The organism is Flavobacterium sp., from assembly GCF_047602195.1.
GTDB lineage: Bacteria > Bacteroidota > Bacteroidia > Flavobacteriales > Flavobacteriaceae > Flavobacterium.
The window spans coordinates 1,499,459-1,960,831 of the sequence record NZ_JASGHW010000004.1 but is presented as its reverse complement, the minus strand read 5'-3'; the positions used below and the strand labels follow the sequence as shown (position 1 = coordinate 1,960,831).

Genomic DNA, 461,373 nt, shown 5'->3' with positions numbered 1-461,373 from the left:
CAAGTGACGTGCTCTTTTTACCGCTACCGATACTTTTCTTTGGTATTTCAAAGAAGTACCTGTCAAACGGCGTGGCAAGATTTTCCCTTGCTCGTTGACGAATTTCAATAAGAAGTCAGGATCTTTGTAGTCTACATATTTGATACCTGCTTTTTTGAAACGACAATACTTTTTAGTCTTGTTGGTTTCAATATTTAAAGGAGTAAGATATCTGATATCTCCGTCTTTTTTTCCTTTTGCTGATTGTTCGATGTTAGACATAATAATTAAGCTTTAGCGGTTTTTAATTTAGCTCTTCTTCTTTCAGCCCAAGAGATCGCGTGTTTGTCAAGACTTACCGTCAAGAAACGCATGATTCTTTCGTCGCGTCTGAATTCAGTTTTCGAAAGCGATTAAAACCTCGCCAGATACTTTAAATTCGAATAAATGGTAAAAGCCACTTTTCTTGTTTTGGATTTCGTAAGCCATTTTCTTCAGGCCCCAATCCTCTTTTGATACCATTTCTGCTCCACGTGAAGTAAGGAAATCTTCGAATTTGCTTACTGTTTCCTTTACCTGAACCTCAGATAAAACGGGATTTAAAATGAAAACAGTTTCATAATGATTCATAAATAATTTATTTAAAAATGTTAAAATGAGTGCAAAAGTAGTAATTAAATTTTAATACGCAAACATTTTTCAACTTTATTCGTTGTATTGCAAAAAAAGCCGATAAACATTAGGTTTGTTGGAATTTTTATTCTACTTTTACAGCACCAAATCTATAATAAATAAAAATTATGAAGTTAAACTGTGTAGTTGTAGATGACTCGTCCATCCAAAGGATGATCATCGCAAAGTTAGTGAATAATCATCCAAATTTACATTTAATTGGTGATTTTTCCAATGCAATTGAAGCAAAAAATTGCATGTCGGTACATACCGTGGACTTGATATTTCTGGATATTGAAATGCCGGTCATCAGCGGTTTTGATTTCCTTGACGGATTGAAGGTGAAACCCCAAATCATTTTCATCACGTCTAAGGCGGAGTACGCTATGAAAGCGTTTGACTATGATGCGACGGACTACCTACAGAAACCGATTGCACTCGACCGTTTCAATGCTTCAGTCAAAAGGGCTATGGACTTCCATTTGCTGAAGAAAGAAAACCAAGAAGAAGATGGCGAACACATCTTTATTAAGAGTAATCTTAAGAAGCTTAAAGTGTTCACTTCCAAAATCAAATGGATCGAAGCATTTGGCGACTATGTAAAAGTAGTAACCGAAGAAGACAGCAACCTGGTACTTTCTACGATGAAATCATTCGAGAAAGACTTGTCGAAAGACAAATTCATCAGGGTCCACAAATCCTACATCATCAACATTGATAAGGTGGAACGTTTCAACAGTAAATTTGCTGAGATCGGAATAACAAAAATACCTTTGAGCCGAAACAAGAAAGAAGATCTTGTCCGCGCTTTGGCCATCGCCTAATAAAAATCAACGTTTACGGTCGCTTTGATCGGCCTGAACTGCGAAACAGACTCAAAACTATCCAGTATTTTCTGGATAGTTTTTTTTGTGCCCTGCAACGGCTGGTTCTGTGGAATCTTGACCATAATGGTACGGATGTATTCGTTGCGGATGCGTGCAATGGCCGGTTCTTCGGGCCCCAAAACTGGAATATTCAGGTTTTGCGACAACACCTGATACAGCCACATCGCACCTTCCTTGAGTTTTTCGTAATCACGGTGTTTGAGCGTAATTTTAATCAAACGGAAATACGGCGGATATTTGTAAATCTGGCGCTCGTACAATTGTTCCTTGTACATGCCGATGAAATCGTTGTTCGTGACCTGCTGGATTGTATTGTGGTTCGGATTGTAGGTTTGAATAATCACTTTCCCGCGTTTCTCCGAACGTCCTGATCTTCCGGAAACCTGCGTCATCATTTGATAACTCCTTTCAAACGCACGAAAATCGGGATGGTACAACATATTGTCGGCGTTCATGATGCCAACCAAACTCACATTGTCGAAATCCAAACCCTTGGCGAGCATTTGCGTGCCGACCAAAATGTCAATCTCGCGGTTCTTGAAACTGTCGATGATTTTCTCAAAACCGAATTTCCCGCGCGTCGTGTCCTGGTCCATTCTCCCGATTTTGGAATTCGGAAACAACTGTATCAATTCCTGCTGGATTTGTTCGGTCCCGAAACCCTTTGTCGTCAAATCGCGGCTCGAACAATTGTGACAGTTCACGGGATTGGCAATCGAATAACCGCAATAATGGCATCGCAATTGGCTTTTGTTCTTGTGATACGTCAAACTCACATCGCACTGGCGGCATTGCGGCACGTGCCCGCACGTCATGCATTCCACGACCGGCGAATAACCGCGGCGGTTTTGGAATAAAATGACTTGTTCGCCCAAGGCCAATGCTTCGGTAATTTGCTCAATCAACGTATCGCTGAAATGACCGCTCATTTTCTTGCGGAAATACTTGTCTTTCAAATCGACGAGTTCAATATCGGGCATCAATACCTTGCCGTAACGTTCGGTAATTTCCACCAAGGCGTATTTTCCCGAAACGGCATTGAAATAGGTTTCGATGCTCGGTGTAGCCGAACCCAGCAACACCTTGGCGTGATGGGAATTCGCCAACACAATCGCCGCATCGCGCGCATGGTATCGCGGTGCCGGATCCTGTTGCTTGAATGTCTGCTCGTGTTCTTCATCGACGATAATGATTCCGAGGTTTGAAAATGGCAAAAACAAAGCCGACCGCGCCCCGATCACCACCTGCGCTTTTTCTGAATTTTCCAGCACCTGCCGCCAGACTTCCACGCGTTCATTGTTGCTGTATTTGGAATGGAAAACCGCGACCTTGTTGCCGAAATAAGCGGTCAACCGTTCCACAAGCTGCGTGGTCAGTGCAATTTCAGGCAATAAATACAAAACTTGTTTTTCTTGCGCGAGGTATTGTTCGATCAGTTTGATGTAGATTTCGGTTTTGCCGCTCGAGGTTACGCCGTGGAGCAACGTGACTTCCTTGGATGCAAAACCAAGATTGATTTCATCAAAGGCTTTTTGCTGCACAGCGCTCAAGACCAGATCGCGTTCTTCGCGTTTGTCCTCGAAATTAATGCGGTCGTGCTGCAGATGGTATTCCTCGAAAATTCCCTTGTCGACCAACGCTTTTACAGCCGCCGTGGTAGCACCCGAAACTTCGACCAATTGTTTGACGGTAATCGGTTTGCGTTCCGAAGCCATCAATTGGAAATACGCCAGCACCAATTCTTTTTGTTTCTCTGATCTTTTGAGAATGTCGAGCAATTCACTCAAATTGTCATCGTTGCGGAATTCGACGTGCAAGCGCACATAACGCACCAGTTTCGGCTTGTAGACTTCCGAAACTTCTTCCTGCAACGACAATACATTTTTATGGATGAGTCCGTGGATGACCGGAAAAACATTTTTTTTGTTTAAAATCGAAACGACATCGTGAACTTTGAGCGAACTCGATTGCTGCACAGCCTGATACACCAAGAATTCCTCATCCGAAAAATTAGATTCATCCACAAATTCATTGGGCTTTTGGGAAATGACGGTCTCGCTTTTCGAGCAACAACGCGCTCGGCATCGCCCCGCGGTACACATCGCCGATCGCACACATGTAATAGGAAGCGATCCACTGCCAATGCGCGATTTGGATTTCATTCACCATCGGGGTTTCGTCCAGAATTTGGTGGATTTCCTTGGCTTCATACAGCATCGGCTCATTTTGGTGCAGTTCGATGGCAAGCGAGGTGTAAATCTTGTTTTTGCCAAACGGGACCGCGATGCGCATCCCCTTTTTGATGTAGTGGAATTCGGCCTCGGAAACACGGTACGTAAACGTCTTGGCGAGCGAAAGCGGCAGGATTACTTCTACAAAATGAGGCATGGAGGAAATTCGAGATTAAGGCGTAAAGTTACGGAGAGATTTTAAATTTTAAATTTTAGATTTCAGATTTCAGATTTTCATATCTCGTGGTGAATCTGAAATCTGAAATTTACAATCTGAAATTATTTCACCCGTTCCCAGTACTGCGTCCGCCCAATGAGCGAAACGCCAATGTAACCGCGCACCTTGAGCCGGTCCTTGCCTTCCAGACAAATGATGCTCTTGTACAATTTACCGTGTTTGGGATCTAGGATTTTGCCGTTGGTGTATTCGTTGCCGACCTTGGTCAACCCTTTGATCACAACCAGCCCCAGAATGGGTTTGTTGTGGTCGGTTCCGGAACATTCCACGCAGGTCTTGTCACGGTCTTTGGGATTGGTGAGTTCTACGATTTTGCCCCAATATTTGCCTTTGGCTTCATAGATTTCGACCACCGAAACCACTTTGCCGGTCTCGTCGTCGATGGTTTTCCATTTGCCGACAATAGAATGTTGGGAGAATACAAAAGAAGAAACGAATAAGGCAATCGACAACAAAATTCCGTTCATAGACTCGCGGTTTTAGCCCGGATAATTTGAAATTAAAAGGAGGACAGCCACTGGCTGTCCGGTATTTTTGCTTTAGCAAAAACAAAACACTTCAATTTCTAATAGCCGGAAAAAGCTCCTAAAAACTTAAGAAAGCTCTTGATTATGGTGACTCTTTTTCTTCAACTTGTTGATGGTTCCGTTGAGCTCGAAACCGAGCAACAAAATCATACAGTTGATCCAAATATAAAACATCATGATCAATAATGTACCGATCGAACCGTATAATTCGTTGTATTTTGAAAATTTAACGACCCAAATACCAAAGAAATACGAAGATAAAATGATTAAAATCGTCGTAAAAACCGAGCCGATCGAAATAAAAGAGCGATTCTTGTCGCGCTTGATCCCAAACTTGAAAAGGATCGAGGTCGTGATCAAAATCATGGTAATCACAAAAAGGTAACGCCCCATCGACAACAGCGGGATGCGGTCGCTCAAAACATCCTGGATTTTGGTCTGCTGGATAAACACCTCAAAAACGACAATCGATGAAATGGTCACCAACAAAATAAACGACAACAACAAAGACATCGCCACAGCCACGGCATATTGCCTCAAGAATCCACGTTTGATGATGACATGCCGCGAGGTCTCAAAACCGCCCATGATCGCGTTGAGTCCGTTGGCCATCAAGAAAATCGACAAGAAAAAACCGGTAGAAATGAGCCCCGAATGACTGTTGTTGAGGATGTCATTGATGATGTTGGCCACCGCCTCATACGTGCTCGGCGGTACACTTTCTTCCACAAAACGCAGGAAATCGCCCTGGAAATTATCGATTGGGATGTACGGAATCAAGTTCAGGATGAACAGCGCAAAAGGAAACAACGACATGAAAAAACTCCACGCAATCGCACCCGCACGGTACGCAATCGCGCCTTGCGCCACCCCAATAATATACAACTCGAGCAAATCATACAACGACAAGCCCTTGAGCCACGGCAACTTGACGCGTTGCGTGAGGTGCATCAGGTTCCTGACGACGGGGATTTTTTCGATTTTGGCTTCGAGAATGCGACTCATTTATTCAATTAACAGTTAATATTTTTTGGGCGTGCCGGCGGTTGGGCCTCCTACTTTTATCCAAATGGGTTGCCGCCGCCAGGCTGTCCGCTGTATCTTTTACGGCCCCGCCTCGCGCCACCTGGCTCCTTCGCTAAAACAGTTCACCGAACTGCTTTTTAACGCTCGGCCCTGCTCGGCCGCAAAAGGATGCCGCTTCCATCCTTCACGCAAACCCAGTCTTGCAGCGAAGCGGTCTTTGCTCTTGCAGCGAAGCGATCCATCAGCGCAGCGGTCTAAATTAAACCGCCTTCAAACTCAAATCCATATTATAAACCGAATGCGTGAGCGCCCCCGATGAAATATAATCGACGCCGCAATCGGCATAATGACGGATCGTTTTCTCGTTGATGTTTCCCGAGGATTCGGTCTGGCATTGGTCACCGATGACCTGAACCGCTTGCTTGGTCATCTCATAATCGAAATTGTCAAGCAGAATACGGAACACGCCGCCCGCTGCTAAGATTTCACGTACTTCCTCCAGACTTCTCGCCTCGACGATAATTTTCAAATCGAGGTGGTTTTCTTTGAGAAATTGCTTGGTTTTTTGAATCGCTTTCGAAATCCCGCCCGCAAAATCGTTGTGGTTGTCCTTGAGCATGACCATATCGTACAACGCAAAACGGTGGTTCTCCCCGCCCCCAATCTTGACCGCCCATTTCTCGGCGGCACGGAAACCCGGCGTGGTCTTTCGCGTATCGAGTACTTTGCACGGCGTTCCATCGAGCAATTTTTGGTACTGTTGGGTTTTGGTCGCGATGGCCGACATGCGTTGCATCGAATTCAAAACCAGTCGTTCGGCTTTCAATATCGATTGTGATTTTCCCGAAACATGAAATACCACATCGCCATATTTTACAGGCGATCCGTCATGGATAAAGGTTTCCACCTCTAAATCGGCATCGACGTAATGGAAAATCATTTTCGCAAATTCGACGCCCGCAATGATGCCCTCATCCTTGACCAACAATTTGGCCTTGCCTTCTGCCGAAGCGGGAATACAGGCCAATGAGCTGTAATCGCCGGGGCCGATGTCTTCGCGGATGGCGTTGGCAATAATCAATTGGAGTTCGGTCTGGAATTGTTCTTCGGTAATCATTTTGGGTGTGAATTTACGGTGGCTAAAATAAGAAAAAAGCTTTTGAAAACAGGCCACGGCTTAACATGGATTTGTCATTTTTTATTATTTTGCAGAAAAAATTTGGCCATGACCGAACTTAGAAGAACCGATTCCGACAACCTAGATTTCCGCGAACTCGTCACCCTGCTCGACCAATACCTGGCTGTGATGGACGGCGAAGAACACGCGTTCTACCATCAATACAACAAAGTCGACCTGCTCAGACAAGTCGTCGTGGCTTATACCGATGGCAAACCTTCAGGCTGCGGCGCCATCAAACCCGTTTCGGAAACCGAAATGGAAGTCAAACGCATGTACGTACGGCCCGAACTCCGCGGAAAAGGCATTGCCAAAGGCGTCCTTTCGGAACTCGAAAAGTGGGCCGCCGAACTGGGTTATAAAACCTGCATACTCGAAACCGGCAAACGCCAAACCGAAGCCGTCAACCTCTATCCTGCCTGTGGCTACGAAATTATTCCCAATTACGGACAATATGCCGGTGTAGAAAACAGCGTCTGCATGAAAAAAGATTTGCGATAAGTCGTTATATTTGCCAATCAAACCCTTACAGCGATGCACCACACCAAAAGAGGACTTTTTGCCGCCATCATGCTGATCATATCGATCGGGAATTACACGCGTCTGGACGGTGCCGATACTGTCCGTGCGGTAGTGTTTTTACAGATTTTCGCGATCGGTGCGCTTTCGGCGATCGTAATCCGTGAGGTATTGAGCCGTTTTAAAAACAAGGAATAATGACGATGACCAATAAACAGATCCTGATCCTTTTTCTCGTTGGCGCGGTGCTGACGATTTTGGGGGCTATCCTCAAAATTATGAAACTTCCTTTGGCGAGCCTGCCCTTGATCATCGGGATGACTTTTGAAGCCGCGGCCGGAATCCTGCTGGTCTACAAAATTTCCAAAAAGGAAGACAAGAAGGACGGATTTTTAGACAGCTAAAATGAACATCAAGCTCATCGCCATCGGTAAAACCGACGACAAAGCCTTGCAATCACTGATTGACCAGTACACCAAACGATTGTCGTTCTACGTCAAATTCGAACTCGAGATCATCCCCGACATCAAGAACGTCAAAAACCTTTCAGAAAACCAGCAAAAAGAAAAAGAAGGCGAATTGATTCTGTCCAAAATCACCGCGACCGACCAATTGATCCTGCTCGACGAGAACGGCAAAAGTTTCTCGAAGCGTCGGCTTTTCAGAAGAACTGCAAAAGAAAATGAATTCGGGAATAAAAACCTTGGTGTTTGTCATCGGCGGACCATACGGCTTTTCGGAAACCGTCTACCAAAAAGCACAGGGCAAGATTTCGCTTTCGCTGATGACGTTCTCCCACCAGATGGTGCGGTTGTTCTTCATCGAGCAATTGTACCGCGGTTTTACGATTTTGCGCAATGAACCGTACCACCATCAGTAGCTTAACGCTGAATATCACCACGAATTCTCGAATTTTTTGAAGTAATTTGTGAATTCGTGGCTTTACAGATTACATAAATTGTAAAGTTTGACCGCTTCAACAGCTTCTTTTACATCATGAACACGTAAGATTTTCGCTCCTTTGGTCAGCGCAATCGTGTTGACCACCGAAGTGCCGTTGAGCGCTTCTGCTGCTGAAACACCGAGTGCTTTGTAAATCATCGATTTTCTCGAAACGCCCGCCAATATTGGCAAATCGAGCATTTGGAGCAATTCGAGTTTTTGCAACACTTCGTAATTCTGCTCCAAGGTCTTGGCAAAACCGAAGCCCGGATCGACAATCAAATCGTTGATGCCGAAACTTCTGGCGGTTTGGATCCGTTCCGAAAAATAAAGCAACATGTCTTTGACAATATCGTCATAATCGGTCATTTCTTGCATCGTTTGCGGATTGCCGCGCAGGTGCATCATGAGGAAAGGCACTTGGAGGCGGCCCACGGTTTCCATCATTTTCGGGTCGAGTTTTCCCGCCGAAATATCATTGACAAGGGCTGCGCCTTCTTCGACACAGGCTTGGGCTACGGTACTCCGAAAAGTGTCGATCGACAACAGCGCTTCGGGTAAATGTTTCTTGAGTTGTTTTACCACCGGAACGATGCGCTGCCGTTCTTCGGCTTCGGAAACGAAATCGGCTCCGGGACGGGTCGAATAAGCACCGAGGTCGATGAATGTGGCGCCTTCGGCAATCATCTGTTCGGCGCGTAACAAAATTTTGGAATCGCTGTCGTATTGTCCGCCGTCGAAAAAAGAATCGGGCGTCAGGTTCAGGATTCCCATTATCTTGGGCTGTTGCAAATCGATTAAAGCGCCGTTGCAGTTGATTGTCATGCGAATTTTTAGTTTTTATCTTTTATCCGTACATTTCGCCGTTGAACGACACAGAAATATTGCTATTTTTGACCCGAGACCACTAAGGCCAAACCAAACATAATTCAAAATTTCCATACAAATATACAGCAATTCATGAAGAATACTTCCGAAGAATACGACAAGGTCATTGCCATTTGCCGTAAACTTTACACCAATAAAATGCAGGATTACGGGGCCGCATGGCGCATCCTGAGACTGCCTTCCCTGACCGATCAGATTTTCATCAAAGCGCAACGCATCCGCAGTTTGCAGGAAAATGAAGTGCGGAAAGTCAATGAAGACGAAACCGGGGAATTCATCGGCATTATCAATTATGCGATCATGGCCTTGATCCAGCTCGACCTGGGTATTGCCGACCAACCCGACCTCAATGTAGAACAGGCCACCCAGTGGTACGATGCCAAAATCAAGATCACCAAGGACCTCATGGAAGCCAAGAACCACGATTACGGCGAAGCCTGGCGTGACATGCGCGTGAGCTCGTTGACCGATTTGATCCTGCAGAAAATCCTGCGCGTCAAGCAAATCGAGGACAACCGCGGCAAAACGATTGTTTCCGAAGGCATCGATGCCAATTACCAGGACATGATCAATTATGCGGTTTTTGCCTTGATCCTGATGGATTTCCACCAACAATAAAACAGTACCGATGAAAAATTTTATCACCCAATTCTCCCGCATTTTTGTCGGAATTTTATTTATCATTTCCGGACTCATCAAACTCAACGATCCGGTTGGATTTTCGTATAAACTGGCCGAATACTTTGGCGAAACGGTTTTGAATATGCCGTTCTTCATCCCCTATGCACTCGCCATTGCCGTGTTCATTGTGATTTTTGAAACCGTGCTCGGCTTCATGCTGCTCGTGGGGTACAAACCCAAATTCACGGTTTGGAGTTTGTTGCTCATGATCGTTTTCTTTACGTTCCTGACGTTCTATTCGGCTTATTTCAACAAAGTCACCGACTGCGGCTGTTTTGGCGATGCGCTCAAACTCACCCCTTGGGAGTCGTTCACCAAAGATGTGGTGCTGTTGTTCTTCATCTTGATTTTGTTCTTCAACATGAAATTGATCAAGCCGATTTTGGGCAAAAAACCCACCAACTTATTGGTCGCCATCAGTCTTTTCCTGTGCTGTTTCATGGGCTATTGGGTATTGAACCATCTGCCTTTGAAAGATTTCCGTGCCTATAAAGTGGGCACCAACATCCAAAAAGGGATGGAAATCCCCGAAGGCGCACCCAAAGCAATCGTCGAGATGATTTTCATCTACAAAGTCAATGGAGTCGACAAAGAATTCACCGATAAGGAACTCGATAAAATCCCGGCAGGCGCGACTTTCGTAGATAGAAAAGACAAGGTGATTTCGGAAGGTTACAAACCGCCCATCCACGATTTCACGATGGAAAAAGACGGTTCAGATTACAAGGACGAATTGTTGCAAGAGCCTAAATTGCTGGTATTTGTTTCCTACGAATTGGAAAAGGCCGAAGCCACAGGCATGCGGCAACTTGAAAAATTGAACCAGCAGGCCAAGGCCAAAGGATACAAAGTCATCGGCATGACCGCTTCTTCGGAAAGCGAAATCGCGAAAAACAAAAAACAATTCGGCCTTACATTCGATTATTATTTCTGCGATGCGACGACTTTGAAAACCATTGAACGCGCCAACCCGAGTATTGTGGTACTCGAAAAAGGAACCATCAAACAAAAAGTGCATTACAACGATATTGCACTGCTCAATCTATAATACAATAAGATGGATAAAAGAATCGTAAAAGAAATACAGAGCCGTACCTTTTCGATCGCGACCGCTTGCGTGGTGGCTTTTGGGATTGGCTATTTTATGGTGGAACACATGTCAACGCGCGAAAAACCGCCGATGGGCAAAACCTTCCACATCATTGCAGGCTGTCTGCTCATCGCCATTGCCATCATTGTCATGGCGATGGTGGTCCGCGTCCATTTTTTCCCGAAGAAACAAAAAAAGAAAAGCCGCCCCGTTTTTCTCGACAAGGACATCCACAAAAAAAGCAACAACGATTGAGTTCGGGCTACGGTCAATCGCGCGAGTATTTTTAATAATTCTTTGGGATACATTTGCGGTTTACTGCTTAACTTTGTGTGTATTTTAAAAAAAACACTATGAAAAGACTATTGTTGCTTGTCCTCATATCTGCCACGCTCTCTTGCCAGGCACAGAAAACAGAATTCACCAAATCGGCCTTAAAGACCGAATTGCTGGCCCTCGACGGAAAAGAAATCACTTTCGGCGACATCCTCAAGAAACACCAGGGAAAAACCGTTGTCATCGAAATGTGGGCTTCGTGGTGCGGCGATTGCGTCAAGGCGATGCCCAAATTCAAGGAATTGCAAAACAACCATCCAGAGGTCGATTATGTATTCGTATCGATGGACAAGGCCGATGATAAATGGAAAGCCGGAATCGAAAAACACCAACTCAAAGGCGACCATTTTTGGGCCGTTGACGGGATGAAAGGCAAATTCGGCCAAGCCATCGACCTCGACTGGATCCCGAGATACATCGTGGTCGACAAGACCGGGAAAATTGTATTGTACCGCGCCGTAGAAACCGATTTTGAAAAAATAGATACTACCCTAAAAACCCTTTTATAATGAGACAGAAAATTGTTGCCGGAAACTGGAAAATGCACAAGAACGCTGAGGAAACCGAAGATTTGCTCAACGATTTAATCGATAAATTGCCGCATGATGTGGAAGCGCACATCGTGGTCGCGCCAACGTTTACCAATCTGGCTTCTGCTGTCGAACACCTCGAATTTACCAATATCGAAGTAGCCGCACAGAACATGCACCAATCCGAAAGCGGTGCCTATACCGGCGAGATTTCTGCCGACATGTTGCGCAGCATCGGGGTGCATTTGGTGATTCTGGGGCATTCCGAAAGACGGGCCTATTTCCACGAAACCGATTCGATTTTGGCCTATAAAGTGGATACGGCGCTCAAGAATTACATGAAGGTGATTTTCTGTTTTGGCGAAGAACTCAAGGACCGCCAATCGGGCAACCATTTCAATATCGTTGAAAATCAATTGCGCGACGGCTTGTTCCACATCGCCAAGGAAGCCTGGGCCAACATCATCCTGGCCTATGAACCGGTTTGGGCCATCGGTACCGGCGAAACCGCCACCCCCGAACAGGCGCAGGAAATGCACGAATTCATCCGCGAAACCATCCGCAAATCATTCGGCAGCGACATTGCCGAAGACGTCTCAATCCTGTACGGCGGCAGCGTAAAACCCGAAAATGCGCGCGAGATTTTCTCCAAACCCGACGTGGACGGCGGACTCATCGGCGGGGCCGCATTGAAAGCAGACGACTTTGCCGCAATTGTCGCGAGCATCTAAAAATATTTCTCTTTATGTGTAAAAGCGGTCTTCGGATCGCTTTTTTTATTGAAGAAAATTTTGCAGCAATGGACAGTTGTAAGTGTACCGGCGGTACGTTTGCGTATTGGCGTACAAGTTATTGAAATCATAAATCCAACGGCCGGGTTTGAAAATCGCCTTGGCGCTGTCGAAATTGAAATTGGAAGTGCCGCTTGCATAGTACTCGCATTCGAAAAGCATCAAACTGGCCAATGCTTTTTGTTCCTTGTCTTTGGCCAAGGCCAACGCTTTGAGGTAATAGGCTTTTGCCATCGTACAATCGTAGTAGTTGCCATTGTGGTAGGCTTGCTCACGTTTCATCCGGTTGCCGCCAAATACATAATCGCTGTAATCATAGTCGCCCGACGTCCATCCGTAAGCGCTCATCATCCACGCACTTCCGTAATAGGACACGTTGAAATAGGCATGGCCGAGTCTCATATTGCTTTCGGCGGTATTTTGCTTTTTAAGCTTGATCAGTTCGGCAACGAAACGCGCCTTGTTGAAAGGGTAATTGTATTTGCGTGGACCGTGGGCAAAAGCGAGCACTTTCGGAAGAAACGGATCTTCATTGAGGTAACTGAATTCGGAAATCTCATCCCAAAAATCGGTCGGGATTTTGGCGAATTCGGCATAAGCCGTTTCAAGGTCATTCTGGCGGAAAGCGATCGTTCCTTTCACATCGCGGTACACATTGATGTCTTTGAAAACCACGCCCGAACAAATGTAACGCTCAAACGGCGTCTTGTCTTTTTTGGCAATCAAAGCCATCAGCGCATCCATGTTCTTCAAGCTCGCATAACGTTCGAAATAGCCGATGTAGGTGTAATACGAATAATTATACGGCGGGAAATACCAATCACTGGCCGCCGTCATTGCTTTCTTTTCATCCGATTTGAGGAAGAACAGACCGGCCAAATCACAGCGGTTGATTTTTCGGTATTGCAACGATGCAATGCGGTACAACGTGTACATGCTTTTGAATTGCGAATCATCTTTTTCGGCGGTGTTCTCCATGGCGTCGAAACAATCAAAGAGTCGCTGTTGGATTTGGGGATCGGTGATGTCGTCTTGGTGCAACATCACCAGACAAAGCTGGATGTTTTTCTGCAATTGGATCGACGCGTTGGCGTTTTTGGAAATCATCGCGGTGTACTTCTTGCCATTTGCAATATCATCGCCGATGAAACACAATTGGGCAATCGCCGAACTCAGGTAATCCTTTTGCTCTCCGGCCGCCCGGGGTTGAATCTGCATCAGGAAAGCCTTAAGTTGGTTGAGATACGCGATATCTGTGCGGTAATTGATGGTCTTGGCCGTTTCAAAATCGGGTTGGTACCAATTCGAATTCTGGAAGGTCACCGATGGCGCTTCTTCGATATACGCCGGCGAAAAAATCCAATCCTCCAATTTATTGATTTCACGTTGCACGAGAAAACTGAAGTATTCGCTGTTGGGCATCAGTTTCTGGATTTGCTGCAATTCGGCCAAGGCCGGAGCGGGATTGCGCATGCATTTCATCGCGAGGATGACGCCTTTTTCAAAATCATTTTTGGCAAAAGCCAACGTTTGCTGAACCAAAGAATCATTGAAATGCTGCACGCAAGCAAATGACTTGTCGTTTCCGGCCACAAACGCCCTGCTCAAATAATAATTGGCTTCGGCTTTGTTTTCGAGGCACAACGCCATATGATACATCGCCCAGATGCTTAGAACAGATTTGTTGTTGTTTGCAAAATATTGACGGTACAATGCAATTACCTCACCGCCTCCGCCGCTATAAAAATTGTGGCGCAGCAACAAAAAAGCATACCGATGGCGCAGGAAATCGTTTTTGGCAGAGAGCAACTTTGCGTTGAGTCCGCTAATATCTGCACTCTTTTTCGGGACTTCTTCCCAATAATTGCGTTCGATTTTATCCCAACTTTCCCATTTGCCATAAATGGTATTGTTGTATTCGAGTTTCTTGGCATACACCAGATAATCGAAATAGGCTCGGTTTTTCGGCAATGAAATCGCTTTAATAAAAGCATTGTCCGCAAAAGTCTTGGCCATATTTTGGGTTTCGTAACTGCTTTGGAATACATCGGGATCGGTTTCATACAGCACTTTGTAAATGTCATCGATGGGAATATTTTTCCCGAGTTGCTGTTGCCATTCGGCACAATTGCGCTTTTCGTCAATATCCGGCGTATATGCGGCCTCATTGTACCAGTTCGCATTGTAGGCAAACGGTTGCAACTTAAGAAAATGATTGCGCTGCGCACGGAAAAGTGCCAAACGCGTCGTCTCGGGCTCCCATGACCAACCGCAAGCCGCGACCGAGCATGGCAACACGACACTAAAAAAGAGAATAATACGCTGCAATGTTTTTGGTTCCATAGTCTTTGATGTATTTTTTATCGAAAGAGAAAAAGGTCACTTTGGTGCTGTCGCCGATGTCGATCTGGTCTTTGATGGTTTCGATCATTTCGCGGATTTCACTGTCGGAAATTTTCTCGACACGGACTTCATCGCCATACCGCGCATAAAAATCCCCGAGCAGGATATCGTTCATTATCATCATTTTATGGTCGCCCGTCTTTTTAAAAACGACCGTATCGTTCAATATTTCGACCCTGCTCGACAAAATCCCCTTGAACTGGTTGCCGCGGAAAAGCACAGACCAACTGAACAATGGCAATGCGATGTCGAGCGGCAATTGGTAATCGTCGTGCGTGAGGTAGCTTTCGAGTTCTTTATTGCTGCCGATGGAATTGGCCGTTTTGGGGTTGTCTACGGCGTTCATGTTGTAGCACATGAGCAAGCCTTTGTCAACGGGAGGGATTCCGGCTTTTTCGTAGTATTTGTATTGCCACAAACGGATCGTGGACGCAATCGAATGATTCGGAAATGCTTTTTTGATTTGTTGCAGGAAGTAAAAATAATTGGCTTTCGATTTTTCGGTCCAATCGCAATCGATCAGGATTTCCTTGATGGATGCTTCTATTTTGGGTCTGATGGCGTTTTGCAGCGAATCGACATTGAGCCGTTTGATTTGGTCTTCAGCCACCTTAAGAGCCGCCCGCTTTGTTTCAAAATCTTTATCGGAAATGGCATAGGCCCTGCGGCGCACCGCTCTTTCAAAATACTCGTCGTTGATCATCCCGATGCGGTTCGAAATGCGCTGGGCCAATTGGTCGAGCTGCTTTTTATCGGATTGTTGCATCACGTCGTTGGCAATAAAAACCGATGGCGTGATTGCCTCGAAATCGCCCACAATCTGGCTTACGGTCGCAATCGGTGCCGCTTCCTTGGCATACGGATTCCAGCCCACGTCAAAATAACGGATGTAGGCATGCTTGACTTTGAGCGTTTTCAAAAGGGAATCTTCTTCCTCAAAGAGGTAAGCATCGGTTTTCCAAAAGCAAAAAGATCTTTGCACCTGGTGCGTGTCCTTGCCGCAATTCCAAAGCAGAAAAGCGAGGGCAAAAAGCAGAAGCGATTTTTTCATATTCCGATTTTTTGGGATAACGAAAAACCGCCTGCGGAAATTATGTTAAATTCCGATTTCCACCTGAAGCCTGAAATACCAGTTGTTTTTCGTGTCCCCGCTAAAATACGAAAGTTCGTCGTAATTCAATTCGGCCTGCAATTTAAAAGCGTGCTCCCAGATGTACTTGGTCAAACCGAGACTATATTGCTTGGTATTCGGAGCCAAAGTCTGGATGTCCTGGCCCGCATGCTGGATCGAATAACGCCCGATGATTTCATAATTCGTCTTGAAACAGTAGCTCAATTGGTAATCGAATCCGTCGCCCACAAAAACATAATTTGAAAGCGTCGGATCTTCCAGATCGTACGTCACGGCATTCTTGCTTGTGGTGCGCGACATGAATGCCGCCATCGCTGCCCAGCCGTTGTATTTGAACATGCCGTCGAGCAACACCGATTTCATCGTGCGTTTTTCATACAAATCATCGCCAAGCTGGCCACCCGTTCTTCTGGCGTTGTTGTTTTGTTGGAACGCGCCCGAGAACATCAGTTTGGGTTTCTTCTCGCGCACGACATCGCCTTCGAAATAGGTTCCATCTTTGGTGAATGCACCGAGTGGGAAAATCTCCCCTTTTCCGGTCACGGCTACGCCATCGTCCGATTTGCCCGTTACGTTGCGGCCTTCGCCCGTAGAAACGGCAGCCTTGAGATTCCAGGAGAACTTGTTCGGGAATTCGTTGAGTTGGTGCGCCTGGAATCCGAAATCGCGGTCGATCGTAAATTTGGCGTTGTTGATGGTTCTATCGGTGAGTTGCAAACCGCCCGATGAATTGACGCGCTGGCGGTTGCCGGGCAATTTGGTTTGTCCGAAACTGAAATTCCAACGCTTGTTCGGTCGGTAAAACACCACGGCGTCGCGGATGATATTGAGGTTTTCGCCATCCTTGACCTCGCCCACATCGCCCGGGGCAAAAGACAATTGGATCACATACAGGAATTTAGGGTTGCCCACATAACCGTCGAAACGCAAACGCAAACGGCGGATCTGTCCGTCATAGGCTGGCGCCTCATCTTCCTCATCGATGTAAGTCACGCGGTTTTGCATGCGGAAACGGATGTTGAGCTGAAAGATACTGTCGGGCGAGGTCAAGCCGAGTCCTTTTCCATAACTGTAATACGGAAGCGCCGAAAGTTTCAAATCGTTGTCCTCGGTGGAATGCTTGATGATTTGCGAAGAAGCGGGAATGCTCAAAAGAAGCAGCAATAACAGGAGAATTCTGTTCATGTTAGGAAATCGTTAGTTGTGTGTTATTTTGCGGCAAACTTAACGTTAAATATAAGAAGCAATATTAAGATAATATTACCTTTGCGGAAATTTTTAGTTATGGCCAATACTTATCTCGGATACCATTTTACGATTGAACCCAAGGAACTCGGTTCGGAAATACTCATTGCCGAACTCGGCGAAAAACCTTTTGAAAGTTTCATCGAAAGTGAATTTGGCGTCACGGCCTACATCCAGAAACAGTTTTGGACCGAAGACATTTTGGACGATTTGTATATTTTGAAATCGTCCGAGTTTTTTATCACCTACACGATTGAAGAAATCGAACAGGTCAACTGGAACGAGGAATGGGAAAAGAATTTCGACCCGATTGACGTGGACGGCAAATGCCATGTGCGCGCGCCGTTCCATCCCAAAACCGATGCAGAATTCGACATCGTGATCGAACCCAAGATGAGTTTCGGGACAGGCCACCACGAAACGACGCATATGATGATCCAGCATTTGCTCGACATGGACGTGACGGATATGAAGACTTTGGACATGGGCTGCGGTACGGCAATCCTCGCGATTTTGGCCGAAATGAAAGGCGCCGAACCCATCGACGCGATCGACATCGACAACTGGTGCTATTTGAATTCGATCGAGAATGCCGAGCGCAATAACTGCCACCACATCAGCGTTTACGAAGGCGATGCGGCTTTGCTCGCGGGCAAGAAATACGATTTGATCATCGCCAACATCAACCGCAATATTCTACTCAATGACATGCAGCAATATGTGGATTGTTTGAATCCGAACGGCGTGTTGCTGCTCAGCGGATTTTATGAAGAAGACATTCCGGCCATTGACGAAAGTTGCACCGGCAAAGGCTTGTACTTTGTTAAAAAATTGCAGCGCAACAATTGGGTTTCGTTGAAATATGTAAATTAGTACTTTGGAGCGCCTGAGCAACTGAATGCCTGAGTTCCTGAGTTTTAATTCCGGCACGGCCGCGTTAGCGATTGTAGTGGAAATCCTTTTGAAACGTAGCGCAGTGAAGTGAAAAAGATTGCAACGGAAAGCGCGGCCCACAGGGCAACGCCCAAAAAACAAAAATACCACCATGAGTACCAAAGAAAAAATACAGGAAGACGTTCTCGTCGAAGAAGCCATCGGGCTCAACAACGAAATCGTGCTGTATAACGACGACGTCAATACGTTTGACCACGTGATCGACACGCTGATCGCGGTGTGCAACCATACTTCGGAGCAGGCCGAACAGTGCGCGATCATTGTGCATTACAAAGGAAAATGTACCGTCAAGACGGGCTCATACGACGAACTCAAACCGCAGTGTACCGCTTTGCTCGAAGCAGGTTTGAGCGCGGAGATTGTTTAGATTTCCGGATTATTAGATTATCAGATCGTCAGATCGTCAGAGATGCGTTTATCGAGTTTTTGGCGATTTTATTTTTTTCTATTTCTTTTTTTTCTAAATTTCTGAACATTAGGCTTGTCTGAAAATCTGACAATCCGAAGATCTGATAATCTAAAAAATGGAAGAATACGGCAAAATCCTCATCATCGCCATGCCTGCATTTCTGCTGCTCATTATCATTGAGAAGTTATACGGCTTATGGAAAAAGGAAGACACCGTACCGCTCATGGACAGCGTGTCGAGCATTTCTTCGGGCATTACCAATGCGGTCAAGGATGTTTTGGGTTTGAGCCTGACACTTATTTCGTATGAATGGATGGTTTCGAAAGTCGCACTTTTTTCTTTGGAAGCCAATGTGTTGACTTACATCATCGCTTTTATCGTCATTGATTTTTACGGCTACTGGAACCACCGTTGGGCGCACCAGATCAATTTTCTTTGGAACAAGCATGCGATCCATCATTCGAGCGAGGAATTCAATCTGGCTTGTGCTTTAAGACAAACGGTTTCAAGTTTTGTCAATTTGTTTACCTTCTTATTAATTCCTGCTGCGATCATTGGTGTTCCGGCTAAAGTGATTGCGATTACGTTGCCGATCCAGTTGTTTTTGCAGTTTTGGTACCATACGAAACACATCAAAAAAATGGGCTTTCTCGAACACATTCTCGTCACGCCATCGCACCATCGCGTGCACCATGCCATCAATCCCGAATATTTGGACAAAAACCATTCGCAGATTTTTATCGTCTGGGACAAATGGTTCGGAACTTTCCAGGCAGAATTGGACGATGTTCCCGCAGTCTACGGCATCACGCGCCCTGCGCAAACCTGGAACCCAATCAAGATCAATTTCCAGCATTTATGGCTATTGACAACCGATGCCTGGCGCGCCGAAAATTGGAAAGACAAATGTTCGATCTGGTTCAAACCGACGGGTTGGCGACCAGCCGGATTCGACCAGAAATACCCCGTACGCAAGATCGACGACGTGTTCCATTTCGACAAATACGGCTCCGGACATTCGAACATTTTGATGTATTGGGCCGTGACGCAAATGCTCGTTACTTTGCTGTTCATCACGTATTTGTTTGACAACATCGCAAAAATTGGCTTACCCGGAATTTTCGCCTACGGTTTCTTTATCTTCCTGGCGATTTACAGTTACACCGAACTCATGGATGAAAAGAAATATTCGATTTTGTGGGAGATTTTGCGGCTGCTTTCGGCTGTTTGCATTTTATTCTATTTCGATGGCTGGTTCGGGCTCGAAACGCTGATCCCGTTCGGAAATTATATCGTGCTCTCCTATCTCGGCGTTTCGCTACTGGTCAATATTTATTTTATTTCCACCCGATTCGGCCGTCCGGACACAACTTTCCAAAATGCCTGATATGAAAACCGCCGCCCTACTCAAAAGTTTCATTGCCATCGGAATGATTTATTTGCTGATTCTGCTGTTGGGATACGACGATACGGCTTGGTTCCTCAAACCGTTGCTGCTGCCTTTTTTGCTGGCTGCCGTTGGCGCTTCGGCCAAATTCAAAACCAAAACGTTGTTGTTTGCGGCTTTGCTTTTTTCGTGGTTCGGCGATATCGTATTGATGTTTGCCGATCAAGGCGAAAGGTTTTTCATCATTGGTTTGGTATTATTTCTAACCGCGCATGTCATTTACATCGCACTGTTCAACAAACAGCCTAAAAATTCCAACCCCAAAAGCAAACTTGCCCTAGCAATTGGTTGCCTCAGCGTCATTGGTTATTTGTGCGCAATGCTGTACCTATTGTTTCCGACTTTGGGCACACTCAAAATTCCGGTTACGATTTATGCGATGGTTATTTCCACAATGCTGCTCATGGCCATTAAAGGATTTGGACATTGGAACAATCCTGGAAATTACTACATTTTCATCGGCGCGATTGGGTTTGTCGTTTCCGACAGCCTGCTTGCGTTCGACAAATTCCACGAACCGTTGCCGATGGCGTCGTTCAACATTATGGCCACGTACCTCGCCGCGCAATTCCTGATTACTTTTGGGATTTTGGTATTAAATAAAAAGCAGCATTCGGTGTTGTCCGACAATGCTGCTATATGAGTGCCTGAGTAGTTGAGTGCCTTAGTTCCTGAGCTTTTTGGGCGTTGCCTTTCACACCGGCCTGCGCACCTGCTGGCTCTTCGCTAAAACAGTCCACTGGACTGTTTCTTTACGCTCAGCCCTGGCCGCGCTTTCCGCTCTATCTTTTGCATTTCAAGACTTACCTGACTGCCACTGGCAGTCCTCCTCTTAATATCAAATGCAAAAGGATGCCGCTTTAATCGCTAACGCAAACGTCAGTCCTAATGTTTGAGCTTATCCTTCAAAACGCCATACAAAAACGTCCCGAACAACGCCCCGAGTAAAATCAAAACCACGGGCCAGAATCCCGCGCCGATCAAGATGAAAATCGGTCCCGGGCAAGAGCCGACCATGGCCCAACCCAATCCGAACAAAATCCCGCCGATCCAATAACGGAACGAACCCGGTTCTTTGTCGGCAATCACGATCGGTTCGCCTTTGATGTTCTTCATGCCGCTGCGTTTCATGTATTGCACGCCAATCGTGCCCACGCCGATCGCGACCATGATGATGCCGTACATGTGGAACGACTGGAACTGGAACATTTCATAGATGCGGTACCATGACACGGCCTCCGATTTGGTCAAAACGATTCCGAAAACAAACCCAACAAGTATATATTTTAAATAGTTCATCGCTTAGAAAATTAAAGGTAAAATCAAATGCGCCATAATCAATCCGCCTATAAAAAAGCCGATGACGGCCTTGAGCGACGGCAATTGCAGGTTGCTCATCCCGGCAATGGCGTGGCCCGAGGTACAGCCTCCGGCGTAACGCGAACCAAACCCAATCAAAATCCCACCGATGATCAAGATACAGATCATTTTGGGCGACGTAAAAACCGCATTGCCAAACAAAGCCTGTGGTGCGAGTTTGCCATTCGGCGCATCGATGTTCATCGCGGCGAGCTGCTCGATGGTTTTGGGGTTCAAATCCACATTCGACGGGTCGCTTAGGTAATGCACGGCCACGAAACCGCCCAGCATGGCACCGGCCACTACGGCCAGGTTCCAACGTTGCGACTTCCAGTCGAAACGGAAAAAATCGGCAAATTTATCGGCACCGGCCATCGTACAAAGCGTCCTGAGATTGGACGACATCCCGAAAACTTTCCCGAAATAATTGAGGCAAAGCATCACGGCCGCGATCAAAAAGCCCGAAATATACCAGGGCCAGGTTTGGTAGAATGCATTCATTGGGTTCAATTTTTTTTACAAAAGTAACAATTCATCTGGTTTTTCGATTCAATGCCCGGGCGAAATTGCGTGAAGGATCAAGGCAGGCACCGCGTGCAGCCGAGAGCCTGACGGCGGCCACAAAACCCGAAAAAATAACTACTGCACCAACCGCCGGCACGCCCTACTAAAAAAACTGTACAATTCCGTGTGGGCTGTGCTGCATAAATCCCTAAATTTGGGCTTCGAAATTGAGCGCATGAAAAATTACATCATCGAAATCCGCTGGGCCTTTATTTTTACCGTGGCGAGCCTGCTTTGGGCGGGCATTGAGAAACTGGTCGGGATGCACGACTCGAACATCGGGACGCAACCGGTTTTTTCGCTGTTGTTTGGTATTCCAGCCATTGCGATTTACGGATTGGCCTTGCTCGAGAAAAAACAGAAGGTCTACAATGGCAATATGTCGTGGAAAGAAGCGACGGTTTCGGGCATCGTATTGTCGTTGTTCGTCGCCGTATTGAGCCCGATTGCGCAATGGGCGATCTACACCTTGATTTCCCCGGAGTTTTTCCCAAAAGCGATCCAATTCTACACCGACAAGAAAATCGTCACCGAGGCGCGCGCGATCGAAATGTTCAACATCCAAGCCTATATGAAAAAAGGCATCACCGAATCGTTGTCGATGGGCGTAATAACTTCGGCGCTTGTGGCGTTAATTGTTAAAACCAAAAATCCAAAGTCATGAAAATAAAATATGCCTTCTTGCTGTTGTTTGCCGTTGTGGCGGTTTCTTGCGTGAGCACCAAATCGACGATCAAAAATATCGACGACAGCTTGCCAGATCCGGTTTTGGCGGGCAATGCTTTTGTGTTGACCGAATTCGCCACAGACAAAAAATACGGCTACGATCCCGATTATCCGATCAATGTTTATTTCAACAACACCAAGGACGAGAAGATCAACCAGCAACGTTTCCTCAATGCGCTGGCCGGACCGAATGGCGAAAAAATCATCTCCAACAAAGTCGAAACCTGTTGTCCGTTCCCGACCAAAAGAAGCGATATGGGGGCAGGATTTCTTGACGTATACCAAATTACCTGGGAAGGCAACAAAAATCCCGTGAGGCTCTATTTCAATATTTATGAAAAGGGCGCCTTGCTGGTCCCGATCGGCTTCACGCTGAAAAAGAAATGATTGCGCGCGGGTCAAACGTTAAATTATCTTAAACACAATCCAAATAACCTGTACAAAGAATTATCTTTGCGCGGTCAAATCAAACCAAATGGATATCAACCAAATCCCACAAATCAAACACACCGACAGCGGTAACTTTTTTGTACTTGCCGGACCTTGCGCTATCGAAGGCGAGGAAATGGCGATGCGTATTGCAGAGAAACTCGTCGGCATTACCGACAAGCTCGAGATTCCTTACGTTTTCAAGGGTTCGTTCAAGAAAGCCAACCGCTCGCGCATTGACAGTTTTTCTGGAATCGGTGACGAAAAAGCGCTCAAAATTCTGCGCAAGGTTTCCGAGACCTTTCATGTGCCGACCGTGACCGACATCCATACGAACGAAGACGCGCCGATGGCTGCCGAATACGTAGATGTCCTGCAGATTCCGGCTTTCCTGGTTCGCCAAACCGACCTCGTAGTCGCTGCGGCCAATACCGGAAAAACCGTAAACCTCAAGAAAGGACAGTTCATGAGCCCGGAAAGCATGAAACATGCGGTACAGAAAGTACTCGATTGCCAGAACGAAAACGTGATGGTGACCGATCGCGGCACCATGTTCGGCTACCAGGACATGATTGTCGATTACCGCGGCATCCCGACGATGCGTCAGTTTGCAACAACGGTACTCGATGTGACGCATTCGTTGCAGCAACCCAACCAAATGATCGGTGTAACCGGTGGCCGTCCCGACATGATCGAGACAGTGGCCAAGGCGGGAATTGCCGTAGGCGTGGACGGAATCTTCATCGAGACGCATTTTGATCCGGCCAATGCCAAAAGCGACGGCGCCAATATGCTGCACCTGGATTTGTTCAAAGGCTTGATGACCAAACTCGTTGCCATCCGCAAAACCATCAATACATTTTAAATCATCATCACACCATAAATCACTAATCAAACAACATTTTTAACCCATCATTTTGAAACAATCAGTCTTGGCTGTACTGGCAATGTTCGTGTTTACACAGTACGCCTTTTCTCAAGAAGAAATTAAAACACCCGAATTCTACACCGCACACAACAAAGGCAAATTCTACATCGCCTGGGGCGGAAACCGCGAATCCTACTCGAAGTCTGACGTTACTTACACCGGCGACAACTACCATTTTACGGTAGAAAATATGGATGCGCACGACAAACCGAAAGGTTGGCACATCGATTACCTCAACCCGACACGAATGACGATTCCGCAGACCAATTTCAGGTTGGGTTATTATGTGAGCGACCATTACAGCGTGTCGGTCGGTTGGGACCATATGAAATACGTGATGACCCAGGACCAAATCGCCAACGTAAACGGCTATATCAATACCGGTGAAGGTTTTGACGGGCAATACAACCATACGCCGACCGTGATGACCAAGGAATTCCTGACCTACGAACACACCGACGGGCTCAATTATGTCAATGCCGAAGTGGCGCGCCACGACGACATCTCCAAACTGTTCACCATCGGCAACACCGACATGATCCAGATCAATGTGAGCGAAGGAATCGGTGCCGGGGTTTTGTATCCAAAAACCAATACGAAATTAATGGGCAGGCAGCGTCACGATGAATTCCACATTTCGGGTTATGGGGTTTCGGCCAAGGCGGCGCTCAACATTACCTTCTTGAAATATTTCTATGTACAGGGCGAACTCAAGGGCGGTTACATCAACATGAATGACATCCGCACGACTTATGACGGGAACGACCGCGCTTCGCAGGAGTTCTTTTATTTCCAGAGGATCATCCAGGTAGGTGCCATTTTCAGGGTATTCTAAAAAAAAATCAAATAAAAACCCGGAAGTTGATTCCGGGTTTTTTTATTGGATTTCGCGAACGGTAAGCTGCTGCTCCTCGCCCATCTTCCAGTAATCCCCGGAGAGCTTGACGATTTCGCTTACATTGAAGGTGCGGTATTGCTTGGCATCGGTCAGGTTGGCGCGGCTGATGGTCGCCTTGAAAAGACCTTGATCCTTGGTTTCGATTGTGGCGGTGTAACCGTCTTTGCCATTGGCAATTTCCTTGACGATCCCATCGATCGTTTTGGTGTCATTGGCCGGTTTATCGGCAACTGCTTCAGGCTGCTGGACCATCGTATCGGTTTCTGCGGCTATCGCTTCGGTTTGGGGCTCGGCTTGCGGCTCGGCTTGTTTCGACTGGCAACCGAAGGCAATCACAGCCGACAGCATCGCAAGGTTTTGAACATACATTTTCATTTTTTGGCGGTATTTCTTGGTTGTTTCTGATTCTAAAAATACACATTCGAAGCGAGACAGAAAAGCAAAACCAAAACTTTAACCATCACTTAATTTAGCATTTTTTTAGCGTACTGGATGACAATAAATTAGGGGCGTTTTTCGTAAATTAGATTCACACAAAATCAGAAACCATGAGAAAATTAGTTTTAGCGGTGATTGCGCTCCTAGGGTTTGCATTCACCTCCCAGGCACAGGACAGCAAAACGGTCAAGAAAACCGAGAAAACCACCAAAACGGTCGCCAAGAAAGACGGAGACAAAAGCGTCAAGAAAACCGAGACCGAAACCAAGGTGGTCCTCAAAAAAGATGGAACACCCGACAAACGTTACAAAACTTCCAAAAAGGTGGTCACCAAAAAAGACGGAACGCCCGACATGCGCTACAAGGAAAACAAAGTCACCAAGGAAACCAAAACTTCCTCACAATAAAACAAAAACGCTGCCTCTCGGGACAGCGTTTTTTTTATGCTTTTAATTTTGGATGCCCGTTTGATCGACCAGGTACAGCAACGCCGCCATCGAAGCCGCACCGAGTTCGAGCTCGCGTTTGTTGATTGCATCGAATGTATCGTTGGCTGCGTGGTGGTAATCGAAATAGCGCTGCGTATCGGGGCGCAATCCGGCCTTGAGCATGTTTGCAGATTTTAGCGGTTCAATATCGGAGCCGGTATGGCCGCGTCTGAAAATGTGTACGAGATAAGGCTCAAATAATTTGGCATATCCTTGCACCATCGCGAAGTTGGCATCGTTTCCTTCAAACGTAAAACCACGCGGACTGAATCCGCCGCAATCGCTTTCCAAGGCAAAAATGTGATTTTCGTTGTTCAATTGCGCCATTTCGTTGTATTTGTCGCCACCGCGACCGCCATTTTCCTCATTCATGAACAACACGACGCGAATCGTATTCTTGGGTTTATATCCGATATTTTTAAAAATGTTTGCCACTTCCATGCTTTGGGTCACGCCTGCCCCATCATCGTGCGAGCCATCAGCCAAATCCCAGGAATCGAGGTGTCCGCCAACGACCATGATCTTTTCTGGATGCGCGCTACCGGTGATTTCGCCGATGACATTGTACGACAACACATCATCGCCCTTGTAACACGACTGCTTGAAATAGAATTGCAGTTTGGGATTTTTCCGGAGTGTTTTGCTGAGCAAATCGGCACCATTGGTACTGATCGCCGCGGCCGGAATCCATTGGTCCCTGGGCAAATCGCCATAACCCATATTGCCTGCATGCGGAAAATCGTCGAGACGCAAATTCATCGAACGCACAATCACGCCGACAGCCCCGAACTTGGCCGCCTCGCGTGCGCCTTTGCCCCTTTGGTCCACACAGCCGCCATAAGACGTAAACGTGTCGATGTTGACCGGATCCATCGGGCGGTTGAAAAAAACGATTTTACCTTTGAGTTTTTCAGTCCCCAATGTTTCGAGTTCGGCAATCGTATGCACTTCAATGACCTCGGCCTGGAGCCCGTTTTTGGAAGTCGCCACCGAATTGCCCAACGCACAGATCGGAACGATTGTTTTTTGTTTGTTGTCGATCAAATAAGCGGTTTCCTTTTCACCCCTGACCCATTGGGGCACCATGACTTCCTGTAGGTATACCTTGTCAAAGCAGCCCGATTTTTCCATTTCGGATTGCATGTAACGTACGGCTTTTTCGGCATTGGCCGATGCGGAAAGCCGCGGCCCGATTTTGTTGGATAAATGTTCAAGCCAGCCATAACATTTGGACTGGGTCAAGGCAGAATCATAGATTTGGCGGAGCCTTTGTTCGTTGTTCTGTCCGAATGAAATGCCAGACACCAACAGACAAAGCAGGGTAATTCTTTTCATAGTGGTTTTTAATGTTTGCGGTTCAAGTAGACCCAACCGGTTTTGGTTTCCCCGTTCTGGAAGCGAATATAATAATAATAGGTCGCATCGGGAAGTTCATTTCCATTATCGGAATTTCCATCCCATTCTTTTTCGTAATCATCCCGCTCGTAAACGACCATGCCATAACGGTTAAAGATTTTGAGGTGGTCTACGTCAAAATTACTGAGGTCAAAGAAATCATTCTTGCCATCACCATCCGGTGAAATCCCTTTGGGAATGTCGCAATAAATGGAAGCGACATCGATTGTTTTTGTGATTCCGCAATCATCAGTTTTCAAAAAGACCGAATAAGTCCCGGCCGATGTTATGACAATGGATGCGGTTGTACCGATCGACCGGCCATCGGCATTGAACCATTCGTAACGTACATTTGGCGTCTCGGACGAAGCCGTTAGCACATAATTCAAACCCACACAGCGGCTCGTAATTTCGGCATCCGGAACCGGCAATACCGTAATCCGCATGTTGGTTTCCGTGGCACATTCACCACCATCGGGCGTAAAAGTATAGTTCGTGGTTTCGGTGTTGTTGATGGGCGGCGACCAGCTTCCCGAAATATTGTTGATTGAAACCGTCGGTAATTCCTGGGGTTCATCGCCCACACAAATCGGGTTGACTTGGTTAAAAATGGGCATCACCGGCTGGTTGACCACAATGGTCATCGTCGTTGGGGAAGCACACAAGGTGCCTGTTGGCGAAAAGGCATAGGTGCCTGTAGCATTGGGATTGATGGCCGGAAACCATATCCCCCCGAAACCGTTGGTCGACACCGTTGGCAATGGCGGAATGTTATCGCCCGCACAATATGGTCCGACCTGCACAAACGTAGGCGTAATCAATGGCAATAACGAGGCAACCACTGGCGTCGCATTGCCATAACAATCGTTGGTCTGATCATAAAATGCAGCATAATACGTTTGCCCTGCCGGCGCTTGTGCTGCCTGCGCGGTAGTCAATTGATTGGTTGGTGTGATGGGAAGCGAAGTATGCCAAGTGAGTATTACATTTTCAAATATCGGCCAGTTGGTAGCCGTGATACTGGTCAGGTCGACGGTATTGAGCGGACAAATATTAGTAATCGTGGTCTCTGTCAAAGCCGGTGCGATATTGACGTTGCAAATCGGCGGCACGATCGAATTGGCGCAGATGGCCACGAGCGAACCGGCTATTCCTCCGGGGCCTTCAATGGTAAACGAAGTAAAACTCGCGGGGGCCGAAATCGTAAAAATACCACCGCCTCCATTGTGTGAATTCGTAGGGGTCGAACCGCCGCCGCTGTAGATGGTGTTTCCGACCACGGTCGTAAAGCAGGAGGCCGATACGGCAATCGTTGGGATGCCACCATTGGTGGTAATGGTAAAAGTTTCGTCTACTTCATATCCGGCCCCATTGATGACAAAGACCACATTGTTGACGGGTTGATCGAAACTCATCGTATAAATAAAGGCGCCGTTTGAACCCAAATGCCTCGAATCGGGTGGTGTCGAAATGGGCGGCTGGCAACTTTCGAATGCCGGACCATAAAAAGTAACATCGCCCGTAAAAGAATCGGTGACATTGACCCCATTGACCACTGCCGGCGGAACCACGGACGCTTCGCACTGCTTTCCTCCCAATAAATTTTGCGGTTTTCCATACCCCATGGCAACTTTGAGTGCTGGTTTGGATTGGGAATTGTAGTCGGGAGGGCATTTCGGCGTCTGCGCTTGTGCATACCAAACTGACAATAAAAGGAATAGCAGGCTTTTTTTCATGGTGTTTGTTTTGGTATAAGTAAATTTAGCAGATAATTACTTTCGAAATAAAAAAAGCCCGAATAAAATTCGGGCTTTCTAAAAACTTATTACTCACTATCAATGCGATGCACTGCTTTTATTGTCAAAACTGATTCCCTGGCTTTTTAAAATTCCAGAAACACGCCAGGCGTAAAATGCCAAATAAGCGAAACACATCACTCCCACAATGTAACTGAAGTGGATGGTCGTCGCATCGGCCACCAAGCCTTGGATCCAACTGACGATACCGCCGCCCATAATCATCATGATCAAGAAATTACTGCCCTGGTTGGTGCTTTTGCCCAATCCAGCGATGGCCAAGGTAAAGATGCAAGGCCACAAGGTGCTGCAGAATAATCCAACGCTGGTGAATGCATATACACTGACCATGCCTTCGGTTGCCATCCCAATAGCCAACGCTACGATACCGAGAACCGAAAACAACAGCAACATCGTCGCCGGATTTCCTTTACTCATGATGTCAGCGGCAATCAATACCAGGATAATCAAAGCGTATACATAGAAAGGCGCCAAATCGTGCTGCGCAATCGCATTCACGCCGAGGAAAACCCCAAATGCCAAATATGGCAAAATAAACTTGAGTACTTTCTGCATGCCTTTGTTCTCGGTGAAGACCTCAACGGCTCCGGTCCAACGGCCAATCATCAAACTGGCCCAATAAAGTGAAACATAAGGTGCGATGTCTTTGGTCAAAAATCCGAGATTTTTCTCCAGATAAGCCGGTAAGTTACTCGCAGTCGAAACTTCAACGCCCACATAAACGAAAATCGCAATCATTCCTAGCACAAGCTGCGGGAAATGCAAAGCTGATTTGGTTTCTTTGGCAATGTCTTCTACTTCGATTTCATCACTCACGATACGATCCGGGATGGACGACATTTTCAAAAGAAATGCGACCAAAAGAAACGCCGCACCCAAAACGAGGTACGGAATCTTGACGCTTTCGATGCTCGCGTCGGTGTTCGAAGAAGTAGCCGATCCGAAAATGGCAAAACTCACAATCAGCGGACCGACAGTGGTTCCGAGGTTATTGATCCCGCCCGCCATGGTCAAACGCTGCGATCCCGTAGAAACAGGCCCGAGTACAATCGCGAGTGGATTCGCTACCGTCTGTTGCAACGAAAATCCGAGTCCGACGATGAACAACCCCGAAAGCATCAATTCAAACGAGCCGCTGTTCGCTGCCGGGTAGAACAACAAAGTTCCGAGTGCAGAAATTGACAATCCAAGTGCCAAGCTGTTTTTATAACCGATCCGATTGATGATGTCCCCTTTGGTCAAGTGCGAAATGAACATGTAAATGAGCGACCCGACGGTGTAAGCAACATAAAACGCCACCGACACCAATTGGCTTTGCCCTTGTGTCAAATCGAAGGCTTTCTTAAAAACAGGAATAAGGATATCGTTACTGGCAGCGACAAATCCCCAAAAGAAAAAAACGGTGATCAACGGTAGAAATGCCGCCCATTTGGTTTGAATACTTTCTGAACTCATAAATTATTTGGTTTTTGGTTAGGTTGGTATTTTTTTTTGATAAATATAATGATATCACTTATTTTCCCTACTGCCCGATTTCCGAACTTATTAACGAAATCGATTTCATAAACGCAAAAACTTTAGAATTACAACGTTTTCGGGCTAAATTTATTCCGATTTCCTGATTTCCGATTTGGGACCGATGCCGCTCGCGTTGAATGCCTCAATTTGGAAATAATACGCATCCGAACGGTCGAGTCCGTTGAAGTAATATTCATTTTTGCCATAGACCATAATCGAACCGTAGAGCTTGTCGGGCGACTTGCCGAAATAGATCACATAACCATCGGCCATCGGCTCCTGTTGCCATTTGAACCACACGTTGCGGCGTTCGCCTTCTTTCTTTTTCTCGGTTCGAAGTGGTACGAAATTCTGTACGGCTGCCGGTTTGCTGCCATTGCCTTTGCCGAAAATCCTAAAACCCGAAATCGCAAACTTTCCCGTCGGCATTGCGATGTTTTCGATTTTGACATAACGCGCCGAAGCGGGTTTGTCGAGTTCGATGTAATCGTGCGGAACGTCCTTGGTATTTTTCGATTTGTCGACGAGGATTTTCCAATTCTTGTTGTCGTCTGAAGTATACAGAATATACTTATGACCGGTGGTCGTTGCAGGTTTGCCCATGAATTCGGCATCCTGATCGGCATAATTAATTTGGATGGCATGGATCGTGCTTTTTTCGCCCAAATCCGAAATCAGGTATTCGCCTTTATTCGAAGTCTTGGCCGACCAATAGGTCTTGATGTCTTCATTGACGGCAAAATTCGCCTGGAACCCGCCGAGCGTCGATGAAACCTGAACCGGTTTGTTGTAATTGAGCAACATCCAACCCGAGAAACTGCCATTCAAATGATTTTTCTTTTGCGAAGGCAAAAACGTCGGATAATCGCCATAAGCCGTATTCGAATACAAAATGCCCTCTTGATCAAAACCTGCCGGCCAAATCCCGATGCGCCGCTCGAAATTGTTCTTGACACAAACCCCAATCGTCGACACATGCCAATAATCATTGTTCACGTCCTGGTAAGTCGCGCCATGCCCCGCGCCTCTCGCAAAGCCGCCCGGTTTGTACGAAAACGGATTGTGCGATTGGTATTCGAACGGACCGATCGGGCTGTTGCCTACATAAACCCCGTCGGCATAACCGCTGAATTCGGTTCCGGGCGCTCCGTATTGCAGGTAATATTTGTTGTTGTGTTTGGTCATGAACGCGCCTTCGGTAAACGGCTGCAAAAAGGTATTGTCGTTGTTTTCACCGAAACGCTCCCAACCGTGTTCGTGGTCGTTGAGTTCGAGAATATCATAGACTTCGCTTTCGGGCTGAAAGGTTTTGCGGTTGAGCTTGACGCAATGCAACGGATACGTATTGCTCGAACCGTAATATTCATAGACCTCATCTTTTTCCTTGTCCCAGAAAATCTGTGGATCCCAAGCGCCAGCCTGCGATTTATGGACGAGTTCTTTCCAATCGTCGACCGATGGATTGGTGCTCATCCAAATCGGGAATTCCTTGCCATGTGTCGAACCGACCACGATCAAGGTATCGTTGACGAATGACAACGAGGGCGCGCACAATTCATCATAAACCTTGTGCTCCGGACGTAGGAATTTGCGCGGAATAAACTTCCAATCTAGCATGTCCTTCGAATGCCAATAACCCCATTGGTTCGTCGAAAACAGATAATATTCGCCTTTGAAAAAGGTAATGACCGGATCGGCGGTCGCACGGTGTTTGCCCTGGGTCACGAAGTTGGGAATCGGGCAATAACCGTAATCGATGTTGATCGGGTTGCAATAAGTTTTTTGCTGCGCCGAAACTGATTCAGCCACGAAACAAAGGAAACAAATCAGGAATATTTTGACTTTCATTGGCTTTCTTTTTGGCCACGAATGCACGAATTATTTGCTTTTAAATTCGTGAATTCGTGGCTATTTTTATTGTATCGGCACAAAACTAATCGCGGTTCCACCACCCGGTGCGAGACTCAAATTGATTTTGGATTTGGACGTCACTTCTACTTTGCGGATCTTATACGCTTTCGGGTTTTTCTGCCAATCGGCATCGGGCGCGTCTTCGTAAATGACGGCGCGGAATTTTTGTCCTTTCGGAAGAAAATCGAGTGCAATGGAAGTTTTTCTGGCATTTTCATCGGTCACCGCACCGAGGAACCACGTATTTTTCCCTTTGGTTTTCCGGACGACGGTCAGGTAATCTCCAGGTTCGGCCTCGAGGTAACGGCTTTCGTCCCAATCGACCGCGACGTCCTTGATGAACTGGAATGCATCCGAATATTTCTCGTAATTCTCGGGCAAATCGGCCGCCATCTGCAAAGGCGAATACATCGTCACATAGAGCGCGAGCTGCTTGGCCAAAGTCGTATGGATTTGCTCCTTCTTGTTCGGATCATAGGCGCTCATCTTGATTTCGAAAATCCCCGGCGTGTAATCCATCGGGCCACCGAGCAATCGCGTAAACGGCAGGATGGTTTCATGCATCGGTGGATTGCCGATGCTCCAGGCGTTGAATTCGGTCCCGCGTGCGGCTTCGGCTGCGATGTAATTCGGATACGTTCTATGGTAACCCGTCGGATGCGAAGATTCATGTGAGTTGATCATCAATTTAAAATCGGCGGCACGTCTTGCGGCATAATTGAAATGGCGCACCATGGCCTGACCGTCGTGGAATTCACCACGCGGAATAATCCGCCCCACATAACCCGACTTGATGGCCGGATAACCGTATTTGACTGTATGTGCAAACGCACGATCCATCCAACGTTCGTAATTGCCGACAGATCCCGAAGTCTCGTGGTGCATGATCATCTTGACGTTTTTCGATTTGGCGTAATCGGTCACGGCCTTGACATCAAAATCGGGATAAGGCGTCACGAAATCGAACACATCTTCTTTCCAGTTGTTGAACCAGTCTTCCCAGCCGTTGTTCCAGCCTTCGACCAGTACGCCATCGAAACCGTGTTTGGCCGCAAAGTCGATGTAGCGTTTGGTGTTTTCGGTAGTTGCGCCGTGTTTGCCCGAAGCGATGAGTTCGCCCGTTTGGTTGTTCTGCGCATTCTGTGAACCGGCATAATCCCAGGTCGATTTGCCGACGTGCATTTCCCACCACACGCCGACGTATTTCATCGGCTTGATCCAAGAAGTATCATCGAGTTTACACGGTTCATTGAGGTTCAAAATCATCTTCGAGGCGACAATATCGCGCGCATCATCGCTGACCATGATGGTACGCCAAGGCGAATCGCAAGGCGCCTGTAAATAGGCTTTGTCGCCGAGTGGCCCGGGAACCAGATGCGAGGTAAAAGCGAAATTTTTAATATCGACGTCGAGTTGCATCACGGGATAATTGACCACGGCCGCTTCGAAAATATTGATATACAGATTGTTCGAAGTTTTCATCATGAGTGGCGTCTGTACGATGTATTTGCCGGCGATGTGCTTGACGGCGATTCCATTGTTCAAATCGATTTTATCGGTATCGATTTCCGAAATCTTGCTTTCGGTATAACTGTATTCCTGGCTGTCGAAATCGCCCGGAAGCCAGAATGTTTTGTGGTTTCCGGTCAGGTTGAATTGCGTGAGTTCATCCGAAATAATAAAATAATTGAGCCCGGGTTGCTTTGGAAATTCGTATCGGAACGCCACGCCTTCGTCAAACACTTTGAAGACAATGTTCATTTTGCGGTTCGTTTTGGACTGGGTCAACGAGACCGTCAACTGGTTGTAGACATTGGCGATTTCGGATTGTTCGCCCAGAACCGGTTTCCACGAATCGTTGACCGAAGCAGTGCTGGTATTTTCGATTGTAAAATTGGAATCGAGCGCCGCATTGTCTTTCAACTTGATCCCAAGCGTACTGGACTTGACAATCGGGTTGCCCTTGTAAGTGACCGCATAAGTCGGTTTGCCGTTTGCCAATGAAAAATCGAGCGTGATTTCTTTGGAAGGCGATTGGATGCTTTGTGCCTGAAACAAGCCGAAAGTCAGCAAAAACAATATCAAATAAGTGTTTTTCATAAGTAAAAATATATCGGATAAAGGTAGTGAAAGCTGTTTAAAAAACCCTTCGGCGTGGTTTACCGAAGGGTCACTTAAACAAAAACATGAAACTCAATTATTCAACTAACTCAAAATTTCCTTGCAATCCGGCTGTGGAATCGCCGCCGATAAAAACACTAAAGGCGCCGGCTTCCGCTTTATATTCCATGTCATTGTTGTAAAATTTCAAATCGGCGTCGGTAATGTCGAAAGTCACCGTTTTCTTTTCGCCTTTCTTGAGCATGATTTTTTCAAATCCCTTGAGTTCGCGTAGCGGTCGTGTCACCGATCCGACCAAATCGCGGATGTACAATTGCACCACTTCGGCCCCATCGGAATTGCCGGTGTTGGTCACCTCTACCGAAATGGTGATCTTGGCACCCGCCTTTAATTTGTGCGAAGACAATTTCAAATTCGAATACGAAAATGTCGTATAGCTCAATCCAAACCCGAACGGAAACAGCGGCTCGTTGCGCTCGTCGAGATAATTCGTTTTGAATTTCTCAAACTTGCCTTCGTTATTGCCGAGTGGACGGCCTGTATTTTTATGGTTGTAATAAATCGGCAACTGGCCCACGCTGCGCGGAAAAGTCATCGCCAATTTACCCGACGGATTGACCGCGCCGAACAATACATCGGCAATCGCGAGACCCGATTCGGAACCGGCAAACCAGACATTGAGCATCGCCGGAACCGTTTTTTCTTCCTCGACCAAAACGAGCGGACGGCCGTTGAACAAAACCAATACGACTGGTTTTCCAGTTTTAAGCAAAGCATTGAGCAAATCTTTCTGCGCCTGCGGAATTTCGATGTTCGTACGGCTGCTGCTTTCGCCGCTCATTTCGGCCGATTCGCCCAAGGCAGCGACAATCACGTCGGCTTGCGCGGCCACTTGAAGGGCTTCGTTTCGCAATTGTTCATCGCTGCGGTTGTCGCGGTGCAATGTTTTGCCGAACATCGTCGAATTGGTTTCAAGCACCGCATCATAAGTGAGGTTGCTGCCTTTGGCGTACAGGATTTTGGCGGAATTGCCCGCAACCGTTTTCATTCCCGAAACCAACGAGATGGCCTGGTCGATTTTTCCGGCTACGCTCCAGGTACCGTTCATGTTTTCCTTGGCTTCGGCCAATGGCCCGATCACGGCAATGGTTCCCGATTTTTTGAGCGGCAAGGTTTGTTTGTCATTTTTGAGCAAGACCAACGATTGGGCAGCGGTTTTACGTGCAATCTCGCGGTGCGCAGGTGTAAATATTTCGGTTTTCGCGCGGTTTTCATCACAGTATTTGTACGGATCGGCAAAAAGTCCGAGGTCGTATTTGGCCTCAAGAATCAGCCGGACCGCATGGTCGATTTGCGCCATGGTGACTTTACCTTCATCAAGTGACTTTTTCAATGTATTTAGGAAACCTTCGCTGACCATGTCCATTTCAACACCGGCCTTTAATGCCAATGCTGAGACTTGTTGCATGTCGCCCATGCCGTGTTCGGTCATTTCCATGATGCCGGTGTAATCGGTCACGACAAAACCTTTGAACCCCCATTGTTTGCGCAGTAAATCGGTCAGCAGCCATTTGTTTCCAGTTGCCGGAATGCCGTCGATTTCGTTGAACGACGCCATTACCGAACCCGCGCCTGCATCGATTGCGGCTTTGTACGGCGGTAAATATTCGTTGTACATGCGGATGCGGCTCATGTCGACCGTATTGTAATCGCGGCCGCCTTCGGGTGCACCGTACAAGGCAAAATGCTTGACACACGACAACATCGAATTGTTTTTGGACAGGTCATTTTGCTGGTAGCCCTTGACCATGGCTTCGGCGATGCGGCTTCCGAGGAAAACATCTTCGCCGGAACCTTCAGAAACGCGTCCCCATCTCGGATCGCGTGAGACGTCTACCATGGGTGAAAACGTCCAGTTGATGCCATCGGCAGTGGCTTCCTGCGCAGCGATGCGTGCGGATTGTTCGATTAGTTTCATGTCCCAACTGCAAGCCAGGCCAATCGGAATCGGGAAAACGGTTTCGTAGCCGTGAATGACATCCATGCCAAAAATAAGCGGAATCCCGAGCCGGCTTTTCTCTACGGCCAGTTTTTGCACTTCCTTGATTTTCTTGACCGATTTGATGTTGAAAAGCCCGCCTACTTTGCCTTCCTCAATTTTTTTGGAAATATCCCAACTGCCCGACTGCCCTGTCGTAATGTCGCCCGAGGTGGGCAAGTTGAGTTGGCCGAGCTTTTCCTCGAGTGTCATTTTGGACAACAGTTCTGTGACCAATTCGGCTTTGGGTTTGAGGGTTTGCTTTTTATCTTTCTTTTGTGCGAAGCCTGAAACGGCCAGTAAAAGAGAAAGGACAAGGATAGACTTCTTCATGATTTTAATGCTGTGTTTTGGTTTGGCCGAGCATCCACTGGTAAATTTCAGGGTGATCGTATACGCGCGTCCATGCGTCGTGGTTGGCATCATCGAAAATCGTCAGTTCGATTTTGGCATTGGGACAGGCTTTTATTTTTTTATAGATGGCTGTGGCATAATCGACACTGACGACATCATCGAGAAGTCCGTGAAAAATATGCGTCGGAATTGCGGCCAGCTTGCAATTTTCAATCATCGGGACGCGGTCCACGAAACCGCAAATCGGAACCAGCGCGGCAAACATATCCGGGTGTGCAATCGCCAGATTCCAGGCTCCCCAACCGCCCATGCTGAGGCCGGTGAGGTAAATCCGGTTCGGATCGATGTCGTTTTCCTTTTGGATTTTGAGGATGAGCTGATACAGCGCTTCCGCATTCCAATAGTCGTTTTCAGGACATTGCGGCGCCAATATGTAGGCGTCGAGTTTGTGGTTCTGGATGTATTTTAACGGGCCGTGGATCTTGAGCTTTTCGGTGTCGGTTCCTTTTTCACCGGAGCCGTGCAGAAACACGATCAATGGTTTTTTTTCCTTGGTCTTTTGGGGAACACTGAGCAGGTAACCCAATTCTTGTTTTTGGACCACTTCTGCTGCCAGGCTGCCTTTCACTTCTTTCTGTGCAAAGCCGCATTGCCCCTGGAGCAAAAACAGCAATGTTATAATCAATGGGCTTTGGGAACGGATGTACCTCATGTCAAACTACTTTTAGAACCCATGCTTCGAGGAATGGAATCCCAGCGTTTGTAATCCTGCCCTGATTTCGGGTGCGTTCATGAACAATTCCCACAACATCCCGGTACGGTAATTTTCAATCATGGGAACGATCGTTCCCTGGTCGATTGCCAAGTATCTTCGGGTAACCCAATTGTGGTGTGGTGAAAATGCGTCATACGGACCAGCCACGCCAATCAATGTCTCTGCGCGGTCTTCGTAAAAATGGCGCAAGGCTCTTTTCGATTCTTCGGGCGTGTAAGGGAATGAGGACAGTGCGGCGGTGGGCGAAATGACACCTTTGTCATTGTTGGGCTGGTGCGCCGAATAACCCGTCGACCCATCATTGTTCCTTGAATAACTCGCGGTCAAACCCCAGCATTTTTCATTGTAGCCATTCCAACCATTGGGATTGATCTGGCAGAAATTGTAAATGATTTTACTGTGGTTTTGGGTGAGTTGCCAGTAATCGGCGTATTGGTCGCTGAGTCCCGTCGGGTCCATCCCCAGATAAGAATAATGCGCCCAGAACAAAGGTCCTACCGAACTGGTGCCGTTGTATTTGAGCACCAATGGCATTCCATAAGCAGAGGCCGGATTTACGATGGCGCCGCTTCTGGCCCAACCTTGGTTGTAGGCGGCTGCACCAACTGGATGCGTCGGCGAAGCTGCAGCCATCACATACGTGATAAGACATTCGTTGTATCCTTCGAGCTTGAAATTCTTGATCCATTCGAAATTGGGCGACCAATGCCAATACAGCACGTTTTGTCCGCCCCTGGTGTACCAAGACCAATCGACCCCTTTCCAAAGTGTATCGGCCTTTTGTGCAAGTGCCTGTTCTTCGGCGGTACCGTCTTTGAAATATTCACGCACACAAATCAATGCCTGACACAAGAATGCGGTCTCGACCAAATCTCCTCCGTTGTCGTCTTCGCCAAAAGGCACTACATCGCCGTTGGTTCCATTGATCCAGTGCGACCATGCGCCGTGGAAACGGTCGGCATTCTCGAGAAAATTAAGCCCGGTTTGCAACCGCGTGACGGCTTCGCCCCGTGGGACATAGCCCCTTTCGATTCCGACCAGTAGCGTCATCAAACCAAAGCCCGACCCTCCGGTAGTGACCAGATTGGCATCGAGTGAAGGATTGTCAACATGGTACCTTTCGCGTGCCAGTTTTGAATTGGTTTCGGCATATTCCCAAAAGTATTTGAGTGCGTCTTTCTGGACCTTGTCCATCAACTCCTCATCTGTAAGTGTCGTGACTGGCGGAACTACAGGTGAGCTGTCGTTGGATGAATCCGAACATCCGCAGGAGAAAATAAACGGGAATAGTATAAATAATTTGAGGATTTTCACGGTGAAAGATTTTAATTGATAGGAAAGAATTGGTTTTGCTGTGAGGCTTTAAAAAAATAATTTGCTTGTTTTGAAGAAATAAGCACCGGAAAAACTCCCGGTGCTTATCCAAAATTCATTTTAGAATCCGTTTTTCTCTAATTCGTAGAGCGAGCCTACGTCAGAACCGCTCAAAGCGATGTTGTACAATCTGAATTCATCCAGTTTTCCGGCATAAGTTGTAGACCAAGCCTCTGTTCCGTGGCTAGAAGTGAGCGAAGGTGTAGTGGTGAATTGGTGTGAACCAAGCACCACCTTGCTGTAAGTACCTCCCCAGTTGATGTTGCCCCAGAGCGGCACATTGTTCGGGTTGCTCAAATCTCCAGGATCGTTCGAGAACGCGATGAATGAACCTGTAGTGTAACCGCCTTCAGGTGCCATTGCCGCTTCGATGTTGGCTGCAGGAATACCATTGACATAGCTGCTGAATCGGCTGGTTGTGGCATCGTAAGTCATGACCACGTGGATCCATTCGTTCAACTCACCGTCGATGTTCACGATTGGCCCGTAAGCTACCCAATTGATACCGGTGCGTTCGTTTTCGAAAAGGTATTTCAATCGCAAACGGTTCGGATGATCGGCACTTGGGTTTTCAAGGAAAACGTTCATGGCGCCCCAGAACTCATCCGGTTTTACCAATGCAAAAATTCCCTGTGTCCCTTTTCCTTGCTCAGGTGTTCCCGTATCGGCTACCGTTCCTGCCGAGTTCATCCAGAAAGCGATGGTAAAACTGTTCAGGTTGCCCACTGCGGTCATGCCGTCGTAAACGGAATAACGGGCCTCAGAAGAAGATCCTTCCCAAGCTTGTCCTTTGGCCCCGGCTGTGTAAGCCGCTTCGGTTTGCGTGCCGACGTTTCCTGTTTTTGAATCCGTGGCGTTGTTTTCAAAACTCCATTTGGCCACAAGGTTCGATGCCCCGATTTCATCAGAATTGGTGTATCCTGCAGGTGGCGGGGTGATGTTGTTGCCATCGTCGTCGCCGCAGCTTGTTAAGGAACCCATGCTCAAGGCAATTGCCAAGGAATAAACTGTCATTTTAATTGTCTTCATAGTTTAATGTTTAATGTTAATGTTTAAAATTTATATTAGGTTAGAATTAATTGTATCCTGGGTTTTGGGCCAATCGGCCACCGCTGGCTGAAATTTGCTCTTGCGGAATCGGGAAAACCTCGTGCCTGCCCACAATGAAGTTTTTGCCATTGGCCGCCATGGCCGATGCTGCCTGCCCGGTCCTTACCAGGTCAAACCAACGGTCGTGTTCCATGGCCATTTCAAGCCTTCTTTCTTTCCAGATCGATTGCAGGGTAACGGCGCCCGCATCTGCAAGCCCCGCCCTGTTCCTGATTTCGTTGATGCGGTCGAGCGCTTCTCCTGTATTTCCGATATGGAAAGCCGCCTCGGCCCGAATCAGCAAAAGATCGCTGTATTTGAGCACGCGCACGTTCTTGGCCGTCACCGACTTGTTGTTGTCCCAATCCTCGGCAATGCTGCTGTGGTAAGCCTTGTAATTGTATCTCGGATTGGTCAATGTGGTGGGAGCCACCTGTCCGTCCCACAAAACAGAAGGCACGAAAATGATGGTTGCCTCTTTTCTTAAATCGCCGGGTTCGTAGGCATTCATGAGGCTTTCTGATGGCGTATTGAAACCCCAACCCAAATCTGGATTGCCCCGTGGCCCTTGAACATTGGTATAATCGGTGATGCCATTGGTCAGGGTAGCCTGAATTTCGAAAATCGATTCGGACTTGTTCTCCCCGACTTGGCGCCAAACCTGCGCATAATCGCCAAGCAGCGCATATTCGCCTGAGGTGATCACATTGCCCGCCATGTCATACGCCTGCTGCCATTTTTCCTGGTACAGATAAACCTTCGCCAGTAAAGCCTGTGCCGCGCCTTTGGTCACTTTGCCCAAATCCTGTGGCGCATAACCGCTTTTCAAAGGCAGCCGATCGATAGCATCGACCAGATCGCTTTCAATCTGTGCATAGGTTTCCTGTTTGGATTTTCGGATGTAAACCGTATTGTTGACCGTTTCCTCATCGTTGATGTCGATTTCGGTCGTAATGATCGGAACACCGCCGAAACACCTGACCAGGTCGAAATACCAGAGCGCACGAAGGAACTTCACTTCGCCGATGTATCGGCTCTTTAAATTGGCGTCTATGTTGAACTGGTCGAGGTAGAAAATGGCCTTGTTCGCCCTTCCGATGCCGCCGTAGCGCGATTTCCATACTTCATTGAACGACAAGCTAGAAGACACGAAATCGAGGTTGTCGAGTTGGTGTTTGTCGGTTCCGTTGTCGCCAGGGGTCGAGCCTTTGTCGGCATCATCCGAAGTAATGCTCGTGACACCGATCCACGAAAACGCATAGGTTTCGTAATCGAGGTTTTTGTTGTAGGCCCCGGTGACCAGTTGTCTGGCGTTATCGGGATTGGCGAGAAAATCTTTCGAGCGCGATGGTTTTGTTCGGCACGACATCCAGATCATCCTCACACGAGCTGAAAACGGCCGCGGCGATGAACAATGCTGTTATTGGAAAATATTGAATATATTTTTTCATTTTCGGTTACTTTTAAAAATTGACATTTGCGCCTACGAGAAAAGTCCTGTTGGTCGGATAGGCATCGAGTTCGATACCCGCACCACGCAACGGATCGGCACCATCACCTCCTACGATTTCAGGCGAATATCCCGAATAGTTGGTAAAAATGAACGGGTTGACCGCAGTGACATACAGGCGAACCTTGTCGAGTTTCTCCCACATTTTTGGCAAGGTATAGCCCAATGTGATGTTGTTGATCCTCAAATAGTCGCCGTCTTCGATGTAATAGGTCGATGGCAGCGGTGTATTGTTGAAAGGTTTTGGATTTTCTGCATTGGTATTGTTGACCGTCCAGAAATCATCCAGGATTTCAGATTCGACGTTTTCCCCGCCAAATCTTTGCGCTTTCTTGCCGTTGTACACTTTGTTTCCGCCTACACCGTAACAATCAACCGAGAAATCGATGTTTTTGTAGTTGACCCCAACGTTGATGCCATAAGTATATTTGGGAACATAGGTACCGGCATTGATGCGGTCGTTGTCGGTAAGCCCGGCCTTGCCGTCGATCATGTCGTTGTATTTGAACGATCCGTCGGCATTGTAACCAATGTGTTCGAATACGTAGAAACTACCCAGCGGCGCATCGAGGAAGACGCGCTTGACCGTTTGCCCGTTGTTGAGGCTTCCCGCCTCGGTAAAGTTTTTGAAATAACGGCTGTCGATTCTCGAAACATTGTTCTTGTTGCTGGAAAAATTACCGCCCACCCAATAGCTCAGGTTGTCGTTGATGTTATCCTGCCAGCGCAAAGTCGCTTCGATTCCTTTGTTGGTCACCTGGCCCGAATTGAGGTAGGTTTCCTCCTCGGATAAAACCCTTGGAAGGCTTAACTTGAGGATAATATCGTCCGATTTTCGGTCGTAATAGTCGAAGGTTCCGGTCAATTTGTTTTGGAGAAAACCGAAATCGATACCCAAATCAATTTCCTTCATCGTTTCCCAGGTAAGGTTCGGATCGATTGCGTTGGCCACGAAAGCCCCGGTGTCAATGAGCGGTTCCTCTCCGTAACTGTAATTTTTATTCAACGTAAAGGCCAAATAGTTGAAACTAACCCCGTTACCATTACCCACTTCACCATAGCCTCCACGCAATTTAAGATTGTTCAGGAAGCTGATGTCTTTCATGAAATTTTCATTGGTAACGACCCAACCCACAGATACCGAAGGAAAAGTGTCCCATTTTCTTCCCGTAGCAAACGGGCTCAACCCTTCGCGTCTTACGATGGCGGTCAACAGGTATTTGTCTTTGTAGTCGTATTCTACCCTTCCAAAATAAGCCAGGGAAACCAAAGGCGTATTGTGGTAATTCTTAAGGTTGTCCGGCTGGGCCAGCATGGGTTCGTTGTTGCTCGAGAAATCGAGGTACCAATAATTTTTCTGTTCGGGAACATTGTACCGGATGGCACTCATGAACTCATAATTGTCGACAGTGGTCCTGGACATCCCCACGGTAGCCGTGACACTGTGATCGCCAAAATCGCGTTTGTAGGACAGGTAATTATCCCAGTTCCAGTTGTAGAGCTCGCCGCGTTTTTGCTCGAGCTTGTTGTTGAGCACCGTTTTGTTGCCAAACGTCCTGTTGTAATCGGCGGCAGTGGTGATGTGTGGTGGTTCGGTGATGTCATCCGGATTGCCCGCAAAAATATTTTGCGACAACCAGATGTCCCGCAAAGGTGTAAAGCTGAATTCCTTGACCCACTCGCCCATGGCCCCGAGATTGGAAGTAAACGTAAGATCCCGGGCCAGCTTGAGCTCGGCGGCCACCGAAGCGGTAATCGTTACATATTTCGATCTTTGGTTGTCGTATTCGAGTTGGGCCACCGGGTTGCCCACATTGTTGTATTTGTCGTACTCGGTCCCCGAAAGATCGTTCAACCCGTTGGCCTTGTTGATCATCGGTACGCCCCATCGCCCGTTCGGGTATTGCACCGGAACCAGCGGGGATTGTTTGTAGGCATTGGTAAATGCACTCAATGGCTTAGGCGTCTTGTGTGCCAAGGCCAAATTGAAGAAATTGCGAACCTTGAGCCTGCCCTCTGCAATATTGAACTCGTTCTTATTGAGGAGGTTTGTCCTTTTGTAGTCGGTTCCCTTTAAAATCCCTTTTTCGGTATAGTGCGAGACCCCAAAGTAATAATTGGCATTGTCATTGGCCCCAGAAAGCGAGACGGAATTGCTGGTCACCTCACCTGTATCGGTAATTTCTTCAAGCCAATCGGTATTGTACGGTTGGTTGTAGCTGTAATAACTGGAAGAACCCAACGCGGTGTTGTTGTAGTAGGCAAAACGATACGAGTCGGCCATATCCACTTTCTTGAGGATACTTTTTTGGCCGTAATACGCATCATAAGATACCTTGACTCCGCCTTTCCTTCCTTTTTTGGTGGTAATGATCACGACCCCATTGGCGCCTTTCTGCCCATAAATGGCCAACGAAGAAGCATCCTTTAGAATACTCATGGATTCGATGTCGTTCGGGCTCAGTCCATTGATGGGATTAATGGTATTGATGGCCGACAATTCGACCCCATCGATGATGTACAACGGATCTCTTGCGCCCAGCACTGTTCCCAATCCCCTGATGCGAACCGAAGGATTTCCTCCAGGCTCATCGTTGGTAACGATGTTGATACCGGCAGCCTTTCCTTGAATGGATTGGATGGCCGATTGGGCGGGGGTTTTGAGGATTTCTTCGGATTTGATCAAAGAAACCGAACCCGTAATCGCGCCCAATTTCTTAGTCCCGTAACCCACCACGATCACTTCGTTAAGCTTGTTTATGGCTTCCTTGAGATTGACCTTCATGTTTACCGTGGCATTGACTACGCGTGTCTCATAACCAATCATGGTAAAAGTAAGTTGTTCGCCGACTGCGGCATCGATGGTAAAATTTCCATCAAAATCGGTAGAAGTGTTCTTCCCCGATGCTGCTAAAATGTTGACTTCCGGTAGTGGCAACCCGGCTTGATCAGTAACATTTCCCTTGATTTCCTGAGCATTAGCTGCGATAGAAACCGACAGAATCGTTAAGAACGTACAGATAAAGTGTTTCATGTGTTAATATTGCTAGAGTTAGTTATCCTAAAATTAGCAAATTACAACGTTGTAGTTACCCAAGGGGGTTTCTTCACAACCACATCATTAAATTACATAAATTTAACACGTTGATAATCATTTATTTAATTACAAAAAAATCAAGCTTGGTGATAAAATGATGTAGTAATGATGTAATTCCAAACACTAGAACTACATCGATTTCGAAGCTTTTAGCAGCCGTTAAATCGTAAGCATAAACTTATATAAATTTTCATCAGGGGAAAGTCCCAACTTTTTCCTCAGACGGTAACGGTGCAATTCTACTCCGCGGAAAGAGATATTCATCAGTGGCGCGATCTCTTTGGAAGAAAGATTCATTTTGAGGTAAACGCATAATTTAATGTCCTTGGAGGTCAATTGCGGGAACTTGGATGAAATCCCGCTGATGAATTCATGATGGATCTGGCTGATGTTGCTTTCGAAAACTTCCCATTCATGCTTATTGACCGCATTGATCTTGATGGCCTTGAGAATGCCGCTTTTGAGTTTGTCGATGTCTTCCTCCTGCTGCAAGATCTGGCGGATGTTGTCGATCATTTCGCTTTGCTTGGCAATAGACAAGGATTTGCCGGCCACTTCGGAGGATTTGCTTTGGATTTCGAGCTCAAGGATGTGCTTTTCGTATTCCTGTATGTTGAGCTCATTCTGCGCCTTGAGTTCCAGTTCGAGTATCTTTTGCTGATGGTTGAGTTCTTCTTCCTTGAGCTGAAGCTTCTGTGTGTAGCGCAATTTGTTCCATTTGTAATACAAATAAAAGCTACCCGAGATGGCCAGCACATACACCAGTACCATCCAAACCGAAAAGTACCATGGATTATTGACATCGAATTGGTACTCCGCCAATTCAACATAGTTTTTCCCATTGAAATAATAAAACGCAACACGCTGATTGCCACTGTGCAAATTGTTTAGCAAAATATTCCCGTTGCGCACCCGCAAATACTCTTTCCCGTCATTGAGCCGGTAAAAAATGTCCTGCTGGTTGTAGCCGTATCTTCCGGTCACCACATTGATTTCGACAGGGTGATTGTATTTGATTTCGGTATTCGGCTTGATCAAGTTTCCTTCGTAAAATCCTTCCACCACTACCTTCCCGGCGTTGACCCTATTCCTGTTGAGTTCATAAGACATGAATCCGTCATCGAGGTTCAGGAAAATCTTGTTGTCTTTCTTGAAGATCCTGGAGTCCTCAATGATCAGTTTGCCTTCGTAGTATTTTTCAGGGATGAGCTCCCAAATAAACTCATTATTGACCTGTGAAATTACATACAGCAATCCCGAATTCAGGATCAGGAAATGCTCGTCATCGACCGGGATAATGTCGGAAATGTTGGGAAACGCCGCATTAAAAACCTTGTCTCTTTCGAGTTTGGCCGAAATCGAATTGTAACGGTACCAGATTTTATTGATCAGGAACAGGATTTCGTTCTTGTAGCCAAATATTTTCACCCCAAAGTCATTCGAAATGCCATTGCGCTGCGAAATGTTCTCGACTTTTTGGGTCTTGAAGTTCGAATCGTAGGTGATGCGGTACAAGCTTCGGTAGTTGTCGGCCGCCCACAATTCATTGGGTTTGTTTTGCACGATGTTGCGGATGGGTTTGGTCAATCCTTCCAAAGTCCTGTAGCTGGCCAAATCCTCATTGGTATAGTAGACGATTCCCGAATAATGCGCCTGAAAATAAGCCTTGTCGTAATCGCTTTTGACAAATTTCCACCCTCCACTGACATTGTTCACCTTGCGCAATTGCTTGCCGTCATACACAAAAGTCCCGTCGTTGTGGCCCATGATGTAATTGCCGTCGAGTTTGTAGATGTCCCAAACCTGGCCCTGCGAATTCGGTATCGGGCGGAGCCGCTTGTCCTTGTAGATGAAAGCCCCGTGATTGGTTACGAAAAGATAATCGTCGTCGATCATTGACATCGCATACACCGAACCGAGCACCCCCGAATTGTCGGTAAAAACATTGACCGAGGAATTGATCTCGACATGGGCAATCCCGTTGTCGAGACCGAGCCACAAATCGTTTTCATTGTCCAGCAGAATCGAAAGCACCGCGTTGTTCTTGATGGCATTCTGTCGGTTGATGCTCTTGAAGGAATTGTCCTTTAAATTGAAGATGTAAAGCCCCTGTTGCACGGTTCCAATGGTCAAGATACTGTCGCTGACAAATTTAGCCGTCAGGATTACTTCTGTCTTTAAATCATTGTTCAACAAGTTGTTCCAAGCCGTCAATTGATTGCCTTCTTCTATAAAAATTCCATTGGCCTTTGTAAAAATATAAGTCTTGCCTTGGTTCTTTTCGATGTGATGGATTACATCGTGCTCAATCTCAGACCAGTTTTCTTTTTTGACAAACCGCTTGCCTTGCATTACATAAACGCCATTGCGCACCGATGCGATGTAGATTTGATTGTCGACCAAATAACAGTACGAAATCTGGAAAGGAAACCGTATTTTCTCCACCCCATGGGCATCATAGACAAACAGTTCATTGAACGATTGGAAATAAATGCGACCGCCTTGGGTAAAAATTTTCCAGATTTCCTCATTGGCCGAGCGCCCCGAAAAAAGATTCTTTCCTTCACTGAGCGAAAAGTATTTCATCTTGCCATCGATGCGCTGCCAATAACCAAATTCCTTGTACGAACCGCAATAAATCTTATCCCCGATCGCATATACCGCACGGATAATCGTCTTGTTGGGAAGCGTATACTTCTCCCATTTGACACCGTTGTAGCGCAAAAAATAATGGTTGTTGGCAAAATAGATGGCATTGTCCTTCCCCTGCGTGACATTCCAGTTCTGGTTGTCGCCGTGGTATTCGGTCTTGGTGAAATTTTCCACAAAAGGCAACAATTCCTGTGCGTGCAGGCCAATGGTGAAAAGCAAGAAGAAAAGAATTTTGGACGCCGTCGGTTTCAAAGGATAAGCATTTATCCCCAAATATAAAGACATTTCCGCATCCGATATCGTTTGCAGAAATAAAAAATGCTTCCCTAAAGAAGCATTTGGTATTTATTTTCCGTCGGCGTAATCCTGCAAGTACTGGAACCTTTCGGTGAGTTTACCGTTCTCGGTGATCTTGGCGCGTTGCAAAATCCCGTCCTTGTCCCCGTTGAAAAAAGCCGGGATGACGTGTTCCATAAACATTTCGCCAAAACCTTCGCTGGCATCCTTGGGCAATTCGCAAGGCAAATTATCGACCGACATCACGACAATCGCACCGGGGTGAAAAATATCGACCTCCGCATCCTTGCTCGGCAAATAACCAAACAACGGATCGGCAATCGTCGAGGCTTTAATCGTACAGGCAATCGGTCCTTCTACATCGCAGGTAATGTCGGCCACGACCTTGATCTTGCAATCGGGCGCACGCAACATTTCGCGTGTCAGGATCACCGGCGCATCGTTGGCGTAAAAATGCCCGGTCATGAAAATATCGGATACCTTGGTGAAACGTTCAAAATCTGACGTATATTCGGTTGGATTTTCGTAGAAATCATCTTTTGCAGCAGGTTTCCCATCGATGCGTTTGTTGTAGTCGAGCGTGTCGAGCTGCACATAGACAGGCTGCGTATAGTTTTTGGACAAATAATCTTCGACCGAAACTTCCTTGATTTTCATCGCATCGAGGATTTCCTTGGCGCCGTTGGCCACTTTGCCGTGACCGGTCAGGACAATCTTGATCGGTGGCAGCACCTGGCGCTTGAGTTTTTCGATCAGGGCCGGTTTTCCCGAAAGCGTTTCAGCCTTGGGCAGATTGAACAATTCGAACTTGATCCCGAACGCACGGATGCCGTTATAGGCCCCGACGATACCGGCGTATCTTCCGAAACCGATCAAGCGTTTGTAGTTTTTATCGACAATGGTTTCGTGGTCGTACAAATCGATGTTTTTCTCGAGAATCGCCTTGAGCAATTTTTGGTTGTGCGGTTGCTTCTTGATCGTGTGCGAAAAGAAAAAATATTTCTTGTTCGGAATCAGCGCTTCGACAGGCACTTCTTTCACGCCGAACAAAACGTCACAATCGCTGACGTCGTTGGTGACTTCAATACCAAGATTACTGTATTCTTCGTCGGTAAAAAACCGGATGTCTGAACTTTCAACTTTGATTTGGGCTTCGGGATGCGCGGCCTGCAAACGCGCCAGTTCTTCAGGCGTAAAAACCACCCTCCTGTCCGGCGGGGTTTTTCTTTCTTTGATGATTCCGAACTTCATTATTTGTTTGTCTTGTAACTAAAAAAATTTCGCTGCCAAATGTACCCTTTACGATAACGTTTTCAAAACTTTTTAGCATTTAAAAATATCCACACGCGAAGCATTGAAAACCAACTAATTGACAACGATTGTTAACAAATTTTATATAATCCTTAACGAAATGCACAATTACGCGATAGTTTGTTTGGTTATATTTGTTTTTTAAGCACAATCGAAATACCACATGAAAGCCCCTTTCAGATACTTATATATTGTTTTATTCGTCGCTTTGTTTTCGGGTTGTTCCAAACAGGACCGTTCCGAAGACGACAAGGAACAACTGAACGAACGCACTTACCTTTGGATGAAGCCTTCGCGCGTCAAATATCCCCAACTTTCCAAGGCGTACAAAAATGATAAAAAAGCCGCGGTCGAGCGGTTCTGCGACAAATATTTCCGCAACGAGAACAACAGCGTGAGTTTGCTCGTGGCCAAGAACGGCCAAATCATCTACGAACGTTACCAAGGCTGGGCCGACAAGATGGAAGGCACCAAAATCAACGCCGATACGCCTTTGCACATCGCTTCGGTGAGCAAGGTTTTTACGGCCACGGCGGTTTTGCTGTTGGTCGACAAAGGCAAATTGGAACTCGACCAGAAAGTCAGCGAAATCCTGCCCGAGTTTCCCTACAACGACATTTCCGTGCGCAATTTGTTGAGCCACCGCAGCGGTTTGCGCAATTATGCCTATTTCATCGAGGACAAAGGCGTTTGGGATTTGCACCAGACGATCACCAACCAGGACATCCTGAACCTGTTCACCGAAAAGGAAATCAAATGCGATTGTCCGGCCGATACGCGCTTTTGTTATTGCAACACCAATTATGCGATGCTCGCGCTCATCATCGAGAAAATTACTGGGATGAAATACCCCGAAGCGATGAAAACGATGATTTTCGATCCGCTCGAAATGCACGACACCTATGTATTCGATTACAACAAAGACCGAAAGACTGCCGTTCCGTCGTACAAAGGCAACATGATGGAAATCGGGCTTGACCATTTGGATGCGGTCTATGGCGACAAGAACATCTACTCTACCCCGCGCGACATTCTCAAGTTTGACCTGGCACGCACGGCGCCGACTTTCCTGAACAAGAAACTGCGCGAGGAAATGTATAAGGGCTACAGTTACGAGCACAAGGGCGAAAAGAACTACGGCCTCGGGATGCGCATGTACGAATGGGAAGGCGGACAGAAATTCTATTTCCACAACGGTTGGTGGCACGGCAGTACTTCGTCGTATATTTCTTTGGTCAAAGACAATGTGACGATCATTGCGTTGTCGAATAAGTTTACGAGAAATACGTATGCGGTGAGGAAGTTGGCGCCTTTGTTTGGGGATTATCCGTTTAAGTTTGACGATGAGGAATAGACCGCTTCGCTAAAAGATAAAAGACCGCTGGCGCTGCTAGAGCAAAGACCGCTTCGCTGCAAGACTTTGACTCCATTCGCGTGAAGGATTGCAGTGGAAATCCTTTTATGAAATGCAATGGAATAAAAGATTGCAACGAAAAGCCTGACGGCGGCCAATAAATTTCTTTCTTGCACAAACGTCACCCGCCGACACGCCCAAAAGAGATACTGCACAATAGACCGCTGGCGTTGCTGGAGTCAAGACCGCTTCGCTGCAAGATTTATCCAACTTTATCTTTGGATTAACAATCAAAAGTGAATTTTCCTGCTATATTTGCAAACTCGAATTTCGAATATCCAATTTCGAATGTTGAAATTTAAGGGGTCGACTGGTTTTGACAGCAAGATCAATTGAACCGTAAGCACGTCGAGAAGGGGGACAAATTCTCGTAAATCCAGAGTCCCAACACTTATAAACGGCGAAAATAACTACGCTTTAGCTGCATAATCCGAATCATAGTAAGATAATGCCACGTCTGTACCAGGTACAGAAGCTGGATTCCTCTCGAAAGCCTTGGTTTGTGGCGGTCGATCAAGAGGAACCGTAAAAATAAACCTAGGATTGGCCTTGCCTTGTGGCCTTTCTGACAACTTAAGAGGCTAAGCGTTGTGTGGCCGCTGCCGGCCAGGCGCAACGTCGAAAATCCAATCGGCAGATAAACGTGTAGAAAGCGCTTTGGTTGCTTGTTTGGACCCGGGTTCGATTCCCGGCGACTCCACTAAATGAATCCGTAAATCGTTGTAGAATAATGGTTTACGGATTTTTTTCTTTGCAAATATGTTGTAAATATCTGAAAATTAAAGGAAAGATTGAAGATCAACTGAAAAACACTCCGACTAAACAAGTGGCAGATGAGCGAAATTATAAGGTTCGCCAAGTAGCGACGATGACGCAAAATCGGTTGCTACAATTACCAACCATTGCCGAATTGGATTGCTAAAAGCAAGCAAGGTCGGTAAGTTCCGGCTAATAACAGAAGAAAGTTATCTGAACTACAAAAATAATGTCTATGACCCGAATCGGGTTATCCGAAGTAATTAGAAACCAACGACTGAACCGATGCCGTCAAAAAAATTGGCGGCTTTGTCTGTAAAACAACCCCATACCCCATTTTTATTTGACTTTCCAATTTCAACCCTCATTTTTAGAGGTGGGTACCCTCTCGGATATAGTGACAAAAGACAAAATCCATAAAAAACGATTTCTTTAATTCTTTTTGAATTACCTATTTTACAGGAGTCTGTTCATTTTTAATACCACAAAAAGCACAATTCGCATTTACGCGCACGCACGTGCAAAGGATTTCACCACACCACTTAATTGAAAAAAGGGTCAGCATTACGCCGACCCTTTCTCTACAACTGATACTTCAAAAGCATCGCCACCGACTGCTGATAGTCGCGCTCCGCTTCGAGAAATTGATCCAACGCATTGTAATAATATGCGGTTTCCATAAAGTACTCGATGGACGAAAGTTGCCCCAAAGCAAATGCCTTGTTGAGCAACACCCGGTTTCTTGACGAGGTGTTGATGTTAGCCGACTCATAAGCATCCAACACCGTTTTCAGATTCGTGTAATCCTCATACAAATGCTTGATGTGGAAATAATGCTCGTTGAGGTGCGTCTGAAATTCCGACTCGGAAGCGGCAACTTCGGCCTTTCGCTGTTTGAGCACATTTTTGTTTTCCCACAGCGGAATCGTCGTCCCGGCGTGAATGCCGTTGTACGTCTGTCCCAAGATGCCCTGATAATGGTAACCGAGCGTCAACTTCGGCAAAGCCAATGCACGGCTCAACGAAAGATTTTTTTCTGCGACTACTTTCTGCTGTTCAAGGATTTTACGATCCGGGTCGCTTTCCTCATACAACTTTTCCAATTCTTCAAATGGCGGAATGATCGGAACCGCAGTATAAACCGTATCATTAAAGGCAATCGCCTCGCCACCGTTCAACTCAGTCAATTTCTGATTGAGCTGCGTGATCTCGGAGCCGTTGGTTTGGAATGCCTTGCGGACTTCAATCAATTGCACATTGGCTTTGTTGAGATCGAGAATATTCCCGTCGCCTTTATCGAGCCGCGTCTGAAAACCCTTTTGTACTTTCTCTGCATCAGCCAAACGTCTGTTCAACTGATTTTGCAGCTTGTTGTGGTAGACCAATTTGATGCAAACCGATTTGGCTTCCAACAAGACATCCTGACGGCTCGCGGTCAAATAAAACTCGGCCTGTTTCGATTGCTCGTTGGCCAATTTCTTTTTTTGCACATAGGCCGTCGGAAAATCGAAGTCCTGCGAAATCGTGAAATCGGTTTGGTTTCCGGCATTGGACGGCGTACCGATAAGGTAATCGTATTCAATCGTCGGATTCACTGGTGTAAGCCCGGTATTGAACTCCAACTTACGCGCTTCCCATTTTTGGCGGTCGGTCGCGAGTGTCTTATTGTTTTTGGCAATGGAACCCAACGTTTGATCCAAAGTCGATTGCGCCATCACAAACACCGGAAACATTGCAAGTCCTATCGCTGCTATTGTTCTATGCTTCATTTTTCTCTGTTTTTCGGTTTGACAAATAATACACGATCGGCACGATGAAGATGTTGAGCAAGGTAGAAGTCAACAAACCACCCAAAATGACTTTCGCCATCGGACTTTGGATTTCGTTACCCGCCAAATCGCTGGCAATCGCGAGCGGTATCAGCGCAAGCCCGGCGGTCAGAGCCGTCATCAAAATCGGACTCAATCGGTCTTTCGAACCTTCGATAACGGTATGGTACAAGTCCTTGCCCTCGTCACGAAGCGTTTGGTAATGTGAGACGAGCAAAATACCATTGCGTGTGGCCACTCCGAACAACGTAATGAAGCCGATGATGGCCGGAATGCTAAGGATGTTGCTCGTAAAGAAAATGCTCATCACCCCGCCGATGAGCGCCAGCGGAAGATTCAGTAAAATAATCGAAGCCGTCTTGATCTTCCTGAACTCTTGGAACAGGATTAAAAAGATGACGAGTAACGACAATACCGAAGTTAGCAGCAACACTTTCGACGCTTCGGCCTCGGCCTCGAATTGGCCGCCGTATTCAATGTGGTAGCCTTCAGGCAACTTGATTTTCGCATCGATGGCTTTTTGGATTTCCTCGACGACGCTCTTTTGGTCGCGTCCGGCAACGTTGGCCGAAACCACCGTTTTGCGCTGTACGTTTTCGCGGTTGATCGTGTTCGGCCCCGAAGTGCTTACGATTTCGGCTACCGATTCGAGCGGGATTTTCTTGCCGTCGTGTGTGTCGATCATCGTGTTGCGGATGTTTTCGAGCGAACCGCGATTATTGTCGTCGAATTTCAGGACGAGGTCGTAGGTGCGGTTGTTCTCGTAAATATCCGACACCTTTTCCCCTGCAAACGCCACATCGACGAACTCGTTGAACTCGCCGATAGTAATACCGTATGAATTGAGCATATCGCGCTTGGCCTTGATTTGGATTTGCGGAATGTCGATTTGCTGTTCGACACTCAAATCCACCAAACCCTCGATGCCTTGGATTTCGTTCTTGATTTGATTCGACAACTGGAACAGTTTGCCCAGGTCGGAACCAAAAATCTTGATGGCAATGTTCGCGCGTGTCCCTGATAACATGTGGTCGATGCGGTGTCCAATCGGCTGACCGATGGTAATGTTTGCACCCGAAATGCCTTTGAGCTTTTCCCTGACCTCGGCCATAAACTCCTCGCGGTCGCGGTCTTTGAGATGAAACGGCGTTTCGATTTCTGCGGAGTTTACGCCTTGTGCGTGTTCGTCGAGTTCGGCACGTCCGGTTCTGCGCGTGGTGACCTTGATTTCGGGAATGGTCAACAACACTTTTTCGACGCTTGTTCCGATCTTATTGCTTTCTTCGAGCGAAATGCCCGGCAAACTCACGACGCTGATGACCAACGACCCTTCGTTGAACTCCGGCAAGAAACTGCGCCCGAATTGGCTCATCATCACCAAAGCAATCACGAACAATCCAATGGCTGTTCCAATCGCCGCACGTTTGTGGTGCATCAATTTTTCAAGGAAGCGGACGTAACCATTTTGAAGCCGCGTCACCAACCAACTTTCGCCATGCTGTTTTTTGAGCATTTCGTCGTTGGTCAGCAAATAACTGCAAAGGATTGGGGTCAGTGTAATCGATACGACCAATGAGGCAAAAAGGGCAACGATAAACGCAATTCCGAGTGGCGCAAGCAAACGACCTTCCATCCCCGAAAGGAAAAACAACGGCAAAAATGCCACAATGATGATGAAAGTCGCATTGATAACTGATGTCCTGATTTCAAACGACGCATCAAAAATGACGGTGAACTTATCGCGTTGCTGTTTCAATGGCAATTGTGCATTTTCCTTCAATCGTTTGTAGACATTTTCCACGTCGATAATCGCGTCATCGACCAAATCGCCGATGGCAATCGCCATACCGCCCAAACTCATCGTATTGATGGTAAAACCGAGCCATTTGAGCGTCAGCAACGCCACGATGAGCGAAATCGGGATAGCCAACAACGAAATGATGGTTGCTCGCCAATTCATCAGGAACAAAAACAAAATGATGACGACGAATATCGTTCCTTTCGAGCAACGTCTTTTGGATGTTATCGATGGAAGCGTTGATGAAGTCGGCTTGACGGAACACGTGCGCATCGACATGGACATCGCCCGGCATCGTCTTTTTCACGTCGGCCAAAACCTTGTCGATGTTCTCGGTCAGTTCGAGCGTATTGGTTGACGGTTGCTTTTGTATGGACAAGACGACCGCAGGCTTTCCGGCTTTGGCGGCATCCCCGATTTTTGGCGCGGCGCCGATTTTTACCTCGGCCACATCTTCGATTCGTATGGATTTGCCGCCGACGGTTTTGACGACCGACTTGCCCAATTCGGCAACATCAGAAGTACGTCCGGTGCCTTTGATGATGTATTCATTGCCATATTCGCTGTGGAAACCGCCAGAAGAATTGCCGTTGGCCGATTGCGAGGCTTTGAGCAATTCGGTCAGCGTGACATCGTAGAACTTCATCTTTTCAGGCGAAGCGAGAATCTGATATTGCTTGAACTCGCCGCCATAAACGACGACTTGCGCCACACCGCCGGTCGCCAACAGACGCGGACGCATTGTCCAGTCGGCAATCGTCCGCAATTCCATCATCGAAGTTTCTTCGGCGGTCAAAGACACGAACATGACTTCGCCCATGATGCTTGACTGCGGAGCCATTGTCGGCGTTCCTACGCCTTGCGGCAAGCGTTCGCCGATGGCCGCCATCTTTTCGTTGATGATTTGACGCGCTTGGTAAATATCAGTGTTCCAATCAAACTCCACCCAAACGATGGAGATTCCGAAGGATGAAGAACTCCTTACACGGCGCACGTTGGTCGCACCGTTGACGGAGGTTTCAATTGGGAAGGTCACGAGCTTTTCGACTTCTTCGGGAGCCATGCCGTGTGCTTCGGTCAAGACGACGACCGTCGGTGCGGTCAGGTCTGGAAATACGTCCACTTCCATCTTGGTGGCGGTGTAACTGCCGTATAAAATGAGAAGGACGCTCGCAATGACAACAATCAATCGGTTGTTCAGAGCGAAATGGATAATCCTGTTAAGCATATCTCCAAATTAGTGTTCGTGACCGTGAGCCGGGAGTGCGCCCGACGCTACCGAAAGTTTGATTTGATAGCCGCCTTTGGTGACCACCCTTTCGCCGTCGTTGATGCCTGACAGGATTTCGACTTCCCTACCGTCCTTCGCTCCAAGGGTGACTTCGCGCTTGTCGAAAGTCTCGCCTGCGGTTTGGACGTACACATAAAACACGCCTTGTTCCTCTTGGATGGCCGACATCGGAATGACGAGCGTATTGGGCTTTGGCGTGGATTTCAAATAGACTTCTACGCCCGAACCCGAAACGATGCCTTGCGTGTTGTCGATTTCAAATGCAATGGGTAAAAACGGGCTTTCGAGCGACGCGCTTTTGCCATACGACACTACTTTGCCGTTGAGGTTTTGCGTGTCGTAGGTCGCCCCGTTTGGAATGGTGAAGTTCGCCGAAGTAATACTTGCCAATTTGCCAAAATACCGTTGTGATACATTTGCTTGAAGCAACAACCGTTTGTTTTTGGAAACCGTCGCCAATGGCGTTCCGGCTTGTACGAATTGCCCATCATTTACGGAAACCGTTTTGATGAAACCGCCCATCGGTGCGTTGATGCGCTGGCCGTTTGCGGAGAAGTTTTTCGAAATGGTATTGAAATCGTTACGCGCGTTTTCGTACAGCAATTTGGTCGTTTGAAATTCCTTTTGGGAAATAATCTGATCCGTTGCCAATTCTTGCGCCCGTTCGTAATCGGCTTTGAGTTTAAGATAATTCATCTTGGACTCGCGCACTTGCGAATCGATGTTACCTTGTGCCAAGTTATTGCCGGATATAGTAAACAATGGCGTTCCTTCTGAAACCGCTTTACCGACAATGGCATTGTCCCCGTTAAACTTAACGATACCATCGGCTTTCGCAGTGATTACCATTTCATCGCCTACGGCAGATATCAATTGCCCATTGGTTCGGATGACTTCGTGAAACGTTTTGCGTTGTGCCGGGGCGTTGGCAAATTCTACCTTCCAAGCCTGCTCCTTCAGATACGTGATGCCACCTGAAGGCTCGGTTGGCCTTGCGGCTTTTTGGGCAGCAGCGACATCGGCAAAAACTTCAACATTGGGAATCTCGATACGATCATCGACATAGCGGGTATGAATGTCGAATACCAATTTACCCTTACCCGTAATTTCCGGCTTCAAAGCGAGCCTGAATATTCCTGGGGAGCTTGCACTTTTTACAGTATTGCGGATGCCCTTATCGCCAATGATTAAACTGACGGTGATTTCTCCACTGTCCAATGATTTGAACGTATCGCCCATAGCCGTAAAATGCGCGGCAAACTTTGTCGTTTCGCCTACTACTAAAGGTTTGAACTCGACGAACAATTCCATCTTATCCGTATAGAGCGTATACGCCAAAGGCTCCAACCCGGAACCCTCGGCCTTCCCGCCATCATTGTCTTTGCATCCGGTAAAGGCCAAAAACAATAACAGCAGTGCCGTTATTTTGCGAAACATGATTAGTGAGAATGTGCTTCGCCTTCTGCGTGTGAATGTCCGTGTGGTTCTTCGGTGGCGGTAGTGTCGGCTGATACCGAAAATGCCTCTTGGTTGGTGGCATCGGCCGCTTCTTTCGATATGGTTACCGTCGGCATCGTGTTGGTGGCCTGAATCAGCGCCATGCTCGTGCCCGTGTTCAGCGTTTTTATTGTTGCATCCTACCAAAACGAGTGATGCGATAGAGAAAGATATCAATAGATTTTTCATGTCATTTAGATTTTAAAAATTAATAATATGCTCCATTGGAGCGCACGGGTTATGCTGCCGGTTGGGGCGGCCCGCGAAAATCTAAATGGACTAAGTGAGGTGGTTTGAGTACGGATGGGCCTCGATAGTGTGTGACAATAGTTTGCCGTACGAACGGGACTACCTTGAATGCAATGCTTTTCGATTCAATTATCGTAGCCGATGACGGAACGGTTTGGGTAATCGTCTTACCCGGTTGCACATTATCGGTGTAGGTGTCTACGAAATGCGCGTGGTGTTCAAAAAGGTGTTTGAGGCCGGAATTATCGCCGTCATGGTGATGGTGACCGTGGTGTTCATGGCCTTTGTGCCCGTGACCGGAATCTTCCTCATGGTGGTGGTGCCCAACGGCAGCATGACCGAATACGACCGTACTGGTGAGAAGGGAGAGTAATAGGTGGAAGAATTTGCGGGTCATGAGACAAATATAAGTGAAATAGACTAAAATACGAGCAGTCAAAATACAAAATCGTCTTCTGTCCAAAACAATCCAACGAATCCCATAGTTTAACATCTTTGCTTAAAAATAATCTAAAGCCCAAATATCTTTGACTACTTTATAATAACAGTATATTTTTAATTCGTTGACTAAAATACCCCGGCAATAAACACCGGGGCATTTCGCAATATAAACAAAACTTAACAACCAACTACTTTTTCATAATTTTGAGGTTCTGGCTTCGGCCTCCCCCCGAGACCACAGCCATGTAAACCCCTTGTGCAATTTCTCCCATATTCAAGGAAACTTCTTTTGTGTTGCCTAAGTCTTGCCATTGACGAACCATGTGTCCGTACAGATCGTATAAGACCACTTTTTCTATAGCCGATTCGGAGGCGGTAATATTTACAATATCGGTCGTAGGATTAGGATAGCAACTGTATTGCAGCGCATCATTTGTTGAAACTGCCAGATTACCTACACCATATTTGAGCAAGAAGAAATCGAAGTCATAATTGGTCGATTCTCCAAGCTGGCTTCCTCCCGCTACATAAACATTCCCTATCGCGTCCATTTTAAGCACTTGACTTGTCTCGCCCGATGTCGCGTAATCGCCTCGATTGAAATTTCCAATCCACAACAGTTCTCCATCAGCGCTGTATTTTATGGTGACGGCATCCCAACCTGCACCAAATGGTGTATTGTCGCGGCTCTGTCCGGCAATATAGATATTCCCCGAAGCGTCGCATTTCATATTGTAAGGGCGATTGGCGGCCCCGGCGGCACTTCGGTTGTAATTCTGGCTCCACAATTCTTCTCCTGTCAAGCCGTTGAGCGCTTTGGTGACGATTCCGTCCTGATTGGAAGCCGAAAAAACCACATTCCCATTGGGCAATACCAAAATGGGCTGGTCGTGCGTATAACCCGAACTTGAACCCTGGTAATAATAATCCCAAAGCACTGTGCCTGTTGGGCTTATTTTTTGGATGTTGACCCTGCGCTGGTTGATGCCGAGCATACGCAACTGGGATGAAGTATAGGCATTTCCGTCGGCATCGATTGCCATGTTGATTCCATGATCTTCATTGTTGCTGGTTCCATTGGTGCGGTGTTCCCACTGGAATTCCCCGTCTGCACTGTACTTCACGACATTGGAATCGTAGTCTGAATAAATCCCGCCCGGATACATATAACCGCGGCTTCGGCCTATTGCCCACACCTCTCCACTGTCGGACACCATAACCTCGCGGAAGAAATCATCGGTGTCGTATTGGCTGTTGAAAACCATTTTTTGAATGAGGTTTCCTGATTCGGCATCAATCTTTACGATCATGGCATCCAAGTCATCGGATGGGTCGGTGCCGCCTGTGGTGGACACGAAGTACAGTTTTCCATTCTTGTAGACCCCGGAGAGCGCCCTTGGCGATTCGACCAAATTCTCGACGACATCGGTGTAAAAGTTGGACCAGATGACGTTACCGTCGGGGTCGATTTTCTTTACGGCAATACGCGTGCTGTTCAGGTCGGTATAACGGAAATCATCGGTATAGATCAGGAAAATATTGCCGTTCTCATCGCCCACAATCGATTGGGAAAACAATTGATAGTTATTGTCCTGCGGGTGGTAGTACTTGCGCCATACCTCCTGCCCGTCGCTGTTTGCCTTGACGAGCATCATGCCGTCAAGAGCCGGGCTGCTGGACATATAGGAGACATTGCCAAGCATATAGGATTCGCCTTGCGGGGTTACCCATAAATCGGTTACATGGTCACTTACGGTCGCATGGGCGAGCATGGACCAAACCGGTTCCTGATTGGTCTGGGCAACCAAACCGGTTATAAAAAAAGAGGTTAAAAGGGATAAGATTCTATTATTTGAAGTCATAAAAAGCTGTCGTTATTTGATTATTGCGGTTAGTTCTTTTCAAAAATGAGATGATCGGTTCCGCCGTTGCCGCCACTAATGTCAATCAGTTCGATTTTACTGGCGGTTTGGGTTACGATGTCCCAATCATCGGTGAGTTCGGCAAAAGCGGCCGGGTTCGAAAAGGCGATGTTGAAATCGAGGTCACTGTGCGGATTGTCGTCATCGCTGCTGTGGCTGTCGGTAATAGACCAACTACCGGTATAGGTGTTAGAGCCGTTGGAAGCCGTCAGCACATTGTCCGAGCCAAAAGAAAAGGTGTAGCTGCTGAAACGCGATGTCTCGTCACTATCGGTATCGAAATAATAAGTGATGCGCCAGTTGCCTTGCTGCATGGATTGCGCAATCAGGTTTTGGCTCTGGTTTCGGTTGTCGTCCCAGTGTTTAGAGGAATCATCGTCATCGTTGTGACAGGTTGAAGCGGTGGTCAGGAAAAGGACACATCCTAAAATCGGCAACATTTTTAAAGTTTTCATAATAAGTGTGATTAATGATTAATATTCAATAGTTCAAATCGTTTGATCAAAAGCCATAGCAACAGTAAAATCAGCAACCATAAAAAGATTTGGATGCAGTAATAGCCTTGCATGGATTTGTTTATTTTTCTCGGCGTTTTCATCAGTTTCGGGTTAAATACAAATAGCGTGTCCCGCTGCCGCCACTCTCGTAGCGCATCCTGATGAGTGTTTCTGTATAATCGATGACGATCCACGATTCTTCGAGTTCTTCGAGGTTATCGCTGCTGAACACAAAAGCGATATGCTCTTGCCCACTGTCGGTATACGTCACCCAAGTCCCACCGATGACAGACGGTTCTCCGGTTGTGGTAGACGTTCCGTCTGCATGGAAAGTAAAATCATAAGGCGCATAGTCCGAAGTCTGGTCGGTTTCCCTAAAAAAGTACGAAACAGACCAACTGCCTTCTGACAGCACTTCCTCAAGGGCAAGTCCCTGGTTTGGATTGGGATGCGAAGGCGTACATTCATCCAGATAGGTATCGATAAAAGCTTCTAGTTCCTGGTTGTTTTGGATGGATATTACAGTCGTCTCCGGTGTGACAAAATCAATCGGGTAAGCAAATGCAGCAACATTGCCGCCTATGCGGTCCAAAAAACCATACAATGCTTTGTTGTTTTGCAAGTGAATGGTCAAGGCAGATTGACTTTGTGGATTGTAAGACTTGACCTCCAACGGAAACCGCAAGGCGATGCAGGACAATTCATCCGTTGCGGAACAACCCGAAACCGCCGCTTGGAAAGCCGTTTGATCGTCCAATGTAGATTCGGTATAATCGGCATACCTGACTTTGACCGGAAATTGCAACAATACCGTATCCGGATTATTTCCGTTGGCATCGAGGATATCTTGTACCGTCTGATAGTCGGATGCACTATCCACAGATACCATTTGGCCGTTTACCGAAACATTATACGGAAACTGCACCGAAAAACAGCTTGTCCCATCGACGAGGTTGTCGATTGCCGTCGCCGACTGTGACATACGCAGTACTTTGGTTTTCAACCCATCGTTTGCCGATAAGTTGTCGATGCCGCTGTTGCGCACGACCAACGATTCGGTTTCGCAGGATGCAATCAAAGTACATAAGGCCAATAGGAAAACAATTCTTTTCATCTTTTTCGATTTCGATGCTATGACAGAATTTTTTTATTCTTCCCTACCCCAGAAATTAATTTTTAGTAATTTCACCGCCGAAGAAAAAACCATTTCACCATGGAAAAGCCTGAATTACAAGGCATTTGCACCGAAATCATTTTTACCAAATTTTTTAAGAAACATTTTTACGGGCTGCGTAATTACCTGTTCTTTAAGTTTGGCAATGACGTTTTGGCCGACGATATCGCCCAGGAATCCTTTGTGAAGTTGTGGCAGAATTGTGCCGATGTCGAGCATCCTAAAGCTTTCGTTTATCGGGTAGCCAACAACGCGACGCTCAATCAGATCGCCTCAGAAAAAGTGCAACTCAATTATAGCACAAATCATGTCGTCAGCGAAGTCGATTATGCCAATCCCGAATACCTGATCGAAGAAGAAGAATTCCAAAAGAAATTCGACAAGGCCATCGCAGGTTTGACCGAAGCGCAACGGACCGCCTTGCTGCTCAACCGCGTCGAAGGGAAGAAATACCGCGAGATTGCCGAAATACTCGACATCAGCATCAAGGCCGTTGAAAAGCGCATTCACGGGGCGTTGGTGCATATGCGCGAACAAATCGATAATTTCAGGTAGGGTAAAAATGAAAAATTCTGTCAGATAAAAATAAAAGCAAAGGCATGGACCAAAAAGACGATACTTTACTGGCACGTTGGCTCTCGGGGGAACTTTCACCCGACGAATTGCAACAACTGGAAAACAGCCCCGAATACCCGACGCTGCTCAGGATGAAGCAAAACTTCGCCCGTTTGCAATCGCCCCGAACCGACGACCAGCGCATCTTGAAACACGTGTTGGCACAGCCCAAAATAAAATCGGCCAAAACAATTCCGCTCTATCGAAAAGCTTGGTTTGCGGCTGCGGCGATGGTTGTAGTGCTTTTGGGTCTGGCCTATTATTTCACCTTGCCCACGCAACACATTACTGAAAATGGACAAACATTGGCTTTTGCATTGCCCGATCAATCAGAGGTGTTGCTCAATTCTGGTTCTGAGGCCGATTACAGCCATTGGAACTGGGACAGCAACCGCAAAATAACACTCGAGGGCGAGGCTTATTTCAAAGTGGCCAAAGGCAAAAAATTTACCGTCAGCACCAAGCTCGGAAGTGTAACGGTTTTGGGAACGCAGTTCAATGTCCGGGCACGCGGAAAACGTTTCGATATTGTTTGTTATGAAGGAAAAGTTCAGGTCACATCAAACGCGGGGACATCTATTCTCACGCCGGGCCGCAAAATCACCATCGATTATGGCAAGACCAGTGGCATCAAAACCATCAAAACGACACAACCCGAATGGACGCAGAACGAACTGGTTTTCGACAATGAAAACCTTTCGGGTGTCTTGGCGGAATTGGAAAGACATTACAACGTCGAGATCCAATCGGAATTGGAATCGGGACAACGCTTTTCGGGTGCTGTTCCTGGCAACGAATTGGAAGCGGCGCTCAATATCATTGGTGCCACTTACCACCTCAACGTATCAAAAAACGGCAGCAGTGTTGTTTTAACCCAGAAAAAATAACGTGCGCATCTATCTCTGCATATTGTTGTTGGCATCCACCTTGTGCCGCGCACAGGAAACTTTGCCTTTGAAGTCCATCCTGAATGCCATAGCCGAAACCCATCAGGTCAAGTTCAGCTATATTGAGGAAGAATTGGTCGTTTACCGACTTGTTCCACCAGATGCGGCTTTATCACTTGAGGCCAAGATCGCCTATCTTGAAAAAAACACGCGGCTCCGTTTCGAAATGGCGACCCAAAATTACTACACCGTCTACAACGACAAACGGATGGACAAACCTTTGTGCGGTTATTTGATGGACAGCAAAAGCGGAATGCCAATTGAAAATGCCGCCATAGCCATTCCTGCATTGGGCATCACGATCGCCTCGGATGCCAAAGGTTATTTCGAGTTGCCCGTACTCACGCCCAACGCCATTTCCATCAGGCATCTCAGCTATGCGCCCAAACAACTCAGTCCGTCGCAACTGTATGTCTCCGACTGTCCCAAAATCCTGATGGATGTGATTGTCGAGGAGTTGCCCGAAATCAATACGCAACGCTATCTCGCAACGGGCATTACCCGAAACGATTTCGGGGTAATTGCCGTGAAACCTGCAAAATTTGGTATCCTGCCAGGATTGACCGAACCCGATGTATTGCAAACCATGCAGCAATTGCCAGGCGTAACGAGCATAGACGAAACGATTTCCAACATCAATGTGCGCGGCGGCACACATGACCAAAACCTATTTACTTACAATGGCATCAGGATGTTCCAGACCGGCCATTTCTTTGGCTTGATTTCGGCCTTTAACCCGATGTTGGCCACCCACATCAAGATTTCGAAGAACGGCAGTTCGGCTTTCTTGGGCGAAAGCGTTTCATCGACCATCGATATTTCGTCGCATACACGCATCATCGACAGTTGCTACAATGCCATTGCCGTGGACATGATCAACGCGAATTTCTTCTCGAAGGTTCGACTTTCGGACAACGCCACGATACAGGCTGCCGGTCGCCGTACGTTTACGGATATTGTCAAAACGCCCACATTCAAGGCTTATGAAGACCGTGTGTTCCAAAACAATGTCGTCACCGATTTGAGCGATGGCCAAACCGTAGGGATTGAATCGGCCAAGGAATTTTATTTTTACGATTTTGCCTTGCAATACCACCAGAAACTGGGCAGACATGAATTGATTGTCGACGGAATCGGCATCGAGAACAGGGTCGATTTTGAGCAACGCACCGATATTTCCTTGAAAGAAAGCTATGCCTCGCAACGAAATTTTGGCGCCAGCCTGAATTGGAAAAGCCATTGGAATGACAAGAATGAATCGGACGTGCAGGGTTATTTTTCCTGGTACAAACTGGGAGCAGAAAACCAATCGGGAGACCAAAATGCACAGCAGCAGAACCGGGTGTCGAATAAAGGGCTTAAAATCAAACACACTTTCATTCCCGAACAAAGATTTGAGATTGGCATCGGTTATCAATTTGACGAAACCAGTATCAAGAATACGGATGAAGTCGATAATCCGCCTTTCTTTAGGGAAAGTACCGAAATTTCCCGTTCGCATTCGTTGATTGCGGAAGGGCTTTACCATTCGGCTAACGAAAAGACGCAATTACAAATCGGAGTCCGCGGCAATTATTTCGAAAAATTCGACTTGTTTCGCCTTGAACCCCGGATTGCATTCAATCAGGCTTTATCGCAAAGATGGAAGTTTGATCTTTTGGCCGAACTCAAAAGCCAAACCCTTTCCCAGGTTATCGATTTACAGGAAGATTTTCTCGGAATCGAGAAAAGACGTTGGATTTTGGCCAATGGAAATGATATTCCGATGCAGAAAAGCAAACAGGCTTCGTTTGGATTTACTTATCTGTACGATGGTTGGCTATTTTCCATTGATAATTTTTACAAGGAAATTTCAGGCATTACTACACAGGGCCAAGGATTTCAGGATCAATATGAATTTGTCAGAGCCATTGGAAGGTCTGATGCAACTGGAAGCGAACTGTTATTACAAAAAAGTTTTACCCAATTTTACACCTGGATTTCCTATGCATGGAATGAAAACAAGTATCATTTCGACGATTTAGAACCTACAAAGTTTCCAAGCAATACCAACATCATCCATAATGTTTCATGGGCAGGCATCTACGAATGGAAGCAATTGCGGTTTGCTTTGGGGGCGAAATGGCACAGCGGACGGCCTTATACCCGATCCATCGGTTTCTTGACCGACCCGGATAATCCGGCCAATTCGTCCATAACCTTTTCCGCTCCGAACGCCGAACGGCTCAACGATTATTTCCAGTTGAATTTCTCGGCGTCACATCAATGGCATTTCAAGAAAAGTACTTCCCTGTTTGCCAGTATCTCCTTATTGAATTTGCTCGATCGCAAGAATATCATTAACCGTTACTATCGGGTAAACACTTCTTTGAATACGGTTGAAAACGTAGACACTTATTCGCTCGGATTTACACCGAATGTTTGCATCAAGGTGGTGTTTTAGTTCGAATACAGCAGCCGAACAAGAGCGAAGCAAAAATAGAAGAACCGGCAGGAATCCATATCAAAATACCATTGAAGAAGTCGATGATTTCGAATTGTACCGCGAGGAATTTGGCTTTTATCCCGATTCGGTTTTTTAGACGTTTTTTGGCAATCCGTAAATCGCTTGATCGGTTTAAGGATTTTTTTACAACAGCTTTAACCGTTCTTCCTCCATATCAATGCGGTGCAGGTGTTTGCGGATGATGGCTTCATCGAGCAATTGCTGGCTCTTGTTTTCGGCGATGAGCCATTTTCTTTGTTCGTCGAGGATTTGCACATAGATGCCCTTGATTTCCGGGGTCATCCTTCCTTCTTCACCAAGATGGATTCCGGCTTCCCATTTGTCGGCCATTTGTCGCAACAATGGGGATTGCTCGAGTTCCTGGGTGTATTTTTCCCGCAAATTTTTGAGCCCGATTTCGGCCAGTTGCAGATTGATCTCCGAATGCAGTGTTTCCTCGGGCACTTTTTCTATTGTCGGTTTGAGGTTCAATTTCCGGATCAAAACAGGCAACGTGAGTCCTTGCACGATCAGGGTTGTAAAAATCACCACAAAGGTGATGAACAATATCAGGTTTCGCTGTGGAAAGGCAGAACCATCTTCTAAAGTGACCGGAATCGATAAGGCCGCCGCCAACGACACTACTCCGCGCATACCCGACCAGCCCAACAGCAAAGGCCCTTTGTATCCGGGGGAAGCATCGGCTACGGTAATAAAATGCCGCGCGATGTAGGTGGCCAGCACCGCGCCGTAAGCCGCCAAGATCCGGCCCACGATCAATACGGCGGTAACCAGGAGTCCGTATCCGATGGCTTCGGACACGCCTACGCCGCCCAAACCATCGACAATTTCAGGAAGTGCCAACCCGATCAAGACAAACACCAACCCGTTCAGCACAAAACTGAGGCTTTCCCATACGTTGAATCCGCGGATGCGCGAAGTACTGCTCAGGAAAGAATGCCGGTGATGCGACAAAAACAATCCACCGCAAACCACCGACAGCACGCCGGAACTGTGGACTTCCTCGGCAACGAGGTACATAAAGTAAGGCGCGATGATCGACAATACGATGTCCATATTGGCATCGGTGGGCAAGTATTTGTGGCATTTCTTGAACACCAAACCGATGAGCAAGCCAATACCGATACCGCCAGCAATCATCCAGGCGAAATTGAGCGTCGCATCGAGCCAGATGAATTGGCCGGTCGCCACGGCAATCAGCGCAAACCGAAAAATGATCAAAGAAGATGCGTCGTTGAGCAGGCTTTCACCTTCCAAGATCGAGGTCAGCGTGCGCGGCACTTTGACGAACTTGAGTATCGCACCTGCACTGACGGCATCGGGCGGGGAAACAATTCCACCCAGCAAGAAGCCCAGTGCCAACGAAAATCCGGGGATGAAATAATTGGCCACAAACGCCACAGACAACGCCGTAAGGAAAACCACGACGAAAGCAAAACTGCCGATGATGCGCCGCCAGCGCCACAATTCTTTCCAAGAGATCAACCAGGCCGCTTCATAAAGCAAGGGCGGCAAGAAAATAACAAAAATCAGTTCGGGGGCGATGTGCAAATGCGGAACGCCCGGAATAAAGCCGATAGCAAGACCCGCAATGACCAAGAGCACCGGATAGGCAACCTTGATTTTGTTGGCCAGCATGATCAGCAGCACAATGGCAAAAACGAGACCGAGAAAGAATGAGAAGTTTTGCAGCATAATGGTAGATTGATGCTGCAATTTAGCAATTTAATCCTTTTCTGTCTGCTGTAAAAAATTACCGTCCTTGTCGAATACCAGCACGTAGAATTTGCCGTTGGTTTCCATCCCGACTTCATACGTCGTCTGTTTGTTGCTGTCGACTACCTTTGAGGCTTCCTTGATGGTTTCGAACGAGAATTTTTTGCGGATGTAATGGAATGCATTGGGCGGCAGTTGGCCCAATTGTACTGCGGTTTCAACGGCCTTGAGGTTACCGAGTTTGTCAAAAGCGGCCACTTTGTTGACATCGTTGCTTGAAAATTGGGCTTCATACCGGACTTCGGAACGGTCGGCGCCCACGTATTCCTGCGACCAGGCCGGTTTCATTTTGGGAAATTCTTTTTCGAAAGCCGCACTGACTTCTGCCGGCGGCACGACTGGCCGGTTTTGCGCAAAACCCATGGCTAGCACAAATAACCCTGCCATACATATCAAACGTTTCATAATCTTGGTTTTTAAATGATTACACAAATTTACGTCATTCGAAATGAAGAAATCATGAAGATAAAAAAAACCGCAACAAACGTTGCGGTTTTATTCTAAACTGATGCTGTGCTAGGGCGTTTCCACGGCGCCGCGCCACTGCATCATGCCGCCCAAAAGATTATAGGTGTTTTCAAAACCCAATTGGTTCATGATGTTGCACGCCTGCTCGCTCCTGCCGCCGGCTTTGCAATAGACATAATAATTTTTGGATTTGTCGAGCTGGTCGACTTCATAAATAAATCCCTGTCCTTTGTAGATGTCGATGTTGATGGCATTCGGGATGTAACCGTCGTTCCATTCGTCTTCGGTCCTTACGTCAAGGATGATGGCATTCGGGTCGGCTTCGAGTTGCGAAACCCAGTCTTGTTGGTTCAAATTCATAAATTAAGCTTTAATAGAGCAGCCGATCGCTTTGGTTTCTTTTACGGCTATTTCTTTGTTGCTGAGCAAGGCATTGACGGCATTCTCCACATATTTTTCCTTGACGGCCTTGGCATCTTCGTGGTTGTCATCGATCGCGCCGATGTATTTCACCTGGTTGCCTTTAGCGGTTTTCTGCAGAATGTACACGTGCGGTGTTTTGGTCGCGCCGTACTGCGGATAGATGCGCTGGCCTTCGTCGAACAGATACGGGAACGTAAATCCTTTTTCCTTGGCGCGTGTTTTCATACGGTCGAAGGCATCCTCGGGTTGCTTGGCCGGATTGTTCGGGTTGATCGCAATGACCGGATAACCGAGTTTGCTGTACTTTTTATCCAAGGCGATGATACGGTCTTCGTACGCCTTGGCATACGGGCAGTGGTTGCACGTAAAAATAACGATAAACCCCTTGGCGTCTTTGTAATCCCTGAGCGATACCATTTTGTTGTCGGTGCTCTTGAGGCTGAAATCGGTAGCGATGTCCCCTACTTTATAGCCATTTATGGCCGTTTTTACGGTAAACGCACTGGCGACCGCCACGACAAAGGCCAAGGTCAAAATCTTGATGTTTTTCATAGTTGTAATTGTTGGTTATTAAATAGTTTGATTTCCTGTTGGAGTTGGTCAAAGGTAAACGATTGTTCGTAGAATTTGCGTTTGTCCTTGTTATAAATTACTGTCGCCGGAATCGCGCCCGACCAGGCCGAATCGACTTTAGAAATCCACGCATTGGCATCGGGATCGCTCAGGTGGACGACTTGTGACTGCAGTTTTTTGCGTTCGATGAACGGCAGCAGGTTGCTTTCGACTTGCTTCTTGAAATCAAGGCTCACGAGAATAACCTTGACTTTTTTGTCTTTGTAATCGGAAGTGATTTTCTCAAAGTTGGGCAGTTCCTCGACACAAGGTGTGCACCAGGTCGCCCAGAAATTGACTACATAAGTCGTATCGTTTTGCATTTGGAGAAAAGGCTCGAATGCCTTGAAGTCATACGAATTGACCCTAACGCCTTCTTTGGTGTAGACCTGCGTGGGTTTGGCAACTTCCGGAACCGCCGTAACCGGAACAACATCTGTGGCTGTTTCCTTGTTATTGCAAGCCAACAATCCGCACAAAGTCAAAACAAATACTATCTTCTTCATCTATTTTTTTTGATGCCTAAAATTAAGCATTTCGCCCCTATCAAAATTAATTTAACAAAACTTTATCTAGACATTTGTATATACAAATATGATTTTTGCTTTACATTTGTACCTACAAATTTTGCAATTACAAATATGACAATTGAAGAAATCATCAAATCGAATTCGCCGATTGCGCTGCCGAAGAAAACGGTGCTCAATATCATGTATACGCAAAACCTGATGGCCGAGCGTTTCAACGAAGTACTCAAGCCTTTCGACATTTCGGCCGAACAATTCAACGTGCTGCGGATCTTGAGGGGCCAAAAGGGCAACCCAGCCAACATGTACCTGATCCAGGAACGCATGCTCGCCAAGACATCCAACACCACAAGGCTCGTCGACAAATTGTTGCTCAAGGGCTTGGTGACCCGTGAGATTTGCCCGGAGAACCGCCGCAAGATGGAAGTCAAGATTACGCAGAAAGGACTCGATTTGCTTGTCGATCTCGACCCTAAAGTCGACGAACACGAAGCGCTGTATGCCTCGAACATGAGCGAGGAAGAACTCGAAAACCTCAACTTCCTGCTCGAAAAATACCGAAACTCATAACTTTTTATAATCAATAACTAAATTAATTTACACAATGAAGAATCTTAAAACAATTGCAATCGCTCTATTCGTAGCCGCTTCAACAGCCGTTTCCGCACAGACCAAGAAAGTCGACGTGACCAAAAGCAAAATCGAATGGGTCGGAAAAAAAGTAACCGGGCAACACAACGGTACGGTGAACCTTAAAGACGGGGCGCTTGTATTCAAAGGAAAAAAATTGTCAGGCGGTACTTTTACTGTCGATATGAACTCGATCAACACCACCGACCTCAAAGCAGGTGAAGGAAAAGAAAAATTGGACGGACACTTGAAAAACGACGATTTCTTTGGTGCTGACAAATACCCAACCTCGACTTTGGTTTTCAAGACCATCAAAGACAAAGGAAACAACGTGTATACGGTAACCGCCGATTTGACCATCAAAGGAAAAACCAATCCGGTAACATTTGACATTGCGGTTAAAGGCAACACGGCTTCAACCAAATTCAACATCAACAGAACCAAATACGACATCAAATACGGTTCAGGAAGTTTCTTCGACAACTTGGGCGACAAAGCCATCAACGACGAATTCGAAGTAGCGGTAAGCTTGCAATTCTAAGATACAGATTGCTATGAAAAATTAGGGTCCGGTGCTTGCACCGGACTTTTTTTATTTCCTAAAATCGGATTTATCGCACATAAAATCAAAACGGTAACGGTTTTTTCGTAACTTTAAGGTATCGCTTCCAATAACTTTGAATTGAATCCATACAAATCCTCACCAGGTTTAATTAAAAGTACAGCAATATGAAAAAAATCACATTCGTTTTATTGGCGCTCCTCACCTCCATTACCTTATCGGCACAGGCAGAAAAAATCGACACCAAAAGAAGTACCATCACCTGGACCGGGAAAAAAGTGACCGGCGAACATTCGGGCATTGTCAATTTCCAGGAAGGCATGCTGGTTTTCAAGGGCAAGAAACTGACCGGCGGCTCGTTTATCGTCGACATGACCTCGCTTTCGAACACCGACCAGACCGGCGACGGCAAAAAGAAACTCGAGGGCCATTTGCATTCGGCCGATTTCTTCAACACGGCAGAATTCAAGACCGCCAAGCTCGTTTTCAAAACCATCGGCGAGAAAAAACCGGGCGTCTATTCGATTACGGCCGATTTGACCATCAAAGGAAAAACCAATCCCGTCAAGTTCGACCTCGCGCTCAAGGGCGGAAAAGCCAGTACCGAATTCTCGGTGGACCGCACCCAATATGGCATCCAATATGGCTCGGGCAGTTTCTTCTCTGATCTGGGCGACCGCACGATTTATGACGAATTTGACGTCAAGGTCGAACTCCGATACTAATTAATTCTTATTTTTGTCTCTGTAACCAAGCTTGCCCCAAACGGCAGGCTTTTTTTGAATACGAACCGTGCGCCCGAAAATAGCCGTCATCGACAATTACGACAGTTTCACTTACAATCTCGTTCATTACCTCGAAGATTTGGATGCCGATGTGACGGTGTTCCGCAACGACGAACTCGACCTCGACGAACTTCAACCGTTTGACAAAATCCTGCTTTCGCCCGGCCCCGGCATTCCCGATGAAGCCGGTTTGCTCAAAGCCATTATAAAAGACTACGCCAATTCCAAGAGCATTTTAGGCGTTTGTCTCGGCCAACAGGCCATTGCCGAAGTCTTCGGCGGAACCATTTCGAACCTCGATAAAGTTTTCCACGGTGTCGCCACCGAACTGACTTTGGCCGTAACGGATGAAGTTTTATTCAGTGGAATCGAAGGCAAAATCCTCGTCGGCCGTTACCATTCGTGGGTTGTCGATTCGCAGGATTTTCCCGACGTACTCGAGGTCACTTCCTATGATCCGAACCACGAAATCATGTCGCTGCGCCACAAAACCCTCGACATCCGCGGCGTACAGTTCCATCCCGAAAGCGTGCTCACGCCACACGGCAAGCAAATGCTCCAAAACTGGCTCAACGGCTAATTCTCATCTCTTGCAGCGCAGCGGTCTTGCTTCTTGGCTCTATCAGCGCAGCGGTCTTTTCCCGAAAACGTTTTCCGTTAAAAAAAAGTTAAACCAAAATTAAACAAACGTTTAACTTAAACAATCGTTTAATTTTGTACCCGAAATTTAAACCGATTGCCATGACTGCATTAAATGACAAACAAATCCAAATCCTGCAGGTAGCCGAAAGGTTGTTTGCCGAAAAAGGATTTGACGGCACGTCGATCCGCAACATCGCCAAGGAAGCGGGCATCAACATTGCGATGGTTTCTTACTATTTCGGTTCGAAGGAAAAAATGCTCGAGGCTTTGATTTATTCGCGCACAACCGATGTAAGGATGCATCTCGAGAACATCCTTAAGGAAGAAGCCGAACCGATGGAAAAAGTCGACAAGCTTATCGAACTGTACATGGCGCGTGTCAATAAAAACCGGTGCCTGTACCAAATCGTGAATTCGGAATCGGCAAACGTGAAACGCGCGCTCAACCTCAAATCGTTTACCGAAGTGAAGAAGCGCAATCTTGAATCGCTCAAACTGATCATTGCGCAAGGACAAGAAAAAGGCGTGTTCAGGAAAGATGTCAATGTCGAACTGATCCCGGCCACGATTTTCGGCACCTATTTTCAATTCCACATTGGCCGCCCGCTCTATGAAGAAGTCTTCAACCTCAAGACCGACGCCGATTTCGACCGCTACATCAAAAACGAATTGACTACACACATTAAGCAAACGATAAAAGCCCTTTTGACCCATGAGATTCAATAAATTCCTGCTCATCGGATTTGCCGTTTTCGGAATTTCCGCGCAGGCGCAACAACAACCCACCAACCTTTCGCTCAAGGATGCCGTCAGTATGGCACTTTCCAAAAGTGACGAAGTCAACCTGGCCAATACCAAGGTCGAAACCAAAAATTTCGAGAGCCAGGCGATGAAAATGAACCAATACCCAGACCTCAAGGTTTCGGGTCAATACCTTTGGCTCACCCAAGCCGATGTAACGTTGAAAAGTTCGAAGGAAAACAACAGCGAAAACGCATCGGGTTCGGAAAGTGAAGAAAACAGTCCCTCGCCCAAACACCTCGCCATCGGCCAGGCCAATGTGAGCATGCCATTGTTTTCGGGTTTCAAGCTAAAGAACAGCATCGCGGCTTCGGAGAATTTGTACAAAGCCGAATCGGCCAACGCCAACCACACCAAAGAAGAAACCGCGATGAAAGTCGTGACCTACTACGCCGATTTGTACAAAGCGCAAAAATCGGTCGAACTGTTCAAGGAAAGCCTCAAAAGCAGCCAGCAACGCGTGACCGATTTTACCGCAATGGAAAAAAACGGGCTCATTGCGCGCAACGATCTGCTCAAGGCGCAGTTGCAGGAATCGAAAATCCGACTGTCTTTGGCCGATGCCGAAAAGAACGTCCGTTTGATCAATTACTATTTGGTTACGTTGTTGAAATTGTCGCCAGAAACACTGATCGTCGTTCGCGAGGACAACATCGAGCCCAATATTTTTGGGTTCGGCCTCAAGACCGAAGCCGATGCCTTGCAAAACCGCCAAGACCTTGTAGCGGTCGATTACCTCAAAAAAGCCAATGACGCCAACATCAAAGTGGCCCAAGCGGCGTATTTCCCTTCGCTTTCGTTGACCGGCGGTTACATCGCGATGGATGTCGATAATCTAGTTCGTGTGGAAAACGCAATGAACGTAGGCGTTGGCATTTCGTATAACCTCAGTTCGCTTTTCAAGAACGGCAAGGAAGTCAAGGCCGCCAAGAGCAAAGCCAAGGAAATTGAAACCCAACAGGCGATGTTGACCGACGCGATCAAGACGCAGGTCGTCCAGGCACGTGAAGGCTACGACCTTTCGGTCAAGCAAGACCAGGTCTATTCGGAAGCCGTGACGCAGGCCGATGAGAATTACCGCATCGTCAAGGACAAATACGACAACGGACTTTCGGACACCAATGATTTGCTCGAAGCCGATGTGGAAGACCTCGGTGCCAAAATCAATCAGGCTTATGCCAAGGCGAACGTCGTACTCAAATACTACGAATTGCTCGAAAGCCTCCGGCCAATTAACCCAATCCTTCAATTTGACTCAAAACTAATAGTACCATGGAAGACAAGAAAAAAACCAACAAGAAATTCCTGTTCATTTTCGGAGCGCTCATTTTACTGGGCGGCACCTACGGAATTTTCAAATACGTCCACTCGCTCGCGCACGAAGAAACCGATGACGCGCAGATCGAGAAAAACATGAACCCGATCATCCCACGCGTTACGGGTTACATCACCAAAGTCTATGTCAAGGACAACGACTTCGTCAAAAAAGGCGACACCTTGTTTACGATCGACAGCCGCGACTACATCGTCAAGGTTGAGGAAGCCAAGGCCGCGCTCGCCGCAGCCGAAGGAAGCTTCGAAGTGTCGAAAGCCGATGTGGGCAGCGCCCAGGCCAATGTTTCGGTATCGCAGGCCAATGTATTGTCGGCCGGCGGAAACATCGAAACGGCTAAAATCCGTTTGAACCGTGCCAAAAACGACTTCGAACGTTACAGCAACTTGTACAAAAACCACTCGATCACCAAACAGCAATTCGAACAGGCCGAAGCCGCCAAACTCGAGGCCGAAAGCCAGCTCAAGATTTTGCAGCAACAAGAACGCGCGAGCGCTTACCAAAGATCGGTGACCGAAGCCAAATCGAATGTGACGAACAAGCAGACGGAAGTCGCGGCGGCCAACATCAAAAGTGCCAAGGCCAAACTCGATGCGGCGCAACTCAATTTGGATTATACCGTCGTGACCGCTTCGGTGGACGGGCAGGTTTCTAAAATTGCGGTGCAGCCGGGACAATTGGTACAGCCGGGACAATCGCTGTTCTACATCATCAACAACCAGGAGGTTTGGGTCGTGGCCAATTTCAAGGAAACGCAATTGAACAAAATGGTCATCGGGCAAAAAGCGACAATCAAAGTGGATGCTTATCCCGACACCGATTTCGAAGGAACGATCACGTCGTTTTCTCCGGCGACCGGAGCGAGGTTCTCTTTGCTCCCACCCGATAACGCGACCGGAAACTTTGTGAAAACGATTCAACGTTTGCCAGTCAAAATCAGCTTGAACCAAAGCAACGAAGCGGAAAAAATCAAATTGCTGCGTCCGGGAATGAACGTCGATGTGGACGTGCATTTGAAGTAATCACGACTGCCTAGCCCCGATTGAAGTGGAAATCCTTTTTGTGGCTGTAGCGCAGCGAAGGCTGCAAAAAGATTGCAACGGAAAGCGGGAATTAGCTCCTAATAAATAAAATTCAATAAAATAATATGTCAGCAACAGCAACCGCAGGCCAAGACGATTTGGTGGAATATGGCTTTCGCCGCGTGATCATTACGATTACGGCCGTCCTTTGTGCGCTGCTCGAGATTGTCGACACGACGATTGTAAACGTCGCGCTGACCGATATGCGCGGTTCATTGGGCGCCACCTTGACCGATGTGGCCTGGGTCATTACCGCTTACGCAATCGCCAACGTGATCGTGATTCCGATGACGAGTTGGTTGTCGCAACAATTCGGCCGACGCAATTATTTTGCGGTGTCGATTGTGGTGTTTACCGTCGCATCGTTCCTGTGTGGAAACGCCGGAAATATTTGGGAACTCGTGGTATTCCGTTTCATCCAGGGATTGGGTGGCGGCGCGTTGCTCGTGACCGCACAAACGATCATCACCGAAAGTTATCCGGCCGCCAAACGCGGGATGGCGCAGGCCATTTACGGAATGGGTGTAATCGTTGGGCCAACGCTTGGTCCGCCATTGGGTGGTTATCTCGTCGATAATTTCTCATGGCCGTATATTTTTTACATCAACATTCCATTGGGAATTATCGCGGTTTTCTTGACGTTGACGTTTGTCAAAAGTCCGAAATACGGTGAAAAACTCAAGGCCAACCAAGTCGACTGGTGGGGAATCGTATTCCTCGCCTCGTTCATCGGTTCGCTGCAATTTGTGTTGGAACACGGCCAACAGGACGATTGGTTCAACGATTCAACAATCGTCATCTTAAGCGTCGTGACCGTTTTGGGATTGCTCGCGTTCATCTGGCGCGAAATGATGTACGACCATCCGATTGTGAACCTGAAGGTTTTGAAAGACGGGAATTTGCGCGTGGGAACCTTGATGTGTTTCATCCTTGGGTTCGGATTGTACGGTTCGACTTTGGTCATTCCGATTTATACCCAGCAGATTTTGGGCTGGACCGCGACCGATGCGGGAATGCTGCTGATTCCGGGATCGATTACGACCGCGTTCATGATGCCGATCATCGGAAACCTGATCCAGAAAGGCGTACCTCAGGTGTACATGGTGGCCGTCGGGTTCTTGATTTTCTTCTTTTTTACGTTTTGGATGCACAACGCGATGACGCCAGATACGGGAGTCGAACATTTGTTCTGGCCATTGATTCTGCGCGGTATCGGTCTCGGATTGTTGTTCGTGCCGATCACGACGATGGCGCTTTCGACGCTCAAAGGCAAACAGATTGGCGAAGGTGCAGCGTTTACGGGCATGATGCGCCAATTGGGCGGCTCGTTCGGGATTGCGATCATTACGACCTTCATCACGCGTTTTTCACAGGAACACCGCGTGAACCTCGATGCGCACCTCGACGTGAACCGTCTGGAAGTGCAGGATCGCGTGCACCAATTGCAACAAGGATTTATGTCGAAAGGTTTCAGCGCGAACGAAGCGCTCAGCAAAGCGCACCAGGTACTCGATTTTTCACTCATGAAGCAGGCGACCGTACTTTCTTATATGGATATTTTCATGTACCTCGGGGTGATGTTTCTGTGCTGTATCCCAGTTATTTTGCTGATTAAAAAAGGAAAAAACAAGGTCGACCCGAACGAGGCGCTACATTAAATTTTGCTCCCGACACAAAACTTAACATTGAAATTCCATGCGAATGCCCTAATTTCGGGCTTGCAAAAATTAAACAATAAAACTAACCAATCTTTCAAATATTATTTTTATATTTGATTGAATACAAAACAGTTATACCAAACTAAGATTGTTATATCATGGGATTATTCGGTAAAGACATCAAGAAAATCATTCGCGAATTCCGCCACAAGAGGGAATATTACTCCGAGGATTTGAGCAAGGAAATCGAGGAAACATTCGAGGATCTGCGTGCAGATTACGAGGAGAACAGCGAAGTGGTTCCTGAATTCGTAGCATTCGCCAACGAACTCAAACTCAAACTCGACAGCCAGGACGCCAAAAAGCTCGAAGCATTTACTTCTCGCCTGAGCAAAGTCAACCGAAGCGCAAGAAACGGCGTCGAAGCCATGCGCGAATTGTCGAGAAACCAACGCAAGCTATCGGCTGAAACGCAATGGTTGTACGAAGAATACGAACACTGAGAACTTCGAATTAGTTATAAAAAAGCCCCGTCGATGACGGGGCTTTTCTTTTTAAGTGTGCAACCTGTTTTTGGTCGCTTTCGGAACACCGCCCTTGTTGAGCAGGATTCCGGTCGATTTGAGTTGGACAAACGCCTTGGTCACATACAGGTATCCTTTGTAATCGTTGGTCGTTCCCCATGAATTTTTGACTTTATAGTATTCCTTGCCGTTCTGGTCCTTGGCCAGACCGACGATCTGCATCGCATGGTCATCGGTGGTGCTGAGGCTGTACAAACCTTCGAGACGCAAATCCTCGGTGACTTGTTTTTCCTGGATTGGGCCTACGAAAATCGCTTTTCTTTGTTCGTCGGTGATGTTGGTCAAATCGACATCGGGTACGTGCGCCACGCCATTCTTCCAACTGAAATAGGGTTCGGAAACATCCGAAGACCAAGCCACGGTATAGCCTTTGGCCAATGCGTGATCGATGATGTCGGTCAATTCGGTCATCGGTACATTGTACAATTGGTCATAGCTCCAGTTGTCCGGCACCGGCAACACCATTTTTTCATAATACGGGCTGTCTTTGTAAGACGAGAACTCGATGTAATCATCGGGGTTGATGCCCACCACTTCCTTGGCAAAAGTCTGTGGCGTGTATTGTTTGCCATTGTATTGGAACGTCGCCGGCAATTTCCCGAGTTTCTCATCCATGTAATTATTGATGTCCTTGACCCATGAAATGCCTTTTTTCGGGTCTTCATTTTTGATGTACGCGTCAAGAATCGCCTTGAATTGATCCTGAAAATCTGCCGATTTCAACGCGCCTTTGCCGTAGTCTTCATAGGTATACGCCTGTTGCGGCATCGCCCCAAATTTGCGCAGCATGTTCAACACATCGTGCGTCTCGCCTCCATCGCCAAGCCCGAGGTTGGCATTGAACAGGATGTAATTGCGCGCTTTGGACAAATACACATTGCGCGCCGTATAGATTTCGGCCAAATCGACGGGTTGCTTGCCCATGCGGATCATTTCCGATTCGAGGAAGGAATTTCCGGAATAACTCCAGCAGGTTCCCGCCGAACCTTGGTTCTTGACCGAGGTATTTTCGAGATCGATCACTTCCTTAAAATCAAACTTCGTAGTCAGCGAGGCATTGTTGATTACTTTTTTGATCAGTTCATCCTGGGCAAAAAGGCTCAGTGAACAGAACATTCCTGCGACTAACAGACTTTTCTTCATCATAATTCTAACTTTTAATGGTTGTAAATGTAGCCATTTGGGCTACACGGCTAATATATTTAACTTTTTATCGCGTAAACACCAGGTGGTTTGCCTTGGAAAGGTTCGCATCAAAACGATAACCTTCATAATCGAACCCTTTCAAATCCTCGAGCGTCTGCGCATTCGTATCGACAATGTAACGCACCATCATGCCACGCGCCTTCTTGGCAAAGAAGCTGATCATCTTGAGCTTGCCGTCTTTCATGTCCTTGAAATCAACCTTGATCACGGGAACTTTCAAGGCTTTGAAATCTACGGCCGAAGCGTATTCGTCGCTGGCCAGGTTGACGAACAATTCATTCTTTTTGAGTTCTTTGTTGAGCGCCGTCGTGAGTTTCGGTTTCCAATATTCATACAGATTTTTGCTTTCGCCTACGGGCAATTGCGTTCCCATTTCGAGCCGGTACGGCTGGATCAAATCGAGTGGTTTCAATAACCCGTACAAGCCAGACAGGATCCGGAGCCTGTCCTGCAAATCGTCCAATTTTTCCACCGGCAACTGGTAGGCATCTAATCCGATGTAGACGTCGCCTGCAAAAGCATAGACCGCCGGGCGTGCATTTTCGGGTGTAAACGGCGTTTTCCAGGCTTTGTTGCGTTGCCAATTCAACTGCGCCAGGTTATCGGAAATGTCCATGAGTTCAGACAATTCCTTTGGCTTTTTCTTTTTGATGACTTTGTTGATCACACGCGAATCCTTGAGGAATTTGGCCGCGGTATGCCTTTGGGTAGGCAACGGCGTTTCGTAATCGAGCGATTTGGCGGGCGAAATGATGATTTTCATGTGTACTTTTTTTTCAAAAATACGTAAATTACAATTGCATTAGTAGCCCGCTCCAGGTGTTTTGTTACAAACAAAGATTGCCAAAATACAACTGCCTGAAAATGATGTAACGAAATGCCCAAAAATGGACTAATCCTCAACAATCATCTCATCAATCCTTATGAAAACAACCATCCTCCTTTTGTTTGCAACCATGAGTTGCACCTTGTATGGGCAAACCCTTATACCCGGAAAAAAAGCCTTCGAATCCAAGTGGATCAAGCCCGAGAAGCAGCAAATGACCTGGTATGCCGTAAAAGACACGACCTTGTTTGAAATCGGGAAAGTCAGTACCGATCTCATTGTGGACAAAAAACAACTCACGGTAGTGACCCAAATCGACCTCAAAAATGCCGCTTCCCCATGGATCGATTCCACTGCGGCCGAAATCGAAACACTCAAACCCATTTTTCATTCCTCTTACAATGCCCAGCGCGACATGCGGTTGCAATTTGGCAAACAGGTCACCGGATTTTACAATGACAAAGTAAAACAGGTCAATACGCCCATTTCAGATGTGCCGCAATCGGCTTATTTCGACAGCAACCTCTACCCTGTCCTGTTGCGTTGGCTGCCACTGACCGAAGGCTATCAGCAAACCATCGCCATTTATGACATGAATCCCACTCAAACCGGGGTACACAAAGCCTTTATCACCGAGGTCAAAAAAGGCGAATACCTTTCGAAAAAATCAGGTAGGCATGCAGTTTGGATCGTAAGTGTTTACGACGAAATCGGCGACGGCAACACCAAAAGCCAATACTACATCGACCAACAAACACGACAGCTTTGGCAACAGGAAATCACGGCGGGCGGACGCAAAATGCTCATGCGCAGCATCGAGTAATCAGCCCAGCCAGCCTTCCCGATCTAGACTTCGGTATTGGATCGCTTCGGCCACATGCGCCGATTGTACGTTTTCGGAACCTTCCAAATCGGCAATCGTTCGCGCCACTTTCAAAATACGGTCGTAGGCGCGCGCCGATAGATTGAGCCGCTGCATCGCCGTTTTGAGCAATTGCAGCGAAGCCACGTCGAGTGCGCAAAAGTTGCGGATGTGCTTCGTATTCATCTGGGCGTTGTAATGGACCGTCTCCATTTCGGCAAAACGCGCGCTCTGGATTTCCCGGGCTTTGGTGACGCGTGACCGGATCTCTGAACTCGATTCGGCCTGTTGCGTGTCGGACAATTTCTCGAAAGGCACGGGTGTCACCTCGATGTGGATGTCGATGCGGTCGAGCAACGGACCCGAAATCTTGTTGCGGTACCGCTGCATTTCCTGTGGCGTAGAAACAACCGGCGCTTCGGGGTCGTTGAAATAACCGCCCGGACTCGGATTCATGCTGGCCACGAGCATAAACGACGAAGGATAAGTAATCGTAAAACGCGCACGCGAAATCGTCACTTCGCGGTCTTCGAGCGGCTGGCGCATGACTTCCAACACTTCGCGCTTGAATTCGGGCAATTCGTCGAGGAACAGCACGCCGTTGTGCGCCATCGAGATTTCACCCGGTTGCGGATAACTGCCACCACCGACAAGCGCCACATTCGAAATCGTATGATGCGGCGAGCGAAACGGCCGCTGGTTCATCAACCCGGCTTCTTTTAACTTGCCTGCGACACTATGGATTTTGGTCGTTTCGAGCGCTTCGCGCAACGTCATCGGCGGGAGAATGCCGGGCAACCGTTTGGCGAGCATCGTCTTTCCCGAACCCGGCGGCCCGATCAAGATGATGTTGTGCCCGCCCGCGGCCGCGATTTCCATGCAACGCTTGATGCTTTGCTGGCCCTTGACATCCGAAAAATCGAATTCGGGAAGTTCAAACGATTTGTAAAATGCTTCGCGTGTGTTAATTTTTGTCGCTTCGAGCGTACCGGTTTGGTTGAAGAAATCGATGACCTGCTGTAGATTTTCGACACCATACACTTCGAGTCCATCTACAATGGCGGCCTCATCGGCATTTTGCTTCGGCAGGAAAAACCCGACGAAACCTTCTTCCCGCGCTTTGATCGCAATGGGCAAGGCACCTTTGATGGGTTGCAGGCTGCCATCGAGCGAGAGTTCGCCCATGATTATAAATTGTTCAACTTTTTCCGTCTGGATCTGATTGGAAGCCACGAGGACGCCGATGGCCAACGTCAAATCGTAGGCGGAACCTTCCTTTCGCAAATCGGCCGGAGCCATATTGATCGTGATTTTCTTGCCGGGCATGGCAAATCCGTTGTTCTTCAAGGCGGCCGCGATGCGGTAACTGCTTTCCTTGATGGCACTGTCGGGTAAACCTACGAGATGGTACCCGATGCCTTTGTCCATATTGACTTCGATGGTGATGGTAGTGGCTTCGACGCCAAAGACGGCGCTTCCGAAAACTTTTGTGAGCATGGCGTATAAATTTAAAATGGCTTATATCGGATAAAGATAGCAATTTAACAATCTTAAAAAAAATCTTAAATCGTTTTTTGGTCGTAAATCCGTTATTAACTTTGTATTAAAATTCATACTCATGCTGACGCCTCAAATACCACAAAATGAGTCTGATCGTCTTGACGCGCTCCTTTCCTACAAGGTGCTCGACAGCCATCCTGAAAAGGATTTCGACGATATTACGCGACTCGCCTCTGAAATTTGCGATACGCCGATTTCGGTGATTACTTTACTCGATGAAAACCGCCAATGGTTCAAGTCCAAGATCGGGCTCGACCTCGAGGAATCCGACCGCGAAACGTCTTTCTGTGGACACGGCATCAACAACCCGAACGAAAATATGATTGTCGAGAATGCGCTCGAGGACGAACGTTTTTTCGACAACCCGCATGTCGCAACCGATGACGGCATCCGCGCTTATGCCGGCGTTCCGCTGGTGAATCCCGAGGGTTTTCCGCTCGGCATGCTGTGCGTGATTGACAAACGTGCCAGGAAACTCGATGAATTCCAGATCAAATCGCTCGAAAAACTGGCCAACCAGACGATGAAATTGCTTGAACTGCGCAAGAATAACTTCAAACTCACCGAAAGCCACAACCTGCTGGCGCAACGTTACAAAGACCTCGAACAGTTTTCGCGTGTGGTGTCGCACGACATCAAGTCGCCGCTCAACAACATCATCCTGTTGTCGAAAATGTGCCAGGAAGAATACGCGGACAGGCTCGATGCGGGCGGACAACAGATGATCGGTTACATTGGCGAATCGGCCGAGCAACTCAAAATATTGGTCGACGGAATTCTGGAATATTACAAGTACGACACAATCGATGTAACTGAACGCGAGAAAATTAGACTCCGCGATTTTACCCAATACATCATCGGATTGCTCAACGCAAAGAACGACATCGAATTCCTGCTGCCCGACGAAAAGGCGAAGTTCAGGAGCAATAAAATGGCCTTCGGGCAAATCCTGTACAACCTGTTGGCCAATGCGATCAAATACAACGACAAGCCCAAAGGCGTTATCGAAATCGGTTTTGAAACCACCGAAACCGGACACATCATTTCGGTCAAGGACAACGGCATGGGCATTCCCGAATCGCATTTCGACAAGATTTTTGATATCTTTACCACGCTCGGAAAAACCGACCGTTTCAACCAGAAAGGCACCGGGATCGGGCTGTCGACCGTGCAGAAATTGACAGTAAAATTGGGTGGAAACATCCGGCTCGAATCGCAACAAGGCATCGGCACCACTTTTTACATTCACCTAAAAAAATAAATATGGGATTATTCAACGCCATTTTGGGCAACGCTTCAGAAGTCAACCTCGACAATGTCAAAAAGGAATTTGAGCCGATCATCATCGAAGGCGAACACATCGAAAAAGCCTTCAAGATGGTCAAGGACATGTTCATTTTTACCAATAGACGATTGATTCTCGTTGAAAAGCAACTCGTCGGAAGCAAAGTCGATTACCTGTCGATTCCGTACACCAATGTCATCAAGTTTTCGAAGGAAAGCGCCGGGATTTTGGACCTCGACGCCGAGCTCAAAATCTGGATCAAGGACGAGGCCGAACCGATCAAGAAGCAATTCGGCAAAGGTGGCGACAACATCAACGAAGTGTACCGCATCCTGAGCCAGCACATCCTCAAATAATCGTAAACCGCAGAAAAATATTGGGCATGATGCCAAGGCCGTAATAATCCTGGGTGCTGTAATGCAACCCGAAGAAATCGTTGATATTGGCGTATTCGCGTTCGTATTCCTTGCTGATGACCGAACGGCGGTTGTAGACATTGGTCACCGATGCACCAATTTTTCCGTGCCACGATTTCGCTTTTCGGAACACATACAAAGCCGAAACATCCAGTCGATGGTAGACGGGCAATCGCGACGCATTGTAAGCCATCACGCGTCCGTCGACATCGAGCGCGCTGAACGGTTTGCCGCAATGCCAAAACCAGCCTGCCGTGACTGAAAACCGTTGCCATTTGCGGAATGCCGAAATGCCGAGCGCATGCGTAATGTTGGTGCTCGTCTCAAAACTTTTCCCCCGATTGACCGATTCGAATCGGTTGCGCGAATCCTGGTAAGTGTACGTCAACCAAGCGCGCCAATTGGGCCCATTCTTTTGGACCAAAAGATCAAATCCTTTGGTCGAGCCTTCGCCGCGCAAGGGAACCGCATCGTATTGTTGCATGAATCCGAAAGTCTGCGAGGTGATGCCATCGATGGTTTTGTAATACCAATCGGCATCGATGAGCCAATGGCCCGGCTTGAAAATCAATCCGGTCGTGAATTGGTTGGCGCGTTGCACCGGATATTGTCCCCCGTCGGCCAATACCCAGACATAATTCTCAAGACTCAAATCGTTGGACACATTCTCGCGCACCTGGCTCACCACCTGACTCTTGCGCTCGAAACTGCTTTGCCACACAAGCGATTCGGTGAATTTGCGTTGGACCAATACCCTGGGTTCCAAATCATTCGCATCGATTTTATGGTAGTGGTTCCAACGCAATCCGCCCAAAAACTGCCACAGCCCGAGCGTACCTTCGGTTTGGAGATAGGCGGAATGCGTCTGGAAAAAAAATTGCTTTTGGTCGAGGTTGATGCTGAAACCTTCATTTTTTGCCGTAAAATCATGCGACAGCGCATTGCCTGACAACTGGTAGCCCAGGTTCCAATGCCAACGCTGCGAAAAGTCATAATCAAAATCAACCGTGACACCCGAATCGGTGATGCGGTTTTTCTTGTCAAACGCCTCATAGTCATCGCTGCTGAAATTGCGCCGTTTCTGGTAATCGAACCGGTAACCCGAATAGTACCACAAAACGCTATGCCGCAAACGCGGGCCGTATTGTTGCTCCCATCCCAGGCTGTAGCCGAGGTTGCGTACATCGAGCCATTGCATGATTTCATGGACACCCGAAACCATCTTGAAATCGAGCTCATTGTCGATGATGATCCCACTGGCGGCCAGTTTGGTTCCCGAAAAAGGGCGGTAATTGAATTTGACGTTGTAATCTTCGTACCCAAACCGGTTGTCGTCCTCAAACCGGTTAAAATCGGTGTGCTGGAAAACCTTTTTGGCCAGGGCATCGAAAGTGGGCGACTGCCACCATTCGGTATACGATTTCCTGCCCGACAGTTGCACATCCAATCGATCCTTGAGCAAAGGCAATTGTACACAGGCATCGGCGTGGAGCCCATTAATCCCCGCATCGACCACCGTTTCTTTGGCGATCTGGTCTTGGGTCCGGATATCGATGGTACCTGAAACGCGTTCGCCGTAGCGCGCATCGGTGGCCTTGTTGTAATAGCGTACGGTCTGTCGCACATTGGGATTGAAACCCGAAATCATCCCGAACAAATGCCCCGGATGATACATGCGGATGCCGTCCCACAAAATCAGGTTTTGGTCGGGGGTGTTGCCACGGATATGCAATCCGGTCGCCGTTTCGTTAGGACTTTTGACGCCCGGCAATTGCTGGAGCGAAAGCAGCACATCGGCATCGGTGACTCCGGGCAGTATCTCGACTTTCTGCGGGGACAGCACAACTACGGCCGATTTCTTGGAAATCCCTTTCGACAACAGGCTTTCGACCAAAATCTCCTGCAATTCTTCCGCCTTGATGGTTTCGTTTCGGTAAATCGAGAAATAACGCGCATCGATCTGGACAACCTTGAGCGCGGTTTGGTTTTCGATGGCCGAGTTGATCTCGGAAAGCGTGTAATTTTGGGGCTGAAATTCTACCCGAACGTCCGCCACGATACTGTCGAGGTAAGAATATTGAACCTCGAAAGTACGCTCGACTTGAGCCAGTAATTGGTCTAATTTTACGGATTCGCGTCGCAAAGCCATTTTCTTTTCCTGCGCCTGGGCCGCACAGAAGAACAACAACAAACCAATGGACGCGAACCACTTCATTCCGAAAACACGATTTTTCCGTCCGGGGTTTGATCACACTGCATTTGCAACGGGATGCAAATCGAACGCAAGGCCGTTTGCAGGTCGCAGTGCGTAAAACTTCCCGTAAAACGCACGCCCTTGAGCGATTCCGGATAATCGACTTCGCGATGGTATTGGTTTTCCAATTGCCGCAAAACCGATTCTAACGGCGCATTCTTGAACGTGCTTTCGCCGCGGATCCATCCGGGTCCAACGGCTTCTTGCTGCCATTGCTCGGTTTGGTTTTCGTAAAAACGTACCGACTGGCCTGGGGTTAAAATCTGATGTTGTTTTTGATGATGGACTGAAACTTTTCCTTCGTAGCAATTGACTTCGAAATAGTCCTTTTGTGCGATAACATTGAATTGCGTACCCAAAACCGAAACGCTGCCCTGTGCCGTCTCGACGGTAAACCGCTTGCCTTTGCTGACTTTAAAAAAGGCTTCCCCGCTGAGTTCTAGCTTTCTGCGCAAGGCAAATCCGTTGGGATAAGCAACGGAGGATTTGTTGTTTAGGATGACTTTTGAACCATCGGCCAAGACGACTTCGGACCTCTGCCCAAACCCGGTCGAAACCCTATTGGAAAAAACGAGAAACTGGTACATCCCGAACAACAGCAATACCGCCGCTGCCGCTGCAAACCACGGAAACAACCGGAATGTTTTGGCCGGCTGACGGTCGAGGCTTTCTGCTTTTTTGTGTTTGATGGCGCGGTAATGCTGCTCCATATCGGGTTCCGGGAAGGCTAGCCCGTCGAGCGATTGCCGCAGTTTGAGATAGGCTTCGTATTCCAAAAGCGGCACTTTGGCCTGGAGTTCGGCATCGGTCAGCCTGCCTTCGATCCATTCGGAAAGGAAATATTCGTTATTTGGCTCTGGATTGTTCATTTTCATCGGACATTAAAACTACACATTTTGAACTACTTTTCGCAACTCCACCAAGGCCAGGTGCATTCTTTTTTCGACGGCCTTGACCGAAATTCCGAGCAATTCGGCGATTCCGGCGTAGGATTGGTTTTCGAAACGGTGCATCAGGAAAACGACGCGCTGCTTCTCGGGCAAATTGGCAATGGCCTGTTCGAGTTGGCGTTTAATTTCGGTTTCCATCAACACAAACTCGGGGGTTTCCTGGTGAACGGATGCGGGTTTGGACTGCAATTCGAACCGCGCCACCACTTTGTCGTGCTTGATGGCGTTGAGCGAGAGTCGGATGGCCGTGGTAAACAAGAAGCTTTTGGCCTGTTCGGGTTGGAGCGCCGCACAATTCTGCCACAAAATCACAAAGGCATTCTGCGCGGTATCCTCTGCCCTTTCGACATCCCTGAACTTGAAGGCCAGGAAATTGCGCAGCAGTTTGAAATGCGATTCAAACACCGAGCGGAATATCGGTTCCGAGCACAATACCGGTTCAGCAGATTCTTGTTTGACGGACATAAGCTTATAAAAACCCATTACCACACGCCTTACAGGAAAACGTGTGGCAATTGGTCATTCCAATTTTTGTATTAATTAACTAACTGGATTTATTTTAATTGCAATGCGTATTGATCAGGTTCAGGAATTGTTCCTGGTTGCCCACCCCAATGGTCTGGTTGCCAAAAGTGACTGTAATCGGGTAGCCGAAATTCGGGATCGGGCTTTGGTTCGGGAACCAGTATTGCAATACCGTTCCGTTGTTGTTGGCCAGGATCACCTGGTTCTGGTGCACGATTTCAACCGGATATTGGATGGTGAAACAAGTGCTGAGCGCCTGTTCGAAATTCATATTGGCCGGCGGACAGGTCACAAAATCATTCTGCGTAAAACCGGCGCAGTACGCGTTGCAGGCATTCGAGAACGTCGCTATTCCCGTGTTGGTCTGCACACAAACCGGTGCGTAATCTGTGGTACAGATGCAATTACAGGTCGGGATGGCAAAACCGGTATCGGCCACGCAATTGCTTCCGGTGATCACTACCCAAGAACTGCCCGGAACTGCCGCCATCGATTGAGGCACATTGAACGTAATCGGCAAGGCAGTCAGCGGATGCGTCCCGTAAGAAGTTCCGTTGATGCTGACATCAAAGGTATCCGAACTCGGGTTGACATAATTGAAGTTGAGCGTTACCTGATACGTTCCGCCGACAGGGTCGCAAGTACCGGTTGTAGCCGTAAAGCCGGTAATGCTGCATGGCGAATTGCCGTTGCAAGGCACCAAATCGTTCTGGGTGTATCCGGCACACATCGCAAAACACATGTTGCCAAACTCTTGTGTTCCCGTAGTGGTCTGTACGCAAACCGGGGCATATTCCAAATTGCAGGCGCAGTCGTCGCAAAGATTAATCAAATCATACAGTTGATAAATATTGCCGATGCTCATGGTTTGCCCATTGTAATTGGCCTGGATCGGGAATACGATCGTGGCGGCACCGTTAGGCGAAGCCAATGCAGCTACCAACTGCTCCATATTCTGCACGAGGTAAATCTGGTTGTTTTGGCTGACCTCAATCGGGAAAACCAAATCGAAACAATAGCTGTGTTCGAGGTCGTTGGCCAATGTATTGTAACCGCACTGGACCAGTAAAGAAACAAAAGCCAGCTCCGAATTGACTTCGGTTACGTTGCCTTGGTACACCACATAAAACGGAAAGCTGATTCCCGAAATGTAAAGGTTGGGCGTTTCATTAAGCACAATTTCAAGTAATCCGCCAAAGGAAGCCACCGTAACGGTTGTCCCATTGTTGTAGGAAAGCGTCAGCGGATAGACAAACTCGAAACAAAACGGGTTGACAGCCGAACGTCCTGCCGGACGCGAACCATCTTCATTGGCTTGCTCGAATTCATTGAGCGCGGTGCGCAGCGCCACGCTTTGTTGGGTACTTGGGGTGTTGTTCTCGATCGGGTCGGAATCATTACACGAATAAAAGCCGATCGCAGAAACGACCAATAGGCACATCAATAGTTTTACTGTTTTCATTTTTGGTTGATTTTGTTATTTAGGTCTAAGACAACACAAAAATGACCGACCCTACTTTTTTTCCAAAATATTTTTAAAAATAAAAAATCCCAACCGATCAGTTGGGATTTTGCAGTTACTTTTTGAATTTGGCTATACCGCCGGCGAGCCATTGGTGGTATTCTTCCACATTGGGCGTATAACCGATGGGCTCGTTGAGCGATTTCTCGTCGTGGTCGACCAATACATAATAAGGCCGTGCGTTCGATCCGTAGCGTTCGCGCTGGAACTCGCTCCACTTCTCGCCTATGGTTTCAATCTTCGAACCGGTTAGTTTCGAAATGTATTGTTTGTTTTCGGGCAAAGGCGTCCGTTCGTCGCAAAACAGTGAAATCAGTACGACATCATTTTGGAGCATTTTCAAGATGCGTTCATCTGACCACACATTGTTTTCGGTCAAGCGGCAATTCTGGCACGCGCGACCGGTGAAATCGATAAAGGCCGGTTTGCCGACTTGCTTCGCATAAGCCATTCCTTCGGCATAATCTTCAAAAGAAATAATTTTATGCGGGCCATAATTCGCGCCTTCAGGCAATGTTTCCGAAATCGAAACGGCACCCGCACCACCAAAGCCCAATGGACTTTCACTGTAATTCGGCGGTGGCGGAAACGCACTGATCAGTTTGAGCGGCGCACCCCAAAGTCCCGGAACCAGATAGATCGTAAAAGACAACGACAACACCCCGAGCAACATCCGGCCTACCGAAATGAACGGCAAGTCGCTGTCGTGCGGCATCTTGAGTTTTCCGAAAAGATACAACGACAAGGCCGCAAAAATGGCGATCCAGATCGCGAGGAACACTTCCCTTTCGAGCAAGTGCAACTGCAAGACGAGATCGGCATTCGACAAGAATTTAAAGGCCAAGGCCAACTCGATGAATCCGAAAACCACCTTGACCGTATTGAGCCATCCTCCCGATTTGGGCAAATTGCTGAGCAGGCTCGGCGCCAAAGCGAAGAACATGAACGGCAACGCCATCCCGAGCCCGAAGCCCAAAAATGCAATCGACAAGATTGTCGCGCCGCCATCTGAATTGAGCGCCGTTCCGAGCACGAGTCCGAGCGCCGGACCGACACAAGAAAACGACACAATGATCAGTGTCAGCGCCATAAAAAAGATGCCGATGAGTCCGCCCGAATTCGATGCACTGTCGGCCTTATTGGCGAAACGGCTCGGCAACGTGATTTCGAACGCCCCGAAAAACGAAATCGCGAAAATGGCAAAAATCAGGAAAAAGAACAGGTTGATGTAAACGTTGGTCGAAATATCGGCAAACACTTCGCCACTGATGCCTTCGATGATGTGGAACGGCAACGTAATCAACACACAGATTGTCACGATACACGCGCCATAGAAAATGGCATTGAAACGCCCGCGCGCTTTGTTGCCCGATTGCTTGAGGAAGAAACTCACCGTCATCGGGATCATCGGGAAAATACAAGGTGTGAACGTCGCGAGGATTCCTGCCGCGATTGTCCCGAGGAAAATGAGCCAGATGCTTTTTTGTTCTTTTTCTTCGGGTGCCTTTACTTCGCTGCTGGCCGGCTGAACGTTGGGATGTGCGTCACTTACCGGATCGACTGCCGTGGCAACAGCAATCGTATCTTCAAGAACCGGATTCGTCTTGGCTGTTTCTGCTGCTTCGGCTGCGGCGGTAGTCGTAGGCGTGGTCAGTTTGGGAATTACAAAAGTAAAAGTGTAATTGCCGTTGATGCAACTTTCCTTGCACACCTGGTAATCGATCTTGGCTTGGATCTTTGCGAGGCCCGGATTGGTGATTTTGACCTTTTGCTTGAGCCAGAATTTCTTTGAGAAAAAGTATTCGTCCACGCCAAAAACATCGTTGAATTTCTTTTCGTATTTGCTTTCGGTCGTTTTGCCGACGAGCGTATAATTGCCTTGCTGCTCGAGGTATTTGAGTTCGATCGGCAGCGGGCCGCCATCGGGTGTGAATTGCGAATAGACGTGCCAATCGGGGTCGATTTTACCCTCCATGACAAGGTTGAATTCGGTATCGGAAACTTTCTCGACCCGGGAAGTCCATTTGACCGGCTCGAGGATTTGGGCTTGGGTGTTGCCAAATGCCAAGAAGGCAAGAAGCTGGAAAAGTAGTTTTCTCATTTTAGGTTACTGTAATCTTCAATATTTGGTTGGTTGTTGTTTGTACTTTAAATCGCTCATCGGCACGCAGGCCCACCATCCAGACAATCTCACCGCCCGAACACAAAAGCCAGGTTTGCTCCTTTTGCGTCAGTGACAATTTTTCGTCCTTGAAAAATTTGCCTACTTTTTTCGACTGGCCGTTCATCCCGAAGGGCTGGAACACATCGCCTTGTTCCCATCGCCTCAAAACGAGGGGAAATTGCAATTTTTCAGCGTCGACAAATATAACATTATTCTTTTCCCCTGAGAGGTGATCGACGGCACAAAATGACATTTTTATGGGAAAATTAACTTCTTTTTGTCCTTGTTCGATGTGAAAAATTTCAGGCTCATTCTGCTCCCGCTGCCGACTCAAAATCAAAAAGTCGCGGTTGCGGATGAGCCGGTACTGTGGTGCCAGAATCTGCTTCCCTGACTGGCTTTCGGCCAATCCGTAAACATCATCCCAGGCCGTAAAACCATATTCGCGCAGCCATTGGTACAGGTACGAACGGTAATTGGGCAGTTTCTTGAGTTTGGCGGTGTTGAAATGGATTTCGCCATTGGCCTGTTGTGCGACTTGTTGGTACACGAGAATCGCGGCGTCTTCGGCCATCGTTTGGGTTTGTTGCAGATGGCCCTGTGTCTTGCCGAAAACCGCAAGGAATTGCGGATTGAGCGCCTTGAGCACCGGAACCAGTTCATGGCGGATCTTGTTGCGCAAATATTTGTCGGAGGCATTGCTGCTGTCTTCGCGCCATTCGAGTTGGTTGGCCTTCGCATACATTTCGATGGCTTCTCTTGAAAAATCGAGCAAGGGGCGGATAATTTTACCGTTCTGCCTCGGGATACCTGTCAAGCCTTCGATGCCGGTACCCCGCGAAAGATTGATCAGGAAGGTTTCGAGGTTGTCGTCGGCCTGGTGCGCCGTCAGCAGGAAATCGTAGTGTTCGCGCTCGAGCAATTCCCCGAACCAACGGTAACGCAATTCACGTGCGGCCTGTTGAACGGATAGCTTAAAATCTTCGGCAAATTGCTGGGTTTCGAAAGCGGTGGTAAAAACCGGAATGCCATGATGTGTCGCGAAACTTTGTACAAATCGCTGTTCGGCTGTGCTTTCTTCACCACGCAACTGGAAATTGCAGTGCGCGAGGCCCATATCGTAAGACAACTTTCGGAACATATCTACCATGACCATGCTGTCGATGCCGCCGCTTACCGCAAGCAGCAACTTTTTCCCTTGCAGGAACGACCAGTTTTGGTTGAGATGAGCCGTAAAATCGGAAAGCATTTGATGGGTTTAAGCAAGCGCTAATATACCATTTTTTGACCGTTGGGCCAACCGTCAATTTTCCATCTGGCGGTAAATCAACCGGCCGATCAGTCCGTCTTCGATCTCGACGAGATTGACCTTGCTTCTTGAATACAATACCAAAAGGCCGCCAGGGGCCGGAAGAACCATGGTTTCGGAGGCATTGAGCACACTGAAATAGCGTGTCATGCCCTTCAAATCTATGGATTGCTGTTCGTTATTGATGTACACATCGGCTTTCTCATTGCAATCCTTAAGCCCCGCCATAAAACTATGGTCACGCTTGATCTCGCCATAATTGCGGTTGTTGACCGCGATACTGATCGGGAACGACGAAACCGCATAAGCCTCGCGGTGGTCGCGCATGAACACCAATGCGCATGGTTCTTCCTTGGGTTCGGGAATGGTTCCGGACACATGGTACAAAGTTCCTTCTGCATAAAAACCGCTGCCTTTCTTGTTCCAGCCGATGTTGCGCACCACCACAAGATTGGCTCCCTGCGAACGGGCCACTTTGTCGATCTTGAGGTGCATGTTTGCGGCAGTGACATTGAAGTCCTCGCGCAAGACGAAATCGCCTGTCTTATTGCCATTGTGATTGATGCTGTCCTTTTCGGCGACGATGCGTACGATTGCGATTTTTCTTGAAGGGTCGGCAAATACCGTGGTGTTTTTGGTTTTGACCGAACTGCAGCCGGTGGCAAGCAAAAGCATTGACAGTAAAATAGTAAGTTTTCTCATTGGGGTGGTTTATTGCAGGACTTCGAACATGGCTTTGGCCTTGAGCAGGCATTCTTCGTATTCTTTTTCGGGAATGGCTTCTGCGGTGATGGCGCTGCCGACCGAAAAGGAAAGGTATTTTTTTTCTTCGTTGTACAGGATGCTGCGGATGACGACGTTGAAATCAAAATCGCCCTCTGGTGTAAAATAACCGACTGCGCCGCTGTACAATCCGCGTTTGGTTTCCTCGAGTTTCTCGATGATTTCCATGGCCGAAATTTTGGGCGCACCCGTCATGCTTCCCATCGGAAATGAATCTTTAATTATTTCTGTTGCAGCGATTTGAGGCTCCACTTTTGAAACGACGGTTGAAACCAGATGGTGGACTTGCCTGAACGAATACGCACCGCACAATTCCTCGACCTTGACCGAACCTTTGGTGGCCGTACGCGAGAGATCGTTGCGCACCAGGTCGACAATCATGATGTTTTCGGAGCGTTCCTTTTCGGAGGCGAGCAACTGGTTTTTGATGGCTTGGTCTTCATTAGGATCCTGGCTTCTTTTGGCGGTTCCCTTGATGGGTTGCGAAATGACGGTATCGGATTGTTTCCTCAAATAACGCTCGGGCGACGCAGACAACAGGAATTGCTTGTGGTTGCGGAAATAGACCGCAAACGGCGGCTGTGAAATGGCATTGAGTTTCTGATAGGTTTCAACCGGGCTGATTTCGGCATTTTCGGCGAAGAATTCCATACAGAAATTGGCCTCGTAAATATCGCCACGGTGGATGTGCTGGAGCATCTGGCCCACCTTGGAGAGGTAACTTTCCCTGGAAATACGCTGTTCTATCGCCACGGGCTTAGAGGCTTCGGGTTCTGGCTGCACCATTTGGGTGATGGCCCAGAAATCCGATTCGATTTCATCATCGCACATCCTCAGATAGGAAATTTCGAGTTCGTTTCCTTGGAGCTTGTAGATTTTCTTGGGTTGGAAGAAATACAGTTCGGGGAAACCGAGCCCGTCGAAATTGCGCGAAAACAAGGCTTCGGTATCGTTCTTTAGGTCATACGCCAAATACCCGAACAGCCAATCCTTGGTGTTTTGCTGGTACTGTTTCAAATCTTCGAATGCGTTGGCAAAATCGGTCTGCAGCGAGGTAAAGGCGTCAATGGCCAATAAACAATCGCAGGACGAATACCGCTGTGGATAGGCATTGCTGTCGAGGAAAGTCACTTCGCGGAACGACGCAGCCCAATTCAGCAATTGCATTTTAAACCGCTGGACATCGGGGATATTTTTATGGGTCGTCGTTCTCAAAATCTTATTTTACGATTCCAAAATTACAACAAAATTGCGGCGCAAAACCAAACCCAAAAATTTTGGCACAGTTATTAGTAGGCCGAAAAACCGTAACCTTCTAAAATTCATTGGCTATTGCACAAAACTACCTTCTATTAACCTTAGCATTAACCATTAAAAATGAATTTATGAAAACAATTCCAAAAATTGGCGTGGCCGTATTGCTCATTGCACTGGCCTATTCTTGCAAACAAGGCGAAGCTCCAGCCGAGGAGACAGCCACGACCGAAGCGGCAGCCGTCGCTTCTGCCGACGAATCCTCCGAAGCCAAATTCGTCACCAATGCTTCCAAAACCAAAGTTCCCGAACGCAAACTCATTCGCACGGCCGACATCAAGTTCAAGGTCAAGGACGTCGCCCAATCGACCTATGCGATCGAAAGTACCGTGAACCGTTACGGCGGATTGATCACCAACAACAACCTACAGAGCCATGTCCTGGAAACCAAGCAAACCAAAGTGAGTTCGGATTCCTTGCGCAAAACGAGCCGGTATCTCGTGGAAAACAACCTCACCTTGCGCATCCCGAACCGATCGCTCGATACGGTCGTCAAGGCCATCGCCAAGGAAATCCAATACCTCGATTACCGCGTGATCAAGGCCGACGATGTGGCTTTGCAAATGCTCGCGAACCAATTGACGCAACAACGAAACGCCAACCACAACAACCGACTGGCCAACAGCATTGACCACAAAGGCCGCAAACTCAGCCAGATTACCGATGCGGAAGGCAATCTACTCGGCAAAAATGAAGACAGCGACCAGGCGGCGATCCAGAACCTTTCGTTGCAGGACCAGGTCAATTTCAGTACGATTACGCTGGCGATGTACCAGAATGAAAGCGTGCGTTCGGAAATGGTCGCCATTGCGAGTACCGGTGGCGATTATGGCAATTTCGGGTTGGAGATTTGGGACGGACTCAAAAACGGCTGGTTTATCCTGGAACGCTTGATTGCGTTCGTGGTGCAATTGTGGTCGGTGGTTTTGATTGCGGGAATCGGTATTTTCTTTTTCAGAAGGTATTTGAATAAGAAGAAACCGGCGATTTTTTAACCAATGTCGATAATAATCCAACTGTCCTAGCCCGGATGGTAGCGGTTATCCTTTTTTGCAGCTTGCGGAGAAAAAGATAAAAGCGGACAGCCGGATCCAGCTCCTAAAAACAAAAAGCCCGATCCAACGACCGGGCTTTTTTTATTAAAATCTGATTGCCTGAAAATCTGACAATCTGATAATCTTTACATATGAATAGAACGCTTCTCCGTCGCATCCAAAGCCGCTTCCTTGACGGCCTCGGCATAGGTCGGGTGAGCGTGTGACATGCGGGCGATATCTTCAGCGGAAGCCTTGAATTCCATAGCGGTCACGGCTTCGGCGATCAAGTCGGCTACACGGGCTCCGATCATGTGGACGCCCAAAACCTCATCGGTTTTCGCATCGGCGAGAATCTTGACAAAACCGTCGGTGTCGCCGCTGGCGCGCGAACGGCCGAGCGCTTTCATCGGGAAACTGCCCGCTTTGTATTCGACGCCGGCTTCCTTGAGCTGTTCCTCGGTTTTACCGACGGCAGCGACTTCAGGCCAAGTGTACACGACGCCCGGAATCAGGTTGTAATCGATGTGCGGCTTTTGTCCGGCCAGGATTTCGGCTACCATCACGCCTTCTTCTTCGGCTTTGTGGGCAAGCATCGCGCCGCGGACTACATCTCCGATCGCGTAGATGTTCGGCACATTGGTTTGCAAATGGTCGTTGACTTCGATCATGCCACGCTCGGTAACCTTTACGCCGGCTTTATCGGCGGCGAGTCCGTCCGTGTATGGGCGACGGCCGACCGAAACGAGCGAGTAATCGCCTTCTAAAGTAATGGTTTCGCCTTTGGCGTTGTCGGCCTGCACCGTGACGACGCCCTTTTTATTTTCAACAGACTTGACTTTGTGCGAAGTGTAGAACTTCATGCCTTGCTTTTTCAAAACCTTGGTCAGTTCTTTGGACAAACCGGCATCCATTCCCGGGATGATCCTGTCGAGGTATTCTACGACAGAAACCTGAGCGCCCAGTCTCAAATAAACCTGCCCCAATTCCAATCCGATGACACCGCCGCCAATGACGATCAGGTGTTTCGGGATTTCCTTGAGTTTCAAGGCTTCGGTCGAGGTGATGATGCGTTCCTTGTCGATGGTGATGAACGGCAAAGTCGATGGTTTCGAACCCGTAGCGATGATGGTGTATTTCGCCTCGATCGTCTCGTTGGATTTGCCGGTGATTTTGATGTGTGTGGCGTCTTCGAAAAGAACCTACGCCTTCGAAAACGGTGATTTTATTCTTGTCCATCAAGTATTTGATCCCGCTCACGTTTTGGTCTACAACCGACGCCTTGCGCGCAATCATCTGTTCGATGTTCATTTTGATGTCGCCTGAAATTTCAATCCCGTGCTCGGTGAAATGCGACACCGCATCGTGGTAATGGTGCGACGAATCGAGCAAGGCTTTCGACGGGATGCAGCCTACGTTGAGGCAGGTTCCGCCAAGGGTTGCATATTTCTCAATGATTGCGGTCTTGAAACCGAGCTGGGCACAGCGGATCGCGGCAACATAACCGCCCGGACCTGAACCTATAACGACAACGTCAAATGAACTCATGGTGTTGGTTTTAATTTTTTGTTGCACAAAATTAAAGATAAACCGCAAAGTGCGCAAAGTTTTCCGCAAAGAAATGAAGTCTAAGAATTTATTTCGTATTGTCTTTGTGACCGATCGATAAATCTGCCTCAGAGCAGCCCTGGCAACAAAATGACACAACCCTTTGCATACTTTGCGAAAAAATCTTTGCCCTTTGCGGTAAAATTTTAAAAAAAGTTTGGTTTTCAAAAACATTTTTTATTTACTTTGTAATTCAAAGTACTTTAATCATGGAAGAAAAGAATTACCTTCAGGACATCAGCGACATCAAGAACATGATGAACCGTTCGAGCCAGTTCATTTCGCTGAGCGGCTTATCGGGTGTGCTGGCTGGCGTATATGCTTTAATTGGTGCCTGTATCGGCCAAAGGCTGTTGGCCGCCAACGATTATTATTATGTCACTTTGGAAAGCAGGACGTTCAAACTGATGGTGCTGACGGCCTTTGTGGTACTGGTTCTTTCGGTGCTGACCGCCGTGGTGCTTTCGCATTTCAAGGCACGCAAACAAGGCGAAACCACCTGGAACAGCACCTCCAAACGGATGGCGGTCAATTTCCTGATCCCGCTGGCCACCGGCGGCATTTTCTCGATCCTTTTGTTGCGCCACGAAGTTTACGGACTCATCGCGCCGGTAACCTTGATTTTTTACGGACTAGCTTGTGTGAATGCAAGCAAATACACCCTGCGCGATGTGCGCTACCTCGGCATTACGGTAGTCATCCTCGGGTTGATCGCGACGGAATTTTCTGGCTATGCGCTTGAATTTTGGGCACTCGGTTTTGGGGTATGCCACATCATTTATGGCAGCATCATGTATTTTAAATACGACCGCAATTAAAGCAGCCCAAGTTTGAATACCATTCTTTGGAATCCTATCTTTGACCTTGAAAAATAAGACTTGAAAAACATCATCCAAAATATCAACAAGGCATTTGACCACCGCATCAGGCTGGGCATCATGAGCATTTTGATGGTCAACGAATCGGCCGATTTCACCACGCTCAAGGAACTCCTTGGTGTGACCGACGGCAATCTCGCGAGTCATACCAAGGCGCTCGAGGCCGAAAATTACATCAAGATCGAAAAGCAATTCATCGGGAAGAAACCCAACACGAGTTACATCGCGACCAAAGAAGGCAAACAGGCGTTCCGCGACCACATCGAGGCGCTTGAAAAACTGATCGCCAAAAACTGATTTTTTTTACCCATTAACTTTGAAAAACAAAGTACTTTAAATTATAAATTATGATTCTCTCCTATTCCAAAACCCATCCCAAAGATGCCAGCCTGATTGCGCTGGCCGTCTTCAACCTTGCTTTGCTGGCTTTCCGCATGGCCGTCACCGAAAGCCTTTACTACGGATTCCTGATCTGGAACCTCGTGCTGGCGGCTGTCCCCTATCTCGTGAGTTGGTATTTGAGCGAAAACCAGCCACTGGCCCAACGAAAAATACCTTTGTTGCTGTTCACGGCACTGTGGTTGCTGTTCCTGCCCAATGCGCCCTACATCATCACCGACTTCCTCCATTTCAAACGTGAAACCGGCATGCCCGAATGGTTTGATGTATTGCTTTTGATGTCATTCGCTTGGAACGGCATTGTGCTCGGGTTTGTTTCGATGCAGGCGATGCGGCAGTTTTGGCACCACGTCTTCGGTTTCTTCCCCTCCTGGTTAATGGTATTCGGATGCACGATACTTTCGGGCTTTGGGATTTACCTCGGGCGGTATTTGCGCTACAACAGTTGGGACATCGTGAGCGATCCAATCGCCTTGGTATCGGACATCTTTCCATTGTTCTTCGATCTGCGGAGCATCGGCTTTTCGTTGGGATACGGATTGTTCTTCCTCCTGGCCTTCGTCTTTTTCAGCATCCACACCGACCAACAAAAATCCGAGCCATGTCACAACTAACCCAAACAGGCGAATTCTCGACACGGCTTGCCTTTCTGTCGTTTGCATTCGGCACTTTTTTGCTGCTGCTTGTTTCCATTTCACCGGATGTCGCTGCGCTGTATATGGTCGGGTTTTTCTATGTGCTGTTTTGTCTGTTTGCCAATGGCGTCGTGTTGGTTCAATTGCTTTATGAATTTATTACCATGCCTTCTTTGCGCAGCTATTTGGCCATCAAAATACTGATCCTGCTCGCGAATATCCCAATCGTTTTATTATACCTCTTTTTACTCGTTAATCATTTCTTTATCTAAAATTCAATTTTATGGAAACACCTGAAACTCCAAACCACGTTGGTTTTTTTCAATCGAACACCGCCCGCCTGATCATGGTGGGATTATTGACTTTTGCGCTTTTGATCCCGCTCTTGTTCGTACAGAACCTGATCGAGGAACGCTCGCAACGCCAAAAAGAAGTCATCTCTGAAACCTCTGGGAAATGGGGCGAAAGTGTGTATTTCTACGGCCCGATCGTCAAAGTGCCCTACAAAGCCTTTTCGGAAATAGTCACCGTGGACGAAAAGACAAAGGTCGCCACGACACAGAAATCCTTTGTGACCGATTATGCCTATTTTTTCCCGGAAACGCTCAAGAACCAATCCAAGGTCACGACGACGACGCTGAACCGCAGCACCTACGAATCAACTGTTTTCACCGCAAACATGGCTTTTAGCGGCCATTACGGCGCGCCTGATTTCAGTCCGAAAAACATCGCCGATACCGATATCGAATGGGGCAAGGCCACGATCCTGATCCAAACGACCAACCTCAAGAGCATCCGCAACGAAGTCAAGATCAACCTCGGCGGAAAAATGCACACCTTCGAGCCCGTGTACAACTCCGAAAACGATTCGATCCAGGCACTCGAAACGGGCTTCTTTGACGCATCGGTGCTCAAAAATACCGGAAACCTGCCATTCAAGTTCGACATCGTTTACAACGGCAGCCAACAGATCAAGATCGTCCCGATCGGCAAAACGACAGAGGCACACATGACTTCGAACTGGCCCTCCCCGAGTTTCACCGGAAATTTCCTGCCGGGCGATGCAACCAAGAAGATCACCGACCAAGGTTTTTCGGCCGACTGGAAAGTACTGCACCTGAACCGTGCGTTCGGACAGCAGGCATTTGAGGTCTTGCCCAATTTGGCGCAATATGCGTTTGGAGTCGATTTCATCATCCCGGTCAACCAATACCAACAGAACGACCGTGCGGCCAAATACGGTTTCCTGGTCATCGGGCTGACGTTCCTCATTTTCTTCCTGATCCAGGTCATCAGCAAGGTGCGCATCCACATTTTCCAGTACACGATGATCGGGCTCGCGCTCGTGATGTTTTACACCCTGCTCATTTCGATTACCGAGCACAGCAGTTTTGGGCAGGCTTACCTGATCGCGGGCACTTCGGTCGTGCTGCTGATTTCGCTCTATTCGGTGTCGATCCTAAAGAACTATAAATTTCCGCTGTTCATCGCGGCTTCGCTTTCGGTTTTGTACACGTTTATTTATGTCATCATCCAACTCGAAGATTTCGCGCTTCTTTTCGGAAGCATCGGCCTGTTCCTGATCCTGGCGGCGGTGATGTATTTCTCGAGAAAAATCGACTGGAACAAATCCTGAAACTGAACCATGAAAGTCAAAATGATCCTGCCCGCATTGGCAGAAGCCGAAAACCCGTTCTGGCGCCCAATCAAGTATTCGCTGTTCCCACCGCTTGGATTGGCGACGCTTGCGGCCTACTTATCGCCTGATGATGAAATCGATTTGCAGGACCAGCATGTGGAAAAACTGAACCTCGATGACCGCCCGGATTTGGTGGTCATCCAGGTCTACATCACCAATGCCTACCGCGCCTATAAAATCGCCGACCACTACCGCAGCATCGGCAGTTATGTAATCCTGGGCGGATTGCACGTGACCTCGCTCCCCGAAGAAGCCGCCGCACATGCCGACAGCATTTTCCTCGGGCCGGGTGAAGAAACTTTTCCCGAATTCCTGCGCGATTTCAGGAACAAGTCGCCCAAGAAACGGTATTTTTCGGCCGTGCGTACGTTGGAGAAAATTCCACCGATCCGGCGCGACCTGATCAAACGCAACCGCTATCTGGTGCCGAATTCGATTGTAGTGACGCGCGGCTGCCCGCACCATTGCGATTTTTGCTACAAGGATGCTTTTTTCGAGGGCGGCAAGACATTTTATACGCAAGTAGTCGATGATGCGTTGGCCGAAATCGATCGGCTTCCAGGCAAACATTTGTACTTCCTCGACGACCACCTGCTTGGCAATGCCAAGTTCGCCGCGGAATTGTTCGAAGGCATGAAAGGCATGAACCGCGTGTTCCAGGGTGCGGCGACCGTCGATTCGATCCTGCGCGGCAACCTGATCGAAAAAGCGGCCGATGCGGGATTGCGCAGTGTGTTTGTAGGATTCGAAACCTTTTCACCTGCCAATCTGGTGCAAAGCAACAAAAAGCAAAACCTCGAGAAAGATTACATCAAGGCCGTCAATCGGTTGCATTCGTTGGGCATCATGATCAATGGCAGTTTTGTATTTGGCTTGGATGAGGACGATCCGGATGTTTTCAAACGCACCGTCGATTGGGGCGTGGAGAATGCCATCACCACGGCGACCTACCATGTATTGACGCCTTATCCGGGGACGAAACTGTTCAAGGACATGGAAAGCCAGGGCCGGATCTTGCACCACAATTGGGATTTATACGATACGCGGAATGTGGTCTACCAAACCAAAAACCTGAGCGCCGAGCAACTCAAGGATGGTTACGATTGGGCGTACAAGGAATTCTACAGTTGGAAGAACATCGTTTTGGCGAGTCTCAAACACGAATCGGACAAACACAAACTCAAGCATTTCTTTTATACCGGCGGCTGGAAAAAATTCGAGCCGGTCTGGAATTTCTTGATCAAGACGCAAGGACTCAACCAGATGCTGCCTATTTTGGAGGCGATTTTATCCAAAGTCCAATCGACCCAAAACCGACCGGACAAGGCAATCGCTCCAGAAGGATTCTTAAATCCAAAATTTTAAAAAATACAGTTAGGGTTACGGAGTTTCAAACTGTTATAACGGTATGAATGAACCTCTCTTTAACTTCATTTAGGAATCTGCCCGGGACGTACACCCCGGGTGGATTTTTTTTATATTTACGCGAACTAATCAACCCATGAAAAAAATTTACTTGTCTATTGCTGTTTTGATGTGTTGCTTTTCTGTCAAGGCCCAATCGTTCTCCGAAGGATTTGAAGGCGCAGTTTTTCCACCGGCTGGATGGCTCGTGACCGATAACAATATTCCCACTTCTGCGATAGACTGGGACGTCATGCCCGGCATTCCTTTCCCTGCCCATACCGGAACAAATTGTGCTTTTGCCAACCGGGAGAATATCGGTCTCGGGAATACCTCTGAGGAATGGCTCGTGACCCCCGCAATCAATATTACCGAAAACAATATGCTTTCCTTTTTCAGCCGACAAACGTTGGTGGGCGACACGGGGACCATTTATGAAATAAGGCTATCCACCACTTCCCAGACCGACCAAAGCAGTTTTGTACCCATTGCGTCCTGGAGTGAAACCACGATCAGCCCCGCGGATCTCACTTATGAACTCAAAATGGTTTCGCTCGAAGATTTTTCGGGAACCGCCTACATTGCTTTCATCAAGAAACACACGCAGCCCGGCGCTGCCACCAGTGGCGACCGTTGGCTCCTGGACGATGTATCCATTGGCCCGGTCAATGGGGTAACGGGCGAAGTAAAATACACGACCGGCACCGATTGCAGCAGCAATACCAATCCGATCAAACACGCCCGCATCACGGTGGCAGATACCGAAGGAACCTATTCTGTTTTTACCGATAACCAAGGAAGGTACGCCTACCATTCTTACCTTTTAGGCGGTAACTTGACGGCCAGCGTCACCAATGCCAGCCTATATAACATTTCGCCGATAAGCCACAATTATGTTTTCACCGAATTTGGAAATACGGAGACCGTTGATTTCTGTCTTTCTCCCAATACCTTGCAACCCAACCTGCAGGCTTATATTGTTGCCTCCAATGTGGTAGCCGGCAGCACCGGAACCAAAACCATCATTTACCAGAACACCGGATCGCAACCCGTTTCGGGGACGCTCACGATGACTTTTCCGTCAAACCATTTCCACGCGGTGGACAACATCAATTATAGCGTATCGGGCAATACGATTAGCTGGAATTACAGCAACTTGATGCCGTTTGAAACCCGTCAGGTGTATGCTTATTTCAACATCAACACCCCGACTGACCCGCAATTTCCGGTCAATTTTGGGGATAGCTTTTTGCTCAGCGTACTCATTTCTCCCGTGGCTGGCGATTATTTTCCGCCCGACAACAGTTCTGCGGTGTACACAACAGCAGTAGTTTCGATAGATCCGAACGACATCATGGTTTCCGAAGGACCATTCATCACACCGGATCAGACCGACGATTTCCTGCACTACACGATTCGGTTCCAGAACATCGGTTCGGCCGCAGCCGAGAAAGTATTGGTCCGTAACCTACTGGAAGACAACCTAGATCCTGATACTTTTGAAATCATTGGGGGCAGCCACGATTTCGGGACTACGCTAAACGGCAGGGCACTCGAATTTACATTCAACAACATCAATCTTCCCAGCATGGCCGAAAATGAAGAAGCGAGCAAGGGCTACCTTGCCTACCGCATCAAACCCACCGCCAGTGTAGGTATGGGCAGCGTGATTAAGAACCAGGCCGAGATTTTCTTCGATTTCAATTATCCGATACAGACCAATACCGCGATGACCACCGTAACCAATTTGGGCACCCAGAATTTCAACAACGGGGCCATTTTCAATGTGTATCCCAACCCCGTCAATGAGGAATTGAACATCGATGCGCCCAATACAGAAATCCTTTTAATTTCTATTGCCAACAATTTGGGACAAAAGGTTTTAACCCCAAACAAAAGTGTTAAAAAAATAGACGTATCACAACTTAAAACTGGCATTTATTTTATTACTTTAGTTACCGCTAAGGGACAAACGTCCCAAAAGTTTCTAAAACAATAAGATATGACCAAACAACTACTTTTTGCTGCGGTATGGCTGACCGGTTTTCATGCTGCCGCGCAGAACATCAATTTCCCCGATCCGGTTTTCAAGGCCAAATTGCTCGAAGCCGATGTAACGAACAACCTCGCCAAAGACATCAACAACGACAGCATGAAAATCGATGCCGATTCGGATGGCGAAATTTCCGAAGCCGAAGCCCTGGCCGTCTACTGGCTGTTTTACACTACCCCGCCGCCGCCGAGACCGGCCTTTCAACAAAACGGCCACAGCGCACGCAGTTCCAGTTCGTTAGGGATTACCGATGTGACTGGAATTTCTTATTTCACGAACCTGCGCAAACTCAATTTAAGGAACAACCTGTTGACGAACCTCGATGTCAGTGCACTGGTGAATCTCGACCGATTGGATTGCGCGGGCAACGAATTGGCCACGTTAGACGTACAAGGATCGACCAACCTCGAGTACCTCGAATGCAATTTCAATCACCTTACCGAATTGCAGCTCGACGGCCTTACCAATCTTAAATATTTGTATTGCGGCAGCAACGAATTGACTGCACTCGATTTCTCGAATCTGGAAAACCTGATCCGATTGGGCGCCGACAACAACCTGCTCACCACGGTTCAATTTGGCAATAACGAGGCGTTGGAACGCGTCTATTTGAGCTACAACAATCTTGTTGAAATTGACCTGAGCAGCAGTATCGCGTGGCTGTTGCATTGTGACAACAATCCGGATTTGACTTCGGTGAATCTAAAAAACAGCGTCGATTCGCCTTTTGAACTCGACGAATTTCCGTTGCCGGTCCAGTCGTTCAACTTCAGCAATACGCCAATGCTGGCCAATATTTGCGGCGACACGAACGAAATTTCGGTCATCGAACAGGCTTTGGCAGGGCAGCCCGGCGTCAGTGTGACCGATTCATGCCTGCCGTCGATTGTCAACATTCCCGATGTCAATTTCAAAAACAAACTGCTCAATACCAATTGCGCTTCTTTTGTAGACGGGGTGCCATCGGATTCTTATACGAGTAAAGTCGATACCAATGAAGACGGCGAAATCCAGCTCACCGAAGCGCTCGCCGTCAAAGGGCTCAAGGTCGATACGAGCATCATGACCACTGCCGGCAACCTGCAATCGATTGAAGGGCTGCAATATTTCACGAACCTGCAACGCCTGAGCTGCAACGGCAACGACTTGGTGTCGCTCGATGTCACGATGATGCCCGACCTGCTCGAGCTCAACTGCCACCACAACGACCTGACTTCGATCGATTTTTCAGGATTGGCGCAGTTGGAAATGGTGCGCTGCGACAGCAACAACATCGCTTCGATGCCGCTCGATGGGCTTCCGCTGTTGCGCGTGCTCAATGTTTCACAAAGCAACCTGGGCCAACTCGATGCGACGATGCTTCCTGCGCTGGAAACGCTCAAATGCGATTCGAACCAACTCACTTCGTTGGAAATACACGATTTATCGGCCTTGCGTGAAGTAAGCGCTTTCAACAATTTGCTCTCGTCTATCGATTTAAACGGATTGGCCGGTCTTCGTATTCTTGGATTTGGAAACAATCTGTTCACGAGTTTTGACCTCTCGCCGCTTCCGGGGCTGGAGCAATTCGACATCAGTTCGAATGCCATTTCGGAAATCGACCTCAGCGGTCATGCCAACCTTGACCTGCTGTACATCGGCAACACTTTGGTTTCGCAAATCGATTGCAGCAACACGGGCATCCGTTACCTCAAATGTGCGTTCAACCCCAACCTGACTTCGATCAACCTCAAGAACGGGGCGATCAGCGTTTCGGATGGAAGTTCATCGGACATTGCCTTTGTGATTGCCGAAGTGCCCTTGCTGACAAGCATCTGCATCGACGACAACGAATCTGAGGAATACAGCGTATTCATTACCGATTACAACACCACCGGAAACGTTACGGTATACACCGGCGAGGATTGCCTCACCGAAGTCGTGATGTCGACCACGGGGTTCAACCATTCGAAAGAAGTGGTGGTTTATCCGAACCCGACGAAAGACCGATTGACGATAGAGGCCAATGGGAATACCATCGAAACCATTGTCGTTTTCAACAGTCTCGGGCAAAAGGTCATCAACCCGGAACCCGCTTCATCGATCGATGTTTCCCGATTAGCAGCCGGTACTTATTTCTTGAAAGTCACCACAGAAAATGGACAGCTAACGCAAAAGTTCATCAAACTGTAAAGAGACCTATTGCAAATAAAAAAGTCCGTTTGAAGATTCAGACGGACTTTTTTTTATTTCTACACTTGTTATTGCTGCGTATTGAGTTTGCTGTTTTTCCTACTGAAACCGAAGTAAATCGACAATCCGACGAGCAGCCAAACCGTGAAATAAATCCAGTTCCACACGCTGAGCTCGGCCATCATGTACAAACAGCAAACCAGCCCGAGCAACGGGATCAGCGACAGGTTTTCCTTGATCGACCAAAAAGCCAATCCGACCAAGACCACAAAGAAAATCCACATCGGGATTTTGTGCTTGAACAGGTTGAAACCGCTTTCGTATTTGAGGTTTTCGGCAATAGGCAAACTGTCAACGGTACTTTTGTACAACGCTTCATCCTGGTTGAATTCACTGAGCAACGCTTCCAAATCGACGGTTTTGTGTTCGGCAGTACTTTTGGTGACGAGGAAGTCGTAGACCGTTTTTGTTTCGACTTCACTCAATGACGTCACAATCGTTTCGGGAGAATTGATTTGCTTTTCATTGGTCAGGAAATCCATCGTCGCCTGTTTGTTGTAGGTAAACGCGAAAACCAATCCGGCCACAATCAGCAATGGGAAAATGAATTTGGAATTGATATAAGGTGTCTTGAATTTCCCACGCGGAATGTCCTTCTTGTTCTGCAATACCAAAACCCCGGCGCAAACGAGTACGAATGCAAACAACGTCCCGATGCTGCACAAATCGGTGACCATGGTCAGGTTCAGGAACAAAGCCGGAACCGCAACGACAAATCCAGTGACAATTGTAGCGTAAGATGGCGTCTTGAATTTCGGGTGAACGCGCGAATAGCGCTTCGGCAACAGTCCATCGCGGCTCATGCTCATCCAGATTCTGGGTTGTCCCATTTGGAACACCAGCAAGACACTCGCCATGGCCACCACGGCACTTACGGCGATAATCCCGGACATCCATTTAAGGTCGAGTTTTTCGAAAACAAAGGCCAATGGATCACCTACATTAAGTTCTTCATAACGCACCATACCGGTCAACACCAAAGCAATGATGACGTACAAAATGGTACAGATGATAATGGCCCACATCATGCCCTTGGGCAAATCGCGCTGCGGATTTTTGCATTCCTCGGCTGTGGTCGAAATCGCATCGAAACCGATGTAGGCAAAGAACACCGCCGAAACGCCTTTGAGAACGCCCGCCACGCCATTCGGTGCAAACGGGTTCCAATTCGTCGTATCAACATAAAAAATCCCAACCGCAATCACCAACAGGATAATACAAAGCTTCACGACGACCATCAAATTACTCGCATTCCTTGATTCTTTCATCCCGCGATAAACCAAAGTGGTAATCAAGATGATGATAAACAAGGCAGGTAAATCGGCGACAAAATGAAACGAGCCCAATGTTGGCGCGGTCGTCCAGGCTGTGTAAGCCGTTTGCAATCCGGCATCTAGATTTTCAAAAGTCTTTCCGCCCTGCATGAGCGCGGTGGCATCCCTGAATCCGTTCGATGCCGTGAGGTAATCCATCTGTACCCATTGCGGCAAATGGAGTCCGCCACTTTCGAGCAGCCCGGTAAAATAATCGCTCCACGAAATCGCCACGGTGATGTTGCCGATCGCGTATTCCATGATGAGCGCCCAGCCGATGATCCAAGCGATGATTTCGCCGAAAGCCACGTAGGAATAAGTATAGGCACTTCCAGAAACCGGTACCATCGAGGCAAATTCGGCGTAAGCGAAAGCCGCAAATCCGCAAGCCAATGCGGTAAACAGGAACAGGAAAATCACGGCCGGTCCGCCGTCGGCACTCGCCTTGCCTATCGTGCTGAAAATTCCGGCACCGATAATCGCGGCAATCCCGAATGCGGTCAAATCGCGTGCGGTCAAATGCTTGCCGAGTGCAGCATGGCCATCGAGTTCATTTTTTTCTACCTGTTTTAATATATCGTGTACAGATTTTTTTCGGAATAAACTCATGTCTTGAAGTAGTTTGTTTAGAAAATCCGCCGTGGTTTTGGCGGCAAACAAATATATAAAACCAAAATTAAAAATGGGATTTGCGAAATAATAATTTAAAATTCTGAGAATCCTATAATTTGTACCCCAATCGGCTGTTCAATTGTCAGATTATCAGCAAGAATAGTGAAATACTATTTTAAAATTAAAATTTATAATCATTTCTGATTGCTGAATCCTCGGCATTCAACCTATTTTTGCCCCATCGAAAAATAACTTTTAAAAACCATACACTTTATGTCATTAGTAGGTAAAAAATTCCCAAGCATTGCCGTTGACGCCATCTCTGAAATGGGCGACAACCTTAAAATCAACATCTTCGAAAGAAGCAGTCAACAACAACAAAAAAGTACTGTTGTTCTGGTACCCGAAAGATTTCACTTTCGTTTGCCCGACCGAATTGCACGCGTTCCAAGCGGCGCTTCCGGAATTCAACAACAGAAACACGATTGTGATTGGCGCGTCTTGCGACACCAATGAAGTGCACTTTGCTTGGCTCAATACGCCAAAAAACAACGGAGGAATCGAAGGCGTGACTTACCCGCTTTTGGCTGACACCAACAGAAACCTGTCGAATATCCTTGGCATCCTGGATATTGAATCGACTTCTTACAGCGAAGAAACCGATTCAGTGATCCTCGAAAGGATCGAACGTGACCTACCGCGCGACTTACCTCATTGACGAGACCGGAAAAATCTTCCACGAAAGTGTCAACGATATGCCACTCGGCAGAAACGTGAACGAATATTTGCGTTTGATCGATGCCTATACCCACGTACAAACCAAAGGCGAAGTTTGTCCTGCCAACTGGGAAGAAGGCAAGGAAGCGATGTTTGCTACGCGTGAAGGGGTGGCGAATTACCTCAATAACTAAAATCTGATTTTTCAGATTGTCAGATTATCGGATTTTCAGAATCTGATGATCTGGCAATCCGATAATCTAACCCGAGGCGTAGCCGACACGAGCATTAGCGAACTGGCGAAGCAATTGTATGGAGCGCAGCGGAATAAAAATCCAAAAGAAAATATGCTCATCGAACTTACCGACGACACGCTCCAGCAACTCGTCGAAAACAACGAAAAAGTAGTCGTGCAATATTCGGCATCGTGGTGTGGCAATTGCCGCATCATGAAACCGAAGTTCAAGAAATTGGCCACCGAAAATGAAAACATCACTTTCGCGATTGTCGATGCCGAATTGTATCCCGAATCGCGCAAGCTCGCCAATGTTTCCAATTTACCCACGTTCGCCACTTTCGTGGGCGGCGTACTCAAAAATGAAACGCAAACCAACAAAGCCGAAGTGTTGAACGAATTGGTAGCCGAAATTGTTTAATAGATTTTCAGACGCGTCTGCGGCTTCAGACAATCCGAAAATCTGACGATCTGAAAATCCGATAATCTGACCCGAGGCGCAGCCGAATTGTATGGAGCGCAGCGGAATAAAAATCCAAAATGAAACTCCCCGTAATCAAACACCTCACCCAATTCATCGAGGAAAACGACCAGGACTACCTGATCGAAACGATCGAAGTCCTCGAGGCGCTCACCGAAGTGCCATCGCTCAAAGATGAAGAACTCGACGTCATCGGCGAACTTATTTCCAATATGTACGGCGCGCTCGAAGTACACAAAATGGTACAATCGGGAACCGACAAGAAAGAAGCGCTCAACGCCTTTATGCAACGCGTACTGGGCTCGATCGACAAAAACTGAATCCGCACAGATAGCGATTTCCAAACAAATACCCAAAAAAGCCTCTGATTTTCGGAGGCTTTTTTTATTCCCTAAAATTTATATCTTGCCTAAAATTCAGAACCATGAACAGACTTTGCCTTTTGTTATTGCTTGTTTTCGCAAGTTCGTCCGCACAGGATTCGATCATTACATTTGCAGGTAAACGTTTTCGCGCAGAAATTGTTTCCAAAAGCACCGATTCGATTCATTTCAAAAATACAGAACGCAAAGACAAGCTACAGCAAATGGCAAAGGCCGATGTTTCCGAAATTAAATACGCCAACGGTACCGTTGAAAATTTCTTCACCGATGCCGAAAAAGCGATGCCGCCCGATGCACTCAAAGCCAAACTGTTGGACATGATCGGAACATATTGCTATGAAGTCGATTCAAACAAACTGCGCTACAAACCTGTTTACGAAGACGACTACATCCGGATGAACATCTACAAAGGCGAAAAATTGGATTTTTTTGGTTTCCTGTTCGATTTCTCACGGGTCTACGAGTTTCATCCGGTCAACGAGCGCAACGACACCGACGCCTATCTCAATATCGTTGTGGCCTTCCGCAAAAACAGCAAAAAAGAACCTTGGGGAAAACAAAAATTGGTCTTGCGTGTCAAAGGCCATGAACAGGCGCACCAAATCCTGCGTTTGCTAGAAGTCTACAATTTCAAACTCAAGCATCAAAAAAAGTAGTTTCGATTTTTGGGCGTGCCAGCGGTTGACATTCGGTGTGAAAATCAAATTATTGGGGCCGCCGTCAGGCTGTATGCGCTACACGGTAGCTTGCTCCCATCCTTCACGCGGTCTCACAATGGCGATTTTTTAAAAAATCTCAGCCACTCAGTTACTCAGGCGCTCAGGCACTTTTCTACGTCAATTAAATTTCCTATTTTTGGGGCTTATCAAAAATCACATCATGGCCACAATCACTTTAGGGGGAAACCCAATCCACACCAGCGGCGAATTGCCAAAAAACAATACCAAGGCACCCAATTTCGAACTGGTGGCAACCGATTTATCAACCGTATCAATGGCTGATTTTGCAGGCAGCAAACTGATCCTCAACATTTTTCCGAGTATCGACACCAATACCTGCGCGACATCCACACGCAAATTCAACGAAAAAGCATCGGGTCTTGCCAATACCAAAGTGCTCTGCATCGCACGCGATCTGCCTTTTGCGATGAAGCGTTTCTGCGGTGCCGAAGGTCTCGACGATGTGATGCCGCTTTCTGATTTCAAGACCGGTCAATTCGGCAAGGATTACGGACTCGAGATGATCGACGGCAAACTCAGCGGATTGCACTCCAGGGCGGTAGTGGTAATCGACGAAGCCGGCAATGTGGTCTACACCGAACAAGTGGCCGAAATTGCAGACGAACCCAACTACGAAGCGGCCTTGGCAGCACTTTAAACGTTCCTGATGGAATTCGAAAAAGACAATACTTTCCTCAAAGGCCGCCTCAAGAGTTTTGGCTTTGCCCTCAAGGGCGCGCTCAAGCTGTTGACGACCGAACACAGCATCATGGTACAGACCGCCATCGGTGTACTGATGGTCGTCGCGGGCTTTTACTTTGACATTTCGGCTACCGAATGGATGTTCCAGACGATGGCCATCGGGATGGTATTGGCCATTGAGGGATTGAATACCGCAGTCGAAAAGATTGCCGATTTCGTCCATCCGCAATTCCATGAAAAAATAGGCTTCATCAAAGACATCGCCGCGGGCGCAGTTTGCTTTGCCGCACTGACCGCGATTGTCATTGGCCTGATTATTTACGTTCCCAAATTTTTACTTTACTAAACCGATTTATTCCCTATTTTTATACCCATTATTTCAATCAGAATGGCAAAAACGGTAAAGAAGGACACTGAGAATAAAGCAGATAAGCCCGAATCTAAAAAATCCTGGAAATTCACGAGACAGCACAAAATGCTCCTGGGCAGCCTGCTCGTGCTGTTTTCGATTGCGCTTTTGGTCGCATTTATTTCTTTTTACGTGTACGGCCAACAGGACCAAAGTGCGATCGACGCCATCGGGAACCGCGACGAAAAAGTGGGCAACTGGCTCGGAAAATTTGGCGCCTACCTCGCCGATTTCTTTGTCTACCGTGGGTTTGGTGCGGCTTCGTTCCTTTTCGTCAAGTTGTTTTTCCTGACCGGATCGTTTCTTGCGCTCGACATTCCGCTAAAAAAACTGCGCAACATTTGGTTCTGGGACTTGTTTGCGCTGGTGCTGGTTTCGGTTTTGTTTGGCTTTTTCGCCGATTCTTTGCCCGAACTGGGCGGTGTGGTTGGTTTTGAAATGAACCAGTTCCTGCAGGATTACTTGGGCAAAACGGGCACTTTACTTGTGCTCATTTTCGGGATCATCATCTACCTGATTTTCAAGATCAAGATTTCACCCGATGCGGTCAAGTCGTTTTTTGAAAAGAGCAAATCGGATATGGAAGAAAGCCTCGCATCGATGCGTCCCAATACAACGCCCGTAGCCGAAGACAATGCCTTGTACAATCTCGAGGAATACGAAGTCAAAGAACCGATTGCCGAACTTGAGGACGAAGACGAGGAAGACATTCCGGAACCAGAACTCAAGCCGGTTTCCCAATTCGAAATCAACAAAGAGGATTTGAAGCCGACGATTTCGCATGCTTCTGAAATCCACCTTGAACCCACAGCAAAAGAACAACCACTTGAAGTAACGCCAACTCCTGTTGCCACACCTCACTCGGGCGCCAGCGAACAGGCGAAGCAGATCATCCACACCAGCGATGAAGCTTTTGTCATCGAACAGGCACCCGAAGAAGCAACGATTGATGAAAACCTCGCCGCTAAACTTGTCGCCGATTTCGGTTTGTTCGACCACACGCTCGAACTCTCGAACTACCAATTCCCTTCGCTCGACATGCTCAAGGATTACGGCGGACAAATCACGATCAACCAGGAAGAATTAGAAGAAAACAAGAATAAGATTGTCGAAACGCTGCGCAATTACAAGATCGACATTGCACAGATCAAGGCTACGGTCGGTCCATCGGTGACGTTGTATGAAATCGTACCGGAGGCCGGAATCCGTATCTCGAAAATCAAGAGTCTGGAGGACGATATTGCGTTGTCATTGGCGGCATTGGGTATTCGTATCATCGCGCCGATTCCGGGCAAAGGTACCATCGGTATCGAGGTCCCGAACCAGAAGCCGACGATGGTTTCGATGAAATCGGTCATCGGTTCGGCCAAGTTCCAGGAAGCCGAAATGGAACTGCCGATCGCGCTCGGAAAAACCATCTCGAATGAAACTTTCGTAGCCGACTTGGCCAAAATGCCGCACTTGCTCATGGCCGGTGCGACCGGGCAAGGAAAATCGGTCGGTTTGAATGCCGTGTTGACTTCCCTACTCTACAAAAAACACCCGGCCGAAGTCAAATTTGTTTTGGTCGATCCGAAGAAAGTCGAATTGACACTGTTCAACAAAATCGAGCGCCATTACCTCGCCAAATTACCGGATGCAGGCGATGCGATCATCACCGACAACAACAAGGTAATCAACACCCTGAATTCACTTTGTGTGGAAATGGACAACCGTTATTCGCTGTTGAAAGACGCGATGGTCCGCAACATCAAAGAATACAACGAAAAATTCCGCAACCGTAAATTGAATCCCGAAAACGGCCACCGGTTCCTACCTTATATTGTACTTGTAGTCGACGAATTTGCCGACCTCATCATGACCGCCGGCAAGGAAGTCGAAACCCCAATTGCGCGTCTGGCACAGCTCGCGCGTGCAATCGGTATCCATTTGATCATTGCGACGCAACGTCCGTCGGTGAATGTCATTACGGGTATCATCAAGGCCAACTTCCCGGCACGTATCGCTTTCCGCGTGACCTCGAAAATCGACTCGAGGACGATTCTCGATACACAGGGCGCCGATCAATTGATTGGACGAGGCGATTTGCTTTATTCGAATGGAAACGATGTAACCCGCGTGCAGTGTGCTTTTGTCGACACGCCTGAAGTAGAAAAGATTACAGAATTTATCGGTGCGCAGAAGGCTTATCCCGACGCGTATTTGCTGCCGGAATTCATTCCGGAAGGCGAAAGTGGCATCAATCTTGATATCGACATTTCTGAAAGAGACGCACTCTTCAGGGAAGCTGCAGAGATTATCGTGACGGCGCAGCAGGGTTCGGCCTCTTTGCTACAAAGAAAACTGAAACTCGGCTACAACCGTGCCGGAAGACTGATCGATCAGCTCGAAGCCGCCGGAATTGTCGGGCCGTTTGAAGGTTCCAAAGCCCGAAACGTGAACATCACAGACCTCAGTGCCCTCGATCAATTCTTTAATAATGAACAAAACGATTTTTAAAATGAACAGGATTATCCAGATTGCCCTATTGTTGATTGTTGGTTTTACTGCAAATGCGCAGGACAAAAAAGCCAAGGACTTGCTCGACCAGGTTACCGCCAAGGTCAAGAGTTATGACAATATCGTGATCGAATTCAAGTACGCGCTCAACAACTCCAAAGAAAACATCAATCAGGAAAGCAAAGGGAATGTCATCATGAAAGGCAACATGTATGTACTCAATTTGATGGGCGTGACCAAAATGTTCGATGGCAAGAAAATCTACACCATCAACCCCGAAGACGAAGAAATTACCATCCAAAAATTCAACGAAAAAGACGACAAGGATATTTCTCCTTCCAAACTCCTGACCTTCTTCAACACCGGCTACAAATTCTTCTGGGACATTACCCAAAATATCAAAGGCCGTAAAATCCAATACATCAAACTGGTTCCGACTTCGGGTAAAGACCAACGCAAAGAGATTCTCCTTGGGATCGACAGCCAGACCAAAAACATCTACAATTTGATTGAAGTGGGCAAAAACGGCACCCGCACTACGCTCACCGTTAATTCTTTTAAAACGAACCAGCCATTGTCGAAAAATCAGTTTACCTTTGTCGAAAGTAAATATCCCAATTACATCATCAATAGGTTAGACTAACGAAGTGAAAATCCTCGACAAATACCTTCTCAAAACCTTCGCAGGTACATTTGCCTCTGTATTTGTAATCCTGTTTTTTATCTTCATCCTACAGACCGTATGGCTTTTCATCTCTGAATTGGCCGGGAAAGACCTTGACTTTGTTTTGGTCATCAAGTTCCTGTTGTTTGCCATGCCGAGGATCATTCCGCTGGTATTGCCGCTTTCGGTATTGCTGGCCTCGATCATGACCTTTGGAAGCCTGGCCGAGAATTACGAATTCGCCGCGATGAAATCTTCTGGGATTTCGCTGCAGCGTGCGATGAAAGGCTTGACGATTTTTATCCTGGTGCTGAGCGCCTGTGCCTTTGTGTTTGCGAACAACGTGATTCCGTACGCCGAATACAAATTCATCAACTTCCGCAAAGACATTGCCCAGATGAAACCTGCCATGGCCATTGCCGAAGGACAATTCAGCGACGTCGGAACCTACAACATCAAGGTCAATAAAAAATCGGGCGAAAACGGCAATATTTTGCATGGCATCACCATCCACAAAAAGACCAATATGTTCGATGGCACCAAAAATGTCATCCGGGCCAAGGACGGGGAATTGATAGGCAACGAAAACTCGAACATTCTCAAACTCGTGCTCAACGATGGTTATTACTATGAGGACATCATTCCTAAGAAATACGAGGAAAAAAAGAAACTGCCTTTTGCCAAGAGTTCATTCCAGAAATACATCATTAATCTCGACCTGTCCAAGCTCAACAATGCACAGGATCCCGATTATGAAATTTCGAATACCAATACGATGCTCAACGTCAACGAGCTCCGGTATACGCTCGATTCCTTGAACAAAAGCTACAAAAAAGATGTGCTTTCCTTTGGCGACAACATTTACCAAAGAACCGGCATCAATTACATCCGCACGGCACCGCCCGCACCGGATCCACAGGCCAAGAAATTTCCATCGGGCAACGGCAACATGCTGGCAGGTTATTCGAATGCCGAGAAAGCCGAAATCTACAAAATCGCCATCGGCAACCTTTCCAGTGCCAAATATTCGATCGAAGGCACCAAAATCGAACTCGAAAGCAAACAAAAAATCATCAACAGCCACTGGATTGCGTTCTACGACAAATTCGTCATCGCCTACGCCTGCCTGCTGATGTTTTTTATTGGGGCGCCGCTCGGGGCTATCATCCGCAAAGGCGGTTTGGGTCTGCCCATCGTTTTTGCGGTGCTCATTTTTATCCTTTACCATTTCATCAATACTTTTGGAAAAAAGGTTGCGCAGGAAAACGGCATACCGCCCTTTTTGGGCTGTACGCTTTCGTCACTGATCTTGACGCCTTTGGCCATCCTGCTCACCTATCGGGCGACCAACGACATTGGTGGAATGATCAACATGGATTCGGTGTTGCAGCCTTTCCAGAAATTTTTCCAAAAAATATTCCCGCAAAAACAATTGCCATCATGATTACTGAAACCAAAATACAACTCAACACTATTGAAGAAGCCATAGAGGACATCCGCCAAGGCAAGATCATCATCGTAGTCGATGACGAAGACCGTGAAAACGAAGGCGATTTTCTCGCTGCCGCAGAATTGGCCACGCCAGAAATGATCAACTTTATGGCCACGCATGGCCGCGGACTCATCTGTGCGCCGCTTACCGAAAACCGCTGCAAGGAATTGGGCCTTCATTCGATGGTGGCCGTCAATACCGACCACATGGAAACTGCGTTTACGGTTTCGGTCGACTTGCGCGGACACGGTGTAACGACCGGAATTTCTGCCGCCGACCGTGCCAAGACGATTCTTGCGCTGGTCAATGAGAACACCAAATCGCACGACCTGGCGCGTCCGGGACATATTTTTCCGCTCATTGCCAAACAGGGCGGCGTATTGCGCCGGACCGGTCATACCGAAGCCGCAATCGATTTTGCGCGTCTGGCGGGATTCAAACCTGCGGGCATCATCTGCGAAATCATGAACGAGGACGGCTCGATGGCACGTTTGCCCGAACTGGCCGAAATTGCCAAGAAACTCGACCTCAAACTGGTTTCGATCGAGGATCTCGTCGCCTACCGCATGCAACACGACAGCCTGATCGTCAAAAAAGAAGATTTTGATGTGGAAACGCGTTTCGGCACCTTCCGACTCAGGGCGTACCAGCAAACGACCAACAAACAGATCCACGTCGCGCTGACCAAAGGAAGCTGGAACATCGGCGAACCGGTCTTGACGCGCATCAATTCGACGCTGGTCAACAACGACATCCTCGGGACGCTGACCAACGACGCCGATAAAAAACTCGATGATATGTTCAAGCTCATCAACGAAGAAGGCAAAGGCGCGATCTTGTTTATCAACCAAGAATTGCCCTCGAACAACCTGCTCAACCGCATCTCTGAACTCAAATCGCTGCAATCGCAGGGAATTTTCAAGGCGCCGCAGATCATCATGGACATCAAGGATTTCGGAATCGGTGCGCAAATCCTGCACGACATCGACATCTGCAAGATCAAGCTCGTTTCGAACTCGGATTCGGAACAAACCAAACGGGTCGGAATGATCGGTTATGGTTTGGAGATTACCGAATATGTGCGGTATTGATTTTAGGGTTTCGATTTAGAAATACAACCGTGGATTGTCGTCTGCGGTTTTTTTATGTTCCATCGGAATGGGGATGCACCCATTTATTTTTTAAGTTTAGCCTTACTTTTCTTTTCATTTCCGCCCTTTAATTTTATATTTTTGCGTCCTAAAAATTACACATGGCATCAGGTTTTTTTGCAGTTTTGGATGATATCGCGGCGCTTATGGACGACGTCGCAATGACAAGTAAGGTCGCAACCCGCAAAACCGCGGGGATTTTGGGCGATGATTTGGCGGTCAATGCCGAGAAAGCCACTGGCTTTTTGTCCTCGCGCGAACTGCCGGTACTTTGGGCCATCACCAAAGGATCGTTCATCAACAAACTCATCATTGTCCCGATTGCCTTGCTGCTCAATGCCTTTTTTCCGGTTGCGATCAAATTTGCGCTCGTGCTGGGCGGTTTGTACCTGGCCTATGAAGGGGCCGAAAAAATCATCGAGTATTTTTTACACCACCCCAAGACCGGTGAAGAGGTCGTCGAGGAAATAGAGGAAGACGGCATGGCGGCCGAGAAAGCCAAAGTCAAGTCGGCCATTACCACCGATTTTATCCTTTCGGTTGAAATCGTCATCATCGCCCTCGGCAGCGTGCTCGACAAAGACCTGACGCTGCAGATCATCACAGTGTGTATCGTTGCCATTGCCGCAACGATCGGGGTCTACGGGATTGTCGCGCTGATTGTCCGGATGGATGATGCGGGCCACAGCCTCATTAAACGCTCCAACGGCAAAGGGCTGCTTTCATTGGTAGGAACCGGATTGGTCAAGTCGTTGCCTGTGGTGATAAAATTCCTCGCTGTTGTCGGAACATTGGCGTTGTTGATGGTATCGGGTGGGATTTTTGTACACAATGTGGATTATTTGCACCACCTTTTCCCTGTTTTGCCGGATATGGTTAAAGAATTCTTGATCGGATTGATTGTGGGGGTATTGTGTGTGGGGGTTGTGGTTGGGTTTAAAAAAGTGTTTAAGCGGAAGTAATTGCGATAGATATAATGAGGAACCGAAAGCAAAAGCTTTCGGTTTTTTTTATTTTCTTTTCTTTTGCCTTGATGCAAAAGAAACAAAAGATCAGGGCTTATTTCCATTTCCCCTAAAATATTTGCTTTCATAATTAACCTACTTATTGGCAGCCATGATTTCCTCATAGATTTTCTTAATTTTTGGAGGAAATTTCCGCACTATATCATCTTCATCTACCTCAGAGCTCAACTCGTCGGTAACAATTGTCCTCAATGCGTTTTCTACAATAAACCATCCTTTATTTTCATTTTCAAAATCCCTGATCTCTTTGCCAGCAAATGGCAATGCCGTAAACTTCGACAGTTTCCAGGTTATCTCGTTATTGTTTTGCCCTAGAAACGTATAATTTCGGTCCCAATTAACAAAATCGAGCAAAATGGATACAATTTTTACGGGATCTCCTTTTTCATATCTCGCCATTGCAGTTTTAACTTCATATTTATGGATGTATGGTGTTGACATGAAATGCGGACTTACCATAAAACAAAAAATATCCGCTTCGGCCATTTTATGCTTAATTTTTTGATCCCAATCATCTCCAGCCCTCAGTTCAGTACAATACCAAGACTCTATCAAACCATCGCTGTGCATAGTTGATAGATGTTCAATGAAGTTGTTGACAATAGTCTCATCTTTCTTGGAATACGAGATAAAAATCTTTTTCAATGGCTTCTTTTTATCTACCGGCATTAGCTGGTTAAATTTAAATATATTGATATCTTGACATATGATTTGTTTTGTCTCCTTGTCGTATTTGACCCCCGTAATAAACTTTGCTCCTAAATCAAACTTTGATACTAGCTCATCATAATGCACAAAATATTGCCCCTCAAGAGTAACTTGTTCAATGACACCGTATTGTTTGTTAGTCTCTTTAACCACATTAGTGACATTTACTACAAAATCTTTATTTTTGCCATTCAAATCGAATATATCCAAGAAAGCATTGTTTTCTTCTTCTCCGAAATTAAATCTAATCATTACGGTTTGCTCAGATTCAGGATCTTGAATTACAAAACCCTTCTTCCAGAAATAAAAAAAGTCATCTATATTCGTTTGATCTGCTACAACAATTTTCTCAGAAAATTTAGAGAAAATATTCAAAATTGCATTTTTGTGAATAAATCCTGGATATATGAAACGCCTGTATGGTTTCATTTGCTTGCTTATTAAGATGTCAACCAATTGTGAAGGCTTTTCAGGCAAGTACAGTGGTGCTATAAATGATTCCTTATCGGTTGGGATAGCGAATATTATATTGTAAAAAAGCAATATCTCGGAAACATCAGAGGAGAGTCTATTCTTTTTGATTACTCCATTGTTTTCCTTTGCGACAAGCAGCAGGTTATTGATTATAGTCATCATTTCCCTTGGCCAAATCACGATTTTAGATCCTAAGCCCTCATTTTTATCATTATAGATTACATAACCTACATTATGGAGATAATTCATGAAACTTGAAATATCATCTTTGGATTTAAACAGAATTGATTCTATTTTTTTATTGGGAATTCCAAATTTTTTTAAATAAGTCTTCAAATGTTCATTACACGAATCCCTAAACTCATCGATTGTAATTATATACTGCTTTTTCTCAAAAATTGTCTGAAAACTATCTTTAAGTTCACCCCATGTAGCAAGTAGTGGTTTGTCGAAATATGACATTTTGACAATAAGTTCCTCAAATAAACTCTTAAACAATACAAGCCTTTTCTTCTCGAAAATCGAAATGGCCGAAAAATCGAAAATATTTGAAAATTTCCGCCCAAACTCTTGTTGATTTAGAAACAGTACCCCGTCTTGCTCTATTTTGTTTTGTACGATGATAATATTTTTTTCAATTACCGTATCGATAAGGCTTTTTTCTTTTTCCGCCTGTCTATCCTTTTTCGAATGCTTCGTCTTTTCCAAACTTCGTTCGTGGAGCAATTTGGATATTTGACTCTCAATCTCAGTAGGCGTCCTTTTCCCAAAAATCGAAATAGAATCGAGCCAGTAATTAAGAGGAAATATATCCAAATCTACCTGTCTTTTAATATTGTCATGCTGCGTTTGTAAAACATTGATCTTGCCCAGTTTGTCACTTTCTTTATCCCATACCACAATATAAACCGTGTTATCCGTGAAAAAAATGTTATGGGTATCATGATAATATTCCTGTCCTCCGAAATCAAAATACCTGAGTCTTATCTTTTTGTTGCGTATTTCCCTCTCGAAAACCTTTGTTTCCATCCATACCGTCGAACATATGTTCTTTTTTATTCGGCTTGTAGCCAGCCAATGAAGCAATGTCGATTTTCCTGAAAAACTATTTCCAACAAGTATTATCTTGATTTCATTGTTCAAGTATGTAGGCAATTTGAGAACATCTTCATACTCCATTTTTGTGAAGTATAAAAGAATATCATTCTTATTTTGTTCTAATATTGCATACGGTGGATTGATGTCTTTTTTATTTTTCGAGATGGATATCGCACCAACTTCCCAACTAGATACCTTAATCTCAAGGTCGGTATTTTTTAAAATATTCTTCAGCGGAACAAGATCGGAAATCAAATTAGAATGCAAATCTATCGTTGTAAGACCTAAACACCCTTCGAGAAAATTTATATTCTCGATTTTATTGTTGCTCAAAAAAAGTTCTTTGAGTTGCTTGAGTGGTTTCAGAGATGGCACATCAGAAATTTCGTTGTTATTCAGATGGGCTTTCTCGAGTAAATAAAATTTTTCTATCCCGACTAAGCTTGATAGCTTATTATTGCTTAGGTTTATATTTTTGATTTTATTAAGACTACTAATATTTGAAATTTCTCTGATTTCCCAAGGATTGCTATTGGTCCCATCTTCATTGTTCCAATCTCCTCCTGCAATTAATATTTCTAAGTTTTTCAATTCCTTAATTTCTTCAGGAATCATGGAAATTTTATTGGGATACACATTATTGCCTGAAGTTCTCCTATCCCATCTTTTCTCTTCTATTTTGTACTCGGCCCATTCATTACTCAAAACAAGCTCCTTTAAATGTTTATGATTAAAAAGTTCCGGAATAAAGGTTAAGTCGGTAATTCCCAAACTGCCTATATCTAGTCTTGTAGATTTGCTTCTTATACTAGCGTCTATAATGTCACGCGCGTTCTTTATAATCATTTCAAACCAATCTGTTATGGCTGAATTTCCCCTAATTGCTACCTCTAGCGGCGGATATTTTAACTGATCATTTTCTCCAACATTCAACACATCTATTCTACCGTCCCGTAACTGGGGATAGATTGGCGACAAATCTGTTATTGAATTTTTCCCTAAAAGGAGGCTCGTCACTTTCAAATTTCGCAATGCGTCTATTGCAACAATCCCATTTTCAAATAGATTTAAAAACACCATTCGCTTATAACGCTTCAGGGGAGTGATATCCAATATGTCGTTAGCCGCCATATTTAAAAAAGTAATACCATCTAAACTCTCCAAAAACGATAAATCTCGAATTCGATTAGAGCTTAAATCGAGAAAATACAGATTTTTTAAATTTCTAAGCCCGCTCGCATTCCTAATGTTGTTAGCCCCTAATGACATTGCGGCAATATTTGGCGTTTCAAAATTGGGTAATTCATCAATTTTATTGTGGTCGAGATAGAGCGACCTTAGTTTTTTCAACCTACTTATCGGTCTTACATTCGATATTAAATTTGTATTTAAGTTGAGGAATTCTAAATTTTTAAATTCCGACAAAATAGTAATATCTTCTATTGATGCTCCCGAAAGATCCAAATGAGTAACTGTTGTCTGAAGTTTAAACAAGCCTTTCAAATCCTTTAATGCAAACCTTTTTAGATTCAGTTTGACAACCTTATTATTGGCATCTACCGTAAAAGAATTTTCATGCTGGAGGAATTCTACATCTGATTGTGGATCTTCTTCAATAACAACTGTTAGCTTTAGTCCATAATTCTTCTCAATCTCAATTATTTCTTTGGGTTTGTTCATGGATTTTCAGGGATTACTTTACTGTAATATTTAAACTAACTTAACCAAATATTCCCAAATTAGAAAAACTCCATCCGAAAAAAAATATTTGTAAATCCACAACCCATAGTAAACTATTTCAAAATACTATGAGCATATAAAAATTGGCACTATAAAGCCAGACCTCATTCTCGGGTCCCAGGAAAGTCTCGTTGATTTTAGGGGAATTCGACCAATATGCGGGCGCGCCTGCCTTTCGACTGTTTCGGTTAGGTTTCTGCATGGCGTATAGATTTGGTTGCAGCCAAGATAATAAATTTCCTTTATTCACCCTATGTCCTAAAATTAATTCCCTTACATAGCCAACTATTTCCCACAACCTTATTAAATTGCAGGAACAAACGTTACAGGCAAACACCAAAACCCAACACCGTTCAAAACCAATGACCACCAAAAACTGCCTCAACTGCGAAACGGAACTCGCCGGCCACTACTGCTCGGGCTGCGGACAAAAAGCCGATACGCACCGCATCACGTTCCGGAATTTCATTTCCCATGATTTGCTGCACGGCACGTTCCACATCGAGAAAGGCATGTTGTTCACGGCACGGCAGGCGTTGCTGCGTCCCGGGAAGGCTGCGCTCGATTACATTTCAGGGAAAAGGAAACCGTATTACAATGTGTTTTATCTGGTCTTGATTACGTTCGGTTTGCTGCTGTTTGTACGCCACTTTTGGGACCAGATACCCGGAGAGGAAATCATCGACAAAAAACCGTACCTCAATGAGGCCAGCCGCAAACTCGACGAGATATTTGCCCAGAAAAGCAAGATCATCGTTTTTCTTTTCGTGCCGTTGGCCGCCCTGAATGGTTTTATTCTGTTCCGGAAGAAAAACCTGAACCTGAGCGAACACTTTATTATTTCAGGAATGGTGTTGGCCGGGATGCTTCTGATATCGCTACTTGGGAATGTGTTTTTCTACTTCGACTTGCTCATTCCGTTTAGTGATACTTTTGCGCTAATCATGAGTTGGGTCGTGACCGTGTTGGTCATTTTCCAGATGGGTTACGGTTACTTCAACGCCTTTGCCTCCGATTATTCGAAATGGGGAATCGCTTGTCGCATTGTGTTGTTTTACCTGCTCTGTGCGCTTCAAATATTGATTTTGTTTGCCTTTGTTTGGGGATGGGTCAGCAATTGGAAATTTGGCACCGTCACGGTATCTCCTTTTTAGATTAATGATTGATTTCAAAAAAAGATTCGTATGAACCTCAGGGAAAAACTGCAAGACTGGACCGACACCGACGTGGCCATCCACCACATCGCCGTCGAATTGTGCCTGTTTCAGACCGACAACTTCACCGGATATCAGTGGGTGCAATGGACTGAAAACCCTTACCGGGATTTCCTCGAAGGGCTTTTAAAGCAGCTATTGGCACTGGGCATGCTCGAGACCGATGAAGACCAGGAGCGCGTTCGGTTCAACCCCGACTTCGGGATCCATACTACTCCGTGATTCCACCCCTTTCAACATCTTAAAACGCACAGAATGAAAAAACAAATACTCTTCCGTTTATTGCTTGCTCTCCTACTTTTAGGTTTGCCAAACAGCATTTGTGCCCAGGAATCCAAATCCAATACCATCAACGAATCGATCCGTCTGGAAACCGACAGGATTTTCGACAAGCTCGTCCAGATCAGGCGGAACTTTCACCAAAACCCAGAATTGGCCGGCAAAGAAATACATACGCAGCAAACCATCAAAAAGTATTTGCAGGATTTGGGGCTTCAAGTGGAGACGGATGCTTATGGCTATGGGGTTGTCGGTATTTTAAAAGGAAACCAGAAAGGCAAAAACATCGCCTGGCGCGCCGATATGGACGCCCTGCCGAATGACTTTCCCGACAAGGCCGATTTCAAATCGAAGGTACAAGGCGTACAACACGGTTGCGGGCATGACGTGCACCTGGCCATTGCGCTGGGGGTCGCCGAGGTTTTGTCGGCCCACAAAAATGAGCTGCACGGTACGGCCTATTTTATTTTCCAGCCCGAGGAGGAAACCTTTGCCGGGGCCAAGAATATGATCCAAAAAGGATGGATCGACCGGTACAAGATCGACGAGATCTACGCGCTCCACGTAACGGCCACGCCGGTTGGGCAAATCATGGTCAAGTCCAACGAATTGTTTGCCTACCAGAAAGAGTTGCACATGGCATTCCAAACTGCCCTGACCGAAGAAGAAGTGCAACAGTTGTCCGCCAAAATCAAACAGCTACTCGTACGCACTTCCAACGGCAGCAAACCCTGGGAAATCCAATCCATGGTCGATCCCGCTATCGGGTTGGCCAGCCCCAATACCATCTTTGCGGACTACTGCATCGCCGAGGAACATTTCAGGGCTTATCCCAAAGATGGCGCGTTCTACATCGACGCCGAAGTATACGAAACCGATGCGGCCCGGCTCAAAGAGATTATCCCTGCCGTCAAGCGGCTCATCCAAGAACAGGGTTATGGTTCCCGTTTGCTTTCGGTTTCCTTCATCAAGCAAAACCCGACCGTACAAAACGACCCGAAACTGACCCAGGCCGCTATCGATTTTCTCGACCGCCTGTACGGAAAAGGGTTTGTCGTATCCAGCTACGGACAGGTTCCGTATTTCAACGACGATTTCGCTTATTTCCAGCAAAAAATTCCAGGCGTGTATTTTTTCCTCGGCGGCTCCAATTTTAACCAAGGCATCATTGCCATGAACCACGCGCCCAATTTTGAAGTGGACGAATCGTGCATCAGGACCGGTGTCGGGGCGTTTTCGAGTTTGCTGTTCGATCGGCTCAAATAAAAAAGCGGGCAACTATCACTTTAATAGTATCTGATAATCAGAAAATTACAGTTGTTAAACTGTTAGATTTATCGGTCAAAACTGTCTCGAAACGAGCATTTCATCGATTTTATGTGTTTTTTATCGATAAGCATTCTGGCGTTTATTCGTTATTGCTTTTTATTGCATACTTTCATATTACAAACGGCAAAATACCACTTCAGTCCGTTTTTTTATCCTGATTTTCAGTTTTTTGATGCCCATCATCAGCGATAATCCCAAATAGTATCTTCCCAGCCCAAGGCTGAAAAAGTGAGAAGCCGCAATCCGTACGCGGATCGCATTTTCAAAATAGTCCCATTCGTGCGCCCATAAGGCCACGTTTACATTGTTGTCGTATCGGTTTGCCCACAGCCTTATCGACAACGGCTAACTTTTATAGAACCAAGCGAATGACCGAAGAAAGAACAATAGTAATTGGCTGCGACTGTACGGGTACCTTGTCAGTGCTGTTGGAAACGCTCAAGCGGAACCGGTTGCAGTTGCTCAACGCTATTTCGGTTTCGCGCATTTCAGATTTGATCAGCATCGCCAAGTCGCTCGACCCCGCGCTGGTCATCTTTGCCTTTAGGAACAATGCCGCCGCGGTGTCCGATTTCAACCAGTTTGCCAAAAAACCACAGACTCCTTTGTTGTGCATCACGCGACAATTCGAAACGGGTATCGTTCCATTCAACGACGACCATATCATTTTTACTTTCCCGCACGAAAACATCCGCAATGCCGACCATTTCCTCTCGAATGTGCGGTCCATTTTCCTGTTGGGAAAAGAATCGTCCGGTGCAAAGACGCCACACTCGTTTTCGGGTGTCTACGCCCATCAAATATCTTCTGACGACCGTAACATCAGCCGCTATGTGCTCGAACTCGACCAGAAAACCGAGGTGCTCCAACAGGTCAAAGACCGCATCAAGAACCTGTTTGCGCGTGTGGACGACGGCACCAGGGTCGAACTGCTTTCGATCGTGAACGCCATCAAGGCTTCGGCTGCGGACAATAAAATATGGGACGATTTCAAACTCTACTTCGAAAAAACCAACCCCAATTTCCTGCTGTCGCTGATTGAAAAACATCCCAAACTCACGCCCAAGGACCTCAAATATTGCTGCTACCTCAAGATGAACATGTCCAACGACGACATCCGAAACCTGCTCGGCATCAACCAGGAAAGCGTGCGCACGCACAAATACCGCCTCAAGAAAAAAATGGCGCTCGATCCCGATCTGGATTTGCAGTTCTATGTCAATTCAATCGAAATCCTCAAACCGGGCTTCGCCTAAACCTTCTTTCCCTTTGCAATTTAGTCTTCTCCTCTTTGCGTCTTAGCGTAAGGCGCCCGCCATCTGTGCCTTGCCGTACGCTTGTACATGATTTGTCTACGCTCGGGCAGATGCCACGCCAAAACTGTATACGAAAGGTCTATCCCAAAAAAATTGCAGGCCCGGACGATGCCGTAATTTTACATAAATCACTGACGGCTAATTGTTTGAAAAGCCGATAAACAATATCTTATGTTGATGCCTGCCCTCCAATACACCAAAAATGTCCTGGACCAATACATCCGGAACAAATTCAGCCTCGATGAAAGCAAGGTCATCCTCAACAATGTCATCGACAGCAACGGCAGCATTCCCAAGGAAAACGAAAACAAGGTGGTGCTCTCGCTGATCAACATCGAAAGGGAAACCACCAAACCATTTTACGTACGCAACCAAAACCTGCCCGATGGCAGTTATGCCGACGTCAGTCCGGCGCAGCGGTTCACGGTCGATTTGTTGCTGACTTCCAATTTTGACGATTATGCCGATACGCTGCGGTTCCTCAATGCGGTCATCCAGTTTTTCCAAAGCAATCCCGCATTGGATGCCGGTGCTTTTTCGAACATCCCCGAAGGTTTGCCGCGGCTCGAATTCGACATCGAAAAATTGAATTACAATGAAATGCAGGGCCTTTGGACCGCCATGGGCGCCAAGTACCAACCGTCGGTGGTGTATAAAATGCGACTGCTGACCATCCAATCCAGCCAGGCCGAAGGCTTTACCCCTTCTATTGAACGCACGGCTTATAGCGCAACGCCATGATCGAGAACCGCCTACATATCATTTTGAGCCTGCGCGCCTTCCATACCTATTTTGAGGATGGAAATTGCAACTGCCTGTCGTTTCAGCCGACGGCAAAAACCAAAGAATTGTTCCAAAGATTTGGCCTCGTCGTGCGCAAGCAAGCCAACGGTTTCGACCTGTATACCGCCAAGGACGATTTTAACGCTTACGCCAAATACATCCAGAATACGACCGGGCAAACGCATTTCGAATTCGAAATCCACAACCGCGATACCCATTTTAGGGCATTGACCGAACTGCCGTTGGACCAAATCGAGCTGCTCTATTACGATACCGCAATGGGAACGAACAATACCGACGGGAAATGCCTGCTGCGTCCCGATTTTCGACCACAAACCGCCGAAAATGTTTTGGGGCGGTTGCGCATCGGCTTTTCCGATCTGGCCCGCCTGTCGGACGATACCAACCGATGTACATTCGAAATCCGATTTGAAGCCCGCGCCACCCAATGGCAATATTACATCATCAACCACAGTGCGATGCCTATGGAGAATCCGGCGGTCAAAGGCAAATCGGGTGTTTCATTTGGTCAAGCCGCTACCGTCGTGATGCCCAACGGGGAATCGGCCCTGCTGTTTTCCTCAGGCGAAACCTTGCTGGCCTTGAGCGAAGTGCCCCAACAAACCTTCGACCTGGTCAACCAATTTAAAAGAAACAATGCCAGCGGCAAAAATACCAGTGCCAAAATCCTCATCAAGGGATTGCCCCACCCCAAACCCTCTCGGTTGGTAGTGGTAGATTTCAACGGCGTCCAGCACGCCAGCTCACCCATGTATGTATATGTTTAAATAAATAAGAACAATTATGATTGAATCTAACATTAAATCACCGGGCGTCTATATAGACGAGCTCAACGCGTTTCCGAACTCGATAGTGCCGGTAGCCACAGCCGTTCCGGCCTTTATTGGCTACACGCCTACAGCAGTGTATGAAGGAAAATCGTATACGAATGTAGCGCAGAAAATCACCTCGTTCGCCGAATTCAAGGCGATCTACTGCTTCCCCGATCCGCCGCCACCGGCGAGTCCGTCCAAGCAATACAATCCCGAGTATTACCTCGTCAAGCAGAAAAGCCAGCCCACCAAAGGCGACTATATGCTGATCGGTGATGCCTATTATTCGATTGTTCCCGATCCGAATACGATTTACTATCTGTACAACAGCGTGCGCCTGTTCTATGAAAACGGCGGCGGCGATGCCTACATCGTTTCGGTGGGTGGCTATGGTCCGCCTTCGAAGAACCCGATGAATCCTGGCGACCAGATCATCAACGCCAATGTGCAGCTCACCGATTTGCAAAACGGATTGGCTCTGTTGCTCAACGAACAGGAGCCCACGATGTACATCTGTCCCGAAGCGACGCTGCTCAGCATAGACAACAACGGTACGCTCATGCAGGAAATGCTGCTGCAATGCAACGAGATGCAGACGGCCATCGCCATTTTCGACATCATCGGTGGCAGGGATCCCGACCCGATCCTGTACACGAACGACATTTTGACGTTCCGAAACAACACCGGTGTACAGGGACTTAAATACGGTACGGCTTATTATCCGTTCATCGGGACGACCATCATGCAGAACCAGGACATCGACTACACCAATTTATTTGGCGGCGATGTCAAGCAGCTTGCCGCATTGCTCGATACGCCAGCGAATCCGAACCCGGCCGTTGCGGGCATCATGGCAAACATCACCAATCCGGCCTCGACCTTGAGCGTACAGCAAAACAACAGTGCGCTGATCAATGCCAGCAAAGTGTACAGCCAAATCGTCAAGCATGTCCTGACCGATGCCAACGTCATGCCGCCCAGCGGGGCGATGGCCGGCGTCATGGCCACTTTCGACAATGAACTCGGCGTATGGCACGCCCCGGCCAATACGAATATCGTCGGGGTAGCCTCGCTGCCGATCCGTCTCTCGGAAACCCAGCAGGGCGCACTCAACATGGACGCCGTCTCGGGCAAATCGATCAACGCCATCCGTTTCTTTAACGGCATCGGCATCCTGATCTGGGGCGCGCGCACCTTGGACGGCAACAGCGACGACTGGAAATACCTGCCCGTGAGAAGAACGATGACCTTTCTCGAGCAGTCGTGCAAACTGGCCGCCCATGCCTATGTGTTCGAACCCAACGACAAGAATACCTGGGAAGCCGTCAAGGCGATGATCGGCAATTTCCTGACCTCGATCTGGAAAGAAGGCGGTCTGCAAGGTGCCTCGGCAGCCGAAGCCTTTTCGGTTTCCTGCGGTTTGGGTACGACCATGACTTCCGAGGATTTATTGATGGGCTTTATGAAAGTGACCGTCAAGGTTGCCATCGTCCATCCGGCGGAATTCATCGTGCTGACCTTCCAGCAGCAGATGGCCACCTCAAGTTAATCGATTCAAAATTTCATTTAATAACATAAAACCAAAATATTATGGCAGATGATGGAAGCGCACAAGGCGCAACGTGGCCACTACCGAAGTTCCGATTCGAGGTCGATCTCGGAACCGAATTGAAAAGTGTGGCCTTTCAGGAAATTTCGGGACTCGATGCCGAAATGCAAATCATTGAATACCGCAAAAGCAACAGCCCACTTTTCTCGACCGAGAAAATGCCCGGCATCACCAAATACGGCAACGTCACGATGAAACGCGGCGTATTCAAGAGCGACAATACGTTCTGGGACTGGCAGGCGCAGATTTCGATGAACACGATCAAGCGAAGGGTAATCGTGATCCGGTTGCTCGACGAGAAAGGAAAAGTGACCATGCAATGGACACTCAACAATGCCTGGCCGACCAAGATCACCGGAACCGACCTCAAATCGGACGGGAACGAGGTGGCGGTCGACACGATTGAAATCGCACACGAACAGTTAACGGTAACCAATGCCTGATCATGGCTGATTATCCGGTCAGTTTCTTTTTCCAGTTGTCTTTTCCGGGTGGCGACGCGGCTTTTCAGGAAGTGTCCGGCCTCTCAAAGGAAATGGGCGTGGAAGAAATCATTTGCGGTGGGGAGAATCGGTTCAAGTACCGCCTCCCCACGATCGCAACGAGTTCCAACCTGGTCCTCAAAAGGGCGTTGGTCCCTTCGGGTTCGGCCTTGACGAGCTGGTGTTCGGATTGTATCGACACCGGGCTGGCCACATCGATCACCACCAAACAACTCATGTTGAGCCTGTTCGACTGGGAAGGCAAATTGTGCATGTCGTGGAACTTTTACGGCGCCTATCCGGTCAAGTATTCGATTTCCGACTTGAATTCGACCGAAAGCAAGATCGTCATCGAATCGATCGAACTGGCCTACACCTATTTCGACATTGTCAACCCTTAACCATTTTAAAAAATGCCGATAGAAATCAGGGAAATCGTCATTAAAACCGAAATCGCTTCGAAAGAGGCCGGTTCTGCCGCACTCAGGGAAAACGAAATCCTGCTGTTGCGCAAACAATTACTCGAGGAATGCAGGCGCATCATCGCCGAAAAAACAAAAAGAAACACCTACAAACGATAAATCGACATGGGCGCCAGTTTGGAATTGATGAAAATTACCGGTTACACCGATGAAAATTACCAGGACGCGGTTCCGGGGCAACCTTATGTGGTGATGATCAACCCCGAGAACCTCAAATGGCAACGCAGCATCGAATACAACGAACAACAGGCACCCAACACCAGCGCGCCTTCGCAGAAATACAAAAGCACGCCGGTCGACAAGCTCAATTTCGACCTTACGATCGACTGCACCGGCATAGTCGATCCGGACCGTACGAGTATGGAGGACGAAATCAACGATCTCGAAGGCATCGTGTATACCTACAACGGGAAAATCCACCGTCCCAATTTTGTTAAAGTACAATGGGGCAAAAGCCTGATTTTTAAAGGCGTACTCAAATCGATGGATGTTTCTTTTACGCTGTTCAAACCCGACGGAAGCCCGCTGCGTGCCAAAGTATCGCTGGCCTTCTCCGAATACATCGCCCCCGAGACGGTAGAGGAACTCGATGCGAGCGAATCACCCGACATTTCGCACCTGGTCACCGTCACCGAAGGCCATACCCTGCCACAGCTTTGCCAAAAAATCTGGAAGGACGATTCGTATTACATCCATGTGGCGCGGTTCAACAACCTTAACAAGTTCAGGAACCTCAAAGGAGGCGAAAAACTCATTTTCCCACCCATCATTCAATCGGCGTAAATGGCAGACTCAAACTACATCGCCAGTGGCGGAACGGCAACTTTTACGATCAAAGTGGCGGGCTCGGCGATTCCGAGTGTGCTGACCGTGCATTCGGTCGTGATCCGCAAAACCGTGAACCGCATTGCCATGGCCACGATTACGATCCTCGATGGCCAAGCCGATACCGGTACATTCGATGCGAGCTCCTCGGCGACATTTGTACCGGGCGCAGCCGTTACGATCGAGGGCGGCTACGATGCCAAAAACGAAGTGCTTTTCCAGGGCATCATCACAGGCCAGTCGATACGCATCGATGAAACGATCGGTTCGGCGCTTGAGATCGAATGCCGTGATGCGGCGATCAAAATGATCGTCGGCCGAAAAAGCCTGACGTTTTCCCAGCAGAAAGACAGCGACATCCTGTCGTCGATCATCGGGACTTACTCCGGTTTGACCGCCAATGTAACGGCGACCACGACCACTTGGCCTGAACAGATACAATACTACACCACCGATTGGGATTTTGTATTGCTGCGCGCCGAGACCAACGGATTCATTGTCACAACCATCAATGGGACAGTCAATGTGGCCGCACCCGATGGCGACACGACTTCGGTACTGACAGTCGGTTATGGCAGTGGCCTGATGGAATTCAACGCCGACTTGAATGCCGTCACGCAATACGGCAATGTCAAGGCCAGTGCCTGGGATTATAAAAATCAGGCGGTAGCGACGATGCAATCGGCCAACAGCCTCAGCGGGCCCGGGAATTTGTCCTCGAAGACCTTGTCGCAGGTCGTCGGGCTCGACGAGTTCCAGATCCAAACGACCGCGCCGGTGGAAAACGCCGACCTGACCAACTGGACGAAGGCGCAACTCATCAAAAGCGAATATTCGAAAATACAGGGCGAAGCCAAATTTCAGGGCACCAACCTGGTCGATCCCGGAAAATACCTTACGCTCAAAGGGGTGGGCGACCGTTTCAGCGGAGACCACCTGATTTCGGGCGTGACACATACCTTGGCCGATGGCAATTGGTTGACCGAAGTAACCATCGGGCTTTCCCCGAACTGGTTCAACGAAGAACCCGACCTGATGTCGCCTTCCGCCTCTGGATTATTGCCCGGTGCGCGCGGATTGTTCAACGCAACGGTCAAGCAAATCCACGACGACCCCGATACGCAATACCGCATCCTGGTCACCGTGCCGATTTTTGATGCCAACGGTGCGGGGATTTGGGCACGGCTGTCCAATTTTTATTCGACCAGCGGCGCGGGCGTGTTTTTCCTGCCCGAGGTGGGCGACGAAGTCATCCTGGGCTTTCTCAATGAAGACCCGAGATACCCGATTATTCTGGGCAGTGTGTACAGCGGCACCAAGATCAAGCCGTTTACCGGACTCGATCCGAACGAAAAAAATTCGATCAAGGCGATTGTTTCCAAATCGGGCATTTCGGTCGAATTTGACGACGAGAACATTGTGCTGACTATCGCCACACCCGATAAAAATACGATCATCGTCAGCGACAAGGACAAACAAATCACCATCAAGGACGAAAACCAAAACAGTATCGTGATGTCGGGCAGCGGCATTACGATCAAGAGCGCCAAGGACATCAACATCGAAGCCGACCAGAAAATCAGCCTCAAAGGCATACAAGGCATCGCGTTGCAATCTTCCGGCGGCGATGTCGAAACGAGCGGAATCAACATCAAGGAAACCGCACAGGCCCAATACACCGCCAACGGCAGCGCCATGGCCCAGGTACAAGGCGGCGGCGAATTGGTACTCAAAGGAGGAATGGTAATGATAAACTGACACTTATGCCTGCAGCAGCCCGATTGACCGATTTTCACCAATGCCCCATGCAAACCCCTGCTCTGGTGCCAATCCCGCATGTGGGTGGCCCGATTGTCGGGCCGGGATGCCCAAACGTACTCATCGCCATGCTGCCCGCCGCACGCGTGGGCGACATGCTGGTTTGCGTGGGACCGCCCGATTCGATTGTACAGGGCTCGACAACGGTATTGATCGGTGGCATGCCCGCAGCGCGGATGGGCGACCCGACTGCACACGGCGGATCGATCATGCTCGGTGCCTTTAATGTGATCATCGGTGGATAAGTCAGTACAGGAACGGCATTTTCTGGGCTCGGGTTGGGCCTTCCCGGTCACCTTTTCGGAGGGCGACCATTTGTTGCACCTGACCCAACAGGAACAGAATGTAAACCAGTCGATCCGGCTCATCCTACTGACGAATTTGGGGGAACGTTGCATGCAACCGCGCTTTGGTTCGGGGTTGCAGCAGTATTTTTTCAGGAAAATGGATGAGACGCTCAAGGGCGAAATCATCGATACGGTCAAATTTTCGCTGTTGCACAACGAACCGCGAATCACCGTCATCCAGACCGAGGTCGAATTTACCGACCTCCAAAACGGACGCATCGACATTAAAATCGTTTACACACACAACCGCACCAATACGCGCCACAATTATGTTTTCCCTTTCCACATCAAGGAAGGAACTAACCTGGGTACCCTATGAACACAATCGACCCACATAACGCCATCATTGCCATGGAACACGCACTGGTTCCCGATCCGCTTTTGGTGGACGGACGGACCGAACAGGATTGGCTGGGATTTGTGGCCGATTTTGCTTCCCTGATCCATTTCTATGACGCCCACAATACAATCAAAGGCAATTGGGCGCCTTTTCTGCTTAAGGATCCGGTCATATTGCTGGCCTGGATTTCCAAAACCAATGGGGCCAAAATGCACGCCCTGTATTTACAGACCTGCATGAAGTTGGAACAGGCACTGGCCTCGAATGGTTTGACAAAGCATGTCGCAAACGGTTTCAACCAACTGTTCGATCAAGTACTGCGGCTATTTGCATCCCTCGAGAGGTGGATCCACTACATGCAAAAATCCAATTTCGCTTACCCGCTCAAAGATTTCATCATTTACCAGATCACGCAGGTTTATGGCGCGGTATTGTGGGCGCTGGTCGGGCTGCGCAAATATTTGGCCCAAGGCCAGGTCATTGACGGATTGGTTTTCCGTCCCGAGAATTATGAAGCTTACGACAGCGCGATTTGGCTGGACAGCAAAGACAAAGCCCCGTTTTGGGAAGTATTGCACTTGGAACATCCATCGGTTGCCATCGGTTTGGATGATGTTTTTAATGCGGTCAAAACCACCGCGGATTCGGTTTTTGTCTTTTTCAACACGGTTGTGCTGGAAGCGAAAACAGCCTTCGAAAACTTGCAGACACAAAACAGCCAATTCCCAGATACGGTATTGATGCGTACTTTTCTGCATTTGCTGATGACACACCGCGAGACACTCAATGGCATTTCGCAAAAACACCTCGACTTCTATTACACCGGCATCCTGCGGCAACAGGAAAAAACGGCCTGCCCTGACCAAGTGTTCATCACGACCAATCTGGCCAATAAAAACCTTCCTTTTCTCTTGCCCAAAGGGACTTTGTTCGACGCGGGAATCGACCTGCAGAAAAACCCCATCGTGTTCCGTTCGGTCGAAAACACCAACCTCAACCCGGCCGTACTGGCCGCCGCCCATACGTTGGGCATAGTCGATTCGGGCAACAGCAACGCTGTTTACCATCAGTTGATGGACATGCCTTCGGAAATCCATAAAGATGAAAATGGTGCCGTTTTGGGCTGGCCGGGTTTTGGCAATGCCGATGCCGGAATTACACCGAGCACAATGGGTTTTTCCATCGCTTCGCCGTTGTTGCTGTTGCGCGAAGGCCAAAGATCGATCGTATTGACGTTTCGTTTCGACCAAGGAAATCCCTTTGTACAGATTGGTGACGCAGACTATTTCCTGAGTACGCAATCGGGCTGGTTGCCTGTACCGGTAAAGATCAGCCCGCTGGTGGAAAATGGCACCGTGCAATCCAATGCCGCAGTATTGGCAATCGATTTGTCGGATGCACAACCACCGATTGAAAAATTCAGCCAAAGTCCGGACGGATACGCCTCTGATTGGCCCATGTTCAAAATAGCATTCAACCAGTTTGCGATGGAACAACAAACTTCGGTTTTGCAATCTGTCGCAATCGAAGTGACCGCTTCTGGGTTGGACAACCTGCGGCTGCTTAATGATTTTGGCCCTTTGGATGCCAAAAAACCGTTCCCGTTGTTCGGGCCTACGCCGCTTACCGACAGCAGTTTCCTGATCGGCAGCGATGAGATTTTCAGCAAACCGCTCCAATCCTTACACCTGGCCATCGAATGGGAGGCATTGCCGGTAGATTTCCAAGCCTATTACCAAGAATACAACAACTACATCGCCTACCTGATCCGCAAGGGGGAAAAACCATTGCCGGACCCATCGGGCCTGCCGCCCAAAAAAGTGGGGATTTTGAAGAAAGGCTGGCGGGCAATCTTCAACTTTTTTAAAGAATTGACACTCGAAGTACTGGATTTTATCGGTATCAAAGGGAAACTTCCGAAAGTACCTTTTAACAACAATTGTTTCACCGTTGGATTTGAAATGTTCGAACAAGGCAAATGGAATCCCGTCGAATTCAGCAAAATGAAATCAGTGGCCTTTGCGGACCATTCGATCCAAACCCTGCCCTATACCGTACCCGAACACAGCGATCCCAAACCAACTGCGCCCGACAAGTTGCTTTTTGGTACCGATGCCAATGGCCAACTCACCGGCGAATCGTATTTTTCTTATGAACTGACGGATGCTGCGTTGAACCCGCCAAAAATTATGGCAGACGCAACATTGCAACAGCAACCGTTTGCTTACGGCAGCAATAGGAACGGTTTTGTAAAAATGACGTTGGATGGCCCGCCGACGCTTGGTTTTGGAACCGGGTTGTATCCCGAAACGGTAACCTATACCGTCACGCAAAATGCCCTGACCATTTCGAAAGACCCCGACACCAATCTTTCGGGTCTGCTCAAGACCCCGAAACTGCCCTTTGTCCCGAAGGTGAAGCAGTTATCGGCCCATTACCATGCGTCGAAAATCCATGATTTGTCACAGCCTTCCGATTATCCATTGGAATGTTTTGCGCAGTTGCCTTTTGGAAATCATTTGATTTACAGGAATGCAAAGACATCCGAATGGCGCCTCAATCCGGGCGATACCGCGGGGCCCACTGTTTCCCTGTTCCCTGACTTCAATGGCTATCATGGTTTCCTTTATCTTGAATTGACCAAACTCCTGCCGTCATCTACGCTCAATTTTTATGTGGAACTGGCCCGCAAATACAGCCACTGCGCCACTACCGACCAAAGCCTTGACTACTTTTACTTGGGCGACGGCGGCTGGGAACCGTTGCAAGTACTTTCGGATGGAACCAACCAGTGGAGCTGTTCGGGTATCGTGACGGTATCGGTTCCGGCCAACATCAGCAACCAAACGGCAATCATGCCCGGGAAAAACCATTGGATCTGTATCGCCACCAAAGCCGACAGCGGGGCGTTTGCCGACATTACTTTTTTGAAAACCAATGGCATTGCGCTCATCCGCCACAGCGAGTATCTTACGGGAGGCATTACGGCCAACGCGATTGCCAAAACCCATGCGCCGGTACCTCAACTCGCCGGCATCCAACAGCCATTTGCTTCATTTGGCGGCCGATTGACCGAAGAACCGCAGCACAAAAACAAGCGCGTGGCACAGAGGATCAAGACCAAGGACCGGGCTTTGACCCCTGACGATTACCCGGCGTTGATCCGGCAGGAATTCGACAACATTTTTTATTGTTCGGTTGTGTATGTTCCGGCTTCCAATACCAGCCAAGTCTATGTCGTAAAAAACTACGGTTCGTCTACCCAGGCCAATGCTTTTACGCCATTGGTCAGCGAATGCCAGGAAAAGAAAATCCGGCAATACCTGCAGGATCGGGCATCGGCATTCACCAACATCAGCGTATCCAATTTCGACTTTTCTTATGTAACGGTCAATGCGACGGTGGTGCTCGAGGACGGTTATGAGATTCACGGCGTACAACGGGCGGTACAGCAAGCGCTCAATTTGTTTCTCTCGCCCTGGATTGCCAGTGATTTCACGCAGGTTTCCATTGGCCAGCCCATCACAGAGACCGAAACCGCGGCCTTCCTCCAGACGATTGCCGGCGTCAAAGCGGTCTCCAAGCTTTTTTTTACCGTGGGCGACCGCATCGGTTACACAGACACGGATCATCCGCTCCAAACGGTTATCCCCAATCATGCGGGAACCTTATTGGTTTCGGGCATCAATCACCTCATTAATCAGGTACCATGACTACTGCTTATCACATAGATGCCACACCGCTTCCGTTGAGCCAGGACTTTGCTGCACTCAAAAAGGAAGGGATTGCCTACATCCAAAACGTCAACGGCAGCGACTGGACCAATCTCAATGCCAGCGATCCGGGGGTCACGATTTTGGAGCAGTTGTGTTTTGCCCTGACCGAATTGGGATACTGCGCCAATTTCCCGATCCAGGATTTGCTCACGCACCAAAACGGCGAACTGATGGTCAAGGACCTGTTCTACCTGCCCGATGAAATTTTCACCACCGCACCGGTCACGATTGATGACTACCGCAAATACATCATCGATGCTTTTCCGTTGGTCGAAAATGTCGTTGTACTGGCTTTGCAAAGCAGGCAGCGGTATATCAAAGGAAAATATGCGGTCTATTTGTCCATTGATCCGAAAGTTACTGATACTGCTGTCGTTTCGGCCCTCTGCCGCTCGGTGTTTTACCATCTGCACCAATGCAGGAATCTGGGCGAATTGTTTCTGGTTCCGCAGCCGCTCCAACGCCTGACCTGTGCCTTAAACGGGCAACTCGAAGTGGCCAACGCGCGCGACATCCCTAAAATCATGAGCCAGTTGCAACATGACCTCAGGCAATTTGTTTTTCCCAAGGCACTGCAACAGGACGAACAACAATTGACCCGAAAAAATCAAGGTACCGACGAGATCTTCAACGGCCCCGACTTAAAAAACGGATGGTTCGACAAACAGGGACTCGGCGCAAAAATCGATGTGGTGCACCTGCGCGATTTGACCAATATCATCCTTGGTGTCGCAGGAATTACGGCCGTTCGCGATTTAAAAATTGCCGGTACCACCGATAATACCGTGCAATGCAATCCCCAAGAACTACTGGTATTCGACTTGAGCCAACTGCTGGTTTCGGGCAAACAGACACCGACGGCCCAAACGTTGGAATCGGCCACATCCAATCTGTTCCACGATTACCAGCAAATGGGCACCCATGCTTCTTTCGGTGCTTCCGAAAAAAAAAGGCAGGATTTGCCCCAGGGCCAATTCCGTGACATCAATGCCTATTATTCAATCCAAAATACCTTCCCTTCGATTTATGCCGTGGGCGCCAATGCGATCGACGCGAATGCCTCCGATTTTCAAATTGCCCAATCGCGCCAACTCAAAGGCTATTTGACCTTGTTTGACCAGGTTCTGGCCAACCAGTTTTCGCAATTGGCCAACATCCCGAGGTTGTTCTCGTTTAAGAATTCGCTGTGCGGCACACCGTCTGACCTCCAAAAACTCTATGCCCGTAAAAGCCAAACCGAAAGGGAAAATACCGAATATCCGGTGCCGTTCCTGACCTTCTCGCCCACTTACTTTTACCAGTCGCTTTATGAGGTCCCCGACATCAAGCCCTTGCTCAAATCGGGCGAAGTGGTGTATTACGATTCGGGGCTGCAATCCAAATCTGAAGCGCTGCATCACTATTGGAAAGCCTACCAGCAAAATCCCTACAACCAGTACATCAAGGGCCTCATGGACTTGATGGAAGACGAGGCGGTCAACCTCGACAGGCGCAACAACATGCTCGATCATTTGCTCGCGCGCCATGGCGAATCACCGTTGGTGATCGACACGTTTATCCAAGGTTCCGTTTATTCGGGCGATGCGGTCAAGGACCAGGTCATTTTCAAAAGCCTTTACCTGCAAAACCTCGGCAAATTGTCTTATGCGCGACAAAAAGCATACGATTGCTTGCGGGCCGCCCCCATCCAAACGATTGAGCCCGTGACCACAGAGGCGCTTGAACTGCAATTGGCGGCAGCCGTCGCGGCACTCGATCCCGACTGGCACAAAAAGAAAAACATCCGTGCGGCCAACGATTACACCACCGATTTTATTTTCAATGCACCGCATGTGGACGAAATCGAAAAAATCAAGAAAAAAGATTTGACCAATCACGCCACGATTGAATTGAAATTGAACCTGCTGTTCGGGCTCCGCATGCTGTACGTCAATCATCTTGTGGATTTAGTAAACGAACCAATCGCACACGAACAGATGGCCATTTGCAACTGGTTCATGACCCAAAGGAAAGGCTGCATCGCCATCGAGAACGCTTTGCTGCGTCCCTGTGGGGCAAACCTGTCGGTTAAAAACCAGGACGGTTTACAGTATGTCGTAAAATCTGGACCCGACCACATGAGCCTGATGCAATTGTCATTGCTGTTTGCGCAGGCGCGATCGATCCAATTGACCACACAGACAACGGGCGGCAGCAGTGCACCTGTCGCTGTGATCCGTATTGATGAAACTGTCGAAATTGAGCTCGAACCTTCACTCAAACCGATTCCGGAAAACGACTGGACGCCATTTCCCGCAGACCCGACTATTTGGTTTGCCTTGGAGCAAAATCCGGATCCAATCGATGACGAGTCGGCTACACTTGAATTGATTTTACCTGATTTCATCCCTTATTTCAACACTGCCGCTTTCCGCGAACGCCTCGATTTGTTCCTGACGCATTCGCTGCCCGTGGAAGTATCCTTTAACTGCCGGTTGATGAGCCTGCAATTGCTGAAAAAATTCATCCCGGCCTTTGTCGATTGGCACAATGCCTTACGCGATTCCGCAGCCTCGATCGAATCGGTTGTCGCTCATTCCCAATTGCTGCTTTCCCTACTCGATTCACCCGAACAAAATAACCATGGCTGAGCAAAACCACCATATCGTTTCCCGGTTCCGGTGGCAGACCTCGTTCGACCAACGGGAACAGGCCGTTGTTTTGCAACAGCGCATCGGGAGTTGGAGCAAAACAACCTTGCCCCGCGAAATGAAGGCGGTCTTCGATGGGCTTTGCCCGATAGGACAGACTTGGCGGATTCCGACGCTTGAGCTCGATCTTGGAACCATCAACTGGAACCAATTGGAGAAAGAGCTTTCGGCCAAGTTCCGCAGTCAGTTGAAGGAAACCCTGACGAGCTTGCTGCTCAATGCGGCCCATCCAGATGCTGCGTTCGAAATCCTGACTTCCGGGGCTTCTCAGATCGATCGGCTGCGTCATTTTTTAATCCATGGAACCCTGCCTTGGCATACCCCCGAAGATGATGCATTCAATAAACTCATGGCGGTGCAGCTCCAAAAAAACAAACCGCAACTGATTGTTATGCTGCGCGGCGCGGCCAAAGCCCATGCGGCTGTGCGCAAACGGCTGGCATGGCAACTGGACGAACCCAATATCATCGGTGTGGTTGAAGGATTGGAGCCTGCCAACCATAAACCCATCGTCCTTTTTGCCGAGGCCATGACCCAAATCCAGCAACAGCGCAATGTCGTCCAATCCAATGCGCTTGATTTCAGGAAAAATCTTTGGCTGTGGATCTTCAACTATTTGCTCACCGACCGGGGAACGGTTTTCAACAAGACGGCTTTTATGAAAAGCAGCCTGGAACAGATGGCCAGCCATTACAATGTGGCCTACGCGGAAATCCTGTCCCTGATTCGATTGGCCTTGCACCAAGTTCCATTGCGCAGCGGAAACAAAACCGATTTCCTTGCGGTGCTGGTCATCTTGTCTAAGGAAAAACCGGGCGATTTGCACGCCCCCGACGCCCAAGAAGCCTGGCTGTTGCTGGAACGGCACCTGACTATTAATGTCCTCCGTAAAAAAACAGGCACGAAGCAGCAAATCGGTTATTTGATGACGCGGCTTTCGGGCCAAGATCCCAACCGGTTCAAGGCAATTGTTCTCGATTTCGGAGCAGCATCCGGTCCATGGTCGGCACTCGCCCAAACATTGGATCGGCAGGCCATGGGTACCGTCCTGAAAACAGTCAGCCGTTCGGCCGCGCAAACCATCGACTTGCTCCACCAACTCTCCGGTAAAGCCGGGCTGGCCCTCGACTATGTTTTCCTGTGGGAAATGGCGTTGCGCTTTTTGACCGATTCCAAAAACACTTCGTTCAGCCATACGGCCTTTCTGGACCATATGCTAACGGCCATCCAAAAGAAAAAAAGGCTCGACCGAAACGTCTTGCTGGCCAAATGGCTTACCGCCAAGGTCCCGATGCACATCAAGCAACCCCATCATTTGGACAACTACCGCAACCTGACTGATGCCTTTCCAATCGGATTGCCCAAAAATACCGATGCATTTCCTGTCGAACTTTTCACGCAACTGTTGCAACAATTGCCGCAACTGGCCGATTCGTCCTGCCATCACCAACAGCGGGAAAATCTGATGGAATTGCTTTGCCGGCTAATCCGGATCGATTCGAAATCTGCGTGGAAAACCTTAAGGGCTTGGGAAGACAAAAAGCAGTTGCAGCACATGGCTCCATGGTTAATCGCCCACAAGGAAATTAGTTTTTTGTTGCTCCGGTCCCACCCAGAGTTGGAAACGTTGGAAAGTTTTTTATCGCAACTGAGCCAAAAAACACCGGACGCACCAATGATCAAGGCATTGAGCCGTCTGCGGCACAAAATGCTGGAAATGATGCTGGTCCATCACATGGATTCTGCATCACAAGGAATTGCTATTTTTCTGCAGGAAATCCTACGGTGGCTGACTCCTTCCCAAAGGCAATTATTGGAAGATGCCCTCGTTGAAAGCAGCAAATCCGGTCAGGGATTCCAAGGAATTTTGGGATGGACGCCTTTGCAGATCCAACAAGAAATCCAACACCAACACAAGCGCACCCCAAGACAACAGATTGAATCGGCCATGGCCATTCCGGGCAGACAGGCAATCGTGGCCCAACTGCTGCAATGCCAGTTCTCCAATGAAATGTCCAAATGGGAATCCGGAAAAAATGCGTGGCTCGAATCGGTATTCGCGTATTTGCTGCCCGATGGGCCAACGGAAATCCAAACATTGCTCCATAAATACCGTTCGATTTTAAAAGCCCATTCCCAGACGCCGGACGGATTGACCGCCTTAATGGGGCAATGCCTGGCCGACTATGCCAGTTACAGTGGCAATCCAGACGAATTCCGGAAGGCTTTTCATTGGGCCTTTTGCCTTACCTACCCATTGAAATTGACCGATGCAAAAGACTCAAAACCAACACCAAACAACAACCATCCAATCCAAAAATGCCTATCACTGTGCTGCGCCACCTTTTCCGAAAAAGGGAAAACGCATGTTTTGCCCAAGCTGCTTGAGCAAATGCTGCATTCGCATCCGGCGGCTTTGCGGAAAATCCTGGGGCAAACTCCACACAGCCGCGAGCGGGCGCAACTGCTCGACCAATCTTGCGACTGGTGGTTGTTCAGCCTCCGAATCGGTTGGGGCGCCGATCGACAAACAAAAGAATGGCTTGAAACACTGCGCTCGCTTTTTGGTTTCATCGCCCATTTTTCTCCTGCGCTGCTGGCGCAATTCCGCACCGATTTTTGGGAGCAGACCTGGCAATTGGTCGGCAGCAAAACACGAGATGGCGCAAAGCAAAAAGCATTTGTCGACCGCAAACTGGAGCAGGTTTTTGCCCAACAGGAACTCCATGCAGAAGCCATTTCCGAAGCCATCAACACGCACCATATCTGGATTTCCCCTGGATTGAAAATGCGGTTGCGCACTTACCATCCGCTGCTGGCTGCGCTTGCATCACGCCGCTATATTCCATCGAATGAAACGTTATTGCGTTGTGAAAAAATGGGATCTCTCGAAAACCTGCTGCGCCATTTGGCCAGCCAAAAAAAACTGCCAATCTGGTATCGCGCCATCGAAAATGAATCGCCCCAAAAAGTCTGGGGTGCACTGTTGCGGCATTATCCGACAATCGGGCTGGAAGCAAATTTGACCGCGGAGCAATATCCCGGCTTGTGGAAAAAATGGCATTTCGAGCAGTGGCTTGAGGGCATTTCGCATTACAGGAATTTTTCGCCCCAATGGCAAGAAGCGATGCAACGATGGTATACGGCGCTGGGATGGATTGTACTGGATCCGATAAAACCCTCGGCCCTACAACGGTTTTTCTTTCGATTGCTGGTTCGATGGTATTCGGGCGCACAGGCAAAAGCCATTTCATTCGAGAAAATCTGGCGGGAACTGATCTGGGAAATCGACCGCAAAGTCCCATCCAAAAACCAATGGCGGGTCGCTTGCGAGGCCATCAAATACCGGCTTCCGGCTACGGTCCGTTTGGCCTACGAGGCGGTGGCGCAGGAAGCCGTAAAGCCCGTTCCGGTCATACCGATGCTTCCGCCGACGCCGAAAAACCATCCAGTCGAAGGGATCAGGGTCCGGAATGCGGGAATCGTCCTGCTCAACAATTACATCGCGCTGCTTTTTGAAAGGCTCGGAATCGTCGCAAACAACCAATTCACGCACATCGGTGCCCAACTCGACGCGGTCCATTACCTGCAGTATGTGGCCACCGGATTGTGCCGGACCGAGGAAGCCTTGCTGCCGCTCAACAAAATATTGTGTGGCCTTTCCTTGATCATGCCGGTGAAGGATGAAATTGCATTGACACAGGGCCAGAAACAATTGATCAACGGATTGATTGAAGCCGTCATTTCGCATTGGCCATCCGCGGGCGATGCCTCTATCGACGGTTTTAGGGGAAATTGGCTCGTGCGCGACGGGCTGCTTTCTGAAAAAGCCGACCGCTGGGAGCTGACCGTGGAAAAAAGACCTTACGATCTTTTGATCCATCAGGCGCCATTTTCTTTTTCAATCATCAGGTATCCCTGGATGAACAAGCCTTTGCACGTAGTATGGCCTTATTAAAAAATACGATGAAACGACCAACCATTCCAAAAATAGACAGCAGTTGAACCCCAAACACAGGGGTAAAAATTAATTATAAATCATTAAAATATACATCTATGAATTCGTACAATGAAAACCTGAATTCCAGCGTGACCGCAACCCTGCAGAGCCAGGAATTGAAACAGAGCAACATGCAGGCGCAACTCAATGCGGCCATGTTCACCCTTTACTATGCCGAGGGGGCCAAAATCACGGCCATCGAAAAACTCGAGCAGGCCAACGACCGTTATGCGTTCCAGCAAATGGTCAAGGAAAAGGCGACCGACAACAACAACATTGCCGTCAACATCCTTGCCTCTGCGAACCAGCAAAAACAATACGTCGGCCAATCGACGGCCAATACCGCCGCCGCCGCAAAAAGCATTCTTGTGGCCGCCAACGCCATCGTCAAACTGGCCAGCGATATGGGCAGCATCCTGAGCGTTTTGAATGCAGCCGATTTTGGCAGCGAAATCTACACCCAGGCTTCCGAGGTCCGAAACCTGATCGACGACACCGCCTACAATGCCGAAATCACCTCACAGTATGCGATGAAGGCCGCCTATTTTACGGCCGAAGTTTGTGCGCCAACCGTGGCCGACATGGCCAAGGCGACCACCGCATCGGTGACCAATCTGCTGTCGGTGGTGGGCAACCAATTCGACAACACTACGGCGCTCGTGACTGCATACAACAATGCCGTTGCCCAAGCCTCGGTGGACGAGAAAAAAGCCGAAGGCACGCTCGAAGACATCAATGTGGAATACTATGCGGCCAGGGCCACTTACCTGCTCAGCGTCAAGGAGATGAACCTCGACCTGCAGGTTAAGCCTAGTCGAAACAATCCCAAACACAGTTTTTCGATCAGTTTCACAAAGTACCTCAATCCTTTTTACGACAGTTTAGGCAACAATCCAGACGGCAGCCAATACCGCAACGATCCGGTGGCGGATTATTTCATCATCGTTGTCAAGGAGTCCAAAAAAACGACCTTTTCGCTCACCGCAGCGGAAACCTTGCTCGATGATCCGCAGAAATGCTACAAGGTAGCCATGGGCAACGATGGTAAGAACCAAAGCATCATCCGTCATTTCACGATTTCTGACTTGAATGATTCGGATGGCGAAGCGATCCAACTGGGAAAACCCTATGTGGTTTTTGTCATGGCACAATTCGGTAACGGCTACAAAAAATCGCTCAACAATTATGACGATTTCATGACCGCGGCCTCGGCCCCATTTACGTTGACGACCCAATTGACAAGCCCGGACCCGAAAGAAATCGATGCCAAAACCTTTGCAAAAGACGGCACGCGGCTGCTCAAATTCAACCTGGTCGCCGACAAGACGCTCGACGTGGAATACCGCTGCATTTTCCTGCCCGACAACAGCGATCTGGTCAAGGGTCTGATCACCGAGCAAGGGCTGCGCGACATTGAAAACGAAGTACACCAACTCGAATTGATTGCCGCGAAGTACGACCCGGATTTGGTGACCTATGAAAGAAAAGTAAATTCGGCCAATGCGACCTTGAAAACGTTGCATCTCCAACTTGAAACATTGCGCCAAAAACAGGAAACGGCCAATGAAGGCAAGCCTGCCGCAGAAAACAGTCCGGCGAAAGCAAAAGAGGATGATTTGCTCAAACAAATCAAGGACGAAAAATCGAACCACGCCACCGCGCTGGAACAGCTTCAAAAAACGCAAGAGGAAAAGAAAAGTGCGCTGACCACGCTCCAGCCGTCCATTAAGGCTAAACCGGGATTTTTCTTCAATTTATTGTTGGCCGAACAAATCGTTGCAGGCAATTACACCCCAGCCAATGACGCCGTACGCGAAAACGGTCATGATCCGAAAAAAGCCTACAAGGTGATGGCCATCTCAGACAATACGACCGACAATTTCGGCAACCGTCTGATGAAGGGCAAGAAGTACATCCCCGTCGTACTTTCCTATGCCGTGACCAGCGAAAGCAACAAAGACCAGTTTACCAATTCCTTGTCCGATTACAGGGCGACCAAGACCTTCTCGCATAATAACCAATAACCTTTAATATCACATCTTATGACAACAATAGAAATGAAATACGGCGTCACCGAATACAAAAAAAGAGAACTCGATTCCATTACCCGAAAGGTACTCAATGCCGAGAACAAAGTGACCCAGCTCGAGGCCATCGTGACGGCCCTGACGCAAAAATCCAACATGTTCCAGGGCTTCCTCGACAGCGCCGATGCCAATCGTGCCCAGGCTTTGTCCAACATGAATCTCGTGGATGCCGTGGTCAAGAATGCACAGGACCTCAAGGACAATTCCTCGATTGCACTCGACGAAATGACCGCAGCCATAGGCAAAACCGGCGACGTGGCACAGAATGCCAAAGCGGTCATCGGCAAATTGATTTACACCGCCGACTCGATCAACAAACTGGCCGGGCTGATTGTCCGCAAGAAAGCACAGAATTACCTGATTTCGGATGAACTCGTCAGCATGATCACCACAGCCGGCGCCGATGCCAACAATGCCGTGGCGCTCCAGCTTACCGCACTCAAGGCGGCTTTTGCGGCGCAATCGAGCAACCAAGATGCCGAAGCTGCCTGTGCACTCGAGTATTCGCAGGCCATCCGATTGTATGATGTGCTGACCACAAACGCCGGTACGGATGTTCCTGGGTCGAGCCTGCAACAACTGCTGCACCAGGCCAACGACCAAGCCCAAAAGGATTATGCCCAGGCGCTGTCGGCTTTTACCGAAACGCTGAACCAACTCGAGTTCAAAACCACCGAACTCAACAAGGCACAGACGAATCTTAAATCGCTCCAACTCGGTCTGGCTGCCGCCAATGCCGCCGCCTTGGCTTCTTAATCTGTTATTCACAGGGGCCTGGAATTTTTTCGGGCTCCTTTAAAACTGCATCAATGAACACGGCTTACCGCAAATTTTACAGAAGTTTCTTTGCGCGGACCCATGGTTTTATCCCAGCCAAACCGCTCAACCACCACACCTATCCCGGCGATTTCTTTCAGATCAGGGGCGGCGAAATGTTCTTTATCGGCAATATTTTTACTTCGGGCATAGTGGACCCCGAAAAAGCCATCTTTGAGCACGGCATCCGGCAAAACCCCGAGGGATGGCATTTCGGCGATGGGGTTTCCAAACCCTATTGCGGCAGGGGAACCGGCCACAGCGCGCTGGAAGGCGAATTTGAATTCAGCAAACAAATCTTGGCCTTTGAGTCGCAGGGTAGTTTTCTGTTCAGGGCCCACGAACCCGAATCGGTTAAAATTGCCAACTGGAGTGCCTTGCAAAATGAACTGATCCTCAAGCTCACGCAAACCCATCACTCGTTCCGCGATCTGTACCTGGTTACCGAAACGGCCAGTACTTCCGACTGGACTTTGGCCGTCTCTGGCGGGGTCAACGGCGAACTTGAAATCGCTACCGATGCCCAAAACTATGGCCTGACGGATATTTTCGGCGATGCTGCCACCAAGACCATCCAATCGAAGGACATCGAATATTATTTCAGGGAATCCAAACGAAGACCTTGCTTTTTCAGGGCTAAGAAACTCATCGTCCAACAGGAAAAAATAGAGGTAATTGTCGAGGAGTTGATTAGCCAGCGTTCGTTGCAAAATGAATGGGCCGCCGATTTTTACGATTTTAAGTTCCACCACAATCTTCCCGTTTATGCCGCGCCGTTCTCGCATGCGGCACAGGCATCGGTGCTCGATTTGTTGCCAGGCAACCAGCTCAACCCCAACACGGCACTGGCCTATTTCAAATGGACCGACGCCAACGCGGAAGACATCGAAAAACTATTCCCGAATTATGGCGTCTAGATCCAACATTTCTGTGCTGTTCGATGAGATCGACTGGCTGCAAAAAGTAATCGACCAGGTCATCCGCAGCTATTTGTTGCAGGAAGGCCACGAACGCCATTGGCTGGACATTCCGCCTCCCGATTTGGATTCGGAAACGGCACCTTACGCCTTGATCGTTAAAAAATGGGGCCTCGATCTTTTCAACCGGTTGGCCATTGCGCTTTGTCTTGCCCCGCATTTGAGGCCCGAAGCACTCGATATTTTCTTTGGAAAGAACCAAATCTACGATCGCGGTTTTACCGAGTTTGGTGGGGCAGTCGATAAAAACCACAGCGGTTTTATTCCCACAGGACAAACCCTTTGCTTCCTGCTCAGCGCCACCGATGACGAGATGCGGCCCACGGTCGAAAATATCTTGAGCCGCCAAAACCTGCTGTTCCGCGAAGCGGTGTTGCATTTGGCCGCGACCGATGAAAATATGCCCCGGTTCAACGGTATCCTGGGTTTGAGCCAATGGTGGCTGCACTATTTCCTGACCGGTGAAAAATTGCCCATCGAACACCGCAGCGATTTCCCGGCACAGCGCATTACCAGTCCCCAGGATTGGGACGATATCGTGCTCGACGATCTGGTCATGGATCAGGTGGCCGAAATCCATACCTGGCTCGAACACGGCGACACGCTCATGGACGATTGGGGGTTGCGGCACAAGATCAAGCCCGGTTACCGTGCGTTGTTTCATGGACCTCCGGGAACGGGAAAGACACTGACGGCTACGTTGTTGGGCAAGACTTCGGGACGGGAAGTCTACCGGATTGATCTGTCGATGGTCGTCTCGAAATACATCGGCGAAACCGAAAAAAACCTGTCTGCGGTATTTCGCATGGCGCGCGACAAAAACTGGATCTTGTTTTTCGATGAAGCCGATGCACTTTTTGGGAAAAGGACAGCCGCCAATTCATCGAATGATCGTCATGCCAACCAACAAACGGCGCACCTGCTGCAACAGATCGAGGATTTTCCGGGCGTGGTCATCCTGGCGTCCAATCTCAGGGCGAATATGGACGAGGCTTTTACGCGGCGGTTCCAGTCGATCATCCATTTCAACATGCCTTCGGCGGAAGAACGGTACCAATTGTGGCAAAATGCTTTTTCGGGCACCTGCACGTTGTCCGAAGACATCGATTTGTACCAGATTGCCGAGGACTATGAACTTTCGGGAGGCGCCATCATCAATATCTTGCGGTATTGCGCATTGTCCGCCATTCGCCGGGAAGATACGGTGGTCAGCCGGCAAGAACTGTTTACAGGCATCAAACGGGAATTCAAAAAGGAAAACAAAACCGTCATGATTAAGCCTTGATGATTCCGGCCAACATTTAAATCCCAACAAAGAATGATGCTCAAGAAAATTATGCTCGTACTCGCCTTTTGGTTTTTGGCCGATTGGGCTTATCATGCCAAGATCAAGCCTTTCATGGCTTCGGAGTTTGGCATCGGCACAAGTGCGACTTCTGGTGCATCGGCTTCGGGAACTCCAGCCAACCCATCTGCAAACGCCACGGCCAAAGATTCGACGGCTACGGCAAATAAGGATTTGGCCAACCTTGACAGCAAGCACAAGGATTCGGTGGTGTATGGCGTGGACATTTCGCATTACCAGGGCAACATCCTCAACAAAGTCAAGAATCCTAAAACCCTCGTCAAGTTTGTCGTTTGCAAAGCCACCGAAGGCATCAGCATCATCGATTCGCGGTTCAAGGGCAACGCGCAGATCCTCAAGCAAAAGCAAGTGGTTCGCGGCGCCTATCATTTTTACCATTGCGAACTCGATCCGTTGGCGCAGGCGCAACATTTCAGCCAGGTGATCCTCGCCGAGCAATTCCTCGACAACAATCAGTTGCCGCCGGTACTCGACATCGAAAACGGCAGTATGGATGATTGCAGCGCTTCGGATTTGGCGACGGTGCAAAAAAACATCCTCATTTTTCTGAGTGCCGTCCAAAAAATGACGGGGCGCACCCCGATGATCTACGCCGACCGCAGCACGGGGAACAAATACCTGAACTCGCCTGCCTTCGCCGTCTATCCGTTGTGGATTGCCGCTTATGTCGAAAAACTGACTCCGCACAACATTCCCAATGCCTGGGACCAAAAATGGATGATGTGGCAACGATCCGAAAGTTATTCGTTTGAAGGCGAGCATTTCGATTGTGACGTTTTCAATGGCAGTCACAGCGAACTTGAGGTGTTTATTCAGAGTACAATCATAAAAGACAGCACTGCTGCACACTGACATGAGAACCCATTACGAACGCCAAAAAAATTTCCCGACAATCAAGCCCGCCTCCGCGAGCAGCGTTGGCAACAAGGGCTTTTCGCTTGTGGACAACCGTGGAACCATTCTCCAGCGGAAACCCAACAATACCGGTTTGCCAGATGCCTTGAAATCGGGGATTGAAAATCTGTCCGGTCATGCCATGGACGATGTAAAAGTGCATTACAATTCGGCACAACCCGCCCGGCTCAATGCGCACGCCTATGCGCAGGGCACCCAAATTCATCTCGCGCCTGGACAGGAAAAACACCTGCCGCATGAAGCCTGGCATGTGGTACAGCAAAAACAGGGACGTGTGAGACCGACCTTGCAACTGAAGGGCAAAATCAACATCAATGACGATTCGGGCCTGGAAAGAGAAGCCGATTTGATGGGTGCGAAAGCGTCACGGGTAACGGTTGCATCGACCCATGTTTTTCAAAAAAGCAATCCGGGTGGTTTGTTGTTGCAGCCGATGCGACGGGAGTAGATAGGGATTGAGTGTTAGCTGTGCGATTTTGGATGAAAAAAACATTTATCATCAGCTCCGTTGAAAAATGGTTTTAGGGGATTAGCTGCGTTGATCCCGTTTGGGGAAATCCTGCACGAAGAAAAACCGCGCTTCGCAAGCGCTTGGTTTTTTTGTTTCCCGCCGCTTACAAAAACCTGTGGTTTTCGACGCGGCAGGAAACAAAAAAACCGAAACTTTCGTTTCGGTTTTTCTTCGCGGAGAAAGAGGGATTCGAACCCCCGGACCTGTTACAGTCAACAGTTTTCAAGACTGCCGCAATCGACCACTCTGCCATTTCTCCAATAAGTCGGGCATTAATTTCTCAATGCGGTTGCAAATATAGAAACCTTTTTTGATTTCGGAAACATTTTTTTGTGAAAAATAGCAGATAAAATTTCATTCCATTTTAACTGTTTCATTTCGTAGCATTTACTCGCCTACCGATTTGAGATAATCCTCATATTCCCGGATGTAATCGGCTTCGTCGAACAGCCCGGAGTTCATGACCAGGCAAACCGCCCCGGCCGAAAAATTATTGAGTTCGCGCCAGGTTCCGGTGCCAATCAGCAAACCTTTATCGGGTTTGTTGAGTGTGACGCTCACTTTTTCCGATCCGTTGTCCAGAATCACATCGAAACTTCCCGCTACAGCAACCAAAAACTCCTGCTGCTCGATGTGACTGTGCCCGCCCCTTTCGGCACCGCTCGGGATGTCGTATAAATAATACACCCGCTTGACGGCAAACGGAAGCGTATCGCCTTCGATGATGGCGTAATTGCCAAACGGATCTTCGGCCTTGGGCAGTGTAATCAGGATTGGGTTCATAGTTGGTTTGTGTGGCCCAAATGTAAGCCTTTTCTAAATGCCATACAATCTTGGATCATTGGGTTTGGGATGTTGAATTGCCACGAAACAAACCGCGAAAAAGCCAAACGATCACGGCAAACGAACAAACATTCGCCAGAAAATAAGCCTGGAGCGCACCCTCCACCGCATGCACCCTGACCAACAAAAATGACAACAACAAATAACATCCATTGAACACCAATTCAACAATAAAATAGTCGCGCATCCTGGTCTTGACTAAAATCTGAAAACCAAAAGCCAACGTCATCATTTTGACCAAATCACCGAGCATCTGCCAAATCAACAATTCATTGACTGCGGCAAATTGTTGGGTAAAAGCCAGCGCCAGCACCGCATCCTTGAAAACAAAAAGAAGCAACAGCATCAACACAAACAACGGGATAAAGCTGCGGAAATAAGATTTGAGTTCGCCCTTGAATGCCGATTCGGTGTGCAAAGACGCCAGCTTGGGCATGTAATACAACGACAAGCCCGAACTGAACAAGGTCATGTAAAATCCCGAAAGCCGGTTGACCGCATCCCAGATGCCTGCCTGTTCGACCCCCCATCGGTCTACAATGTGGTTCCTGACCAAAATCAGCACCAACGGAATCAGGATGGCGCTCAGCAAGGCCATAGCCGAAAATTTTCCGATCACGCCCGTGTATTTGCGGTCGATTTTGCGGACGAGTTCAAAACGGAACAACGCACGATCCGATTGCACATAAAAAAAAGTGACCAAAAACAGCAAGGCTTCGCCCAACCCCATCGCGAGCAATCCGCCATACAACTGTTGCTTCCAGATGAGCAAACCCGTGAACGCAAAAATCAGCACATTCGAAATGATCTGGATCAGCACAATTTTCTTGTATTTCGCCCAACCGTTGTAAATGGCAATCCAAAAGGCGTTGATGGCCATCAGCGGCAACAGCATCCCGAAAAACCGCACGGGCATGGCATAATGGTCGGTGTAAAACAAAAAGGCCGAAATGGGATTGGCCAAAAGCAGCAGCAACGCCGCCATAACCGAAGATACAAGCAGGAACAACCAAAAAAAGGTCGAATAAACCGCCGAAAGCGCCTTGCTGTCCTCCTTGTTTTCGACAAACAACCGGATCGCCGAATTGTTGACGCCCAAAGTCGCAACCGATTTGACCATCGCACTGAAATTCCGGAAACTGCCCAGCAAGGCCATTCCGGCCGGGCCCAGAAAAACCGATACGATTTTGGCCGAAAAAATGCCCAGCACAAAACTGACCATCACCGATATCGAATTCAGTGAAAGCACTTTGAGCAGTACATTTTGTCTGAGGATTTTCAAAGCTATAGTTTTCTGATTACCACCGCCGGATTCCCTGCGGCAATCACGTTTTCAGGAACATCGCGTGTAACGACCGAACCGTTTCCGATAACCGAATTCCGGCCAATGGTAACGCCCTTGAGCACCGTGACATCATTACCCAAGAATACATTTTGACCGATCAAGACATCGCGGCTCACAGGAACACCCGTATTTCTTTTGTCGGCGTCGAGCTGGTGGGCATCGCTGTCGATGATCGAACAATTCACCCCTATGAGTACATCGTCACCGATGGTAATTTTCGAAAAGGCAAGTACCGAAAAATTATTGTTGACCGCCACGCGATCGCCAAAAATGACCTGACTGTCTTCATTGCGGGCCTCGACATAAGTATAATGTGAAAAATAACCGGGCGATGCAATGACACCAATTTGAACGTCCTTACCAAACACAATGCGGCCTTTTCCCTTGAGCAGCAACGGATGGTACAATTTCGGTTGGCCCGAAACGTTCCTGCAATCCGAAAGCCAGCGGAATTTAACGATCCGCAGGGTCACAAACCAAAAGTTTAAAATCCGGTTTCTCATACGTAAGCGTTTAAGGTTTGGATCACAAAATCGATTTCTTGCTGCTCCATCACTGGACTCATCGGCAAGCTGAGTATTTCGCGGTGGATTTTCTCGGTCAACGGAAAAGACCAATCGTTCCAATGCGGCAAAGCTTTTTGCTTGTGCGGCGGTACGGGATAATGGATGAGCGTCTGGATTCCGTTTTCCAAAAGATAGTGTTGCAGCGCTTCGCGATTTTCGGTGCGGATGACAAACACATGGAAAATGTGGTGCAGTCCGCCGTTGTAAACCGGCAAGACGATCTTTGGATTCGAAATACGGGACAAATATTGGTTGGCCACCATTCTGCGTTGCGCATTTTCGGCATCGAGATTTGGCAGTTTCACCTCGAGGAAAGCCGCCTGCAATTCATCGAGCCTGCTGTTGTAACCCAGATGGTCGTTGTAGTATTTCTGTGCCGATCCGTAATTGTGCAACGAATAAATGATCGCGGCCAGTTCAGGATCGTTGGTGGTCACGGCACCGGCATCGCCCAGAGCCCCGAGGTTTTTGCCCGGATAAAAACTAAATCCCGCGGCATTCCCCAGGTTTCCGGCCTTGAATCCTTCGGTATTGGTTGCGCCTTGTGCCTGTGCCGCGTCCTCGATCACAAGCAATCCGTGTTGATGGGCAATGCGATTGAGTGCGGCCATATCGGCGAGTTGGCCGTAAAGGTGTACCGCCAGGATCGCTTTGGTTTTAGGCGTCAGGTTGGCGATGACCAAATCGGGATCGAGGTTGTAGGTATCGGTGTCGGGTTCGACCAAAACCGGAACCAGATCGGCTTGGAGAATGGCCAAAATACTGGCGATATACGTATTAGCGGGAACGATGACCTCATCGCCTTTCTGGAGTTTGCCCAATTCGATGTAACCCCTAAAAATAAGTACCAGCGCATCGAGCCCGTTGCCCACTCCGATGCAGTGTTTGGCGCCGCAATAGTCGGCAAAATGGCGTTCGAAACTTTTGACCTCATCGCCCATGATGTACCAGCCCTTTTCGGAAATGCTTTGGAGCTTTTGCTGGAAAGCCGTCTGGTAGGGCGCGTTTATTTTTTGGAGGTCGAGGAATTTGATCATAACAAAACTGCGCTTAATAGTTTGAAATTGGTGGTTTCCACTTCATAAAAATCCTGCACCGCAATGCCTGCCCCGAAACTTTCCTTCCAGTGCAGCAACCCTGCATTGACATGCCTGCCTTGGTTTTCATTCGAGATTCCAAAATCGAAATAATCTTTATCCTTGAAAGTGTGCTGTAACAAATGGTCGAACAGCAAATCGAGGCTGCCCATTTTATTGATTTGCGCATCGCCCGAAATGTACTGGCAATGTGCAACGTATCGGCTTTCGAAAATGGTTACCCCGCCAACGATCCGACCCTTTTGGTAAACGTTGAATTGGCGGATATTGTTGGGGAAACGCGTCTGCAACAGTTCGATTTCTTCGAGGCTGTGCACCGGATCTACATGGTGTCGGGCATTGAGGTTCGGGATCAGGATTTCATTCCAGAATGGGCCGAAATCGGTTTCCTCGCGCACTTCAAATCCCATCGACGCAGCCTTTTTGATATTGCGCATCTTATTTTCCGAATACACAAACGGTCTTTTCAAATCGATCACCGTCAGACAATCCCTACGGGACAGTTTGGCGTTTAGGGTAAAAAGCATCCAGGCTGTTTCATCACAGAAATGGTTGCAGTAAATCCCCGGAATGGGTTTGAGGTGCAACGTTTGGATGTTTTGCGACTCGAGGTAAGCCAGCAGATGTTCGAAAATCGAAAGCACGGTCTCAAAACGCGTCTTGTCGGGATAGACCAATCCGCCATAACTGAGCCCCTGGTGCGAAATGAGTTCGCTGCCGACTTGGTTGGCCGGTAAAATGGCAACCAATTTTTGGGCGTCGAAAACCAGCAGCGAATGATCGATAAAGCGATCGGAATGGTATTCCATAAAGTCCCGATGAAAGAGAAATGTCGCATTTTTGGCCTTATCGACAAAAGCGTTCCATTGCAAAGCATCGCTGGACTGGTATTTTCTGATCGTGTAGTTTTTCACCTGTGCTGTTTAGACCCCGGAAAATTAAACAATTATTTGATATGAATGCGCGCATTTGTTAACACCGAGATTTAAAAAATAATTCAGTAACTTTAAACCTTTTAATTCCAAAACGCTGTGAAAATAAAACTACAAAACTTAGTCTTTATTATGTTTTGCCTGATTTCGTGTGTCACCTTTGCGCAAAATGTGACCTTGTACCAGCAATTCAACGGGCGCTATGATTTTGTGTTTTTTGGCAATACCCACAACATACACGAGAACGGGACTGGGTTTCCTTGCGAAACACTGACTTCTTCCTCGGCCACGCTGAACCTTGCGGCAGGCAATACGATCGAAAGCGCTTATCTGTATTGGGCCGGATCGGGCACCGGTGATTTCGACATCTTGCTCAACGGCACCAGTATTGCCCCCGATCGTACTTTCAGTTTTATTTCGTCCATCTCTGGATTGCCTTATTTCAGTGCCTTTAAAGATGTTACGACACAAGTCGCGGCCACCGGAAATGGCAACTATTTACTTTCCGAACTCGACATCACACCTTTCCTGATCGATGGCACTTCTTACTGCGCCAATGCGACCAATTTTGCCGGATGGGCCATCATCGTGATCTACAAAAACGACGCCTTGCCGCTCAACCAACTCAACATCTATGACGGTTTGCAGGGCGTACCGAGCCAACTCAACATCACGCTCGACAACCTCAATGTAATTGACAACGACGGGGCCAAGATCGGGTTCGTGGCCTGGGAAGGCGACCGTTCGATTGCAGTCAACGAAACGCTCACGATTAACGGAAACGTCGTGGGCAATCCGCCGCTGAACCCGTTCAACAATGCCTTCAACGGCACCAACAGTTTTACGGGCGCCAACAATTTGTACAACATGGATCTGGATGTATACGACATCCAGGGATTCATCGATATCGGAGATACTTCGGCCGAGATCCAGCTCACCTCCGGACAGGACGTGGTGATGATCAATGCCGTGGTGACCAAGCTCAACAGCCAGTTGCCCGACGCCACGGTCGTCATCGATGATGTGGATGTCAATTGCGGTTCGCGAAAAATCCTCGTCGACTACACGGTTTCGAATTTGAACGCGACCAAGGAATTGCCCGCCAATGTGCGCATTGCGTTTTATGCCGACGGCCAGTTCGTACATTCGGCACAAACCACACAGATTATCCCGATCGGACAAAGCGAAAGCGGACAGGCTTCGGTACTCATCCCCGAAACGATTCCCGATGATTTCGAGCTCCAATTGGTCGTGGACGACAACGGCTTGGGCGAAGGCGGCGTGACCGAATTGGACGAAACCAACAACAGTTTTGCCCAGCAAGTCAGCTTCCGTATATTGCCCGAACTCCATCCGCTCGATATGTTGTACAGTTGCAACATCGGCCTGACCAAAGGCGTGTTCAATTTTGCGCATTATGCCGATCTGGTCAGTTCGAGCGACACGGCCGTAGTGACTTTTTACCCATCGGAGGAAGACGCCGAAAACGAGACCAATGCGATCCTGGATCCGCAACATTACACCGCGCCTTACACCCCAAAGGAGATTTTCGTTCGCGTGGACGACGGTTGTTATGCGATTGGTTCCTTTTTTGTGGCAGTTCGCAATTGTCCGCCGACGGTGTACAATTTCATTTCGGCCAATGAAGATGGCAAGAACGACGATTTTTTCATCGCAGGATTGCGCGATATATTTATGAATTTCAAGCTTTCGGTCTACAACCGCTGGGGCCGCTTGATCTGGACGGGCAACAACAACATGCCCAACTGGAACGGCGACAACAACGAAGGTTTTATCCCGATGGACAGCCGCGGCCCCGACGGCACCTATTATTACATCCTCGAACTTAACGACCCCGACTACCCCGCCCCATTGCATGGTTTTTTGTATTTAACCAAGACTTAATACCAAACAAATGGTCCGTACATTTTACATTTTGCTGGGCGTCCTTTTGATGATCGCCCCATCCGGTTTTTCCCAAGACGTGTCCTTGTACCATCAATTCTACGGAAAATACGATTTTACTTTTGTGGGCAACACCTTGAATCCGGCTCCCAATGGCGGATGCCCATCGTCGATTCTCACGGCTTCATCGGCCAGCTTAAATCTGCCTGCGGGCAATACGATCGAAAGCGCCTATCTGTATTGGGCCGGCAGCGGAACGGGCGATTTCAATGTCAAGCTCAACGGACAAACGATCAATGCCTCGCGCACATTCGGCGTGATCCAGACCTTTTCGGGCATGCCTCATTTTAGTGCTTTTGCCGATGTGACGGCTTTGGTACAGGCCACCGGGAATGGGGTTTATAATTTTTCGGATCTCGATCTCACGGCCATTATTCCCAATTATTGCTCATTTGGCGGCAATTTTGGCGGCTGGGTCATCGTGGTCGTATATGGCAACGACAGCCTCCCGATCAACCAACTCAATGTATACGACGGGCTGCAAGGCATGCCCGACTTCATCAACATCACGCTCGACAACCTCAATGTGGTCGATCCGCAGGGCGCGCAAATCGGCATGGTGGCCTGGGAAGGCGACGATTACAACCTGGTCAACGAAACGCTGCGCATCAACGGGAACATCCTGAGCAACCTGCCGCTCAATCCCGCGAACAATGCATTCAACGGCACCAATAGTTTTACGGGTTCCTCGACGCTGTACAACATGGACCTCGATTTTTACAACATCGAGAATTATGTACACGCCGGGGATACTTCGGCAGAAGTGCAGCTCACTTCGGGTTTTGATTTTGTCATGGTCAGTACGGTGGTGACCAAGATCAACAGCCAATTGCCCGACGCGGTTATCGCTGCGGTGCAATCGCCGGTCAGTTGCGATGCGCGCCAGATTGGCCTGGATTATACGGTTTCGAATATCGGCACCAATCCTTTGCCTGCGGGCACGCTCGTGACCATCAATGCCGGAAATGTTCCGCTGCTGACCACGCAAACCACTGCCGAAATTTTGCCCGGGGCAAGCGAATCCCATACGGTTTCAATCGACATCCCCAACAGTATTCCCGACGATTTCGAACTGTTTTTCGCGGTTGACCAAAACGCTGCGGGACAGGGTACGGTAACCGAATTGGACGAAAACAACAATACTTTCTCGATCGCGATCACTTTGCTTTCCACGCCCAAGTTCAACCTGCTGCCCGGAATAACCGGTTGCCATACCGGACGCGAGGGCACTACTTTCGATTTTTCGGATTATGAACAATTGGCCAAACAGGATCCCGATGATGTGGTGCATTTTTTCACTTCGCAACAGGATGCGGAAAACAACACCAATCCCATCGAAAACAGCGCGGCCTATACCACCGCCGAAAGCCCTCAAATCATCTATGTGCGCCTGGAAAATCCGAATTGTTATGCGCTGACCTCATTTGCGTTGATTTCCAAACGATGTCCGCCAACGGTGCACAATTTTATCTCGGCCAATGAAGACGGCAAGAATGACGATTTTTTTATCGAAGGATTGCGCGATATTTTCACCCATTTCGAACTTTCGATTTACAACCGCTGGGGCCGATTGGTGTGGAGCGGCAACAACAACATGCCAAATTGGGATGGCCGAAACAACGAAGGCCCAGAAATATTGGATGGGTTGGCTTCGGATGGCACTTATTTCTACATACTCGAACTCAACGATCCCGAGTACCCGAAACCCTTGCACGGCTACCTGTATTACAAACAGTAATTATTTTTCGAGCGGTGCCAACGACCAGCGGAATTTGACCGCAATGAGCCGGATAACGATAATGACCACCGAAGTGATGACGTACAAAAGGTCGTCCTGCAGTTTCAATTCCTTGAGCATAAAGAACACACCGCCGCCAAAGATGCAGATCGTCGCATAGATCTGTCTGCGGAAAATCACCGGGATTTCGTTGCACAAAATATCGCGGATGACCCCGCCGAAACAGGCCGTCATGGTTCCGAGGGCGATGCAGATCACGGGATGCAAACCGGTGTTGATTCCTTTTTCCAATCCGATGAGCGTAAAAACGCCCAACCCGATCGTATCAAATAAAAAGAGTGATGTCCGCAATTTATCGAGTCGCTTGCGGAACAGGATTGCCAATAAAAATCCGCCGCAAATCACATACACATAATTGAGGTCGCGCATCCAGCCCACCGGTGTCCTGCCGATCAACGTATCGCGCAGGGTTCCGCCGCCAACGGCCGTGACAAAAGCAATGATAAACACACCGAAAGGGTCAAGTTTCTTGTTCATCGCAGTCAGCGCGCCCGACATCGCAAAGGCCATTGTACCGATAATATCCAGCAGGTAAAACATCCGATTGGAACTAATTCCTTGCAAAATTACCAAAAAACCCACAGTATAATGGCTTTAGCGTAAAAACATTGCCTTTTTATTCCTAATATTGCAGACTCATTTTTTAAACCGCCACCATTGAAGCAGATTACGAGCGTACAAAATCCTTTCATCAAATCGCTGGTGCAATTGCAGGAAAAAGCAAAATCCCGCAAACAAACCGGCACTTTCCTGATTGAAGGCCAACGTGAGATTGCGCTCGCGATCAAAGGCGGTTATGAAATCGAGACGCTCCTCTTCTATCCGGAACTCATTTCCGAAACCCAAATCTCCCAACTCATCCCACAACGCATTCCGATTGTCGAAATCAACCGCGAAGTTTTTGAAAAACTGGCGTACCGCGACACGACCGAAGGCGTCCTTGCTGTGGCCAAAAGCAAATCCCTGGAATTATCCGATTTGCAGTTGTCGCAAAACCCGTTGATTTTGGTAGCCGAAGCGCCTGAAAAACCAGGCAATATCGGTGCCCTGTTGCGCACTGCCGATGCCGCCAAGCTCGACGCGGTGATCATCGCCAACCCGAAAGGTGATCTGTACAACCCGAACATCGTCCGCTCGAGTGTGGGCTGTTTGTTCACCAACCAGATCGCTACGGGAACGACGACAGAAATCATCGATTTCCTTCAAAAAAGAAACATCGATTTTTATTGCGCGACGTTACAAAATTCGACGAATTACGACACACAGGATTATTCCAAACCAACGGCTTTGGTCGTCGGAACCGAGGCCACGGGCTTGACACAGCAATGGCGCGATGCGGCGACGCAAAACATCATCATCCCAATGCAAGGCGAAATCGATTCGATGAACGTTTCGGTGGCTGCCGCCATTTTGATCTTTCGAAGCCAAAAGGCAACGCGGGTTCAAATAAGATTACCAGATTAGATTTCCCTGTAGACATGAGGGTTTACAGGAATAACTAAAACAGAACAAATGAAAAAGACAATGTTCCTGCTTTTGCTGGCTTCCGGCATCAGCTCAGCTCAGATTACGACGCCCCAAGTCGATGAATTGGTCGAAAGAACACTGAAAACATTTGATGTCCCGGGAATTGCCGTGGCCATTGTCAAAGATGGCAAGGTGGTGCATTCCAAAGGATACGGCGTACGATCGATTGCAACCCAACAGAAAGTGGACGAGAATACTTTGTTTGGGATTGCCTCCAACAGCAAGGCGTTTACTTCCGCCGCGCTCGCGATGCTTGTCGATGAAGGCAAGCTGCAATGGGACGACAAGGTCATCAAGTACATTCCCGAATTCAAGATGTACAATGCCTATGTGACCAACGAATTCACCGTACGCGATTTGCTTACGCACCGCAGCGGACTTGGGCTTGGTGCGGGCGATTTGATGATCTGGCCCGACCGCAACAACTTCACCACCGATGACATCATCCACAATTTGCAGTTCCTCAAACCGGTCTCGGCTTTCCGGACCAAATACGATTACGACAACCTGCTGTACATTGTGGCCGGCGAAGTCGTGCACCGCGTCAGTGGCATGAGTTGGTGCGATTTCATCGAAAACCGCATCATGAAACCATTGCAGATGGACCACAGCGCAGGGACTTTTACCCGGCTCAAGGACACGACCAATGTGATTGCGCCGCACGTCCCTACCGACGGCAAGTTAAAAGCCATTTCGCGCTACAAAGGCAGCACATTCGATGCCGCCGCCGGGATCTATTCGAGCGTGAAAGATCTGTCGAAATGGGTCATTACCCAACTCAATCGAGGCAAATACGACAACGGCAAAGTGCTGTTTTCCGAAAAACAAAACAAAGAAATGTGGGCTTCGAATACGCTGATGCCCAATACGCCGATTCCGCCTTATAAATCCAATTTCAAGACCTATGGATTGGGTTGGCAACTCACCGACATCAATGGCTACAAACAGATCTCGCATACGGGCGGTCTCGATGGGATCGTGACGCAGGTGCTGATGATTCCGGAAATCGGGCTCGGGATTATCGTGCTCACGAACCAGCAATCGGGTGCGGCTTTCACATCGATCTCGAATACGATCAAGGACAGCTACCTTGGGCTTCCGGCTTTCGACCATATCGCCAAATTGAGCCAGCAACGCCAGCAAAAAGAAGACGATGCCGATAAAATCACTGAAGAAGTCTGGATGACCGTGGCCAAAAACACCAAGGACAAAATCAAACCCGACCTCAAAAAACTGACCGGAACGTTCAAGGACAACTGGTTTGGCGAAATCACCTTATCGGAAAAGAAAGGCAAATTTTACTTTGCCTCCAAACGCTCGCCGCAGCTTGTGGGAGAGGTTTTCTTTTACAAAGACAAGACTTTTGCCGTCAAATGGGACAACCGCAGCTTTTTGGCCGATGCCTTCCTGACGTTTTCCCCCGATGACAGCAACATCAAAATGAACCCGATTTCGCCTTTGACCGATTTCAGTTATGATTTTCAGGATTTGGATTTCTACCGTGTAGAGAAAGTCCAATAGTTTTTCCTTTATTTCGATATTCGTTGTTCATTATTCGTTATTCGACATTCAAAAAAACTCAATGGCGAATATCGAATACCGAACACTGAATTTTGAATCTTCACCGGCGCGAAATCACTTGCACAACTCAAATCTTATCACTATTTTTAGGCGTTGAAGTAATTTGAGCTATGGTTGAGATTGATATTGAAAAAGAGAACAAGGCGATTGCGCAGGAATACAAAGAATTGCTCCGCATCAGTTACCAGACCTTATCGGCCGAGGACAAGAAAATGATCCGCAAAGCCTTTGATGTCGCAGTCGATGCGCACCAAGACCAACGCCGCAAATCCGGGGAAGCCTATATCTTCCATCCGATTGCCGTGGCCAAAATCGTTGCCTCCGAAATTGGGCTCGGTGCCACCGGAATCGCCGCCGCGCTGCTGCACGACGTGGTAGAAGACACCGAAGTCACTGTTGAGGACATCGAGAAGATGTTCAACAAGAAAGTCGCCCAACTCGTCGAAGGACTCACGAAAATTGCCCAAGTTCAAAAGGACTTGAATGTTTCGATGCAGGCCGAGAATTTCCGCAAGATGTTGCTCACGCTCAACGACGACGTACGCGTGATTCTGATCAAGCTCGCCGACCGTTTGCACAACATGCAGACGATGGATTCGATGGCCGAGCACAAACAAATCAAGATCGCTTCGGAAACGCTTTACATCTACGCGCCACTCGCGCACCGCCTTGGTTTGTACAACATCAAGACCAAGCTCGAGGATTTGGGTTTGAAATACACCGAACCACAAGTCTACAACGAAATCGTCAGCAAGATCAAGGAAACCAAGGAAGAACAGGACGCCTACATCAAGGACATTTCGGATGTGCTGCAACAATCGCTCGACGCCGAAGGCATCGACTACACGATCAAAGGCCGTCCGAAATCGATCTATTCGATCCGTCGTAAAATGCTCGCGCAGGGTGTTTCGTTCGACGAAGTTTACGATAAGTTTGCGCTCCGAATTGTTTACAAATCCAATCCGCACGACGAGAAATTCATCGCGTGGAAAATCTATTCGATCGTCACCGACCATTACCGTCCGAGCCCGAGCCGTTTGCGCGACTGGATTTCATCGCCCAAATCGAGCGGTTACGAAGCCTTGCACATCACGGTCATGGGGCCCAAAGGCCGATGGGTCGAAATCCAGGTGCGTTCGGAACGCATGGATGAAATCGCAGAGAAAGGCTACGCCGCGCACTACAAATACAAACAGGGTGCGACCGAGGAAAGCGGGCTTGACGTTTGGCTCAATCTGCTCAAAGAAGCGCTCGAAAACTCGGAAACGAATGCCGTTGATTTTGTCGAGGACTTCAAAATGAATTTGTATTCGAAGGAAATCTTCGTCTTTACCCCGAAAGGAGAAATCAAATCGTTGCCTAAAGGCGCAACTTCGCTCGATTTTGCGTTCAGCATCCACTCCGAAATTGGCGTCAAGACCAGAGGCACAAGGGTCAACGGCCGATTGGTCCCGCTCAACACCGAACTCAAAAGTGGCGACCAGATCGAAGTCATCACTTCGCAGAACCAAAAACCTACCATCAACTGGCTCGATTATGTGACGACCTCGCGCGCCAAGAACAAAATCAGGAATGTCCTGAACGAAAATACCAAGAAAATTGCCGAGGAAGGCAAGGAATTGCTTACGCGAAAACTCAAGCACCTCAAGGTAACCTTGAACGAACAGGTGGTCAATGAAATGGTCAATTTCTTCCGCCTCAAGACGAGCCTGGATTTGTTTTACCGCGTCGGGATCGGCGCGATCGACAACCAGCAACTCAAGGATTATGCTTCGCAGAAAAGCAACACGCTCATGAATTTCTTCAAGAGCAAAATCACGCGCAAGCACCACACCGCCGACGAGGACATCCACAAGCAAGTACTTTCGGCCAATTACGACATGCTCGTTTTTGGACCCGAACACGACAAGCTCGACTACAAACTGTCGACCTGCTGCAACCCAATCCCGGGTGACGAAGTGTTTGGTTTTGTGACGATCAATGAAGGCATCAAAGTCCACAAAAAGGATTGCCCGAATGCCATTTCGCTCCAATCGAATTATGCCTACCGCATCATCCAAGCCAAATGGATCGATTCGTCCCAGCAGGAATTCAAGGCAATTTTGAACATCACCGGAATGGATTCCCTCGGTTTGACCAATGAACTCACCAAAGTGATCTCGAACAACATGCACGTGAACATTCAGAGCATTTCCCTGAGCGGTGAGGCCGGAATTTTCAACGGACAGGTTGCGGTCATCGTTCAGAACAATACGATTTTGAAAAAACTCATCGACAACATCAAGAAGATTGATGGAATCGATAAAGTGACCCGTGTTTACAAGAATTAGAAAATGAGAAAATGTGCCAATTAGAAAATTGGCTTAATTGACTAATTTTCTAATTGCCTAATTTTCTAATTTACAATGGAACAACCTTTCTTCGACGACCATTGCCTCCTCCAAAAATCTGCCGGTAAAGGCGGCTGGACCTTCATCACGATGCCGATTATGCCGGATTTGCCCAAAAAGAAAAACAGCACCGTACGTGTACGTGGCTTTATCGACAGTTACGAACTCAAGGATGTCCACATCTGGGCGATGAAAAAAGGGACGTTTCTCGCGGTCAAGGCCGAAATCCGCAAAGCGATCAAAAAGGAAGAAGGTGACACGGTCAAACTCATTTTGTTTCTGGACGAACCGCAAATGGTGATTCCCGAGGATTTTCTGGTCTGCCTGCGCGAAGAACCCAAAATCCACAAGCTTTTCGAAAGCTATTCTGCGGCCCAAAAAAAGGAAATCACCGACTGGATTTTCTCAGCCAAGACCGAAGATGACAAAATCACGCGCATCGCACAGACGATGGAAAAACTCGAAACCGAAGTCGGTGTGCGCTAATCCCAAAGCTTTATGGACAAAGCCCAAATTCCTGTTAATTACTTCTTCAAAACTTTAATTCTTTGCAACTTTGCCGCTTTGAAACTCTTCAACTTATTACTACCTTTGTCCCATGACACTCATCTCAGTAGATAACAGCAAAAATCAGGAAATCGTCAAGAACGTCTTCACGATGTACCTCGAAAACAAAGGCCATCGCAAAACGCCTGAACGCTACGCGATACTTCAGGAAATTTACGACAGCGAGGAGCATTTTGACATAGAAAACCTCTATCTCAAGATGAAAAACAAGAACTACCGCGTGAGCCGCGCGACCTTGTACAATACGATCGAACTGTTGCTCGATTGTGCACTTGTGCGCAAACACCAGTTCGGCCAAAACCAGGCGCATTACGAAAAATCCTATTTCGACAAACAGCACGACCACATCATCATGACCGATTCGGGCGAGGTGATCGAGTTCTGCGACCCGCGCATCCAGTCGATCAAAAAGACGATCGAGGAGATTTTCGACATCGAGATCCACAACCATTCGCTGTACCTTTACGGACAGAAGAAAAAATCAGAAAACTAGACTAATTATGAATAATTGGGCGTTGCGTCGGCTGGAAAATGTAGAGAAACCTCACGTTTGGTCAAGCCGCCGCCGGGCTATCCGTTGCAATCTTTTACGGCCTCCGCTGCGCTGTGGCCGCGAAAAGGATTTCCACTGCCATCCCTAACGCGAACCCAACTTCAACATTCGACATTCGTTAATCATCATTCGTTAATGAATTATTTAAAAAAATGTCGAATGTCGATTAACGAATATTGAATAACGAAGTTTTAACTACATAACTACACACAAATGACAGTAGATTTACTGCTAGGATTACAATGGGGCGACGAAGGCAAAGGCAAAATCGTCGACGTACTGACCTCAAAATACGACATCATTGCCCGTTTCCAGGGCGGCCCAAATGCGGGACACACTTTAGAATTTGACGGCATCAAGCACGTTTTGAGAACCATTCCTTCGGGGATTTTCCACGCCAATTCGATCAACATCATCGGCAACGGTGTCGTGATCGACCCGGTGGTTTTCAAGAGCGAAATCGATGGATTGGCCAAATTCAACCTCGACATCAAAAACAAACTCATCATTTCGCGCAAGGCACACTTGATTTTGCCGACGCACCGTTTGCTCGATGCGGCTTCTGAAGCGGCCAAAGGCAAAGCGAAAATCGGTTCGACGCTCAAAGGCATCGGCCCGACCTATATGGACAAAACGGGCAGAAACGGACTGCGCGTAGGCGACATCGAACTCGACGATTTCAAGGAAAGATACCGCCACCTGGCCGACAAGCACGAAGCGATGATTGCGTTCTACGACGTGGCAATCCAATACAATCTGCCCGAACTTGAAAAGGAATTCTTCGAAGCGGTTGAAGATCTCAAAAAACTGACGTTCATCGACAGCGAGGAATATTTGCACAACGCCCAGGCAGCAGGCAAATCAATCCTTTGCGAAGGCGCGCAAGGCTCGTTGCTCGACGTGGATTTCGGAACGTATCCATTCGTGACTTCATCGAACACCACGGCGGCAGGTGCTTGTACCGGACTCGGCATCGCACCGAATAAAATCAAGGAAGTTTACGGAATTTTCAAAGCCTACACGACGCGTGTCGGCAGCGGCCCGTTCCCAACCGAAGATTTCGGAGAAGCTGGCGACATCATGGCCAAGATCGGTAACGAATTCGGTTCGGTTACGGGAAGAAAAAGACGTTGCGGCTGGCTCGACCTCGTCGCTTTGAAATACGCGATCCGCATCAACGGCGTGACCCAATTGATGATGATGAAAGGCGATGTACTGTCGGGATTTGATACCCTCAAAGTGTGCACGGCCTACAATTACCAAGGCCAGGAAATCGACCATTTGCCGTACAACATCGAACCCGAGAATGTGACGCCAATTTACACCGAATGCAAAGGCTGGAAAGCCGATTTGACCGGCATGTCTTCCTACGATGAATTGCCCAAAGAATTGAAAGATTACATCGCTTTTATCGAGGCAGCAGTCGAAGTCCCGATCAAGATTGTATCGGTCGGCCCCGATCGAAAGCAAACGATTATGAAATAAATAAAAAACGCCCCGAGTAATCAGGGCGTTTTTTTATCCATATTTCTAATCAATCCATTACCTGAAAAATATAAGATTCCGAAGGATTGACCACGATCAGCGAAGAACCTTCTCCATTGGCCACCGTGAGCAATACGTTGTATTGATTGTTCAATTGTTCGCGCATCACATAATTGCCGTCTTTCAAATTCCATTTCGCAATAAGATCGGCCGGAATTTTAAGTCTGAAAGTGCTCGTGGTGACCCACGAAAAATTATTGACCACGACCAATTTCTGTTTGTCCGACCAACGCGCATAGGAATAAATCCCTTCGCTGTATCCATCGGTCTTGTCGCGGTTGGCTTGTTGCAAATCCTGGAATTTACCCATCATCGCCGAACTGTGGAGCGTAAAATTGAGCAGGCTTTTGTAGAACGACCGCAAATCTTTTTCGGACTGCGTGAGTTGGCCGCCATCGAATTTGCCGCCGTTCATCCAGCGCTGGTGGTTCGGTACGCCAACATAATCGAAAATCGAAGTACGCGAACGCTTGCCGAACCCGCCATCGATGTTGCCCGCCTCGCCTACTTCCTGTCCGAAATACACCATCGTGGGCGACGTGCCGATGGTTGCCGAAACGACCATCAGCGGTTTTCCTTTTTCGGGCGTCCCTGCAAATTCCGGGCTTGCCAAACGTTGCTCGTCGTGGTTGTCGAGGAAATGCAGCATGTGGTGCTCGATATCGGCCAGTCCGTTTTGGATGTCCGAAATCGGGTCGGGCAAACTTTTGCCTTGGATCACTTCCTTGAGTTTGTCGTAGGTTTCGACCTTGTCGTACAGGTAATCCATTTTCCCGAGATGGATGTAATTGCGGTATTCCTTCGGATTGTAGACCTCGGCAAGCAAAAACGCATTCGGATTTTTCATCTTGATCGCCGAATTCATATAACTCCAGAATTCGTACGGCACCATTTCGGCCATGTCATAACGGAAACCGTCGACGCCTTTAGCAGTCCAATACAAGGCAATGTCGCGGAACTTTTTCCAGGAATTCGGCACGTCCTTGTCCTGCCAGAAATCGAAATGTTCCTTGACGGATTTTTCGCCAAAACCTTCGGGCAGCAACGGAAAATCCTTGGTTCCGTCGGGCCTTACCCCATAATTGATCTTGACCGTTTCGTACCAGTCGTCGATTTCGGGCTTGGCTTTGCGCGATCCGTTGCCGGTCCATTTGGCTGGATTTTCGGGAAATTTTCCATCGGCGAGCAGGTTTTTCGCACCACCCAACGGCTTGTACGTGTCCGAGGTCGGCACCTGGAACGCTTGTCCCGGAATGTAATAGAAATTGTTGTCGCGTTTGTATTCGACCGAAGTGTCATCGTCTGCACCAAAATCCCGAACGCCGGGCGGATTGGTTTTGCCCACATATTTGCGCGCAATGTGGTTCGGCACGATGTCGATGATGACCTTGAGTCCGGCTTTGTGCGTTCGCGCAATCAACGCTTCAAATTCTTCCAATCTCTTTGCCGGATTGACCGCCAAATCGGGATTGACATTGTAATAATCTTTCACGGCATAGGGCGAACCTGCGCGGCCTTTGACCACATCGGGATCGTCATTGGAAATACCGAATTTGGTATAATCGTTGACCAAGGCATGGTGCGGAACGCCCGTGTACCAAATGTGCGTGACGCCCAAATCCTTGATTTCCCTGAGCGCGACATCGGTGAAATCGTTGAACTTCCCGACACCGTTTTCGGCAATCGTACCCCAAGGCTTATTGGTCGTATTTTTATTTCCAAAAAGACGTGTAAAAACTTGGTACACGACGGCTTTTTTAGGCTGGTCAACAGGTTTAGCGCTCATGGCAGGTTGGGATTTATTTTGGGCACCGGCCGTAATCGAAAGCAGGATGGCCGCGCCACATAAGATTTTTTTCATGGGAAACTTTTTTTGGTCGTAAGCTTACAAATATAAAGATTTGCGAGGGAGATTCGGACGGCGTATAAATAATTCTTAATTCCGGCTTGGGACAGAGGGCTTTTTCATAAATTTGGCAAAAATTTCTCTGTTGAAAAGATTCTTCTTTTTTGTTCTGATGGCAATCCTCACACTGGGTTCAGCAGCCGCATGGGCGCAGGCTCCGAAAAAAGGAAAAACGGTTCCTAAGAAAACGGCCGCAGTTCCCCAAAGGATGACCACAGAATCACCCAAAAAAATCGTCATCGAGCATTCTGATTTTGGCGATGTGAACCAAGCCGAAATTCCTGACGCTTTATTACTATCCGGAAACGTGCGCATTAGCCACGACGGTGTCATCATGAACTGCAACAAGGCGTATTATTTCCAGAAGGAAAATTACATCAAGGCATTTGGCGATGTACGCATGGTGCAAGGCGACACCTTGTTCCTGAACGGAAAATATGCCGAATACAACGGCAACATGAAACAGGCTTTTGCGACCGGAAATGTCGTGATGCGCTCGCCCGACATGACCTTGGTGACCGACACGATCAACTTCGACCGCAACACGCAGGAAGCTTGGTACAATACGTATGGCACGATTACCAACAAAGAAAATGTCCTTAAAAGTAAATCCGGAAGGTATTATGTCGCGCAGAAGAAATTCCAGTTTTTGACTGCGGTGACGTTGACGAATCCGAAATACGTCTTGAAATCGAACCATTTGGATTATTTCAACAACTCGGGACACTCCTATTTATTTGGGCCATCGACGATTACGAGCGAGCAGAATTTCATTTACACCGAGAAAGGTTTTTACGACAGCAAGAAAAACGTCGGACACTTTTTGCGAAAATCGTACATCAAATACAAGGACCGATTAATCGAGGGCGACAGTTTGTATTACGACCGAAAGATTGAATTTGCCTCGGCGACGAACAATGTCAAAATTACCGACACGATCAACAAAGGCATCGTCAAAGGCCATTATGCCGAAGTGTTCAAGCAAAAAGATTCGATGTTTGTGACCAAACGCGCGGTCGCGATCAACTTGGTCGACAAGGATTCGGTTTACATTCATGGAAAGATTTTGATGATCACCGGAAAGCCCGAAAACCGCGTCATCCGGGCGTTCAAGAATGCGCGTTTTTACAAGACCGATCTGGCAGGCAAATGCGATTCGATCCATTCGAGCCAGAAAACCAACATCACGCAGCTCATCGGGCGACCCATTTTGTGGAATTTCGACAACCAGATGACGGGCGATGTGATGCACCTGATCGGCAACGACCAGACCGAAAAACTCGATTCGCTCAAGGTATTGAACAATGCGTTCATCATTTCGAAAGACACGCTCGGCACAGGTTACAACCAAGTCAAGGGCCTCAATTTATACGGCAAGTTCCGCGACAATAAATTGTATGAAGCCGACATCATCAAGAACACCGAGGTCATTTATTATATGTACAATGACAAAAACGAGCTGATCGGCATCAACAAGAATGTGAGCAGCAAGATCAACATGACGATGGACGGCAACAAAATTGACACCATGACATTTTTCACGAATGTGGACGGTGATATTTTCCCGGAAAAGGATTTGCCCGAAAATGCGCGGAAGCTACGTGGTTTTGTATGGCGCGGCGATGAGATCATCAGAAGCAAGGACGATATTTTCCCGCCAGAGGAAAACGAACTCAACGATAAGATCATCGAACAAAGCAAGGCGGAAATGGCCAAGGAAAATGTGCCGATGGAAATCCGGAAGGAGACTTTGGATTATGATAAGAACAATCCGCAACCGAAGCCCAAAGTCGATTCGGAGAAACCGACGCCTTAGTTTGCAGCGGTTGCGTTAGCGGTTGCAGCGGCATCCTTTTTTGAAGTCCCGAAGCATCGGGACGGAGAAAAAGATAGAGCGGAAAACGCGGCGATGGCTTCGACAGAAATTCTAATTCCGGCTAAACCTCCAGCCAGCGCAACGCCCACCCGAGGCTCAGCCGAACTGAGCGAAGCTAAAAATTGCTCATTATTAATTGTTAATTATTCATTATTAATTGAATTCCGATTTTTTAAAATACCAAGCCCAAACCTCACCTTACCCGTTAGGGATGGAAGTTTCGCATGCCGACGGTTCTTATATCTATGACACGAATGGCAAAGCGTACCTTGATTTTGTCGCCGGTGTTTCGGCCTGTACGCTCGGTCATCGTCCTGAACGGGTGAACAATGCCATTAAAGACCAACTCGACAAATATTCGCATGTGATGGTTTACGGTGAATATTCGCAAAGTCCGGCGGTGGAATTCTGCAAGTTGCTCGTTTCGCTGTTGCCAGAATCTTTGAACAAAGTTTATCTCGTCAATTCTGGAACGGAGGCCACCGAAGGCGCTTTGAAACTGGTTCGACGTGTGACTGGAAGAAGCCAATTGATTTCTTGCAAGAATGCCTATCACGGCAATACGATGGGTTCGATGAGCGTGATGGGGTTTGAAGAACGCAAGCAGGTGTTCCGTCCTTTGATTCCCGATGTGGATTTCATTACGTTTAACAGCGAAGCCGATTTGGAGAAAATCACGACCAAAACCGCCGGGATTATTTTAGAAAGTATTCAAGGCGGCGCGGGTTTTATCCAACCTCAAAACGGTTTTCTCAAAAAAGTAAAACAACGTTGCGAAGAAGTCGGCGCTTTGATGATCATCGATGAAATCCAGCCCGGATTCGGACGCACCGGAAAATTGATGGGTTTTGAAAACTACGAGGTCGTTCCAGACGTAATTATATTAGGCAAAGGCATGGGCGGCGGCATGCCGTGCGGTGCTTTTGTCGCCAAGGCCGAATACATGGATTTGCTGAGCCATGACCCAAAGCTCGGGCACATTACCACTTTTGGCGGACATCCTGTCATTGCGGCAGCCTGTCTGGCCACTTTGAAGGAAATTACTGAAACGGATTTGATTCCGCAGACAATCGAGAAGGAAAAACTGTTCCGTTCGCTTTTGGTACATCCTTTGTTGACCGAAATTCGCGGCAAGGGCTTGATGCTCGCCGCGATGACAGCAGATCCGGAAATCACCAACCGCGTGATTTTCAAATGTCAGGACAAGGGACTGATTTTATTCTGGCTGCTCTTTGAAGGTTGCGCAATTAGGATTACCCCGCCGCTGACGATTTCTGAAAACGAAATCCGCGAAGGCTGCCAAATAATCCTCGAAGCGATGGATGAAGTAATGAAAGAGAATCAAACAAATACCACAAAGTGACGTTTAATGTTAAACGACTGAATCCCAAAAACTACCGTAGGGATTTTGTTAATTAAATTGTTCACAAACTAATACCGATTGTCCTGGGACCAATAAAACCGTTAGCTACTTTTATTTCAGGATAATTTTAAAGATATACAGTATGCATTTAAGCGACGAAGAAGACAACTACAATTTATCCTTATCAAAATTCGAATCGATGCTGAAAACGAACAAAGTTTTCTTCTTTGATTCAGAGGAATTCGAAGAAATCATTCTTCATTACCTCGATATGGGTAAAGCATTTTTAGCCAAAAAAGCCTTAAAATTAGCACTCGAGCAACATCCCAAATCAACCGGTCTCAAACTGGTTCAGGTAGAAATGTTGGTCTATGATGACAAACTCGATCAAGCCGAAAAATTGCTCAACGAACTCTACGCACTCGAACCTACGAACGAAGAAATCTACATCCAGAAAGCCAACATTTATTCCAAACGCGACAACCACGAGAAAGCGGTTGAATTGCTCAACATCGCGTTGCAGCACACCGACGATTACGCCGATGTGTACAACCTGATCGGGATGGAATACCTGTTTATGGACAACCTGGAAATGGCAAAGGAAAGTTTCATCAAATGCCTCGAAGAAGACACCGACGATCAGGCCGCATTGTACAATGTGGTGTATTGTTTCGAATTCCTCGACCAGAACGAACAAGCCATTGCTTACCTGAACCAATACATTGACAAGAATCCGTACAGCGAAATCGCCTGGCACCAGAAAGGCCGTTTGCATTACGGACTCAAACAATACGAAGACGCCTTGCGCGCCTTCGATTATGCGACGCTCATCGACGAAGAATTTATGGGCGCCTTCATGGAAAAAGCCAAATCATTGGAGCGTTTGAAACGTTACGAGGAAGCGATCGAAGCCTACAACCGCACCATAGAACTTGACGATCCGACATCATATGCACTGTTGCGCATCGGGAAATGCCATGAGAAATTGGGCAACGATACACTGGCCTTGAAGTTCTACAACAAAACGGTACACGAAGATCCGTTGCTCGACAAGGGCTGGATTGCGATCACCGATTTTTACATGCGTCAGAAAAATTACCAGAAAGCGTTGTTTTATGTGAACAAGGCGCTCAATATCGACAACGAAAACCGTTTGTACTGGAAACGCTACGCCGCCATCAACAAGGAAATGCATTTTTTCGAGGAGGCCGAAATCGGGTACCGTAAGGCCGTGGAGTTGGGCGATTTCCAATTGGACACTTGGTTGTTCTGGGTCGACATCCTGCAATTTCTGGGAGAATTCGACAATGCCGTACAGACTTTGCTGCAAGCCTCCGAATATTTCCCGGACGAATATGAAGTCGAATATCGACTGGCCGGTTTGTATTACATCCTCGGCGAAAACGACAAAGGAAAGTTCCACCTGACCAACGGATTGCGCATGAACTTCGAAAACCACATCATTCTTGAGGAATTGTACCCAGCCGTTTGGGACAAAAAATCGATACAGAACATTATCGCAAAATACAGGAAAGATTAACTTACCTACAACAAATTGCTAATCGGCCGGTAACACCATACCGGCCGATTTTTTTATCTTAGCGGTATGGAAGAACAACACAAAGTATATGGCTTGATCGGGCGCAACATCGGGCATTCGTTTTCGAAGAAATACTTCACCGAGCGGTTTGAAAAAGACCAACTCGATGACCATTCTTATCAAAATTTTGACATCGAAAGCATCGAACAGTTCCCAGAAATCATCAAGGACAATCCCAATCTGGCCGGGCTTAACGTGACGATCCCCTACAAAGAAGCCGTCATTCCGTATCTGAACAAACTCTCGAAAAAAGCCGCAAAGATTGGGGCGGTCAACACGATCCGATTCACCAAGAACGGCAACCTCAAGGGCTACAACACCGATTGCTTCGGATTCGAAGAATCGCTTTATCCGCTGTTGCAAAAACACCACAAAAAAGCGTTGATCCTGGGAACCGGCGGGGCTTCGAAGGCCGTGGCATTTGCATTGGAACAACTCGGAATCATTTACACTTTCGTTTCGCGTGAAGCCAAAGCCAACACGATCGGTTACGACCGGATTAACACCACCACTTTCGACAATTACCAAATCATCATCAACTGCACGCCACTCGGCACGAGCCCGAATACCGATGAATGTCCGCCGTTGCCCTACGAATTCTTCACAACTGACCATATCGCTTATGATTTGATCTACAATCCCGAGGAAACCTTGTTCCTGCAAAAGGCGAAAGAGCAGGGCGCGGTCACCAAAAACGGTATGGAAATGTTGGTTTTACAAGCCGAGAAAGCTTGGAAAATCTGGCACAAATAAAAAACCACCAGTTTCCTGATGGTTTACAATTTACTGCTCTTGCGAATCGCGCATCCGCTTTTCTCTCCTATTCTTGTGGCGCTCTTTCTGGATGTCAAGATAGGTCTTGAACTGTTGCTCTGAAAGGATTTTTTTGACTTCCTCGTCCTTGCGGTCTTTGATTTCTTTTACCTTTTTGGCCTTTTCAGTGCGATCGCCCTCACCGTCTTTGATGCCTTTGATTTCCTGGTGAAACTTTTTGTTGATTTCCTTGAACGATTTTTCTTGTTCGGGACTCAAGGCCAGGCGCTTCTTGTTTTCTTCGAATTGGGCTTTTCGTTCTTCTTTCTGCGCCTCGGTCAATTGCGGTCTTTGCTTGGCTGGCTTGGCTTCTTGCGCTTGCATGTTTGCCATGAATGCCAAAAGCACTAAGGCTGTAAAAACTAATTTCAGATTTTTCATTTTTGTTGTTTTTAAATTTCGGGGCTAGGACAAATGCAACGATTTAAAGTTTAATCGGAATCCGGAAATTTATGTAAATCTTCACATTGCCCGCCGTCCAAAATCGAATCGAAATACCTTGAATCGCTTTAAATTAGCCGATTTGCTTTGAATTTTGGGATCGCTTTACTATCTTACGCCCTCAAATTTTATAAACCTTAAACATTTTAGCAAATGTTAGAAGAAAAGAATGATAACCTGTCCCATTCAAACGAGGCAGACGGAACACCAGAACAAACTACATCGCTGGCCGACACCAACGTTGGCGAACCAGCCGAACAAAGTACTGAAAATGCGGATGCTATGACCGCGGAGCATGACGAAGCCTTGTCCACAACAGACAATGAGCCCATCGTAGAAGCCGAAGCAATTTCGGATGCCACTGAAACTGAAGCAACACCACAAGAGGAAGTACCTGCGCAAAATCCAGAACCAGAAGCGGGCATCGAGGAACCAATTACCGAAGATGCCACACAAAATACAACCCCAGAATTGGAAGAACCGGCTGCCGAGGCGCCTGTGATTGAACTGTCTCCGGAAGAAGTCGCAGACGATTCGATGGTCGTGGAAGACAATTCGAACCTCGATGTCATGGAAACCATCGCCGAAGTCAACGCACAGGAAAGCGAAGACGAAACGTTGCGCCACGACATCCCGATGCAGGATTACGAGACTTTCTCGATGGACGATCTCGTCTCCGAACTCGACAAACTCGCTGCCAATGAAAAGGTCATGGCCGTCAAAGACCATGTTGAGGAAATCCGCAAATCATTCCTGGCCAAGTACCATCATTTTATTGACGAAAAACGCGACGAATGGCATGCCGAAAATCCAGATACGACTGAGGATTTCCATTACGAATTCCCGCTCAAGCGCCGATTTGACCAAATCTATTCGCAATACCGCGACCGAAAGAATGCGCATTTCAAGAACCTCCAGGGCAATCTTGAATCGAATTTGAAAGTACGCCTTGCGATTGTAGAAGAACTCAAAAACCTCATCAACCCACAGGAAAACATCAAGGACACGCTCAAGCATTTCAACGACATCCGCGAACGTTGGAAAAATGCGGGCCCGATCCCGAAAGACAAATACAACCACGTCTGGAACAACTACCATTTCCACGTCGAGAATTTTTACGATTATTTGCACCTTGACCGCGAGGCGCGCGACATCGACTTCAAGCACAACCTCGAGCAGAAACAGCGCATCATCGCCCGCGTTGAGGAATTGGTCGGTGAAGCCGATATCAACAAAGCCTTCCGCGAATTGCAGGATCTGCACAAAATCTGGAAGGAAGACATCGGGCCGGTTTCGCGCGAACACCGCGAGGAAATCTGGAACCGCTTCAGCGAATTGACCAAACAGATGCACGACAAACGCGAGCAATTGTTTGAGAAAATGCGCGCCGGCGAAACCGATAATCTCGAAAAGAAAAAAGACCTCATCGCCAAAATCGAAGTGTTGGCACAGGAAAAGGTCAATTCGCATGCCCTTTGGCTGCAACAGATTGAAAAAGTCGAAGCCCTGCGCAACGAGTTTTTCGCCACAGGAAAAGTCCCAGCCGAGGTCAACGAGGAAACCTGGACGTCTTTCAAGAACGCCGTTCGCAATTTCAACGCGCTCAAGAACTCATTCTACAAGGAAATCAAGAAAGACCAGAACGACAACCTGAGCCGCAAACAGGCTTTGGTCGCCAAGGCCAACGAACTCAAGGACAGTACCGATTTCGCTGCGACGACGCCGATCATGAAGCAAATCCAGGAAGAATGGAAAACGATCGGCCACGTGCCGAGGAAATTCTCCGATAAACTCTGGGGCGAATTCAAGGCGGCCTGCAACCATTATTTCGAAAAGCTCAAGGAATCGAAAACCGAAGAAAATGCCGAGGAAGTCGAAGCGTTTGATAAGAAGAAAGCCTATCTCGAAACGCTGCGCGAATTCCAGTTGACAGGCGAGCACAAAGCCGATCTCGATGCCATCAAGGCGCACATCGAAAACTGGAAGGGTTTTGGAAAGGTGCCGTTCCCGAGAAGACACATCGAAGGGAAGTTCAATAAAATCCTCGACGCTTTATTTGAAAAATTGAGCCTGAGCAAGAAGGAATCGGACATGATGCGTTTCAACAACCGTGTCAACCAATTGGCCGAAAGCGACGATACGCGCAAACTCGACAACGAGAAGATTTTCCTGATGCGCAAAATTGACGAAGTGCAGGGCGAGATTTTCCAATTGGAAAACAACATCCAGTTCTTCACGAGCAAGGACAAGAATCCGAAGAAAGAAAACCCGATGATCACCGAAGTCCGCAAGAGTATCGAGAAACACAAGGAAGAATTGACGGTACTCAAGGAAAAACTCAAGCAGCTTAGGAATATGACGCAGGAATAAAATCCTGAAATAGTATTGGCCACGAATGCGCGAATTAAACTTAAAAATTCGTGAATTCGTGGCTTTTTTATGCAATCTGGTTGGCCAATCCCATTATTTCTGCTATTTTTGGCACATGGGGAAAATCAAACACATCTTATTGATTTTGTTGCTGTTTGCCGGCTTGTCTTTCGCTTTTGGTGAAAAACAACTGGCCGAAACGCCTCCCATTGCCGAACAACCCGTTTCGGAATTCTCCCAAGAAGGCTTGCATGCCTTGGCTTTCATCCAACCTGAGTCGACACAGCACCTCGTATCGAATGCCAAACCGTTTGCATTTTCGGTAGCCAAACTCGCGGCTTTCCTCAGCATCGATTTTTGTGTTTCAGGACAAAAAACAATCCGAAAAAACTTCTTTTTACAGGACATCAACCGATGCGAAACCGTGTCGTTGCTGCTCTTTCCCTATCATTTCTTTTGGTGATTTGACGCCTTGAATTTCCAGAAAATTTTCATGCGGGCTGTCTTTGACAGTTCCGACTTTGCATTCATTCATTAAAAAAATAGATTATGGATACTTCCGTAACCCTCATCGGTCTTGCCATTACGGTACTGATCGCCATCCCGTTGTACAAGGTTTTTCGTTCGAACAGCCTCAACAAGAAAAAAATTAACGAACTCCTGGCACAGCATCCGCAGTTCCATTTCGGGCAAACCGAAACGCTCAACAAAAAATTCTATGCGCTCGACCAAAAGAACAAAGGGTTCTTTTTTATCGACTTCAATTTCAAACCCGAGCACACGGCTTTCGTCGACCTCAATACCGTCAGCAGTTGCCGTTTGGTTCCGACCACGGAAAACTTTTCGGGCGATACCTTAAAATTGGAACTCGAATTCCTGCACAAAAATTCCGATAAGGATTTTGTCGCGGTCTACAACATCGAACACGACCAGATTACACAGGTTTGCCTGCACGAAGACCAGGAAATGGCCAAGAAATGGCAGAAAAATATTATCCTTACGCTTGCCACGTAATTGTTTTTTATTAGTTCGGAATGAGGTCCAGTATTGGGCCTCTTTCTTTTTATGGCCACGAACACACAAATTTTTAAATCAGATTCGTGAATTCGTAGCTATCTATTAAAGCTTCTTTGCTTCGTTCCAATAGACATCCATTTCAGCCAAAGTCATCTCGGACAAAGGCTTGCCGAGTTCTGCCGATTTGCTTTCGAGGTACTGGAAGCGTTTGATGAATTTCTTGTTCGTGCGTTCGAGCGCGTCTTCGGGATTTACGTTGAGGAAACGCGCATAATTGATCATCGAAAACAGCACGTCGCCAAACTCGCCCTCGATTTTATCCTGGTTCGCGCTTTTGACTTCTTCCTGCAATTCGCCCAATTCTTCCTGCAACTTGTCCCAAACCTGATGCGGTTCTTCCCAATCAAAACCGACGCCTTTGACTTTGTCCTGAATTCTTGAAGCTTTGACCAACGCGGGCAGGCTTTTCGGCACGCCTTCCAAAACCGATTTCTTGCCTTCCTTGAGCTTGAGTTTCTCCCAATTGCGTTTGACTTCTTCCTCGTCCTCCACCTTTACATCACCATAAATGTGCGGATGACGGTGGATCAGCTTCTCGCAGATTTCATGGCACACATCGGCCATGTCAAAATCGCCGGTCTCGCTGCCGATCTTGGCGTAAAAAACGATGTGCAGCAACAAATCGCCGAGCTCTTTCTTGACTTCGTTCAAATCGTTGTCGAGAATCGCATCGCCGAGTTCATAGGTTTCTTCGATCGTCAAATGGCGCAGGCTCTGCATCGTCTGTTTTTTGTCCCAAGGGCATTGCGCACGCAGGTCGTCCATAATGTTGAGCAAGCGTTCGAAAGCCTGGAGTTGGAGTGGTCTGGAATTCATTGTAAATAGGTTTGCATAAAAATAAGAAATCCTGCCGCGAAACAAATCAAGGCAGGATTGTATTTATCAGTAGTTTTCAACTTACTCGGCCGGTTCGGTAGTTGCGGCTTCTTTTTTGGCTGGCGCTTCTTTCGAAACCAAGCCTTTGGCCTGTAGAATGTTGTACCAGTTCAATACCTTTTTGATATCAGACGGATACACGCGGTCTTTGTCGTAATCCGGGAGAATCTCAGAAAAATAATCCATCAATTTGGCATTGTCTTCCTTGTGTGACAAAGCAGGACCATTGTCTTCCTTGATGGCGATGTTGCGCATGACTTCGGCCAGCGGTTTTTCTTCGGAATTGGTGTACATCGAAATCTCCGACAACAAACTCACGTTGCTTCTCAGGCCCACCGTAATTTTCTTGCCATCGATTAAAGATTCGGCCACAAAGCCCGAACGCGTTTGGATTTTGAGTGCATACAAACCCGGTTTTCCGGAAATCGCTAATATTTTTTCTAAGTTCATTTTAATAACAATTTTATTTTTTTCTTGGTTCTTGGTTCTTTGCTCCTGGTGTTCTTATCTTCCTTTTTTGGGAGCGGCAAATTTCATCTTGTAGTCCGGACGCGCCTTGCCTTCCATGATGTTTTGCAGTTTCTTTTTGATGAGTTGCTTTTTGAGCGTCGAGATCTTGTCGGTAAACAAAATCCCTTCGATGTGGTCGTATTCGTGTTGGATCACGCGCGCGATCAATCCGTCGAAAACATCGGTGTGCTTGTTGAAGTCCTCATCATAGTATTCGATCGTGATTTTCTCATGTCGGTAGACATCCTCACGCACTTCCGGAATACTCAGGCAACCTTCGTTAAAGCCCCACTCCTCGCCTTCTTCCTTGAGCATTTGGGCATTGATAAAGGTTTTGCGGAAGCTTTTGAGCTCGGTTTGTTCTTCGCTGGACAAATCGTCGTCCTCGCCAAAAGGTTTGGTGTCGATCACAAAAAGTCGAATGCCCAATCCGACCTGCGGTGCCGCAAGCCCAACGCCATACGCATTGTACATGGTTTCGTACATGTCGGCGATGATTTGCTTCAGGTGTGGATAATCTTGCGAAATGGGCTCGCAAACCTTTCTGAGCACGGGATCGCCGTATCCTACAATTGGTAAAATCATTCTTTAATGGTATTTGAATACGAATGTGGTTGGCAAAAATAGTGAAAAAATAGACATTGGTTTAGCCGATGTTAAGAATTGGCAAATTTTTACAATTTTATCTTAATTCGACCGGGTTTGCTGCCGATTTCTTAACACATTGCGTAACTTTGCCGGCAACACTTTCCCAATGATTGACCGCGTCCGAAAATTTACCGACAGCACCCATTTTACCAATGCGGTCAAAGTAACCCTTGCGTCCGTCATACCCGCCGTGGCATTGTCGCAGTTCGGTCACTTCGAGATGGGTTTTACGATTGCCCTTGGCGCTTTCCTGACCTATCCGAGCGATATTCCGAGCAACCTCAAACACAAAATCAACGGCGTACTCGTGGCGGCTTTGATCGTGGCGGGCTGCAATCTATTGGTCAACGTATTGCATCCTTTCCCATGGATTTTGTATCCGGTTATTGCGTTGACGGTATTTTTCCTGTGCATGATTTCGGTCTATGGCCACCGTGCGAACATGGTGTCGTTTTCGGGATTGCTTGCCATTTCGTTGGCTTTTGGACACCTGCACACCGGAATGGACATGCTCATCAATTCGGGATTGATGTTATTAGGTGGGCTATTTTATTTATTGATTTCCTTCATTTTTCATATCCTACGCCCTTACCGTTACGTAGAATTGCAGATTTCGGAATGCATCCGATTGACCTCCAAATACCTCAAGTTGCGCGGCGATTTGTGGAATGCCGATGCCAACCGCGCCAAGATCATCGAAAAGCAACTGCACTTGCAGGTCGAACTCAACGTGATCCATGAAAACATCCGCGAAATCCTGATCCGCAACCGTCCCGATTCTGGAAGTTCGAACCAGAACCGCAAGATGCTGCTCGTGTTTATATCTTTGGTTGAAATTATGGAACTCGCGTTGTCGACTTCGTTTGACCATTCCAAACTGCACCAGAAATTCGACGCGCATCCGAAAGTGCTCGCGACCTACCAAAACCTGGCCTACAACCTCGCCGCGACTTTAAAGCAATTGTCGAAAAGCATCGAAAAACACCAGAAATACGTCTCTAAACATTTTTTGTTCAAGGACCTTGGGCAACTCCAGACAGTCATCCGTGATTATGAAACTGCAACTGCCGATGCCGACGGCGTCTGGATGCTGACCAACATGCTGCACTATGCCGAAAAACAGGTCGAGAAAATTTCGGTCGTCGAGCGCGCGTTTATGCTCGCCGTGAGTTCGCAGGATTTCAAGGGGCGCGACAAGGACTTGGAAAAATTCCTTGTGCCGTTGTATTATCCGTGGAGCACATTCCGCGAGAATTTGAGTTTTTCCTCCACCTATTTCCGGCACGCCCTGCGGATGACGATCACGATATTGGTTGGATTTCTCATCGGTGTTCTTTTCCCGTTGCAAAACGTCTATTGGATTTTGCTCACGATCGTGGTCATCATGCGTCCGGGTTACGGGCTTACCAAAGAGCGGTCCTGGCACCGCATTTTCGGGACCATTTTGGGCGGACTCATTGCCTTTGCGCTTTTAACCGTCGTACACAATCCGGTTTTGATTGGTGCCTTTGCCGTGATTGCGATGGTTCTGGGTTTTACCTTTACGGCAATCAATTACAAGATCGGGGCGACATTCGTGACCATTTATGTAGTCTTTATTTACGGATTGCTGACGCCCAATATCGAAGATGTGATCCAATTCCGTATTGTCGATACTTTGGTAGGCGCAGCCTTGTCGTTCTTGGCGAGCTATTTCTTGTGGCCATCCTGGAATTTCTCAATGCGCCGGTCCACCTCAAGAAATCGATCGAGGCCAACCGCAATTACCTGAGCGAAATCTCGCGTTTCTACAACGAGAAAGGCGCCGTTACGACCACTTACCGTTTGGCGCGCAAAAATGCCTTTATCGAAATCGGGAATTTGATGTCGTCGTTCCAACGCATGTCTCAGGAGCCGCGGTCAAAGCAGAGACAATTGCCGCAATTGTACAAACTCGTGGTACTCAACCATACCTTATTATCATCATCGGCTTCGTTGGGCACTTACATCCAATCGCACAAGACCACTTCGGCATCGGAAGCCTTTAATGTGGTGGTAGGCGCCGTGATCCGAAACTTGAACCAAGCCGAAGCCATACTCGAAGGAGCAACACCGCAAAATGAAGACGGCACACCCAAAGAGGAAGTCGCGCTGCGGTTTACCGAACTCAAAAACATCCGCGAAAAGGAATTGCGCGAGGCGCACCGGTACGATGCCGAAGCCTTGGAACTCAAGATGCAGGAAGCGCAACTCGTCATCGAACAGTTGGTTTGGCTCAACAATTTGTCGGAAAACATCGTCAGTACGGCTGTCCGTTTCACGAAAATGGCCTAGATCATTTTGCGCGTGAGGTAATCCTGCAACATGATCGTCGCGGCGATTTCGTCGATGAGTGCTTTGTTTTGGCGTTGTTTCTTTTTGAGCCCACCGTCGATCATCGATTGGAAAGCCAGTTTGGAAGTAAATCTTTCGTCTACGCGAACGACGGGCATTTCAGGAAAAGTTTGCTTGAATTTTTCGACAAAAACGGCAATGATTTCGGCACTTTGCGACAATTCGTTGTTCATTTGCCGCGGTTCGCCAATCAGTACCTTTGCTACATTTTCTTTTTTGAAATAATCCGTCAGGAACGAAATGGCGGTTTCCGACGGGATGGTCGTCAATCCCGAAGCGATAATCTGCAATTCGTCGGTGATGGCAATCCCGGTGCGTTTTTGTCCGTAATCGATGGCAAGAATTCTGGGCATTTTATGGCTGTTTGTTTTTTAAGGTTCCGACGCGCAGCAACAACGGAAAAGCCACACGCTTGTCGCTGTTTTCCCAAGACTGCTTCAAATCGTCCCGGATCAATTGCACGGGATCGTTCCCCATTTTGTTTTTATACGATTGCGTGGCCGACCAGGTATGAAGGTAACCGACCAGTTGGTCAAAAGTCCAGTTGAATTCATTGGTGAATTTGCACGTTTCCAATTCATTAAACGGGAACGGGATGGTTTCATACTTTTGGTCAATGTATTGGCGTTCCGCATCCCAATACGGCCCAACGATATGGTGGTAATAATCCATCAGGATGGCATCAGAATCAGGATTGGTGCTGAACAATCCATAGCCCAAAACGGCGAAAACCCCATCGGGCTTTAAAATCCGGTAGACTTCTTGGTAAAATGCATCAAACTTAAACCAATGTACGGCTTGTGCGACGGTGATCAAATCGAATTGTCGGTCAGCAAAATCGGTACGCTCGGCCGCTTCGACCTTATAAACGACATTACTAGCGGGAATCGCCTTTTGGAGTTGGCTTTGACTGATGTCTGTGGCGTAAACCATTTGAAAATAAGCCGATAGTTTATTGGCTACCTGACCGTTTCCCGTGGCCACATCAAGCGCCACAACTTTAGTTTTTGCGAAAGAAGCCACATGCGCGATCATTTCATCCGGATAATGCGGACGAAATTGGGCGTAAGCCGACGATTGGATCGAAAAATGGTCTTTCATGACACAAAGATACCTATTTTACAGGCTTTAAAAGCGAAAAAAGAATGCAATTGTTAAACGTAAATTCTTACAAAATGCACCAACTAATGCATTTTATCGATGAAAATTGCATAAAAATTATACTACTTCAAAATTAATTGCGTTATTAGCAGAACCAAATCAGGCATATAATGAGCGTTAAGCAACTGCTTCCGACACTTTTTATTCTTTTTTCATTGACGCTTTCTGCACAGAACAGGACTTTTGTGTTCAGCGAGTACCAAACCCGCAATGAAAAACAGCAATGGGGCAACACCCAACGCGTGGGCTCGCAGCTCGCCAAATTCACGCCCACCCAAATCAGTGTCAAGGCCGATAAGGATTACCACCTCAACATCGTTTCCAAAACCGATTTGCCCGACAACGGCGCTATTTATTTGTGCCAGGACGAAAAGTCGAATCCGGTAACGGTCATGCTCATCGACAACATCAAGATGTACATCTACAGCACCACCAAACGCTTCATGATCAATTTTGACATGTTCGCGGGCCAAAGCTATATGGCCGACACCGATTAAGCAAGAATTTCGACGCTATATAAAACACCGCCTTTCCTAAAGCATTCGCCTTTGAGAAAGGTTTTTATTTTTGATAAATTGCGGTTATCTTTGCTAAAAATCACATACCATGAACCACCTCCGCGCGACCATCGAAGAAGCTTGGGAAAACCGCAGCTTATTACAACAACCTGAAACCATTGCTGCCATCCGCAAGGCCGTATCGTTGCTAGACGAAGGCGTTTTGCGCGTAGCCGAACCCACACTCGACGGCTGGCAGATCAACGAATGGGTCAAGAAAGCCGTCGTGCTTTATTTCCCGATCCAAAAGATGGAAACGTTCGAAGTGGGCATTTTCGAATACCACGATAAAATTCCACTCAAAAGAGGTTATGCCGAAAAAGGCATCCGTGTGGTGCCGCATGCCGTGGCGCGTCACGGGGCTTATATTTCCAAAGGCGTGATCCTGATGCCGAGCTACGTAAACATCGGCGCGTATGTAGACGAAGGCACGATGGTCGATACCTGGGCTACCGTAGGAAGCTGCGCACAGATTGGCAAGAACGTGCATTTGAGTGGCGGCGTCGGAATCGGTGGCGTGCTCGAGCCGTTGCAGGCCGCGCCCGTAATCATCGAAGACGGAGCGTTTATCGGGTCGCGCTGCATTGTCGTCGAAGGCGTGCGCGTGGAAACCGAAGCCGTGCTTGGTGCCAATGTGTGCTTGACCGCTTCTACCAAAATCATTGACGTGACTGGCGACCAACCGGTCGAAATGAAAGGCGTGGTTCCGGCGCGTTCGGTCGTGATTCCGGGCAGCTACACCAAGAAATTTGCGGCCGGCGAATACCAAGTGCCTTGTGCGCTGATCATCGGCAAGCGCAAACCATCGACCGATTTGAAGACGAGCCTTAACGACGCTTTACGCGAATACGACGTGGCGGTTTAATTTTAGTTCGCGGTTGCGTGAGCGATTGCAGCGGCATCCTTTTGCTGCCATAGCGTAGCGAAGGCCGTAAAAGATAGAGCGGAAAGCGCGACCCGCAGGGACACGCCCAACACGAGGCTGAAAGCCGAACTGAGCGAAGCTAAAAATCCAAATGAAGAAAATCCTTGTCATCCAACAAAAAATGATCGGCGATGTGCTCGCCTCGAGCATCATTTGCAACAATTTGCGGCGAATGTTTCCGGGTGCGCAGATCGATTACCTTGTGTATCCGTTTACAAAACCGGTGATTGAAAACAACCCGAATATTGACCATATTGTTTTGTTTGATGAGGCTTCGCGCAAAAGCAAAAGTGCGTTTTTGAAATTCCTGCTGTCAATCCGCAAGGAAAAATACGACATGGTCGTGGATGCGTACGGCAAGACCGAAAGCAATCTCGTGGTGGCATTTTCGGGGGCGAATACGAAAATCGGTTTTCGGAAATCGTACACCAACTTTTTGTACACCAAAACGGTGGAAGAAATTTCCAAACCGTTGACCAATGCGGGTTTGGCACTCGAGAACCGCATCAATTTGATCCGGCATTTGCTGCCCAACTTTGATTTTGACATCAAGCCGCGCATTTTCCTGACGGATTCGGAAATGGAAAACGGGCGCCAAATCCTCGACTCCAACGGCATCGACCGCAGCCAAAAAATCTATATGATTGGTGTGCTCGGCAGCGGTGAAAACAAGACCTATCCGTTTGCTTACATGGCAAAAGTGCTTGATTTCATTGTCGAAAAAACCCATGCGGTGCTGCTGTTCAATTACATGCCGTCGCAAATCAAGGAAGCCCGCGCGATTTTTGATCTGTGCCAACCCGAGACACAGCAACACATCAAGATTGACGTAGTTCCGGGCAGCATCCGCGAATTTTTGTCGATCACGCACCATTGCGATGCGCTGATCGGTAACGAAGGCGGCGCGGTCAATATGGCCAAGGCGATCGATATTCCGACCTTTACGGTGTTTTCGACCTGGATCAAGAAAGAGGCGTGGAATTCTTTTGAGGATGGAAACAAACACGTTTCGGTACATTTGAAGGATTTTAAACCGGAATTGTACGGGAACAAATCACCCAAGGACATGAAAGATGCGGCGATGGAACTGTACCAAAATTATACGCCGGACCTGATTCTGCCGACCCTGGCCGACTACCTTCAAAAAAATTAATTGGAATCGATGCCGATGGGCGTGCGCACAACTTTGTTTTTGCGCGTGTTTTCGCGGATGGCAAAATTCTTTTTCCACGTGGCTTCGTTGACATAACCACGTGCGTGATCGAGGTGCACAACGATCGCGCTGTAACGGATCTGTTTCGACTTCAACCCTTTATTGAACAGGCGTTCGCCGAGTTCACGGTCCTGTCCGCCGTATTGCATTTCCTGGTTGAACCCGTTGATGAAAACGAGGTCTTCTTTCCATCCCGAGGCGTTGTGGCCGTTCCAGGTGGGCTTGGTCGGCGTGATGAAGTTGAGCAGTTTGGCAAACCAGCCCGTCGCGCTGAGTTTGGAATTCTTGAACGATTTCTTGAGCCCGTGGTCGAGCAGCCATTGCAGGTCGAAGCAATTCTGGTTCAGGATGTCTTCTTTGGTAATGGCCTTGGAAATGTCCATCGGCAGCATGAAATAGCCGCCTGAAAGGAAATAACCTTTTTCGCGGTGCTCGAGATGCGTCGCCACAAAGTCCTTTCGCGGGATGCAATCGCCATCGGTAAACACCAGATAATCGGTGGTCGAAGCCATGATGGCCTTGTTTAAGATCTGTGATTTCTGGAAACCGTTGTCTTCCTGCCACACATGGATCAGTGGCATGCCGATTTTCGGACGCAGCGCATCGAGCAGTTCTTTGGTCTTGGGTTTGGAACCGTCGTCGGCGATGATGATTTCGAAATCTGTTTCGGTCTGTACGCTCAATCCCCAGATTACTTTTTCAAGCCATTCCTCGGAATTGTAAGTGCTCGCGATAACAGAAATTTTCATAAAATTTTGGTTTTAGCCTTTGCAAAAATAGTAAATAAATTATATTTGTTGAATATTTGCTATTGAATGAAATTAACCCCCAATAATAAAATCTCCGTTCTGATTATTACGTTGAATGAAGAGGCTCACATGAAGGAACTTTTAAGTGACCTCGATTTTGCAGATGAAGTTATTGTGGTGGATTCGTTCAGTAAAGATCGCACCAAAGAAATCTCGCTTTCGTTCCCGAATGTCAAATTTATAGAGCATCCGTTTGAGAATTATACCGCTCAACGCAATTTTGCCATTGACCAGGCGCGCAACGAATGGATTTTGTTTATCGACGCCGATGAACGCCTGACGCCCGAACTCAAGGCAGAAATCCTCGAAACGATCGAAAAAGACGAAAACATCAGCGCGTATCTGTTTTACCGCAAGTTCTTTTTCAAACGACGCGTGTTGCATTTCAGCGGTTGGCAGACCGACAAGATTTTCCGATTGTTCCGCAAGAACAAGGCGCGTTACACGAGCGAACGCCTCGTTCATGAAAAGATGACCGTGGACGGCAACGTCGGGAAATTCAAGAACAAACTGATCCATTTCTCCTATACCGATTACGATTCGTACAAACAGAAGATGATCAATTACGGGAAGTTCAAGGCACTCGAGGCGCATGCCAAAGGCGTGAACCCGAATTTCTACCATTTGTACCTGCACCCTACCTATACATTCCTGTACCAGTTCATCGTAAGGCTTGGTTTTCTCGATGGAAAAAAAGGCGTGATTATTTGCTACCTCAATGCGTTAAGCGTAGCGATGCGTTACCGCGAACTCAAGAAAATGCTCGCACAGGGAATTACTTCCAAAATTTAAGCGCTTTCTTCATTTTCTTTTTTTGGTGGAATTTGACCTGGAATTCATTGGTGTAAAACCACATCTTTTCAAAAATAGCTTCCGCTGATTTGAGCGGATACAATTTGGCGTATTCTTCACTCATTACTTGTACCATTTCCTTTTTGGGTGTGAGCCTAGAGAGGTTTTTCATGCGCTGGTCGAAATCCATCTCGCTGTGGAATCCCATGCGATTGAGGTCGACGAGAAAAAAATCATAATGACCAGCCGCCACCTTACGGATCAACGTATTTCCGGGCGAATGATCCAAAAACTCGATGCCTTTTTCGTGCAATTTGAAACAGAAATGGATGAATTGACGCAGAATCGTGTCATGTTCAGGATAATCGGGAATCTCGACGAGTTCGCGATAAGTCAAGTCCGAGACCAGGTGTTCGCTGATGTAAAAACTTTTTTCGAGTCCGAGCCATGTAAAGTTTTCCGCAAATGCGATGGGCTGCGGCGTCCCGATGCCGTTCTCGAGCAAAATATTACCGAATTCGAACGAGCGGCGCGCCTTCGATTTCCTGAAGAATTTATAGGCCACACTATTGATGAGATTCGGAACTTTAAACGATTTGATGTTGACCGTCGTGCCATCCAATTCAAAAAGCTTGATCTTATTGCGTTTCCCATTCCCGAACAAAGTCCCGGTAGTGTTGAAATGGTCAATAAACTGCTTTAAATCTGATTGGTATTTGGAAAAATTAGGATGGAAATGTAGTTGCATCAAGTTGAGTTATTGTGACAAAAGTAGGTATTGCTTTTTATTTTTCCAATTTAAGCCCTATTTTTACTCCAATTTGACAGCAGATACCGCAATTTATGGCCAAAAAAGTGTTTCTTGAAACGCACAACCTCAAAAACCGCGCGGGCGGACTCGGGACGTTCAACTATGAACTCATCAAAGGGTTCTCGCAGCTCGATTTTCCCGACCTCGAATTGATCCTGAACCTGCAAGATCCGGCCACGCTGCAGGCAGAATTCGGCAACAAATTCCAATACCACCAATACAACAGCCTGTCGCGCCATAAATTGTTCCGCAACCGCGGCAAATATGATCTTTGGCATTCGGTCAACCAGAATACGAAAGTCGAACCGGCCAAGGTTTCGAAATATGTACTGACCGTGCACGATGTCAATTTCGTCGAGGAGGTTTCATCTGACATGAACCACAAGACCAATAAATTGTTCCTCGAGAAATTGCAGCGTGCCCATGCCATTACGTACATTTCGGAGTTTGCCAAAAAGCAGACGCACCAATACTTTAACGTACCGAACGTTCCAGAATATGTGATCCACAACGGCAACCCGATTTCAACCTTGCGCGACATTTCCGCTTTCAAGGCGCCGGTCCCGACCGACAAGCCTTTCCTCTACGCGATCGGGGATTTCCTCGAGCGCAAGAATTTCCTGTCGCTCGTCCAGATGATGCCGCTGCTCCCCGATTACAATTTGATCCTCTCGGGCAGCAACGACAAACCCTATGGCATCAAAATCCGTGATTTTATCGCGCAGCACAACCTGCAAGACCAGGTGTTCTTGACCGGAAAAGTCGATGATACGGCCAAACAGTTTTATATGGCCAATTGTACCGCTTTCGTGTTTCCGTCCATCCGCGAAGGTTTCGGATTGCCTCCGATCGAGGCGATGGCGTTCGGCAAACCGGTTTTTTTATCCAACAAGACTTCGTTGCCTGAAATTGGTGGTGAGCACGCCTACTATTGGAATCAATTCGAGCCCGAATACATGAAAACGGAATTGGAAAAAGGACTCCAGCATTTCCACGCGAACCAATCCGAAATGGAAGCGCATATGAAAAAAAGAGCCGCGAGTTTCGATTGGAAAACTGCGGCTGCTCATTATTTGGATGTTTATCGGGAAATTTTGAAATAGATTTTCAGATTATCAGATTTTCGGATTACCAGATGAACTACGAAGAATAATCTGACTTTCTAAAAATCTGACAATCTGATAATCCGATAATCTACTTAAAAAGAAACTTAAACCATTGCCCAAAGTTCTTCTTCCAGATGTAAAACGACGACGGCAGTAACTTCGACCCGTCAAAATTCTTCGTGATTTCGTCAATGGTATTGCCTTCTACAAAGTCGAGCTCGTTCCACTTTTCGGGCTGGATGTAGAAAAATCCGCGCATCGACTGGTAATTGCTTTTGTTGACCGTGCGCCATTTTTCCATGAACGCATCGACATCGACTTCGTTGTTGTGGCCCCAGTTTCTGAGTTTGAAATCGATTTCCTGTTCGGTACGCGCCAAGGATTCGTGCCACAATACATTGTTGGTGTAGATGATGCGTTGGCGTGTATTGCGTGCCACACGGTAATTCGGATAGGTCGTTGCCATGATGCCGCGCGTAGGTACTTTGACGTACAACATGCCGCCATCGGTGTATTTGAACATGTTGATCAGGAAACAGGCAAACTGTACTTTATTTTTTTCAGGATTGTCAAGCAGGTGGTCGTACTTTCGCAAATCCTTGACAAAGTTTTTGAAATCGAGAAAATATTCGTCACTATCCACTTGGATCAGCCAATTGCCGATGCCCATCTTGAGCGACAGCATGTGGCGTTCGCGGTTGTCGTTTTCAATGGCCGACATCGTGGGCACATAGAAATCGTCCTTGTAAATGGTGATCTTGTTGTCCACATCGATTTGCTTGAGCCAATCGTAAAACGCAGGATCGACCTCAAATGTCGCACCCGACCAGGTACGCAAGTCTTTATCAACGGCGATGAAAATCTCATCGGCTTCCTTGTAAACCGGCGGAATCGAGTTCTTGAGCTTGATGTAATCGTAAGACAGTAAAAAACCGACCTGTATTTTTTTCATAATCTATCTTTTTAATTTGGGCAGAAACAACATCACAAAGTTGAGAAAACCTTTGGTCATTTTCCAAGCGAAAGGAAATTTTTCGATGTGAAAAACCTGACGCACGCGTTTCGAGTTGAGTTTGCTGAGCACTTTGTAATCCTCGGCGAATTGCGGAAAGAACTTGTGGATCGATTTCATGCGTTCTTCCTCGTGCAACTTTTCGTATTTCGGGGTCGATGAAATCCCCGTGAAATCATAAATCGCAATCACCAGATCGATGTGTTTGTAAGGCACGCCGATTTTACAGATGGTGTAAATGAAAAATTCGCCATCCGAGTAAATCTTGTAGTCCTCGTTGTAGAAGAAATGGTCATGGAACAACTGGCGCTTGATAAACGTCGCCTGATGACACAAGGCATTGGTGTAAAAATACCCAAAAGACAATTGGTCCGGGTAATTCTTTCTTCTTTCCGAATGCGGTTTCTTGACGATGATGTCGCCATAGAAAATCCCGTAATCGCCCGTCATCAAAGCCGTTGCCTCTTTGAGTACATCGTTGTTGTAAAATACATCGCCGCTGTTCATGAAAATCACGAACTCGCCCGTTGCCGCACGGATTCCTTTGTTCATCGCGTTGTAAACGCCCGTATCGGGTTCGCTCAACGCAAAGTCGATTCGGTCGGCGTATTGCACCATGACTTCCTTTCCGCCATCGGTGCTGTTGCCGTCGATGACCAGGAATTCAAAATCCTTAAACGACTGGGCAATGACGCTTTGGATGGTTTTCTCCAAACCTTCCTTGTCGTTGTAGTTGATGGTGATAATCGATATTTTCTTGCTCACAATGTTTTATTTTAAGGCTTCAAATCTGCGTGCAACAAATCCCGAATCAGCATTTGCGTACGGATTTGGACACCTTTATGGTTGAGATGGTACGGCGTGTCGTACATCAAATCATTTGAAAATCTGTATTGCGCTGCATTCCCGATGACCCGAAACTCATTTTCATAATAACTTTTACTGACGGCGGTAATCAATTCTTCTGCGTTGTCATACGACGCATCCTGCAAAGCCGGAAATGAAACGAGCAGCTTGGCACCTCTGGCCTTCAACTGTTGTTCGAAATCCTTTAAATGCGCCATGACATTTTCGTTGACCTCGGGCAATGATTTTCCATAAGTCACGGTATTGTGCACCGAATCGAAACGCGTCACCCAATCGCCGTATTGGTTAAATGTTTCCTTTAGATTCAACACTTTGCCTTTCGGCTTTTTGTATTCCGAACGGTTAAATTTAGTAAAAGCATATTTAGGAACGAATCCCGTAATGTTTTTTATTTGACGCCAATTCAAATCCGCCAATCCCGCGACGCGCAAATCGCAAACGGCCAACAACAGTTCTTTGTCGCCATAGGCAAAATTGCCTTCAAACTGCGCATATTCAGGAACGACCAATACGACATCGCCTTTTTGGATGTGCGGCAAGGCGTGGTCGAGGTGGAAAATCAACCCCATTCCGGCATGCAGGCCCATATTGATGGGATTCAGGTGCAACGAATCCTTGATTTTCTGTGAATCGAGACTCATGCTCAAGTTCGAACCGCCAATCATAACCAATCTTGGCGATGGCACATTTTCGAGCAACGAATCTTTGGCCAATTGTTCGAAACAACATCGAATTCTTGGCCCTCGGCGTCACCGGCAGATACAACAAAACCACCACCAAAACAATCGGTATCAGTAAGAACAAGGAAAGCTGTTTGAGAAAATCTTTCATGATTAAAACTGGAAATAAATGAATTGTTGGTTGGCGCCCGTAAATTTAAAGATCAGGAAAATGATGGCATAATAAAAAATCCAGCGCAGGGGTTTGGGCCAATTGAGTCCGAGTTTGGCCAAGGCGTATTTCTGTTCGCGTCCGAGCCATTCGACAACCATAAACCCGACCATGAGCCAAACGATCTCGTTGCGGATGTTTTGCGGTTTGGAAAACACCGAAGTCGAAAAGATTTCGCCGATGAAATGAAAGGCCGCGGTCATGCTTTCGGCGCGGAAGAAAATCCATGCGAAAGTCGACAGCGCAAACGTGATGATGATGCTCGTGAATTCTTTGAGGGTCGGAAACAAACGACCTTGCGCTACGGTTTCCAAATTGTTCCGGTTCGTACGGAAAATGATCGACGGCATGATGAACAGCGCGTTGAGGAAACCCCAAACGATGAACGTCCAATTGGCCCCATGCCAAAATCCGCTGACCAGAAAAATGATGAACGTATTGCGCACGCGCATCCAATTGCCGCCCTTGCTGCCGCCAAGCGGAATGTACAAATAATCGCGGAACCAAGTCGAGAGTGAAATGTGCCAACGGCGCCAAAACTCGGCGATGTCGCGTGAAAAATACGGATAGGAAAAGTTCCTGAGCAAATCGATCCCGAACAAACGCGCGGTTCCAAGCGCTATATCCGAATAGCCCGAGAAATCGCCGTAGATCTGGAACGCAAAGAAAATCGCGCCCACAATGTGCGTGCTTCCCGAATAATCGGCAGACTGGTTGAACACCATATTGGCATATTCGGCGCAGTTGTCGGCGATGACCACCTTCTTGAACAACCCCCATAAAATCTGGCGCAGGCCATCGACCGCATTTTCTTTGTTGAATATGCGCTTTTGTTGGATTTGCGGCAAAAGGTGCGTCGCCCGTTCAATCGGGCCGGCCACGAGCAGCGGGAAGAAACTCACAAACACCGAATAGTCGACAAAGTTGCGTTCGGGCTTGATGCGTTCCTTGTAAATATCGATCACATAAGACAATCCGTGAAACGTATAAAATGAAATCCCGACGGGCAGAATCACCTGCAACGTCCAGAAATCGGCATGAATCCCGATTGCGGACAACGAATCGGCCAACGATTGCGCAAAAAAGTTGTAGTATTTGAAAACGCCCAGAAAACCGAGGTTGATCCCGACACTGAGCCAAAACCAGAATTTCTTCATCCCGGCCGATTTGGCATCGTGCATTTTCAATCCGGTGACATAGTCGAGAACGGTCGAAAAAACGAGCAGGAACAGGAAACGCCAATCCCAGCACGCATAGAAATAATAACTCGAAACGAGCAGCAAAAAGTTCTGCAGCTTTAGATTTTTGTTCATCACAAACCAGTACAGCACGAAAACGACCGGCAGGAAAAGGGCAAAATCCAAGGAGTTAAACAGCATAGGTAATCTTTATTGGGCTTGTGTTTTTAAAAGTCCGTCCTTTTGCATTTGTTTTTTTACATCTTCATACAGACGCGTCGAACGCAAATCGACCCCTACTTTGTTCAAATGGTAGGGCGTATCGAAAATGAGGTTCTGGTCCATCGCGTATCTTTCGGGCGTGCCGAGAATCGTCAAATTTGGGATGGTGTGCAATGCCTTATCGACTTCCTTGATCTGCTTGAGACAATTGTCATAGGAAGCACGCTGGAATGGCGGATACGACAGATAAAAAGTCGCACCTTTGGCCTTGACGATCTTGTTGAATTCGGAAATCGCGGCAATCAATTCCTTGTTGAACTCGCCGCCGTCAATGTTCTTAAAAATCGGGATTTCATGCTCGAACGTCTTGCCGTAATGCAACACCGCATCGCCATATTTGTTGAAGGCATCCTTCGAATAGAAATCGTTTTTGGTCAACGCGAAATACTGGTTCGGCAGGAATTTAGAAATCGAATATTTGGGAACGAAACCATACATTTTCTTGAACTGTTCCCAACGCAGATTGAGCAGCAAACGCGGCGAAGACGTATCGAAAGCCGCGCGCAAAAGCTCCTCGCCTCCATAGGCGAAATTGCCGTAAAACTGATGGTACTCGGGTGCCATGACCACAATATCGCCAGCCTTGATGCGGTCGGCGGCGTCATCCATCATGTAAAAAGCGCCGAGTCCACCGTGGATTCCCGTATTGATCGGGTTCATGTGCAACGAGTCGACAAAAATCTGGCTGTTGAGTCCGAGGCTCATGCTCGACCCAGCAATAAAAATGATGCGCGGCTTGGCTACATTGTCGAGCAATGAATCTTTGGTAAACTTCGACATGAGCAACGATTGCCTTGCCTTTGGTGTGGCCGGCAGAAACAATCCGAGGATGAAAACCGCCATCGGGATGCTCAAAAATAAAAAGGTCTTTCTCAGGAAAAGCTTCATGGAGGTTATCTTTTAAAACTGGAAATAAATAAACTGTACGTCATTGACAGGCTTGAACCAGAAAATGGCAAACACAATCGCGAGATAGAACGACAAACGCAGCGGTTTCGGCCAATTCATTCCGAAACGTTCCAGTGCGTATTTGTGTTCGCGTCCGATCCACTCGATGGCAAAGAAAATCACGAGCAACCACACGAGGTAATTCTGGATGCCTTGCGGTTTGGTGAACAGCGACGGCGAAAACAATTCTGCCATGTAGGTGAATGCATGGTGCATGTCGGTCGCGCGGAAAATGATAAAGGCAAAAACGGTCAAACTGAACGTAGCGAGGATGTGGTAGAGTTCCTTCAACGTTGGGAACATGCGGCCCTGTGCCACGGTTTCGAGGTTATTGCGGTTCGTGTTGAAAATAATCGAAGGCATGATGTACAACGCGTTGAGGAATCCCCAAATCACGTAAGTCCAGGCCGCGCCGTGCCAAAATCCGCTCACGACGAAAATGATGAACGTATTGCGGACTTTCATCCAAGTGCCACCCTTGCTGCCGCCCAACGGAATGTAGAGGTAATCGCGGAACCAGCTCGAGAGCGAAATGTGCCATCTTCTCCAATATTCGGCGGTGTCGCGCGAGAAAAACGGATAGGCAAAATTGCGCAGCAACTCGACCCCGAACAACCTGGCGGTTCCCAAAGCGATATCCGAATAACCCGAAAAGTCGCCGTAAATCTGGAACGTAAAATAAATGACCCCGAGCAAATGCGTGCTGCCCGAAAAATCACCCGAATTGCTGAACACCATGTTCGCATATTCGGCGCAGTTGTCGGCAATGACGATTTTCTTGAACAATCCCCACAAAATCTGGCGCAAACCATCGATGGCCTGGGTGTAATTGAACTGTCTTTTGGTCTGGATCTGCGGCAAGAGGTGCGTCGCCCTTTCGATCGGACCGGCCACGAGCAGCGGAAAGAAACTCACAAACACCGAATAGTCGATGAAATTGCGTTCGGGCTTGATCTTGTCCTTGTAAATATCGATCACATACGACAAGCCGTGGAACGTGTAAAACGAAATCCCGACCGGAAGGATGATCTGCAACGTCCAGAAATGCGCCTCGAAGCCCATGCCGTGCAAGGCATCCGACATCGATTCGACAAAGAAATTGTAGTATTTGAACACACCCAAAAACCCGAGGTTGACGCCCACACTGAGCCAGAACCAGAATTTCTTCATGCCTTTGGTTTTCGCCTCAAACATCTTGATTCCAGTAGAATAATCGAGTACGGTCGAGAAAATCAACAGGAAAAGGAAACGCCAATCCCAGCAAGCGTAGAAGAAATAACTCGCCACGAGCAACAGGATGTTTTGGAGTTTTAAGTTCCCTTTGGCCGCAAACCAATACAAAAAGAACACGATTGGCAGGAAAATGAGGAAATCTACAGAATTAAAAAGCATATAATCTATCTATTTTTTGAAGCGACTGAACTTATTTTGTGCGGTTTGCAGCGCGCAAAAATAAGAAAAAATACTACAGGAGTTTGTATTTGATCGAGGTTTTAACCTTCGAAAGCAGCGTCGAGTTTGCGGTAATTTTCAGCCAGGTCGAAATTAGAGCCGAAAAACGCCCGGGCTTTTTGGGAATGCTGTTGCCAAAACCCGGGATTGGTATTCAGTTGGTTGATCCAATCGGCAAATGTTTTGGCCTCATCGGTCACCAGACAACCATTGTCGGTTTTGGCAGAAAGTCCGTCCACGCCGCGTGTGTTACAAACTACCGGAATGCCGAAAGAGAGGGCTTCGACCACTTTGATCTTCACGCCCGACCCCGAAAGCATCGGACAGATTGCAATTTTGGCATCGGCGTAAAAGACATTCAAATCTTCGACGAATTCGTGTTTGGCCACATTCGGATAATCGCCAATGGCTTGCGAGATTTTGCCAATCACGGCAATTTTCAAATCTTTGGACAGCAACGGATAAACATGGTCAAAAAACCATTGGGCCGATTGGGCATTGTGCACATTGTTACTGGCGACATAAATCAAATCCCATTTCGGACTGGCTGAAAGTTGGTCGAAATGATTGGGCATCACAAACGGAATCGTGCGCACTTTGGATTTGGAAAATTGTCCAAAAACAAAGGCTTCATCGGGTGAAATCGCCCAGGTTTCATCGAATAAATCAAGTCGTTCGATTTCAGTTCCGAAAAATTTACCGACTTCGTAACCCTTTTCATTCTTGAATTGGACGGTGGCAAAATCGTGTGTGTCGATGATGGTTTTGGCTTGGCCGACGAGCGGATTGTCTTTGATCAATTCTGCCCAGCCAACATAGGAAATAATGATAAAATCGTAGGTTTTCTGTCTTAAAATCTCGTCGAATTCCTTTCTGAAATTGAACGTCACAAAATTCATCACGCGGCTGCTTTGGTAAAACAGCGACGGAATTTTGGACGAAAACAAATACGAAATCGGATTCGTTCTCTTGGGTTTGCGGTGGATCAACATCGCTTTATTGACCCAACCGGTTTGCTCTAAATCGGTCAAATCTTGTTGCTGAAAATCCTTGTATTGCGGCCCGACGAAATCGACCTCAAAGCCTTTGTGCTTGAAATACTTTAGCAATTCAATGACACGCGTCTTGTTGCCGCTGTCCTTTTTGAGCGGGTTTTCGGGGAAGAACAACAGGATTTTCTGGCTCATTATTTTTTCATCTTGGGTAAAAACAACATTAGGAAATTCGAAAAACCTTTGAGCAGTTTCCACGCGAATTTGTGTTTCTTGATGTACAAAATATTGCGCACGCGTTTCGAGTTGAGCTCGTCCATGATCGCGTAATCGTCGATAAACATCGGGAAATATTTCTCCATGACGATGGTGCGTTCGGCCAGTTTCTGCGCTTCCGATTCGGGACGCGATGAAATGCCAGTAAAATCATAATACGACACGATCACGTCCAAATGCTGGTAGGAAATGTTCTTTTGGCAGATCGTATAAACCAGGAATTCCCAGTCCGAGACGATCTTCAAATCTTCGTTGTAATAGAAATGCTCGTTGAACAAACTTCTTCTGAGGAAACTCGTCTGGTGGCACACGCAATTGTAAGTGAAGAAATGGAACGACAATTTATCTGGATACGTAATGACCGTTTCCTTTTGCGGTTCCTTGAAAATGACGTTGCCGTAGTAATAATCTTTCGTGCCGTCGATCTGGCTTTGGACTTTCTCCAGCGTCGTGTCTTCGTAGAGATAATCGCCCGCATTGAGGAAAAACAGGTACTCGCCCGTCGCGGCCTTGATGCCTTTGTTCATCGCGTTGTAAATCCCTTTGTCGGGTTCGCTGACCCAATGCGTGATTTTGTCGGCGAATTGCCCGATGACTTCCTTGCTGCCGTCTTTGCTGCCGCCGTCGATGACGATGTACTCAAAATCCTGCCACGTTTGGCGCAGCAAACTCTCGATGGTTTGCGTCAAGCCTTTGGCGTCGTTGTAGTTGACCGTAATGATGGAAATCTTCTTGCCCACGAAATTTATACGTTGATGAATTTTTCTTCGTACACTTTGGCGATGCCTTCGGCGAGTTCTATCGAGTGCTTCCAGCCGAGGCCGTTGAGTTTGGTCGTATCGGTGAGTTTGCGCGGCGTACCGTCGGGTTTGGTCGTGTCGAATACAATCTCGCCTTCAAATCCGATGATGTCCTTGATCAGATAGGCCAAATCCTTGATCGATATTTCCTTACCGGTGCCGATGTTGACAAAACCTTTGTCGTTGTAGTTGAGCATCAAATACACACACGCATTGGCCATATCCGAAGCATGCAAAAATTCGCGCAATGGCGTTCCGCTGCCCCAAACATTGACTTCATGGTCACCATTGACTTTCGCTTCGTGGAATTTGCGCAAGAGCGCCGGCAACACGTGCGAATTCTGCAGATCGTAGTTGTCGTTGAGTCCGTACAAATTGGTCGGCATCACCGAAATGAAATTGCAGCCGTATTGGTCGCGGTACGCGTCGCACATCTTGATGCCCGAAATCTTCGCAATTGCATACGGTTCGTTCGTTTCCTCTAGTACACCGGTCAACAGGTAATCTTCGCGCAAAGGCTGTGGCGCGAGTTTCGGATAGATACAGGTCGAGCCCAAAAAGAGCAATTTCTTGACGCCATTCTTGTAACTTTCATGGATCACGTTGCTTTGGATCATGATGTTTTCGTAAAGAAAATCGGCGCGATAGGTATTATTGGCCACAATACCGCCGACTTTTGCCGCGGCAAGAAACACATATTCGGGTTTCTCGGAGGCGAAAAATTCCGAAACGGCGCGTTGGTCAATGAGATTCAGTTCGGAAGAAGTGCGCGTCACGATGTTCGTAAAACCTCGGTTTTCAAGGTCCCGGACAATCGCACTGCCCACCATTCCGCGGTGTCCTGCGACAAATATTTTTGAATTCAGTTCCATTCTTTTATTTGTAATTTTTGAGGTGGAGTTCTTTTTTGAAGATGTCCACATCGGCTGCCATCATTTCCTTGACGAGCATATCGAGCGTGTATTTCGGCTCCCAGCCCAGTTTGGTTTTGGCTTTGGTTGGATCCCCGATGAGCAAATCCACTTCGGTCGGACGGAAATACGCTGGGTCGATTTGAACAACCACCTGCCCGATTTTAAATTTGTATTCTGGGTTTGAACTCGAAACGACAGTCGCCTTTTCATCGACGCCTTCGCCTTTGAAATCGAGTTCCACACCTACTTCGCGGAACGCCATTCTAATGAAATCACGAACCGTAGTCGTTACGCCAGTTGCGATTACGAAATCTTCCGGCGTGTCTTGCTGCAAAATGCGCCACATCGCTTCGACGTAATCTTTAGCGTGCCCCCAGTCGCGTTGCGAATCGATGTTCCCCATGTACAAGGTGTCGGCCATACCGAGCGCCATCTGTGCCACGCCACGTGTAATCTTACGCGTCACAAACGTTTCGCCACGACGCGGACTTTCGTGGTTGAACAAAATCCCGTTGCAGGCAAACATATCGTAAGCTTCGCGGTAGTTCACGGTAATCCAATAAGCGTACATTTTGGCCACTGCATAAGGCGAACGCGGGTAAAACGGCGTCGTTTCTTTCTGCGGTACTTCCTGTACCAAACCGTACAATTCGGAAGTCGATGCCTGGTAGATTTTGGTTTTCTTGGTCAAGCCGAGAAGTCTTACGGCGTCGAGAATACGCAACGTCCCGATTCCGTCGGCGTTGGCGGTATATTCCGGTACATCAAAACTCACTTTGACGTGGCTCATCGCACCGAGGTTGTAGATTTCATCGGGCTGGGTTTCCTGGATGATGCGGATCAGGTTCGTCGAGTCGCTCAAATCGCCATAATGCAATTTGAAATGCGGATGTTCTACATGCGGATCTTCATAAATATGGTCGATGCGCTGCGTGTTGAACAACGAACTTCTTCTTTTGATGCCGTGCACCATATAGCCTTTTTCCAATAACAATTCGGCCAAATAAGCGCCATCCTGTCCAGTAATTCCCGTTACTAAAGCTGTTTTCATGTATTTCAGTTTGTTTTATCGTTTTTTAATTCTTCTTCTATGAGTAAATCCAACACCTGTTCGATGGTCAGATTGTAGTTCCATTGCAATTCGGAGCGCGCCTTGGTGTTGTCGCCGTACATGTCTTCGATTTCGGCCGGGCGGTGCAATTCCGGGCTGATTTGGCACGCACTTTTCGGGATGCCGAGCTTTTCAAAAACATACTCGATAATTTCCCTTAAAGATATTGAATGCCCCGAACATATCAAATAATCGGTCGGCTTTTCCTGTTCGAGCATCAGGTACATCGCCTCCACATAACGCGGCGCATAACCGAAATCGCGCTTGATGTCGATGTTGCCGACCCACAAAATATCCTGCTCACCTTTGCTGATGCGGATGCTTTCCTGGATCACTTTCTTGACAAAGAAATGCTGCTGGCGCAAATAGGATTCGTGGTTGAACAAGACGCCGCAACTGATGTGCATGCCGTAACTTTCGCGGTAATGGATACACGTGAAATGCGCCGCCGCCTTCGAAATCGCATACGGACTCAGCGGATGCAGCACGCTGTTTTCGGTGATCGGCAGGTTGTTGACACGGCCGTACATTTCGCTGCTGCTCGCTTGGTAAAAGCGGATTTTCGGATCGACGCGTTTGATGGCTTCCAATAAATTGAACACGCTCAAGGTGTTGAATTGAAAGGTTGCGATCGGATGTTTGAACGACTGAAAAACAGAGCTTTGCGCTGCCAAATTATAGAAATGAGACGGTTTGTATTCTTCAAAAAGCTGGATGATTTGCAGAATGTCGAGCAAATCGATTTCCTGGATAATCACATCGTTTTTGATGCCCAAATATTCGAGTCCGCCCCAATTGGTTTCGGCCAAACTGCGCGTCAAACCAATCACGCGATAGCCTTTGCCGAGCAACAATTGCGCGAGGTAAGCCCCGTCCTGCCCTGTAATTCCCGATATGATAGCCGTTTTGGTCATATTGCTTTTTGGTACACTTTTAAACATTCCTCGGCTGTTTTTTGCCAGCTAAATTTTTGGGCCTGCGCCAATCCTTTTTGGACGTAATCGTTTCGCAAGTTATCGTTTTGCAGTAATTCCGCGACTTTATGCTTCAGGTCGGCTGCATTGTTGAGTTCGAAATAAACACCTGCCTCGCCTGCCACTTCGGGGAACGAACTGTGGTTGGCCAACACGACCGGGCATCCGCAGGCCATGGCTTCCAAAACCGGAATCCCAAAACCTTCGTATTCGGACGGAAACACGAAACATTTCGCCTTCGAATAATAAGTCGCCAATTCATTGTCCTCGAAATTTTGCTGCTTCACCTGGTTTGAAATCCCAAGTTCATGGAGCAATGTCTTTTCTTCGGGCTCGAAACCGTTTCCGCCGGCACACACCACAAACAATTCGGGATTTTCCCTGAGCAACGGTGCCACCGAGCGGATAAAGAAAGTAAAATTTTTATAAATCGTACGGTTGCCGACAAACAAAATGTAGTTTCGAGGCAAATCGAGCGAGACGTTCGGATCGAACTTGATGCTTTGCGACAGATAGACGATATCGATTTTATTCGCGTCGATGTGCGGATAGAACCGCAGGATGTCTTTTTTGGTACTTTCGGAAATCGCGATGATGCGCGTGGCTTTTTCCATGAGCAATTTCTTGTTCGGCACCGTCGTCGTGTCGAAACCGAAATACTGCGGCAGTACTTCATGAATCATGTCGTACACCGTCAAAACGAATGGTTTATTTCCCAAACTTTCGAGGAAATACGGCGAATAATACGTCGGGACAAACAAATCGAAATCCTGGTTACGCAAAACTTTTTTCGTCTTTTCGACATTTTGCTTCCTGTAATTGTCGGCGATCTTTTTGCGTTTCTTGCGTCCGAACAGTTTAGAATTCGCAATCGCATTCCTGAAATTGCGGAACAATCCGTATTCCTTCAGATGCAAATTCTCCGAAAACACGATCGGGCATTCGATCTCGACATCTTTTTTACCGCGCAACGCCACATAGATTTCGGTATAGTATCGGGAAATACCACCAAATTTCTGTTCGTTGTACGTTTGCGGATCGAGTATGATTTTCATTCGGGTCAATTTAGGAAACTACGGTTTTAAAGATTTCGAACGATTCCTGCGCCGTCTTCTTCCAACTGAATTTTTGCGCTTGCACCAATCCTTTGGCTATGTAATCCTGACGCAAAGCCTCGTCATTGAGCAACAAATTAATTTTACTGCGCAAATCGATCTCATTGTTGAGTTCGAAATAAACGCCCGCCTCGCCTGCCACTTCGGGAAACGAACTGTGATTGGCCAATACGACCGGACATCCGCAGGCCATCGCTTCCAAAACCGGAATCCCGAAGCCTTCGTATTCCGACGGAAACACGAAACATTTGGCATCCGAATAATACGATGCGAGTTCATGGTCCTCGAAATTGCGTTGGATCAATTTTTTGCCCACCCCCAGATCGGCAATCATTTTTTGCTCGTTGGCCGTAAACGGATTGCCGCCCGCGCAAACCAGATGCAAATCATTGTCAGAAAGCAAGGTCGGCGCAATCGATTTGAGGAAAAATGCAAAGTTCTTGTAATCGCTGCGGTTACCGACGAACAAAATGTATTTCTTCGGCAGGTTCAAATGGACCGAATCGTCGTGCTTGATGCTGTACGACAAATACACGACTTCAATCTTATCGGCGCTGATGTGCGGGTAAATCTTGACGATGTCGTTTTTGGTGCTTTCGGAAATCGCGATGATTTTATCCGCTTTTTCCATGAGCCTTTTTTTATTGGGAACTGTGTGCTTGTCGCGCGTGAAATATTGCGGCAACACTTCATGGATCATATCGTAAACCGTCAAAACATAGGGTTTATTGCCCAATGCCTCTAGGAAATAAGGTGAATAATACGTCGGAATAAACAAGTCGAAATCCTGCTTCTTTAGCTTTTGCAGCGATGCCTTGATGTTGGCTTTTTTATAGGTTTTCGAAATTTTCTTGTTGACGAATTTCGGCCAAAAATTCGGATTGAAAATCTTGTTGCGCAAATTCTGGAACAACCCGGCTTCCTTCAAATGCCAATTGTCCGAATAGACGATCGGGCATTCGATCTGTACCTGCGGATTTTTTTGCAGTTCGAGAAACACTTCGGTGTGGTAGCGCGAAATGCCTCCAAATTTTTGTTCGTTATACGTTTGCGGATCCAATACTATCTTCATCGTGGTGTCGATTATCTGTGCCAGAATTTTCCGGTCGCTTTTTTATAGGCTTTGAAATATTTGCGTTGCAGTTTGGCCGGTTTCGGTTGAACCGTTTCTGCATTGAATTTTTGGATGAAATCGTGGATGTCGGTGCTGGCGATGAATTTGAGCTTGAGCCAAGCGCCTTTGTAAATCGGGTGGAAATCGTAAATGTCCCGGTAATTGTTTTCGTCGATCGACAGCCAGAACTTGAAAAACGCCTCGCCGTCGAAATCGTCCTTGTGCGACCAGTTGTTGATTTTCTGGTGGATTTCTTCCGGGTCACGCGCCCACGAATGGTGCAAAGCCCGGAAATTCGTCAGCACCTCGTCGTTGTGCTTGCCGCCCATGTCGCGCGCAAAGTTGTATTTGCCCACGAGATTGGTCGCAAACGGAAAATGCTCCTCGTTGTCGATGTACAAAAACCCGTTCTCGGTTTTCTTGAACAAGGTAATCCAATTGCCGCGGATGTTGACCGGATTGAGATCGGGACGATAAACCAAAAAGCGATTTTTCTGCAAGAATTGGTAGACTTCGTCGAAATTGAGGAAATACTCGTCGGCATCGATTTGGAGTTGCCAACAATCGGCGCCCATCTTTTCGGACAGCATATTGCGCTCACGCGTGTCGAGTTCCATCGGCGTCATGCCGGGCACATAAAATGCATCCTCGTAAAACGAAATCTTGTTTTTGGGATCGACCGCTTTGATTTTTTCGAAAAGACTTTCATCGAAATCATACGGTTTTCCGGCCCAGGTCAGACGGTCCTTGTCGATGGCCAGGATAATTTCATCGGCATAATCGTAAACGATCCTGAGCGCATCATAGATGTACTTGTAATCATACGAAATCAAAAAACCGATTTTTACCTTGACCTTTTTAGCCAGAAAACTGAACCCCATTCTCAAAAAAATTTAGGCAAAAGTAACAAAAATCTGCCGATTATCTATCAATCAGGGGTATTGGAATTGTTTGGAATTACCGAACCCAGAATTTGCCGGTCGCTTTGCGATACGCGCGGATGTATTTGCGCTGGAGCCGTGTGGGTTTTGGCGATGGGTGTATCGCATTGAATTTCTGCATGAAATCGGCGACATCGCTGCAGGCAATAAAGTTGAGTTTGTGCCAGGCGCCTTTGTAAATCGGGTGAAAATCGACAAACTCGGTATAATTGCCCTCGTCGATGCCTTTCCAAACCTTGAAAAACGCCTCGCCGTCGAAATCGTCCTTGTGCCCCCAATTGGTGATTTTCTGGTAAATTTCTTCGGGTGTGCGGGCCCAGGAATGGTGCAGCGCCTGAAAATCGGTGACCACTTCGTCATTGTGCCTGGCTCCCATGTCCCGTCCGACGTAGTACTTGGCGGTCAGGTTGGTCGCAAACGGAAAATTTTCCTCGTTGTCGATGTACAGGAAGCCGTTTTCGGTTTGCTTGAACAGCGTGATCCAGTTGGCGCGGATGCTTACGGGATTGACATCGGGACGGCGGACCAGGAAACTATTTTTCTGCAGGAACGCATAAACTTCATCGAATTGGAGAAAATATTCGTCCGAATCGATTTGCAGTTGCCAGCAATCCGGCCCCATTTTTTCGGAAAGCAGGTTGCGTTCGCGTACCTCATTTTCCATGGGCGTGAGCTCGGGCATGTAGAAATTTTCCTGGAAAAGGGAGATTTTATTTTGGGAATCCGTCGATTGGATCTGATCCAAAAAACACTCATCGAAATCGTATTTCTTTCCGGCCCAGCTCATGCGGTTCTTATCGATGGCGATAATGATTTCATCGGCATACTGATAGACTACCCGAAGCGCATCGGGCAAATATTTGTAATCGTAAGAAATCAAAAATCCGATTTTGAGCTTCACCTTTTTGTCAAGAAAACTAAATCCCATCCTGAAAAGAATTTGTGTAAAAATAAAAAATCTATGGCTAAAACCCATTTGGCCACTTTAATTTGATGCGCTGTTTTGTTCGAATCTTTGTAATTTTGCCAAAAAATCACCATGCAGGAAGAAATCCAAAAAGCATTCGAAGTCATCCAAAACGGCGGCATCATCCTTTACCCTACAGATACGGTTTGGGGAATTGGTTGCGACGCCACGAATGCCGAAGCCGTTTCAAAAATCTACCAACTCAAGCAACGTGCTGAAACCCAGAGCATGATTGTGTTGATGAACGGCGAAAAAATGATGTACAATGTCTTCAAGGACATTCCCGAAGTGGCCTGGCAGATCCTCGATCTTTCCGAAAAACCGACGACGCTCATTTTGGACAATCCCAGAAACGTAGCGGCCAATGTCATCGGCTCCGACCAAACTTTGGGCATCCGCATCGTAAAGGAACCGTTTTGTTTCAAACTCATGGAACGCATGAAAAAACCGTTGGTTTCGACCTCGGCCAATATTTCGGGACAGCCTACGCCAAAAAGTTTTGCAGAAATCAGTCCCGAAATTATCAACGGCGTGGACTATGTCGTAAATTTGCAGCGCGATAAAATCTCGGGCAAGCCGTCTACCATCATCAAGCTGACAAGCGACTCGCAGGTTAAAATCATCCGCAAATAATTTTTTATACGCCACGAATACACGAATTTTATGGAAAACGTAATTTATGCACAGGATAGCTTTCTTGTAATGAAGGCTTTGTTTGAAGTTCACAACAATCTAGGAAAAGGTTTTTCCGAAATTGTTTATAAAGATGCTATTGCACACGAATTCAAACTTTTGAAAATTCCTTTCGAAAGAGAAAAAGAATATTCGGTTCATTACAAAGATGTCGTTCTGGATCATAAATTTTATGCTGATTTTATTTTGTATAATAAAATAGTTTTGGAGATTAAATCCTGTGAATCCATTCACAGCAATCATATTTCTCAATGCTTAAATTATCTGAAAGTTTCGGATAATAAATTAGCTATTCTGGCGAATTTCAACAAGATTTCGCTCGAATACAAACGCATCGTTATTTAAAAATTCGTGAATTCGTGGCCAAAACCAATTACAAAGAAGCCCTACACCATAAAATTTTCGAAGCCGTTTCGCAGGCTTCCACCGAATTGCAACTCGAAAGCTACGTCATTGGCGGCTTTGTCCGCGATTTGCTGTTGCAACGCGACCACAAGAAAGACATCGATATTGTAGCCGTGGGCAGCGGCATTGAGCTCGCCGTAAAGGTTTCTGAATTGCTTCCCAAAAAACCCAAAGTACAGGTCTTCAAGAATTACGGCACGGCGATGCTGCGTTTCCAGGACATCGACGTCGAATTTGTGGGCGCACGCAAGGAGTCGTATGAATTCACCAGCAGGAAGCCGGTAGTGGAAAACGGCACGCTCGAAGACGACCAGAACCGGCGCGATTTCACGATCAATTCTTTGGCGCTTTCGCTCAACCCCAACAATTTTGGCGATTTGATCGATCCTTTCGACGGGCTGGCCGATTTGGAAAGCAAGACGATCAAGACACCTTTGAATCCTGACATCACCTATTCGGACGATCCGTTGCGCATGATGCGCGCGATTCGTTTTTCGGCCCAACTGCGGTTTGACATCGAGGCTGAATCCTTGGCCGCGATTACACGCAACAAGGAGCGCATCAAGATTATTTCTGGCGAGCGCATCGTAGAGGAACTGAACAAGATCCTTTCGACCGACAAGCCTTCGACCGGATTCCTGTTGCTTTACAAAACCGGTTTGCTCGAGATCATCCTGCCCGAACTGACAGCGCTCAACAATGTCGAGGAAATCGAAGGCCATACGCACAAGAACAATTTTTACCATACGCTCGAGGTCGTCGACAACATTTGCCCCAATACAGACGATGTCTGGCTGCGCTGGTCGGCATTGCTGCACGACATCGGCAAGGCACCTACCAAGCGTTTCCACAAAAAACAAGGCTGGACGTTCCACGGACACGAATTCCTGGGCGGAAAAATGGTCAAGAAAATATTCGAACGCTTGCACATGCCGCTCAACCACAAGATGAAATTCGTGCAGAAGATGGTCATGATGAGTTCGCGCCCGATCGTACTTTCGGAAGACACGGTGACCGATTCGGCGGTGCGCAGGCTGGTGTTTGATGCGGGCGAGGATGTCGAAAACCTCATGACGCTTTGCGAGGCCGACATTACGACCAAGAACCCGAACAAATTCCGCAAATACCACGACAATTTCAAGGTCGTGCGCCGCAAGATCGTCGAAGTCGAGGAACGCGACCACATCCGCAATTTCCAGCCGCCGATCACGGGTGAGGAAATCATGGAAATTTTTGACCTCAAGCCTTCACGCGAGATTGGGGTTTTGAAGGAAGCGATCAAGGAAGCGATTCTCGAGGGCGAAATCCCTAATGAATATGAAGCCGCCTATGCCTTTATGATGGCAAAAGCAGAAAAAATAGGTTTGAAAAAGTAGCCACGAATACACAAATAAAACGCTATGCAAATGAATTCGTGAATTTGTGGCCTAAAAATAACGAATGAAAAATAAATTTCTCCCCACCGCCAAAATTGCACTTGTTTTAGTTTATTTCGTTATCGTTGCCGGCGCTTTGGTGCGCATGACCGGCTCGGGAATGGGCTGTCCGGATTGGCCGAAATGTTTCGGCTACTATATTCCACCGACCGACATCAAGGAACTCACCTGGACACCGGGCAGGACTTTTGAAAAGGGACAGGTCATCATCAAAGAGGAGACGCTGCTGGTGGCCAATGCCGATTTCACCACAGGAAATACCTTTGACGAAAGCCAATGGCGGCCCTACACCAAGCACGATTACGCCATTTTTAACCCGACGCACACCTGGATCGAATACCTGAACCGATTGTGCGGTGCCTTGGCCGGGATTGCGGTGTTTGTGATGGCCGTTTTCTCATTTGGCTTTTGGAAACAAAACAAGAAAATCACGTTGCTTTCGTGGCTGGTAGTGTTTTTAATGGGATTTCAAGCCTGGCTTGGCGCGACGGTGGTGTATTCGGTATTGAACCCGATCAAGATCACCCTACACATGGTGGTGGCGTTGTTGATCGTGGCGGTGATGCTGTTCATCATCCGGAAAGCGAGTGGCAAAACCAACGACTTTAAGACCGATAATTTGTTCCATCGCCTGCTTTGGATTTCGCTGGCACTGACCTTGGCCCAGGTGGTTTTGGGCACACAGGTCAGGCAGTTTGTAGACATCCAGGTCAAATCGGTAGGATATGATAATATGCAGGCGGTGCTCGAAAACCCGATGGCGGATTTTTACATCCACCGGACTTTCTCGGTAATTGTGTTCCTGGTCAACGCCTTTTTGTTTTGGCGCAACCGAAAATTGAACCTTGGTTTTTCGAAGATGAATTGGGTGATGCTGCTGATCTGGATCGAAATTATTTCGGGAATCATGATGTATTATTTTGCGTTTCCGTTCGGGACGCAGGCAACCCATTTGGTGATTGCTTCGATTCTTTTCGGTTTGCAGTTTTATTTGATTCTGGAAGCAAAAAACACGAAAAAACAAGAATAGAATAAATCTATTTCAAATAATCAAAATATTAATATTTAGGCATTTAAAATAAATTACCTAAACTAAAATACAACCTTTTCTATTTATCAATCCAGGATTTAAAATCAGTCACTTTTTCCCGACTGACCACTACTTCATCCGCCTTGTAACTCGGCAAAACCACCTTCAACCTCGAATTGCTGTACTGCAAAATTTCACGGATGGCCTGCAGCGGAATGATAAACTTGCGGCTGACCCTGAAAAAGACCTCGGGATCCAATTCCTGTTCAAGAACCTCCAAAGTACTGTCGATTATATAATCGCGGTTCTCCTTGGTATGAATGTACGTTCCTTTGTTTTCGCTGTAGAAGCATTCGATTTCCTCAACCCCTATCACCTTAAGACTTTGCCCAATTTTTACCGTAAAACGCTTCTTATAATGCTTTTCGAATGGATTGCCCAGCAAACCCCGTATCTGGTTAAAATCGATTTGCAACGACCGTTGGGCCGGAATCCGGTTCCTGAACTTTTGGATTGCCGATTCCAAATCATCTTCATCTATCGGTTTAAGTAAATAATCTATACTGTTTAATTTAAACGCTTTGAGTGCGTATTCATCGTAAGCAGTTGTAAAAATTACCGCGCTTTTTATAGCGACTTTTTCAAAGATTTCGAACGACAAGCCGTCCGACAATTGGATGTCCAGAAAAATCAAATCCGGATGCTCGTTGGCCAAAAACCATTCAATGGCCTCGCTTACCGAATGCAGCATCGCGCCCGTATGGATGTTCATTTTTTCCAGCTTGCGCTGCAACAATCTTGCAGCAGGTTTTTCGTCTTCGATGATGATTGTTTTCATATAGGGATTTTAATCAAAAACATGTTTTTCAAGACCCGGCCAGACTTGCGCCAGCGAAACTTTCGGCTTTCTGCACACACAGACCGAAACGCCGTTCTCCTCCTCAATCGCATAGGGATGCGTGATGGTTTTCACCAACTGCACTTCGCCAAAAAAACGCGTCAAGGTTTCCTTTCCAATACCGATCGTCACGCAAACATTGCCCGATTTGTCGCCAGTACCCCACAACCAAAAACTGCCGTGCGAAGAAACAGGGCTCGGCAAGCCGTATTTTTCACCCAGGATCTTAATGGCGCCGGCCTCTCCGTAGTTTCCGGCAAGGATTATGCATTGCGCGCGGTCTTGTTTGGAAAGCGATTTATAAACACTGTCGACCACCTTGACTTGATCTTCCCAGCCAAACATGTCCGCATAATCATTGGTAAGCTTGTACCGGCCATGATTGTCTGGTTTTAGGTTTTCATAGGCGACATGCTGCTGGATCGGCAAAATCGGGATTGCCTTGGGCAGGTAAAAGAAAACCGGAAACAGCAGCACCGCCGCGACAACATAATTCCAAATCGGCCTGCGCTCGAACCACTGTTCTGTTTTCACTGAAGCGGCGGCAAAAAGCACAGGATAAGCCGCGTAAAAATAATAGCCTTTAGACTGCATGTACCACATCAATACAAAAGCCACAACTACCGATATACCAATAGCTTTGTATTTAAAAAACTGCTTTTGAAACAACAAGACACACAAGCCCACGATACTGAATGCAAAAGTAAACGGAAGTTCAATCTGATCCAGTACAAAATCGTAAGGCCCAAGCTCGTCGAGCTGACTTTCCTTCAATTTTTGCAGGTGCAGCAAGATTGGGAAATGATGCTGATACTGCCAGATGACATTAGGCATAACGATTAAAAACACCACCAAGCCCGCCACATAAAACCATTTGTTTCGAAACAACCGCGCCTTGTCGTAAAACAACAAACCAGCCACCAACGAAATCCCCCACACCAAGAATGTATATTTATTCATCAGACCCAATCCGGATACCAAACCAAGACAAATCAGGTATTTATAGTTTTGTGTATTGATGTACTTAACCAACACATAAAATCCTAAAATCCAAAACATTTGATCGAAGGCAACGGGCTGAAAAAGACAGTGATTCCTAAAATACGGCAAGAAAGCCAACACCGCAATGCCGGCCAAAAAAACCGCTTTTTTCCGCCCTCCGAATTCCTTGGCCACCAAACAGCAAAGTACCAAAATCACCACTCCGGCCAAGGCAGCAAAAAGACGCACGCCCGAGACCGAATAACCAAACAAGGAAACAGCCAACTTGCCGACCCACGCAATAAATGGCGGGAATTCCATGTAACCGAACGCCGGATGCTCGCTTACGGATAAATGCAGCAATTCATCCCGATGAAAACCATAGTTGCGGTTTCCGATGAGATGAATGCCAAGCTTGATGAATGCCAGTATGCCGATTATTGGTAAATATTTCCTCAAATTAGCGTCGTTTTATTGATTGCGACTGAAACCACTTCTTATTCCCATTTGCTGGTGCTTTGCTTTTCCTTTTCCATGATTTGGCGAATTTTGCGTTCTTCCCAATCGGAACCCAGGAATGCATGGGTTCCAAAAACACTCATGGCGTGAAAGACCAATCCGATTCCCCAGAAAAAAGCAGTCGAAAAATTACCCAGTTCGAAAAATGTCTCTCCGGGATCCAGGTTAAAATATTTGATCGCCAACAGCACTGCGTTGACCACCACATAAACCATCAGGTGTTTGTAGAAACCCATCATCGCCTTGACGCGCTTTCTGGCCCGTTCCATTCTCAATTGCTCGATATTGTCTAGATTTTCCATAATTGTTATTTGTTTGCGTTGTATTTGTCTTGTTTGCGTTTTTCTTCTTCCATGAATTGCTTGAGCTTTCGCTCCTCCCAGTCTTTCCCCATAAATGGATTCCATCCGAATACGCCCATTCCGTGGAAAAACAGACCTACGCCCCAGCCCAGCATCGACCAATAAAACCAAAGGTGCTCTGGCGTAAAATAAAGATTGATAAAAGTTAGCGTCGGGATCACGAGGCAATAACACAGCAAATTGATGTAGAACGACCTGATTTCCCTGGCTTTTTTCTTTGCTTTCCTGTAAAGCAGTCTTTCATCCCATTGTTCCATGATTACTTCCATTTGTTGTTTTTCTCCTTTTCAATCAATTGCTGGATTTTCTTTTCTTCCCAGTCGCGTCCCAGGAACGGCATGTAATTGAACACACTCATGCCGTGGACGAGCACACCGATTCCCCATCCGATGGCCGGATACAAGAACCACCAATATTGCGGATAGGTAACGAGATTCAGGATGGCCAGTCCGCCGCAAATAAGCACATACGACCAAAAATTTCCGTAAAAGCCCTTGATGTCTTCTACTCTTTTTTGGGCTTTGTAATAAGCCGATTCAGTTGCTGTATAAGTTGATTCCATAATGGTAACTTGTTTGGTCAGGATCGGAATTTTGACCGTGAAGGTCTTTTCATCCTGCTCTATTAATACTTTTCTTCGGGTAATGATGCCGTAGCGGTTGATGATATTCTTGAGTCCAACACCTTCCCTGTCCTGCAACACTTCTTTCTTTTGCAGATCATTCTGGATGGCCAGGTAATCGCCTTCGATGAAAATCCGGATGCGCAACGGCCGTTGCTCGCTCACCACATTGTGTTTGACCGTATTCTCGAGCAACAATTGCAACGACAGCGGAACCACCTTGGTTTCGGGATCCGGTGGCGTTTCGGGCAGCTCATAAAACAGGCTGTTCTCGAAGCGCATCTTGAGCAGGTTCATGTAGGTTTTGGCAAACGACAGTTCTTCATCAACCCCGATCAATTCTTTGTCTTTTTGTTCAAGTACGTACCGGTAAATTTTTGACAATGAAGTCGTAAACTTTTGTGCATTTTCAGGATTTTCCTCAATCAGCGAACTCAGCACATTCAAACTGTTGAACAAAAAATGTGGATCGATCTGGTTCTTGAGTGTCTCGAATTTAGCCGAAGCCGTACCCGCAATGATCTTCTGTTCCTTGACTTTGTTCTCCTGATAGGCGCGGTAAAAATTGAACGCGTAAGCCGATAAGGTAATAAAGAACGTAATGACAATCGCAAACACATAATTGTTGGGCGTTTCCTTGGCCAGGAAGGTCGCAAAAGAACGTTTTTCGATGACCACATCCTCAAAAATCCGAAGCAGGAATACCGTCAGCAAGGAGATCAGGAAAGACCCTATGAAACCCAAAACGATGCGTTTTTTGGCAAAGCGGTTCTCCCCTACGAAATACCGGTCCAGTATGCGGAACACGAGCGCATTGGCAAAATACAGCGACAAGGTGTACAACATCGTAAAACCGAACAAGGTTAACAATTTGATATTGAACGGCATGGGATCTCCAAACGTCCAGTTGATGACGATGATCAACACCGTGATTCCTATGCTGAGCCAAATCAGCCTTGCCAGTTGCTTCAAACCCAATTTCATTTGCGCCAGTCTTCAAAGTTCATTTCAAATTTGGCCTCGCCGTTTGCGTAAAAGCCAACCGGCGTCCAGCCTTGCCTTTTGTAGAATTCTTCTGCCCGCGTCTTGGGCGCCGTGCCCAGACAAACCTTCTCTTTGGTTTGCGCAAAATACCAGTCCATCATGAGCCGGTGCAATTCCTTGCCGATGCCGCGGCGGTCGTATTCGGGATCGACAAACAAAGCCCAGATGCTGTGCTCTTGCAAATCGACGATAGAGAAACCCACAATTTTACCGTCGGTTGCACAAACCCAGCCCTTGCCCTTTTCGGTGATGTAGTACGCCACATCCTTGTCCGGCACCAACGCGGGATCACTGAGCGTGTTTTCTTTCACCAAATGCCTTACGACCTGTATCTGTGCGATATCTTCGAGCTGTGCTTCCCTAAACTTCATACTTCAATTAGAAAATTTGTCAATTAGAAAATTAGATAATGTTCAATTATTGATGAATTTGTATAGTCATGACGATCATTTTCTCATTGACTAATTGCCCCATTGTAATTACTTCTTATTGCATTCCTGTTGCGTCTGCAAAGCCCTGTCCAATCCCCATTTTGGTGAAAACGGCGTTTCGGGCTTGAACTTTTCAAATAGTTTGATCGCGCGGTCCACTTCGGCGCACATCGGCTTGATGTCGGTCCCGAAGAACTTCGCCCCGCCCATTTCATATTCGGCTTTCCCAAACACCACACGTGGATTGTCGGGTGCAATTTTCTCGGCCCTGGCATACATTTCCATCACCTTGGCCGAGTACGTCATCGCGTAAGTCATCGGGTCGAAAGCCACCCAGCCGGTATAAATCATGGCCTGCATCACGAGCAATTCGGCATTGTCTGGGTTCTTGGCCATTTCGATATCGAGTGCGTTTTGCGCCTTGGTCAGCAAAGCGTTGACGGTTTCCTTGTCTTTGGTCGCAAATGAACTTGTCGTGTTGACCAGCGCCACGTAATAGTTGGGCAGCCAGTTGTCCTTTTCCGCCGAAGCGATGCGTTCGAACATGGCCGAAGCCTCGGTGCTCTTGCCTTCTTTCCACAATTCGAAAGCCTTGGTCATTCCTTTTTCAAATGGCGTTTGCGCAAAAGACAAACTGCTGATGAGCAAAGCGAAACCTAAAAGTAATTTTTTCATTGTTGTTGATTTTAATTCGTTAGTTATTGATGTTGATGGTAATTTTTGAATTCTTGCTCAAGGCAAACTTGGCATCTGCGAATGCTGGCGGTCCCATGAATCCCTTGGCATCATTCGAGGTTCCGTATCCTTCGGTCGGCATGCCGAATCCGTTTTTGTCCAGGATTCCGTTTGCATTTTCATCGTGGTAGACCGAAACCGCATAGATCCCTTTGGGCAAATCCTTGAACGTAAATGTGGCGGTATTCGATTGGATGTCGACCACGGCATTCTTGTAAACCGTTTTGAGGAAACCTTCTTCGGAATTGTACAAGCCCACTTTCACTTTTCCGTTGTTGTTTTCGAAACCGGTCATCTTGACTTCGAGGCTCACATTCTGCGCCTGGACCAAACCGCCGATTAAAAATACTAAAACTAAAATAATTCTGCTCATGATAATGTGTTTTTGAATGATTATGAAGCAAATGTAGGTCGCTTGGTCGTCCCCGAAAATTGATTGTGACCGAACTGTCGATTTTGGCGGATGAACTGTCGGTTACAAATTATCCAATTGGTTGCTCTTTTTGTCTTGGCTGATGGTCCAAAAGAACCCGACAAAAAAGAAACGGTCGGCAGTCGGCGTAATCGCGCGGCGGTCGTAAACTCCATTGAGATTTTTGCTGTCGGCATATTCATATCCGAACACATTCTGCGTTCCCAAAACATTCGAAATCGAGAAGTACAAAATCTTCTGCTGCGTGAGCAAGTACGCCCAACTGAAACTCACGTTGTTGTAAGCCCTGGTCTTGCCATTCATGAATTGCGTCTCATTCGGGTTGTTGTACGGTCTTCCGGTGCTGAACGAATTCGTAAGCCCGAGCTGCGATTTCCAGTCGTTGATCCAATATTTCCCGACGACCGACAAATTGTGATCGGCTACGAAACTCGGTGTCACGGCGTATGGATAATCGCGGTAGTTGCGCTCCGAATCGATGTAGGAATACGAAATCCAATATTCCAGATTCTTGAACGTCTTGCCGTCTCTCCAGAAAATATCCAATCCTGCCGCATAACCCGAACCGTTGTTGTTGTAATGCATCGGACTGTATTGCGCTACCAAAGTGTCAAATTTCACGAGATCACGATAATCCTTGTAATACGTCTCTGCGCGGAACGTCTGGCGGTCTTTGCTGTATTGGAAATTGAGGATATAATGCGAGGCACGTTCGCTTTCAAAAAACTTCGAATATTTGAGGTATTCCTGTTTCGGCGCCTGCGTAAATTCGCCATAAGCCAATGACAACTGGCTGGCCTTTCCGACTTTGTAAGCCAAGGAAGCCCTTGGAACAACGACGGTTTCTTCGAGTAAATCATTATGCGAGGCGCGGACACCGACCTTGGCCGCAAATTTCTTCGAGAAGAAAATATCCGCCTCCGAATACAGCGCCGCGATGTTGGCGTTGTAGCCGCTTGTAGCCGCCGTGCCAAAGAACGGATGGTAATCCTCGTCAAACTGCGTGATGAAATAATCGGCACCCACAGACAGCTTGAAACGATCCGAAAAACTTTTCTTGAGCTTGAGTTTGAGCTGCGAAGCATTTTCTACATTGTCGATGTCGTCGCGGTTGAAACCGATCATGTTGCGGCTGTAACCATAACTCAATCCGCTTGTGAGTTGCCAATTGCTGCCAAAATTGCCTTTGTACGACGCATTGAGGTAGAAATTGTTGTTCTCGAGGTTGACACGGTCCTTGATACGCGGATGGTTGACGTTTTCCTGGTTGATGTCGAAACGCGAGGCATCGAAAGCGGCGTACATCTTGAACAATCCGTTGGCAAATCCATAACGATAGACGGTTTCGCCCGAAAGCCCTTGGTACGGACGGTTCCAGTCTACATTCTGCGGAATTGCTTTCTGGTAAGGTGCCAAATCGATATAGGCCACGTTCACGCTCAACGAGCTCTTGCTCCATTTCTGTGTATTGCCGATGCCCAAACCGACAGTCATCAAAGAAACATCGGTTTTGCTCTGATCAGGTTCGTCCTGTGTGTTGAGCAACAAAACGCTCGACAAGGCTTCGCCAAATTCTGCCGAGTAACCACCCGTCGAAAATGAAATCCCGCTGAACAGGAACGGTGAAAACCTTCCGCGCGTCGGTAAATTGTTGGTCGTCGAACCATACGGCTGCGCCACACGGATGCCATCGACAAAGGTCTGTGTCTCATCGGCTTCCCCGCCACGAACGAACAGACGTCCACTTTCGCCTACGGTTTGTGTTCCGGGCAAGGTTTGCAGAGCGGCCACGACATCGCCCAAAGAACCGGCAGTTGTGACAATATCCAACGGTTTGAGCACCGAAACCCGCGCCTTGTCACCGGCTTCAAACGTACCGGCGGTCACGATTACGGCATCGATCGAATTGACGCTTTCGCGCAGTTTGACTGTTTTGTCTTTGTAGTCGGTCACGTCGATGAGGATTTTCTGCGTCTCGAAAATGAGTGAGGAAATCACGAGCATTTGGTTGCCGGTTGTGTCGGTGGTGAAGCTGAAACTTCCGTTTTCGTCGCTCGAAGTACCATCGTAAGTGCCTTCGATAAAGACATTGGCGCCCGGAACCGGATTGCCTTTCTGATCGGTTACTTTCCCCGAAATGGTGTTCTGCGAAAAAGCGACAGCCGAAAATAAAAGTAATAAAAGATAAAAATTCTTCATGATTGATGGGTTTTGATGCGGCAAAGATGCAACGGCACACAAAGCTATAAAAGTATTCCTAACCGAATTGTCGAATTTTGGGGATGGATTGTAATTTTCTAAAAATCATTCGGAAGCGCGGCGAACTTTATTTATTTTTGGATTCCATTCACCAAAACCATGAACCGTTTCGACCGCATCACCGCCATCCTGATCCAATTGCAATCCAAGAAAATCGTCAAGGCACAGGACTTGGCCGACCGTTTTGACATCAGCCTGCGCACCGTATACCGCGACATCCGATCGCTCGAGGAAGCCGGCGTTCCGTTGTATGGCGAGGCCGGCGTCGGCTATTCCCTTGTCGATGGGTATCGTTTGCCGCCGATCATGTTTACACGCGAAGAAGCACTGACGTTTGTGACGGCCGAGAAATTGATGGAACAGTTCACCGATGTGGCCACCAAGGCGAGCTACCAGTCGGCGATGTACAAAATGAAGGCGGTATTGCGCAGCGACGAAAAGGATTTGGTCGAAACGATCGAAGACAGCATCCTGATCCGCAAGCACAACCACGCCAAAACCGATTCGCCCGACAACACGCTCGACTCTTTGCTCAAATGCATCTCGGAAAACTGTGTGGCCAAGATGACTTATAACGCCTTCAACAGCGAGGAAACCACGCAGCGCACGATCGAACCGATCGGGATTTACCACGAAAACCAATTCTGGTATGTGATCGCTTGGTGCCATTTGCGCAAGGATTACCGGCAGTTCCGCACCGATCGCGTGAGCGACATCAAGATTACTTCGGAGAAATTCCACAAAAAACACCCGTCGTTCCGCGAATACCTCGAAAGTATCGAGAAAGAACAAAATGTGGAAACGGTCGTCATCCGGGTCGACAAGAAAATCGCGCGCTATTTGCAGAACCAGAAATATTATTACGGCTACATTTCTGAAACCACGCACGGAAACACGGTTGAAATGACGTTCCAGACGATGTTCATCGAAGGATTTGCACGTTGGCTGCTCATGTTTGCCGACCAGGCCGAAATCGTCGAACCGTCTTACATGAAAGCGCAGATGAAGGCACTGATTTCGGAAATTGCGAAGAATTTGTAATTTTTTTCACTTTCTCCAAACACTGCTGACATAAGGTTGTCACCAAGCGGTTGTTCCTTTGTAAGGTAATCCTAAAAAACCAGCAATGATGTCAACAACAGCAACAACCCAAATGCCTTTTACCCTTGTATCGCTCGCCAAAAGTTACGCCGATTACAATGCCTGGGCCAACAAAAAATTAGTGGACTTTCTTCAAACCAAGCCTACTGCTTTGCTCGATACGGAAGTGCCGTCGAGTTTTCCAACAATTCGATTGACCTTGATCCACATCCTTGAAGTGCAGGATTTTTGGTTCGGCGTCATGAAAGGCACGCACAACGAACCTAAAGTCGAATTGCCCGGTACTGTTGACGGTTTACTCAAAATCATGATCCGCAACTCGGAACAATTAGCCAACTATACCGCCTCGCTTTCTGAAGCGGAATTGCAACAAAACTGTTACCTCAAAACACAATGGTTTGAAGCCGACAAAACCCGCCTCGAATACCTGATGCACACGATGAACCACAGTACGTATCACCGCGGGCAAATCATCACCATGGGCCGCGCACTTGGTTTTACCGATGCCCCGATGACCGATTACAACTATTATATCTTAATGGGCTAAACATGGAAAGTCTCAATCATATCCATATTTTCAGGACCAACATCCGAGAGGAAAATCTGGGTGAAATCAAAAAAGTATTCCAGAAAAACAAAGCCATCCGCCAATGGAATGTCGACACGGAAGATTGCGATTTGGTACTGCGTGTGGTTTCACACGAACTTTCGGAAACCGACATCATGGCGTTGGTGCTACAAAACGGTTTCGAATGTGCCGACTTGGCGTAGCTGATAATTTAACACCTTGGGCAATTAGGGATTTATAAGCGTTGATTGTTACATTTAGTGTACCGCAATGTAATTACCATGGCTAAAAATACCGATCTGCTTAATTTTTTACTGATTGCCATTTCTTTGTTCCTGGCTTTCCATCTGCCCTTTGAATTGTTCCTGTTTTCGTATGCGATTTTGGGACCGCTGCATTATCTAACCGAAATCAACTGGCTCAAGCAGAAGAAATATTTCATTAAGCATCCGGGCTGGATTTGGCTTTTGGTGGTTCCAATGACGGCGGTCTCGTTGCCAATTCTGGCCAAACCTTTTCTCAATGAAACCTGGGAAGATACGTTTCTGTTTACTATACTTCGATTCATCAGCGACCAATACAGTGTGATTATTTTATTTTCGTTTATTGCGGCAATCGGATTAATTACTTTCCGCAAAGCGGGGCAAACTATATTGTTTTTGGTGTTGAGCTTAGCGGCCGCATGGTTGATTGTGACCTACATTCCGGCGATTTATATTTTCACCGGGATTTTTTTGCCGACGCTGTTTCACGTTTATATTTTCACGTTATTGTTTATGATTTATGGAACGCTGCAATCGGGAAGCAAAGCCGGCGTGGCCTCGATCGTTTTTCTTTTGTTTGTGCCGTTGATTATTGCCGGAAGCAATATCGTTCCGGGCGAATACCTGATTTCACAGTTTACACGCGACACATTTGATCAAACAGGCATGGTCACGCTGAATAGAAATTTGGTTGAGTTGCTCGACTCCAAACGCCAAACCTTTTCTAATCTTTCCCCGATAGGCATCAAAACGCAGATTTTTGTAGCGTTTGCCTATACCTACCATTATTTGAATTGGTTTTCCAAGACCACGGTCATCGGTTGGCACAAAAACCTAACCCAGGCCAAAACCATTGCGGTGATTTCGATCTGGGTTATTTTTATGGGATTGTATCTGTACGATTTCAAAATCGGGATGATAGCCGCTTATTTCCTGAGCATGGGTCACATTTTTCTGGAATTCCCACTTAATATGACATCCATCAAGGCGATTGCGCTTAAAATCAAACCTGGAAACGCCTGATTAGACGAAAATCGTTTCGAGTCCGATGTGCTCGGTATTTTTCTTGTACCAGACATAGGACAGGAACATCTTGCTGTTGCGCAATGTTTCCAAGGCTTTTTTGGTAATAACCGCTTTGTGTTTCTTGAAATTCTTGCCCTCGGCTTCATTGAGGCAAAGGCTGATGTCGACAATTGCGGCATATTCGCCCGAGGCATCGTCCTTTTCACCGGTGTGGTCGTCGAGGCCGACAAAGAATTCATCTACATGGGTGAGTTGTGCTTTTCCGGCCTGGAAAGTGTTGGCGATGGCATCGGAGAGTTGTTTTTGCTCCTGCATCGAATCGGGATTGATGGTATCAATACCAAAATTCCCCGGCAACCTGAATTGTGCGGTGAACGTTCTCATAGATTGGTTTTTTGGTTTGGTCTTCCAAAAATATCCATTAATCGACCGAAACCGATTATGCTTTAACAGAACTTTGTTATATTATTCCGATATTTTGTTTCGCTCAATCAACCTGTTACCTCAAAACCAATTCTTTTTTTTGAAGTACAGCACCATGGCCACTACGAGCAGGAACATGACAAAAAGTACCCAGAAATAGCCGTTGGGATAATGCAATTCGGGCATGAAATCGAAGTTCATCCCATAAATACCCACGATAAAAGTCAGCGGCATGAAGATCACCGAAACGCCGGTCAGGATTTTCATGATTTCGTTCATGCGGTGGCTCTGCGCCGCAAAATAGGCACTCGAGGAACTGTCGAGCGTATTGAGATCGTAATCGATCTGCTCCAATAATTCGAGGGATTTCTGGTGCAGGCGCGCAAAAAAGGAATAGTTGCTTTTTTCGATCCCGTTATAATCATTGTCTTCGCGGATGTGCTTGAGGTTGAACAACGCATCGCGCAACGGCAAAATGGCACGTTTGAGGAAATTGAGGTTCTCGCGCGTTTTCTCGATGCGTTCAAGCACGTCAGGTTTGGCGCTGGTCTTGGCTTCCATTACCAAACCTTCAATACAGTCTTCGTAATATTCGATCGTGATGTAGAAATTCTCCATGACCGCCTCTAGCAGCAGGTACAACAGGTAATCGTTTTTCTTCTTGCGTACGATTCCGCTGTGCGTTTTGATGCGTTCGCGGATGTGCGTAAAGAAGTCGCTCTTTTTTTCCTGGAACGAAATCAGCAGCATGTCCTTGAGCACAAAACTGATCTGTTCGACCCGCACATTGTTGTAATCCTCGGCTGGCAGGATCGATTTGATGCTGAAAAACAGTACCTGATCGAGTTCTTCCATTTTCGGACGCCGCGCCACATTGAGGATGTCGCTCACGATAAACGGTTCGATGCGGATCATCTCCCCGATTTGCTTGATCAATTCAACGTCGTGCAACCCGTGTACATTGAGCCATTTGACGTCCTCGGCCTGCAACGGGTCTTCGATTTCCTTTTCCACCCGCTGTAACGATACTTTCTTGTATTCCTCATAACCGTCGTCGTCGTAAACGAAAAGCTGCATCTCGACCGGTTCGGTGTTGTGGATGCCCGTATATTCGTAATAATTGGGCTGGACGTTTCTCGACTTCTTGTATTTGACTCTTCTCACGCGGCAATAATTTGTCATAAAGATAGGAGTTTTTAAAATTCCATTTTACATTTACCAAAAAATGAAATCCAAATGCTGATCACCAATATCAAGGAACTGTTGCAGGTTCGCGAAAACCATGTCGATAAAGTTTCGGGCGCCGAAATGGCCGTACTTCCCACCATCAAAAATGCTTTCCTGTTGATTAAAAACGATACGATCAGGGCTTTCGGAAAAATGGAAGATTGTCCGCAATACGACGGTGAAATTATCGACGCGACCGGAAAAATGGTCCTGCCGTCCTGGTGCGACAGCCACACGCACATCGTTTATGCCGGCAACCGCGAGCAGGAATTCGTGGACCGCATCAACGGATTGACGTATGAAGAAATCGCGAATCGTGGCGGCGGCATCCTCAATTCAGCCAAGAAACTGCACGAGACTTCGGAGGAAGAAATTTTCGAACAGTCGAAAGCGCGGCTCGAAGAAGTGATGCTACTCGGTACGGGCGCGGTCGAAATCAAATCGGGTTATGGGCTTTCGGTCGAAGACGAACTCAAGATGCTGCGCGTCATCCGAAAATTAAAGGCCAATTATCCGATGGCCATCAAGGCGACGTTTCTCGGCGCACATGCCTTCCCGACCGAATTCAAACAAAACCACAAGGGTTATATCGATTTGATCATTGACGAAATGATTCCGCTTGTCGCCAGGGAAAACCTCGCCGAATACATCGATGTGTTTTGCGAAACGGGCTATTTCTCTGTTGCCGAAACCGAAAGGATTCTCGAAGCAGGCAAACAGCACGGGCTCATCCCGAAAATCCACGTCAACCAATTCAACGCCATCGGTGGCATTCAGGCGGGAATCAAATACAATGCTTTATCGGTCGATCACCTCGAAGTCATGAATCCCGAAGACATCGAGGCGCTCAAAAATACCGACACGATGCCCGTGGCACTTCCGTCCTGTTCTTATTTTTTAAGCATTCCTTATACGCCGGCACGCGACATGCTCAACGCCGGACTGCCTTTGGCTTTGGCGACCGATTTCAATCCGGGTTCGACGCCTTCGGGCAACATGAATTTTGTGGTCGCGACGGCCTGCATCAAGATGCGCCTAACGCCCGAGGAAGCGATCAATGCGGCTACGATCAACGGCGCTTATGCGATGGGATTGTCGCAAACGCACGGCAGCATCACGGTCGGCAAAAAAGCCAATCTCATTGTTACCAAACAAATTCCTTCGTTTTACCAATTGCCGTATGCTTTTGGCAGTAACCTTATCGATTCGGTGATTTTGGATGGACAAATAATCGGATGAAAAAGTGGATCAAATCGATAACCGTACTCAATGTTACCCTGACAATTTACTTGTTGGCTTTCATCGGCTTTTTGATTGCTTTCTTTCCGATGTTGCTGCTCGTACAAGACCCTGACGGCGTATATCTTTCTATTTTCAAAGGTTTCCTATTGGTGCCGATTGGTTTTCTGATCGATTATTGGATACGGATGCAATACGAAAACAAAAGAACCGTCAACCTTCTTGGAAGTATAACGGTGATGATTCTCGGATTGTATTTTTGGAAGTATTGCCTGTAAATATCCAAACGTCTAAAAATAAAAACTCCCGATAGTTTACAACGGCCTATCGGGAGTTCTTGTTTTAAGCAGATTGCTTATTTATTTCTTATTTCAACGTGAAGCTTGATTTAGAAACCAATTCGGCTTTGTCGAATACATTGACGAAATACGTTCCTTTCTCGAAGTTTTCACCCGGAACATCCTGTGTAACGGTCACCGGCTTGTTCTCGTAGTTGATCGTGGTCAGGAAACTGTAGGTAAGCGACTTGTCTCCGAAAGATTCTGTTTTCTTCTCACCGAGCACATTGTTTTTGCTGTCGATGATTTGAACATAGTAGCTTCTTTCTCCCGGCTTGGCCACCGCATTTTCGTTGATGACAAAGCTGATTTTCAACACATCGGCTTTTCTGGCTTTCTCAGTAGCCACCTGTTTTCCTGAACTTCTGAGTTTGTAAGCCGCGGTCTGCAGGTTGGTGATGTTCAATTTAGAAGCTTTTTCAACCGTTTTGGTCAACTCCTCGTTTTGGCCCACCAATACTTCGTTGTATTTCTGCGCCTCACCCAATACCATTACCGTACTGTCACGTTGTGTGGTCAATACCTGGTTGTCTTTCTTGAGTTGATCGTTTTCGGCCACCAATGCTTTCATTTTCGACTCGAGTGCGAAGAACTGTGCTTTGTATTTTCTCATCGAAGCAGCATCCCCTTTAGATTTCTCTAATTCTTTCATGAGGTTGACTACTTTCTCCCTTTCGGCAATAAGCTCATCTGACATCGATGTATTTTCTGCAATCGCAGCATCATAAGTCGCTTTGAGTTCCTCCAAGTCCTTCATTACTGAAGCTTTGTCGGTCTTTGTAGTGGTCAATTCGGTTTGGAGCGCTTTGGCATCTGAGGTCATTTTAAAGATGTACACCAAACTTCCGACGAGTAGAACTGCTAAAATCGCGATTATTGCTTTAAGATTTGAATTATTCTTTTGATTTTCCATAAGTAAATAATTATTTTTTAATAACTTTTTATTTTTTAACTAATTAGAACGTTTTTATTTTACAACTTAACAAAGTTATGTTAATATTATTTTACAACAAATCTGTTAACGAAATTTTGTGTAAAAAATTATAATTTTGGTTTTCCTAAACAAACACAATGGACAAACTGATTCCCTTTCGCATCAACGACCTGGCGAAGATTACGAACCACCGCAGCGGCGAACTCAAATTCGGCGAAAAGATGCTCACCGTTCCAAAAGGCGCAGATACCGCTGCGTTCCTTAAAGAGTGCAAAGCGCAATATGTGATTTTCGGTATTCCGGAAGATATTGGAGTGCGTGCCAACTTTGGCCGTCCGGGCGCGGCTTCGGCTTGGGACAGCGCGATCCGCAGCATCGCCAACATCCAGCACAACCGTTTTTGCAAAGGCAGCCAGATTTTGGTTTTGGGCACGCTCGACGTGGCCCAGGAAATGGAAACGGCCAAAAACCTCGACTTCCACAACATCAGCCACCGCCAGCAATTCAACCAATTGGTCGAAAGCGTCGACAAGGAAGTCGCGCACATCATATCGGTGATCGTGCGCGCAGGCAAAACCCCGATCATTATCGGTGGCGGCCACAACAATGCTTACGGCAACATCAAAGGTACGGCCCTGGCCAAAGGCAAACCGATCAACGCGGTCAATTTCGATGCGCATTCCGATTTTCGTATCCTCGAAGGGCGGCACAGCGGCAACGGGTTTTCGTATGCCTACGAGCAGGCGTTCCTCAAAAAGTATTTCATCTTTGGGCTGCACGAAAATTATACGTCGAAAAATGTACTCGACATCATCAAGAAAATTGACGAACGTGTTCGCTACAATACTTATGATGAAATCGGCATCCGAAGGGAAAAGGATTTTACCGAGGAAATGGAATTGGCTTTCAATTTCATCAAGCCGGATTGCTATGGCATTGAAATCGATCTCGACGCGATTCCCAATATCGCGAGCAGCGCCATGACGCTGAGCGGTTTTTCGATCGAAGAACTGCGCCGCTTCGTGAGTTATTTTGGCAATCACGAAAACGCCGCCTACCTGCACATCTGCGAAGGCGCGCCCGATCTCGGTGAAGACAAGAACAATCACCTGATCGGGAAACTCATTGGTTACCTGGTTACTGATTTTATCAAATCCAATTCAAAAATCTGATGAAAAAACTACTGCTTCTTTTATTTGTACTATTCGCCATCGGCACAGGAGCGCAAACCGTGCAGTCGATCACCGGAACATGGACCTTGTCAAAGGTGGTCAAGATCGACCGAATGAATGCCGCCGAACTCAAGAAGGGAAAGGAAATGCTGGAAGACAACGTAATTTTGACGTTTAACGAAGACGGCAGTTTCAAATCGACCGCCACCAAAGCCAAGGAACCCAAAACCTGGCTTTACCAGAAAAAGAAAAAAACCATCCTGATCAAAGGCAAAAAAGAAAACCTCAAAATCCAAATCCTGAGCTACAACAGCAAGGCCGGCAAAATGCGCGTCAAGATGAACTTGTCGAAATCGGTCCTGGGCGAATTCGTGCTGCTCAAAAACTAACTTAACCCCGACATGAAAAAAATCTTTCCCGTTTTATTTATGCTGTTTTGCCTGAATTCATTCGCGCAAACCAAAGCCGAGATTACCGGCAAATGGACCATTGTCAAAGTCTATAAAATCGATTTGGCCACACCCGAAGAACTGCAGCAAGTGGACGGTTTTATCGCCAACAATTGGGCGATGGAATTCCGCGAAGACGGCGTCATGGTTGCATCGCCCGGAAATGCCAGTCAAGTAACGACTTGGGAGTTTGACGAAAAGACCAAAAAAATGATCTTAAAATCGCAAGGAAAGTCGCTTCCGGTAGAAATTCTCAGCTACCAGCCCAACACCATGCGCATCAACATGTCGCTCGAAGGACGTACTGCCGAGTTTGGCATGCAGAAGAAATAAGCGGATCGATAAATAAAACCTATCTTTGCCCCGGATTGGTCCTAATGACCGGTTCCTATTTTATGTTATTTGAAGATTTATCGCTTTCCAAAAGCATCCAGAAAGCCGTCGCAGAAGAAGGCTATACCCAACCTACCCCGATCCAGCAACAAGCCATCCCGTTCGTACTTGACGGCCGTGACCTGGTGGGTTGCGCACAAACCGGAACCGGAAAAACGGCCGCGTTCGCGATCCCGATCATCCACAACCTGCACCGCATCGTGGGGTCGTCGAACAAACACAAGAAAATCCGTGCGCTGGTCATCACACCAACGCGGGAATTGGCCGTACAGATCGGCGAAAGTTTTGACACCTATGGCAAATACACCAATTTGAGACAGTTGACCGTTTTTGGCGGGGTTTCCCAAGTACCGCAAGTGGACCAGCTCAAGAAAGGCGTCGACATCCTGATTGCCACACCGGGCCGCTTGCTCGATCTGCACAAACAGGGTTTTATCGATATCGACCATTTGCACACGCTCGTTTTGGACGAAGCCGACCAGATGCTCGACATGGGTTTTGTCAACGACGTCAAGAAAATTGTCAAGCTCACGCCCGATAACCGCCAAACGTTGTTGTTCTCGGCGACCATGCCGATTGCAATCCGCGAATTGGCCGAAATGTTCCTCAAAGATCCCGCTTCGGTGACTGTCACGCCAGTTTCATCGACGGCCGAGAAAGTGGAGCAACGCATCTATTTTGTCGAAAAAGGCGAAAAACGAAACCTGCTGTACCATTTGATCCGCAACGAGAAACTGTCGGATGTACTGGTGTTTTCAAGGACCAAACACGGGGCCGACAACATCGTGCGCGCCTTGCGTAAAAAAGGCGTTCCGGCCGAAGCCATCCACGGCGACAAATCGCAGACGGCACGCCAACGCGTACTCGATTCCTTCAAGGCGAAGGAAGTAGGGGTTTTGGTCGCGACCGATATCGCCGCACGTGGCATCGACATCGAGCAATTGCCTTATGTGATCAATTTCGACTTACCGAATATTCCCGAAACCTATGTGCACCGCATCGGAAGGACCGGTCGTGCCCAACAAAGCGGCATTGCGATTTCGTTCTGTGGAAAGGATGAACATCCGTATTGGAAAGACATCCTGAAACTGATCAAGGTAGACGTCCAGACGATCGCCGACCATCCGTATCCGTGGCACGAAGGCAGCCCGAGCGAGATCGTGATTCCGGCAGAACCGCAAAAGAACTCGAACCGCAGCGGTGGCCGACACAATAAAAATAAATCTCGGAAATCTTCGGGATCCAAACAAAATAAGAAACGCTGGTACTAAAGACCGCTTCGCTGCTAGAGCAAAGACCATTTCACTGCAAGAGCCAAGACGACGAAAGAATGTTTTCGATGTCTTGGCTCTTGGTTCTTTATTCTTGGTTCTAAGAAATTTAATTTCCGGCGTTGCGCCTCTTAATGATCTGCGAATTGATGATCTGGAATAATTTCACCGGTTCGAACGGCTTGATGATGATGTCGTTCATTCCGGCCGACATCGCTTCCTCGGTGATTTCACCCTTGTCGAATGCCGTTAATGCCACAATTGGCGTGGTGATGCCGAGCGAGCGGATTCTTCTCGTGGTCTCGAATCCGTTGATGACGGGCATGTTGATGTCCATCAGGATGATATCGTAGTTTTCCTTTTGCACCAGACCGATCGCAGCAAAACCATCCTCGACGATGTCGCACTTGAAGTTGTTCTTCTCGATGATTTTCTTGGTGACCATCTGATTGATCTTGTTGTCCTCGACCACGAGCACCTTGAGGATTTGGCTCGAGGTCAAATCGACTTCGATGTTGTTGATGATTTCCTGGGTTTTCTGCGCATCCGATTCGAAACCAATCGTAAAGCTAAAGGTCGTGCCGACATTGAGTTGGCTTTCCAGATGGATCTCGCTCTTGAACAACTCGATCAATCGTTTCACAATCGACAAACCGAGACCAGTGCCTTGGTAATCGTCGTCCTTCCTGCCGATCTGGACAAACTTGTCGTAAATCTTGGCCTGGTCTTCCTTGGCGATCCCAACCCCGTTGTCCTTGATGCTGAATTCGATGAAATGCACCTTGCCTTCTACCCTGACCTGTTTGGCCGAAATGATGACCTCGCCCTTTTTGGTAAACTTGAGCGCGTTGCTGGTCAGGTTCATCAAAATCTGCGAAAATCGCAGTTTATCGCCAATCAAAAATTCGGGAATGGTCTCATCGACGTGGATTGAGACCTTGTTTTCATTCTTGTTTGCGATGAATTCCAACGAATTGGTGATGATGCCGATCTCGTCCGGGACATTGAACGTGAGCGTCTCCAAAACGATGCGTTTCTCCTCGATCTTGTTGATCTGTAAGATGTCGTTGACAAGCGAAAGCAGGTAGCGCGCCGAAAATTTAAGCGAATTGAGGTGTGGGCTGTTCGTGAGTTCCTTGTGTTCGTCGAGAATCATATTGGTAATCCCGACCACGCCGTACAAAGGCGTCCGCAATTCATGGCTGATCGTCGAGACGAATTGGGTTTTGAGCAACGAGGCTTCCTCGGCTTTTTGATTGGCGGCCATGAGCTCCTCGTTGGCCAGGGTCAATTCGGCGTTGGCTTTCTTCTTGAACAGGTTGTTCTTGTATAAGGTGTACAGCAAAAGCAACAGCACAATCAGGATGATAAAGAAAAGCAGCGCGATGATTTGCGATTTCTTGAGGCTCAACGCCTGACTTTCCTTTTCGATTTCGATCTTGTCGATTTCGCGTTTGTATTCGTCGAGTTCGAGGTTGAGTCCGGCGATATCGGCTTTCTTGAGCTTGTCCTGGTCGTAAAGCTGGTCGCTGATTTTCTTGAATTGCGCCAGGTGCTCGTAGGCTTCCTTGTGGCGCCCATTCTTGAGCAGGAATTTAGAATATTCCTCATGCGAATACGAGAGGTCGAATTTTTCCTTGCCCTCGGTCCCGAGTTTGATTGCGGTCAGGAAAAAGTTTTCGGCTTTCTTGTTCTCGTTCTTGGCGCTGAAATACATGCCGTTGAGCAAGTTGAGCGCCACGATCGTGGTCGAATCACCGTATTTGCCGTGGTATTTATTGATGTAATCGAGGTACGGCTTGCCTTTGTCAAACTGCCCGATGTCGAAATACCCCCAGCAAATATTGAGTTTGGTGAATACCAATTGCGTGGTATCGGCGATTTTCTCGCTGTATTGCAGGGATTTCTTGTAGAAGTTGATGCCTTTCTCGTACTCCTTCTTTTCAAAGAAATACATATTGCCCAGATTGTTGTTGAGCCAATTTTTTAAAGTATCATTGTCGGTCTTGTTGGCGTAGTCTAGTCCTTTGTTGTAGAAGAAAATGGCCTTGTCGGCTTCGGAAAGTTCGTCGTAATTCCCGGCGATGGCGTTGTAGGCATTGGCGATCAGGTAAGCGTCGTTGATTTCGGTCGCATAGCGCAAAGCCGATCTGGCCGCAACAAGCGATTTCTCAAATTGTGCACTATTCAAATATTCCGACGCCTTGAATATCAATTCCTCAATTTCCTTTTTCGACGGCGTTTGCTCTTGCGCAAAAACACCGTTTACAGAAACCAATAAACTGAACAGCAAGACAATAAACCTAGCTTGGGGCATTTAGATGGGTATTGACTGGCTCAAATATACACCTAATAATCAAAAAAAATCCCGAACAGGCGTCGGGATTTTAGTTAAAACTTAGTTTCGTATTAATTTTCTGTATTTTATACGTTTTGGGGTCAAATCACCGCCCAGGCGTTTTTTCTTGTTCTCTTCGTAATCCGAGAAACTGCCTTCGAAAGAAATACACTTCGGAGTTGCCTTCAAATGCAAGGATGTGCGTACAGATACGATCGAGGAACCAGCGGTCGTGCGAAATCACTACGGCGCAACCGGCAAAATTTTCAAGACCTTCTTCGAGCGCACGCAGCGTGTTGATGTCGAGGTCGTTCGTCGGCTCATCGAGCAACAATACGTTGCCTTCTTCCTTGAGCGTCATCGCCAAATGCAGACGGTTTCTTTCCCCGCCCGACAGCATCGAGACTTTTTTGTTCTGGTCGCTTCCGCCAAAGTTGAAACGACTCAAATAAGCGCGCGAGTTGACCTGGCGGCCGCCCATCATGACGAGTTCCTGTCCGTCGGCGAAATTTTCCCAGATGGTTTTATCCGGATTGATGTTCGAATGCGACTGATCGACATAGGCAATTTTTACGGTGTCGCCAATGGCAAATGAACCACCGTCAGGCGTTTCCTCGCCCATAATCATGCGGAAAATGGTCGATTTACCCGCACCGTTCGGCCCGATAATCCCAACGATTCCGGCCTGCGGCAAGGTGAAATTGAGGTTGTCGTACAACAATTTTTCCCCGAAACCTTTGGCCACATTCTTCGCTTCGATCACATTCGTACCGAGACGCGGCCCGTTCGGGATGTAGATTTCGAGTTTCTCGTCGAGCTGTTTCTGGTCTTCGTTGAGCAACTTATCATAGTTTTGCAAACGCGCTTTCTGTTTGGTCTGACGGCCTTTCGCGCCTTGTCTTACCCATTCGAGCTCGCGCTCCAATGTCTTTCTTCTTTTCGAGGCCACTTTCTCCTCCTGCTCCATACGCTTGGATTTCTGGTCGAGCCAAGACGAATAATTGCCCTTCCATGGAATGCCTTCGCCGCGGTCGAGTTCCAAAATCCAGCCAGCCACATTGTCGAGGAAGTAACGGTCGTGCGTCACGGCAATGACGGTTCCGGCGTATTGCGCCAAATGCTGTTCGAGCCACAAGACACTTTCGGCATCGAGGTGGTTCGTTGGCTCATCCAAAAGCAATACATCGGGCTGCTGCAACAACAAACGGCAAAGCGCTACACGGCGGCGTTCCCCACCTGAAAGCACCTTGATCGGTGTATCGCCTTCGGGCGTGCGTAGGGCATCCATCGCGATCTCGAGTTTGGTATCGAGTTCCCAGGCCCCCGAGGCATCGATCTTGTCTTGCAGATCGGCCTGGCGGTCCATGAGTTGCTGCATCTTGTCGGCATCTTCGTAGACTTCCGGGAGTCCGAACATGTCGTTGATTTTGTTGAATTCTTCCAAAAGCGCAGCGGTTTCGGCTACGCCTTCGCGTACGACTTCAATCACGGTTTTGCTTTCGTCGAGTTGCGGCTCTTGTTCAAGGTAGCCCACCGTATAATTCGGTGCGAAGACCACATCACCTTGGTAGTTCTTATCGACCCCGGCGATGATTTTGAGCAGCGAAGATTTTCCCGATCCGTTGAGACCGAGGATACCGATTTTGGCCCCGTAGAAGAAGCTCAGGTAGATGTCCTTCAAGACCTGCTTGTTGCTGGAAGAATACGTCTTGTTGACGCGGGACATCGAGAATATTACTTTCTTATCGTCTGACATTTTATTGTTGATTGTTATTGATTAGTATCGATTACACCCTGCCTTTGAGCGAACTGAACACCCATGCATTGGCCAGAAACCCGACGCCTACGGCCCCAAAACCCCAACCTGCGACGTCGTCGTAACGAAAGACACCGAGTCCGATCAGGATCAGTCCCATAATTATCATGATAAAGGTCGCCCAGCCGAGCACCGTATTTTTGTTCATCATTGCCATAGTGGTGGTATTTGAATTTTGGGAGACAAATATCGGGAAATTTATTGTTGGTAAAAAACATTTGAATGCAATATCTATGATAGGGCATTCTATTTCCAATTTCCGATGTAATCCAGCAAGGAATGCCCTTTTGTGGGCTGGGCCGTGAAAAGTTTGATGTGCATTGCAGGCAAGGAACCTACGCGAAACAATAGGTTTGCCTTGTCCAATTCTTCCAACGAATCTCGATAATGCTTTGCCGTCTTTTTATTCATAGGGAATAAGCGCCTCAACAATGCTACATCGGAAACCAACACTTTAAAGAGTTCCAATTCTGGTCTGTGAAATGTTACGTTTCCAAACAAATATTGCTTCTCATCCAGCTCGGGCTCGATGCACTTAAAGGTCAAATTGGGATTGATTTCGTTAAAAAGAGCTTGCGTATTTTCAACGAATTCCTTTGTCATGATTGGCGATAAAATCACAATTTCTTTGGCCTTTCTTAAGTTGTCCTGAAAAAAGCCGACTTGCGCCTGTTTGGTGAAGGTAAAATATTTTTCTTCCTCGGGCGATTTTTTATCACCATCCCGCATGCTATTGAAATCACTGAGCTCAACTCCGGTAAAATTGGTGTTATAGTATCCAAAGGCTTTTCTTATTTGTCCCCCACGTATTCCGATATCGACAAGGATGATAAGTTTTTTCGAGGAGATGTCTTCTTTGCAAAGTATACCAAAATTCTTTTCGAAGTTAAAATCGGCTCGGTTGTCGTCGTAGCCATATTTTCTGAGCAATCGGTATAAGCCGTTGCTGTCATTTTTTGGGTTTTTGATTGGAAACAACACGCAATCATAATCTTTAACGTATTGCAGCAACAGTTCTTTGAAGTCTTCGTATTGCTGTTCCGACAAAGAAGCATGCGCATTCAAAACATATAAGATGGACGAATGGAGGTTTCCTATGGAAAGACCTGCTTTGATCATGTGTGCCTCCACTCCACTGCCGACGATGCTGTCTTTATTGAAAATTGAAAGCCAGTTGATGACGCGGTCCGTAATTTTAAATCCGTGCTTGTATTGGATTTTAAGTTTTCTTTCCAAATCCAATTTATGAGGGAAGTTCTCGTAGTTCGATTGGGCGTCGATAAAATATTGATTGACAGGGAAAAGGCTCTTGAGTTTTTGATCAGTGTTTGAACCATCAAAAATCTCGTCATAGGCTTTCTTTCTCACTTCAATGCGGTTGTAAGCTTTGACCAACTCATTTTCAGGAAAATAGAGGTACACCTTATTGGCCTGTATAAAACTATACACAAACGAACCCCTGGTCTTTGCCATCAGGTCTTGTGGTTTTTCGACTTGTAAGTTTTTGGACAAATGGTTGAATGAATAGATGCCATCGACTAATGGCAAGGTTTTTTCATCGATGGTTACGCTGTAGTTCGATTCCCCTGTGGATCTGTTTCTCTTTTCCTCAATGCGTACTTTGGACCGTTTAAAGTCGGCTCTGTCAAACGTTGTTTTATCAGAGTTGTCTACAACCATCGTTGGCAGGTAAAGGCTTATTTCGTCTATAAAACTGAGGTCGGTTACCTGAATTTCAGATTCGAAAATATCGATCGATGATTTTATCGTATCAAAAAATTGAGCTAAGGTTTCAGCTTGAGGCAACAACTGCTCGTTTACCGCAAACAGTACATCCAAATCACTGTTTGGGTCATCGAAATTTTCAAAATGGATTTTTAAGAAATTCACCAGGGCAGGCACCTCATTGGTCAATTCCTTTGCCTTCTTTAAAACCGTCAAACTCCAGTAATATTGAAATTGGAATAACGTGACTGGTACACCTTCCTTGATTTTTGAAACGAACTCTTTTAGAAAATTCCATTTATCCAGGGCCGATTTATTAAGCAGTTGGGAAATGGGGTAAAAGCGCAGGTCCAATTGTGTGATGTTAAAATTGTAATCACTTTCTTCTGCGGTCAACTTGATTTCATCGGAATCAGGCAAGTGATTTTGCACAATGTTTGAAATATTTTCCCAATAGCTTTCGAAATTTATTTCCTTCTTCACGCCCTCGAAAGTTGTTATCTTTTCAAAATCGGAATAGAACGGAACGGCCGGATAACAACCAAAGACGTCAAACGTATTGTAAAAAAAAGGAAAGCCTGTTTGGTATTTGTTACAAAACTCCTCGTGGTCCGACACGACTTGGGCCAGGTTCTTAAGAACCCCGAGAACCGTCTTGTCCAAAAGTTTTTGGGGCAATTTTTCAGTCCCTATCGCATAAATGATTTCCTGCTCGTCCGCTGTTGTTTTGGCATTGAGGTAATCGTATTTTTTGGCATCGATTTTCTTGTTGATGCTTTTTACGAACAACTTGTCGGATTTACTTAATACAATCAAACCGTTCAGGGCAATGTTCTTGAGACAAATGTCCTCGATGCTTGGGTACAATGACACCGAATTGTCGTTGAGCCATGCGAAAAATCGGCTATCAATCCCTTCGGCATCTTTCAAGATACTTCTAAAGTTTTGACGCTCACTGCTCTTGGCTTTGGCAAACAACAAGATGATCAATACATTGCGGTATTGTTCCAGAAATTCATTCTTACAAGCATAGCTGCTCAATTCTGTGCCTTTTTTATGACTCAGCAACAGCGAATAGCTTTCATTCGAAAAATCAGAAAATTGAAAATCTTGCAATTTCCCTATCCAATAAAAGTTATGGTCTTTGTTATCAAATTCGCCCAAGGCCACGGACATCTCCAAAAGCAATTTCCAACTGGCAAGTATCGGCGAATGGTCTTGCGAATTCTCAAACAAAGTCAGGAAACACAGGCAATGGTAAAATTGGCTTAACAATTCATGGCTGTCAATCTCATCCACACCGTCTGTTTTCCATTCCGAAAACCTGATGAAGGAATATTTGGCCAATTCATTTAAAAAAGCGATTTCAAAAGTATTGTTTTCAATAATCCTGTTGAGTTCGCCTATAAATACAATCCTACTGGTGGTATTTTCCAGTTTTTCACGAATCATTTCCCAATGATGCTGGGTATACTTCATATTAGGGGTTTCAAGCGCTTCATACATAATCCCTTGGAAATAATTAAGTGTTACTGTGAGGTTGCATTTTACAACGAGTGATGCAATCAATAATTTATCCGCGTCAGTCAAATCACTTCTTTGATAAGTGTTTGAGACCAAGGCATGGACCAGTAGAAAATGCTCATCCAATAAATCTTCATTGAGCAACATCGTGTTGAGATAGTGGGTCAGAGAAAGCCCTTTGACTTGGTCTATATTCTCGGCGACTTCCCAGAATTGTTTTGGAAAATTGCTAAGAAGATCCGCATAGAATAGCATATAAAGCCCGCCCCTGCCGTCTACGGTGTAAGGCAATTTGCGCGACAGTTTTTTCCTAATAAAATTTAACCGATCATCACCTTTGAATTGACTGTAAAAGAACCTGAGGTTATCTTTGAGCCCAAATTTTGTGTCGTCGGCCAAGTCTCCGAGCTTCAGAAAAGCTTCCTGTATTTCTTCTTCCGACAACACTTTCTTATTCTTATTGACACTGTTGATGTCATACTTTGCATTGTTCTTAAACTTTTGAAAATTGCCTGACGCAGCATATTCCTTAACGTTGACCAATCTGGTCTTGCTGGTATTGAATTTTAAACCATTTACCGCCAGCCATTCATTTATCTTTTCAGACAATACATGGCCTCTCTCCTTGTTTTCTACAAAAATGAATATGTCATCCACAAAACGATGGTAAAATTCCCTTTTTTGGTCTTTGATAAAATGGTTTTCAATCAAATCATCCAAACCGTTCAAATACAATTCTGCCAGATACCTCGCATAGGCAGGACCTTGGGGTAGCCCATTTTCAGAGTTCCCAGTCGTTGCCACGGAAAGGTTGATCAGATAATCGATTACATTCTTATACCTGGTCAAGTCTTCTGGGGAAAATTCACTGAGTTTTTGCTTGATCCGCTTGGGTGCTTCTTCATAGAGCTTAACCTTCAACCTGGGAATATTTATACTGTCGTAGAAACTTTTAATATCGATTTTAAGCAAATAGTACTCTTCATATTCAACCCCGAACAAATAATTTTCTACTTTTTTGATAAATTTCGCCCAATTGGGAAACCAGCCTTCAAAAATGTTGTTTTGGTAAAAACTCTGTGCAAACCGATACCCATACGAATTGTCTGTGATTTCGGTATAATAAATCGTATTGAGCAGAAAAAGAAAATAGGTGGAAATGACATTGTTTTCGGCATCCAGATTATGAAGCCACCTGATTTTATCTCCCTCATTTCTTCTGAACACATATGTCTTTGGAAACTGCGGACGTTCTCCGCCAAAAATCGCATCTATTTTCTGAAAAATCGTTTTGTAATGAACCTTACCGATCCTTTTTAGTTGGCTATACAGCGGGACCTCATCATTTCTTAAAGAATAATGATAAACGGCATTTTTAATTCTTTCCAATAATTTTTCGTCCAAAGGCCGTATGGAATGCATTGGCAAATCTACGATGTCGATGTTGGCCAACTGAACCGGCGAAATGACCGCGCTTCCTTTGCAAGCGCTGCACCGCCCAAGACCGTTGCAAGTAATGGGTTGGTAGTATTTTAAGTCCGCCAGTTTTTTTTCGGTCAACTCTCTATTGAATCCTTTTACATTGGAAAACAATTCCATCAAAAGGTTGTAGCCAAAGTCCTTCTCTTGAGGGGTTTCCAATTTGATGAACAAACCCACCAAAATTTGCCTTTCACTTTCGCTAAGCCCCAACTCGTAGTCCTCAAATATTTCTTTCAAATAATCACACTTGCACAACGATTCAATCATTTGGTCAAGGTTGATGGTTTGGTCAATAAAGGTATTGACCTTTCTTCCCTTAAAGTATCTAGTAGGGATTGTTTCGCCGTCTCCTGCCCCATTCAACCCTTCGAGTAGCGATGAAAGCTCTTTGGTAGTAACCGCCTTGGTTTCGTTTAGAATATCCAACTGTTTTTCTAAGAAAATCCGGTTGGGTTTGGAAATCCAGCGCTGCTGGTCATATTCGAAAGGATCTCCTTGTCTCAGCAAGAAAGAAAGCTTTTCATTGCTTTTGTTCTGCGAAAGCGGCAGTTTAATCCCTAAGCCTACTCCTTTGGTATTGGCATTTACAATGGGTGTTTTCGGAAATTTATCGGTAACGATCACCTTGTCGAATTGGTCCTTGACGTTTCTATGAATGTAATTGACCAATTGATATCCTTCATTTTTGGTAATCAGCCTTTCGAAAAAGACCCAGATATGAAAACCCCTCCGTCCCGAAAACTCTAATAAAAAGGGGATATTTTTGGTGGTTAAAAAAGCACACACCTCGTCGGCGGCTTTTTTAACCAACTTGAGGTTTTCTTCATTGACCTCATTGCTGTCTATCTCACTTTTGACGATATCAAGATCCAAACAAATCCATTTTACAAAGGCAGTCCGAACGATATGCAATTCCTGATAAGTCAACAAGCTTTTCTGGTTGGCCAACATATCATCGATCGTAACCGGTGTGATTTTTCCTTTGATCAATTTGTAACTTCCATCTGCCTGTTGCCTTCCATATTTGTTGTCATCAACATAAAACATTGAAAATAACTTATCCGAAATTTGCCTGTAAAGTTCCTGTTTGCTCATTTTTTAAATTCAAGACAATATTATTCAAATATAGGACATTCTAAACATAAATTCAGGCCAAGAAACGACTACTTCATTTATCCAAATCGATTGTCCTAATAAAAAAATCCCATGCTAGGGACATGGGATTTCGTAGTAGTAGGGGGTAATGGATTTTACAATTCTATATAAGTAAAAGTGGCGTAATCTACATCTTCCTGTTTGTCGCTGTCGAGCACATAGCCCGCGGTATCGAAGGTATTGGTCAAGTCGATCGGTGCCGAATGTGCGCCAGCGAAATTCTTGAACGGACGGTAACCGCCGAACGAGCACGACAACAATGCCTGGCTGCGGCAAGCCATCGCCAATTGTACTGTCACGCGGTTGGCATTGTACAAAGGTCCTTTTTGGTTGGCTTCGTAATAATAGGTTTTGCCGTCGATGAAATTGCCTTGGTTGTTGAACGACATCACTTCCATGAGGTCGCCTTCGTCGTTGACGATGTAACGCACACGGGCCAATGCCTCGGCATTTTCCTTGATTTCGTAGTATTGATTGGCGGCGTCATAGGTAACGTATTTCTGAACGCCGGTTACAGTCACGCCATTGATGGTGCCGTTGGCGGCGTACGTAAAATCGACATCGAAATCCTGTCCGTTGTTGTCGCCCGACACATTGCTGATGCGGCCATTGGCATAAGACAACAAGTAAGTCAACGACAAACTTTGGCTGTCTGAAACGGCGCTTTTCAACGTATGGTCTGGATTGTATTCCAGGGCAAAAGTCCCGTAGTCGTTTTCAAAAGTAACCTGGCTGGCCACTTTCGCGGTTGATGCCGGTGTAGGAGCCGGTGTCGTTGTGGCATTGTCTGAAGAACAAGAGGCCAATAAAGTAATGCAAGCGATTGCGGTAACAAAATTTTTCATTGGGGCTGAATTTTAATGTTACGGCAAAGTAAAATGGTAAATTTTAAACGATTGCACAAAACTCGTTGAACGGGCAAAATACTCTTTCAACTGCATTTTTTAGGAAGTCGGACGCCTCATTTTAAGCCAAAAACCGGAATTAGCCGTCAGGATGGATCAGTTAAAAACCTTGACCAACATCTCCTTGAGCAAGTCGCCATGCTCCATATTGTTGGCCCCCACGCCTTTACTTTTAAGATCGACGTCGCGCAGGGCCGCCACTATCGCGCTGACTTTTTTCATCGGGTAATTTTTTAAGGCGACGTCGTAGTCTTTGAGGAAGTAAGGATTGACCTTGAGCACCGAGGCGACATTCTTTGGACTCTTGTCCTTCAATCCGTGGTATTGCAACAGGTTGACGAAGAAACTGAAAATCATTCCCGTGGTCATGACCATTGGGTGGTCTTTGGGATTGTCGGCGAAATATTGTGCAATCTGGTACGACTTGAATTGGTTGCCTTCCCCGATGGCCTTTCGAAGCTCGAACACATTGTAGTCTTTGCTGAAACCGATATTTTCCTCGATTTGCTTGGCCGTAATCTGGCTGCCTTTGGGCAAAATGATCTGCAGTTTCTCGAGTTCGTTGTTGATTTTGCTCAAATCGGTACCGAGGAAATCCACGAGCATCGCATTGGCTTTGGGTTCAATCGTAAATCCTTTGCCTTGCAATACACGTGTGATCCACTGCCCCACCTGGTTTTCGTAGAGCTTTTTGCTTTCGTAAACGAGCCCGTTTTTCTCGAGTTGCTTGGTGACTTTCTTACGTTTGTCGAGCGTTTTGTATTTGTAACACATCACGAGTACCGTCGTAGGCATCGGATTTTCAGCATAACTTTCGAGCTTGTCAATGTTGCGCGACAAATCCTGGGCTTCCTTGACGATCACGACCTGGCGTTCGGCCATCATCGGGTAGCGCTTGGCAGTCGAGACAATGTCGTCGATCGAGACATCACGTCCGTACAACACCGTTTGGTTGAATCCTTTCTCGTCTTCCGACAGCACATGGTCTTCGATATAATCGGAAAGCTTGTCGATGTAATACGGCTCCTCACCCATCAGGAAATAAATGGGGCGGATGTTTCCGGATTTGATGTCGTTGACAATTTTGACTATTTCGTCCATGGAGAATCGGATTGCTGCGGGTTCCAAAAATACTACTTATCACCGATACGACAACATGCTAAGAACCGAAGTTATAAACACAACAAAGGGCCAGCGTTGGCCGGCCCCTTGCTCACTAACCAAGTAACCAATCAATCATGAAAATCATGCATGCATGAGAATTTTCTTGAAATAGTTCGTGATTTAGTATGAAGTAAAATTACATCGGTGATGCTTCCAAACCCTTACAAAATTTCGCGCAATCGTTCCATAATTTCGGGTGGATCAATCGTGCAAACATTCCTCAGAATCTTGTAAGACTATTCGCTTTATTTTGTTGAATCTTTACAATTCACAAAAGAATCTTTAAATCATCGCCATGAAAATTTTAAAATCTGTTGCCTTCCTGATTTTGTTGCTGTTGCTTGTCATTTCGTGCAAGAAAAACGACGGCCAACTTTCTACACAAACCGAAGACCGCATCGCCTTCGACAGTACACAAGTCGGCGCTTTCCTGACCAAATATCCCGAATTCAAAACCTTCCGCACGCAATATGCCGAACTCTACCAAAAGCACCGCTACCAGCACATCTGGTACGACAAGGACGGTCGCATCGATTTTGCCGAAGTGTTGTACAATCGGGTCAACCAAATCGGTGCCGATGGCGTTCCGGTAAAGTTGCCGTACCAATCGCAAATCGCACAAATATTTGAGGACAACGACAAAGCCTCTATCGACAACGAATTGCTCATCAGCGGAATGTATTTCTTTTATGCCAAAAATGTATACGCAGGTGTCGATCCCAAAAAAAGCAAATCAACCGGCTGGTTTTTGCCGCGCGACAAGATGGATTACGTAGCTTACCTCGACACTTTGCTGCGCGATCCCGACAAGATCAAGGACGACACTTCGGAGAACATCGGCCAATATTACCACCTCAAAAAAGCATTGCAGCGTTACCGCGACATCAGGGACAAAGGCGGCTGGCCTCCAATTGATTTCCCCAAAGATTTGAAAATGCTCCAACCCGGCGATAACCATCCTGCGATTGCCCAGGTCCGTAAAAGACTGGCCGCTTCGGGTGAAATTGACAGCGATTCCGGAAGCACGACTTACGACAGCACGCTCGAAAACGCCATTGCCGCCTACCGCAAACGCAACAATATTTTGGGTGCGCACATTACGCCGATGCTCGTCGAACACATGAACGTTCCGGTGGAAGCACGCATCAAGACCATTACTGTCAATATGGAGCGATGCCGCTGGATTTCGCCAGACATCGCCGAATCGAAAGAACTGATCGCGGTCAATATCCCGGCCTATCAATTGCGTTATTTCCGCGAGGGGTCGCCAATCCTCGAATCGAATGTGGTCGTAGGCAAAGAAGCCAACAAGACCGTGGTGTTCAGCGGACAGATGAGTTACCTCGTGTTCAGCCCCTATTGGAACATTCCCAAAAGCATCGTCGAAAAAGAAATCAAGCCCGATATGGCCAAAGACCCGGATTACCTGACCAAACACAACATGGAATGGAACGGCAAGAACCTGCGCCAAAAACCGGGCAAGGACAATTCCCTGGGATTGATCAAGTTCATGTTCCCGAACTCGAATAATATTTATTTGCACGATACGCCGGCCAAAAACCTGTTCGGCAAAGACGACCGCGCACAAAGCCACGGCTGCGTCCGTGTGGAAAAAGCGCGTGAACTCGCCATTAAGATTTTGGACAGCGACAAGAACTGGAATCCGCAGAAAATCGACGAAGCGATGAACGCCGGAAAGGAAAAACAATACACGCTCAATCACAAAATCCCGGTCTACATCGCCTACTTCACCGCCTGGGCCGATCAAAATGGCATCGCCGCATTCTATCCCGATGTTTACCAACGCGACGGCCGATTGGCACATCTGCTCTACAACGAATCCAAATAAAGACGCAAACCCCGGCCACTAATCGGGGTTTTTATTTCAGGTCGGGATTTCGTTTCTTTGCGTCATGCAGAAACTCAATTTCAAGAATTATGTGTTTCGTTTCCGCAATGCGGGACGGGTGTCGATTTTTGATGAAATCCGCAAGAAATTCATCATCCTGACGCCCGAGGAATGGGTGCGCCAACATGTCGTGCACTTCCTGATGCACGAAAAGAAATACCCGAAATCGCTGATCAATGTCGAAAAGGTGCTCACGGTCAATGGGCTGACCAAACGGTACGATGTTGTGGTGTTCAACCCCGACGGCTCGATTTTCATCCTCGTCGAATGCAAGGCGCCGCAGGTGGCCATTTCACAAACCGTCTTTGACCAGATCGCGCGTTACAACATGACGATGCAATCGCAATTGCTCATGGTCACCAACGGGAAACAACATTATTTCTGCCAGATGGATTACGCAAACGAGCAATATGTTTTCCTGCGCGAGTTGCCCGATCACCAAACGTTTTCCGTATCATGAAAATCGCAGTTGTCATACTCAATTGGAACGGAAGCGATCTGCTTCGGAAGTTCTTGCCGTCGGTGGTTCAATTTTCATTGGATGCGGACATTTATGTCGCCGATAATGCGTCGACCGACAATTCCATTGCTGTGTTGGAAACCGATTTCCCATCGGTAAAGATCATCCACAATGAACGCAATTTCGGTTTCGCCACCGGTTACAACCAGGCTTTGAAAAAGGTAGATGCCGATATTTTTGTATTGCTCAATTCGGATGTCGAAGTCACCCAAAACTGGCTCAAACCGATCATCGCTGAGTTTGAAAACAATCCCAATACCGCCATCATCCAGCCCAAAATCCTCGACCAAAAAAACAAGGAATACTTTGAATATGCAGGCGCTGCGGGCGGTTTTATCGATCAATACGGCTATCCGTTTTGCCGTGGCCGTTTGTTTGACACGATCGAAAAAGACCAGAAACAATACCAGGACGATTGCGAAATCTTTTGGGCATCGGGTGCGTGTTTGTTCATCCGGGCTTCGGTTTACAACGAATTGGGCGGACTCGACGACGATTTTTTTGCGCACCAGGAAGAAATCGATTTGTGTTGGCGTGCATTCAATGCCGGTTACCAGGCCAAATATGTGGCGCATTCGACAGTCTACCACGTAGGCGGTGCCACTTTGCAGCAGGGCAATCCGAGGAAAACCTATCTTAATTTCAGGAATTCGTTGTACATGTTGCTCAAGAATTTGCCTGCTTCGAAATTGCTCCCGGTCATCTTTTTGCGTTTGGTGCTTGACGGTATCGCGGGAATCCAATTTATCCTACAAGGCAAAATCACGCATTGCATGGCCATTGTCAACGCCCACTTCTCTTTTTATGGTGCTTTCTCGAAAAACTTCAAAAAACGAAAAGGCCCGCAATCCTCGAAATATTATAAAGTAAACAGTATAGTCTATAAATACTTTTGGCAAAAGCGGCGTAATTTTACAGAGTTGTTTTAACAATAGTTTAAGTCGGTGGCGCTTTTGTTAGAACATTAAAATGTTAAATTTGTCACCTAACCGAAAATTACAATCCCATGAGAAGAATCATTTTAGCCTTATCAGTCGTCGCGCTTTTGTCGGCGTCTTGCGGAACGAAAAAGAAACTCGCCGCCTGCGAAGCCAAGAACAAAGAAATTCAGGATTTGCTCAATACCGCCACGGTAAAACTCAACACTTGTCTTTCTGAGAAAGAAGCTTTGAACAGCCAAATCGACTTCTTGAAAAAGAACAATTCCGATTTGATCAACAACATGGGCAACATGACCACACTCTCGGCCAAAGGCGCACAGAACATCGAAAAAGCGCTCGAGTCGATGAAGGAAAAAGACCTCAAGATTACACGTTTACAGGATGCATTGACCAAGAAAGACAGTGTTACCCTGGCGTTGGTTACGAGCTTGAAGAAAGAAGTCGGTATTTCTGATCCGGACATTTCCGTGAATGTCGAAAAAGGCGTCGTATTCATCTCGATTGCCGATAAATTGCTGTTCAAGAGCGGCAGTTACATGGTAAGCGACCGTGCCAAAGAAGTACTGGCCAAAGTCGCCAAAGTCGTCAACAGCAAGCCGACGTTCGAATGCATGGTCGAAGGCCACACCGATAACGTTCCTTACAAATCAAACGGCGTCCTTTTGGACAACTGGGATTTGTCTGTCAAACGTTCGACTTCTATCGTCCGTGTATTGACCGAACTGGGCGTGCAACCGAAACAGTTGATCGCAGCCGGACGTGGCGAATACATTCCATTGGTGGACAACAACACTTCGGAAAACCGCCAAACCAACAGAAGAACGCGCATCGTCGTGATGCCGAAAATCGACGAGTTCTACGACATGATCGAGAAAGAAATGAAAAACCTGTCGAAATAACCGGCAGCCATCATAAGCAAAACGCCTTCAGCAATGGAGGCGTTTTTTTATGGCTTTATTTGGTCTTGACCCATCGATTGCCTCTGATTTCATAACTGCCGGTAGCCACGCAATCTTCGTCAGATTTAAAATCCTTGGAACCGGTGCGCATTACGTTGAGTTTGCCCTTGGCCAGGAAAAAGAACTGCGAACTGCAACCACTTTGCCTGATCCTGTCGGGTTTCCCGGTCGCCGCATTGAGGCCGTCGTTGGGGTTCCACGTTTCGATGTTCTGGGTTTGCGGCAACTGCACTTGGCGCAGGTTCTTGAGGTCGACGATGCAAAAATGGGAATGCGAAATGATACTTTGTGTCGTAGTCGACTTGAATTCGGATTGGTAGGACAGGAACTGTTCGTCTTCGGTCAATTTGAAATTGCCGTGCGTTTGCTCCTCGAACAAGGAAAAAACCACCCATTTATTTGCCACTTTCTGGAACAATGCGAGTTGGTTTCGGTTGTTGACCGTCCATTTGGACACAAGGAAATCGTTGGTTTTGAGATCGGGCGAACCGAGCAATTGCTGGTATTTTGCCTCGCTGATGGTATCGATGGCCTTGAGCGGCGTGAACTCATAAGCGGTTTGCTGCGCAGTCAACGCAACCGAGAACAATGCCATCGGCGCCAGCCATTTAGTCGATAATCGAAACATCGCCTTTTCCCTCCCTGATAATTACAGGTTCTGATCCCGACAAATCGATGATGGTCGAGCCCACATTGTCGCCATAACCGCCATCGATGACCACATCCACCAGATTCTGCCACTTCTCGAAAATGAGTTCCGGATCGGTGGAATATTCCAAAACCTCATCTTCGTCGTAGATCGAGGTAGAAACAATCGGATTGCCCAGCATCTTGACCAGGCAAAGCGCAATATTGTTGTCGGGTACACGGATACCGACGGTCGTTTTCTTCTTGAACTCCTTCGGCAGGTTGTTGTTCCCGGGAAGAATAAAAGTGTAAGGTCCCGGAAGCGAACGTTTGAGCAGCTTGAACGTCGCCGTGTCGATTTGCTTGACATAGTCCGAGAGGTTGCTCAGGTCGCTGCACACAAACGAGAAATTCGCCTTATCCAGCTTGATGCCCTTGATTTTGGCAATGCGTTCAAGCGCCTTCGTATTGGTGATGTCGCAGCCAAGGCCATACACCGTATCGGTCGGATAGATTACCAATCCGCCTTCGCGCAATACTTTCACGACACGCTCGAGCGCCGCTTCATTGGGTTTGTCGTTGTATATTTTGATGAACTGGGCCATTTTGCAATTGCTAATTAACGCTGGATAATTGATTGTGAAAAGGTAATCAAAATCAACCGACGACCGGTTATATAATTATGATTTTTTGTTATTACTGTTGCTGTCTGTACAAAACGACGTCAACTTTTCTCGCATACCATCAAAAAGTAGCTTCCCTCGGCAGATGTTCCTTGGCTTTGGGTTACGAATCCATGCTTGCCGTAAAAAGCCAACGCTGCCGAATTCTGCTCCAAACATTTCAAGGCAATGGGCACATGCAGTTCGCGCAGGGCCACTTCAAGCAATCGCAAACCGATTTGTTGCCGTTGGAACCTTTGGTCTACAAACAAATGATGGATGAAATTATCCGGCATCCAAAGCGATACAAATCCGGCGACCTGATTCCCGACTTTGGCCACAAAAATGCGCTCGCCATGGGTTTGCTCATCAAAATCCAGCAAGCCATAACCACTGGTATCGAGCCAATGAAAAGTGCTTTGCCTGGTTTCGAGGAACAATTGCCGCAGTGCTTGCCGGTCTGCCGGTCCTTCAGGGCCGATGCAAAAATCAGGGTGGTTTGGCTTATCCAATGACTTCCAGTTTAGCAAATCGCAACAACAGCTTTTTGATTCCGCCCACTTCAAAACGGATTTCGGCCTTCTTGTCGGCACCCGCGCCTTCCAGGTTGATGATTTCGCCTTTGCCGAATCGCTCGTGCATGACGACATTGCCAATGGTGAGAGTGCTGTCGAACAAATTGGCGTTTGATGAGGCGTTGCTGCTTACCGGCTTGAGCTTCCGGATGCCCAGGTCGGGTTTTGGGTTGTTGTCGGTGACCCATTTCGGCGGCGTACCCGCCACAGGCTTGCTCAAGCGCAGTTTCGATTTGTCGACATCGCCGAAAATATCCACATCGATCATCGGCTTGTAACGGTAATTGGTTTCTTCTGCCGTGAGGTATTCCAGATACTGCGCGTCGATCTCGTTGATAAACCGCGACGGCTCGCTGTCGGTCAATTTCCCCCAACGGTAACGCGATTGCGCATAGGTCAAATACGCCTGGTGTTCGGCACGTGTCAAGGCCACATAAAACAATCGGCGTTCTTCCTCGAGTTCGCTTCGCGTGCTCATACTCATCGCGCTTGGGAACAAATCTTCCTCCATCCCGACGATGAACACATGCGGGAATTCGAGTCCTTTGGCCAAGTGAATCGTCATGAGTGCCACGCGGTCGTCGTCGCCGGTATCTTTGTCGAGGTCGGTCGCGAGCGCTACATCTTCGAGGAATTCAGAAAGCGCACCTCGGGCGCCATCGACTTCCTTCTGCCCTTCGGTGAAATCCTTGATTCCGTTCAATAATTCCTCTATGTTCTCGATGCGCTGGATGCCTTCGGGCGTTGCATCTTTCTTGAGTTCCTGCACGAGCCCGGTCTTCTTGGCGACATGGTCGGCAATGTAAAACGCGTCGTGGTTCTTTTCGATGATCTGGAAACTCTTGATCATGTTGACAAAATCGGTGATCTTGTTCCTGGTTCCCGAATTGAGTTTGAGGTCGATCTTGTCGATGTTTTCCATGACCTCAAACATCGAGCGTTTGTAATGGTTGGCCGCAATCGTGATTTTCTCGACCGTCGTATCGCCAATCCCACGCGCCGGATAATTGATGACCCGTACGAGCGCCTCCTCGTCCTTGGGGTTGATGACCAAACGCAGGTAACACAAAACGTCCTTGATTTCCTTGCGTTGGTAGAACGACAAACCGCCATAGATGCGGTAAGGGATGTCGCGTTTGCGCAGCGCGTCTTCCATCGCACGTGACTGTGCGTTGGTTCTATATAGGATGGCAAACTGACCGTTCATGAGCTGTTTGTTCATCTTTTCCTCCCAGATCGTGCTGGCTACGAAACGGCCTTCCTCGGCATCGGTGATGCTGCGGTGGACTTTGATTTTGGGGCCGTCGTCATTGGCCGTCCAGACAATTTTATCGAGCTTGGTCTTGTTCTTGTCGATGATGGTGTTGGCCGCCTCGACAATATTTCGGGTGGAACGGTAATTCTGTTCGAGACGGTACGTTTGTACGCCTTCGTAATCTTTCTGGAAATTGAGGATGTTGTTGATGTTGGCCCCGCGGAATGCATAAATACTCTGCGCATCGTCGCCCACCACACAGATATTCTGGAACCTATCCGACAAGGCGCGTACGATCAGGTACTGCGAATGGTTCGTATCTTGGTACTCATCGACCAAAATATAACGGAAACGGTCTTGGTATTTGGCCAATACATCCGGAAAACGCGCCAATAATTCATTGGTTTTCAACAGCAAATCGTCAAAATCCATCGCGCCGGCCTTGAAACAACGGTCGACGTAATTTTGGTAAATGTCGCCCAGACGCGGTTTTTTCGACATCGCATCCTGCTCGACGAGTTCAGGGTTATTGAAATAAGCCTTGACTGTGATGAGGCTGTTCTTGTACGACGAAATCCTGCCCAAGACCTGCTTGGGTTTGTAGATGTCCTTGTCGAGCTGCATCTCCTTGATGATGGCCGAAATGAGGCGCACCGAATCCTGTGTATCGTAAATCGTAAAGTTGGACGGATACCCGAGCTTGTCGGCCTCGGCTCGCAAAATACGCGCAAACACCGAGTGGAACGTTCCCATCCACAAATTTTTCGCCTCCGACGCCCCGACAATGCTCGCGATGCGGTTCTTCATTTCGCGTGCGGCCTTGTTGGTAAACGTCAGCGCCAAGATGTTGAACGCATCGACGCCCTGGCTCATGAGGTAGGCAATCCTAATGGTCAATACACGGGTTTTCCCGGATCCCGCTCCAGCAATGATGATCATCGGGCCGTCTTTTTGCAGGACGGGCGCGCGCTGTGCGTCATTGAGCTGGTCAATATATTTCTGCATAGTCAATTTCAAAAGGCCAAAAATACGGATTTTCAGGGTAAGTCAATTACTGATTTTCTGTTAATCCTAAAGATTTTACGAACAAAAAATGCACCTTTTCAGGTGCATTAATTTTAACAAAATATCCAGATTTTCTGTATTTGAATACCGTCATTATTTTGTTGGGAATACCTTTCATATCCCCTTCCCTAAAGCAAAAATACAATCTTTCACAACAAGATGGTTACAGAAAAACTGTACATTTCAAGTCCGATCAAAAAATCAAACAATCGACCGCACCAACCCGCCTTCTACGCGAATGGCCGCACCATTGGTTGCAGACGCGAGCGGGCTCACATAATACGCAATCGTATTGGCAATCTCATCAACCGAAGCGAATCTTTGGATCAGCGAAGTCGGTCGCATGTTTTTAAAGAAATCGGCTTCGACTTCGGCCACGGGTTTGTTGTCGGTTTTGGACAAATCCTCGAGGAACTGTCCTACACCACGAGATTTGGTCGGGCCGGGTAAAATGGAATTAACAGTCACATTGGTTCCTTTGGTCAATTGCGCCAATCCGCTGCTCACGGCCAGTTGTGCACTTTTGGTCATGCCGTAATGGATCATTTCATCGGGAATCATGATGCCCGATTCGCTCGAGATGAAAATGATGCGTCCCCAGTTCTTGGCAATCATTTTCGGGAACAAATGACGTGACAGCCGCACGCCGCTCATGACGTTGATGTCGAAAAAACGGAACCAATCCTCATCGGGGATTTCAGCAAAAGCCTTGGGTTCGAAAATCCCGGTGTTGTTGACCAGGATGTCGATGTCGGGCAATTCGGATAGAAGTCGGTTGATGTCGTCTACCTTCGAAAAATCGGCGACGATTCCTGACACGTTACTGTTTCCTGTTTTTTGGAGTTCGGCTACGGCCTGGTCAACGCTTTGCTGGGTGCGTCCGTTGATGATGACCGTGGCGCCTTCGGTGGCCAAACGTTTGGCCGTTGCGAATCCGATTCCTGCAGTGGAGCCGGAAATAAATGCAGTTTTATCTTTGAGTTGTAAATCCATGATTTTGTGATTATTGGTTATTATTTTTTTTGTCGTTATTTTGGGTCAGCAGTCGAAGTATTTGCTCGCCCACGCTTTTGGCCGATTGCGGATTTTGTCCAGTCACGACGCGTTGGTCGGCCACCACATGGTTTTGCCACAGACCCGATTTCTCGAATCTGGCGCCGCGTTCGATCATCTTGGTTTCGAGCAGGAATGGGACGACATTGGTCAAGCCAACGGCCGCTTCTTCTTCATTGGTAAACGTATTGATTTTCTTGCCATCGACAAGGTATTTCCCGTTGCTCAATTTGATGTTGACCAGGCCAGCCGGACCATGGCAAACCGCGCCTACAATCCCGTTGCGTTCATAAATGGCTGCGGCAATTTTGGCCAATTCGGTATTGTCGGCCAAATCCCACATGGCACCATGGCCGCCGGCATAATAAATCGCGGCGTAGTCGTTAGGATCGACCTCGGACGGTTTCATCGTATGCTCGACCTTGTTGCGGTATTGGGTGTCGTTCCAGAATTTTCGATTGGTTTCATCGTCGAGGTTGAAGCCGTCTACCGGTGCTTTTCCGCCTTTGGGGCTCACGAAATCGACCGCATACCCGGCGTTGTGCAATACTTCCCATGGATGCGACACTTCGCCCAGGTAATACCCTGTGGCTTCTCCCGTATCGCCTTTCCTGTCGTGGCTTGTGACCACAAATAATACTTTCTTCATTTTTTTGGATTTTTGATGCTGTGCCTTCGCTTCGCCCGAAAAAATGGCGGCGGCGATGACCATTAAAGTTACGATTTTCTTCATTTTATATCGTACTGATGTTGATTTTGTACGATACAAAGTTGGGGCGAAAACCAAACCTGGCCAATGACATAAATCAACATTTTCATGTGATGTAGGTCACATTTTTCAAGAAAGTCGGCTCAGGGTTTCGCGCGAAACCCCCAGATAAGAAGCAATTACGTTTTTGGGCACGCGTTTGACCAGCGCTGGATACTGGGCGAGCAATTGCTCGTAGCGTTCTTTTGCATTGTTGTTGAGCAACGACAACACGCGGCGTTGCATGGCGATGTAACCGCCGTTGGACTTGCGCCGGAAGAAGTGTTCAATCTTGTGCAGTTCGGCGCAAAGCTTGTCCCGGTTCTGCAACGACAGGCACAATACTTCGACCTCCTCGATGCAATCGATGGCCAATGTGGCGTTGGTCTGGTTGAAATAAGCCTGATAGTCGGTGATCCACCAATCTTCCATGGCGAATTGCAGGATGTGCTCCTTTCCCTCGGCATCGATGTGGTACAGTTTCAAAAGCCCTTTGAGCACAAAATGATCGTTGCGCACCGGGTCGTCTACCTGAAGCAGGAACTGCCGCCTCTTGAGTTTTTTGGTGGTGAAATGCGACAAGATGTAGTCGAATTCGGCATCGGTGAGCGGCGTGATTTTTTCGATATGTTCGCGTAAGGCTTGGCTCATTTTTAATGGGCTGGAATGGCCGAAGCACTGGATTTTTCCAGATCGGCGATGATTTTTTCTTCATCCGAAGTCAGCACGATGGCATTGCTCTGCTGCCAGAATTTCGTCTGGTAATCGGTGGGCTTGTCGTAAAGATTTCTCTTTTTGAAACGCGTCTTTTTGTCGAAAGGCTTGTCTTTCTCGAAGTCGGTCACAATCAGGTCGCTGCGCGATTCAAGCGTTTCGTTGAGCCGTTTTTTGTTGAAAACCTTGACTTTTGCGTAATGGTTGCAATAGGAAAGCACATAATTGCTGCCCGACATTTTGTAGGCCGTTTTCAATTTGAAATCCTGAATGGTCACTTTGACGATCAACACATTGATGGTCTTGGCATACTGCAGGTGCGAAGGCGCGGCATAGATTTCGACTTCCTGGATCAGTTTGGTCTGCGGATCGAACAGCACCGTCCCCTTGACGAGCATTTCTTCGATTTCGGCTTTCGGGCTGAAAGAAATCAGGTAGAGCTCTTTCCCGGCTTCTTTTTTAGACTTGAGTTCGAAATCGTATTGCTCGTGCTTCTTTTTTTCCAAAACATCTTGATACAGTCTGCTCATTGAATACTTTGAAACCACTGCTTGTTGTACACTGAAAACCGATCCAAAAGCACCATCTTCCTCTTCTTCCGGCGGCAACAAATTGACCGAACGGTTCTGCAGCACCACGGTTTCGGTTGTCGTTTTCTTGACTGTTCCGGTGACGTGGTAATCGAGCAGCCCATCGGCAAAACTGGTGTACTTGCCATTGTTCTTGGCGAATTCACGGTAATAGGTATGCAACAGAATGGGTTTGTTGAGCCGTGCCGTCGAGGCGGCAATCGCCTCCAAAAGCATCTGGTGGGGCGGGATTTTCGACACCATAACTTCCTCAAGCTTTTCCTCGCTTTGTTCGAGATAGAGGATTTTGATTTCGGACGTAAATTCGGATGCCGGAACCGCAATCGGCTGATAACCGAGACAGGAAACCAGGATTTGTTCGTCCTTGAATACCGTCAATTGGAACACTCCTTCTTCGTTGCTGATGGTGCCGGTAGCCTTGCCCTTGATGCCGACCGAAGCACTGATGACCGCTTCATTGGTTTGCCGGTCAAGCAGTTTGCCGCGAACGGTAACTTGGGCGTTTGAATTCAGGAAAAAGACAAGACTCAGGAAAAGGCAGAAATGCTTCATGTGTTGTGGGTTTGGCACTGCCAATTTAACAAATTATCCTTTACAAAACACATCGTAGGCAAAGCGAATCAAGGTGCCGATGACGACCATCAGGAAAAAAATCCGGATAAAGGTATTGCCGCGGTTGACCGCCAACCTGGCACCGATGAATCCGCCAAGCGCATTGCTGATCGCCATCGGCAAGGCAATGGCCCAAACGATTTTGCCCTTGAGCACAAACAGGCAGATCGAACCAAAATTGGTGGCCAAGTTGACCATTTTGGCATTGGCCGAAGCCTGCAAAAAATCGAATCCGAGCAGGCTGATGAAGGCCAGGACGAAAAAACTTCCGGTTCCGGGGCCGATGAATCCATCGTAGAACCCAACCACGACACTGATGATGACCGCATAGAGCAGTTGTTGTCGGGACGAATGCGATTTGTCGGCCTGCTGCCCAAAATTTTTCTTCGCATAGGTATAAATCGCGAGCAACGAAAGGACAACCAACAGCAACGGCTTCATGAAATCATTGCTTACCCGTGTCAGCAGCAGCGAACCCACATAAGCCGATGGTACCGCCAGGACCATCATGACAAGCAACAGTTTCCAATCCATCCTGACCTTTCTGAGGTATTGCGCTGCGGCGAAAGAGGTACCGCTAAAGGCCGGAATCTTGAGTGTCCCGATCACGGTCGATACCGGAAGATGTGGCATGACGATCAGGGTCACCGGGGTTTGGATCAAACCGCCGCCGCCTACAATCGCATCGACGAAACCGGCAGCAAATGCCGCAATACAAAGGATGATGAGTACCGAGACTTCCATTCGAATGGTTTGGGTAAAGGTACAGTTAAAATAATTCGATTTTGCGGTTTTGTTAACACGTAATATTTTATTTTTGCTTCCGTTATCAACAAAAACAACTATGGACACCGACAAAATAATTGAACTTTTATTTTATTGCCTCCCGGCTGCCATTACGGGCGGTATCGCCTATTACTTCTTCCAGATGCACCTGCAGAATGAGGAAAAAAGAAGACGTTTCCTGTTGGCCAAGGAAAACCAGAAAGACGCCTTGCCGCTGCGCTTACAGGCTTACGAACGCATGGCTCTGTTTATGGAACGTGTCGATCCGGCCAAATGTTTGGTGCGCATCGCCCCCATTTCGGAGGACAAGAACGATTACGTCAATTTTGTCGTGGCGCAGATCGAACAGGAATACGAGCACAACCTGACCCAACAGATTTACATGACCGACGGTTGCTGGAACATCATCTCGACGGCCAAAAATGCGACCATCCAAATGTTGCTCAAGACCGCAACAGATCCCAATATCAAAGACGCCAATCATTTGCGCGAAACCGTATTGAGCGGGATGTTTGACAAAGCCACGCCGAGCAGTGCGGCACTCGCTTACATCAAGAATGAAGTGAAAGAATTTTTATAGAAAAAGCCTCCGTCCCGACGCTTCGGGAGGAGGCTTTTTTTTATTGATCGCGCAGGACGTGTGCATATCCATTGACTTCAATCGGACTGCCGTTTGTTAATCCTGAACCATGAAAACTGACATCGATGTACTCCCCTACACCTCCAAACTGGCTCAAGTTGTAGCTGGCAAAATTGTCGTTCTCCGTATAAAAATGCAACCAGCTTGAGGAATTTCCAACCGTATGCAGTATCGACAAATCGAGTTCATTATTGGAATAAGAACCTGGAACTGTAGTATTGAAACCCAACAAAATATAATATTGGGCATCGTCTAGTGGCTTACCGATTATAGCCAAATCGAAATTTGGATTTAATGGATCTGGCTTGGCGGTGATACCTTCAAAGATATACCTTGGTGGATAAACGACACCATTTTGCTTAAATTGGTAAACAATATATTCTGTTAGTGCGCTGCAAACAGGGACGATACCCAAATTAGTTGTTGGCGTACCGAATGTATAATTTAGGTTTCCAGTGGATTGAAGGTTATCCAAATCGTAACCGCGGACGGAAAAATCAGCTTCATTACTGCACCTCACAGCCGAAAATTGAAAATCACCATTGGTCACTTCGCTGAAAAGTATCTGATTGCCAAATTCCAAAACCACATAGCCATTGCTGACATTTGATCCATCGCATTTGACTAATTTTCCTTGTACCAAAGACGACATAACCTCTGTATTGTTCAAGGTTACAGCAACTTGTCCCGCTTGCGCTGAAGCAGGAACCGTAACTTCCTTGACTACATTTCCACATGGGTCATATATCCTAAGCAATAAGGGTTCGTTACTTGGGACCATACCCGAAACATGTCCGTTATTATCAGTGTACGCGATTGATCCGTTGGGACCGCTTTGCCTTACAATACAACCCCTATGTTTCTAAGCGGCAGCCCATTGATGCCAGTGGCTATTACTGTCAGCTTATAGGTAGGGAATGGTGCATCGCAGTTCCACCACGAGAAATGCGAAACATTGCCCACATATTTGCCGCCTTGCCTGATCGCCAAACCTTCCTGTTTCCAATAACCGTTGGCTTCATCGAAATGCCAAAGCGGAATCGTTGCGGGCGCCGTGGCCAACTGTGTATTGTCGATTGGCATAGTCATCTGTGCCAAATGTCCGGTGGCGATTTGTAGTTTCTGTCCGCCACTGCCACGCAATTCCACATGCAACATCCCAAAGGTCTCGAGTCCGACCGGTTGTCCCGACTCGTTTTTGGCATACAACATTCCGGGCATCAAACTGCCGAGGTTTTCGTTGGAACTTTCCAGATGAAACACCGACACATTGACATTGCCCGAATAGGCATTACCGCTTTCATCGGTAAATGCACCATCGAAAACAACCTTGGTCCCATTGGGCAAATCGACCGCCGCAGTTGCGCCAGAAGCAATCGTTTGTACTGGTGTTGCCGCCAGCAGCATGATCTTGATATTGTTTTTTCCTGTGGTCGGCACCAACGAACGCGAACCGCTGATGTAGCCGGCTTTGGTGGCCGTGACATGCGCAAATTTTTCGTAAACAGAAGCACCATTGACGATAAACACGCCATTGGCATCGGTCTGCACACTGGCCGTACCAATTTTTACGGTCGCCGCTACTACGGGCTCGTTATTGACATCGACTACCTGCCCGATAAAATCGCGTTGTACCTCGGCACCGAAATTCTTGGCGAATTCAGCATCTGACACTTCGGGTAACGAAATACCATTCGAACGGTCGTCCTCTGGATCACAACCCGTAAATGAAATTACCGCCACGCACAACGTCCAAAAAAGTAATTTTTTCATCATAGCATAAATTTTTGGAATAGTTACAAGTATCGAATGAAAAAGCCTTCCCGGGGAATGTGAGAAGGCTTGTCTTCTTCTTCATAGCAATTTACTCCCAAATTGTGCGGGTAATAATTATTTGCTGCTATTAAAACAATTGCTTTTGAAAAAACCCTACCCGGCCTGATCTTTTTTTTGAAATGATCCATTCGCCAAGGTGGCTTGTGGTCTGCGGTTTATTTTCGGATGACCTTCTCCGTCACTTTTCTATGGTTCTCAAATTCGATTTCAACCAGATAAACCCCTTTAGAGAAACCGCCAAGGTCAATTTGCGCCGATTGTCCCTGCAACATCCGTTGGCCGATCATGTTGTAGACGGTAAAATGGCGCACTGCCGAGGAAGACTGTACCGCAATAAAATTTTCCGTCGGATTCGGATACAGGTTGTAGCTCATCATGTCGAAATCATCGACGGCCAATTCGCCTGCATTGCCCTGGAGGTAAAGCGAAACCGGAATATAACCCTGCTGCCCGACAAACTGTGCGCCAGCCACGGTAATCTTGAACGTATGGTCACCGGCAGGCATGTCCCCGATCGGCACGGTACGGATCGGGATCACTTGTCCCGGACACCAGTTGCTGAAAGAAGCCCATTCGGCATCGGTACGCGGGGTAGCACCATAAATGCCGTTTCCTTGCGTGTTGTATTGGCGGTACGGTTCACACGAAACCCCGCCCGGCTTGTACAGCAACTTGAGCGCGCCGTCATAGAAAACGCGGTGCCACCTGCGGTTGTATTCTTCCCCACCCGGGTTGGAGCCATGGTTCGAAGTGATCAAGACGAAAGTCGCTTCCGAAATATCGGACGGTGCCGTAAAAACGATGGTGCGTTCGGTTGTGCCAATCGCATCGGTGGCGCCTACTTCATAATTGTTGAGGTTCTTCTTGAAATTCATCGGCAACAGGAAATTGTCGTCGGCTGAAAATGTATCTGCATTCGAAACGAATTCAAGCGTACCGTAGAACACATCGATCCTTCCGGCACAGCCCGCTACTTGTTCCTGCGCGGCATACGGCACGCCAAATACCTCAAACTCGACCCAGATGTCATAGTCGGCCAGGATCGCAGGATCCTTGAAAATCTTGGCCACGTTGTCGGCAGAGAACGTGTACGGCACTTGGGTCGGTTCGATGTTCTTGTTCATGAACGGCGTGATGAAACGCGCAAGCTCGATGTGCTCGACTTCCGCCGGATTATAGGCCGTGGAACCCGTCGGCACAAAAGCCAGGTTGACGTTACCGATGCGGTCATAATTGTCGCAGGCAGCCTTGATCGTTACGTTGATGGTCATGTTGCTTCCAAAAGCAGCCAACTGGTCGGCACTGAGTTTCTTCGCATACAAATCGTTGCGGTGGCGAATTACGCCATCGGGAACCGGATGCGTGCCCAGATCGACCAAAGCGGCATAACCGTCATAAAAAAGGATGTCTTCGAAAACAGTCACCGAAACCTGTGCTTTGGCAGTAAAAAAGAAAGCACAGCCCGTCAAGAGGAGTAATATTTTTTTCATTGGGTTGGTAGTTAGAATTAGCGGCCCTAAAGTACGCATAATTCTTTACAAACCAACGCACTGTCGGCCTACATGGCGAGTTTATTTTCGCTCATCAATTCGCTCTTGTTTTGGGCGTATTCGTAGCCTTCGTGCCACCATTGGCGCATCTTGTCCTTGTTGAAGATCAGCGCGTTTGTGGTCAGCGAAGTAGGCGTATAATACAGGTTGAGCTTGACGTCCTTGTTCTTGGCCGACAATTTCCCGATCGTGATGTCGTGTTTCTCTACCTGGTCGAGCAAGATGCCGAACAAGTCCACCATCAGTGAAAACGGGTTTTTGCCGATGACCTTGGGCGTCGACATCGATTCCATCTCGAGCACGACCACATCGATTTCGGTCGCCCCGCGCTGGATGGCCTCGCGGATCGGGACGAGATTCGAAAATCCGCCATCGCCATAGAAGCTGCCGTTGCGTTCGGCCAGGCTCATGAACGGAATGTAGTTGCACGAAATCCAGATCCAGTCGCAAAATTCCTCGTATTCGAAATCGCGGATGCATTTGTATTCGACCTCGTTGCGCGAAATATTGGTCACCGTCACGACGATGTTGCATTTGGATTTTTTGAGCGTGTCGAATTCTTCGGGCGTAAAACTTTCGCGGATGTAGCGGCGCAGGTGTTTGCTTTCGCCAAAGGTGCGCTTCTTCTTGAAAAACTGGCGCAGGACGTTCATGTGGTTGATCGTCACGATCTCGACGCCGTTCTTCACTTTCACGACAAATGGGTTGACATTGAAAATCTTGTGCTCGTCGACGCTGGTGTAGATGTCGTAAATCTTCTGGACCTTTCCGAGTGCCAGGTGCGGGATCAGCAAACTGCCCGTCGAGGTACCGAGCAGCAAATCATATTGGTATTTGTGCTGTTCGATCAGGTATTGCGCGACACCGCCCGCAAACGCGCCCTTGCTTCCACCGCCCGAAATGACTAATGCTCTCATAATTATTCTTCGAGCAACCGCTGCAATTGCGTTTTTTCGCGTATCGGCAGTTCGCTCCTGATTTTGATGAAAATGTCCCTGTTTTTCTTTTCCTTGAGCAAGGTACGAATATTGTCTTTGGAAAACTTGACAAATTGCCAACGGTGGCTTCCCGTTCCGTACACGAGGCTGCGCAGTACATCTTCTGATTTCAAATCCAAATCCAATAATTTTTGCAACGCGTTTTGCTGCAGGCCCGAATCGTAATTGGTTCCGGTATACGACAACAATTCCTTGTAAATCTGGTACTTTTCGCCTTTGTCATCGGTAGACATATAAGCCAAGGACAAATGCAACAATTTCAGGTTCTTGTCCTGGAAACCGACCCAATTCTTCGACAATTCTACGTATCGTTTCCGGTGTTCGGGAAAAATCTTCCAAAGGTTGAACAACGCGATTTCCTGCGTTTCATAGGATTTGTCCGAAAGCAGCGTTTCGTATTGCGTACGGAAACTTTCGGGAATCGTTTCGACGGTTGCAGCAACGGCTTGGCGTACATGCCAATCATTCGTTTTTAAAGCCGCTTCTAAAATCGGTTGTTTGACCTCGAACGGCTGCTCGACGATTTGGTACAGCAACAATTCCTTGATCGGGTAATATGCATTACCGCTGATGATTTTGAGGATTTCGGCATGGTCTTTTTTCGGGTCGAGTTGGTGGTCGCGGAACTGGATAAAGTCTCGGATCAACGGGCTTTGCTGCTGCAAAACCGCTTCAGCATCGGCAATCGGAAAACCGGGTTCCTCGAGCCATTTCTTGCGGAAAGCGGCGGTGTCGAATTTGGAAACCGCGGCGATTTCGGCCAGGAAATTATCGGTCACCACATTGCCATAAGCGTACTTTTTCAAATAACTCTTGACGGCTTTGTTGAATTTCTCGCGCCCGATTTCGTGACGGATCACATGCAGCGCCCACGCACCTTTCTGGTAAAAACTCAGCGAACTGGCCTTTTCATTGTACAATGGCACTTTATCGGTTTTGGCGGCTTGCTTCAACTGCTGCGCGGTGTTGAACAGTTTGTTGTAAAAATAATCATCCCCGAAAACCTGCTGCTCGGCCAACAACGCATAATACGTAGCAAAACCTTCCTGCAGCCAATGGTCCTTGCCCGATTGCGCGGTGACCAGATCGCCAAACCATTGGTGCGCGAGTTCATGCGCATTGACATTGACGTAGTTGCGGTCGTTGAAGGCAATTTCGTCTACCACCAGATCATGCGAGAAAATCGTGGCCGTGGTGTTTTCCATCCCGGCGTATAAAAAATCGCGCACCGGAACCTGTCGGTAAACTTCCCACGGATACGGCACCCCGATTTCCTGTTCGAGAAAATCGAACATCTCACGGCTGTAGCGGTAGGTCGGTTCGTAGCAATCCTTGTCCTGGGCCTCGTAATAGAAATACAGCGGGATGCCCGAAGCGGCATTGGTCATTTTCTTCTCGAAATGCCCGATGGCAATCATCGCAAGGTAACTGCTCATGGGCTGTTTCATACGGTATTGCCAGATGTAATCGTCACCCGATGGGGTTCGTCCCACGAGATTCCCGTTGGCGATGACCTCAAAACTTTTCTGGAAAGTGATGTCGAAACTGAAGATGACCTTTTCATTGACGTCGTCAAAACTCGGCAGCCAATGGCTGGTATATTTGCCCTGGCCCTGCGTCCAGATCTGGCCTTGGACTTCTTCGGGCGTATCGATTTCTTGGGTGAAATCCCAATTGACGAAATACATGGTCTGGTTTGGGAACGCATCGTAATTAAACGTCAGCGTATTCTTGCCTTTCCTGAATCCTTCATACAACAGCAATTGCTTCTGGCTGTTCTTGAAATTGACTTTGGAGCCGTTGATCTTGACTTCGGCGAATTCCATCTTGTTGGCATCGATACGAATGGTATCGGGCTTTTTGTCATTGACCACAAAAGTGTAGGTACAATTGCCTAACACATTGGTTTTGACTGGATTGATGACCAGATTGGCATGGATGGTCTGGAAATCGACGTTCGGCTTTTGGGCAAAAACCAACGGACCAACCAGTAAAAAAAAGGAGTATAAAAACTTCATGTGGCTTTTTTGGTGTTCTCAAAGTTATTCAATTCGGCCCAAAAATCCTTGTCTTTAAGTGAAGTTTAAGAGTAGTTAGCTGTTTTTGAGCATTTCAAAATCGGCGGCGATTTGCTGCATGATGGCCTCGATTTCGACACTTTGTATGGCCGTCGGCTGGCCGTACACCAAAGAAGAATTGTGCGGCACGATCAGGCTGTCGTCCTTGGGCATCGCCTTGCCCATGCCTTTCATGTAGGACGGCACGTATTTCACATGCGGGCGTTGCGACAACACCAAAGCCACACCGGGTTTGAGCGGTTGCTGCACTTCGGGTTCGCCGCGTGTGCCTTCTGGGAAAATAATCAATGAAAAGCCGTCATCGAGCGCCTGGATCATTTTATTGATCGGGTCGTTTGCCGGGTTTTCCTTGTCGCGTTTGCGTTGGATAAGCAAGGTATTGATGAAGTAATTGCTGAGTTTTTCCTTGCGTTTGGTCTTGCCGAAATGATCGGCCGCAGCCACGGGCTTGACTTTGTGGATGACTTTGCGCGGCAGCGAGGCCAGGATGGTCATCGTATCGAGATGGCTGTTGTGGTTGGCCACGATGATGAATTGGTCTTCGCCCCGAAGGAAATCGGCCTTGCCAAATTTAACGCCCACGAATACCTTGAGGAACCAACGGACCACCCAACCATACGTAAAGCGCAATACATATTTCTGCATAACCTTGTTTTAAAATCAACAACCCAAATTCGGATAAGCGATGTAATACACCAGGTGAAAAAACACCGGTGCCGTAAATGACAACGAATCGATGCGGTCCAACACACCGCCGTGTCCCGGAATCGAATTGCCCATATCTTTTACGCCAATGTCACGTTTGATGGACGACATCACGATATCGCCAATGAAACCGGAAACCGCAATCATAAAACTCACGAACAGCACTTGCGTCGTATTCAACGGCGTCAAAAATGCCAGGAAATAACCGATAATGGTCGTGCTGATCACGCCGCCCATAAAACCTTCCCAGGTCTTGTTCGGGCTTACTTTCGGAACAATCTTGTGTTTGCCGAGTAGTTTGCCCCAAGTGAATTGCATCACATCGTTGATCTCGGTCAGGAACACCAAAAACAACAGCAAGCCACGGCCGCCGCTTTCAAAACCTTTGATTTCAGGCAACGAAAGCAGATACGCCATGTGGCTGATCCCGAACACGGTCAGCATCAGCACCCATTGCAGCAGCGACATCGATTTGATGATGTCGTCGGTGTCGCCCTTGAGCACGAGCCGCATCGGCAAGAACAGGAACATCACGATCGGAATGAAAATGATGTAAGCGCCGTACCAACCGATATAGGCCAAGTAATACTGGATCGGAATCGCAATGAATGCCCAGAAAATGGCGCGACGGTCCGATTCGCGGAAACCCAACACCGAATACAGTTCGCGAAACGCCACAAACGACAACATCCCCAAGGCGATGTACGAAATCGTCGCGTTGATCATCGTCGCCCCGATGAAAATCGTCGCCATGATCCACCAAGATTTGGTGCGCGACTTGAGTTCGGTCAAATTCGCCTGCGGTTTGATTTTGCCCACGATGAAAAACAGCAAGGTCGCAAAAACGAGTATGCCGAAAATGAGCGCAACGACAATCATGAGGTCGTTTTTCTGGATAAAATCGAGTCGGAATAGTTGTTCCATGGCTTAAGGGTTAGCACTTTTGAGTGCGGTGACAATTTTGGACAAACGGCGGTAGCAAGTGATGACCAATCCAATGTTCATCAGCAGCAACAGATAATAAAAAATCGATTCGTAAAAAGTATAAATGACACAGCCCGCACAAACCAAAGCCATGCGGTGCTGCTTGGCCATCGGGCCGATAAAGAAATGACCCACGCCCAATGAGGCCCCCAATGTCCTGATGTAAGCCGTACAAACCGACAGGAAAACCGCGAGCCACACCCAATCTTTGCCGTGCGAACAATCGAGAACCATGTAGGACAATCCCAAAAGCGTCAACGTATCGCTGATGCGGTCGGGCACTTCGTTGAACAAACCGCCGACTGCCGATTTCCTGTTGTGTTCGACCGCGACCATCCCATCGAGCAGATTCATGATCAAGCGACCCTGAATCCCAATGATGACCACTGCCATCGTTACAAAACGCAACGGGCTCCTGATTCCTTCACTATCGCCGCTGCTGATTTCCATATTCCAATAAAACCCATAAAAAGACAAGGCCGAAAAGACAATGCTGAACACCGAAATCGCATTGGGCGTTACATTGTGTTTGGCGAGCCAGGAAGCGGTACGCTTGGCCCAACCGGCATTTCGGGTTTCTATGGGGCGGCGGCTATCGGGTTTTTCGGTCATGCTGGATCGTATTTAGTCAAATATAGCTACAATTGGGTTGTTGGATTTGGGATCATTTCACGAGGAGACTTTCCAGATACCGTTTTATTTTCTGTTGGCTTTCCGATCCAAATTCGAGCAAATCAACCCCTTCGCTGTCGGTACAGACAATAGAAATCAGGTGCCGGTTTCCATTGGAAAGCGATTCAAACCGCAGCGTTATCTTTTGGTCGCTCCACTCCGGCCGTTTGAATTTTTTGAAATAAATCACTTTGTGCGTGACGGCATCGCTCTTGACGTCTTCATTTCCGAGTCCAATTTTTAGTTTGTTGACCAACGTCGTGATGCTTCCGTCGTAAACAATCCGGAATGCTTTTTTCTCTATTCCGTCTTCGGTAAACGTGGCCTGATTCACGACTTCGTCCGTGGTCAATGGTTTGGTTTGGGAAATACTGTAACCGATGGGATTGTTTTGGCCCAACGCTATGCCTGCCGAAAACACGAAGCCCAAGATTAAATATTTTTTCATCATTTGTCTGTTGGTCTTTTGGAAAATCGAATGTGAACACCTCAAAGCTAGCAAAATAATCATTCGTCATGCCTTTTGATCCAGATTTTCTGCTTTTCCATTTTTCAAATAAAAGCTATCTTCGCCTCGTCCGAGAACCTGACGATCTGAAAATCCAAATGTCGCTGCTGCAAACCCCCATCGAATACCTCAAAGGCGTCGGCCCCAGCCGCGGCGCGTTGTTGCGCAAGGAATTGGGCATCCACAAGTATGAGGATTTGATCAACTTTTACCCCAACCGCTACATCGACCGCACGCGGTATTACAAGATCAACGAATTACGCGAGAACCCGGCCGAGGTACAACTGATCGGCAAAATCATCCACCTCAAGACCGTCGAGCAGAAACGCGGCAAACGACTCGTCGCTACGTTTGTGGACGATACCGGACAAATGGAACTCGTGTGGTTCCAGGGCCACAAATGGATCCGCGAAAGCCTGCAATTGAACGTACCGATCGTGATTTTCGGAAAAACGACGGCGTTCAACAACGTGTTCAACATGGCGCATCCCGAAATCGAACTGCTCAAAGACCACGAGCAAAGCCTGAGAACGGCCTTGCAGCCCGTGTACCCGTCGACCGAAACACTGACCAATCGCGGCATTTCGAACCGTGCGGTCAACAAGATGATGCAGCAATTGTTCGTTGAAACACAGGCGGCTTTTACAGAAACCCTGCCTGCACATTTGCTCGATGCATTGAAATTGATCCCGAAGAACGCCGCGCTGTTCAACATTCATTTCCCAAAAAGCACCGATTTGCTCGCCAAGGCGCAATTCCGTTTGAAATTCGAGGAATTGTTCTTCATCCAATTGCAACTCATTACAAAGAATTTAATCCGCAAGCACAAAATCAAGGGCCATCCATTTACCAAAGTCGGTGACCATTTCAACAATTTCTTCAACCACCACCTGCCGTTCGATTTGACCGATGCACAAAAACGCGTGATCAAGGAAATTCGAAACGACATGGGCAGCCACGCGCAAATGAATCGCCTGTTGCAGGGCGATGTGGGTTCGGGGAAAACGATCGTGGCCTTGATGAGCATGTTGCTCGCGCTCGACAACGGCTTCCAGTCCTGCCTCATGGCGCCGACCGAAATCTTGGCCAACCAGCATTTCAAAGGTTTGTCCGAACTCGCTGTTGGGCTTGGTATCAACATCAAGATCCTGACGGGTTCGACCAAAACCGCCGAACGCAAGATCATCCACGAGGAACTCGAAAACGGCTCGCTCGATATTTTGATCGGGACGCATGCGCTGCTGGAAGACAAAGTCCAATTCCAAAACCTCGGTCTCGCCGTCATTGACGAACAGCACCGTTTCGGTGTCGAACAGCGGTCAAAACTGTGGGCCAAAAACGACATCCCGCCACATGTGCTGGTCATGACCGCCACGCCGATTCCGCGTACGCTCGCGATGAGTTTGTATGGCGATCTCGATATTTCGGTCATCGACGAATTGCCGCCGGGCCGCAAACCCATCCAAACCGTGCACCGCTACGACACCAACCGGCTCAAGGTCTGGAAATTCCTCAAGGACGAAATCGCCAAAGGCCGACAGATTTACATCGTTTATCCGCTCATCGAGGAATCGTCCAAAATGGATTTCAAGGATTTGATGGACGGCTACGAAAGCATCTCGCGCGATTTTCCGCTGCCGCAATATTCGATTTCAATCGTGCACGGCAAGATGAAGCCTTCCGAAAAAGATGCCGAAATGCAGCGTTTCTCCCAAGGCAAAACCAACATCATGGTCGCCACGACGGTGATTGAAGTCGGGGTCAACGTACCCAACGCCTCGGTCATGATCATCGAAAGCGCCGAACGTTTCGGCTTGTCCCAACTCCACCAATTGCGTGGACGCGTGGGCCGTGGCGCCGAACAGAGCTATTGTATTTTAATGACCGGACACAAAATGACGGGCGACACCAAAACCCGCATGGAAACAATGGTACGCACCAACGACGGTTTCGAAATCGCCGAAGTCGACCTCAAGCTGCGCGGTCCGGGCGACATCATGGGCACCCAACAAAGCGGCGTGCTCAACCTCCAGATCGCCGATATCGTCAAGGACAAGGACATTCTCCTATTGGCACGCCAATACGCGCTCCAAATTCTCAAGGACGACGCGGGTTTGCAGAAACCCGAGCATGCCATACTCAAAACGGTGTTCCTCGAATTGTCCAAAAAGAAAAACATCTGGAATTACATCAGTTAGGGCGTTCCGCCGCCTAACCAAAACTACGGCTGCGCCTGGTTTTGCTAAGCCGCCGTCGCGTGCTGCGCAGTACACGGTACTTTGCTGCGCCCGCTAACGCACCTCCTTTTCGAGTTTGGCAATGGCTTTGCGCAACGCTATTCTTTGGGCGTCTGCCTGGGTCAAATCGAGCGCCTTTTGGTAATGCGACAAGGCTTTGGCATCGTCAATATCGGTATACAAATAACCCAGCAATGAAAAATACAACGGATGTGTGGTCAATTGCAGCTTCTCGGCTTCGACAATCGCCTGTGGTTTGCCGTGCGCCTTGGCCAACGCAAAAGTACGGTTGAGCGCGGCCATCGGAGAATATTCGACCACGAGCAAATGGTTGTACAATTGCAGGATATTGTCCCATTTTTCGTCCTGTGCCGTCTTGTGGGCATGCCAGGAAGCAATCCCGGCCTCAAGGTGGTATTTGGTGAGTTGTGAACCCGTGGCGGCTCGTGACAGGAAGTAGTTGCCGTTGTCGATCAGTGCCTCGTTCCACAAATTCGGATCTTGTTCGTCGTAGAGGATTTGTTCGCCGTTCTCCCCCATGCGCGCCTCGAAACGCGACGACTGGAAACACATCAAAGCCAGCAAGGCATTAACTTCGGGGGTGTTTGACAATGGATTATTTACCAACAGGTAATTGAGCCGCATCGCCTCGGCACACAATTCCTGCCGGATCAAATGGTCCTGCGACATCGAATAATAGCCTTCGCTGAACAACAAATACAAAGTAGACAATACATAAGGCAACCGCTTCCCGATTTCCGAATCAGGCGGGGTTTCGATGGCAATGTTGGTTTCGCGAAGTGTAGCCTTGGCGCGGTTGAGCCGTTTGTAAATGACCTCGGTATTGGTCAGGAAGGCCGTGGCAATTTCCTTGGCACCGAACCCGCACAGCAAATTGAGCGCCAGTGCGACCTGGGCTTCGGGTGACAACACCGGGTTGCACACCGCAAACACCATCGCGAGTTGGCTGTCGTTGATGCTTTTCTCGGAGAAATCGAGCGCAACCTCTACGGATTGCATTTCGGGCCGGACCGCGACCGATACCTTTTCTGAAAACAATTTGTCGCGTTTGAGGTGGTTGAGCATTTTGTTCTGCGCCACCTTATACAGCCAGGCCACCGGATGATCGGGTTGCCCTTTCACGGGCCACAGTTCGGTTGCCTGTAAAAAGGTTTCGCTAGCAATGTCTTCGGCTACCTCTAAGTATTGGATGCCAAACCGCGCGCTGAGCACCGAAATGATTTTTCGATACTCAGCGCGGAACAGGTGTGGCAACAATTCGGATTGGTCCATATTACATCGAAAGTACTTCGCGTACTTCTACGTTTCCGCCAAACAACAGGATCGGACAGGTTTTGGCCAGTTCGGTGGCTTCGTCGAGCGATTCGGCCTTGACCATCGTATAGCCGCCGATGCTTTCCTTGATTTCGGCATACGGGCCATCGGTGATGAGTCCGTCGGGGCGGATGACTTTTCCGGTACTGCGTTCGAGGCGGTTGCCTTTGTCGACGAGTTTATTCTGTGCGGCGATTCCGCCCACCCAATCCATCCAACGCTTGATGTTGGCTTGCATTTCTTCGGGTGACAATTGTGGAAACTGGCTGTAGTCGCTTCTGAAAATCAATAAGAATTCTTTCATGGTTGCTGTTTATTAAAGGTTAAAATTAAAAAAATGCGGGATAAACGAATTGGATTGATGTTGAAACATTAGTGGTACATGCCCACTTGATACGAGCCCGTATCGGCGCCAAAGGCAATGTTGATGCGGTTCCAGCCGCCGGTAGCCACGACGACAATCGCGAGGTCGATCAATTCGGCTTCGGTGAAATGGGCAGATGCCTGTTCGTAGACCGCCTCGGGAATCATCCCATCGGCAAGCAACACCAACGCTTCGGTAAAAGCCAGCGCGGCACGTTCCTTCTCGGAATAAAACGGCGCTTCACGCCAGGCGCTGAGGACCAACAACCGCTGCGGATTTTCATCCAGCGCCAACAGATCCTTGGCGTGCATGTCAAGGCAAAACGCACAGCCGTTGATTTGCGAGACGCGGTACGAAATAAGGTGTCGCAATTCGGGCGACAAAGTAGATTTGGACAAATGCTTGCCCAGCGCAAACATCGCGTGCATGGCTTGTTGGCCTTTTTCCCAAAAATTTAATCTTGTGTTCATTGTAGTGATTTTTTTAAGTTTATACCCTAATGACAATCGAATTTGGCGAATTGGACATTTCATCAAAAAAAAATTACACCCGAATCAATTCTGCCAAGCAACCACAAATCCCGTCAAAATACAACCCAATAAAATATTTGTCTATACAGGTGTTAAATAAAATTTAACTCGCAAAACTTTTCGGGATAGAAGGTTTAGCTTTGTTTTCGAACCCAATTTTTGTGGCAGCCACAGCCACTCTTAACTAATTTTTATGAAGGTTAAACACATTGTCTACACCATTTTGATTGTAGGGCTCGGTGCTTTTATCGCCTACCGAATTACAGAAAACAAAAGCGAAAAAAACGACGCCAAAGAAAAAGACGGCAAGAAGAAACCCGCCAGAGTCACCGGAATGGTATTGCGCCCACAGGTTTTCGCCGACGACCTTTCGCTTTCGGGATCGATCGAAGCCAACGAGCAGATTGAAATCCGCAGTGAGGTTTCGGGTGTAGTCGAAAGCATCAATTTCTCCGAAGGCAGTTCGGTGGCCAAAGGACAAATACTGTTTAAAGTCAACGACCTCGAATTGCGCGCCCAACTCGCCAAGGCCAAAACCGCACAGGCATTGGCTTCCGAAAACGAAAGACGCGCCAAACTCCTGCTCCAGAAAGAAGCCATCAGCCAGGAAGAATACGACATCGCGAGCGCCGACTTCCAATCGGCCAAGGCAGAAGCGCAACTCATTCAGGCGCAATTGGCCAAGGCGACGGTCCGTGCGCCGTTCTCGGGTAAAATCGGATTGCGCAACATTTCACAAGGCACTTATGTGACGCCGACGACCATTATCGCGAATCTCGTCAACACCAGCCAACTCAAAATCACGTTCTCGATTCCGGAAAAATATGCACCGCAGATGAAAGTCGGCAGTACGCTTTCGTTCACGACTTCGGAATCCAAAGACAAATACACCGCCAAGATCTATGCGATCGAACCCGGCGTCGAAGTGGCGACACGAACGCTGAAAATGCGTGCCATCGCCCAAAACCCCGACGGGAAATTATTGCCCGGGACTTTTGCCAATGTGATGCTGCCGCTGCAAAAAATCAACGACGCGTTACTCGTACCGACCGAAGCACTGATCCCGATCCAGGGCGGCAAGAAAATCTTCATCGCCAAAGACGGCAAAGCCAAGGAAATTGTCGTCGAAACCGGCGCACGAACGAATCAAAATGTACTCATCATTTCCGGACTCAAGGCCGGCGATACGGTTCTGACCACGGGCGTGATGTCGCTCAAGGAAGGCAGCCCGGTCCAAGTGACGCTCAAAAACGAATAATTCCCACCACATATGAGTTTATCCACACTAAGCATCAAACGTCCCGTACTCACGATCGTGATGAATTTAGGGATTATCCTTTTTGGGGTGATCGGCTACACCTATCTGGGCGTCAGGGAATTTCCTTCGATCGATCCGGCGCAGGTTTCGGTGCGCACGACCTATTCGGGTGCGAATGCCGACATCATCGAGTCGCAGATCACCGAACCGCTCGAAAAAGCGATCAATTCGATTGACGGCATCCGCAACATCAGTTCGTCGAGCAGCCAGGGCGCGAGTAATATTACGATCGAATTCAACCTCGATAAAAATTTAGAGGAAGCTGCGAATGATGTGCGCGACAAGGTTTCACAAGCCGTTCGTACGTTGCCGCAGGACATCGATGCGCCACCGGTGGTTTCGAAAGCCGACGCCGATTCGGAGCCGATCATCACGATGACCGTTCAATCGGATACCAAAAACGTACTGGAGCTTTCGGATTACGCCGACAACGTCATTGCCCAACGTTTACAGACGATTCCGGGTGTGTCGAGCGTACAGATTTGGGGCCAGCGCAAATACGCGATGCGTTTGTGGATCGACCCCGTACGCATGAATTCGTATGGTATTACCGTTTCGGATGTGCGGACGGCCCTGGCTGCGCAGAATGTCGAATTGCCTTCGGGGAAATTGACGGGCGCGAACACCGAATTGACGGTGAAAACCATCGGAAATTTATCGACCGAGGAAGAATTCAACAACATCATCATTTCGGCCCAAGGCGAGAAAATCGTGCGCCTCAGCGACATCGGGAAAGCCGCGCTCGAAGCCGAAAACCTCGAGACCAAACTGTCCGATTCGGGCCAGCCGATGGTGGGTTTGGCGATCATTCCACAGCCGGGAACGAATTACCTCGACATCGCCGATGCGTTCTACAAACAATACGACCAGCTCAAGAAGGATCTGCCTGCGGGTTTCAAACTCAACATCGCGATCGACAACACGGTTTTTGTCAAACAAGCCGTGACCGAAGTGGCGGAAACCTTGCTCATTTCGATCATTCTCGTAATCCTAATTATTTATCTGTTCTTCCGCGATTGGGCGATTGCGTTTAGACCGCTGATCGATATTCCCGTATCGTTGATTGCGACGTTTTTCATCATGTGGCTGTTCGGATTTTCGGTCAACGTACTGACCTTGCTCGCAATTGTACTGGCCACCGGTTTGGTCGTCGATGATGGAATCGTCGTCACCGAAAACATTTTCAAGAAAGTCGAGGAAGGCATGACGCCGATCGAAGCTGCGATCAAAGGTTCGAACGAGATTTTCTTTGCCGTCATTTCGATTTCGATTACACTCGCTGCGGTGTTTCTTCCCGTGATTTTCCTCGAAGGTTTTGTCGGACGGTTGTTCCGAGAATTTGGCGTCGTCATTGGCGCGGCGGTTTTGGTTTCGGCCTTTGTCTCATTGACCTTGACGCCGATGCTCAACGCCTATTTGATGAAAGGCGGCGAACAGAAAAAATCGAAATTCTACAACCTGACCGAGCCGTACTTTGAAAAACTCAATTCGGGTTATGCCGAATCTTTGGGGAAATTCATGAAACGCAAATGGCTCAGTTTCCCCATTTTGCTGATTTGTATCGGATTGATAGTATTGTTCTTCAAAACCATCCAAAAAGAAACCGCACCGTATGACGACCGCAGTTTCATCAGCATGAACATCACGGCTCCCGAAGGTGCTTCCTATGATTACATGGACCGTTTCATGAACGAAATCACCGACCTCATCAACGATTCCATTCCCGAGAAAAAAGTCAGTTTGATCATTACGGCACCCGGATTTGGCGTGTCGTCGGTCAACAGCGGCCGTGCGCGAATTGCACTCGTGCAGCCCGGCGAACGCGAACGTTCCCAAAAAGAAATCGCCGAAAAGTTGACCAAATGGACCAAGCAATACCAGGAAGCCAAAACCAACGTATCCGAAAGCCCGACGATTGCCGTAAACCGCCGCGGCGGATTGCCGATCCAGTACGTGATCCAGGCGCCGAACTTCGAGAAATTGCGCGAGAAGATTCCGCAGTTCATGAACGAAGCCAACCAAGATCCGACCTTCTCGAATACCGATGTCAACCTCAAGTTCAACAAACCGGAGATTTACGTCAACATCGACCGCGAGAAAGCGGAAAGCTTGGGCGTTTCGGTTCTTGATGTGGCGCAAACGCTACAATTGTCGCTCAGCGGGCAGCGTTTCGGTTACTACATGATGAACGGCAAGCAATACCAGGTCATGGGGCAATTCGATAAAAAAGACCGTGAGGCGCCGATCGACTTGACTTCGATGTTTGTCAAGAACGACAAGGGCGAACTGATCCAGCTCGACAACATCGTGAGCATCGACGAGCAAAGTTCTCCGCCGCAATTGTACCACAACAACCGTTACATGTCGGCTACCGTTTCTGCCGGACTCGCGCCTGGGAAAAGTATCAGTGACGGAATCGATGCCATGGAACGCATCAAGGAAAAGGTACTCGATTCTTCCTTTACGACCGATTTGCAGGGCGAATCGCGTGACTTTGTCGAAAGTTCATCGAACACGGCCTTTGCCTTCGGACTCGCCTTGTTGCTCATTTATTTGATTTTGGCCGCGCAGTTCGAAAGTTTCATCGATCCGTTCATCATTATTCTGACCGTACCGATGGCTGTGGCCGGAGCGTTGTTTTCGCTGTGGCTGTTTGACCAGACGTGGAATATTTTCAGTCAGATTGGAACGATTATGTTGATTGGACTGGTCACGAAGAACGGAATCCTGATTGTTGAATTCGCGAACCAATTGCGCGAACAAGGCCAACCCAAATTCGAGGCGATCATGCACGCCGCCGAATCGCGTCTGCGCCCAATTTTGATGACGTCGTTGGCAATTGCGCTCGGGGCGTTACCGATTGCGTTGTCGCTTGGTGCCGCCTCGACGAGCCGTATCGGAATGGGTGTTGTCATCGTAGGCGGAACTTTATTTTCATTGGTATTGACGTTGTTCGTGATTCCGGCGATTTACTTGATGTGGTCGCGCGAAAAGAAACACCGTCCGGAATTTGACCACATCGAAGAACTTGAAAAATAACGCTATGAAGTACAACATTTTCACGCTTGCCGCTTTGATAGCCTGTATTTTTTCGGCCAAGGCACAAAATATACTGACGATTGAGGACGCGGTCAAGATCGCCCTCGAAAACAATTATGACATCAAGATTTCTGCCAACGAACTCAAGGTCGACCAGGCCAACGTAACGATCGGAAACGCCCGAATGCTGCCGCGTGTCACTGCCACGGTTGTTGACAACAACGGCATCCAGTACAGTTCGCAGACGCGCTCGGATGGAACGGTCAACCGACTCGACAATGCGACCAACAATTCCCTCAATTATGGCGTGGGCTTGGGCTGGACAATCTTTGACGGCTTCGGGATGTTCGCGCGTTACGACCAATTGAAAGAAATCGAAAAGCTCGGCAAAACCGAATACCAGTTGATGGTGCTCACGAAAGTGGGCGAAGTCATGACGACTTATTACGATTTGGTGCAACAGCAACAGCAATTGAAAGCGTATGATACGACTTTGGTGATCTCGCGGCAACGCCTCGAATTGGCACAAAACCGCTTCTCGATCGGAAAAGCGTCGAAACTCGAAGTGCTCAACGCCCAGGTCGACCTCAACACTGACGAAACCAATATGCTGCGCCAAAAAGAATTGTACGCCAATACCAAAACGCAACTCAACGAATTGCTCGCGCGCGAAATATCGCTCGATTTTAGCGTCAGCGAATTCACGACCGTCGACGACAAAATGCAATTGGCCGAACTCACTTCACTGGCCGAAAAACAAAACCCAGAATTGCAGACGCAACTCATCAACAAACGCATTTCCGAGCTCAACCTCAAGAATGTCAAATCGACGCGTTATCCGACCATTGGGGTCAGTTCGGGATACAACATCATCGAATCGCAATCGAGTTTGGGTTTTACTTCGCAGACCTATTCGCGCGGTTGGACGTATGGATTCAATGCAACCTTGAATTTGTTCGACGGAATGAACCAGAACCGCCAGGAGAAAGTCGCCAAGCTGCAGGTCGAGAATTTCGATTACCAGATCCAGAAGCAAACGCAGTCGCTCAAATCACAGTTGACGACGGCCTATCAAACCTATCTGACCAATCTCGAACTCACGAAACTCGAGGCCAAAAACGAGGACATCGCCGAGCAGAATTTGCAGATTACGCTCGATAAATTTCGCATCGGGACGATTACGACCTTGGAATTCCGTACGGCGCAACTCAATTACATCAACGCCAAAGTACGCAACAGCAATGCGCAATTCCAGGCCAAATTATCGGAAGTTGCGTTGAAACAACTCGCCGGAAACCTTAGTTTTTAAGAAAATATGCTATTTTTGGAAAACAATCAAAGCGTATGATTTCGTACAACACCAAAGACTGGTTTACCTTTATTTTCCGATTCCACAAAGCCGATACGGTCAGGCAATTGTTCCCAATCATGCTGGCCATTGGCGTCTATTCGGGAATCATCGGCTGGCTCGAAGTCGAACATTGGCAACTGACCGACCAGAGCTACATCAAAAACATCACGATCATGCACAACATGTTGGGCTTTGTGATTTCGTTGCTGCTGGTATTCCGAACCAATACGGCTTATGACCGTTGGTGGGAAGGCCGAAAAATGTGGGGCGCGCTGGTCAACAACAGCCGCAATCTGGCGATCAAATTGTCGGTCATGCTCAAGGACCAGCACGACACAGAGTATTTCCGAAAGTTGATCCCGGCCTATGCGTCGGTTTTGCACAAACACCTCAACAACAGCGATACGGCACAGACCTTATTCGACGGGCTCGACCTCGAAATCGACCACCACAAACACCAACCGAACCATGTGGCCAAGATGATGGTGCAAAAAATCAACGATCTGTACGAATCCAAGAAAATCACGGGCGACCAATTGATTGTCCTCAATGCCGAAATCCAATCGTTCACCGACATCTGCGGCGCCTGCGAACGCATCAAGAACACGCCGATTCCCTACTCGTACAGCGCCTTTTTGAAGAAATTCATTTTCTTTTACGTGATGACCTTGCCGCTCGGTTATTCGTTCAGCCTTGGTTATTATGTTGCGCCGGTCGTCGTTTTTATCTTTTATGTGTTGGCGAGTTTGGAATTGATCGCCGAAGAAATCGAGGATCCGTTTGGAAACGACGAGAACGATTTGCCGACCGAGAAGATCGCGTCGAACATCAAAAAGCACATCGAAGAAATTCTGTAATATTTTAGCAGTTTCTGCTGTTATTTTTGCGATAAATTCAAGGGCTTTTCGCTTTGTTTTCAGTATATTTAAGACAATAAAGTCGAATCTATGCTGAACCAAAAAGCGCTCATCACCCCGCCGCGTCTGTCGAATGAAAAGTCGCTCAAGACTTTGGTCGAAAATCGCACCGTCTACAGCCTGAACCATTGCGAACTCAACCTTTTTGAAACCTACCAGGCGTCGGAACTCGTACCGCTCAAATTCAACGATTTGGTGGTCACGAGCATGTTGCGCGGCAAGAAAGTCATGCATTTGTTCGACGACCCCGAGTTTGATTATTTGCCCGGTGAAACCGTCGTGATTCCGTCGAATGTCGAGATGAAAATCGATTTCCCCGAAGCCGCGACCGACAACCCGACGCAATGTCTGGCCCTGGCGATCGATCAGTCAAAAATCACCGACACTTTGCATTTCCTCAACGAACGCTATCCCAAAGAAGGCAATTTCTGGCACCTCGATTACCAGAATTATTTCTTCTACAACAACGTCGATCTGGCCGCGACGATCAACAAACTGATCAAGGAATGCACGAGCACGTCGATCACCAAAGACGCGCTAGCCGACCTGACGCTCCAGGAATTGCTGATCCGCATCATCCAGACGCAAACCGCCAAATCGATCGAGGAAGGAAACACCTCCGACCAAAACCAGGCGATTGCACAAGTCGTCGAATACATCCGCAAAAACCTGCGCGAAAACATCAGCCTCAAAGGACTGAGCGATAAAGCCTGCATGAGCACGACTTCGTTTTACCGTTTCTTCAAACGCGAACTCGGCATGAGCCCGATCGAATTTGTGCTCAGCGAAAAAATCAAATGTGCCAAAAAATTATTGAAGGACCCGACTTTGCAGATCAACGAAGTGTGTTTCCTGTCGGGCTTTGAGGATTGCAATTACTTCATCCGGTTGTTCAAGAAATACGAAGGCATCACGCCGAAACAGTACCAATTGTTGCAAATCAATTGAGGATTTGGGCGCCACGGGCGGGCTATTCAGTACAATCTTTTGCTTCACGGTGCTACGCAAAAGGATTTCCCTTACTATCCCTGGCGCACTCCTTCTAATCTTCGACGAATTTCAAAGGTTCTAAATTCATCGCTTCCTGTGGCGTAAACAATCTTGATTGTGTCAGAAACCGTTTGCCCATCGGGATTTCGAGTGAGAAACTCGAGCCACGGCCGTCCATGACATCGATCGTCAAATGCGTGTGTCTCCAATAGTCGAACTGGTCTTTGCTCATCCAGAATTCGCAACCTTCGATTTCGCCGAGACAGACGTCGCTTTGGCCCAATTTGAAATCGCCTTTTTCGAAACACATGGGTTGCGAGCCATCGCAGCATCCGCCGCTTTGGTGAAACATGAGTTCGCCGAATTTGGATTTGAGCGTTGCAATGAGTTCGGCTGCTTGGGGCGTTACGGAAACCCTGGGAAACATGATGGCAAATTTAGTTTAAACTTTTGAGGAACTTTTACAGAAAATCTGTAGCGAATTTATTTTTCTTTTTTGTAGGGAAAGCCCAATATCCCTTCCCTTGCCCAAGTGAAAAAATACGAAATTAAACTGATATCGAATTACAAGAAAACTATAAAAACAATCCCGGCAGCAAGAGTTCCACCGGGAAATGTTCAACCAAATTATATTAAAAAAATCCGAGTTTGTTTTTGTCGTACGAAATCAGCATGTTCTTGGTCTGGCGGTAATGATCGAGCATCATCTTGTGGTTCTCGCGTCCAAAACCCGATTTCTTGTACCCGCCAAATGGCGCATGCGCCGGATACGCGTGGTAATTGTTGACCCAAACACGGCCCGCCTTGATGGCACGCGGCACTTGATACAACTGGTGCGCATCGCGTGTCCAGACACCGGCGCCGAGTCCGTATAGGGTGTCGTTGGCGATTTCGATGGCTTCCTCTACGGTTTTGAATGTCGTCACGCAGGTCACCGGCCCAAAGATTTCTTCCTGGAAGATGCGCATTTTGTTGTGCCCTTTGAAAATCGTCGGTTGGATGTAATAGCCGCCAGAGAGTTCACCATCCAGTTGGTTGATGGCGCCGCCCGTCAAGATTTCTGCGCCTTCTTCGCGACCAATCTTAAGATACGATTGGATTTTTTGATATTGATCATTCGATGCCTGTGCGCCCATCATCACCGTTCCGTCGAGCGGATGTCCGGTCTTGATGGCCTTGGTCCTTTCGATGACGCGTTGCATGAATTTGTCGTAAATGTCTTCCTGCACCAGAATTCGCGATGGACAGGTACAGACTTCGCCTTGGTTCAATGCAAACAACACCGCGCCTTCGACCGCTTTGTCGAAAAATGCGTCGTCGGCATCGGCTACAGAGGAAAAGAAAATGTTCGGTGATTTGCCGCCGAGTTCCATCGTCACCGGAATCAGGTTTTCGGAAGCGTATTGCATAATCAAACGTCCCGTCGTGGTTTCTCCGGTGAACGAAACTTTGGCAATCCTGTCCGATTGCGCGAGCGGTTTTCCCGCTTCAGGGCCAAAACCTGTAATGATGTTCAAGACGCCCGGCGGCAACAGATCGCCGATGAGTTCCATCAACACCATAATCGAGGTCGGCGTTTGCTCGGCGGGTTTGACGACGCAACAGTTTCCTGCCGCGAGTGCCGGTGCAATTTTCCAGGTTGCCATCAAAAGTGGAAAGTTCCACGGGATGATTTGGCCCACAACCCCAAGCGGTTCAATCATGCAAATCGAAACGGTATTTTCGTCGTGTTCGGAAATCGTTCCTTCTTCGGCGCGGATGACACCCGCGAAATATCTGAAATGGTCGATAACGAGTGGCAAATCGGCGGCGCGGGTTTCGCGGATGGCTTTGCCATTGTCTATCGCTTCGACTACGGCGAGGTATTCGAGATTGGCCTCGATCGTATCGGCTATTTTATTGAGGATACCGCTGCGGTAGACCGCGGACGTTTTGCCCCAAGTTTGGAACGCTTCGTGTGCGGCATCGAGTGCTAGATTGACATCGTCCTTGTAGGAACGCGCGGCCTGGGTAAAGACTTTGCCGTCGATTGGGCAAATGTTGTCGAAATATTCGCCGCTGGTGGGCGGAACAAATTTACCCCCGATATAGTTGTCGTATTTGGCCTTGAATTGTGGCCGTTGTGCTATATTGCTCATACTTTAGATTTTTTGATTCAACCAAATGTAGCTGCATCAAAATCATTTGTATAGCACAATTTATTCAGCTTATAGCATTAAATTTTCACCTGCGGAATTTTAACGCCAAATTATTGAAGCATTAACAAAAATGCCGGCGCAAAATTCAGGAATCATCAACGATCGCCGTCAGGCGTCTTGAATTGCATGTCGATGCGCAGCTCCGAATCGGCATCGGTTTCGTCGGCATGGTGTAAAGCCGAAACGGTACGGACAAAATCGGCCGAGCTGCTGTCGAAAAACGCCTTGTCGCCCGTATTGAATTGCTGTCCCGGAATGTCGCCTGGACTTTTGTGTTCCATCGCATTCGGGTTGGGTTCGAATGAGCCGTTGCCGGGTTGCACCTCCATGTGGTTGGGCGCATTGCCGTCGCCAGGCACTTTGTAACCGTCGGTATTTTTGTTGTGCTTGCCTTTGTAATTCGGATAGTCCATGGTCGTTGCTGTTTTAGATTTCGGATTTTAGATTTCAGATTTTACCAAAATTATCCGCATCGGCTGCATTTTTCTTTACAGAATTCGGTGCAAATTTTACATCCTGCAAAACTGTACTTTTGCCTCTAATTTATATTGAGTCGTTGCGCGACAATTGTTATCTTTGCGACCGCAAATAAAAATTTCAAAATGAAGATCTCTTACAACTGGCTCAAACAATTCATCAAAATCGACTGGAAATCCGAAGACACGGCGGCACTGTTGACCGACCTAGGACTTGAAGTCGAAATCGTCGAAAAGTACCAATCGGTCAAAGGCGGACTCGAAGGAATTGTCGTGGGCCATGTATTGACCTGCGAACCGCACCCGAATGCCGACCGTCTCAAAATTACCACGGTTGATTTGGGCGATGGCGCTCCGGTACAGATTGTTTGTGGCGCCTCGAATGTAGCCGTTGGACAGAAAGTTCCAGTGGCCACGATCGGTTCGACTTTGTATGACAAGGACGGTAATGCATTCGTGATCAAGAAAGGAAAAATCCGCGATGCCGAAAGCCACGGCATGATTTGCGCCGAGGATGAAATCGGACTCGGGACCAGCCACGACGGCATCATGGTTTTGCCTGCCGACCTCAAACCCGGCACTTCCGTAGCCAAAGTATTCAAGATTGAAAACGACGAGATTTTTGAAATCGGTCTCACACCGAACCGCGCCGATGCGATGAGCCACCTCGGAACTGCACGTGATTTGCGTGCCGGAATGTTGCAGAAAGGCACGCATGTGGAATTGATTACGCCTTCGGTAAGCAATTTCCGGGTAGACAAAAGAATCTTGAAAATCGATGCGGATGTCAAGGACAACAAACTCGCTCCGAGATATTGCGGCGTGACGATTTCGGGAATCACCGTCAAACCGTCGCCGGAATGGTTGCAAAACCGCTTGAAATCAATCGGGCTCAACCCGAAAAACAACGTGGTCGATGTGACGAATTATGTGCTGCACGAACTCGGCCAGCCGTTGCATGCTTTCGATGCGGCCAAAATCACCGGAAAAGTACAGGTCAAGACCTTGCCGGCCGGAACCAAATTCACAACATTAGACGACATCGAACGTACACTTCACGAAGAAGATTTGATGATCTGCGACGACAAAGGCCCGATGTGTATCGCAGGGGTTTTCGGCGGAAAGAATTCGGGCGTGACCGAAGAAACCAAGGCGATTTTCCTCGAAAGTGCTTATTTCAATCCGGTCAGCATTCGCAAGACGGCCAAAAGACATACGCTCAGCACCGACGCCTCGTTCCGTTTCGAACGCGGCATCGACCCGACGATTACCGAATACGCCTTGAAACGTGCGGCTTTGCTGATTCAGGAAGTGGCCGGCGGCGAAATCACTTCGGATGTGATTGATATTTATCCAAAGAAAATCGAGGATTTCCCGGTGTTCTTGAATTACGCCAAGGCAGCCAAACTGATCGGTCAGGATTTGCCCAAGGAAACGATCAAGAAAATTCTGGCGTCGCTCGACATCAAAGTCAACAGCGTAACCGATGCGGGATTGGGCTTGACGATCCCGGCCTACCGTGTAGACGTGCAGCGCGAAATCGACGTGATCGAGGAAATCCTGCGCGTGTACGGTTACAACAACATCAACTTTACCAAAAAGGTCAATGCGACGATGTTCAACGCGCCGCGCACCGAAGATTATAAATTGCAGAACGTGGTCGCATCGCAATTGAACGCGGCCGGTTTCCACGAAATGATGGCCAATTCGCTGACCTCGCCCGAATACATCGCGCTCAGCGAAATGCTCCAAGCCGAACACAATGTGGCCATGCTCAACCCGCTCAGCAGCGATTTGTCGGTGATGCGCCAATCGTTGTTGTTCTCGGGACTCGAAGCCGTTTCGTACAACATCAACCGCAGGAATGCCGATTTGAAATTGTTCGAGTTCGGGAAATCGTACCACAAGACCGAATCGGGTTATGAAGAACCGAAACATTTGACCCTGTTTGTTTCAGGAAACCGCGGTACCGAAAGCTGGACGACCGCGCAAAAACCATCCGACTTTTTCTTGTTCAAAGGATACATCAACGCGATTCTTTCGCGACTCGGAATCGACAAGGCGCAAAGCCAGCCGTTGGTTTCCGATGTTTTCGCCGAAGGGATTGCCCTGATGATCGGCAATGTCGTTCTGGTGGAATTCGGAACCGTAAAGAAATCGGTCCTCAAACATTTCGACATCAAACAGGAAGTGTTGTTCGCCGATTTCAATTGGGACCAGGTCCTCAAATTGGCCTCGAACAAAATCAAGTTCGCCGACATCCCGAAATACCCAGAGGTGCGACGCGACTTGGCTTTGCTGATCGACAACAGCGTTTCGTTCGAATCGATTTACAAGATTGCGCGCCAGTCAGAAAAATCGCTCTTGAAAGACATCAGCCTTTTTGATGTGTACGAAGGCAAGAACCTTCCCGAAGGCAAGAAATCGTATGCGGTGAGCTTCATCATCCAGGACAATGCGAAGACCTTGACCGATGAACAGGTCGAGAAAATCATGGGCAAACTGCAACAGAATTTCGAAAAGGAACTCGGCGCGACGCTGCGGTAATGCTTATTGAATATTGCTTTTATACTTTATAGTCCCCGAAATTGCTCGGGGATTTTTTTTAATTATCTGTTAAAGGTTTGCACGGCGTTTTCAAAAAATGACTAGCTTTAGTTTCCAATTTTGAAAACATGAAAATTCCAGAGCACTATCTTCCCGTGATGCCTTACCTGATTTTGAACGAATCGAAAAAATTCCTCGATTTTGCCAAATATGTATTTGCCGCGACCGAACAGCACATCTCACGGCGCGACGACGGCGAAATCATGCATGGCGAGATCCGGATTTTCGATGCGGTCATCATGTTTGCGCAGGCCAATGAACATTGGGGCCACAAACCCGCGGGTATGTTTCTGTATGTCGAAAACGTTGACCAGACTTACGAAGCAGGTTTGCGGTACCATGCCATCAGCCTGATGCCGCCCGAGCAAAAAGAATATGGGTATACGGCGGGCTTCGAGGATCCGTTCGGCAACCAATGGTGGCTCGTGCAATAGAATTGAATCAACATCACTTAATTATATCATCTAAAACACAAATTATGAAAACCAAAATTTTAGCGTTGCTTTTCTTGCTTTCGATCGGAACGATTTCGGCACAGTCGATGGACAAATGGCCCGTGCTCAAGGACTTCCATGGCGTGATGTCGCAAACGTTCCATCCGGCAGAGGAAGGCAACCTCGAACCGATCAAGACGCGTTCGGAAGAAATGATGAACAAGGCGGCGGCTTTGCTCAAGTCGGACATCCCGGCCGATTTCAGGACGCCGGCAATTCTCGCCTCAGCCGAAAAACTACAGGTCAAGAGCAAGGCGCTGCACAAAATGGTCGTCGCCAAGGCTGCGGACGCCGACATCACCAAGGCATTGACCGAACTGCACAACATCTTCCACGAAATCGTCGGATTGTGCACCGGAGAAAAACATTAGAGAATCAAACCCGATTGGAAACGATCGGGTTTTTTGTTTACCCATTTCATCGCGATCCGATGGTAAAACAATCTTAAAGTTTGGGTTTTAACAGCCGCAAGTAGAATGTTTGCTTATTTTTGTGAACCAACTTTTTTAGATGAACCCGATTGCTTCCATCAAGAAAAACCTTGCTTTCATCAAACTCCGGAAATTAGTCGTTGCCGCGCTGCTGGTTGGATTTCTTTCGGCCATGCTTGCGCTGACGCTCAAACACCTGACCGAACATTACGAGAACATCCTGCTGGCGCAATCGCAATCCAACCGATGGTATTTGTTGCTGTTCCCGGTGTTGGGTTTGTCGGTGATCTTTATTCTCAGGCAATACCTGTTCAAGAAAAAGGAAAACAAAGGCATCAAGGAAATTTTCGAAAGCACGGCCTCGAAAAAGAAAAACCTGCCGATATACAAAATTCCTTCGCATTTTTTCAACGGATTCCTGACGGTCATTTTTGGCGGATCGACCGGGATTGAAGTCTCGACGGTTGTCGCTACGGCCACAATCGGTTCAGTGGCGCAGCAAAAGGAAAATTTGTTCCGCCAATACAAGACCGAACTCATTTCAGCCGGTGTCGCTGCCGGAATCACGGCTTTGTTCAGCAGCCCGATTGCGGGCATTTTATTTGCGCTCGAGGTCATTTCTAAAAAACGGTCGCGTACTTTTTTCCTGATGACCGGCCTCGCAGTTTTGGTCGCTTACGGATTGCTTTTTATCATCGATGAACCGCCGTTGTTCGCTTTGGACATCGCGGTTTGGCATTACCACGCGATTCCTTATTTTATCGTTTTGGGGATTTTGGCGGGTTTGCATTCGGTGTATTTGACCAAATGCGTGTTGTTTTTCAAATCTGAATTCGCCAAAATTGACTCACATTACACCAGAATTTTGATCGGTGCCGGATTGCTGAGCGTGGCTTTGTTGCTGCTTCCGCAATTGTACGGCGACGGTTACCATGCGATTACCGATTTGATCCACCCAAAAAACTTTTCATTTTCTCCCCTATTCCTTTTGACGTTGTTGGCCGTTTTGTTTGTCAAACCGCTCGTGACTTCGATCACCTTGGCTTCGGGTGGCGACGGCGGTGTGTTTGCACCGAGTCTGTTCATTGGTGCTTTCCTTGGATTTTTGATCGCGACAATCGGCAATTCGCTTTGTGGTGCCGATGTGATTCCGGTGAATTTCGTTGTCATCGGCATGGCCGCGATGCTCAGCGCGAGCATCCATGCGCCATTCACCGCTTTGTTCCTTGTCTGTTCATTGGTCAACGATTATACGCTGTTCTTTCCGATATTAGCGATTTGCCTGATTTCGAAATACACGGCCAAACTCATTTATCCGTTTACGGTCTACACTTACGCTCCCGAAACTTTGAAATAATGCCGGTACAAAAAATCAAGCGCGGTTACCGCAAGACCCGTTACATCCTTTACAGGGAAACGCTGATCGATTTCAAGGAAAACTTCTGGGCGTTCCTCGGGTCGTTCATCGGGATTGGGATTATCGCTTATTTGCAATCGCAGACGTTGCCACATAGCGATGTGGTTTTCCTTATTGGATCATTTGGTGCCTCGAGTGTATTGGTGTATGGCGTGATCCAGAGCCCGCTGGCGCAACCCAGAAACCTCATTGGCGGACATTTGGTTTCGGCCCTTGCAGGTGTGACGGTATTGAAACTGTGCCCCGATGTGGTTTGGATTACTGCGCCTTTGGCCGTTTCCTCATCGATCGTATTGATGCAGATCACCAAGACTTTGCATCCGCCGGGCGGAGCGACGGCACTGATAGCCGTGACCGGTTCGGCTGAAATCAAGAACCTGGGCTATTGGTATGTGGTTTCACCGGTGCTTGTGGGCTGTCTGATTTTACTCACCGTGGCTTTGGTGTTCAACAACCTGACTTCCAAAAGGCATTATCCGAACCACAAGAAATACCACAAAATCAAAAGCCGCATCCACGGGTATTTCAAAAAATAAGCGCGGATTGTTGATTACTTTTTCGTGCGCAACTCAATATTAATTTTACCTTTGCGCATTCTATAAATAATACGATTATGGTTTACAAATTCAGGGTGATTCTCGATGCCGAGGAGGATATTTTTCGGGACATTGCCATTCAGGATGACGATTCGCTCGAAGATTTCCACAATGCCATCGTGAACGCTTTTGGTTTCGACGGCAACGAAATGGCTTCTTTTTACACTTGCGATGACCAATGGAACCAGGAAGACGAGATTTCGCTGTTCGATTCGGGCGATGTACCGGGCGAGCAAAAAATCATGAGCGATTACCAGCTTTCGGAAATGCTCGACCAGGAAAACACCAAAATCATCTATGTGTATGATTTCCTGAACATGTGGACGTTTCTCGTAGAATTGGCCGCCATTGAAGAACCCGAAGCCGGTGCGAGCTATCCCGATTTGCTGTTCAGCCATGGCGAAATGCCGGCCTCAGCAGGAGACCGCTCCTTCGAATCGGAGGAAATGCGCGACGACATCTATGGCGAATTTGAAGACGACCTCGACGAAGACGACCTCGATATGTTTGACGACAATGATAATTTTGAGGATTACGGATTTGAGGAGAATTGGAACTAGACGATAGACCGCTTCACTACTAGAACCAAGATCGCTGCGCTGTAAGACTCCTTGTCTTGATTCTTGACTCTAGGTTCTTGGCTCTTGGCTCTAGGTTCTTGGCTCTAAAAAATACAAATACACACCATGATAAATTTATACAACACCCACATCGATTCGCTTTCCATCCACCGTGTTGGAAACAAAAGCCGCAACGAGGCCATCTTTTTATCCGAAAATCCATTTGCGCTCAATGACGAGATTACGCCGTTGATCAAGGAGTTTTTCCTCAAGCCGTTCCGCGAGAAAGAGGAAAACTATTTCCAGTTCGCACACGAAATCGATTTGGAATACAACGACATGTACAACATGGCTTCGGAGATTTTCACGAATCCGTCGAGCGTGCATGAGGTGTCGAAAAAGATCACGAAGCATTTGTTCGAACAGTCGAACCATCCGCACATCAAGAATGGCGAGGTGTATGTGACGTACTTGACCAATTTGACCATCGACAACAATCCGGTCGATGCGATCGGGATTTTCAAAAGCGAATTGCAATCTGACTTTTTGCAGTTCGAAGAAAGAGGAACGACGCTCGAAATGATCCTGCAACACGGCATCAGCCTCAACAAACTGGACAAAGGCTGCCTGATTTTCAACCACAAAAAAGAAGAAGGATTTAAGATCTTGACCGTCGACAGCAACCGTTACGACGCGCGTTACTGGCTCGAGCATTTCCTTTCGGTCGATGCGTTCGAAGACGAGAATTTCATCACCAAGAAGTATTTGAAATTCTGCCAGGGATTTGCCAAGGATGTGGTTTTGCCGGCCGAGGACAAAAAAGAAGAAGTGATGTTCATGAACCGTTCGGTCAATTATTTCGCCAAGAACGACCAGTTCGAGGAAACCAATTTCTTGAACGAGGTGTTGGACAATCCCGATTTGATCCCGGAATTCAAAAATTACAAAGTCGATAAAGGTGAAAAATACAGCATCGAGGACGTGACTTCATTTCCGATCGCCAATGCAGCCGTTTCGGATGCGCGCAAATCGATCAAGAATGTGATCAACCTCGACACCAATATCCAGATCAAACTCGATTTCATCAACCCGGAAAGCGCCGAGAAATTTGTCGAGAAAGGCTGGGACGAGGAAAAACAGATGTATTACTACCTCGTGTATTTCAATAAGGAACAAAAATCCTAACAGTCTACAACTTTAAATACCTTATCCCCAATTGGTTATGCGATTGGGGATTTTATTTTGTAAGTTTTTATTTCTGTTTGTTTTGATTTTATGCATTTTGTCGATTTTTTTGACTTATAATCGATATTTTATGTAAGTTTACGACCCAAACCTACGACACATGAAATCAGTAACTTACAAGGAAAATTCGTTGACAGGCAAATTGCTGTGTTCGATTTTCGGGCACAGGTTTGTGACGACCAAATACGTCACCGACCACTTCAAGGAATTCGAATGCCGCACCTGCCATCTGCAAGTGACCAACGACCTGAGCGGACACAAAGTTTCGTTGACCCAGGAACACCGCGAAATCAACGAAGCGCTTGTGAATTTGTACCAGCGCAGGCATTCGCACATTTAATTCAAAAACTCCGTAACAATTTCTTATCTTGTTCGTTTAAACCCTAATCAAAAAACGGACAATCTTGGAAACCATCCTCTCCATCAGCAATCTCAACAAGCGTTTTGGACTGCTCCACGCGGTCAAAAATGTTTCGATTGAAATCCATAAAGGCAATGTTTATGGTATTCTTGGCCCGAACGGCAGTGGAAAATCGACCACGCTGGGCATCATCCTAAATGTCGTCAACAAAACCTCGGGCGACTACTCGTGGTTTGGCGGCACGATGGAAACGCACGAAGCGCTCAAACGCGTCGGCGCCATCATCGAACGACCGAACTTCTATCCTTACATGACCGCCGAGGAAAACCTTGAGCTCGTCTGCAAAATCAAGGGCGCACATCATTCTAAAATACAGGAAAAGCTGGAATTGGTCGGCTTAATCGACCGAAAGAACAGCAAATTCAGGACTTTTTCTTTGGGAATGAAACAACGTCTGGCCATCGCCTCGGCCCTGCTCAACGACCCTGAAATCCTGATCCTCGACGAGCCGACCAACGGGCTCGATCCGCAAGGAATCCACCAAATCCGCGACATCATCAAACAAATCGCCGCTCAGGGCACGACCATTTTGCTCGCGTCGCATTTGCTCGACGAGGTCGAAAAAGTCTGTTCGCACGTACTGGTATTGCGCAAAGGCGAGATGCTGTATTGTGGGTCGGTTGATGGGATGACTTCGAAACAGGGATTTTTTGAATTGCAATCCGAGGATATTTCGAGCCTCAAAACCGCCATGGCCAACCATCCATCGGTAGAGAAAACCCAAGAGGAAAACGGCAAATTACTGGTTTACCTGAACGGCCCGCTCGAAGCCGCGGCGCTCAACCGCTATCTTTTCGAAAAACAGATTGCGTTGGGCCACCTGGTGTTCCGCAAGAACAGCCTTGAGGAACAATTCCTCGAATTGACCAAGAATCATCCTTCCAAAAACTAACCCGACATGAAAAGACTGATCGCTATAGAACTCCAGAAAGTCTGGAAAAATAAGGCCAGCCGGGTGCTGACGCTGATTTATTTCATCCTGCTCTGTTTCATCGCCTTGATTGCTTCGATCAAATTCAACCTCGGGAATTTCCAGTTGCATTTGGCCGAAATGGGCATTTTCAACTTCCCTTACATCTGGCATTTCAATACCTATATTGCCTCGCTACTCAAATTTTTCCTGGCCATCGTCATCGTTTCGATGATGGCCAACGAATACAGTTACGGTACCCTGAAGCAAAATCTGATCGACGGACTCAGTAAAAAAGAGTTCATCATGTCCAAATTCCTGACCGTCGGATTGTTTGCTTTCGGATCGACCGTTTTCCTGTTTGTGCTGTCATTGATTTTGGGCTTTTCCTTTTCTTCGTACACCGAACTGGGCATCGCTTTTTCTGATCTCGATTATTTGCTGGCGTATTTTGTCAAACTCGCCGGATTTTTCTCGTTCTGTTTGTTTTTGGGCATCCTTGTCAAACGTTCGGCTTTTGCGATCGGATTTCTTTTCGTGTGGTGGGTCATTGAAAACATCGCACGTGGATTGCTCAATTTCCAGATCTTTCCGAACAGCGATTATGGCGAAAAAGTCATGCAGTTTTTCCCACTCGAAGCCATGGCCAATTTGATCAAAGAACCGTTTTCAAGGCTGTCGGTTGTCAAGACGATCGGCAACCAGATCGGGGTCGAAAATTTGAAAGATTACGGGGTTCATTGGTACTCGATTTTGATCGTTGTCGTTTGGACGATTATTTTCGTCATCATGTCGTTTAAATTATTACAGAAAAGGGATTTATAGTATCTTCGCCGATGCTATGAATGTACTCAGGACCACCCTTTTCACCCTCATTTTTGGCAGCCCTATTTTCTGCGTAAACGCCCAGAACATACAGGTTGACGATACGTATACCGCCCAACAACTCGTTCAAAACGTACTCGTGAACAGTCCGTGCGCGAATGTTTCGAACATTACGGTCAGCGGCGACACTTTCAGTGCGGGCCAACAGAGCTACGGCTACTTCAATTCGGGAACCAGTGGGTTCGATTTTGCCGATGGCGTCATCCTGAGTACGGCACGCGCCAAACGCGCCGAAGGTCCCAACAACAACCTGATCGACGAAGGCTCGAATGCCTGGTTGGGCGATGCCGATCTGGAACAAGCTTTGGGCATCACCAACACCTACAACGCGACGGTGCTCGAATTCGATTTTACGCCGCTGACGAGCCAGATCAGTTTCGACTATATTTTCTCATCGGAAGAATACCACGGTACGGCAACCTGTACCTATTCGGATGGATTCGCATTTTTGCTCAAGGTGGCCGGCAGCCCTGCCCCTTACCAAAACCTTGCATTGATCCCAAACACGAACACACCGGTACTGGTGACTTCGGTACATCCGGATATTCCGGGTGGTTGCCCGGCACAGAACGAGCAATATTTCGGCAGTTTCAACGGACCTTCACACCCGACCAATTTCAACGGACAAACCGTTCCGCTGACGGCCAAGGCAACTGTCATTCCGGGAACGACCTACCACATCAAACTCGTCATCGCCGATCATGAAAACATCCGTTACGATTCGGCCATTTTCCTGGCGGGCGGCAGTTTCAAAGTCGGTACCGATTTGGGCGCCGACCAATTGATCGCCACACAGAACCCGGTCTGCGACGGAAAAACCTACACGCTCGACGCCACAGAAGCCGGAAGCAATACCTACAAATGGTTCAAGGACACGGCATTGATTCCGGGTGCGACCAATCCGACTTATGCGGTCAGTGCGCCGGGTGTTTACAGTGTAGAAGTTACCTTAGGATCAACGACTTGCGTAGCCACTGGAGAAGTGACCATCGAATACACGCCACTGCCCAATTTGACCAATACGGTTTTGGTGCAATGCGACGAGAACAGCGACAACATCGCCTCCTTTAACCTGACCAAAGCGGACGACATCATCCGCAACGGCGACACAACTTTGAGCCCAGTGGTGTATTATGAGACCTGGGCCAATGCCGATTCGGAAACGGCGCCCATCACACCGGCAACCAATTATCCGAGTTCGCCCAAAACCATTTATGCGCGCAGTTCGAATGCTTACGGCTGCTACAACATCGCGACGGTCCAGTTGCAGATTTCGAACAATGCCGTGGCCAATTTCCCGATGCTCGAGACCTGCGACCTCGACCCCGATCCGGTGCAGGATGGTTTTTACCATTTCACTTTGAGCGACGCCGATCCACAAGTATTGGACGGATTGCCCGCTGGATTGATCGTCGAATATTACGAATCGGCCGAAGATGCGCTCCTCCATCCTGAAAATGTATTGCCCAACATTTATTACAATACAGTACAGAACGACCAGATCATTTTCGCCAAAATCCTCAATGGCCCAGACTGTTACGATATTTTATCTGTAGAGTTGGTTGTCAATACATTGGCTCCGCCTGACTTTGAGGACGAGCACATTTCGATTTGTGACGGCAATACCGTCACGCTTTCGGTCAATGACATTTATGTGACCTACGACTGGAGCAACGGCGATACCGACCACACCACTCAGGTAAGCACGGCTGGAACGTATACGATCACCGTCACCGAAAACGGTTGTTCGGCCACCAAGACATTTATCATTACCAGTCCGGATGCGCCCGTGATTACCTCGGTGACGATCCACGATATGACGCCCGACCAAAATACCGTGCTGATCAATTTTTCCGGAAACGGCAATTATGAATTTTCGCTTGACGGAACCAATTTTCAGGACAGTCCGTTCTTCGCCAATGTAGAGGCAGGGGAATATGTTGTCGTGGTGCGCGACAAATTTGGCTGTGGCAGCACATTCGAAAAAATCACCGTATTGAATTACCCCAAATACTTTACGCCAAACAACGACGGATTTAACGATTATTGGAGCATTCCAAGTTTAAAGACGCAACCCAATGCCACTGTGAACATCTTTGATCGATTCGGAAAACTGATCACACAGTTCAATGGTGCGTCCAAAGGCTGGGATGGAAAACTGAATGCAAAAGACTTGCCTTCAAGCGATTACTGGTTTGTAATTACACTGGAAAATGGCAAAGTCATTAAGGGACATTTTTCCCTTAAAAGGTAGATTTTTTAATTTATTTGCTACTTTTATCGCATGAAAAAGATTACTGTGTTGTGTTTGCTGCTCTTTTTCGCTACTGGATTTGCGCAATTCAGTAAGACGCATTACATCCCACCGGTATCTGGTTCCGACAATCCCGCTTCGAGTATACAAGGCCAATTCCTCTATATTTCCACCCCGAATGTCAACCCGGTCAATTTCAAGATCATAGAACTCGGCGGCAACACCATTGTGGGTACGGTTTCGAGAGATGAGCCTTACATCCACAATATCGGCTCGGGGGTCAATACGCAATTGCACACCCCGCGCAGCCAGGTCAGTTCCGTCCAATCGAACAAAGGCTACATCGTTGAAGCCGAAGACATGGTCTATGTGACGGTCAGGCTCATCGCAGGAAATGGCAACCACGCGGGCGGACTTGTTTCCAAGGGTCTTGCCGCTTTGGGAACCCAATTCCGGATCGGCTCGCTGAACAATATCGACGTCGATACCTTCAACTACAGCAACAACCATTACACTTTCGTATCGGTGATGGCCACCGAGAACAATACCGTCGTGCAATTTGACGACATCCGTCCGGGTGTCGAACTCATCAACAATACCGAAGCCGGCAACACCCCGGGCTGGGTAATCTTGAATGCAGGCGAAAGTTTCGTGATGGCTGTTGAAGGCGGCTCGAATGATGCCAACCGCGACGGATTGATCGGCTCACTGGTTACTTCCGACAAACCGATTGCCGTCAACTGTGGTTCATTTGCGGGAAGCAACGCCAACCAAAACCTCGACCTCGGATTCGACCAGATCGTTTCGGTCGAAAGAACAGGAACCGAATACATTTTCATCAAAAGTACCGGGCAGGATGTAGTGGAACGCATCCTCTTGGCCGCACACGAAGACAATACCGAAGTATTCCTGAACGGCAATGCCATTCCCGATTACACGATGAATGCCGGTGATTACATCATGCTCGATGGCACCGATTACAGCATCAATGACAACCTGTATGTGCAGACTTCCAAGAAAGTATTTGCGTATCAATCGGTCGGAGACAATTCAAGACCCGATTTCGCGAACCAGAAGATGTTCTTCGTACCGCCTTTGAATTGCGAAACACCGCACGTCATCGACAACATTCCGCTGATCGACAAGATTGGCGGGCGCACTTTCATCGGACGTGTGACCTTGGTGACCGAAACCGGATCGACGCTCAATTTCAACATCGATGGTTTGCCGTATACGTTTGCCCAACTCAGTTCCCAGCCGGGCATTACGATAGCCGGGCCGACATCGGTGCTGGGCAACATGAATTACGAAACCTATACGATTACTGGACTTAGTGGAAATGTGGCCGTCTATTCGACCAGCCAATTGTACCTGGCTTCCTATGGTTCGGATGATGCCGCGACTTTTGGCGGATTCTATTCGGGATTTACCTTCAAACCCGAAATTTCGTTCATGCCTTTGGACATCACCCAGCAAAGCTGCCTGCCCAACACCTCGCTTTCGGTCAATACGCTGAGTGCTTTCGATGTGTTCCAGTGGTATTTCAATGGTGTCGATATTCCTACGGCCATCACTAGTTCTTACAATCCGACCCAACCCGGTTATTATTATGTCAAGGCGACGATTGCGGCTTGCGGGACGACCTTGGTTTCTGACGAAATCCCTATCAGTTCCTGCCCTACGGATATGGACAATGACTCGGTCAACGACAACATCGACCTCGACAACGACAACGACGGCATCCCGAATTGCACCGAATCCTACGGCGATTTTATGTTCGACTTCACCAATGTCACGTTGCCGATCGTCAACATCATTTCGGGGAACTATTCGAACGCGTACAGCATGGCAATCGGTACTTCGACAGACCCGGGAACCTTGAGCGGAAACACCAATGGCTTTATGGCTTCGGCACCGGCCGGAAAAGGCAACTTCGTCGATTCTAAAATCACTTTTGCACAGCCGATTTCGCTGCAACTCAAATACGTTTCCGATCCATCTTTTGCTTCGAACGAAATCAACGGCAACAGCGAATACATCGTTAAATGTGACATCAACAAAACCATCACGATCAGCAATCCCAACAACCAATTGCTGATCGACACCAATTACGATGGCATTTTCGAAAGCGGCATCACACAATATTCTTCTTTTGAAATCCGCTTCAGGCTCAACAGCAACGCCGCACTTCCGTTGGGCACCGGAACCTTTAGCCTGAACACCTACCTGACTTCGGAATTGACCTTCAAGATGATCAACCTTTCGGATTTGGCTACTGCCAATGGTGCTTTCCAATTGGTGGCCACCTGTTTGCCCAAAGATTACGACCTGGACGGCATTCCGGACCATCTCGATGGAGACAGCGACAATGACGGCATCCTGGACAACATTGAAGCACAAGGATTGGGTTTTATTGCTTCCACTGCGGTTGACGCCAACCAAGATGGCATTTCAGATGCCTACGGAAGTGGAATTGTCCCAGTGGATACCGATGCAGACGGCGTACCGGATCACATGGACCTCGACAGCGACAACGATGGGATTTTCGACCTGATCGAATCGGGAAGCGGGGCCGTTGATGCCAACAACGATGGAGTCATCGATGGAGCGCCTGCTACTTTTGGAACCAATGGCATTGCTGACAGTTTGGAAACCACCCCAGATTCAGGAACGCTTACTTTTACCGTTGCCGACAGCGATGCGGACAACGCCAACGATTACCTTGAACTCGACAGTGACGGCGACAATTGTTTCGATGTGTTTGAAGCCGGTTTTACTGACGCGGACAACGATGGAATCTTGGGCAGCGGCACGCCGTCGACCAATGCATCGGGTATGGTGAGCGGGGCAACCGATGGTTATACTGTTCCGGTAAACTTAAACTATACGATTTCGGCACCAATGGCCATTCTTACGCAACCGCAACCCGCTACCGTTTGCGATACCAAAGACACGTCGATTACCCTTACGACCGATCCGGTAGACACCTACAAATGGCAGGTGTTTTTGGGCGGCGTCTGGACCAGCATTACCGACAATGCCATTTATTCGGGTTCAGCCACAGGAACTTTACAAATTACCGGCGCCACCATGGCGATGGACGGTTTGAAATACCGCGTCTTGCTCGAACGCATCGGCAACAGTTGCGGCTTGATTTCGGACGAAACGACCCTTACGGTTTATGCGTTGCCTGTAGTGAACTCCCCAATCAGCCTGATCCAATGTGACGAAGACGGCAATTCGAATGCGATTACCGATGTCAACCTCAGGCAGAAAGAAGATTTCATTTCGGCCAATTACCTCAATGAAACTTTTACGTATTACACGACACAGGCGGCCGCGGAACTTCCGGATCCTGCTTTCCAAATCAGTACGCCGACGGCTTACAACACCGGAAACGGTTCGGTTTGGGTGCGTGTGGAAAATGCCAATCTGTGCGCCCGTATCGCCCAAATCAACATTTCGGTTACGGCGACCAATATCCCGTCGACTTTCCAACGCGTCTTCCGTGTTTGCGATGATTATGTCAATGCCGTGAACAACGACCGTGACGGTGTGGCCACATTCGATTTCAGCAGCGTTACCGCAGACATCCTTGCTTTGCTTCCTTCCTCGGCAGGTTACAGCATCAAATATTATAAAAATGCAGCCGATGCAGCCGCAGAAACCGATTCGGGCGGTAATTCGCTTGAAATCGCAGACATTTCGAATTACAGGAACATCGGTTATCCGAACTCGCAGCAGATTTGGATCCGCGTGGAAAGCAACATCGACAATGCCTGTTTCGGACTTGGGCCTTACGTGACTTTGATTGTGGAGCCACTGCCCGAGATTGTCCCTACCAGCGAAGCGATGATTTGCCAAAACCTCCCACAAAACTTCGTGACGATCGATGCCGGTTTGCCTGCAGGAACTGACCTGACGCAATTCACCTACCAATGGAGCACAGGCGGAAGCGACATCCCGGGTGCCACCAATTACACCCTTGACGTGAACAATGGCGGCGAATATACCGTCGAGGTAAGCAGCCTTTTCGGTTGCAGCAGAAGCCAGACGGTGACCGTAGGCGCTTCGGATATTGCGCACATCCAGGACATCCAGGTCGTTGATTTGACCGACATCAATTCGATTATGGTGTATGTGACCGGAATTGGGGATTATGTGTACAGTTTGGATTATCCGGATGCGTTCCAGGAATCGCCTTTCTTCAATGACATTTCACCGGGTGTGCACGAAATCTACATCAAGGATTTGAGGGGCTGTGGTGTGGTTGGCCCGATTCCGGCCTATGTATTGGGCGCACCGCATTATTTTACACCGAATGGAGACGGATTCAACGATACCTGGAACCTCAAAGGCGCCAATGCCGATTACAACAAAAATGCGACCATCATGATTTTTGACCGTTATGGGAAACTGCTCAAGCAGATCAGCCCGATTGGAAGTGGTTGGGACGGCACATACAATGGCAGGGAAATGCCCGGAGATGATTATTGGTACCATATCAAGCTTGAAGACAATCGGATTGTAAAAGGGCATTTTGCTTTGAAACGCTGATGCCTCCTGAAGATCTTTCTAGTTGCGCTTAAAAAACATCCCACTCCAATTGCGATTTTTTTTATATTTACTGTAAGAATTTTACGTGATGAAAAAGACTTTACTTCCTTTATTTTTACTGGGTTGTTCCTCGGTTTTACAAGCCCAGTTGCTGTTAGACCAAACCTTCGGCACTAATGGGATGGTCAACACCAATTACTTGTATGCCGACACCCATTATTGCTACTGGCAAAATCAAGAGGATTTTATTTTACTTGGCGCATCAAACCTTAAGAGGATTGATCAGGATGGCATCCCCGACAATACCATGAACAACAATACCATATTGGGTTTTCCCCCGTATGGCTTAGATTCAGTCAAACCGATTGAAAACAGCATCTTTATGTCAGGATCGGCCATTGGTCCTGCGGTGCCACAATTCAATTATATAGACGGTGCTGTGTATAAATTTGACACCAACGGCTATCTGGACGCTTCCTTTGGCGTCAATGGAATCGCTACGTTTAATCTTGGTGAAGATGAACATGTCAGGGATTTTGCAATCACCGCCGAAGGCAAAATTATTTGTGCCGTCGAAAAAACGTCGCCTTCTTGGTCAAAATTGGCATTGGTCAGGCTCAATGCAGACGGAAGCCTTGACCTGACATTTGATCCGAGCGGCTATAAAGAGTATTATCTGTTTCCGGAAAAGACCTATCCCGAAGAATTGCGAATTGGAGACGACGGCTCGCTTTATTTATGGTCAACCGGCATATTGTCGAGCCAAGCAGCCCAATCCAAAGTAACAAAATTCACTGCCAACGGAAACCTGGATACTTCTTTTGGGATCGACGGAAGTTTTCCCATCTCCGGACAAGGATACCAACGCCAACGGTTTTTCATTCAAAACGGCAAGGGATGGTTCCTAACCTATAATCCGGAGCATTCGCTGATCCAATGCATCGATTTGGCCACGGGCATTGCAGAATCTGCCACTTTTTACGGTGAAGTACTAACCGATTTTGTGGTAAACCAAGACAAGAGCATCTTGGCCTATGGCATAGAAGATTGTCCCGTCGGGCCATGCAGCAATTCGCTTTTCGTCGTAAGGTTTACACCGCAGGGACAGATTGACACTGCTTTTGGCGACCAAGGAAAATTCCGTTTCCAATTTACCTACACCAGCAGAAATGCAGGAGGCATGATGTTTCTCAAAGACAATAAACTTACAATTGCAGGCGGCACTGAAGTTTTGGGAACCAACGCCCCGGATTTCAATTTCAAGATGGTACGTTTTGTTGTGGATACCCAATTTCTCGGAACTACAGAATCCGCAAAAGAAAGTTTGTCGGTTTTCCCCAACCCGGTCAGCGAAGCCTTGAACATTCGTGTCGGAAATGACTTTTCCAATATGGTCAATGTAAAAATCACCAATCTTCTGGCACAAGTCGTTTACAACAAAAGCCATGACCTGCATCCTATTTCCATCGACACCGGTGATTGGAATTCCGGACTATACATCGCCAAGCTTAGCGACAATAGCGGACACGAACAATCAGTCAAATTCCTCAAAAAATAAAACAACAAAAAAGCCACTCTTTTCAGAATGGCTTTCTTTTTATCTCGATTTCAAATTAGATTTTGAAACGCTTCCTGTCATTTTCATTGAGGTAGATTTTACGCAAACGCAGCGATTTCGGCGTCACTTCTACGTATTCGTCCTTTTGGATGTATTCCAAAGCCTCCTCGAGCGAGAACTTGATCGCAGGCGTGATGCGCGTCTTGTCGTCGGCACCGGCTGAACGGAAGTTCGTGAGCTGCTTGGTTTTGGTGATGTTGATCGTCATGTCATCGGCACGCGAGTTCTCGCCAACCACCTGTCCTTCGTAAATGTCCTCGTTTGGATCGACGAAGAATTTACCGCGGTCCTGCAGTTTGTTGATCGAATACGGAATCGCCTTGCCGTTTTCCATCGAAATCAAAGATCCGTTGATACGGCCCGCGATTTCACCTTTGTACGGTTCGTAACCGATGAAACGGTGCGCCATGATGGCTTCACCTGCGGTCGCTGTGAGCAACATATTTCTGAGTCCGATGATGCCGCGTGATGGGATATTGAATTTGATGATCATGCGGTCGCCTTTGGTTTCCATCGACAACATTTCGCCTTTGCGTACGGTTACGAATTCTACTGCGCGGCCTGACAAATGCTCCGGCAAATCGATTGTCAATTCTTCGATCGGTTCGCATTTGACCCCGTCGATTTCCTTGATGATAACTTGTGGTTGCCCGATTTGGAGTTCGTAGCCTTCGCGACGCATGGTTTCGATCAAAACCGACAAGTGCAAGACACCACGTCCGAATACCATGAATTTATCGGCTGAGTCGGTTTCGGCTACGCGAAGCGCGAGGTTTTTCTCGAGTTCCTTGGCCAAACGGTCCTTGATGTGGCGCGAGGTCACGAATTTACCTTCCTTACCAAAGAATGGCGAATCGTTGATCGTAAACAACATACTCATCGTCGGTTCGTCGATGGCAATGGTTTGGAGTGCTTCCGGATTGTCGAAATCGGCAACGGTATCGCCAATCTCAAATCCTTCGATTCCAACGATGGCACAAATATCCCCGGCAATGACCTGCTCTACTTTCTTACGGCCAAGTCCTTCGAAAGTATGCAATTCCTTGATTCTCGATTTGATGATTTTGCCGTCTCTCTTTACCAAAGAAATCGGCATATTTTCTTTCAAAACCCCTCTTTCGAGACGACCGATGGCGATACGTCCGGTGAAAGAAGAATAATCGAGCGAGGTAATCAGCATTTGTGGGGTACCTTCAGAAACTTTTGGCGCAGGAACGTTATTGATGACCATGTCGAGCAACGGCTCGATGTTTTCGGTTTGGTTTTTCCAATCGTCGCTCATCCAGTTGTTTTTGGCAGAACCATAAACCGTCGGGAAATCGAGTTGCCATTCTTCGGCGCCGAGTTCGAACATGAGGTCGAATACTTTCTCGTGCACTTCCTCTGGCGTACAGTTTTCCTTGTCGACTTTGTTGATCACCACGCAAGGCTTGAGCCCGAGGTCAATCGCTTTTTGGAGTACGAAACGCGTTTGCGGCATTGGTCCTTCGAAGGCGTCAACCAAAAGGCAAACCCCATCGGCCATGTTGAGCACACGTTCTACTTCTCCACCAAAATCGGCGTGTCCCGGGGTATCGATGATGTTGATCTTTGTCCCTTTGTAGACTACAGAAACGTTCTTTGAAGTAATGGTAATCCCACGCTCGCGTTCGAGATCGTTGTTGTCGAGGATCAAGTCGCCGGTGTTCTCGTTTTCCCGGAAAAGTTGGCAATGGTACATAATTTTATCCACCAAAGTAGTCTTACCGTGGTCGACGTGGGCAATAATTGCAATGTTTCTGATAGATTCCATCTGTGATTTTTAATGGGCGCAAAGGTACACTTTATTTTGATAAAAAAAATCATTCTCGCAGACTTTGCTGTTTGTTAACTTTTTAGGCTCGAATTTGTTAAAAACTCAAGGCAGAGTTTACAAACTGTTATTCAAAACAAAGAATAAATTATTTATATTTGGAGGAATGAAAAACAAGGTCAATAAAATATCTTTACTTTTTATTATCTTTTTAATGTTTTTGGCTGTCATCAGTCACAAACTATTGACCCACTTCTCTCCCGCTGAAAATCTACCCAATTTCCACCTGGCTGTTACCCTGGCAATTATCTTGATTTCGGGAGTAATTTTCAATTATACCATCTCGAAAAACAACGTCCGGAACAATAAAATCTTTGAAAAACTCAAGAAAAACAACGACGAAATCCGCGAGTCGAACGAACGTTACGACATCGTAGCCAAAGCGACCAGCGACACCATCTGGGACTGGAAAATCCAGGAAGATGATTTCATCTGGAACAAAGGAATCCAGGGGATTTTTGGCTACCGCAAAGAAGATGTCGGCAAAACCTCGAAATGGTGGTTCGACCGCATCCATCCCGAAGACAGCATCAAGATGTCGATCAAGCTCTATTCATTTATCGAGCAAAAGACCGAAAAATGGCAGGACGAATACCGCTTCAAATGCGCCGACGGCACCTACAAATATGTTTTCGACAGGGGCTTTCTGGTCAAGGATGAAAACGGTAGCGCGATCCGGATGATCGGGGCGATCCAGGACATCACCAAACAAAAGGAAGAAGAACAGCGACTCAAATTGCTTGAGACCGTGATTACACAAACCAAGGATTCGGTCATCATTACCGAGTCGGAAAAATCAAACAAAGGCATCCCAAAAATCGTGTTCGTCAACCCCGCCTTCACCCAAATGACGGGCTACCAATCCAAGGAAGTCATCGGCAAATCGCCTACGGTTTTTATGGGCAGGCAATCGGTGCGCAACGACATCAAACGTTTGTCGGAAGCCTTGCGCAGGAAAGAGGAATTCAAATTCGAGACGCTCAACCACAAGAAAAACGGCGAGGAATATTGGATCAATTTTTCGATGATCCCGATCACCAACAGCGAAGGCGAACATTCGCACTGGATTTCGATCCAACGCGACATCACCGAAGAAAAGAAACAGGAAAAGGAAAAAGAGCAACTCATTCGCGAACTTACACAGAACAACAAGGATTTAAAACAGTTTTCGTACATCACCTCGCACAACCTGCGCGCGCCACTGTCGAATTTGACCGGCCTGCTCAATTTGATGGAAGACATTCCGGTGGAAAACGGAGATCTCAAGGAAATTCTGAACGGCTTCTCGACCTCGACGCATTTGCTCAATGAAACGATCAACGATTTGGTAAAAGTCGTCATCATCAAGGACAATCCGTCGATCCAGAAAGAGGAAGTATTGATCAAGGACGTATTTGAAAACGTCTTTAACCAGCTTGGTTTCCTGATCAGCTTGCACAAGCCGATCCTCAAAATCGAGCTCGAAAAAGTGACGATCCTCAACATCAACAAGGCGTATCTCGAAAGCATCTTGCTCAATTTGTTCACCAATGCGATCAAATACCGCTCACCGAAAAGAACGTTGCGCATTTATGTTTCCTCCAAGGAAGTGGGCGATGATATCACGCTGGTCTTCAAAGACAACGGCATCGGGATCGATATGGAGCGCAACCGCGACAAGATTTTCGGGCTGTACCAGCGCTTCCACAATTACCCAGACAGCAAAGGACTTGGCTTATATCTTGTAAAATCCCAAATCGAAACCATGGGCGGCAGCATCCAGGTAGAAAGCGAAGTCGACAAAGGCACCACATTTACATTAACTTTTAAAAAATAACCTATTACAATGCTTGATTTAATTTTATGCGTAGACGATGACCCGATCACACTGATGTTGTGCAAAATGGTCATTTCTAAATCTTCCTTCGCCCAAGAAGTGATTACGGCGCAAAACGGGGAGGAAGCCATAAACTATTTTGACGAGCTCAAACTCAACACGCTTGGCTCAGACATCGGACGTTATCCGCAATTGATTTTACTTGATTTGAACATGCCCGTCATGGGCGGCTGGGAATTCCTCGATGAATTCTCCAAACCCGAATACATGACGGTTTTCAAGAATACGAAAGTGATTGTCCTCTCGTCCACGATCGACCCGAGAGACATCAGCAAATCCAAAACCTACCCGATGGTCATCGATTTCATGTCCAAACCGATCACCAAGGAAATGCTCGAGGATTTGAAGAAGATTTTTTGAAACGGAAACAGAATACAATAAAAAAAGCGTTCAGTTATTTGAACGCTTTTTTTATTGTGTCATGATGCAATTTATGGCACGTCGACTGACCGTTTAGCCATTCCCCAGAATTGACACCCAAAGATTTTCAGGAAACAAAAAGGCATAAAAAAAGCGCCCACAATGTGAGCGCTTTTTAGTATCGTTGCAGCCGATTACAATTTTGTAACGTGCTTGGTCAATTTTGATTTCAGGTTGGCCGCTTTGTTATCGTGAATGATGTTCTTCTTAGCCAATTTATCGATCATAGAGATTACGGCGGATAATTTAGCAGAAGCATCTGATTTGTCTGTAGACAATCTCAACGCTTTGATGGCGTTACGAGTGGTTTTGTGTTGGTATCTGTTCAACACTCTTTTCTTTTCGTTGCTTCTGATTCTTTTTAAAGCTGACTTATGATTTGCCATTTTTTCTTGTAATGTATTTTAACTGATTGTAGTCCGTAGGGGAATCGAACCCCTGTTACCAGGATGAAAACCTGGCGTCCTAACCCCTAGACGAACGGACCGTTTATTCCTCTAGTTCGGTTTAATTTGTCAATTCCAATTTTTTACTGAACTTGTAACTTGGTAGCCCGTGGGGGAATCGAACCCCCCTTACCAGGATGAAAACCTGGCGTCCTAACCGATAGACGAACGGGCCAACTGCTGTAATGCGGATGCAAAGATACAGCTATTTTTTATTCGCGCAAGAGCCTGCGCATTTTTTTTTATCTTTTTTTAATATGCCTTGGCAAAAAGCACACGCCCGACTGATGGTTCCCCCGTAAACACACAGCTTCCCGCCTCTTCTTTGCGTCCCAAAGGAATGCAACGGATGGTGGCTTTGGTGAGTTCCTTGATCTTTTCTTCGGTCTCCGGCGTGCCGTCCCAATGGGCTGAAACAAAGCCGCCTTTGTTTTCAAGAATGTCCTTGAATTCATCGAAATTGGACACCTCGGTGATGTGTGTATTTCTGTAATCCAATGCTTTATCGAATAAATCTTTCTGGATCTGGTCCAACAAGTCGGCAATATGGTTGACTACATTGTCTTTCGCAATGACTTCTTTGGACAACGTATCGCGGCGCGCCACCTCGAAAGTACCGTTCTCGAGGTCATTCGGCCCGATGGCGATGCGCACCGGAACGCCCTTGAGTTCGTATTCGTTGAATTTGAATCCCGGCTTCAAGGTGGTCCTGTTGTCGTATTTGACCGAAATCTTGCGTTTCCTGAATTCGGAAACCAGATCGTTGGCGACTTGATTGATGGCTTCCAGTTGCTCGTCGGTTCTGTGGATTGGCACAATCACCACTTGGGTTGGCGCCAAATTCGGCGGCAATACCAAACCTTTGTCATCGGAATGCGTCATGACGAGCGCCCCCATCAAACGCGTAGAAACGCCCCACGAAGTTCCCCAAACGTGTTCGAGCTTGCCTTCTACATTGGCGAACTTCACGTCAAATGCTTTGGCAAAATTCTGCCCCAAGAAATGCGACGTTCCTGCTTGCAGTGCCTTTCCGTCCTGCATCAAGGCTTCGATGCAATAGGTTTCTTCGGCTCCGGCAAAACGTTCATTGGCCGTTTTTAGTCCTTTGATGACCGGAATCGCCATGAAATTCTCGACGAAATCGGCATATACATTCATCATTTGTTCGGTTTCCTCGATGGCTTCGGTGCGAGTGGCGTGTGCCGTGTGACCTTCCTGCCAGAGGAATTCGGCAGTTCTCAAAAACAATCGCGTACGCATTTCCCAACGCACTACATTCGCCCATTGGTTGATGAGCAAAGGCAGATCGCGGTACGATTGCACCCAACCTTTGTAGGTTGACCAAATAATCGCTTCACTGGTTGGGCGAACGATGAGTTCTTCTTCAAGCTTGGCGTTTGGATCCACCATCAATTTTCCTGGTTTATCCGGGTCATTTTTAAGACGGTAGTGCGTAACAATCGCGCATTCTTTGGCAAACCCTTCGGCGTTCTTTTCTTCGGCCTCAAACATGCTTTTGGGAACAAACAACGGAAAATAGGCATTGCTGTGTCCGGTTTCCTTGAACATTCGGTCCAATTCGGCCTGCATTTTTTCCCAAATGGCATAGCCGTAAGGTTTGATCACCATACAGCCTCGAACACCAGAATTCTCGGCCAAATCAGCCTTGACCACCAGTTCGTTATACCATTTTGAATAATCTTCTTCGCGTGTAGTTAGGTTCTTGCTCATAGCGCTTGTTTTGGCACAAAAATTGTTTAATTTTATTTAACTAAATAGTTCGGCAAAACTAACTATTTTTGTATAGTCCAACAATAAAAATTGCTACAGATTATGAAAACCAATTTTTCTATACTAAAAACTTCTGGCTACGCAGTATTTGGATTTTTAAGCATTCTCTTTACTTCTTGTGGCGCTTATCAGAACACTTCGACTGATGAGAGAGATGGAATTTACGGAGGCTCCAGCCGATCTGAAAATTCCAATCAAAACACTTCACAAAGCAGTCAATACAAAAACTATTTCGGTTCGTTGCAGGAAAACAGCCAAAGCGAACCGGATCAGATTTTTACCGACGTGGAGAATTACAGATCCGACAATTACGAAAACACAGAGAACAATTACGACAACTATTCAGGCAATGCCGGTTGGGGAAGCAATCCCGAAACCGTGGTCGTCAATGTCTATGACAACAGTTGGGGATGGAACACAGGCTGGTATTCCGGTTACTGGGGATGGAACTTGGGCTGGGGATGGAACTCCTGGTATGGCCCTTCCTATTACGGTTGGGGTTGGAGCCCTTATCCTTATTACGGATATGGTTATTCCGGATGGTACCACCCGTACTACAGCAACTACTGGGGCTACAATGGCTACTACAACAATGGATACGTTTATGGTGGCCGACGTTCTTCTGGCTACAGGAACGTGATCAGTACTGGCGGCAGAAACAGTAGTTATTACACGCCGCGCAGTTCAAGAAACACTTACTACAATAGCGGCACCCGTGGCTCCTACTCTAACGGAACACGCAGCAGCCGCGACTACAACTACAGCGGCACGCCAAGAAACCCGAGGGTCAATACAGGTGGCACCAGGGATTACAATTCTACGCCAAGAACAACGACCAACAGCAATGTGAGGCCACAAACGCAAACCAGCACACCAAGATACAATAGCGCCCCAACCAGAAGCAACAGCTCCTACTCCTCACCTTCGGCTCCTTCAAGATCTTATTCTTCTGGAAGCAGTGGAGGCAGCTACGGAGGCGGTGGCGGAAGATCCGGCGGTGGCGGCGGAAGAAGATAAAAACATGAATCTTATGCATACCTATGTTTTGACTACAGTTGAATCATAGGTATTTTTTTGAAAAAAAATCTATTATGAAAAAATATTTCTCTCTCCTTTTGGCAGGATTGGCATTTTCTGCCCTACAAGCGCAGGAAGTTTCCGACGCCTTGCGCTATTCGCAGGAAAACATCAATGGATCGGCAAGGTTTCGCGCCATGGGCGGTGCATTTGGAGCCGTCGGCGGCGACCTATCCGCCATCAATGTAAATCCGGCTGGATCAGCGATTTTTGCCAAGAGCCAAGTCGGGATTACCTTGAGCAACTACAACACCAAGAACGAATCTGATTTCTTTGGCAGCAAAACCTCCGATTCGAACGTCTCTTTCGATTTGAACCAGGCCGGCGTAGTCTTCGTATTCAACAGCCCGATACAAAATACAGGTTGGAAAAAATTCGCCTTGTCGGTCAATTATGACAATACCAACAGTTTTGACAACACCTATTACAGTGCGGGAACCAATCCGAACAACTCTATCGGGGATTATTTCACAAGCTATGCCAACCAATTGGGACTGCCCGGAACGGTGTATGACAATGCTTATTTTGGCGAACTTTCATTGCGTGAACGCCAAGCCTTTATGGGTTACAGCGCCTATGTGATCGATCCGGCGGGCGGAAATTTAAACAGCACTACCTTTGTTTCCAATGTCCCGGCGGGTTCGTATTACCAAGATGTCTATACCGAAACAACCGGTTACAACGGCAAACTGTCGTTCAATGCCTCGGCAGCCTACAACGACCGGTTCTATATCGGGCTCAACCTCAATACTTATTTTTCGAGCTACACCAAGGCTTCTAGTTTTTATGAGTCCAACAACAATGAACCTTTGACGGGCCGTCCAAGTGTAAAGAACGTCACTTTCGACAATTACACCGAAACCTATGGAAATGGTTTCTCGTTTCAAATCGGTGCCATTGCCAAAATCACCTCATCCTTGCGTGCCGGATTGGCGTATGAATCGCCTACCTGGTACGAATTCGAGGACGAAGTATTCCAGATTGTTTACACCAATGGTTCCAATTACCAGAACGGCTACAATTCGGCGACATCCGATTCCAATTTTGTGACGCTTTACGATCCGTACAATTTGCGTACACCGGGCAAATTCACCGGAAGTCTTGCTTATGTGTTCGGCAAATACGGTTTGATCAGCGTCGATTATTCCCTCAAAGACTACGGCAACAACCGCTTCCGTCCCAACGATAGCTATTTCAGACCCATCAACGACGCCATTTCAAATGATTTGGCCGTTGCAGGCGAATTGCGTGTTGGCGGTGAATTGCGGGTAAAAAGCTGGAGTCTCCGTGGTGGTTTCCGATATGAAGAAAGCCCATACGAAAACAAAAAGACCCTCGGCGACCTGACGAGTTATTCAGGTGGTTTCGGTTACCAGTTCAGCCGCGCCAGAATCGATTTGTCTTACACTTACATGCAACGCGACAGCGAATTGCCGCTTTTCTCCCAAGGTCTTACCGATGTTGTAAAAAACAAAGCCTGCTACAATAACGTTTCGCTTGGAGCGGTTTTTGAATTGTGGTAAATAACAATCATAAAATTTCAATTGAAACCGTTGCCCAACCGCAACGGTTTTTATTTGCTTCAAAGCAGCTTCACAAAATTTACCCAACAATACCATCCAACGAAATAAAAAACGTACTTTTGCACCCTCAAATCACAAAAGGCATTAATTTAAAGCAATGAGAACCAAATCCTTAAAAAAGAATAAGATCAACGTCATCACTTTGGGCTGCTCGAAAAACGTATACGACAGCGAAGTATTGATGGGCCAATTGCGCGCCAACGGAAAAGAGGTTGCCCATGAAGCCCCGGCGGCCGAAGAAGGCAACATCATTGTCATCAATACCTGCGGGTTTATCGACAATGCCAAAGCCGAATCGGTGAACATGATTCTCGAATATGCCGATAAAAAAGAACGCGGTATCGTGGACAAGGTTTTCGTGACCGGTTGTTTATCCGAACGCTACAAGCCTGATTTGCAAAAGGAAATCCCGAACATCGACAACTATTTCGGCACGACCGAATTGCCGTTGCTGTTGAAAGCCTTGGGCGCCGATTACAAACACGAATTGCTCGGTGAACGTTTGACCACGACCCCAAAAAATTACGCCTACCTCAAGATTGCCGAAGGTTGCGACCGACCGTGCAGTTTTTGTGCGATTCCATTGATGCGTGGCAAACACGTTTCGCAGCCAATTGAAAAATTGGTCAAGGAAGCCGAAGGCTTGGCCAAAGACGGCGTCAAGGAATTGATTTTGATCGCACAGGATTTGACCTATTACGGACTCGACTTATACAAAAAAAGAAACCTCGCCGAATTGCTCGAAGCGCTGGCCAAGGTCGAAGGCATCGAATGGATTCGTCTGCACTACGCCTTCCCTACTGGTTTTCCGATGGATGTGTTGGAACTCATGAAACGCGAACCTAAAATTTGCAATTACCTCGATATTCCATTGCAGCACATTTCAGATAAAATCCTCAAATCGATGCGCCGTGGAACGACACAAGAAAAGACAACCAAATTGCTCAAAGAATTCCGCGAAGCCGTTCCGGGAATGACCATTCGCACCACCTTGATCGTGGGCTATCCGGGCGAAACCGAAGAAGATTTCCAAATCCTCAAGAATTGGGTCGAAGAAATGCGATTCGAACGCCTCGGTTGTTTTGCTTATTCACACGAAGAAAATACACACGCGTTCTTGCTCGAAGATGACGTCCCGGCCGAAGTCAAGCAGCAACGCGCCAACGAAATCATGGAAATCCAATCGCAGATTTCATGGGAATTGAACCAGGAAAAAATCGGGCAAACGTTTAAATGTGTCATTGATCGCAAAGAAGGCGGGCATTTTGTCGGAAGAACCGAATTCGACAGCCCGGATGTAGACAATGAAGTACTCATCGACGCTTCGAAGTTTTACCTCAAGACCGGTGATTTCACGAATATTAAAATCATCGACGCGACTGAATTCGATTTGTACGGAGAACCTGCTTAATTGATTTTCAGATTATCGGATCGTCAGATTTTCAGATATAAAAAACGCCGAAGTTTCCTTCGGCGTTTTTCGTTCTAACTAACCTATTATTAACCAATTCTTAGATCACAGTTCCTTTGAAAGTGAGCACTTTTGGGGTTTCTTCTGCGTTGGTCGTTACGGTAACGGTTTTGGTGAAGGCGCCTTTGTTGGCTGCGTTGTAAGTGGCCGTTACTTTGGCATTTTGTCCCGGTTTGATTGGGGTTTTGGTGTAATCGGTGGCGGTACAGCCGCAAGCCGCTTTGACGTTGGTGATGATGATATCGGTTTTACCGGTGTTCTTGAATTCGAAATCGAGTGACTTTGGCGTGCCTTGTGGGATGTTGCCCACATCGATGGTTTCGCTTTTCCAAGAAACAGGTGAAGTCGTTGCCGTTTTGGTGATTGGATCTACCGATACTTCTTTTGCGGTGAATGATACGAGGCCAAAACCAAATGCAATGGCCAAAACAGAGATTTTAAGTGCTTTCATAATTTAAGAGTTTTAAAGTTGCTGATTGATTTGTTCCTTTTGAACAGTCCAAAAGTATTTCAACCATCTGGGAGTCGCTGTTAACCGCTTTCAAATGTTTGTTAATGACTTGTTAAGCGGGAAATTTCGTTTAATTTTTACCTACTTTCGTGAAATGAAAACGGCTGCCCTAGCCCTGATAGAGCCGGTATCCTTTTTACTGAGGAACGAAGAAAAAAGATATAGGCGAAAGCGGGAAATAGCTCCTAAAAATGAAGATCAACAAACTCAACATCACCATCCTTTTCGGACTGACCGCGATCATCGGCATCCTCGTCGCGCAATTGCTGTGGACGCGGCAGGCGTTTACGCTCGAGGAGAAGAAATTCTCGCAAAAAGCACACATTGCGTTGCTTGAAGTGGCGAAGAAATTATACGAAGGCACGAACCACGAGTTGCCCGCCGAAAGCCCGGTGCAAAAGGTTTCGAACGATTATTACATCGTGAACGTAGACAATGATTTCGAGCCCGAGATCTTGGAATATTACCTGCGCCACGAATTCGACAAGATCAACCTGCAGACCGATTTCGAATACGCGATGTACAATTGCCACAGCGACGAGATGGTGTATGGCAATTATGTATCGTTGCAGAAAAGCAGCGGCAAGCATTCGGTATATTTCCCGAAGCACAAGAATCTGGTGTATTATTTTGCGATCCGTTTCCCGAACGAGACGAGTTATCTGTTCAGTTCATTGCGGTTTTGGTTTGTGTTGTCACTCGCGTTGATCGTGATTTTGATCGTGTACGTCTATTCGATTTTTACGATTTTGCAGCAGCGCAAATATTCGGAACTGCAGCGTGATTTCATCAACAACATGACGCATGAGTTCAAGACGCCGTTGTCATCGATATTATTGGCTTCGAGTTATTTGAAGAAACAGCCCGCGATCCAATCGGATGAGAAATTGGAGAAATACACCGAGATCATCATCGGGCAAAGCAACAAACTCAACGACCACATCGGGAAAATCCTCAACATCGCCAAATCGGACAACGCACCGTTGGATCTGGACATTTCCGAGGTAAAGGTCATGGCGGTGCTGCAAGACGTGGTCGAAAACATCCAGCTCAAGCACGAACACATTTCGGTCAATATTATTGCTGAACGCGATTATACGATTGCAGCCGATGCGTTCCACTTCACGAACCTGGTGTACAACCTGATCGACAACTCGGTTAAATATTGCGAAAAGGTTCCCGAAATCACAATCCGCCTGACGCAGCAAAAACAAATGCTCCAAATGCAATTCACCGACAACGGCATCGGCATCCCTCCCAAAAAGCTCGCGTTTATTTTTGACAAGTTTTACCGGATTCCTTCGACGAAAAGCAATGAGGTCAATGGTTTTGGGCTCGGATTGTATTATGTCAAAAAAATTTGCACCTTGCACCGTTGGAAAATTTCGGCTACGAACAACCCCGATCACGGCATTACGATAACCTTACTAATCCCGATTCAATGAGTGCCTTCAAAATCCTTTATGCCGAAGACGACGAAACCTTGGCATTCCTGACCAAAGACAACCTGGAGCAACAGGGCTATGAAGTCGTGCATTGTGCCGATGGAAATTCCTGTCTCGAATCGTTTTCCAAAGGCGGATTCGACATCTGCATCCTCGACATCATGCTGCCCAAAAGGGATGGTTTTGAAATCGCAACCGAAATCCGAAAGACCAACCTCGATGTCCCGATTATTTTCCTGTCGGCCAAAACATTGAAGGAAGACCGCATCAAGGGGTTGCGGCTCGGTGCCGATGATTATTTGGTCAAACCGTTCAGCATCGAGGAACTGTTGCTCAAGATTGAGATTTTTCTCAAACGCTCGCAAAAAAACAAAACGCCCGAGAAAACCTATTCGGTTGGAAAATTCCAATTCGATCCGCGCAATTACACCTTGCTGCAAGACGACGAAAAAATTACGCTGACCCAGCGCGAAGCCGAATTGCTACAGTTTTTCCTCGACAACAAAAACGTGGTTTTGAAAAGGGAAGAAATCCTCAAGGCACTTTGGGGCGACGACGATTATTTTATGGGCAGGAGCCTCGATGTTTTCATTTCCCGCCTGCGCAAGATATTGGCCAATGAACCGATTGCGATTGAAAACCTACACGGTATCGGATTCAGGTTCAGTTGTTAAAGTAAAAAAAATGAACCCTTTACGGTTCCCTTTTATTAACTTTACTGTAAAAACCGACCCTATGAAAACGAAGCTGCTGTTTTTTTTCCTGCTCTTTTGTTTGGGCAGCAAGGCGCAAATCATCAATATTCCTGACGCCGCTTTCAAATATGCCCTTACGCACGGTTACCCGAACAACCATGGTTTCGACACCAATTCGGATGGTGAGATCGACCAAGACGAAGCCAATGCGGTCACTTCAATCAACATCAACACCAACACCAATGTCCACGATATCACCGGTATCCGACAGTTCAACAACCTGGAGTATTTAAGACTCAACAACACCCGGATTTATGAGATCGATTTGCACGACATGGCCAGCCTCAAGACATTGATCTGTCTCTACAATCACGGCACGCTTGGCAGCATCAACTTGAGCGGATGCAGCAGCCTGGAAATGCTAACGGCATCGGTCAATCCGGTCCAGAGCCTCCATCTTTCGGGGGCCGTCGCCTTGAAGGAAATCGCAATGGAGTCGACTTTGCTCGAGCAGGTCGATTTGACGGGATTGGTCAACCTTGAAAAAGTGAATTTTTCGAAAAGCGCCTTGGCTAACGTGACGGTCGGAAACCTCCCCAAGCTCAAATTTTTCAGGATCGACCAAAGTTATTCGAGAAACCTCGAAAGCCTTGATTTTTCTGGCTGTCCCGCCCTTGAAACGATTTGGGCCGATTACAGTGGACTGCGTTCCCTGAATGTCAAGAATTTGGGCAACCTCAAAACGATCCGCTCTAACGGAAACCGATTGCAATCGCTCGACATTTCCGGAAATACGAGCCTTGCATCCCTCTTTTGCGACTACAATGAATTGGAGTCGCTGGTTATGGACAACACGGGGAATCTCATGAGCCTGAGTTGCAACTACAACAAACTCGCTTCGCTGGTCGTGAACAACAACAAAAAACTCAAAGAACTCGAATGCGCGTACAACCGGATCGAAACACTCGACCTAAGCGACCTAAGCACACTTGAACAGCCCGAACGCAACATCGATTGTTCGCACAATGCGCTTAAAACATTGAAGCTGCAAAATACCGAAGTAAGCCACCTGGATGCCAGTTACAACGCCTTTATACAGTTCGACATCAGTTGGCACAGCAGGCTGATGGAACTCAACCTTGAGCAAAACCCGAAATTAGCCTATCTCAACATGGCCAACCTCGAGGCTTCACCGATTATGGACAATGTCAATTACAAACTCGTGCTCGACGGCAATTACAGCCTGTTCTTTGTTTGTGCCGATTCCTGGTTGGTTTACAAGGTGAAAAACTATGCGAACAGCATCGGATTGAACCCGAAAGTCAACGAAAAATGTCAAATCGCGCCGATAGTTGCCCCGAACCCCACCTATGACCACGTGGTGGTGAACGGCATCGAGAATTTTACGCTGTTCAAATTATACGACATTTCGGGCAAATTATTGCGGTACTATGGATCGGGAACCAATTCGGAATACATCGACCTGTCGGATTTTTCTCCTGGAATTTACCTGCTGCAAATGTTTACCGAAAGTGGGTTTGGAAATGATACGCGGAAAATCATCAAAATGTAATTTTTTCAAATTCTAACCCAAAACCGACGAATTCTCATTGGCCCTATTTTTTGCCTAAACTTCCTATATATTTGTTGCAGTTAACTTTAACGACTGCATTTTGGAAAATAGATACCTGACCCGTTTGCTGTGTATGCTGCTGCTTGGCGCGAGTACGTTCTCGCAGGCCCAGCAACCCGTGATTGACAGTTTGAAACGCGTGTTACAGGTAACCCAAACCGACACGGCCAAAGTCAACCTCTTTAATGCGCTGGGGCATCAATTTCGCGAGACCAATCCAGACTCGACCCGATTCTATGCTGCCAAAGCGCAACAACTCGCACAGCAAAGCCACTACAATTTCGGTATCGCCAACGCCTACCTCAACAAAGGAAATGCCCAGGTCATCCTGAGTAATTATCCGGCCGCACGACAGGATTTCCTGCAGGCACAAAAACATTTCGAGACACTGCTCGCCTCGCCCTCCGGAATAGCAATCAACCGCATCAAAAACGGATTGGGGCGTGCTTATGCTAGTGCCGGTGTGGTTTATTCGGAAGAAAACGATTATTCGCGTTCGCTCGAAAATTATTTCAAGGCGCTCAAAATCTACCAGCAGATCGGGCAAAAGCCGAGCATTTCCAAAATCTACAACAACATCGGCATCGTTTACAAATCGCAGGAACATCTGCAAAAAGCGCTTGACTATTTCCAAAAGGCGTTGCAAATCCAGCATGAAACGGGCGAACAGAGCCAGGCGGTAACGCTGACCAATATCGGGGTGATTCATTTCGAAATGGGCAACAATGCCAAGGCTTTGGAATACTACCAAAAAGCCCAGAAATTCTTCGCCACCATCGATAACAAAAGGGGTTTTGCCTTATTGCAGAATTATTTTGGCGACTATTACAAAAAGAACAACAACACGGCACTGGCGTTGCAATATTACCACCAATCGCTGAAGCTGTATGGCGAAATGGACAACAAATTCGGTATCTCGCTGGTGCATTACAGCATGGGAGAATTGTATGTTAAAGAGCGGAACTACCGGGAGGCTTTGGCGTCAGTCGAACAATCGCTGGCGTTGGCCAAAGCCATCGGTACGCCCGACCAGATCAAGGAATCGGAAAAATTACTCAGCGAAATCTACACGGCATTGGGCGACCAGGGCAAAGCTTTCGAGCACTACAAATCCTACATCAAGGTCAAGGAAGCGCTCGAGAACGATGAGAACACCAAAAAGTTCGTGCGCGCCGAAATGAACTCGGAATATGAAAAGAAAGAAGCGCTGCTGATCGAACAAAACAAACGCCAGCAACAAATGACCTTATTCCTGATCATTGGCGGTCTATTGTTGCTTGTCTTGATTTTCGTGACCTACAACCGTTTGCAGATCAAACGCCGTCTGACGCTGCAAAAGGAAGTCGCCGAATACGAACAAAAAGCGTTGCATTTGCAGATGAACCCGCATTTCGTGTTCAATTGTCTCGGGTCGATTTCGAGTTTCATCGTACAGAACGGTACCGATTCGGCGATCAAGTATTTGTCGAAATTCTCCAAACTGATGCGACTGACGCTCGAATATTCGAAAGGTTCCTTGATCCCGATCGACAAAGAAATCGAAGGCTTGCAGAATTACCTCGAACTCGAACAGTTGCGTTTCAACAAGAAATTTGAATTCGTCATCACCTCGAGCCCGGACATCGAGGACGACATGGCGCTGCCGCCGCTCTTGATCCAGCCGTTTGTCGAAAATGCGATCCTGCACGGCATGGTTCCCAAGGAAGGCAATGGTTCGATCGAAGTGAATTTCGACATCCAACACAACAAATTCGTCTGTACGATCACCGACGACGGCATCGGGTTCCAGACCTCAAAGACGATGAAGGAAAACTCGGTCAAGGCGCACCAATCGATGGCACTCGAAATCACCAAGAAAAGACTAGAGATGATGGAAGCCACGACTTCGGAATCGGCCAACGTCACCATTGAAGAAATCACCAATACGGCGGGCGAACCGGCGGGCACCAAGGTCGTCATTTCGCTTCCGATCCAATACACATCAGATACAAAAATCAGGATATGATTACAGCCATACTCATCGACGACGACCAACATTTGCGCGAAGGCATGAAAAGCATGCTCGACCGTTATTTCCCAGAAATTGCAATCATCGGCGAGGCCGAAAGCGTCAAGACGGGCATTGTCGCCATGGAAAAATACAAACCGCAGGTCGTGTTCCTCGACATCCATTTGAGCGACGGAACCGGTTTCGACATTTTGGAGGAAGTGGTCCGGACGCATGGCAAAACCTCGTCGCACATCGTATTTATTACGGCACACGAGCAATATGCTTTGAAGGCTTTTAAATTCAGCGCGCTCGATTTTCTCTTGAAGCCCGTCGATCCCGAAGAATTGCAGAAAACCGTGGCCAAGATCAAGGAAACCCTGGAGAAAAACAATTCGTTCGAGCACATCGATCTGTTGCTCGAAAACATCCGCAAGAAAGTGGACAATTTCAAAAGAATTGCCCTGTCGACTTCGGATGGGATCCATTTGTTTGAGATTTCGGACATCATCCGTTGCGAATCGCAGGACAATTACACGAAGTTTTACATCAAGAACCACAAACCGCTCCTGATTTCGAAAACATTGAAAGAATATGAGGAATTGTTGGGCGAACATGGGTTCGAGCGCATTCACCAATCGCATTTGATCAATTTGTCCTACCTCAAATCCTACATCAAGAACGACGGCGGTTATGTGATCATGGCCGACAACACGAACATCCCGATTTCGCAGCGCAAGAAAGAGCGGCTGCAGGATTTGATTAAGGCGCTGTAGCGAATTCTAAGTCGGAGACACCGAATTCTAAATGGCGTAAAAAAGCAGCCAGCACTTGGGTTACATTTATCATCGAATTGCACAACAAACACCAAAACAACGGATTATGAAAAAACTGTACTTCTTCCTCATGCTCCTCCCCGGATTTGCACTGGCGCAGATCATCAATATTCCCGATCCGGCGTTTAAGTCCATGTTGTTGTCTTCTGGTTTACAAAATGTCGCATACAACAGCGACGGTCTCAGTTTAACGCTCGATAGTGATCACGATGGCGAAATTTCGGTACAGGAAATCCAAAACGTAGATCAGCTCGACGTCAGGGTAGGCGGAATAAGCGATCTTACGGGTATTGAATTTTTCAACAATATGACATTCCTGCTTTGCAGTGAAAATTCGCTTACGACTTTGGATGTGAGCATGCTGGGCAACCTCGAACAACTTTACTGCAAGAACAACAGCCTTACAAGCTTGATCATCAATCCCAATCTTCAGACCTTACAGGCGCAGAATAACCTGCTCACTTCGTTGGATTTAACCAACCATTTGGTTCCGTTTGTTGCCGTTTTGCTGGACGATAACTTATTGACGAGCCTGACCGTCCATTCGGTGGAGTGGCTGCGTGTGAGCAACAACCCGATTACGACGCTCAATCTTACCGGTCAATTCAATGACCTGCAGATTGCCTTTACCCCAATGACCACGCTCGACCTGAGCCAGGCACAGATTACCCAAAACGGCCGACTGTTGTTTTATGACACGCCGCTCCAGTTCTTGAACCTTAAAAACGGTTATGACGAAAGCGGTAATTTTGATCTGACCGAAGTCAGCAACGAGTCGGTTGCCAATTTATACATCTGCGCCGATGAAAATGAAATCGCTGGTTTGAATGCGCAAATCGAATCGGTCCCGGTAGACAACTGGATGATCGGATCTTATTGTTCGTTCACTCCGGGCGGCTATTACAACACCATCAGCGGTACTGCCCATTTTGATTCCAACAACAATGGCTGTGACAGTGAAGACATCCAATGTCCGATGTTCAAGGTAACCATTGATGATGGAAACGAAACCGGCACAGCATTTACCAACAACTTGGGCGTATATCATTTCTTTACGAATGATGGCGAATTTACGCTTACGCCGGCCATCGAAAATGCAGCCTGGTTTAACTTTAGCCCGCCTAATGCTACGGTCAATTTTCCATCGAATGATCATTTGACGGCCACACAGGATTTCTGCATGACCGCCAATGGCGTGCACCCCGATGTGGAAATCGCCATTGTGCCTTTTGTCGCGGCGCGCCCGGGTTTTGATGCGGTTTATAAAATCGTTTACAAAAACAAGGGAAACCAAACGCTTTCGGGGAATGCCGTGTTTTTTTACGAGGAGCCGTTGCTCGATTTTGTCTCGGCTTCTCCGGCACCGGACCAAGTGCTTGCGGGTTCCATCGGGTTCAATTACACCAACCTGCTGCCGTTTGAAAGCCGCACGATTATGGTGACGCTTGGGGTCAATGCACCTACCGACACCCCGCCGGTGAACGATGGCGATTTGTTGCATTTCACCGCGCTGATCAACCCGGCTTCAGGAGATGAAACCCCGGCGGACAATAATTTCGCCCTGACCCAAATGGCGGTCAATTCGGTGGATCCCAACCACAAAACCTGCCTCGAAGGCGAATACATCGACCAGGAAATGATTGGCCATTACCTGCACTACAACATCAGTTTCGAGAATGTCGGTACGGCCGATGCGATCAATGTCGTGGTCAAGGACATTCTCGATTCGAATAAATTTGACCTCAGTACCTTGCAGATTTTGGACAGTTCGCATCCGATGCGCGCGCAACTGAATGGCAACAAACTGGAATTCATTTTTGAAAACATCAACCTGCCGCCTTCAAACCTCGATCCGATCGGCGGACACGGCAACGTATTGTTCAAGATCAAGACCTTGGCTACGCTCCAAATCGGCGACATCGTAACCAATACCGCCCATATTTATTTCGATTACAACCATCCGATCGAAACCAACCAGGCACGTACGGCATTTTCCACACTCAAGGCGCAGGAATTCACAACCGACAAAAGTGTACAAATCTATCCGAATCCGGCTAAAAACAGGATCACAATCAAAGCGCAATCGGCGATCACAAACGTTTCGCTGTTTGATGTACAGGGACGCGTGATTGAAACTAAAATCGGAAATCATCCGAACATGACACTTGATGTTTCCGGCAAACAAAACGGTCTCTATTTGCTCAAAATCACGACCGAGCAAGGAACCAAAGTCGAGAAAATCGTCAAAGAATAAATTTCCAAAGCAAGCAAAACAAACACCATGAAGAAAGCATTACTCCTATTACTACTGATCACCGGATGGGCCAACGCGCAAATCATCAACATTCCGGACGCCAATTTCAAGGCAAGATTGCTGGCGGCTTCCCCGAGCACCAATATTGCTTCGAATGCGGAAAATCCGTCGAGCAACATCAACTGCACCATCGACACCAATGCCAATGGAGAAATTGAAGTAGCAGAAGCCGCGCTGATCACCAGGCTTTACATCAATAACTGCAATATTTCGAGCATAGAAGGAATCGAGTATTTTGTAAACCTCAAGGTTTTGCATGCGTATTCCAACCAGATTTCGGTATTCGACCTCAGCAATTCCCCGAACCTGGTTACGATCTACTGCTCTTACAACAACATTTCGCATCCTTTGGATTTGAGTGTTTTCCCGAACCTGCAAGGCGCCTACATTAACCACAATCACATTCCATCGCTAAACTTGAGCGGATTGAGCAACCTGAAGAACCTGATGTGTGAAGTGAATGATTTTACGCAAATCGATCTCTCTGACCTGACCAACCTCAAGTATCTTCACACGAACCATGGCGATTTGACGACACTCGATGTAAGCAACTGTACCCTATTGGAAACTTTGGAATGCCAAACCAACAGCATTACTTCGTTGATTCTGGGCAACAACCCAAACCTGTTGACCATCAATGCCGGAATCAACAGCCTCACCTCGGTTGACCTTTCGGGATGTCCCAACCTTAATAATGTATCACTTGCTTACAACCAGCTTACTTCGGTGGATGTTTCGGCAAATAACAAACTGACCATTTTCGGTGTGAACTACAACCCGCTGACGACGGTTGATGTTTCCAACCTGACCCTGTTGCAAAGTTTTGGTTGCGGCGGGCCTTTGCTCGAAACGGTTTACATGAAAAACGGCCGCAATGAAACGTTCAATCTCACTACCAGTCCGAACATTGATTTCATTTGTGCCGATGAAGGCCAACTTGCCGCGGTACAAACCGAAGTCAACACCGATGGAAATGCGACGGCTGTCGTGAGTTCGTATTGCAGCTTCTTTCCTGGCGGCGATTACAACACCATTACCGGGCACATCAGTTTCGACCTCGACAACGACGGTTGTGACGCCAGCGACATCAACGCCGATTATTTGCGCGTCAACATTGCCGGGCCAAGTTCGGAAGCCACTTACATCAACGGTTCCGGAAACTATACTTTTTATACCGGCGTGGGCAACCATACCGTGACGCCGCAACTCGAGCAGCCTACCTATTTTAATGTTTCGCCGGTATCGGCTACGGCCAATTTCCCGTTGCTCGACAATTCGACAATCGTTCGTGATTTTTGCCTGACCGCCAACGGTTACCATCCCGACATGGAAATCGTGTTGCTGCCGTTGCTCAATGCACGGCCGGGATTCAACGCGCATTACCAACTCGTTTACAAGAACAAGGGCAACCAAATCATGTCGGGTCAGGTGAGCGTGGCTTTTCAAGGCGACCGGTTGGATTTTGTTTCGGCCAGCGTCGCAACGTCTGCACAGACCGACAATTTATTGACCTGGAACTACAGCAACCTGCTCCCGTTCGAAGTGCGTACCATCGATTTCTGGTTGGCTGTCAATGACCCAACCGATGCGCCACCGGTCAACGAAGGCGACATCCTGCACTTCAATGCGGGCATGAATTTCCTGTCGGATGATCCGACGCCCAACGACAATTATTTCATCCTCAACCAAGTGGTCACCAATGCGCTCGACCCGAACGACAAGACCTGTCTCGAGGGTGAATTCGTGACGCCTGAAAAAATCGGCGAATATTTGCACTACAACATCAATTTTGAAAATATCGGGACTACCGAAGCGACCAATGTGGTCATCAAAGACCTCATCAATACAGACCAATTCGATCTTTCGACTTTGCAAATCATGTATGCCTCGCATCCAGTGCGCGTGCTGCTGACGGGCAACAAGGTGGAATTCATTTTCGAAAACATCAACCTGCCGCCGTCCATCACCAACCCAATTGGCGGGCATGGCAATGTATTGTTCAAGATCAAGACCTTGCCGACACTCGAAGAAGGCGACATGGTGACCAATACCGCACACATCTTTTTCGATTACAACCATCCGATCGTGACCAATGAGGCACGGACGACCTTCAATACGCTCAAACGCAGCGAATTCAAAACCGATGCAAGCGTGGTCGTCTACCCTAATCCGGCCAAGGGATTGGTATCGGTACAAGCCAAAAGCAACATCCAAAACATAGCCGTTTTTGATGTGCAGGGACGTCTTTTACAGACAGCCATTGAAAATAAGAACACAACCACATTGGATCTTTCCCAACAATCCAATGCCATTTATTTCCTCAAGATTACGACTGCAGACGGAATCAAGGTGGAGCAAATCATAAAGGAATAAGTCAAAGCAAAATGTTAATCACCCGAAGTACGGTTTCATTTCGAAATCTGTACCCCGGAAAAAAACCAACCATGATGAAAAAGATACTACTCCTACTGCTGCTGTTGGCCGGGTCGGTCAGCGCACAGATTATCAACATCCCCGATCCGATCTTCAAGACGGCTTTGCTTACTGCGAACGCATCGGATGACCAATACGAAGCCGTGGCGATCGGTTTCGACTACCTGCCGATGACACTCGATGCCGACAGCAGTGGCGAAATCGAACAAAGCGAAGCCGATGCGGTGTACATGCTCAACCTAAAAATGCTTGGCATCAACAACCTGCAGGGCATCCAAAGCTTTACCAACATGCGCAGCATCAACGCCAACAACAACAACCTGACCACGATCAATGTGGGCGGATTGCAGTTCCTGCGCTACCTGACCCTCAACAACAACCAACTGGGCGCACTCGACATCACGACCTTGCCCGCGTTGGAATGGATCGAATGTGGCAACAACCAGATTACCGCGCTCGATGTTTCGCAAAATTTACTGCTGGCCGGAATCCAGTGCAGCGGCAACGCGATCACTTCGCTCGATGTGACCATGCTGCCCAACCTTGCGTATTTGTATTGCCGTTCGAATGCCTTGACAGCGCTCAATTTGTCCGGGTCGCCGCTACTCAATACTTTGGATTGCGGTTTCAATACGATTGGATCACTCAATTTCTCAAACAACACCGGATTGATTTATCTGGACACCACGGGCAACCCGGTCAATACACTTGACGTGACAATGCTTGTCTTGCTCGAGACCTTTCATGCCGGCAGCAACAATCTCAGCACGTTGGATGTGTCTACATTGTCCAAGCTCAAATTATTGTACCTGGCCTCGAACAACCTCACGACGCTCGATTGCAGCAACAATCCGTTGCTGGTCGATTTGTATACGTTCTCGAACGGGATGCAGACCTTGTACATCAAGAACGGATCGATCGAAAACAACATCATCAACGGACAGGTTTTTTTAGGCAATTCGCTGCAATACATTTGTGCCGATGACGCACAGATCGATGCGATCGCGACTGCCTTGGCCGATGCAGGGCTGACCACTGTGGTCAATTCGTATTGCACATTTACGCCGGGCGGCGACTACAACACGATTTCGGGAACCTTTACTTTTGATGCCAACAACAATGGATGTGACGCTTCGGATGCACACCAGCCGTTCATCAAGGTCACCATCGACGATGGAAATGAAACCGGATCGGCGTTTACCAACGCCAGTGGAAACTATTCCTTTTTGACCCAGGCCGGCACTTTTAACTGGGCTCCCGATATAGAAAATGCGGCTTTCTTTAACTTTACGCCGGCCAGCGGCTCGGTCAATTTCCCTTTGGTAGACCAGAGTGTTTCGGTACAGGATTTCTGTATTTCGGCCAATGGCGTCCACCCGGATTTGGAAATCGCCATCGCCGCGCTCGGCCAGCCAAGACCAGGTTTTGAAACGCGTTACAAAATCGTCTACAAGAACAAGGGCAACCAGACACTTTCGGGTTTGGTATCGTTCCAGTTCAACCATCCGCAGATGCAATACATCAGCTCGACGGTGCTGCCCGATACGCAATTGCCCAATTCGCTTGGCTTCAATTTCACGAACATCATGCCTTTTGAAAGCCGCGAGATCATTGTGACGCTGCGCACCAATACGCCTTCGGAAACGCCTCCTGTAAACGCCGGCGATGTGCTCAATTTTGTGGCTCAGGTAGTGGCTACGCCGGGGCTTGACGAGTCGCCATTGGACAACATCTGCAACCTCGCGCAGGAAGTGGTCAATGCTTTTGACCCGAACGAAAAAATCTGTCTCGAAGGCGAATATGTCAATGTTTCCGAGATTGGCAAATACCTGCACTACAACATCAATTTTGAAAACGTCGGAACCGCCGATGCGATCAATGTCGTGGTCAAGGATGTAATCGATCCGACAATGTTCGACATCAGCTCGTTGCAGGTGCTCAACAGTTCGCATCCGGTGCAGGTCAGCGTACGCGCCAATACGGTCGAGTTTATTTTTGAAAACATCAACCTGCCGCCATCGGCTACCCATGCGATCGGCGGCCACGGCAATGTACTGTTCAAGGTCAAGACGCTTGAAACGCTGAGCAACGGCGATATGGTGGCCAACGATGCCGATATTTATTTCGATTACAACCACCCGATCGCAACCAATGAAGCCCGCACGACATTCGCCACATTGGCCCAGGCCGTTTTTACCAAAGACCAGAGCATCGGCATTTATCCGAACCCGGCCAAAAATACGGTCCACATCAAGGCAAATTCTGCAATCCAAACGGTGACGCTGTTTGATGTGCAAGGACGTATTTTACAGACTGCTATCGCCAATGCCCCGGCTACAACGCTCGATATTTCAGACAAACCGAAAGGCATTTACTTTATCAAGATTAGTACGGAAACGGGAAGCGCCGTCGAAAAATTGGTCAAAGAATAACCGCTCCCAAGTTGGTTGTTTAATGCGGGTAAAATTTTTATCCGCATTTTTTTATGGACTGGTAGGGTTTTCCCAAAAACAACTGTTTTGTAACAAATTGGCCATTGCGGCTAGACAAACATCATTTCACAAACACGCAAGAAAGCAGTAGAAAAAGTTGGTTAGATAATATTAGGGGCTTTCATTAATTGGGTGTGTGCGGATGCAGTTTGATAGTACTGCATCCGCATCTTTTTTAGGGTTTTATCACTCGGAAATGTTATCTTTAAATAGCAAACTACTACGGTCATGAAAAAATTGTTACTCCTTTTCCTGTTGTTTACCGGATTCTGCAAAGCACAGATCATCAATATTCCCAATCCCGACTTTAAAGATATGTTGGTCAATGCCGGCCCCAACGATTGGATCGCTTTTACCTCGTTGGCCGAAGACGCACCTGCTGTGGTCATCGACACCAACCAGGACGGTCAGATCCAGACGACCGAAGCGGCATTGATCGTCAAGCTCAATTTGGAAAACCACAACCTGCAAGGCGGCATTGTGGGCATCACTTCATTTGTGAATCTCGTGGACCTCAATATGGATTTTTGCAACCTGGTCTCGGCCGATGTGAGCAATATGCCGAATCTTAAATTCCTGAGGGTGCGCGAAAATGATGACCTGGCCAATTTGAACGTGACCGGAAATGCACAGCTCCAAGAAATCGATTGCACGTATGCTTTCGAATTGACTGCGCTAGATTTGACGGGACTGACCAACCTTAAAAAATTAACCGCCAATCGTTGCAACCTCACCAGCCTTAATCTTTCGCCGGTGCCCAACCTCGAAATGCTCGGCGTACATACCAACCAACTCGGCGCGCTTGATGTGAGCGTGACCCCAAATCTTAAATCATTAAGTTGCAGCAACAACCATTTGACAACGCTCAACGTCAGTTCGCTTACACAACTCGAATCCTTGGATTGTTCAACAAACAACCTGACCACACTCAACCTTGGAACCATCAGCAATTTAACAATTCTGGGCTGCAGCAGCAATCAACTGACCAGTTTAAATCTGAGTTCATTGGACAACCTGACCCGCCTGGGTTGCGCCGAAAATCCATTGGGTTCCATCAATTTGACGCCATTGGTCCACCTGACCGACCTGGATTGCTCGGGCAACCAGCTCACGACACTCGATTTGTCTTCGCAAACGCAACTCGAAATGCTGATCTGCAGTTCCAACCAATTGACGACCTTGAATACTGCTCCATTGATCAACATGGGCCATTTGAACATCAGTTCCAATTTGTTCTCGGCCATTGACCTCTCGCCTATGCCAGCCCTGGGCCATTTCAATTGCGGCTACAACCAATTTATGGCTTATACTTTTCCGGCGGACAATGTGATCCAGGAATTCTATTGTACGGGAAACCCTGGTGCCATTCTCGATTTGGCCGGACTTTCTGATCTCGAGGATTTGAGGTGCGGCGGTGCCCAACTGACGTCGATTATCTCGACCCAGCCCAATCCCGTTTATATGATGCGCGTGGAAGATTCGCCTTTGCTCACCACGTTCGATTCAAGCAATTTGGTCGATTTGCACGAAGTGAACTTTGGCGTCAATGCCCTGCAGGCGCTTGACATTTCCCAAAATCCCGGAATCATGATCAATTCGTCGGATCCGTTCAACGACCTGACCTACATCAATGCCAAAAACGGTCACGACGACAGTTTTGGCTGGGGTCTTTTAGGAGCACCCAACCTCGAATACATTTGTGCCGATGAATTCGAAATGACGGAACTGGCACTCGATTTCCCAGGCGTTTCGGTCAACTCGTATTGTTCGTTTGTTCCGGGCGGGCTCAACAATTCGATTTCGGGTAACATCATTTTCGACGGCAACAACAACGGTTGCGGATCGGGTGACGCGCCCTTGCTGTTTACGCGTTTCAACGTCACGCATAATTCCGAATCGGGTTCAGCCTTCTCGAATACCACCGGAAATTACGCCATCTTTACACAGGACGGTTCCTATACGTTGACCCCGATTGTCGAAAATGGTTCGTTCTTTACTTTTTCCCCGCCTTCGGCAACGATTACTTTTGCGGCGGTCAACGGACAGACGTTCATGCAGAGTTTCTGTGTGACGCCCAATGGCATTCACGCCGATGCAGAAATCATGATCGTACCATTGGGTGCGGCACGTCCGGGGTTTGACGCGCATTACAAACTCATCTACAAAAACAAGGGCAACCAAGTCCTCAACGGAAATATCGTATTGACTTTCGACGACACACGCACCGATTTTGTTTCGGCCACGCCTGCGATCAACAGCCAATCCGTCAACACGCTTTCGTGGGGTTACAGCAATCTGGCACCGTTCGAGGTGAGAAGCATCGACTTTACGATCAACCTCAACGGCCCGATGGAAACCCCGCCGCTCAACGATGCCGACATCCTCGATTTCAATGCCGATATGGTTTTTGTGATCCCGGATAATGCGCCGTTTGTGACTTCGGCCCAGTTGCACCAGATCATCGTCAATTCGCTCGACCCGAACGACAAGACCTGCCTAGAAGGCAATACGATTTCGCCGGACATGATTGGCGATTATGTGCATTACAACATCAATTTTGAGAACATCGGCACGGCACCGGCGCAGAATGTGGTCGTCAAGGACGCGATCGACACGAGCAAATTTGAAATCGAGACGTTGCAGGTTACCTATGCCTCGCATCCCGTAGAGACAAGGGTCAATGGAAACATCGTGGAGTTTATGTTCGAGAACATCAACCTGCCCGGCACTTCGGGCCAGAACAAAGGCAACGTCGTGTTCAAGATCAAGACCAAGCCGACTTTGGTTTTGGGCAATTCGATCTCGAACAAGGCCGAAATTTTCTTCGATTACAATTTCCCGATCGAGACCAACGCGGCGACCTCGACTTTCTCCTTGCTCAAGAACGACGAATTCAAAACCGATGCGACGATTGGCATTGCCCCGAATCCGGCGAAAAACAAGGTCAATGTCAAAGCCGATTCGAACATCAAATCTATACAGCTTTTTGATGGCCAAGGCAGGATTTTACAGACTTCGACTCAAAACAACCGCGAAGTTTCGTTCGACATTTCGGGCAAGAGCAACGGTGTCTATTTCTTGAAAATCACTACCGAAAAAGGAACCAAAACCGAAAAGCTGATCAAAAACTAAATTCAAGTACTTTTTTGTTTGCAAACGGACGGTTTCAGGACTGTCCGTTTGTTTTTTAAGTAGGGTTTCGACGGCCGACTTTGTTATATTCACCAGAACCAAAACAAATTGATATGAAGAAATTACTACTCCTCTTTTTATTGGCTGCCGGATTTTGCCACGCCCAGATCAATTTTCCCGATCCGCAGTTTAAAAATGCCGTGCTGCATGCGGCGGCTTATACCGAAACCACAGGCGGAATTCCCGTAAACGTCGACGCCAACAACAATGGAGAAATCGAAGTCAGCGAAGCGTTGCTGATCAAACGCATCAGTTTTGATGCGCTGAATTATTTCGATAATGCGACCGGAATTGAACAATTTACCAATCTGGTGGAACTCGGGTTTGACAGCCAAACCATCGTTTCTGTCAATCTTGCGCCTTTGGTGCAGTTGGAAAAACTGCGGTTCTTTGGTTGTCCGTACCTGGCCTCGCTCAACCTGTCCACGTTGACCAACCTCAAGGAATTGTACATGCCGCATTGTTATGCGGTAGGGTCGCTCAATGTTTCGAACAAACCCAATTTCACGAGCCTGATTGCCTATGCTTGCGAACTGAATGCACTGACGATGAACAACGTGCCCAATCTAAAGGAACTCGTTATTTTTGACAACAACCTTACTTCGTTCAGTTTTTCGGGCTTCCCCAATCTGGAGACCTTGGATTGCAGCAACAATCCATTCGCTTCCTTTGAGGTATCGATGCTGACGAATCTAAAAAAGCTGTATTGCAACAACATCGGTTTCAGCACGTTGAACGTGGCTCCGCTGACCCAATTGAACGAACTGGGTTGCTGGGGCAACAACCTCACCGCGCTCAATGTTGCGCCATTGACCCAATTGACGAGCCTGGACATCACAGGAAATCCGATCACTGCCATGGACTGGAATTCCATGCAGAGCATGAAGCACCTGACGTGTTTTGGCACGATGCTGCCTTCGGTCGATGTTTCGGTGATGCCCAATATTATTTCGTTGTGGTGCGGGTCGCAACAGATGACCACATTGACGTTGAATCCGTTGCTCAAAACGCTCTACATCGATTCTTCGCCAATTACCGCTTACAATTTCAACAGTTTACCGCTGCTGGAAATCTTGAGTGTGGGCGGCAGCGGCATCACCACCCTTGATGTGTCGGGTTGTCCTTTGCTCAATGACCTTGCCCTGATTAGCAATCATCAATTGGAATATGCCAATATCAAGAACGGGCGCCACATGAATTTCCTGACCATTTCCCACAATCCGAACCTCACGATGCTGTGCGTGGAAAATTACGACACCTGGTTGCAAGGTTACCTGGCCGGCGAACCGCAAGGCAACAGCGAATATCTGCAGGTCAACTCCTATTGCTCTTTTACGCCGGGCGGTGTGTACAACACCATTTCGGGGCAATTGGTTTTCGACGACGAAAACAACGGCTGCGATGGCAACGATCCGTTCTTCAACAACGCCTTGTTGTCGCTTTCGGATGGCAGCAGCACGTATACGACATCGGTCAACGAATCGGGTTACCGTTTTTACCGACAAACCGGGAATTTTACATTGACACCCAATCTCGAAAACCCGCAGTATTTTAATGTTTCGCCTGCTTCGGCTACGATCAATTTTTCACAGGCCGACGGGCAGGTCGCGATGCAAAATTTCTGTGTCACCGCCAATGGCGTGCATCCCGATGCCGAAATCATGATTGTTCCGTTGGGTACGGCACGTCCGGGTTTTGATTCGCAATACACCCTCATATACCGAAATATCGGTAACCAATCCCTCGACGGCGGCATTACTTTACAATTCGACGATGCCACTATTGATTGGATTTCGGCCAGCCCGACAGTCGATTCGCAATCCTCGGGAACCTTGTACTGGCAATTTTCAGATTTGCTTCCGTTTGAATCGCGCTGGATCGATTTTACGGTCAACCTCAATGGCCCAATGGAAACCCCGCCGCTCAACCAAGGCGACATCTTGCATTTCTCTGCCGACATGGATTACATGATTCCCGATGTGGCGACCATGCACGCCAATGCGGAACTCAACCAGATCGTGGTCAATTCGCTCGACCCGAACGACAAGACCTGTCTCGAAGGCAACACGATTTCGCCTGAGATGATCGGCGATTATGTGCATTACAACATCAATTTTGAGAACATCGGCACGGCCGAGGCCATCAATGTAGTGGTCAAGGATGTGATCGATACGACCAAATTCGACCTCAGCACGCTGCAGGTGATTCATGCTTCCCATCCGGTGGTCACGCGCATCGAAGGCAACACCGTCGAGTTTGTGTTCCAGAACATCAACCTGCCGGGCACTGCTGGGGAAAACAAAGGCAACGTCGTGTTCAAGCTCAAGACCCGGCCGACTTTGGTGCTGGGCAATTCGATTTCGAACAAAGCCGAAATTTTCTTCGATTACAATTTCCCGATCGAGACCAACGAGGCGACCTCGACCTTTACGTTGTTGAAAAACGAATCATTCAAGACCGACGCATCGATTGGCATCGCCCCGAATCCGGCCAAGGACCAAATCAATGTCAAGGCCAACTCGAACATCAAATCGTTGCAGCTTTTCGATCTGCAAGGACGTCTCTTACAGCATTCGATCGAGAACAACAGCGAAATCTCGCTCGACATTTCAGGCAAGGCCAATGGTATCTATTTCTTGAAAGTCACCACCGAGAAAGGAAATAAAATCGAAAAAATCATCAAAGAATAACCATGCCGATACCACAGATCATGAAACTCAAGATACACCAACTGCTGCTTTTGGCCTTGCTGTGCTGCAGCGGAATGACCCAAGCCCAGATTGTTTTTGCCGATCCCGATTTTAAGGCGTTTTTACTTTCGTCAAGCACCAGCAATGCTATGGCTTTTACTGCCGATTCAGAATTTGAATCCGTGGCCATCGACGCCAACAACGACGGCGAAATCCAGGAAAGCGAAGCATTGCTCATCACGCGACTGATGCTTTCCTCGTTGCCAAGTTCGATAACAGACGTAGGCGGCATAGAACATTTTACCAACCTGCAGTATATCGAAATCAACGGCGGTTCGTTCCCTACTTTTGACGCCAGCACACTGGTCAACCTGCGCACGATCTACATTACGATGAGCAGCATCGTTTCTATGGATATTTCGATGCTGACCCAACTCGAAACCTTCGCCACCGGCATGGTTTACAGCCTCGAGTCGCTGACGATCGGGTCTTTGCCCAATCTCAAAGTATTGGTTTTGCCTTCGTGCAGCCTTACCACATTGGATTTGAGCGGTGTCCCGAATTTGACGCAATTGGATGTCAGCAACAACCCTTTGGCGCATCCTTTGGTCGTTTCCCATCTTACCGACCTGGTCGATCTCAATTGCAGAAGCACTTCACAGACCGCGCTCAATCTATTGCCGTGCGTGAATCTCCAAAAACTCAATTGCGGCTACAACCCACTGGGCGCATTGAATGTTTCCACCTTGACCAATCTCAAAGAGTTGACCTGCACCAGCAACGGACTGACCGACCTCGATGTTTCGATGCTGACCCAACTGGAAGTATTGTATATCGACAGCAACCCGATCAGTTCGATCAACCTGGCACCGTTGGCCGGAAGCCTCAGGGAGTTGCATTGCTTCCTTACCTTGCTTCCTGCTTTGGATTTGTCGGCGTTTTCCCATTTGGAAAGGCTCAGTTGCGGCAATACAACATCGGCGGTTTTTGCTTCGTTGATGGCTCCCGACAGTTTAAAGGACCTTTCGGTTTATGGCTACACCCAACCCCAACTCAATATCAGCCTGCCATTGTTGGAACGATTAACGGTAGCCATTACGACTTCTTTGCAAGAAATTGATTTTTCGGGTTCCCCGCTGATCAATAATCTTTCGGTATCCAACAACGCAAGCCTGACGTATGTCAATACCAAAAACGGGAATCCCCAAATACCAATGTATTGGATTGACTACAATCCTTTGTTGCAGATGATTTGTGCCAATGAAGGCATGGAAACAACCTGGTATGGAATCACAACTCCCATGTTCGAAAACAACCCGAACCTCGTAGTCAATTCGTACTGTTCGTTTACCCCGGGCGGATTGTACAATACCATTTCCGGAACAATCAGGTTTGACAACGGGAATGACGGTTGCGATGCCAACGAACCGGTTTTCAGCAATACCAAGGTGACGATCAATGACGGCTTCCAATCCGGAGCGGCATTTACCAGTCCTACCGGCACGTATACTTTCTTTACCCAGGCCGGCGATTTCACGCTGACACCCGAAATTGAAAACCCGTCATACTTTAATATTTCGGCTACACCGGCCACAGTTCATTTTGATGCGGCCAACAGTTTGAACACGACAGTCGATTTTTGCGTGACTCCCGTCGGTATCCATCCCGAGGCAGAAATCACGATTGTCCCGATCGGGCAGGCACGTCCGGGTTTCGATGCGCATTACAAATTGATTTACAAAAATACCGGTAACCAAACGCTGAGCGGCTGGGCCTCGGTGACTTTCGATGATGCCCGGACAGATTTTGTTTCGGCTTCTTCCGGTGTCACCCAAACCGGGAATACGCTGGCCTTGGGCTATGTGGCGCTTGCGCCGTTTCAAACCCGGAGCGTCGATTTCTCGATCAACCTCAATTCGCCGATGGAAACGCCGGCCTTGAACCAGGATGACATCCTTGATTTCTACGCCGTGCTTCATTATACCGATGCCCATGCCAATGTCGGCAACCTGTCCGAAGCATTGCATCAGGTGGTTGTCAATTCGCTTGACCCGAACGACAAGACCTGTCTCGAAGGCAACACCATTTCACCCGACATGATTGGCGATTATGTGCATTACAACATCAATTTCGAGAACATCGGCACGGCCGAGGCCATCAATATTGTGGTCAAGGACGAAATCGATGCGGCGAAATTCGACATCAGCACGCTGCAAGTGATGTATGCCTCGCATCCGGTAACGACACGGATTGTAGGCCACCGCGTCGATTTTATTTTCGAAAACATCAATCTGCCGGGCACTTCGGGCGACAACAAAGGGAACGTCGTGTTCAAGATCAAGACCAAGCCGACCCTGGTGCTGGGCAATACGATTTCGAACAAGGCCGAGATCTTTTTCGACTACAATTTCCCGATCGAGACCAACGAGGCCGCCTCTACTTTCTCTGTGCTCAAAACCGATGATTTCCAAACCGATGCCTCGATTGCCATTGCGCCGAACCCATCAAAAGGGACGTTCAACGTCAAAACCGATTCGAACATCGAGTATTTGCAACTTTTTGATTTACAGGGCAGAATATTATTATCTTCGAACGAGAATTCGAACGAGATTTCAATCGATCTTTCCAATAGGCCCAATGGGGTGTATTTCCTCAAAATCATTACGCAGAAAGGAGGTAAAATCGAGAAGCTCGTCAAGCAATAACCTTAACACGACATCCGATGAGAAAAATTTTACTCTTTTTGCTTTTGACGACCGGCATCTGTAATGCCCAAATTGTAAACATTCCCGACATCGGATTAAGGTTCAACCTCTCACAGGCCGGCTACGACACCAACGGCGACAACTACATCCAGGTTTCCGAAGCAGAAGCGGTGACCGAGCTGACGTTGCTGTACATCACTGCCGGCTCGATTCATGATTTCACCGGGCTCGAAGCTTTCGTCAATGTGACGACTTTCAATTGCTCGAAACTGGTCCTCGACGGTAACCGATTTTAACCTTTCGGGCATACTGCCGAGTCTGGTAACGCTCAATTGCAGCGGCAGTAGTTTGACGAGTTTGAACCTGAGCGGATTGACGCATCTTGAAAATGTAAATTGCAGCCAGAACAACCTGACGTCCATCAATTTGACGGGGTGTACGAGCCTCAAAACATTGAACTGCAATCAGAATAGCCTGGCGTCTGTTGACTTGACGGACTGCACGAATCTCAAGGAATTCAATTGCACCAACAATATGCTGACGACGATTGATCTCAGCACGGTACCCAACCTTGAAATACTCTCGGCTTCCCAAAATGCATTGGTTTCGGTCAATTTCAACGCAGCACCTGCCTTGAAGATTATTGATTGCAACTACAGCGAACTGACTTCCGTCGATGTAAGTGCGTTGCTGCAATTGGAGGAACTGAGCGTATACAACAACCAGGTCAGTACACTCAATTTAGGGACAAACAGCAACCTCAGGTATCTCGAAGCCAGCGACAATATGTTGACTACGCTCGATTTGACCCCGCAAGCGAATCTCGAATACCTTTCAGTTGGGACCAACCAACTCACGGCACTCAATGTAATTACGCTGACCCATCTCAAGTCGTTTTACTGCAGGGGAAACCAATTGACCGAATTGGATGTAACCAATCTTTTTGAGGTGACCAATTTTGATTGTTCCGAGAACCAACTAACAGCACTGAATCTCGATAATTTATCACAACTGTCCATTTTCGATTGCGTCCAAAACCAATTGGCGGGCCTCGATGTCTCGGGATTGACGAATATTAGTTCGATCAACTGTTCCAACAACAATATTCCCTCATTCGATTTGAATGGACTCAACACCCTGTCCACTTTGATTTGCCTTGAGAATCCGATTGATGCACTTGACATTAGCATGTTGCCCTACCTGTATACGCTTTCTTGCGGGTCCGAAGATCATCCCATTGCCTTGACCATGGGCAACAACACCAACCTTTACACGCTGTTTATCGACAATTTCGCAGCCACCCAATGCGATTTTTCTGCCGCTCCAAATTTGCGTTCCCTGCGGATTGAAGGAAGTTTGCTGACCGATGTGGATGTTTCGATGCTGCTCAAATTAAAAAGCCTGCGCATTTACGATTCGCCCGAACTGACCTACGTCAATGCCAAAAACGGCATGCGCTATTGGAACTATATGAAAATGACCAATTGCCCGAACCTGCATTCGATTTGTGCCAATGAAGACAATGTCGCCCAATTTACCGATTCACATCCGGGTGTAGTGGTCCAGTCTTACTGCACGTTTCTGCCGGGCGGAATCTACAATACCATTTCGGGGACTTTCCTTTTTGATGCCAACAACAATGGCTGCGACGCCAGTGACACGCTGATCCCGATGGTCAAAGTAAAAATCAATGACGGATTCAGCGAAGGCGCCACCTTCCTCAACGCCGAATCGGTCTATAACTTCTACACCGGCGCCGGTAATTTTACGTTGACCCCGGTCATTGAAAACCCATCTTACTTTAATTTTGCGCCAGTGTCGCCGGTTGCTTTCGCTACGAACGCCAACCTGAGCGCCGTACGCGACATCTGCATGACACCCAACGGCATCCATCCTGAAGCCGAAGTCGTGATTTATGCATCGCGGGCGCGTCCGGGCTTCGATACGACTTACGGAATCGTTTACACCAACAACGGAAACCAGATTGTTGACGGTACCATTACATTGACTTTCGACGATGCCCGAACCGATTTCATTTCTTCGTTTCCTGCGGCCACACAAATCGGAAATACGTTGGTGTTTAATTTTTCAGACCTGATCCCATTCGAAAGCCGCCACATCCAATTTAAGTTGAACCTCAACGGCCCGATGGAAACGCCACCTTTGAACAATGGCGACATCCTCGATTTCACGGCCAACATGGATTATGAAATCGAAGGTTCGGCCTACAATTCGAGTTTTGAATTGCACCAGACAATTGTCAATTCATTCGATCCGAACGACAAGACCTGTCTCGAGGGCGAAAACATTTCACCCCAAATGATTGGCGACTATGTGCACTACAACATCAATTTCGAGAACATCGGTACGGCACCTGCAGAGAATGTAGTCGTGAAAGACGTCATCGACACGACCAAATTCGACATCAGTACACTGCAGTTGATCTATGCCTCGCATCCGGTCATGGCTAGGGTTCGCGACAATATCGTGGAATTCATTTTCCAGAACATCAACCTGCCCGGAACCGAAGGCGCAAACAAAGGCAATGTTGTATTCAAGATCAAGACCAGACCCGATTTGGTGTTGGGCAATTCGATTTCGAACAAGGCCGAGATTTTCTTCGATTACAATTTCCCGATCGAGACCAATGAGGCGACCTCTACCTTTACGTTGCTGAAAAACGAATCATTCAAAACCGATGCGACCATCGGAATCGCACCGAACCCAACCAAGGACAAGGTCAACATCAAGGCCCAATCGGCAATCAAATCGGTGCAACTTTTTGACCTGCAAGGCCGATTGTTGCAGACTTCGTTGGAAAGCGGCAAAGAAACTTCGATTGATATTTCAGGCAAGCAAAACGGCATTTATTTCCTCAAGGTAACCACCGAAAAAGGAAGCAAGGTCGAAAAACTGATCAAAGAATAATCCATCCCATTGTATTTAAAAACGGATAGTAGCGACACTATCCGTTTTTTTATGCGTAGGGTTTTCCGCGTCGGGCTTGTTCTATTTGTAGGAACCAAAAATCCAGACATGAAAAAGAACCTCATTAGAATAGCCTTGCTGGCATTGCTTATTTCAGGATGCAACAATGACAATGGCGACAATGAAATCGTCAACAACCCAATCACCAACAACAGTGTCAATGGCTGCGATTCTTCCAATACCATTTTCAACCAATTGTACGCCAATGTGCGCAGCATTGCACCCAATACAGAATACATCACGATGGATTCGGAACTCCATTCCTATTCTTTCGAAAGTGACTTCGCCGGCGACCGTCTGCAAAATCGGTTACCAAAGCCAACCCACTTTTGAAGCCTATCCTTACCTGATAGAAATTGTGGACAATACGGCCGGGGTTACGGTATATTCAGGCAATCTCGCCTTTTCTTCCACTGCAACCGAATATGTTTCGATTGCACCGGTAGCCCTGACGGTCGGGCATGCTTATACCATCAAAAGAAAACAGCAAAATTATACCGGCGACGTAAGCATTTACATCGGGCGCGTGATCGAAAAATCCAACGGCACCCCTTTGGGTTTTCCCTATAACCTGGGTATTTTAAAAATCACAGGATCATCGATTTACGAAGGCATGTCAGACAATTATACATTGCCCTACATCGACCTCGTTTTCGAATAAAAAACGGTTGCTTTTTTTTAGTTAGGTAAGGCGCAGATCATTTGGATTTGCGCTTTTTTATTTTGGGCGTTTCCCTACGGGCAGTCGGCTTGCAGCCTCGTGTCCCTGCGGGCCGCGTTTTCCGTCCCGAAACATCGGGACACGGCACCTTGCTCCAACCGCTAACGCACACGACATTACAACCGGAGCAATGCTTACAATACGAGCAAGCCAAAATCGCGCAAAATATTGATTGGCTTCGAATACCAGAACAATTCGAAATCCTCCAAACCGGTTTCAAAATCGGTCTTGATTTGCTGGAACGTCATCGTTTTGGACCCAGAAACCGAAACCCAATCGAGCATCTTGACGAGCCACTCGCCTTCTGCCTTGTTGGCCTGGACCGTAAAACTTTCCTTTTTGTCGTGGAAAGTCATCGACAGCATGTCCCACGAATTGCCCTTTTTGGTTTTGGTGAAATAGTCGACCGACGGTTTTCCGCCCAGCCAAACAATTTTGGAAGTCGGCTTCATCCCAAAAGTCTCGTCGCGGTGCAAGGCATCGAAAATAAAATCGGGCGCGATTTTCGTTCGCGGAATCTTGAAATCGAACCAATCCTGCAACGGAAAATCGAAACAGATGCTGTGCATGTAATTGAACAGCGACTTCTTGAGCCCGTAACTGAACTGGTCGTGGTCGATCCCGGTCTGGTCGGTATAATTGATGTCGTTGTTGGCAAACGAACCTACGATGTCCGATTCCTTGACCACCCCGAACTTTTCGGGATACATCCCCACCGGGCTGTGCGCCGTCATCGCAAACTGGTGCCAAAACCCCGATTGCAGGATGCCGGCCTCAAACATCTGGCGCACCATTTCGAGACTGTCGATGGTTTCCTGCACGGTCTGCGTCGGATAACCGTACATCAGATACGCATGCACCATGATGCCCGATTCGGTGAAATGGCGCGTCACCTTGGCCACCTGCTCGACCGTCACGCCCTTGTCGATCAGCGCGAGCAATCGATCCGAAGCCACTTCGAGCCCGCCCGAAACCGCGATGCAGCCCGACGCCTTCAATAAAACGCACAAATCTTTGGTAAAACTTTTCTCGAATCGGATGTTGGTCCACCAGGTGATTGTGAGTTTTCGTTTGAGGATTTCGAGCGCGAGTGCCCGCATCAACGCTGGCGGTGCGGCTTCGTCGACAAAATGGAATCCGTTTTGCCCGGTCTGAGCGATCAATTCCTCGATGCGGTCGCACAGCAAACTCGCGGCAACCGGTTCGTACACCTTGATGTAATCGAGTGAAATGTCACAGAAGGTGCATTTACCCCAATAACAGCCGTGCGCCATCGTAAGTTTATTCCAACGGCCGTCGCTCCACATGCGGTGCATCGGGTTGACGATTTCGATAACCGAAATATATTTATCCAAAGGCAAATCGGAATAATCGGGCGTACCGACTTCGGATTGTTTGTAATCCTTGCAAGCGCTGTTGTTGATGTATTCGACTTTACCGTCGACCAAGGTAAATGTGCGCTTGAGTTCGTAGATTTTGCATCGGCCTTCGAGTAATTCAACGAGTTTTTCGACGGGCATTTCTCCGTCGTCGAGCGTAATGAAATCAAAGAATTCGAACACGCGTGCATCCGAAAGCGAGCGCAATTCGGTGTTCGGGAAACCGCCGCCCATCGAGATCTTGATTTCGGGATAGTGCTTCTTGATCCATTGGGCCGAGCGGAATGCCGCGTACAAATTCCCCGGGAATGGTACCGAAACCAGCAACAAGGTCGGTTTGATCGTTTCTATTTTTTGCTGCAAGACCGAAACCAGGATTTCATCTGCATAGGTATAATCTTGCTGCAAGGCTTCGTAGAGTTCGTCGAACGAATTGGCGCTGCGGCCCAAACGTTCGGCATACCGGCTGAATCCGAAATTCGCGTCGATGCATTCCACGATCAAATCGGAAATGTCTTCGAGGTACAAAGTCGCCAAATGCTTGGCCTTGTCCTGTGTGCCCATCGCGCCGAACGCCCATTCGAGTTCTTCGAGTTGGGCAAAGCGAGATGCTTCGGGCAGGAAATCCTCTTGGCAAATCTGCAACGCCAAGGTCGGATTTTTGCCTTGCAGGAAGGCAATCACCGAATCGATCGTACTTAAATAATAGGATTTCAATGCGATGATGCGCTCGGCATTGTCGGACCAATTGCCGTTTTTGGATTCAATCTGCGCGAACAAATCGGCCAGTCCTTTTTGCGAGAAAATCTCCAGGATGACCTCTATACCCAAATCGGCCTGAACCGCGGCGATGCCTTTCGTATTCAGGAAACCTTTGAGGTAAGCCGTCGCCGGATAAGGCGTATTGAGTTGCGTAAACGGCGGCGTGATGAGGAACAATTGGGTTTTCAAATGTCGCAAATTAGGCTACAAAAGTACCAAATAAGATGGACAGTCGCACCGATTGCAATAAAAACAGGCCGCCCGATCGGACAGCCTGTCGCATCACTTGGATTTTTTCTTGCCTTTTTTGGCTTTCTTCTTTTTTTTCTTGGAAAGCTCAATTTTCTTGTCGAGCCGCTTTTCGACCTGTTCCATGAAGTTGAACACCCAATCGTTGATCAGGTGCAGCCGCACTTGCTGGAGCACTTTGCGCGCGGCCTTGAACTCCTGTCTGGTTTCGAAAAGCAAGACTTTATGCCAGAGGATCAAAGGTTTGTCGATTCCTTTGACGGTAAGCGCAAAATCGATGAGCTTTTCGGCTTCGTCATAATCGCCGTTCATGATCAGGGTATCGATGTAGTGCGGATAGATCTCGAGCGCATGGAGGTTGATGCCAAGCGCTTGCTCGAAAAATTCCTTCGCCTTTTCGTAATTGAGCAATTGCTCGGCCTGAACCCTTCCCGAAAGACACAACGCCATCGTATTTTGGGCGTCGTAAGACAATGCATAACCCAATGATTCCGTAGCTTCCCCAAGCGAAAATGGATAGTAATCCATCGCCTGGAACAAGTATTTATCAGTTGTATTCATTGCTTTGTAAATTTTGTTTCATTTTTTTCCGAATCGCCTTGTGGTTCTTCTCGGTTTTGGCCTTCTTGAAATCGGTTCCCGTAAATGTGCGCACCGGATTGCCGCGTTGCACATTGAGTTGGTTTTCCCATTCCTTCCCGACCTGACCTTGCAGTTGCCTGAGGTTCTCGGATTCTAATTTCTGTTTCAAACGTTCGGTAGCCAGTTTCTTGTTCTGGTGCTGCGAACGGCTGTCCATCGCGACGGCTGAAATACCCGTCGGCAAGTGTGTGGCACGAACGGCCGAGCTGACCTTGTTGACATGCTGGCCGCCTGCTCCTGAACTGCGCATCGCCTGATAACGGATATCGGTTTCGTTCATCTCAAATGCCGTCCCACGCTCGATTTCAAAAACCCTGATGAACCAGTTCTTGCGTTTGTGCATCTTGCGGAATTGGCTTTGGCCGATCCATTGGATGCTGCCGATCCACGAGGCTGTAAAATCGGGAACGCCGCTTCCTTTGAGACCAATTGTGGCGGTTTCTACCGTGCCGTTTTCGGTTCCCGCTTGACGTTGCAAAACCGTGGCTTCCAACCCGGATTGCTGTGCTTCGTCAAGCATTTTCTTGAGCACCTGGGCCACGACCCAAGTACATTCCGCGGGGCCGCGCCCGGCTGTGATTTGTATTATTTTTTCCATAATTAATTTTTTTAGCGGTCCATTCTCACGATTTTGGGCGTGAATGTCCCGAGGATTTCTACTAATTCTGTTTGGTTGGCCATGACTTTGGTGATGTCTTTATAGGCCATCGGGGCTTCATCTACGTTGCCACCGATCAGCGTCACCTCATGCGCTTGCAATACCTTCTTGATTTCGCTTGGCGTGAATGTGCTCCTGCATTTGGCGCGCGAGAACAACCGGCCTGCACCGTGCGATGCCGAATTCAGGCTTTCCGGATTGCCTTTGCCACGCACGATGTAACCCGGTGCGGTCATCGATCCCGGAATGATGCCGAGCGCCGCTTCGTGTGCCGGTGTCGCGCCTTTGCGGTGCACGATGCACTGTTTGCCGTTTACCATTTCTTTCCACGCAAAATTGTGGTGGTTTTCGATCGTGACGACGGTTCGTTTGCCGAGTGCTTTGGCAATTCTGCGGTGGATGTCATCGTGGCAAGCCTTGGCATAATCGCCGGCGAGGTTCATCGCGAGCCAGTATTCCTGTCCATCGTGCGTATTGAGGTCGAGCCAAGCCAAATGCTGCACATTCTTCGGCAATGGACATTGTTTGGTCGCCAAATAGGTGTAATGCTTGGCGATGTTCGCCCCGAGTCCGCGCGAGCCGCTGTGCGACAACACGGCGAAATATTCCCCGTTTCCGATTTTCCATTCGGGCAGCGCGTTTTGTACGTTGACTACACCGAATTCGACGAAATGGTTGCCGCCGCCTGAAGTCCCGAGTTGCTTGTAGGCTTTGTCCAAAAGTCCCTTGAGCAATGGAATGTCGCGGAATTCGCTTCGGTAGAACACCTCATGGTCGGCTTTGATCTTGTGCGTTTCGTTCATGCCGAACCTCGTGTGCTCCTGGAGGATTGCCTGCAACTGGTGGTCTTTTCCTTTGAGGAACGACGCGGGCAAATCGAAAATCGACAGGCTCATGCGGCAACCGATGTCCACACCGACGCCATAAGGAATCACGGCATTGTCGGTTGCGAGTACGCCACCAATCGGCAATCCGTAACCCGAATGCGCATCGGGCATCAAGGCGCCAGCGACCGAAACCGGCAATTTGAGGCTTTCGTACAATTGGAACTTGGCCTGCTCGTCGATTTCATTTTCACCGAAAATCGAGAACGGCGCGCGGGTCGTCCTGAGCTGCTGCATCCTGACCTGTACCGGATTGACGAGTCCTTCGGCCACCTTGCCCCAAGTGCCGTGGCCCTTGAATTTTTCGGGTTCGAGCAGTACTTGTTTGGCTTCGCTGAGGATGCTTTCTTTCTTTTCTTTTTTGCGGTAGCGGTTGATTTGCCCCAAGGCAATATTGATTGAATTGTTTTTGGGAAAACCCAATTTGATCAGGTCTTTCCCGGATAATTTATTTCCCATAATATTTAAAAATTGTTATAGTTGCAGACCACGATGAATCGTGTGAATGCAGGCATTTTATCCGATGGATAAATGGAAAGGTCGCGGGAAATTTTTAGGAATTGATCCAAATAAAAAAGCCCGAATTACATAGCTTCGGGCTTTCTCTTATCTTGAATCGTTAGAATCTAGGATTGCGAAAAGCCACGAAGACCAGCTCCACCAAATCGATTTGGCGAAAAGCTTTTGAGGGATGATTGTTGTACAAACATTTTTCTTCGTTTTAAGAATTAGCAAATTTTCGAGTGCAAATATTTAGAATAGTTTTTTTAATTTCCTAATATTTTCTTAAAAAATTAAAATCCTTATTTGCCAACCCTTTGTTAAAGCCGCTTTCAATTGCTTAATTTTTGTAATTTTACAATCCAATTTAGCCAAACCAACTATGCCAACCGACTGTATCAGCTACCAGAGTTCCGGATATTTCACCCCTATCATGAATGATTATCTCGAACAGAAGTCGTCGCTGCAGCCGTTGTACAATCGGTTTCCGTCCCTCGGGAATTTCGGGGCGCAGATTACCGAGAAGCAAAACAATTTCAACAACGATTTCCGCAAAACACTCGTCGAGGTACTGCATCGGCAATATCAATCGCTCCAGGTTTCGGGCTTGACCAACGCCAACATCGAAGCGTTGAAAAATCCGAATACGTTTACGGTAACGACGGGCCACCAACTCAATTTGTTTACGGGACCGTTGTATTTTTTGTACAAGATTATTTCGGCGGTCAACCTCGCCAAGGAACTCAAGGCCAAATACCCGTATTGCGATTTTGTTCCCGTGTATTGGATGGCGACCGAAGACCACGATTTCGAGGAAATCAATTACTTCAATTTCAAGGGCAAGAAATTCAGATGGAATCGCGAAAGCACTGGGCCAGTCGGCCGTTTGTCGACCAAAGGTTTGGAAGAAGTTTTTGAGGTTTTCGCCCATGAAACCGGCTCGGGAAACAACGCCGCTTTCATACGAAATCTGTTTGAAAAGACTTATCTCACTCACGAAAACTTGGCCGATGCGACCCGTTACTTGGCCAATGAATTGTTTGGCAAACAAGGATTGGTGATCATCGATGCAGACGAAGCCGAACTCAAACGCGAATTCATTCCGTACATCAAACAAGAATTGTTGCAGCAAACGGCCTTCAAGAACGTAACCGAAACGATTGAACAACTCAAGGATTACGACGTCCAGGTCAATCCGCGCGAAATTAATCTGTTTTACATCGGCGAAAATTTGCGCGAAAGGATTGTTCAAATGGATGGAAAATACCAGGTCAACAACACTTCGATCCAATTCAGCGAGAGCGAAATATTGGCCGAACTCGAAAGCCATCCCGAAAATTTCAGTCCAAATGTAATTTTAAGGCCGTTGTACCAGGAAGTCATTTTGCCCAATTTATGCTACATCGGTGGCGGAGGCGAATTGGCCTATTGGCTCGAACTCAAATCGCTTTTCGATGCGGTGAAGGTGCCTTTCCCGATGCTGCTGCTCAGGAATTCGGTATTGCTCGCCACCCAAAAACAAGCGCAGAAAGCCGATAAATTGGGGGTGAGTTGGCAGGATTTGTTTGCCAAACAAGCCGATTTGAAGAATCTCAAAATCAAATCCCTGTCGGAATTCCCGATCGATTTGACTCCACAGAAAGAAACGCTTCAAAAGCAATTCGCCGACTTGCACGTCATAGCAGAACAAACGGACAAATCGTTCTCAGGCGCCGTAAAAGCACAGGAAACCAAACAAATCAAAGGACTCGAAAATCTCGAGAAACGTTTGCTTAAGGCGCAGAAGCGCAAACACGCCGACGAATTGGAACGCATCACCGACCTGCAAAACGAACTCTTTCCGAACAAAAGCCTGCAGGAACGCCAGGCCAATTTTGCCGAATTTTATATTGAAAGCGGCCAATCGCTCATCGACAAACTGTCGGCCGAACTCCATCCGTTGGCCAACGATTTCAACATCCTCGTTTTATAATTTCAGGCATCGCTAAATCGGCGTGAATTTCATTTTGATATTGGTTTTATTCGCCTTACTTTTGCACACGAAAATTTAAAACACAAAAAATGGCAACGAATAGAACATTTACCATGATCAAGCCCGATGCAGTAGAAGCTGGACACATCGGAGGCATTATCAACATGATTACAGAAGCGGGTTTCAAAATCGTTTCTTTGAAATTGACGCAATTGACTGTAGCTGATGCGCAGAAATTCTACGAAGTGCACGCTGCGCGTCCGTTCTACGGAGAATTGGTGGAGTTCATGTCAAGAGGTCCGATCGTTGCCGCTATCTTGGAAAAAGAAAACGCAATCGAGGAATTCCGTACTTTGATCGGTGCCACCAACCCGGCTGATGCGGCTGAGGGAACCATCCGTAAAAAATACGCCAAATCAATCGGTGAAAATGCCGTTCATGGTTCAGACAGCGATGAGAACGCTGCGATTGAAGGCGCTTTCCACTTTGCAGGGAGAGAGCAGTTCTAATTAGATTATCAGATTGTCGGAAACGCCCTGCGAGCTTTAGATTTTCGGAATCTCAAAATAAAAATCCCACTTCAAACGAGGTGGGATTTTATTTTTCTGACAATCTATAGCGAAGCGTTTTCGAAAATCTGAAAATCTCACCTCAACACCACTTCCTTCACCACTTCCCTACCCAATTCCTCATTGATCATCTGGATGATTTTGTGCTTGCCGTAGCTAAGTTCCTCGCGCAGCACCGCCGATGTCAACTCGACATACAACGTATTGCCTTTGAGTGCAATGTTCCGCGTATAGGTATTGACGCCGTTGCCCATGAGGTTTTTCCACGCATCGGCCACCGAAACCGCATCGATTCCGGGTTGGAGTTTATTGGCCGAGATGATTTCTTTGAGCACATCGCCAATCGGGCTGTCGTTAGCGCGTCTTTTTGCCATCCGCATCGAGGTTTATGGGGTCGGTTTTCTTGTAATGGTATTCGTTTTTCTCTTTGTTGCGCAGCACCATGACGCTGTCGGTCACTTCAAGCAATTGCTCGCGCCACTTGGTATAATCGGTTTGGTATTCGAGAAAAGTTTGGTCTTTTTCATTGACAATCTTGACTTTTTCCGAAAGCGCATTGGTCAAAAACTTCCCATCGAGCTGCGGCATCACTTTGGTGCGTGTTCCCGCATCGCCCTTGATTTCAAAATAATCGTAGGTTTCGTTGATCGGGTAATCCTTTTTTTCACCATCGGGCAAGACTACATAATCGATTTCCCAATAACCGTTGAGCTTGGCCAAATCCTTGGGATCGATCGGTTTGGCACACGACAACAACAATAAAAAAGAGAGAAGGGCAATGCATTTTTTCATATTGTAAAAGTAATTTTTTAGGAGCTAATTCCTGCTCTCGCCTTTATCTTTTTTTTTACAAAAAAAGGATACCGGCTCCATCAGGGCTAGGGCATCGCAATAAATTACACGATGCGATTAAACTATTGCGTACCTTCGGATTCTAAAAGCCACAAATTCTGACCATCATGCTACGTAAACCAACACCAATGCTATTCTTCGTCTTGTCTTTTTTCCTGCTTTCGTGTTCGTCTTCGGATGATCCGGCAAACCCGACCGATCCCACACCTTCAGAAGCCATGTATTTCCCACCGCTTTCGGGTAATACTTGGGAAACGAAATCCTTGGAACAACTCGGGTGGAACCCATCGGCCGTACAACCTTTGCTCGACTACCTCAACGAGAAACACACCAAAAGTTTCATCGTTCTGGTCAATGGCAGAATCGTCATGGAAAATTACATGAACGGCCACGCCGCCGATTCGCCCTGGTATTGGGCCAGTGCGGGAAAAACCCTGACCGCCGCGATGACTGGAATTGCACAACAGGAAGGTTTACTCAATATCAATGATAAAGTCAGTACGCATTTGGGCGCTTGGACGAGCGCCACGGCCGCACAGGAAAATGCCATACAAATCAGGCATCTGCTCACGATGACCTCCGGACTCAACGATGCGACCAACGAAGATTGTGTCGCCCCGGAATGTTTGACTTACCTCGCCGCACCCGGAACACGCTGGGCCTACGACAATGTCTATGTCAAATTGCAGGATGTCGTGGCCGCGGCTTCGGGAACGAGCTGGAACAATTACTTCAACACCAAACTCCGCAATAAAATCGGGATGACCGGTAGCTGGATCCAAACCGGCTACCTGAGTGTGTATGGAAGCACCACGCGCAGCATGGCACGTTTCGGATTACTGATGCTCAACAACGGGAATTGGGACGGGCAACAAATCATCAATGCCGATTATTGCCAAACCGCCACGATGCCGTCGCAAACGATTAATAAATCTTATGGTTATCTGTGGTGGATCAATGGCGAAAGCAGTTTTCATTTGCCGCAATCGCAGTTCGAGTTTCCGGGAAGCATCATCCCGTCGGGGCCGGCAGATATGTATATGGCTTTGGGCAAAAATGACCAGAAGATTTATGTCGTGCCTTCCAAAAAAATGGTTGTCATCCGAATGGGCGATGCCGCCGACGAAGAAACCATGGCGCTTTCGGATTTTGATGAAGTATTGTGGCAGAAGATCAACGCGCTGTATAATTAGACCGCTACACTGATAGAGAAAAGACCACTGCGTTGAAAGACCGCTTCGCTAATAGAAGAAAGAAGAAAGAAAAAGCCGAGAATCAGAAACTAAATCTTGATTCTCGGCTTTCATTTATCTAGCAACGCAGTGGTCTTGGCTCTTGCAACGCAGTGGTCTTGCAGCACAGCGGTCTCTTTTCTACTTAAAAAACGAATCCACAAATTCATACTTGTTAAACACCTGCAAATCGTCGATACCTTCGCCAACTCCAATGTATTTGACCGGAATCTGGAATTGATCGGAGATGCCGATGACGACGCCACCTTTGGCCGTACCGTCGAGTTTGGTCACGGCGAGTGCCGAGACTTCGGTGGCCGCGGTAAATTGTTTCGCCTGTTCGAATGCGTTTTGTCCGGTCGAACCGTCGAGTACGAGCATCACATCGTGCGGGGCATCGCCGACGACTTTCTGCATGACGCGCTTGACTTTCGTGAGTTCGTTCATCAGGTTGACTTTGTTGTGCAGACGACCCGCGGTATCGATGATGACGACATCGGCGTTTTGCGAAACGGCAGATTGCAACGTATCGAATGCGACGGATGCCGGATCGGAACCCATTTGCTGTTTGACAATCGGCACGCCAACGCGGTCGGCCCAGATTTGGAGTTGGTCGATCGCCGCGGCACGGAACGTATCGGCGGCACCGAGCACAACTGAATAACCCGCTTTCTTGAATTGGTTCGCGAGTTTCCCGATGGTGGTCGTTTTGCCTACACCGTTGACCCCGACGACCATAATCACGTATGGTTTCTTGTCAGCTGGAACAGTGAATTCGGAGGCGACATGCGTGTTGGTTTCGGACAACAGTGCGGCAATCTCGTCGCGCAAGATACGGTTGAGTTCGTCGGTACCGAGGTATTTGTCTTCGGCGACGCGCTTTTCGATGCGTTTGATGATTTTGAGCGTGGTTTCTACGCCGACATCGGAGCCCACGAGCACTTCTTCTAAATTGTCCAGCACCTCATCGTCTACCTTTGATTTTCCGGCGACGGCTTTGGTGAGTTTGGAGAAGAAACTGGTTTTGGTTTGCTCGAGCCCTTTGTCGAGGGTTTCGCGTGCTTCTTCGGTGAAGTTGGCTTCTTTTTTATCGGAGGAGAATAATCTTTTGAAAAAACTCATTTGAATTAGATAATTAGTCAATTAGATAATTAGAAAATGTGTGCGCGACTGAATTGTCTAATTGACTCATTTTCTAATTGACACATTTACAGCCCGGATGGCAGTGGAAAGCCCGCAGTTATGAAGGCTTGCTTTTTGAAGATTGCCGCGGCGACCAAAGGAAGCCGACGGGAATTTTACAAAAAGTGCCTGAATAGCGAGGACTTGCAGCGTACAGCCGGAACAGCTACAAAGATAAAACAAAAAAGCTACTTCCAAATGAAAGTAGCTTTTCAAATATTGTAAAATCCTGATTATTTCTTTTTCAGGAACTCGTCTGCCAATTCTGGAGCCATGATACCTTCAACGAAAGTGTAAGCACCAGTCTTTGGAGATTTCACCATCTTGATCACTTTTGACAATCTTTTAGATTGCGTCTGGAGGGTTGCTACGGTTTTCTTTGCCATGACTTAATTATTTAATCTCTTTGTGAACAGTAACTCTTTTGAGTACTGGGTTGAATTTTTTAATCTCCAAACGGTCTGGAGTATTCTTTTTGTTTTTAGTCGTGATGTAACGTGAAGTTCCTGGCATACCAGTCCCTTTGTGCTCTGTACACTCTAAAATTACCTGAATTCTATTGCCTTTCTTTGCCATCTTGGTATATAATTTTTAACGGATTATTTCAAAGAAATGAAACCTTCTTGCTCAGCTTTTTTCAAAACTGCAGCAATTCCGTTTTTATTGATTGTTTTAATTGTAGAAGCAGCTACTCTTAATGTAATCCATCTGCCTTCTTCAGGAAGATAGAAACGCTTTTTAACTAAGTTCACAGAGAATTTTCTCTTAGTTTTATTCATAGCGTGGGAAACATTGTTTCCGGTCATCGCTCTTTTACCTGTAAGGTCACAAACTCTTGACATTATGCTTTTCTTTTATCGTTATTCAAAATCAGGGTGCAAAGAAAAGAAAAATAAACCTTACTGCAAAATAAATATTTGAGATTTTTTCTATTTTTTTTATTTGCTTTTTAAAATCTCTTTTTGCAGCATTTCAAGGCTTTTCATCACGGCACGGTCGATGACTTTTTCACGCGGTTGGCCGAAGTTGTGCTTCTCGACAATCGTTTCGGTTGGCGTGGCGAGCGCTACGAAAACCACACCGACTTCCTCGGGCGTGTCATCGGTGGTCGGACCGGCGTTTCCAGTCACACCGATACCGTAATCGGTATGGAGCATTTGGCGGATGTTTTGGGCAAGTTCTTGGGCGACTTCGGCCGAAACAACCGAGTGTTTTTGAATCGTCTCTTTCGACACACCGATCAAATCGATTTTGACCTGTTTGTCATAGGCCACGATGCTTCCCTTGAAATATTTGGACGAACCTGGAATCGACGTCAACGTCTGGGCGATCTTGCCGCCCGTACAGCTTTCGGCCGTCGAAACGGTCTTGCTTTTTTGCGTGAGCAGTTTGCCGAGTTGGACTTCGATTGTTTCCGAATCATCAAATCCGACGATGATCTCGCCGATGATTTGCGTGAGCGCTTCGACTTTTTGCGCAATGGTCTGCTCGAGCAATTGTTTGTCGGTGCCACGCGCGGACAAACGCAAACGGACACGACCCGGGCTCGGCAGATAAGCGAGTTTGATGAATTCGGGTAAATTGTTTTCCCAATCGGCGATTTTGTCGGCGAGCATGCTTTCGCCCATGCCGTAAGTCAAAATCGTTTTATGGATGATGTAGGGCCGTTTGTATTCGGCGGCGATTTTGGGAATGATGACGTTTTCGATCAAGCCTTTCATTTCATACGGAACACCCGGAAGCGACATGAAGACGGTGTTTTCCTTTTTCATCCACATGCCGGGCGCGGTACCGAATTGGTTGAACAAAACCGTCGCTTTCGACGGCACGAGCGCCTGGTCGATGTTGACCTGAAGGAGCGGTTGCTTTTTTCCGGTGAATTTTTCGAACAAATCTTCTACATGCGCCAAGACTTTGGGGTCGCTGACGAGTTCGTCCTCGAAATAATCGCAGAAGGTTTTTTTGGTAATGTCGTCTTTCGTCGGGCCGAGACCGCCTGTGATGATCACAAAATCGACTTGGTTTTGTAGTTTGGCGAACGTGTCGAGGATGTGTTTTTTGTCGTCGGAAATCGAAATCATTTCGTGGACTTCGACGCCGATTTTATCTAAAGATTTGGCGATGAATCCCGAATTGGTATCGATAATTTGGCCGATGAGGATTTCGTCGCCGATAGTGACTATGGTTGCTTTCATTTTGAGTGCCTGAGTAGCTGAGTGCCTTAGTGCCTGAGCCGTCGTAAAATTAAGAAATCGCCATCGATTCCACGTTTAAAAAAATGTGAAATTAGAAATGTTCCATTGTGCAGATAGACGTCAAATTTGTCGCAATAGCAAGTAACGACGACTACCATAAACTTTAACAAAATAGGCAGATTTTCTGTATAGGGATTATTTTTATATTCCGTAAGGAATACTTCATAGCCCCCTTCCCTAGAGCTAAAATACGATTTACTAAAATATGTTCCTTACAGACCCGAGCCTAAAGAGCGAACTGTACGAAGTAAAAAACTAGACATTTCAAAAACTAAAATCGCCATCGATTCCACGTTTAAAAAATGTGAAATTGATGACGATATTTTGTCGTTAGGATAAAACCCTAGCCCTGATGGCAGCGACATCCTTTTACAGAGCGCAGCGACGTAAAAGATATAGCGGACAGCATCCCGAATTGTCGGGACCGGCTCCTAAAAAAAATTAGGTACTCAGCTACTCAGGTGCTTATTGCAAATTAAAATCCTTCTTGATTTCCTTCACCGCTTTTTCCACCTGCGACTCGACGCTGTCGAACGTGTCGTTGATTTCCTTGCGTTTGCCTTCGCGCTTGGTCCAGGCTTCGATTTGCAGGATTTCCTCAAAGGCGAGGTTCATCCCCAAAAGATCCAGGGTCGGTTTGATTTTATGGGCGTACGCGTAAGCGAGCTTGTGGTCTTTGGTCTTGATGCCGAGCTTGACTTGCAGCAAATCGAGCGGCACTTCGGTTACGAACAAACTGATGATTTGGTTTACGAATTCCGGGTCGTTGTCGGACAAGGCGTAAACTTTGGCTAGGTTATAATTTAAGGCCATTATTTTACTGTAATTGTAAAAAGTTTGTAATTCTCTAAATATCCTTCCAGGACGTCGTTGGGCTGTACTGGCGCTACACCTTCGGGCGTTCCGGTAAAAATAATGTCCCCGGTTTTCAACGTAAAATATTGGGAAACATACGAAATGATCTCGTCTATTTTCCACAACATGTGGTTCGAATTACCTTTTTGAACTGTGGTATTATTTTTTTGCAGTTCAAAATTAATACTTTCCTGCGAACTAAAAACTTTTTTCGACATAAAGTCGCCAATCACCGCTGAACCGTCAAATGCCTTGGCTTTTTCCCACGGAAGTCCCTTATCCTTAAGCTTTTGCTGCAAGTCCCTGGCCGTGAAGTCGATCCCAACCGAGATTTCGTCCCAATATTTGTGTGCGAATTTTTTGTCAATGTATTTCCCTACGCGATTGATCTTGACGATAATTTCAAGCTCGTGGTGGACATCCTGCGAAAATTCAGGAATCACAAACGGCGACTCCTTGAGCATGGCTGTATCGGGTTTGAGGAAAATAACCGGCTCGTCCGGACGTTCGTTTTGGAGTTCTTCGATGTGTTTGGCGTAGTTGCGGCCGATGCAGATAATCTTCATAATTAGAAAATGAGTCAACTAGAAAATCAGACAATTAAAATTTGTGCATCAAAGCCATTTTCTAATTTTCTAATTGTATTAGTTTAATTTATTGTTGAGTTTACGCAATTTAATCGCCGTCAACACCTTCTTCGTATACAACGGAAATTCTGCATTCTGGATCCAACCGAAATAACCCGGTTCGTCTTCAAGCACCTTTTCGACTTTCGCGCCTTTGTGTTTTCCGAAGGTAAAAATTTCGACACCGTCTTTGTCGTAAGCAATGAATCCGGCAAAATCGGCCGATTTTTTTCTGGTCGTGAATTCCGACAATGATTTCATGTCGTTTTCGAGCTCGGGATAACGTTCGAGTTGCGCTTTGAGGATTTCATAGGTCGCCATCGTATCGGCTTCGGCCGAATGCGCATTCTCGAGCGATTTGCCGCAGTAGAATTTGAGCGCGGCACTCAAGGTGCGTTCTTCCATCTTGTGGAAAATCGTCTGCACATCGACAGAGACACGACTTTTCATGTCAAAATCGACTCCGGCGCGCAGCAATTCCTCGGCCAGCAACGGAATGTCAAAACGGTCTGAATTAAAACCTGCCAAATCCGAATCCTTGATCATGTTGTACACCTGCGACGCAAGTTCTTTAAAAGTCGGTTCATTCGCGACTTTTTCATTCGTGATTCCATGCACGGCAGTTACCGCAGCCGGAATCGGCATTTCTGGATTGACGAGCCAGGTTTTGCTTTCCTTGTTGCCGTTCGGGAACACTTTAAAGATCGAGATTTCGACGATGCGGTCCTTGGATATATCGATTCCCGTCGTTTCAAGGTCGAAGAAACAGATGGGTTTATTGAGTTTGAGTTCCATTGTATGATGTTAGAAACGCAAAGGTACTTTTTAATTGATAATTAATAATGAATAATTATCAATTAAAACCTCCTCTATCGTTAGGCGTCAACCCTAAAAACATCCAATCAGCTAAACATCAGCACTGACAACTAATTTGAGAAGCCATCAGTCCTTTGGTTTCTATTGATACCACTTTTGTTGAAAGTCTTCAAATGTCGATAAATTGCCATCGTAGCTGACCGCAATTTTTTTGCATGAAACTGTTTTCTCAAAACCTATTGCTGAAGTTCCCGCTTTTATACAAATTGAAAATGCAAAACCAGGCTTTTCCATAAACTCCTTTTTTTCTTGCTTAGTCAAGAGATAGTTATTATTGTAAAGATTGGGATCCTTGTTTTCGATTGCTCGCCAATAATTCGTAAACTTATTATTCCCGTTTTGTGTTTTCATAATAAATGTTTCTAAATCAAGAATTGTAGCATCCAACTCTCCGAGAAACTGATTTAAATAAATCCCTATCAGAATTTGTTCTTTTAATTTATCATAATACCTAATCTTATAAGTTTTTTCGAGTATCGTCAAGAAAACAGGATCAAATTTTTCATCTAAGTCATAAATATTCGACAAAGCATTTTTCAACTTTTCAATCCTGTCAAAATGGTAATGGTAATTTATTTTATCTATCGAGTGAAATACTATTATTGATTTCAAGTATTTCTCCACGGCTGTGCTCGCAAGAGTAAGACCTTGAATTATTAATTCATTATTTAGAAGACACCTTGCTGCAACATAATCGCGATACGCCAAGTCATTCAACGAAGCGCTGATAGAACATTTTTCAAAAAAAGTATAGTCTTTGCCCATAATCTCAGAATTAAATTGTTAAGCCGCCCCAATGAAGCGGCCTTTATTATTAGTTGATTGCATTCAATCCTCCCTACTCCCATCATCCGCCATCCGCACAATTTTCGGCGTGAATTTCGCCACCACATCCACGAGTTCCTTTTGCGACTCCATCACGAGATTGATGTCCTTGTAAGCCATCGGCGCCTCGTCTTTTCCGGCACCGATCAACGTGACACCATGGTCTTTGAGCACTTGTCGCATCTGGTCTTTGGTCACGGTTTTGATAGCCTGTGTTCTCGACATTTGTCTTCCCGCACCATGCGAAGCCGAATTGATTGCCGATGCTTCTCCTTTTCCACGAACGAGAAATCCGGGCGCGGTCATCGATCCGGGAATGATTCCCATCACGCCTTTTCCGGCTGGTGTCGCCCCTTTTCTGTGCACAACGACTTCCTGCCCATTCCAGATTTCTTTCCAGGCAAAATTGTGGTGGTTCTCGACCTTGGCCAACAATTGTCCGCCAATGGCCTTGGTCAATTTGTCATGGATCACCTGATGACAGGCCGAAGCGTAATCGCCGGCAAGGTTCATCGCGATCCAATATTCCTGCCCTTCCTGCGAATTCAAATCGAGGTAGGCCAGATTTGCGGCTTCTCTCGGTAATTTTGTTTTGTCCTTGGCCAACTTCGTATAATATCCGGCAATCGTCGCACCGAAACCACGCGAACCCGAATGCGTCAACAAGGCGACGTATTTTCCTTTTTCGATGTGGAGGATTTCGTCTTTCTGTTCGAACTCGATGATCCCAAACTCGACAAAATGGTTTCCGCCGCCCGATGTCCCTAGTTGCGACCAAGCCTTGTCGTGCAAGTTCTTGATCAACGGCGACAGATTGAATTCGTTTCGATCCAACACTTCGTGTTCGGCTTTGTATTGTCCGTGGAAACCATGGCCCGCCCCGAACTTGGTGTGCGCAATCAATTCGCGCTGGTATTTGGCGCGGTTGGCCTCAAAATCTTCCGCCGGAATATCGAACACCGACAACGCCATCCGGCAACCGATGTCAACACCCACGCCATAGGGAATGATTGCATTGCTCGTCGCCAGCACACCCCCGATCGGCAAACCGTATCCTTGGTGTGCGTCGGGCATGAGCGCACCGGCCACAGCTACGGGCAATTTCATCGCAATGTCCATTTGGTTTTTGGCGCCGGCTTCGATGTGTTGCGTTCCGTAGACTGCATATTCCTTGGCATTTTCGACAAGCGGGATTGTTTCATCCTTGGGCGCGTTGGCTTCTTCAATCATCGCCGCAGCCAATGCTTCAAGGGTTTCATCGTCGAGGAAATTCTCGGGATAATCTTTTACTTTTTTGAACAAGGCGATGGTTTCCTCCGCGGATAATTCGGGATAATTCGCGTTGGCCAATTTCAAGGCAACGCCTAATATTTCGTTTGGTTGGTAACCGACATTGATCAAATCGGTTCCGGTAATCGTAGTTTTCATGTTTTTAAATTTACAAATTGTTTGGATAAAAATGAGGCTACAGCAGCCATCTGTTTTTTTCATCAACAGTGAAGCGACCGTTTGCAGCGGCACCTCTGGAATTAAATAAGAGCAACAAGCGGCAAGTGTCTCGGGAATCGAACCCGTTCCATCAACCAATACGAAGTATCACTTGCCTACGGCATCTTAATAGGAACAGAAGCAAAAAGCGAAAAAAGAAACGGGGCATGTCGAAGCCGGAGTCGAACCGGATAGCCTTGCTGGATTGACAACTGCGCTATTCCTCCCCAATGTGAGACGAAGTAACTCTTTTCTACGGCATTCTGTTTTATTTTCGGGGTAATCTGCGAAAAGCGCGTGCCTGTTAGGCTTCTGCTCTAACCCACTGAGCTATATACCCAATCCGCAAACGGAGTTGGATACAGCAGGACTTGAACCTGCGACACGAAGGAGCGCTTTCCTACGACACCCGATTTATTTTGAAACAAGGCGAAAGACGATCGGGAAATCACCAAAAAATTGATGTCGGGAATCGAACCCGCATTGACCACGAAGTAACCCGTATCTACGGCACTTGTTTTTAAACAACAAGGTAAAAAACGAAAAGGGACTGTTCCTGCTCTACCGGACTGAGCTACATCTTGCGATGGCAGGATTCGAACCTGCGACACGGGCGTTAAAATTGCGAAGTAACCCTATTCTACGACACTTGTTTAATGTATCTTTTGTAAATCTCCCGCAATGCCGCTGACTGCGGGAGATCGTTACCACTCGAGCTCGTGGATTTGCTCCACGGCCGATTTTTTATTTTCAATGCCCGACAATACGTCGAAGATCTTCTCCGACCAGCCGGCCATCAAATACACGTCATTCTGGCGGATGTCCAAAGGCATCTGGCCATAACCCGCCAAGTCGAACAGGTACAATTTGGCACTGGGCGCGATCATTTTGTATCGCTGCCAAGAGTGGGCAAAAGTATCGTTGGTATTTTGCGTGTTCCACATTTGGGCATCGGTAAACAACATTACTTTGTCGGCTTTGACTTTGCGGCGGATCAAGTCCTCGATGACCAGGTAACCGTTGGTCGCATAGCCCACTTCGCCTTCGCGTCGGTAAAACTCCTGCACGTTCGACAATATATTGCGCTTTGGCATATTGATCACTTTCCACTTGTCGCCAAACATACCGGTTACTACATTTTTGCATTGCGACTGCATCAGCATCGCGAGCATCAAACCGATGTCGTACAATTGTACTGCGCTTTTGGCCGAAACCACTTTCTGCATCGAACCCGAAACATCGCAGGCGATTACCACCGAAGTATCGGCACCAAAACCTTTGATGTTCTTTGCGCTGTGGCTGACCGCTTTTTCCAAAGCCTGCAAGACCAAACCTACATAACCCGACTGCAATACCTTGACCTCTCGATAGGCCGCCAGGAAGCGGAAAGGCAATTGCTTCGAGGCCAAAACCGCTTTTTCATTCGACAGGAACGCGCAAACCATTTCGATGTGCTTATAGGAAACCTGCGCTTCGAGTATGTTTCTGAGGTTGCGCATCATCGCCATATAACCTACTTTCCTGCTCTCGATCAATTCTTCCCATTTTTGTTTGAAAGCCTCTTTTTTGGCAGCTTCATCGACAAAAGACGACTGGCCCAAGAGCGACAATTCGGTTTCCCAGGTGTAAGCCGTGGCCAAACTGTTGGCGGCGATTTTATCGAACAACAACTGCTGGTTTGCATCCTTTGCTTTTGGATGGACCAAGAACAAGGCATCGCGCAATTTCACGTCGGTGTTCCGGTTGTATTTCGAGAATTGGTATTCGTCGAACTGGTTGAACGACGCAACCAAACCTTTTTGGATTTGTTTGGACAAACGATTGAGCTTTTTGGCGCCGGTCCGTTGGTTCGCGAGTTGATAAAACGCCAGCAATTCGGTGATTTCATCGGCTCGCAAAACTACTTTGCTGACCATTTGGCTGACTACTTTTTCACCCGAAGTGCGTTTGGCCAATTCGACCGACAGTACCAAAGGAATTGACCTCAAATGCATTTGCGTACGGGCATATACCGCCAACTTTGCGATAAATGTACTGTCGCATTTCAGCATGAGTTGCCTGATCCGCTCGAGCCTGTTGTCGGCCGCCTCGTAAAAAGAATCGTTCAATCCTGTGGTTACGACGGCTGCGTACAACTCCATTTCTGGCGTCATGACATAGGCTTCTGCGTTTTCATGGTTGACCGTTTTGTGGGTTCCGGTTTTTAAAAAATTGAATTTCATCTTTTTCGGTTTTTAAGGTGCTACATTTTCAGAAATCGTTTCGTTGTTTGTTTCTGACAAGGCAAAGATGCACGCCCAAGTGCGCAGTGAAATTGCGCAGTAAAAAATATTTTGAATTATTTTTAAAAAATCCAATTAAATCAACACTTAACGCCTATATTTTTTTTAAAATTAGGACTCAAAAATTAGAAGTACGCAAATAGATTGCGCAGTAAAATGAAATTTTGTTACATTTGGACACAACAAAAGATTCGATTTTCCCTTTTATTGGGTTTCACGGGCGCGTGAGTGATGGCAGCAAGTATCCTTTTTTGCAAAAAAAGATACTGCGAACAGCACGACCCGCAGGGGCACGCCCACAACAAACAAACTATGGCCACCAACAAGCTCGCACTGATCCGCTACAAGACGATCGACAATTGCCTCAAGAACCGTTTCCGCAAATGGACGCTCGAGGATCTGATGGAAAAGGTTTCGGACGCGCTCTATGAATACGAAGGGATTTCGAGCGGCATCAGCCGGCGGACGGTCCAGGGCGACATCCAGATGATGCGCAGCGACAAGCTGGGTTACAATGCGCCGATCGTGATCGTGGACCGCAAGTTTTACACCTATGAGAACAGCGATTTCAGCATCACCAATTCGCCGATCAACAGCGCCGACATGGAAAAGATGAAGGAAATCGTGAGCGTTTTGAAGCACCTCAATGGCTTCAGCTATTTTGACGAGATGAGCGATATGATTGCCAAACTCGAGAACAACCTGCACAAATCGGCCGACCGCAAAAAGAATTACATCCAGTTTGAGAGCAATACGCGGCTCAAAGGTTTGGAGCACATCAACCCGTTGTACCAGGCCATCTTGAACAAAATGCCGCTACTGATCGAATACCGTTCGTTTACGGCACAGCAATCGAGCCAGCAGATTTATTATCCGTACCTGCTCAAGGAATACCGCAACCGCTGGTTTTTATTGGCCAAGCCCCAGAAAGGCAAGCTCATGACCTTGGCCCTGGACCGCATCCTTGCGTTCCATGCTTTGCGGACGGATGTGTTTGAGGAATACAACGGGGTGGATTTCGAACGCTATTTTGACGACCTGCTCGGGGTGACCAAATCGGAACGCGACCGCGGACAGAAAGTCATTTTGCAGTTTGACCGTCAAAACGCACCTTATGTATTGACCAAACCGATCCACCACTCGCAAACATTGCTCAAAGAAGACGAAAGCGGCATCATCATCCGCATCGACGTGGTTTTGAATTTTGAACTCGAGAAGGAAATTTTGGGTTTTGGCGAATGCGTCAAGGTTTTATCGCCAAGGAATTTGGTCAGTAGGATCAAAAGAAGGACGGAAAAGGCGGCGAAGCAATATGAAACAATTGATAAATTAACAATGAATAATTAATAATGCGTTTAGCGACAAAATCTGATTGATCCAAGAAGTTTAATGCATAAAAAAGCCTCTCATGAATGAGAGGCTTTTCATTATTATTATTCATTATTAATTAAAAAGTACGGTTTTCATCAAACGCTTCCATGTATTCGGCCACGCGTTTGACAAAACTGCCTCCGAGCGCACCATCCACGACGCGGTGGTCGTAACTGTGCGACAGGAACATTTTCTTGCGGATGCCGATGAAATCGCCTTCAGGGGTTTCCACCACGGCCGGTACTTTACGGATGGCACCGAGCGCGAGGATTCCGACTTGCGGCTGGTTGATGATCGGGGTTCCGAAAACCGAACCGAAAGTACCTACATTGGTAACCGTGTATGTTCCGCCTTGGGTATCGTCTGGTTTCAATTTACCGGCTTTGGCGCGGTTACCAAGATCATTGACGGCTTTGGCCATACCGATCAGATTCAATTGGTCTGCATTTTTGATGACCGGTACAATCAGGTTGCCGTTTGGCAAGGCAGCCGCCATACCCAGGTTGATGTTTTTCTTCTTGATGATGTATTCGCCCTCGACCGAAATGTTCATCATCGGGAAATCCTTGAGCGCACGCGCGATGATTTCCATGAATATCGGGGTGAAAGTCAGCTTCTCGCCTTCTCTCTTTTCGAATGCATTTTTGTTCTTTTCCCTCCAATCCCAGATCGCGGTCACATCGACTTCGATGAACGACTGTACGTGGGCCGAAGTCTGTACCGACTGTACCATGTATTGCGAAATGAGTTTGCGCATGCGGTCCATCTCGACGATTTCGTCCTGTCCGTTGACAGAAACCGGCATCGCCTTCGGAGCCGCTTGCTCAGTTTTTACAGGAGCAACGGCAGCTTGTGGCGCAGCAGCTTGTGGTGCAGCCGTTTCGGCTACCGGGCTTTCTACTGGAGCCGACGCAGCCACCGGAGTGGCAGCCGGAGCGGCTACTTTTCCTGACTTTCGGTTTTCGACATAGGCCAGGATATCATTTTTGGTCACGCGGCCTTCGCTTCCCGTGCCTGCAATCGCGTCGAGTTCGGCCAGCGACACGCCTTCTTCCTTGGCGATATTTTTAACGAGCGGGGAATAGAATTTATCGGAATTGTGGTAGTCTTCTTTGCTTGGCGGTGTAGCTGGAGCGGCTACGTATTGTTGCGCCGCATCAATGGTTTTTTGCACCTCGGCTACCGCAGGGGCAATCTCCGCCGGGGTTTCGATTGGCGCAGGTTCAGCGGCTACTGGAGCGGCGGCAGGTTGTGAAGCCACAGCACTTCCGCCTTCTGTTTCAATAATGGCAATGGTTTGTCCGACCTGAACCAAATCGTCCTTGCCGAATAATTTTTCGAGCAAAACGCCTGTCACTTCCGAAGGCACTTCGCTGTCGACCTTGTCGGTCGCGATTTCGAGCACCGCTTCATCGGCTTCGATCGTGTCGCCTACTTCTTTTAACCAGTTGGTAATCGTTGCTTCTGCTACGCTTTCGCCCATTTTCGGGAGCTTGAGTTCAAATCTTGCCATATTGTTAACCTAAGGTTGAATTTGTATTTTCTGTTTGCGAAATTAATAAAAAATAATTCGCTTTCCATAAAGATGTTGCAGTTTTTAGACCATCTGCAGCGCCTTACCGATGATCGGCTAAGTTAATGATTTTCCCGCGGTCGTTGCTCGAATTGCTTCCGATCAGGAATCCTGATTTGGGATGGACAATTTTGAAAGTGGTTTTCGTTGATTTCAACTGTTCCATTATTTTTATAATGCCTTTGTAACCAATATATTCCGAATCAAAAATCAATTCTGCCTGTTGCGTTGATCCAACCGAAAGGTTCTCCGACACCTGGACCAATGTCGTTTTTTTACGCACCGCATTCTGGATCTGCTCGCGCCATTGGGCATTGTCGGAAATCAAGATGTATGCGTTGGGCTCGGTTTCAGGAACGGTTTTATTTTTTTTGGCCAACATAAAAAAGTAGGCCCCAACTTTCATAAAAACATCGAACAAAACCGACACACGAAAATGTTTTTTGTAAAAGAAATCCATCGCCTCACGGAACCGTTTCATGTACAATCCATCGCGGATCGTGCTTTCGCCTTTGTAATGGATGACCGAGGTTTCGTGGAAATAATAATTCGATTTTCCGGTTTTCAAAACCATATAACTCAAATCGATGTCATCCGAATACATGAAACAATCTTCATCAAAACCGCCGACTGATGTGTAGGTTTCGCGTTTCATGACCATAAAGGCGCCGACGAGGATTTCGACTTTTCCCGTTTGGTTTTCGGGCAAATGCGATGCGTAATATTTGCCGAACGCTTTCGATAATTTATACAATCCGGCCACTTTGGTCAGTGCGACCCAAGGCGTCGGGATGCCGCGTTTGGATTCGGGCAGGAACTTTCCGGTACCGTCGATGAGTTTGCAACCCACGATGCCCAAATCATTTTTGGATTGGGCAAACGCCAGTACTTTTTCGAAAGTATCTTCGGCGACGACCGTATCGGGATTGAGGATGCACAAGTATTCGCCTTGCGCTTTTTCGACTCCTATATTGTTGCCTTTGGGAAAACCGGAATTCTCTTTGTTCTCGATCAGGATGACGTTGGGGAATTTGGCCTTGACCATCTCGCAACTGTCATCGGACGAATGGTTGTCGACCACAATGATTTCGGCGTCGAGGTTTGCAATCGCCTTTTGCACCGAATCGAGGCATTGCTCGAGAAAATAACGGACGTTGTAATTGAGGATGACGACGGAGAGTTGCATGGGACAAATATAGTTAAGAGACCGCTGCGCTGCAAGAGCCAAGACCACTTCGTTGCAAGACCGCTGCGCTGCAGGACTTTAACTACTGCGCGAAGGATGGAAGCGGCATCCTTTTATGGAGCATAGCGCAATAAAAGATTAAGCGAACAGCCTGACGGCGACCAATAAATTTCATCCATAGAAAATTACCTAATCGCCGGCGCGCCCTAAAACTTTATTTGAATATTTCCCTGTCTAACAGCGAAGCGGTCTTGGCTCTTGCAGCGCAGCAGTCTTTTTTCTTACTTTTGCACCATGAATTACCTATCCGTAGAAAACATATCCAAATCGTACGGCGAACGTACCTTGTTCGACAACCTCTCGTTTGGCATCAACAAAGACCAGAAAATTGCGTTCATCGCCAAAAACGGGACGGGCAAAACGACCATCATGAACATTTTGAACGGCCTAGACGAACCCGATACGGGGCAGGTCGTGGTACGCAAGGACATCAAGATGGCATTCCTGTCGCAGGTGCCCGATTTACAGGACGAGTTGACAATCGAGGAAAGCATTTTCGCTTCGGACAACGAGACCTTGAAAGTGATCGAAGCCTATGAAAAAGCGTTGGAAAATCCCGAAGACGAAGAAGCATATCAAAAGGCATTCGACAACATGGACCGCTTCAATGCCTGGGATTTCGAAACACAGTTCAAGCAGATTTTGTTCAAGCTCAAACTCGAAGACTTGAAACTCAAGGTCAAGAATTTGTCTGGCGGACAGAAAAAACGCTTGTCGTTGGCCATCATCCTCATCAACCGCCCCGATTTGCTGATTCTCGACGAACCGACGAACCACCTCGATCTCGAAATGATCGAATGGCTCGAGGATTATTTCGCCAAGGAACCAATCACATTATTTATGGTGACGCACGACCGCTTCTTCCTCGAACGGGTGTGCAACGAAATCATCGAGCTCGAAAACGGTAAGCTTTATCAATACAAAGGAAATTACTCTTATTATTTAGAGAAGAAAGAATTGCGCATTGCCTCCGAAAACGCAAGCATCGACAAGGCGCAAAACCTGTTTGTCAAGGAACTCGAATGGATGCGCCGCCAACCCAAGGCACGTACGACCAAATCGAAATCGCGTCAGGATGATTTCTACGTCATCAAGGAAAAAGCACAAAGCCGCCGCCGCGAGCAGCAGATCGAGCTCGAGATCAATATGGAACGCATGGGCAGCAAGATTATCGAAATGCACAAGTTGCACAAGAAATTCGGCGAACGCATCATCCTGAACAATTTCAGCTATGACTTCCAGCGCGGCGACCGTGTGGGCATCATCGGGAAAAACGGGACAGGCAAATCGACTTTCCTGAACATATTGACCGGCGTGATTGCACCCGACCAGGGCAAGGTTGTCACGGGCGACACGATCAAAATCGGTTATTACACGCAAAGCGGCATCAACCCGAAACCGGGGCAGAAAGTCATCGATGTGATCAAGGAATTCGGCGAATACATTCCGCTGATGAAGGGCCGAACGATTTCGGCGGGACAATTGCTCGAACGCTTTTTATTCGACCGCAAGAAACAGCACGATTATGTGGAAAAATTGTCGGGCGGCGAGCTCAAGCGGTTGTATTTGTGTACGGTGCTGATCCAGAACCCGAACTTTTTGATTTTGGACGAGCCGACGAACGATCTGGACATCGTTACCTTGAACGTGCTCGAAAACTTCCTCGTCGATTATCCGGGCTGCCTGATCGTGGTCTCGCACGACCGTTATTTCATGGACAAGATTGTCGATCATTTGTTTGTATTCCGCGGACAGGGCGAAATTGAAGATTTTCCGGGAAATTATTCGGATTTCCGCGCGTATGAAGATTCGGCCGAACCGACCAAAAAAGAATTGAATGCCGTTTCTACCGAAAAGAACAATTGGAAACAACAGCAGAAATCCGACGGACTCACATTCAACGAACAGAAGGAATTCCAGAAAATCGAACGTGAAATCAAGGACCTCGAGTACGAGAAAAAGCAAATCGAACAGTTATTCTCGGAAGGAAAAGTCGCCGATGCGGATATCGAAAAGAAAGCCAACGAATTGCAATCGGTCATCCGAAAACTCGAAGATAAAGAAGAACGTTGGTTTGAGTTGTCTTCTAAAATGGAAGGTTAGTTCAACCACAAAGTCCACAAAGATTTCGCAAAGTTAGAAAGATAAGCTTTGCGTATCTTTGCGCAAAACTTGGCGCCCTTTGCGGTAAAATCTGCGTAGATGTTTCACCAAATAAAATCTTATTTTAAATTCCTTTGGCAATCGACGAACCAACACGGCGTGCATTCGCCTTTCGTATTTGATTTGACCACCAAATGTTTCTACGACAAAACGAAATACGGCGCGTATCCAATCCTCCAAAAATACCGCAAATCGCTTTTGCAAAACCACGCCACGATCGAAGTCACCGATTTCGGCGCGGGTTCCAAAATCTTCCAATCGAACACCAGGGAAATTTCTAAAATCGCACAAACCGCCGGTATCACAAGCAAAAATGCGGAATTGCTTTTTCGGGTCGCGCAATATTTCAAACCCGAAAGCATTTTGGAAATCGGGACTTCATTGGGTTTGGCGACCTCGGCGCTTTCACTCGGAAACCCTGAAGCAAAGATCGTTACGCTTGAAGGCTGCCCCGAAACATCCAAAATCGCACAATCGCAATTCCAAAAATTCAATTGGAGCAGCACTGAATTCGTAGTCTCGGAATTCGATTCCTATCTTCAAAACCTACAACCAACAAACGGCAAACGACAACTGATTTACTTCGATGGCAACCACCAAAAAGACGCGACTTTAAAATACTTCGATTGGCTTTTGCCCAGCGCCGCCAACGATTCGGTGTGGATTTTCGACGACATCCATTGGTCGCCCGACATGGAAGAAGCTTGGGAAACGATCAAAAAAAATCCCCAGGTCACGGTCACGATCGACACGTTCCAATGGGGTTTTGTATTTTTCAGGAAGGAGCAGGAGAAACAGGATTTCGTAATCCGCGCCTGATGATTTTACCACAAAGTACGTGGCGTTTTTCGCAAAGAAAGAAGATTTATCTAATTGATGTAGCGTAAATTTCTCTTGTCATTCCAACAGCTATCGAAATGCCGCGCTCAGGCATACAGCCTTGGAGAACTTTGCGCAACCTTTGAAAACTTTTCGCTAAACAGAAAACGCCGCAGTAAAATTATTTGAGTTTCGTAATCCCGATATTAAAAATCTTGGCCTCGAGATTCGTCCCCGAATTGTTGAGCACATATTTGAGTTCGAGTTGGTCGTTGGCCGCAGCCGAAACGCTCAAGGAACCGCTCGTACCCCATTCATCCGTTGCATCCAAGGTAGCCGTTCCGCGTGACAGATAACCCACCAGGTTGCCGTTCTGGTATAGACCGATGATGTATTTCTTGGTTCCCGATGGCATATTGCTGATCGAAAAACTCGCCGTCACCATATAAACCCCAGCTTCATTGACCTTGATTTTCCCGGCCGAGGTCACACCGAAAATACTGCTGTCGATCGTGAGCGCATCGGCGGCGACCAACGGAAAATTATAATAGGTGTTGTTGGCCGTAGAAACGATGGTGTTGCCCGAAGCAAACACTTTATTCAACACCACGGCGGCGTTCGAGGTCTCGAAGAAACTTTTCCATCCGCCCGAAGTGCGCACGAACATGGCGTTGAACGTCGTATTGTACACCATCGAGCCATTGAGCGGCGATGCGATGGCAAGCATCTGTGCATCGGTCATGCGCGGCGGCACAAAAGCCTGGGTCGTACTTTCGAGTTGCAGGATCGCGCTCGAACTGGGCGTGGAAGTTCCAATGCCGACTTGTGCAAAACTTACCATGGAAATCAAAAACAGCAGGTGAAAAAACTTGTTCATATCAATTGAGCTTGGTAATACAGATGGTTTGGAAAGCCGTCGTGAGGTTGGCGTTGTGGTTGATGTAATATTTGAACGAAAACTCGTCGCCCGCATCGGCCGGATACATCAATGTTCCGGTGGTTCCCCAGTAATCACTCGATGGATTTTGCAGTTTGGAGCGCGACAAATAACCGATCAAGATTCCATTTTTATACGCCGCGAGGTAATAATTTCGGTTGCCCGCGGGCATATTCGTCGTGGAAAGCGAAACCGAAAGCAAGTAGGTGCCGCTTCGGTTGACCTTGACCGTTGCCGCCGTAGGCACCGAGAAATAAGCGGAGCTGTTCGATACAATATTCGAGGCGGTCAGGATCATCGCATAAGCCACCGTGGGCGAAGTCGAAAACGTCCCATTGCTGCGCGAAAGGATAATGCTCGGGTTTGATTTGATGTCGAATCCCGTCCAGCCCGCACTGCCGTTGAAATACGGAATGTTGTCCGAGGCATTGAATACCATCGAGCCGACGGGCGGATTCGCGATGGCTGTCATTTGCGTATCGGCCATGCGTGGCAAAACAAAAGCCGAAGTGGTGCTTTCGAGTTGCAGCAACGATGCCGGGGCAACATTGGCGGTTCCGATACCAACCTGGGCATGGACCGAAATAATGGCAAGCAATAAAAGTGCGGCACAACATAAAAGCCGCGGTAAGAAATGTGGCATAATCTTCTGGCGTAAAGACGAAGCAAATGTAATACAAAAATTACAAAAAACAAATCAAAAATGTATTTTGTCGATAAAATTTGCATTTTGTCGATTATCTTAATTGAAACGAGAGGCCGCCTAGCCCGGATAGTAGTGAAAATCCTTTTTTGTGCGTTTTGATGAGATTGCTCCTTCGTCGAAATGACAAAGAACAAGCAAGAGCATTCGCTACAAAAAAGATTGCAACGGATAGCCGGACCAGAGCTCCAAATAAAAATATTGGGAATGAACCGGCGAAGCAAACAGCTCCTAAAAAAAATGGCCGCCAAAACCGACAGCCATTTTCCCGAATGAATAATCAACCTTTTACTTTATCACTTATTCTTTTGCGGCAGAATTTTCTTTGGCTTTTTCACCGATGCGGTTCACTTTGAGCATTGGTGCAAATTTGACTTTCAAACCGGCAATTTTCAAGTTGTCTTCAGAAGAAAGTCCTTCTTTTTCGACGGTATTTTTACGGTTGTCGAGCGCTTCGTACAGCACTTTGATTTCATCCCAGTCCTCGCGGGTGTATTTGTCTTTGTTGTTTTCTACCGTATGGATGAAATCCTGGTAGGTTTTGTGGATGTTGGCCGCATTGACCCAGTCGAATTTCATGTCGGCCCCTACTTTACCTTCGCCAAACAGCGAATTGCGGAGTGCGGTTTTCGGATCGGCTGCAGCAGCATCGGCCGCTACGGCTTCCTCGACTTTCATTTTCCATTCGGAGTATTTGGTTTCGGCGGAGTTGATTTTTTCCTCGGCTGCCGTTTTGTCTTTCAATTGCGCGAGTGCCGCCTTGGCTTCTTCCAATCGTCTTTGGGAATCTGCGTTGATCGCATCCCAATTGGCTTTGGCGTCGTTCAAGGCCACATTACTGACCGAATCGACATAACTGCTATAATTATCGACCGTTTTCTTGGCCTGCTCCTCTTGTTCGTTTTTGCAAGAAGTGAATCCGAATGCGATCACTGCCGCGGCTAATACTAAAAACTTACTTTTCATAACTTTTGATTTTAATTAGATTAATTTGATTAGGATAAAATTAGCCGCTATATCCGCAAAACTTTTTTACAATTGAAGCATAATTTTACATTTTATACATCATAAGGATTACAAATTCCGATTTTAGATTTCAGATTTTAGATTTTGAAACTTTTTGGTTTTGCGACTTGTGGCTTTGCGGCTTTGCGACTTTTCCCTACCTTTAGCTCAAATTAAGAACATGGCTGAGCCGCTCATCAAAATCACCGACATCAAACGCAATTTCCAACTCGGAAACGAAACGGTTTATGTCTTGAAAGGCATCGACCTTCAAATCGAAAAGGGCGAATACGTCGCACTGATGGGACCGTCGGGTTCCGGCAAATCGACACTGATGAACCTTTTGGGCTGTCTCGATACACCGACTTCCGGAACGTACATCTTGAACGGCAAAGATGTCAGCAAGATGCACGACGACGAGCTCGCGGACATCCGCAACAAGGAAATCGGGTTCGTATTCCAGACCTTTAATTTGTTGCCGCGTACGACCGCATTGGCCAATGTCGCGTTGCCGATGGTCTATGCCGGCTATTCCAAAACCGAACGCAACCAGCGCGCCACCGAAGTGCTCGCACAGGTCAACCTCGCCGACCGCATGGACCACCAACCCAACCAACTCTCGGGCGGCCAACGCCAACGGGTAGCCATTGCGCGCGCCTTGGTCAACAAGCCCTCTATTATTTTGGCCGACGAGCCGACAGGCAACCTCGACAGCAAAACCTCGATCGAAATCATGAACCTGTTTGGCGAAATCCACCAAAATGGCAACACGGTTATCTTGGTTACCCATGAGGAAGAAATTGCGGCCTATGCGCACCGCGTGATCCGTTTGCGCGACGGCCTGATTGAAAGCGATACGAGAAAAAGTTAATTTGTTGATTCGGATCGGAAACAGCCCAGCTATGAAAAAAGTACTCCTTATATTATTCCTTTTCTCGAGCACTGCGGCACTTGCACAAAATGAGATCCATCAAAAAACCGTCGGTGTTTTTATCAACGATTTCAATATTGGCGATTTCGAGCACATTTACCAAACCTTTTCGGCTGCGATGAAAAAGCACCGTACGAAACAACATTATTTCGATTTTTTCACAAGGGTCAAGACCGATTCCGGAAAAATACTGTCGCTCGAATTGCTTAAATATAGAGACAAATCGGGGAATTCGCGTGGGAATTACAATGGCAGTTTTGAATTTGGCAATGCGTCCGTTCAGATTTCGGTCAACGAAAAAGGCGAAATCATCGGCATTTACATCAAGAAAAACACGATTCTTTGAATTTAGAAAAATGAAAATAGCTTTACTGACCTGTCAAAATTTCCCCGATTTGTATCCGCCCGATCAATTCCTGATCCCTGCTTTGGCGCAACACCAAATCGAAGTCGTACCGGCCATATGGGATGATGAAAGCGTTGACTGGACCACATTTGATCATTTGGTTTTCCGCAATACCTGGGATTATTTTGAAAAGGAAACGGCTTTCAACAATTGGCTGGCGCTAATCCAAAAACTGGATATTCCGACGCTTAACGCTTCAGAAATCATCCAACAAAACAAACACAAATTTTACCTACGCGACCTCGAAAAACAAGGCATTCCGATCATCAAGACGGTTTTTATCGAACAAACCAGTGGCCTCAATTTAGCGGACATCATTCCATCGCATTGGAAAAAAGCCGTTATCAAACCTGCATTTTCAGGCGGTTCGTACCAAACGGAAGCCTTCGATGTGTCCGATTTGGACAAAATCAACAAGCAATACCAACCGATTGCAGCCGAAAAAGAGTTGCTGTTGCAGGAATTCATTCCCGAAATCCAAAGCCTGGGCGAAACTTCACTGATTTTTTTCAACAAGCAATTTTCGCATGCCATCAATAAAAAACCAACCGATCGGGATTTTCGTGTACAAGTTCAATTTGGTGGACAATATACAGCCATCCAACCCAACCCAGCATTAATCCACCAGGCGCAAAAAGTCGTCGATACATTTGGCGGTAAACTGCTCTACGCCAGAGTAGACGGCATTGTCATCGACAACCAATTGCAACTCATGGAAGTCGAATGCATCGAACCCGACCTGTATTTTGATTACAGTGATGGCGCACGCGAACGTTTCGTAAATGCAATTGTCGAACTTATCAGATAAAAACACAATCCCTTATGACACGAGCGAAGCGACTGCATGCTTCCATTAAAAAAACAAATATAAAATTAGCATGACACGAGCGAAGCGACTGCATGCCTCCATTAAAAAACAAATATAAATCAGCATGACACGAGCAAAGCGACTGCATGCTTCCATTAAAAAACAAATATAAATCAGCATGAAAGTTTACACCAAAACCGGCGACAAAGGCACTACCGCATTATTCGGCGGCACGCGCGTCCCCAAAGACCACATCCGCATCGAAAGCTACGGCACCATCGACGAACTCAATTCTTGGATCGGGCTGATCCGTGACCAGGACATCAATGCGCACTACAAAGAAATCCTCATAGAAATCCAGGACCGGTTGTTTACGGCCGGCGCCATTTTGGCCACGCCGCCTGACAAGGAAACATTGAAGAATGGCAAACCACGGCTCAACATTCCCAAAATTTCGGAAGCAGACATCGAATTGCTTGAGAATGAAATCGATGCCATGGAGGGCGGTTTGCCTCAGATGACGCATTTCGTACTTCCGGGCGGTCATTTTACCGTGTCATATTGTCATATCGCACGTTGTGTTTGCAGGCGTTCCGAGCGTTTATCGGTGCATTTGAGTCATGAAGAACCCGTAGATGAACGCGTAATCAAGTACCTGAACCGACTTTCTGACTACCTTTTTACGCTGGCACGGAAGTTGTCCGCCGACCTGCACGCTGAAGAAGTCAAATGGATCCCGCGAAAGGATTGATTTGTTTTTGAGGAGCTTGCTCCTGCTGTCCGCTGTATCTTTTCCTTGCTAAAGAAGCAAGAAAAAGGATGCCGCTGCCATCAGGGCTAAAAGAATCCTATTTTCAGTAGAAAATTTATTTTTAAATTTCTGAAATTCAGATATTTAAATAGACGTTCTTGACTTTTTTTAAAATAAATTGAATTTTACTTGACTTTTTAAGTTTAAAATTTATTTTTGCATAAACTAAAATCGACAGAAGATGTATTGGACATTAGAATTGGCATCCTATTTAAGCGATGCGCCATGGCCTGCAACCAAAGATGAATTGATCGACTATGCCATCCGTGCCGGAGCGCCGTTAGAGGTGGTCGAGAACCTTCAATCTATTGAAGATGAAGGCGAGATTTACGAATCGATGGAAGAAATTTGGCCAGACTATCCAACCGACGAGGATTACCTTTGGAACGAGGATGAATACTAAAAAATAAAACTATCTTAAAGTCTCATCAGAGGCTTTTTTTTTGCCTAAATTTGCACGCCCGAGGCATCGGGATTTATCAATAAGATAACCACCATATTATGAGCTTTATCAATAGCATACTGAAAGTTTTTGTCGGCGACAAATCAGAAAAAGACGTCAAAGCCTTGCAGGGAAATATTACCAAAATCAAAGGTTTTGAAAGCGCATTGGCCGCTTTGTCACACGACGAACTGCGCGCCAAAACCGATTATTTCAAGGACCGCATCAAACAGGCGCGTGCCGAGAAAGATGCCAAGATCGCTTCGCTTCAAGCCGAGGTAGAAGACATCGAGGACATCGACAGACGCGAAGATCTCTACATCCAAATCGACGCGCTCGAGAAAGAAGCCTACGAAATTTCCGAAAAAACCTTAAACGAAATCTTGCCGGAAGCCTTTGCCGTAGTCAAGGAAACCGCGCGCCGTTTCAAGGAAAATACGCAAATTACGGTAAAAGCCACGGCCAAAGACCGCGAATTGTCGGCGAGCAAATCTTATATTACGCTCGACGGTGACAACGCCACCTGGGCCAATTCCTGGAACGCCGCCGGAAAGCAAATCACCTGGGACATGATCCATTACGACGTACAGCTCATCGGCGGAATGGTATTGCACGAAGGAAAAATCTCCGAGATGCAAACCGGGGAAGGAAAAACACTCGTGGCAACTTTGCCGCTTTACCTCAATGCACTGACCGGAAATGGCGTGCATTTGGTGACCGTCAACGATTACCTCGCCAAGCGTGACAGCTCTTGGAAAGCGCCTTTGTTCGAATTCCACGGATTGACCGTTGATTGCATCGACAACCACCAACCGAACACCGACGCGAGAAGAAAAGCCTACGACGCCGACATCACTTATGGAACCAACAACGAATTCGGTTTCGATTACCTGCGCGACAACATGGCGCACTCCCCTGCCGATCTCGTTCAACGCAAACACAATTATGCGATTGTCGACGAGGTCGATTCGGTTTTGATCGACGACGCGAGAACGCCGCTCATTATTTCTGGTCCGGTGCCGCAGGGCGACCGTCACGAATTCAACGAACTCAAACCGAAAATCGATCATTTGGTCAGCTTGCAACGCCAATTGGCCAACGGATTTTTATCCGAATCAAAAAGATTATTCAAAGAAGGAAATACCAAAGACGCCGGTTTCAATCTTTTAAGAGCTTACCGTGCGCTTCCAAAGAACAAAGCACTCATCAAATTCCTTTCGGAAGAAGGCGTCAAGCAATTGCTCCAGAAAACCGAAAACCAATACATGCAGGACAACAACCGCGACATGCACCTCATTGATGAAGCGTTGTATTTTGTGATCGAGGAGAAAAACAACCAGGTCGAATTGTCCGACAACGGCATCAAATTCCTTTCGTCTGATACCGACGCCAATTTCTTTGTCCTGCCTGACATCGGGACCGAAATCGCGCGTATCGAAAAAATGGGTCTTGAAAAGGATGCCGAAGCCGAAGAAAAAGAAAAACTGTTCCAGGATTTCGGCGTAAAGAGCGAAAGAATCCACACACTGACACAGCTTTTGAAAGCCTATACGTTGTTCGAAAAAGATGTCGAATACGTGATCATGGACAACAAAATCCTGATCGTAGACGAGCAAACCGGCCGTATCATGGACGGACGTCGCTATTCCGATGGATTGCACCAGGCGATCGAAGCCAAGGAAAATGTCAAAATCGAAGCGGCAACGCAAACCTTTGCGACGATTACACTCCAGAATTATTTCAGGATGTACAACAAACTGGCCGGTATGACCGGAACCGCGGTGACCGAAGCGGGCGAGTTGTGGCAAATCTACAAACTCGACGTGGTCGAAATCCCGACCAACAAACCGCTCGCACGTAAAGACCGTGAGGATTTGATTTATAAAACGACACGCGAAAAATTCAATGCGGTCATCGAAGATGTGACGCAGTTGTCAGCCGAAGGCCGTCCGGTATTGATCGGTACGACCTCGGTTGAAATCTCCGAATTGCTGAGCCGTATGCTCAAAATGAGAAACGTACCACACAACGTATTGAATGCGAAACTCCACAAACAGGAAGCGCAGATTGTCGAGGAAGCCGGTAAACCGGGCGTCGTCACGATTGCGACGAACATGGCCGGTCGTGGAACCGATATCAAACTGACCCCTGAAGTCAAGGCTGCCGGCGGTTTGGCGATCATCGGTACCGAACGCCACGATTCGCGTCGTGTGGACCGTCAGTTGCGTGGTCGTGCTGGTCGTCAAGGTGACCCGGGAAGCTCGCAATTCTACGTATCTTTGGAAGACAACCTCATGCGTTTGTTTGGATCGGAGCGCGTCGCCAAAATCATGGACCGTATGGGCCTCAAGGAAGGCGAAGTCATCCAGCATTCGATGATGACCAAATCGATTGAACGCGCGCAGAAAAAAGTCGAAGAAAACAACTTCGGCGTACGTAAGCGTTTGCTCGAATACGACGACGTGATGAACTCGCAACGTGAAGTGGTTTACAAGAGAAGACGCCACGCTTTGCATGGGGAGCGTCTCCAACTCGACATCGCCAACATGATGTACGACACTTGCGAAGTAATCGTAGGCCAGAACAAAGCCAATGGCGATTACAAGAATTTCGAATTCGAATTGATCCGTTATTTCTCGATGACCTCGCCGGTTACCCAGGCCGATTTCGAGAAACTCAACGAAATGGAACTGACCGGTAAAGTCTACAAAGCCGCGCTCCAATATTACACCGAGAAAACCGAACGCAGTGCGCGCGAGGCATTCCCGATCGTCAAAAATGTATTCGAACAGGAAGGCAACCAATTCGAAAGAATCGTGGTTCCGTTTACCGATGGCGTCAAAACCTTGAACGTCGTGACCGACCTCAAAAAGGCTTACGAATCCCAAGGCAAGCAACTCATCGCCGATTTCGAAAAGAACATCACCTTGGCCATCGTTGATGAAGCGTGGAAAAAGCACTTGCGCAAAATGGACGAACTCAAGCAATCGGTGCAGTTGGCGGTTCACGAACAAAAAGATCCGCTGTTGATCTACAAATTCGAGGCGTTCAATTTGTTCCGCAACATGCTCGACGGCGTCAACAAAGAAGTAATCTCGTTCCTGTTCAAAGGCGATTTGCCACAGCAAAACCAGAACATCCAGGAAGCGCGTGAGGTAGAACGTCCGAAGGAAAACTACAAGACTTCCAAAGACGAAATCCCGAACACCGACCAGGCCGCGGCCGAAGCGCGTGAAGCGGGACAAACCCAACAGCGTCAGGTAACGGAAACCATCGTGCGTGAAATGCCGAAAATCAACCGCAACGACAACGTGACGATCAAGCACGTGATGAGCGGCAAGACCGAAACGATGAAATACAAGAAAGCCGAAAGCATGATCAATTCGGGCGAATGGGTGATCGTTCAAGACTAATCCGCCCGATTCAAATAACAATCCCCAATGGTCCAACTGTTGGGGATTTTTTTATATTTGGAACGACCAAAAGAACATCGATGAAAAGAACCGCTTCCATTTTCCTGTTTTTGTGCTGTGCAGTTTCATTTGCCCAGACACTTGAAACACTCAAGCCGCTGGCCAAAAAAATCCACGAGGCCAATTACAATATGGATTTCGAACCGTTGGCCGATTTGACTTACCCCAATATCGTCGAACAATTGGGCGGACGTCAAAAATTTCTTGAAAAAGTGGACAGCGATTATCAGAACGATGCCTTCCGCAAACGCATCCAGATTGAAAATCCGACGTTCCAATATTCGGAAATCAAGCAAATTGAAGGGAAAAGCTATTGTGTGGTTTCGTATTACAATCCGATCCGGTATTTCATCGAAAACAAACTGGACGCGACCACCGGCCCGCAAAAAGCAGCCGAACTCAAGCAAATTGAACGCGCCACTTCAACGATCTACGAACCCAACCGCAATACGGTTAATGTCAAACGCAACTCAAAACTGGTCGCCATAGCCGATGAAAGTACGCAAAACCAATGGAAATTCATCAACCTAGACGATGCGACCCAGCGCGAACTGGCCGATAAACTTCTTAACGAAAGCATAAAAAAACAACTCGGTCTCTAACCAAAAAGAAATAATTCTATATTTACAATACTAATCGAATATCAACCTTAAAAAACCATTGTCATGTCAAAAGGATTGGACAAAAAGAAAGAGGTGAAAAAAGAATCCACCAAGACCCTTAAAGAAAAAAGGCTCGAAAAGAAAGAAAAGAAAGCCAACAAAAGAGATTAAAAAAAGCACCGTATTGGGTGCTTTTTCTTTTATAGGTGATCAGGCAAAACCTTCCCGGGATTCAAAATTCCTTTCGGGTCAAAAATTTGCTTGATGCCTTTCATCAATTGCAGTTGGGTTGGGTCGAACGCAATATCCATGTAATTTTTCTGGACATAGCCGATGCCATGCTCACCCGACAAGGTTCCTTTCAAGCCAACGGTCAATTCGAAAATTTCACGGATGCCTTTCGGCACTTCGGTTTTCCAGGCTTCATCGCTCATATCGCCCTTAACGATGTTTACGTGCAGATTCCCGTCGCCCGCATGGCCATAACAAACCGATTTGAAACCGTATTTGGCCCCGATGGTTTTGATGCCATTGAGCAAGGTTGGCAATTCATAACGCGGCACGACCGTGTCTTCCTCCTTGTAAATCGAGTTCGATTTGACGGCCTCGCCCACGGCGCGACGGAGTTTCCAAAGTGCATTTTTCTGGTCTTCGGTATCGGCGAACAGGATTTCATCGATTTCAAATGCTTCTAAAACCTGCGTGATTTTTTCGGCTTCCGAAAACAAGACATCCGGGTAATTGCCATCGACTTCAATCAGCAAATGCGCTTGTACCGCATCCTTGATATCGAGACTCACATCGACGTATCGGGCAGTCCAGTCAATTGCATCGCGTTCCATGAATTCGAGCGCACTCGGGACGATTCCCGCCTTGAAGATTTTGGCGACGGCTTCGCACGCCTGACCTGCATTGAAAAACGGCACGAGCATCAGGATGTTGTATTGATTGGCCGGAAGCAATTTCATGACGATCTTGGTGATGATGCCGAGCGTGCCTTCGCTGCCCACCATGAGTTGTGTCAGGTTGTATCCTGTGGAATTTTTGAGTGTGTTGGCGCCGGTCCAGATGATTTCGCCATTGGGCAAAACGACTTCTAAATTCAGGACATAATCTTTGGTGACGCCATATTTGACGGCACGTGCACCGCCTGCGTTTTCGGCTACATTGCCACCGATGAAACAACTGCCTTGGCTGCTTGGGTCGGGCGGATAGAACAAACCTTTTTCGGCGACGGTTTCGCGCAGTACTTGCGTGATGACACCGGGTTCGACCATGACCTGCAAATTCTGCTCATCGATGTGGATGATCTTGTTGAAGCGATCCATCGACAGCCCGATGCCCTGGTGGATCGAGAGCGCGCCGCCACTGAGCCCGGTTCTACCGCCGATGGGCGTGACGGGAATTTCATATTGATTGGCAATACGCATAATCGAAGCGATTTCCTGTGCGGTTCCGGGTTTGAGGACGACCGAAGGTGGAAAATTATAATCCTCGGTTTCATCATGGCCGTAATTGCGGCGCGTTTCTTCGTCGAGGAACAAAAAAGAAGCGCCGACAATGGCTTCGAGTTGGTCGATTATTTCGGGATTGAGGTTGGTGTTCATGGTGCAATCGTAATATTTCCAAAAGTAGTGTTTATTTGTTTATTGCCCTAGCCCCGATTGAGGCAAACTATCCTTTTGCAAGGCACGGCAAAAGATAGTGCCGAAAGCGGGAAACAGCTCCTAAAAATGCAACACCCAATACCAAAACGCCAAAGTCGCGAACGACAGCGGAATCCCGATGCCGATCATCATGCTCGACAATTTAGGTTTGAGTCCGTAGCTTGTGGCGAGCACCGAGGCCGTGATCATGGGCGCCATGGCCGCTTCGGTGATTGAGACGTCGATGGCCAATCCTTGTTGCTTTAAAATGACTTTGTAGAGTAAAACGAAAAACGCAGGCATAATCATCAATTTGAAGAACAAACCGAGCGCTAGAAAACCGAAATGTTTGCTGTGCTTGTCGAGTTTGAGTTGCATCCCGACGGCCACGAGCGCAATGGGCGTGACGGTATTGCCGAGTTTTTGGAAGACGTTTTGCCAGATGTCTGGGAATTGAAAATGCAGTGCGTTCATCAGCAAGGCGATGAAGAAAGCGACAAATGGCGGGAAGAAAATGATTTTACGGCCGATGGTTTTCAGGTCCGGTTTACCTTTCGAATACAATGCGGCGACTATAATTCCCAAAGTGGCCATGACCATAAACGAACCGGGCTGATCGACAATGATCGCGGTTTCCAGACCTTGCTTTCCGTAAAGTGCTTCGATGACTGGAAATCCGACAAAAGAAGTGTTGCCCAATCCGCCCAGCAAAATGAGACAGCCCGTGAGTTTGCGCGACCAGCCAAAGGTTTTGGCCAACAGATTGAAAAACAAATACGACAACACAAATCCAATCCAGGCAATCCCAAGCGGAAAAAGCAAATGCGAACCCAGTACGACCTTTGGAATGTAAAACAACACCAAGGCCGGAAGCGAAATGTGGATCACAAACTGATTCAGCGGCAAGTGGCTGTTCGACGGGAATGCCTTCACAAATTGCGAAACAACCCCAGCAAACATGCAGGTAAAGAGAAGAATGATACTGTCCATATTGTCACTGACAAAGGTAACACAAATATGCATTTCATCGATTTTAACATTATTTTATTTACGTATCGATGAACGTACACTTGCATGACTTACTTTTGTAAGCACAACTATTACAGTATGATTTCCGGTAAATTTGCCATCACGCTCCACATTCTCACCTTGCTTTCCAAGCATCCAGACGAGTATTTGTCATCAGAATTCATCTCGTCGAGTTTGAACATGAACCCTGTTTTGGTTCGAAAAGAAATAGCCAACCTCAAGAAGAACAATATCGTAGAGAGTAAAGAAGGAAAAAATGGCGGAACGCGATTAGTCCGCGCTTCGGCCGACATTACACTCGATGATGTTTTCAAGATGACTTTCGAGAATGTCACCTTGGGTTATTCGAAAAACATCCCGAACCAGAATTGCCCGGTCGGGAAACAAATCAACCAAAAACTCGGCAACCTGTATGAGGACATGAACCTCAAGATCAGCAAGCAGCTCAAGGACATTTCGCTGCTCAATTTCGCAGACACTTTCTAAGTCGGACTGCACAAAGCCAAACCACATAAACAATTCCGGGTTCCATTTTTTATTAGATTTGGAAATCCGGAATTTGCTTTTTGCAAATTTCGGATACGGACCCGAGCGAAGCGAACGGAACGAGCAACGCGAGTTAATTTGCTTTTTATGCAAATTTCAGAATCCGGACACGAGCCGAAGGCGACTGGCGTAGCAATTTGCTTTTTGCAAATTTCGGATACGGACCCGAGCGAAGCGAACGGAACGAGCAACGCGAGTTAATTTGCTTTTGTATTTCATTTTTGAAAACGCTTTTGCTTATTTTTACTCCACAAAAATTCTTGTCGTGGATCAATCCAAAAACAATTCCTCTGCGCTAAGCGAAAAAAACGGTGTCAATCCACCCGAGATTGTCAGTAAAACTTTCAATGGAAAAAATCCTGAAGCAACGCAGCAAAATTCCCTCAGCCCAAGAATTGACCGACGGCATCTTAAGCGGCAACATCACCGCCTTGAGCCGCGCCATTACTTTGGTCGAAAGCACCAATATGGCCCATTTGGAAAAGGCCAATGCGGTCATCAATGCCTGTTTGCCACACGCCAACCAATCAGTGCGCATTGGCATCACCGGGGTTCCGGGTGTTGGGAAAAGTACATTTATTGAAGCGTTCGGGAAACACCTGACTGCACTCGGGAAAAAAGTGGCCGTATTGGCGGTCGACCCGAGCAGCACGATTTCGCACGGCAGCATCTTGGGCGACAAGACACGTATGGAAGAATTGGTCAAGGAGCCCAATGCGTACATCCGACCGTCGGCGTCGGGGGAAACCTTGGGCGGCGTGGCGCGAAAGACACGCGAGACGATTACGCTTTGCGAAGCCGCGGGTTTTGATACGATCCTGATTGAAACCGTCGGCGTAGGCCAAAGCGAAACCGCCGTACACAGCATGGTCGATTTTTTCCTGCTGCTCCAGATTTCAGGCGCAGGCGATGAATTGCAGGGCATCAAACGCGGCATCATGGAAATGGCCGACGCGATTGTGATCAACAAGGCCGATGGCGACAACGTCAAACGCGCCAGATTGGCCAAAACCGAATTCAACCGCGCTTTGCATTTGTTTCCGGCAAAGTCATCAGGCTGGCAACCCAAGGTGGAAACCTGTAGCGCCATGACCCGTGAGGGCATCGATAAAGTTTGGGAAATCATCACCGGTTATTTGGCCCTGACCAAAGCGAACGGCTATTTTTCCGAAAAACGGCTCGGGCAAAACCAATATTGGATGATGGAAACGATCGATGAAAATTTACGCCATCATTTCTACAACGACAAGGCGATTGTCAAAATGCTCGAGGAACACAAAAAAGCGGTGCTGCAGAATGAATTGTCGCCGTTTGCGGCTGCGCAACTGCTGTTGGAAAAGTATTTCGGGAAATGAAACTTTCAAGAATCATTAATCCATCGTATCCCAAAAAAGTTTATCTGTCTACCATTGCCGGTGGTGCGATTTTGATGCTGATCCTTTTGGCAAAAGAAGCACGCCATTGTTCAGAATTGCTGCCGTTTTTCGGATTGGGCCTTGCGATTGCTCTTGTTTCTTTTGTTTTGGCCATTCCGACGATGTTTCTATTTTGGCAATTTCACCATTGGATGATCAAAACAAATATGTTTTTTTGGAAAGCGAAAATTCTTTTGAGTGTGTTTTCGATGGCGTGCATCGGAATTACATTCTTTGCCATTGACCCACACTATTTCACCACCGATTATATCAAATGGCCAATGGTCTATATGATAGCGATGTGCACTTCTGTTTGGATTTTTCGAATTCAATATGATGGAATGTCACCAAATCCAAGACCGACGGATTTGTAGTTCGATTACCCCTAGCCCGGATGGCAGCGGTTATCCTTTTATCCCGAAGGGTAAAAGATAAGAGCGTACAGCCGGAATAGCTTCAAAAAAAATTATTCTTCGTAACGCGCCACTTCCCGATCGTAAAAGTCATTTGCTTCAACGATCAGCCCTTCCATGATTTGGTTGAGCTCGCCTTCCTCGAGGTCTTCGGCTTCTTCAAGAAACTCCACTTCATCGTCCTTGAGGTTGATGATGAAACGCGGGTAATCCATGTGGATGATGAAAATATCGTCGGGAAAATCGGTGTTGTCGCCCAGTAAAAATTTTGGTAATTCCATTTTGATTTTAGATTTGTGATTTTAGATTTTAGATTTTGGATTTCGATAAATCTGAAATCTACCATCTGCAATCTGAATTATTAAAGACTTTGCGATTCGTTGCCGATCTGGCCCGAAACAAAGTCGAATTCGGTTTTTTCCTGTTCAGTAATGAGCTTCTTGGTCATGTAATTGAAGCGAAGATACAAAAAAGTCGCGGCTGCGGTAAGTCCGGCGAGTAATCCGATCCATACGCCCACGGCTTTGAGCTCGGTGTATTTCCCGAGGTAAAACGACACCGGAAAACCAACAATCCAATACGCAACAAACGTAATGTACATCGGGATCTTGACGTCCTGGATGCCACGCAGCGCCCCCAAAACCACCACCTGTATGCCGTCGGAGATCTGGAAAATAGCCGCGACGATCAACAAATGGGCGGCGATGGCAATGACTTCGGTATTGTCTGCAAATTGCAGTTCGTTGTCCATATTGAGGAAGAAATGCGGCAGGTAATTGTGGAACACGATGAAGAACAGCGCAAAGACCACTTCAATGATAATCGCCAATAAAAAGATCGAACGCGCCACAATCACGAGGTTCTTGTAATCGTTCAAGCCTTTCTGGTTGCTCACGCGGATCATCGCCGTGACACTGAGTCCCATCGCGAACATGAACGTAATCGTCGCGAGGCTCAACGCAATTTCATTGGCCGCCTGGCTCGTCTTGCCGATGTTGCCGCACAGCCACACCGCCGAGGTAAACAGCGCGACCTCAAACAGCATCTGCATCGACGACGGCAAACCGAGATTGACGATTTTGCGCAGCGTGACTTTCTTGATTTCGTCGAACGTAAATCCGTGGAAATAGACGTTGAGTTTTTTGTTGTTGACGAGTAAAAAGTGCATGATCGCGACCATCAGCATACGCGAGATCACGGTTCCGAGGCCCGCGCCGGTCACGCCCATTTCGGGGAAAAACCACACGCCGTAAATGAGCGCGTAATTGATCGGGATGTGGACGATGTTGGTCAAAACAATCGTGTACATCGAATATTTGGTCATCGACAATCCGTCGGCAAATTGTTTGTAGCCCTGGTACATGACCATCGGAATCAAGGAAAATGCGACCCAACCCAGATACGGCTGCGCCAAAACAATTACTTCTTCGGGTTGGCCCATGATGTACATCAAGGGTTTGCAGAAAAAAACGATGGCAAAGAGTGAAATTCCCAAAACCGTACACAAAAACAAGCCATGGTGAAAGGCCGAACGTACTTTGAGCGTGTCTTTTTCGGCATCGCCTTCGGCTACAATCGGTGTGATGGCCGTAGAGAATCCGATCCCGATCGACATCGCGACAAAAATAAAACTATTGCCGAGCGATACCGCCGCGAGTTCAGCCGAACCGAGATTGCCCACCATGAGCTTGTCGACAATCCCGATCAAGGTATGGCCGAGCATGCCCAGAATAACCGGATACGCCAGCTTGAGGTTATAGGAAAACTCTTTTGTGTAGGTGGACCAATTCACGATGCAACTTTTTGTGCGGCAAAGTTACAGGAGTTGGATACAATTTAGCGCAACAGAAAGGGAAGATTTTGGGGTAAAACTGTTTTGAAATTCTTAAAAAATGTTAAAAATTAGCCGACGCAGGTTTGAAAATCATCAAAATCCAGGTTCAAACTGTCATTTTTAAGATTTCATTTCAAACCCTTACAAAACAATACTTTAATTTAAAAAAAGTGAATGGTATTTTGACAATTTCGCAGTGAAAAATAAAATCTTACAACAAAACCTACGAATTATATAACCCTTGCGAAAAATACGCTTGATACTTTTACAACGTTATTTCATGAAAAAGTACAACCCATTCAACGCAATTATGTCCTACCAATCTCACTAATCTTAAATCAAATTATCATGGAAACTACAGCAAAAATCAAAGCCTTTTTATTGGTTGCTTTATTCTCGGCCGGCCTGGCCAGCGCGCAGGCCACTACCGATCAAAAAAACTATGACCAGGGATGGCGCCTCGGATTCGGGCTCAACGCGGGTTATATGTTCAACCCGAGCGAAACATTTGGCAATGCCGACATCTTTAACGGGCTCGCTTTGGGCGGTGACGTTCGGTTACAATACGACTTATCGAAAAGACTCTCGATCACATTGACTACGGGTTACAACCATTTTTTCCTCGAAGATGACATCAAGAACATTCCGTTTACCGACTATTGCGATGTTGGAATGATTCCAGTCAAAGCCGGATTCAAAGCCTTCTTCTGGGAAGACCAATTCTACGGATTGGCCGAGGCCGGTGCCGGATTTACCGTCAGCAAAAACAGCCCGTTCGAAGAAGACACCCAAGTGATCCTGTCACCGGGAATCGGTTGGGCCAACAAATACCTCGACTTGAGTTTGCGTTACGAACACTATACTGAATTTGAATCCGGACAAGTGGCCTTGCGCCTCGCCTACGGATTCCGACTATAAGCCATACAGCACTAGACCAAAACCCTTTGCCCGACTTTTGAGTCGGGCTTTTTTTATTCTTTTTCGAGTTGTTCTTTATACGATGCGATGTTGGCCTTGACTTTATCATCGAGCTCGGGTTCGTCGATCTCGGTGTATTTCTTGAGTTCCTGGTGCAGGATTTTGGCGAATAGGTAACGCGAAGCAGATTTGTCATCGGCCGGAATCACAAACCAGGGCGCATTTTCGACAGAGGATTTATTGATGGCTTCTTCGTAATATTTCTGGTACGTGTTCCAATGTTCGCGTTCCTTCAAATCACCGGGTGAAAATTTCCAGTTGTGTTTTTCTTCTTCCAATCGGCGCAGTAAACGTTGCCTTTGCTCCTCTTTGCTCAAGTGCAGGAAGAATTTAAGGACAATCGTTCCGTTCTGGACAATGTGTTTTTCAAAGTTTCTGATTTGCTCGAATCGGTTTTCCCAAAACGACGGCTTGATGTCCTGCACCGAATCGATTCCGGGCAAATTCTCGCCCAAAATATACTCCGGATGCACCCGCGTCACCAAGACATTTTCATAATGCGTGCGGTTGAAAATCGCAAACTTTCCCTTTTCGGGCAACGCCAAATAATGCCGCCACAAATAATCGTGTTCGAGTTCGGTCGAATTGGGTGTCTTGAAACTGTGCACGACCACACCGCGCACATTGAATTCCTTGAACACTTCGCGGATCAGGCTGTCCTTGCCCGAAGTATCCATGCCCTGCAGACAAATCAGTACGCTGTATTTGTTATAGGCGTACATTTTTTCCTGGATCTTGGCGATTTTCTCACTGAGTTCAGTCAGTTCTTGTTCAATAGCATCTTCATCGGCGGTGAAATGTGGAAGCGTTGATTTTTGGGAAAGTGTTATCGGTTGGCTCACGCGATAATCTTCGGGACGAATGGTATCCATATTGTTTCGGTTTTACAGTAAATATAAGTAATTTTAGGAGCTGTTTCCCGCTATCCGCTGCAATCTTTTATTGCTTTAACTTTGGACATGATTCCCAGTGCGTTTGTCATTTCGACCGCAGGGAGAAATCTCAAATTATCTTGAGCAATAAAAGGATTTCCGCTGCACACGAGCGCAGCGAACTGGCGAAGCAATCCGGGCTAAACCTGTCCAAACAACATTTTGAGTCTTGACTCTTGGTTCTTGGCTCTTTAATCTCTCACATATGAACCCATTCACACTCGAACTCTTATTCAATATCATCGGCATCGGCTCCGCATCGGGGCTTACCTACAAAGACAACACCTTGTTGCTCATCGGCGACAACAGCGGTTTCCTGTACGAATACCAGATGGACGATCAAAGCCTCAACCACCACGCACTGATCGAACATCCCAAAGCGAACATTCCCAAAAAGGAAAAACCCGATTTTGAAGCCATCACTTTCGACGACCAAAACGTGTACGTGTTCGGCTCGGGCTCGACCGAAAACCGCAACAAAATGGTCACGCTCGACCGACAGACCAAAAAAACCACAGCGACGACCGATTTAACCAATTTGTACTTGTCGATGCAAAGTTTCGCTCAGATTGCGCCCGAAGATTTCAATATCGAAGGGGTTGTTTACACGCCCGATTCATGGTATTTCTTCCAACGCGGCAATGGGGCCAATGGCAAAAACGGGATTTTTTCGGTCAACGCGAAAAACCTCGAAGGCGATTTTACGATGGTCTACAACGAATACGAATTGCCCAAAATCAAAGGCGTACAAGCCAGTTTCACCGATGCGGTGATTGTTGGTGATGCCCTTTGGTTTCTGGCCGCCGCCGAAAATACACAATCGACTTACCTCGACGGCGACATCCTGGGCAGCCTGATCGGTTACATCGACCTCAAAAAAATGAAGCTCCGGAAAACCCAAATCATTTCCGAAAAAAATAAATTCGAAGGACTTGCGCTTTTCTCCGATTCCAAAAAACAGATTCAGTTCCTGCTCTGCGAGGACAACGACACGGATCGGCTTGAATCGGGGATTTACAAATTGACGCTCCAAAAATAGTTGCGGTATCAATAATTGCATTTTAACTTTTTTCAACGCCATTCCAACCTTTTTGATTCGATGCGTCTCTTAGCATTTAAACACACCCAACGTGATCAACGAAAATCTCATAATTGCCTGTAGAAAGATGCACCGTGATGCGCAGCGCGAAGTGTATGAGCAAATGGCACCCAAGCTGTACCGCACCTGCAAGCGTTACCTCAAGAAAGAAGAAGATATTGAGGAAGCCATGGCCGATGCCTTTTACACGATCTTCACCAAACTGGACCAACTCAAGGAAATTGGCGCTTTCGAAGCCTGGGCCAGAAGGATTACGGTCAACCAATGTTTGCTCACCATCCGGAAAAATGTTAACTTTAACATGTACCTCGATGATGCCAAACTCAGCGTACAGCCTGTCACGGAAGCGGCCACGCATTTGGAGGAGGAAGATTTACTCAACCTGCTCAACTTCATCCCGGCTGGATGCCGCACCATTTTTAATCTTTTCGTCATTGAGGGTTACGGCCATAAAGACATCGCCGACATGCTCAACATTTCAGAAGGCACTTCCAAATCGCAACTCAACGTTGCCAAAACAAAGCTCAAAGAACTGGTCAACCAGTTGTACTATCAAAAAGCGAGATAATCATGGACAATCAAGATAAGATATTTGAAAAAATCAAAAACGCTTCGCTGAACCAGGAAGCCGAATTTCCCTCGATGGAAAAGGTCTGGTCGCGCGTAGAAGAAAAACTCGACAAAAAGGTATTGACCAAACAACACAACCAATGGAAAAAATTGGCCATCGCCGCTTCGGTATTGTTGTTTGTCACCTTGACGTACCAATTCCTCAAACCCGAACCACAGATCGTTCTTCCTAAAAACGAGGTGGTCTCGGGAAAAACAAAAGCAGCAGAAACCATTTCTGAATCGCCTGCCAAAGACAAAGAAACCCAAAACCCAATCATCAAAGAAGAAGCGCCCGCAATCCTCAAGGAGCAACTCGCAAAACCACAGGTGGCCGTTGCCGAGGAAATCGTGGCCCGTGAAGCCGACAGCGATTTCCAGGAACCCGAAACCGAAGACATGATGCTCAAAAGCAAAAAAGCCAATGTATCGAGCCCCAGAAAAGACCGTTTCCAGAAAGGACACGCTTTCGAAGCCATCAGCGTAAAGGGCACCTATGATGTCGTGCCCCCTGCAGCCAAATCCGAAGACAAGAAGGAACAAGCCCAAGTGATCGGGAACAGCCAAGCGCCATTGGTAGTTCTAGACGGCAAAGCCATTACGGGCAAGGAAGCCCTTGAAATCAATACCGTTTCCGAAGGCATCGCCAAAATCGATCCCGACGATTCCAAGGAAATTGTGGTCCTGAAAGAGCCTTTGTACATCATCAATGGCCATTATTATTCGGAAGATGAATTGTTTGGCCCCAATCCAACGAGTCCGTACGCGCCACTGAACCAGCAGGAAATTGAAACCATCTCTATTCTCCAAGGCGAAAAGGCCATCGCCAATTACGGGAAAAGAGGGGAAAAAGGCGTTGTCGTGATCACGACCAAAAACCGGAAACCTGCAGCCAAAAGCGCCAAGACTTCAGCCGAAAAAGCGAAGTAACATCCATTAACCTTTAAAATCATTCACCCATGAAAAAGCTCAAAATTTTTTCATCAGGCATCGCCATGCTTGTACTTTTCGCCTCCTTCACGAGCGTAAAGGCCATTGTGGCTTCGGTCCATGCCGAAAAGACCATTACCGGAACCGTAACCGAAAGCGGGTTGCCGATGCCCACCGTAAATGTTTCCGTCAAAGGAACCACCAAAGCCACACAAACCGATTTGAACGGGAAATACACCATCAAAGCGCGCAAAGGCGACATCCTGCAATTTCGTTTTGTCGGGTTCAAGGACAAAGAAGTCAAGGTAGGAAATGCCAATGTCATCAATGTGGCATTCGAGGCCGATACGCAGGAACTTAGCGAAATTGTTGTCACGGCCAATGGCATCAAGCGTGAAAAAAAATCGCTTGGCTATGCTGTCGCCAAAGCCGATGATGCGCGAAAAGGAAAAGAATATTTGCAAGCGGCTCCTGCCCGAATCTATTTGGAGAAAGATGAAGAACATGTAGTCCCAATGTATAATGGCACTTTCAAATCCATCGATCCCAATACGGAAGATTATGGTTCGTTCATCGAAAACCCATTCGAGGCACCCAAGAATGCGCCGCTTTCGACCTTTTCGATTGATGTGGACAATGCGTCGTACACCAACATCCGCCGTTTCATCAACAACGGACAGGAAGTCCCGAAAGATGCCGTGCGCGTCGAGGAAATGGTCAATTTCTTCAAATACCAATATCCGCAGCCCAAAGACGCGCATCCGTTCTCGATCAACACCGAATACAGCCAGTCGCCCTGGAACGCCAAGCACCAATTGCTGCGCATCGGTTTGCAAGGTAAAAACATCCCGATGGACCATCTGCCCGCCTCCAACCTGGTGTTCCTGATCGATGTGTCGGGTTCGATGAGCGACGACAACAAACTGCCTTTGCTCAAACAATCGATGAAAATCCTGGTCAACGAATTGCGTCCGCAGGACAAAGTGGCGATTGTCGTTTATGCCGGTGCCGCCGGATTGGTCTTACCGCCGACTTCCGGTGCCGAAAAGCAAACCATCATCGATGCGCTTGAAAACCTCAACGCCGGAGGAAGTACAGCCGGTGGTGCGGGCATCCAGTTGGCGTATAAAGTCGCGCAGGAAAACTTCATCAAGGAAGGCAACAACCGCGTGATTTTGGCCACCGATGGCGATTTCAACGTCGGTAGTTCATCGAATTCAGACATGGAAAAACTAATCGAGGAGAAAAGAAAAACCGGCGTATTCCTGACCTGTCTGGGTTACGGCATGGGCAATTACAAGGACAGCAAGATGGAAATCCTGGCCGACAAAGGCAACGGCAACTATGCCTATATCGACAACATCCAAGAGGCCAATCGTTTCCTCGGAAAAGAATTCAAGGGATCGATGTTTGCCATTGCCAAAGATGTCAAGATCCAGATTGAGTTCAATCCGAAACAAGTAGCCGCCTATCGCTTGATCGGTTACGAAAACCGCAAATTGCGCCCCGAAGATTTCACGAATGACAAAATCGACGCGGGCGAATTGGGCAGCGGACACACCGTAACTGCCTTGTACGAGATTATTCCGGTAGGCGTCAAAAGCGAATTCCTTGAATCGACCCCGACGCTGAAATACACCAAGACCGAAACTACAGGAAGTGTGTACAACGACGAACTCGCCACGGTCAAATTCCGTTACAAAAAACCCGATGGCGACAAAAGTGTGGAGATGGTCAACGTGATTGCCAACCGTACGGAATCTTTGCCAAACGCCTCGGCCGATTTTAAATTCAGCGCCGCGGTGGCGTGGTTCGGACTCAAGTTGCGCGATTCGAAACTGATTGGAAACAAATCCTCAAGCGACATCAAAAAACTCGCCCAATCCGGATTGGCCAACGATACCGATGGCTACAAAGCCGAATTCATTCGCCTCATCGACGGCGAAGCCAAAAAGATCATCGGCATGAATTAATGAAAAAGAAGTTGAATTAGTTAAGTTAGTTGATAAAAGGCACGGGCCATTCTGTGCCTTTTGGTTTTCGTATTGTTTACTATATTTACCAAAATCCAAGTCATGAACAAACTACTGGTTTTCATACTGTTGATTTCGAATGTCGGTTGGACACAAAACCAGGCTTCTTGTAAAAAAGGCGCACAACGCGCCAACGAAGATTTCAACAACCAAAAGTATACGCTGCAAACGCTCGGGCAGATTGTCGATCCAGATTTCGATCCGTTTCTGGTGGCCTATGCCCAACAAAAATACAACATCAAAATGACCTTGTCCTCCTGTATGGTTTCGCCCGAATCGGACTGTTATGTGCAAACCATGCGTGACAAAGTGTTTGCGAAATTTGGCCCGGGCATCGAAGATCGGATTCAGGCAGAAGCCTTGGTTGCTTTCAAAAATTCGGACAAATATCTAACCGAAATCCAACCCAAGCTCGACAGCGGATTGGTCTTCGGCCGGTATTACAAATCTGCGCAATTTCCTGGGGATAATGACGGTTGGCGGAGCTTTTGGTGCAACAATATCAAAGACACGAAGCATTCCTATTGGACGGCTTATTTCACTTTTGTGGTAGAAGCCGACGGATCGGTCTCGAATCTTACTTTCACCAAAAAAGTAAATCCCGAAGCACAAGCCGAAATCGAACGCTTGTTTGCGATGATGGAAAAATGGACACCCGCTACCGTCTATGGTGAAAAAATACGCAGCAAAGTCTCGCATTCAATCTCAAGCAAAAAAAGCCTCGAAATGACCGATGATGCGAAAGTAAAAAGCCGATTGGAATTTGATGACAAAAAACGAACAGCGCCCTAAAGACGCTGTTTTTATTTTTTACCAAAAGCCCTAGCCCTGATTGCTTGGCCAGTTCGCTGCGCCCGTGTGCAGCGGTTATCCTTTTGTCCGCAGGGCAAAAGATAAAAGCGGAAACATCCCGACACTTCGGGGCCGGCTCCTAAAAATTACTTTTCAATCTCGCGCAAACTCTCCATCTTCTTGTGCGCGAGGAAACCTTTGATGTCCTCAAAATGTTCCTTGACGCGCTTGCTGCCAAATTCGAACACTTTCTGCGCCAATCCGTCGAGGAAATCACGGTCGTGCGACACCAAAATAAGCGTGCCGTCGAAGTCATTGAGCGCGTCCTTGATGATGTCCTTGGTTTTCATATCGAGGTGGTTCGTCGGCTCATCGAGAATCAAGACGTTGACCGGTTCGAGCAACAGTTTGATCATCGCCAAACGGGTTTTCTCGCCGCCCGAAAGCACCTTGACTTTCTTGGTCGTATCGTCGCCCGAGAACATGAACGCACCGAGCAAATTCTTGATCTGCGTACGGATGTCGCCCACGGCAATCGTATCGATGGTTTCAAAAACGGTCAGGTTTTCGTCCAAAAGCGACGCCTGGTTCTGTGCGAAATAACCAATCATGGCGTTGTGGCCGATTTCAACTTTCCCTGAATCGGGGGCGAATTCTTTCATGATGGCCTTGATCATCGTCGATTTTCCTTCGCCGTTCTTGCCGACGAGCGCAACTTTCTGTCCGCGTTCGATGACCATGTTGGCGTCCTTGAATACGACGTGGTCGCCATAGGATTTCGACATATCGGAAACCACGACCGGATATTGGCCGCTTCGTGGCGAAGGTGGAAATTTGAGACGCAATGCCGAAGTATCGACTTCATCGACTTCGACCAATTCGAGCTTCTCGAGCATCTTGACGCGCGATTGTACCTGCAAGGTTTTGGAATAGGTTCCTTTGAAACGCTCGATGAATTCGGTGGTTTCGGCTATCATTTTCTGTTGTTCCTCGTAGGCTTTCTGTTGGTGCGCGCGGCGGTCCTTGCGCAGTTCGAGGTAATGCGAATATTTGGCCTTGTAGTCGTAGATGCGCCCCATCGTCACGTCGATCGTACGGTTGGTGATGTTGTCTACAAACGCGCGGTCGTGCGAAATGACCATCACGGCCTTGGCCGAATTGATCAAAAAGTCTTCGAGCCATTGGATCGATTCGATGTCCATGTGGTTCGTCGGCTCATCGAGCAAAATCAAATCGGGTTTCTTCAAAAGGATTTTCGCGAGTTCGATGCGCATGCGCCAGCCGCCCGAGAATTCAGAAGTCGGACGCGTAAAATCTTCGCGTTCGAAACCCAATCCCTTGAGTACCTTTTCTACCTCGGCTTCGTAATTGACTTCCTCGATCGAATAGAATTTCTCGGACAATTCCGAAACGCGTTCGATCAGTTTCATGTAATCGTCGCTTTCATAATCGGTGCGTGTGGTGAGCTGTTCATTGAGTGAATCGATCTCGGCCTTCATCTGGAAAATCTCGGCAAAAGCCTTGGACGTTTCCTCAAAAACGGTCGCGTCGTCCTGCGTGAGCAAATGCTGCGGCAAATAAGCGATCACGGCTTCTTTCGGGGCCGAAATGTTTCCGCTTGACGGCTTGTTCGCTCCTGCGATAATCTTCAACAACGTCGATTTCCCGGCGCCGTTTTTTCCCATGAGGGCGATTTTATCGTTTTCGTTGATTGCGAAAGAGACTTCGCTGAAAAGGGTTGTTCCGCCAAATTGCACGGAAATATCATTGACTGTAATCATGCTGTACTTTTAAGAAGCGGCAAAGATAGTCTGAAAACCGCACCGCGCCAATTTCTTAATCGGAATATTTTCAGCGAATTAATCGGATGCGGTAATCGCTTTTTGTAATAAAACAGTATATTTATTGCTTCAACCTAACTAACTACCTAATGAAAAAACAACTACTCACGCTATTGGCTTTCGTGGCCTTTCTACCAAGTTTTTCTCAGCAAATCTGGCAGAAAGTCGAAGAATCGGAAGCTTCGGCATCGGGCAAAAAAGACCGCAGTTCGTTTCCGAAAACACAGGATTTCTACAGACTCGACCGAAACGCTTTCCAACTCGCGTTGCAAACTGCACCGATGCGCGGGCAAAATTCAAACCTCATTCTGCCGTTTCCCGACGGCAGTGGAAAAATGCAACATTTCCGCATTTACAAAGCCCCGGTGATGCATCCCGATTTGGCGGCACGCTTTCCGGGCAATGAATCGTATGTCGGGCAAGGCATCGAGAACCGATCGTCGGTGATCCGCTTCAGCGTGACATTGTTTGGATTGCATGCGATGACCCTGGCCGCCAACAATGGCACTTCGTATATCGATCCGTATTCGAAAGACGGCAACTATTATGTGAGTTACCTGCGCGAAGGATTGACCACAAACCGCACTTTTCAATGCCATACCGCCGATATCGAACCTGCCTTGCACATCGAGGACATTCAGGCGCAACCGCAGGACAATGGCGCTTACCGAACTTACCGTACGGGAATCGTGACTACGGTAGAATTTTCGCAATTTCACATCGAGGAAGCCGGACTCGAATTCGGTACTTTGGAAGAAAGGAAAGCGGCCGTTTTGGCTGCGGTGACCGTGACCGTGACGCGCGTCAATTCGATGTTCGAGCGCGACCTATCGGTTTTCCTGCAATTGATCCCGAATGAGGACCAGGTCATTTTTATCGATACCGATGACCTGACCAACGACGATGTGGGCGCACTGATCAACGAAACCCAGCAAACGCTCGACGAAGTCATCGGCACGGCCAATTATGATTTCGGGCACGGCGTGGGCACTTCGGGCGGCGGTCTTGGCGGCGGCCAACCCTGCTCGGAAGGCGGAAAGGCTTTCGGGGCAACCGGTTTGGGTTCACCAGTCGGCGATCCATTCGACATCGATTATGTCGCGCATGAAATGGGCCACCAGTTTGGTGCGGCGCACACGTTCAACAACGAATGCGGCGGCAACCGTGACAGCAATTGGTCGTATGAGCCCGGCAGTGGCAGTTCGATCATGGCTTATGCGGGCATTTGCGACCCGAACATCCAGAGCAATTCGGATGCGCAGTTCTTTGCGGGCAGCATTGCCCAGATCAGAAATACGATCAATGGAAATGGCGGCAGTTGTGCGGCCTTGACCAATAACAACAATACGCCCCCGGTCATCAGTGCCGGTATCGATTATACGATTCCGAAAGGGACGGCTTTCATCCTGACCGGTTCTGCCACCGATGCCGATAACGATGCATTGACCTATACCTGGGAACAATACGACAAACAAATCACGACGCAACCGCCCTTGGCCTCGGCCACCGAAGGACCGAATTTCAAACCGCAGGTCATTACCGATGTCCCGGTGCGCTATCTGCCGAGATTGGCCGATGTGCTCAACAACAACCTCGCACCGACCTGGGAAGTGATTTCGAACGTAGGACGCGAATACAATTTTGCCTTTACCGTACGCGACAACAACACCAACGGCGGCGAATCGGTGACCGATTTCATGAAAGTGACTGTTTCCGATACGGCCGGGCCGTTTAGCATTGTTTCTCCAAACACTGCCGTAAACTGGCCAGCGGCATCGAACCAAAATGTTACCTGGAATGTGGCCGGTACGACCGCAAATGGCGTCAATACGCCTTATGTCGATATTTTGCTTTCCACCAACGCCGGCTTGAGTTTCAATACAGTTCTGGCAGAAAATGTCCCCAACGATGGCAGCGAATTTATTACCGTGCCCAATACGCCCGGGACCGCCAACCGCATCATGGTGCGCGGCCACAACAATATTTTCTACGATGTATCGAACCAGAATTTTACGATTGCTGCCGCAGCGGCACCGACTTTTCTCGTCGGTGTAAACGGCAGCCAAAATGCCAGCATCTGTAAAGGTTCGAATGCTGTTTTTAGTTTCGATTATTCGACCCTGAACGGTTTTAGCGACACGACCAATTTCTCGGTTACGGGATTGCCTGCCGATGCGACTGCGCAGTTTTCACCGAATTCGACCAGCAGCAACGGAATCATACAAATGACCATTGCAAACACGCTCAATTCACCCGTTGGTTTTTACACCTTGGTGTTCACCGCGGTTTCGGGAAGCACCAGCAAAGTGGTGACCGTGTATCTGGACCTGCTCGATACGAATTTTTCGACGCTGGCCTTGAATTCACCCGCGGATGCTGCCGTTGGCGTAGGCATGAACCCGACATTGGAATGGAATGCCGATCCGATTGCATCGGCCTATGACGTCGAAGTCGCGACCGACGTTGCTTTTACCAATATCATCGCTTCGGCAGAAACGCCGTCCAACACTTATACGGTAACGGGGCTTGAGGAAGCGACGCTTTATTTTTGGCGTGTGAAACCCAAAAATGCGGCCTGTGGCGGAAACTTCAGCCCTACTTCGCAATTCACGACCGGCCAACTGGTCTGCAACGATTATGAGGCCACGAATGTTCCGGTTGCAATCCCTGCCGACGATGTGGCCACCGTAAGTTCCACACTGGAAATCGCCGATTCATTCTCCATAGAACAAGCCACTATTGCCTTAAACATTTCACATACCTGGGTGACCGATATCGCCGTGAAACTGATCAGCCCTGCCGGGACCGAAATCATGCTCGTGAGCCATGAATGTGGCGATAACGATGATATTGACGCGACATTTTCCGACAACGGCGTGCCATTGAATTGCAACGGCACACCCGTGATTTCGGGAACCGTCAAGCCCGAAACGCCATTGGGAACGCTCATGGGCGAAAACAGCAGCGGCACCTGGACACTCGAAGTCTTTGATGAATTTCCAGAAGACGGTGGCTTCATCAATTCCTGGAGCCTCAATTTGTGCAGCATCCAACCGGCATTATCGGTCAAGGAAAACAACATGCAAACCGACTTTGTCTTGCATCCGAATCCAAACAACGGAAGTTTTACCGTGCAACTCAACAAAGCCAATGGCAGTGACTATCAAATCAACATTTATGACCTACGTGGACGAAAGATTTTCGACAAAAAACCTGTGCTCCATGGCGGGGAATTAAATGAAACGATTACGATTGACGCCGCATCCGGAATGTATCTGATGGAATTGCAGAGCGGAAATGCCAAAACCGTAAAGAAATTCATAATTCGATAAGGTTCTAAAACGTTATGAAAGAAGCTACTGTAACTGGTAGCTTTTTTTATGATTATTTACAGAAAAACTGTAATTGAATTGTTTCCGAATCCTCTATATTTGGCAACCAAAACAAAACATCAAACCCACATGAAACACATTTTATCCCTTGTCCTGCTGATGGCTTTTTCATTTTGCCAAGCACAAATCACTTTTGAAAAAGGTTATTTCATAGACAATAGCGGAAAGCGAACCGAATGCTACATCAAGAACATGGATTGGAAGAACAACCCAACCGATTTCATGTACAAACTTCAGCTTGAAGATACAGAAGCGAGGACGGAAACGAAAAATAATGTGACCGAATTTGGCATCGACAATATTTCAAAATACAAAAGGTTCAATGTGAAGATTGAAAAATCGCATACCAATACCAATAAACTAACCAAAAACAAAGCGCCCAATTTTAAAGACGAAGTATTGTTTCTCAATGTCCTGATTGAAGGAGAAGCCAATTTATACCAATACACCGATGGCTTGCTAACCAAATTTTTCTTTGACAAAAAAGACCAACCCATCACACAATTGGTCTACATCAGATACCTGACCGAAACGGGAGAAGCGGCAGAGAACAACCAGTTCCGCCAGCAACTTTTGAACGCGCTCAAAGGCGACAACATTTCCGAAAATGATTTGAAAAAGATCAAGTACGAGAAGTCGGCATTGATCAAACTTTTTGAGAAATACAACAGCACAAGCAATACGGCCGTCAAAAAATTCGAGCGCAAGTCAACCGCAAAACCTTTTGCGTTTAAAGTGGTTGCCGGGGTAACATCGGGCTCTTTTGAAATGGAAATCCCACACCTAAAATACGACCAGCAACCCGCCGGGGATTTTAATACAGACAGCAAAATAAGCTATAAAGTCGGGGTTGAAGTAGAATATACGTTGCCCTTCAACAAAAACATTTGGCGGGTTTTCGTCAATCCAATGTATTCAAAGTTCGAAGCCGATGCCCAATTCAACACCTATGGTCTTTTCGGCGATCCGACCAGCAATACCGTTTCAACCCAATTCAATTTGATTGAGATTCCGCTTGGTGTAAGACGTTATTTTTACATCAATGACGCTTCTAAAATTTTCGTGGATGCGGCTTATGTCGTGAACGTGTATAACGGTACCGAAATCATTTACAACAAAAACCAAAATCCAGTAACTTTTGACAAGATTGATGCGGGCGGCTCTTGCGCTTTGGGACTGGGCTACAATTACAAAAAATTCGCGCTGGCCGCTTCGTTCAGCCTGCCCAAGAAATTCACCGTCGAAAAGGTCTATTCGGGCAGTTACAAAACCATCGGCCTGATTGCAAGTTATGAACTGTTCTAAAAACAAAAAGCTACCTGACCGGGTAGCTTTTTTGTTTGGATTTCAAAAAGAAATTAGCTGGTAAAACCGCCGTCGATGTTCAGGCTTGCTCCGTTGATGTAACCTGCTTCAGGTCCAGCCAAATAAGCCGCCAACCCAGCAATTTCTTCCACTTGGCCGTAACGACCCACCGACAGGAAGTTTTTGAGGTAATCGGCAAATTCACCGGTCTCTGGGTTCATGTCGGTGTTGACCGGACCAGGCTGGATGTTGTTGATCGTAATGCCCAGCGGACCAAAATCCCGCGCAAATCCACGGGTCATGCCTTGAATCGCCGCCTTGCTCATGGCGTAAACGCCACCGCCCTGGAACGGCATGCTGTCGGCGTTGATGCTGCCGATGTTGATGATGCGTCCGCCCTTGGTTAAATGTTTGGCCGCGGCCTTGATGGCCACGAATGCCGCTCGAACGTTGACATTGATGGTTTTGTCGAAATCTTTCGAGCGAAATGGCATCGGGCGCACCGAGTACCAAAACCCCGGCGCTGTTGACCAGGATGTCGAGCTTTCCTAAAGCGGCGACGGTTTTTTCGACCGCAGCTTCAACTGCTGCCGCATCGGCGCTGTCGGCCTGGATCGCGATGGCTTTCCTGCCGATTTTTTCGATTTCGGCTACGAGCGCGTTGGCTTTTTCGGTGCCCGATACATAAGTGAATGCGACATCTGCGCCATCGGCGGCCAATCTTTTAACGATTCCCGCGCCTATTCCGCGGCTTCCTCCTGTGACTAATGCTACTTTGTTGGATAATGTTGACATGATTTTATTTTTTTAGGATTAAACTTTCTCAGAAATCACGTTTGTTTTTTACGGTGATTTTCTTTGACAAAGTTGCGTCAACAGCAAGGGTGAAAGCATTGACAAATGGCAGAAAAAAGTCTTGACATTTGTCAATGAAAATGGGAATTGAATCTCAATGGTTGATTTGTTGAACCTTTGAACCGAAACCTCCATTCACGATTCGATTAAACAATTCAACGATTTACCGATTAAACGCGTATTGCGTTAGGGATTGAAACGAAAATCCTTTGCGGCGGAGCGCAGCGGAGCCGTAAAGATTGCAGTGTAAAGCCCGGCGCGCAGCGCAACGCCCAACTACTTCTTAGAAATATGATGGCGCACGCGGCTCAAGGTTTCAGCCGTGATGCCGATGTAGGCCGCGATCATGTGCTGCGGCAATCGGTTGGCCAGATCGGGGTAAATCCTGAGGAAGTCGCGGTATTTTTCCTCAGCCGTGAATGAAATATTCGACTGCACGCGGTTGCGCAATGCGATGAAACTGCGCTCGAGCAGATTGCGCATGAAGTGGTTGAAGGCCGGAACCTCGGCGTGCAGCATTTCCATATCGGGTTTGGAAATGAGCAGTACTTCGGAGTCTTCGTAAGCGTCGACGTTGTATTTGGCGGGGGTTTCGTAGATGTAGCTTTCGCGGTCGCCGGCCCACCAGTCTTCGGGTGAAAACTGGATGTAGTGCTCCTGCCCTTTGTCGTCGACCGAATAGGTGCGCAACAATCCCTTGAGCACAAACGCATTGTACCGCCAGACGTCGCCTTCCTGCACGAGGTATTGTTTGCGGCGTAATTTCTTGGTGCGGCTGACCGAGCGGAACAATTCGGCGTCCTGTTCGGACAGCTCGAAATGGCGGCGCAGATAGTCGATGAAGGATTCCACTTATTTTGAATTCGGGTTGTAGATTTCGTACCAGCCGCACAAATCGCCCTCGTCCATAAAGGTATTGGTAAATTGCAGCCCGCATTTTTCGAGTACTTTGACCGAGGCCGTGTTTTCCATATCGACATAGGCGCTGATGCGGTCGAGTTTCATTTCGTTGAAGCCAAAATCGAGGAACGTCTTGGCCGACTCGGTGCCATAGCCTTTGCCCCAATGCCTGGTCAGGAAGCGGTAACCGAGGTCGTAATTGTCCTTCCGGTCGTTAAGCTCGGCGATGTATTTGAGTCCGGCCCAGCCGATAAATTCACCGGTTTCCTTTAAAAGGACGGCCCAACGTCCGATGCCGTGTTCCTGGTATTGCTTGCGGATCATTTCGATGACATTTCGCGTCTGGTCGATGTGTGTCAGCGGAGGAACGCCGACATATTTGACCACTTCGGGATCGGCGTCGAGTTCGAACATCGCTTCGGCGTCGGATGGCAACAGTTCGCGGAAAAGCAAACGCTGCGATTCTATACTGGTTTTCATGGTGTTGTTTTTTGCAACGCTAATGTATCCAAAATAATCTTCAATTCCGATTGGAATTCGGGATTATCGTTGACGCTTTGGTGCGGCTGGCCTTTGAGCGTCAAAAATCGGTCGCCCGGTTTCAATAATTTACGGAGCCGGACCGAATTATCATAAGCAATCACCTGGTCGGCATCACCGTGGAAAATGTAAATCGGACATTTTGCTTTTTGGATAAATTCATGCGTTTCGAAATGGTACTTCTTAAGAAAATCGGGAATGAACGGAATGCGCGTATCGGCCAATTCGGTCAGGCTGTAATACGGCGCCTGCAAAATGAGTGTTGCAGGATGGTTTTGCGAAGCCAGATAGGCCGCCAGTCCGCTTCCGATCGAATACCCGATGACGATGGTCTGGTTTTCGGGATAACGGCGGGTCAGTTGGCGGTAGGCGGCGGAAACATCTGCGAAAAATTGCTTTTCGCTTTCGATGGTGCCGTCGCTTTTGCCAAAACCGCGGTAATCGAGGATGAAAATGTCGTACCCCAAACCGGTGTAAATCGGTGCGATGTCGCCCCAAGTGTCGAGTGCGCCGGCATTGCCGTGGAGGTAAAAAACGAGTCCTTTGGAATGGGGCGTCGTGAAAAGCAATCCGTTGAGTTTGGTATTATCTGGAGCAACAATCGTCATTTCCTCGAAAGGTTGTTCAAAATGAAAAGGATAATCCTTGTTCAATTTGGATGGGAAAAAGATCATCGATTCCTGGTTGAAATAGGCATACGCCAGAAACAACACATACACAATGCCGAAAAAAATTCCGAGAGAAACCAATACAAATCTTAAAGCGCGCATACAAAATGGTTTGGATTCGTAAATATAAATCAAATCCGGTATCGGCTTGCTATGCAGAAATTTTATATGTTTGCAACCACATTTATTTGCGCATGATTTCCAAATTGTCCATCATCATTCCGGCCTTCGACGAAGAAAAAACCATTCATTTGATTTTGGATAAAGTCCGGAATGTCCAACTGATCGGCGATTTGACCAAAGAAGTCATCATCGTAGACGATTGTTCGCGCGACCAAACCTACACCCGATTGCTCGCCTACAAGGACAGCCATCCCGAAATGGATTTGCGCGTATTGCAACATCCCAAAAACAAAGGAAAAGGCGCGGCCTTGCATACCGGCATCAAGGAAGCCACGGGCGAAGTATTGGTCATTCAGGACGCCGACCTCGAATACGACCCCGAAGAATACAATCTGCTTTTGAAACCGATTCTCGACGGCCATGCCGATGTAGTCTATGGCAGCCGTTTCATGGGTGGCAACGCGCACCGTATCCTGTTTTTCTGGCACACGGTGGGCAATAAATTCCTGACGTTCCTGAGCAACATGATGAACAACTTTAACCTGACCGATATGGAAACCTGCTACAAGATGTTCCGTACCGACATCATCAAGGGAATTCAATTCAAGGAAAACCGTTTTGGTTTTGAGCCCGAAGTCACGGCCAAGATTGCCAAGATCAAAGGCATCCGGTTGTATGAAGTGGGCATCAGCTATTACGGGCGTACGTTCGAGGATGGCAAGAAAATTAGCTGGCGCGACGGATTCAAAGCCATTTACTGCATTTTCCGTTACGGATTTTAATTTTATTCTTCGTCCTCGGGTTCAAAAAACAATGGCTCGATCATGATCTTGTCGGCCATCATCTCTATTTTTTCGGTGACTTCCGAAGCGAAAAACAAACGCTGGGTTTTTTCGGCGCTTTCCGACAAACGTGAAACGGCCGCATCCTGGCGGTTTTTGAACAATACATCGGCATCGTCCACGACAAACATCCTGATGGTATTCATATTGAAGCCTGCCGTCGAAAACAAGGTATTGATGATCGTTGGCGTTCCGATCAGCACATCCAAACCGAGCGAAATGTGGTTTTTGTCGTAATCGATGTCGCCTTTTTCATGTACGCCAAACACACGCAAATTGGTGTAATTGCCCAGTGTGCGGAACATCGCGACCATTTCGTTCATTTTTTCCTTGTCGGCCACCATGACCAAGGCACGCGTACTTTCCCCTAACGCCTTTTCCATTTTCTGGATGACGTTCAGGACAATCGTGGTCGTCTTGCCCGAACTTCCCGGTGAAATCACGACACAATCGGCGCCGCTTTTGATCGATGACCAGGTCGCTTGCTGTATTTCGTTGGGCTCGACGAGGTCGTTCTCGGCGAGTGCTTTTTGAAGGTTGGGGTTTATTTTTTTGAGGTTCATAGCTTTTGATTGGCCGCGAATTCACGAATCAGTTTTTCTTTATTCGTGAATTCGTGGTTATTTTTATTTACTTGCAAACAATTTTACATCATTCTCCGAAATCTCATTGCCGCCCAGAATAATCAATCGCTCGACGACATTGCGCAATTCGCGGATGTTGCCAGTCCAATCGTATTCCTGCAGCAATTGGATCGCCGCCGCCGAAAACGTCTTGGGAGCCGTGCCCTGTTCCTCGGCAATCTTGACGGCAAAATGCTCAATGAGCAATGGAATGTCGTCGCGACGGTCGTTCAAAGCCGGAACTTTCACTAAGATGACGGCCAAACGGTGGTACAAATCCTCACGGAAGCGGCCTTCGGCGATCTCTAGCTTGAGGTCTTTGTTGGTTGCGGCCACGACGCGTACGTCGACCTTGATTTCCTTTTCATCACCCACGCGCGAGATCTTGTTTTCCTGCAAGGCGCGCAATACCTTGGCCTGTGCCGACAAACTCATGTCACCAATTTCATCCAGGAAAATCGTACCCTTGTCTGCGGCCTCGAACTTGCCTGCGCGGTCCTTGACGGCCGAGGTAAATGCCCCTTTGACATGCCCAAACAATTCGCTTTCGATGAGTTCAGATGGAATCGCGGCGCAGTTGACTTCGATCAGCGGCGCGTTGGCGCGTTCGCTTTTTTCGTGCAGCCAGTGCGCGACGAGTTCTTTTCCGGTTCCGTTTGGGCCGGTGACGAGCACGCGCGCATCGGTTTTGGCGACCTTTTCGATGATTTCCTTGATGTGGTTGATCGCGGCGCTTTCGCCGATCATCTCATAGTTCTTGCTGACTTTCTTCTTGAGGATTTTGTTTTCGACGACGAGCTGTTTTTTGTCGAGCGCGTTGCGCACCGTGTTGAGCAAACGATTCAAATCGGGTGGTTTCGAGATGTAATCGAACGCACCGAGCCGCATGGTCTGGATGGCCGTTTCCATATCGCCGTGGCCCGAGATCATGACCATCGGGATTTCGGGTTTGATTTTCTTGACCGCCTCGAGCAGTTCGACGCCGTCCATTTTGGGCATCTTGATGTCGCACAACACGAGGTCGTAATCGGTGGTCTTGATTTTTTCGAAACCCGAGATGCCGTCTTCGGCGTCCTCGACAATATAGCTGTCGCTTTCTTCGGATAGTATTTTGGTGAGCACGCGGCGAATGGCGGCTTCGTCTTCGATGATCAGTATTCTGGGCATTCGGATTTTTTGTTTAATTGTTGAACCGTGTAATCGTTTAACCGGGAAGTTCTAAAGATACGGATTTTTTCTAGCCCTGATGGGAGCGGCATCCTTTTGCGTCCATTTGATATTAAGAGGAGGAAGCCCTGTGGGCTTCAGGTAGATATTTTCATGGCCGTAAAAGATACAGCGGACAGCAGGTTCCCGGCTCCTAAAAAACTAAAAGCATCAACACTTTTAATATTTCACCCACTTGAAAATTTCCTTCCAACTCGGTTTTTTCCCATACATCAGGATGCCGACGCGGTAAATCTTGGCCGCAAACCAAACCACGCCCATAAATGTCCCGAACAAAATCAGGATCGACAGCACAATTTGCCATATCGGCACGCCAAACGGGATGCGCATGAGCATGACGATCGGCGAGGTCAGCGGCACGAATGAAAACACCGTGGCGACGGTTCCGTGGGGATCGTTCATGACGGTGAAAATCCCGATGTAAACGGCGAGGATCAGCGGCATGATGATCGGCAACAGGAATTGCTGTGAATCGGTTTCGTTGTCGACCGCGGCGCCGATGGCCGCATAAAATGAGCTGTACAGAAAATACCCGCCGACGAAAAAGATCACGAAACAAACCGGCATCAGGATGTAAGGCAGTTCTTTGATCTGCGCAATCAGTACAGGAAAATCGCCGATGCTTTGTTGGGCGGCCTGCATCATTTCGGGCGAAACATTGGCGCTTTGCGTGGCACTCGGTCCGAAAATCGCGGTGCCGACAAACAATAACGAGAAACCGATGATGGCCCAGATGATGAACTGCAACACGCCCGCGAGCGAAGTGCCGATGATTTTACCCATCATGAGTTGGAACGGTTTGACCGACGAAATGATGATCTCGATGATGCGGTTGGTTTTTTCTTCGATCACGCTGCGCATGACCATGTTGCCGTAGATGATGATGAACATCATAATGAGATAACCGAAACAACAACCGATGACAATCTTGAGTTCGTTGAAGCCCTTGACACTTTGCTCGCCCGAGGATTTGGACAGGCTGATGCTGACGTTGGCTTTGGCTTTTTCAAACGCAACGGTGTCGAGTTTGGCGAGTTCGAGATTGGTTTTGGTCAGTTTTTCGGCGATGGTGTTTTCGAGCGAACGCAAGAAGGACAGGCTCGGGCTGTCGTCGGAAATGTATTGGATTTGCTTTTCGAGCGCTTTCGGATCGGCTGATTTGGGGATGAACAACACGCCTTCGTAATAACCGCTCGTGATGCTGTCGCGCAGGATTTTCATATCGACCGAGCTCAGGTCGGCGTAATGGTATTCGTCGGAATTCTTGAATTCGTGCGCGAACATTTTGGATTCGTCGTGGATCGCGATCTGCTTGACATCGGCCTTGAGGTTGCTCAAATACATGACAAAGGCACCGATGCCGACAAACAGCAACGGGCTCAAAAACGTCATCACGATGAACGATTTGTTGCGGACTTTCGCGATGAATTCTCTCTTGATGATTAGGGATAGCACACTCATGGCTTAGGCGTTGGGGTTGTAATTGTTCGACGTGACGGTTTGGATGAAAATATCGTTGGCCGTTGGGATTTTTTCCATGAAATGCGTGACCTGTCCGCGTTGGGTCAGGATGTTGAGCAAATCGTTTGGCGTGGCATTGCCGATCTGGATTTCGAGTTTGAGTTCGTCGTTGAGCGATTTGAAATGCGTCTGCGCGACGGTAAATTTCTGCGTGAGGTCGTACATCAAACCTTCGACATTGGCCGTCAGGATGCCGACTTCGAAACTGTTGGTGCGGAACTGGCGCTTGACGTCATTGAGCTTGCCCTCGATGAGTTTGTTCGATTGGTGGATCAAGGCGATGTCGTCGCACAATTCCTCGACGCTTTCCATGCGGTGCGTCGAGAAAATAATCGTTGAGCCATTTTTCTTGAGTTCGAGGATTTCGTCCTTGATCAGGTTGGCGTTGACCGGATCGAAGCCCGAGAACGGTTCATCGAAAATGAGCAGTTTGGGTTTGTGCAAAACGGTCACGACGAATTGGATTTTCTGTGCCATGCCTTTGGACAATTCCTGGATTTTCTTGTTCCACCAGCCTTTGATCTCGAGTTTGTCGAACCAGAATTCGAGTTGTTTTTTGGCTTCTTCCTTAGACAATCCTTTGAGTTGCGCCAGATAAAGGCACTGCTCGCCCACTTTCATCGATTTGTACAAACCGCGTTCTTCGGGCAGGTAGCCGATGTGCTGCACGTGTTTGGGATGCAACGCTTCGCCGTCGAGGATGATTGCGCCGCTGTCGGGCATGGTGATTTGGTTGATGATGCGGATCAGTGAGGTTTTTCCCGCGCCGTTCGGTCCGAGCAGGCCATAGATGCTGCCTTGGGGAACCGATAGTGAAACTTCGTTGAGTGCCGTGTAGTCGCCGTATTGCTTGACGACTTTCCTGACTTCCAATATGTGGTTCATTGATTTTTTTGTTTGCGTAAATGTACGGATTTAGAGCAGCAATGGATACAAACGTTACAAACTTGTTGGAACTTTTTTGCATCGGGAAGGATTCAAAAAAAAACCCACCCTTATTTGCACAAGGATGGGAAAAATTGCTATGAAAAAGAAATTACTAGTTACCTAGTAACAATTCAAATGTAAAATATTTTTTTAATTTATGAAAACATATCCTTAACTTTTTCAAAAAAAGATTTGTCGCTTTTTTCGGGATGCGGCTCGAAATTTTCCTCTTGCAATGATTTTTCGAAAAAGGCTTTTTGTTCTTTATTGAGGTTTTTGGGCGTCCATACATTGACGTGCACCAAAAGGTCGCCGCTGCCGTATCCGTTGAGGCTTGGAATTCCCTTGCCCTTGAGTCGTAGGATTTTTCCCGATTGGATGCCTTCTTCGAGTTTGATGCGTACTTTTCCGTTGACCGCATCGATGTCTTTCGAAATCCCGAGCACCGCCTCGGGGAAACTGATGTACAGGTCGTAATGCAGGTTTTCACCTTCGCGCTTGAGGAATTCGTGTTCGACTTCTTCTATGGCTACGATCAAATCGCCGGGAATACTGTTGGTTCCGGGCGCTTCGTTTCCTTTATTGGCTACTTTGAGTTGCATCCCATCGACGACACCCGCCGGAATTTTGATCGATACGGTTTCTTCGGCAGTGACCAATCCGTGCGCATCGGCTTCGGCTGGTTTCTTATCGATGATTTGGCCGGTACCGTGGCAGGTCGGACAAGTCGATGCCGATTGCATCCGGCCCAAAATTGTATTGGTGACACGCATCACCTGGCCTTGCCCGTTACAGGTTGCGCAGGTTTTATAGGTCACGCCCTTCGCCTGTACTTTGCGTTTTACTTTTACTTTTTTCTCGACGCCGTTGGCAATATCCTCGAGATTCAATTTGACTTTGATGCGCAGGTTGCTGCCCTTGGCCCTCGCCTGACGTGCACCGCCGCCGCCGAATCCTGAAAATCCGCCGCCGCCAAATGCACTCCCGAAAATGTCCCCGAACTGGCTAAAGATGTCGTCCATGTTCATGTGGTGACCGCCGCCGAAACCGCCCGCCTCGAATGCCTGGTGCCCGTATTGGTCATATTTGGCTTTCTTGTCCGGGTCGCTCAACACTTCGTAAGCCTCGGCCGCCAATTTGAAATTTTCCTCGGCTGCCTTGTCACCCGGATTTTTATCGGGATGGAATTCGAGTGCCTTTTTGCGATACGCCTTCTTGATGGCCTGTGCATCGGCGCTTTTGTCTACGCCCAGTATTTCGTAAAAATCTTTTTTCATATCTCTCTCAAATGCGAATTATTGACCGATGACCACTTTAGGGAAACGGATAATTTTGTCGCCTAATTTATAGCCTTTTTCGAGAACATCGACGATTTTTCCTTTCAAGTCATCGGACGGGGCGGGAATTTGCGTGATGGCCTCTGCAAAATCGGCATCGAAAGCATCGCCGCTTTTAACGGCTACTTCTTCGAGTCCTTTGGAAGTCAAGGTGTTTTTGAGTTTTTCATGGATCAACTGTACGCCTTTGGCCAGCGCCTCATCGCCCGATTTGGTAATTTCTGCCATTGCCCTGTCAAAATCGTCCAAAACGGGAAGCATCGACTGTAATACTTCCTGGTTGGCAGTCTTGAACAAATCGATCCGCTCTTTGGCAGTACGTCGCTTGTAATTTTCAAACTCGGCAAAAAGACGCAGGAATTTGTCTTTTTCATTGCCGAGGTCTTGTTTCAATTGCTCCTCAATACTTAATTCCTCTACGATGAGCTGTTCTCCATTGGCATTGGCTTCGATGGTTGCCTCATCTAATTCTTTTTCGTTTTCAGTATTTTCAGTAGTCATTTTGCTTTTATTTTTAAAAATATTCTTGTAATTCATAGTTGGGTTTGCCGAATGACAAAAGTATTGCCATTTGTGGAAAAATGCCAAATTGTCACCTGTTTTTGATTGCATTTTTTAGGTCCGTGTGGAAAGAGGATTCAAGTTTTAACAAAAAAATTAATAGAATTTTAAGACTGTTTCGGTTTCTATTTGATTATGTTTGTTATCCTGAATTGAAAAATTCTCTGAAAAAGAAATCTTAAGGTTAGGCCAGAATGGCTTTTAAAATATTATTAATTCACCACCTTATAATTAAAAAAAGCGCTGTCAGAAACAGCGCTTTTTTTTATGCCAATAAGTCGTTCAGGGCTTGTTCGAGGTGGTGGTACCGGAATTCAAAACCATTGTCTATGGCCTTTTGGCTGCTGACCTTTTGGCTCGCAAACAACAGCATGTGCATTTCCCCAAGCATTATTTTCAAAAGAAACTGCGGTATGTTGGGCATAAAAAACGGTTTATTGAGCTTGGTAGCGATGGCTTTGGTCAGTTCGGCATTGGTTACCGGATTCGGCGCGACCGCATTGTAGACACCTTGCCATTCTTTCAAGATGGCAAAATAGTACAGGTGGACCAAATCGGAAATGTGAATCCAGGACTGCCATTGCTTGCCGCTCCCGAAAGGAGAGCCCAGCCCCATTTGTATCGGTTTTTTCATTTCCTTCAAGGCACCGCCCTTGTCCGAGAGCACCAGTCCGGTCCTGATTTTACAGACTTTTATATTGAGCAGTTTGAACTTATCAACCGATTCTTCCCATTTCACGACCACATTGCCAAGGAAAGAAGCATCGACCGATTTGTTGTCCTCGGTGTAATTCTGGGTCAGGCTGTCAGGGTAAATCCCGATGGCCGAGGCAGAAACAAAATGTTTGACCTGGTGCGGGTTGCATTTGAGCAATTTGTAGAGCAGGTTGGCCGATACGATACGGCTTTCGATGATTTCCTGTTTGTAGGTCTGTGTCCAGCGTTTGGAAATCGAAGCGCCCGCCAGGTGCACGATCACATCGACACCGAGCATGCAATTCTCATCGATGACGCCTTGCTGCGGATTCCAGTGAAACCCTTGGTAATTGGGTTCGTTCTTTAAATCTTTTTTGGAAGTGGAAAGATAATGGATGCTGTGCCCGTTTTGCAGCAGCAACGAAGCCAGTTCGCTGCCGATCATTCCCGTAGCACCGGTAATCAATATTTTCATGGGCATCCGTTTTGGTTGTTGATTCTTTCGATTAAGGAAAAGGAAGACTTTCCCTACTTTCAAAAGTACGCCCGCATCCGCCAAATTAAATGTTAATTAGGTTAGGTTTAACGTTGGTTTTCCCTTTGTTTGGGCTTGACCGTCCATTCGAAAAGCATTTCCGAAACCACTTCGCCATTTTCATTGGTACCAATAGAAGTCATCCAGCAGGTTTGCCCCTCGCCTGTAGCCAACGCTTCTTTAATCGCCTCTTTGATTTTGATGCCGTCTTGGCAGGAAAATACAATTTTGCCTGTTGCCTTTTTGGTAAAGGTGCATTTGTTTTGCGCGACGAGCATCGAAATGGGATGCCCGCTTTTGCGGATGTGGTTCATGACCAAAGCGCCGGTAGACAATTCGGCGGCCATCGCCTGCACGGCAAAATACATCGATTGGAAAGGGTTTTGGTTGATCCAGCGGTGGCGTACGGTGACTTCGCATTTTTGGTCATCGATGCCCCTGGCGCGCACCCCACATAGGAAAGCTGATGGGAGTTTGAAAAAGAGAAACTTATTGATATTGCCTGCTGTAAAGTCCATTGTTTATTGATATTTTATTGAAATATACACCTTTTTGGATTACAAACAGTCATTTTTTAATTGTTAAATTTTTGTTAATAATTAGTACTATGCAAAACAAGATACTGGTTTTTAAATATATATTTGCATAAGAAATTACTATCTAACATTTAGAACTATGGAAACCACTAATACCAAAAACACCGCTGCACTGATCCACCTGAGTACTTTGTCGCAATACCTGGTTCCTTTTGGAAACTACATTTTACCGGTAGTGATTTGGAGCTCGACCAAAGACAAATCGCCCTACATTGATGCGCAAGGCAAACAAGCCATCAATTTCCAATTGAGCCTTTTCTTGTACACACTTGTTTTGGGGCTGATCGCGTTTCCCATCCTGTTCTTCACCGTATTCAAAAACGTAACGCTTTCGAGTATTTTCAATGGCGAAGATTGGATCATCGAGAATTTTAGCTTGGGCAACATCAGCGGAATGGTCGCCGTTGCGGTAATGGCCGGCTTTTTATTCTGTGCTTTGAAAGTCACTGAATTTTTCCTGATCATCTACGCTTCGGTCCAATCATCCAATGGCGAAGATTTCAAATATCCTTTGACGATTCCATTTATAAAGTAATCAAGGTTTCAATCATCACAAATCAATCATCACAATCAATCACTCGAGTTTCAATCATCAATCAAAAAACACAATCAATCACAATCAATCACAATCATCACCCGAGGCGCCGCCGACACGAGCTTTAACGAACTGGCGAAGCAATTGTTTGGAGCGTAGCGGAAAAAATCAACCGAAACTAACCCAGCCTTATCCTGATCTTGAATTGTTTTTTGCCAAATTTCAATTTGGGGTCAGGAAAGTCCGGGAAGTTTCAAAATCAAATCATCAAATCAATCATTAATCATTAGTCAAAAAACGAAAATCATCATGAAATCAACAATCATCACTCTCGGCCTTTTCCTTACCGCAATCTTGGGACAGGCACAAACAAACGAAAAAAGAAACGTATCCTCATTCTCAAAAATTGAAGTGAAAGACCCGATCGAATTGATTTACACCGAAGGCGAAGCACCGGCAATCAACGTTACCGGCAATGCCGGCCAATTGGCCAATGTCTCAACCGAAATCAACGACGGCATGCTCAAAATCCAACTCAAAGACACCAAAGAACCCATGGAAAAATATACTGTTTATGTAACCGGGCACGACCTCAGCAGCCTCAAGGCTTCGAAAAATGCGGTCGTAAACGTCACCAACCAAATCTCGGCTCCGGAATTCAGCCTGACCTTGAGCTCGGGTGCCCAATTCAGCGGTAGCATCTTAACGCCGAAAAGCGTATCGATCAAAGCCGATGACAGTACTTTTTACAAAGGTTTTGTACAAACCGATGCCGTGTACGGCGATTTTTCGGACCAGGCCAAAGCCATCCTGACCGGGAATGCGCAGACGGCCATGATCAAAACCAACCACTACGCCTTGTGCGATGCGGGGAATTTTTCAGCCGAGAAATTGTTCATCAATGCACGGGAGTATTCCACCACAAAAATATACGCCAAAAAGAACATCGACATCCATGTAGGCGAATCGGCAAGAGTGACTTACAGCGGCAAACCAAGTGAAGTAAAAATGAATGAAAATGCGGTCGGAACCAACGGCAAAATGACCAAAACGGTTATTGCCGCGAAATAAGACCCGGAAAATGAAAGCTAAAAAAACGAAAACGGGATTGTGTAAACTACATGAAACCGCCGCAAACTATAAATAGAAACTTATGAATATTGAAAACACAAAAGCCCAGATGCGTAAAGGTGTTTTGGAATTCTGTATCTTATCGGTCTTAAAAGAGCAAGATGCCTATACTTCTGAAATATTGGACACTTTAAAAAACGCAAAACTACTTGTAGTGGAAGGCACTGTTTACCCTTTGCTGACAAGACTCAAAAATGACGGACTGCTCAACTATCGTTGGGAAGAATCGACATCGGGACCGCCGCGCAAATATTACGGCCTGACCGAAAACGGAAAAATTTTCCTCAATGAATTAAACGGCACCTGGACAGAATTGTCGGATGCGGTAAACATAATCACAAACCAAAAATAAAAGTCATGAACAAGACAGTAAATATAAATTTAGGCGGTATGTTTTTTCACATCGACGAGGATGCATACCAAAAACTCACCCGTTACTTTGACGCCATCAAACGTTCGCTTTCCAACTCGAGCGGACAGGACGAAATCATCAAGGACATCGAGATGCGCATCGCCGAAATCATCTCGGAAAAACACACCCATGACAAACAGGTGATCAATGTGCGCGAAGTCGACGAAATCATCGCGATCATGGGCCAACCCGAAGATTACCGCATCGAGGACGATGGCGACAACAAACAAACGACCGTTCCTAATTTCGAATACGTCCGCAAATCGAAAAAACTGTACCGCGACACCGAAAAAGGCATGCTCGGTGGGGTTTGCTCAGGACTCGGCCATTATTTCGGTATCGATGCCGTATGGCTCCGCATCCTGTTCATCGTGCTCGTCGTGGCCGGTGTGGGAACGGGAATCATCGCTTACATCGTATTGTGGATGGTGACGCCTGCCGCGGTGACGACTTCGGAAAAACTCGAAATGACGGGCGAACCGGTCAACATTTCGAACATCGAACGCAAAGTGCGCGAGGAATTCGAGAATGTATCCGATAAATTCAAGAATGCCAACTACGACAAGATGGGAAACCAGGTCAAAACTGGTTTTGAAAGGGCAGCCGGAAATGTCGGCGATGTGTTTTCGGTTATCTTCAAGGCTTTCGCCAAAGTATTGGGCGGTGTGATTGCGATTTTCGCGGGGATGACCTTGATCGGGTTGCTCATCAGCTTTTTCATGCTCGGATCGACCTCCTTCATCGACATGCCGGTGCACAATTACATCGACGCGCTCAATTATACCGATCTGCCGATGTGGATCATCGGGTTGCTCGGACTTTTCGCGATTGGCATCCCGTTCTTCTTCTTGTTCCTGCTCGGGCTCAAATTGCTCGTCGACAACAACAAATCGATCGGCAACATCGCCAAGTATACCTTGCTGGCCGTATGGCTCATCAGCGTCGGGATCTTGACGACCTTGGGCGTGAAACAGGCCACCGAATTCGCCTACAAAGGCAAAGTGGTCCAAAAAGAAACCTTGCAGATCAAACCGACCGATACGCTTTTCGTGAAGTTCCGTTACAATGACTATTTCGCCAAGAACGTGAACCATAGAAACGATTTCGAATTCGTACAGGACGAAAACGGCAAAGATGTGATCTATTCGAACGAGATTTCATTCCAGATCCTCAAAACCGATGCGGCCCTGCCGTACATCCAGATCGAGAAACAAGCCAAAGGCAAAACGATTGCCGAGGCCAGACAGCGTGCCGAAAAAATCACTTATGCTTACAAACTCGAAGGCAACCAACTCATTTTCGACAACTATCTTTTGGCCGAAGTGGCGAGCAAATACCGCGACCAGGAAGTAGAAATCTTCTTGTACCTGCCCAAAGGAACCATCCTCAAAACCGATGAGAGCGTACAAGAATATGACCGTTCGGACGATGGCTTCTTCAACCTGCACTGGTCCGGAAATTACACCTATAAAGTGGATGCCGACCAAGTGAAATGCCTCAACTGTCCTGCCGAGGAAAACGAATGGAACGATGTAGATGCAGACCATGAAACAGCCGAAGATTCCACCACAACGATGATCCTCAACGACAACGGCATCCTGATCAAAAAAGGCAAAACCGAGGAAACCAAAGATGTAAAAAGCATCAAGATCAACGAAGACGGAGTCACCATTAAAACCAAATAACCATGATGCGCTTTATCCTTTTTATCACCAAAATAATCGTAGCGACAACCATTGCGTTACTGTTTGCTTCCTGCCGATTCGATGTCGATTTAGGGCCAGGGCTCGAAGGCGACGGCAATGTCGTGACCGAAAACCGCAACAACGACACCCCGTTTACGGCCATCGAAATCAGCCGCGGACTAGAACTCGAAGTGGAACAATCTTCCGAAAGATCGATCTCGGTCGTGGCCGATAAGAATTTGCAGCAGCACATCACCACCGAGGTCAACAACGGGATATTGACCATCACCACCGATGTGGACATCAACGATGCTTCTTCTAAAAAGATCATCGTCAAATTGCCCGACATTACCAGTTTGCAGGCATCGAGCGGTGCTTTCATCGAAAGCCTCAATACGATCAAGGGCCAAAACATCGGGCTCACGACCAGCAGTGCGGGTGAAATCAAGATTTCGGTCGAAGCCGACAATGTCACCGTCGAAAGCAGCAGCGGCAGCAATGTACGGCTCAAAGGAAAGGCATTCAAGCTCGAAACCGATGCCTCGAGCGGTAGCGTCATCGATGCCGAAGCCATGTTGGCCAATGACGTGATTTCGGATGCCTCCAGCGGAAGCGTCACCAGCGTCTATCCATTGGGCAGCCTCAAGGCCGAAGCCAGCAGTGGCAGCAGCGTGACTTACCACAACGAACCCAAGAACATCAGCCGGGATGCGAGTTCTGGCGGCAGTATTACCAAAGAATAGACAAAAAATCCCGTTTCAAAGCGGGATTTTTTTTATCTTAAACTCCGAAATCGTTTGTAACAAATTGGGGGGAGCTCCGTCCTACCCCGAGTCAATCGTCCATCAGAAAATTATTAATCACCAATAAAAACAACCAACCAAACTTCTATGGAATTAACCATCAAAAACCTCGACAAAAAATACAGCAACGGCGTACATGCCCTGCACGATGTTTCACTCACCATCCAGAAAGGCATGTTCGGGCTGCTCGGTCCGAACGGCGCCGGAAAATCTTCGCTGATGCGTACACTGGCGACCTTGCAGGATGCCGACAGCGGTTCGGTCATGCTCGGCGACATCGACGTCTTGCACAACCGCGATGCCGTACGCAAAGTTCTGGGGTATTTGCCACAGGAATTCGGCGTATATCCGCGTACCTCGGCCGTCGAATTGCTCGACCACCTGGCCATGCTCAAGGGTTTCGAATCGAAAGCCGAACGCAAACAGATCGTAGAGGATTTGCTTGTCAAAGTCAATCTCTGGGACCACCGAAAGAAAGCGGTAAGCAGCTACAGCGGCGGGATGCGCCAGCGTTTCGGGATTGCGCAATGTCTCATCGGAAATCCGAAACTTGTCATCGTGGATGAGCCAACCGCCGGTCTCGACCCGGGCGAGCGCAACCGTTTCTACAACATCCTGAGTGAAATCGGGGAAAATATCATCGTGATTTTATCGACCCACATCGTACAGGACGTCCGCGAATTGTGTACGCAGATGGCCGTCATGAACCACGGACGCGTACTGTTCAGCGGCAACACCGACGACGCTTTGCTCGAAGTGCGCGGCAAGGTCTGGGAAAAGAAAGTCGGCAAAACCGAACTGCAGCAATACCAGAACGACTACAAAGTCATTTCGAATAAATTGGTGGGCGGGCAACCCCTGATCCACGTGTTCTCGGAAACGCCGTTGAACAGTGGTTTCATCCAGGCCGAAGAAAACCTCAAAGACGTCTTTTTCGCCAAACTCAACGAACTCGTCTAACCTTTATCCGTAACTCTTATGTGGACATTTATACGTTATGAATTGCGGTATTGGCTGCGCACGCCGATGATTTGGATTTTCCTGTTCATCAATACCTTGCTCGTTTTCTTTGCGATGGCTTCCGACAATGTACAGATCGGCGGCAGCATCGGCAACATCCATAAAAATGCACCTTATGTCATCGAGAACTTTTACTCGGTCATGTCGGTTGTCTGTCTGTTGATGACGACGGCTTTCATGAATGCGACGGCAAACCGTGACTTCCAGTACGGAATGCACCAGTTTGTGTTTTCCTCCCCGATCAAGAAAAGTGATTATTTCTTCGGAAAATTCTTCGGAGCCGTGATTATTTCAGTGATTCCGATGCTCGGCGTTTCACTCGGTGCGCTGCTTGCTCCTGTGCTGTCGCCTTTGTTTGGCATGGCGCCGGCGGAACGTTTCGGCGAAATCATCTGGTCGGCACACCTGTACGGCATCCTCAATTTCGGTTTGCCCAATGTGATCATTTCAGGGGTTTTGCTGTACAGTCTTGGCATTATTTTCAGGAGCAGTATGGTTTCGTTTATCGGTGGAATGTTGCTACTGATCATCTATTCGTTTTCGGGCAGGTACATGCGCGACATCCAGAACGAATTTGCCGCCAGCCTCATCGATCCTTTTGGCGGTACCGCCTTCGAAATCATGACCAAATACATGACCGTGGCCGAGAAAAATGCACAATCGGTGGCTTTTATGGGCGACTTGATGCTCAACCGCTTGCTGTGGATCGGCATTACGCTCGTGATCCTGTTTGTGGTCTACTGGCGTTTCTCCTTCAACAGCCGCAATGAAAAGGCGAAGAAACCGAAGAAAATCAAGCACACCCCAGCACCGGTTGCTTCCAACGCTGTTTTCGAACCTACCAAGGCCAATGCCTTTTCGCTTTCCATTTTCTGGAACATCATCAAGTTTGAAACCCGGGCCATTGTCAAGAGCCCCTCTTTCCTGACGCTGATGATCATCGGACTCATCTTGCTGATCGCCGATCTGACGATGCTGACCAGCATGTTCGGCACCACAAGGTATCCGGTGACTTACATCGTCGTGGCCAGCATCGAGGACAATTATGAGTTGTTCATGATTGGTTTCATCACTTTTTACACAGGCATTCTGGTCTGGAAAGAACGCGATGCCAAGATCAATGAAATCGAAGACGCGACACCGGTTTGGAGCGGGATGTTGTTCGCAGCCAAGGTCATCGCCATCATGACCGCGATTGCGATCGTGCTGATCGGATCGATTGTCATCGGTGTGATGGCGCAAACCCTGTACGGTTACACGCGCTACGAACTCGACGTTTACATCAAGTCTTTGCTGGGATTGCGTTTGCTGGCGTTCCTGTTTTTGACGATTCTTTCGCTGTTGTTCCATTACCTGATCAACAACCGCTACATCGCTTATTTTGCGTTCGTGACGTTCATCATCGTCAACAGTTTCATTTGGGGATTGCTCGAATTCGACAGCAACATGATTTCGTTCGGACACCGTCCTACCGTAACGTATTCGGATATGAACGGTTTTGGGCCATTTGTACCGGGCATGGCTTGGTTCAGCTTGTATTGGACATTGTTTTGTTTGATTTTGTGTTTCGTGATCTCGCTGTTTTACATCCGTGGAAAAGAGCCGCAATTCCGCTATCGTTGGGCCGAGGCCAAAATACGGTTCGGGCAGAAACGCATGGCCATTATCGCCAGCATTGTCATTTTTGCGCTCTGCGGCAGTTTTGTGTATTACAACACCAAAGTGCTGAACCACTACGATTCTTCGGAAGCACAGGAAAGCAAACAGGTCGATTACGAAAAGAAATACAAGAAATACGAGCATTTGGTACAGCCGCGTTATTGCAAAATCGATTACCAGATCGATATCATGCCCGAAGACCGAAGCCTTGTGGCCAAAGCACAATTTTGGCTCAAAAACGTTTCTGTGCAACCGATCCAAGAAGTGCATTTTTCGATGCCTTCGCTTTCGGAGGAAGTAAAACTGTCCATTGCGGGCCAACTCAAACACAACGACAAGGATTTGTATTACCGCATCTACAAACTCAACCATCCGCTCTTGCCGAACGATTCGATCAAGGTCGATTACGAGCTCCAGAAAATCAACAAAGGTTTCGAGAATGAAGTCAGCTTTACGCAACTCACGCAGAATGGGACTTTCTTCAACAATACCGACATCATGCCGTCGATCGGATACAACAGCGAAATCGAGATTTCGGACAAGAACGAACGCGTCAAGCGCAAACTGCCGCCACGCGAGCGCATGCCGAAACTCAATGACAACGACCTCAAAGCCCGATCGAATACCTACCTCAACAGCGATTCGGATTGGGTCACCGTCAACACGACCATCAGTACTTCGCCTGACCAGATTGCGATTGCGCCGGGTTCGCTCGTCAAAACGTGGACATCGAATGGAAGAAAATATTTCAATTACAAACTCGACCAGAAATCGCTCAATTTCTATTCGTTCATTTCGGGAAGATATGAAGTGGCGCGCAAGAAATGGAACGGCATCGACCTCGAAGTCTATTACGACAAGGCACACGCCTACAACGTCCCGAATATGCTCAGCAGCATGCAGAAATCGCTCGATTATTACACGACAAATTTTGGTCCGTACAGGCACAAACAATGTCGCATTATTGAATTTCCGCGTTATGCTTCGTTCGCACAAGCCTTTCCGGGAACGATGCCGTACAGCGAAAGCATCGGTTTCATCACTGATTTGCGCGACGTCAAGGCACAGGACATCGACATGGTGTATTATGTGGTTGCACACGAAATGGGCCACCAATATTGGGCGCACCAGATTTGCGGCGCCAACATGCAGGGCAGCGAAATGATGAGCGAAGGTTTTGCGCAATATTCGGCGCTGATGGTCATGGAAAAGGAATACGGAAAGGACAAAATGAAAAAGTTCCTCAAGTATGAAATGGACGATTACCTCAACGGCCGTAGCCGCGAACTCGAAGGCGAAAATCCGCTTATGAAAACCGAGAGTCAGCAGTACATCCATTACAACAAAGCCAGCGTCGTGATGTATTATCTGAAGGAAATGATCGGCGAGCAAAAGGTCAACGGGGCGCTCAAGAACCTGATTACAGAATTTGGCTATAAGAATCCACCTTACCCGACCGCGAACATGGCCGTACGCGAATTCAGGAAAGCCACGCCCGACAGCTTGCAGTACCTGGTTTCGGATCTGTTCGAAAAGATCACGCTGTTCAACAACCGCATGCTCGAAGCCAAATACAAAAAGGTCGGCAATGCCTACCAGGTGACGCTCAAGACGGTTTCAGAAAAATTCTATTCCGATAAATTGGGTGATGAAACCGCCGTGCCGGTGGCCGATTACATCGATATCGGCGTATTCGCCAAACCGACAGAAGAAGGCATTTTGGGCAAAGTCTTGCTCAAGAAGCGGCTCAAGATTACCCAAAAGGACAATACCTTTACCTTTACCGTCAACGGACTTCCGTACGAAGCCGGCATCGATCCTTACAATTATCTGGTCGATCGCATTCCAGACGACAACATCCGCAAATTGGAAGAATAACCATAGGAACGCCCCTTTTTTAGGGGCGTTTTTTTATGCCTGTGTTACCAAACTGTTGGCCGACTTGGGTAGTCAAATTATTTTCATATATTTGGAAACCTTCAAATCTCCCATGGGCTATCATGCTCAAATACAAATCGGTTATTGATGAAATTGTTTTCGAAAGAAAAATTGAAATGGATGATCAAAAGGCATCCGCTGCTCTATTATGCGAGATATATCCTGTTGTCTAAAAACTATAAGGGTAAAAATCCAGAGGCTGCGGGCTGTTACAACGACATCAATTTGAGCCCAGACATCCCGAAATTGTATTTCGACACCAATACACAAATCCCATTGGAACCCAACATGCCCGCGTTTGAAAAGGCCATTGCGATTGCAACCTATTTGCGTACCCACATCAAGGGCGGTCCCGGATTGAGCCTGTCTTCCGAAAAAACTTTGCGCGCGATGCTGAACGGAAACGGCGGCGTTTGCAATGATTTTTCCCAGATTTTTAACAACTTCTGTGTCATCAATAGCATATTGGTCAAGGAATGGAATTGTGTCCACAATTTCTTCCAGACCGAATACGGCCACACCTTTAACGAAATCTACAGCCCGGAGTGGAACAAATGGATTGCCATCGATGTGCACCAGGCGTTTTATTTTACTGCAGAAAACGACGACCAGCCATTGTCGGCCATCGAGGCTTTCACGCGTCTGCGAAACAACCAGCGCAATGCGTTCCGTTTTTTTATTCCGGGATACGAGCCCAAGTCGCTTGACCGTTTGAACAAGATTTACGCCCAGACGACGATTCCGTTCCTGACCATCAATTACCAGAATTCGGTGGTCGACAAATACCTCGATAAGTTTTCGGACCGCTATCCGGTTTTTGTGATCACGACGATGATGATCCTGCTGCGCAAGAATTTCGGTTTTCTTTTCGTGCTCGACAATTACCGAATGAAACTGCTTCCGAAATATTTCCAGAAGTTGGCCGCCAAATAATCCGTTCAAATTCGCTTTAACCTTTTTATATTTGCCGTACTAATTCCCCATCAAAGATGAAAAAACTCACCTGGTTTGCTTTACTGTTGATAAGCGTAACCGTTTCCGCACAAACCAAAGAAAAAATCAAAGGCTCTAAAATTGTCACCGTCGAGCAGAAAGAAATCGATGAATTCGCCGAACTCGAAGTATCGGACAACCTCGAAATTTTCCTGATCAAAGGCGACAAATGCGGCGTTGAAATCGAAGCCGATGACAACCTGCACGAGGCAATCCAAATCAACCAGCATGCGAGCCTATTGCAACTCTCGGCTTCAAAGGACGTGACCGGTGCCAAGAAATTCAGCGTACGCATCACCTACACCGACAGTTTCAAGATGCTGACGGCAAAAAACCAGGCCAACGTAACGGCGCTGGCCGACATCAAACTCGACAATTTTACGTTCAAGGCTTTCGATGGTTCGAAGATTTTCGCCAATGTAAAGTCTAAGAATTTTACGTTCATGGGCAACGACAAATCGAAGGCCGAACTCAATATAACCGGCGAGCAAACGAACATCGAACTGAGTAAAAACGCCCAGCTCAAAGCGCTTATTTCCTCGTCTTTCCTCAAATTTGACATGTACCAGAAATCGACTGCGGTCGTGGAAGGCGATGCCAACGACCTCAAACTGCGACTCGACAACAACGCCAATTTCATAGGCAAGAATTTCACGGCCAAGAACGCCAACCTCATCGCCGAGGGCTATACCGTTTGCAGCGTGTTGTGCACTACCTGGATGGCCATCGAGGCCACGGGCAAGGCCGAAATTTCAATTTATGGCGACCAAAAAATCGACCTGCGAAAGTTCCAGGACAACGCCACCTTGTACAAGAAGCCTACAAAATAGGCTGAAATTTTAAAAAATAAGGCCACTAATTCTCGAATTAAAAGCAATGCCAACACTGCTCAAATTCGTGAATTCGTGGCTTATTTATTTTTATCCTTCCGGAACCTAATTATTCCTGCGAAGCCAAAAACCTTTCGGCATCGAGAGCGGCCATACAACCGGTTCCGGCTGCAGTGATTGCTTGGCGGTACACATGGTCTGCGGCATCTCCTGCTACAAAAACGCCCGCTACATTGGTATGCGAAGTGCCCGGTCTATTGACGATGTAACCGGTTTCGTCGAGCGTGATGTGATCCTTGAAAATGTCGGTGTTGGGCTTGTGTCCGATCGCCACGAAGAATCCGGTGGCTGGGATGATGCTTTCTTCTCCCGTCGCACGGTTAATGACCTTAACACTGCTCACGACTTGTCCGTCACCGATGACTTCAACGGTTTCGGTGTGCATCAGGATTTCGATGTTCTCGGTTTTGCGCACGCGTTCTTCCATGATTTTGGAAGCACGGAATTGTTCGCTACGCACGAGCATCGTTACCTTCTTACACAATTTGGAAAGGTAATGCGCTTCCTCGCAGGCCGAATCCCCGGCGCCAACGATCACGACTTCTTGGTTTCTGTAGAAAAATCCGTCGCAAACGGCACAGGCAGAAACGCCACCGCCGGTTTGCAGGTAATGCATTTCGGATGGCAATCCCAAGTATTTGGCCGAAGCCCCTGTGGAAATAATAACGGTTTCGGCGTGGATTTCCTTGACATCATTGACCCAAACTTTGTGTGGGCGGACAGAGAAATCGACTTTGGTGACCCAACCGTCGCGTACATCGGTTCCGAAACGCTCGGATTGTTTTTGGAGTTCGACCATCATTTCAGGGCCCGTGATTCCGTCAGGATAGCCCGGGAAATTCTCGACTTCATTGGTGGTGGTCAGTTGACCGCCCGGTTGCGCTCCTTGGTACAATACCGGATGCATGTTGGCCCTGGCGGCATAAATGGCAGCGGTATAACCCGCAGGCCCTGAACCTATAATTAAGCATTTAACTTTTTCGATATCTGGCATAGTTGTCTAATTTTTGAGGCACAAAAGTAAGTCATAAATGCCGATTTTCAAGCAGCCCATAATTGGTTTTTGCTATTGAAGTATTCACAAATCGGGCTATTTTATGAACACCATTCTTTTTTCAAAATAGTTTTGGCGAACACAAAAATAGTTATATATTTGCCGACGCTTTCGGGGTGTAGCGTAGCCCGGTCATCGCGCCTGGTTTGGGACCAGGAGGTCGCAGGTTCGAATCCTGCCACCCCGACGGAAGTAAAATCCTTGTTGTGCAAACAGCAGGGATTTTTTGTTTTTGGAAAACTGCCGAGCTCGCTCGAGCAGTTTTCCAAAAACAAAAAATCCCTCGGCCGAAGGTCGCAGGGATTTTGCTTCCAGCAGTTGTCCCTAACTCGGGATCACGTGAGTAATCCTGTCCGAATTCGTAGCGAAGCCAAGAATCCAAAAATAACCGTACGGAAAAAACCACAGGGTTTCATTTCCAACAGTTGCCCAAACCAAAGACCACGAAGTAACCCTGCCCAAATTCGTAGCGAGGCCAAGAATTCAAACACTCTATTGCAGTTATTCGACACTAAACTTATACTTTTCCCTTAAACCCAACATTTCTTGAAGTACTTCAAGTTTTTCCTCCATTTCAAGATTTAGCTTTGCCTTGTAATCATCTAAATACCAATACAATGAAAATAGTTATTATTGGTGGTACTGGCTTAATCGGGAGTCAAGCAACCACTCTTTTAAAAGATCAACATGAAGTTATTGTGGCATCTCCAAATACGGGAGTCAATACACTTACAGGCGAAGGCCTTGACGAAGCACTTGTAAATGCAAATGTAGTGATCGATGTGTCTAACGCTCCTTCTTTTGCAGACGAAGATGTAATGCATTTTTTCAAAACTTCGAGTCAAAATTTGCTAAAGGCCACAAAAAAAGCCGGTGTTCAACACCTCATTGCCCTGTCTGTTGTTGGAACAAGCAAACTGCAGGAAAGTGGTTATTTTCGTGCCAAACAGGTACAGGAAGACCACATCAGAAACTCCGATACACCGTACACGATTGTCCAGGCCACACAATTCTATGAATTTGCTGGAGGAATCGCGGCAATGAGTACCGTTGACGGTAAAATACGCTTGTCAGGATCTTTCATCCAACCGATTGCCAGTGCGGAAGTAGCCGCTTTTGTGACCTCAAGGGTTTCAGAAAAGCCTGAAATGGGAACCTTGGAAATTGGAGGCCCGAAAAAATGGCCGATCAATGAATGGATTGGTTATTATTTAAGCAAAAAGAATGACCCGACCCAAGTGGAAAAAGAAGCAACACCCACTTACTCAGGCGCTCCTATTGAACCGGATACGTTGGTGGCACAAAACGCCTTTACGTTGGGGAAAATTTCTTATGACGATTGGATTTCAATCCCAGGGAATTTAAGATAAATGAACAAAACAAGCTTGGATGCCGGACTTCCAACCTCCGCGTGAGGGATAGAGGCAAGCACCGCGTGCAGCCGAAAGCCCGACGGCGGCATCCAAGCACTTTCATTTCAAACGTATTTTCCCTGCCGCCGGCACGCCCAAAATCCCAACATTAAATTCGTTGAATGGTTTCAAAAAATCGTCGAACGCCACGGTTGCTTTTTGCGTCGCTCGATTTTGCGCCGTATCTTGAAAACCTAAATTTGAATGCGTATGAGAATCATTACCTTATTGTTGGCCCTTGTTTTATTGGGATGCCAGAGCGAGAGAAGTTCGAACAGCAACAAAGAAGCTTACCGACTCAAACCCATTAAGAACTATAAAAAAGAACACCACCTGTTTTTGAATTATTATTTCGGGATGACAATCGAGGAATATGAGACGGCGACCAAGCACAATTTCATGACGCGCAAATTGTACCTGCCCGGCGAAAAGGACCAATGCGACCTTAGCCATTACAGCCACCACCACCATACGCACCAGGACATCGAGAACATCAATTACCATTCGAATGTGTACTATGCCTTTAGCCTGGACGATGAGGAATTTGAGGCTTCGCTCAAACCGGTATTCAAATACGAGAAGTTGATCCGCCTGGAAATGCAGACACTCAATTGCTTTACCTTTGGCAACCACAGCCATGATTTTTACCGCCGCAAGATTGCCAGTACGCGCAAGGCGCTCATCGATTTGCACCAACAGGAATTTGGGCGTTATTCGGTCACGCCAAAGAAACACAACCTCGATGAGATGGCCGTGATTGCCAATGCGGGTGTCAACATCAGTCATTTCGATACGAACAAGTACACTTTCAAACACCAGAACAAAGTGGTGACGATCGAACAGAAATGTTGCGATTTCAAGCCGCTCGTGATTTATTCGCACGCGGAATTCCTCGAAATCCAGAAGCAGCCCGACACACCGGAGAAACTCGAGCGCGAATTCAAATTGTTCAATTCGGTCGAGGCGATTTAGACCTTAACGGCTCAGCCAGTCCTTGAAATCCTTGGCGCGTTCGCGGCTCACGATGATTTCCTCTGTTTCGGGAACCGACAATTCGATCTTGAGCCTGCCGTTGAACCATTGCCGGATGGTCTTGATCGCATGGATGCTGATGATGAATTTGCGGTTGATCTGGAAGAATTGCGCTGCGTCAAGTTCGCCCGCGAGCGTGTTGATTGCCGTTTCCATCAAATGTTTTTCGTTGCTGAAGGTATGCGCAACGGTCAATCCATCTTCGGACTTGAAGTGGGAAATGTCTTTGGCTTCGACGGTTTTGTAAAAATCCCCGAGCTTAAACAGGAAACGATTTTTCGGGTTGAGTTTTTCGATGATCTGGCGGATGCTTTCCTGCTCGGGCATCTTGAAAAAATCCTTCCATTGTTTGTATTTGTCGATGGCCTCGGAGATTTCCTGGTAATCGTACGGTTTCATCACATAGCCCACGCTGTGCTGCGAAAACGACTTGAGCGCGAAATGGCTGTAGGCCGTCGTGAAAATAATCGGTGCATTGATGCGGACTTTCTCGAACATTTGGAAGCAATTGCCGTCGCTGAGTTCGATGTCCTGGAAAATCAGGTCGGGCATCGGGTTGTTCTTGTACCATTCGATGCCGCTTTCGTTCGAACTGAGTACCGCTTCTACCTTGATACTGCTGTCGTATTGCTGCAACAGGCTCAGCAACCGTTCGGCGGTGTGCTTTTCGTCTTCAAATACCAGTACTTTCATCGGATAGGGTGTTTTTGATGATCGGGATGCTGACGACGTATTGCTGATCGATAATACGGTACACGATCATGCGGTCGGTCAGCAGGCTGAATCGTTTAGACAGGTTCGACAATCCGGTTCCCGTAGAAACATCGGGGTTTTCCTTCAGGTTCAATGCATTGGACACATAGATGAAATCGTTGTCGTTTTCGAGTGTGATTTCGAGCGGCTGGCTGTCGCTGTATTTGTTGTGCCGCACGACATTTTCAATCAGGATCTGCAACGCGGCCGGCGGCATCAGCACCGATTCGGGATCGGCGATGTCGAGCTTGTCGACCAACTGCAAGGCATTACCGAAACGCGTCTGGATCAGGTAAAAATAATTCTGCGTAAAGGCGAGTTCCTCTGCCAAAGTTACAAACATTTTGTCGTTCTGGTCGATCGTAAAACGCAGCATCCGCGACAATTTCACGATGTAATCCGAAGCCTGGTCGGCATCCTTGTGCACAATCGACGACAACACGCTCAGGCTGTTGAACAGGAAATGCGGCTCGACCTGCGCCTTGAGCAATTTGTAATTGGCAATCGCATTTTCCTTCTTGAGTTTTTCGGCGAGCAACTGGCTTTCGCGTGCGGCGATTTCGGTCTGGAAATATTCGTAGAAACAGGTGGCCGACATGTAAATAATCACCAATCCGAAAATGAGCATCGGATTCGAATACCCGATGTCTTTCCATGCCGCCGCATTGTTGTAGAGGTGCGAATCGGCCAAAAGGTACACCGCATTGGTGAGGAACGCAAAAACATAGGCATAGCAAAAATGTGCGGACAGGTAAACCAACGTGCTCTTGCGCGGTGTAAACCATTTCAACTTGATCCAATCGAACAGATACAAGGCAAAAACCCACAATCCGACAAAAAAAATCGAAAAATAAATCCCGCGCCAGGTGAAGTCGAAAAAGCCGTAAAAGGTTTCGTCTCCCCATTTGACGATCAGGTGCAGGCTGTACACCAGCGACAGTCGCAGCAAAAAGGTTTGCAGTTTTTTATTTTTCATATCCTTATAATTTAGGATTGGTATCGGCCATTTCCTGCCCGTTGAACCATTTGATCGTTTCTAGAATCGCGTGGTCGATATTCGTTTCGGGCATTTTCAAAATACTTTTGGCTTTGGTATTTGAAAAATAATTATCGGAAAACAACATCCGGATATTCGTTTTGAGCAACATTGTCTTCTTTCCCGGAAAGCGCGCATGCAGCCAATCCAAAAGCGCCGGAATCCATTTCGGCAACGGGATGAATATTTTCCATTGCCCCGACAAGTTAGCGATTTTGGCGAAATAATCCTTATACGACAAATTCACGCCCGACAACAAATAACATTCGCCGTTTCTACCTTGCGACAACGCATTGACCACCGCGGTCGCCACAGCCGACACATCGGCGAAACTCTTGCCTCCACGCGGATAGAACACGATGTTGTTGCGCAGCGCATACAACAGCAATCGCCCACTCGACGGTTTGGCATCGAACGGACCGACCATAAAGGCCGGTGCCACGATTACTGCAGGAAATCCATTTTTGGCGGCTTCGAAAACGTGTTGTTGGGCCAGGTATTTGCTGTAGGCGTAACCTGAATTCCGCAAAAAATCCATAAACCTCGAATCGTCTTTGCCCGGATGATCAAGGCTTCCCGAAGTAAAACAATTGGCGGTGCTTACGTATACAAAACGCTTGATCGGATGCTTTTTACAAACTTCGACCAAGTGTTTGGTCGTTTCGATATTCGCCGCTTCATATTCGCTGAAATCGATGCACTGCTGGTCGGTTTTCGACGCGCAATGGATGACATAACTACAGCTTGCGATGATCGTATGGAGCTTTTTTTCATCGGAAAGCTGTCCACGCACCACGCGACAACCCATTTGCTGTAAAGCGCCAACTTCACTTCCCTGACGCACAAAAGCCACGACATCGAAATTCCTTTGCCTTAAAACCCGGACGATGTGATGGCCTAAGAATCCTGTGGCTCCTGTGACCAATACCAATTTTGTGTTCATATCGCCTGGATTTCACGTTCGAGTTTGTGGCGCATCATCGGCAACTGCCAATCGACGGGAATCCATTTTTGCAACAGCGAACCAATGCGGTTCATTCTCCCGGGGATGATGATCGCCTCTTTTTGCAGCAGTTTTTCCATGCAAATCGCCGCGGTTTCATCGGCGGTTAAAATCGATTTCCGAAGCATTTTCCCATACGACAGGATTCTTTTGCTGACTTCTTTATTTGTAGGCATGCCACCCGGATGGGCCACCGCGACATGCACCCCCGAATATTTGAGTTCCTCATTGAGTCCGCGTGAAAACGAATACACAAACGCTTTGCTGGCCGGATAGACCGTTTTGAAAGGCATCGGTGAAAAGGCCGCCAGACTTGAAATATTGAGGATGAACGCTTCTTTTTGCTCGCGCAGTTTAGGCAACAATTGATGCGTCAGAAAAACCACCGAACGCATGTTGAGCGCCACAATCGCATCGATGTATCCAACCCCAACCGCCTCAAAAGCCTGTGTTCCACCAATTCCCGCGTTGTTGATGAGCATGTCAATCGGATAATTTTGGAGTTCGCCTGTAACGCCGTACAGGTTTTCAGTTTGGGTCAAATCGGTTTCAAAACAAATGATTTCGATGTCGAATTGGTTTTTGAGTTGGCTCGCTACGCTATCGATGCCTTCACCCGGTAACGAAATCAGGATCAGGTTGCGGTCCTGTTGCGCATTGATGGTGGCGAATGACTTGCCCAAACCCTGGCTCGCACCGGTAATGACTACAAATGGTTTCATGGTTTCTTGCGGTTTAAAAAATAACGGATGAGGAAAAAGACAAGGATCATGACGATTGCTTTTTGAGCAGGCCGATCGAATGGATGAGCTTGTTCTGGATGATGCCATCGGTCAAATACCGCGGGTATTCGGGCCGCGCGTAAGTAAGCGAATTGTAAATGACCTTGGTCCTGCCGTTGCCCATCGGGATGAATTTCCATTCGGATTGCAGCGAATTGATCCGTGTGACGCTTTTGTAAACCGGTCGTGCCGTCGGGATGCTGTTCATTTTGATGATCGAGACGTTGCCCCTGACCATCAGCACACATTGCGAAATCAGGTCGGTCGATTTGAGCGGCCACGGCAAACCGAAACGCATATAAGTCTGCCAATGGTTGTTGACGCCCGGCACCACTTCGCAGACTTCGGTCGAGACCGACCAGCCTTTGAGTTTCTTCGAATCGGTGAATTGCGCGATGATTTTATCGGGCTCGCTGTCTACGGTAAAAACCGCCTGCATTTCCCTGATCTTTTCAGAATTCCCCATCGATACCCAACGGTAACTGATGGCGATGTCGTTTTCATAACGCGCGAGTTCCCATGGCGTTTTTTCTTGTGCGTGGGCTGCCAATTGGACAATAAAGGCTGCCCAAATACCTAATGATTGTGTCTTCATAACTGTTGTTTTTTGATGATGATGATTAAAACTTTGATTTCTGATGATGGGGCAAATGTATACTGACTATGACGGCCACACCATCAAAAACCTGTGAACCGTATTATTCTACGTTGAACCGTCAAATCCCCGATTCAAATTGTCAATTATTAATTATCTATTCCTATTTTTGCCGCAACAAACTGCTAATTCACATCGCATGCTTATCATTGGAATCGCCGGCGGAACCGGAAGCGGAAAAACCACAGTCGTGCACCAGATCATGAACGAACTGCCGCAAACCGAAGTCGGAATCATCTCCCAGGACCATTACTACAAACAAACCGACCACCTGTCGTATGACGAGCGCGCGTTGATCAATTTCGACCATCCGCGTGCCATCGACTTCGAATTGCTCGTGCAGCACCTCAAGGATTTGAAGGACGGAAAAGTGGTCGACCAGCCCGTGTACTCGTTCGTCACGCACAACCGCACCGACGATACCGTGATGACACATCCGCGAAAAGTAATGATCGTCGAAGGCATCCTGATTTTGGCCAACCCCGAATTGCGCGACCTGTTCGACGTCAAGATTTTCGTACACGCCGATTCGGATGAGCGCCTGATCCGCCGACTCAAACGCGACATCGCCGAACGCGGCCGCGACATGGAAGAAGTATTGAACCGCTACCAAAACACGCTCAAGCCGATGCACCAGCAGTTCATCGAACCGACCAAAGCGTTCGCCGACATCATCATCCCGAACGACAAATACAACACGGTCGCGATCGATGTGGTGCGTGCGGTAATTAATCAGCGGATTTCGTAAATTTTTATTATTTTTAGGAGCTATTTCCGGCTATCCGCTCTATCTTTTTTGCTTCATTGCATTGCGCAAAAAAGGATGCCGCTGCTATCCGGGCTAGACAACGATTAAACGGTTAACCAGTTTAACGATTAAACAAAAATCATGTCCTACAAAGAAAAAACCTGGTTCAAATTCCTCAGCAACAAATATGTCTGGGTATTGTTATTTTTCTGCGTCTGGATGCTGTTCCTGGACAATTATTCCTATTTCGACCACCGCATACTCGACCAGGAAATCGAGGAACTCGAAGACAACAAAAAATATTACCAGGATGAAATACGCAAGGACCAGCAAAACATCAAATTGCTCAAAAACCCGGATCAGGTCGAGAAATATGCGCGAGAGAAATACTACATGAAAAAAGACAGCGAGGACATTTACATCATCGAATTCGAAGGCGACACCGTCAAGAAAAAATAGAAGAAAGACCGCAGCGCTGCAAGAGCAAAGACTAAAACCTTATTGAACATGGCAAACGACTTATTCAACGATTTCGAACCTGTTTCTTCCAAACAGTGGAAACAGCAAATCCAGTTCGAGCTCAAGGGCGCCGACTACAACGAAACGCTGCTGTGGCATTCGCCCGAGGACATCAAGGTCAAGCCATTTTACCACAACGACGAATTTGAGCCGAAGTTATCGGTCCAGACCCAGGCTTCGCAGTTTAAGATTGCACAGGACATTTTCGTACACGACCTCGACAAATCGATCTGGCGCGCCAAGGACAGCATCGAACGCGGTGCCGAAAGCCTGCGTTTCACGATCGCCGATGAAAAAACCGATGTGGCGAAATTACTCGGCAGTTTGCCTTTGGAAAAGATTTCCGTTCATTTTCATTTGCAGTTCCTCTCAATCGATTTCGTCAAACAAATCGACCAAATCGCTATCGAAAAAAACGCGACGATTTACTGCAACCTCGACCCGATTGGGCATTTGGCCGAAGACGGCAATTGGTTCAAGAATTCCGACAAGGACAATTTCGAAACCTTGAACAAACTTTCAAAAGAGACACAATCGGTCTCGCTGATGGGCATCCGTGCCGGTTTGTACCAAAATGCCGGTGCGAACATCGTACAGCAAATCGCTTACAGCTTGTCGCATGCCAATGAGTATTTGAACCGCGTTCCCGAAATCAAGAAACCAATCGTTTTTGAAGTGTCGATCGGAACGAATTATTTCTTTGAGATGGCCAAGTTGCGTGCGTTGCGTTTGCTGTTTGGCCTCATCGCCAAGGAATACAACCACGATCTCGATTGCCATATCATCGCCACGCCGACCAAACGCAACAAGACCATTTACGATTACAATGTCAACATGCTGCGCACCACGACCGAATGCATGAGCGCGGTGTTGGGCGGTGCCGATTCGGTCGCCAATTTGCCTTACGACGTCTTGTACCACAAAAGCAATGAATTCGGCGAACGGATTTCGCGCAACCAATTGCTCGTACTCAAAAATGAAAGTTATTTCGACAAGGTCGACAATCCGGCCGACGGCAGTTATTACATCGAGAACCTGACGCAGCAGATGGCCGAAAAAGCGCTCGCGTTGTTCAAGGAAATCGAAGCCAATGGTGGATTTTTGGTCAAACTCGGCGAAGGCAACATCCAGAAAAAAATCGCCGAGAGCGCCGAAAAAGAGCAACAATTGTTCGATTCGGGCAAGGAAATCCTGCTCGGCACCAATAAATATCCGAACAAGAACGACCAAATGGCGCATGATCTGGAATTGTTCCCGTTTGTCAAGAACAAGCCGCGCAAAACCCTGATCACGCCGATCATCGCCAAGCGTTTGGCCGAAAAAATGGAGCAGGAACGACTCGAACTGGAAAAACAATAATGCTGATCGTGTTTACCCTTGCGATGGTCCTGGCAGTTGTCTTTGTACTCATCGGGCTAGTTTACATCACCATGGGAATCACTTACCGCAAAATCTGGAAAGGAATCATTGGAATGGCGTTCCTTGCATTGGCGGTCGTTTCTTACTATTTTTTCTACAGTATGTATGTGCTGGATCAGATGGGACTTTCAATATTTTAAAAATCAAATTATGAAGAAACTTTTTTTACTGATTTTCTTGATCACCGCATCGCTGGGCCATGCCCAAAAAGGCGAAGACAATACGACGTACAACCTCAAACAAGTCGACGAAGCCCCGGCTCCCGAAGGAACCGCATTTGCCGACTATTTCAAAAAGAATTTCAAGAGCACCGAAAAACTGGCCGCTCCGTTACAAATTTCATTTCTCGTCGAAAAGGGCGGTGTCGTACACGATGCCAAGGTTTTCGGGGAAGTTTCGCCAGCCGTCAGTAAAGAAGCCATTCGCGTAATCAAATCCCTGAAAAAATGGAAGCCGGGTAAAAAAGGCGGAAAAGCCGTAAGGGTTCGCTACACCGCGACCATCAATTTATAACTGCATGAGGAAAAACCTTTCACATATTACTTTAGGAAAGCAATCCGTCGGCAATCGACAGCCAACGGAAAATTTCATGACCGCCGAAGGCATCGAAGTCAAATCGCATTATTCTGAGAAAGACCTTGAAAATCTCGAGCATCTCGATTTCGGGGCGGGTTTTGCGCCCAATCTGCGCGGCCCTTATGCGACGATGTATGTACGCCGTCCATGGACCATTCGCCAATACGCCGGATTTTCGACCGCCGAGGAAAGCAACGCGTTTTACCGCAGAAATTTGGCAGCAGGACAAAAAGGCTTGTCGGTTGCGTTTGATTTGGCGACACACCGCGGTTATGATTCCGATCACGAACGCGTGGTGGGCGATGTCGGGAAAGCCGGCGTGGCGATCGATTCGGTCGAAGACATGAAGGTGTTGTTCGACCAGATTCCGCTCGACGAGATGTCGGTTTCGATGACCATGAACGGTGCCGTGTTGCCGATTATGGCGTTTTACATCGTGGCTGCCGAAGAACAGGGCGTCAAACCCGAACAACTCTCGGGAACCATCCAAAATGACATCCTCAAGGAATTCATGGTGCGCAACACCTATATTTATCCACCGACGCCATCGATGAAAATCATCGCCGATATTTTTGAATTCACGAGCAAAAAAATGCCGAAGTTCAACTCGATCTCGATTTCGGGCTACCACATGCAGGAAGCCGGAGCTACCGCCGATATTGAGCTCGCTTATACCTTGGCCGACGGACTCGAATACATCCGCACCGGTTTGGCTGCCGGAATGAAAATAGACGACTTCGCACCGCGCCTTTCGTTCTTTTGGGCCATCGGCATGAACCATTTCATGGAAATCGCGAAAATGCGCGCCGGACGCATGATCTGGGCGAAACTGCTCAAACAATTCAATCCGAAAGACGATAAATCCTTGGCGCTGCGTACGCATTGCCAGACATCGGGCTGGAGTTTGACCGAGCAGGATCCGTTCAACAATGTGGCGCGCACCTGTATCGAAGCGGCCGCGGCAGCCTTTGGCGGAACTCAATCGTTGCACACCAACGCACTCGACGAGGCCATCGCCTTGCCAACCGATTTTTCGGCACGTATTGCACGAAACACGCAAATCTTTTTGCAGGAAGAAACCAAGATCACCAAAACCGTCGATCCTTGGGCGGGCAGTTATTATGTAGAAAGCCTGACGCATGAAATCGCGCAAAGCGCCTGGAAATTGATTGAGGAAGTCGAGGAACTCGGCGGAATGACCAAAGCGATCGAGGCCGGCATTCCCAAATTGCGCATCGAAGAAGCGGCCGCAAGAAAACAGGCACGCATCGATAGCGGACAGGACATCATCGTGGGGGTCAATAAATACCGCCTCGAAAAAGAAGATCCGTTGCACATCCTTGATGTCGACAACCAAAAGGTGCGCAAACAACAGGTGGAACGACTGGAGGAAATCAAACAAAAAAGAGACAACAACAAAGTATCCGGATGCATCGCGGCACTGATAGAATGTGCCAAAACAGGCAACGGAAATTTATTGGAATTGGCCGTTGAAGCCGCCAGAAATCGCGTCACTTTGGGCGAAATCAGCGATGCTTTGGAAACGGTCTTCGGAAGATACAAAGCACAAATCAAATCATTCAGCGGCGTGTACAGCAAGGAAATTAAGAACGATGAAAGTTTCGGAAAAGCCAAACAATTGGCCGATGCGTTTGCCCAACAGGAAGGCCGACGACCACGCATCATGATCGCCAAAATGGGCCAGGATGGTCATGACCGCGGCGCTAAAGTGGTCGCAACGGGTTATGCCGACGTAGGTTTTGACGTAGACATCGGACCGTTGTTCCAAACTCCGGCCGAGGCAGCCAAACAGGCCGTGGAAAACGACGTGCACATTTTGGGCGTTTCATCTTTGGCAGCGGGTCATAAAACATTGGTCCCGCAGGTCATTGAAGAACTCAAAAAATACGGGCGCGAAGACATCATGGTTATCGTAGGAGGCGTCATTCCGGCGCAAGATTACCAGTATTTGTTTGATGCCGGTGCGGTGGCAGTCTTTGGTCCGGGAACCAAAATCAGCGAGGCCGCAATCAAAATCCTCGAAATATTGATTACCGAATAGATGCAAAAAAGGCTGTCAATCGACAGCCTTTCTCTTTCAAAAAAACTATTTACTGCTTGGTCAGGTTGACTACTTTTACGCCGTTGTCGGTGTAAAGTTTCATGAGGTAGTTGCCTTGCGCCAAGCTGGAAACATTGAGTTTGCCCTCGTTGGACCTGATTTCACTGGTCATCATTTTTTGTCCCAGCATATTGTAGATTTCAGCCGTATTGATGTTTTCTGAATTCCTGATGTTGACTTCGTCTTTCACAGGGTTCGGATAAACACCCAAGCTTCTGGTGTCAAATCCGGTCGTACCCAAAGTCGTGTTGTAAACCGAAATCTGGAATTCTCCCGCCACAGCCGGAGTAAAGATACTCTGGTATTGGAACACGCCGATGTAAAGCGTCGCACCTGGAGTCAATCCGGCAAGATTCAACAAAGAGAATGTTCCTTCGGGACTGTCATCGTCGTCGCATTCGATGGCCACGAGCGAACCACAAGTTCCCGAATAAGCCACGATAACCGTATCGGTATTTTCAGAGCCGATCACTTCGCCGGTTTCGATAATGAGGTTTCCATCAGATGGGACTTCGACCGTAAACCAAACATCGTCGGCAATCGAAGTTTGGCAGCTAGGCACCAATGACCCAAGTGTTGACGCCACGTTGGTAGCGGTATAGGATCCGCTTGCAAAATCAAAACCTACGGTGAGCGGGGTCGCATTGTCACAATCGTCATTGGCCGGCGGAAGTGCCGCAGTAGTAAAGCTTACGCTGACCCAGTCACTGAAGCTGCCGCCTCCGCAATCGGTGCGGATGTACACATCATAAGCAGTTGCCGCATCGAGGTCGGGCAAGGTCGCAGGGCCGAGATCGGTTGCGTTGATCACGGTTCCGGTACCGATGGTAAATCCGGCCGGGCCGTATTCAATTTGATAGGTCGAAATCAGGCCAACGCCCAACCAAGACAAAACGGCATCCGCAGAAGTAATGTCGCTGATGGCCACCTGTGTAGGCGGCTGGCAGGAAGGAAGTGCCGTATTGACCACATCGTCAATATCGAAATAGAACATATCGGTTGTGCTCGAATAGAAACCGATGTAAATGGTTTGTCCCACATAACCGCTCAAGTCGACGGCATAATTGTAGAACAAAAGACCGCTTGGCGGTGCAATACCGGCCACCAACGTCGTAGTGAAATCGGCGGCATTGGTTCCTGTGGTGGACACTTTGACGTCGATGATTTCCGGATAATCCGCATCACGGCTGCGTCCCCAAAAAGTCAGGTAGTCGTTCACGCCTGCCTGTACGGTAATGGCCGGGGTCACCAAATAATCGTCGTGGGCGGTACTGCCGTAGCCGATTCCGGCAATGTTCACCCCCGAATGCGCCGTGAGTACTTCGGCTTCGGAAAGGTCGATCAATTGCCAAGTATTGGCATCACCACCATTGATGGCAGTCCATCCTGCAGGCAGGGTCGCCCCTCCTTCAAAATCTTCAGAAAACTGCGCGAAAGACGCCACAGTAGTAAAGAAGAATGCAAATAAAAAAGTAATGTTCTTCATAACAGATTACAAGTATTAGATTGATATTGAACCTAAAGTTAAACCAAATGAAGTTGGCAGACCTAAATTTTAATATAGCTTTAGGAGAATTTTAATACTTCTTGCCCCAAAACTTCCAATTGTATAAAGTTTAATAGAAATCTTACAAATCAAATTAACACCGTTCCCATTTTTCTTGGAATATCATCGGGATTGATTTGCTGGTGAATCTTTGTATCTTTATCCGATACATTCCATTTCCCAATGTCAAAACTTCCGCATACCGCTACCAGTATTTTTACGGTGATGACACAGATGGCCAACCAGCACCAAGCCGTCAATTTGTCACAGGGCTTCCCGAACTTTCCCGTCGATGCCCGGTTGCTCGAGATCATCGCCAGAAAAACGGCCGAAAACGTCCACCAATACCAGCCTTCGTCGGGTTATCCGCCGCTGTTGCAGAAAATCGCGCGCTTGATTTTTGACTCCTACCAAAGAAAAGTCAATCCCGATACCGAAATTCTCGTCACGGCCGGCGCCACCCAAGGCATTTTTACGGCAATCCAGGCTTTGGTCTATCCGGGAGATGAAGTCGTCATCCTCGATCCTTGTTATGATTCCTATGAGACTCCGATTGTCCTCAGCGGTGCCAAAGCCATCCATGTTTCGCTCCTACCAGACTTCACACCCGATTGGGAAGCGATTGCCAATGCAGTCCATTCCAAGACCAGAATGATCATCATCAACAATCCGCACAATCCTTCGGGAAGAATCTGGACCGAAACCGATTTTGTCGCGCTCGAAGACCTTACGGCCCGATTCCCCAACCTGATCGTGCTTTCGGATGAAGTCTACGAATACATCACTTTTGAACAACCGCATGTCTCGATCCATCACCGTGAAAAACTACACGACCGCAGCCTTTCGGTTTCTTCCTTTGGCAAATCGTTCCACATTACGGGCTGGAAAATCGGCTATTTGGTTGGACCCGAAAGTTTGATAAAAGAAATCAAGAAAGTCCACCAATTCTTGGTGTTCAGCGTCAACAGCCTGGCGCAGGCGGCCATCAGCGATTACCTAGACCTGGTCGATGTGACCGCGCTTCGTCCGTTTTATCAAAACAAAAGAGACACGTTCAGGAAACTGATGGCCAATACGCCTTTTGAATGGTTGCCCTGCGAGGGTTCGTATTTCCAGGTGGCTTCTTATGCGGGTTTTTCAAGCGAAAGCGATGTCGATTTTACCAAAAGACTCGTCACCGATTACGGCGTGGCGGCGATTCCGGTTTCTGCTTTTTATGCCGATGGAAAAGACCTCAGCCACATCCGGTTTTGTTTTGCCAAAGACGAGCAAACGCTGGCCAAAGCCGCCGAAAGGTTAGCCCAGCTTTGACCTGAAATGGATCGACCCATCGGTTCTGCGTAAAAAAACCATCCTGCGGATGGTTTTTTTTTGCTTTTTAGTTAGCTTTGGAAAAATTGCCATCCCTTCTTGCCATGTCCGGACTTCGTAAGACCTTGTTGTTATTTGCCTTGCTGTTTGGCTGTTGCGCCTTCTCGCAGCAACACGGCAACGTGCAATTGCAAAAAGGTTGGGCCGCCTTGGTCAAGGACGATGAAACCCAGGCGTTTCGCCATTTCTTTGCAGCCTACGAAAAGGCCGTGGCGGAAAACCATACCGCCGACAAAGCCGAATCGTTGTTGTACCTGGGCATCTGTTCGTTCGGGTCAAGTCTTGAAAAGGGATTGCAATACGCCACACAATCGTTGGCCGAATTCAAAAAACTCGAACCAATCAATCCGAAACAGGCCAAAATCGGCAGGAGCAAATGCCTGCAACTGATCAGTACGATCTACAGCCGACAGAAAAAATACAACCAAGCCATCGACATGAGCCGCGAAGTGGTCCAGACTTTAGGGCCCGAAAATGATGCCAGCGGCACGTTGGGCCTTGCCTATTCAAGCTTGGGTGCCTTATACGAAAAACAAAAAAAGGATTCTGCGGATTACTTTTTCCGCATGGCGCTCAGCGATTTCAAAAAGCACAACAATTATGCGTATTTGCCGAATGCCTACATCAAAATCGGGCAATCGCTGACCCGGCAAAACAAAGCCGCCGACAGTTATTCGTATTTTTACAAGGCGTTGCTTTTGGCCGATTCCACGCAAAACAAACAAGCACAGGTTTCGTCTTATATGGCGCTGGCCGAATGGCACAAAACCCATGGGCGCGATCCCGGGCAGGCAAAAAACCTGTACCAAAAGGCACGCAGTATTGCCCAATCGCTTACCGACAAATCATTCGAAATCCGCGCAATCGAAGCCTTGATTGCACAACAGCAGCAAACGCACGACTATCATCAGGTTGCCCAGTTGCAATCGGATTTGCTCAAAATCAAGGACCAATTTTATTCGCTCGAGCGCGAACAAATCGCCAAAAGCCTCGAGGTTCAATTTGAGGTTTCGGAAAAGGACCGCAAACTGGCGCTCATCTCCAAGGAAAAAGAAGTCTCGCGGCTCACGAACTACCTGCTGGCCATTTGCATCGGCGTATTGCTGATCCTTTTTGGAATCGGCTACTTCTTTCTCAAACGCCTCAACAAACGCGACAAGCAATTGCTCAAAACCAAGGAAGCCTTGGTCGAGGCTTTGGAAAGTCAAAAAGCGCTCAAGGAACAACAATTCCAGAACGACCTCGAACACAAGGAAAGCCAGCTCAGCGCCATTACGTTGCAGATGTTGCAAAAGAATGAGATGGTCGAGGAAATCAAATCGGCGATCGAAAAGGAAAACCAGCTAACCGAACAGCAACTGCTCCGGATGGTCAACAAATATTTTACGCAGAGCGATTCGTGGAGCGATTTCGATCTGTATTTCGAGAGCATCAACAAGAATTTCTACACACGGCTCAAGCAACGTTATCCCGACATCAGCGCCAATGATTTGAAAATTTGTGCGTTGATCAAGCTCAACCTGTCGATCAAGGAAATGGCCTCGATCCTGAATATTTCTCCCGACAGCGTCAAAACGGCCCGGTACCGACTGCGCAAAAAATTGCAATTGCAGACCGAGGAAAACCTGACCGACTTCATTCTTTCTGTTTAAAAAATAGCCGTTGTCAACCTGCAATCTACCGTAAAACAAAGGCTTGTACACCTTTTGTCTACCTGTTTTTTATGGCTGTCGCGTAGGCAATGGCTATCTTTGGTTCAACAAAATGCGATCAAAAAGAAATTCGTTGAACCTTTTAAAACGATTGTTATGAAGAAAATTTACACTTTAATCTGTATCGGATTGGCAACGCTGACCCATGCCCAAGTTCCCAATGCCGATTTCGAACAAGCCCTAGGCTATGGCCAAACCAATGTTTGGGGTTGGGGACAATTGTTCATCCTTCCGGTGAGTATGGATCTGGAAACCGGCGAATCGACATCGGATTCCATCCTGTTTGAAGAAGCCTCGCTGGGCGGTTTTTGTACCTCGACGACCGACGCACATACGGGACAACGGGCGATGATGATCCGCAATGCGTTTAACATCACGCAGAATGAAGTCATTCCGGGCAAGGCCGATTTGTTCAATACCGAAATTTCTGAACAACCAAGCGGCTGGAATGTAGGCGTACCGGTGGAGGCCAATGCCGAAATCGACCAATTGTCGTTCTGGTATAAGTTTTCCCCTATTGGAAATGATGTGGCCGAGGCCAAGCTCGAACTGCTCAATGAAAACAACCAACCGATCGGAACGGCCAGAATCCTGATTTCGGAAGCGACCGAAACCTATACTTATGCCTCCGTACCACTGACTTTAGACGCCAATGGCGCACCGGCTTTCCTGACGATCAGTTTTTCGATGGCCGCCGAAGGATCGGAACCGGCTTTTGGCAGCAGCCTGACCGTTGACGACTTGAAAGTCAACAATACTGCATTGCAGACGGCCCAATTTGCAACCGCCCCTTTTTCGATTTATCCTACTGTCGCCGACCAGGAAATCAACCTTCGATCCAACCAGGGCGGTCATTATACAATCAGCTTGGTCAACATGCAAGGACGTGTCGTGGCGCAATACAACAAGACTTTGCAAAATGGCATCGCTTCCCCGATTGATGTGGGGCCACTCGCCACTGGCGTTTATTTGGTCAAGGCTTTTGGCAACAACACATCGACAACCGCTAAATTCATTAAAAAGTAAGCAATAGTTATTTCAAGGAAAGGCCGGTCGGAATTTTTCTGTCCGGCTTTTTTGCGTCCTGGATTATCATTACTTTTAATTTCTATTTTTCTGAAAAACCATGACTTACAGAGAATTCTACAACCAAACACTGGGCGAAAACATCGCCGCGGACCAAGAACTTCCTTATCCGATCCGCAAGGTAACTTTTGAGAAAGGCCAGGTCATCACGGCTTATGGGGAAATCCAGCAACAGGTGTATTTCCTCAATTCGGGTATTGTAGAAATGACCATCAAAAGCTACATGATCGAGAAGGTCATCGATTTCTTTTTTGAGGGCAGTATGTTTACGGCGTTGACTTCATTTCTGACGCAGAAGCCGTCCGATGTGCAGATTGTTGCCGTAACCCATTGCGAAGCCGAAGCGATCAACCGTAACGACTTGTACCAATCGTACGAAACTTCCCTCAATGCCAATAAAATGGGACGCATCATCCTCGAAGGGGCGTACCTCAAAAAGGCCAAGCGCGAAAAGGATTTCCTGTGCAAGACCGCAGAGGAATTGTACGCCGAGATGCTGCATACGCACAAAGCCTACGTTTCCAACATTCCGGTCAATAAAATCGCCAAATACCTCGGCATCCATCCCGAGAGCTTGAGCCGCATCCGCAAGAAACTCAGTTCCTAACATAGGTCAAGGCCAAAAATTAGCGGGCCTTGAAGCGTCAAACTAATTTTGCTGTGGATTTAAAACACAAAATTATGAAGACACCATTTGAACTTTTGACAGAGCCAATCAACTTGGCCGTCGTTTGTATGTATTTGTCGTTGATGCTTTGGGAAGCCCTGTTTCCGGCACGCAAACTGCCCGATGTAAAATTTTGGCGTGGGAAGGGAATCCTGTTTTTCATCGGGTTCTTTCTGTTGTCGAATTACCTGCCGATGCTGTATGTTTCCTTTTTACCCGATGTGAAGTTGTTCGATTTTTCGCAGCAAAATGTCATCGTTGGCAGCATTGCCGGATTTTTGGCCTACGAACTCGCGCTGTACACCTGGCACCGCAGCCTACACAAGAGCGACTGGCTGTGGCGGGTATTCCACCAGATGCACCATAGCGCCGAACGCATTGACACCTTTGGCGCATTTTATTTTAGTCCGGTCGACATGGTGGGCTTTTCCGTGATGGGAACTTTATGCTTTTCCTGTTTCATTGGGCTTTCTCCCGAAGCGGTAACGGTCGTCTTGCTGTTGACGAACTTTTTTAATATTTTCCAACACGCCAACATCCGTACGCCGAAGTGGCTCGGTTACCTCATCCAACGGCCCGAAAGCCATGCGATGCACCATTCGAAAGGCATCCACCAGTACAATTATTGCGACCTGCCGTTCATTGACATGCTGTTCGGTACGTTCCGCAATCCCGACGGATACCTTCATGAGAATGGTTTCTTTGAAGGCGCTTCTGCCAAAATCAAGGAAATGATATTATTTCGCGACATCAACAAAGCCAGTTAAATCCAAAGCATCATCAATCACCCGAGGCATTTGATATTATTCGGCAATACCAGGTGCCGCGGAAAGAATACATACAATCACAAACCTGCAACATTGCGCTGCAGGTTTTTTTATGTGAAATTTAGCAAAAGGTGTTCAAAAACAGCCTCTCATTCTGCGAATATTAACTAATTTTGCTTATACTTGTTAGACCATAAAACCTACTACACGGATGACTACGGAACATCAATTCAGGAAACGGCTGGATTCATTACTCGAGGGCATTCAGATTATCGATTACAACTGGCGCTACATTTATCTCAACAATGTGATGATTGTTCAGGCCAGGATGCCGAAAGAAGAATTGCTGGGGTTTACGATGATGGAAAAATACCCCGGTATCGAACAGACCCCGATGTTCAAGATACTGCAAAAATGTATGTCCGACCGCAAACCGCGTCGCCTCGAAAACAAGTTCATCTATCCGGACCAAACCGTCCGCTGGTTCGACCTGAGCATTGAACCTGCCGAAGAAGGATTGTGCATTTTATCGCTCGACATCACCCAGCACAAGGAATATGAGGCGCGCATCAACAAAGGCAAAAACCTGTATGCCTTTTTGAGCCACATCAACCAGAGCATCGTCCACATCAAGTCCGAAAAGGAACTGTTTAAGAATGCCTGCAAAATTGCGACTTATTATGGAGGCTTCAAGATGGCTTGGATCGGGCTTTTCGACGCCTATTATACCTCGATTACACTCGTCGAACAAACCGGCATCAAAAAAACGGAGCTTGGTTTGTTCAAGAATGCGTTGCTTTCGGGCCAATGTCCGACCAAGCACGTGCTGGCCTCGAACCAACACTATTTGTGCAACGACATGGGCACTTTGGCTTACGAGCCGCTCAAAACTTTTGTACAAGCCAATGGCATCCAGTCTTTTATCGTTATTCCTTTGCACAAAAGCGGAAAAATCGTGGGCACCTTTAGCTTTTATTCGGACAAGAAAGATTTCATGGGCCCCGAAGAAATCAAGTTGCTGGTCGAGATCTCGTCCGATATTTCTTTTGCGCTCGACAATTACGAGAAAGAACGCATGCACCGCGAGACAGAACTGCTGGTGCTCGAGAATGAAAAGCGTTTCCGGGCGTTGATCGAAAAGAGCACCGATATGAAAACGCTCGCGAGTCACGATGGCAAGTTGCTCTACGGTAGCCCGTCGATTTCACAAACCTTGGGTTACGATCGCGCCAATATGCGGTTGGCCTCGGTTTACGATTTTATCCATCCCGATGATTTGGAGGCTTTTACCCAAAACCGCAAACGCATCTCCAAAAAACCCGGTGCTTCGTTCGATTTTGAAATGCGCATGAAACACGAGAAAGGCCATTGGGTCTGGACCGAAGGCACGGTCACGAATATGCTCGAGGAATCGGGGGTGCATGCGCTGGTGTCGAATTTCAGGGACATTTCGGAGAAGAAAAAAACCGAACAGCAAATCGAATTCGACCGCAACAACACCGAAGCGCTCATCAACAACACCGCGGACTTGATGTGGAGCGTCGATAAAAACCTCAGGCTCATCACTTCCAATCGGGCTTTCGACGAGGCATCGGCGAAAATCTATGGCAAAAAACTGCTCCTTGGCCAAAAATTACTTGACGATTCGTTGCCACCCAAAATCAAGAAAAAATACATCCATTATTACAAGAAAGCATTGGCCGGCGAATCGTTCCGCGAAACCATCCGCTTGACCGAAACCGAAGGCAACTGGGCAGAAATTGCGTTTTGCCCGATCATCAAAGGCCCAGAAATCGTGGGCGTGGCCTGTCACTCGCACGACATTACCGCAAGGATCCATTCAGAGAAAAGGCTCGAAAACCAAAACCGCGAACTGCTCAAGACCAATTTCGAGCTCGATCGTTTCGTGTACAGCGTGTCACATGATTTGCGTTCGCCGCTGACTTCGGTGCTCGGGCTGCTCGCTTTTATGGAAGAAGAAACCGCTGAACCCGAAACCCTGCAGCATGTGCAGATGATCCGCAGCCGCATCCACCGGCTTGATGACTTCATCAAAAACATCCTCAATTATTCGCGGAACAACCGCACCGAACTCGAAATCCAGATGGTTCCGGTGGAGAAAATTATCCTCGAAACCGTGTCATCGCTGGCCGACATCAAACAGGCCAAGAACATCGAATTCAAGATCAGTTGCGACGATCAGGTTCCGTTTTGCACCGATTTGCTGAGTTTCAAGACCGTTGTGGAAAACATCATTTCGAACGCGATCAAATTTACCGCAAAAAGCCGTTCCAAGCCGTACATCCGAATCAAGGCCAAGACCGACTCGAAAAAATTGTCGCTCGTCATCGAGGACAATGGCATCGGGATTCCGCAAAAACACCAGGACAAAATCTTCGATATGTTTTTTCGCGCTTCGGCCGATACCGAAGGCAGTGGAATCGGTTTGTACATCGTGCGCGAAATCGTGGAAAAACTCGGTGGGACGATTACCGTCAAATCGGAAGAAAACAAAAAGACCGCCTTTACCATCACGCTCAAAAACTTCAACCCATGACCGCACCACACTCGACCTACCCCAAAGTAATGGTCATCGATGACAATCCGATCGACCTCTACATTGCCACCAAATTACTCAAGAACAACCACTTTGCCCAAGAAATACAGGCTTACAACGCGGCTGGCAAAGCGCTCGATTACCTCAAAGCGCACTGCCAGCATACCGAATCGTTGCCACAGGTCATCCTGGTCGACATCTACATGCCCGAAATGTCGGGTTTCGAATTCATGGAAGCCTATGACCTCCTGCCCGATTCGCTCAAACAAAATTGCAAGGTGTACATTGTTTCCTCGAGCATAGACAGCAAGGACATCGTGCGCGCCAACGAAGACAAGAATGTGATTGCGTTTCGCGAAAAACCGCTTACGAAGGAATTTCTCGATGAAATTGCCGCAGCCTGATTGTTGAATTTTCTAAACCTGCACCGGTTTTTTAGTATCTTAGCCCAACTAAACAACCCACCATGGATTTTACACAGAAAATGCTGCGCGACGATGCGCTCAAAGGCAAAACGATCGTAGTGACGGGCGGCGGAAGCGGCCTCGGTAAAGCAATGACCAAATACTTCCTCGAACTCGGCGCCAATGTCGCGATTACTTCACGCGATTTGGACAAACTCAAAACCACCGCGGCTGAATTGGAAGCCGCTACAGGTGGAAAGTGTCTGCCGCTGCAATGCGATGTGCGCCATTACGACCAGGTCGAAAGTATGCTTGCCGAAGTTTTGAAAACGTTTGGTAAAGTTGACGTCTTACTCAACAATGCGGCGGGAAATTTCATTTCGCCTACCGAAAGATTGTCGGCCAATGCGTTTGACACGATCATCGAAATTGTCTTGAAAGGTTCCAAAAACTGCACGCTGGCGTTCGGCAAACACTGGATCGACACCAAGCAAACTTCCGCTACGATTTTGAATATCGTGACGACTTATGCCTGGACCGGTTCGGCTTATGTGGTGCCGAGCGCAACTGCCAAAGCCGGCGTTCTCGCGATGACGCGAAGCCTTGCGGTGGAATGGGCGAAGTATGGCATCCGTTCGAATGCGATTGCGCCCGGACCGTTCCCGACCAAAGGCGCGTGGGACCGATTGTTACCGGGCGACTTGAAAGAAAAATTCGATTTGGCCAAGAAAGTACCGTTGCAACGCGTGGGCGACCATCAGGAACTCGCGAATTTAGCCGCTTATCTCGTTTCGGATTTTTCTGCTTATGTGAACGGGGAGGTTATTACGATTGACGGAGGCGAATGGCTCAAAGGCGCGGGACAGTTTAATTTGCTCGAGGCGATTCCGGAGGAGATGTGGGATATGTTGGAGATGATGATTAAGGCGAAGAAAGGCAATTGATAATTGATAATTAACAATTGATAATTATTCGGACTTGTTACAAACCCGTGTGCCCTAGCCCCGATTGCAGCGGTTATCCTTTTTCGCGCTGCTGCCAGCGCGTAAAAGATAAAAGCGGAAAGCGGGAACCAGCTCCTAAAAATCAACCTCTTACAACTTCTTAAATTTCCCAACACTTGAGGCTCAAAACTTTGATTCAATGTTAACAAATAACACTTGAAAAACCCACAAATAATTGTATTTTTACGGCTCAAAATTTTAGAGAGATAAATGGGTAAAATCATTGCTATTGCCAACCAGAAAGGCGGTGTCGGAAAGACCACCACATCGGTAAACCTGGCCGCATCATTGGGCGTATTGGAGAAAAAGGTTTTATTGATCGATGCCGATCCGCAGGCCAATGCGAGTTCGGGATTGGGTATTGATGTCGAATCGGTTGAGATTGGCACCTACCAAATCCTTGAGCACAGCAACACGCCCGAGGAAGCCATCGTCAAGACGTCTTCGCCAAATGTCGACTTGATTGCGGCGCACATCGACTTGGTCGCGATCGAAATCGAGCTCGTCGACAAGGAAAACCGCGAGTACATGCTCAAGCAGGCGCTCGAAAGCATCAAGGGGCAATACGATTACATCCTGATTGATTGCGCACCATCGCTGGGTTTATTGACGCTCAATGCGTTGACGGCTGCCGATTCGGTTGCGATTCCGATTCAGTGTGAATATTTTGCACTCGAAGGTTTGGGCAAATTGCTCAACACAATCAAGAGCGTGCAGAAAATCCACAACCCGAACCTCGACATCGAAGGGTTGCTTTTGACGATGTACGATTCGCGTTTGCGCCTGTCGAACCAGGTGGTGGAGGAAGTGCAGAAGCATTTTCACGACATGGTTTTCGAGACCATTATCCAAAGAAACGTCAAGCTCAGCGAAGCGCCGAGTTTTGGCGAAAGCATCATCAATTATGACGCGACGAGCAAGGGCGCCACAAATTATCTGCACCTTGCACAAGAAATAATTAAAAAGAACAGCAATCCCGTTTTATGACAAAAGTGGTAAAAAAACAAGCCTTGGGAAGAGGATTATCTGCCTTATTGAAAGACCCTGAAAACAACATTCAGTCGGTCGCCGATAAGAATGCCGATAAAGTAGTAGGCAACATCATTGAGCTTGACATCGAGGCCATTGAGATCAACCCGTTCCAGCCGCGCAGCAACTTCAACGAGGAAGCTTTGCAGGAATTGGCGGTTTCGATCCGTGAACTCGGTGTGATCCAACCGATTACTGTCAGGAAATTAGACTTCAACAAATACCAACTCATTTCAGGGGAACGCCGTTTGCGCGCCTCTAAGATTGTAGGATTGACCACCGTTCCGGCGTACATCCGCATCGCCAACGACCAGGAATCTTTGGAAATGGCTTTGGTCGAAAACATCCAGCGCCACGACCTCGACCCGATTGAAATCGCGCTGTCGTACCAGCGTTTGATCGACGAAATCAATTTGACGCAGGAGCAGATGAGCGAGCGCGTGGGCAAAAAACGTTCGACGATTGCGAACTACTTGCGCCTTTTGAAACTCGACCCGATCATCCAGACCGGCATCCGCGACGGATTCATTTCGATGGGCCACGGCCGTGCGATCATCAACATCGACGACCACGACGTGCAGACCGACATTTACCAGAAAATCGTAAGCCAGAACCTTTCCGTGCGCGAAACCGAGGCATTGGTCAAGAATTACCAGGACAGTCTCAAACCGGCCCCGGCCAAAGCCCCAAAAGGCAGCGGCTTTAAAGTGGCCGACGAACAAACCAAAGCCATCGCAAATTATTTCGGGGCCAAGGTTGACGTCAAGGTCGCAGGCAACGGCAAAGGAAAAATTACGATCCCGTTCCATTCTGAGGAAGACTTCAACCGAATCATCAAACTCATCAAAGGTTAGTGATAAAGCAGCTTGCCATATTCTTTGCTTTCTTGTTCTTTGCAAATACGATTTCTGCACAGTCTGGGGGCGAATTGACCGTTGTCCAGGATTCGACCGAAGTCAAGCCGAGAAACGAGGACATCAATCCGTTGTCCCCGGCCAAGGCGGCATTTTATTCTGCAGTGTTTCCGGGACTCGGACAGGCGTACAACAAAAAGTATTGGAAAATGCCTTTGGTGTATGGAGCCATCGGCGCCGGTGTGTATTTTTACACCTGGAACAACCAGAAATACCACGAATTTCGCGACGTATACAAAAGAAGATTGGCCGGTTATACCGATGACAAATACCCGTTTCTCGACAACGAGCGTCTCATTTCGGCACAGCGCTTCTACCAAAAAAACCGCGACATTTCGGCATTGGTCACCGCTGCCTTTTACATCCTGAACATCATCGACGCCAACGTAGATGCGCATTTGATGCAATTCAATGTAGACGACAACCTGACGCTCAAACCCGAAATGTACCGTGATGAATTGTTTAACAAACCCAATGTCGGGTTTACGATTAATTACCAGTTCTGATGAAAATAGCACTTCTGGGATACGGAAAAATGGGCAAGGTCATCGAAAGGATCGCCTTGGAGCGCGGGCATGAAATCGTGTTGCGCAAGACAAGCAACGACTCCTATGACGGATTGGAAAATGCCGATGTCGCGATCGATTTCAGCATTCCCGATGCAGCCGTCGGCAACATTACCGCCTGTTTGAATGGAAACATCCCGATTGTTTCTGGTACGACGGGCTGGCTCGAACACTATCCGAAAATGGTAGCGTTGTGTGAAGATAAAAAGGGCGCATTCATTTATGGATCGAATTTCAGTTTGGGCGTGAATCTGTTTTTTGCGCTCAATGAAAACCTCGCCAAAATGATGGCCCAATTTCCGCAGTACAAAGTGTCGATGGAGGAAATCCACCACACGCAAAAGCTCGATGCCCCGAGTGGAACTGCCATTTCGTTGGCCAAGGACATCATCGAAAATTCCGATTATTCAAGCTGGGCTTTGCCCAATGCCACACCAGCGAAAGATGACGGCACGAGCAAAAGCGAACTGGCGAAGCAAATTTTGATCGACGCCAAAAGAATCGAGAACGTTCCGGGCACGCATTCGGTGTTTTACCATTCCGATGTCGACTCGATCGAAATCAAGCACACCGCACACAGCCGCGAAGGATTTGCGTTTGGCGCGGTCATCGCTGCCGAATGGATTTTGGGCAAAACCGGTGTCTTTACGATGAAAGATGTGTTAAATTTAAATTAAAGCATGTAACGTTGCGGCGGGGCTTTGCTCTTACCGCTCAACATAAAAAACAACAGTTATGACAATTACACAGTGGTTGATTTTTTTCCTGATTGTTCAGGTAGTCCATTTCGCAGGGACTTGGAAAATGTATGAGGCGGCCGGCCGCAAACGTTGGGAAGCTTTGGTTCCGGTTTACAACGCGATTGTTTTGATGAAAATCATCAACCGCCCGACCTGGTGGACCATTTTGCTTTTCATTCCGGTGGTCAACATCATCATGTTTCCCGTGGTTTGGATTGAGACTTTGCGCAGTTTCGGTAAAAATTCGACTTCGGATACCTTACTCGGATTGTTCACTTTTGGGTTCTATTTGTACTATGTGAACTACACGCAGCAACTCAACCACATTCCCGACAGGAGCTTGGTACCACCTTCCAAAACAGGCGATACGGTGAGTTCGTTGCTTTTCGCGATCATCGTGGCCACCGTCGTGCACGGTTATGTGTTGCAGCCGTTCCAGATCCCGACTTCTTCCCTCGAAAAAACATTGCTCATTGGCGACTTCCTTTTTGTAAGTAAATTCCATTATGGTGCGCGTCCGCAGATGACGGCCGTGGCCTTGCCGATGATCCACGACTCGATCCCATTGACACCCAAATTGAGTGATTCGATTCCGTTCCTGAACAAAAGATCGTATGCCAAATGGCCGCAATATCCGTATTTCAGGTTTCCAGCCTTGCAAAAAATAGAGCGCAACGACATTGTGGTGTTCAACTGGCCAGTCGATACCGTATATGTGTTCCGCGACCAAGTGCAACGCAAGGACAAAAAGCCGATCGACAAAAAATCGAATTACGTCAAGCGCTGCGTCGGTATTCCGGGCGACAGCCTCGAGATCAAGAATGGCGTCGTTTTCAACAACGGCAAGGAATTGATTTTGCCTGAACGCGCCAAACCACAATACATCCATACGGTCTATTCGAAAAAAGGGGTTTCGACCGAATGGCTCAAGGAAGTCGGGTCGACCGAATACGAACGCTCTTACGAAGTGCAGTTCACCAGCAACGACCAAACCAAAGCGATCGCGCCTTACGTAAAGAGGGCCGAAAAAATGGAACAAGAAGGCAGTTATAAAATCAAAACTCCAGCCGCGGGCATTCCGGAGCAACTCATCCAAGGACTTTCGCTCAACATCAAGGAAGTTTATGATTACGCCGAATCGGCCAACCTCACCCTTGCCGGGGCTGAAAAACTGCGCAAAAATACCAGTATCGATTCGGTAATCCGTTACATCGCCAAGGCTCCAGATCCGGGCGTTTTCCCGCAAACCGGAAAATGGAACATCGACAATTACGGCCCGATTTACATTCCGCAGGAAGGCAAAACCGTCGCGCTCAATGCCCAGACCATTCCTTTCTACCGCATGATCATCAGCGAATATGAGAAAAACGACCTCAAAGTCAACGGCAATGAAATCCGGATCAATGGAAAAGTGGCCACGTCCTACACCTTCAAGCAAAACTACTACTGGATGATGGGAGACAACCGCCACAACTCCGAAGACAGCCGTTTTTGGGGATTTGTTCCCGAAGACCACATTGTGGGCAAGCCGGTTTTCATCTGGATGAGCATCGACCACATGAACGAAGGCATCAAGAATTGGAGAATCCGCTGGGACCGCATGTTTACGACCGTTGGCGGCGAAGGACAGCCGGTTTCTTATTTCAATTTGTTCCTGATTTTGCTTGTGGCTTATTTCGTGGGTTCTTATTTCTACAACAAACGCAAAACGGCCAAAGACGAATAATGGACCTGTTGCTCTACCCGACGTATTTGCCTTCGATCAGCCATTTCGTGGCGATGGCCCAGGCCGATTCGGTGACGTTTGAAACTGAAGACAATTTCCAGAAACAAACCAACCGCAACCGGACGTACATTTACAGTCCGAACGGCGTGCAATTGCTCAACATCCCGATCAAGCATTCGGGAACCAAGCATCAGAAAACCAAGGATGTCCAGCTCGAAACGGCTTTCGATTGGCAGAAACAGCATTTCAAATCCTTGGAAGCGGCCTACAGAAGCTCGCCTTTCTTTGAATATTTCGAGGACCGCTTTATGCCTATTTTCGAAAAACAGCACAAGTTTTTGATGGACCTCAATTTCGAGTCGATGGCCATCATTGCCCAATGCCTCCAAATGGATTTCAAATTCGAGAAGACGCTTGAATATTTCCACGAGCAACCCCAATATACCGATTTGCGCCACTTGGCCAACGGCAAAAAAGACCCGTCTACTTTTGAGGAATATACCCAGGTTTTCGGCGACAAACACGGCTGGCTCAACAACCTGAGCATTGTGGATTTGTTGTTCAACGAAGGACGTTTCGCGCTCGATTACCTCAAAAAGCAGACGCTTTAATCCATCGACAATCGCGTCATGATCGGGTAATGGTCCGAATTAGTGAATTCGGGAAAATCGGTGAAACTTTTGACGTGCATTTTCGGATCGGCGAAAATATAATCGATGCGCGCCGGATAATAACGGAAATTGTACGTGCGCCCAAAACCTTTCCCGGCTTCTTCGAACGTATCCTGCAAAGTTCCACGGATACTGCGGTACACATACGAAAACGCGCTGTTGTTCATGTCGCCGCAAATGATGATCGGATATTCGCAGCTTTTCTTGTGCTCCATGATGATCTCGGCCTGTTGCTGCTGTTTGCGGAACGCACGGCTGATGCGACGCGCGACGACAAGCGATTTCTTTTGGTTGACCTCGTCGATGTTCTCGGACATTTCGTTGACGTCCGGCGAAATCTTGATCGACTGCAAATGCATGTTGTAGACGCGGATGATGTCTTTTCCTTTTTTGATATCGGCAAAAATCACGCTGTTGTTCGAGCTCGGCAAATCGAGATGGCCTTCGTTGATAATGGGGAATTTGGAGAAAATCGCCTGCCCCGTTTTGATCTTGTCGCCCTGCATAAAAATATAGCGGTGCTTGTAGACCTTGAAATCAATATCGGCCGAATGCGAGAATTCCTGGATGCACAGAATATCGGGGTTTTCATCGTTGACAAAGGTGCGGATATTCGATGCCACGTCTTCGTCTTGGATCCACTTGAACAAATTAAAAAGCCTTACGTTGTAGCTCATCACGACAAAATCCTTTTCCTCGCGCGGTAGATCGGTAGCCGAAAACTTGTAGAATTTGTTGATGAACGTGATGCCGAGCAACAGCACCAATCCCGACAAAATCACCTGCCGCTTGAACTGCAGCAACCAATAAATAAAGTAAAGCCCATTCAAGATCAGGAACAGCGGCAAAATCAGCGTGAGCACCGAAAGAAAAGGAAAAAACTTGGGCGCGAGAAACGGCAGCACATAGGCAAGAAATGTCAATACAGCCAACACTATATTGAAAAAGTACATTGTCTTGTTGAACCACGAAAGCTTCTTCATCCGAATTTTATTGCGTGCTAATTTAGTAATAGTTGTCGGTTGACAATTACCGGTTGGTGGATTTTCGACAACCCGACATTATCATCGGCAAACGGAATGTCGGTGCGTGCCGCGCGAACTACTTCCCCGCCTTAAACAAAAACTCCTTCTCCGCAGCGGTCAAACTGTCGTAACCCGACTTGCTGATTTTATCGAGGATGTCGTCTATTTGTTGCTGCGTTTTGTCTTTTGTAACAATCTTTGAGGTCGTTTTGGGCGATTTGTGTTCGTAATTGCGGTGCACTTTCTTGAACGGTGTGCTCTTTTTCGATCCGCCGATATTGGCCAGGCCGTCCAAAACAAACGTCACGCCCTTGCTCAAATCAGTACCGCTTTGCAGCAACTTGATGTACAGGAATCCAAAGAAAGCTCCTGCCAAATGCGCGATGTGTCCACCGGTGTTCTCTGCAAAAATAAACAGCAAGTCGATTGCCACGAGCACCGCAGTCAATTGCCACAATTTGACATTGCCGATGAGCAGCAAACGCAAGTTCATCATCGGCGAATAAGTTGCCGTGGCCACCAAAACGGCCATGACCGCACCCGAGGCCCCTACGATTGGCGCGGCGATGCTCAAGACATAGAATCCGGCCACAAATGCCATTCCGGCAAACAAACCGGCCAGCAGATACAGCCCGAGGAATTGTTTCTGGTTAAAAAAAGTCAAGAAAATCCGTCCCGAGAAATTGAGCATGATCATGTTGAACAGCAAATGGAAAAATCCCGAATGGAAAAAAGAATACGTCAGCAAAGTCCACGGCCTGTAAGACAGCACATGCACATCCGATGACAGATAGAGCCAATCCGGGTACTCAAAACGCTGCGTCCTGAATCCGTAAAAAAATACAATCGACAGCACAAAAACGGCCACATTCCAATAGATCAGCTTCTGCTCGAAGCCGCCCATTTTGTACTGCAATTTCAAATCATCCCAAAAACCCATATTTTTTTGATTTGTTATGGCGTTGCGCTGCGCGCCGGGCTATCCGTTACAATCTTTTGTCAAGCATTGTATTTCCCGTCGCAAGCTCCGGGCAATCCTTGATAAAAGGATTTCCACTGCTATCCCTAACGCAAATCCTCGCGCCAATTTACGGTAATTTTAATTCCAACGGTTGCCGCGGAACTGGTTTTTCTTCCAGTACCACATCATGATGAAACCGATCAATGCACCGCCTACGTGTGCGAAATGCGCGATTCCGGTCCCACCCGATCCAAAAAACGACTGCCCCTTGAACCCAAGAAACAAATCGATGGCAATCAAACCCGGTACAAAATATTTGGCCTTGATGGGCACAGGAATGAACAACAACGCGAGTTCGGCATTCGGAAACATGAAGGCAAATGCCACGAGCAGACCGTAAATCGCACCTGAGGCGCCCACCATCGGGATCTGCGTTTGGTCTGCCGCATGGAACAAAGCCACCGCGTTTGTTTCATTGACCAAATTGGCCTTGCCGGCTTCCGTTAAAATGGGCTCCAAACCGGCTATGAACGAACTGAAATTCGAAAACGGAATGTTGAGGACTTCGCGAAGTGTAGCATCGCTCAACTGCAAATCGGCCGCGCCCTGTAAAATGTGCTGCAATTCCCAATAATTAATGCCCAGTTGCAAGGCAGCCGCGCCCAATCCGCAAGAAATGTAAAAGAAAATGAATTTGGTCGGTCCCCAAAAATGTTCCAAGGCCGATCCAAACGAGAATAAGGCAAACATATTGAACGCGATGTGGAAAATCCCACCGTGCATGAACATATGGGTCAGCAGTTGCCAAAATTGGAAATGGTTGTTCTGGAATGGGAACAATGCGAAATAGGTTTCTGCCTGCGGGACGACCATCGTCCCAAGGAAGAATAAAATATTGATAATCAGTAACTGCTTGACAGTCGGCGTAATCTGCATCATAGTGCGAATTTTTTATCTAAATCTTCGACCCGCATCGTGATGAAAGTCGGTTTCTGGAAAGGGGAAACATTGGGTTCCTTACACGCAAACAAACCGTTCACGAGGTTTTCCTGTTCCTTTCCGGTTAAGTAAGTTCCAGTCTTGACCGCCAAACTTTTGGCCATCGATTTGGCGATCGAATCGTTCTGGCTGAAACTGCTCTCGGGAATGCCATCCTGCAAATCCCCGAGCAACTGCTCGAGCACAATCGACACCTCGCTTTCGGTCACATTGACGGGCAATCCCGAAATGACCACATGGTCGGTATGCATTTCCTCAAATACAAATCCCGTATTGATGAGCGAATCCTTGAGTTCGTGCACCAAGTTCATCTCGGTGGTCGAAAAATACAAACTCAGCGGAAACAGCAATTGTTGGCTCGCCGCCTGCTGCACGGTCATGTTGGCAAGGAATTGCTCGTACAAGATGCGTTGGTGCGCGCGTTGCTGGTCTACGATCACCATCCCGGATTTGATTGGGTTGACGATGTATTTTTTATGGATTTGGTAAGTCTTGTTGACCGCCTGCTCGACTTCGTGGTCCTCAAACAAAGAAGCCGTGGTTTCTTCACTTTCAAACTGCATCTGACTCGTGAACTCCTGGCTTTCGGGTTCGGCAATCGTATCGACAAAACTGCTCTCTGCCTCGTGCTTAAGCCCGACATACAGGCTTTCCCAACTCGCCGTGTCCTGTTTGGGACGGTAATGGTTGATGTTGGAATACGATTTGGCCGTCGGCTTTTCCTCGGCAAACGGATTGAAATTGCCATCGATCTGGATCGTCGGAATCACCGCTTCGGCATCCTTGTATTGGTACGGCGTGTCGAGATTCGGGTCACGGTCGAAATCGAGTACGGGCGCGACGTTGAATTGGCCAAGACTGTGCTTGACGGCGGCGCGCAAAATCGCATACAACGAATGCTCGTCATCAAACTTGATCTCGGTTTTGGTCGGATGAATGTTGATATCGATCGTATGCGGCGGTACGTGCAAATACAAAAAATACGACGGCTGGCTGCCATCCTTGAGCAAACCTTCATAGGCCGCCATAATCGCGTGGTGCAGGTAACCGCTCTTGATGAACCGGTCGTTGACGAAAAAGAATTGTTCGCCACGGCTTTTCTTGGCGAATTCGGGTTTGCTGACAAAGCCCTGGATCGAGACGATTTCGGTTTCTTCCTTTACGGGAACCAATTTTTCGTTGGTCTTCCCGCTGAAAATATTGACAATGCGCTGGCGGAAATTCGAAGCCGGCAAATTGAACAACTCGCCCCCATTGTGGTAATACGTAAAATGGATGTTCGGGTGCGCCATGGCCACGCGTTGGAATTCATCCACGATATGGCGGTGCTCGACGATTTCAGACTTGAGAAAATTGCGCCGCGCCGGAATATTGAAAAACAAATTCTTGACCGCAAATGAAGTGCCCTGCGGCAAAACCGCCACGTCCTGCGACATGAACTTGCCGCCTTCGATCACGATATGCGTCCCGAGCTCCTCCTGCTCCTGCCGTGTTTTCATCTCGACATGCGCAATCGCGGCAATCGAAGCCAATGCCTCGCCCCTGAATCCTTTGGTATGCAACGAAAACAAATCTTCGGCCTGGCGGATTTTGGAAGTCGCGTGGCGCTCGAAACACAAACGCGCATCGGTGACGCTCATGCCTACCCCGTTGTCGATGACCTGGACGAGCGATTTGCCCGCATCCTTGATGATCAGTTTGATATCGGTCGCTTTGGCATCCACCGCATTTTCAAGCAATTCCTTGACCACGGAAGCCGGACGCTGCACGACTTCACCTGCGGCAATCTGGTTGGCAACGTGATCGGGAAGTAATTGGATGATACTCGACATTTGGGTTTGTTGGATTAAGTGCGTTCCGGTTCGATTTGCGGCTTTGAACGACCGTCAAAAATACAGAATTATGTGGGATTTTTTGGGGTTGGAAATGAGAAAGTTTTCACAAATGATATATAGAGGAGGAAGCCCGGTGGGCTTCAGGTATAAAAGCATAGTTAGATGAATAAACATCGAATTCTGAGATTCGAAAACACAAAAAATCTAAACTAAAAGTCGCAAAGTCACAAAGATTCAAAGCGGCTTTGCTTTGGCTTTAAAGTTTACCGTTTGTTTTCGATGATTTCCGCCAACAATTTTTTTGCGCGCAGCAACTTCACCTTCACATTATTAAGCGGTTCGTTGAGCTGGTCGGCGATTTCCTGATACGACAATTCCTGGAAAAACCGCAACTGGATGACTTCCTGGTAAGCGGGCTTGAGTTGCTTGATGCATTCCAGCAGCGAGGAAAGATTTTGCTTGGCAATGAGTTCGTCCTCGGCCGAAGGCGTCGTATCGGCTACATTGTACGCCTGCTGGTCTTCCTCATCGGTGATGTCGATGAACAAAGCCGATTTCTTTTTGCGCAGCAAATCGATATGGACATTCTTTGCAATGGCAATCAGCCATGTATTGAACTGGAATTCGGGATTGTATTTGGCGATTTTATCAAACGCTTTCGAGAACGTCTCGATTGTGATGTCTTCTGCATCGGTTTCGTTTTCGGTGCGCTTGAGCATGAAACCATAGACTTCATTCCAATAATGGTCCAACAGAAAAGTGAACGCAACCTGGTCGCCGTTCTTTGCCTTTTCTATGTGTTGCCTTATTTCCAATGCACCGGTTTTGAGAAAATATTCGTGAAGAAAATATTGAGTTGCGTAAAGATAAGCGTTATTTCAATAATCGGATACCAATACATGGTGTCTTTTTCGCGCAATTTTCCGGCCGACAATCCCAGCGTGATCCAGGTGAACAGGTAACGGAAACCGATCAATCCCAAAACAATAATCCATTGGAACTGGAACGCGAGCAATACGATCGGCAAAATGAAAAACAAAAACTGCGAGACAAAGAAAATCCCGAGTTGGATTTTATCAAAAGCCTTGTAATGCCCGGCCGTTGACACATGACGCCTTTTCTGCGTAAACCATTCCTTGAATGCCGTTTTGGGCATCGAATACGTAAAACCATCTGCCGAATCACAAATCGTCGTCGTACTGCCTTTGGCCGCCTGGTTGATGAACAAATCGTCGTCGCCCGAACGGATTTTCATGTGGTCGATGAAACCATTCACATTGAAAAATTCTTCTTTTTTATACGCCAGATTACGGCCCACGCCCATGTACGGCCTGCCCATCCTGGCCCATCCGAAATATTGCACGGCGGTCAGCATCGTCTCGAAACGAATGATCTTGTTGAGGAACGAACCTGCGATGCGGTCGTACGCACCATAACCGAGTACAATCGTTTTTTCCTTGGTGAACTGCGAGCTCATTTCCATGATCCAGTTTTTGGACGTCGGATAGCAGTCGGCATCGGTAAACAAAAGGTATTCTTTTTTTGCTGCTTTGATGCCCAGTGTGAGCGCAAATTTCTTATTGCCCCAAAATGCCTCGTTGTTTTCAACCTTGACCAGTCGGATGTTGGAATATTGTTTTTCGAAAAGCTTCCAGTAAATCCAAAGTACCGTCGCTCGAAGCGTCGTCAATCAAGACAATTTCAAAATCGGGATAATCCTGTTCGGCGAGCAGCGGCACAAACTTGGCCACGTTTTCTTCTTCGTTTTTGGCACAGACGATAACCGAAATCGGAATCCTTTTCGGCGTACTTTTCTGCGCTTTGCGGTAAGCGAATTTCCCAAAAACCACCACGTAATAGAACAATTGGATGGCTACGATGGCGATAAAAAGATAAAACGTAATGGTCAACATATAGGCACTCGGTCATTTAAACGAGTGCAAAGGTATGGATTTAAGAGTCAAGAATCAAGAACCAAGAATCAAGACTTAAAATCTTCTTTCAATGAACCAGTCTTGCAGCGTTAGCGGTCTTGGCTCTTGCAGCGAAGCGATCTACCAGCGCAGCGGTTATTTCGAAAACGGGCATTTCCGCATATCGGCCGCAACCGCCTTTGCATTGGGATCGCTTAGTTTTTCGAGCTCGGTGATGATGCTATTGAAGTTTTTCTCATCGCGGTTTTGCGACAATTTGCGTACCGCCTGAATCTGTTGGATCGCAATTTCAAAAGTGACGATGCCGCGCGTCTGCATCATCGTTTTTTTGGAGAATTTCCCAACACTGACAGGGTTTTCGGAATGGGCTTCGTATTTATCGACAAGTTTGGTCAGGTGCGCAATTTCGGCTTGGCCGTCGATGATCTTGACTGTTCCATAAATGTGAACCGCCGAATAATTCCAGGTCGGTACATTCTCGAAATCATACCAGGACGAAGAAATATAGGCATGCGGTCCCGAAAAAATCGCAAGCACCTGGTCGTTTTCGGCAAAGCCTTTCCATTGCGGGTTTTCCTTGGAGATATGGCCGTACAACACTTGCTCGCCTTTTTCATTCAAGTCCAATTCGAGCGGAATGTGTGTGGCCCAAAGCTTGCCCTCGGTCTGGTTGACTAAAATGCCGAAACTGTTCTCGGCGATGAAGTTTTCGATGTCTTTGCGGTCGGTGTTTTCGTAGCGGTCTGCGATGTACATGATTGTGATTTTTGATTTTAGATTGATGATTTCAGATTTGTCATTGAATGAAGTGGTACGTTACAGAAATCTGAAATCTAAAAACAGAAATCTGCAATTAAATCACGTTGACTTCCGCCTCAATCGCAATCCCGAATTTTTCAAGAATCGTTCGCTGGATTTCCTTCGACACATTCAAAATATCCTGCCCACTTGCGTGGCCATAATTGACCAACACGAGCGCCTGGTTTTTATGGACGCCCGCATCCCCAAATCGCATGCCTTTGAAGCCTGCCTGTTCGATGAGCCAACCCGCCGGAACCTTGACTTCGGTTTCAGAAACGGGAAAGAATTTGATGTCAGGGAATTTCGCCTGGACTTGGTCGAAATCGGTTTTGGAAATGATCGGGTTTTTGAAAAAACTGCCAGAATTGCCGAGTTCTTTCGGGTCGGGCAACTTGCTTTGACGAATCGCAATCACCGCGTTGCTCACGTCCTTGAGCTGCGGCGTATCGATATTTTGCTTGGCCAGTTCAGCCATGATGTCGCCATAAGAAGTGTTGATCTTGTGGTTGCGCTTGGTCAATTTGAACTGCACCGAAGTGATGATGTAACGGTTCTTCAATTCCTGCTTGAACACACTTTCACGGTAGCCGAAACGGCATTCTGCATTGGTAAAGGTGTGTATCTTTTGGGTCGCAATTTCCATGGCGTCACACGAGACAAACGTATCCTTGATTTCGGTTCCGTAAGCGCCGATGTTTTGGATCGGGGTCGTGCCCACATTGCCCGGAATCAGCGACATATTTTCGAGTCCGCCGAAATTTTGACCGATGGTCCACAATACGAATCCATGCCAGTTCTCGCCTGCCTGCGCCTCGACGGTCACGAAATCCTCGTCTTGCGAAACGACGCGTTTGCCCTTCAAATCGACATGGATCACGAGCGCATCGACATCCTGGGTGAGCAACATATTGCTGCCGCCGCCGAGAATGAATTTTTTGTCGTTTGGATGTTGCTTCAAGACTTCGCGCAGTTCATCGGTTGAATGTACGGCAACGAATTGCTTGGCCTTGGCCTCGATGCCAAAGGTGTTGTATTTTTTTAACGAAAAATCGTTTTGGATTTGCATGGAGTGAATTTCAGATTTTTGATTGTAGATTTCAGATTAGTCCTCGCCCAATAAAGCCCGGTTCAGGAATTCACCCATCGGTTTGAGCACGAGCAGTTTTTCGGCGGTTTTCTTGACGAAATCTTTGTCCGAAAGCGATTTGTCATCGATTTTGGCTGTCGCCGTAAAGCTTTTCAATTTGAGCAATTCAATCGCCGGATGCTCTTTTTCATATCCTTTCGGAACGGTTATGAGCGCGTTTTCACGATCCATATCGCCATAAATTTCCTTGAACTTTTTATCGGCTAAAATCGCTTCGAGATCTTCGTGGAAAAAGGCGATTTCTTTTCTGATTTTCTTCAAATCCTCGGCTTCCGGATTGTGAAATCCGCCTGCGATGAAACCCGCACCGGGCTCTACGTGCACATAATAACCCGATTGCGTCCAGTTCTTGTTTCCGGGTGAAATCCAAAAAGCCATGTTGGTCTTGTAAGGTGATTTGTCCTTCGAAAATCGGATGTCGCGGTTGATGCGGAACACCACATCCTTGACCTGGATCGCGCCCAAGGCTGGATCTTGCTGCGCCAAGGCGTCGATGAATTGCTGGGCGAGTTCGTAATATTCCTTTTTGTACGCCTCATACCGCTTTTTATTGGCCAAAAACCATTCGCGGTTGTTGTTTTTCTTGAGGTCCACCAGAAATTGGATGCTGTCTTTTGAAATCATTACAGGTGTTTTTTGAGTTCTTCTTCGCTGATGAATCCGCTGTGCTGCCAAACGACTTTGCCGTTTTCATACAATAAGATCACGGGAAGCGTATCGATTTTCATTTCGCGCGTGAGTGTTTTGTTCTCATCGGCGTTGAGGCGCGAAACGGTAAGTTGACCCTTGTAGTTTTCGCCGAGTTTTTCCATATACGGCGCCATCTTCTTGCACGGCTCGCACCAGGGCGCATAGAAATTGACCAGTACTTTTTGGTCGGATTTGAGCAAATCGCCATATTCCTGACTGCACATCCCGATGATTTTATCGCCTGGCGCCGACAGTCTTTCGGCGTCCCATTTCAAGATGCCGCCTTCGAGGTTGTAGATTTTGGTGAAACCCATTTCGGACAACTTATTGGCCGCCTTCGAGGCACGTCCGCCAATTTTGCAGTACACATAGACCGGTTTGGTCTTGTCGTAGGTCGCGGCTTTGGCTTCGAAATTACCGCCGTTCCAATCGACATTGACCGCATTTCCGATATGCCCGCCCGCAAATTCTTCGGGGGTGCGCACATCGAGCAATTGCGCTTCAGGGTCGTTCTTGAGTTTTTCGGCGAAATTTTTGGGCGAAATGTTTTCTACGCTTTTGGCATTCTGGCCGTTGCAATTCACAAACAACAAACAAACCAGCAGCAGGGCGGAAATTTTGGTTTTCAAAGTCTTCGGATTTAATGGGCACTAAAGTACAAAATTAACGCATCCGAACCGCAAAAATTACACAACCGGATTTTCGAGAAATAGCGTAAACGCGATTTCGGTTCCCTGTCCTATCTCGCTATCGACCGTGATTTGCCCGTCGTACAATTCGACGATTTCCTTGCACAAACTCAGCCCAAGCCCGTCGCCAAAACCAATTTGCTGTTTGTACTGCTTGTTTTCGAAACTCTTGTCGAATACTTTACCCAAATCGGCCGGCGCGATACCAACACCGGTATCTTTGACCACGACATCGAAGCGGTTGCTGTTTTCCATCTGGGTGAGTTGGCAACTGACCGTGATGCTGCCCTTGTTGGTAAACTTGATGGCATTGCCGATGATGTTATAGAACAACTGCTGGATTTTGCCATTGTCTGCCAAGACCTTGGTATCGAGCGAGGCATCGATTTTCGAAACCAGGTCAATTTTCTTGACATCGGTCAGCGATTTGAGCGATTCAAGGATCGAATGGACTTCTTTTTTGAGGTTGACCCTCGAATTGTGCAAAGTCAGTTCGGTGTGTTCGTTCTTGGAAAAATCAAGGATTTGGTTGACCGAAATCTGCAGCGAATTCGAAGTGAAGTGCAACAAGTTGATCGGGTTGTTCAATGTCTTATCGCCATTGGACGTCTTGATTTTATTGGTCAAATTCGAAATGATATTTAGCGGCGCCCGCATCTCATGGCTCAGCATACCCATGAGGCGGCTCTTGAACTCGAGGTTGCTTTCGGCCAGTTTCTTGGCCTCGGAAAGCTGCCTTTCGTTTCGGTGCGCCGACCACGCATAACGCGCGAGCAACACCGTAAAAGTGGCCAAGACCAACAACATCATTCCCATCAAATCTTTCTTGTGGTGGATGTTGGTCATCGCATCGGCAAACTGCAATTGGCTCGCCTGCTGCGCCGATTGTGTGTAAAACATCAGGATCGCCTGACTGTTCTGCAGGATTTTTTTGTTGATGACCATCAGTTCGCGGTCGCGTTCGCGCAGGTTCGAATACGTATTGCGCAATTGTCCGAACTCGTCGGTGTAATGCGTGCGCGTACTGTTGAAAATGTAGCGCATCTGGTCTTCGATGTTTCCGGTTTTCTTGACATTGCCATACATCATTTTCATGTAGACCTGCAGTTCGTCGCGGCGCACGGCATATTTCCCGACAATCGCGTCGCCGATACGGCGCAACATTCCCTTTTTGAGCACCTCGTCCGAAACGCGGATCGAATCGTAAGTGATCGATTGCAGTACTTTTTTGAAGTCGTAAGGCGTCAGCGTGAATTCGGCTGTGGTATTTTCGGTCAAACGATAGACGCCCAGCTTGAGCAAGGCATCAAGTTCCTTGCGCAGCCGCGCGATTTCGGTTTCCTTGTCCTTTTTCCGGCTCACGGTAAACCACAAGTAACGGTCTTCCTTGACGAGTTTGTTGAGGCTGTCGAGGTAAACCGACATCGTATCGAGCGATTGACGGTATTGGGTCAGCGCCTTGAGGTCGTAATTGTGCAAGTATTCGACAAATGCATTCTCGGCGTCGAAGTAATTCTTGGTCGCCCCGTTCGAATAGACAAAACCGAGGTTTTGCTGCTGTGCCTTTTCAAAAGATTGGGTCAGTTTCGATTCCTCGTTGTGTTGGCCGAGCCAAAGCGAAAAAACGATCAATTGAAGGACGATGACGGCGATGAATAAAATGAGGTGGATTTTCTTGCGGTGGTTGGCTGGCGGCATGTGGTACAAATCGGTTAACAGTTGTTTATTTGTATATACAGAAGTTCTCCTACAAAACTTCGCAGCCAAAAATAAACAAAAACCCATGGGCCAAACCTAACGCTTTGATTTTTAAGGATAATTGGAAAAACTCCGCCAATTGGCTGAAAAATTTGGGGCGTTCATGCCGAAACCTTGCCGTTTTTCTTGCGATTTAACCAATTCGGAAGAAAAAAAACAACCAACCCGGAACAAAAAAAGTTACAGATTGAAGATTTTATAACTCTGGTGCGTCAGTTTGACAATGGCTTCGGTGCGTTCCGGATGGGTGTCAGAGATAAAGAGTTGGCCAAAATCATCGTTGTTGACCATCTCGACAATTTGCCCTACACGGGTTTCATCGAGCTTGTCGAAAATATCGTCGAACAGCAAAATGGGCTTTTCACCGGATTTTTTTTTGATGAAATCGAACTGCGCCAATTTGAGCGCGATCAGGAAAGATTTCTGCTGGCCCTGCGAACCGAATTTGCGGATCGGATAGTCGTCGATCTGGAACAACAAATCGTCTTTGTGGATCCCAACCGAAGTGTATTGCAGCACGCGGTCCTTGGCAAGATTTTCCTGCAACAAAGCCAGCAGCTCCTTTTCGTGCAAACCACTTTCGTAAACGAGTTGCACGGTTTCGGCCGAATCCGTAATGGTTTGGTGGCGTTTGTTGAAAATGGGGATAAAATCTTTCGAGGAATTTTTTGCGCTTTTCGAAAATGCGCCGCCCGAGACCGTCGAGCTGTTCATTATATATAACTAAGGTGTCGTTTTCGAATACGCGGTTGAGTGCGAAGTATTTGAGCAGGGCGTTGCGTTGGACCAGGATTTTCTGGTACTGGATGAGTTCCTGCAGATAGACCGGATCAAGTTGCGAAATCACGCTGTCGATGAATTTGCGGCGCGTCTCGCTGCCCTCGATGATCAAATCGGCGTCGGCGGGCGAAATCATCACCAGCGGAATGAAACCGATGTGGTCGGAGAATTTGTCATAGAGTTTGCCGTTGCGCTTGAGGATTTTCTTCTGCCCTTTCTTGAGGCTGCACACGATTTGCTCGGGACGGTTGTTCTTTTCGAATGCGCCGTCGATGACAAAAAATTCCTCACCGTGCTTGATGTTCTGCACCGCAAGCGGATTGAAGTAACTCTTGCCGTAGGCCAGGTGGTAGATCGCATCGAGCACGTTGGTTTTCCCGATGCCGTTCCTGCCCACGAAACAATTGATCTTGGTGTCGAATTCAAAATCGGCTTCGGAGAAATTCTTGTAGTTGAAAAGGGAAATCTTTTTGAGGTGCATGCGAAATGAAAATCGGTTGCAAATTACGGATTTTTTGTTGATTTGTTTAAGCGTTGAATCGTGTAATCGGTTAATCGATGCTCCGATTGAAGTTTCGGTTAAACAATTAACCGGTTAAACGAGTGTTCGCCTGCGTTAGCGATTACAGCGGCATCCTTTTGTAGCATAGCGGAAAAAGATAGAGCGGAAAGCGCGGCCCGCAGGGACACGAGGCTGAAAGCCGACTGCCCGCAGGGAAACGCCCAAAAAACAAACAGAAACATCCTGTCGAGGCAACGATTAAACAATTAAACAGTTAACCGATTAAACAATTAATATAAAATCCATTTTTTCTTGCGCGAGTTCCAATAAAAATTTTATTTTTGCGGCTCATAAATTTAATATAAATGGCAACGTACAATAAAAGAGGTTACAAAGCTCCGAAAGAGAAAGAAGAAAAAGTAGACAATACCTTTATCGAAGACCAGATCAACATCGATGAGAAAGACAGCGCCACCGCTGGTGTTTTCAACTCATTGGACAATACTGCCAACAAGGCTGAGGAATGGTTTGAGAAAAATCAGAAAATGATTTTTGGTATCCTGGGCGCTTTTGCTTTGGTGGTTGTGGGTTACCTCATGTACCAAAAATTGGTTGCAGGCCCTAAAGAAGATGAAGCGGCCAACGAAATGTTTATGGCGCAGCAAAACTTCCAAAAGGCGCTCGATGCTACTGGCACGGCAACCGATTCGTTGTTTACTTTGGCGTTGAACGGATCTGAAGGCAAATTCGGATTCAAGGAATTGGCCGATAAATATTCGGGTACCGATGCTGGAAACCTCGCGAATTACTACGCCGGTTTCTGTTACCTGAACCTCAAGAAAAATACCGAGGCCATTGCTTCGCTCGAAAAATTCAAGTCGGATGACATGGAGCTTTCGGTTTTGGCAGAAGGCGGAATCGGCGATGCGTATGCGCAGCAGAACAAATACAAGGAAGCGCTTGACCATTATGTGAAAGCGTCTGAAATGCACAAGAACGACCTCAACACGCCGCGTTTCCTGCTCAAGGCCGGACAAGTAGCTTTGGTGTCAGGCAACAAAACCGACGCGCTCAAATATTTCCAACAGATCAAGGACAATTACGACCGTTCGCCTGAGGCACAGAACGTGGACGCTTTGATCGGGTTGGCGCAGTAAGAATTTTAGATTTTAAATATAAGTTTTAAATTGGAGCAGTAACTTTGGGTGTTGCTCCAATTTTTTTTTGAAGCGTTTGAAATTTATAGTTTTTCTGCCGGAATTATCTATTCAAAAATGATAACTTCGTTCCATGGGAAGGGGGCAATGTAAGGTATTCCCAACGAAATAAATTCGACTTTCCAATATAGAGAATCTGTATCTTTTGTTAAATTAATCCGCTGATAAAAATCGGCAAATCCCAAATACAATTCAAAATTCAATCCATGGCAACCGCAAATAAAAATTTATCCAACTACGATAAAAACACCCTCCCAAATGCGAAGGACTTCCGGTTTGGGATTGTCGTTTCTGAGTGGAACGACCACATCACGAACGGGCTGTACAACGGTGCCGAAGCCGCTTTGCTGGACTGCGGCGCCTTGCCCGAAAACATCATCCGCTGGGACGTTCCGGGCAGCTTCGAGCTTATCTATGGCGCGAAGAAAATGATCGAAACGCAAGACCTCGACTGCGTCATTACGATCGGTTGCGTGATCAAGGGCGAAACCATGCATTTTGAATTCGTCTGCGAAGGCGTGACGCAAGGCATCAAAGACCTCAATGTACAGGGCGACGTTCCCGTTATCTTTTGTTTGCTCACCGACAACAACGAACAGCAATCCATCGATCGCAGCGGTGGCATCCACGGCAACAAAGGGACCGAGGCGGCGATTGCGGCAATCAAGATGGCGGAATTGCGCAGAAAAGCGTAAAAGTTTAATCGGACAATCGTTTAATCGTTTAACCGAAACTTCAATCGGACAGTCCGATTACACGATTAAACAGTTCAACGATTAAACAATACTTTTTATCGAGTTC

At 47.5% G+C, this 461,373-nt stretch carries 394 protein-coding genes, 4 tRNA genes, 1 other RNA gene and 12 pseudogenes (1 of these 411 running past the window's edge); 219 read left to right on the top strand and 192 right to left on the bottom strand.

Features of this window, described 5'->3' with window-relative positions:
- Together rpsR and rpsF are read right to left on the bottom strand one after the other, a co-directional pair.
- Nucleotides 1-261, bottom strand: the 5' portion of a protein-coding gene (gene rpsR, locus QM717_RS14880; protein ID WP_415038584.1) for a 30S ribosomal protein S18. Its footprint begins 36 nt before the window's first position; the window shows 261 of its 297 coding nt (coding positions 1-261); the start codon lies at nt 259-261; its stop codon lies off the left edge, out of view.
- A 5-nt stretch (nt 262-266) separates the two neighbouring features.
- Nucleotides 267-609, bottom strand: a pseudogene (gene rpsF, locus QM717_RS14875) (30S ribosomal protein S6).
- A gap of 170 nt (nt 610-779) precedes the next feature.
- Here rpsF and QM717_RS14870 point away from each other — a divergent pair.
- The gene (locus QM717_RS14870; protein WP_415038583.1) at nt 780-1,475 is read left to right on the top strand and encodes a LytR/AlgR family response regulator transcription factor; all 696 of its coding nucleotides are present in this window, start codon (nt 780-782) and stop codon (nt 1,473-1,475) included.
- On the opposite strand, the pseudogene priA reads toward QM717_RS14870, so the two are convergent.
- From priA to nadC, 4 genes and pseudogenes are all read right to left on the bottom strand, one after another.
- Nucleotides 1,472-3,926, bottom strand: a pseudogene (gene priA / locus QM717_RS14865) (primosomal protein N'). The gene QM717_RS14870 and the pseudogene priA overlap by 4 nt on opposite strands.
- A 122-nt stretch (nt 3,927-4,048) precedes the next feature.
- Nucleotides 4,049-4,474: a DUF2147 domain-containing protein gene (locus QM717_RS14860; protein ID WP_415038581.1), complete on the bottom strand. Its 426-nt coding sequence runs from the start codon at nt 4,472-4,474 to the stop codon at nt 4,049-4,051.
- 126 nt (nt 4,475-4,600) lie between these two features.
- Nucleotides 4,601-5,539 (bottom strand): YihY/virulence factor BrkB family protein, encoded by a 939-nt coding sequence (locus QM717_RS14855; RefSeq protein WP_415038579.1) that lies wholly within the window; start codon nt 5,537-5,539, stop codon nt 4,601-4,603.
- Between the two features lie 280 nt (nt 5,540-5,819).
- Nucleotides 5,820-6,677, bottom strand: coding sequence for a carboxylating nicotinate-nucleotide diphosphorylase (gene nadC, locus QM717_RS14850; protein WP_415038577.1), 858 nt, complete (start codon nt 6,675-6,677; stop codon nt 5,820-5,822).
- 108 nt (nt 6,678-6,785) lie between these two features.
- Between nadC and QM717_RS14845 the strand changes: the two genes are divergently transcribed.
- From QM717_RS14845 to rlmH, 4 genes and pseudogenes are all read left to right on the top strand, one after another.
- On the top strand, nt 6,786-7,238 hold the full coding sequence (locus QM717_RS14845) for a GNAT family N-acetyltransferase (RefSeq protein WP_415038575.1): 453 nt from the start codon (nt 6,786-6,788) through the stop codon (nt 7,236-7,238).
- Nucleotides 7,239-7,271: 33 nt separating this feature from the next.
- The gene (locus QM717_RS14840; protein WP_415038573.1) at nt 7,272-7,454 is read left to right on the top strand and encodes a hypothetical protein; all 183 of its coding nucleotides are present in this window, start codon (nt 7,272-7,274) and stop codon (nt 7,452-7,454) included.
- Nucleotides 7,454-7,660: a GldL-related protein gene (locus QM717_RS14835; protein WP_415038571.1), complete on the top strand. Its 207-nt coding sequence runs from the start codon at nt 7,454-7,456 to the stop codon at nt 7,658-7,660. Before QM717_RS14840 ends, QM717_RS14835 begins: the two co-directional genes overlap by 1 nt.
- A 1-nt stretch (nt 7,661) precedes the next feature.
- A pseudogene (gene rlmH / locus QM717_RS14830) lies at nt 7,662-8,136 on the top strand (23S rRNA (pseudouridine(1915)-N(3))-methyltransferase RlmH).
- 62 nt (nt 8,137-8,198) lie between these two features.
- On the opposite strand, the gene folP reads toward rlmH, so the two are convergent.
- Entirely contained in the window at nt 8,199-9,023 is an 825-nt protein-coding gene (gene folP, locus QM717_RS14825; protein ID WP_415038569.1) for a dihydropteroate synthase, read from the bottom strand.
- A gap of 135 nt (nt 9,024-9,158) precedes the next feature.
- Here folP and QM717_RS14820 point away from each other — a divergent pair, with 135 nt between their 5' ends.
- The 5 genes from QM717_RS14820 (at nt 9,159) to tpiA (ending at nt 12,454) form a co-directional block, all read left to right on the top strand.
- Nucleotides 9,159-9,704, top strand: a complete 546-nt coding sequence (locus QM717_RS14820) for a DUF1599 domain-containing protein (RefSeq protein WP_415038567.1) — start codon at nt 9,159-9,161, stop codon at nt 9,702-9,704.
- A gap of 10 nt (nt 9,705-9,714) precedes the next feature.
- A complete protein-coding gene (locus QM717_RS14815; protein WP_415038565.1) occupies nt 9,715-10,815 on the top strand; it encodes a BT_3928 family protein in 1,101 nt (366 codons plus the stop codon).
- A 9-nt stretch (nt 10,816-10,824) separates the two neighbouring features.
- Complete coding sequence (locus tag QM717_RS14810) at nt 10,825-11,112, top strand: hypothetical protein (protein WP_415038563.1); 288 nt, start codon at nt 10,825-10,827, stop codon at nt 11,110-11,112.
- 98 nt (nt 11,113-11,210) lie between these two features.
- Complete coding sequence (locus tag QM717_RS14805; RefSeq protein ID WP_415038561.1) at nt 11,211-11,702, top strand: TlpA family protein disulfide reductase; 492 nt, start codon at nt 11,211-11,213, stop codon at nt 11,700-11,702.
- Nucleotides 11,702-12,454 carry a triose-phosphate isomerase gene (tpiA, locus tag QM717_RS14800; RefSeq protein WP_415038560.1) on the top strand — a complete coding sequence of 251 codons (753 nt, stop codon included), beginning with the start codon at nt 11,702-11,704 and terminating at the stop codon, nt 12,452-12,454. Before QM717_RS14805 ends, tpiA begins: the two co-directional genes overlap by 1 nt.
- A gap of 45 nt (nt 12,455-12,499) precedes the next feature.
- On the opposite strand, the gene QM717_RS14795 is transcribed toward tpiA, so the two are convergent.
- Genes QM717_RS14795 through QM717_RS14785 form a run of 3 tightly spaced genes read right to left on the bottom strand, consistent with a single transcriptional unit; the run spans nt 12,500 to nt 17,234 of the window.
- Nucleotides 12,500-14,857 carry a hypothetical protein gene (locus QM717_RS14795; protein ID WP_415038559.1) on the bottom strand — a complete coding sequence of 786 codons (2,358 nt, stop codon included), beginning with the start codon at nt 14,855-14,857 and terminating at the stop codon, nt 12,500-12,502.
- On the bottom strand, nt 14,817-15,968 hold the full coding sequence (locus QM717_RS14790; RefSeq protein ID WP_415038557.1) for a hypothetical protein: 1,152 nt from the start codon (nt 15,966-15,968) through the stop codon (nt 14,817-14,819). The genes QM717_RS14795 and QM717_RS14790 overlap by 41 nt, the downstream gene beginning before the upstream one ends.
- A 45-nt stretch (nt 15,969-16,013) precedes the next feature.
- A complete protein-coding gene (locus QM717_RS14785; protein WP_415038555.1) occupies nt 16,014-17,234 on the bottom strand; it encodes a porin in 1,221 nt (406 codons plus the stop codon).
- Between the two features lie 99 nt (nt 17,235-17,333).
- On the opposite strand from QM717_RS14785, the gene prmA reads away from it, so the two are divergent.
- The 4 genes from prmA (at nt 17,334) to QM717_RS14765 (ending at nt 20,747) form a co-directional block, all read left to right on the top strand.
- The gene (prmA, locus tag QM717_RS14780; protein WP_415038553.1) at nt 17,334-18,167 is read left to right on the top strand and encodes a 50S ribosomal protein L11 methyltransferase; all 834 of its coding nucleotides are present in this window, start codon (nt 17,334-17,336) and stop codon (nt 18,165-18,167) included.
- Nucleotides 18,168-18,339: 172 nt separating this feature from the next.
- Nucleotides 18,340-18,615: an ATP-dependent Clp protease adaptor ClpS gene (locus QM717_RS14775; protein WP_415038551.1), complete on the top strand. Its 276-nt coding sequence runs from the start codon at nt 18,340-18,342 to the stop codon at nt 18,613-18,615.
- 157 nt (nt 18,616-18,772) lie between these two features.
- A complete protein-coding gene (locus QM717_RS14770; protein WP_415038549.1) occupies nt 18,773-20,044 on the top strand; it encodes a sterol desaturase family protein in 1,272 nt (423 codons plus the stop codon).
- A 1-nt stretch (nt 20,045) separates the two neighbouring features.
- Nucleotides 20,046-20,747 (top strand): lysoplasmalogenase, encoded by a 702-nt coding sequence (locus QM717_RS14765; protein WP_415038547.1) that lies wholly within the window; start codon nt 20,046-20,048, stop codon nt 20,745-20,747.
- A gap of 242 nt (nt 20,748-20,989) precedes the next feature.
- Here the strand turns inward: QM717_RS14765 and QM717_RS14760 are convergent, their stop codons facing one another.
- Nucleotides 20,990-21,403: a DUF6691 family protein gene (locus tag QM717_RS14760; protein ID WP_415038546.1), complete on the bottom strand. Its 414-nt coding sequence runs from the start codon at nt 21,401-21,403 to the stop codon at nt 20,990-20,992.
- Between the two features lie 3 nt (nt 21,404-21,406).
- Nucleotides 21,407-21,964, bottom strand: coding sequence for a YeeE/YedE family protein (locus QM717_RS14755; protein ID WP_415038544.1), 558 nt, complete (start codon nt 21,962-21,964; stop codon nt 21,407-21,409).
- A 238-nt stretch (nt 21,965-22,202) separates the two neighbouring features.
- Between QM717_RS14755 and QM717_RS14750 the strand changes: the two genes are divergently transcribed.
- The 4 genes from QM717_RS14750 (at nt 22,203) to QM717_RS14735 (ending at nt 24,945) form a co-directional block, all read left to right on the top strand.
- On the top strand, nt 22,203-22,691 hold the full coding sequence (locus QM717_RS14750) for a DUF4199 domain-containing protein (protein WP_415038542.1): 489 nt from the start codon (nt 22,203-22,205) through the stop codon (nt 22,689-22,691).
- On the top strand, nt 22,688-23,140 hold the full coding sequence (locus QM717_RS14745; RefSeq protein ID WP_415038541.1) for a 2-dehydro-3-deoxyphosphooctonate aldolase: 453 nt from the start codon (nt 22,688-22,690) through the stop codon (nt 23,138-23,140). Before QM717_RS14750 ends, QM717_RS14745 begins: the two co-directional genes overlap by 4 nt.
- 88 nt (nt 23,141-23,228) lie before the next feature.
- A complete protein-coding gene (gene kdsA / locus QM717_RS14740; RefSeq protein WP_415038540.1) occupies nt 23,229-24,047 on the top strand; it encodes a 3-deoxy-8-phosphooctulonate synthase in 819 nt (272 codons plus the stop codon).
- Nucleotides 24,048-24,099: 52 nt separating this feature from the next.
- Nucleotides 24,100-24,945: a hypothetical protein gene (locus QM717_RS14735; protein ID WP_415038538.1), complete on the top strand. Its 846-nt coding sequence runs from the start codon at nt 24,100-24,102 to the stop codon at nt 24,943-24,945.
- Between the two features lie 42 nt (nt 24,946-24,987).
- Here the strand turns inward: QM717_RS14735 and QM717_RS14730 are convergent, their stop codons facing one another.
- Nucleotides 24,988-25,383, bottom strand: a complete 396-nt coding sequence (locus QM717_RS14730; protein ID WP_415038536.1) for a hypothetical protein — start codon at nt 25,381-25,383, stop codon at nt 24,988-24,990.
- Between the two features lie 173 nt (nt 25,384-25,556).
- Between QM717_RS14730 and QM717_RS14725 the strand changes: the two genes are divergently transcribed.
- Nucleotides 25,557-25,853: a hypothetical protein gene (locus QM717_RS14725; RefSeq protein ID WP_415038535.1), complete on the top strand. Its 297-nt coding sequence runs from the start codon at nt 25,557-25,559 to the stop codon at nt 25,851-25,853.
- 42 nt (nt 25,854-25,895) lie between these two features.
- Here the strand turns inward: QM717_RS14725 and QM717_RS14720 are convergent, their stop codons facing one another.
- The 13 genes from QM717_RS14720 to QM717_RS14660 form a co-directional block, all read right to left on the bottom strand.
- A complete protein-coding gene (locus QM717_RS14720; protein ID WP_415038533.1) occupies nt 25,896-27,269 on the bottom strand; it encodes a M28 family peptidase in 1,374 nt (457 codons plus the stop codon).
- A gap of 8 nt (nt 27,270-27,277) precedes the next feature.
- Nucleotides 27,278-29,065, bottom strand: coding sequence for a gliding motility-associated C-terminal domain-containing protein (locus QM717_RS14715; RefSeq protein ID WP_415038531.1), 1,788 nt, complete (start codon nt 29,063-29,065; stop codon nt 27,278-27,280).
- A gap of 99 nt (nt 29,066-29,164) precedes the next feature.
- Entirely contained in the window at nt 29,165-30,601 is a 1,437-nt protein-coding gene (locus QM717_RS14710; protein ID WP_415038529.1) for an MFS transporter, read from the bottom strand.
- A 150-nt stretch (nt 30,602-30,751) separates the two neighbouring features.
- Nucleotides 30,752-32,512, bottom strand: a complete 1,761-nt coding sequence (locus tag QM717_RS14705; RefSeq protein WP_415038528.1) for a family 43 glycosylhydrolase — start codon at nt 32,510-32,512, stop codon at nt 30,752-30,754.
- Between the two features lie 66 nt (nt 32,513-32,578).
- Nucleotides 32,579-34,675: a glycoside hydrolase family 97 protein gene (locus QM717_RS14700; RefSeq protein WP_415038526.1), complete on the bottom strand. Its 2,097-nt coding sequence runs from the start codon at nt 34,673-34,675 to the stop codon at nt 32,579-32,581.
- 97 nt (nt 34,676-34,772) lie between these two features.
- Nucleotides 34,773-37,067, bottom strand: coding sequence for a beta-glucosidase BglX (bglX, locus tag QM717_RS14695; protein WP_415038524.1), 2,295 nt, complete (start codon nt 37,065-37,067; stop codon nt 34,773-34,775).
- Nucleotides 37,068-37,071: 4 nt separating this feature from the next.
- Entirely contained in the window at nt 37,072-37,800 is a 729-nt protein-coding gene (locus QM717_RS14690; protein ID WP_415038522.1) for a prolyl oligopeptidase family serine peptidase, read from the bottom strand.
- 12 nt (nt 37,801-37,812) lie between these two features.
- Nucleotides 37,813-39,177 (bottom strand): glucoamylase family protein, encoded by a 1,365-nt coding sequence (locus QM717_RS14685; RefSeq protein WP_415038520.1) that lies wholly within the window; start codon nt 39,175-39,177, stop codon nt 37,813-37,815.
- 120 nt (nt 39,178-39,297) lie between these two features.
- Nucleotides 39,298-40,266, bottom strand: coding sequence for a LamG-like jellyroll fold domain-containing protein (locus tag QM717_RS14680; protein WP_415038518.1), 969 nt, complete (start codon nt 40,264-40,266; stop codon nt 39,298-39,300).
- Nucleotides 40,267-40,312: 46 nt separating this feature from the next.
- Nucleotides 40,313-41,695 carry a RagB/SusD family nutrient uptake outer membrane protein gene (locus tag QM717_RS14675; RefSeq protein ID WP_415038517.1) on the bottom strand — a complete coding sequence of 461 codons (1,383 nt, stop codon included), beginning with the start codon at nt 41,693-41,695 and terminating at the stop codon, nt 40,313-40,315.
- Nucleotides 41,696-41,789: 94 nt separating this feature from the next.
- Nucleotides 41,790-44,870, bottom strand: a complete 3,081-nt coding sequence (locus QM717_RS14670; protein WP_415038515.1) for a SusC/RagA family TonB-linked outer membrane protein — start codon at nt 44,868-44,870, stop codon at nt 41,790-41,792.
- 222 nt (nt 44,871-45,092) lie between these two features.
- Nucleotides 45,093-47,804, bottom strand: coding sequence for a histidine kinase (locus QM717_RS14665; RefSeq protein WP_415038513.1), 2,712 nt, complete (start codon nt 47,802-47,804; stop codon nt 45,093-45,095).
- A gap of 126 nt (nt 47,805-47,930) precedes the next feature.
- Complete coding sequence (locus tag QM717_RS14660; protein WP_415038512.1) at nt 47,931-49,133, bottom strand: NAD(P)-dependent oxidoreductase; 1,203 nt, start codon at nt 49,131-49,133, stop codon at nt 47,931-47,933.
- A gap of 223 nt (nt 49,134-49,356) precedes the next feature.
- On the opposite strand from QM717_RS14660, the gene QM717_RS14655 reads away from it, so the two are divergent.
- Nucleotides 49,357-50,547: a serine hydrolase domain-containing protein gene (locus QM717_RS14655; protein ID WP_415038510.1), complete on the top strand. Its 1,191-nt coding sequence runs from the start codon at nt 49,357-49,359 to the stop codon at nt 50,545-50,547.
- A gap of 362 nt (nt 50,548-50,909) precedes the next feature.
- Nucleotides 50,910-51,310, top strand: a transfer-messenger RNA (tmRNA) gene (gene ssrA, locus QM717_RS14650).
- 634 nt (nt 51,311-51,944) lie between these two features.
- Here the strand turns inward: ssrA and QM717_RS14645 are convergent.
- The 5 genes and pseudogenes from QM717_RS14645 to QM717_RS14625 form a co-directional block, all read right to left on the bottom strand.
- Entirely contained in the window at nt 51,945-53,132 is a 1,188-nt protein-coding gene (locus QM717_RS14645; RefSeq protein WP_415038508.1) for a TolC family protein, read from the bottom strand.
- The gene (locus QM717_RS14640) at nt 53,122-55,152 is read right to left on the bottom strand and encodes an efflux RND transporter permease subunit (protein WP_415038506.1); all 2,031 of its coding nucleotides are present in this window, start codon (nt 55,150-55,152) and stop codon (nt 53,122-53,124) included. The genes QM717_RS14645 and QM717_RS14640 overlap by 11 nt, the downstream gene beginning before the upstream one ends.
- 103 nt (nt 55,153-55,255) lie before the next feature.
- Nucleotides 55,256-56,218 (bottom strand): annotated as a pseudogene (locus tag QM717_RS14635) (efflux RND transporter permease subunit); the annotation flags it as partial.
- A gap of 9 nt (nt 56,219-56,227) precedes the next feature.
- On the bottom strand, nt 56,228-57,718 hold the full coding sequence (locus tag QM717_RS14630; RefSeq protein ID WP_415038504.1) for an efflux RND transporter periplasmic adaptor subunit: 1,491 nt from the start codon (nt 57,716-57,718) through the stop codon (nt 56,228-56,230).
- 2 nt (nt 57,719-57,720) lie between these two features.
- Entirely contained in the window at nt 57,721-57,882 is a 162-nt protein-coding gene (locus QM717_RS14625; protein WP_415038502.1) for a hypothetical protein, read from the bottom strand.
- A gap of 320 nt (nt 57,883-58,202) precedes the next feature.
- Between QM717_RS14625 and QM717_RS14620 the strand changes: the two genes are divergently transcribed.
- Entirely contained in the window at nt 58,203-58,400 is a 198-nt protein-coding gene (locus QM717_RS14620; protein WP_415038500.1) for a hypothetical protein, read from the top strand.
- A 256-nt stretch (nt 58,401-58,656) separates the two neighbouring features.
- Here QM717_RS14620 and QM717_RS14615 read toward each other — a convergent pair whose 3' ends face one another.
- From QM717_RS14615 to QM717_RS14605, 3 genes are all read right to left on the bottom strand, one after another.
- On the bottom strand, nt 58,657-60,330 hold the full coding sequence (locus tag QM717_RS14615; RefSeq protein WP_415038498.1) for a T9SS type A sorting domain-containing protein: 1,674 nt from the start codon (nt 60,328-60,330) through the stop codon (nt 58,657-58,659).
- 29 nt (nt 60,331-60,359) lie between these two features.
- Nucleotides 60,360-60,845 carry a hypothetical protein gene (locus QM717_RS14610; RefSeq protein WP_415038497.1) on the bottom strand — a complete coding sequence of 162 codons (486 nt, stop codon included), beginning with the start codon at nt 60,843-60,845 and terminating at the stop codon, nt 60,360-60,362.
- A gap of 142 nt (nt 60,846-60,987) precedes the next feature.
- On the bottom strand, nt 60,988-62,001 hold the full coding sequence (locus QM717_RS14605; protein ID WP_415038495.1) for a hypothetical protein: 1,014 nt from the start codon (nt 61,999-62,001) through the stop codon (nt 60,988-60,990).
- Between the two features lie 99 nt (nt 62,002-62,100).
- Between QM717_RS14605 and QM717_RS14600 the strand changes: the two genes are divergently transcribed.
- The 3 genes from QM717_RS14600 (at nt 62,101) to QM717_RS14590 (ending at nt 66,066) form a co-directional block, all read left to right on the top strand.
- The gene (locus tag QM717_RS14600) at nt 62,101-62,616 is read left to right on the top strand and encodes an RNA polymerase sigma factor (protein WP_415038493.1); all 516 of its coding nucleotides are present in this window, start codon (nt 62,101-62,103) and stop codon (nt 62,614-62,616) included.
- Nucleotides 62,617-62,660: 44 nt separating this feature from the next.
- Nucleotides 62,661-63,563, top strand: coding sequence for a FecR family protein (locus tag QM717_RS14595; RefSeq protein ID WP_415038491.1), 903 nt, complete (start codon nt 62,661-62,663; stop codon nt 63,561-63,563).
- A gap of 67 nt (nt 63,564-63,630) precedes the next feature.
- On the top strand, nt 63,631-66,066 hold the full coding sequence (locus tag QM717_RS14590; RefSeq protein WP_415038490.1) for a TonB-dependent receptor plug domain-containing protein: 2,436 nt from the start codon (nt 63,631-63,633) through the stop codon (nt 66,064-66,066).
- 186 nt (nt 66,067-66,252) lie between these two features.
- Here QM717_RS14590 and QM717_RS14585 read toward each other — a convergent pair whose 3' ends face one another.
- The 5 genes from QM717_RS14585 to QM717_RS14565 all read right to left on the bottom strand — a co-directional run bounded on the left by QM717_RS14585 (nt 66,253) and on the right by QM717_RS14565 (nt 69,914).
- Nucleotides 66,253-67,824 (bottom strand): Na+/H+ antiporter, encoded by a 1,572-nt coding sequence (locus QM717_RS14585; RefSeq protein WP_415038488.1) that lies wholly within the window; start codon nt 67,822-67,824, stop codon nt 66,253-66,255.
- Nucleotides 67,825-67,854: 30 nt separating this feature from the next.
- Nucleotides 67,855-68,310 carry a PepSY-like domain-containing protein gene (locus QM717_RS14580; RefSeq protein ID WP_415038487.1) on the bottom strand — a complete coding sequence of 152 codons (456 nt, stop codon included), beginning with the start codon at nt 68,308-68,310 and terminating at the stop codon, nt 67,855-67,857.
- A 111-nt stretch (nt 68,311-68,421) separates the two neighbouring features.
- Nucleotides 68,422-68,733 (bottom strand): rhodanese-like domain-containing protein, encoded by a 312-nt coding sequence (locus tag QM717_RS14575; RefSeq protein ID WP_415038485.1) that lies wholly within the window; start codon nt 68,731-68,733, stop codon nt 68,422-68,424.
- 3 nt (nt 68,734-68,736) lie between these two features.
- The gene (locus QM717_RS14570; protein WP_415038483.1) at nt 68,737-69,348 is read right to left on the bottom strand and encodes a thioredoxin family protein; all 612 of its coding nucleotides are present in this window, start codon (nt 69,346-69,348) and stop codon (nt 68,737-68,739) included.
- Nucleotides 69,345-69,914 carry a TlpA family protein disulfide reductase gene (locus tag QM717_RS14565; protein ID WP_415038481.1) on the bottom strand — a complete coding sequence of 190 codons (570 nt, stop codon included), beginning with the start codon at nt 69,912-69,914 and terminating at the stop codon, nt 69,345-69,347. Before QM717_RS14565 ends, QM717_RS14570 begins: the two co-directional genes overlap by 4 nt.
- A gap of 135 nt (nt 69,915-70,049) precedes the next feature.
- Here QM717_RS14565 and QM717_RS14560 point away from each other — a divergent pair, with 135 nt between their 5' ends.
- The 9 genes from QM717_RS14560 (at nt 70,050) to QM717_RS14520 (ending at nt 77,931) form a co-directional block, all read left to right on the top strand.
- Complete coding sequence (locus tag QM717_RS14560; protein ID WP_415038479.1) at nt 70,050-70,505, top strand: MarR family winged helix-turn-helix transcriptional regulator; 456 nt, start codon at nt 70,050-70,052, stop codon at nt 70,503-70,505.
- Between the two features lie 34 nt (nt 70,506-70,539).
- Complete coding sequence (locus QM717_RS14555) at nt 70,540-71,106, top strand: YceI family protein (protein WP_415038478.1); 567 nt, start codon at nt 70,540-70,542, stop codon at nt 71,104-71,106.
- A 188-nt stretch (nt 71,107-71,294) separates the two neighbouring features.
- Nucleotides 71,295-71,852 (top strand): YceI family protein, encoded by a 558-nt coding sequence (locus QM717_RS14550; RefSeq protein ID WP_415038476.1) that lies wholly within the window; start codon nt 71,295-71,297, stop codon nt 71,850-71,852.
- Nucleotides 71,853-71,919: 67 nt separating this feature from the next.
- Nucleotides 71,920-72,492, top strand: coding sequence for an anthranilate synthase component II (locus tag QM717_RS14545; RefSeq protein ID WP_415038474.1), 573 nt, complete (start codon nt 71,920-71,922; stop codon nt 72,490-72,492).
- A 161-nt stretch (nt 72,493-72,653) separates the two neighbouring features.
- Nucleotides 72,654-73,280: a TetR/AcrR family transcriptional regulator gene (locus tag QM717_RS14540; protein WP_415038472.1), complete on the top strand. Its 627-nt coding sequence runs from the start codon at nt 72,654-72,656 to the stop codon at nt 73,278-73,280.
- Complete coding sequence (locus tag QM717_RS14535; RefSeq protein ID WP_415038470.1) at nt 73,267-74,772, top strand: TolC family protein; 1,506 nt, start codon at nt 73,267-73,269, stop codon at nt 74,770-74,772. The genes QM717_RS14540 and QM717_RS14535 overlap by 14 nt, the downstream gene beginning before the upstream one ends.
- Nucleotides 74,661-75,710 carry an HlyD family secretion protein gene (locus QM717_RS14530; protein ID WP_415040139.1) on the top strand — a complete coding sequence of 350 codons (1,050 nt, stop codon included), beginning with the start codon at nt 74,661-74,663 and terminating at the stop codon, nt 75,708-75,710. The genes QM717_RS14535 and QM717_RS14530 overlap by 112 nt, the downstream gene beginning before the upstream one ends.
- A 125-nt stretch (nt 75,711-75,835) precedes the next feature.
- The gene (locus tag QM717_RS14525) at nt 75,836-77,428 is read left to right on the top strand and encodes a DHA2 family efflux MFS transporter permease subunit (RefSeq protein ID WP_415038468.1); all 1,593 of its coding nucleotides are present in this window, start codon (nt 75,836-75,838) and stop codon (nt 77,426-77,428) included.
- A gap of 158 nt (nt 77,429-77,586) precedes the next feature.
- Nucleotides 77,587-77,931, top strand: coding sequence for a hypothetical protein (locus QM717_RS14520; protein ID WP_415038466.1), 345 nt, complete (start codon nt 77,587-77,589; stop codon nt 77,929-77,931).
- Between the two features lie 51 nt (nt 77,932-77,982).
- On the opposite strand, the gene QM717_RS14515 is transcribed toward QM717_RS14520, so the two are convergent.
- On the bottom strand, nt 77,983-79,158 hold the full coding sequence (locus QM717_RS14515; RefSeq protein ID WP_415038464.1) for an aminopeptidase C: 1,176 nt from the start codon (nt 79,156-79,158) through the stop codon (nt 77,983-77,985).
- Nucleotides 79,159-79,222: 64 nt separating this feature from the next.
- On the bottom strand, nt 79,223-79,981 hold the full coding sequence (gene yaaA, locus QM717_RS14510; RefSeq protein WP_415038462.1) for a peroxide stress protein YaaA: 759 nt from the start codon (nt 79,979-79,981) through the stop codon (nt 79,223-79,225).
- 160 nt (nt 79,982-80,141) lie between these two features.
- Between yaaA and QM717_RS14505 the strand changes: the two genes are divergently transcribed.
- On the top strand, nt 80,142-80,867 hold the full coding sequence (locus tag QM717_RS14505; protein ID WP_415038460.1) for a hypothetical protein: 726 nt from the start codon (nt 80,142-80,144) through the stop codon (nt 80,865-80,867).
- Here QM717_RS14505 and QM717_RS14500 read toward each other — a convergent pair whose 3' ends face one another.
- Nucleotides 80,868-82,403 (bottom strand): YifB family Mg chelatase-like AAA ATPase, encoded by a 1,536-nt coding sequence (locus QM717_RS14500; RefSeq protein WP_415038458.1) that lies wholly within the window; start codon nt 82,401-82,403, stop codon nt 80,868-80,870.
- A gap of 121 nt (nt 82,404-82,524) precedes the next feature.
- Here QM717_RS14500 and QM717_RS14495 point away from each other — a divergent pair, with 121 nt between their 5' ends.
- The gene (locus QM717_RS14495) at nt 82,525-83,727 is read left to right on the top strand and encodes a sensor histidine kinase (RefSeq protein ID WP_415038457.1); all 1,203 of its coding nucleotides are present in this window, start codon (nt 82,525-82,527) and stop codon (nt 83,725-83,727) included.
- A 2-nt stretch (nt 83,728-83,729) separates the two neighbouring features.
- On the top strand, nt 83,730-84,107 hold the full coding sequence (locus QM717_RS14490) for a PH domain-containing protein (protein WP_415038455.1): 378 nt from the start codon (nt 83,730-83,732) through the stop codon (nt 84,105-84,107).
- Here the strand turns inward: QM717_RS14490 and QM717_RS14485 are convergent.
- The 8 genes from QM717_RS14485 to QM717_RS14450 all read right to left on the bottom strand — a co-directional run bounded on the left by QM717_RS14485 (nt 84,100) and on the right by QM717_RS14450 (nt 94,889).
- Nucleotides 84,100-86,382, bottom strand: a complete 2,283-nt coding sequence (locus QM717_RS14485; RefSeq protein ID WP_415038453.1) for a TonB-dependent receptor plug domain-containing protein — start codon at nt 86,380-86,382, stop codon at nt 84,100-84,102. The two genes, QM717_RS14490 and QM717_RS14485, sit on opposite strands and share 8 nt — an antisense overlap.
- Nucleotides 86,379-87,290, bottom strand: coding sequence for a FecR family protein (locus tag QM717_RS14480; RefSeq protein WP_415038451.1), 912 nt, complete (start codon nt 87,288-87,290; stop codon nt 86,379-86,381). Before QM717_RS14480 ends, QM717_RS14485 begins: the two co-directional genes overlap by 4 nt.
- An 18-nt stretch (nt 87,291-87,308) precedes the next feature.
- Nucleotides 87,309-87,836 (bottom strand): RNA polymerase sigma factor, encoded by a 528-nt coding sequence (locus QM717_RS14475; RefSeq protein WP_415038450.1) that lies wholly within the window; start codon nt 87,834-87,836, stop codon nt 87,309-87,311.
- Nucleotides 87,837-87,930: 94 nt separating this feature from the next.
- Nucleotides 87,931-89,358, bottom strand: coding sequence for a hypothetical protein (locus tag QM717_RS14470; protein WP_415038448.1), 1,428 nt, complete (start codon nt 89,356-89,358; stop codon nt 87,931-87,933).
- Between the two features lie 115 nt (nt 89,359-89,473).
- Nucleotides 89,474-91,519 (bottom strand): cytochrome c biogenesis protein CcdA, encoded by a 2,046-nt coding sequence (locus QM717_RS14465; protein WP_415038446.1) that lies wholly within the window; start codon nt 91,517-91,519, stop codon nt 89,474-89,476.
- A 1-nt stretch (nt 91,520) separates the two neighbouring features.
- Nucleotides 91,521-92,831, bottom strand: a complete 1,311-nt coding sequence (gene tilS, locus QM717_RS14460; RefSeq protein WP_415038444.1) for a tRNA lysidine(34) synthetase TilS — start codon at nt 92,829-92,831, stop codon at nt 91,521-91,523.
- A 54-nt stretch (nt 92,832-92,885) separates the two neighbouring features.
- Nucleotides 92,886-93,593 (bottom strand): hypothetical protein, encoded by a 708-nt coding sequence (locus QM717_RS14455; protein ID WP_415038442.1) that lies wholly within the window; start codon nt 93,591-93,593, stop codon nt 92,886-92,888.
- Nucleotides 93,594-93,602: 9 nt separating this feature from the next.
- Entirely contained in the window at nt 93,603-94,889 is a 1,287-nt protein-coding gene (locus tag QM717_RS14450) for an anthranilate synthase component I family protein (protein ID WP_415038440.1), read from the bottom strand.
- 170 nt (nt 94,890-95,059) lie between these two features.
- On the opposite strand from QM717_RS14450, the gene QM717_RS14445 reads away from it, so the two are divergent.
- Nucleotides 95,060-95,983, top strand: a complete 924-nt coding sequence (locus tag QM717_RS14445; protein WP_415038438.1) for a DUF4349 domain-containing protein — start codon at nt 95,060-95,062, stop codon at nt 95,981-95,983.
- A gap of 185 nt (nt 95,984-96,168) precedes the next feature.
- Here the strand turns inward: QM717_RS14445 and lpdA are convergent.
- A pseudogene (gene lpdA / locus QM717_RS14440) lies at nt 96,169-97,570 on the bottom strand (dihydrolipoyl dehydrogenase).
- Nucleotides 97,571-97,839: 269 nt separating this feature from the next.
- On the opposite strand from lpdA, the gene QM717_RS14435 reads away from it, so the two are divergent.
- The 8 genes from QM717_RS14435 (at nt 97,840) to QM717_RS14400 (ending at nt 106,870) form a co-directional block, all read left to right on the top strand.
- Nucleotides 97,840-98,448 (top strand): hypothetical protein, encoded by a 609-nt coding sequence (locus QM717_RS14435; protein WP_415038436.1) that lies wholly within the window; start codon nt 97,840-97,842, stop codon nt 98,446-98,448.
- 60 nt (nt 98,449-98,508) lie between these two features.
- Nucleotides 98,509-98,805: a winged helix-turn-helix domain-containing protein gene (locus QM717_RS14430; RefSeq protein WP_415038434.1), complete on the top strand. Its 297-nt coding sequence runs from the start codon at nt 98,509-98,511 to the stop codon at nt 98,803-98,805.
- Nucleotides 98,806-98,855: 50 nt separating this feature from the next.
- Complete coding sequence (locus QM717_RS14425) at nt 98,856-99,521, top strand: DUF1361 domain-containing protein (RefSeq protein WP_415038432.1); 666 nt, start codon at nt 98,856-98,858, stop codon at nt 99,519-99,521.
- Nucleotides 99,509-99,814, top strand: coding sequence for a hypothetical protein (locus tag QM717_RS14420; protein ID WP_415038431.1), 306 nt, complete (start codon nt 99,509-99,511; stop codon nt 99,812-99,814). The genes QM717_RS14425 and QM717_RS14420 overlap by 13 nt, the downstream gene beginning before the upstream one ends.
- An 11-nt stretch (nt 99,815-99,825) precedes the next feature.
- Nucleotides 99,826-101,178, top strand: coding sequence for a cell envelope integrity protein CreD (gene creD / locus QM717_RS14415; RefSeq protein WP_415038429.1), 1,353 nt, complete (start codon nt 99,826-99,828; stop codon nt 101,176-101,178).
- Between the two features lie 9 nt (nt 101,179-101,187).
- On the top strand, nt 101,188-102,606 hold the full coding sequence (locus QM717_RS14410) for a B12-binding domain-containing radical SAM protein (protein ID WP_415038427.1): 1,419 nt from the start codon (nt 101,188-101,190) through the stop codon (nt 102,604-102,606).
- A gap of 136 nt (nt 102,607-102,742) precedes the next feature.
- Complete coding sequence (locus QM717_RS14405) at nt 102,743-104,644, top strand: choice-of-anchor J domain-containing protein (RefSeq protein ID WP_415038426.1); 1,902 nt, start codon at nt 102,743-102,745, stop codon at nt 104,642-104,644.
- A gap of 3 nt (nt 104,645-104,647) precedes the next feature.
- A complete protein-coding gene (locus QM717_RS14400; protein ID WP_415038424.1) occupies nt 104,648-106,870 on the top strand; it encodes a leucine-rich repeat domain-containing protein in 2,223 nt (740 codons plus the stop codon).
- Nucleotides 106,871-106,938: 68 nt separating this feature from the next.
- Here the strand turns inward: QM717_RS14400 and QM717_RS14395 are convergent, their stop codons facing one another.
- A complete protein-coding gene (locus tag QM717_RS14395) occupies nt 106,939-108,852 on the bottom strand; it encodes an amino acid permease (RefSeq protein ID WP_415038422.1) in 1,914 nt (637 codons plus the stop codon).
- A gap of 276 nt (nt 108,853-109,128) precedes the next feature.
- On the opposite strand from QM717_RS14395, the pseudogene QM717_RS14390 reads away from it, so the two are divergent.
- The 11 genes and pseudogenes from QM717_RS14390 (at nt 109,129) to QM717_RS14340 (ending at nt 119,269) form a co-directional block, all read left to right on the top strand.
- Nucleotides 109,129-109,766: pseudogene (locus QM717_RS14390) on the top strand (peroxiredoxin).
- A gap of 153 nt (nt 109,767-109,919) precedes the next feature.
- A complete protein-coding gene (locus QM717_RS14385; RefSeq protein WP_415038420.1) occupies nt 109,920-110,228 on the top strand; it encodes a thioredoxin family protein in 309 nt (102 codons plus the stop codon).
- 119 nt (nt 110,229-110,347) lie between these two features.
- On the top strand, nt 110,348-110,608 hold the full coding sequence (locus QM717_RS14380; protein WP_415038418.1) for a DUF6952 family protein: 261 nt from the start codon (nt 110,348-110,350) through the stop codon (nt 110,606-110,608).
- A 104-nt stretch (nt 110,609-110,712) separates the two neighbouring features.
- Nucleotides 110,713-111,327: a hypothetical protein gene (locus QM717_RS14375; RefSeq protein ID WP_415038417.1), complete on the top strand. Its 615-nt coding sequence runs from the start codon at nt 110,713-110,715 to the stop codon at nt 111,325-111,327.
- Nucleotides 111,328-111,550: 223 nt separating this feature from the next.
- Nucleotides 111,551-112,048, top strand: coding sequence for a thiol peroxidase (gene tpx, locus QM717_RS14370; RefSeq protein WP_415038415.1), 498 nt, complete (start codon nt 111,551-111,553; stop codon nt 112,046-112,048).
- 9 nt (nt 112,049-112,057) lie between these two features.
- Nucleotides 112,058-112,438 (top strand): diacylglycerol kinase family protein, encoded by a 381-nt coding sequence (locus QM717_RS14365; RefSeq protein WP_415038413.1) that lies wholly within the window; start codon nt 112,058-112,060, stop codon nt 112,436-112,438.
- A gap of 42 nt (nt 112,439-112,480) precedes the next feature.
- Nucleotides 112,481-115,000, top strand: a complete 2,520-nt coding sequence (locus tag QM717_RS14360; protein WP_415038410.1) for a DNA translocase FtsK — start codon at nt 112,481-112,483, stop codon at nt 114,998-115,000.
- A gap of 1 nt (nt 115,001) precedes the next feature.
- Nucleotides 115,002-115,643, top strand: a complete 642-nt coding sequence (locus QM717_RS14355) for a LolA family protein (RefSeq protein ID WP_415038408.1) — start codon at nt 115,002-115,004, stop codon at nt 115,641-115,643.
- Nucleotides 115,644-115,647: 4 nt separating this feature from the next.
- Nucleotides 115,648-117,108 carry an LptF/LptG family permease gene (locus QM717_RS14350; protein WP_415038406.1) on the top strand — a complete coding sequence of 487 codons (1,461 nt, stop codon included), beginning with the start codon at nt 115,648-115,650 and terminating at the stop codon, nt 117,106-117,108.
- Nucleotides 117,105-118,247: a 3,4-dihydroxy-2-butanone-4-phosphate synthase gene (gene ribB / locus QM717_RS14345; RefSeq protein WP_415038404.1), complete on the top strand. Its 1,143-nt coding sequence runs from the start codon at nt 117,105-117,107 to the stop codon at nt 118,245-118,247. The genes QM717_RS14350 and ribB overlap by 4 nt, the downstream gene beginning before the upstream one ends.
- A 161-nt stretch (nt 118,248-118,408) precedes the next feature.
- Nucleotides 118,409-119,269, top strand: coding sequence for a DUF808 domain-containing protein (locus QM717_RS14340; protein WP_415038402.1), 861 nt, complete (start codon nt 118,409-118,411; stop codon nt 119,267-119,269).
- Between the two features lie 138 nt (nt 119,270-119,407).
- Here the strand turns inward: QM717_RS14340 and QM717_RS14335 are convergent, their stop codons facing one another.
- Nucleotides 119,408-123,292 (bottom strand): leucine-rich repeat domain-containing protein, encoded by a 3,885-nt coding sequence (locus QM717_RS14335; RefSeq protein ID WP_415038400.1) that lies wholly within the window; start codon nt 123,290-123,292, stop codon nt 119,408-119,410.
- A 422-nt stretch (nt 123,293-123,714) separates the two neighbouring features.
- On the opposite strand from QM717_RS14335, the gene QM717_RS14330 reads away from it, so the two are divergent.
- The 23 genes from QM717_RS14330 to QM717_RS14220 all read left to right on the top strand — a co-directional run bounded on the left by QM717_RS14330 (nt 123,715) and on the right by QM717_RS14220 (nt 152,084).
- Nucleotides 123,715-124,506 (top strand): DUF3667 domain-containing protein, encoded by a 792-nt coding sequence (locus tag QM717_RS14330; RefSeq protein WP_415038399.1) that lies wholly within the window; start codon nt 123,715-123,717, stop codon nt 124,504-124,506.
- 30 nt (nt 124,507-124,536) lie between these two features.
- Entirely contained in the window at nt 124,537-124,788 is a 252-nt protein-coding gene (locus QM717_RS14325; protein WP_415038397.1) for a hypothetical protein, read from the top strand.
- 33 nt (nt 124,789-124,821) lie between these two features.
- Nucleotides 124,822-126,111, top strand: a complete 1,290-nt coding sequence (locus QM717_RS14320) for a M20 metallopeptidase family protein (RefSeq protein ID WP_415038395.1) — start codon at nt 124,822-124,824, stop codon at nt 126,109-126,111.
- A gap of 431 nt (nt 126,112-126,542) precedes the next feature.
- Nucleotides 126,543-127,430, top strand: a complete 888-nt coding sequence (locus tag QM717_RS14315; RefSeq protein ID WP_415038393.1) for a helix-turn-helix transcriptional regulator — start codon at nt 126,543-126,545, stop codon at nt 127,428-127,430.
- A gap of 231 nt (nt 127,431-127,661) precedes the next feature.
- A complete protein-coding gene (locus QM717_RS14310) occupies nt 127,662-128,231 on the top strand; it encodes a DUF4255 domain-containing protein (protein WP_415038391.1) in 570 nt (189 codons plus the stop codon).
- A complete protein-coding gene (locus QM717_RS14305; RefSeq protein WP_415038389.1) occupies nt 128,228-129,061 on the top strand; it encodes a hypothetical protein in 834 nt (277 codons plus the stop codon). Before QM717_RS14310 ends, QM717_RS14305 begins: the two co-directional genes overlap by 4 nt.
- Before the next feature lie 16 nt (nt 129,062-129,077).
- A complete protein-coding gene (locus tag QM717_RS14300; RefSeq protein WP_415038387.1) occupies nt 129,078-130,655 on the top strand; it encodes a phage tail sheath family protein in 1,578 nt (525 codons plus the stop codon).
- 41 nt (nt 130,656-130,696) lie between these two features.
- Nucleotides 130,697-131,158, top strand: a complete 462-nt coding sequence (locus QM717_RS14295; protein WP_415038385.1) for a phage tail protein — start codon at nt 130,697-130,699, stop codon at nt 131,156-131,158.
- Between the two features lie 2 nt (nt 131,159-131,160).
- Nucleotides 131,161-131,598: a phage tail protein gene (locus QM717_RS14290; RefSeq protein WP_415038383.1), complete on the top strand. Its 438-nt coding sequence runs from the start codon at nt 131,161-131,163 to the stop codon at nt 131,596-131,598.
- A gap of 12 nt (nt 131,599-131,610) precedes the next feature.
- Nucleotides 131,611-131,778: a DUF5908 family protein gene (locus QM717_RS14285; protein ID WP_415038381.1), complete on the top strand. Its 168-nt coding sequence runs from the start codon at nt 131,611-131,613 to the stop codon at nt 131,776-131,778.
- A 6-nt stretch (nt 131,779-131,784) separates the two neighbouring features.
- The gene (locus tag QM717_RS14280) at nt 131,785-132,462 is read left to right on the top strand and encodes a hypothetical protein (protein ID WP_415038379.1); all 678 of its coding nucleotides are present in this window, start codon (nt 131,785-131,787) and stop codon (nt 132,460-132,462) included.
- Complete coding sequence (gene vgrG, locus QM717_RS14275) at nt 132,463-134,262, top strand: type VI secretion system tip protein VgrG (protein WP_415038378.1); 1,800 nt, start codon at nt 132,463-132,465, stop codon at nt 134,260-134,262.
- A gap of 5 nt (nt 134,263-134,267) precedes the next feature.
- A complete protein-coding gene (locus QM717_RS14270; RefSeq protein ID WP_415038376.1) occupies nt 134,268-134,567 on the top strand; it encodes a PAAR domain-containing protein in 300 nt (99 codons plus the stop codon).
- Entirely contained in the window at nt 134,560-134,988 is a 429-nt protein-coding gene (locus QM717_RS14265; protein ID WP_415038375.1) for a GPW/gp25 family protein, read from the top strand. The genes QM717_RS14270 and QM717_RS14265 overlap by 8 nt, the downstream gene beginning before the upstream one ends.
- Nucleotides 134,985-138,722, top strand: a complete 3,738-nt coding sequence (locus QM717_RS14260) for a hypothetical protein (RefSeq protein ID WP_415038374.1) — start codon at nt 134,985-134,987, stop codon at nt 138,720-138,722. Before QM717_RS14265 ends, QM717_RS14260 begins: the two co-directional genes overlap by 4 nt.
- Nucleotides 138,719-141,415: a hypothetical protein gene (locus QM717_RS14255; RefSeq protein ID WP_415038373.1), complete on the top strand. Its 2,697-nt coding sequence runs from the start codon at nt 138,719-138,721 to the stop codon at nt 141,413-141,415. Before QM717_RS14260 ends, QM717_RS14255 begins: the two co-directional genes overlap by 4 nt.
- Nucleotides 141,408-145,433 (top strand): contractile injection system tape measure protein, encoded by a 4,026-nt coding sequence (locus tag QM717_RS14250; RefSeq protein ID WP_415038372.1) that lies wholly within the window; start codon nt 141,408-141,410, stop codon nt 145,431-145,433. Before QM717_RS14255 ends, QM717_RS14250 begins: the two co-directional genes overlap by 8 nt.
- Before the next feature lie 98 nt (nt 145,434-145,531).
- On the top strand, nt 145,532-147,499 hold the full coding sequence (locus QM717_RS14245; RefSeq protein WP_415038370.1) for a hypothetical protein: 1,968 nt from the start codon (nt 145,532-145,534) through the stop codon (nt 147,497-147,499).
- 18 nt (nt 147,500-147,517) lie between these two features.
- A complete protein-coding gene (locus tag QM717_RS14240) occupies nt 147,518-148,318 on the top strand; it encodes a hypothetical protein (protein ID WP_415038369.1) in 801 nt (266 codons plus the stop codon).
- Between the two features lie 53 nt (nt 148,319-148,371).
- On the top strand, nt 148,372-149,295 hold the full coding sequence (locus QM717_RS14235) for a hypothetical protein (protein WP_415038368.1): 924 nt from the start codon (nt 148,372-148,374) through the stop codon (nt 149,293-149,295).
- The gene (locus QM717_RS14230) at nt 149,285-150,640 is read left to right on the top strand and encodes an ATP-binding protein (RefSeq protein ID WP_415038366.1); all 1,356 of its coding nucleotides are present in this window, start codon (nt 149,285-149,287) and stop codon (nt 150,638-150,640) included. Before QM717_RS14235 ends, QM717_RS14230 begins: the two co-directional genes overlap by 11 nt.
- A gap of 33 nt (nt 150,641-150,673) precedes the next feature.
- On the top strand, nt 150,674-151,573 hold the full coding sequence (locus QM717_RS14225; protein WP_415038365.1) for a glycoside hydrolase family 25 protein: 900 nt from the start codon (nt 150,674-150,676) through the stop codon (nt 151,571-151,573).
- A gap of 1 nt (nt 151,574) precedes the next feature.
- Nucleotides 151,575-152,084 (top strand): DUF4157 domain-containing protein, encoded by a 510-nt coding sequence (locus tag QM717_RS14220; RefSeq protein ID WP_415038363.1) that lies wholly within the window; start codon nt 151,575-151,577, stop codon nt 152,082-152,084.
- A 237-nt stretch (nt 152,085-152,321) separates the two neighbouring features.
- On the opposite strand, the gene QM717_RS14215 is transcribed toward QM717_RS14220, so the two are convergent.
- The 6 genes from QM717_RS14215 to QM717_RS14190 form a co-directional block, all read right to left on the bottom strand.
- Nucleotides 152,322-152,406: transfer RNA gene (locus QM717_RS14215), tRNA-Ser, on the bottom strand.
- Between the two features lie 128 nt (nt 152,407-152,534).
- A complete protein-coding gene (locus QM717_RS14210) occupies nt 152,535-152,930 on the bottom strand; it encodes a sugar 3,4-ketoisomerase (RefSeq protein WP_415038361.1) in 396 nt (131 codons plus the stop codon).
- A 55-nt stretch (nt 152,931-152,985) separates the two neighbouring features.
- Nucleotides 152,986-154,272 carry an O-antigen translocase gene (locus tag QM717_RS14205; protein WP_415038359.1) on the bottom strand — a complete coding sequence of 429 codons (1,287 nt, stop codon included), beginning with the start codon at nt 154,270-154,272 and terminating at the stop codon, nt 152,986-152,988.
- A 2-nt stretch (nt 154,273-154,274) separates the two neighbouring features.
- Complete coding sequence (locus QM717_RS14200; RefSeq protein WP_415038357.1) at nt 154,275-154,838, bottom strand: acyltransferase; 564 nt, start codon at nt 154,836-154,838, stop codon at nt 154,275-154,277.
- On the bottom strand, nt 154,835-155,938 hold the full coding sequence (locus tag QM717_RS14195) for a DegT/DnrJ/EryC1/StrS family aminotransferase (protein WP_415038356.1): 1,104 nt from the start codon (nt 155,936-155,938) through the stop codon (nt 154,835-154,837). Before QM717_RS14195 ends, QM717_RS14200 begins: the two co-directional genes overlap by 4 nt.
- Nucleotides 155,935-156,912: a GNAT family N-acetyltransferase gene (locus QM717_RS14190; RefSeq protein ID WP_415038354.1), complete on the bottom strand. Its 978-nt coding sequence runs from the start codon at nt 156,910-156,912 to the stop codon at nt 155,935-155,937. Before QM717_RS14190 ends, QM717_RS14195 begins: the two co-directional genes overlap by 4 nt.
- Nucleotides 156,913-157,062: 150 nt before the next feature.
- Between QM717_RS14190 and QM717_RS14185 the strand changes: the two genes are divergently transcribed.
- Both QM717_RS14185 and QM717_RS14180 read left to right on the top strand, forming a co-directional pair.
- Complete coding sequence (locus tag QM717_RS14185; protein ID WP_415038352.1) at nt 157,063-158,835, top strand: gliding motility-associated C-terminal domain-containing protein; 1,773 nt, start codon at nt 157,063-157,065, stop codon at nt 158,833-158,835.
- A gap of 10 nt (nt 158,836-158,845) precedes the next feature.
- Entirely contained in the window at nt 158,846-160,633 is a 1,788-nt protein-coding gene (locus tag QM717_RS14180; protein WP_415038351.1) for a gliding motility-associated C-terminal domain-containing protein, read from the top strand.
- Here QM717_RS14180 and QM717_RS14175 read toward each other — a convergent pair whose 3' ends face one another.
- A complete protein-coding gene (locus QM717_RS14175; protein WP_415038350.1) occupies nt 160,634-161,233 on the bottom strand; it encodes a trimeric intracellular cation channel family protein in 600 nt (199 codons plus the stop codon).
- A gap of 117 nt (nt 161,234-161,350) precedes the next feature.
- Between QM717_RS14175 and QM717_RS14170 the strand changes: the two are divergent.
- The 6 genes and pseudogenes from QM717_RS14170 (at nt 161,351) to QM717_RS14145 (ending at nt 168,796) form a co-directional block, all read left to right on the top strand.
- Nucleotides 161,351-162,143 (top strand): annotated as a pseudogene (locus QM717_RS14170) (TrmH family RNA methyltransferase).
- A 62-nt stretch (nt 162,144-162,205) separates the two neighbouring features.
- Complete coding sequence (locus QM717_RS14165) at nt 162,206-163,741, top strand: serine hydrolase (protein ID WP_415038348.1); 1,536 nt, start codon at nt 162,206-162,208, stop codon at nt 163,739-163,741.
- A gap of 170 nt (nt 163,742-163,911) precedes the next feature.
- Nucleotides 163,912-166,131 (top strand): RelA/SpoT family protein, encoded by a 2,220-nt coding sequence (locus QM717_RS14160; RefSeq protein ID WP_415038346.1) that lies wholly within the window; start codon nt 163,912-163,914, stop codon nt 166,129-166,131.
- 75 nt (nt 166,132-166,206) lie between these two features.
- Nucleotides 166,207-166,677, top strand: a complete 471-nt coding sequence (locus QM717_RS14155) for a YdeI/OmpD-associated family protein (RefSeq protein WP_415038344.1) — start codon at nt 166,207-166,209, stop codon at nt 166,675-166,677.
- Between the two features lie 112 nt (nt 166,678-166,789).
- Nucleotides 166,790-167,251, top strand: coding sequence for a Fur family transcriptional regulator (locus tag QM717_RS14150; RefSeq protein WP_091140252.1), 462 nt, complete (start codon nt 166,790-166,792; stop codon nt 167,249-167,251).
- 273 nt (nt 167,252-167,524) lie between these two features.
- The gene (locus tag QM717_RS14145; protein ID WP_415038342.1) at nt 167,525-168,796 is read left to right on the top strand and encodes an adenylosuccinate synthase; all 1,272 of its coding nucleotides are present in this window, start codon (nt 167,525-167,527) and stop codon (nt 168,794-168,796) included.
- Nucleotides 168,797-168,845: 49 nt separating this feature from the next.
- On the opposite strand, the gene QM717_RS14140 is transcribed toward QM717_RS14145, so the two are convergent.
- The gene (locus QM717_RS14140) at nt 168,846-170,642 is read right to left on the bottom strand and encodes an alpha-amylase family protein (RefSeq protein WP_415040137.1); all 1,797 of its coding nucleotides are present in this window, start codon (nt 170,640-170,642) and stop codon (nt 168,846-168,848) included.
- A 328-nt stretch (nt 170,643-170,970) separates the two neighbouring features.
- On the opposite strand from QM717_RS14140, the gene QM717_RS14135 reads away from it, so the two are divergent.
- The 4 genes from QM717_RS14135 (at nt 170,971) to QM717_RS14120 (ending at nt 176,354) form a co-directional block, all read left to right on the top strand.
- Nucleotides 170,971-172,578, top strand: a complete 1,608-nt coding sequence (locus QM717_RS14135) for an OstA-like protein (RefSeq protein ID WP_415040135.1) — start codon at nt 170,971-170,973, stop codon at nt 172,576-172,578.
- 217 nt (nt 172,579-172,795) lie between these two features.
- Entirely contained in the window at nt 172,796-174,001 is a 1,206-nt protein-coding gene (locus tag QM717_RS14130; RefSeq protein ID WP_415038340.1) for an aspartate aminotransferase family protein, read from the top strand.
- A 142-nt stretch (nt 174,002-174,143) separates the two neighbouring features.
- A complete protein-coding gene (locus tag QM717_RS14125; protein ID WP_415038338.1) occupies nt 174,144-175,541 on the top strand; it encodes a tetratricopeptide repeat protein in 1,398 nt (465 codons plus the stop codon).
- Between the two features lie 66 nt (nt 175,542-175,607).
- Nucleotides 175,608-176,354: a shikimate dehydrogenase family protein gene (locus tag QM717_RS14120; protein WP_415038336.1), complete on the top strand. Its 747-nt coding sequence runs from the start codon at nt 175,608-175,610 to the stop codon at nt 176,352-176,354.
- Between the two features lie 30 nt (nt 176,355-176,384).
- Here the strand turns inward: QM717_RS14120 and QM717_RS14115 are convergent, their stop codons facing one another.
- On the bottom strand, nt 176,385-176,795 hold the full coding sequence (locus QM717_RS14115; RefSeq protein ID WP_415038334.1) for a hypothetical protein: 411 nt from the start codon (nt 176,793-176,795) through the stop codon (nt 176,385-176,387).
- Between the two features lie 213 nt (nt 176,796-177,008).
- Here QM717_RS14115 and QM717_RS14110 point away from each other — a divergent pair, with 213 nt between their 5' ends.
- The 3 genes from QM717_RS14110 to QM717_RS14100 all read left to right on the top strand — a co-directional run bounded on the left by QM717_RS14110 (nt 177,009) and on the right by QM717_RS14100 (nt 180,239).
- The gene (locus QM717_RS14110) at nt 177,009-179,225 is read left to right on the top strand and encodes a DUF349 domain-containing protein (RefSeq protein WP_415038332.1); all 2,217 of its coding nucleotides are present in this window, start codon (nt 177,009-177,011) and stop codon (nt 179,223-179,225) included.
- Nucleotides 179,226-179,340: 115 nt separating this feature from the next.
- Nucleotides 179,341-179,688: a hypothetical protein gene (locus tag QM717_RS14105; RefSeq protein ID WP_415038330.1), complete on the top strand. Its 348-nt coding sequence runs from the start codon at nt 179,341-179,343 to the stop codon at nt 179,686-179,688.
- An 86-nt stretch (nt 179,689-179,774) separates the two neighbouring features.
- Nucleotides 179,775-180,239, top strand: a complete 465-nt coding sequence (locus QM717_RS14100; RefSeq protein ID WP_415038329.1) for a hypothetical protein — start codon at nt 179,775-179,777, stop codon at nt 180,237-180,239.
- Nucleotides 180,240-180,344: 105 nt separating this feature from the next.
- On the opposite strand, the gene mazG is transcribed toward QM717_RS14100, so the two are convergent.
- The 3 genes from mazG to def form a co-directional block, all read right to left on the bottom strand.
- Nucleotides 180,345-181,118, bottom strand: coding sequence for a nucleoside triphosphate pyrophosphohydrolase (mazG, locus tag QM717_RS14095; RefSeq protein WP_415038327.1), 774 nt, complete (start codon nt 181,116-181,118; stop codon nt 180,345-180,347).
- A gap of 81 nt (nt 181,119-181,199) precedes the next feature.
- Entirely contained in the window at nt 181,200-181,628 is a 429-nt protein-coding gene (locus tag QM717_RS14090; protein ID WP_415038325.1) for a DUF5606 domain-containing protein, read from the bottom strand.
- Nucleotides 181,629-181,682: 54 nt separating this feature from the next.
- A complete protein-coding gene (gene def / locus QM717_RS14085) occupies nt 181,683-182,273 on the bottom strand; it encodes a peptide deformylase (protein WP_415038324.1) in 591 nt (196 codons plus the stop codon).
- A 169-nt stretch (nt 182,274-182,442) separates the two neighbouring features.
- Here def and QM717_RS14080 point away from each other — a divergent pair, with 169 nt between their 5' ends.
- Both QM717_RS14080 and QM717_RS14075 read left to right on the top strand, forming a co-directional pair.
- A complete protein-coding gene (locus tag QM717_RS14080; RefSeq protein WP_415038322.1) occupies nt 182,443-184,107 on the top strand; it encodes an FUSC family membrane protein in 1,665 nt (554 codons plus the stop codon).
- Nucleotides 184,035-184,649 (top strand): hypothetical protein, encoded by a 615-nt coding sequence (locus QM717_RS14075; RefSeq protein ID WP_415038320.1) that lies wholly within the window; start codon nt 184,035-184,037, stop codon nt 184,647-184,649. The genes QM717_RS14080 and QM717_RS14075 overlap by 73 nt, the downstream gene beginning before the upstream one ends.
- Here the strand turns inward: QM717_RS14075 and ruvX are convergent.
- Nucleotides 184,646-185,062, bottom strand: a complete 417-nt coding sequence (gene ruvX, locus QM717_RS14070) for a Holliday junction resolvase RuvX (RefSeq protein ID WP_415038318.1) — start codon at nt 185,060-185,062, stop codon at nt 184,646-184,648. The two genes, QM717_RS14075 and ruvX, sit on opposite strands and share 4 nt — an antisense overlap.
- Nucleotide 185,063: 1 nt before the next feature.
- Nucleotides 185,064-185,810, bottom strand: coding sequence for a class I SAM-dependent methyltransferase (locus QM717_RS14065; protein WP_415038316.1), 747 nt, complete (start codon nt 185,808-185,810; stop codon nt 185,064-185,066).
- A 170-nt stretch (nt 185,811-185,980) separates the two neighbouring features.
- Here QM717_RS14065 and QM717_RS14060 point away from each other — a divergent pair, with 170 nt between their 5' ends.
- From QM717_RS14060 to QM717_RS14050, 3 genes are all read left to right on the top strand, one after another.
- A complete protein-coding gene (locus QM717_RS14060; RefSeq protein WP_415038314.1) occupies nt 185,981-186,367 on the top strand; it encodes a hypothetical protein in 387 nt (128 codons plus the stop codon).
- Between the two features lie 109 nt (nt 186,368-186,476).
- Nucleotides 186,477-187,292 carry a 2,3,4,5-tetrahydropyridine-2,6-dicarboxylate N-succinyltransferase gene (locus tag QM717_RS14055; RefSeq protein ID WP_415038312.1) on the top strand — a complete coding sequence of 272 codons (816 nt, stop codon included), beginning with the start codon at nt 186,477-186,479 and terminating at the stop codon, nt 187,290-187,292.
- 151 nt (nt 187,293-187,443) lie between these two features.
- On the top strand, nt 187,444-188,505 hold the full coding sequence (locus tag QM717_RS14050; RefSeq protein ID WP_415038310.1) for a glycosyltransferase family 9 protein: 1,062 nt from the start codon (nt 187,444-187,446) through the stop codon (nt 188,503-188,505).
- On the opposite strand, the gene QM717_RS14045 is transcribed toward QM717_RS14050, so the two are convergent.
- Entirely contained in the window at nt 188,502-189,314 is an 813-nt protein-coding gene (locus tag QM717_RS14045) for a glycosyltransferase family 2 protein (protein ID WP_415038308.1), read from the bottom strand. The genes QM717_RS14050 and QM717_RS14045 overlap by 4 nt on opposite strands.
- A gap of 66 nt (nt 189,315-189,380) precedes the next feature.
- Between QM717_RS14045 and QM717_RS14040 the strand changes: the two genes are divergently transcribed.
- Complete coding sequence (locus tag QM717_RS14040; protein WP_415038306.1) at nt 189,381-190,166, top strand: glycosyltransferase family 2 protein; 786 nt, start codon at nt 189,381-189,383, stop codon at nt 190,164-190,166.
- On the opposite strand, the gene QM717_RS14035 is transcribed toward QM717_RS14040, so the two are convergent.
- Entirely contained in the window at nt 190,150-190,914 is a 765-nt protein-coding gene (locus QM717_RS14035) for a lipopolysaccharide kinase InaA family protein (RefSeq protein WP_415038304.1), read from the bottom strand. The genes QM717_RS14040 and QM717_RS14035 overlap by 17 nt on opposite strands.
- Nucleotides 190,915-191,009: 95 nt before the next feature.
- On the opposite strand from QM717_RS14035, the gene QM717_RS14030 reads away from it, so the two are divergent.
- Entirely contained in the window at nt 191,010-192,080 is a 1,071-nt protein-coding gene (locus QM717_RS14030) for a glycosyltransferase family 4 protein (protein ID WP_415038303.1), read from the top strand.
- Between the two features lie 91 nt (nt 192,081-192,171).
- Here QM717_RS14030 and QM717_RS14025 read toward each other — a convergent pair whose 3' ends face one another.
- From QM717_RS14025 to QM717_RS13955, 15 genes are all read right to left on the bottom strand, one after another.
- Nucleotides 192,172-193,035, bottom strand: coding sequence for a hypothetical protein (locus tag QM717_RS14025; protein ID WP_415038301.1), 864 nt, complete (start codon nt 193,033-193,035; stop codon nt 192,172-192,174).
- Nucleotides 193,036-193,038: 3 nt separating this feature from the next.
- Complete coding sequence (locus QM717_RS14020; protein ID WP_415038299.1) at nt 193,039-193,860, bottom strand: glycosyltransferase family 2 protein; 822 nt, start codon at nt 193,858-193,860, stop codon at nt 193,039-193,041.
- Between the two features lie 11 nt (nt 193,861-193,871).
- Nucleotides 193,872-194,675, bottom strand: a complete 804-nt coding sequence (locus tag QM717_RS14015; RefSeq protein WP_415038297.1) for a hypothetical protein — start codon at nt 194,673-194,675, stop codon at nt 193,872-193,874.
- Nucleotides 194,676-194,795: 120 nt separating this feature from the next.
- Nucleotides 194,796-196,232, bottom strand: coding sequence for an MBOAT family O-acyltransferase (locus QM717_RS14010; RefSeq protein ID WP_415038295.1), 1,437 nt, complete (start codon nt 196,230-196,232; stop codon nt 194,796-194,798).
- A gap of 9 nt (nt 196,233-196,241) precedes the next feature.
- Nucleotides 196,242-197,201 (bottom strand): hypothetical protein, encoded by a 960-nt coding sequence (locus QM717_RS14005; protein WP_415038293.1) that lies wholly within the window; start codon nt 197,199-197,201, stop codon nt 196,242-196,244.
- 12 nt (nt 197,202-197,213) lie between these two features.
- A complete protein-coding gene (locus tag QM717_RS14000; protein ID WP_415038291.1) occupies nt 197,214-198,653 on the bottom strand; it encodes an MBOAT family O-acyltransferase in 1,440 nt (479 codons plus the stop codon).
- Nucleotides 198,654-198,754: 101 nt separating this feature from the next.
- A complete protein-coding gene (locus tag QM717_RS13995) occupies nt 198,755-199,900 on the bottom strand; it encodes a glycosyltransferase (protein WP_415038289.1) in 1,146 nt (381 codons plus the stop codon).
- The gene (locus QM717_RS13990) at nt 199,900-200,721 is read right to left on the bottom strand and encodes a glycosyltransferase family 2 protein (protein ID WP_415038288.1); all 822 of its coding nucleotides are present in this window, start codon (nt 200,719-200,721) and stop codon (nt 199,900-199,902) included. The genes QM717_RS13995 and QM717_RS13990 overlap by 1 nt, the downstream gene beginning before the upstream one ends.
- Nucleotides 200,722-200,726: 5 nt before the next feature.
- A complete protein-coding gene (locus tag QM717_RS13985; RefSeq protein ID WP_415038286.1) occupies nt 200,727-201,653 on the bottom strand; it encodes a GDP-L-fucose synthase family protein in 927 nt (308 codons plus the stop codon).
- Between the two features lie 4 nt (nt 201,654-201,657).
- On the bottom strand, nt 201,658-202,746 hold the full coding sequence (gmd, locus tag QM717_RS13980) for a GDP-mannose 4,6-dehydratase (RefSeq protein WP_415038284.1): 1,089 nt from the start codon (nt 202,744-202,746) through the stop codon (nt 201,658-201,660).
- A 5-nt stretch (nt 202,747-202,751) separates the two neighbouring features.
- Nucleotides 202,752-203,720, bottom strand: a complete 969-nt coding sequence (locus QM717_RS13975; protein WP_415038282.1) for a GDP-mannose 4,6-dehydratase — start codon at nt 203,718-203,720, stop codon at nt 202,752-202,754.
- Complete coding sequence (locus QM717_RS13970; protein ID WP_415038280.1) at nt 203,717-204,835, bottom strand: glycosyltransferase family 4 protein; 1,119 nt, start codon at nt 204,833-204,835, stop codon at nt 203,717-203,719. Before QM717_RS13970 ends, QM717_RS13975 begins: the two co-directional genes overlap by 4 nt.
- A gap of 10 nt (nt 204,836-204,845) precedes the next feature.
- The gene (locus QM717_RS13965) at nt 204,846-205,967 is read right to left on the bottom strand and encodes a glycosyltransferase family 4 protein (protein ID WP_415038278.1); all 1,122 of its coding nucleotides are present in this window, start codon (nt 205,965-205,967) and stop codon (nt 204,846-204,848) included.
- An 11-nt stretch (nt 205,968-205,978) separates the two neighbouring features.
- Nucleotides 205,979-206,890 carry a hypothetical protein gene (locus QM717_RS13960; RefSeq protein ID WP_415038277.1) on the bottom strand — a complete coding sequence of 304 codons (912 nt, stop codon included), beginning with the start codon at nt 206,888-206,890 and terminating at the stop codon, nt 205,979-205,981.
- Between the two features lie 76 nt (nt 206,891-206,966).
- Nucleotides 206,967-207,878 (bottom strand): hypothetical protein, encoded by a 912-nt coding sequence (locus QM717_RS13955; RefSeq protein WP_415038275.1) that lies wholly within the window; start codon nt 207,876-207,878, stop codon nt 206,967-206,969.
- Nucleotides 207,879-207,989: 111 nt separating this feature from the next.
- Here QM717_RS13955 and QM717_RS13950 point away from each other — a divergent pair, with 111 nt between their 5' ends.
- The 4 genes from QM717_RS13950 to QM717_RS13935 all read left to right on the top strand — a co-directional run bounded on the left by QM717_RS13950 (nt 207,990) and on the right by QM717_RS13935 (nt 211,481).
- Nucleotides 207,990-208,550 carry an L-threonylcarbamoyladenylate synthase gene (locus QM717_RS13950; RefSeq protein ID WP_415038273.1) on the top strand — a complete coding sequence of 187 codons (561 nt, stop codon included), beginning with the start codon at nt 207,990-207,992 and terminating at the stop codon, nt 208,548-208,550.
- 30 nt (nt 208,551-208,580) lie between these two features.
- Complete coding sequence (locus tag QM717_RS13945; RefSeq protein ID WP_415038271.1) at nt 208,581-208,955, top strand: GxxExxY protein; 375 nt, start codon at nt 208,581-208,583, stop codon at nt 208,953-208,955.
- 14 nt (nt 208,956-208,969) lie between these two features.
- Entirely contained in the window at nt 208,970-210,391 is a 1,422-nt protein-coding gene (locus tag QM717_RS13940; RefSeq protein WP_415038270.1) for a CCA tRNA nucleotidyltransferase, read from the top strand.
- Nucleotides 210,392-210,455: 64 nt separating this feature from the next.
- The gene (locus QM717_RS13935) at nt 210,456-211,481 is read left to right on the top strand and encodes a COX15/CtaA family protein (RefSeq protein ID WP_415038269.1); all 1,026 of its coding nucleotides are present in this window, start codon (nt 210,456-210,458) and stop codon (nt 211,479-211,481) included.
- Between the two features lie 79 nt (nt 211,482-211,560).
- On the opposite strand, the gene QM717_RS13930 is transcribed toward QM717_RS13935, so the two are convergent.
- The 9 genes from QM717_RS13930 to QM717_RS13890 all read right to left on the bottom strand — a co-directional run bounded on the left by QM717_RS13930 (nt 211,561) and on the right by QM717_RS13890 (nt 219,705).
- The gene (locus QM717_RS13930) at nt 211,561-212,319 is read right to left on the bottom strand and encodes a LytR/AlgR family response regulator transcription factor (RefSeq protein ID WP_415038268.1); all 759 of its coding nucleotides are present in this window, start codon (nt 212,317-212,319) and stop codon (nt 211,561-211,563) included.
- A 9-nt stretch (nt 212,320-212,328) separates the two neighbouring features.
- Nucleotides 212,329-213,819, bottom strand: coding sequence for an ArnT family glycosyltransferase (locus QM717_RS13925; RefSeq protein WP_415038266.1), 1,491 nt, complete (start codon nt 213,817-213,819; stop codon nt 212,329-212,331).
- 38 nt (nt 213,820-213,857) lie between these two features.
- The gene (locus QM717_RS13920; protein WP_415038265.1) at nt 213,858-214,181 is read right to left on the bottom strand and encodes a 2TM domain-containing protein; all 324 of its coding nucleotides are present in this window, start codon (nt 214,179-214,181) and stop codon (nt 213,858-213,860) included.
- Between the two features lie 5 nt (nt 214,182-214,186).
- Entirely contained in the window at nt 214,187-214,510 is a 324-nt protein-coding gene (locus tag QM717_RS13915) for a 2TM domain-containing protein (RefSeq protein WP_415038263.1), read from the bottom strand.
- The gene (locus QM717_RS13910; protein ID WP_415038261.1) at nt 214,501-215,835 is read right to left on the bottom strand and encodes a 2TM domain-containing protein; all 1,335 of its coding nucleotides are present in this window, start codon (nt 215,833-215,835) and stop codon (nt 214,501-214,503) included. The genes QM717_RS13915 and QM717_RS13910 overlap by 10 nt, the downstream gene beginning before the upstream one ends.
- Nucleotides 215,836-215,843: 8 nt before the next feature.
- Entirely contained in the window at nt 215,844-216,278 is a 435-nt protein-coding gene (locus QM717_RS13905) for a GNAT family N-acetyltransferase (protein ID WP_415038259.1), read from the bottom strand.
- Nucleotides 216,279-216,386: 108 nt separating this feature from the next.
- Entirely contained in the window at nt 216,387-217,013 is a 627-nt protein-coding gene (locus tag QM717_RS13900; RefSeq protein WP_415038257.1) for a hypothetical protein, read from the bottom strand.
- Nucleotides 217,014-217,032: 19 nt separating this feature from the next.
- Entirely contained in the window at nt 217,033-217,446 is a 414-nt protein-coding gene (locus QM717_RS13895; protein WP_415038255.1) for a DUF2141 domain-containing protein, read from the bottom strand.
- A gap of 102 nt (nt 217,447-217,548) precedes the next feature.
- Nucleotides 217,549-219,705: a TonB-dependent receptor gene (locus QM717_RS13890; protein ID WP_415038254.1), complete on the bottom strand. Its 2,157-nt coding sequence runs from the start codon at nt 219,703-219,705 to the stop codon at nt 217,549-217,551.
- Nucleotides 219,706-219,864: 159 nt separating this feature from the next.
- Here QM717_RS13890 and QM717_RS13885 point away from each other — a divergent pair, with 159 nt between their 5' ends.
- The 4 genes from QM717_RS13885 (at nt 219,865) to QM717_RS13870 (ending at nt 222,720) form a co-directional block, all read left to right on the top strand.
- Nucleotides 219,865-220,806 carry a helix-turn-helix transcriptional regulator gene (locus QM717_RS13885; RefSeq protein ID WP_415038253.1) on the top strand — a complete coding sequence of 314 codons (942 nt, stop codon included), beginning with the start codon at nt 219,865-219,867 and terminating at the stop codon, nt 220,804-220,806.
- Between the two features lie 88 nt (nt 220,807-220,894).
- Nucleotides 220,895-221,413, top strand: a complete 519-nt coding sequence (locus tag QM717_RS13880) for a DinB family protein (RefSeq protein ID WP_415038251.1) — start codon at nt 220,895-220,897, stop codon at nt 221,411-221,413.
- 2 nt (nt 221,414-221,415) lie between these two features.
- Nucleotides 221,416-221,637: a hypothetical protein gene (locus tag QM717_RS13875; RefSeq protein ID WP_415038250.1), complete on the top strand. Its 222-nt coding sequence runs from the start codon at nt 221,416-221,418 to the stop codon at nt 221,635-221,637.
- Nucleotides 221,638-221,715: 78 nt separating this feature from the next.
- Nucleotides 221,716-222,720: a hypothetical protein gene (locus QM717_RS13870; RefSeq protein WP_415038248.1), complete on the top strand. Its 1,005-nt coding sequence runs from the start codon at nt 221,716-221,718 to the stop codon at nt 222,718-222,720.
- On the opposite strand, the gene QM717_RS13865 is transcribed toward QM717_RS13870, so the two are convergent.
- Nucleotides 222,721-223,107, bottom strand: coding sequence for a hypothetical protein (locus QM717_RS13865; protein ID WP_415038246.1), 387 nt, complete (start codon nt 223,105-223,107; stop codon nt 222,721-222,723).
- Nucleotides 223,108-223,227: 120 nt separating this feature from the next.
- Nucleotides 223,228-224,310 (bottom strand): magnesium/cobalt transporter CorA, encoded by a 1,083-nt coding sequence (gene corA, locus QM717_RS13860; RefSeq protein ID WP_415038244.1) that lies wholly within the window; start codon nt 224,308-224,310, stop codon nt 223,228-223,230.
- Between the two features lie 66 nt (nt 224,311-224,376).
- Between corA and hutI the strand changes: the two genes are divergently transcribed.
- Nucleotides 224,377-225,612 carry an imidazolonepropionase gene (gene hutI / locus QM717_RS13855; RefSeq protein WP_415040133.1) on the top strand — a complete coding sequence of 412 codons (1,236 nt, stop codon included), beginning with the start codon at nt 224,377-224,379 and terminating at the stop codon, nt 225,610-225,612.
- Nucleotides 225,609-225,890, top strand: coding sequence for a hypothetical protein (locus QM717_RS13850; RefSeq protein ID WP_415038242.1), 282 nt, complete (start codon nt 225,609-225,611; stop codon nt 225,888-225,890). The genes hutI and QM717_RS13850 overlap by 4 nt, the downstream gene beginning before the upstream one ends.
- Nucleotides 225,891-225,978: 88 nt before the next feature.
- On the opposite strand, the gene QM717_RS13845 is transcribed toward QM717_RS13850, so the two are convergent.
- A complete protein-coding gene (locus tag QM717_RS13845; RefSeq protein ID WP_415038240.1) occupies nt 225,979-226,863 on the bottom strand; it encodes a hypothetical protein in 885 nt (294 codons plus the stop codon).
- Between the two features lie 158 nt (nt 226,864-227,021).
- Between QM717_RS13845 and QM717_RS13840 the strand changes: the two genes are divergently transcribed.
- The 4 genes from QM717_RS13840 (at nt 227,022) to QM717_RS13825 (ending at nt 230,169) form a co-directional block, all read left to right on the top strand.
- Nucleotides 227,022-228,056 (top strand): formimidoylglutamase, encoded by a 1,035-nt coding sequence (locus QM717_RS13840; protein ID WP_415038238.1) that lies wholly within the window; start codon nt 227,022-227,024, stop codon nt 228,054-228,056.
- Complete coding sequence (locus QM717_RS13835) at nt 228,056-228,445, top strand: hypothetical protein (RefSeq protein WP_415038236.1); 390 nt, start codon at nt 228,056-228,058, stop codon at nt 228,443-228,445. Before QM717_RS13840 ends, QM717_RS13835 begins: the two co-directional genes overlap by 1 nt.
- A 12-nt stretch (nt 228,446-228,457) precedes the next feature.
- A complete protein-coding gene (locus QM717_RS13830; protein WP_415038234.1) occupies nt 228,458-228,838 on the top strand; it encodes a hypothetical protein in 381 nt (126 codons plus the stop codon).
- Nucleotides 228,839-228,900: 62 nt separating this feature from the next.
- Nucleotides 228,901-230,169 carry a DEAD/DEAH box helicase gene (locus QM717_RS13825; protein ID WP_415038232.1) on the top strand — a complete coding sequence of 423 codons (1,269 nt, stop codon included), beginning with the start codon at nt 228,901-228,903 and terminating at the stop codon, nt 230,167-230,169.
- Nucleotides 230,170-230,278: 109 nt separating this feature from the next.
- On the opposite strand, the gene QM717_RS13820 is transcribed toward QM717_RS13825, so the two are convergent.
- The 6 genes and pseudogenes from QM717_RS13820 to holA form a co-directional block, all read right to left on the bottom strand.
- Nucleotides 230,279-232,486, bottom strand: a complete 2,208-nt coding sequence (locus tag QM717_RS13820; RefSeq protein WP_415038230.1) for a response regulator — start codon at nt 232,484-232,486, stop codon at nt 230,279-230,281.
- 81 nt (nt 232,487-232,567) lie between these two features.
- Nucleotides 232,568-234,263, bottom strand: a pseudogene (gene ettA / locus QM717_RS13815) (energy-dependent translational throttle protein EttA).
- Between the two features lie 31 nt (nt 234,264-234,294).
- Nucleotides 234,295-234,471 (bottom strand): CAL67264 family membrane protein, encoded by a 177-nt coding sequence (locus tag QM717_RS13810; RefSeq protein ID WP_415040131.1) that lies wholly within the window; start codon nt 234,469-234,471, stop codon nt 234,295-234,297.
- A gap of 98 nt (nt 234,472-234,569) precedes the next feature.
- Nucleotides 234,570-240,005, bottom strand: coding sequence for a reverse transcriptase domain-containing protein (locus QM717_RS13805; RefSeq protein ID WP_415038228.1), 5,436 nt, complete (start codon nt 240,003-240,005; stop codon nt 234,570-234,572).
- 299 nt (nt 240,006-240,304) lie between these two features.
- Nucleotides 240,305-241,054 carry a hypothetical protein gene (locus tag QM717_RS13800; protein ID WP_415038227.1) on the bottom strand — a complete coding sequence of 250 codons (750 nt, stop codon included), beginning with the start codon at nt 241,052-241,054 and terminating at the stop codon, nt 240,305-240,307.
- Nucleotides 241,055-241,210: 156 nt separating this feature from the next.
- Entirely contained in the window at nt 241,211-242,215 is a 1,005-nt protein-coding gene (holA, locus tag QM717_RS13795; protein WP_415038225.1) for a DNA polymerase III subunit delta, read from the bottom strand.
- A 358-nt stretch (nt 242,216-242,573) separates the two neighbouring features.
- Here holA and QM717_RS13790 point away from each other — a divergent pair, with 358 nt between their 5' ends.
- The 4 genes from QM717_RS13790 (at nt 242,574) to QM717_RS13775 (ending at nt 246,547) form a co-directional block, all read left to right on the top strand.
- The gene (locus QM717_RS13790) at nt 242,574-244,127 is read left to right on the top strand and encodes a L,D-transpeptidase family protein (RefSeq protein ID WP_415038223.1); all 1,554 of its coding nucleotides are present in this window, start codon (nt 242,574-242,576) and stop codon (nt 244,125-244,127) included.
- Between the two features lie 64 nt (nt 244,128-244,191).
- Nucleotides 244,192-244,647: a type I restriction enzyme HsdR N-terminal domain-containing protein gene (locus QM717_RS13785; protein ID WP_415038221.1), complete on the top strand. Its 456-nt coding sequence runs from the start codon at nt 244,192-244,194 to the stop codon at nt 244,645-244,647.
- Nucleotides 244,641-245,636 carry a glycosyltransferase family 2 protein gene (locus tag QM717_RS13780; protein ID WP_415040129.1) on the top strand — a complete coding sequence of 332 codons (996 nt, stop codon included), beginning with the start codon at nt 244,641-244,643 and terminating at the stop codon, nt 245,634-245,636. The genes QM717_RS13785 and QM717_RS13780 overlap by 7 nt, the downstream gene beginning before the upstream one ends.
- A 77-nt stretch (nt 245,637-245,713) precedes the next feature.
- Complete coding sequence (locus tag QM717_RS13775) at nt 245,714-246,547, top strand: flagellar motor protein MotB (protein ID WP_415038219.1); 834 nt, start codon at nt 245,714-245,716, stop codon at nt 246,545-246,547.
- A gap of 55 nt (nt 246,548-246,602) precedes the next feature.
- Here QM717_RS13775 and QM717_RS13770 read toward each other — a convergent pair whose 3' ends face one another.
- The 9 genes from QM717_RS13770 to QM717_RS13730 all read right to left on the bottom strand — a co-directional run bounded on the left by QM717_RS13770 (nt 246,603) and on the right by QM717_RS13730 (nt 255,252).
- Complete coding sequence (locus tag QM717_RS13770; protein WP_415038218.1) at nt 246,603-247,202, bottom strand: hypothetical protein; 600 nt, start codon at nt 247,200-247,202, stop codon at nt 246,603-246,605.
- Between the two features lie 13 nt (nt 247,203-247,215).
- Nucleotides 247,216-247,839, bottom strand: a complete 624-nt coding sequence (locus QM717_RS13765; protein WP_415038217.1) for an L-threonylcarbamoyladenylate synthase — start codon at nt 247,837-247,839, stop codon at nt 247,216-247,218.
- Between the two features lie 119 nt (nt 247,840-247,958).
- On the bottom strand, nt 247,959-248,408 hold the full coding sequence (locus QM717_RS13760; protein ID WP_415038215.1) for a GNAT family N-acetyltransferase: 450 nt from the start codon (nt 248,406-248,408) through the stop codon (nt 247,959-247,961).
- Nucleotides 248,401-250,731 carry an ATP-dependent helicase gene (locus QM717_RS13755; protein WP_415038213.1) on the bottom strand — a complete coding sequence of 777 codons (2,331 nt, stop codon included), beginning with the start codon at nt 250,729-250,731 and terminating at the stop codon, nt 248,401-248,403. Before QM717_RS13755 ends, QM717_RS13760 begins: the two co-directional genes overlap by 8 nt.
- Nucleotides 250,732-250,992: 261 nt before the next feature.
- Entirely contained in the window at nt 250,993-251,784 is a 792-nt protein-coding gene (locus tag QM717_RS13750) for an SDR family NAD(P)-dependent oxidoreductase (protein WP_415038212.1), read from the bottom strand.
- A 10-nt stretch (nt 251,785-251,794) separates the two neighbouring features.
- Nucleotides 251,795-252,577 carry a type 1 glutamine amidotransferase domain-containing protein gene (locus tag QM717_RS13745; RefSeq protein WP_415038210.1) on the bottom strand — a complete coding sequence of 261 codons (783 nt, stop codon included), beginning with the start codon at nt 252,575-252,577 and terminating at the stop codon, nt 251,795-251,797.
- Nucleotides 252,578-252,682: 105 nt separating this feature from the next.
- Entirely contained in the window at nt 252,683-253,243 is a 561-nt protein-coding gene (locus QM717_RS13740; protein ID WP_415038208.1) for a Crp/Fnr family transcriptional regulator, read from the bottom strand.
- Between the two features lie 2 nt (nt 253,244-253,245).
- Complete coding sequence (locus QM717_RS13735) at nt 253,246-254,448, bottom strand: carboxypeptidase-like regulatory domain-containing protein (protein WP_415038206.1); 1,203 nt, start codon at nt 254,446-254,448, stop codon at nt 253,246-253,248.
- A 33-nt stretch (nt 254,449-254,481) separates the two neighbouring features.
- On the bottom strand, nt 254,482-255,252 hold the full coding sequence (locus QM717_RS13730) for a sulfite exporter TauE/SafE family protein (protein WP_415038204.1): 771 nt from the start codon (nt 255,250-255,252) through the stop codon (nt 254,482-254,484).
- A gap of 100 nt (nt 255,253-255,352) precedes the next feature.
- Here QM717_RS13730 and QM717_RS13725 point away from each other — a divergent pair, with 100 nt between their 5' ends.
- Nucleotides 255,353-255,874 carry a hypothetical protein gene (locus QM717_RS13725; protein WP_415038203.1) on the top strand — a complete coding sequence of 174 codons (522 nt, stop codon included), beginning with the start codon at nt 255,353-255,355 and terminating at the stop codon, nt 255,872-255,874.
- A gap of 40 nt (nt 255,875-255,914) precedes the next feature.
- On the opposite strand, the gene QM717_RS13720 is transcribed toward QM717_RS13725, so the two are convergent.
- From QM717_RS13720 to QM717_RS13680, 9 genes are all read right to left on the bottom strand, one after another.
- The gene (locus QM717_RS13720; protein WP_415038201.1) at nt 255,915-256,586 is read right to left on the bottom strand and encodes a hypothetical protein; all 672 of its coding nucleotides are present in this window, start codon (nt 256,584-256,586) and stop codon (nt 255,915-255,917) included.
- A 188-nt stretch (nt 256,587-256,774) separates the two neighbouring features.
- A complete protein-coding gene (locus QM717_RS13715; protein WP_415038199.1) occupies nt 256,775-257,710 on the bottom strand; it encodes a carboxypeptidase-like regulatory domain-containing protein in 936 nt (311 codons plus the stop codon).
- A gap of 215 nt (nt 257,711-257,925) precedes the next feature.
- On the bottom strand, nt 257,926-259,260 hold the full coding sequence (locus QM717_RS13710; protein WP_415038197.1) for a peptide-N-glycosidase F-related protein: 1,335 nt from the start codon (nt 259,258-259,260) through the stop codon (nt 257,926-257,928).
- A 68-nt stretch (nt 259,261-259,328) separates the two neighbouring features.
- Entirely contained in the window at nt 259,329-260,237 is a 909-nt protein-coding gene (locus tag QM717_RS13705; protein ID WP_415038195.1) for a patatin-like phospholipase family protein, read from the bottom strand.
- Between the two features lie 2 nt (nt 260,238-260,239).
- Complete coding sequence (locus QM717_RS13700) at nt 260,240-262,336, bottom strand: M1 family metallopeptidase (protein ID WP_415038194.1); 2,097 nt, start codon at nt 262,334-262,336, stop codon at nt 260,240-260,242.
- A 75-nt stretch (nt 262,337-262,411) separates the two neighbouring features.
- Nucleotides 262,412-263,041 (bottom strand): lysophospholipid acyltransferase family protein, encoded by a 630-nt coding sequence (locus QM717_RS13695; RefSeq protein ID WP_415038192.1) that lies wholly within the window; start codon nt 263,039-263,041, stop codon nt 262,412-262,414.
- A gap of 15 nt (nt 263,042-263,056) precedes the next feature.
- The gene (locus tag QM717_RS13690) at nt 263,057-264,025 is read right to left on the bottom strand and encodes a phosphatidate cytidylyltransferase (RefSeq protein WP_415038191.1); all 969 of its coding nucleotides are present in this window, start codon (nt 264,023-264,025) and stop codon (nt 263,057-263,059) included.
- 3 nt (nt 264,026-264,028) lie between these two features.
- On the bottom strand, nt 264,029-264,697 hold the full coding sequence (locus QM717_RS13685; RefSeq protein WP_415038189.1) for a CDP-alcohol phosphatidyltransferase family protein: 669 nt from the start codon (nt 264,695-264,697) through the stop codon (nt 264,029-264,031).
- A 52-nt stretch (nt 264,698-264,749) separates the two neighbouring features.
- Nucleotides 264,750-265,205: a hypothetical protein gene (locus tag QM717_RS13680; RefSeq protein WP_415038187.1), complete on the bottom strand. Its 456-nt coding sequence runs from the start codon at nt 265,203-265,205 to the stop codon at nt 264,750-264,752.
- Nucleotides 265,206-265,363: 158 nt separating this feature from the next.
- On the opposite strand from QM717_RS13680, the gene recG reads away from it, so the two are divergent.
- Complete coding sequence (gene recG / locus QM717_RS13675) at nt 265,364-267,463, top strand: ATP-dependent DNA helicase RecG (protein WP_415038186.1); 2,100 nt, start codon at nt 265,364-265,366, stop codon at nt 267,461-267,463.
- 93 nt (nt 267,464-267,556) lie between these two features.
- Here recG and QM717_RS13670 read toward each other — a convergent pair whose 3' ends face one another.
- From QM717_RS13670 to QM717_RS13660, 3 genes are all read right to left on the bottom strand, one after another.
- Entirely contained in the window at nt 267,557-268,795 is a 1,239-nt protein-coding gene (locus tag QM717_RS13670) for an RNA polymerase sigma factor (RefSeq protein WP_415038184.1), read from the bottom strand.
- Nucleotide 268,796: 1 nt separating this feature from the next.
- A complete protein-coding gene (locus QM717_RS13665; protein WP_415038182.1) occupies nt 268,797-269,141 on the bottom strand; it encodes a YciI family protein in 345 nt (114 codons plus the stop codon).
- Between the two features lie 68 nt (nt 269,142-269,209).
- Nucleotides 269,210-269,671: a carboxymuconolactone decarboxylase family protein gene (locus tag QM717_RS13660; RefSeq protein ID WP_415038181.1), complete on the bottom strand. Its 462-nt coding sequence runs from the start codon at nt 269,669-269,671 to the stop codon at nt 269,210-269,212.
- A gap of 253 nt (nt 269,672-269,924) precedes the next feature.
- On the opposite strand from QM717_RS13660, the gene QM717_RS13655 reads away from it, so the two are divergent.
- The 5 genes from QM717_RS13655 to QM717_RS13635 all read left to right on the top strand — a co-directional run bounded on the left by QM717_RS13655 (nt 269,925) and on the right by QM717_RS13635 (nt 277,304).
- Nucleotides 269,925-270,989: an efflux RND transporter periplasmic adaptor subunit gene (locus QM717_RS13655; protein ID WP_415038179.1), complete on the top strand. Its 1,065-nt coding sequence runs from the start codon at nt 269,925-269,927 to the stop codon at nt 270,987-270,989.
- Between the two features lie 12 nt (nt 270,990-271,001).
- Nucleotides 271,002-274,088: an efflux RND transporter permease subunit gene (locus QM717_RS13650; RefSeq protein ID WP_415038177.1), complete on the top strand. Its 3,087-nt coding sequence runs from the start codon at nt 271,002-271,004 to the stop codon at nt 274,086-274,088.
- Between the two features lie 4 nt (nt 274,089-274,092).
- Complete coding sequence (locus QM717_RS13645) at nt 274,093-275,397, top strand: TolC family protein (RefSeq protein ID WP_415038175.1); 1,305 nt, start codon at nt 274,093-274,095, stop codon at nt 275,395-275,397.
- A 35-nt stretch (nt 275,398-275,432) separates the two neighbouring features.
- On the top strand, nt 275,433-276,296 hold the full coding sequence (locus QM717_RS13640; protein WP_415038174.1) for a bestrophin family protein: 864 nt from the start codon (nt 275,433-275,435) through the stop codon (nt 276,294-276,296).
- Between the two features lie 90 nt (nt 276,297-276,386).
- A complete protein-coding gene (locus tag QM717_RS13635) occupies nt 276,387-277,304 on the top strand; it encodes an AraC family transcriptional regulator (RefSeq protein WP_415038173.1) in 918 nt (305 codons plus the stop codon).
- Between the two features lie 94 nt (nt 277,305-277,398).
- Here QM717_RS13635 and QM717_RS13630 read toward each other — a convergent pair whose 3' ends face one another.
- The 3 genes from QM717_RS13630 to QM717_RS13620 form a co-directional block, all read right to left on the bottom strand.
- A complete protein-coding gene (locus QM717_RS13630; RefSeq protein ID WP_415038171.1) occupies nt 277,399-277,773 on the bottom strand; it encodes a DUF779 domain-containing protein in 375 nt (124 codons plus the stop codon).
- 205 nt (nt 277,774-277,978) lie between these two features.
- On the bottom strand, nt 277,979-279,484 hold the full coding sequence (locus QM717_RS13625; RefSeq protein ID WP_415038169.1) for an aldehyde dehydrogenase family protein: 1,506 nt from the start codon (nt 279,482-279,484) through the stop codon (nt 277,979-277,981).
- Nucleotides 279,485-279,639: 155 nt separating this feature from the next.
- Nucleotides 279,640-279,957: a hypothetical protein gene (locus tag QM717_RS13620; protein WP_415038167.1), complete on the bottom strand. Its 318-nt coding sequence runs from the start codon at nt 279,955-279,957 to the stop codon at nt 279,640-279,642.
- 189 nt (nt 279,958-280,146) lie between these two features.
- Here QM717_RS13620 and pheT point away from each other — a divergent pair, with 189 nt between their 5' ends.
- The 13 genes from pheT to QM717_RS13555 all read left to right on the top strand — a co-directional run bounded on the left by pheT (nt 280,147) and on the right by QM717_RS13555 (nt 297,955).
- Nucleotides 280,147-282,567 carry a phenylalanine--tRNA ligase subunit beta gene (gene pheT, locus QM717_RS13615; protein WP_415038165.1) on the top strand — a complete coding sequence of 807 codons (2,421 nt, stop codon included), beginning with the start codon at nt 280,147-280,149 and terminating at the stop codon, nt 282,565-282,567.
- Nucleotides 282,568-282,695: 128 nt separating this feature from the next.
- Nucleotides 282,696-283,061 carry a VOC family protein gene (locus QM717_RS13610; protein ID WP_415038164.1) on the top strand — a complete coding sequence of 122 codons (366 nt, stop codon included), beginning with the start codon at nt 282,696-282,698 and terminating at the stop codon, nt 283,059-283,061.
- Between the two features lie 44 nt (nt 283,062-283,105).
- A complete protein-coding gene (locus tag QM717_RS13605; protein WP_415038163.1) occupies nt 283,106-283,492 on the top strand; it encodes a hypothetical protein in 387 nt (128 codons plus the stop codon).
- 139 nt (nt 283,493-283,631) lie between these two features.
- On the top strand, nt 283,632-284,909 hold the full coding sequence (locus QM717_RS13600; RefSeq protein WP_415038161.1) for a chloride channel protein: 1,278 nt from the start codon (nt 283,632-283,634) through the stop codon (nt 284,907-284,909).
- Nucleotides 284,909-285,505, top strand: a complete 597-nt coding sequence (locus QM717_RS13595) for an HPP family protein (protein WP_415038159.1) — start codon at nt 284,909-284,911, stop codon at nt 285,503-285,505. The genes QM717_RS13600 and QM717_RS13595 overlap by 1 nt, the downstream gene beginning before the upstream one ends.
- 77 nt (nt 285,506-285,582) lie before the next feature.
- Nucleotides 285,583-286,125, top strand: coding sequence for an IS1096 element passenger TnpR family protein (locus QM717_RS13590; RefSeq protein WP_415038157.1), 543 nt, complete (start codon nt 285,583-285,585; stop codon nt 286,123-286,125).
- Between the two features lie 126 nt (nt 286,126-286,251).
- Complete coding sequence (locus QM717_RS13585) at nt 286,252-287,310, top strand: nucleoid-associated protein (protein WP_415038155.1); 1,059 nt, start codon at nt 286,252-286,254, stop codon at nt 287,308-287,310.
- Nucleotides 287,311-287,470: 160 nt separating this feature from the next.
- The gene (locus QM717_RS13580; protein ID WP_415038154.1) at nt 287,471-287,710 is read left to right on the top strand and encodes a hypothetical protein; all 240 of its coding nucleotides are present in this window, start codon (nt 287,471-287,473) and stop codon (nt 287,708-287,710) included.
- A 64-nt stretch (nt 287,711-287,774) separates the two neighbouring features.
- Nucleotides 287,775-288,683, top strand: a complete 909-nt coding sequence (locus QM717_RS13575; RefSeq protein ID WP_415038152.1) for an ABC transporter ATP-binding protein — start codon at nt 287,775-287,777, stop codon at nt 288,681-288,683.
- Nucleotides 288,684-288,689: 6 nt separating this feature from the next.
- Nucleotides 288,690-289,526 (top strand): ABC transporter permease, encoded by an 837-nt coding sequence (locus tag QM717_RS13570; protein ID WP_415038150.1) that lies wholly within the window; start codon nt 288,690-288,692, stop codon nt 289,524-289,526.
- A 16-nt stretch (nt 289,527-289,542) separates the two neighbouring features.
- Nucleotides 289,543-291,840 carry a choice-of-anchor L domain-containing protein gene (locus QM717_RS13565; RefSeq protein WP_415038148.1) on the top strand — a complete coding sequence of 766 codons (2,298 nt, stop codon included), beginning with the start codon at nt 289,543-289,545 and terminating at the stop codon, nt 291,838-291,840.
- Between the two features lie 30 nt (nt 291,841-291,870).
- Entirely contained in the window at nt 291,871-296,397 is a 4,527-nt protein-coding gene (locus QM717_RS13560; protein ID WP_415038146.1) for a T9SS type B sorting domain-containing protein, read from the top strand.
- An 88-nt stretch (nt 296,398-296,485) separates the two neighbouring features.
- On the top strand, nt 296,486-297,955 hold the full coding sequence (locus QM717_RS13555; RefSeq protein WP_415038144.1) for a T9SS type A sorting domain-containing protein: 1,470 nt from the start codon (nt 296,486-296,488) through the stop codon (nt 297,953-297,955).
- A 55-nt stretch (nt 297,956-298,010) separates the two neighbouring features.
- On the opposite strand, the gene typA is transcribed toward QM717_RS13555, so the two are convergent.
- Nucleotides 298,011-299,807, bottom strand: coding sequence for a translational GTPase TypA (typA, locus tag QM717_RS13550; protein ID WP_415038142.1), 1,797 nt, complete (start codon nt 299,805-299,807; stop codon nt 298,011-298,013).
- Between the two features lie 310 nt (nt 299,808-300,117).
- Between typA and QM717_RS13545 the strand changes: the two genes are divergently transcribed.
- Both QM717_RS13545 and QM717_RS13540 read left to right on the top strand, forming a co-directional pair.
- Nucleotides 300,118-301,683, top strand: coding sequence for a PAS domain-containing protein (locus QM717_RS13545; RefSeq protein ID WP_415038140.1), 1,566 nt, complete (start codon nt 300,118-300,120; stop codon nt 301,681-301,683).
- A gap of 9 nt (nt 301,684-301,692) precedes the next feature.
- Nucleotides 301,693-302,103, top strand: a complete 411-nt coding sequence (locus QM717_RS13540; RefSeq protein WP_415038138.1) for a response regulator — start codon at nt 301,693-301,695, stop codon at nt 302,101-302,103.
- A gap of 194 nt (nt 302,104-302,297) precedes the next feature.
- Here QM717_RS13540 and rpsT read toward each other — a convergent pair whose 3' ends face one another.
- The 4 genes from rpsT to proS form a co-directional block, all read right to left on the bottom strand.
- On the bottom strand, nt 302,298-302,549 hold the full coding sequence (rpsT, locus tag QM717_RS13535) for a 30S ribosomal protein S20 (protein ID WP_415038136.1): 252 nt from the start codon (nt 302,547-302,549) through the stop codon (nt 302,298-302,300).
- Between the two features lie 29 nt (nt 302,550-302,578).
- Nucleotides 302,579-302,650: transfer RNA gene (locus QM717_RS13530), tRNA-Glu, on the bottom strand.
- Between the two features lie 59 nt (nt 302,651-302,709).
- Nucleotides 302,710-302,784: transfer RNA gene (locus QM717_RS13525), tRNA-Glu, on the bottom strand.
- 77 nt (nt 302,785-302,861) lie between these two features.
- Entirely contained in the window at nt 302,862-304,340 is a 1,479-nt protein-coding gene (gene proS / locus QM717_RS13520; RefSeq protein WP_415038134.1) for a proline--tRNA ligase, read from the bottom strand.
- A gap of 102 nt (nt 304,341-304,442) precedes the next feature.
- Between proS and QM717_RS13515 the strand changes: the two genes are divergently transcribed.
- The 3 genes from QM717_RS13515 (at nt 304,443) to rimO (ending at nt 308,471) form a co-directional block, all read left to right on the top strand.
- Nucleotides 304,443-305,417 (top strand): hypothetical protein, encoded by a 975-nt coding sequence (locus QM717_RS13515; protein ID WP_415038133.1) that lies wholly within the window; start codon nt 304,443-304,445, stop codon nt 305,415-305,417.
- 74 nt (nt 305,418-305,491) lie between these two features.
- Nucleotides 305,492-307,000: an OmpP1/FadL family transporter gene (locus tag QM717_RS13510; RefSeq protein WP_415038131.1), complete on the top strand. Its 1,509-nt coding sequence runs from the start codon at nt 305,492-305,494 to the stop codon at nt 306,998-307,000.
- 157 nt (nt 307,001-307,157) lie between these two features.
- Nucleotides 307,158-308,471, top strand: coding sequence for a 30S ribosomal protein S12 methylthiotransferase RimO (rimO, locus tag QM717_RS13505; protein WP_415038129.1), 1,314 nt, complete (start codon nt 307,158-307,160; stop codon nt 308,469-308,471).
- 100 nt (nt 308,472-308,571) lie between these two features.
- Here the strand turns inward: rimO and QM717_RS13500 are convergent, their stop codons facing one another.
- Nucleotides 308,572-308,982, bottom strand: coding sequence for a DUF1573 domain-containing protein (locus tag QM717_RS13500; RefSeq protein ID WP_415038127.1), 411 nt, complete (start codon nt 308,980-308,982; stop codon nt 308,572-308,574).
- Between the two features lie 251 nt (nt 308,983-309,233).
- Between QM717_RS13500 and QM717_RS13495 the strand changes: the two genes are divergently transcribed.
- The 15 genes from QM717_RS13495 (at nt 309,234) to QM717_RS13425 (ending at nt 335,113) form a co-directional block, all read left to right on the top strand.
- Complete coding sequence (locus QM717_RS13495; protein WP_415038126.1) at nt 309,234-310,487, top strand: sensor histidine kinase; 1,254 nt, start codon at nt 309,234-309,236, stop codon at nt 310,485-310,487.
- A complete protein-coding gene (locus tag QM717_RS13490) occupies nt 310,484-311,161 on the top strand; it encodes a response regulator transcription factor (RefSeq protein WP_415038124.1) in 678 nt (225 codons plus the stop codon). Before QM717_RS13495 ends, QM717_RS13490 begins: the two co-directional genes overlap by 4 nt.
- A gap of 61 nt (nt 311,162-311,222) precedes the next feature.
- Entirely contained in the window at nt 311,223-312,755 is a 1,533-nt protein-coding gene (locus tag QM717_RS13485) for a T9SS type A sorting domain-containing protein (protein WP_415038123.1), read from the top strand.
- Between the two features lie 100 nt (nt 312,756-312,855).
- Nucleotides 312,856-314,820, top strand: a complete 1,965-nt coding sequence (locus QM717_RS13480; protein ID WP_415038121.1) for a tetratricopeptide repeat protein — start codon at nt 312,856-312,858, stop codon at nt 314,818-314,820.
- Nucleotides 314,817-315,578, top strand: coding sequence for a LytR/AlgR family response regulator transcription factor (locus QM717_RS13475; RefSeq protein ID WP_415038119.1), 762 nt, complete (start codon nt 314,817-314,819; stop codon nt 315,576-315,578). Before QM717_RS13480 ends, QM717_RS13475 begins: the two co-directional genes overlap by 4 nt.
- Before the next feature lie 106 nt (nt 315,579-315,684).
- On the top strand, nt 315,685-317,892 hold the full coding sequence (locus tag QM717_RS13470) for a T9SS type A sorting domain-containing protein (RefSeq protein WP_415038118.1): 2,208 nt from the start codon (nt 315,685-315,687) through the stop codon (nt 317,890-317,892).
- 27 nt (nt 317,893-317,919) lie between these two features.
- Entirely contained in the window at nt 317,920-320,325 is a 2,406-nt protein-coding gene (locus tag QM717_RS13465; RefSeq protein WP_415038116.1) for a T9SS type A sorting domain-containing protein, read from the top strand.
- Between the two features lie 74 nt (nt 320,326-320,399).
- Nucleotides 320,400-322,817: a T9SS type A sorting domain-containing protein gene (locus QM717_RS13460; protein WP_415038114.1), complete on the top strand. Its 2,418-nt coding sequence runs from the start codon at nt 320,400-320,402 to the stop codon at nt 322,815-322,817.
- Nucleotides 322,818-323,105: 288 nt separating this feature from the next.
- Entirely contained in the window at nt 323,106-326,009 is a 2,904-nt protein-coding gene (locus QM717_RS13455; RefSeq protein WP_415038112.1) for a T9SS type A sorting domain-containing protein, read from the top strand.
- A 113-nt stretch (nt 326,010-326,122) separates the two neighbouring features.
- Nucleotides 326,123-328,759 (top strand): leucine-rich repeat domain-containing protein, encoded by a 2,637-nt coding sequence (locus tag QM717_RS13450; protein WP_415038111.1) that lies wholly within the window; start codon nt 326,123-326,125, stop codon nt 328,757-328,759.
- Nucleotides 328,760-328,761: 2 nt separating this feature from the next.
- On the top strand, nt 328,762-331,464 hold the full coding sequence (locus QM717_RS13445; RefSeq protein WP_415038109.1) for a T9SS type A sorting domain-containing protein: 2,703 nt from the start codon (nt 328,762-328,764) through the stop codon (nt 331,462-331,464).
- Between the two features lie 17 nt (nt 331,465-331,481).
- Nucleotides 331,482-331,760 (top strand): hypothetical protein, encoded by a 279-nt coding sequence (locus tag QM717_RS13440; protein ID WP_415038107.1) that lies wholly within the window; start codon nt 331,482-331,484, stop codon nt 331,758-331,760.
- A gap of 52 nt (nt 331,761-331,812) precedes the next feature.
- A complete protein-coding gene (locus tag QM717_RS13435) occupies nt 331,813-334,392 on the top strand; it encodes a T9SS type A sorting domain-containing protein (protein ID WP_415038105.1) in 2,580 nt (859 codons plus the stop codon).
- Between the two features lie 108 nt (nt 334,393-334,500).
- A complete protein-coding gene (locus QM717_RS13430) occupies nt 334,501-334,785 on the top strand; it encodes a hypothetical protein (RefSeq protein WP_415038103.1) in 285 nt (94 codons plus the stop codon).
- Nucleotides 334,730-335,113 (top strand): hypothetical protein, encoded by a 384-nt coding sequence (locus QM717_RS13425; RefSeq protein ID WP_415038101.1) that lies wholly within the window; start codon nt 334,730-334,732, stop codon nt 335,111-335,113. The genes QM717_RS13430 and QM717_RS13425 overlap by 56 nt, the downstream gene beginning before the upstream one ends.
- A gap of 194 nt (nt 335,114-335,307) precedes the next feature.
- On the opposite strand, the gene QM717_RS13420 is transcribed toward QM717_RS13425, so the two are convergent.
- The 4 genes from QM717_RS13420 to QM717_RS13405 form a co-directional block, all read right to left on the bottom strand.
- Nucleotides 335,308-337,503, bottom strand: a complete 2,196-nt coding sequence (locus QM717_RS13420) for a B12-binding domain-containing radical SAM protein (RefSeq protein ID WP_415038099.1) — start codon at nt 337,501-337,503, stop codon at nt 335,308-335,310.
- A 93-nt stretch (nt 337,504-337,596) separates the two neighbouring features.
- Entirely contained in the window at nt 337,597-338,124 is a 528-nt protein-coding gene (locus tag QM717_RS13415; protein ID WP_415038097.1) for a tetratricopeptide repeat protein, read from the bottom strand.
- Entirely contained in the window at nt 338,111-338,803 is a 693-nt protein-coding gene (prfH, locus tag QM717_RS13410) for a peptide chain release factor H (protein ID WP_415038096.1), read from the bottom strand. The genes QM717_RS13415 and prfH overlap by 14 nt, the downstream gene beginning before the upstream one ends.
- 11 nt (nt 338,804-338,814) lie before the next feature.
- A complete protein-coding gene (locus QM717_RS13405; protein WP_415038094.1) occupies nt 338,815-340,206 on the bottom strand; it encodes an RtcB family protein in 1,392 nt (463 codons plus the stop codon).
- Between the two features lie 424 nt (nt 340,207-340,630).
- On the opposite strand from QM717_RS13405, the gene bshC reads away from it, so the two are divergent.
- Nucleotides 340,631-342,220, top strand: a complete 1,590-nt coding sequence (gene bshC / locus QM717_RS13400) for a bacillithiol biosynthesis cysteine-adding enzyme BshC (protein WP_415038092.1) — start codon at nt 340,631-340,633, stop codon at nt 342,218-342,220.
- Nucleotides 342,221-342,309: 89 nt separating this feature from the next.
- Entirely contained in the window at nt 342,310-342,729 is a 420-nt protein-coding gene (locus QM717_RS13395; protein ID WP_415038090.1) for a nucleoside-diphosphate kinase, read from the top strand.
- Between the two features lie 137 nt (nt 342,730-342,866).
- Here QM717_RS13395 and QM717_RS13390 read toward each other — a convergent pair whose 3' ends face one another.
- Both QM717_RS13390 and QM717_RS13385 read right to left on the bottom strand, forming a co-directional pair.
- The gene (locus QM717_RS13390) at nt 342,867-343,163 is read right to left on the bottom strand and encodes a DUF721 domain-containing protein (RefSeq protein ID WP_415038089.1); all 297 of its coding nucleotides are present in this window, start codon (nt 343,161-343,163) and stop codon (nt 342,867-342,869) included.
- A complete protein-coding gene (locus QM717_RS13385; protein ID WP_415038087.1) occupies nt 343,144-343,581 on the bottom strand; it encodes a lipocalin family protein in 438 nt (145 codons plus the stop codon). The genes QM717_RS13390 and QM717_RS13385 overlap by 20 nt, the downstream gene beginning before the upstream one ends.
- Before the next feature lie 167 nt (nt 343,582-343,748).
- On the opposite strand from QM717_RS13385, the gene QM717_RS13380 reads away from it, so the two are divergent.
- Complete coding sequence (locus QM717_RS13380) at nt 343,749-344,834, top strand: serine hydrolase domain-containing protein (RefSeq protein WP_415038086.1); 1,086 nt, start codon at nt 343,749-343,751, stop codon at nt 344,832-344,834.
- Between the two features lie 180 nt (nt 344,835-345,014).
- Here QM717_RS13380 and ftsY read toward each other — a convergent pair whose 3' ends face one another.
- From ftsY to QM717_RS13325, 11 genes are all read right to left on the bottom strand, one after another.
- On the bottom strand, nt 345,015-345,995 hold the full coding sequence (gene ftsY, locus QM717_RS13375; RefSeq protein WP_415038084.1) for a signal recognition particle-docking protein FtsY: 981 nt from the start codon (nt 345,993-345,995) through the stop codon (nt 345,015-345,017).
- A gap of 293 nt (nt 345,996-346,288) precedes the next feature.
- On the bottom strand, nt 346,289-346,441 hold the full coding sequence (locus QM717_RS13370; protein ID WP_415038082.1) for a DUF4295 domain-containing protein: 153 nt from the start codon (nt 346,439-346,441) through the stop codon (nt 346,289-346,291).
- Nucleotides 346,442-346,448: 7 nt separating this feature from the next.
- Nucleotides 346,449-346,631, bottom strand: coding sequence for a 50S ribosomal protein L33 (rpmG, locus tag QM717_RS13365; protein ID WP_415038081.1), 183 nt, complete (start codon nt 346,629-346,631; stop codon nt 346,449-346,451).
- A 23-nt stretch (nt 346,632-346,654) separates the two neighbouring features.
- On the bottom strand, nt 346,655-346,897 hold the full coding sequence (gene rpmB / locus QM717_RS13360) for a 50S ribosomal protein L28 (protein WP_415038079.1): 243 nt from the start codon (nt 346,895-346,897) through the stop codon (nt 346,655-346,657).
- Between the two features lie 96 nt (nt 346,898-346,993).
- Complete coding sequence (locus tag QM717_RS13355) at nt 346,994-348,250, bottom strand: competence/damage-inducible protein A (protein WP_415038078.1); 1,257 nt, start codon at nt 348,248-348,250, stop codon at nt 346,994-346,996.
- A 525-nt stretch (nt 348,251-348,775) separates the two neighbouring features.
- Entirely contained in the window at nt 348,776-349,123 is a 348-nt protein-coding gene (locus QM717_RS13350) for an Hpt domain-containing protein (RefSeq protein ID WP_415038076.1), read from the bottom strand.
- Nucleotides 349,123-349,731, bottom strand: coding sequence for a fumarylacetoacetate hydrolase family protein (locus QM717_RS13345; RefSeq protein ID WP_415038074.1), 609 nt, complete (start codon nt 349,729-349,731; stop codon nt 349,123-349,125). The genes QM717_RS13350 and QM717_RS13345 overlap by 1 nt, the downstream gene beginning before the upstream one ends.
- Nucleotides 349,732-349,809: 78 nt before the next feature.
- A complete protein-coding gene (locus QM717_RS13340; RefSeq protein ID WP_415038072.1) occupies nt 349,810-350,586 on the bottom strand; it encodes an exonuclease domain-containing protein in 777 nt (258 codons plus the stop codon).
- A gap of 162 nt (nt 350,587-350,748) precedes the next feature.
- On the bottom strand, nt 350,749-351,432 hold the full coding sequence (locus QM717_RS13335; RefSeq protein WP_415038070.1) for a hypothetical protein: 684 nt from the start codon (nt 351,430-351,432) through the stop codon (nt 350,749-350,751).
- 63 nt (nt 351,433-351,495) lie between these two features.
- A complete protein-coding gene (locus tag QM717_RS13330; RefSeq protein ID WP_415038069.1) occupies nt 351,496-352,920 on the bottom strand; it encodes an RtcB family protein in 1,425 nt (474 codons plus the stop codon).
- A 764-nt stretch (nt 352,921-353,684) separates the two neighbouring features.
- Nucleotides 353,685-355,202: a TROVE domain-containing protein gene (locus QM717_RS13325; protein WP_415038067.1), complete on the bottom strand. Its 1,518-nt coding sequence runs from the start codon at nt 355,200-355,202 to the stop codon at nt 353,685-353,687.
- A 372-nt stretch (nt 355,203-355,574) separates the two neighbouring features.
- Here QM717_RS13325 and QM717_RS13320 point away from each other — a divergent pair, with 372 nt between their 5' ends.
- The gene (locus QM717_RS13320) at nt 355,575-356,609 is read left to right on the top strand and encodes a helix-turn-helix transcriptional regulator (protein WP_415038066.1); all 1,035 of its coding nucleotides are present in this window, start codon (nt 355,575-355,577) and stop codon (nt 356,607-356,609) included.
- Between the two features lie 100 nt (nt 356,610-356,709).
- Here QM717_RS13320 and QM717_RS13315 read toward each other — a convergent pair whose 3' ends face one another.
- Complete coding sequence (locus QM717_RS13315; RefSeq protein WP_415038065.1) at nt 356,710-358,146, bottom strand: dihydrolipoamide acetyltransferase family protein; 1,437 nt, start codon at nt 358,144-358,146, stop codon at nt 356,710-356,712.
- A 103-nt stretch (nt 358,147-358,249) separates the two neighbouring features.
- A complete protein-coding gene (locus QM717_RS13310; protein WP_415038063.1) occupies nt 358,250-359,392 on the bottom strand; it encodes a glycosyltransferase family 2 protein in 1,143 nt (380 codons plus the stop codon).
- A gap of 294 nt (nt 359,393-359,686) precedes the next feature.
- On the opposite strand from QM717_RS13310, the gene QM717_RS13305 reads away from it, so the two are divergent.
- Together QM717_RS13305 and QM717_RS13300 are read left to right on the top strand one after the other, a co-directional pair.
- Nucleotides 359,687-361,555, top strand: a complete 1,869-nt coding sequence (locus tag QM717_RS13305) for an ABC-F family ATP-binding cassette domain-containing protein (RefSeq protein WP_415038061.1) — start codon at nt 359,687-359,689, stop codon at nt 361,553-361,555.
- Nucleotides 361,556-361,654: 99 nt separating this feature from the next.
- The gene (locus QM717_RS13300) at nt 361,655-362,434 is read left to right on the top strand and encodes an O-methyltransferase (protein ID WP_415038059.1); all 780 of its coding nucleotides are present in this window, start codon (nt 361,655-361,657) and stop codon (nt 362,432-362,434) included.
- 181 nt (nt 362,435-362,615) lie between these two features.
- On the opposite strand, the gene QM717_RS13295 is transcribed toward QM717_RS13300, so the two are convergent.
- The 3 genes from QM717_RS13295 to QM717_RS13285 all read right to left on the bottom strand — a co-directional run bounded on the left by QM717_RS13295 (nt 362,616) and on the right by QM717_RS13285 (nt 365,040).
- A complete protein-coding gene (locus tag QM717_RS13295; RefSeq protein WP_415038057.1) occupies nt 362,616-363,311 on the bottom strand; it encodes a hypothetical protein in 696 nt (231 codons plus the stop codon).
- Between the two features lies 1 nt (nt 363,312).
- The gene (locus QM717_RS13290) at nt 363,313-364,014 is read right to left on the bottom strand and encodes a hypothetical protein (protein ID WP_415038055.1); all 702 of its coding nucleotides are present in this window, start codon (nt 364,012-364,014) and stop codon (nt 363,313-363,315) included.
- Between the two features lie 360 nt (nt 364,015-364,374).
- Nucleotides 364,375-365,040, bottom strand: coding sequence for a DUF6565 domain-containing protein (locus tag QM717_RS13285; protein ID WP_415038054.1), 666 nt, complete (start codon nt 365,038-365,040; stop codon nt 364,375-364,377).
- 220 nt (nt 365,041-365,260) lie between these two features.
- On the opposite strand from QM717_RS13285, the gene QM717_RS13280 reads away from it, so the two are divergent.
- The 7 genes from QM717_RS13280 to QM717_RS13250 all read left to right on the top strand — a co-directional run bounded on the left by QM717_RS13280 (nt 365,261) and on the right by QM717_RS13250 (nt 372,552).
- Nucleotides 365,261-365,950 carry an ABC transporter ATP-binding protein gene (locus QM717_RS13280; RefSeq protein ID WP_415038052.1) on the top strand — a complete coding sequence of 230 codons (690 nt, stop codon included), beginning with the start codon at nt 365,261-365,263 and terminating at the stop codon, nt 365,948-365,950.
- Between the two features lie 31 nt (nt 365,951-365,981).
- Nucleotides 365,982-366,356 carry a DUF3887 domain-containing protein gene (locus tag QM717_RS13275; RefSeq protein WP_415038051.1) on the top strand — a complete coding sequence of 125 codons (375 nt, stop codon included), beginning with the start codon at nt 365,982-365,984 and terminating at the stop codon, nt 366,354-366,356.
- 10 nt (nt 366,357-366,366) lie between these two features.
- The gene (locus QM717_RS13270; RefSeq protein ID WP_415038049.1) at nt 366,367-367,224 is read left to right on the top strand and encodes an ATP-grasp domain-containing protein; all 858 of its coding nucleotides are present in this window, start codon (nt 366,367-366,369) and stop codon (nt 367,222-367,224) included.
- A gap of 178 nt (nt 367,225-367,402) precedes the next feature.
- Nucleotides 367,403-367,975 (top strand): cob(I)yrinic acid a,c-diamide adenosyltransferase, encoded by a 573-nt coding sequence (locus tag QM717_RS13265; protein ID WP_415038047.1) that lies wholly within the window; start codon nt 367,403-367,405, stop codon nt 367,973-367,975.
- Between the two features lie 241 nt (nt 367,976-368,216).
- A complete protein-coding gene (locus QM717_RS13260) occupies nt 368,217-368,438 on the top strand; it encodes a DUF2795 domain-containing protein (RefSeq protein ID WP_022828503.1) in 222 nt (73 codons plus the stop codon).
- 98 nt (nt 368,439-368,536) lie between these two features.
- Complete coding sequence (gene secA / locus QM717_RS13255) at nt 368,537-371,890, top strand: preprotein translocase subunit SecA (RefSeq protein WP_415038045.1); 3,354 nt, start codon at nt 368,537-368,539, stop codon at nt 371,888-371,890.
- Between the two features lie 80 nt (nt 371,891-371,970).
- Nucleotides 371,971-372,552: a hypothetical protein gene (locus QM717_RS13250; protein ID WP_415038043.1), complete on the top strand. Its 582-nt coding sequence runs from the start codon at nt 371,971-371,973 to the stop codon at nt 372,550-372,552.
- Nucleotides 372,553-372,752: 200 nt separating this feature from the next.
- On the opposite strand, the gene QM717_RS13245 is transcribed toward QM717_RS13250, so the two are convergent.
- Together QM717_RS13245 and QM717_RS13240 are read right to left on the bottom strand one after the other, a co-directional pair.
- On the bottom strand, nt 372,753-374,159 hold the full coding sequence (locus QM717_RS13245; RefSeq protein ID WP_415038042.1) for an FAD-binding oxidoreductase: 1,407 nt from the start codon (nt 374,157-374,159) through the stop codon (nt 372,753-372,755).
- Between the two features lie 120 nt (nt 374,160-374,279).
- Complete coding sequence (locus QM717_RS13240) at nt 374,280-375,221, bottom strand: AEC family transporter (protein WP_415038040.1); 942 nt, start codon at nt 375,219-375,221, stop codon at nt 374,280-374,282.
- An 84-nt stretch (nt 375,222-375,305) separates the two neighbouring features.
- On the opposite strand from QM717_RS13240, the gene QM717_RS13235 reads away from it, so the two are divergent.
- The 3 genes and pseudogenes from QM717_RS13235 (at nt 375,306) to QM717_RS13225 (ending at nt 377,562) form a co-directional block, all read left to right on the top strand.
- Nucleotides 375,306-375,713: an Rrf2 family transcriptional regulator gene (locus QM717_RS13235; protein ID WP_415038039.1), complete on the top strand. Its 408-nt coding sequence runs from the start codon at nt 375,306-375,308 to the stop codon at nt 375,711-375,713.
- A 325-nt stretch (nt 375,714-376,038) separates the two neighbouring features.
- A pseudogene (meaB, locus tag QM717_RS13230) lies at nt 376,039-377,128 on the top strand (methylmalonyl Co-A mutase-associated GTPase MeaB).
- Nucleotides 377,125-377,562, top strand: a complete 438-nt coding sequence (locus tag QM717_RS13225; protein WP_415038037.1) for a hypothetical protein — start codon at nt 377,125-377,127, stop codon at nt 377,560-377,562. Before meaB ends, QM717_RS13225 begins: the two are co-directional and overlap by 4 nt.
- A gap of 92 nt (nt 377,563-377,654) precedes the next feature.
- On the opposite strand, the gene QM717_RS13220 is transcribed toward QM717_RS13225, so the two are convergent.
- Together QM717_RS13220 and QM717_RS13215 are read right to left on the bottom strand one after the other, a co-directional pair.
- Complete coding sequence (locus tag QM717_RS13220; protein WP_415038035.1) at nt 377,655-377,882, bottom strand: hypothetical protein; 228 nt, start codon at nt 377,880-377,882, stop codon at nt 377,655-377,657.
- 80 nt (nt 377,883-377,962) lie between these two features.
- Nucleotides 377,963-379,393, bottom strand: coding sequence for an MATE family efflux transporter (locus QM717_RS13215; RefSeq protein WP_415038033.1), 1,431 nt, complete (start codon nt 379,391-379,393; stop codon nt 377,963-377,965).
- 390 nt (nt 379,394-379,783) lie between these two features.
- On the opposite strand from QM717_RS13215, the gene QM717_RS13210 reads away from it, so the two are divergent.
- Nucleotides 379,784-380,353, top strand: coding sequence for a hypothetical protein (locus QM717_RS13210; protein ID WP_415038031.1), 570 nt, complete (start codon nt 379,784-379,786; stop codon nt 380,351-380,353).
- 53 nt (nt 380,354-380,406) lie between these two features.
- On the opposite strand, the gene QM717_RS13205 is transcribed toward QM717_RS13210, so the two are convergent.
- Nucleotides 380,407-381,285, bottom strand: coding sequence for a PPK2 family polyphosphate kinase (locus QM717_RS13205; RefSeq protein WP_415038030.1), 879 nt, complete (start codon nt 381,283-381,285; stop codon nt 380,407-380,409).
- A gap of 265 nt (nt 381,286-381,550) precedes the next feature.
- On the opposite strand from QM717_RS13205, the gene QM717_RS13200 reads away from it, so the two are divergent.
- The 5 genes from QM717_RS13200 to QM717_RS13180 all read left to right on the top strand — a co-directional run bounded on the left by QM717_RS13200 (nt 381,551) and on the right by QM717_RS13180 (nt 386,808).
- Nucleotides 381,551-382,384 carry a DUF6929 family protein gene (locus QM717_RS13200; RefSeq protein WP_415038028.1) on the top strand — a complete coding sequence of 278 codons (834 nt, stop codon included), beginning with the start codon at nt 381,551-381,553 and terminating at the stop codon, nt 382,382-382,384.
- A 127-nt stretch (nt 382,385-382,511) separates the two neighbouring features.
- Nucleotides 382,512-383,012, top strand: coding sequence for an RNA polymerase sigma factor (locus tag QM717_RS13195; protein WP_415040127.1), 501 nt, complete (start codon nt 382,512-382,514; stop codon nt 383,010-383,012).
- Nucleotides 383,013-383,014: 2 nt separating this feature from the next.
- Nucleotides 383,015-383,983, top strand: a complete 969-nt coding sequence (locus QM717_RS13190; RefSeq protein WP_415038026.1) for a hypothetical protein — start codon at nt 383,015-383,017, stop codon at nt 383,981-383,983.
- Between the two features lie 29 nt (nt 383,984-384,012).
- A complete protein-coding gene (locus tag QM717_RS13185) occupies nt 384,013-385,956 on the top strand; it encodes a YfbK domain-containing protein (RefSeq protein WP_415038024.1) in 1,944 nt (647 codons plus the stop codon).
- Nucleotides 385,957-386,058: 102 nt separating this feature from the next.
- Nucleotides 386,059-386,808 carry a hypothetical protein gene (locus QM717_RS13180; RefSeq protein WP_415038023.1) on the top strand — a complete coding sequence of 250 codons (750 nt, stop codon included), beginning with the start codon at nt 386,059-386,061 and terminating at the stop codon, nt 386,806-386,808.
- Nucleotides 386,809-386,954: 146 nt separating this feature from the next.
- Here QM717_RS13180 and QM717_RS13175 read toward each other — a convergent pair whose 3' ends face one another.
- Nucleotides 386,955-388,589, bottom strand: a complete 1,635-nt coding sequence (locus QM717_RS13175) for an ABC-F family ATP-binding cassette domain-containing protein (protein ID WP_415038022.1) — start codon at nt 388,587-388,589, stop codon at nt 386,955-386,957.
- A 149-nt stretch (nt 388,590-388,738) separates the two neighbouring features.
- Here QM717_RS13175 and QM717_RS13170 point away from each other — a divergent pair, with 149 nt between their 5' ends.
- Both QM717_RS13170 and QM717_RS13165 read left to right on the top strand, forming a co-directional pair.
- Nucleotides 388,739-391,981: a reprolysin-like metallopeptidase gene (locus QM717_RS13170; protein ID WP_415038020.1), complete on the top strand. Its 3,243-nt coding sequence runs from the start codon at nt 388,739-388,741 to the stop codon at nt 391,979-391,981.
- 129 nt (nt 391,982-392,110) lie between these two features.
- Nucleotides 392,111-393,346, top strand: coding sequence for a hypothetical protein (locus QM717_RS13165; protein WP_415038019.1), 1,236 nt, complete (start codon nt 392,111-392,113; stop codon nt 393,344-393,346).
- 53 nt (nt 393,347-393,399) lie between these two features.
- Here QM717_RS13165 and QM717_RS13160 read toward each other — a convergent pair whose 3' ends face one another.
- The 5 genes and pseudogenes from QM717_RS13160 to QM717_RS13140 all read right to left on the bottom strand — a co-directional run bounded on the left by QM717_RS13160 (nt 393,400) and on the right by QM717_RS13140 (nt 396,411).
- Nucleotides 393,400-393,840 carry an SDR family oxidoreductase gene (locus QM717_RS13160; RefSeq protein WP_415038018.1) on the bottom strand — a complete coding sequence of 147 codons (441 nt, stop codon included), beginning with the start codon at nt 393,838-393,840 and terminating at the stop codon, nt 393,400-393,402.
- Between the two features lie 31 nt (nt 393,841-393,871).
- A pseudogene (locus QM717_RS13155) lies at nt 393,872-394,141 on the bottom strand (SDR family NAD(P)-dependent oxidoreductase); the annotation flags it as partial.
- Between the two features lie 336 nt (nt 394,142-394,477).
- Nucleotides 394,478-395,053, bottom strand: coding sequence for a Crp/Fnr family transcriptional regulator (locus tag QM717_RS13150; protein ID WP_415038016.1), 576 nt, complete (start codon nt 395,051-395,053; stop codon nt 394,478-394,480).
- Complete coding sequence (locus QM717_RS13145) at nt 395,054-395,581, bottom strand: GNAT family N-acetyltransferase (protein WP_415038015.1); 528 nt, start codon at nt 395,579-395,581, stop codon at nt 395,054-395,056.
- Entirely contained in the window at nt 395,578-396,411 is an 834-nt protein-coding gene (locus tag QM717_RS13140; protein ID WP_415038013.1) for an alpha/beta hydrolase, read from the bottom strand. Before QM717_RS13140 ends, QM717_RS13145 begins: the two co-directional genes overlap by 4 nt.
- Nucleotides 396,412-396,503: 92 nt before the next feature.
- Between QM717_RS13140 and QM717_RS13135 the strand changes: the two genes are divergently transcribed.
- Nucleotides 396,504-397,214, top strand: coding sequence for a glycosyltransferase family 2 protein (locus QM717_RS13135; protein WP_415038011.1), 711 nt, complete (start codon nt 396,504-396,506; stop codon nt 397,212-397,214).
- 2 nt (nt 397,215-397,216) lie between these two features.
- Here the strand turns inward: QM717_RS13135 and QM717_RS13130 are convergent, their stop codons facing one another.
- The 8 genes from QM717_RS13130 to QM717_RS13095 all read right to left on the bottom strand — a co-directional run bounded on the left by QM717_RS13130 (nt 397,217) and on the right by QM717_RS13095 (nt 405,219).
- Nucleotides 397,217-397,837: a DEAD/DEAH box helicase gene (locus tag QM717_RS13130; RefSeq protein WP_415038009.1), complete on the bottom strand. Its 621-nt coding sequence runs from the start codon at nt 397,835-397,837 to the stop codon at nt 397,217-397,219.
- A gap of 63 nt (nt 397,838-397,900) precedes the next feature.
- Nucleotides 397,901-399,064, bottom strand: a complete 1,164-nt coding sequence (locus tag QM717_RS13125; protein ID WP_415038008.1) for a sigma-54-dependent transcriptional regulator — start codon at nt 399,062-399,064, stop codon at nt 397,901-397,903.
- A 219-nt stretch (nt 399,065-399,283) separates the two neighbouring features.
- Nucleotides 399,284-400,585: an ABC transporter permease gene (locus tag QM717_RS13120; protein WP_415038006.1), complete on the bottom strand. Its 1,302-nt coding sequence runs from the start codon at nt 400,583-400,585 to the stop codon at nt 399,284-399,286.
- 3 nt (nt 400,586-400,588) lie between these two features.
- On the bottom strand, nt 400,589-401,530 hold the full coding sequence (locus tag QM717_RS13115; protein WP_415038004.1) for an ABC transporter ATP-binding protein: 942 nt from the start codon (nt 401,528-401,530) through the stop codon (nt 400,589-400,591).
- A 197-nt stretch (nt 401,531-401,727) separates the two neighbouring features.
- The gene (gene dnaJ, locus QM717_RS13110; protein ID WP_415038003.1) at nt 401,728-402,849 is read right to left on the bottom strand and encodes a molecular chaperone DnaJ; all 1,122 of its coding nucleotides are present in this window, start codon (nt 402,847-402,849) and stop codon (nt 401,728-401,730) included.
- An 18-nt stretch (nt 402,850-402,867) separates the two neighbouring features.
- Nucleotides 402,868-403,446, bottom strand: coding sequence for a nucleotide exchange factor GrpE (locus tag QM717_RS13105; protein WP_415038001.1), 579 nt, complete (start codon nt 403,444-403,446; stop codon nt 402,868-402,870).
- 289 nt (nt 403,447-403,735) lie between these two features.
- A complete protein-coding gene (locus QM717_RS13100) occupies nt 403,736-404,641 on the bottom strand; it encodes a TIGR01777 family oxidoreductase (protein ID WP_415037999.1) in 906 nt (301 codons plus the stop codon).
- 107 nt (nt 404,642-404,748) lie between these two features.
- Nucleotides 404,749-405,219 carry a DUF4442 domain-containing protein gene (locus QM717_RS13095; protein ID WP_415037997.1) on the bottom strand — a complete coding sequence of 157 codons (471 nt, stop codon included), beginning with the start codon at nt 405,217-405,219 and terminating at the stop codon, nt 404,749-404,751.
- Nucleotides 405,220-405,376: 157 nt separating this feature from the next.
- Here QM717_RS13095 and QM717_RS13090 point away from each other — a divergent pair, with 157 nt between their 5' ends.
- The 9 genes from QM717_RS13090 (at nt 405,377) to QM717_RS13050 (ending at nt 416,303) form a co-directional block, all read left to right on the top strand.
- Nucleotides 405,377-405,832 carry a DUF4870 domain-containing protein gene (locus QM717_RS13090; RefSeq protein WP_415037995.1) on the top strand — a complete coding sequence of 152 codons (456 nt, stop codon included), beginning with the start codon at nt 405,377-405,379 and terminating at the stop codon, nt 405,830-405,832.
- Nucleotides 405,833-406,141: 309 nt separating this feature from the next.
- On the top strand, nt 406,142-406,903 hold the full coding sequence (locus QM717_RS13085; RefSeq protein ID WP_415037993.1) for a GIN domain-containing protein: 762 nt from the start codon (nt 406,142-406,144) through the stop codon (nt 406,901-406,903).
- Nucleotides 406,904-406,985: 82 nt separating this feature from the next.
- Complete coding sequence (locus QM717_RS13080) at nt 406,986-407,315, top strand: PadR family transcriptional regulator (RefSeq protein ID WP_415037991.1); 330 nt, start codon at nt 406,986-406,988, stop codon at nt 407,313-407,315.
- Nucleotides 407,316-407,320: 5 nt separating this feature from the next.
- Nucleotides 407,321-409,060, top strand: coding sequence for a PspC domain-containing protein (locus QM717_RS13075; protein WP_415037989.1), 1,740 nt, complete (start codon nt 407,321-407,323; stop codon nt 409,058-409,060).
- Nucleotides 409,061-409,062: 2 nt separating this feature from the next.
- Nucleotides 409,063-409,803 carry a head GIN domain-containing protein gene (locus tag QM717_RS13070; RefSeq protein WP_415037988.1) on the top strand — a complete coding sequence of 247 codons (741 nt, stop codon included), beginning with the start codon at nt 409,063-409,065 and terminating at the stop codon, nt 409,801-409,803.
- Between the two features lie 147 nt (nt 409,804-409,950).
- Nucleotides 409,951-410,823, top strand: a complete 873-nt coding sequence (locus QM717_RS13065) for an ABC transporter ATP-binding protein (RefSeq protein WP_415037986.1) — start codon at nt 409,951-409,953, stop codon at nt 410,821-410,823.
- 18 nt (nt 410,824-410,841) lie between these two features.
- Nucleotides 410,842-414,420, top strand: a complete 3,579-nt coding sequence (locus QM717_RS13060) for a M1 family aminopeptidase (protein ID WP_415037984.1) — start codon at nt 410,842-410,844, stop codon at nt 414,418-414,420.
- A 147-nt stretch (nt 414,421-414,567) separates the two neighbouring features.
- Nucleotides 414,568-415,413 (top strand): transglutaminase-like domain-containing protein, encoded by an 846-nt coding sequence (locus tag QM717_RS13055; protein WP_415037982.1) that lies wholly within the window; start codon nt 414,568-414,570, stop codon nt 415,411-415,413.
- A 56-nt stretch (nt 415,414-415,469) separates the two neighbouring features.
- A complete protein-coding gene (locus QM717_RS13050; RefSeq protein WP_415037981.1) occupies nt 415,470-416,303 on the top strand; it encodes a GIN domain-containing protein in 834 nt (277 codons plus the stop codon).
- A 109-nt stretch (nt 416,304-416,412) separates the two neighbouring features.
- On the opposite strand, the gene trxB is transcribed toward QM717_RS13050, so the two are convergent.
- Nucleotides 416,413-417,357, bottom strand: a complete 945-nt coding sequence (trxB, locus tag QM717_RS13045; protein WP_415037979.1) for a thioredoxin-disulfide reductase — start codon at nt 417,355-417,357, stop codon at nt 416,413-416,415.
- Between the two features lie 172 nt (nt 417,358-417,529).
- Between trxB and QM717_RS13040 the strand changes: the two genes are divergently transcribed.
- The 3 genes from QM717_RS13040 (at nt 417,530) to QM717_RS13030 (ending at nt 419,801) form a co-directional block, all read left to right on the top strand.
- Nucleotides 417,530-417,604, top strand: a tRNA-Pro gene (locus QM717_RS13040).
- Nucleotides 417,605-418,034: 430 nt separating this feature from the next.
- Nucleotides 418,035-418,787 carry an SDR family oxidoreductase gene (locus QM717_RS13035; protein WP_415037977.1) on the top strand — a complete coding sequence of 251 codons (753 nt, stop codon included), beginning with the start codon at nt 418,035-418,037 and terminating at the stop codon, nt 418,785-418,787.
- Between the two features lie 252 nt (nt 418,788-419,039).
- Nucleotides 419,040-419,801 (top strand): hypothetical protein, encoded by a 762-nt coding sequence (locus QM717_RS13030; RefSeq protein ID WP_415037975.1) that lies wholly within the window; start codon nt 419,040-419,042, stop codon nt 419,799-419,801.
- Nucleotides 419,802-419,804: 3 nt separating this feature from the next.
- Here QM717_RS13030 and QM717_RS13025 read toward each other — a convergent pair whose 3' ends face one another.
- The 5 genes from QM717_RS13025 to QM717_RS13005 are packed head-to-tail and all read right to left on the bottom strand — an operon-like array spanning nt 419,805 to nt 424,030.
- Complete coding sequence (locus QM717_RS13025; RefSeq protein WP_415037973.1) at nt 419,805-420,554, bottom strand: LytR/AlgR family response regulator transcription factor; 750 nt, start codon at nt 420,552-420,554, stop codon at nt 419,805-419,807.
- Entirely contained in the window at nt 420,535-421,590 is a 1,056-nt protein-coding gene (locus QM717_RS13020) for a sensor histidine kinase (RefSeq protein ID WP_415037971.1), read from the bottom strand. Before QM717_RS13020 ends, QM717_RS13025 begins: the two co-directional genes overlap by 20 nt.
- A 4-nt stretch (nt 421,591-421,594) precedes the next feature.
- The gene (locus QM717_RS13015) at nt 421,595-422,593 is read right to left on the bottom strand and encodes an NAD-dependent epimerase/dehydratase family protein (RefSeq protein ID WP_415037969.1); all 999 of its coding nucleotides are present in this window, start codon (nt 422,591-422,593) and stop codon (nt 421,595-421,597) included.
- Nucleotides 422,590-423,375, bottom strand: a complete 786-nt coding sequence (locus QM717_RS13010; RefSeq protein ID WP_415037967.1) for an SDR family NAD(P)-dependent oxidoreductase — start codon at nt 423,373-423,375, stop codon at nt 422,590-422,592. Before QM717_RS13010 ends, QM717_RS13015 begins: the two co-directional genes overlap by 4 nt.
- A gap of 46 nt (nt 423,376-423,421) precedes the next feature.
- Nucleotides 423,422-424,030, bottom strand: a complete 609-nt coding sequence (locus QM717_RS13005) for a hypothetical protein (RefSeq protein ID WP_415037965.1) — start codon at nt 424,028-424,030, stop codon at nt 423,422-423,424.
- Nucleotides 424,031-424,229: 199 nt separating this feature from the next.
- Here QM717_RS13005 and udk point away from each other — a divergent pair, with 199 nt between their 5' ends.
- The 6 genes from udk (at nt 424,230) to scpA (ending at nt 429,414) form a co-directional block, all read left to right on the top strand.
- On the top strand, nt 424,230-424,838 hold the full coding sequence (udk, locus tag QM717_RS13000; RefSeq protein ID WP_415037963.1) for a uridine kinase: 609 nt from the start codon (nt 424,230-424,232) through the stop codon (nt 424,836-424,838).
- Nucleotides 424,839-424,979: 141 nt separating this feature from the next.
- On the top strand, nt 424,980-425,297 hold the full coding sequence (locus tag QM717_RS12995) for an FtsB family cell division protein (protein WP_415037962.1): 318 nt from the start codon (nt 424,980-424,982) through the stop codon (nt 425,295-425,297).
- Between the two features lie 48 nt (nt 425,298-425,345).
- Nucleotides 425,346-426,716, top strand: coding sequence for a methylmalonyl-CoA mutase subunit beta (locus tag QM717_RS12990; RefSeq protein WP_415037960.1), 1,371 nt, complete (start codon nt 425,346-425,348; stop codon nt 426,714-426,716).
- Nucleotides 426,716-426,916 (top strand): hypothetical protein, encoded by a 201-nt coding sequence (locus QM717_RS12985; protein WP_415037958.1) that lies wholly within the window; start codon nt 426,716-426,718, stop codon nt 426,914-426,916. Before QM717_RS12990 ends, QM717_RS12985 begins: the two co-directional genes overlap by 1 nt.
- A gap of 10 nt (nt 426,917-426,926) precedes the next feature.
- On the top strand, nt 426,927-427,289 hold the full coding sequence (locus tag QM717_RS12980; protein ID WP_415037956.1) for an energy transducer TonB: 363 nt from the start codon (nt 426,927-426,929) through the stop codon (nt 427,287-427,289).
- Nucleotides 427,290-427,293: 4 nt separating this feature from the next.
- Nucleotides 427,294-429,414: a methylmalonyl-CoA mutase gene (gene scpA, locus QM717_RS12975; protein ID WP_415037955.1), complete on the top strand. Its 2,121-nt coding sequence runs from the start codon at nt 427,294-427,296 to the stop codon at nt 429,412-429,414.
- A gap of 49 nt (nt 429,415-429,463) precedes the next feature.
- Here the strand turns inward: scpA and QM717_RS12970 are convergent, their stop codons facing one another.
- Nucleotides 429,464-430,960, bottom strand: coding sequence for a choice-of-anchor J domain-containing protein (locus QM717_RS12970; RefSeq protein ID WP_415037953.1), 1,497 nt, complete (start codon nt 430,958-430,960; stop codon nt 429,464-429,466).
- Nucleotides 430,961-431,203: 243 nt separating this feature from the next.
- On the opposite strand from QM717_RS12970, the gene QM717_RS12965 reads away from it, so the two are divergent.
- The 14 genes from QM717_RS12965 to QM717_RS12900 all read left to right on the top strand — a co-directional run bounded on the left by QM717_RS12965 (nt 431,204) and on the right by QM717_RS12900 (nt 446,174).
- The gene (locus QM717_RS12965) at nt 431,204-432,331 is read left to right on the top strand and encodes a methionine aminotransferase (RefSeq protein WP_415037951.1); all 1,128 of its coding nucleotides are present in this window, start codon (nt 431,204-431,206) and stop codon (nt 432,329-432,331) included.
- Between the two features lie 104 nt (nt 432,332-432,435).
- Complete coding sequence (locus QM717_RS12960; protein WP_415037950.1) at nt 432,436-434,043, top strand: hypothetical protein; 1,608 nt, start codon at nt 432,436-432,438, stop codon at nt 434,041-434,043.
- Nucleotides 434,044-434,199: 156 nt separating this feature from the next.
- Complete coding sequence (locus tag QM717_RS12955) at nt 434,200-435,129, top strand: T9SS type A sorting domain-containing protein (RefSeq protein ID WP_415037948.1); 930 nt, start codon at nt 434,200-434,202, stop codon at nt 435,127-435,129.
- 100 nt (nt 435,130-435,229) lie between these two features.
- Nucleotides 435,230-435,796, top strand: coding sequence for a Crp/Fnr family transcriptional regulator (locus QM717_RS12950; RefSeq protein WP_415037946.1), 567 nt, complete (start codon nt 435,230-435,232; stop codon nt 435,794-435,796).
- Nucleotides 435,797-435,870: 74 nt separating this feature from the next.
- Nucleotides 435,871-436,623 carry a sterol desaturase family protein gene (locus QM717_RS12945; RefSeq protein ID WP_415037944.1) on the top strand — a complete coding sequence of 251 codons (753 nt, stop codon included), beginning with the start codon at nt 435,871-435,873 and terminating at the stop codon, nt 436,621-436,623.
- A gap of 211 nt (nt 436,624-436,834) precedes the next feature.
- The gene (locus QM717_RS12940; RefSeq protein WP_415037942.1) at nt 436,835-439,180 is read left to right on the top strand and encodes a PAS domain S-box protein; all 2,346 of its coding nucleotides are present in this window, start codon (nt 436,835-436,837) and stop codon (nt 439,178-439,180) included.
- On the top strand, nt 439,177-439,584 hold the full coding sequence (locus QM717_RS12935; RefSeq protein WP_415037940.1) for a response regulator: 408 nt from the start codon (nt 439,177-439,179) through the stop codon (nt 439,582-439,584). The genes QM717_RS12940 and QM717_RS12935 overlap by 4 nt, the downstream gene beginning before the upstream one ends.
- A gap of 62 nt (nt 439,585-439,646) precedes the next feature.
- Nucleotides 439,647-440,528 (top strand): SDR family oxidoreductase, encoded by an 882-nt coding sequence (locus QM717_RS12930; RefSeq protein ID WP_415037938.1) that lies wholly within the window; start codon nt 439,647-439,649, stop codon nt 440,526-440,528.
- A gap of 270 nt (nt 440,529-440,798) precedes the next feature.
- Nucleotides 440,799-441,575, top strand: coding sequence for a ParA family protein (locus tag QM717_RS12925; protein ID WP_415037936.1), 777 nt, complete (start codon nt 440,799-440,801; stop codon nt 441,573-441,575).
- Nucleotides 441,572-442,471 carry a ParB/RepB/Spo0J family partition protein gene (locus QM717_RS12920; RefSeq protein ID WP_415037934.1) on the top strand — a complete coding sequence of 300 codons (900 nt, stop codon included), beginning with the start codon at nt 441,572-441,574 and terminating at the stop codon, nt 442,469-442,471. Before QM717_RS12925 ends, QM717_RS12920 begins: the two co-directional genes overlap by 4 nt.
- Nucleotides 442,471-443,037 carry a DUF5683 domain-containing protein gene (locus QM717_RS12915; protein ID WP_415037932.1) on the top strand — a complete coding sequence of 189 codons (567 nt, stop codon included), beginning with the start codon at nt 442,471-442,473 and terminating at the stop codon, nt 443,035-443,037. Before QM717_RS12920 ends, QM717_RS12915 begins: the two co-directional genes overlap by 1 nt.
- A complete protein-coding gene (gene dapB, locus QM717_RS12910) occupies nt 443,037-443,774 on the top strand; it encodes a 4-hydroxy-tetrahydrodipicolinate reductase (RefSeq protein WP_415037930.1) in 738 nt (245 codons plus the stop codon). Before QM717_RS12915 ends, dapB begins: the two co-directional genes overlap by 1 nt.
- 58 nt (nt 443,775-443,832) lie before the next feature.
- The gene (gene lepB, locus QM717_RS12905; protein WP_415037928.1) at nt 443,833-445,563 is read left to right on the top strand and encodes a signal peptidase I; all 1,731 of its coding nucleotides are present in this window, start codon (nt 443,833-443,835) and stop codon (nt 445,561-445,563) included.
- On the top strand, nt 445,563-446,174 hold the full coding sequence (locus QM717_RS12900) for a WbqC family protein (protein ID WP_415037926.1): 612 nt from the start codon (nt 445,563-445,565) through the stop codon (nt 446,172-446,174). The genes lepB and QM717_RS12900 overlap by 1 nt, the downstream gene beginning before the upstream one ends.
- On the opposite strand, the gene QM717_RS12895 is transcribed toward QM717_RS12900, so the two are convergent.
- The 12 genes and pseudogenes from QM717_RS12895 to recF form a co-directional block, all read right to left on the bottom strand.
- A complete protein-coding gene (locus tag QM717_RS12895) occupies nt 446,171-447,217 on the bottom strand; it encodes an endonuclease/exonuclease/phosphatase family protein (RefSeq protein WP_415037924.1) in 1,047 nt (348 codons plus the stop codon). The genes QM717_RS12900 and QM717_RS12895 overlap by 4 nt on opposite strands.
- Nucleotides 447,218-447,335: 118 nt before the next feature.
- On the bottom strand, nt 447,336-448,199 hold the full coding sequence (locus tag QM717_RS12890; protein ID WP_415037922.1) for a rhomboid family intramembrane serine protease: 864 nt from the start codon (nt 448,197-448,199) through the stop codon (nt 447,336-447,338).
- 159 nt (nt 448,200-448,358) lie between these two features.
- Nucleotides 448,359-449,159: a rhomboid family intramembrane serine protease gene (locus tag QM717_RS12885; RefSeq protein ID WP_415037920.1), complete on the bottom strand. Its 801-nt coding sequence runs from the start codon at nt 449,157-449,159 to the stop codon at nt 448,359-448,361.
- Nucleotides 449,156-451,051, bottom strand: coding sequence for a DNA mismatch repair endonuclease MutL (gene mutL, locus QM717_RS12880; RefSeq protein ID WP_415037918.1), 1,896 nt, complete (start codon nt 451,049-451,051; stop codon nt 449,156-449,158). The genes QM717_RS12885 and mutL overlap by 4 nt, the downstream gene beginning before the upstream one ends.
- Nucleotides 451,052-451,317: 266 nt before the next feature.
- Nucleotides 451,318-451,869, bottom strand: coding sequence for an RNA polymerase sigma factor (locus QM717_RS12875; RefSeq protein ID WP_415037916.1), 552 nt, complete (start codon nt 451,867-451,869; stop codon nt 451,318-451,320).
- Nucleotides 451,860-452,967 (bottom strand): annotated as a pseudogene (locus tag QM717_RS12870) (glycosyltransferase). Before QM717_RS12870 ends, QM717_RS12875 begins: the two are co-directional and overlap by 10 nt.
- A gap of 156 nt (nt 452,968-453,123) precedes the next feature.
- Nucleotides 453,124-453,744, bottom strand: coding sequence for an FMN-binding negative transcriptional regulator (locus QM717_RS12865; RefSeq protein WP_415037914.1), 621 nt, complete (start codon nt 453,742-453,744; stop codon nt 453,124-453,126).
- 97 nt (nt 453,745-453,841) lie between these two features.
- Nucleotides 453,842-454,864, bottom strand: a complete 1,023-nt coding sequence (gene murB, locus QM717_RS12860; RefSeq protein WP_415040125.1) for a UDP-N-acetylmuramate dehydrogenase — start codon at nt 454,862-454,864, stop codon at nt 453,842-453,844.
- Nucleotides 454,865-454,891: 27 nt separating this feature from the next.
- On the bottom strand, nt 454,892-455,560 hold the full coding sequence (locus QM717_RS12855) for a DUF2461 domain-containing protein (RefSeq protein ID WP_415037912.1): 669 nt from the start codon (nt 455,558-455,560) through the stop codon (nt 454,892-454,894).
- Nucleotides 455,560-456,255: a thioredoxin domain-containing protein gene (locus tag QM717_RS12850; RefSeq protein WP_415037910.1), complete on the bottom strand. Its 696-nt coding sequence runs from the start codon at nt 456,253-456,255 to the stop codon at nt 455,560-455,562. The genes QM717_RS12855 and QM717_RS12850 overlap by 1 nt, the downstream gene beginning before the upstream one ends.
- Before the next feature lie 57 nt (nt 456,256-456,312).
- Nucleotides 456,313-458,013, bottom strand: a complete 1,701-nt coding sequence (locus tag QM717_RS12845) for a sensor histidine kinase (RefSeq protein WP_415037909.1) — start codon at nt 458,011-458,013, stop codon at nt 456,313-456,315.
- Between the two features lie 240 nt (nt 458,014-458,253).
- Nucleotides 458,254-459,334, bottom strand: a pseudogene (gene recF / locus QM717_RS12840) (DNA replication/repair protein RecF).
- A gap of 386 nt (nt 459,335-459,720) precedes the next feature.
- Here recF and QM717_RS12835 point away from each other — a divergent pair.
- Both QM717_RS12835 and ribH read left to right on the top strand, forming a co-directional pair.
- Entirely contained in the window at nt 459,721-460,512 is a 792-nt protein-coding gene (locus QM717_RS12835; RefSeq protein ID WP_415037907.1) for a tetratricopeptide repeat protein, read from the top strand.
- A gap of 266 nt (nt 460,513-460,778) precedes the next feature.
- On the top strand, nt 460,779-461,267 hold the full coding sequence (ribH, locus tag QM717_RS12830) for a 6,7-dimethyl-8-ribityllumazine synthase (RefSeq protein WP_415037906.1): 489 nt from the start codon (nt 460,779-460,781) through the stop codon (nt 461,265-461,267).
- Nucleotides 461,268-461,373: the final 106 nt, after the last annotated feature.

Bases quoted from the DNA above. Each gene is read 5' to 3' on its own strand.
- QM717_RS14125 (WP_415038338.1), top strand. From the start codon at position 174,144: ATGCATTTAAGCGACGAAGAAGACAACTACAATTTATCCTTATCAAAA.
- QM717_RS13055 (WP_415037982.1), top strand. From the start codon at position 414,568: ATGAAATTGTTTTCGAAAGAAAAATTGAAATGGATGATCAAAAGGCAT.
- QM717_RS14660 (WP_415038512.1), bottom strand. From the start codon at position 49,133: ATGAAGTTCGGAATCATCAAAGAAAGAAAAACCCCGCCGGACAGGAGG.
- QM717_RS13875 (WP_415038250.1), top strand. From the start codon at position 221,416: ATGGAAAGTCTCAATCATATCCATATTTTCAGGACCAACATCCGAGAG.
- QM717_RS13570 (WP_415038150.1), top strand. From the start codon at position 288,690: ATGAAAAGACTGATCGCTATAGAACTCCAGAAAGTCTGGAAAAATAAG.
- QM717_RS13460 (WP_415038114.1), top strand. From the start codon at position 320,400: ATGAAAAAGATACTACTCCTACTGCTGCTGTTGGCCGGGTCGGTCAGC.
- QM717_RS14845 (WP_415038575.1), top strand. From the start codon at position 6,786: ATGACCGAACTTAGAAGAACCGATTCCGACAACCTAGATTTCCGCGAA.
- QM717_RS14060 (WP_415038314.1), top strand. From the start codon at position 185,981: ATGAGCGTTAAGCAACTGCTTCCGACACTTTTTATTCTTTTTTCATTG.
- QM717_RS14540 (WP_415038472.1), top strand. From the start codon at position 72,654: ATGACTGCATTAAATGACAAACAAATCCAAATCCTGCAGGTAGCCGAA.
- def (WP_415038324.1), bottom strand. From the start codon at position 182,273: ATGATTTTACCAATTGTAGGATACGGCGATCCCGTGCTCAGAAAGGTT.
- QM717_RS13510 (WP_415038131.1), top strand. From the start codon at position 305,492: ATGAAAAAATATTTCTCTCTCCTTTTGGCAGGATTGGCATTTTCTGCC.
- QM717_RS14495 (WP_415038457.1), top strand. From the start codon at position 82,525: ATGCTGACGCCTCAAATACCACAAAATGAGTCTGATCGTCTTGACGCG.
- QM717_RS13630 (WP_415038171.1), bottom strand. From the start codon at position 277,773: ATGTTTCCCAGGGTTTCCGTAACGCCCCAAGCAGCCGAACTCATTGCA.
- QM717_RS12855 (WP_415037912.1), bottom strand. From the start codon at position 455,560: ATGATTTCAAAAGACAGCATCCAATTTCTGGTGGACCTCAAGAAAAAC.
- QM717_RS14375 (WP_415038417.1), top strand. From the start codon at position 110,713: ATGAACAGACTTTGCCTTTTGTTATTGCTTGTTTTCGCAAGTTCGTCC.
- QM717_RS14250 (WP_415038372.1), top strand. From the start codon at position 141,408: ATGGCTGAGCAAAACCACCATATCGTTTCCCGGTTCCGGTGGCAGACC.
- QM717_RS13900 (WP_415038257.1), bottom strand. From the start codon at position 217,013: ATGAAAAAATTACTTTTAGGTTTCGCTTTGCTCATCAGCAGTTTGTCT.
- QM717_RS13685 (WP_415038189.1), bottom strand. From the start codon at position 264,697: ATGACCGAAAAACCCGATAGCCGCCGCCCCATAGAAACCCGAAATGCC.
- QM717_RS14425 (WP_415038432.1), top strand. From the start codon at position 98,856: ATGATTCTCTCCTATTCCAAAACCCATCCCAAAGATGCCAGCCTGATT.
- QM717_RS12945 (WP_415037944.1), top strand. From the start codon at position 435,871: ATGAAGACACCATTTGAACTTTTGACAGAGCCAATCAACTTGGCCGTC.
- QM717_RS13335 (WP_415038070.1), bottom strand. From the start codon at position 351,432: ATGGGCAAAGACTATACTTTTTTTGAAAAATGTTCTATCAGCGCTTCG.
- QM717_RS14480 (WP_415038451.1), bottom strand. From the start codon at position 87,290: ATGAACAATCCAGAGCCAAATAACGAATATTTCCTTTCCGAATGGATC.
- QM717_RS14365 (WP_415038413.1), top strand. From the start codon at position 112,058: ATGGAATTCGAAAAAGACAATACTTTCCTCAAAGGCCGCCTCAAGAGT.
- QM717_RS14285 (WP_415038381.1), top strand. From the start codon at position 131,611: ATGCCGATAGAAATCAGGGAAATCGTCATTAAAACCGAAATCGCTTCG.
- QM717_RS13355 (WP_415038078.1), bottom strand. From the start codon at position 348,250: ATGAAAGCAACCATAGTCACTATCGGCGACGAAATCCTCATCGGCCAA.
- QM717_RS13635 (WP_415038173.1), top strand. From the start codon at position 276,387: ATGCTGAACCAAAAAGCGCTCATCACCCCGCCGCGTCTGTCGAATGAA.
- QM717_RS13475 (WP_415038119.1), top strand. From the start codon at position 314,817: ATGATTACAGCCATACTCATCGACGACGACCAACATTTGCGCGAAGGC.
- prmA (WP_415038553.1), top strand. From the start codon at position 17,334: ATGGCCAATACTTATCTCGGATACCATTTTACGATTGAACCCAAGGAA.
- QM717_RS14710 (WP_415038529.1), bottom strand. From the start codon at position 30,601: ATGAGTTCAGAAAGTATTCAAACCAAATGGGCGGCATTTCTACCGTTG.
- QM717_RS14330 (WP_415038399.1), top strand. From the start codon at position 123,715: ATGACCACCAAAAACTGCCTCAACTGCGAAACGGAACTCGCCGGCCAC.
- QM717_RS13035 (WP_415037977.1), top strand. From the start codon at position 418,035: ATGAAAATAGTTATTATTGGTGGTACTGGCTTAATCGGGAGTCAAGCA.
- QM717_RS14750 (WP_415038542.1), top strand. From the start codon at position 22,203: ATGAAAAATTACATCATCGAAATCCGCTGGGCCTTTATTTTTACCGTG.
- rimO (WP_415038129.1), top strand. From the start codon at position 307,158: ATGAGAACCAAATCCTTAAAAAAGAATAAGATCAACGTCATCACTTTG.
- QM717_RS13415 (WP_415038097.1), bottom strand. From the start codon at position 338,124: ATGAATACAACTGATAAATACTTGTTCCAGGCGATGGATTACTATCCA.
- QM717_RS13865 (WP_415038246.1), bottom strand. From the start codon at position 223,107: ATGAGAACGTTCACCGCACAATTCAGGTTGCCGGGGAATTTTGGTATT.
- QM717_RS12935 (WP_415037940.1), top strand. From the start codon at position 439,177: ATGACCGCACCACACTCGACCTACCCCAAAGTAATGGTCATCGATGAC.
- QM717_RS13720 (WP_415038201.1), bottom strand. From the start codon at position 256,586: ATGTCGTCTTTGGTACAAGGAAAATTAGTCAAATGCGATGGATCAAAT.
- QM717_RS14700 (WP_415038526.1), bottom strand. From the start codon at position 34,675: ATGAAAAACACTTATTTGATATTGTTTTTGCTGACTTTCGGCTTGTTT.
- QM717_RS14525 (WP_415038468.1), top strand. From the start codon at position 75,836: ATGTCAGCAACAGCAACCGCAGGCCAAGACGATTTGGTGGAATATGGC.
- QM717_RS14335 (WP_415038400.1), bottom strand. From the start codon at position 123,292: ATGAACAAACCCAAAGAAATAATTGAGATTGAGAAGAATTATGGACTA.
- QM717_RS14765 (WP_415038547.1), top strand. From the start codon at position 20,046: ATGAAAACCGCCGCCCTACTCAAAAGTTTCATTGCCATCGGAATGATT.
- QM717_RS12920 (WP_415037934.1), top strand. From the start codon at position 441,572: ATGACAAAAGTGGTAAAAAAACAAGCCTTGGGAAGAGGATTATCTGCC.
- QM717_RS13115 (WP_415038004.1), bottom strand. From the start codon at position 401,530: ATGAACCACATATTGGAAGTCAGGAAAGTCGTCAAGCAATACGGCGAC.
- QM717_RS14775 (WP_415038551.1), top strand. From the start codon at position 18,340: ATGAGTACCAAAGAAAAAATACAGGAAGACGTTCTCGTCGAAGAAGCC.
- QM717_RS13075 (WP_415037989.1), top strand. From the start codon at position 407,321: ATGAACAAGACAGTAAATATAAATTTAGGCGGTATGTTTTTTCACATC.
- QM717_RS14165 (WP_415038348.1), top strand. From the start codon at position 162,206: ATGAAAAAGACAATGTTCCTGCTTTTGCTGGCTTCCGGCATCAGCTCA.
- QM717_RS14455 (WP_415038442.1), bottom strand. From the start codon at position 93,593: ATGAGAAAACTTACTATTTTACTGTCAATGCTTTTGCTTGCCACCGGC.
- QM717_RS14630 (WP_415038504.1), bottom strand. From the start codon at position 57,718: ATGTTTCGCAAAATAACGGCACTGCTGTTATTGTTTTTGGCCTTTACC.
- QM717_RS13640 (WP_415038174.1), top strand. From the start codon at position 275,433: ATGATTTCGTACAACACCAAAGACTGGTTTACCTTTATTTTCCGATTC.
- QM717_RS14550 (WP_415038476.1), top strand. From the start codon at position 71,295: ATGAAAAAAATCACATTCGTTTTATTGGCGCTCCTCACCTCCATTACC.
- QM717_RS13515 (WP_415038133.1), top strand. From the start codon at position 304,443: ATGAAAACCAATTTTTCTATACTAAAAACTTCTGGCTACGCAGTATTT.
- QM717_RS14385 (WP_415038420.1), top strand. From the start codon at position 109,920: ATGCTCATCGAACTTACCGACGACACGCTCCAGCAACTCGTCGAAAAC.
- QM717_RS14240 (WP_415038369.1), top strand. From the start codon at position 147,518: ATGACAACAATAGAAATGAAATACGGCGTCACCGAATACAAAAAAAGA.
- QM717_RS13745 (WP_415038210.1), bottom strand. From the start codon at position 252,577: ATGAAGAAAATCGTAACTTTAATGGTCATCGCCGCCGCCATTTTTTCG.
- QM717_RS13740 (WP_415038208.1), bottom strand. From the start codon at position 253,243: ATGAGCCAAGCCTTACGCGAACATATCGAAAAAATCACGCCGCTCACC.
- rpmB (WP_415038079.1), bottom strand. From the start codon at position 346,897: ATGTCAAGAGTTTGTGACCTTACAGGTAAAAGAGCGATGACCGGAAAC.
- QM717_RS13130 (WP_415038009.1), bottom strand. From the start codon at position 397,837: ATGAACCTCAAAAAAATAAACCCCAACCTTCAAAAAGCACTCGCCGAG.
- QM717_RS14115 (WP_415038334.1), bottom strand. From the start codon at position 176,795: ATGAAAAATCTGAAATTAGTTTTTACAGCCTTAGTGCTTTTGGCATTC.
- QM717_RS12865 (WP_415037914.1), bottom strand. From the start codon at position 453,744: ATGTACATCGCAGACCGCTACGAAAACACCGACCGCAAAGACATCGAA.
- scpA (WP_415037955.1), top strand. From the start codon at position 427,294: ATGAGGAAAAACCTTTCACATATTACTTTAGGAAAGCAATCCGTCGGC.
- QM717_RS13160 (WP_415038018.1), bottom strand. From the start codon at position 393,840: ATGCCATTTCGCTCGAAAGATTTCGACAAAACCATCAATGTCAACGTT.
- QM717_RS13455 (WP_415038112.1), top strand. From the start codon at position 323,106: ATGAAAAAATTGTTACTCCTTTTCCTGTTGTTTACCGGATTCTGCAAA.
- QM717_RS12960 (WP_415037950.1), top strand. From the start codon at position 432,436: ATGTCCGGACTTCGTAAGACCTTGTTGTTATTTGCCTTGCTGTTTGGC.
- QM717_RS13680 (WP_415038187.1), bottom strand. From the start codon at position 265,205: ATGAAAAAATATTTAATCTTGGGCTTCGTGTTTTCGGCAGGCATAGCG.
- QM717_RS13785 (WP_415038221.1), top strand. From the start codon at position 244,192: ATGCAGAAACTCAATTTCAAGAATTATGTGTTTCGTTTCCGCAATGCG.
- QM717_RS13835 (WP_415038236.1), top strand. From the start codon at position 228,056: ATGAAAAAACTACTGCTTCTTTTATTTGTACTATTCGCCATCGGCACA.
- QM717_RS13935 (WP_415038269.1), top strand. From the start codon at position 210,456: ATGAAAAATAAATTTCTCCCCACCGCCAAAATTGCACTTGTTTTAGTT.
- QM717_RS13825 (WP_415038232.1), top strand. From the start codon at position 228,901: ATGTTATTTGAAGATTTATCGCTTTCCAAAAGCATCCAGAAAGCCGTC.
- QM717_RS13345 (WP_415038074.1), bottom strand. From the start codon at position 349,731: ATGAAGATTATCTGCATCGGCCGCAACTACGCCAAACACATCGAAGAA.
- QM717_RS14295 (WP_415038385.1), top strand. From the start codon at position 130,697: ATGGCAGATGATGGAAGCGCACAAGGCGCAACGTGGCCACTACCGAAG.
- QM717_RS13005 (WP_415037965.1), bottom strand. From the start codon at position 424,030: ATGAAGACACAATCATTAGGTATTTGGGCAGCCTTTATTGTCCAATTG.
- QM717_RS14045 (WP_415038308.1), bottom strand. From the start codon at position 189,314: ATGAAAATTTCTGTTATCGCGAGCACTTACAATTCCGAGGAATGGCTT.
- QM717_RS13590 (WP_415038157.1), top strand. From the start codon at position 285,583: ATGGTTTACAAATTCAGGGTGATTCTCGATGCCGAGGAGGATATTTTT.
- QM717_RS14870 (WP_415038583.1), top strand. From the start codon at position 780: ATGAAGTTAAACTGTGTAGTTGTAGATGACTCGTCCATCCAAAGGATG.
- ribH (WP_415037906.1), top strand. From the start codon at position 460,779: ATGGCAACCGCAAATAAAAATTTATCCAACTACGATAAAAACACCCTC.
- QM717_RS13840 (WP_415038238.1), top strand. From the start codon at position 227,022: ATGGACAAACTGATTCCCTTTCGCATCAACGACCTGGCGAAGATTACG.
- QM717_RS13105 (WP_415038001.1), bottom strand. From the start codon at position 403,446: ATGAATTACAAGAATATTTTTAAAAATAAAAGCAAAATGACTACTGAA.
- QM717_RS14025 (WP_415038301.1), bottom strand. From the start codon at position 193,035: ATGAAAAAAATACAGGTCGGTTTTTTACTGTCTTACGATTACATCAAG.
- QM717_RS14690 (WP_415038522.1), bottom strand. From the start codon at position 37,800: ATGAGGTACATCCGTTCCCAAAGCCCATTGATTATAACATTGCTGTTT.
- QM717_RS13555 (WP_415038144.1), top strand. From the start codon at position 296,486: ATGAAAAAGACTTTACTTCCTTTATTTTTACTGGGTTGTTCCTCGGTT.
- QM717_RS13600 (WP_415038161.1), top strand. From the start codon at position 283,632: ATGAACCCGATTGCTTCCATCAAGAAAAACCTTGCTTTCATCAAACTC.
- QM717_RS14760 (WP_415038546.1), bottom strand. From the start codon at position 21,403: ATGAACTATTTAAAATATATACTTGTTGGGTTTGTTTTCGGAATCGTT.
- QM717_RS13750 (WP_415038212.1), bottom strand. From the start codon at position 251,784: ATGGATTTACAACTCAAAGATAAAACTGCATTTATTTCCGGCTCCACT.
- QM717_RS14410 (WP_415038427.1), top strand. From the start codon at position 101,188: ATGAAAGTCAAAATGATCCTGCCCGCATTGGCAGAAGCCGAAAACCCG.
- QM717_RS14680 (WP_415038518.1), bottom strand. From the start codon at position 40,266: ATGAAGACAATTAAAATGACAGTTTATTCCTTGGCAATTGCCTTGAGC.
- QM717_RS13405 (WP_415038094.1), bottom strand. From the start codon at position 340,206: ATGGGAAATAAATTATCCGGGAAAGACCTGATCAAATTGGGTTTTCCC.
- QM717_RS13705 (WP_415038195.1), bottom strand. From the start codon at position 260,237: ATGAGAGCATTAGTCATTTCGGGCGGTGGAAGCAAGGGCGCGTTTGCG.
- QM717_RS14040 (WP_415038306.1), top strand. From the start codon at position 189,381: ATGAAATTAACCCCCAATAATAAAATCTCCGTTCTGATTATTACGTTG.
- QM717_RS13010 (WP_415037967.1), bottom strand. From the start codon at position 423,375: ATGAAACCATTTGTAGTCATTACCGGTGCGAGCCAGGGTTTGGGCAAG.
- QM717_RS14000 (WP_415038291.1), bottom strand. From the start codon at position 198,653: ATGCTTTTTAATTCTGTAGATTTCCTCATTTTCCTGCCAATCGTGTTC.
- QM717_RS14820 (WP_415038567.1), top strand. From the start codon at position 9,159: ATGAAGAATACTTCCGAAGAATACGACAAGGTCATTGCCATTTGCCGT.
- QM717_RS13025 (WP_415037973.1), bottom strand. From the start codon at position 420,554: ATGAAAGTACTGGTATTTGAAGACGAAAAGCACACCGCCGAACGGTTG.
- QM717_RS13775 (WP_415038219.1), top strand. From the start codon at position 245,714: ATGAGAAGAATCATTTTAGCCTTATCAGTCGTCGCGCTTTTGTCGGCG.
- QM717_RS13995 (WP_415038289.1), bottom strand. From the start codon at position 199,900: ATGAGCCAGAAAATCCTGTTGTTCTTCCCCGAAAACCCGCTCAAAAAG.
- folP (WP_415038569.1), bottom strand. From the start codon at position 9,023: ATGACAATCAACTGCAACGGCGCTTTAATCGATTTGCAACAGCCCAAG.
- QM717_RS13065 (WP_415037986.1), top strand. From the start codon at position 409,951: ATGGAATTAACCATCAAAAACCTCGACAAAAAATACAGCAACGGCGTA.
- QM717_RS14090 (WP_415038325.1), bottom strand. From the start codon at position 181,628: ATGAACTTAGAAAAAATATTAGCGATTTCCGGAAAACCGGGTTTGTAT.
- QM717_RS12950 (WP_415037946.1), top strand. From the start codon at position 435,230: ATGACTTACAGAGAATTCTACAACCAAACACTGGGCGAAAACATCGCC.
- QM717_RS14835 (WP_415038571.1), top strand. From the start codon at position 7,454: ATGACGATGACCAATAAACAGATCCTGATCCTTTTTCTCGTTGGCGCG.
- QM717_RS13245 (WP_415038042.1), bottom strand. From the start codon at position 374,159: ATGAACACCAACCTCAATCCCGAAATAATCGACCAACTCGAAGCCATT.
- QM717_RS13450 (WP_415038111.1), top strand. From the start codon at position 326,123: ATGAAGAAATTACTACTCCTCTTTTTATTGGCTGCCGGATTTTGCCAC.
- QM717_RS14380 (WP_415038418.1), top strand. From the start codon at position 110,348: ATGAAACTCCCCGTAATCAAACACCTCACCCAATTCATCGAGGAAAAC.
- QM717_RS13340 (WP_415038072.1), bottom strand. From the start codon at position 350,586: ATGGAACTCAAACTCAATAAACCCATCTGTTTCTTCGACCTTGAAACG.
- QM717_RS12970 (WP_415037953.1), bottom strand. From the start codon at position 430,960: ATGAAGAACATTACTTTTTTATTTGCATTCTTCTTTACTACTGTGGCG.
- QM717_RS13295 (WP_415038057.1), bottom strand. From the start codon at position 363,311: ATGAACAAGTTTTTTCACCTGCTGTTTTTGATTTCCATGGTAAGTTTT.
- QM717_RS13670 (WP_415038184.1), bottom strand. From the start codon at position 268,795: ATGGACCAATCCGAATTGTTGCCACACCTGTTCCGCGCTGAGTATCGA.
- QM717_RS14315 (WP_415038393.1), top strand. From the start codon at position 126,543: ATGACCGAAGAAAGAACAATAGTAATTGGCTGCGACTGTACGGGTACC.
- QM717_RS13140 (WP_415038013.1), bottom strand. From the start codon at position 396,411: ATGCGCGCTTTAAGATTTGTATTGGTTTCTCTCGGAATTTTTTTCGGC.
- QM717_RS13765 (WP_415038217.1), bottom strand. From the start codon at position 247,839: ATGGCCCAGTTCATCAAAATATACAACGACAAACCCAATGAAGCGGCG.
- QM717_RS14405 (WP_415038426.1), top strand. From the start codon at position 102,743: ATGAAAAAAATTTACTTGTCTATTGCTGTTTTGATGTGTTGCTTTTCT.
- QM717_RS14645 (WP_415038508.1), bottom strand. From the start codon at position 53,132: ATGAAGCATAGAACAATAGCAGCGATAGGACTTGCAATGTTTCCGGTG.
- QM717_RS14730 (WP_415038536.1), bottom strand. From the start codon at position 25,383: ATGAAAATGTATGTTCAAAACCTTGCGATGCTGTCGGCTGTGATTGCC.
- tpiA (WP_415038560.1), top strand. From the start codon at position 11,702: ATGAGACAGAAAATTGTTGCCGGAAACTGGAAAATGCACAAGAACGCT.
- QM717_RS13755 (WP_415038213.1), bottom strand. From the start codon at position 250,731: ATGCAGAAATATATTGACCAGCTCAATGACGCACAGCGCGCGCCCGTC.
- QM717_RS13170 (WP_415038020.1), top strand. From the start codon at position 388,739: ATGAAAAAACAACTACTCACGCTATTGGCTTTCGTGGCCTTTCTACCA.
- QM717_RS13325 (WP_415038067.1), bottom strand. From the start codon at position 355,202: ATGAAATTCAATTTTTTAAAAACCGGAACCCACAAAACGGTCAACCAT.
- QM717_RS14160 (WP_415038346.1), top strand. From the start codon at position 163,912: ATGGTTGAGATTGATATTGAAAAAGAGAACAAGGCGATTGCGCAGGAA.
- QM717_RS14245 (WP_415038370.1), top strand. From the start codon at position 145,532: ATGAATTCGTACAATGAAAACCTGAATTCCAGCGTGACCGCAACCCTG.
- QM717_RS13715 (WP_415038199.1), bottom strand. From the start codon at position 257,710: ATGATGAAAAAATTACTTTTTTGGACGTTGTGCGTGGCGGTAATTTCA.
- QM717_RS14355 (WP_415038408.1), top strand. From the start codon at position 115,002: ATGAACAGGATTATCCAGATTGCCCTATTGTTGATTGTTGGTTTTACT.
- QM717_RS14720 (WP_415038533.1), bottom strand. From the start codon at position 27,269: ATGAAAAGAATTACCCTGCTTTGTCTGTTGGTGTCTGGCATTTCATTC.
- QM717_RS13315 (WP_415038065.1), bottom strand. From the start codon at position 358,146: ATGGCAAGATTTGAACTCAAGCTCCCGAAAATGGGCGAAAGCGTAGCA.
- QM717_RS13585 (WP_415038155.1), top strand. From the start codon at position 286,252: ATGATAAATTTATACAACACCCACATCGATTCGCTTTCCATCCACCGT.
- QM717_RS14625 (WP_415038502.1), bottom strand. From the start codon at position 57,882: ATGGCGCTGATTCAGGCCACCAACACGATGCCGACGGTAACCATATCG.
- QM717_RS14485 (WP_415038453.1), bottom strand. From the start codon at position 86,382: ATGAAGTGGTTCGCGTCCATTGGTTTGTTGTTGTTCTTCTGTGCGGCC.
- QM717_RS14500 (WP_415038458.1), bottom strand. From the start codon at position 82,403: ATGCTCACAAAAGTTTTCGGAAGCGCCGTCTTTGGCGTCGAAGCCACT.
- dnaJ (WP_415038003.1), bottom strand. From the start codon at position 402,849: ATGAAAAAAGATTTTTACGAAATACTGGGCGTAGACAAAAGCGCCGAT.
- QM717_RS14795 (WP_415038559.1), bottom strand. From the start codon at position 14,857: ATGGAACCAAAAACATTGCAGCGTATTATTCTCTTTTTTAGTGTCGTG.
- QM717_RS13985 (WP_415038286.1), bottom strand. From the start codon at position 201,653: ATGGAACTGAATTCAAAAATATTTGTCGCAGGACACCGCGGAATGGTG.
- QM717_RS14100 (WP_415038329.1), top strand. From the start codon at position 179,775: ATGGATACTTCCGTAACCCTCATCGGTCTTGCCATTACGGTACTGATC.
- QM717_RS13200 (WP_415038028.1), top strand. From the start codon at position 381,551: ATGAACCCATTCACACTCGAACTCTTATTCAATATCATCGGCATCGGC.
- mazG (WP_415038327.1), bottom strand. From the start codon at position 181,118: ATGAATTCCAGACCACTCCAACTCCAGGCTTTCGAACGCTTGCTCAAC.
- QM717_RS14185 (WP_415038352.1), top strand. From the start codon at position 157,063: ATGTTTTGCCTGATTTCGTGTGTCACCTTTGCGCAAAATGTGACCTTG.
- QM717_RS14610 (WP_415038497.1), bottom strand. From the start codon at position 60,845: ATGAAAACTTTAAAAATGTTGCCGATTTTAGGATGTGTCCTTTTCCTG.
- QM717_RS14755 (WP_415038544.1), bottom strand. From the start codon at position 21,964: ATGAATGCATTCTACCAAACCTGGCCCTGGTATATTTCGGGCTTTTTG.
- QM717_RS14325 (WP_415038397.1), top strand. From the start codon at position 124,537: ATGAACCTCAGGGAAAAACTGCAAGACTGGACCGACACCGACGTGGCC.
- QM717_RS13385 (WP_415038087.1), bottom strand. From the start codon at position 343,581: ATGAAAAAATGCATTGCCCTTCTCTCTTTTTTATTGTTGTTGTCGTGT.
- QM717_RS13465 (WP_415038116.1), top strand. From the start codon at position 317,920: ATGAAGAAAGCATTACTCCTATTACTACTGATCACCGGATGGGCCAAC.
- QM717_RS14145 (WP_415038342.1), top strand. From the start codon at position 167,525: ATGACAGTAGATTTACTGCTAGGATTACAATGGGGCGACGAAGGCAAA.
- QM717_RS13880 (WP_415038251.1), top strand. From the start codon at position 220,895: ATGTCAACAACAGCAACAACCCAAATGCCTTTTACCCTTGTATCGCTC.
- QM717_RS12885 (WP_415037920.1), bottom strand. From the start codon at position 449,159: ATGATGCAGATTACGCCGACTGTCAAGCAGTTACTGATTATCAATATT.
- QM717_RS14535 (WP_415038470.1), top strand. From the start codon at position 73,267: ATGAGATTCAATAAATTCCTGCTCATCGGATTTGCCGTTTTCGGAATT.
- pheT (WP_415038165.1), top strand. From the start codon at position 280,147: ATGAAGATCTCTTACAACTGGCTCAAACAATTCATCAAAATCGACTGG.
- QM717_RS13090 (WP_415037995.1), top strand. From the start codon at position 405,377: ATGGAAACCACTAATACCAAAAACACCGCTGCACTGATCCACCTGAGT.
- QM717_RS13810 (WP_415040131.1), bottom strand. From the start codon at position 234,471: ATGAACAAAAATACGGTGCTCGGCTGGGCGACCTTTATCATGATAATT.
- QM717_RS13445 (WP_415038109.1), top strand. From the start codon at position 328,762: ATGCCGATACCACAGATCATGAAACTCAAGATACACCAACTGCTGCTT.
- QM717_RS14855 (WP_415038579.1), bottom strand. From the start codon at position 5,539: ATGAGTCGCATTCTCGAAGCCAAAATCGAAAAAATCCCCGTCGTCAGG.
- QM717_RS14605 (WP_415038495.1), bottom strand. From the start codon at position 62,001: ATGAAAAGAATTGTTTTCCTATTGGCCTTATGTACTTTGATTGCATCC.
- QM717_RS13100 (WP_415037999.1), bottom strand. From the start codon at position 404,641: ATGAAAATATTGATTACCGGTGCTACGGGAATGATCGGCAGCGAACTG.
- QM717_RS13310 (WP_415038063.1), bottom strand. From the start codon at position 359,392: ATGCAACTCTCCGTCGTCATCCTCAATTACAACGTCCGTTATTTTCTC.
- QM717_RS13560 (WP_415038146.1), top strand. From the start codon at position 291,871: ATGAAAAAGATTACTGTGTTGTGTTTGCTGCTCTTTTTCGCTACTGGA.
- proS (WP_415038134.1), bottom strand. From the start codon at position 304,340: ATGAGCAAGAACCTAACTACACGCGAAGAAGATTATTCAAAATGGTAT.
- QM717_RS14105 (WP_415038330.1), top strand. From the start codon at position 179,341: ATGGGGAAAATCAAACACATCTTATTGATTTTGTTGCTGTTTGCCGGC.
- QM717_RS13950 (WP_415038273.1), top strand. From the start codon at position 207,990: ATGCAGGAAGAAATCCAAAAAGCATTCGAAGTCATCCAAAACGGCGGC.
- QM717_RS13920 (WP_415038265.1), bottom strand. From the start codon at position 214,181: ATGGAAAATCTAGACAATATCGAGCAATTGAGAATGGAACGGGCCAGA.
- QM717_RS14580 (WP_415038487.1), bottom strand. From the start codon at position 68,310: ATGAAACGTTTGATATGTATGGCAGGGTTATTTGTGCTAGCCATGGGT.
- QM717_RS13540 (WP_415038138.1), top strand. From the start codon at position 301,693: ATGCTTGATTTAATTTTATGCGTAGACGATGACCCGATCACACTGATG.
- QM717_RS13305 (WP_415038061.1), top strand. From the start codon at position 359,687: ATGAATTACCTATCCGTAGAAAACATATCCAAATCGTACGGCGAACGT.
- QM717_RS13655 (WP_415038179.1), top strand. From the start codon at position 269,925: ATGAAGGTTAAACACATTGTCTACACCATTTTGATTGTAGGGCTCGGT.
- trxB (WP_415037979.1), bottom strand. From the start codon at position 417,357: ATGCCAGATATCGAAAAAGTTAAATGCTTAATTATAGGTTCAGGGCCT.
- QM717_RS13370 (WP_415038082.1), bottom strand. From the start codon at position 346,441: ATGGCAAAGAAAACCGTAGCAACCCTCCAGACGCAATCTAAAAGATTG.
- QM717_RS13850 (WP_415038242.1), top strand. From the start codon at position 225,609: ATGAAAAAGTGGATCAAATCGATAACCGTACTCAATGTTACCCTGACA.
- QM717_RS14615 (WP_415038498.1), bottom strand. From the start codon at position 60,330: ATGACTTCAAATAATAGAATCTTATCCCTTTTAACCTCTTTTTTTATA.
- QM717_RS13695 (WP_415038192.1), bottom strand. From the start codon at position 263,041: ATGCAGAAATATGTATTGCGCTTTACGTATGGTTGGGTGGTCCGTTGG.
- QM717_RS13275 (WP_415038051.1), top strand. From the start codon at position 365,982: ATGAAAAAAGTACTCCTTATATTATTCCTTTTCTCGAGCACTGCGGCA.
- QM717_RS14470 (WP_415038448.1), bottom strand. From the start codon at position 89,358: ATGAAAACAGTAAAACTATTGATGTGCCTATTGGTCGTTTCTGCGATC.
- QM717_RS12990 (WP_415037960.1), top strand. From the start codon at position 425,346: ATGGCAAACGACTTATTCAACGATTTCGAACCTGTTTCTTCCAAACAG.
- QM717_RS14805 (WP_415038561.1), top strand. From the start codon at position 11,211: ATGAAAAGACTATTGTTGCTTGTCCTCATATCTGCCACGCTCTCTTGC.
- QM717_RS13885 (WP_415038253.1), top strand. From the start codon at position 219,865: ATGAACCGTTTCGACCGCATCACCGCCATCCTGATCCAATTGCAATCC.
- QM717_RS13220 (WP_415038035.1), bottom strand. From the start codon at position 377,882: ATGGAATTACCAAAATTTTTACTGGGCGACAACACCGATTTTCCCGAC.
- QM717_RS13620 (WP_415038167.1), bottom strand. From the start codon at position 279,957: ATGGACTATCCGAATTACAAAGGCAAGCACAACAAAAATACCGACGGT.
- QM717_RS13380 (WP_415038086.1), top strand. From the start codon at position 343,749: ATGCTACGTAAACCAACACCAATGCTATTCTTCGTCTTGTCTTTTTTC.
- tilS (WP_415038444.1), bottom strand. From the start codon at position 92,831: ATGCTTTCCGATTTTACGGCTCATCTCAACCAAAACTGGTCGTTCCTG.
- QM717_RS14035 (WP_415038304.1), bottom strand. From the start codon at position 190,914: ATGCAACTACATTTCCATCCTAATTTTTCCAAATACCAATCAGATTTA.
- QM717_RS14005 (WP_415038293.1), bottom strand. From the start codon at position 197,201: ATGAAGCTTTTCCTGAGAAAGACCTTTTTATTTTTGAGCATCCCGATG.
- QM717_RS14320 (WP_415038395.1), top strand. From the start codon at position 124,822: ATGAAAAAACAAATACTCTTCCGTTTATTGCTTGCTCTCCTACTTTTA.
- QM717_RS13965 (WP_415038278.1), bottom strand. From the start codon at position 205,967: ATGAAGATAGTATTGGATCCGCAAACGTATAACGAACAAAAATTTGGA.
- QM717_RS13895 (WP_415038255.1), bottom strand. From the start codon at position 217,446: ATGAGCAGAATTATTTTAGTTTTAGTATTTTTAATCGGCGGTTTGGTC.
- QM717_RS14725 (WP_415038535.1), top strand. From the start codon at position 25,557: ATGAGAAAATTAGTTTTAGCGGTGATTGCGCTCCTAGGGTTTGCATTC.
- QM717_RS13390 (WP_415038089.1), bottom strand. From the start codon at position 343,163: ATGGCAAAAAGACGCGCTAACGACAGCCCGATTGGCGATGTGCTCAAA.
- QM717_RS14560 (WP_415038479.1), top strand. From the start codon at position 70,050: ATGACAATTGAAGAAATCATCAAATCGAATTCGCCGATTGCGCTGCCG.
- QM717_RS13070 (WP_415037988.1), top strand. From the start codon at position 409,063: ATGATGCGCTTTATCCTTTTTATCACCAAAATAATCGTAGCGACAACC.
- QM717_RS12925 (WP_415037936.1), top strand. From the start codon at position 440,799: ATGGGTAAAATCATTGCTATTGCCAACCAGAAAGGCGGTGTCGGAAAG.
- QM717_RS12900 (WP_415037926.1), top strand. From the start codon at position 445,563: ATGGACCTGTTGCTCTACCCGACGTATTTGCCTTCGATCAGCCATTTC.
- QM717_RS13135 (WP_415038011.1), top strand. From the start codon at position 396,504: ATGATTTCCAAATTGTCCATCATCATTCCGGCCTTCGACGAAGAAAAA.
- QM717_RS13350 (WP_415038076.1), bottom strand. From the start codon at position 349,123: ATGGCCTTAAATTATAACCTAGCCAAAGTTTACGCCTTGTCCGACAAC.
- QM717_RS14810 (WP_415038563.1), top strand. From the start codon at position 10,825: ATGGATAAAAGAATCGTAAAAGAAATACAGAGCCGTACCTTTTCGATC.
- QM717_RS12995 (WP_415037962.1), top strand. From the start codon at position 424,980: ATGTCCTACAAAGAAAAAACCTGGTTCAAATTCCTCAGCAACAAATAT.
- vgrG (WP_415038378.1), top strand. From the start codon at position 132,463: ATGGCAGACTCAAACTACATCGCCAGTGGCGGAACGGCAACTTTTACG.
- QM717_RS13280 (WP_415038052.1), top strand. From the start codon at position 365,261: ATGGCTGAGCCGCTCATCAAAATCACCGACATCAAACGCAATTTCCAA.
- QM717_RS13060 (WP_415037984.1), top strand. From the start codon at position 410,842: ATGTGGACATTTATACGTTATGAATTGCGGTATTGGCTGCGCACGCCG.
- QM717_RS14860 (WP_415038581.1), bottom strand. From the start codon at position 4,474: ATGAACGGAATTTTGTTGTCGATTGCCTTATTCGTTTCTTCTTTTGTA.
- QM717_RS14120 (WP_415038336.1), top strand. From the start codon at position 175,608: ATGGAAGAACAACACAAAGTATATGGCTTGATCGGGCGCAACATCGGG.
- QM717_RS14150 (WP_091140252.1), top strand. From the start codon at position 166,790: ATGACACTCATCTCAGTAGATAACAGCAAAAATCAGGAAATCGTCAAG.
- prfH (WP_415038096.1), bottom strand. From the start codon at position 338,803: ATGGAAAAAATAATACAAATCACAGCCGGGCGCGGCCCCGCGGAATGT.
- QM717_RS13890 (WP_415038254.1), bottom strand. From the start codon at position 219,705: ATGAAGAATTTTTATCTTTTATTACTTTTATTTTCGGCTGTCGCTTTT.
- QM717_RS14395 (WP_415038422.1), bottom strand. From the start codon at position 108,852: ATGAGTTTATTCCGAAAAAAATCTGTACACGATATATTAAAACAGGTA.
- dapB (WP_415037930.1), top strand. From the start codon at position 443,037: ATGAAAATAGCACTTCTGGGATACGGAAAAATGGGCAAGGTCATCGAA.
- QM717_RS13320 (WP_415038066.1), top strand. From the start codon at position 355,575: ATGGCCACCAACAAGCTCGCACTGATCCGCTACAAGACGATCGACAAT.
- rpsT (WP_415038136.1), bottom strand. From the start codon at position 302,549: ATGGCAAATCATAAGTCAGCTTTAAAAAGAATCAGAAGCAACGAAAAG.
- QM717_RS13870 (WP_415038248.1), top strand. From the start codon at position 221,716: ATGGCTAAAAATACCGATCTGCTTAATTTTTTACTGATTGCCATTTCT.
- QM717_RS14655 (WP_415038510.1), top strand. From the start codon at position 49,357: ATGAAAGCCCCTTTCAGATACTTATATATTGTTTTATTCGTCGCTTTG.
- lepB (WP_415037928.1), top strand. From the start codon at position 443,833: ATGACAATTACACAGTGGTTGATTTTTTTCCTGATTGTTCAGGTAGTC.
- QM717_RS13235 (WP_415038039.1), top strand. From the start codon at position 375,306: ATGATTTCCGGTAAATTTGCCATCACGCTCCACATTCTCACCTTGCTT.
- QM717_RS13915 (WP_415038263.1), bottom strand. From the start codon at position 214,510: ATGGAAGTAATCATGGAACAATGGGATGAAAGACTGCTTTACAGGAAA.
- QM717_RS13970 (WP_415038280.1), bottom strand. From the start codon at position 204,835: ATGAAAATCATACTCGATCCGCAAACGTACAACGAACAGAAATTTGGT.
- QM717_RS13020 (WP_415037971.1), bottom strand. From the start codon at position 421,590: ATGAAAAATAAAAAACTGCAAACCTTTTTGCTGCGACTGTCGCTGGTG.
- QM717_RS13610 (WP_415038164.1), top strand. From the start codon at position 282,696: ATGAAAATTCCAGAGCACTATCTTCCCGTGATGCCTTACCTGATTTTG.
- nadC (WP_415038577.1), bottom strand. From the start codon at position 6,677: ATGATTACCGAAGAACAATTCCAGACCGAACTCCAATTGATTATTGCC.
- QM717_RS12955 (WP_415037948.1), top strand. From the start codon at position 434,200: ATGAAGAAAATTTACACTTTAATCTGTATCGGATTGGCAACGCTGACC.
- QM717_RS13265 (WP_415038047.1), top strand. From the start codon at position 367,403: ATGAAAGTTTACACCAAAACCGGCGACAAAGGCACTACCGCATTATTC.
- recG (WP_415038186.1), top strand. From the start codon at position 265,364: ATGTCGCTGCTGCAAACCCCCATCGAATACCTCAAAGGCGTCGGCCCC.
- QM717_RS13975 (WP_415038282.1), bottom strand. From the start codon at position 203,720: ATGACCAAAACGGCTATCATATCGGGAATTACAGGGCAGGACGGGGCT.
- QM717_RS14030 (WP_415038303.1), top strand. From the start codon at position 191,010: ATGGCCAAAAAAGTGTTTCTTGAAACGCACAACCTCAAAAACCGCGCG.
- QM717_RS14790 (WP_415038557.1), bottom strand. From the start codon at position 15,968: ATGAAAAAATCGCTTCTGCTTTTTGCCCTCGCTTTTCTGCTTTGGAAT.
- QM717_RS13500 (WP_415038127.1), bottom strand. From the start codon at position 308,982: ATGAAAGCACTTAAAATCTCTGTTTTGGCCATTGCATTTGGTTTTGGC.
- QM717_RS14400 (WP_415038424.1), top strand. From the start codon at position 104,648: ATGACCAAACAACTACTTTTTGCTGCGGTATGGCTGACCGGTTTTCAT.
- QM717_RS12940 (WP_415037942.1), top strand. From the start codon at position 436,835: ATGACTACGGAACATCAATTCAGGAAACGGCTGGATTCATTACTCGAG.
- QM717_RS13430 (WP_415038103.1), top strand. From the start codon at position 334,501: ATGAAAAAGAACCTCATTAGAATAGCCTTGCTGGCATTGCTTATTTCA.
- QM717_RS14010 (WP_415038295.1), bottom strand. From the start codon at position 196,232: ATGCTGTTTAACTCCTTGGATTTTGCCCTTTTCCTGCCGGTCGTTTTC.
- QM717_RS13605 (WP_415038163.1), top strand. From the start codon at position 283,106: ATGAAAACCAAAATTTTAGCGTTGCTTTTCTTGCTTTCGATCGGAACG.
- QM717_RS13645 (WP_415038175.1), top strand. From the start codon at position 274,093: ATGAAGTACAACATTTTCACGCTTGCCGCTTTGATAGCCTGTATTTTT.
- QM717_RS13595 (WP_415038159.1), top strand. From the start codon at position 284,909: ATGCCGGTACAAAAAATCAAGCGCGGTTACCGCAAGACCCGTTACATC.
- QM717_RS14515 (WP_415038464.1), bottom strand. From the start codon at position 79,158: ATGATGAAGAAAAGTCTGTTAGTCGCAGGAATGTTCTGTTCACTGAGC.
- yaaA (WP_415038462.1), bottom strand. From the start codon at position 79,981: ATGAAAATCATCATTTCGCCCGCCAAATCGCTCGATTACGAAACGCCG.
- QM717_RS13625 (WP_415038169.1), bottom strand. From the start codon at position 279,484: ATGAGCAATATAGCACAACGGCCACAATTCAAGGCCAAATACGACAAC.
- QM717_RS14230 (WP_415038366.1), top strand. From the start codon at position 149,285: ATGGCGTCTAGATCCAACATTTCTGTGCTGTTCGATGAGATCGACTGG.
- tpx (WP_415038415.1), top strand. From the start codon at position 111,551: ATGGCCACAATCACTTTAGGGGGAAACCCAATCCACACCAGCGGCGAA.
- QM717_RS14300 (WP_415038387.1), top strand. From the start codon at position 129,078: ATGATTGAATCTAACATTAAATCACCGGGCGTCTATATAGACGAGCTC.
- QM717_RS13845 (WP_415038240.1), bottom strand. From the start codon at position 226,863: ATGGAAAATCAAAAGAATAATTCAAATCTTAAAGCAATAATCGCGATT.
- QM717_RS14140 (WP_415040137.1), bottom strand. From the start codon at position 170,642: ATGAGCGCTAAACCTGTTGACCAGCCTAAAAAAGCCGTCGTGTACCAA.
- QM717_RS13290 (WP_415038055.1), bottom strand. From the start codon at position 364,014: ATGCCACATTTCTTACCGCGGCTTTTATGTTGTGCCGCACTTTTATTG.
- QM717_RS13250 (WP_415038043.1), top strand. From the start codon at position 371,971: ATGAAAAGAACCGCTTCCATTTTCCTGTTTTTGTGCTGTGCAGTTTCA.
- QM717_RS13490 (WP_415038124.1), top strand. From the start codon at position 310,484: ATGAGTGCCTTCAAAATCCTTTATGCCGAAGACGACGAAACCTTGGCA.
- QM717_RS13770 (WP_415038218.1), bottom strand. From the start codon at position 247,202: ATGGCATTGTTCTCGGTTGCGTTGACTGCGCAGCAAACCGCTTATGAG.
- QM717_RS13260 (WP_022828503.1), top strand. From the start codon at position 368,217: ATGTATTGGACATTAGAATTGGCATCCTATTTAAGCGATGCGCCATGG.
- QM717_RS13190 (WP_415038026.1), top strand. From the start codon at position 383,015: ATGGACAATCAAGATAAGATATTTGAAAAAATCAAAAACGCTTCGCTG.
- QM717_RS13565 (WP_415038148.1), top strand. From the start codon at position 289,543: ATGAATGTACTCAGGACCACCCTTTTCACCCTCATTTTTGGCAGCCCT.
- QM717_RS13650 (WP_415038177.1), top strand. From the start codon at position 271,002: ATGAGTTTATCCACACTAAGCATCAAACGTCCCGTACTCACGATCGTG.
- QM717_RS13700 (WP_415038194.1), bottom strand. From the start codon at position 262,336: ATGAAGTTTTTATACTCCTTTTTTTTACTGGTTGGTCCGTTGGTTTTT.
- QM717_RS14195 (WP_415038356.1), bottom strand. From the start codon at position 155,938: ATGATCAAATTCCTCGACCTCCAAAAAATAAACGCGCCCTACCAGACG.
- QM717_RS14475 (WP_415038450.1), bottom strand. From the start codon at position 87,836: ATGTCCGTCAAACAAGAATCTGCTGAACCGGTATTGTGCTCGGAACCG.
- mutL (WP_415037918.1), bottom strand. From the start codon at position 451,051: ATGTCGAGTATCATCCAATTACTTCCCGATCACGTTGCCAACCAGATT.
- QM717_RS14340 (WP_415038402.1), top strand. From the start codon at position 118,409: ATGGCATCAGGTTTTTTTGCAGTTTTGGATGATATCGCGGCGCTTATG.
- QM717_RS14745 (WP_415038541.1), top strand. From the start codon at position 22,688: ATGAAAATAAAATATGCCTTCTTGCTGTTGTTTGCCGTTGTGGCGGTT.
- QM717_RS13905 (WP_415038259.1), bottom strand. From the start codon at position 216,278: ATGAAGTTTAGGGAAGCACAGCTCGAAGATATCGCACAGATACAGGTC.
- QM717_RS14785 (WP_415038555.1), bottom strand. From the start codon at position 17,234: ATGAACAGAATTCTCCTGTTATTGCTGCTTCTTTTGAGCATTCCCGCT.
- QM717_RS13085 (WP_415037993.1), top strand. From the start codon at position 406,142: ATGAAATCAACAATCATCACTCTCGGCCTTTTCCTTACCGCAATCTTG.
- QM717_RS13735 (WP_415038206.1), bottom strand. From the start codon at position 254,448: ATGAAGCATTTCTGCCTTTTCCTGAGTCTTGTCTTTTTCCTGAATTCA.
- QM717_RS13665 (WP_415038182.1), bottom strand. From the start codon at position 269,141: ATGAAAGAATTCTTATTGATTTTCAGAAGCGACTACAGCCAGTTTCCA.
- QM717_RS14055 (WP_415038312.1), top strand. From the start codon at position 186,477: ATGAACCACCTCCGCGCGACCATCGAAGAAGCTTGGGAAAACCGCAGC.
- QM717_RS14565 (WP_415038481.1), bottom strand. From the start codon at position 69,914: ATGAAGAAGATAGTATTTGTTTTGACTTTGTGCGGATTGTTGGCTTGC.
- QM717_RS12930 (WP_415037938.1), top strand. From the start codon at position 439,647: ATGGATTTTACACAGAAAATGCTGCGCGACGATGCGCTCAAAGGCAAA.
- QM717_RS14290 (WP_415038383.1), top strand. From the start codon at position 131,161: ATGGCTGATTATCCGGTCAGTTTCTTTTTCCAGTTGTCTTTTCCGGGT.
- QM717_RS13440 (WP_415038107.1), top strand. From the start codon at position 331,482: ATGAGAAAAATTTTACTCTTTTTGCTTTTGACGACCGGCATCTGTAAT.
- QM717_RS14815 (WP_415038565.1), top strand. From the start codon at position 9,715: ATGAAAAATTTTATCACCCAATTCTCCCGCATTTTTGTCGGAATTTTA.
- QM717_RS14270 (WP_415038376.1), top strand. From the start codon at position 134,268: ATGCCTGCAGCAGCCCGATTGACCGATTTTCACCAATGCCCCATGCAA.
- QM717_RS13285 (WP_415038054.1), bottom strand. From the start codon at position 365,040: ATGAAAAGTAAGTTTTTAGTATTAGCCGCGGCAGTGATCGCATTCGGA.
- QM717_RS14155 (WP_415038344.1), top strand. From the start codon at position 166,207: ATGGAACAACCTTTCTTCGACGACCATTGCCTCCTCCAAAAATCTGCC.
- secA (WP_415038045.1), top strand. From the start codon at position 368,537: ATGAGCTTTATCAATAGCATACTGAAAGTTTTTGTCGGCGACAAATCA.
- rpmG (WP_415038081.1), bottom strand. From the start codon at position 346,631: ATGGCAAAGAAAGGCAATAGAATTCAGGTAATTTTAGAGTGTACAGAG.
- QM717_RS13270 (WP_415038049.1), top strand. From the start codon at position 366,367: ATGAAAATAGCTTTACTGACCTGTCAAAATTTCCCCGATTTGTATCCG.
- QM717_RS14180 (WP_415038351.1), top strand. From the start codon at position 158,846: ATGGTCCGTACATTTTACATTTTGCTGGGCGTCCTTTTGATGATCGCC.
- QM717_RS13930 (WP_415038268.1), bottom strand. From the start codon at position 212,319: ATGAAAACAATCATCATCGAAGACGAAAAACCTGCTGCAAGATTGTTG.
- QM717_RS14110 (WP_415038332.1), top strand. From the start codon at position 177,009: ATGTTAGAAGAAAAGAATGATAACCTGTCCCATTCAAACGAGGCAGAC.
- kdsA (WP_415038540.1), top strand. From the start codon at position 23,229: ATGGATATCAACCAAATCCCACAAATCAAACACACCGACAGCGGTAAC.
- QM717_RS13660 (WP_415038181.1), bottom strand. From the start codon at position 269,671: ATGAACACAAGATTAAATTTTTGGGAAAAAGGCCAACAAGCCATGCAC.
- QM717_RS13125 (WP_415038008.1), bottom strand. From the start codon at position 399,064: ATGCCCAGAATACTGATCATCGAAGACGAAGCCGCCATTCGCCGCGTG.
- ftsY (WP_415038084.1), bottom strand. From the start codon at position 345,995: ATGAGTTTTTTCAAAAGATTATTCTCCTCCGATAAAAAAGAAGCCAAC.
- QM717_RS14080 (WP_415038322.1), top strand. From the start codon at position 182,443: ATGATTGACCGCGTCCGAAAATTTACCGACAGCACCCATTTTACCAAT.
- QM717_RS13210 (WP_415038031.1), top strand. From the start codon at position 379,784: ATGGAAACTACAGCAAAAATCAAAGCCTTTTTATTGGTTGCTTTATTC.
- QM717_RS14595 (WP_415038491.1), top strand. From the start codon at position 62,661: ATGGACCAAAAAGACGATACTTTACTGGCACGTTGGCTCTCGGGGGAA.
- QM717_RS13180 (WP_415038023.1), top strand. From the start codon at position 386,059: ATGAACAAACTACTGGTTTTCATACTGTTGATTTCGAATGTCGGTTGG.
- ruvX (WP_415038318.1), bottom strand. From the start codon at position 185,062: ATGCCCAGAATTCTTGCCATCGATTACGGACAAAAACGCACCGGGATT.
- QM717_RS14435 (WP_415038436.1), top strand. From the start codon at position 97,840: ATGGAAGAAAAGAATTACCTTCAGGACATCAGCGACATCAAGAACATG.
- QM717_RS13580 (WP_415038154.1), top strand. From the start codon at position 287,471: ATGAAATCAGTAACTTACAAGGAAAATTCGTTGACAGGCAAATTGCTG.
- QM717_RS12890 (WP_415037922.1), bottom strand. From the start codon at position 448,199: ATGGGTTTTTGGGATGATTTGAAATTGCAGTACAAAATGGGCGGCTTC.
- QM717_RS13015 (WP_415037969.1), bottom strand. From the start codon at position 422,593: ATGAACACAAAATTGGTATTGGTCACAGGAGCCACAGGATTCTTAGGC.
- QM717_RS13830 (WP_415038234.1), top strand. From the start codon at position 228,458: ATGAAAAAAATCTTTCCCGTTTTATTTATGCTGTTTTGCCTGAATTCA.
- QM717_RS14255 (WP_415038373.1), top strand. From the start codon at position 138,719: ATGACTACTGCTTATCACATAGATGCCACACCGCTTCCGTTGAGCCAG.
- QM717_RS12895 (WP_415037924.1), bottom strand. From the start codon at position 447,217: ATGAAGAAGCTTTCGTGGTTCAACAAGACAATGTACTTTTTCAATATA.
- gmd (WP_415038284.1), bottom strand. From the start codon at position 202,746: ATGAAAACAGCTTTAGTAACGGGAATTACTGGACAGGATGGCGCTTAT.
- QM717_RS13945 (WP_415038271.1), top strand. From the start codon at position 208,581: ATGGAAAACGTAATTTATGCACAGGATAGCTTTCTTGTAATGAAGGCT.
- QM717_RS14505 (WP_415038460.1), top strand. From the start codon at position 80,142: ATGAAAACAACCATCCTCCTTTTGTTTGCAACCATGAGTTGCACCTTG.
- QM717_RS13050 (WP_415037981.1), top strand. From the start codon at position 415,470: ATGAAAAAACTCACCTGGTTTGCTTTACTGTTGATAAGCGTAACCGTT.
- QM717_RS14575 (WP_415038485.1), bottom strand. From the start codon at position 68,733: ATGAATTTGAACCAACAAGACTGGGTTTCGCAACTCGAAGCCGACCCG.
- QM717_RS14520 (WP_415038466.1), top strand. From the start codon at position 77,587: ATGGGATTATTCGGTAAAGACATCAAGAAAATCATTCGCGAATTCCGC.
- QM717_RS13395 (WP_415038090.1), top strand. From the start codon at position 342,310: ATGGCAACGAATAGAACATTTACCATGATCAAGCCCGATGCAGTAGAA.
- QM717_RS14555 (WP_415038478.1), top strand. From the start codon at position 70,540: ATGAAGAATCTTAAAACAATTGCAATCGCTCTATTCGTAGCCGCTTCA.
- QM717_RS13205 (WP_415038030.1), bottom strand. From the start codon at position 381,285: ATGGATACCATTCGTCCCGAAGATTATCGCGTGAGCCAACCGATAACA.
- bglX (WP_415038524.1), bottom strand. From the start codon at position 37,067: ATGAAGAAGTCTATCCTTGTCCTTTCTCTTTTACTGGCCGTTTCAGGC.
- QM717_RS13790 (WP_415038223.1), top strand. From the start codon at position 242,574: ATGAAAATTTTAAAATCTGTTGCCTTCCTGATTTTGTTGCTGTTGCTT.
- QM717_RS13240 (WP_415038040.1), bottom strand. From the start codon at position 375,221: ATGCATATTTGTGTTACCTTTGTCAGTGACAATATGGACAGTATCATT.
- QM717_RS14585 (WP_415038488.1), bottom strand. From the start codon at position 67,824: ATGCTGCAAAACTTCTCATTCTTTCTCGGTCTCGTTTTTGCCATTGTG.
- QM717_RS14280 (WP_415038379.1), top strand. From the start codon at position 131,785: ATGGGCGCCAGTTTGGAATTGATGAAAATTACCGGTTACACCGATGAA.
- QM717_RS13730 (WP_415038204.1), bottom strand. From the start codon at position 255,252: ATGGAAGTCTCGGTACTCATCATCCTTTGTATTGCGGCATTTGCTGCC.
- QM717_RS14260 (WP_415038374.1), top strand. From the start codon at position 134,985: ATGAACACAATCGACCCACATAACGCCATCATTGCCATGGAACACGCA.
- QM717_RS13820 (WP_415038230.1), bottom strand. From the start codon at position 232,486: ATGCCCCAAGCTAGGTTTATTGTCTTGCTGTTCAGTTTATTGGTTTCT.
- QM717_RS14640 (WP_415038506.1), bottom strand. From the start codon at position 55,152: ATGAATTGGCGAGCAACCATCATTTCGTTGTTGGCTATCCCGATTTCG.
- QM717_RS12980 (WP_415037956.1), top strand. From the start codon at position 426,927: ATGAAGAAACTTTTTTTACTGATTTTCTTGATCACCGCATCGCTGGGC.
- ribB (WP_415038404.1), top strand. From the start codon at position 117,105: ATGATTACTGAAACCAAAATACAACTCAACACTATTGAAGAAGCCATA.
- QM717_RS12965 (WP_415037951.1), top strand. From the start codon at position 431,204: ATGTCAAAACTTCCGCATACCGCTACCAGTATTTTTACGGTGATGACA.
- QM717_RS14310 (WP_415038391.1), top strand. From the start codon at position 127,662: ATGTTGATGCCTGCCCTCCAATACACCAAAAATGTCCTGGACCAATAC.
- QM717_RS14675 (WP_415038517.1), bottom strand. From the start codon at position 41,695: ATGTCGTGCCGAACAAAACCATCGCGCTCGAAAGATTTTCTCGCCAAT.
- QM717_RS14210 (WP_415038361.1), bottom strand. From the start codon at position 152,930: ATGAACCCAATCCTGATTACACTGCCCAAGGCCGAAGATCCGTTTGGC.
- QM717_RS14235 (WP_415038368.1), top strand. From the start codon at position 148,372: ATGAACACGGCTTACCGCAAATTTTACAGAAGTTTCTTTGCGCGGACC.
- QM717_RS13145 (WP_415038015.1), bottom strand. From the start codon at position 395,581: ATGAAAACCAGTATAGAATCGCAGCGTTTGCTTTTCCGCGAACTGTTG.
- QM717_RS14445 (WP_415038438.1), top strand. From the start codon at position 95,060: ATGAAAACAATTCCAAAAATTGGCGTGGCCGTATTGCTCATTGCACTG.
- QM717_RS14050 (WP_415038310.1), top strand. From the start codon at position 187,444: ATGAAGAAAATCCTTGTCATCCAACAAAAAATGATCGGCGATGTGCTC.
- QM717_RS13955 (WP_415038275.1), bottom strand. From the start codon at position 207,878: ATGGGATTTAGTTTTCTTGACAAAAAGGTGAAGCTCAAAATCGGATTT.
- QM717_RS13690 (WP_415038191.1), bottom strand. From the start codon at position 264,025: ATGGAACAACTATTCCGACTCGATTTTATCCAGAAAAACGACCTCATG.
- QM717_RS14570 (WP_415038483.1), bottom strand. From the start codon at position 69,348: ATGAAAAACATCAAGATTTTGACCTTGGCCTTTGTCGTGGCGGTCGCC.
- udk (WP_415037963.1), top strand. From the start codon at position 424,230: ATGCTTATCATTGGAATCGCCGGCGGAACCGGAAGCGGAAAAACCACA.
- QM717_RS13080 (WP_415037991.1), top strand. From the start codon at position 406,986: ATGAATATTGAAAACACAAAAGCCCAGATGCGTAAAGGTGTTTTGGAA.
- QM717_RS14175 (WP_415038350.1), bottom strand. From the start codon at position 161,233: ATGTTTTACCTGCTGGATATTATCGGTACAATGGCCTTTGCGATGTCG.
- QM717_RS13495 (WP_415038126.1), top strand. From the start codon at position 309,234: ATGAAGATCAACAAACTCAACATCACCATCCTTTTCGGACTGACCGCG.
- QM717_RS14420 (WP_415038431.1), top strand. From the start codon at position 99,509: ATGTCACAACTAACCCAAACAGGCGAATTCTCGACACGGCTTGCCTTT.
- QM717_RS14135 (WP_415040135.1), top strand. From the start codon at position 170,971: ATGACCACAGAATCACCCAAAAAAATCGTCATCGAGCATTCTGATTTT.
- QM717_RS13330 (WP_415038069.1), bottom strand. From the start codon at position 352,920: ATGAAAACTACGATTACCGGAACCGATTTGATCAATGTCGGTTACCAA.
- QM717_RS13725 (WP_415038203.1), top strand. From the start codon at position 255,353: ATGGACACCGACAAAATAATTGAACTTTTATTTTATTGCCTCCCGGCT.
- QM717_RS13185 (WP_415038024.1), top strand. From the start codon at position 384,013: ATGAAAAAGCTCAAAATTTTTTCATCAGGCATCGCCATGCTTGTACTT.
- QM717_RS14705 (WP_415038528.1), bottom strand. From the start codon at position 32,512: ATGAAAGTCAAAATATTCCTGATTTGTTTCCTTTGTTTCGTGGCTGAA.
- holA (WP_415038225.1), bottom strand. From the start codon at position 242,215: ATGGACGAAATAGTCAAAATTGTCAACGACATCAAATCCGGAAACATC.
- QM717_RS13485 (WP_415038123.1), top strand. From the start codon at position 311,223: ATGAAAACGAAGCTGCTGTTTTTTTTCCTGCTCTTTTGTTTGGGCAGC.
- QM717_RS13030 (WP_415037975.1), top strand. From the start codon at position 419,040: ATGAGAATCATTACCTTATTGTTGGCCCTTGTTTTATTGGGATGCCAG.
- QM717_RS13120 (WP_415038006.1), bottom strand. From the start codon at position 400,585: ATGAGTGTGCTATCCCTAATCATCAAGAGAGAATTCATCGCGAAAGTC.
- QM717_RS14225 (WP_415038365.1), top strand. From the start codon at position 150,674: ATGATGCTCAAGAAAATTATGCTCGTACTCGCCTTTTGGTTTTTGGCC.
- QM717_RS12835 (WP_415037907.1), top strand. From the start codon at position 459,721: ATGGCAACGTACAATAAAAGAGGTTACAAAGCTCCGAAAGAGAAAGAA.
- QM717_RS13300 (WP_415038059.1), top strand. From the start codon at position 361,655: ATGTTTCACCAAATAAAATCTTATTTTAAATTCCTTTGGCAATCGACG.
- QM717_RS14360 (WP_415038410.1), top strand. From the start codon at position 112,481: ATGGCAAAAACGGTAAAGAAGGACACTGAGAATAAAGCAGATAAGCCC.
- QM717_RS14465 (WP_415038446.1), bottom strand. From the start codon at position 91,519: ATGAGAAAACTACTTTTCCAGCTTCTTGCCTTCTTGGCATTTGGCAAC.
- QM717_RS12985 (WP_415037958.1), top strand. From the start codon at position 426,716: ATGCTGATCGTGTTTACCCTTGCGATGGTCCTGGCAGTTGTCTTTGTA.
- QM717_RS13225 (WP_415038037.1), top strand. From the start codon at position 377,125: ATGAAACTTTCAAGAATCATTAATCCATCGTATCCCAAAAAAGTTTAT.
- bshC (WP_415038092.1), top strand. From the start codon at position 340,631: ATGCCAACCGACTGTATCAGCTACCAGAGTTCCGGATATTTCACCCCT.
- QM717_RS13710 (WP_415038197.1), bottom strand. From the start codon at position 259,260: ATGAAAAAAATATTACTCCTCTTGACGGGCTGTGCTTTCTTTTTTACT.
- QM717_RS14490 (WP_415038455.1), top strand. From the start codon at position 83,730: ATGGGATTATTCAACGCCATTTTGGGCAACGCTTCAGAAGTCAACCTC.
- QM717_RS12845 (WP_415037909.1), bottom strand. From the start codon at position 458,013: ATGCCGCCAGCCAACCACCGCAAGAAAATCCACCTCATTTTATTCATC.
- QM717_RS13805 (WP_415038228.1), bottom strand. From the start codon at position 240,005: ATGTTGGCCAACCAGAAAAGCTTGTTGACTTATCAGGAATTGCATATC.
- QM717_RS14715 (WP_415038531.1), bottom strand. From the start codon at position 29,065: ATGAAAAAAAGCCTGCTATTCCTTTTATTGTCAGTTTGGTATGCACAA.
- QM717_RS14200 (WP_415038357.1), bottom strand. From the start codon at position 154,838: ATGAGAAACCGGATTTTAAACTTTTGGTTTGTGACCCTGCGGATCGTT.
- QM717_RS13195 (WP_415040127.1), top strand. From the start codon at position 382,512: ATGCACCGTGATGCGCAGCGCGAAGTGTATGAGCAAATGGCACCCAAG.
- QM717_RS13960 (WP_415038277.1), bottom strand. From the start codon at position 206,890: ATGGGGTTCAGTTTTCTGGCTAAAAAGGTCAAGGTAAAAATCGGTTTT.
- QM717_RS13165 (WP_415038019.1), top strand. From the start codon at position 392,111: ATGAAACACATTTTATCCCTTGTCCTGCTGATGGCTTTTTCATTTTGC.
- QM717_RS14220 (WP_415038363.1), top strand. From the start codon at position 151,575: ATGAGAACCCATTACGAACGCCAAAAAAATTTCCCGACAATCAAGCCC.
- QM717_RS14840 (WP_415038573.1), top strand. From the start codon at position 7,272: ATGCACCACACCAAAAGAGGACTTTTTGCCGCCATCATGCTGATCATA.
- typA (WP_415038142.1), bottom strand. From the start codon at position 299,807: ATGGAATCTATCAGAAACATTGCAATTATTGCCCACGTCGACCACGGT.
- QM717_RS14305 (WP_415038389.1), top strand. From the start codon at position 128,228: ATGATCGAGAACCGCCTACATATCATTTTGAGCCTGCGCGCCTTCCAT.
- QM717_RS14670 (WP_415038515.1), bottom strand. From the start codon at position 44,870: ATGAAACACTTTATCTGTACGTTCTTAACGATTCTGTCGGTTTCTATC.
- QM717_RS14770 (WP_415038549.1), top strand. From the start codon at position 18,773: ATGGAAGAATACGGCAAAATCCTCATCATCGCCATGCCTGCATTTCTG.
- QM717_RS13095 (WP_415037997.1), bottom strand. From the start codon at position 405,219: ATGGACTTTACAGCAGGCAATATCAATAAGTTTCTCTTTTTCAAACTC.
- QM717_RS14065 (WP_415038316.1), bottom strand. From the start codon at position 185,810: ATGAAAGACCATTTTTCGATCCAATCGTCGGCTTACGCCCAATTTCGT.
- QM717_RS13800 (WP_415038227.1), bottom strand. From the start codon at position 241,054: ATGAAAAATTTTGTTACCGCAATCGCTTGCATTACTTTATTGGCCTCT.
- QM717_RS14600 (WP_415038493.1), top strand. From the start codon at position 62,101: ATGGAAAAGCCTGAATTACAAGGCATTTGCACCGAAATCATTTTTACC.
- QM717_RS13470 (WP_415038118.1), top strand. From the start codon at position 315,685: ATGAAAAAACTGTACTTCTTCCTCATGCTCCTCCCCGGATTTGCACTG.
- QM717_RS13175 (WP_415038022.1), bottom strand. From the start codon at position 388,589: ATGATTACAGTCAATGATATTTCCGTGCAATTTGGCGGAACAACCCTT.
- creD (WP_415038429.1), top strand. From the start codon at position 99,826: ATGGAAACACCTGAAACTCCAAACCACGTTGGTTTTTTTCAATCGAAC.